Here is a 461,373-nt window from a genome sequence, read left to right on the forward strand (position 1 = left end):
CAGTAGAAAAGTCTACTGTTTTAAATTTAAAGATATTTCGACTATGCTCAGTGTAACAAAACGTATTTTTTTAAACCTTTTAGGAACCTCGTTTTTTAATTAATATACTTATTTATTCACGATAAATTTTGTTGTAAAACTGGTGTTATTTTCTGCTGAAATATTCAGAATATAAAAACCTGAAATTAAATTTATAGGAATAATTTGTCTAGAACTTAAATCGGTTTGTTGTTTTAAGACTGTTTTTCCTGAGACATCAGTAATACTAATATTGGCTTTAGTATTACGATTAGAGTTTAATATCAATTCATTTTTAACTGGGTTTTTTTCCAATTGAAATGTCAATAACTCCGGATTTGAAATATGTAATGGTGGATTTAGTATTTCATTTAAAGCAAATGCAACATTCGCCTGGGTAAGTTGTAGATGTGGTTGGTTGTCGTCTGGCATAAATATGTTGACAAACGGTGTGCTATCGTCCGGTAAATTAATACTGTGATGCCAATTTATTTCATTGTCAGTAGCGTCTTCGGTAATATCAAGAGCTAATGCGCTTACTGAAGGTATAAAGCTAAACTTGTCAATCTGTAATGCCGTAAAGAAATCGGTAGTGAGGTCTTCTTCTCCAGAAGCATCTCCAACTAAAGCTGAAACTTCAAATAACCCACCTGGCGCAGCATCTACACCGTCAAAATTTGTAGTGCCAGAATTTGCAATAGCTTCTATATCTGGTACAATTGGAATAGGTGCATAGAAGCGACTCACTTGCTGTGGTGTTCCTGCTTCAGGTGTCATGTTTACATCAATTTCAACATCAATAGAAATATCGCCAAACGGACTAGGTACAGTTACAGGAAGTGTCGTGCTTAACATAGAAAAACCATTAGTTACAGTTGGGCCACTGTCTCCGATAGCAAAATAAGGGCTCCCAATTCCACTTCCATTTATGATGGCAACATTTCTTGTGTTTTGTGGAAAACCTCCTGCTATTAATCCGTTAATATTACTTTCAAATTGTTGTCTAAAGGGATGCGATTCTGGTTGTGTTTGTGTGTCGTCAAAATCCACGAGGCTACCACTTTCTAAATGCGCTTCAAAATGGTCTATAAGTAATTGTCTTGATGCTGTAGAATTTAAAAAGTTTGTTATCAATGGCTGTAATGCTTCTAAAGGGTATAAGTCATTATAAGCTAAATAATTAAGCTGGTGTTGTAAGCCAATCGGGATATTGGCGCCATGGTGAGGTGCATCAAATGAAATATAAAGTCTGGTGTCAGCTTCTAAGCTATTTGCCTCCATGTAATTTAATGCGTAACGCGCTATTAATCCACCCATGCTAGGACCTATAATAACATTTTGGTCAGGACTGTTTGTAGCTTTTTCAGCATTAATTATATCAAGTAATTCTACTAATATCATAGCATTACGTTCTATAAAATCCGAGCCGCCATCTATGGTGACATTATCAGTGGTTCTCGTGTATGTCGGAAAGTTTAATATCACAATATCAAAACCTTCATCACGTAGTTGGTCAGCTAAATTCTCTGATCCAGAAGCACTAGCGAAATCTAAGAGGCTATAAATACCATCAATATTTCTAACGTCGCCAATATCTAAACCGTCAACAACAATGATGGGTTTGTCTAGAATGTTATCTGGACTTAAAAAGGTTTGATATTCGCCCTCTCCTGGGTGATTAGTTGTTTCACCATAAGCTGATAAGTCTGGTGTAATATTAGAGGTGAAGGTGGTTTGGCCTGTCAATAAAAAAGGCAAACAAAATAAGGCTATTAAGTACTGTTTTTTCATAGTGTTATTGTTTGTTATTCAGCAAGGTACAACGTTTATAAAAGCTTTCGGTAAATTTTAAGAATATTTATATTAAACGCAAAAATAAAATCCTTAAATACAAAAAATGCATCTAAGGATTTTATTTCATGTTGTTAGTTGTCCTAAGCTTTGATTAGATAACCTAGGTTGAACTAAAAGTTAAATCAACTAATACTGTAGTTTATTTTTATTCACCTAAAAAAGGATATCTGTAATCTGTAGGTGTTACAAAAGTTTCTTTAATTAATCTAGGTGATACCCATCGTAATAAATTTTGTGCACTACCAGCTTTATCATTTGTTCCTGATGCTCTTGCGCCTCCAAATGGTTGTTGACCTACAACAGCGCCTGTTGGTTTATCATTAATATAGAAATTACCAGCCGAATTTTGTAGTGCTTTGGTTGCTTCTTCTATAGCATAACGGCAAGATGATAAAATGGCTCCTGTTAAGGCATACTCACTTGTTTCATCAACCAATTTTAAAGTTTCAGAATAAGCATCATCTTCGTAAACGTATATGGTTATTACAGGACCAAATAACTCCGTAGACATGGTTGTGTATTTAGGGTCAGTGGTAACAATAACGGTTGGTTCAATAAAATAACCTTTAGATTTATCATAATTTCCGCCAGCAATAATTTCTGCATCACTGTCAGATTTTGCAGCATCAATGTATTTTGCTAATTTATCAAAAGAACCTTCATGAATTACAGCTGTTATAAAGTTGCTCATATCTTCAGGTGAGCCCATTTTAAAGGACTTTATGTCTTCAATAACATAGGCTTTAACATCATCCCAAATCCCTTTAGGTACGTAAGCTCGAGATGCAGCACTACATTTTTGACCTTGAAACTCAAAAGCACCACGAGAAATAGCAGTTGCTACTTGTTTTGCATTTGCTGTTTTGTGCGCTATAATAAAATCTTTTCCACCTGTTTCACCAACGATTCTTGGGTAAGTTTTGTAGTTGTGGATATTGTTTCCAATTTGCTTCCATAATTCTTTAAATACGTATGTAGAACCTGTGAAATGTAAACCAGAAAAATCTGGACTAGCTAAAATGGTATTTGTAATCATTTCAGGGTCGCCAAAAACAACATTAATTACACCATCTGGTACACCAGCTTCTTTAAAAATATCCATAATGACTTTTGCTGAGTAAACTTGGCTATCACTAGGTTTCCAAACCACAACATTACCCATTAATGCCATACATGAAGGTAAATTTCCTGCTATAGCTGTAAAGTTAAAAGGGGTAACGGCATAGGTGAACCCTTCAAGTGGTCTGTATTCAACACGGTTCCAGGCGTCACTTGTGCTTTCTGGTTGTTCCATGTAGATTTCAGACATGTACTGAACATTAAAACGTAAGAAATCGATTAACTCACATGCAGAATCAATTTCAGCTTGATAAATGTTTTTTGATTGCGCAAGCATTGTTGCGGCGTTAATTTTGTTTCTATAAGGACCAGCAATTAATTCAGCGGCTTTTAAAAATATACCTGCACGTTGTTCCCATGGCATTTGAGACCAAGATTTACGTGCTTCAAGTGCTGTAGCAATCGCTTCTTCAACATGTGTTTTTTCTGCTAAATGATATTCGCCTAAATTATGTTGATGGTCGTGAGGAGGCGACATCTTTCTGGTATTTCCAGTTTTAATGTCTTTACCATTAATATATAAAGGGACTTCAACTTTGCTGTTATACATTTGTTTGTAAGTATCTAAAACTGCTTTGCGCTCAGGTGAGTCAGGCGCATAAGATTTTACAGGTTCGTTGATTGCTATTGGTACGTTAAAGAATCCTTTTCCCATATGTTATTTTGATTTTTTTAGTTTAAAATTTTTCTATACTGTAAAGTTACAATTTTTATAGAAGTAATTTTTTTTAAAATGTTATAGTTCTGTGAAGATTAAGTGTCTGTTAATGCTTGGTTTAACAGAATATTTGGTTTAGCTAGTTTAGGGTTGTCTTGCTGAGAACCTAAAATAAAATGCCAAAAACTGACGTTTTTAGAAAATCAAATAAGAAAAAATTAATTAAGTGCAAAAGGCGCACTCAATTTAAAAGAAGGAATGTAAACTTTAAACTTGTTGGTTTTAGTGAGGTTTATCATGTTATAATGTCCTTGCATAGCTCCGAATGGTGATGTTAGAAGGCAACCTGAATTATAAGTATGAGATTCACCGGGTTTTAAAACTGGTTTTTTACCAATAACACCTTCGCCATCAATAATTTCTTCATTATTTAAAGCGTCGAGGATTTTCCAGTGTCTCGAATTTAACTGAACAGAATCTTTACTTTGGTTCTCAATAGTTACCTTATAACCAAACGCAAAGTGTACTTTATAATTCTTATAAAATGTGCCTTCAAAGTTGGTTTGTACAGAAATTTTTATTCCGCTTGTAACTTGTTGTACCATAGATTTCATTAATTCTAAATGATTTTCTATGCTAAAATAACATAATTTTTGAATCAAGCATTATAATTCGGGTAAGAGGACTTAATTTTTAACAAATAGCTAATAAAACCGTATATGATTTCGTTATTTAAAATATTTGGAATTATTTTTTGTGATTTGAAAAACAGCAGTTTATCAATTAGAAATATTTACAGAAGACGCCTCACCAAAACCAATAAGTCGGTCATACCGAGCACCAAGATTTCTGTAATAAACTAAAACCTTATAATTGTTTTCGGTTTCCCAAAAATTACCACTAATTAGACCTTCGTCCAATTCGCCAGTCTCTTTGTCTACAGCGACATATTTATAGTTGTAAAATCCTTGTTTTAAAAGTAAAATGGATTCGTAACTTTTACTTTCAGGATTGTATTCCATTTTTGTCATGGGTTCATTGGTAAACGCATTAAAATTGCCGTAAACGTGGATGTCTTTATCTATTAATTCATCGTGTAACAATGAAAAATGAACCATTACATAATCGGCTTCAATATCGGGTTCATCTCGGTCTATAATTGTGACTAAAAAATTCCCGTTAATATCTGGATTATATGTGTAGGGTTTGTTTTTTCGAGATGTGTTAGTGAACAAATAGTTGTGGTAAAGCTCTTTTAAGTCAATAAATTGAACGCCAACATTAGCAGCTCTTACATCTTTGTTTTCAAAATAGAAATACTCATTACCTCCCCAAAATGAAGACTGTGAATCGTATCGGTAAATAAGCTCATTGCCTAAAGTGTACTGTGGCTTTAGGTCTGTGATAGCTGTGTTAATATTGTTGTTTTGTATGATAAGTGTTTTAACGGTTTCTGTTGGGTTGTTAAGATTGATACTCGGTGTTGAGATTACCATATCTACCGTTTGTTTTTCGGAAATATGTTTGACATCTCTAGAGCGTTTAATTTCTATTCCAACATTTGCTAAGCTTTCATACACCATAAATTTTCGACTAAACATTAGCTCGCCATAATCGTCATAAATGAAAATCATATAATTTCCACTTTTTAATAAGGCGTGTGTTTGAGTGTTTGGGATTTCTAAATTGTAGTGCGAATAAATCTGGTAAGTGTTAAAAGAATTTTCATAGTCCATGATTCTTTGGTTGTCTAATCCTTTTAGATATTCAGATTTCACTAAACTTGAAGGTGTCCAGTCAAAATTGTAATGTTCTATAACGTAATAAAAGTCTTCTTCATTTCCTGTTAAGGCGTCAAACTCTAATAATAAAGATTCTCCTAGTTTTAATACCGGAAGTTGTCCTTCTGTGGTGTTGCTTTTAAATGTTATTGTTTTTATAAAATCAGGCGGGTTGAGTTCTTCAATGGGCTGAGATATTGATATTATAGGGCATATTACGAGTAGTAAAAAATAATGTATTGTGTGTTTCATTCTAGAAATTGTGAGATGTGTAAATATAATGAAAAACTAAGCTTTAGAGCAAGGGTCTTATTTATAATGATTACAAATAATAAAGTTACATAAAACTTCATTTTTAATTAAGCATAAATTTGTAAATTCGCATCGATTTTTAGATAACTAATCTTTAGTATATGTCAAAAGACATCAAAATTAAAAAGGGCTTAGATATAAAGCTAGTCGGTGAAGCCGAAAAAGCGACAGAAAATGCTGTGATAAGTAATTTCTATTCTATAAGACCTGAGGACTTCCACACGATTATTCCAAAATTAGTTGCAAAAGAAGGGACTCACGTTAAAGCGGGAGAAACTTTGTTTTACAACAAGGATAATGAGGCTATGAAATTTGTTTCACCTGTTTCTGGTGAGATAACAGAAATACAGCGTGGACCAAGACGTCGCATAGACGCCATTAAAATTACAGCAGATAAAGCACAAACCTTCCTAGACCATGGTAAGTTTGATTTAGCTTCTGATGCCGAAAAAACCAAAGCACATTTATTAGCGACAGGTTGTTGGGCTTTTATAAAACAACGTCCTTACGATGTTGTTGCAAAAGCAGACAGCACGCCAAAAGCTATTTTTGTTTCAGGTTATGCAAGTGCACCTTTAGCAGCAGATTTAGATTATACGCTAGCTGGTAAAGAAGCAGAATTGCAAGCCGCTGTTGATGCGCTGTCTAAATTTACGGATGGCGGGTTCCATATTTCAGTGGGAGCATCTTCTAATTCGCCTTTAGCTAGTCTGCAAAACGTAACAATCCATAAGGTTTCTGGACCACATCCTTCAGGTAATGTCGGAACACTAATTAATAAAGTGAGTCCGGTAAACAAAGGAGAAACGGTTTGGACGGTTAACGCACAAGATTTAGTAATTATTGGTGAATTGCTTTTAACAGGACAGTTTAATGCAGAACGTATCGTTGCGCTAGCCGGATCATCAGTTAAAAAACCACGTTATTTTAAAACCAAAATTGGTTCTGAAATTTCTACAATGGTTTATGATAATGGTGTTGAAAGAGACGGTGATGACCGTTTTATTTCAGGAAATGTATTGTCGGGCAAACGCGTACAACCAGATGGTCATTTAGATTATTATAGTAATATAATTTCAGTAATTCCAGAGGGTAATGATTACGAATTATTTGGATGGAATAAACCAGTATTTGATAAAGTCTCTAACACAAGAGCTTTAACGTTTTCATGGTTAACTCCAAATAAGAAATACGAACTCAATGCGAATATGAATGGTGAGCATAGAAACTTTGTGCTGACAGGGAATTATGAGCAAGTGTTTCCATTAGATATTTATCCAATGCAGATTTTAAAATCGTGTTTGTATAAAGATTTAGATGAAATGGAGGCTTTAGGAATGTATGAAGTTGCACCTGAAGATTTTGCCTTAACAGAATTTGTGTGTGTGTCTAAACAACCACATCAGCAAATCATTAGAGCAGGTTTGGATTTAATGTTAGAAGAAATCGGTTAAAAAATAGATAATGGGTTTAAAACAAAACTTACATAACATAAGAGAAAAATATAAAGGAACTAAGATGGCACCTGCCTTCAACGCCTTACATACTTTTCTATATACGCCTAATGATACTACTCATGGTGGTACACATATAAAGGCGGCGGACGATTTAAAGCGTACCATGAATACGGTGATTATGGCATTAATACCGTGTTTAATCTTTGGTATGTTTAATGCAGGTTATCAGCATTACTTAGCTGTAGGCGAAATAGAAGCTGTAACTAGCGGTTTCTTTAGTAGTGAATTTTGGACCTTACAAAACTTTACTTTAGGGTTTTGGAAGATACTTCCTATACTACTTATTTCTTATGGTGTTGGACTAGGAATTGAATTCCTATTTGCTGTAATAAAAGGCCATGAAGTTGAAGAAGGCTATTTAGTAACAGGGATGTTAGTGCCATTAATTGTGCCAATTGATATTCCGTTATGGATGTTGGTGGTAGCTGTTGCTTTCGGTGTTGTTATCGGAAAAGAGGTCTTTGGAGGAACTGGGATGAATATTTTAAATCCTGCTTTAACTATTAGAGCCTTTTTATTCTTTGCTTATCCTACTTGGATGAGTGGTGATAAAGTATGGGTTGAAGGTGCTACAGAACGCGCTAAAGAAATTATAGCAGGATCTAATGCTGATGCCATTTCAGGAGAAACCATATTAGGTGGATTAGCACAATCACATCCTATTGATTATTCCGTAGCGGACATGTTTTTTGGATTTATTCCTGGATCCATAGGTGAAACTTCAACACTATTAATATTATTGGGTGGTTTATTCCTAATCTTTACTAAGATAGGCAGCTGGAGAATAATGTTGAGCTCTGTAATAGGTGCATTAGTTATGGGGTATATTTTTAACCTTGTAGTTGCAGCAGGATGGATTACAGAAACAAGTAATTTTTATGGCTTAATGAATACGGAATTCTGGCATCATTTATTAATTGGTGGTATGGCATTTGGTATTGTTTATATGGCTACAGATCCAGTAACAGCATCACAAACAAATAAAGGAAAATGGATTTACGGTTTCTTAATCGGATTTATTTCTATTATGATTCGTGTATTTAATCCTGCTTATCCTGAAGGCGTGATGTTAGCAATATTATTAATGAATGTGTTTGCACCTACCATTGATCACTATGTGGTTCAAGGTAATGTGAAAAGAAGATTAAAAAGAGGAAAATTAAAAACAGCTTAAGTTATGGCAATCGATACAGATAAAAATAGTTACACCATTATTTTTTCCATTGTGATGGTAGTGGTTGTAGGCTCGATACTTGCAGGACTAGCTTCAGGATTAAAACCTTTAGTGGATGCTAATAAACGTTTTGAAAAACAACAAAATATATTGTACGCCATGGGTATTAACGCCAATGAAGGTACAAGTGATGTTGCTTTTATTTCTACAGATGAAGTAGAAGATAAATTTAAGAGTACTATTACAAAGCAATATGTAATTGAAGGTACAGAAGCTTCAGAAAATCCAGAAGCCTATTTAATAGATATTAAAAAAGAAGAGGCTAAAGCTAAAGATTCTAACTACGAACGAAAATTACCATTGTTTGAAGGTGAAAAAGACGGAGAACCAATCTATGTTATTCCAATTAGAGGAAAAGGATTATGGGATGCCATTTGGGGATTTGTTGCAGTAGATAAATCTATGACTGTTCAAGGCGTATTTTTTGATCATGCAGGTGAAACACCTGGTTTGGGTGCAGAAATTAAACAACGTTATTTTATGGACGATTTTGAAGGGGAAAGTTTATTTGGTGAATCAGGTGCTTTTAAAGGTATCACAGTAGCTAAAGGTAATGCTGATCCTAAAAACCAAAGAAAAACGGATAATGCCGTTGATGCTATTGCTGGTGCAACTATTACTGGTGATGGTATAACTGCGATGATTAAGAAAGATTTAAAAATGTACGTGCCTTATTTCAAGACATTAAAATAAAAATGTATGGGACTTTTATCAAAAAAAGATAGTAAACTTATAATGGACCCCTTAGCGGACAACAACCCTATTACCATTCAGGTATTAGGTATCTGTTCTGCTTTAGCTATTACAGCGCAGTTAAAGCCATCAATAGTAATGGCAATTTCTGTAATGTTTGTTATGGGGGTTGGTAACGTGGTAATTTCGTTAATGCGAAATATCATTCCTTCAAAAATTAGAATTATTGTACAACTTGTTGTTGTTGCAACTTTAGTTATTATAGTGGATCAAGTGTTAAAGGCTTATGCTTATAGCTTAAGTAAAGAACTCTCGGTTTTTATTGGCTTAATTATTACTAATTGTATCATCATGGGACGTTTTGAAGCTTTTGCTTTAGCTAACGGTACATGGCGATCTTTTTTAGATGGTATTGGTAACGCTTTAGGTTATGGTGTTATTCTGATTATTGTCGGGTTCTTTAGAGAGTTACTAGGATCAGGAACCTTGTTCGGTTTCAAAGTCCTTGGAGATTCAGTAGAGAAAACAGGATTATACGCTATAGGCTACGAAAACAATGGATTTATGGTATTGCCTCCAATGGCGTTAATAGTTGTAGGTATTATCATTTGGGTACAACGTAGTAGAAACAAAGAATTAATAGAAGACTAAATCAGTATACAGTTTGTAGTCGCAGTATGCAGGAGTTAGCTGTACACTGAGGCTGAGACCGAAAACTAATAGAATATGGAACATATAGAATTATTTTTTAAATCGATATTTGTAGATAACATGGTGTTTGCATACTTCTTAGGTATGTGTTCATACTTAGCAGTATCTAAAAAAGTATCTACAGCAGTAGGATTAGGAGCCGCTGTTATATTTGTACTGGCGATAACAGTACCTTTAAACTGGCTATTAGATCAGTATTTATTACAAGAAGGTGCATTAACCTGGTTAGGCCCAGAATATGCTGATTATGATTTAAGCTTTTTGTCTTTTATTATGTTTATTGCAACCATTGCTACAATGGTACAATTAGTTGAAATCATCGTTGAGAAATTTTCACCATCATTATACAATTCATTAGGTATATTTTTACCATTAATTGCTGTGAACTGTGCGATTTTAGGGGGCTCATTATTTATGCAGTCAAGAGAGATTGAAACTTTAGGTTTAGCGCTTAATTATGGTATAGGATCAGGAATTGGATGGTTTTTAGCGATTGTTGCTATTGCAGCCATTAGAGAAAAAATTAGATATAGCAATGTGCCACCAGCTTTAAGAGGTTTAGGAATTACCTTTATCATCACAGGTTTAATGGCTATTGGTTTTATGAGTTTTGGAGGTATGCTTACCGGAGGTGAAGAAGAAGCAACCGAAGAAACTGAAGAAAATACAGTTGGTATGGTAACTACTGCTATTGCTGACGAAAAAGACGAGGCAACAAGTCTAGTGATTGAAACAACTAACGTTACGGATAAAATTAATTAGGAATATGGTATTAGCAGCAAGCACAATGGGAACGGTCATCGCTACAGTTGTCGCGTTTTTAATAGTTACTTTATTATTGGTAACGCTTTTACTTGTAGTGAAACAAAAACTGTCACCTTCTGGGCCAGTAAAAATCACTATTAATGGTGAACGTGAAATCGAAGTAGGTTCTGGAGGTACTTTATTAAATACTTTAGGAGCAGAAAAAATATTCTTACCATCTGCATGTGGTGGCGGTGGAACATGTATTCAATGTGAATGTCACGTCCTTTCAGGTGGTGGTGAAGCATTACCAACAGAAACTCCACACTTTAGTAGAAAAGAATTAAAAGAAGGAGCTCGTTTATCTTGTCAGGTTAAAGTAAAACAAGATATGGAGATTACCATTCCTGAGGAAGTTTTCGGAATTAAGAAATGGGAAGCAACCGTTGTACGTAATTACAATGTTGCATCATTTATTAAGGAATTTGTAGTTGAAATTCCTGAAGATATGGGCTATAAAGCAGGTGGATATATTCAAATTGAAATTCCAAATTGTGAAGTGAAGTTTGAAGATATGGATATCACAGCGCATCCAGAAGAACACGAAACACCTGATAAATTTCAAGCGGAATGGGACAAATTTAACCTTTGGCCATTAGTAATGAAAAACACGGAAACAGTAGAAAGAGCTTATTCAATGGCTTCCTACCCTGCTGAAGGACGTGAAATTATGTTAAACGTTCGTATTGCAACGCCGCCTTGGGATCGTGCTAAAAACGGATGGATGGATGTAAATCCAGGTGTCGCATCATCATATATTTTTAATCAAAAACCAGGTGATAAAGTTGTTATTTCTGGACCTTATGGTGAATTCTTTATTAACGAATCAGACAGTGAAATGCTTTACGTTGGTGGTGGAGCAGGTATGGCGCCAATGCGTTCACACTTATATCACTTATTCAAAACCTTAAAAACAGGTCGTAAAGTAACGTATTGGTATGGTGGGCGTTCTAAACGTGAATTGTTCTACTTAGAGCACTTCCGTGAATTAGAAAGAGATTTCCCTAACTTTAAGTTTTACTTAGCATTATCTGAACCTATGGAGGAAGATAACTGGAAAGTAAAAGAAAATATTGATGCACCTGGAGATGGTTTTGTAGGCTTTATTCACAATTGTGTTATAGATAACTACTTAAGTCTTCATGAAGCACCAGAGGATATCGAATTGTATTTCTGTGGACCTCCATTAATGAACCAAGCTGTTCAGAAAATGGGTGAAGATTTCGGTATACCGGATGAGCACATTAGATTTGATGACTTTGGAGGATAATTCTAAAGTTTATATTATAACAAAAGCCGATTCATTTGAATCGGCTTTTTTAGTTTTTATACTGTTCATTTTTTTAATTCCTGTTTTATTATTTATTGTTTTTCAAATGTGTTTCTAATTAATCTATTCATGAAATAATCACTGTGAAACTTTCTGTCTCAACTTTAATGTGTCTATTTAGATTTCATTTTTGTTGATGTTCTTTTATTTTTTTTCTGTTTAGGGTAACAATTTTGAATGCTTGTGTATGTAAGGTTAAATAATATAACTCAAAACACAATTTGCAATGAAGAATTCATTAAAACTTATTACCATGCTATTTGTATTAATCAATATTTGCTCTTCAGCTTTTGCTCAAGATAATGTATTGAGAGATATTGAAACAATTGCCGATACTGTCCAAGAAGAGGCATTAGATAGAAATTATTTTCAATTAAGTCCAAGAGTAGGTTATGATTTTCCTACGTACAAAAATAATACGCCTTATATAGATTATAATGGTGGCTTAGACTTAGGACTATCATTAGATTATTATTGGAATTGGTTTGGCGTAGGTGCCGACTTTGATTACATCATTAATCAACCAGAAAACGTTTATCCAACTGAAAATCTTTTTGAACCGGACTTAACTACGGCTATTAATTCATTTAATTTAAATGAAGATAAAGTCACCCGTATGTTTTATGGTATTGGTCCAAATTTTCAATACCGAACACCTTCTGGTAAGTTTATAGCAGAACTTAATACACGTGTAGGATTAGCATCTATTAAGGGCGGTAGAACACTTTTAGAAGGGACCTCAACGGCTTCTAACACCTTTCCATTAAATTTTCATGCTGGTTATAGGGACTCCAACGTTTTGACTGTAAAAGGGCAATTAAGATTCACATACTTTATAACTAAAAAACTGGGGATTAATGTAGGTGCTTACTACATGCAACATTTTGGTGTAACAGAATTAAATGAGTCCGGTGTTTCTGCATTATATCAGCCACTTACTACGGCTACTGGTATGACTGAAGAACCACTAAACACTTTTGATGGAGAAGCGTTTACAAGAAGTGAGCCTTGTGATTGTGATATATCTTCAGTGGGAGCATTTGCAGGCATCACTTACAAGTTCATAAAAAATAAGACGCCTAAAGAAAAAGAAAATGTGTGTCCAGTTTGTCAAGAAGATCATTTTCCGCATTGTTGTGCGACTTGTGGTTGTGGCATAACAATTACAGCGAAAGATAAGTTTTCAGATGAAATACTCGCTAATACAGCCATTGTTTTAAAAGATTTAGAAGGCAATGTTATTGAAAGTGGTACAACCAATGCTTTTGGTGTTGTAGTTTTTAGTGATGTACTAGAAGGTGATTATGTTATTAACGGAAAACTATACGACATTGATTTAGAAAGTGAAAGCATTACGAAGGATGAATTTATGGCTTGCAAAAAGGAGGGGGAAAGCATCCAAAAGGTTATTTACTATGGCGATGAACACTTTATTCTTAAAGGTAATGTGGTAGAATGTAATGAGGAAATTGGATTGCAAGCTGTAGATATTGGACTTACCGATAAGATAGATGCTTTAGAAAAGCACACTTTATCGGATAACGAAGGTAATTTTATGTTTCGCTTAAAACAAGCTTCAACTTATACCTTAAATGGTAAAAAAGACGGTTATTACTCTAATGAAGTTGAAGTGTCAACAAGCGATTACAATAGAGATAAAGGCCTGTTTATTGACTTTGAAATGTGTATTGACCCTTGTGGAAAAGCAATAAAACTAGATAATATTAATTTCGATTTAGATAAATCAGAAATCTTACCAGCTTCAATTCCAGATTTAGAGCGTATTGTAAAACTTATGCAAGATAACCCAAACATACAAGTGGAAATGTCTTCGCATACCGATAGTCAAGGTTCTGATGAATATAACCGTAAACTCTCTCAGCGTCGTGCTGATGCAACAGTCACTTATATTGCTAGTCAAGGCATTTCTAAAGACCGTTTAATAGCAAGAGGAGCTGGTGAAACAGAACTAAAAAATGAAAAATGTGCTAACAATGTACCATGTACAGATGATGAACATCGTGTAAACCGAAGAACAGAATTTAAAGTCATTTGCTTTTAATACTAAAATAATAATTAGCTATTAATCATTAACCCAATCAAGGCAGTTGTTAGTTGCTGCCTTGATTTAAATTAAATAAAAATGAAAAATTTATATAGATACCCAGAAAACTTAAACTTATTGAATAACACTGTTAAATTGATTTGTGTTTTCATGTTAGTAGTATTCACGTCTTGTAGTGACGATGAAATTTGTGCTTATGATCAAGATATGATTAACGATTGTGCCGATTTAGAACTAAATATTGGTGATGCTTGTGATGCTGATGGCGATGGTAATACCGATGGAATCGTTAATGATTTTTGTGAGTGTATTACTGAAAGTATAGAATTTGACTGCGAAGAGCAGCAGCTTAGCTTTGGTGACGCCTGTGATTCCAATGGTGATGGCAATCTAGACGGTACTGTTACAGATGAATGTGAATGTCTAACAGAGACTGTCGAATTTGAATGTGAAGATTTACAACTTAATTTTGGAGATGCATGTGACACAAATGGTGATGGTTTTAATGATGGAACTATAGATGACAATTGTGAATGTATGCCTAATGCACCAGTTATTACTTCTTGTCCTGGATTTATTCAAAATGGTGATTTTGAAACAATAACAGGAGATCCAAACACCCGAATAGATGAAGATATTGACTTAGCGACGCATTGGAAAGCCTTATGGCAAACGGGAAGTCTTGCCGATCTTTTTGATAATACTACCACTAACTTTGGAGCAGGATGTTTTGCGGCACCTACACCTTCCTCAGGCGTTTTTGCAGGGATGTGGATAGAAAACTCAACGAATCCTAATGGTGGTCCAGGTTTTAGAGAGGGGATGTTTAACGAGTTAACAACCACAATTAATCAAAGTTCTGGGACTTATACCTTATCTTTTGATTATGCTAATATGAGTGAATCTTGTGGAGCCTCAAACGATGTAAAAGTTGGTGTTTATGGTGTATATCATCCTATTGCAAATCCGTTACCTGCTAGTCCTACAGGAATTTCAACTCCTACTAATTTAGATTTATTTGGAGCGGCTAACACGGTGTTTTTGGGTGAGGTTGTGATTACATCTACGACAACCAATGCTTGGCAAACGGCGACATTTACAATAGATACTAGTTTATTAACATTCCCAACAAACGGCATCAATCATATTATGGTTACAAATTCGCACTTGCCTTTTGATGCCTATGGAAAAATGTATTTGGGCTTTGATAATTTTTGTTTAACCAACTAATATCTTAAAAAGGATGATTTTGAATTAGAACCTTACGTAAATATATTATAAGTAAAAAAGAGACTGTCTTGGTAGGCAGTCTCTTTTTTTATAAATATAATTAAGCTTTTATGGCTAAGGTTGTCTTATTCCTGAGTAACCTCTTTTAGTAAGGTGTTTAATGTTTCAAGCGAAATAGGTTTTATAATATAATTAGATACATTTTCATAATGCTTAGCCCGATTCATGTCTACAGGGTCAATAGAAGAACTTACAATGTAAATAGTAATCAATTTATGAGACTCTATTGTAGTAAACTCATCTAAAAACTGCCAACCATCCATTATGGGCATGTTAATATCTAATAATATAATTTCAGGAATAGATTCCCCAGAACTCATTAAAACTTTTAAATTATTAATGGCTTCTTGTCCATTTTTAAATACCATAAATGAATTACAGAAATTAGATAATTCCATCATTCGTTTAGCCCCAAAAATAAAAATAGGGTTATCATCTATAATACAAGCAATATCAATTTTATTCATATGTTTTTAAGTGGATATAAAATGTTGTACCTTCATTAACTTTACTCTCAACCTCAATTTTGCCACCAATGGCTTCTACTTGATTTTTTGTTATAAATAAGCCTATGCCTCGAGAATCTTCGTGTTTATGGAATGTTTTATACATGCCAAATAACTTGTCGCCGTATTTTTTTAAATCAATACCTTGACCATAATCTTTGATTTCTAAAACAACAAATTCTTTATCACGATTCGTATTTATGTCAATTTTAGCAGGCTCATTTGGCTTTTTATATTTAATAGCATTAGTTAAAAAATTCAATAGAATACTATCTAAATAAGCAGGAACCCCTTTGACAACTATTTTAGGGTCTATATCAACTGTGATTTCAGTTTTAGATTCCAATATTAGTGCAGAAATACTAGAAAAAGCAGTGTTAAAATGCTTTAATAAATTTATCGGTTCAGTCTTTAAATCTTTTTGGATATTTATGGCCGCAACTTCATTTAAATTTGCTACAGTTTCACCAAGATGACTCACAGCTTGTTCAACTAAAGGAAAAATTTCATTTTCTGTAGTTTCAGGTAAGTCCATTTTAACGATATCTAATAACATATCGAGATTACCATAATGAGATCTTAGATTGTGAGAAACAATGTGTGCAAAATTTAATAAGCGTTTGTTTTGATTTTCTGTTGTGGCTAATAATTGAGAAACTTTGTGATTACTTTTCTTTATTTCAGTAAGGTCATTGATTTGAGCTACAAAATGTCGCGCTTCTCCACTGCTATTTCTAACAATTGAAACAAATAATTGTGTCCATATTGTTTCTCTTTTTTTATTTAGATAGCGCTTTTCTACCTCAAAATGGTCAACTTTACCATTCAACATTGCCTTCATGGCTTTATAATCTTGCTCTAAATCATCAGGATGCGTAACATCCATAAAAGTTAGTGATTGTATTTCCGCTTTAGTGTAACCAAACGTATTACAGAAGCTTTTGTTAACATCAATCCAATTCCCTTTCAAATCTATTATGGCCATACCAACTAAGGCCGTTTCAAATGTTCTACTCAGTTGTCGCTCTTTAAAAGCTAATGCTTTAGAGTTTTTTGTTTTTTCATCAATATCTTGGAATAAGCCTTGTACTTTAACACATTCATTATTTTCAATTATAGCTGTACCTATGGCTCTTACCCATTTATATTTTCCGGTCGCAGTTATAATTTGAATTTCAACATCGTAATCAGTGTGCTTCTCTATGCAATTTGTAAATGCTTCAGAAATGGTATTTAAACTATCGCCCTTTCTGTAGAATGAAAGACCCAACTCAACTGTTGGTTCATAATCTAATGGAACTTCATGAATTAATTTTGTTTGAGAACTCCATTGGACTGTTTTTAGTTTAATATCGTATTCCCAAGTACCAATAGCCGCTTGTTTCTGGATAAAATCGAATAAGGATACCTTTTTGTTTTTAAGGGTTTTAACTTCAGAATTGTTCAAGATATTGTAGATTATGGTTGAATTTTGCTTAGCAAATATAATTTTTAATTTTCTTAAACAAAGTTTAAAGTACAAGTTTATACGATTAAAAAAATATAAATGTAGGTTTTTTCTTAATTCATATATTCTATAATCAAATAAATAGAGGTGGTCTCACCAATATTTAAAACCTTAAGTGAAGTTATGGAGTCCTTACTAAACGTATAGCAGGTTAGAACATTAGCTTCTCCTTTCCAGTTGCTTCTAACGGGGATGGAAGTGAATTTGGTAATAGATTTTTGTTTTTGCAGCCTGAAAAGCAGTATGGCAAAAATTAGGATAGATTTTATAACCTTTAATTTTTTAATTTTCGTTTAAAGTATTTGTGAGTAAAGTATTATTTTCTATAATTTCATCAATAAATAGTTTTAGATTACAGTTTTTGTTGATGTACAATAATCATTAATTTCTTTTTCTAATTGAATTGTTAAAGCTCTCATCCTACGGTGAAATTTTTTATAGTGAAATTTTAGAATTGTTTGAAATCAATTTTTTGAAAGGATTTAAATAAAAAAGTGTTTAAATTATTTCTTATTAATAATTATAATAACCATCCTTTTTCAACGAGTAATAAAGATCTATTATTCAATTCTCAACATAAGAAGTATCATAATTTATGCGTTATTTACAGTATGAAGAAAATTTTCGTTATCCTTTTAATACTTACGTCACTTGCAGTTTTAGCTTTTCAGTTTAAACCCATAGAAAAAGTGGTTGAAACCGTAAAAGCAAGTATAGAAACACCAATTTTGGTTAATAAAGATAGTTTAACGATTACATCTAGAGTTAATGTTCTTGAAGGGTACAAACGTGTAAATTATACAACAGGAAGTTTTCAAGAGTATCTAAGGCATTACAAATTAAAAGCTTTTGGGAGTAAAATCGTTAATTATGATGATACTAATTATTACTGGCAAGGCGGTCATATTGGTATTTTAGAAGTTCCGGTGCCTAAAAACGGATTACAACAATGTGCAGATGCACTTATTAGAATACGGAGTGAATACCTATGGGATAACAATAGAAAAAGCGAAATAGGTTTTAACTTTACGTCTGGGCATTATTGTTCGTGGACAAACTATGCGGAAGGGTATAGACCTAAAATTAACGGCAACAAAGTGTCCTTTCATAAAACGGCAAGTGCAAACCATTCAAAAGAGAACTTTTATAACTATCTGAATTTGATTTATATGTATTCTGGAACTTTATCACTTTATAATGAATTAGAATCCGTTTCAGCAAAAGATTTAAAAATTGGAGATATGTTGATTAAAGGTGGTTCACCAGGGCACATTGTGATGATTACTGATGAAATTATTAATGATAATGGTGAAAAATTATATCTCTTGTTTCAAGGCAATACCCCTGCGCAATCGGTTCATTTAGTGAAGAATCTTCAAGATTCTACAATCTCTCCTTGGTATAGTCTCAAAGATGATGCTGTAATTTCAGTGTCTAATTATACGTTTAGTAGTGCAAAGTTTGTGCGTTTTAAATAGCAAGTTTGTATTTTTGTCCTATGAGTAAACCACTAACACCGCAAGAAATTCATAATCTCGCCATGAACCATGTTGGTAAAGACCTCGAAGCTCGTGGTTTTGAGTTTATAGCCATCAATTCAAAGTTGAAACGGCATCCACAATTTGTCTGTATTGATAAAAATAGTCAGTATTATTTTGTTGTAGTAAGGGCCGTTATTTTACCAGATAACCCAAATAATTACGATGTGGTTTGGATGGAGACCTTCAAAAAACATGCCTTTGAAAAGGATGCTAAAGTCTTATATGCAGGTGTGGGTTTAGGAAATCCTGATGGTGAAGATTTGCCTATTTATTTAAATGAAGAATACCTTATTGAATATAACGGCATTCAAGTTATTGAAATGAATTTGAATTAAAATAAAACTTTGATTGAACCGTCATTGCGAGGAGCTTTTTTGCGACGTGCCAATCTTTTAATCTAATATAAAAATCATGAGATTGCCACGTCCTTCGTCCTCGCAATGACGTCCTCGTTTATTTATGAAGCATTTTACTCTACTATTATTACTGTTTTTAATTGTTTCCTGTCAGCAAGAACCTAAAAATATCAAATTATCTGGTCCTGTTTTTGGAACATCATATAGTGCTCAATACCATTCTAAGGATGATACAAACTTTAAAAAACAATTTGATAGCCTATTTAATGTGGTCAACGAATCTATGTCAACCTATATTCCTGAATCTAAAATTTCTAGAATTAATAAAGGCGAAGCGGTTTTAGTAGATAAACATTTTACACGTGTTTTTGAAAAAGCAAAACTCATTTATAGAATGACGGAAGGCGCTTTTGACCCCACAATTGGAGCTGTTGTTAATGCTTGGGATTTTGGTCCAGAAGGGAAAATTACTAACGTAGATAGTACTGCTATTGATAGTTTAATGAAATCCGTTGGTTTTAATAGAATGGGACTTAAAAACGGTAAGGTAGTAAAGAGCAGTCCGTCGTTTTTAGATTTTAATGCTATCGCCAAAGGGTATGGTGTAGATGTTCTTGGTGAGTTTTTAGAAGCCAAAGGTGTTACCGATTATTTAGTTGAAATAGGAGGGGAGATTCGTGCAAGAGGGATTAATCTTGAAAAACAATCGCCTTGGAAAGTGGGTATTGATGACCCCAATTTTGAAGGTGAACAATCGTATTCTAAAGTTATACCTCTTCAAGATGAAGCGATGGCAACCTCGGGAACCTACCGAAAATTTAAAGTTGATGAAAACGGTAATCGTTATGCACACATTATAAATACCAAAACAGGGTATCCTAGTAAAACCAATATTTTAAGTGTTTCTGTTCTCGCGGAAGATTGTATGACTGCAGATGCTTATGCCACAGCGTTTCAAACCATGGGGATTGATAAAGTAACGGATTTTTTATATCGTCACTCAGAATTAAAAGTGTTTGTCATTTTTGAGAATGATAAGAATGAGCTTGAAACGGTGTCGTTAAATGACTTTCCGGAGTAATTCTTAGATTATAGAAATACCTAAACGAAACCCCTATCTTTAGAAGGCATTTATTAACACTAACAGCCAGCCAATTACCAACAATAAGCCTCCAATAGGAGTAATTGGGCCTAAAAACCGAAGTTTCTTTCTTTTAGCATTAGATAATATCAATCCGTAAATACTAAAAGAAAATAATATAATTCCAATAGTAAAACACCAGTAAGTTGCAGAGGTGATATTTTCAGTATTAAAACCTAAAGCTAATAATACAATGGCGTGATACATCTGATATTTAACACCAACTTCAAAACTATGTAATTGGTCTTTAGATAGAATTTTCTTTAAAGCATGGGCACCAAAAGCACCAAAGATTACGGCAAGCATTCCAAATAAAGCACCGGTAGCAATTATAATATGTTGTGTCATTTAATCTATTATTTTACTTATAAACCAAAGGAATGATTTCACCTTTAGCCAAACAGTATTTTTCAATGTCTTCTTCTGAAAGTTGAGCCGTATAGTCAACCTCTTCAACCTTAAATCCCATAGAACGCAACTTGTCAAAATAATCACGACCATACACACGAACGTGATCATACTGTCCAAAAATCTTAGCGCGTTCCTCTCTATCGGTTATAGAATCATCTTCAAAAGTCTCCTCACGATTCAAATCTTGTGGAATCTGAAAAATACCATACCCACCCGGTTTCATCACTCTGTATAATTCTTGCATCGCTTTAGTATCATCTGGGATGTGTTCTAAAACATGATTACATAAAATAACATCATAACTATTGTCTTCAAAAGGCAAATCGCAAATATCTGCTTTCACATCTGCAATTGGTGATAGTAAATCTGTGGTAGTATATTCTATATTTTTAAGACCTCTAAACCGTTTTAAGAAACATTGTTCTGGTGCAAAGTGGAGGACGCTTAATGCTGAACTTGATTCAGTATCTCGGGACAAGAAATCTGTTTCATTTTTTAAATACAACCACAATAATCGGTGGCGTTCCAAACTTAAGGTTGATGGCGATAAAACATTGTTTCGTTGATTACCGTAACCATAAGGTAAAAAGGTTTTAAAGCTCTTACCATCAATGGGGTCTGTATAGGTGTTACCTTTTAAAAAGAAGGCTAAAATGGGGCGTGCCACATAACTAAGCCTTATGAGTAAAGGTCTTGGAATGGTGTTTAATATTATTTTGAAGAGTTTTTTCATTGTTACGCAGAGATTCACGGAGAGACACAGAGGTTCACGGAGTGCTTACTCAGATGTGTTTATGAATCGTTTTATACCGTTTTTTAAAAGTTTAGTATTGAAATTGAATAATAGTCCAATAGGATAATCTCCTAATTTCATGTAAGTCAGTATTTGAGCAGTATGTACATCTGTGAATTTTTCAACTGTTTTGAGCTCAATAACTATTTTGTTTTCTACTAATATATCAATTCTGTAACCGTGATCTAAAGTGATATCTTTATAAATAATAGGTCTTGAAACTTCTTTTTGAACTGAATAGCCTAGTGCTTTTAATTCATAAAATAAACAGTCCTGATAAGCGGATTCTAAAAGGCCTGGGCCAAGTTCTTTATGCACTTCTATAGCTGCTCCTATAATATTTTCCGTAATTTTATCGTATACCATAATGTCAAAATTATACTCAAAACGCTCCGTGAATCTCCGTGAAAACTCTAAGTATCTCTGAGAAATAACTATTTGGTGATAGTAAGAAACAATACCGTTACTTATTTCAGAAAATAAAAATAATATTTACGCTTCTATCTGACTAGAAATTAAATCATAAATACCATCCCAAAGCGCAATTCTATGCTGTAAAGCTGCTTTAGCAACTTCTAAAGCTTCATTCCATTTTTGTTCCTCATTACCACATAATTCTTCAATCATTTGTAAAGACAAAGGGCCATGTTCATCACCATCTAATTCAATATGACGTTTTAAATAGTAGGTTAATTTACTATAGGTATTATCGCTAGTTTTAGACTGGTTTATAATTTGAAAAAACATATCCGGAATCACATCTTCACGCCCAAAAGTAAAGGCTGAAGCTATTTTGTGTGGTTCTTTTGTAGCAATCACTTGAAATGTAAAGTTTACGAATTTTAAAGTTTCGGTATGTAATTCAACTTTAGTACTCGTGTTTTCTATTGAAAAACCATTTTGAATATGACAGACAAAATTCTCAATTTGCGTGGTGCTTGCATTAATTTGATGCATGGCATCTAAATACATTTCGTAATGACTTTTAGGCTCTCCTAACTCGTTAATGTCACTTTCTTCACCAAGTACAATTTCATTTATAAAACGTGCCGTAGAAGGATTTCTAACAGGCGTCCAGGGCACTTTTGTATTGGTTAATTGATTTTGAAGCGCTTTTAGTAAAGACATAAAATCCCAAACCGCAAATACATGTTGCTCCATAAATGTTTTTATATCTTCTATTGAAGATAAAGCACTATATAACTTATGGTTGTTGAGTTCAGCTCTTAAACGCGTTAATTCTTTTTCTAAGTGTGCAATGCTCATCATAATATTATTTAAAGAACTAAAGCATTTTGTCTAAAAGCATCTTCATCAGAAGAAGTAATTCCTAAGGCCTCATGCACATAACCGAAAGTCGATAAAATCTCAGGTTTTCCATCTACAATGGCAACATCGTGTTCAAAATGTACACTTGGTTTTCCGTCAAGAGTTACAATGGTCCAGCCATCACTGAGTTGTTTTACTTTATGAGTTCCTAAATTGATCATAGGTTCAATAGCTACAACCATGCCTTCAATAAACTTTTTGCCACGGCCACGTTTTCCGTAATTAGGCATATTAGGATCTTCGTGCATTTTTCGGCCTAATCCATGACCAACTAATTCTCTAACAACACCATAACCTGCTGCTTCGGTGTGTTGCTGAATGGCATAACCAACATCACCTACGCGATTGCCAACTTTTAATTGTTCAATACCTTTATACAGTGATTCCTTTGTTACTTGAATTAATTTTTTGGTATCCTCAGCAACTTCTCCTATTTCAAAAGTGTAAGCATGATCACCATAAAAACCATTTTTTAGTGAGCCACAATCTACAGAAACAATATCGCCATTTTTTAGTGGGACATCTGTAGGTAAGCCATGAACAACCGCTTCATTTACACTACAAAGTAATGTTGAAGGACAGTCGTAAAGTCCTTTGAAACCTGGCAAAGCACCATGGTCTCTAATAAATTCTTCTGCTATTGTATCTAAGTGATTGGTGGTAACGCCTTCTTTTATTTCTTTGGCTAACATACCTAAAGTTTTAGATACGATAAGCGCACTGTGACGCATCAATTCAATTTCCTCTGCTGTTTTTGCTATAATCATGATTCAAAATATTGAGCCACAAAGATAGGTAATCCCATTTCTTGATTGAAATTAAGGCTGAAGAAAATAAGGATTATTTATAAGGCTATAAATAGGCATTAGGGCGTAGGTCTGAAAAGTATTATTTTTGTAATAAATCGACTTAGAAAAGCCGTTTTTAACCTGTTGTTTTCAAATTCTTCAAAACATGATAAAAAACAGTTTCTATTTGGCTTTGCTAGCTTAGATTTGCTAACTGAAATTTGAATCACTATGTATAGAACTGTTACCGCAGAAGAAGCCTTAAAAGTTGTAAAGTCTAATGATCGCGTATATATACAAGCCGCTGCCGCAGCACCGCAAACGCTTGTAAAAGCACTTTCAGCCAGACATGAAGAATTACGTAATGTTGAAATTTGTCAGTTGCATACCGAAGGTGTCGCGCCTTATGCTAATCCTGAATTTAAAGACAGCTTCCATGTTAATTCCTTTTTTCTTGGTAAAAATGTAAGACATACTATAAAAGCGGGTAATGGATCCTATACGCCTGTTTTTTTAAGTGAGTTACCACGACTTTTTCAGCAACGTATTTTAGAACTCGATGTCGTGTTAATTCATGTATCGGTTCCGGACCGTCATGGTTATTGTTCATTAGGCGTTTCTGTTGAAGCCATTTTGGCAGCAATCGATAATGCAAAGACGGTTATTGCTCAGGTAAATCCACAAATGCCAAGAACACATGGAGCTGGGATTATACATATCTCTGAAATTGATTTTTTTGTAGAGGTAAACGATGATCTCCCGCTCTGTCCAATGGCAGAGCCTAATCCTATAGAACGTAAAATAGGAGATTTTGTTGCTGGCCTAATTGAGGATCGAAGTACGTTACAAATGGGAATTGGCTCTATTCCTAATGCCGTTTTATCGCGTTTGCATAACCATAAAGATTTAGGGTTACACACCGAGTTGTTTTCTGATGGCGTTATTGATTTAATAATGAGTAATGTGATTAACGGTAATTATAAAAAGATCAATCGTGGGCGTGCTCTTTCTACATTTCTAATGGGGTCTAAGCGTTTGTATGATTATGTAGATGATAATCCGTTTGTAGAAATGCGTGCTTCTAATTATACGAATAATGCAGCGTATATAAAACAAAATCCTAAAATGGTGGCTATTAATTCTGCTATTGAAGTTGATGTTACGGGGCAAGTTTGTGCAGATTCTATTGGTTCTAATATGTATTCTGGTGTTGGAGGTCAAATGGATTTTATAAGAGGTGCCTCATTAAGTGAAGGTGGTAAAGCGATTATTGCATTGCCTTCGGTTACTAAAAGTGGTATTAGTCGCATTGTGCCTATACTGAAACCTGGCGCGGGTGTTGTAACGACAAGGGCTCATGTACACTATGTTGTTACAGAGTATGGTATTGCTAATTTATATGGAAAAACAATTAGGAAAAGAGTGAAAGCTCTGGTAGATATTGCACACCCAGACCACAGAGAGTCAATAGATAGAACGTATTTTGATTTAATTAAATAACAAAAAACATTAAAATTGCCACCACTTTTTTGGTGTTGGAGGAATTTTAGGAACTTCATCTGTGACAATTTGATAAACTTCTCCCCAACCTAAAATACCACCAATATTACGATCATCTATAAATAGGTCGGCATGAATTTTACGGCTTCTACTATAATCGAATTTTTCTTCTGGGAAACTAGCATTTACAGCATAAAACTCAATGCCGTTTTGTTTACAGAAATCAACAGCTTCTTGAAGTCTAGGTCCACACCGATATGTCCAAAGAATTAAACGATGCCCATCTTCTTGAAATCTTTTAAGTGTTTCAAAAGCAAAAATGCGTGTTTTTCCAATCTTAGGATAAGCATCTTCTACGATGGTACCATCAAAATCTACGGCTATTATTAATCTGTTTTGAAAATTCATGCGATTTGTCAATTGAATGGTAAAATTACAACAATAAGAAATTTACACCAACTTGAAAAAAGGACTAATGTCAAAAAATCGTTTCTTTTTAGGTTAATTAAAGCTAAAAAGAAACGATATGTTTTGGACTTTATTTATTAAGACTTGTGATTATACAAGGCTTTCTTGGGTCATTGCTTTAGGTTGTGGTAGACCTATAAGTTTTAAAATTGTAGGGGCTACATCTCCTAAAATTCCGTCTTTAATTGTTTTTAATTCGTTGTCAATTAAAATAATTGGTACCGGATTTGTAGTGTGAGCCGTATTTGGAGTACCGTCTGGATTGATCATAGTTTCACAGTTTCCGTGATCGGCAATTAGAAGCGTTGTGTAGCCATGGTCTAATGCTGTTGAGACCACATCAGTAACACATTTGTCTACATGCTCACAAGCTTGTATAGCAGCTTCCATAACACCAGTATGACCAACCATATCGCCATTAGCGAAATTTAGACAAACAAAATCGACCTCTTCTTTTTCTAACTCAGGAACTAAAGCGTCACGCAATTCATAAGCACTCATTTCTGGTTTTAAATCGTAAGTAGCTACTTTTGGTGAGTTTCTTAAGATTCTAGTTTCACCTTCAAAAGGTTTTTCTTGGCCACCCGAAAAGAAAAATGTAACATGAGGATATTTCTCAGTTTCAGCAATTCGGATTTGTTTTCTGTTGTGTTTCTCTAAAATTTCACCTAAAGTTTCAGAAAGATTATCTTTATTAAAAACAACTTTCATGCCTTTAAAACTATCATCATAATTTGTTATGGTAACGTAGTAAAGGTTCAATTTATGCATGTTTTGTTCGTGGAAATCACGTTGCGATAAGGCTTCAGTTAACTGTCTTCCTCTGTCGGTTCTAAAATTGAAAAAGATAACAACATCGTCTTCTTTAATTGTTGTTACAGGCTGGTTATTACTGTCTGTAACAATTAAAGGCTTTATAAATTCATCTGTAATATCTTCAGCGTAATTATTTTTAATAGATTTTATGACGTCTTGTGTTTTTTCGCCTTCGCCTTTAACCATTGCGTCATAAGCATACTTTACACGTTCCCAACGTTTGTCTCTATCCATAGCGTAATAACGACCTGTTACGGTAGCTAACTGCCCAGATGTTTTTTCTAAATGTTCTTCTAATTCTGAAATAAAACCATATCCAGATTTTGGGTCCACGTCTCTACCATCGGTAAAGGCATGAACAAAAACATTGTCTAAGCCATAATCATGTGTGGCATCGAGTAAGCCAAAAAGATGATTAATATGTGAGTGTACACCACCATCACTAACTAAGCCTAGTAGGTGAACATTTTTGTTATTAGATTTTGCATACTCAAAAGCTGTTTTTAAAACAGGCTCCTCACGAAGCGTATTATTTTTTACAGCGAGATTAATTTTTACAAGGTCCTGATAAACAATTCTACCAGCACCTAAATTCATGTGTCCAACTTCGCTATTTCCCATCTGACCTTCTGGTAAACCTACATGTAAACCGTCGGTCCTTAAACTTGCACTAGGGTACTTCGTGTATAAAGAGTCAATAAATGGAGTTTGTGCATTGTCTATTGCCGAAACTTTAGGGTCAGGAGATTTTCCCCAACCATCTAAAATCATTAAAATAACCTTCTTATTCATGTGTTTATGTTTTATATATCAAAGATAACACTTACAACTTTATCACAATTCTGATAATTGAAAAATTTTTAAGCGTTAACGTTATTTTAAATTTAGGTAATCCACTGATAAAGCAATATCTGGTTTTTTGGATAGTATTAACAGATTTGTTTTTAGAGCGTTAAAGAAATGTTATAAAAAAAAATAACTGTAACAATTTAAGAATTATGTCGTCTCTTTAGTATAACAAAACAACAATCAATTAAATTTAAAATCTTTCATCATGAAAAAATCAGTAGTCGTTTTAGCCTTAGCATTAGGTTTTTCAATCAGTAATTTAAATGCATCAAATTTCAATTTAACTTCAGAAGTTAATTCTGTTAGTTTCCAAACCGTTGAGGTTAGTCCTTTATGTAAGGCTGTTGCCACAGGTAATATCGAAGAAGTTAAAAAATTACTTAACAATGGCGCGGATGTAAATGCCAAATCTAACGGTCTTATGCCGATACATTATGCCGCAAAATACAATAGGGTAGAATTAATTAAGATATTGATTACAGCAGGTTCTAAAATTCATGACGCTTGTGATTCTGGTCTTACAGCTTTAAGACATGCCGAAAAAGCAAATGCTAAAGATGCAGCACTATTCTTAAAGCGATTTAAAAATAAAACAGTTTAGTTAAATACTAATATTGAGTTTGAGTTAGTTAGTAAGAGAAAGTGTCTTTTTTAAGACACTTTTTTGTGTTTAATAGATTCGCCCTTATTAATTTCTTTTGTTAACTATCATTCAAATTGTAGCTGTTAAATGATATTTCAATTACTTTAAAAAGCCCAAATCGGTTTCTGTACCAATCTCATAAGGTGCTTTATTATATTCAAAAATTCGAGCGTCTAAGGTTCCTTTTAGGGTGATTTGCTGATCTTCAACTTCTATCCAACTTCCTTCACGTAAGCCAATAACAGGTTGGCTATTATAGGCGTGAAATTCTTTAATTCTGGTTGCTCTAGTTTCTCCCATATGCGTACTGCCTGCAATTGGGTCTATATAATGCGGGTTAATATTAAAGGGCACAAAGCTCAAAGTTTTAAAACTTGGCGGATAGACAATAGGCATATCATTTGTTGTATTCATGGTTAAACCACAAATATTACTGCCTGCGCTAGTCCCTAAATAAGGTGTGCCATTTGTTACTGCATTTTGTAAAGCTAATAACACCTTGTTTTTATACAGTTGAGAAACCAAAACAAATGTATTGCCACCACCAACAAAAATTCCGGTGGCGTTTTTTATAGCGGCTTCGGCATTATCAAATTCATGAATCCCTTTAAGGGTCTTACCGATGGTCTTAAAAGCTTTTGCAGCTACTTTTGTGTATTCATCGTGCGAGATCCCTCCTGGTCTTGCATACGGAATAAATAATATAGTGTCTGTAGATTTAAAATGAATTTTAAGCGTCTCTAATAAGTATTCTAAATAACCACTTCCATGAATTGTAGAAGTGCTGGCGATTATAATGGATTTCAAATTGTTTTCTTTTTAGGTTAAAATAGGTGTTTTTGGCTTAAAGAAAAACTAAACTATTAAATTAATATCATTTTCGGATTTTATCATTTAACAAAAGTTTGTCCTAAATTTTTATGTCATCACAAATATAAAACCGAACTTTAATAACTTAATTATACCATATGAATAAAATTATACTTTTACTTTTTAGTGCTTTTAGTTTGTTGTCTTTTGGGCAGAATTTAGATAGAACTTCTGTTAGCGGTAAAATTGTAGTGTCTTCTGAAGATAAAGAGGGTGTAGCTGTTTTTAATTCCTCTTCAAATAAAGGGACTATAACAGACGAAAATGGAGATTTTACAATTAATGTGTCTGTAAATGATATCGTGGAGTTTTCTGCGCTTCAATTTGAAGATTTTAGTGTTACCATTACCGATAAGATTATAAAATCTAAACAATTGACCGTAATTTTAGTTGAAGAAATTAACAAGTTAGATGAGGTTGTTTTACTCCCTTTTGGCCTTACCGGAAATATAAATGCTGATTTAAGTAATGTAAGAACCTACAATGTAGATTTAGACGCTATTTATTTTGGATTAGATAATATTGAAGATTTTGAGTTTTCTGCGGATTATAAAACCGAAGCCGATAATTTAGCCTTTAACGAGTACAACCCTAGGGTGGACAATATGTTAGATTTGGTGAATGTGGCAGGTTTTTTAATAAAACAAGTGGTTAATACAAGCACTATTAAATTTAAATCTGAACGAGAAAAACAATTAGAATTAACCCCTTTTAGAAAAGCATTAGATACTTATAGTGTGAATTTTATTCATACTAATTTTGACATACCATTAAATCAAGTTGAAGCATTTGCAGATTATTTAGAAAAAGAAGATTTAGACGAAGCGTTATTTGAAGACGGCAACGAAATGCAGTTGTTAGAACGTATCAACCAATTAAGTAAGTCGTTTTTAAAAAACTTAAGTGAAAACGATTAGTTTTATAATCCTATTTTTAACTTTCTGTGCAGCTAATGCACAACGGAAAAATATTACAGGTCAACTCATCGCAAATGATGAGGTTGAAGGGCTTCACATACTCAACAGAACTGCTGTAAAATATACCATATCTCTTACCGATGGTAGTTTTGAAATTCCGGCAAAGGTTTCAGATACACTAGTTGTTTCTGGTGTAAAATACCAAACACAAGAAATTATTGTAACAAAGTCTATTATAGATTCTGAACAGTTTAACTTACAACTGATAGAAAAAGTAAATGAGCTTAAGGAAGTTGTAGTTGGTAAGATTTTAACAGGTAGCTTAGAATCAGATATTGAAAACTCAGATGCCGAACCAGAAATTAACTTCTACGATTTAGGAATCCCAGGATCCGTAAAATTACCACCAACACAAAGTGAACAACGTTTAAACGATGCCGATCATGGAAAATTTGTGTATTATTACGGTATTGGAATATCGATTAATGTCCACAAAATCTTAAATAGAATTAATGGCGACACCAAAATGTACAAGGAGCGCGTTATAAGTGAAGCTAAAGAAAAATGCATTACCCAATTAAAAACGGACTATGCAAATACTATTTTTGAGGCTATTGTAATTCCAGAAAACCACAAAGAAGAATTTTTTCAATTTTGTCTAGAAGATGACCAATTTTATGCAATTTGTGAAGATCAAAATCAAATAAATGACGTCAGTTTTCTTTTAAAGAAATTAAAGATTTTTAAAATGCGATTAGATGAAGACGATTAAAACCATAGCTGTTGTTTTGCTTTTCACTTTAGGCTATAATCTTCAGGCGCAGACTAAAGACCTTAAAGGACAACTCATTGCAAATGATGAAGCTGAAGGGCTCCATATTCAGAATAGAACAGCGGCAAAATATACCATTTCTAATGATGACGGTAGTTTTATAATTCCTGCAAAAGTTGCAGATACCTTAGTGATTTCAGGTGTGAAATATCAAGAGAAAGAAATCGTTATAACGCCTTCTATAATGGAATTGGGTCAGTTTAGCGTGCAATTAATTGAAAGCGTTAGTGAACTTAAGGAAGTTGTGGTAGGTAAAATTTTAACTGGTAGCTTAGAATCAGATATTGAAAACTCAGATGCCGAACCCGAAGTTAACTTTTACGACTTGGGTATTCCTGGTTATACCGGAAAGGTACTTACACAAAATGAACGCAAATTATATGATGCCGATGGTGGTGATATGGTTGGACTAGTAGGAGGTATCTACGGCGGAGGTCCAAGCATTAACTTTTTTAAATTGTTGAATACCATTACTGGTAGAACAAAAAAATTAAAAGCGATTGTAGAATTAGATAATAGAGTGGATTGCATAGAGCGTTTAAAAGAAGATTACGAAGCATTTCTTTTTGAAAAAGATACCTTAGCAGAAAATTTACGCGTTGAGTATTTTCTATTTTGTCAAGAAGATGAGGCGTTTTTAACTTTATGCAATCAAAATAATGAAATTAAATTAATAGAATTTTTACAAGCGAAGTTAAAAGTTTATCAAGAAAACAGGAATTCAAGCCTCAAAGATTAAATTTGAAATGTGTTTATATAGCACACAAAAACAATTATAAATTACACATGAAACCACTTAGCTTATTTTTAGCATTGCTACTTTTTACAGTTCTTAATTCAAATCGTAACACGCACGAATATTATGTTAGTGTCACAGAAGTTGGATATGCTGAAAAACAAAACGCGCTTCAGATTATTAGTCAGATTTTTATAGACGATTTTGAAACTTTAATGCGTAAGCGTTATGATGACACAATTACATTAGATGTTGATAGTGAACCCCAAGTTGTAGAAGATTATATGAATCGCTATTTAAGCGATAAATTAAAAATTAAGGTGAATGGTACGGCTGTCAACTTCAATTTTATAGGAAAAGAATATAAAGAAGATATTGTTTATTGTTATTTAGAAATAGAAAATGTTTCAGATATAACATCAATTGAGTTAAGCAATCAGGTTTTATTTGATGTGTTTTCTGATCAACAAAATATTGTAAGAATGAAACTTTTAGACAGAAATAAAAGCTTTCTACTGGTTCCAGAAAATGATACTTGTTTATTAAACTTTAGATAAAAACGGAATAAAATCCCCATTAATTATTACTTTAGGCACTACTTTTTTTAACACTAACTATTATATATGAGAATTTTTAAGTACTTATTATGCGCTATGCTTTTTGCATCGTTCAGTCTTTATGCACAAAATGAAGAAAAAGCTGAACGCCAACAAGGGCACACTAACCAAAACAAATTTAAACAACTTTACGATGAGTTTTCAACACCGAACATGTTTAGAACAGGTTCAGGTGCACCTGGTCCCAACTATTATCAGCAGCAAGCAGATTATAAAATGGATATTGAAATTGATGATGATAATGCAAAACTTCATGGTGACGAAACAATTACCTACACCAATAACTCTCCAGATGATCTAAGATACCTTTGGGTGCAATTAGATCAAAATATGCGTGCCAGAGATTCTAAAACGCCATTAATTAGTGGGTCAGGAATAAGGCCAGCAACATCATCTTCTAGAGCAGTGAAGTCTTATTTACAAGAATCTTTTGACGGCGGATTTCATATTGAAGCGGTTAAAGATACAGATGGAAAAGATTTGCCACATACCATAAACCGTACAATGATGCGTGTAGAGTTACCACAAGTTTTAAAGTCTGGTGAGAAATTCTCGTTTCAAATTAAATGGTGGTATAATATTAATGATCACGTAAAGGATGGCGGACGATCAGGTTATGAATATTTTGAAGAAAACGATAACCGTATTTATGTCATAGCTCAGTTTTACCCACGTATGGCTGTCTATAATGATGTAGAAGGCTGGCAAAACTCTCAGTTTTGGGGACGCGATGAGTTTGCATTACCATTCGGTAATTTTGATGTAAATATTACCGTGCCTGCAGATCATATCTTAGATGGTACAGGAGTACTGACAAATAGAGAAGAAATTTTTACTAAGGACATGATGAAGCGTTATAAGAAAGCACAAAAATCTTATGACGAGCCTGTAATGATTGTAACACAAGAAGAAGCAGAAAAAACTGAAAAATCGAAGAGTAAAGCCAAAAAAACCTGGAAGCTTTCGGCAAAGATGGTAAGAGATTTTGGTTTTGCAACCTCTCGTAAATTTTTATGGGATATGATGGCTGTAAAATTAGAAACTAAGGACGTTATGGCTGTTTCTTTATATTCTAAAGAAGGTAATCCACTTTGGGGACAATGGTCAACTAAAACAGTTGCAAGTACGTTTAAGACCTATTCTCGTATGACTTTTGACTATCCTTACCATAAGTCGATATCGGTACATGCACCAATGGGAATGGAATATCCTATGATTTCATTTAATTTTGGTCGTCCAGATAAAGAAGGTAACTATTCTGATAGAACAAAATACGGCATGATCAGCGTTATTATTCATGAAGTAGGTCACAACTGGTTTCCAATGATAATTAATAGTGATGAGCGTCAATGGACATGGATGGATGAAGGTTTAAACACATTTACCCAATATGTCGCAGAGCAAGATTTTGCAGAATGGTTTCCTGATGCGTTATCTCCTAATGATAAAACGTATCCTTCTCGAAGAGGACCTGCTAAAAATATTGTAAGATACATGGGCGGCAATCAAGATTATATTGCACCAATTATGACCAAAGGTTTAAATACGTATCAATTTGGGAATAATGCCTACGGAAAGCCTGCTACAGCATTAAATATCTTAAGAGAAACCGTAATGGGGCGTGAGCTTTTTGATTATGCATTTAAAGAATATGCTAACCGCTGGAAATTTAAGCACCCAACACCAGAAGATTTTTTCCGAACAATGGAAGATGCCTCAGCTATAGATTTAGATTGGTATTGGAGAGGTTGGTTTTACACCACAGATTATACAGATATCGGTATTAAAGAGGTTAAGAAATTCGCTGTAAGTGGAACGCCGAATGACAATGGTAAACGCTTAGCAGATCAATATAATAGAGACCCAAATAGCTTGGTTTATTTTATTGAAGAAGGTGCAGAAGGTTATGATGACGCTATGAAAGCTGGCGGAACAATAGATAATGTACCTACGGTAAAAGAATACATCATGGATAATTTTACACCTAAGGAGCAAAAGCAAATGAAAAAGGCACCTAAATATTTTTATCAGGTAACTTTTGATAAGCCAGGCGGATTAGTAATGCCAATAATTGTTGAGTATACTTATGCTGATGGAACCAAAGCAAGAGAAACTTATCCTGCACAAATATGGCGATTAAATGACAAGGAAGTCAGTAAAGCTATTGCAAGCGATAAAGAAATTGTGTCAATAACAGTAGATCCAGACTTAGAAACAGCTGATGTTGATACGTCTAATAACACTTGGCCAAAAGAGGTTAAAGAAAGTGATTTTGATAAGTTTAAAAATAAAGTAACAGACTAAGTTTTACAACTTATAATATATTTAAGCCGGCTTTTTAAGTCGGCTTTTTTTATGAAATTAACCTAATGTTGGTTGACGACTTAAATTTAAAAGTCAAATAGAATTGGTTTACTCAATAATAGAATATTTATCCCGTTTAATTCACATAACTTTTAGTCTTTATTGTTTTATAAACTAACTATATTTGCAACGTGATACATCAACTAACATTTTTATTCATCGGAGGTACCGAAATAGTCTTTGTACTATTTATTGTGGTACTCGTCTTTGGGGCAGATAAGCTTCCAGAAATTGCGCGTGGTTTAGGAAAAGGCATGCGTCAAATTAAGGATGCAACCAACGATATTAAGCAAGAGGTTACTAAAAGTGCAAAAGAAAATAATATTATAGATGAGGATACGACTAAAAGTATTCAAGATGAAATTAACAAAGTTAAAGATGATCTCGAAGACTTCACGGGCTCATTAAAACGCAATAAGTAATTGCATATTTCTCGTAAAATCACCTTATTTTTTGAGTTAATAATAAATATACATCTTATATTATGTTTTTTATTTAATATATTTAGGGAATTATTAATGCTCTAAATCTTATTTTATGAAAAAAATGTACACTTTGCTAGTTCTTCTACTGGCAATAACAATTGTGTCTTGTTCTAAAGATACCAACCTAGAAACCGAAACTGAAGCCGAATTAGTTCAAACCCCAGAAAATCCATTAACGGTTGATCAGATTAACCAACGGATTAGTGAAAGTATCCGTAACACCGGAGATTTTGACTGGAATAATGAAGACGCTCATTTTTTATGGAGCGCATTAACTCATGGACAGTATGTACTAACTGTGGGTTACGGAAATGAAGGCCAAAGTTTTGGTGATATAAAAGGCGATAAGGAGCTTCTAAACAAAAAAGAAAGTCTAATAACAACAATTTTAATTGAGGAAGAAGTTGATAAGGATGACTTTAAATTAAAAGAAGATGCTGTATTGACTGTTTTTGATGCCGAAGTAACACAACTAAAAACAATTATTGCGCTGAGAGAAAGTGAGTATGTTAGATATTTAGAACCTAATGGTTACAATCAATATACAGAGGTTCAGGAAAAATCAAGTTCAGGATGTGATACAAGTGGCGATTCAATTAATTCATCACATTATACAACAATAGCGCCAAACAATGCACAGGTATCTTGGCATTTTGATGCAAATAATATTCCACAAGCTTGGAATCAGTCTACAGGTTCTGGTATTACTATTGGTTTAATAGATACGGGTGTTTCAAAAACGCAATCGCTTTTAAATCCAGTAGGAATTAATGATGGGTATTCTTCTGGGCGTTCAGTAGAAAAATATGGCACCTTTATAGATTCTAATTGGTGGTGGTCTAGTAATTATGATGGTGAACATGATAAATGCGGACACGGAACCGCAATGGGGTCAACGATGGCTTCGCCTCGAAATGACAATGGAATGCCAGTTGGTGTAGCATATAATGCAAATTTAGTGGCTTACAGAGCCACGGAAGATGTGTTGTTAAATGATTATCATGAACGTAAAGGCGTATCAGATGCTTTAACACAATTAGGGAATAGATCTGATGTAAAAATCATTTCAATGTCAATAGGGTATCTATGGTCTATAGGTAATATTAAAGATGCGGTAAAGTATGCTTATAGCCAAGGCAAATTAATATTTGCAGCAGGAGGAACGTCCACGAGTTTTACTAACGGCTATGGTGTTATCTTCCCTGCAACAATGAGCGAAACTGTTGCGGTAACAGGTGTTACTGATGGTTCTAGTTATGAAAGATGTGACGTTTGCCATAGTGGTAGTAAAATAGATTTTACAATTATTATGGAAGGCGATAATGATACAAGCAAGGCGCCTCCAGTATTAGGATTTGATGATGGAGAGAGACGTTATACCGGAGGGTCTTCTGTGGCTACGGCAACTACGGCAGGTATTGCAGCTTTAATTTGGTCTAAATATCCTTCTTGGAGTAGAACTCAAATTTTAAATCGACTAAAACAATCGGCTGAGTTTTATCCTAATAAAAATAGTAGTTTTGGTTACGGTAATATTGATGCTCTACAAGCTGTTCAATAACATTAGAATTGAAATCAATTACCCATAAAAAAAGCAAGTCTTGTTAAATATCAAGGCTTGCTTTTTATTTTTTTGATGAATTAATATTTATGCTTCTAATACATAATTTTCAAAAATAGAATTCAACTCTTTTTCCGGATTATCTGTTAAACCAGAATGTGTTTTAGAACTTTGTATAATGGTACTTCGTGAAGCGGCTAACCATCTAAACCGGTCTGAAATTTCAAATTGACCAATCTTTCCTGCGGAAGAATCGCCTTTAGAAATTAATTCCCAAGATTTTAAGTAGTTGTTAATGGCTTCTAGGTCTAATTCACAAGAAAAAGCCTTCAGTTTCGTTTCACTGACGTTGAATTTTACACCGAGATATTTTTTTCGTTTCGAGAATAAAATCACACCAACGTTAAAAAACTCTTCGCGTTCTACTCTTGGTACGAGTCTTATTATAGCATATTCAAAAGTCACTTTATCTGGCATCTTCGGCTTCTTTAACTAATACATCAATTTTTGAAAGTCTAGAATTTAGATATTCTATATAGGCATTTCGCATGTCAACTGGCGATAGCGTATCAGATTCGTTTACCAACCAATCTTCAGGTATTTTAGAAACAATATCATCAATTGTATCTTTACTTAAAGCTGAAATAATAACCTTAGAAGCTTCATCTAATAGCGTAGCACGTTCTAATAATACATGATCTTTAATAAGCGGAAACGTTCTAGTAAGATGATTTTTCCAAGTACTCCAATTATGATGAAAATAGAAACTAGCGCCGTTATCAATTACCCATAATTCTTTATTCCAATTTAATAAATTGGTGTTTTTTACAGTGCGATCTATATTGCTAATAATACTGTCTAAAAGCACAATTTTAGAAGATGTCAAAGCATCTGCAACAGAAACTAAAGGGTCAAAAGTAATAGAACTACTTAGGTAATGTAAGCCTAGGTTAAGACCAATACTAAATTTTAATAAGTCTTGAATTTCTTCATCGGGTTCGGTTTTACTAAAAGAATCGTCTAAATTCATAAAGACCAACTCCGGAACCTTTAAACCAATAGCGCGTGCTAATTCACCTCCAATAAATTCAGAGATTAAGGCTTTTTTTCCTTGTCCTGCACCTCTAAATTTTAAAACATATAGAAAACCATCACTAGCCTCAACAATGGCAGGTAGTGAACCGCCTTCTCGCAAAGGAGTGATGTATTTAACCACATCTACAGTTCTAATTTCAATTTTACTCATAGTTGCAGTTATAATTTTCGACTAATCGTTAGTCCATCTCTAATAGGTAATACAACCGTTTCAATGCGCTTATCATTTTTTAAAAGTGTATTGTAATCTAAAATAGATTGTGTAGAAACGTCTTTTGCTCCAACAGGTTCTACCACTTTTCCATGCCATAATACATTATCAGAAAGTATAATCCCACCCGGATTTAATTTGTCTATAATTAAGTGGAAATAATTACTGTAATTAGGCTTGTCGGCATCAATAAAAATTAAGTCAAATGTTTTGTCTAACGTCGGGATGATATCGATAGCACTTCCTGTATGTTGAAAAATTTGTGCGCCATATTTTGATTGGTCAAAATATTTGCGCTGAAAATCTACCAATTCTTCATTAATATCTATAGTATGTAATTCGCCATCTGCTTGTAAGCCTTCCGCTAAACACAACGTAGCATAACCCGTAAATGTTCCTAATTCTAAAATAGATTGAGGTCGTATTAATTTAGAAATCATACTCAACACCCGACCTTGATAAGGTCCGCTAAGCATAATAGGTTGTAAAATTTTTTGATAGGTTTCTCGGGTTAACTGTTTTAGTAATTCTGGTTCATCTTCAGAATGGTCTACCACATAATCATCCAAGTTTTTAGGCAAGAAATACATAACTAATAATTGATTTAAATGATTTTATGAAGTGATTCTGGCTATTAATTTCTGTTTGGCAGCGTCATCATCTCCACATAACCATTGAATAACGTTGTCTTCCCAAATGGCATCACCTTCAGTTTCGGTTATAATTTTTCTGTCGATAGCTAAGTCAATAATTTTACCAGGATAAGAAGATTGTTGCTCGCTTTCCATTTCACCTAAAGGATATGGGTCATCTAAGCCCATAATTACTTGTTTAGAACCTTGGTTTCTTATTAATAACTCTAATCCACCAGTGTCATGTACAAGCGTATCAAAGAAGATGTTTTTATGCCCAACGGCTTTTCTAGGATGACTTTTGCCTTCAAATAAATCGGGACGTCCATCAAACCCTTGAATACGTCTCCCTAAGTTAATCTGTGCTAACTGTCCGCCATGAGCAAAACAAGTCCGCATATTTGGGTATTTATCTTGGTAACCATTTAAAGTTAAAAAATGATAGGCATCGCCACATTGTGCTAGCATCCAAATTAAATGAAAACGCCAAGATGTGTTTTCAAGTTTTATAAATTTTTCCCCATCGTATGGGTGAATTTCAATCGCCAAATTATACTTATTGGCCATTTCAAAAATAGGTTCATTCTCTTCATCAAAAATACAACGCCAAGTTCCAATGGAGTCCATATAATGGGTTGGTAAACATAAAAGTTGCATACCTAAGACTTCTACACAACGTTCAATTTCCCAACAAGCACTTCTTACAAAACCAGGATGAACCACAAAGCCACAAGTAAATTTACTAGGATGATTATGCTGAATTTTGGCATTAAAATCATTCTGAAAACGTAAGGCTTGCTTCATTTCTTCAACCCTTAACCCATTCCCGTAGAGTTGCGATAAATTTAAAACAACAGCATGGTCTAGCTTATTGCGTTCCATCCATTCTAACTTTTCATCTAAGAAAAAACTAGAATCAGTAATCGGACGGTTCCAATCTTTTTGTAGCATAAACTTACGGTCTTTATCCACCCAAAAGATTTCTTTGTCTTTCATAAATTGGGGGATTTCTTCAGGATAAGGAAGAAGATGGGAGTGACCGTTGATTCTTAATTTACGTTTTGTCATAATTATTTGTCATGCTGAGCGAAATCAAAGCTGCTCAGAAGTATTATTGATTTACTTTTCTTTAGGAGAAAGATTCTTTACGTTGTTCAGAATGATATTATTCCTCTAATTGCACCTTTTTTGGCGGTTCCATTATTTCGCCACAATTAGGACATTTACGCTTGTTGGTATCGCCATAATATTTATCGAAAATTACTGGCATATCGGTTTCAATATTATCTAGGGTAAAATCTTCTTCATATAATTTTGTGGTACAATTTTCACAAAACCAAAGCAAGGCATCTTTGACGTCTTTTTCTCTCGGATATTCAATAACTAAACCAACGGTGTTTGCGCCACGTTGAGGTGAATGCGGTACTTTTGGAGGTAAAAGAAAAATTTCGCCTTCTTTAATATGAATGTCTTTAGGTTTTCCGTCTTCAATGATTTTTAATACAATGTCCCCTTCAATTTGATGAAAAAATTCTGGCGTCTCATTATAGTGATAATCTTTTCTGCTATTTGGGCCACCAACCACCATAACAATAAAATCACCATCTTTCCAAACCACTTTATTACCTACCGGTGGTTTCAATAAATGACGATTTTCATCAATCCATGCTTTAAAATTAATAGGAGGATATATTTTACTCATGAGTTTATTTTTTGGGCGTTACCCTAAAAAGGGTCAGGCTTTCCACTATATCTTTTTTTGCCATATATGGCAGCAAAAAAAGGATGTCGTTTTAATCCTTAACGCAGATTCATCAATGCATTAAAATTAGTAAAAAAAAACAAAAATTTACTAACTAGACCTGTCGGGTTTTTAAAACCTGACAGGTCTTATTATTATAGCGATTTTGTTCGTCCACCATCAACCGGAAGGTTAATTCCGTTAATATAAGCAGCACGTGCACTAGCTAAAAAGGTAATGGCATCTGCTAATTCTTCGGGTTGTGCAAAACGTTTCGCTGGTACTGTACTTTTCATAGCGTTGGCTGATTCTTCCTCTGTTTTTCCAGATTTAGCGGATTTATTTTTAATTATCTCAGCAAGTCTATCAGTTCCGGTAGCACCAGGTAAAACATTGTTTACCGTAATACTAAACTGACCCAGTTCATTGGCGAGCGTTTTACTCCAACTCGCCACGGCGCCTCTAATAGTGTTACTAACACCTAAACCGTCCAACGGTTGTTTTACAGAGGTTGAAATAACATTTACGATTCTACCGTAACTTTCACTTTTCATAAATGGCACAACGGCTTGTGCTAAAATGTGGTTACATTTTAAATGTTGTGTAAATGCAGATTCAAACGCTTCTACTTTAGCAGAAAAAATAGGACCTCCAGCCGGACCGCCAGTATTGTTTACTAAAATATGAAAACCGTGATGTTTTGAAATATAATCGGAAACTTTTGATTTCAATTCCATCGGGTTTGAGAAATCTGCCACGATATAATCGTGATTTCGTTGTTGAGGTAACTCTGAAAGTACAGTTTTTAATTTGTCTTCATTTCTAGCAATTAGTGTTATTTGAACACCTTCTGCAGCTAATGCCATTGCTGTTGCTTTTCCTATTCCTGCTGTGCTACCACAGACCAGTGCGTATTTGTTGTTTAATTCTAAATTCATATTATTCGTTTTGTCTGGTCGAGCGCAGTCGAGACCTTGTTTTTTTAATACTTTATACAAACATTCTTAGCTTCAGTAAAAAAACGTAAAGCTTCAAATCCGCCTTCGCGTCCTACTCCAGATGCTTTTACACCTCCAAAAGGCGTTCGTAAATCGCGCAACATCCACGTATTTACCCAAACAATGCCAGCTTGCAATTGGTTGCTGAGTTTCATCGTGCGTTTTAAATTGTTGGTCCATAGTGTTGCTGATAAACCATATTTTACTTTGTTTGCCATTTCTAAAACGTCGTCTTCGGTATTAAAAGGCATTATGGTAACTACTGGCCCAAATATTTCTTCTTGGTTAACACGGCATTCATCGGATTTTACTTCAATAACAGTAGGTTCTAAATAATAACCGTTTTCATATCCTTTTACTGTAACTTCGTTCCCGCCACATAAAACCGTTCCGTTTTCATCTTTGGCGATATTGATGTAGTTTTTTACTTTTTCAAGATGTGGTTTAGATACTAAAGCGCCAATATGGGTGTCTTCGTGTGATGGATGCCCGACTTTGAGTTGCTTTACTTTTTTAACAAAATCAATCTTGAATTTTTCATAAATAGAAGCTTCTACAAAAATGCGACTCCCACACAAACAAATCTGTCCTTGGTTGGCAAATGATGAGCGCACTGTGGTGTTTAACATATCGTCGTAATCACAGTCTGCAAAAATGATATTTGGATTTTTTCCACCCAATTCTAAAGATAATTTTTTGAATAGTGGTGCAGCCACTCTGGCAATATGTGCGCCTGTTGCTGTTCCGCCGGTGAAACTTATAGCTTTAATATCTGGATGTTCAATGATGGCTTGTCCTGTAGTGGTTCCTAATCCATGAACAATATTCAATACGCCTTTTGGAAGGCCTGCTTTATTACAGATTTCTCCTAATAAATAAGCCGTCATTGGCGTTACTTCACTGGGTTTGGCAACCACACAGTTTCCGGCCGCAAGTGCTGGTGCAATTTTCCAGGTAAATAAATAGAGTGGAAGGTTCCAAGGTGAAATACAACCGACAACGCCTAAGGGTTGACGTAAAGTGTAATTAATAGCATTTTGACCTACGGATTCATGACTTTCACTGGCGAATTGCGTTATCGCATTTCCAAAGAATCGAAAATTACTTGCGGCTCTTGGAATGTCAATTGCTTTTGCTAAACTCACAGGTTTGCCGTTGTCTTTACTTTCGGCTTCTGCAAAACGGTCTAAGTTGGCTTCTAGTAATTCTGAAATTTTAATCAGAATTCTACTGCGTTCTTCTAAAGTGGTTTGTGACCATTGCCTAAAGGCTAATTTGGCACTTTTATACGCTTTTTCGACATCTTCTCTGGAAGAATTTGGAATTTGTCCATAGACTTCTCCGTTTGAGGGATTGTAGTTATCTACCCATTTATTAGCATTGGGAAGTGAAAATTCTCCGTTGATGTAGTTTTTTATAGTCATTTATTTATAGATAAAAACAGGATGTATACGTCTATTATCTTGGCTCTTGGAGCTCTATTTTTTTTTCTTATAAGCCATTACCTTAATCTCAACCACCAAATCTGGATGTGGTAATTGATGTACGGCAACGGTAGTTCGGGTTGGACCAGTTTCCTTTTCAAAGAATTCTGCGTAGGCTTTGTTGTAGTCCGCAAAGTCATTCATATTAACTAAAAACGAAGTTACATCGACCACATCTTTTAAGCTCGCGCCAACTTTTGCTAAGTTTTTCTCGATGTTTTTTAAAACTTCTTGGGTTTGTGTATAGGCGTTTAAGCGCTTGGTTCCCATGTCGTCAATGATGTCTACACCTGCAATGGTATTGTCTGGTCTGCGTGAACTTGTACCTGATACGAAAATGAAATCGCCTACTTGTTTTACGTGTGGATAGGCGCCTCTTGGTGTTACACCTGTTCCTTCGGAAGTAGGTTTTGTGTTGTTACTCATAATTTTGTATTATCGGTCATTGTGAATCACGTTTTTTCGTGATGTGACAATCTGCTTATTTTTATTATGTTCATTTGCCTTGATGCAAACGAACCAAAAATCACAATCAATCTGAGGAAATTCCTTCGGAACATTCGCTTTCGGAATTCCGTGCTTAAAGCTTCGCTTCGCATCTACATTCCTTCGCTCTTTATTTCTGAAGATTGTTGTTTTTGACGCGGTCGAAACTTGGGACATTAATTTTTACTGATTTTTATTTTAATCCCATTTTTTTAAATTTTTGCTTACTGCTAATGTAATCCAGCAATCCTATCATCTTCTAAAATGGCTTCGGTTTCTTTTTTTACTTTTTCTAAAATATCTTTTAAATCATCTTCAGTGGTAATGATTCCATCTGTTAACATATTTAAAATCGCTTTATCTTGAGCTCTTCCTTTTAACATGGCTTCTCTGTAGCCTACCGTTGCGTTGAAAGTTACTAAACTATATTTAGAATCGTATTCCGTTGGAAACTCTTTTTCTAGAGCCATTTCAATTTTTCGTTTTTCTTGAAAAATAGGATTTGATACATGGCCTTTCATTTCGTGGAAATTATCGATAGCTAAATCTGCAATGGCATCAGTATCTTTTTTTCTGTTTTTCTCGTAAGCTGTAAAAGTAGCTTCCCAACTATCTAAATTTTGATCCAGTATCTTATCGAATTCTACCACATCTTCAAAAGATGCATTCATGCCTTGACCGTAAAAAGGTACAATTGCATGTGCTGAATCTCCCATTAACAACGTATTACCTTTGTAATGCCAAGGGGAACATTTTACCGTGCCTAAAGCTGCTGTTGGATTTTCAAAAAAATCATCCACTAAATTGGGCATAATTGCTAATGCATCTGGAAACTCTTTTTGGAAGAATTCCGTAACTATTTCTGGTGTTTTTAAATTATTAAAATTGTATTCGCCTTCATCATAACTTAAAAATAGCGTTACGGTAAAACTACCATCTAAGTTTGGTAACGCAATAAGCATAAAACTACTTCTTGGCCAAATATGCAAAGCGTTTTTGTAGGTTTTATAATCCCCATTTTCTGTTGGTAGAATACTTAATTCTTTATAGCCATGACTTAGATACTCTTGTGAAAAGCTGAATAAGAATTTCTTGCTTAAATAATAACTTTTTCGCAATGCTGAGCCTGCGCCGTCTGTAGCAATAATACAGTCGGCATCTTCTATAAATTCGTCTTTTGAGTTATAATCTTGAAATAAAGCCGTGGTTTTTTCAAAATCTACCGATTTACATTTTTTATTAAAGTAAATGGTAACGTTTTTATGTTTTTCTGCTTCGGTTAAAAGTAGTGCGTTGAGTTCTCCTCTTGAAATAGAGTTAATGAATTGGTGGTCTCTGCCGCTGTAATTAGATAAAAAGGTATTGCCTTCTTTGTCGTGAAGCATTCTACCATTCATTGGTATGCAAAGTTTTTTGACTTTGTCTTCTAAACCTACAAGTTTCATGGCTTTATTACCACGGTCTGAAAACGCTAAATTAATAGAACGACCAGCGGAAATATCTGTTTTTCTTAAATCTGAACGCATTTCGTAAACACTAACGTTATAACCTCGTTGTCCTAATCGTAGAGCAAGTAAACTACCACAGAGTCCTGCGCCTATAATTAGTATGTTTTGTGCTTGAGCCCCATTTAAATCTTCCCCAGAAGGAAAGGCTTTCTCACTGTTGCTTGTATTTTTATTCATACTATTTCTTATTTCTATAAAGTCAGTTTGAGTACTGTTGATTTTTTCTTCAGTTAAATTTTTATTTTATATCTGAAAACCTTGCAGGTGAGCTAGCATTCTTAATGTTTTTTTTAGTTAAGATAATTAATCCTGTGATAATAGTTTTTTTATTTTCTGTATATCTTCATAAGAAGGTCTGAACTTATTCAGGTTAAACATTTGTTTTTTGCCTTCCTTGTTTTTAAAATATAAATTATTGTTGTTAGCGTTGAATTGCATACTAGACAATTCTTTATATTCAACATTTTTAATTAAATCCTCTTTAATAATGCATACAATTCTTTTATTTGTTATAATTAAATAGTCAGAATCTCGATTATAAAAAAAAGAGAAGAGGCCTAAAAAATGATACTCCCAAAAGCTTACCTCTGTTTTCTTTTTAATTTTTAGAAGGATAGATTCATCTTTTAGAGCTGTAAATATGTTCATAAAAGTGCTTTTAACTTTTCTACCATTACATACACATCTTCAAAGGAATTGTATAATGGTGTTGGTGCACAACGGATAACGTCGGGTTCTCTCCAATCACTTATAACTCCAGCTTCGGTTAATTTATCGTGTAATGATTTGTCGGCATTTAAAACCTGAATTGACAATTGGCAACCGCGTTCGTCAGGGTGTTTTGGGGTGATGATTCTAATGGTGTCTTCGCCTAATTCTTTTAATAGAAATTCGAAATAACCCGTGAGTTTTTTAGATTTCTCTATCAGTTTTTCTATGCCTACTTCATTAAACATATCTAAGGAGGCTTTAATAGCAGCCATAGATAAAATTGGTGGATTACTTAACTGCCAACCTTCAGCACCTGGTAATACATCAAATTCATGGCGCATATTAAAACGTGTATCTTTATTGTGACTCCACCAACCTGTAAGTCGGTTGAGGTTTTTATCATAGGCATGACGTTCGTGTACAAAACAGCCAGACAAACTTCCTGGACCAGAATTCATATACTTATACGTACACCAAACGGCGAAATCTGCACCTGAATTATGTAAATCTAAATTGACATTACCTGCACCATGTGCACAATCAAACCCTACTTTACAACCATAATGATGCCCAAGATTGGTAATGCGTTTAAAGTCGAAAAACTGGCCGGTGTAGTAATTAACACCTCCAACCATAATTAGGGCAATTTCGTTACCATGAGCTTCTAGAATGGCTTCTAAATCTTCATAACGTAATAATTCTTCTCCTTCTCTTGGCGACCATAAAATTAAACCCTCGTTATCGTCGTAACCATGATGACGTAATTGGGATTCTACAGCATATTTGTCAGATGGAAAAGCATCACTTTCAATTAGAATTTTATAACGTCCCTTAGTGGGTTTGTAAAACGACGCCATCATAAAATGAAGGTTCGCTGTTAAAGAGTTCATAGTGACTACCTCGATTGGTTTTGCACCGACCAATTTTGCAGTGGCTTCCGTTAAAAACTCATGATAAGGTAACCAAGGATTTTTAGCATCGGTATGACCTTCAACACCTAAGTTAGCCCAATCTTCTAATTCTTGATTTATATAAGCTTTTGTAGATTTTGGTTGTAAACCTAATGAGTTTCCGCATAGGTAAATAAGTTCATTCCCGTTTTTGTCTTTTGGAATATGAAATTGTGCTCTGTAATGAGATAATTGGTCTTCTTTGTCTTGTAGTTTAGCGAAATCAAGACCGAGTTTGTAGTTGGTCAATGTGAAAAAATTTTCGGTTGCTAACAAAAATAGCATAATTAAATGATATTTTAAGAATTGAATAAAAAGGAGTGAAATTCACGCAATTCAAAGGTGATAAATAGTTTTTTTGAATTTTTATGATTAAATTTAGTAATATCAATCATCTATTTATGCTCAAGAAACTTTGGTCTTCGTATCATCAATGGTATATTAAGTATAGTCGTTTTTCTAAAGGAGATGAACAGGATGAGCTGTCTTATTTTAGGGATAAACTATTTGTATCCATCTTAATATTAATTTTTCCGTTAAGTGTGGTTTCTTATTTTCCCAGTATCGTTACGGCAATATTATTAGATAAATGGTTACTTCTATATGTAGATACAATTGCTGTTTCTGTAATTGCGTTCTTATTTTTTAATGTAAAAATAGGATTGAGAATAAAGAAAATAGTGTTTTCTATTAATTTATTTTTATTATCATTCGCACTTATTTTTTATATAGGTTTAAAAAGTAGTAATGGGCTTTTATTATTTATGCTATCGGTCTTAGTAACACTTTATAGCGGAAAAAAAGCGGGGATTTGGACTGTAGTTTGTACTGCAATTGGTTACTTGTTGACCGTTGTTATTACTTACTTTGAACTCATAGATATAGAAGTCTTTGCGGGGGAACGGATTGAAATTTTGATTATTATATTTATTAATAACACACTTATTGTTTTAATGTCTGTTTTTTCAGTGTCATTTTTAATTCGTCATTTACATAACGCCCTTTTAAAAGAACACCATTTACAAAATGAGCTTATTGAAAAGAATAGAAATGTTGTTGCAGCTAAAGAAAAAGCAGAAGAATCAGACCGATTAAAAACAGCATTTATGGCTAATATGAGTCATGAAATTAGAACACCTATGTATGGTATTTTGGGTTGTGCAGAGCTTTTAAAATCGCATGTGTCGTCACCAGATAAAGATTTTGAAGAATATATTGAAGTTATTGAAACCAATGGGCAAGAGTTGTTAGATGTGATGTCAGATATCTTGAATATTTCTAAAATAGAATCTGGACTAATGACTTTGAATAAATCGCAATTTAATGTTAATGCCAATATTAAAACTATTTACAAAGAGTTTTTGCCTCAAGCTCAATTAAAGAATATTCAGTTTACTATTAATAACTTTATTCCTATAGACAATAGTATTGTACATACAGATTTTGAAAAGTTAACAGTTGTTTTAAAACACTTAGTTGAAAATGCTATAAAGTATACTTTAGAAGGGGGTAAAGTTGTATTAAGTTGTAGTATGAATGCTAATAATACGCAAATAACATTTATATTAAAAGATACTGGAATTGGTATCCCTCCAGATAAATTAGAAACTATTTTTAATCCTTTTTATCAGGTGGATGTAGAAAATAAAAATGCATTACATGGTTCTGGTATTGGGCTTTCTATATCTAGAGCTTATGTGAGAATGCTAGGTGGAGATTTAGAGCTTGAAAGTATTGAAGGAAAAGGGACTGCGTTTATGTTTAGTATAGATGTAGGTTTAAAAGGAAATTAATTGTGCTTAATACTAAAAAGAAAAGCACTTCAAACTTAATAGTAGAAGTGCTTTTAAATATATAATAGGCGCCAATTGGCGGAAAATGTAAGTTATACGCTCTTGGTAATAACTACCTGCGTGAAACTTACATTATAGTTTGTAAATGTAAGGTCTTATTCTTTGGTGTCCAAAACAATGTTGACGTCAGTAAAATTTAGATTCCAGTGTCCACTTTCTTGTTTATGGTCTATCGCAATTTTAATGCCGTTGAAATCTTTAATATTTTCAAAAGTTGTTGTTAGCGAGGGTTCAGCGGAGTTTCCTCTTCTAAAAATCCATTCTTTAATGATAAAGTCGTTATCATAAAATATATCATAAGCATCACCTGGCGTGTAACCACCTTCATTAGAATAGGTTAGTGTTATCATCTGTAACACGTCCTTACTTATTGGTGTAGTTGCTGTTTTTGGCTCCGTTATTTTAGCAGAACTATCCCAAACCAATTGAAAAGGGATTAATAACCAGAATTTGTCATTAATAAACGCTTTGTCAGCTACCATGTTTGTACTGTCTACTTCATGTCTATAATAGTCATAGTTTTGATCATTATCTGTTAAAAGCACTCTGTTTTGTTTTGGAAACCACGTCCATTTTCTACCAATTCCTTTAATAGAATCTTTATCAACTTGAAATGTAAATTTTACCTCAGATACATTTTTCCAATGCTCAAAACCATGTGCATTGGCGATTTTTTCTGCTACAGTTAATTCCTGCTTAACCTTTAGGTTTTCAGTTGTTTTTTCTTTGTCAGATTTACAGCTCGACATAAATAGCAAACAGATTAAACCAAGATATAATGATTTCATATTAAAAGTTGTTTTAAATTACACGTAAAATTAATCAACAATGAATAAAGCAGCTAGTTATTTTGAGGTTAATAAAGCCACATGGAATAAAAAAGTAGCTATACATGCACAAAGTGAAATGTATAATCTTGAGGTTTTCAAAAAAGGTAAAACCTCTTTAATGCCATACGAATTAAAGACTTTAAAAAATGTAGAGGGGAAATCTTTGTTGCATTTACAATGCCATTTTGGACAGGATACGTTGAGTTGGAGTCGAAGAGGCGCAAAGTGTGTTGGTATAGATATTAGTGATGAAGGTATAAAACTGGCAAAACAATTAAATAAGGAATTGGCGCTTGATGCTGATTTTGTTTGCTGTAACGTCTTAGATACCTCGCAGTATGTTTCTGAAACCTTTGATATTGTATTTACAAGTTATGGTACTATTGGTTGGCTACCCGATTTGAAGCCTTGGGCTAAAATGATTTCAGAACGTCTTAAAGTAGGTGGCACATTCTATATCGTAGAGTTTCATCCTATTGCTTGGATGTTTGATTACGTTAATGGTAATGCAGAAATGAAATACCATTACAGTCAAGATGAAGTGATTTATGAACAGTACGAAGGCACTTATGCCAATGAAACATCAAAAATGGTAAGCAAAGAATACGGTTGGAATCACGGTTTGAGTGAGGTTGTTAACGCATTAATTGAAGCGGGATTACAAATTGATTATCTCAATGAATATGATGAAAGTCCGTATGATGTGTTTCCAAATTTAAAGAAAACGGAATCGGGAATGTATAAGATGGAAAACCAATTGTTTCCATTGATTTTTGAGTTGAAGGCTACAAAATTATAATATAAGACCTTTGAGGTTTTAAAAACCTCAAAAGGTCTGGTATAGTTATATTAATGCTTTTCATTATCCTTTAACAATTCAGGAAACTTAGCTTTAAATTTATTTAATCTTGGTATAGAAACATTCTTAATGTAGCCATTGTTCGGGTTTCTACGTTCATAGTTCTGGTGGTAGTCTTCTGCGACCCAAAATTTTTGAAAAGGATAAACTTCAGCTGCAATAGTTGCATTTAACTCTTTAGCTAAAGCTGCCTTTTTGTTTTCTATGATTTTCTTTTGTTCCTTATTTTGGTAAAAAATGATTGAGCGGTATTGCGAACCGTGGTCGGGCCCTTGGCCATTAACTTGAGTGGGGTTTTGTGATCCAAAATACACATCAACTAAGGTTGAAAAACTAACAACTTTAGGGTCGTAAATAATTTCAACAGCTTCGGCATGTCCAGTTCTACCTGTATTACTTTTTTCGTAAGTTGGGTTTTCTGTAAATCCACCTGCGTAACCCGATATGGATTCCTCTACACCTTCTACACTTTCAAAAATGGCTTCGACACACCAAAAGCAGCCGCTTGCAAAATAGGCTCTCGCTTTTCCGTCTTGTAAAGGCACAACAACAGGTTCGGCATCGATTACAGCTTGTTGTTTTGGGTTTGTTTGTGCTTGATTATGGCAACTAAATAATAAGGTAATGGTTAAAACGCTAAGTAACTTTTTCATAAGCTTTTATAATTGTCTTTCTTTTTATAGTCGAGATTAGTTACTAATCCTTAGGGTGAATTCCTTAAAGTTTTATTAAAATAAAAAAGCCCTTGCAGGTGCAAAGGCTTAATTTTATAATATACTGAATACTACTTGCTAAGTTTAGCAAATAACTTATTCATTTTTACTTTTTCTTCTTCAGCTAAAGCCGCATCAACTAAGATACGTCCACTATGCTCATCAGTAATTACTTTCTTACGAGAAGCAATTTCAACTTGAACTTGAGGTGGAATCGTAAAGAAAGAACCACCAGAAGCACCACGTTCTATAGCTACAACAGCTAAACCATTTTTAACGTTGTTTCTAATTCTAAGGTAAGCTTTAACTAAGCGTTCATCAATTTTCTTCTGAAAATCTAAAGACTTATTGTTAAGTGCTTCTTCTTCTTTTTCAGTTTCCTTCAAAATTTCGTTAAGCTCTCCTTTTTTATGCTTTAAATGCGCATTACGGTCTTTTAAACGGTCTTTAGTTCCAGAAATCACTTCTTTTTTCTGCTCTATCTGTACTTTAAATTCTTTAATGTGCTTTTCAGCCAATTGAATTTCTAACTCCTGAAATTCAATTTCTTTGGTCAATGAATTATATTCCCTGTTATTTCTAACATTCTTTTGTTGTTCACTGTATTTTTTGATTAAAGATTTAGCTTCTTCAATTAAGTTTTTCTTTCCCTTAATATCGTCATCAATAATAGTTAAACTATCATTTAGCTTTTCTAATCTTAAGTTAAGTCCTTCAACTTCGTCTTCTAAATCTCTAACTTCTAAAGGAAGCTCACCTCTGACATTTCTTATTTCATCTACTCTAGAGTCAATTAATTGTAAATCATATAGTGCTCTTAATCGCTCTTCAACAGAAACTTCAGCCTTTTTTGCCATAATTATAAATACTTTATCGGATTTGTATTTGTCTTTGATAAAATGATGGCAAAATTAGTAATTTTTTTCGAGAGATAGTCTACTAAAAACGTTTTTGTGAATTGTTCGCTCTCATAATGTCCAATATCTGCAAGTACAATGTTATTTTCGGCACTAAAAAAATCATGGTATTTAAGGTCAGCAGTTACTAAAAGGTCAGCATTTGCCGCTTTTGCCGCAGGTATAGCAAAACTTCCCGATCCACCTAAAACAGCAATGCGTTTAATGGGGTGGTTTAAAGATTTTGAATGTCTAATAGATTGGGTTTGCATTTTATTTTTTATAAAACGAAGACAATCTTCGGTTTCCATGGCATTTTCAAGCTCGCCAACCATACCAATTCCAATATGTTGATTGGTGTTTTCTAAGGTTGAAATTTCATAAGCAACTTCTTCGTAAGGATGTGTATTAAATAATGTTTTCAGGATTGTAGTTTCAAGGTGTTTTTTGAAGGTTACAGAAATAGCCATTTCTTTTTCGGTGTGTAATTCGCCTTTTTTGCCAATAACAGGATTTGAATCTTCGTTGCCCAAGTAAGTGCCTTCACCTTCAATATTAAAACTACAAGATTCGTAATTGCCGATATTTCCTGCGCCTGCTTTAAATAGTGCGGTTCTTAAGGCTTCGGCATTTGCTTTAGGAACATAGGTTTGTAGTTTTTTTATGGTGCCAGATTGCGGTATTAAAACAGTTTTGTTTTTTAATCCTAACTGGTCACAAATAATAGAATTAACACCTTGAAATGCATTATCTAATGCCGTATGAATTGAAAAAATAGCAATATTATGTTTGATGGCCTTTATAACCACGCGTTCTACATAAGTTTTCCCTGTTAGTTTTTTTAAACCTTTAAAGATGATAGGGTGAAAGCTTACTATAAGATTACATTTGTTCTCTATAGCTTCATCCACAACTGTTTCAAGGGTGTCTAAGGTGACTAAAACCCCTGAAACTTTTTCGTTTTTATCACCGACTAGAAGTCCAACATTATCAAAATCTTCAGCATAGGCTAAAGGCGCTAAGTTGTGTAAGTGATTAATTACGTCTTGTATGATCATAAATGTATATTTGTTTCAAAAATAATATAATTTAGTCGTCGTGAAATAGCAATCTTCAAATTTACATTTGCAGAATCGTATCATTTTTGATGTTTCATGTTAAATTAAAAGCATTCATAATTATGACGTTTATCCGGATTCTATTATTTCCTATTGTGCCTATTTATTATTTGGTGACTTGGTTACGGAATTGGTTATATGATTCAGGAATTAAATCCTCTAAAGCTTATGATTTTCCTGTGATTTGTGTCGGTAACCTCAGTACCGGTGGTACAGGAAAAACACCAATGATTGAATATTTAATTCGATTGTTAACTTCTGAAAAACAACTGGCGACATTGAGTCGAGGCTATAAACGAAAAACTGAGGGTTTTGTAATTGCTGACAAAAATGCCAATGCAGATACTATTGGAGATGAGCCGTTTCAATTCTATAGAAAATTTGAAACTCTTACTGTTGCTGTTGATGCTAATAGACAAAATGGTATTGCTCAGTTGCGTGATTTAAAACAAGCTCCTGAAGTTATTCTGTTAGATGACGCTTTTCAACATAGAAAAGTAAAAGCAGGTTTTAATATTCTTTTGACAGCTTATAATAACCTCTATTATAAAGATATCGTTTTACCAACTGGAAATTTACGGGAGCCTAGGTTGGGTTCAAAACGTGCTAATATTATTGTAGTTACAAAATGTCCTAAAACCATTTCTGAAGCTGAAAAGCAAAAGATCATTTCCGGATTAAAATTAAAGACAAACCAGCAAGTGTTTTTTAGTTTTGTAGATTATTCTTCTCGTGTGATTTCTGAGACTAAAGATATGGAATTGGAAGCGCTTCCAAAATTTACATTGGTAACAGGTATAGCTAATGCGAAACCATTGGTAGAATATTTAGTTAAAAAAGGCTTGGAATTTGATCACTTAGAATTTAGTGATCATTATGATTTTAAAGCATCTGACCTCAAAAATTTAGCTTCAAAATCGCTAATTATTACTACAGAAAAGGATTATGTACGCTTGTCGACAAGTGAGGGGTTAAAGAAAAAGCTGTTTTATTTGCCTATAGAAATTAAAATAGATAAGCCAGCTCTATTTAATAGAGCGATTAATACATTTGTTAACCAAAGAAGCTAGATACTATCTTTTCACCAGAAAGCGCGGCGTGTAACTTAGATTCGAAGTCTTCTTGTTTAAATGGTTTAGAAATAATATCATCGAAACCAGCATCACCAAACTCGTGCATTTTATCTTCTAATGTTACTGCTGTTAAGGCAAAAATAGTAAGGTCTTTATCAAAAGTTCTGATGATTTTTGTTGCTTCTAATCCACTTATACCTGGCATATGGATGTCCATTAAAACAACATCGTAATTGATTTCTTTTACCTGCTCTACTGCAGCTTCACCATTATCAACAATATCACAATAAAGATTCATTTTATTTAGAATCTTTTTAGTAATCATTTGATTAATCTTGTTGTCCTCTACAATTAGAATTTTAACGTTACTTAAATCCAAGCTTTCCATCTTATTAACTTTTTTAACTTCTTCTACAACAGGTTTTTTAGCATTTTTATCATATTCTAAAGGAATTTCAAAAGAGAATGTCGTGCCTTTTCCAAGCTCACTCTGTAAATAAATCTTACCTTTTAGAATCTGAATCAATCCTTTTACAATAGATAGGCCGAGACCTGTTCCGCCGTATTTTCTGTTAATTTGTACAGAGCCTTGAGAGAAACTTTCAAACATATGGTCTTGCTTTTCTTTTGTAATACCAATACCATTGTCTTCAATTTCGAAACGAAGTTTATACATATTGTCTTCAATACCAATTTTGTACGCTCTTACCCAGATATCTCCGTCTTTAGTGAATTTAATAGCATTTCCAAGCAGGTTAATTAAGATTTGGGAAATCTTTAATTGGTCACCAATAAATGTTTCTGGCAAACCATTTTCATAGTTTAAATGTATGGTTGTATCTTGATCCTTAGCTGAATTACTAAGAGCAGATATAACATTTTCTAATTTATTTTTAAGGTTGAAGTTTTCGGGGTCCAACTCAACTTTATTGGCTTCAATTTTATTGATTTGAAGAATATCATTAATAAAGGTAAGTAGATAATCTCCTGAGAATTTTAAGGATTTTAAATGCGGAATTTGATGTTCCTTTGGGTCTTCATCCAATAACATATTAGTAAGCCCTGTAACAGCATACAAGGGTGTACGTAACTCGTGCGTAACGGTAGATAAGAAATTAGCTTTAGTTTTAGAGGCTAACTCTGCTTTTTCCTTGGCAACAATAAGCTCATCATTCTTTTTGTGAAGCATAGTGTTGGTGTTTAACCTAATATTGTTGTTTTTATACAGTGATAAGGTTAATAGTGATAATATGGTAATTAAAGCAATACTCAATATTGTTGTAATTCTTACAAATGTACTTTCTGCACTAACTTCATCAATCTGTGCTTTTAATTGTGCATTCTGTGCATCTTTATAATTGTTAATGAGTTGACCAGAGATTCCAAGGGGTAAGTTTTGTCGCTTGATGTTTAATATTGAATCCGATAAATGAATATGTTTTTTTATATACTCATGAGAACTTTTGAAATTTCCATTTTTCTCATGAATATCGCTTAGCGTTAAATAGGCTTCATTGACATCTTCTAAATTGTTGTGGGCTTTAGCAATGGCGAGTCCATCTTCAGTTTGAGAAAGTGCCATATTAGAATCACCTAAGGCAAAATATACCTTACCACTATTAATCAACGCCCCACTAAGGCGACGTTTTTGATCGTATTTCCGGGCTATAATAATTGTTTTTTCTAACTCAGCTTTAGCATCTTCATATTGTTTTAAAGCAATATAAACCTTCGCTTCGTTTAGCGTAACTTCAGAGATATACTCCTCTAAATCTTCTTGCTCAAATAGGCTTTCCGCAGATTTAAAATATTCTAAAGCAGCTTTGTATTCTTCTTTAGCAGTATGAATAACACCTTTTATATTATAGGTGATGGCTTGGTTGTCGTAGTAATTGTTTTTACGCTGTATTTGTATGGCCTTATTAAGAGAAATATTAGCTTGTTCTTCTTCTCCTACTAAGAATTGAACTTTTCCTATTTTAGTATAGATATTACCCTGGTTAGAAGAATCTTCAGTTTTTATGGCAACCTCTAGGGCCTTGTCCAAATTATCCTTAGCGTTGTAGTAATTACCACGATCGCTATCTAATTTGGCTTGTTTTAGATATTGAAGAAGTTGCAATTCAAGCATATCTTCATCTTCAACGCGATGTTCTTGCGCATAAATTAGACTACAAAAACATGCTAAAATAACAAATATGTGATATTTGATATGGGACATTCAGCTCAGTTTAGTTAAAAACAAATATAATTATTTATTCGACAAAAGTGGTTATTTGTTCGATAAATTGCAAATTAAATCTAAAATTCTTGAACTATATCCAGTTTCATTGTCGTACCAACCGACTATTTTTACCATATTACCGATTACTGAGGTCATCTGTGCGTCAAAAATACAAGAGTGTGGATTACCAACGATATCAATAGATACGATAGGGTCTTCGGTGTATTGGAGGATGTTTTTTAGGTAATTCTCAGCTGCATTCTTAAAGATATGGTTGACTTCTTTAATAGAAGTCGGTTTTTCAACATTTATAGTTATATCAGTCAATGAACCGTTGGCCACTGGAACTCTTATGCCACAACCGCCAATAACATTAGACAAATCAGGGAAAATTTTAGTTAAAGCTTTTGCAGCTCCTGTTGTAGTAGGTACAATGGATTGTCCTGCGGCTCTAGCTCGTCTTAAATCTTTATGGGGTTGATCGTGTAAACTTTGATCGGTAGTGTATGAGTGTATGGTGGTTATGTAAGCCTGTTTTATACCAAGGTGCTCTTTAATTAAAGCAATCATTGGTGCGGCATTATTAGTTGTACATGAGGCATTAGATAAAATGGTTTCTGTACCATCTATAGTGTTGTCATTCACGCCTAATACAATAGTTTTAATAGCATCTTCTATGGCTGGTACAGACAAAACAACACGTTTTGCTCCATTTTCTATATGATGCTGAAGCTCTGCTTTTGTTTTAAATTTTCCCGTAGACTCAATTACGTAATCGGGTTGAACTTCAGACCAATCTAATGTTTTAGGATGCGAAACATTATATAATGGTATTAAAGTGTCGTTGACAATAATATGATGTTCATCAAAACTCACCGTTGCATTTAGAACTCCATGAATACTATCGTATTTTAATAAATGGCTTAACGTTCTGGAGTCGGCCAAATCATTGATAGCAACAACTTGTATTTCTGGATGTTCTAAGGCTAGCCTAAACACACGACGACCTATTCTTCCAAAGCCGTTAATTGCGATAGTAATCATTAATTAATGTGTTTTTGAGCCTTATAAGACGATCTTACTAAAGCGCTGCTTTCAACATGTCTAAAGCCTAATTCTAAACCAATTTCTTCGTATTCTTTAAATTGATCAGGATTAATAAAACTTTGTACAGGTAAGTGCTTTTTACTAGGTTGTAAATATTGCCCAATAGTAACTACATCAACATCCTGAGCTTTTAAATCATATAGTGTTTGAATAACTTCTTCGCGTTTTTCTCCAAGTCCCAACATAATACCAGATTTGGTTCTTCGTTGTCCTTGGTCTTTTAAATATTTTAAAACTCCTAAGCTGCGATCGTATTGCGCTTGTATTCTTACATCACGTGTTAGGCGTCTTACGGTTTCAATATTATGAGAAACGACTTCTGGTGCGACGTCAATAATGCGGTCGATATGTTTTTCGATGCCTTGAAAGTCAGGAATAAGTGTTTCTAAGGTAGTTTCTGGGTTCATTCGTCTTACGGCATTTACGGTCTCTGCCCACATAATGCTTCCCATGTCTTTAAGGTCATCACGATCGACACTTGTTAAAACCGCATGTTTAATTTGCATGAGTTTTATAGAACGACCTACTTTTTCTGGCTCATCCCAATCCACCGTTTCTGGTCGGCCTGTTTTTACACCACAAAAACCACAAGAACGGGTGCAAACGTTTCCTAAAATCATAAATGTTGCTGTGCCTTCTCCCCAGCATTCTCCCATGTTTGGGCAGCTTCCAGACGTACAAATCGTATTTAATTTATACTTGTCTACTAAACTTCGTAATTCTGTGTATTTTTTGCCTGTAGGTAATTTCACCCTTAGCCATTTTGGCTTGCGTTCTGGTAAAATATTTGAAGCGACTTTGGTTTCCATGCAATTATCAATTTCTTGTCGCAAAGATACAAAGTAAATAATAAAATAGTCTATAGCATGGTGAGGTACCAAACACTAAACCCGATGAGAAAAACAATTCCAAGCCAAGCTAAAATACGTAGCATTATTTTTGGTCGCCATTCTTCTGGTGTATGCTTACTGCAGATTAATCTATAATTGATATAAGCATAAAAAGGTGTCGTTATAAACGAGAGTATAGTTGCGATTTTAATAAGCGTTCCCATCTCTGACGCAAAAGCAAAAAAGATAATTAAAGTGCCAAAAGTAAGTGTGAGAATCCAAAACAAGTACCCGTTTTTAAAAGTTTTGTTAGTTAAGACCTCAATACTCGTGGCCATAGCTCTTGGTGAAGCATCTAGCGTGGTTAATGTTGTACTAAACATGGTTGTTAATACAGCAATTCCGATAATTAGATAAGACCATTGCCCTAAATTAGAGGTGTACATATCTATTAATTGACCTGCAAAAAGTGTTGCTTGAGTGCTAAAAGTTGCCTCAGAGCCATACATTACAAAATAGCCTAAGCATAGAAATCCAATTCCGAGAAGCATAGCTCCAATATAACCAATGTTAAAATCTAATAACGCTACTTTAGGAGTGAAAGAGTCTCTTTCTTTTCTCTTTTCTACGGCCCAAATAGATTGCCAAACAGAGACATCAAGCGGTGCAGGCATCCAGCCCATAAAAGCGACTAAAAATGCAATTTCTATTGGTGTTTCAGGTAATACTTGATTAAAATTAAGCGTCTGTTCAAAGTTATCATATGCAAAATATACCGCAATGAGTGTGCTTAAGGTAAGCATTAAAATAATGATCTTAATTATTTTATCTAGTGCTTTATATTTTCCAGCAAAAAGGATAAAAAGACAAATAGAAAGTATGATTACGGTCCAGATTTCAATGTTTAAAACTTTTGAATTCCCGTAATTAAAAAAGCTAATATCACCAAAAAGTGTATTGGCAATTCCTGCGGTGACTATGGTTACTGCTGTCTGTATGGTGAATATAGTAGCAATATTAAGAATGAAATAAGTAATTAATACGCCCTTGCCTAATTTATGATAACCGTGAATTAAACTTTCTCCTGTTATAGCAGCATATTTTGCTCCAAACTGAAAAAAGGGATATTTAAAAATATGTACGAGTAGTAAGGCCCAAAGCAGACCTAAACCGAATTCGGCTCCAGCTCTTGTGGATTGTACAATATGAGAAACGCCTATGGCTGCTCCAGCGAATAATAGGCCTGGACCTAATTTTTTAAATATTGAAAACACTAACTTTTGGTAATTATAGCAGCTAATAATTTTTTGGCTCGCAGAAGTTTAACTTTTACATTGTTGATGGGTTCATTGAGTTTTTCGGAAATTTCTTTATAACTCAATTCTTGAAAATATCTCAGGTTTATGATTTCTTGATAGTGTGGTTTTAGTTTTTTTATGTCGCGTAAAAGTTTTGCTAGATTTTGCTCGGTAATAATTTTATCTTCAGGTGTGGGTGAATTATCAACAATATTTAAATAATTGTCTTCGTTGTCTTTAGAAGTGTTATTGAAAGATTTTTTTTGCTTTCTAACTAAATCAATATGAATGTTTTTTGAAATGGTAATGAGCCAGGTCTTAAACTTAAAGTTGTCATTATAAGTTTCTATTTTATCAAAAGCTCTAGAGAAGGTCTGAATGGTGATGTCTTCAGCATCATTTTCGTTTAAGGTACGTTTAAGTTGAAATGCATACACATCATTCCAATAAGTGTCAAGGAGGAAATTGAATGCAGCTTGTTCTTTATTTTTTGCTTTGTTTATGGCTTCTTTTACTTCCAATGTTTGGGTTTAGAGATCAAATTAACAATAAAGATACTTAATTGTGTGGTAATTAGGAATAATTCTAAAATTGGTGTCAGTGGTATGAGGTCTGTTTCTTCGAGTTTTTTAGCTGTAATCCCAAAAGACAACCCTTGTATTAAAAATCGTAGACTGGTTAGTGTTACAACCCATGGCCAAGAAAAACCTATAACTAGTAGTGTTATCCCCAAAATCCAAAATAGTAACTGCGACATGTAGAATACACCTAATAGAAATTGATGTTTTAATTTATACAAATGAGCAGTACTTATATGTCTTCTTTTTTGAAGAATCCATGCTTTAAACGTTGTCTTTGGTTCAGAAATTGTAAAGCTTTCTTTAGTAAAGCATAATGCAGTATTTGTAGGGTTTGCTACTTCATTTATAAACAAATCATCATCACCAGATTTAATTGCCATGTGATTATTAAAACCACAATTATTAAAAAACAGGTCTTTTTTATAAGCCATATTACGACCAACCCCCATGTAAGGCACGCCTAATTGTGCATAAGAAAAATACTGTAAGGCCGTCATAACCGTTTCAAATCTAATAAGCTTATTTAGTAATGAGAAGTTCTTTTTGGCATAAGCACCATAGCCTAAAACAATAGATTTTTCTTCTGAGAAATTCCCACTTATATGAGATAACCACTGTGATGAGTTTGGAGTACAATCGGCATCTGTAAATACCAAATAATTATTTTTAGCCGCTTTTATACCTAAGGCAAGCGCAAATTTTTTATTGCCCCAGAAGGCTTCATTAACTCTGACATCGACAATTTTAATAGCGCTGTGTTTGACTTTAAACGCATTCATAACGTCTAACGTATCGTCATAAGAACTGTCATTGACTAAAACAATTTCGAAATCAGAATAGTCTTGACTTATAATTTTGGGGAGATTTTTCTTTAAATTCTCTGCTTCATTTTTAGCACAGATTATAATAGAAACAGGGATGTGTTTTTTTAACCGTGTTTCTGCACACTTGATTCCAAAAGAAAATAAAAAGCTAGCGTAATAAGAGATTTGAATAACAACTACTGCAATAAATGCATAAAACAGTATTGAGGGAAGTGTCATTAAAGATTAAGAATGTTGTGTTTCGTTACAATCTTTATATTCATCTGGTGTTTTTCCACAAAAACCACAAGCTTCTCCATCTTTGTTAAGCATAGGATTTTGACTGGCACATGTGCCTGCAAATTTTCCGTCTTTTTTTGCCCATATTTTTATAGCTATTCCTGCAACAGCTAATAGTAATAACGCAAGTGTAATTAAAAACAATTTCATTTTAAGCTAATTTTATGCAAAGATAAGGCTTTTACTTGTATTTCATAACTTTCTTCAACGACTTGATAGCTGCTTTAAACTTTTAGTTAAAAAATGTTTTTAATGACTTCCTAAATCAAACTGATAATTTTTTGAAAGGTACTGTTGCTTTAGAAAAAATAGCGCTATTTACGAGTTATTAGATTAATTGTGTGACCTAACGTGTTGATTTTGTGTCTTAATCATTGTTAATCAATTATTACTAAACAAAATTTATCGATTATGAAAAAACTATTTGCAGAATTTTTTGGAACATTTTGGCTTGTTTTTGGCGGTTGTGGTAGTGCTATTTTTGCTGCTGGAATTCCAGAATTAGGTATTGGCTTTGTAGGTGTAGCTTTAGCTTTTGGTCTAACCGTATTAACTATGGCTTATGGTGTTGGGCATATTTCTGGTGCGCATTTTAATCCTGCTGTATCTATTGGGCTTTGGGCAGGAGGAAAGTTTGAGGCTAAAAATCTACCTGGCTACATTCTCGCACAAGTTATTGGTGCCATTGTTGCTGCCGGGGTTTTATATCTTATTGTTTCAGGGAAATCAGGATTTGATGGCGTAGGAGGATTTGCAGCAAATGGCTACGGCGAGTTATCACCAGATGGTTATAGTATGGTTTCTGCTTTGATTGCAGAATTTGTATTAACAGCTTTTTTTCTGTTAGTTATTTTAGGAAGTACATATCCTAAGGCTCCAAAAGGATTTGCTGGTATTGCTATAGGTTTAGCTTTGGTACTGATTCATTTAATTAGTATTCCAATTACTAATACATCTGTTAATCCTGCACGTTCATTAAGTCAGGCTATATATGCAGATGGTGCTTATTTATCTCAGGTTTGGTTGTTTTGGGTGGCTCCGATTGCAGGTGCTATTGCAGGAGGTCTTATTCATAAATCCTTTTTTTCTAAAGCTTAGATTAGTATAAAGCATAAAAAATAAAAGCGGCGCAATAATTTTTATTGCGCCGCTTTTTTGGATTAATTAACTAACGTTGTTTAGTTTTCTTTTAGAGAAATCTCTGCAACTTCAGTATCGTTTTCATTTGCGTTATCGCCTTTGTTTCCAATTTTGATACTAAGTGCTAAGGCGTCTTCTACGTAAGGAATTTGTTTAAGCTTACGGTCAGATTCGTCTAAAATACCTAAGTTAACCATTCTATCTTGTAACTCAGCCCAGATTTGGTATTGCTGCTCTTTTGGTAATTGTGGTAATGTAACGACATCTATCATAGATGTTTTTTCAACAGGGTTAATGTAAGCTACTGTTTTTAGATTCTTAGCGCGTTCATTACCATTAAAAACATACTTTTTAGAATTTGGATTGTTGAGTTTTAACAATTCTCTAGAAAGTTCGTCTAACTTAGAGTTATTACTTTCAATATCGCTTCGTAAGTCAAAGATTTCTCCAACAACAATATTGTTTTCACTGTTTAATTCAACATTTTTTTGATAAAGCATGAATGTTGATGTAGCAAATAAAACGGCTGCAGCACTGGCAGCAATACTATACCAAGACGTTTTTCTCTTGTTTTGCTGCAGTGGTATCACTTTAGGTGTGTGTTTTTCTTCAACAGACTCTAAAATGTTATCTAGCATATTAGTTGGTAGATCAACAGCGCCTGCTTTAGCTACAATTTCTAAATTATCCTGAAGTTTGTCGTAAGCTTCTGCGACTTCTGGGTAAGTAGAAATAAAGTGTTCAACTTCTTTTGATTCTTCTAGAGAAGTTTCGCCAACCAAATACTTGTTAAGTAGGTCAGAGTTTAAAAAGGTGTGTACTTGTTTTTCCATGATCAAATAATTTATGGATTATAAACTTTTTTCAGTTCTCGCAATCCTATTTTTAATCTAGATTTAATAGTGCCAAGAGGAATGTCTAATTCATCACTGGCTTCTTGTTGCGTCATACCTTGAAAAAATAAGGCATCTAACACAATTTGATATTTTTCTTCTAGTGTTCCAACATGTTTTTTGATGTCCATAACATCTTGGTTAAAATTTGTTGTTGGTAAGATATATACGTTAGAAGTTTCAATTTGGACTTCTTTATGGTATCTATTATTAAAACTACGCAATTTATCTATGGCTGTATTTCGTGCAATACGAAAGAGCCAAGTAAAGAGTTTTGCTTTTTTTGGATCGTACTTAGAAGCATTTTTCCATACTTTAATAAAAGTTTCTTGTAAGGCATCTTGTGCTACTTCTTCATTGATTGTAATCTTTAAGATGACACCATAAAGACTGTTCGAATAGTTTTCGTAAAGTAAATTTAAGGCACGCTTATCTCCTTTTTGGAGGTAATGAATGATTTTTTGCTCTGTAGGTGTTGTACTCAAAATGTTAAAGTCTTGTTTTTCTTGGTCTTAGGTACGTCTAAAAATTACTTGAGAACGTAAATATAATTAAATACACCGTAATTAGGTGATCTATATAAAACATTAGAATGGTTTGATATCCGCAAGGGTTTGATTAATAGCATATTCAAAAAAAATTATTCTAAATTCAAAAGTCGTAATTATCATTGCGACTTTTGTTTTATATAATGTTTACTTCAGTAGCAATAGAAATATTGAATAGGCGCTTTATTGTTTTTTGGATTAATTGTGCTAACTCAAAAATCTCTTTTCCATTTGCATTACCATAATTTACTAAAACTAAGGCTTGCTTGCTGTGTACACCATAGTTGTTAAAGCGTTTGCCTTTAAAACCTGCTTTTTCAATAAGCCAACCAGCGGGTACTTTAACGGTTTTATCAGATATTTTATACGAGGGGATGTCCGGAAAGTTTTGTTCTAATAGCGCAAAATCTTCAGTAGAAATAATTGGGTTTTTAAAAAAACTACCACTATTGCCCAGCTCTTTTGGATCAGGTAATTTGCTTTGTCTTATAGCTATAATGGCATTAGAAATATCTTGAATTGTTGGCGTTGTAACCCCAATAGTTTCAAGTTCTTTTTTTATGACGCCATAATTGGTGTGCAACTGATGATTTGTTTTTGAAAGCTCTAAGTTAACACTCGTAATAATATATTGTCCTTTTAGATCTTGCTTAAAAACAGATTCTCTATACCCAAAATTACAATCGGCTTTAGTAAACGTTTTTATTGTTTGAGTTTCAATATGCATTGCTTCACAACTCACAAAAACATCTTTAAGCTCAACGCCATAAGCACCAATATTTTGAATTGGAGCTGTACCAATATTCCCTGGAATTAAAGATAAATTTTCTATACCACCATAATTGTTTTGTAAACACCACAAGACAAAATTATGCCAATTTTCTCCTGACATGGCTTTAATAACAACTATGTCATTGGTTTCGCTAACAGTTTCAATCCCTTTAAGATTAATATGAAGCACCAGGGCTTCAATATCTTTGGTTAAAAGCATATTACTTCCGCCACCCAAAATGAATAAAGGATTTTTATGCTGTTCTTTTAAAATAGTCTTAAGCATTTCAACAGAGCTAATAGCACAATACGATTGTGCTTTAGCTTCAATGCCGAAGGTATTAAAGGGTTTTAAAGACGTATTGTTAATGATGGCCATTAGTCTTTATATACTTTTAGTGCTTCTTCTAAGATTTTAACCGAAATTTTTATGCTTTCTTCATTTAGAACATAAGCAATTCTAACTTGGTTTAAACCAACACCAGGTGTCGAGTAGAAACCTGCAGCAGGAGCAACCATGATGGTGTCGTTATTATAGTCAAAGGATTCTAAAAGCCATTTGGCAAAATTATCTGAATTTTTAACCGGTAATTCTGCTATACAATAAAAAGCACCATTTGGTTTGGCAACTTTTACACCTTCAATTTTTTCTAATTCAGTAATTAGCGTGTTTCTGCGTTTTACATATTCGGCTTTAACATCATCAAAATAACTTTGAGGCGTGTCTAGTGCAGCTTCGCTAGCAATTTGAGCTAATGTTGGTGGACTTAATCTAGCTTGTGCAAATTTTAGAGCCGTAGTAATTAAGGCTTTGTTTTTTGACACTAAATAGCCAATTCGTGCGCCACACATACTGTATCGTTTAGAAACAGAATCGATAACAATAGCATGTTCTTCTAGGCCTTCTTCTTGCAGTATAGAGTAATGCTCAATACCATCATAAACAAATTCTCTATAAACTTCGTCGGCAATTAAAAATAAATCATGCTTTTTTACAATAGCAGCTAACTGTTTTATTTCTTCTTTAGAATATAAATAGCCCGTAGGATTTCCTGGGTTACAAATTAAAATCGCTTTAGTTTTAGGAGTAATAAGTTTTTCAAATTCTTCAATTGCAGGTAAAGCAAAATTGTCTTCAATTTTAGAAATTACAGGAATGACATTTATTCCCGATGCTGTTGAAAACCCATTGTAGTTGGCATAAAAAGGTTCAGGAATTATGATTTCATCACCTTGGTCCATTATACTCCCAAAAGCAAATAAAAGGGCTTCACTTCCTCCCGTAGTTACAATGATATCATTGTGAGAAACCTCAATGGAATTACGTTTGTAGTATTCTGCAATCTTAATTCTATAACTCTCAGCACCTTCAGATCTACTATACGCTATCGTTTCAAGTGTGTTATTTTTTATAGCATCTAAAGCTACTTGTGGTGTTTTTATATCGGGTTGACCTATGTTTAGGTAATAAATCTTTTTTCCTTTTTTTTGAGCTTCTTCAGCATACGGCACCAATTTTCTAATTGGCGATTCTGGCATATTATTACCTTTTTTTGAAATTATTGGCATTTGCTATCGGTTTTTAAAATGCTAAGTTCTGAAAATTCTTAAAGTTTAAAGGTAAAAAAAGCATAAAAAAAGAGCTTTCATAATGAAAGCTCTCTTTTTAAATTTATAAATGAATTCTTGATCATTGCTCAAGCATACTTTTACTTTTCTTTTCTAAAACACTAGCTTTATTAGTATCCACTACTGTACCTTTAATTTTTAAGGCTACTGTTGGCGTTTCAGCATTAGAGAAAACGGTAATTGTTTTTCTAATTGGGTTAACTCTTTTAGTGTCGTATTTTACTTCTATTTCTCCAGTTTCTCCTGGCATAATAGGGCCTTTAGGTTTCTTTGGTACTGTACAACCACAGGTTGATTTTACATTAGATATAACTAAAGGTGCATTTCCTGTATTGGTGAACTCAAATGTTCTTACACCATCGGCTCCTTTTTCAATGGTACCGTAATCAATAACATCGGTTTTAAATTCGATTTTTGCTTGCTTTTCTTGAGCAAAAGATCCTAAACTTATAAGACCTACAAATAATACTGCTATTAAATTTTTCATCATTTTAATTTTAAAATTGATTATTCAAAACTAGTTACTTTTTCCTTCCTATCAAAATTTATTAGATGTAATACAATACACATAATAGATTTTATAGTATTTCAAACCATATTCTTAGGCTAATAATTTCACTAAATAGGAATTATAAGTACTTTTGTCTGTTATAAATATGTTATTACAAAAACAATACCAAAACATGGAAATTCCTTCTAAATATAACGCATTGTCAGTAGAAAACAAGTGGTACGACTACTGGATGCAACATAATTATTTTCACTCTACACCAGACGAAAGAGAGCCTTACACCATTGTGATTCCGCCTCCAAACGTAACAGGAGTCTTACATATGGGGCATATGCTTAACAATACCATTCAAGATGTATTGATTAGAAGAGCACGTCTTTTAGGTAAAAATGCCTGTTGGGTTCCAGGAACAGATCATGCTTCTATTGCTACAGAAGCAAAGGTTGTTGCCAAATTAAAAGCTCAAGGGATTGATAAAAATGATTTGTCTCGCGAAGAATTTTTAGCGCATGCTTGGGAGTGGACCGAAGAGTATGGTGGTGTTATTTTAGAACAACTTAAAAAGTTAGGCTGTTCTTGTGATTGGGACCGTACTAAGTTTACCATGGATGATAACATGTCTGAAGCTGTAATTAAAGTGTTTGTAGATTTATATAACAAAGGCTTAATTTATAGAGGTTACCGTATGGTGAATTGGGATCCTGAAGCAAAAACGACCTTGTCTGATGAAGAGGTTATTCATGTTGAAAAACAAGGTTTACTTTACTATTTAGAGTATAAAGTTGAAGGTAGTGACGATAAATTAACCATCGCTACAACACGTCCTGAAACTATTTTTGGGGATACAGCTATTTGTATTAATCCTAATGACGAACGCTTTACGCATTTAAAAGGAAAGAAAGCCATAGTACCAATTTGTGGCCGTGTTATTCCTATTATTGAAGATGAATATGTAGATGTGGAGTTTGGTACAGGGTGTCTTAAGGTGACGCCTGCTCATGATGAAAATGATAAAGTTTTAGGTGATAAACATCAATTAGAAGTGGTTGATATTTTTAATGCAGATGCAAGTTTAAATAGCTTCGGAATGCATTATGAAGGTCAAGATCGTTTTGTAGCACGAAAAGCGGTAGTTAAAGAATTAGAAGCATCTGGGGTTTTAGTAAAAACGGAAACCCACATTAATAAAGTAGGAACATCAGAACGTACCAAAGCTGTTATTGAACCACGATTAAGTGACCAATGGTTCTTAAAAATGCAAGATTTAGCGCAACCTGCTATCGATGCCGTTTTAAAAACCGATGAGGTAAAGTTATTTCCAAAGAAATTTGAAAATACTTATCGCCATTGGATGGAAAACATTCGCGATTGGAATATTTCGCGTCAATTACTTTGGGGACAACAAATTCCGGCCTATTTCTATGGCGATGGTAAAGAAGATTTTGTGGTAGCAGCATCTATTGAAGAAGCTGTTAAACTCGCAAGAGAAAAAACTTCTAACGCAGACCTTCTAGCTTCAGACTTAACCCAAGATACAGATGCGCTAGATACTTGGTTTTCATCTTGGCTTTGGCCAATGAGTGTTTTTGATGGTATTCGCAATCCTGAAAATGAGGAAATAAAGTATTACTATCCAACTAACGATTTGGTAACCGGACCAGATATTTTGTTCTTTTGGGTGGCACGTATGATAATTGCGGGTTACGAATATAGAGACGAAAAACCATTTGAGAATGTTTATCTAACAGGTTTAGTTAGAGATAAGCAACGACGAAAAATGTCTAAGTCGTTAGGAAATTCACCTGATGCCTTAAAATTAATTGAAGATTATGGTGCCGATGGCGTAAGAGTTGGACTATTATTAAGTTCTGCTGCCGGAAACGATTTAATGTTTGATGAAGATTTATGTCAACAAGGAAAACAGTTTGCCAATAAGATTTGGAATGCCTTTAGGTTAGTGCAAGGATGGGAAGTTGATACCACTATCCCACAACCAGAATCGAGTAAAATTGCTCTAGAATGGTTTGAGTCTAAATTTCAGAAAACGATACTAGAAATCGAAGACCACTTCAGCAAATACCGCTTAAGTGATGCGCTCATGGCAACTTATAAGTTAATTTGGGATGATTTTGCGTCATGGTTATTAGAAATTATTAAACCAGCATATCAACAGCCAATTGATGCTAAAACATTAGAAAGCGCTAATCATATATTTGAAAATATTTTAAAAATATTGCATCCTTTTATGCCTTTCTTAACGGAAGAAATATGGCATTATATTAAGGAGCGTTCTCCAGAAGAAGCCTTAATCATTGCTAAATGGCCGGAAGCAAAACCAATCAATGAAACTTTAATTTCTGAATTTGAATTTGCTTCAGAAGTTATTTCTGGATTAAGAAATATTAGAAAACAAAAGAATATCGCGTTTAAAGATGCTATAGGTTTTTCAGTTGTGAATAATGAAAAAGTCACAGCAACCTTTGATGAGGTGATTTCTAAATTAGGAAATTTAAGTAGTTTCGACTACGTGAATGAACCCGTTGAAGGCGCTTTAACTTATCGTGTAAAATCAAACGAATACTTTATTCCTATGGAGGGTAGTATTGATATCGAAGCTGAAATTGAAAAACTAACGGAAGAGTTAAAATACACTGAAGGCTTTTTAAAATCAGTTCAAAAGAAATTATCAAATGAACGCTTTGTGGCTGGTGCTCCAGAACAAGTTGTTGCTGCTGAGAAAAAGAAAGAAACTGATGCTTTAGCTAAAATTGAAACAATACAAGCGAGTTTAGCGAGTTTGAAGTAATATATACAACCTACTAGGTTTTTGAAACCTAGTAGGTTTTTTTATCATAAGTCTTAAGTTAAGGCAGGCTTTATCGCATTTTGTTCAGGGATAAATGCAATAAAATTCTTAAGCATAAGGTTTTCGACTGCGCTCAAACTGACATTTTGTATTAAAATTAAATCAGTTAATCATAAAATAAGTTTTAAGTCTATCATCTAAAATCTAGAAACCTAAGTGGTCTAAGCTCTTTTCTACCATTCATTAATCTTATTACTATCTAGCTTTACAAAAATAAACAGCAAAATAGTAAAACCCCAAAGTCCGGAGCCACCATAACTAAAAAAGGGTAGGGGAATACCAACAGTTGGGATTAAGCCCATAACCATACCAATATTAATGGTGAAATGTACAAATAGTATGGAGGCTACACCGTAACCATACACACGACTAAATTGTGATTTTTGATTTTCAGCCAAGACTAAAACCCGAATAATAAGCATTACAAACAAAATAATAACAGCGCTGGTGCCTAGAAACCCCCATTCTTCACCTACAGTACTAAAAATATAGTCGGTGTGTTGTTCTGGTACAAATTTTCCGGTGGTTCTAGTACCCTGTAAAAAGCCTTTTCCTGTTAAACGACCTGAGCTAATTGCTTGTTCAGATTGTATAAGGTTGTAGGCTTCCGCTTTTTTCATGCGCTCAAGTTTTGTAGGGTCTTTTTCTAAGCGCAACCAGAGACTAATTCTATTTTGTTGGTGTGGTTTTAAACCGTGCTCATAAAATAATTTTACACCATAAGAAAAACTAGTACACAGCAAAAGCACCACAATATATTGCAATATAGAACCTCGTTTTTTCTTTCTGAAAAAATAAGCCGTAGCAACTAAAATGGCGACTATAATCCCAGTAATTAAAACACCAAATTTGAGGCCTAAAACAGCTAGAATAATTAATGATATGCCAATAATTAAATAGGTTTGTTGTATGCCTTCTCGATAAAAAACAAAGAAGAAAGCTAGGTAAACAATAGTACTTCCGGCATCATTTTGAAGTAAAATTAAAATCGCAGGAATCATAATAATTGCTGCAACTCTTAGTTGGTCTTTTATGGTTTTTAAGTTGGTTTGTAAATCGCTGATATATCTTGCTACAGCTAGTGCGGTGGCAAATTTAGCGAACTCACTAGGCTGAATGGTCATACTACCTATGCCATACCAAGAAATAGCACCATTAACTTCTTTACCAAAAATAAATAGACCTACCAAAGCCAGCATGGCGACCAAGTAAATGACACTGGCAAATTGTTCGTAGAACTTGGCTTCAAATGAAAGTATTAAAACAATGAGTACACAGGTCAACCCTATAAACATAAGGTGTTTACCGTATAGCTGATCGGTGTCAAAATAGCTTGTAATTTCTCCAACATGAGAAGCCGATAATATATTGAGGTAGCCAAATCCAACTAACAATATAAAAAGGATAATAATAATCCAGTCGAATTTAAAATTTCTTTGGTTTTCTCTTAACATGAATTATGACTTTGGGATTTCAGCTTTTATATCTAAAAGATTTTGAAATTCCTTTTCTTCAATAGGATATAATTTAGTTTGTCTGTTGATTCCAAAAGGTTCTCCAGAATATGGTTTTTCGTATTCGTGTTCAAGTGAATGACGAAGTACAAAGTTTTCTAAATCAGTTCTTGTAATTTCACCCTTTAAATAATATTCAATCATAAGACTTGCCATTCGTCCTGCAAAACGACTTCCAAAATAGCCATTTTCAACAAAAATAGCGAGTGCAATTTTAGGATTGTCCTTAGGTGCAAAAGCAACAAAAATAGAATGGTCTGTAAGTTGTGTTTTTACACTATCTATAATGGCAAAATTCTCTGCAGTACCTGTTTTTCCGCAGATATCAATACCTGGAACTTTTAAATAGGACGCCGTTCCTTTGTTGTAAACGTCAAACATACCTTCTACAACAGGTTCAAAATGCTGTTTGTCTATTGTAGTGTGTTTAGGTGTTGTATAGGCTTCAGGAATCGTTTCGCCTTCAATATTTTTTATAATATGTGGTGTGTAATAATAACCACGATTAGCAATGGCAGCAGTCATGTTTGCTAATTGAATTGGTGTTGTTTCAACTTCGCCTTGACCAATGGCATTAGAGACAATGTAAGTGGAGCCCCAGCGGTTATCACCGTAAGCTCTGTCGTAATAATTTCCATCTGGAATTCTGCCTTTTCGTCCAACAGATAAATCGTTGTTTAAAAAATTTCCTAGACCAAAACTTTTGGCGTGATTGGCCCAAACATTCATACCTACGCCTGCATCGCTATATTTATCTATAATACGACGATACACATGAACAAAATATCCATTACATGATTGTGATATACCTACGTTCATATTTGTAGGGTTTCTATGGTGGTGGCATCCGGTTAATTTTCTGCTGCCATAATAATAGCCCATTCTACAATTGTAGGTGTCATTGACATCTATAACGCCTTCTTGTAAACCAATTAGTGCATTAACAACTTTAAAGGGGGACCCGGGAGGATATTGTGCTAATAAACCGCGATCATATAAAGGCTTAGCAATAGTATCGTAATGTAGTTTGGTATAGTTTTTAGATCGATTTCTTCCTACTAATTCATTGGGGTTATAGCTAGGCCCTGTAACCATAGCTAATATTTCGCCACTGCTAGGGTCAATAGCTATCATACCACCATGCTTGTGTTTCATTAACAACTCGCCATAGGCCTGAAGCTCCGAATCAATAGTTATAGTAACGTCTTTTCCTGGTTTAGGTAAAGTATCGTAAATACCCCCTTTATAAGGGCCAATATTTTTATTGAATCGGTCTTTTTGGATGAACTTAATTCCTTTTACACCTCGTAAAACCTCTTCGTATGTTTTTTCTACGCCTTGATTGCCAATTAAATCACCTAATTTATAATAAGGTTTTTTTGCAATTGTGGACCGATTTACTTCTCCGATATCTCCTAATACATTAGCACCAATAGATGTTTGGTAAGATCGTAATGATCGTTTTTGAATATAAAAGCCTTCAAACTTCCGCATTTTTTCTTGAAGAACCGCATAGTCTTTTTTTGAAAGCTGAGGGACAAAAGGAGAAGGTAGCCTTGGAGAGTAATTGGTTGCTTTAGCTAATTTTTTATCGTATTCTTCTCTTGTGATTTTTAAAAGGTAACAAAACTCTTCTATCTCTAAAGAGTCTAAAGGCGCCACCTCTCTAGGAATGACCATAACGTCATAAGACGGTTGGTTAGCGACTAAAAGTTTTCCGTTTCTATCATAAACATACCCGCGTTTTGGGTAGTGGTACTCTTTTCTAATTGCCGTGTCATCAAAGATATTATATGCAGAACTATCATAAACTTGAAGATAAAATAAACGTGCAATAAAAACGAGACCAACAAGAATTACAGTTGTTAATAATAGTAATTTTCTCATTTTCGTTTTCGGCTAAATAATGTTATTAGTAGGACACTAAGAATTATAGTGAAAATACTAGAAAATAACGTTCGCTTTAAGATTAAAAGTATATTCGAAATGTTAAAAATTTCTAAGGAAAACATTATTAAATGGTGAATGATTGTTCCTAATGAAATATAGGCTATTAAACTACCAATATCTATGTTATTAAATTTTATACTTTGATGCTCGTATAGCATACCAAAAGAACTTTTAAGTAATATAGGTCTAACATAAGCTAAACTTACGGCGGCGGCGGCATGTACGCCTCCTGAGTCGGAGAATAAATCAACCATCATGCCTAATGTAAAACTGAGTAACAAAAACACTAATCGTTCGTCTCTTACAGGAAAAAGAAAGATAAATATGATATAGATATAAGGGTTAATATACCCAAGGAAATTAATATGGTTACATAAAATTACCTGAGCTAAGAGCAGCACTATAAATCGGACGATATTTCTACCAGCAACATTATTCATTTGTACTATTTTCTAGGTTTAGAATTTCATTACGATCTAAATTCTCTAAAATATATACCGTACCAATATTAGTCATATCGTTAAACAGCTTAACTTGTATTGAATGGGTGTCGCCACCAATATCGGTTTTAAAGCTATCAATAGTGCCAATACCAATCCCTTTTGGGAAGATTGAAGATTCACCACCGGTTTCTATAGTATCGCCAATTTTTATTGGTGCAAATTGCGAGACATCTGCGAGTTGTACATAGGCGGGAGATACACCATCCCATTTTAGAGACCCAATATGATTGGTCGATTTTAACTTCGCATTTATACGACTTAATTTATTAAGAATAGATAATACAGTGGCATACTTATTTGACGTATTATCTATAATACCAATAATACCATTGGAGGTGATAACTCCAAAATCTCGTTTTATACTGTCGTTTTTTCCTTTATTTAAAGTGAGATAATTATTGGTTGCCGTATAGCTGTTTTTGTAAACTTCTGCAATGGTGACTTTATACTTTCTTGTGGAATAGGTTGTGTCTATAAATGTAGAATCTGTAGAAGCATTACTATTAAATAGCTGTTCTCGTAAAAGCTTATTTTCTTCAGCTAGAATATCGTTTTTAGTCTTTAAGTTGAAATACTGGTCTACAGAATTCATGGTGCCATAAACACCACCAGTTAAGGCATTGGCCGAATTTATAAATTTACTCCTGTGATAAGAATGCGATTGAATGGTGAGCGCTAAGGCAATACTAAAAAGCAATAAAAACAACAGAAAGGTTTTGTTTCTAATAACAAAATTAAAAATTTGTTGCATTATTTACTTTTTATTTAATCAATACGCTTTTGTATTTAGATAGGTTTTTAAGTACAATTCCTGTACCTCGTACTACAGCTCTTAATGGATCTTCTGCAATATAAACTGGTAAATCTGTTTTTTGAGATAAGCGTTTGTCAAGACCTCTTAACATTGATCCACCACCAGCTAAATAAATTCCGGTGTTGTAAATGTCTGCAGCTAACTCAGGAGGTGTTTGAGAGAGCGTTTCCATTACAGAATCTTCAATACGTAAAATAGATTTATCTAAAGCCTTTGCAATTTCACGAAACGAAATTTGTACTTGTTTTGGTTTTCCTGTTAATAAATCACGTCCTTGAACACTCATGTCTTCTGGAGGTAATTCTAAATCTTCAGTAGCGGCACCAATTTGAATTTTAATTTTTTCAGCAGTACGATCACCGATGTACAAGTTGTGTTGCGTACGCATGTAATAAATGATATCATTGGTAAATACATCACCAGCGACTTTTACCGATTTGTCACAAACAATACCCCCAAGAGCAATAACAGCGATTTCGGTAGTTCCACCACCGATGTCCACAATCATATTTCCTTTTGGTTGCATAATATCTACACCAATACCAATAGCTGCTGCCATTGGTTCATGTATTAAGTAAACTTCTTTCCCGTTAACACGTTCACAAGATTCTTTTACAGCGCGCATTTCTACTTCAGTAATTCCAGAAGGAATACAAACGACCATGCGTAACGCCGGATTAAAGAATTTCTTCTTCAAAGCAGGAATGTTTTTAATAAACATACTTATCATTTGCTCTGAAGCATCAAAATCTGCAATTACACCATCTTTAAGCGGGCGAATTGTTTTAATGTTTTCGTGCGTTTTTCCTTGCATCATGTTGGCTTCTTTACCAACGGCTATAATTTTTCCGCTAATGCGGTCTCTTGCTACTATCGATGGATTGTCAACGACAACTTTGTCATTGTGGATGATTAGTGTATTTGCGGTTCCTAAATCTATGGCTATTTCTTCCGTTAGGAAATCAAAAAATCCCATGTGCTATTATTAATTATTAGGGTTATTCTTGTCTACTTTTTAAGACTATCTGTAAATGTAACAAATTATACGATATTTAAATGATAATAGACGTTTATTGCAGTACTTTTTTTTACTTTTTATTTTAAACGAAAAAGAACCTAGAATCAAAAGTTGATTCTAGGTTCTAAAACTAAATTGATTTTAAATCTTTTTTTAGTGCTTAAAATGACGTGTTCCTGTAAATACCATGGCAACATCATGCTCATTACAGTAGTTTATACTTAATTCATCTTTTATAGAGCCACCTGGTTGAATTACAGCTGTAATACCTGCGTTATCAGCAATTTCTACACAATCAGGGAAAGGGAAAAATGCATCACTTGCCATAACCGCACCTTTTAAGTCAAAGTTAAAAGATTGTGCTTTATGAATGGCTTGGTTTAAGGCATCAACTCTACTTGTTTGTCCTGTTCCGCTAGCACATAATTGTTTGTTTTTAGCCAAAACAATGGTGTTTGATTTGGTGTGCTTACAGATTTTTGAAGCAAATATTAAATCGTCTAATTCTTCTGAAGTAGCTGTTGTTTTTGTGACGGCTTTTAAACCTTCAAGTGTATCTGTAACGTTATTTCTATCTTGAACTAAAACACCATTTAAACAACTTCTTACATTTGTTTTTGGCATTTCAATATCATTTAAAATTAAAAGGATTCTATTTTTCTTTCCTTTTAAAACTTCTAGTGCTTCATCAGAAAAAGAAGGCGCAATAACAACCTCACAGAATAATTTGTGAATCTCTTCAGCGGTCGCTAAATCAATTTCAGAATTACTAATTAAAACACCACCAAAGGCAGAAACTGGATCACCTGCTAAAGCATCTACATAGGCTTGGTGTAAGGTGTCGCGTTGAGCTAGACCACAAGCGTTGTTATGTTTTAGAACAGCAAAAGTTGGTGCGTCGTTTTTAAATTCTAGCATCAAATTAACAGCAGCATCAACATCTAAAAGATTATTGTAACTTAATTCTTTACCATGGAGTTTGGTGAATATTTCATCAAAATCACCGAAGAAAAAGCCTTTTTGATGTGGGTTTTCGCCATATCGCAATACTTTTCCGTTGTTTTCTGAGATTTTTAAAGTCGGAATTTCTTGATTTTTATTGAAGTAATTAAAAATTGCAGAATCGTAATGTGAAGATACATTAAATGCTTTTGCTGCAAATTGTTTTCTATCATCTTCAGAAGTTTCTCCATTTTTAGTTTCTAATAAGGCTAAAAATTCAGCATAATCATCAACAGAAGATACACAAGTTACATCTGCATAGTTTTTAGCAGCAGCTCTAATTAAAGAAATACCACCAATATCAATTTTTTCAATAATATCTTGGTTGCTAGCACCAGAAGCTACCGTTTTTTCAAAAGGATATAAATCAACAATGACGACATCGATTTGTGGAATTTCAAATTCTTCTAACTCAGCAACATCACCGTCGTGGTTTTGACGATTTAAAATACCTCCAAAAACTTTTGGGTGTAAGGTTTTTACACGACCGCCAAGAATTGATGGGTAAGAAGTGATGTCTTCTACTGGCACGACTTCAATGCCTAAGTCTTTAATAAATTTTTCTGTACCTCCTGTAGAATAAATAGTAACGTTGAGGTCGTTTAATTTTTTTACTATCGGTTCTAATCCATCTTTACTAAATACCGAAATTAGTGCTGATGAAATGGTTTTGTTGCTCATAATGTTGTGTTGTAGTTTAGAATGGCGCAAAAATACGTATATTCAAAATGAATTTTTTGTACTAAAACGAGTTTCTTTAAGTTTTTTGTAACAATAGATTGTTGAAAACGTCCTATCTTTAAAATGTCTAATTCATTAAGACTTTTTGTTTTGTAAGAAATAGAATATTTTTGATGAATTTATTATAAAAACAACCCTTTCATGCTGGTCTATTTACGCTTATTAAAAGAGAGTTTTTCATTTGCATTAAATGCACTTCGGAATAATAAACTCCGTACATTTTTATCACTTTTAGGCGTAACCGTTGGTATTTTTTCTATCATCGCAGTGTTGGCAGCTGTTGATTCTCTTGATAAAACAATTCAAGGGCAATTGAGTTCCTTAGACAGTAATACTATGTATATCTCTAGCATGCCTTTTGGTCCAACAGACGTCCCACGCTGGCAAAGAGAAACTTTTGAAGAGATGTCCTATAATGAATTTAAAAGTATTCAAACGTCCGTAAAAGACGCTGAGCATGTGGCCTTACAGTTATTTGTAAAGCGTGAAAACATTAGATATGAATCGGAATTAGTCAGTAGTGTTAATACGGTTGTTGTTTCTCACGAATTTATTGATGTTCAAAGCATGCAATTTGATAAAGGACGTTTTTATAACGAATCGGAATCAAATTCTGGTCGACCAGTTGTTGTGATTGGTTCTGAAATTGCAAAATCATTATTTGGCGACTTAGAGCCTATAGGTAAAAAAGTAAGACTTTATGGCCAGAAATTCACAGTGATTGGTGTCGTTAAAAAAGAAGGTTCTGGCTTATTTGGAGACAGTAATGATATATCAATATTTATTCCCGCTAATTACGTAAGAAATAGATATGGTGATAATAATCCTTATATTAAGTATGTGGTCATTGTTAAACCTAAGAAAGACGCCGATATTGAAGGGTTAGAAGCTGAAATCGCTCAGGTAATCCGTACTAAGAGAGGGTTAAAACCAGATGAAATCAATACATTTTTTATTCGAGTAATGTCAGGGCTACAAGACTTAATTGATACGATTATTGGAAGTTTAAATTTAATCGGTTGGGTAATTAGTGGCTTTTCACTTTTAGTTGGTGGGTTTGGAATTGCTAATATTATGTTTGTCAGTGTTAAAGAACGGACCAACCTTATTGGAATTCAGAAATCATTAGGAGCTAAGAATAAATTTATTCTATTTCAGTTTTTGTTTGAGGCAGTTATACTTGCTGTTGTCGGCGGAATAGTAGGTTTGTTTTTAGTTTGGATTGGCACTATAATAGGAAGTAGTTTTACAGATGATTTTGAGTTTGTGCTTTCGCTTCAAAATATGTTTCTAGGATTTTTTATCTCTTCAATGATTGGTTTAGTGTCAGGTGTTATTCCTGCATTAGCAGCATCAAAATTAGATCCTGTGGAAGCTATTAGAACAGGAATGTAGAAGTCATCTATTTAGAATAAATTTCAGTAGAACGCTTTGTTTGGGGTTTAGTTTCTGAAGTCCAGTAATTAGGTTGGGCTATCTAAGCGATGATTTTAGCCACCTGCTTGCAAACATATTCTAAAAACCGTTCGTCGTCTTCTGTAAAAGGGTCTGGTGTATTTGAGTCAATATCAATCTGACCTACATTTTCACCATTCACAAAAATAGGAATTACAATTTCTGCTTTCACCGTAATACTACAGGCAATATAATTGTCTTGGGCAGCGACATCGGGCACTACAAAATTCTGGTTACTCATAGCAACTTGCCCACAAATCCCTTTCCCGAATGGAATAATGGTATGATCCGTTGGAGCGCCAACATAAGGCCCTAGTTTTAATTCGTTTTTATCACCATTTTTAAAATAGAAGCCTACCCAATTGTAATAATCAATATGTGTGTCTAATGTCTCACAAATCTTTAGCAAGCGTTCATCAACACTAAGATTGTCATTAGAAATAATTGATTCAATTTCAGGTTTTAGGTCTTGTAAAGTCATATAGTAGAAGTTTGAATGGTTATCTTAGTGAAAAACTTTTGGTAAAAGTATTTAAATTGCACTGTTTTAAAATACTGTTTTTATAAATTTAACAACAAACTAACATAATTAATTTTTGAAGCGCCTTTTAGTAAAATATAAATCTGTTATTCGTTTTATAGTCACATTTTTAACTGTATATGTGATTTTAACCATGGGTTATAATCTGTACTTAAACGTATCTAATGGAACTGAGTATTATCCTGATTATGTAACTAATTTAGTGGCAAAGCAGACCAGTACTTTGCTTAATGGCTTAAATTATGAGGCTAAAGTAATTCCACATACAACCGAGGCTTCTATGAAAATTATTATCAACGGGAAATTTGTAGCGCGTGTCATAGAAGGTTGTAATGCGATAAGTATTATTATTTTGTTTCTCTCGTTTATAGTGGCATTTGCAGGTAAATTTAAAACCACACTTTTCTATTGTTTTGCGGGAAGTATAGTTATTTATGCTTTTAATCTTTTTAGAATTGTTATTCTTTCCATCGGATTGTATCATTACCCTTGGCGACAAGAACTATTACATACCGTTATTTTTCCTATGCTAATTTATGGTGTTGTATTTATACTATGGATGGTTTGGGTGAATCGATTTTCTAAATCTAAAAAGACCAATAAGACAAATGAATAAGATTGTAAGCTATTTATTAGTCGGAATATTGTTTATATTTCTAATCTTAATTAGAACTTATGAAAACGTCCTGTTTTACGACCCGTATCTAACTTTTTTTGAAAATGATTACTTATACATTGATAGTCCTAGACGAGAAGTTGCAAAATTAGTCTTGTTTACTACATTGCGTTTTGTTTTAAATACAGTTATTTCCCTAGGGATTCTCTATCTTATTTTTAAAGATAAAGGCATTATTAAATTTTCGGCTTTAATTTACTTGATTGCTTATGTTTTGTTATTGATACCTTTCTTATATTTTGTAATTAATCCCGACCAAGATGATTATTATCTGTTTTTCAATATACGACGGTTTTTAATTCAGCCTATTGGTTTAATTTTGCTTTTACCTGCGTTTTATTATTATAAACTGAATCGTTAGTCGTTTTTATAATGCTATTTGAGTAGGTTTTCTAAATCTGTTTTTTTAGTTTTATATTTCAATAAACTTAATTTTGTAACTTTGCATCGTGAAATTTTCAAACACACATAAAACCATTTCTTTTGTGTTGTCGTTTTTGGTCTTGTTTTCTACATTATCATTAACGATAGAGAAGCACTTTTGTGGCGATATTTTAATCGATGTGGCGATTTTTTCTGAAACAGAAAAATGTGCAGATGATTTTTTCGAAATAGATGAAGTTGCTACCCTAAAAAAAGGCTGTTGTAAAGATGAAATTGATGTCATTGAAGGTTTATCTGAAATGACACTAAAATCTTTCGAAGACTTAGATGTTTTACAACAACAGGTTTTAATTGCTTATAGTTATTCCTATATTAATCTTTTTGAAGACTTACCAAATTCTTTTAGTCCGCATAAAGATTACTTACCACCAATACTTATTAAAGATATTCATCGCTTAGATGAAGTCTATCTCATTTGATTATTTAGAAATACGAAGGTTTTAAAGCGTCATTATTTTTTGATGCGAATAACTCATATTTACTAAATTAACTTAAAAAAGAAACACAGCTATAGCGTTTCAGGTATGACCTGTAACGGTTGTAAGGCTTCGGTAAAAAAAACTACGTTCAAGCTTAACTCAAGTTAAGAAGGTGACGGTAAATCTCGAAGCAAAATCTGCAACCATAACACTAACATCACCTGATGGCGTTCAAACACTTCAAGCTGCATTATCCAAAAAAATATCATCATGAAATTATTATATATAATAATATTATTAAGTCCTGCTTTTTTGTTCTCACAAGAGCAATTAGAAGGCATTGTTTTAGAAACCAGTAGTACTAAAGAAATGCCATTGCCTGGCGCAAATGTGTACTGGTTAGATTCGTCTATTGGTGCCATTACCGGAGAAGATGGTACGTTTACGCTGCCTTATAAATTCTCTTATAACGAATTAGTAATTAGTTATGTTGGTTTTAAAACTGATACGATAAGAATAGACGACAACAAATACATTAAGCATGTACTGCAAGCTAGTGATGAGTTGGATGCCGTTGAGATTACCTCGCGAAATCAAACCACTAGCAAATCGTATCTAAAAGCAGAAAACACATTTACCGTAAGTAGCGATGAACTCTTAAAAGCGGCTTGTTGTAATTTAGCGGAAAGTTTTGAAACCAATCCGTCAATCGATGTGAATTTTGCTGATGCGGTATCGGGCACACGACAAATAAAAATGCTAGGTTTAACCTCGCCTTATATTTTAATAGCGACAGAAAATATCCCTTCTATTCGTGGGGCGTCTCAAGCTTATGGTCTTAGTTTTATTCCCGGAACTTGGGTTGAAAGTATTCAAATTACCAAAGGTACAGGAAGTGTTGTTAATGGTTTTGAGAGTATAGCCGGACAAATAAATGCAGAACTTGTAAAGCCAAATACAGACGATAATTTATTTGTAAATCTGTATGGTGGATCTAACGAGCGTCTAGAGTTAAACACCCATTTTAACACTAAAGTATCCGAAAAATGGAGTACAGGTTTGTATTTGCATGGTAATACGCACCAAAAAAAACACGATGTTAATGACGATAGCTTTCTAGATATGCCGCTGTATAATCAAATTAATGTGATGAATCGTTGGCAATATAGCGATGCAGAAAAAGGCTTTATTAGTTTCATTAATTTAAGATATATCAATGATGAAAAACAAGGAGGACAAGTTGATTTTGACCCAGAAACGGATAAGGGAACTACTAATTTTTGGGGTAGCGAAATAGATACAGAACGTTTTGAAGTTAACACGAAAATAGGTTACGTTAATCCTGAAATTCCGTATCAAAATTTAGGCTTTCAAACGGCATTTAGCCATCACAAACAAGAGTCTTATTTTGGATTGAATCTTTATGATATTGAACATAATAGCTTTTATTCTAATTTAATATACAGTAGTATAATATCAGATTCGCGTCATAAGGTAAAAACAGGATTAAGTTTTACTTACGATCATTATGATGAGTTGGTTAACACCGCTATTTATGAACGTACAGAGAATTCTGTAGGTGGTTTTTTTGAATACGCGTTTGACAACTTAGATGATTTAACGATGACAGCCGGTGTAAGAGTCGATCAACACAATAGACTCGGCTTTTTTGTAACGCCACGTTTTCATTTGCGTTATACACCATGGGAAAAATCTGCTTTAAGATTTTCAATAGGTAGAGGGAAGCGAAGTGCTAATATTTTTGCTGAAAACCAGAACATGTTCTCAAGTTCACGTCAAATCAATATTGTAAATTCAGGTGGTTCAATTTATGGTTTGGATCCTGAAATTGCTTGGAATTATGGGGTTAGCTATTTGCAAGGCTTTAATTTGTTTGATAGAAAAGCTGATGTGACTTTTGATTTTTATAGAACTGATTTTCAAAATCAAGTGGTAGTTGATTGGGAAAACCCTTATGAAGTTAATTTCTATAATCTAGATGGTGAGAGTTATGCTAATAGCTTTCAATTTGAATTCAATTACAATGCTTTTGAGCGTTTCGATTTAAGAATGGCTTATAAGTATTACGATATTCAAACCGATTATGATTCTGGGAAACAGGAAAAGCCATTAGTGCCAAAGCACCGACTATTTGCTAATGCGGGTTACGAGACACTTTTAAAAACTAATGGAAGCCATTGGAAGTTTGATGCCACTTATAATTGGTTGAGCGGTCAGCGTTTTCCTAATACAGATTTAAGTGCGCCACAATACCAATTGGCAGACGAAACTCCAACTATTGGAACTTTAAATTTACAAGTGACTAAAGTGTTTTCTCCAAAATTTGAAGTATATTTAGGAGGCGAAAACGTTACTAATGTAAGGCAAGATAACCCTGTGATTAGTGCCGACAACCCGTTTGGTTCTAATTTTGATAGTAATTTTGTCTATGGTCCAATTTTTGGAAGTTTATATTATGCCGGATTACGATTTAGAATACCTTAATCTGTGAAACGTCATTATGAGGAGACCAACGTGGTAATCTTATGAAGAAAATAAGTGCTATTAAATAAAAATAAATTTAAAAATAAAACAGATTCCTGTTTTTACAGGAATAAATAACAAAACAAAATAATATGAAAAACGTAATTTTAATACTTAGCTTGTTGATAACAACAATAACTTTTGCTCAAAATAAAAATGCAAAAGCAAGTATAGAAGTCGATGGTGTTTGTGGGATGTGTAAGGAACGTATTGAAAAAGCAGCCATAAGAACTAAAGGTGTAAAATCTGCGGTTTGGAACGTAAGTACACACGAGTTGAAACTTATTTTTGATGAGCGTAAAACAGATTTAAAAACCATTTCTAAAAAGGTAGCTTCTGTTGGCCACGATACTAAAGAAATAAAAGCAACAGAAGAACAATACAATTCTATACATGCGTGTTGTAAGTATCGCGACGAAGAAGTTAGAAAAGATCATGAAAATGAAGTGGAAGAGAAAAATTAATACGAATGTTAAAGCCCAAATTTAAATTTGGGCTTTTTTTTTTATTTTAAAATTTCATCTAGCTTCTTTAAAGCTATAGAGCTAAAACGTTCCTACCAAACCAACAGTTCCCATACCAGCGTTAATACGCCAACTTATAGTTTTAGGTTTTGAGTCATTATAAAATTTGCTTTTGGTCATAAAATTATCAATACCATCTACAACAATAACACTTAGTGCTATGCCAAAACCAACATCACTCAGCCAATGTGCATTATCCCATAATCTAGAAATAGGAGATATAGAACCAGCCGCATAAATACCAACTTTCGTCCATAAGCTGTCAAATTGTTTCGCAATAGCATGCGCCATTGTAAAAGATAAAACACTATGACCCGAAGGAAAAGAGTGAAAACCAGGTTTGTTGCTGAACGGTTCAAATTCATTATAGTCGCCAGCGCCAGGTCTAGCTCTACCGATAACCGTTTTAGATATGGATTGAATTATTCCGGTGGTTATTGCAGATGAAAATATTAGTATTCCAGTATGACGAAATTTTTCGTTGTCTGTTAAAAGTCCAAAACCATAAATGCCTGTAGAGACCATAAAGAAATTTTGAGGCTTTCCAAAATACCAACCAAAGTCTTTTAAAGCTTTTGGAGCTCCCGTGCCTTGCTTTAAAAATATACGTTTCGCTTCTCGGTCACTTATATATAAGAGCCCTGTACCAGCAATTAAACCACCTGCGGTTACAAAATCATCACTTTTCCATTGTAGTGGGCTTGTAAAAGCATGTCCAGTACTTTTTAAGGTTACATTGGCATCATATTTTAGATGGTTCCAGGCTTTACCAATTTTACTTGTTTTAGCAATAGAATCTGTTTGAGAAAAAAGTTGAACTGATACTAAGAGAAGTAAATAGAAAGTAACCAGTTTTTTTATTACTGTAGGCATATAAAACTTATCGATAGTTATAGAAGTGCAAAAATAAAGCCTTTGATTGACATCAAAGGCTTTAAAGTTTAAATTACTTGAGTATATTGATTTACGCAATTGTTAATTGAGCGTTCAAATTACATCATGCCAGGCATTCCACCGCCACCCATTGGAGGCATAGCAGGCGCATCTTCTTTAATATCAACTAAAGCACACTCTGTCGTTAAGATCATACCAGCTACGGAAGCTGCATTTTCTAGAGCAATACGTGTTACTTTTTTAGGGTCAATAATACCTGCTTTTAGCATATCTACATAAGCTTCAGATTTTGCATCATAACCGAAGTCTTTTTTACCTTCTAAAACTTTATTGATGACCACAGAACCTTCACCACCTGCATTTTCTACTATCGTTCTTAATGGCGATTCAATTGCTTTATTTACAATTTGAACACCTGTAGTTTCATCTAAATTATCTGTAGAAAGTTTTTCTAAGATTTTCTTAGCACGAACTAAAGCAACACCACCACCAGCAACAATACCTTCTTCTACGGCAGCACGAGTAGCGTGTAGAGCATCATCAACACGGTCTTTCTTTTCTTTCATTTCAACTTCAGAAGCAGCACCAACATAAAGTACAGCAACACCTCCAGCTAATTTAGCTAAACGTTCTTGAAGTTTTTCTTTATCGTAATCTGAAGTCGTTGTTTCAATTTGAGCTTTAATTTGGTTAACTCTAGCCTTAATATCTTCAGCATTACCTTCACCATTTACAATGGTTGTGTTGTCTTTGTCAATAGTTACCGTTTCAGCAGTACCTAACATAGAAAGATCTGCATTCTCTAATGAGAAGCCTCTTTCTTCAGAAATAACAACACCTCCTGTTAAGATAGCAATATCTTCTAACATCGCTTTACGTCTGTCTCCAAAACCTGGTGCTTTTACAGCAGCGATTTTAAGTCCACCACGTAATTTGTTAACCACTAATGTTGCTAAGGCTTGTCCTTCAACGTCTTCTGCAATGATTAACAATGGGCGTCCAGATTGCGCTACAGGTTCTAAGATTGGAAGAATTTCTTGTAAGTTAGAAATTTTCTTATCGAATAATAAAATGTATGGATTTTCTAAATCAGCAATCATTTTATCAGAATCAGTAACAAAATAAGGTGATAAATAGCCTCTGTCAAACTGCATACCTTCAACCACGTCAACATAAGTTTCCATGCCTTTAGCTTCTTCAACAGTAATCACACCTTCTTTACCAACTTTTCCGAATGCTTTAGCGATTAATTCGCCAATAGTATCATCATTGTTAGCAGAAATAGCTGCAACTTGCTTAATCTTATCAGAATCGCTACCTACTTTTTGAGCTTGCTTTTCTAAATCTTTTACAATGGCTTCAACAGCTTTGTCTATACCGCGTTTTAGATCCATTGGATTAGCGCCAGCAGCAACATTTTTTAAGCCTTCTTTTACAATGGCTTGTGCCAATACGGTAGCTGTAGTTGTACCATCACCAGCTAAGTCGTTAGTTTTAGAAGCCACTTCTTTAACCATTTGCGCTCCCATGTTTTCTAACTCATTTTCTAGCTCAATTTCTTTTGCAACAGAAACACCATCTTTAGTAACTTGAGGTGCACCAAATGATTTTCCTATAATAACGTTACGCCCTTTTGGTCCTAAAGTTACTTTTACTGCATTTGCTAAAGCATCAACACCACGTTTTAGGCCGTCGCGTGCTTCAATATCGAATTTTATATCTTTTGACATAGTGAAAAATTTTGTTTAAATTTTTAAATCTCAAAATTCAAATACTAAATTCCAAAAGGAATTATAGCTATTGTCATTCAAGGATTTTGGAATTTGTTTTTTATAATTTTTGGAATTTGCAATTATTTAGATAATTGCTAAGATGTCACTTTCGCGCATCATTAAGTAATCTTTACCTTCTAATTTAAGTTCAGTTCCACCATACTTTCCATAAAGTACTGTATCACCAACTTTAACGGTTAGAGGTTCGTCTTTTTTACCATTTCCTATGGCAACAACAGTTCCTTTTTGCGGTTTTTCTTTTGCATTATCTGGAATAATAATGCCTGAAGCTGTTTTAGTTTCAGCCTCCTTTGGTTCTACAAGAACGCGGTCTGCTAAAGGTTTAATGTTTAAACTCATTACTATATGTTTTTTAGTTAATTATTGATTTAATGCTAAAGTAATAGTCGAAAATTATGCCAATGAAGAAAGTCTGACAAAGTTTCATACCTAATAATCTATTTTAAATCACAGGTAGATTTTAGGTTTTAAAGTCTTATAATTAATTTCTCGTTTTTGTAGTACAATTAATTTTGGCGCAAAAAAAAAAGCCAACTTTTTAAAGTTGGCTTTATAATTTTTTTTTTGAAATGCTTACGGTTAGCTGTTATTCAGCTGGCGTTTCATCTGTTGTTGATGTTGGTAAAACAGGCATTTCTGTAGACTCATTAGTGTCTAATGCTTTAGATTCTACACCTCCACCAGAATCGATAGTTAAGTTAGAAGCTAAAATTAAAACGATTAATGCGGTTGCTAAAACCCAAGTACTCTTATCTAAAAAGTCTCCGGTTTTCTTCACACCTCCTAATTGTTGTGTGCCACCACCACCAAAAGATGATGATAATCCACCGCCTTTAGGATTCTGTACCATAACTACTACGACAAGTAAAAAGGCAACGATAACGATTAGGACTAAAAATATTGTAAATGCATTCATTTTATAGGGTATTATTATCTTTTAATTCTTTAACCAATTTTATTTGGTGTGCAAAGAAACTACTTTTTTCTGGATATTTCAAACTTAAAATTTTGTAAGATTGAATTGCTTTATCATAGTTTTTTTGTTCTAAATAAATTCGCGCCAAAGTTTCAGTCATTAAACTGTCTGAAATAGTACTATCATTATTGACTAACTTAGGTTTAGGAGCGTCTTTTTTAACCGGTTTAATTTTTGGGTTTTCGCTAATAAATTTATCTATAATAGCAAGTTTATTTTCTAAAGGTGTCTTAGTTTCTTCCTCTAGGTTTTCAGTTTGTGGTGTAATGTTAGGCTCAACTTCTGGCTTAGTTTCGGGTTCTGGTTCAACTTCAGATTCAACTTCAACTTCATCTCTAACAATGGGTTTAAAACTCGTTATCTTTAACCATTCTGTAAAAGAGTGATTTTCTGTTTTGTCGAATTCTAAAGGTTTTCCGATATTAAGTTGTTTTTCGGCTGAGATGTTTTTTACATCAACAGCTATAATTGAATCTTCAATAGTTGACGCTTTAACTTCTAATCGTGGTTTAGGCATTGGTTTTACCTCAAATAAGCCTGGGTCTAAAACACCTTCTGTTGCTTTTATTTGCTCATTTAAAGCATCGTCTATAGCAACACTTTTGTGTACTGATATATCATCTGCAGCATTAACTTCAATCGTTTTAATGTGCTCGGTGTTTTGTTTAATTTGTTCCGATATCTCATTCTGATTGAACACTTCCGAAGTTATATAGTCAAACAATACACTGCGATCTGTAGTATGTGCAGCTGTAATTTTTAAAGCGTTGTTGTATTTATAACTTTCTTTTTGCTTTAAGCCTTTAAGATATAGTGCTCTAAGCGGTTGAAAATAAGGATATGTTTTAATTGTTGAAGCTAATAATTCGGTTTGCGCTGCGGTAACGGCTTCTGGTTTTTGTAATAAATAAGTGAGGTCTTGAAGCTGCATAATTTACCAGTCTGATAATGAGGCGTTAACTATATCTTGGGTGAGGCGCTCAAAAATTTCCTCAAAGGCAGTATCTTTTGTGCTTCCTGTGAGTTGGTCTGCAGCGGGATAATCAAAAAAGAAGGAAAAGCGTTGTTCAAAATCTTTTTCTTCATCTTTAGTGTTAATATAACGCACATTTACACCAATGGTTAATCTGTTTTGAGCAGCTGTATTATCTGCTGTTGCTGTCATAGGCGATATGCGATATTCTACAATTTCACCTTCGTAAATAACTTCACCTCCTGTATTTACTAATTGCGAACTTGTTTGGTTAACAATTAGGTCTTGTAATGCTATAGTGAAATCTCGGTCTAAACCAGGCTCTACTAAATCGGCATTATTTTGAAAAAAATTAACTTGAAACGTATCGGGTGTTTCCGTAAGACCTGAAAATGAATAATTGACTTTACAGCCCATAACTGTAAGACCAATAAAGAGGATTAATATGAATTTTAAATTTTTCAACGACTAAGTATTTTTTATTTGTGATTATAGAACCCGTTATGTTTTACTAACTGTAATAATAAGGTTTTAGTTTTTTTTAGACTAATTTAAACTAAAAACATAAAAAACAGCATTTTAGTGTTATAGAGGTCATAAAAATATCCTAAAGATCAAACTGTTTGATTTTTCGGTAAAGTGTACGTTCGCTAATTCCTAGCTCTGCAGCTGCTAATTTGCGCTTTCCACTGTGACGTTCTAAAGACTTTTTTATTAATTCTAATTCTTTGTCATGTAAAGATAGGGTTTCCTCTTCTTCAATCTCTTCGGCAAAATGGTATTTATCAGCAGCTTCCGATATGATTTCCTCGGCAGTTTCCTTATGCTCAGGAATGGCTAATATTTCTAAGTCTTCTACAGCAGCTTCAAATTCTTCATCTTTTTCATCAGCGTCCCCATAGATTTTCTGAATTAAATGTTCATTGTCTTTTTGAACATCAGCATCACTTCCTTTTTTCATGAGTTCCATAGTGAGTTTTTTAAGATCGTTAAGGTCGCCCTTCATATCAAATAAAACTTTGTATAGAATTTCTCGTTCACTGCTAAAATCACTTTCAGATTTAGAATTGCTAACAACAGCGGGTAAATTGCTACCAATGTTTGGGAGGTAGTTTTGAAGTGTTTTGTTATCAATAGTACGGTTCTGTTCTAAAACAGAAACTTGCTCTGCAACATTGCGAAGTTGTCTTATATTTCCATTCCAGCGGTAATTTTCAAGAGCGTTTACAGCATCATCCGTTAATTTAACCGTTGGCATTTTATATTTTAAAGCAAAGTCGCTCGCAAATTTTCTAAATAATAAATGGATATCATCTTTGCGTGCTCTTAGTGGAGGTAAGTTGATTTCTATGGTGCTTAGTCTGTAATAAAGATCTTCTCTAAATTTTTCCTTCTTTATGGCTTCAAACATATTGACGTTTGTAGCGGCTACAATTCTAACATTGGTTTTTTGAACCTTACTTGACCCTACCTTAATAAATTCGCCATTTTCTAAAACACGAAGTAAACGTACTTGAGTAGTTAGTGGTAGCTCACCAACTTCATCTAAAAAAATAGTTCCACCATCAGCGACTTCAAAATAACCAGATCGGGTTGTTGTTGCACCTGTAAAAGCGCCTTTTTCATGTCCAAATAACTCACTGTCAATAGTTCCTTCTGGAATAGCACCACAGTTTACAGCGATATATTTACCGTGTTTTCTATGTGAAATTTGATGTATTATTTTAGGAATACTCTCTTTTCCAACACCACTTTCTCCTGTTACTAAAACAGAAATATCAGTAGGAGCAACTTGAATCGCTTTTTCTATAGAGCGATTGAGTTTTGGGTCGTTTCCTATAATACCGAAACGTTGTTTTATGGCTTGAATAGATTCCATATTAATTTCCTGCAAAGGCAAGAATCTTTTTTAGGTTAATAAAATATTTTTTTGTTCGTATAGAATAAGATTAATTTTTAATTATAATCTGAATAGTCAACAGCTTTACCAATGAGTGTTGCACTAGTACAATCTGTAATATATACATTGACTAAGTCGCCGACTTTATAATGTTCCTTCGGAAAAACAGCAACAGTATTGTCTGATGTTCTACCTGACCATTGTTCATCTGATTTTTTAGAGGCTTTTTCAATTAAAACTTCAACAGTTGTGTTGAGGTGACTACGCGTGTTCATTTCACTGTACTTACGCTCTAATTTTATAATCTCACTTAAACGTCGCTTCTTTATGTCTTCTGGTACGTCATCTTCCATTTTACGACCAGCTAATGTTCCTGGGCGTTCAGAATAGGTAAACATATAACCAAAATTATATTTAACGTATTCCATTAGAGACAAGGTGTCTTGATGGTCTTCTTCAGTTTCTGTAGGAAAACCAGCAATTAAATCGACACTTATTGAACACTCAGGAATGATACGTTTAATATTGTCTACAAGCTCAAAGTATTCTTTGCGTGTGTGTAAACGGTTCATTTCTTTTAAAATACGATCACTGCCACTTTGAACAGGTAAGTGGATGTGTTTGCAAATGTTATTGTATTTCGCCATGGTTTCAATCACATCTAACGTAAAATCTTGCGGATTAGATGTAGAAAAACGAATACGCATTTTAGGTTGTGCTTTAGCGCATAGTTCTAAAAGCTTAGCGAAATTAACAGCTGTTGCTTTCTGAAAATCAGAAGCGTTATTAAAATCTTTCTTTAAGCCGCCACCATACCATAAGTAGCTATCTACATTTTGACCTAAAAGTGTAATTTCTCTATAGCCTTTGTCCCAAAGTTCATTAATTTCTTCAACTATACTTTGGGGGTCTCTACTGCGTTCTCTACCTCTTGTAAACGGTACAACACAAAACGTACACATATTATCGCAACCACGTGTTATAGAAACAAAAGCGGTAACGCCATTACTGTTTAATCTTACAGGTGAAATATCGCCATAAGTTTCCTCCTTAGAAAGAATGACGTTGATGGCATCTCTACCTTCATCAACTTCGGCTAAAAGATTAGGTAAGTCTTTATAAGCATCCGGACCAACAACTAAGTCAACAATTTTTTCTTCTTCAAGAAATTTTGTTTTCAACCGTTCTGCCATACAGCCTAATACGCCAACTTTCATTTTTGGATTGGTTCGTTTTATAGCATTATATTGTTGTAGTCGTTTTCTAACGGTTTGCTCTGCTTTATCTCTTATGGAGCAGGTGTTTACCAAAACAAGATCAGCTTCCTCAAGCGTTTGAGTGGTATTAAATCCTTGTTCAGAAAGAATAGAAGCTACAATTTCACTGTCGCTAAAATTCATTGCACAACCATAACTCTCTATAAATAGTTTGCGTTGGTTGCCTTCTTTTTGGTCTAAAACTAAGGTTTCGCCTTGTTTTTGTTCGTCTATTGTTTTTTCCATAGCATTTCCCATGAAAGCGGGAATCTCATAAGTTTATAAAAAAGTTTTCCTTTTTATAATCAATTCGTAATTCTTAATATAAGGATGCAAAGATAATACTATTTTATAGATTGTGACAAAGTGGCAGTTATAATTTAGTTAAGATTGGTTTTGAAAAAGTGATATCAACGTATAAGTCTTTGATTGATCTTATTATTTTTTTCTTGATTATATCTAATAAATAGCGTTAGTTTGAGGCACTAACCAAATTTATCATAAATGAACTTCATAGAAATTAAAAGTCGAATAGAGAATGCAAAAGCATTAGATTTTGGGATTGTTTTTAACCAATGTATTGAGTTATTCAAAAAAGTATGGGTACAAGGATTAATCGTTTTGTTATTAAATCTTGTTTTGGCAATACCAGTAATGATGATTGTTTATATCCCTATAATATTGCTAGGTTTAGCGGATGCGTTTAGTGATGCTAATACGTATGGATCTTCTACAATGTCTGATTTTAGCGGAATAATGATTGTTGTAATGGGGGTACTTTATATCTTTTTAATTTTAGCGATGAGTACAATTGCACTTGGTCTAAAAGCTGCATTTTATAGAATTTGTAAGTTTAAGGATTTAGGTCAGGAAGGAAAGGAAGATTATTTTTATTTTTTGAAAAAACAATATTTAGGAAAAACGATAACCTTGAGTATCGCGCTTATAGGGATTGTTTTTTTAGCCACACTATTGTTTTTTGTACCTTTAATATATGCAATCGTTCCATTATCGTTTATTTTGGTGATTTATGCATTTAATCCAGATTTGTCAATATCAGAAATTATAAAACAAGCTTTTAATCTCGGTAATAAAAAGTGGTTGATTTCTTTTGGATTGTTATTAATAACCTGGTTTCTGTCTACGGTAATAGGGTTTTTAATGTGTGGTTTTGGAATTTATGTGACCTCGTCGTTTAACTATTTGCCATCCTATATAATCTATAAGGAAGTGGTGGGGTTTGATGATGAAAGCGAGCAACTGAGACGTATAGAGCAACTGACTACATTTTAAATATAGCGTTTAGCTAAGTTCCATGTTATTTTAGAGTCAAAGTTGTTTTTTTGTGATCAATAGCATGCTAGGCCTAAAACTTAATAACGGTTTGAAGTTGGTATCAGAAACACCTATAATTTTATCATTCTGAAATTCGAAATAAATCCAAGATTACAACCTTTTTCTATTTAAGATTGAAATAAAATGTTTCTAATTACGAATTAAAAAAAAATTAAATTTAAAATTTAAAGTCTTACAATTTGTAAGGCTTTTTTTGTTCATTAAAAGAAAAATGACGATAAAATGTTTGGTATTTAAGACCAAATTAGGTTTGTATCTTAATTTTCTTATACATTTGTAAACGCAAAAATTTAAGAATGTCAAAAAATCTCGTTATCGTTGAGTCACCTGCAAAGGCTAAAACTATTGAAAAGTTTTTAGGAAAAGGTTATAAAGTAGAGTCCAGTTTTGGGCACATAGCTGATTTGCCCTCCAAAGAATTGGGAGTCGATGTAGAAGGTGACTTTAAGCCTAAGTATCAGGTCTCTAAAGATAAAAAAGATGTCGTAAAAAAACTTAAAGATTTAGCAAAGAAAGCAGATATTGTATGGCTAGCGAGTGATGAGGATCGTGAAGGAGAAGCTATTGCGTGGCATTTAGCAGAGACGTTAAAACTAGATAAAGATAAAACGAAACGTATTGTTTTTCATGAGATTACAAAATCAGCGATAAACAAGGCTATTGAAAACCCTAGAAGCATTGATTATAATTTGGTAGATGCGCAACAGGCAAGACGTGTATTAGATCGTATTGTTGGTTATGAGTTATCACCTGTTTTATGGCGAAAAGTAAAAGGCGGCTTGTCTGCAGGAAGGGTTCAGTCTGTTTCTGTACGTTTAATTGTAGAACGCGAACGCGATGTGCAAGCTTTTAAAGCTAAAGCCTCATATAGAGTTGATGCCGAATTTACTAATGAGAAAGGAAATTCATTTAAAGCAAAACTGCCAAAGAATTTTGGTTCTGAAAAAGAAGCTTTAGCATTCTTAAAAGCAAATATTAATGCTTCTTATGAGGTTGCTGACCTACAAAAGAAACCAGCAAAAAAATCACCTGCGGCACCATTTACAACGTCTACACTTCAGCAAGAAGCTTCGCGTAAATTAGGGTATTCAGTAAGTAGAACCATGAGTAATGCACAGCGTTTATATGAAGCGGGTCTTATAACTTACATGAGAACAGATAGTGTTAACTTATCTGACGAAGCCAAAAAAGGGGCGGAGAATGAAATTATTTCGGCTTACGGTTCAGAATACAGTAATCCAAGAAATTATAAAGGAAAATCTAAAGGGGCACAAGAGGCTCACGAAGCTATTCGTCCAACAGATTTTGCAAACCATACCGTTAATGTCGAGCGCGATCAAGCAAGATTATACGATTTAATTTGGAAACGTTCAATTGCATCTCAAATGAGTGATGCAAAATTAGAACGCACCAATCTTAAAATTCAAATTAACGCCAGCACTAAAATAAGTGAACAATTTACAGCTAATGGTGAAATCATCACTTTTGAAGGCTTTTTAAAAGTTTACTTAGAAGGTACTGATGATGAAGATATAGAACATGAAGGTATTTTACCAGATTTAAAAGTAGGTGAAGCACTTCAGAATAAATACATCACAGCTACAGAACGTTTTACTAGGCCGCCTTCAAGATTTACAGAAGCATCTTTAGTAAAGCAATTAGAGGAGTTAGGTATTGGCCGTCCATCTACTTATGCACCAACAATTTCTACGATTCAGAATAGAAACTATGTAGAAAAAGGAACGCATGAAGGTGATGAAAGACAATACAAACAACTGGTTTTTGAAAACCAAAAGATAAACGAAAATACGCTTTCAGAGCAAACAGGTTCTAATAAAGGAAAATTAGTGCCTACTGATATCGGCATGATTGTAACTGATTTTTTGGTCAATCATTTTGAAAGCATTTTAGATTACAACTTTACAGCTAAAGTAGAGGATAAGTTTGATGATATCGCAGAAGGCAAAGAAAACTGGCGAGAAATGATGAAGGATTTCTACAAAGGTTTTCATCCACATGTCAAAGACGTGCAAGAAAATGCAGAACGCGAATCGGGTGAACGCATCTTAGGGACTGATCCAAAAACAGGGCGAACAGTTTTAGTACGACTTGGTAAATTTGGACCATTAGTTCAATTAGGTAAACCTGATGATGATGAAGACCCCCAGTATGCAAGTTTATCACCAGATCAACAATTAGGGTCTATAACTTTTGAAGAAGCTATGGATTTATTTAAGCTTCCAAAAGCCTTAGGGCATTATAAGGACGAAGAAGTCGTAGTTAATAACGGACGATTTGGACCTTATGTTAAATTCGGTAAAAAATTCGTTTCATTGCCTAAAGGTGTTGATCCATTAAGCGTTGAGTATGATGAAGCGTTAATTTATATCAAGGAGAAAGAATTAGCAGATGCTCCTATATATATGTATAAGGATTTGGAGGTCACCAAAGGAAAAGGACGTTTTGGGCCATTTATAAAATGGAACAATATGTTTATCAATGTTAATAAAAAATATGACTGGGATAATTTATCCGAGGAAGACATTGTAACTTTGATTGAAGAGAAAATTCAAAAAGAAATTGATAAGGTTATCCATAATTGGGAAGAAGAAGGTATTCGCGTAGAAAAGGCAAGATGGGGAAGGCATAATATTATTAAGGGTAAACAAAAACTAGAATTAGCTAAAACAGTTGATGTTAGTAAAATGACCTTAGAAAAGGCACAAGCTTTACTCGAAAAAAATGCGCCTAAAAAGAAGGCGACTAAAAAGCGTGCCACAAAGAAGAAGGCTACTACGACTAAGAAAAAAACGACTGCTAAAAAGATAACAACGACAAAAAAGAAGTAATTGTATATGAATTTTAACTTTCTTACGCCTGTATCAGATGCGGTTTTAGCTCACAATGAACTAACAGCGCAGCAAGCGCTAGGAAAAAAAATTAAGGTTCATTCTCGCCAAAACGGAATTCCAGACTTGGAAGATGTTCAAATGGCTATCATTGGCGTACAAGAGAACAGAAACGATATTAATTATATGGGCGCTAAAGTTAATTTCGATTCTATTCGAAAAACACTTTATACGCTATTCCCAGGGAATTGGTATTCAACAATTGCAGATTTAGGTGATATTGAGCCAGGTGAAACGGTAGAAGATACTTATTTTGCGATTCGTACCGCAATATCTGTTTTAGTAGAAAAAAAAATCATACCTATTATATTAGGCGGTAGTCAAGATTTAACTTATGCTAATTATCGTGCTTACGATGCGCTTATGCCCATGGTAAATGTGGTTAGTGTAGATACGAACTTTGATTTAGGAGATGCTAACCTTCCTATTAAGAACAATAGTTATGTAGGAAAAGTGATTGTTGAAGAACCCTATAATTTGTTTAATTACACTACAATTGGCTATCAAACATATTTTAACTCTCAAGAAGAGATAGACCTCATAGAAAAGTTGTACTTTGAGGCCTATCGTTTAGGATCAGTTTCGGGTGATGTTAGTAAAGTAGAACCATTAATGCGCGATGCACATATTGTTTCTGTAGATTTAAAATCGGTTAGAGCAGCAGAAGTAAGTGACAATCAAAAATATTCGCCAAATGGTTTTTCAGGAAAAGAGATTTGTGCCATTAGTAGATACGCTGGCATAAGTAATAAAGTCTCCTCTTTTGGGATATATGAATATAATGGTTCAAAGAACGATAGCGCAACGTCTATGTTGGTGGCTCAAATGATATGGTATTTTATAGAAGGGGTTAATTGTAGAATTAAAGACGATGACTTTAATAATGAAAACCACTACCAGAAGTATAATGTATTGGTTGAAGAGGATGAGCTAATTTTTTATAAAAGCTTAAAAACCGGACGTTGGTGGATTGAAATTCCCTTTTTGCCAAATGTTAATAATAAATTAAAAAAGCACACGTTATTACCATGCATGCATCTCGATTATGTGCAAGCTACTCAAGGTGAAATACCGGAACGTTGGTATAAAGCCTACAGGAAGAATAGCTTCTAAAAAGCGTAGTTAGTCGAATTTTAACACTTTTTTAATCGACGAAACGCTTATTTTAAGGATGAAATGCAAAAAAAATATAAAAAAAGTTGTTTATTCGGAAATATATAAATATGTTTACGACCTCAAAAAATAATAAGGACTAATTTAACCTAGAGTTACTATGAATATTAAGAAGTTTATTTTACTAACCGCAGTACTAGTTATGGTAGCCAGTTGTAATTCTGGAGACCGAGGACAATTGGTAGGTGTTAAAGGTAAGCAATGGCATCCAGAAAAGCCCTATGGGATGACGTTAGTACCTGGCGGAGCTTTTATTATGGGAAAATCAGATGATGATTTAGCTGGCGTGCAAGATGCACCAACAAAAACTGCAACAGTTAGTGCGTTCTATATGGACGAAACAGAAATCACAAATAGCGAGTACCGCCAATTTGTGGAATGGGTAAGAGATTCTACGCTAAGATTAAAATTAGCAGAAATGGCTGACCTAGAAGGAAAAACTGCTGGAAGTGGAGATATTGGTGAATTTGCATATGTAGATTCAGATCCAAACAATCTTAACGCTTATGAAAGCTATATGGTGAATACCTATGGTAATGAGCAAAGAAAAATCAATCGTGATGTAGAGTTGTACTTCGACACTGACGACTATCCAGATGAGCTTTATGCTGAAGTTATGGACGGTATGTATTTGCCTCTAGAAGAGTCTTATAACGGTCAACGTACATGGGATGTAAAGCAATTTAAATTCCAGTATACTTATATGGACATTCAAAAAGCCGCTAAAAACAGAGGATTAAAACGTTCTGAAGTTATAGTGCAACAAGAAGTAGAAGTGTATCCAGATACAACTGCATGGATTAGAGATTTTGCTTATTCTTATAATGAGCCAATGCACAATGATTATTTTTGGCATGATGCATATGGTGATTATCCTGTAGTTGGTATTTCTTGGAAACAAGCACAAGCGTTTTGTCAATGGCGTACATTATATCACAATGCTGATAGAAAGAAAAGAGGACAACATGCAGTAAATAAATACAGATTACCATCTGAAGCAGAATGGGAGTATGCAGCCCGTGGCGGTTTGCAAGGTGCATCATACCCTTGGGGAGGTCCTTATACTAAAAATGATAGAGGTTGTTTTATGGCTAACTTTAAGCCAATGCGAGGAGATTACGCTGCTGATCAAGCCTTATATACTGTAGAAGCAGATGCTTATGACCCTAATGATTTCAACTTGTATAATATGGCAGGTAATGTTTCAGAATGGGTAAATAGTTCATACGATCCCTCATCTTATGAGTATGCTTCATCTATTAATCCTAACGTAAATGATCCTAACAATACACGTAAAGTTGTAAGAGGGGGGTCTTGGAAAGATGTTGCTTATTTCTTACAAGTAAGTTCTAGAGACTATGAATATGCTGATTCTGCAAGAAGCTATATCGGTTTCAGAACAGTTCAAGATTACATGGGCACAGATGTTACAAGTCAAAATGCGGCAACAAACTAATTAACTTAACTTAAACTAAATATTAATCCAAAATGAGTATTATTTAACCAAGCTCATTTGAAAATTCAAAAAAATTAAAATCATGGCACAAAAGAAATTATCAACAATGAATATGGTCTACGGACTTGGAGCTGCAATTGTAATCGTTGGAGCATTATTCAAAATCCAACACTGGCCTTATGGATCTGCTATCCTTACATTAGGAATGGTTGTTGAAGCACTTGTATTTACTATCTCTGCTTTTGAAAAACAAGGTGATGATCTTGATTGGTCATTAGTTTACCCTGAATTAGCAGGAGGTCAATCTATAGGAGGAAAAAAAGCAAAACAAATAGCTGAACCTACAGAGGCAGATGGTCTTTTATCTAAAAAATTAGACAATTTATTAAAAGATGCTAAAATCGATGGTGAGCTTATGGCAAGTCTAGGAAACAGTATCAAAAACTTTGAGGGTGCGGCAAAAGGAATTTCTCCAACAGTAGATTCTATGGCAGCACAAAAGAAATATAGCGAAGAAATGTCTTTAGCAGCAGCTCAAATGGAATCTTTAAATAGCTTATACAAAGTACAGGTAGAAAGTGCCAATCGTCAAGCAGCTATTAACGAAGAGGCTGTAGAAAATGCAACTAAATTAAAAGAGCAGATGCAATCTTTAGCTTCTAATTTATCATCTTTAAATGGTGTTTACGGAGGTATGTTAACTGCAATGAACAAAAACTAATTAGTTTTTATAATCATATTAATTACTAATAATTAAAACTAATTAGAAAATGGCAGGAGGAAAACAGTCCGCAAGACAAAAAATGATTAACCTAATGTATTTGGTATTTATTGCAATGATTGCAATGACAATGTCAAAAGAAGTATTATCTGCATTTGGGTTAATGAATGCTAAGTTTGTACACGCAAATGAATTGGCAACGTCTTCTAACGCTGGGATTTTAAATCAATTACAATCACAAGCAGAAGAGAAACCAGAAAATTTTGGTGAAGCAAACGATAAAGCAAAAGAAATTAATAGAATTTCAGAACAATTCTTTAATTTTTTAGAAACCTTAAAACAACAAGATATTGTTGAAAAAGGTGGATACGAAAGAGATGAAAATGGTGTTTTACCTTATGAAGAAATGGATAAGGGAGATCACTTAAATGAATTATGGTTTACAGGAGATCGTTATACTAAAAGAGGTGATGAAATAGTTGCCGCTATTGAAAAGTATAAATCTGATATTATTAGTGTGCTACCTGACGAGCCTAAATGGCAACCTGTAATTACAAATTTTGAAAAGCGATTTTCTTTAGAACCAATTGTAGATACTGAAGGTGCTAAGAAACAATGGTTAGATTACCATTTTGCAGGTTTCCCATCAATTGCGTCTTATACTAAGATTACAGCTATGCAAAATGATGTAAAATCTACTGAGACTAACATCTACAATGGTTTTCTTGGTAATTTAGTAAGTGATGCTACCTCTCTTAAAAATTATAAGGCTATTGTATTAGCTGATAAGTCTGCATTCTTTGCAGGTGAGAAATTTCAAGGTCGTGTAGTTTTAGGAAAATATTCTAATGTTACACCAGATAAATTAACAGTACAGGGTCAAGAAATTGACTTATCTAAAAATATCGATTCTACAGGAGCTGCGACACTTGATTTTAATGTTGGTAATGTTGGAGAGCACGAAGTAACAGGTAACTTTACGTTTCAAGAAGACGGAAAAACATTAGATATTCCAATTATTGGAAACTATGTTGTTGTACCAAGACCAAATTCTGCTACGATTTCTGCAGATAAGATGAACGTGGTTTATCGTGGTGTTGCTAACCCAATGACGATATCTTTTGCTGGTGTTCCTGATAATAAAGTAAACGCTTCAGGTGCTGGTCTTAAAAAATTAGGAGGAGGAAAGTATGTGATGAATCCTGGTACTGGTAGAGAAGTAACCATTAGTGTTAACGCTACTCTAGATGATGGATCTCCTGCAGGTGATAAAAAGACGTTTAGAATTAAAGATATTCCAAAGCCAACAGGTACAATTGCTGGTCAAGATGGTATCGCAAAATTACCTAAGCGTAACTTAGAGATTGGAACAGTTGGTGCAAAATTAGATGATTTTGTTTTCGATTTACCAATCAATGTAACATCGTTCCAAGTTAAAGTTCCTGGTCAACCTACAGTAAATGTAGCAGGTACAAAAATGAATGCTCAAGCTAAGTCAGCAATAAGTAGAGCACGTGCTGGAGATGTCGTTACAATTTTTAATATTAAGGCTAAAATTCAAGGGAATTCTAGCTATAACTTAAAAGGTGTAGCACCGGTTTCAGTAGAGGTATCTAACTAATCTTTTAAAGATTAATGGTTATCAATAAATGAAAATCCCAAATTATAATAAACGAATAATAAGATGAATTTAAAAAGCTTTTTATGTATAGGAATAGGCGTATTAGCCGCAAATACTATGTTTGCACAAGCTAATATCCTAAATGCTAAAATACCAGAAGAAATTGGTATGAAAACTGAAGCGCAGTTACTTCTAGATAACGATAAGCCTTTAGAATATGGATATGTTGGCGATAGAGATATCTTATTTTCAAAAATGACTTGGGAAAAGATTGTTCTAGATGAACGTGCTAACTTCCCATTATACTTCCCAATAGAAGATAATTTAGGAGACGATAGAAAATCATTATATATGGTGCTTATGCAAAATATTAATGATGGAATAATTCCAAAAGTATATGCAGACGCCTATTTTACGGAAGAACGTACTATGGAAGAATTAGCTCCTTCTTTAAGAAAAGAAGAGATTATGGATGCTGGTATTGAATGGATGAACCAAGAAGGTGTTACAGATACCTCGCTTATTCCTGAAGAATACGTAATCCGTAGAGAAATTGGCCCAGCTGATATTAACTCTTACTTAATTAAAGGTCTTTGGTATTTTGACAAACGTCAAGGTGAATTAAAGTATCGTATCTTAGGTATTGCACCAGCAGCACCAGATGTTAACTTTATTGACTCTGATGATGAAGCAAACAAAGAACCAATTGGTTTATTTTGGGTGTTTTTCCCAGAAATAAGAGATATTCTGCATGAGGCTAAGGCTTTTAATGATAAGAATAGTGCTGTACCATTATCTTTTGATCACTTATTAAACAGCAGACGCTTTAGTGGATATATCTACAAAGAAGAAAATGTATATGGTGATAGAGAAGTAAAAGAGTATGTTGCTGAAAATGCATTAATGCAACTTTTAGAATCAGAACGTATCAAAGACAAAATTAGAAACTTTGAACAAGATATGTGGAGCTACTAATTAGCTTTATTATCTAATCATATAAACGCCCACTTTTTAAGTGGGCGTTTTTTTATATCACCATTTTAATACGGCAAGTTTTTATATGAAAAACTAAAAATTGGATTCCTGTCTTCACTCTAATAACAATCATTTATTTACTTTTGTTAGCATGAAAGACGTAGATTATATAGTTGTAGGTTGTGGTTTAGCTAGTATTGCTTTTTGTGAGCAATTACGGGCTAATGACAAAACGTTTGTGGTATTTGATAATAACTCTCAAAAGTCATCAGTAGTTGCTGCAGGACTCTATAATCCTGTCATCCTAAAACGTTTTTCAGCAGTTTGGAAAGCTAAGGAGCAGCTTGAACTGGCATTGCCTTTATATGCTAAAATTGAAAAAGAGTTAAATATAAAAATTGATCATCAACTTCAATTGTTAAGACGATTTGCCTCTGTAGAAGAACAGAATTTATGGTTTAATGCGATGGATAAGCCCAACATAGAACCTTATCTTTCTACGCAGTTAGTTAAAAATTCTAATAGTCATATTAATGCTGATTTTGGTTTTGGAGAAGTGCTCAAAGCAGGTCGAATAGATACTGAACTTCTTATTACTAGTTATAAGGCCTTTTTAAAACAAAAGGACTATTTGTATGCAGTTGAATTTGAGTATGACCTTCTTCAACTAGAGGATAATTCAATACAATACAAAGACGTAAAGGCGAAGCAGATTGTTTTTGCTGAAGGTTTTGGCGTTAAACAAAATCCGTATTTTAAATCTCTACCTATCAATGGTACCAAAGGCGAAGTATTAACCGTAAAGGCTCCCGATTTAAAAATTGATTACGCAATTAAAGCGGCTGTGTTTATAATTCCACTTCAAGATGATTTATATGTGGTTGGCTCTACTTACAATTGGAAAGATAAAACCAAAGTGCCAACACCAGAAGGACGCGATGAAATACTTTCAAAATTGAAAATCTTCATTAATTGCGATGTCGAAGTTGTAGAACATGTTGCTGCTATTAGGCCAACAGTAAAAGACAGGCGTCCTGTTGTAGGTAAACACCCAAAGCATCAAAATATATATGTTCTAAATGGTTTGGGATCAAGAGGTGTAATGATTGCTCCTTATGTGGCTAAACAACTCTTCATGCTCATTGAAACTGGTGAAGCTCTAAATTCTGAAATTGATCACAATAGATTTGCTTAAAGCTTTAGAGTAAAAATTATTTTTTCACTAAATCCTTCTTTACGGCACCATTTTTTGCGAGTTCTTTGTCGTAACTCATAAAAAAATTAATCCAGATATTACGTGATAACCGCATTATAATGGGCATTAAACCAATCAGTGCAATTATAATAGCAATAAAAGCCGTTATTAAAGAGGAGTTAAATATTGAATAGCTCACTACAAATGTTGTAACAGCAAATGCCACTGCAACAGCATAACTCACGTACATAGAGCCATAGAAAAAAGACGGTTCAATTTCATATTTAGTTTTACAATGTGAGCAACTTTCATTCATCTTTATGACTTCAGAAAGTGCATAAGGATTTTTATTGACGTACATCGATTCTTGGTGACATTTAGGACAAGCACCAAAAAGAATGCTGTAGAGTCTCATTCCTTTTCTAATCATAACAGTAATTTAATTTTTTTTTGATTAAAACGTAACAGTTATCAGATGTTCGCTTTTGAAGGCTTTTGCACCTCACAATAGTGTTAAGAAGCCCTAGAAAGACAAAATAAAGTGATTTGTAAGCATTTTAAAAAAGTATAAAGTACTTCACTTAAAAACCTTTACTTTTGCGTTCTTTAAGGCAATGCAAAGATAAAATTTTATAATTAAGACATTGTAACAATTGTAACTCAAAAAAAGCAATTGTAATATTCTGATAACTTATGCTAAACATTCACAATCTATCTATATCTTTTCAAGGCGAATACCTATTCGAAGAAATTACTTTTAAACTAGGTCTAGGTGACCGTATTGGTTTAATTGGTAAAAACGGCGCAGGTAAATCAACGATGTTAAGAATTTTATCTAAAGAACAAGAAGCCGATACAGGGCAGATTGCAGCGGATAAGGATATGAAAATTGGGTTCTTAAAACAAGATATTGATTTCGATTTAGGTAAAACGGTATTAGAAGAATCCTACCAAGCCTTTAAGGAAATTAAAAAATGTGAAGCACAACTTGAAGAAATCAATACACAATTAGCCGAACGTACAGATTATGAAAGTGATGCTTACCATCAATTGATGGTAGATTTGAACGATGTTCAGCATCAATATGAAATATTAGGGGGCTATAATTACCAAGGTGAAACGGAAAAAATTCTTCAAGGTTTAGGATTTAAGCGTGAAGATTTTGATAAACTTACGGATACTTTTTCTGGTGGCTGGCGTATGCGAATTGAATTGGCAAAATTATTGCTTCAGAATAATGATTTGTTACTGTTAGATGAGCCAACAAACCACTTAGATATCGAATCTATTATCTGGTTAGAGAATTTCTTAAAAGGGTATACAGGAGCTGTTGTAATTGTATCACACGATAAAATGTTTCTAGATAATGTTACCAATCGTACCATCGAAATTTCGTTAGGACGCATCTATGATTATAGTAAACCCTACTCTCAGTTTTTAGTCTTGCGTAAAGAAATGAAGATTCAGCAGTTGGCAGCTCAAAAAAATCAAGAGAAGCAGATTCAGCAAACTGAAAAACTGATTGAGAAATTTAGAGCTAAAGCTTCAAAGGCTACAATGGCACAATCTTTAATTAAAAAGTTAGATAAGATTGATAGAATAGAAGTCGATGAAGATGATAATAGCGTAATGTCTTTAAATTTTCCGGTTTCAGTTACACCAGGAAAAGTGGTCGTAGAATTAGAGAATGTTTCTAAAAGCTATGGTGATTTACAGGTTTTACACAACGTAAATTTAGCCGTTCCTAGAGATGTTAAAACTGCTTTTGTGGGGCAAAATGGTCAAGGGAAATCAACCCTAGCTAAAATTATAGTTGGGGAGATCAAGCACGAAGGTCATCTCAATTTAGGCCATAATGTGCAGATTGGTTACTTCGCTCAAAATCAGGCTGAGTATTTAGACGGTAATAAAACCGTTTTAGATACCATGATTGATGCTGCAAATGAAACCAACAGAAGTAAGGTTAGAGATATATTAGGATCCTTTTTATTTAGAGGTGAAGAAGCCGAAAAATATGTGCGCGTACTTTCTGGAGGCGAACGCAACCGCTTAGCTTTGGCTAAATTATTATTACAGCCATTAAATGTGCTTATCATGGATGAGCCAACCAATCACTTAGATATTAAATCCAAAAATGTACTAAAAGAAGCTTTAAAAAAGTTTGAGGGGACATTAATCCTCGTATCTCACGATAGAGATTTTCTTCAAGGTTTAACCGATACCGTTTACGAATTTAAAGATCAAAATATTAAAGAGTATTTAGGTGATATTGATTTTTATTTAGAGCAAAGAAATCTCGAGAATTTAAGAGAGGCTGAAAAACGAACGGTTGTAACCGACAAGCCTAAAGAAACCAACAAGCAGAGTTATGAAGATCAAAAGAAATTAAAATCTTTAAATAACAAGTTGAGTAATGTTGAATCTAAAATCAATCAACTTGAAAAAGATATTAAATCCGACGATGTAAGGCTCGCAACCGATTATGATAAAACTGCAGCAGACCCTAAGTTTTTTGATGCTTATCAAGACAAAAAGAAAGCGTTAGAGAAATTGATGAAAGATTGGGAGTCCGTGCAATTCGACCTCGATGAGATGACCAATTAATAATTAATAAATTTGTAACGACTTTAATTAATCAAGAGGTTAGTTTTGTATTTTACTTTCGACTAGTATTTATATGTTAAGAAAAATTATTTTATCCGTTCTAGGCCTTGCACTTATATTTGGTGCATTTGTAGCTGCTAATTATCTTATTGATAACAAACACAAACCTAAACCCGTTATACCTAAGGTCGTTAAAACGGTACTTGTAGAAACAGTGAAAAACACTACGGTTCCTTTAGTAATTTCTGCTAATGGGAATTTGGTAGCCAAACAACGTGTAGAATTATATTCTGAAGTACAAGGTATCTTTAAATCTGGACGTAAGCTTTTTAAGCCAGGACAAGAATTTAACAAAGGGGAAACTTTAATTCGTTTGGATGCGTCAGAATATTATGCAAGTGTACAAGCTGCTAAGAGTGATTTATATAATAGTATAGCTGCAATAATGCCAGATTTACGTTTAGATTTTTCAGATATATATCCTAAATGGCAAACTTATTTAAATGATTTTGACCTCAAAAAAACTACACCCCAATTACCAGAAATATCAGGTGATAAAGAAAATTATTTCATTACTGGTCGTGGCATTGTAAGTGCTTATTACAATGTAAAGAACTTAGAACAGCGTCTAACAAAGTATAGTATAGTAGCTCCTTTTTCAGGAATTTTAACCGAAGCTTTAGTTACCGAAGGAACTTTGGTCAGAAATGGTCAGAAATTAGGTGAATTTATTAATCCATCGGTTTACGAAATGGAGGTGGCCATTAGTAAATCGTTTGCAGAGGTATTAAAAGAAGGTGAGAATGTAACGTTAACAAGTTTGGATAATGCTAGACAATACGAAGGCAAAGTTTCTCGTGTGAATGGAAGTATAGATGCTACCACGCAAACCATTACTGTTTATATTGAAGTAAAGCATCAAGACCTTAAAGAAGGCATGTATTTAGAAGCCAATCTAAATGCGGAAAAGGTTGAAAATGCGATTGAAATTGATAGAAACCTATTACTAGATAGTGAAGAGATTTATGTAGTTAAAGATAGTTTGCTAGATGTTATTTCAGTGAAACCACAACATTTTTCGGATACAAAAGTTGTTTTAAAAGAAGTGCCTAATGGGACTATCATTTTAAGAAAACCTGTACCAGGTGCTTATGCTGGTATGCATGTTAAAGCTGCTGCTAATAAGATAACTACTGATTCTATTCAATAATGAGAAAACTAATTGAGTATTTTATCAGGTATCATGTTGCAGTTAACATTTTAATTATTGCATTTTTTATTTTCGGAATCATTGGACTCCTATCATTAAAGTCGTCGTTTTTTCCCTTAACAGAAACTAAAATAATCAACATATCTATAGCTTATCCTGGGGCTTCACCTCAAGAAATAGAAGAGGGTATAGTGCTTCAAATCGAAGATAACTTAAAAGGACTTCGAGGTGTTGATCGTGTCACTTCTAAGTCTCTAGAAAACAGTGGTACTATTACTGTTGAAATTGAAAAAGGAGAGAATATCGATTTTATGCTTCTCGAAGTTAAAAATGCGGTAGATAGGGTTCCTACGTTTCCAACAGGTATGGAGCCTTTGGTGGTTTCTAAACAGGAAATTGTTAGAGAAACCATTTCTTTTGCGATTAGTGGAAAAAACGTTCCTTTAGTAACATTAAAGCAATTAGCACGTCAGGTAGAAACAGATTTACGGGCAATTGATGGTATTTCTCAGATTGAAATGTCGGGTTATCCAGAAGAAGAGATTGAGATTGCAGTTAATGAAATAGATTTACTCGCTTATAACCTTACTTTTAATGAGGTTGCAGATGCTGTAACTAATGCAAATATATTGGTCACTGGAGGTAATGTAAAAACAGATGCCGAAGAATATTTAATTAGAGCCAATAACAAACAGTATTACGGTAGTGAGCTTTCTAATATTGTGGTTAGAGCATCTTCAGATGGAAAAGTGATTCGACTAAAAGATGTAGCGATTATAAGAGATCGTTTTTCAGAAACACCTAATGCGACTTATTTTAATCAGGAATTGTCGGTTAACATTGCTATTACGAGCACAAACAACGAAGATTTAATTAGTTCTGCAGAAAAGATTAAAGTCTATATAGAAGAATACAATCAGAAACATGCTAATATACGTCTAGATGTGGTTAGAGACTTATCTATCACACTTATGCAGCGTACCCAACTTTTAACCGAAAACGCAATAGTGGGTATGTTTTTAGTTTTATTATTCTTATCCATATTTTTAAATATGCGTTTAGCGGCATGGGTCGCTTTTGGGTTACCGATTTCCTTTTTAGGGATGTTTATGTTTGCGGCTCAGTTTGATGTCACCATTAATGTATTATCACTTTTTGGGATGATTATCGTTATCGGTATTTTAGTGGATGATGGTATCGTTATTGCAGAAAACATTTACCAACATTATGAGAAAGGTAAAAGTCCTATTAGAGCAGCTATAGACGGAACCGTAGAAGTTATTCCTCCGGTTGTTTCAGCAATTGTAACGACGCTTTTAGCGTTTTCACTATTTTTCTTTTTAGATAGTAGAATAGGGGAGTTTTTTAGTGAAGTTGCGGTCATTGTTATTTTAACTTTATTAGTGTCTTTAATAGAAGCACTTATTATTTTACCTGCGCATTTAGCACACTCTAAAGCATTAAGAGCGCAGAAGGTTGATGAAAACCCTTCCAAAATAAAACAGTTTTTCTCTTTTATGAGATATATAAATAAAGGTGGCGATATGTTGATGTCTTTTTTAAGAGATCGCGTTTATACACCTGTTTTAGATTTTGTTTTAAAGTTTAAATTGTTTTCACTAGGTATTTTTATAGCTTTATTTGTATTAACGGTAGGTTCTCTTGGCGGCGGTATTATTGGTGTTACTATATTTCCTAGAGTTGCCAGTGATGCAGCAAATATAGAATTGGTAATGCCTGCAGGGACCAATGTAAAAATTACCGATTCTATTATCTCTTTAATTGAAGAAAAGGCGTTTATAGTCAATGATGAACTTACTGAGAAATATTTAAAGGGGACAGGAAAACAACTTTTTGAAAATACGATTGTAGAAATTAGTAGTAGTTCTAGCGCAAGACTTAGAATTAATTTATTACCAGGAGAAGAACGTCCAGATGCTATAAAAGCAGATTTAATTACCAATAGATTAGAAGAATTAGTAGGACCAGTGATTGGTACAGAACGTCTTATTTATGGTTCTGGTGGTAATTTTGGCGGTAGTCCTGTCTCTGTTTCTTTATTAAGTAATAATATAGAAGAATTAAAAGCGTCCAAATTAGATTTAAAAAAGTATATGGAAACCAATCCATTGCTTAAAGATATTGGAGATAATGATCCCGCAGGGATTAAAGAGATTCGTTTAGAATTAAAAGAAAGCGCCTATTTACTAGGCTTAGACTTACAGACTGTTATGACTCAAGTGCGTTCTGGATTTTTTGGAGCCCAAGCACAACGATTTCAGCGTGGACAAGATGAAATTAAAGTTTGGGTGCGTTATGATAGAGCAAATAGAAGTTCTATTAATGATTTAGACGCCATGCGAATTGTAACTCCAACAGGTGAACGTGTTACGCTTAAAGATATAGCCAATTACTCTATTGCTAGAGGTGATGTTGCAATTAATCACTTAGAAGGGAAACGTGAGATTCAAGTGTATGCCGATTTAAAAGATCCAAGTTCAAGTGCAACCGATATTATTGAAGATATTAAAACCGATTTTATTCCTCAGTTACAATCTAAATATCCAACCATAAATACTTCATACGAAGGACAAAATCGTGAAGCCAGTAAATTAACAGACTCATTAAAATTAGCAGGACCAATTATTTTAATTTTAATATATATCACCATCGCCTTTACGTTTAGAAGTTATTCGCAACCATTTTTATTGCTATTATTAATTCCATTTAGTTTAACAGCAGTCGCTTGGGGACACTGGTTATTAGATTTTCAGGTTAATATATTATCCTTATTAGGAATTATTGCTTTAATAGGAATTATGGTGAATGATGGCTTGGTGCTTATCGGAAAATTTAATGGTAATTTAAAAGAGGGTATGACGTTCGACTTAGCTTTATCTGAAGCCGGAAAGTCAAGATTTAGAGCAATTTTCTTAACCTCATTAACCACTATTGCAGGTTTAGCACCTTTGTTATTAGAGAAAAGTAGACAAGCCCAATTTTTAAAACCGATGGCAATTTCTATTTCCTTTGGAATTGCTTATGCAACTATTTTAACCTTGTTAGTCTTACCTTTATTCTTGTCATTTAGTAATAGTATTAAAACGAATGGTAAATGGTTGGCCACAGGAAATAAGGTTACCAAAGAAGAAGTAGAACGTGCAATTAAAGAACGAAACGAAGAAAATGAGCACTAATTATAAATTATTTACGCTGTTTTTAATGTGTTTTGTTAGTATACAAGCACAAGAAGTTTTAACAAGAGAACAAGCTGTTTCTTTAGCTTTAGAAAATAATTACGGTGTAAAAATCGCAAAAAATGCGGTTGCCATTGCGGAGAATAATACCGATATTTTAAACACCGGTTTTTTACCAACAGTAACAGGTGGTGCAGATGCTACTTACAATTTAGATAATGCCGAAGCTGAATTTTCCGATGGGTCAACTACTTCGTTGAATGGTGCAGAAAGTTCAAGATATAGCGCTAATGTTAATTTAAACTATACACTTTTTGACGGTCTAGGTAGGCGCTATAATTACAAACGTTTAAAAGAACAGTATCAATTATCAGAATTACAAGCTAGAGAAACTATTGAAAATACCATACTACAATTATTTACGGTTTATTTTAATGTGGCTCAACTTTCAGATAATTTAAATGCCTTAGAAGAGACATTAAGTAATACCAAAGATCGTTTGGTAAGAGCAGAATATCAATTTGAATACGGTCAGAATACCAAATTAGAAGTTTTAAACGCCGAAGTTGATATTAATTCTGATAGTATTAATATAATAAACACAAAGCAGGATTTAAAAATAGCTAAACGCGATTTAAAATTAGTTTTAGGTGAATCTTTTACCACCGATTTTAATGTTGAAACAGAAGTAGAGTTTACACTTCAATTTCAGAAAGATAGTTTGTTTGAAAAAGCAAAATCTCGAAATGTAGTTTTACTTCAAACGGAAAAAAATATTGCAATTAGTGAGTTGGATATCGACTCAGGTAAATCTGCTTACTTACCAACTATAGGTTTAGTAGGATCTTACGGATGGAACAAAAGCAATAATAATGCCGCATCATTTGTGGCTGTTTCTACAAATACAGGTTTGTCTGGAGGCTTAAATTTAAGTTGGAATTTATTTGATGGCGGTGCTACTATTACTCGCGTTAAGAATGCTAAAATCACACTAGAAACACAGAAGCTCGAAAAAGAAAACATGCTACTCAGTATTGAACGTGATTTTAATAATGCTTGGGAGAATTATCTGAATAAGTTAGAGATTTATAACATTCAAGAAAAGAATATTCAAACCGCTCAAAATAACTTTGATCGTACCCAAGAAAAATTTAATATAGGTCAGGTGAATTCAATTGAGTTTAGACAAGCACAGCTAAATTTACTAAATGCAGAGTTAAGCCGAAATCAGGCTAAATTTTCTGCCAAGTTATCAGAGTTAGAAGTGCTTCAAATTAGTGGTGAATTATTGAATGTTCAATTTTAACTTATGGTTGAGTATTTTTTTCAATGTACGTACTGCTGGGATGAAATTTCAATGTTAATTGATGTGTCACAAACAAAGCAAAGTTATATTGAAGATTGTGAAACTTGCTGCAATCCTATTCAGATTACCGTTCATACTAAAAATAGAGAAGTTATAAATTTTGAAGCTGTAAGTATTGGACAGTAATTAACTGCTTTAGTGCAATTAATTGTGTAATTTTAACAAATTAGTGCATTTCGTCGAATAAATTTGCTTTTAAAAGTGGTTCAGCCTATATTCGTGCTGTTATTGTGTCCCTCCACAAAAAAATCAACCCTTATGAAGACACTAAAAATAACCGCATTATTCTGTTTAATTTCAGTATTCTCTTTTGCTGAAGTCCTACAAAACCAGAAATCAGCACTTACAGATTTATATAATTCAACTAATGGCGCTACTTGGAATAAATCTTGGGATTTGGATCAGCCTATTTCAAGTTGGTATGGTATTACCATGGAAGGTGACCACGTTGTTGGTATAAATTTAAGTTTTAATAATTTAAAAGGAAGTTTACCAGCATCAATTTCAAATTTAACCAGTTTAAGAGTGCTTAATTTGGCTTTTAATGAGTTAGAAGGCGAATTACCTCATACCTTAGTTGACTTGTCTAATTTAGAAGAATTGAAGTTGTTCTCTAACCAATTTAGTGGTAATATCCCTTCGGAGATAGGAAACTTAGCACATTTAAAATCATTAGAATTATATAATAATGACTTTGTTGGTGAGATTCCATCATCGATTGGCGATTTACCTCAATTAGAAAAATTAATGCTAAGTAGTAATCAACTGCAAGGACATTTACCTTCAAGCCTATCAGAATTAAAATCTTTAAAAGTTTTAAGTGTTTTTGATAATAGTTTGTTAGGTCGAATTCCTTCTTCAATTGGCGATTTAGTTCAATTAGAAGAGTTAGTCTTATCGAGTAATGCTTTTTATGGTGAGTTACCAAATGAATTAGCACAGCTTACAAACTTAAAGACACTATTATTAGGTCAAAATCAATTTAAAGGTAATTATGCATCTTTAAAAGATAAACTGCCTAACATCGTAGATTTTGATTTAGATGAGATCAATAGCGAAGGCGTATTAGCAACGTTAGATACAGAAGAAGAAGATTAATTTCTTGCCATATTAATTATGTTTGATAACGCTTAATAAAAAAATTAAGCGTTATTTTTTTGTTTTTGCTTTTGTATTCTAAAAAAAGTATTATCTTTGCAGTCCTAAAATGATTGAGTCGGCATTATGAACCGAAAGTTAAAAGCTAAGAAAATCATTTTTTGAATACACATCGCGGGATAGAGCAGTAGGTAGCTCGTCGGGCTCATAACCCGAAGGTCACTGGTTCGAGTCCAGTTCCCGCTACTAAGTAAAAGAAGCCTTTCAAGAAATTGATAGGCTTTTTTGTTTTATAGTGCTAAAAGATTATAATTTTAGCCAGTAGCGGCTGCTTTTTTAATTCGCCAGTTTTAATAAGTATATGTTGTCTACCATATCTATTAAATCACCTGTGGCATTAGAAGCAAAGGTTTTCGATAGAGAGAGATAAGCGCTGGTTGTCCTATGCCTTGAGCTATAGATTTTTCTGTAAGGGCACGAGCAATACGGCCGTTTCCATCTTCAAAATGGATATTAGGCCTATCTAAGCATCCAGAAATAACTTGCAAATCATCTTTGTATTTTCTTCTAATCATCCAATAGAGCTGATTTCTTACAGAAAACTCAAAAGAATTCTAGGGTCTGTTAAGTTAGAAAAAAGCAAAGCGCATAAGCGCTAATAGATATTTATTTAATGAAGTGCTAAGTGTAATTATATTATAAGATTTTTATAGTTTAAATAAATATGTGTAGATTAAAATCAGAGGACACAGTTTCAAACCCGGTTGAATTAAAATATAGAGGAAATGAGATTTTTTCAAACACTAAAATTCAGGGTCACTAGTTCTTTCTGTACAGTAATAACTGATGGCTTTTTTTTATTTTTTTTTCTCGCAAATCTTATAAATGTTTCATAAACCCTTTTGTGTTTGATGCTAGTATTTCGAGATGACTCTTAATGCAAACACGCTCAAATAAGTTAAACTTAAAGAGCGTGTTACTACTATTAATTAAGGGTATATTTATAATTAATGAACAATAATTTTCTCTACATTTAATTTTGAATTCGCTTCTATTTGAACAATATAAAGGCCATTTGCTTGTGAGTTGAAATCGAGTTTTGTGCTACTAATATTATCTATATGGTCAAGGTTTTTTACCAACTGGCCATTGAGGTTATACACACGGATTGAAGTTATATTATCAGTAGTACTAGTGTTGTAGAATTCAAGTAATCTTAAGTTCTTATTATAAACTAAAGTCAACGGATTTCTATTAAAAATATCATCAGTGCTTAGCTCATAATTACAGCCATTAAATACGTCATACACATTAGTGCCCGAAGTGTTGACTGTTATTAATCGATTAGATTCAGTGACAGTTTCACATTCAGCGTCTAGTATTTCATCAGTTCCCCAAGCGTTGCCGTTAATATATTTATATTCAAAAACAATAGGGTAATCTGCTGGAGTTGGCAATCTAAAATCAATAGTATAAATAGCATCAAAATCATTTTCTAGCATTAAATTGTCAGTTCCCCAATTATTAATCCAACCTGCCATATGTACACCTTCTGTAGCTATGGAAGCTTCACTAGACATGTCTACATTAAATGTTATTTCAAATCCAGTACCTTCACTGTTACAACCGCCAAAAGGTACCTCTGCTAATACAACTGCTTCTCCGGAGTCATTTATAAATAAAAATCTATTTCCATTAGAGGCTGCGCAAGGTAAGCTAGCGGACTCTTCTGTACCCCAAGCATTACCATTTAAATACTTAAACTCATGCCAACCTGGTTCTACTTGAAAGGTTGCAGAATAAATATTGGTTGTTCCTTCTTGTGTGAGAGAATTGCTTGTGGTGTTCCAGCCGTTTATAGATCCTACGACATGCACACCTTCTGGGCTGATTGTTTCATTAGACATGTCCACTTTAAAAGTAACGTCTGCTTGTGAAAATGCCTGAAAAGTCAATATTAAAAACAAAGCAATTAAATTAATTCTGTAAATTTTTTTCATAATAATGAGATTTTAAAAATTAATAAATTATTGATTGAATAGCATGAGCAGGTATTTTATATGGGACTTCTTGGTTACCTACAATAAGTTTGTAGTCAATTGTTTCTTCTGTTTTATTCATAACAATGGTTACGATTTTTCCATCCGGATTTTGGAATGATGTGCTTTCTATCGTACTTCTGCTTGTTGTTGTACTAATACGCTTGGCATTAGGTTCTATAAATTTTGAAAAGTGACCGATATAATAATATGACGGCGTGTAAATAAGTTCATTGGTTCTTGTGTCTGCATGAATAGGTGCAAAACAGAAATTTTGAACATGATTTGGTCCACCTGTATGATCAAGTAGAATGTTCCAATCGGTCCAGCCAACTGTACCGTTATTAAAGTCGTTAATCATGGATTTACCATAACGCTCTGCATTAGACCATCTTTGGTATTCAGCTTCTTCAAACTCTTCTTGGCAACCTTCTGTAAATAATAAGTTTTTATTAGGAAATGATTCATTAATGTTTCCTAAGTTATCATATTTAGGATCGCCACCTGTCCATGTTTCGTACCAGTGAAATCCGATTCCCCAAGCATATTTAGCAGCTTCAGGATCTTCAAAAATAACGTTAGCACGTTGTGAAATTAAATCTCTATTATGATCCCAAACAACAATGTTTTTATCTCCAAAGCCTGCTTTTTCAAAAGTTGGTCCTAAGTGGTTTTTTAGGAAGTCGCGTTCTTCTTCTGCGGTATAGATACAAGACTCCCAGCGTTGTGTGGCCATAGGTTCGTTCTGAATAGTTACGCCCCAAACCGGAATACCTTCAGCTTCATAAGCTTCTATAAACTTAACAAAATAATTGGCCCAGTTTTGATAATATTCTGGTAATAATTTTCCACCTTGAAGCATGTTTTTATTGGTCTTCATAAAAGCAGGAGGGCTCCAAGGGCTTGCGTAAAATACTAAGTCATCTTCGATAAGCGCAGTGGCTCTTTTAATCATAGGAATTCTAAATTTTCTATCGGGTTCAATAGAAAATGTTTCTAGCTCAGCATCACCCTCTTCAATATAGGTATGACTTTTAGAACCAAAATCACTACTGTGAATACTAGTTCTTATAATATTGTAATTTATACCCCCTTCACCATAATATGCATTTAGTAATTCTTCTTGTTTATCGGGCGTTAACTTTGCGAAAACTTCTGCAGAAGCATCTGTAATAGCACCTCCAACACCTAAAAACGATTGAAAACTTTTATTAGGGTTAACAAATACAGCAACTTCTGTTTCTAAAGGTTGTGTTGCATCTGTAAATGTCAGGTCACCTTGGTTAGCTAATCGCAACGCTGTGTTTTCTGCCGTGGTATATAGTGTTGCTTGTGTAGGCGTATATACTGTGGTTTCTTTAGTTGTTGGTTCTGTTTCAGTTTCGGTTTCAGTGTTGTCAACTCCATTAGCGCATGATGCTAATGCGACTCCTGTTAAGGCTAATATGAAATTTTTTATCATCATTAAATTTTAGATTTAAATTACCATACAAAAGTTCCAACAGATCCTGCAGGAATTGTAGTAGTGATTGATTCTTGCGATGTGTTTATATTTAAAGTTTCTTGTGCTTCAGAATTATTTAAAACAATGACAACAATTTTATTGTTTGGTGTTTTAAAGGCGACATTAGGTAGTTCTGTTGAATAATTAGATTCAATTCTAATAGACCCAGCCGGAACAAACTTTGAAGCATGTGCAATAATGTAATAAGCTGGATTTCTTTCTACGTTGTTACCATCGATAGTAATTGCTCCTAAACATTCAGTACAACCACCATCTGTATGCGGTTCACTATTAGGGTCTGCTGCTAAGTTCCATTCTAATACATTTCGACTCCAATTTCTTGGTGCTCCAATAATTAATTCTCTAATGTGCCATCTAATATCTGAGTAGAAATCTCCTGGTGCTTGAACCCATTGTTCTGTGAAATAGACATTTTTATCAGGATGCGCATTATGCACTACAGACATATTATCTATTTGACCAGCATACAAGTGAAATGCCGATCCGTCGATGTAGCTTTTTGCAGTTGCATCATTTAAAATTGAAATAGGATATTCTGGATGATCTAAATTATGATCAAAAAGTATGATTTTAGTTGCGATATTTTCGGTTTGAAATGTTGGTCCTAAATGATCGCGAATAAAAGTTTTTTGTTGTTCAGCAGTCATAACCATACTTGGATTATTGTATGGGTTTTCTGGTTCATTCTGAATAGTAATGGCATCAATTGTAATACCTTGTGCGGCCATACCATTAATATATTTTACAAAATAGTTAGCATATGTACTGTAATATTGTGGTAAGAGTTCACCGCCAATTGTAGAGCCGTTAGACTTCATCCAAGTAGGAGCAGACCAAGGAGAACCTAAAATTTTAATATCAGGATTGATTGCTGTTATTTCATTTAAAATAGGAATAAGGTTTGCCATATCTGGGTTCAATGAAAAATTAGTTAAGTTTTCATCCGTTTGTCCATCAGGTAAATCATTATAGCTAAAAGTTGTGGCATCTAAATCTGATGCACCGATACTAACTCTTAGGTAACTTACACCAATACTGTTCTCTCCAGTGCCAAAGAGTTCTTGTAATAAACTTTCTCTTGCAGAAGTTGACATGGCGTTAATTAAAGATGCACTACCACCTGTTAATGTGTATCCAAAGCCATCCATTTCTTGGTAGGTCGTTCCTTCCGATACATTTATGGTGAAATTGTTATTATCAGTTAAAGCGAATATACCATTAGTCTGTAATGTTAATAAATTACTCTTATCAGGAGTTGTTAGATAATATTTGGCAGCAACTTCAGATTGTTCTGGCGGTGGATAATAGGTGTTGTCTGTGTCTTCGCATCCTTGTGCAACTCCTAAAAAAGTAAGGAGAATGATAATCATCTTCATGTTGTTATTTTTTATACTAAAGTTCATAGTTGTTTTCATGTTTTATTGAGCTACAAATTCATAAGTACCTGTTTCGTAGTTATCGCTTACAGTTACGGTAACAGTGTATGGTCCATCTGCTGTAATATTTCTTAGGTTAGAACCGCCTCCATTTATAATGAGACCTGATAGGTCATTAGGTGATTCTGAACCAAAATCATTATCCCAAGGGGAGAAAAATTTCATATCAAAATTTGCTGAAAGATTTTCTGTTAACGTAAATGTGTTTGGATGTGCATAAGTCATTAAAAATTCATTTCTAGTATCCCATCCTTGGTTGAGTTCATCCCAGTGGAATAAAAAGAGATTGTAATAATTCCATTGAAAATTAGCATTTGCAAAGTTGATATTAAACATATAGGCTTGGTCTCTATCTACTACAATATTACCAGCGGCAGTGCTTAATTCAGAACCTTCGCTAACTAATGCTGCATCTGGTGCTTCTGTTGCTCCAATATTCATAGCACTTGTAAATGATTCACCAGAGCCATCTGAAGCTGAATTTAGTGTTATAACATCTCCAACTTGAAGTGCTAAATATGTACTATTGTTAAAAGTGTCACCATTTTTAGCCAGTTCTTCAATCATAGTTCCATTGACGAATAAATATAGTTGTTCAGGGGTTACTAGTGGTGTGGGTGGTGTTGTTGTATCTTGTTCAATAGAATAGGTGTAGCCACTTGCAGATAAATCTAAGGTGACTAAAAAAGTTCCTAATTGAGAGGATTGAATATCTTCAATACTTACGCCTTGATCAGCAGCTTGAGACTCCATAACTAAGGTACTTGGAGATCCAACAATACTTTTTAATAAATACCCCCAGTCACCATTTGCTCTAAAAAGAAAGCCACCAACATCGACTAACTCAATTGTAGCACTCCAAATACTACCACCTTGGTACGATAAAGGTTCGTCGCCTCCCCAGCCACCATTTATCGGTTGGCCAACCATACTCCAGTAATCAATTTTTAATAAGCTATAAGTGTTGTCATCAAGGTTCACAGTAATTCTAAATACGCCATCTTCTTCTGCTGTTATAGGTGAGCCAGATTTTACTAATTCGCCATCTGAACCTCCGTATTGATGTGCAGGTAGTGAGGTTTCGCTATAAAATTTATAACTGTTTCCTGCCGTTAGCCTTGTATAAACTTCATGAATATTTGAAGCACTACCTTCAGCGTTATTAAGGCGTTTTAATTGGATAGCTTCAGAAAGGTTATTCGCATTTTCTGTCGCTGTTCCTGAAATATATAATCTAGTAGGAAGTACTTCGTCTTCAAAACGCATGACTTCTAAAGTTTCAGATGCATAAGTCGTTTTACTTAAACTCATAGCTTTTACGGCCCAAGTAACTTGGGCGTTTTCATTTGCTGTATAGCCAGAGATAGACAATGCGCTATCTAGTTCAGAGAAAGACACAACTGCTGAGGTGTTAGTACCAGAATTACTAGAAGCGATTTCAAAAATAGGCGTATCAAAATTAGTTGAACCTAAAGTGTCTAACACTACGGCATAAGTAACAGCATAGTTTGCGGTTGAGATAGCAGGCTCCCAACTAAATGTTATAGTTTCATTTGGCGTTTCTTGATCTAGAATAATACTTAGGTCAGATTCAGGAAGTGTTATAGTTGGTGCTATAAGCTCCCATTGCCCTTCGGGTTGCATATTCTCATCAGTTTCACATGCGGTTATAGCGATTGATGCGATAACAAAAAGTAAAAGATGTTTATATATATTTTTCATAACTGTTTTTATAAAGGGTTTTGAGTCAATGCTGAATTTCTATCTAACTCTTGTTGTGGAATTGGTAATAGTATTTTAGCTTCTGTCATATTGTAATTAACAGGACTATTATTTCTTAAGTCTATTTCAACTAAATTATTCATAGTTGATACAGCAACACCATATCTAACTAAATCATCCCAACGATGCCCTTCTTGGAATAACTCTAATCGACGTTCTTTTAAAATGCTTGTTCTTAAAACACTTTGTGAACTTTTCTGTTCTGCAGTTAAGTCTGGTAAAGCGGCTCTGTTTCTAATTCTGTTAACTTCTACTGCTGCGGGTTCTAATTGACCTAATTCGTTTAAAGCTTCTGCTTTTAATAAAACGAGATCACCATACCTTAGCAAATATTGACGATTAGAGCTAGCCCAACCATCTGCCTGTTTCCATTTGTAACTAAAAGGAATGGCACTGCCTTGGCTATTTCCCCAAAATTCATCGACCCATTCCACTTCTTCAAAAAGTATAGAAGCATTTTTTCTAAGGTCATCACCTTGCTCGTCAAATGCATCTATAAGATTATGAGAAGGCGTCATAAATTTTCGCCATGCATCACCAGAAATTGAAGGCGGTAAAAGTAATTGAGGTCCAAAGTTTCCTTCTACGCCACCCAGGTATTGAACTTCTATAATAGATTCTGTATTGTTATAATGGTTACCATCAAAAAGGTGATTAAAATCAATAAGCGTATAGTTTGCAGCACTGTTCTCAAGAGCATTTATTTGGTTTAATACGGCATCATAATTTGGACTTGGCTGTTGAGCATAAGCTTTTGCTGCGAGTGCATGGGCAGCACCAGATGTTGCTCTTGCTTTATTAACGCTTGCGTCATTTCCGTAAGTATCAGGTAGTAAGCTAGCTGCGGTTTCTAAGTCAGTAGTAATTTGTTGGTAAATATCTGTTACGCTAGATTTTGGAATGTTTACACTACTGGGATCTGTAGCTATAATAGTATTAGTGATTAAAGGCACACCTCCCCAAAGTTTAACCAATGTAAAATAATGGTAAGATCTAAGAAATAAGGCTTCACCTTTAATTTGTTGCTTTCGCTCTTCGGTTAATACAGGGTCTGAAATACCATCAATACGTTCGATAACTAAATTTGCTTTAGAAATAGCATTGTATAGGTTAGACCAATGTGTAAATAATCGTGAATGTGTCGGAGTGACTTCTAAATAATCATATTGGAACACTTCTGGATTATCACCACCTGCATAAGCATTGTCCGATCTTACATCTTGAAGTAAGACGTTGTCCCAAACATAATACTCAGCGGATTGGAATGACTCATAAGCTCCTACAAGTGCTGCTTCTATTTGACTTGCGGATTCATAAGCATTGCCACTTGTTTCTTCAGAAATAGGACTTAAATCTAAATAATCTTCACAAGAAAATATTGAGATTGAAAGTAATACTGCAATTAAAAATTTATTGTACTTCATAATAATTAAGACTATATTTTTAAAATGTAACACTCATACCAAATATGAGGTTTCTAGTTTGTGGGTATGTACCAAAATCAATACCTCTAACGGTATTGCTAGAACCATACGAATTCACTTCGGGATCATAACCAGAGTAATTGGTTATGGTAAACATATTTTCTCCAGTAACATAGAGTTTTAAGGCGTTTATATTCGCACTTTGAATGATAGATTCTGGAAAATTATAACTCAGCGTAATCGCTTTAAATCTTAAGTAAGAAGCATCTTCTACAAAGCGTGTAGAAAGTCTTGAGTTGTCTGTGTTTCCAAAGCTAGATCGAGGAATATCTGTAATATCTCCAGGTTGTCTCCATCGGTTTAAAACTTCTATAGATTGGTTTTTAGGGTCAGACATACCTTCTAATTCAATCTTAGTGGCGTTAAGAATGTCGTTGCCTTGGGATCCTTGTAAGAATACAAATAAATCAAAACCCTTATAAGACACTGTATTGGTTACTGTATAAAAGAAATCAGGATTTGCATCACCAATAATCACACGATCATCTGCTTCAGGTGTAAAGGTTGATTCACCATTTTGATTAATGTAATAAGCATTTCCAGTTGTAGGATCGACACCTCCAAAAATATAACCATAAAGTGTGCCTAATGGTAAGCCTTCTTTAACTAAAGTCGCTTCTCCTCGTCCTGCAATTCCTCCTTGAAATAATTCTTGTCCAACTAAATTGGTCACTTCATTTTCATTAAATGAAATATTAAATCCGGAAGACCATTTAAAGTTATCAGATATAATGTTTTTTGTGTTAAGTGTAAACTCTAAACCTTTATTCTGAAGTTCTCCAATATTTTGAATTGCAGATTCAAAGCCAGTTGACGTTGGTAAAGGCGCATTTAAAAGTAAATCAGAAGTGTTTTTAATATAGGCATCGGCTGTAAAACCGATTCTATTGTCTAAGAATTGAATGTCTATACCGATATTGGTTTGTTCAGACTCTTCCCATTTTAAAGATAAGTTTTCAATGGATCCAGGATATGTTCCAGGTTGAGCGACACCTCCAATTGGATAATTTCCTCCACTGCCTACGGTGCCTAAATACGCATAGTTGCCTATTTGGTCATTTCCTACAATTCCCCAACCTGCTCTAATTTTTAAGTCATTAATGACATCTACATTTTTAAGGAAATTTTCGTTTGAAACTCGCCATCCAAGTGAAAAAGAAGGGAAATATCCCCAGCGTTCATCTGGTCCAAATGTACTAGAGCCATCTGCTCTAAAGTTTGCAGTTAATAAGTACTTGTCATCAAACGCATAATTAAGTCGACTTATAAAAGACGAATTTGCTTTTTCTGATTTGGTAGCTGATGCTCCAAATATCTCAGAACCACCATTAGGAGTTGTGACAGATTCACTTGCGAAATTTCGGGTTTCAATAGCGCTGTTTTCCCATAAGAATTTTTGATTAACAGATCCTAGAAGCACTTCAACATTGTGCTTTTTGATGTTTTTCTTGTAGTTAACGGTGTTTTCTACAATGTAATATTTGCTACTATTGGTATTGTTAATAGACTGTCCACCTAATGCTCTACCATAGCCTGTTTTAAACGGGTCTAAGAAATAATCATAGATGCCATTACTGTTGTCTATACCGTAGTTGAATTTGTATGTAAAGCCGTTTAAGAATTTAGCTTGTAAATAAATATTACCTAAAAAGCGTTGGCTGTTGTATTCGCGATCACTACCATCTGTACTTGCTAATGGGTTTTCCCAGTTCTGAAATGGATTGCTAGTAAAGCTGCCATCATCATTGTAAATTCCTATAATAGAAGGTGTTGTTAAAGCGCCTAATAAAACACCTCCAGTATTTACATTGGCATTATCTGTTACATCTACATCGCTATATGTAGTATAGGCAATTCGAGTCCCAATTTTTAACCAATCATTAATTTCTTGGTCTAAATTAATTTTAAAATTAGAACGATCTAACTCAGAACTTCTAATAGCGCCTTCTTGGCTTACATAACCTGCAGAAACGTAATAGTTGGTTTTATTACTTCGTCCTGATAGTGAGAGTTGATAGTTTTGTGAGAAGCCACTTTGGAATACTTCATCTTGCCAATCGGTTCGTTCTGTATAGCTGTCCCAATCTGTAGATAATCCCATTTCGGTCATAAGATCTCTGTACTGTTCACCATTTAAAACCGGTAAGGTTTTCCATACTTCATTAAAACCTGTATAGGTATCTAAGGTTACTTTAGCGGTGTCAGTGGTACCTCGTTTTGTGGTAATTAAAACAACACCATTAGCTCCTTGGGCTCCGTAAATAGCAGTGGACGAGGCATCTTTTAATATTGAGATACTATCAATATCTGAAGGATTGATAGACCTTGTATCTGTTGTAGGCACGCCATCTACGACATAAAGCGGCTCACTACCTGCGTTAATTGAGTTTGTACCTCTAATTCTTATACTAAAACCAGCAGAAGGCTTCCCAGAATTAGACGTTACTTGCACACCAGCAGATTGCCCTTGCAATAATGAGCCAACTTGCGTGTTTGGTCTAGACTCAAAAGATTCGGAATCTACAATTGAAACGGACCCTGTAATATCTTTTTTTACTTGTGTTCCGTAACCCATTACAACGACCTCATTTAGCATTTGTAAATCTTCGTTAAGAACCACATTGATTTCATTTGATGTACCAACAGACTCTTCTACGGTTGTCATTCCTATATAGGAGAAAACTATAACTGTAGTTTCGTTGAAATTCCCTGTTAATTCGTAGAAACCATCAAAATTGGTAGATGTTCCTGTGGTGGTATTTTTAATAATTACAGAAACTCCTGGAATTGGAAACCCGTTAGAATCTGTAACATTACCACTAATTGTTTTTTCTTGAGCATACGCGGTTGACATAACCAACATTGCTAATAAAACGACTATCTTTTGTATGTTTTTAATACTACTCATTGTTTATAAATTATGGCTCATTTGTCTTAATTTCATTTAGAAATATCTTAACACATATTTAATGTTGTTAATGTGTTTTGTACAAAATAATTACTTATTAAAGTAGAAAACAATGAGACGTAGTTAAAAAGTAGATTTTAAAAGCTTGTTTTTTAATGTAAACATTTGACTTTTAATGCTTTGTGATTTTTCTTGGTTAGAAAAAAGGTAGATATATATTTGAAAAAAGTAGCAAATTAAATGTGAATTTGGTAAAATAATTAAGTAAAATTGGTGTTTTTGTAATTTTAACCTAGGTTTTTTACCATCTCTTCAAAGGTGTTTCGGTCTCCAATAGCATTATTTCTGACCTTAACTCTGTAATTATAAATTGTATTTACAGAATATCTTAAGATTTTAGAGATTCTTGAGCTACTTGTTATTCCGAGTCTAATCAAGGCTAGAATGCGGAGCTCTGTATTTAATGCCTCGCTTTTTTTTGGAGTCAGTTGTCCTTCTTTAGCTAGCAATGTATTTACATCCTCAATAAAATTTGGATGAATATGAAGAAATGATTCATCAAAGTTTTTGTAAAAAAGTTTTATTTCGTCAGCGACCACCTGCTTTGTTTTTGTAAGCTCTAAAAGGTCTTTTGTTTTATTGGTAACAATATATTTTCTTACCAGTTTTCTATAAATGTCCAGTTTCCCTATGTATTCGGAATAGAGGCTTAAAAAAGTGCCAACATAATATTCTTTTACTTTATCAGATTCAGAAAGTTCTGAGTATAATTGTTTTAATTCATCGTTAGAATTATTTAATTTTAAATTGAAATCTTTTAGTTTTTCATTGGCAATTTTTAATTTGTTTTTAGCTTCGGAGACTTTCTTAACTTGTTTAAAAACTAAATAAATAGCAAGCGATAAAAATGCAGCAAGAATACTTATAAATATTAGAAAGCTCTTAAGTTTTGCCTTTTGTTTGGCGTTTCGTTCATCATAGGCTTTGGTAATCATTGGTAGATTATTGGCAATGTTTACAAAACGCAATTGTGAGTTGTAAAAGTTAGCGTCATCAAAAGAAAAATTAATGTAACGATGTGCTCGGTCAATATCACCTTCTTGAAACATAATACTTGCCATAACACCCATAGATGCACTGTCTTTTACAGAAGCTTCAATATCTGACATCGCAGATAAGATGAGGTATTCTTTTTGTAGTGTTCTATTGTTTTTTAGTTCATAGAGAAGTGATCTTTCGAAGGTGATTAATGAAAAATTTCGAGATCCCATTTGAATACCTTCTAAGCGTTGTGAATTAATTTTTAGAGCTTCATCAAGTTGTCGTTGATCTCTAAGTTGCTTTTCTTGCAAACGTAAGGCGGCTTCCGAATTTGGCGATAGCCTAGGGTAAAGAGAGTCTTGGTAAGCTGTGTATAATTTTGAATATTGAGCTTTACTTCGTTTAACACTTGTATTGTAAGCTAGTCCGGAGTAACCTTCTGCACAGGCGATATAATAACTGGTTACTAAAGATTCTGGTAGAGAATCTCGTTTAATTTCATTTAGAGCATCTATTGATTCTTTGTAGCGTCCGGAGTCTGCAAGTAAAAGGCTTAAAGCTATTTTTGAATTATTAATAAAGACATCATTATTTAACTGCTCTGCGATTTCTATATTTTTCTCAAGATATTCTAATGCTTTATCAAAATTGTAAAATTCATATTCTTGAATAATTTTATTTAAAATGAGGTGTTTTTCTTTTAGTGAAGAGGTGCTAAAAGCCTGCTCTCTAAGTTTTTCTATGCGCTCTTTTTTTTGTTGGTCATAAGTCGCTCTCTTGTGCATTTTAGATTCAAGCACAGAGGTTAAAGAATCTAAACGTTGCTCTGCAGAGGTGTTTTGAAAACAAAATAAGACGATTATTATATATAAATATTTCAATATTACAGAAAGTTAGGATTAATTTAATGCCACTGAAGTTCGAAAATATTATTATAAAATTACATAACTTATCTTTTTTAGAATCACTCACTCAATTTTAATTCAACAAAAATTTATTTTATAATATTATTTAGCACCTAAACCGTTTTAACTGATTCCAATCAATCTTTACTTCAAATGAGCTAATTGGTTTGTATTTAGAAATTTATTTTAAGTAAAATTTAAAACTAGAAATTAATAAATTCAGTGGTGAAATTCTATTCATTTAAAAATATCTGATTTTAATTTTACACAGAATTGATAATGCCGCTAAGAAACTTATGATTTGGAGTGTTCATCTGAGTTCAGATAAATTTATAAATTACGAGTAATAAATTGATTTTTCAGGTGGTAATTGTTATTCCGTATGATATGTGCTTAGTGTAGTTTCTAGAAATGATTAATAATTTAAAACCGAGAAATTATGACTTTAATATCAAAACAAAAAATAGAAGATTTATATCATATTAACAGTGAATATTGTGTTTCAATATTTGTACCCACGCATAGAGCAGGCGAAAAAGTACTGCAGCAAGAAGATGCATTAGCGTTAAAAAATGAGCTTAAAAAAGTAAAACAAAAATTATCTAATAAAGGCATGCAAGAGAAGGCAATTAATAAGTTGTTACGTCCGGCACAAGAACTCGTTGATAACAGTCCGTTTTGGCGTGAACAATCAGATGGTTTAGCCATTTTTATCACCGAAGATTTTTTTGAAAAACATACACTTCCTGTGTATTTTGAAGCCTTTAATTATGTATCAACATCATTCTACTTAAAACCTTTGATGCCTATGTTTGTTGATGATGGTGATTTTTATCTAATGACCCTAGATTTAGGTAATGTTAATTTGTATGATTGTACTGCACACAGCTATACTGAAATTTTAATACAAGACTTAATACCAGAACAAAAACAAGATCGCGTAGGCTATGATTACGAAGAAAAAAATCTACAATTTAGAACACAACAAGCGGGTAGTGGTCAAGCAGTATTTCACGGCCACGAAGCCGCAACTGGAAAACGAAAAAATGAGATTAAAAAATATTTTAGAGCTATAAATGATGGCTTATTAAATATTTTTAAGGGCGAAAAGAAACCATTACTTATTGCTTCTCAAGACTATCTATATGGTATTTATAATACTGTAAATAGTTACCCTTATTTAGTTGACACTAATATTAAAGTTAATCTAGATGCTGCTAATCTTTACGAGATTCATGAAGTCGCTTGGGATAAAATGGCACCTATATTTGATCAAAAGCGAAAAACAAAAATAGAACGTTTTAACACTGAGCAAGGCACTGGAACAACAGCTGTTGGAATAAATAAGGTTTTAAAAGCGGCCATACACGGAAAAATTGACACCTTATTTTGTGAAAATAAAGCAGATGTTTTAGGTAACTATAAAAATGAAAATGAACGTATAGCCGTCACTGAAAGTGAAAAAAGTGAAGAAGATAAAAACACTATTTCGTTAATGAATTTAGCAGCGATAAAAACACTCTTAAAAGGTGGTGATGTTTTCTTATTAGAAAAAGAAGATATGCCAGATTCAAATGCAAAAGTTAATGCCTTGTGCAGGTATTAAAAATATAAATTTACTGAAGCATATCTGTGGTTGCAACGGTTCTAAATCCGGTATGATCGGAGCCAGAATCCGTGCTCACAGCCATTTTTGCTGATATCCTAAAACTAGCACAATAGGACGCATTACAAAGAAATGACCCACTCTTTATGATGCGTTCTTGTATGTAAGGATTATTGGGGTTGTAAGCTTTGCTTGCCCCTTGAGGGTTAACTTGAGTTTTTTTAGGGTCTAAAGATTTATAATAATTGACATTAAAGAAGTCGCTCGTCATTTCCCATACATTTCCGGCCATGTCGTACAGTCCTATAGAATTCGGTTCATAAGACTTAACAGGTGCGATGTATTTAAAACCATCAATAGGTTTGTTAACAGTAGGAAAAACCCCTTGCCAAGTGTTTGCTTTTTCGTTTAAAACATCCGCATTGTTTCCCCAAGTAAAAATAGTATTATCGTTTTCGCCAAGAGCAGCAGCTTCCCATTCTGCTTCCGTAGGTAACCTTCTATTAGCCCACTCACAATAAGCTAATGCATCTTCATAAGCGACATGAACCACAGGAAAATCATCTTGGCCTTCTATAGAAGAGTCAGGACCTTGTGGTTGTTTCCAATTGGCGCCAGTTTGCCATGTCCACCATTGGCCATAATTTTGCATGTTAGCGATTGCATTGACATTTTTATTAAAGGTTAAACTACCTGGTCTCAAAATAGAGTCGTGCGGTTTGGGTGTGCCGGGTGGTAGCGTAGCTTTCATTTCTTCCCAATCAATTGGTTGTTCTGCAATAGTAATATAACCTGTAGCGTCTGTAAAAGCTTTAAATTGCTTGTTGGTTACTTCGGTAATATCTATAAAAAAACCATCTACAGTGACTTTATGTGCGGGTTTTTCACGTTCCATTGCATAAGGGTCATCAGCTTTAGCACCTTGTAAAAATGTTTTACGAGGTACCCAAACCATACCTTCAGGTGTTTCAATTTGTATGGTTGAGGTTGTTTTTTCGGTAGCAGTTTTATCAACGTCTTTACAGCTTGTTAAGCTAAGAGAAAAACAAGCGATATATAATAAGGATGATTTATAATTGAAGGTCATTAATTTTTTGTGGAAAGATATTAAATAATAATTACAGTTAAATAAGATTTGAATGCTGTAGGTATTTAAGTGTTTTTTTGATACTGAAAATCTGATAGTTAATTAAAAGCATTAAGAATTAATTTAATTGCATCAACTACAAGGAGTTAATAATCATAGATTTACAGTGTGAGAGTTTAAGCATAGTCTTTTAAAACTTTCAGTAAATAATAAATGTATAATCAATAAAATTAGAAATTATGAAAATTAGAAATTTAATAGCAACATTAGCACTGACGTTTGTAACCGTATTTGCTTTTTCTCAAAACGCAGATGATAAGCGTGTAATGAAAGATGCAGAAAAAGCAATTTCAAAATTAAAGAAATCAGACATTGGTTTAGAGAAGTTTTTTAGCAATTCAACGGGATATGTTGTTTTTCCAAATGTAGGAGAAGGTGCATTAGTTGTAGGTGCAGCATCAGGTAATGGTGTTCTTTATGAGAACGGTACTCCTGTAGGTATGGCTGATATGAAAAAGTTAGACGTCGGAATTCAGGCAGGTGGTGAATCTTATATGCAGGTTGTTTTCTTTGAAACAGAAGATGCATTAAATGAGTTTAAAGAAGAAACTTTAGAGTTTTCTGCAGAAGCTAAAGCCGTAATAGTAGACAAAGGAGCTAGTAAAAAAGCGAATTACAACGATGGCGTTGTGGTCTTTGTTAAATCTAAAGCTGGTGCAATGGCAGATGCCTCAATTGGTGGTTTAGTATTTAGCTACTCAGAATTCTAAATAATTAACAAAATCTTATAAGCGTATATAAAAGTCGATTTCAACAATCGGCTTTTATGCGTATTTAAAAAATCATATTATCATTTAATAATTTTTGTCTTAGGTTCTTAAAAATTCAATAAAAAAACATAGTGATTTATGTAAATTTTAATATTAAATTTGATTTACTCAAATTCGTATATTAATCAAGTGCGTTAAAAATATAAAATGAAATTATTTTTAAAATTCGATTTCACTAAAATCTGCAATACTATTTTACAAGAAAAACTAAACGCTTGTAATTTTAAGTTTCAACAAACAGCATTTGGAGAAGTTGAACTCCTTGAAAAAGTAACGCGTGAACAGTTAGATGCATTCAATAGTAGCATTGAAGATTACGGTATTTACGTAATTGAAGATGCTAAAAAAATTATGGTTCAGAAAATTAAAGATGCTATTACAGATATGGTATTTAATGAACAAAATAATATCAATGTAAACACATCGGTGTTTTTGGCAGAAAAATTAGATCAAAATTATAATTATCTTTCTAATTTATTTTCAGAAATAACGTATACTTCAATAGAAAATTATGTCATTCTACAGAAGATAGAATACACCAAAATATTATTGACAAAAGAAGAACTTTCTTTAACCGAGATTGCATATAAACTAAATTACTCTAGTGTAGCGCATTTAAGTAAGCAGTTTAAAAATACCACAGGAATAACCCCTTCAGCTTTTCAGCGCATTATTGCTAAAAGAAAAGGAAACAGTATAGAGTAATTTAAAATATTTGCCACTATGAATAAAGAATACATCAATATAGCTCTAGCTGATGATGATGAAGATGATAGATTCTTTTTTACCGAAGCTTTTGAAGAACTAAAGATAAAAAATAAAGTAACGACCTTTAAGGACGGTATAGATTTGATGTTACATTTAGAACAAGAAAGCAATGTGCTTCCTGATTTATTGTTTTTAGATTTAAACATGCCCAAGAAATCAGGTATAGAATGCCTAAAGGAAATTAAATTAAATACCAAATTTAAAGATTTAATCATAGCCATTTATTCTACGTCCTCCTCAGAAGAAGATGTAGAAAAAACATTTGTGTTAGGGGCTAATATTTATATTACTAAACCAAATGATTTCGAAAAGTTAAAAAAAGTGCTTTCTGAAGTTGTGACTACAAATTGGCAGTATCATACCAGTGGTTTAAACAAAGAAAACTTTTTATTACGTCTATAAATTATGCTATTAACTCCTAGTAAACTTTTAAAAATTGTATTTGGCGTTGGACTCTTCGTTATATTGTGCATAGGAGGCATAACATATAAACATTTAGGTTCACTTTCTCAAACCTCAGAGGTTGTAATGGATACTTACAACTTAAGAAATGAATTAGAAACTATTATATCTAACCTTAAAGATGCTGAGTTAGGTCATAGAGGTTTTTTACTCACCAATGATTCGCTGTTTTTAGAGCCCTACCAAGAAAGTATAGATAAAATAACCAACAATCTTAATAGGTTAGATACTTTAATCATTAAAAATAATGGACAACGTAAAAATCTAAATCAACTAGAAATTGATATTGCTAAACGGTTTATAATATTCAATAAATCCTTAGACATTGTTGAAGATAAAAGTGCTCTTAGTAATGAGTTATTCATTTTGTTGCATGAAGGTAAATATAAAATGGATCGCATTCGTGATGATATTTCTGTAATGTTAGATTTTGAAAACAAAATGTTATTAGAAAATCAGAAAAAGAATGAACAAGCCATTGGTACAACCCCTTTATTCTTGTATGGAATTTTAATTATAACACTAGTATTATTGCTTGTAGCTTATGCTAAAATTAATCGGGATTTAAAAATATTAAAAGATAATAACGAAGATTTAGAAATATTTAAACAGCTAACTGAACAGGCTGAAATTATTAATGATAGTAGTACATGGGTTTGGGATATAGAGAATAATACGTTTAAGTTTTCTGATAATTTGTACCGTTTAATAGGTGAAGAACCTCAGAGTTTTGAGTCTACTTTAGAAAACTATATGAGTTATGTGCATGATGATGATCGCGAAATTTTAGGGCAACAAATTAATTTGATGTTTAAGGAAGAGAAATTTCCTTTTATTAATTATAGAGTTGTACATAAAGATGGAACCGTGAGATGCTTAAGAGGCTACGGGCAGCTAATGGATTCTGAACTTGGTGAAAAATTTTTACTTGGTATAACGATGGATATTACCGATGATTTAAAAAATTATGAAACCATTGAAGAACGCAACAAGGAATTAGAACGCAACAATAAAGAGCTGTCTGCTTTTAATTATGTGGCGAGTCACGATTTACAAGAGCCTTTAAGAAAAATTCAAACCTTTATTTCGCGTTTAGAAACTAAAGAGAAAGAAAATATTTCAGAAAAAGGACAATTCTATTTAGAAAAAATAAAATCTTCTTCGGCAAGAATGCGAATGTTAATAGAAGATTTACTTCAGTATTCGCGAACTAATAATTCTGATAGTGAATTTAAGCGTACCAACATGAACATTCTATTAGAGAATGCTAAACAAGAATTGTCAGATAGTATTGAGGCTAAAAATGCTGTTGTTATCAGTGCTGATTTGCCTACCATGGAAGTCGTTTCTTTCCAAATACAACAATTGTTTATTAATTTACTTAGCAACTCTTTAAAATACTCAAAAGAAGGCGTGGCACCTAAAATAGAAATTACTCATCAGGAAGTTAGCTCAGATGATGTTGTTGAGATATTAAATAAATCCTTGTTTAAATACCATCACAAAATTACATTTACAGATAATGGTATTGGGTTTGATCAAATTTATGGTGAAAAGATTTTTGACCTTTTTAATAGGTTACACGGCAAATCTGAATATTCTGGTACGGGTATTGGTTTAGCCATATGCAAAAAAATTGTTGACAATCATAATGGTGTAATCCTCGCAGAAGGACAACCTAATATAGGTGCAACTTTTACAATTTACTTACCTTTCTTAAAATAGTATAAAATATTATTGAAATTGTATAACACTAACAGATTTCTATTAAGGATATTTGTCTATTATTTGGTGTTCAGCATATTATGATGATTCTTCTTCCCCCTATAGATTAATATGCTTTTAATACTAAAGTCTTAAATCTATGCTATTTGTTTTATGAAAACCTTGCTCTATATCTTTCTTGTGCTATTAATTATCCTATGGGCATTAGGCTATTTCGTATTTTCTCTCAATTCTGAAATTCATTTATTATTGGTGCTGGCTTTTTTTATCTTGATTTCTCTTAGTAAGTAAGTATCGTAAGTCTAAACAAGACTTGTTTCTTTTTAATTATTTTCTTTTCTACTCTGTTAACACATAGTAAATAGTATATGTTGTTAATTACCAATAGAATGCATGCCGTTATCTCCCGCTAATTATTAAAAAATTAACCTCTTCTTTTAAGTTTTGTTTAACATAAATCCTGAATCTTGTAACAAAACATTGGAATTGTATAACAGAAAACAAGGCTTGTGGTTGTTTCTTTGTATCAGCAATGTAGAACTAAAAACTAACGACCATGAAATTTACATCACAACTTATTCAAAATCAATTTTCAAAAGTAGGTAGGATATTCCCTAAACCGAATTTAAATACAAAAACAAACCTTAATGACCAACCTCATAAGGTAGAACAGAAGAAGCAGTTGATTTAAGTTTCAATTACTTAATTACAACCACATTTTAATAATAACAATCAATTAGTCTAACCATAAAACCAATAATCATGAAAATTATAGATATCAAAGCAACCAATTTGCAAGCTATGTTTCAAGCTTTAAAAAATACAATAGGTGGAACATTTACGACACAGTTTAATGAAGGAGAATTATATATCGATAATGGCGTTGGCAAAGGATTCATTAGAGGTATAGAGTTAGAAAGAGATACTACGTTTGTAGAATTTGATATAAAATTCAAAGAAGACGTAAAATTTGTTATCAAAAGTCCACAACGTGCCGTTGCTAATTTCCTTTATTGTAAAGAAGGTCGATTATCGCATTCTTTTTTAAACACCAACCGAGTTAAAACAGTTGAGACATTCCAAACGGGTGTATCGGCCAATATAACAACAAATGAAAATCATATCAATTTTTATAAAGATATATACGTCAATGCCACAATTATTTCAGTTAATACATCTAAACGAAGTTCGAGAGAACACACGATTAACAAAATGGTTTCTGAAATTTTTATAAAAAATAACACAAAAGATTACAGTTACATTGGATCTTATAATTTAAAAATTGCTGATAGCATAAAACAATTAAAAGCTATAAAACAATCTGGAGTTGTAAGAACGCTACTTATACAAGGTTTAGTTAATGTTATACTTGCTATGGAAATAGAACAACATTCAATTGATGTAAAAAGCGATAAAAATCCATCAGGATCACTAACAGCTTACGAGTTAAAACAGGTTAAAGAATTGTCTGATTATATTAACAATTTTCCTGAAACTAATTTAAGTGTCACAGAATTAGCAGCAAAGATTTCAATTAGTCCAGCTAAAGTTCAAGAAGGCTTTAAGTTAATGCACGATAAGACTTTGAATAATTATATAAGATATGTTAGAGTTAAAAAATCGGAAGAGCTTATAAAAAATACCGACTTAAATATTTCTGAAATTGTGTACTCACTTGGATTTTCAAGTAGAAGTTATTTTTCTAAAATCTTTAAAGAACAATATAAGTGCTCACCAATAGAGTACAAACAAAACAATAAGTTAGCTGCTACAGCATAACATATATAAATGCGGTTGAGTAAGTATTATATTTAATAGTTATTCAACCGCTTTTTCATTTTTTGATTCACCTTAAATATAAAATGAAATTTATATTTTTGACCGATGAATGATAATTTAAAAAATGAATTCTTTGGTATTGGCATCCAAAACGGAAAAACACCAGAAAATCTAGGCGTATTATGGCGGTCAGCTCAAAATTTAGGCGCTAGTTTTATTTTTACGATTGGTAACCGTTATGCTAAGCAAGCATGTGATACACACAATGCAGTTAAATCCATGCCATACTTCCACTACGAAACTTTTGAAGACTTCTTTAATAACCTGCCTAAAGGCGCACGACTGGTTGGTGTAGAATTAACCGATGAGGCTGTTGCTTTAGAGACTTTTAATCATCCTAGACGTTGTGTTTATCTGCTAGGTGCAGAAGACCATGGCTTATCTAACGAAGCCATAAATAAAAGTCATTTTCTAATAAAATTTAAATCACAATTAAGCCTCAATGTAGCTGTTGCAGGAAGCATAATTATGTATGATAGAGGCATTGATAAACCTCGAGTTTAGTTCTTATTGCACATAAAAAAACCTTGAACATTATGCTCAAGGTTTGTTGTTATGAATTAAAAAGGGTTTTAACCATTCATAGAAATTAAAAACTCTTCATTATTTTTTGTTTGCTTAAAACGATCATTAATAAATTCCATAGCTTCAACCGGATTCATGTCAGCTAAGTACTTACGCATTACCCACATTCTTTGAATCGTTGTTTCGTCTAATAAGATATCATCACGTCTTGTACTCGATGAGGTTAAATCTATCGCTGGGAAAATACGACGGTTAGAAATCTTACGATCTAACTGTAATTCCATATTACCAGTTCCTTTAAATTCTTCAAAGATTACTTCGTCCATTTTAGAACCAGTTTCGGTCAATGCCGTCGCAATAATAGTTAAAGAACCACCATTTTCGATGTTACGAGCAGCACCAAAGAAACGTTTTGGTTTGTGTAAGGCATTAGCATCAACACCACCCGAAAGTATTTTACCAGATGCTGGTTGTACGGTGTTGTAAGCTCTTGCTAAACGCGTAATAGAATCTAATAATATAACCACATCGTGTCCGCATTCTACTAATCGTTTTGCTTTTTCTAAAACAATATTAGCAATTCTAACGTGTTCGTGAGCTTCTTTATCAAAAGTAGAAGCAATAACTTCACCACGTACATTACGTTGCATATCTGTTACTTCTTCAGGACGTTCATCAATTAATAAAATCATTTGATAAACTTCAGGATGATTTGCTGCAATAGCATTAGCCACATCCTTAAGTAACATGGTTTTTCCTGTTTTAGGCTGTGATACAATCATACCACGTTGCCCTTTACCAATAGGAGAAAACAAATCCATTATTCGTGTAGAAATTGTGGCTTGTCGTTCAGCAATATTGAATTTTTCTTGAGGAAATAATGGTGTTAAGTGCTCAAAAGCAACACGATCTCTAACAACATTAGGGTTTTGACCGTTGATTTTACTCACTTTAATAAGTGGAAAATATTTTTCACCTTCTTTAGGAGGTCTTACACGTCCAAGAACGGTATCACCTGTTTTTAAGCCAAATAATCTAATTTGAGATTGGGATACATAAATATCATCAGGAGAGGAAAGGTAATTGTAATCCGAAGATCTTAAAAATCCATAACCATCTTGCATAATATCTAATACACCTTCACTCTCAATGATAGCATCAAATTCATAATCAGGCTCGCGGTAACGATTTCTGCTATCCTTATTGCCATTATTTTTATTGTTACCATCTTTAGAACGTGTTTGTCTATTATCCTTGTTTTGAGGACGTCTATTGTCGTCTTTACGAGGATTAGGCTTCTTTTGTTCTTGAGGTTTATTCTGAGTTTTGTCTTTTGAAGTTGTATCTGTTTTCGATTTGTCCTCTTGAGCTTTACGTTCTTGAGGTTTACGAGGTGCGGGTTTCTTCTTTTCTTGAGGCTTAACTGCAGCAGCTTCTGCTTTGTTGTCCGAAAATTCTAAAGATTTTTGGTCTTTACCATCTTTAGGTGCTTTCTGTACTCTAGCACGTTTCTGTGTCGGTTTACTTGGCGCTTTTTTCTCTGGTGTTTTTTCTGTCTCAACCTTAGCTTTGACCTCTTCTGGGTTAGCAGCTTGGTAGTCCAAGATTTTGTAAACCAGGTCTAGTTTTTTTTGAGTACGGTATTTTGGTACGTTTAGTTGTTTTGCTATTTCCTGTAATTCAGGAAGTTTTTTAGCTTTTAACTGAGAAATTTCAAACATTCTGTATGTTATATATGTATTATAATTTTGATATTATTAAATCAATATTTTCTAAATGAAATAAAAAGAAAAAAAGTGATATTAATTTGGAAGATTAGAAAGATGCAATTCAGTACGCTGCGTCTTACTATTGCAATAATACGATTTTATTTTAAAACATTTTCTATCTTTTTAAAAAATAAACTCCTAATTTTGCAGAACTTTTTTAATAAAAGATATGATTCAACGCATTCAAACTCTATATTTATTTTTAGCTGCAGTAATTTCAGCCGGCTTAATATTTGTGTTTCATTTGTGGACAGATAACCAAGGCGCTAAGGTTTTTGCCTTAGATAATTATTTATACTTAGGCTTGTTTTTAGGCTCAGCTTTATTATCTTTGATTTCAATATTTAGATTTAAAGACCGGAAATCTCAATTTGTTTTGGGACGACTGAATATCATATTAAACTTTATTTTACTAGGAATCTTTGTATATCAATCTCTTAGCTTATCTGGAGAAACTAACGTTTCGGAGAAAGGTATTGGGATGCTTCTTCCTATTTTTTCTATTGTGTGTTTAGTCTTGGCTAACAAGGCTATAAAAAAGGATGAAGATCTTGTAAAATCTGTAGATCGATTACGATAGACCTAAAATCTTAGTAGTATTAGTGTGAAAAACCCAAACGCTGCCGTTTGGGTTTTTTTATGGATAAAACCCACTCCAACCTTCTAAAAGAGAAGGTGCTTATAATCATTAAAAGTTAATTTCTTTCAATTTTTTGAGCGAAGTAGAGAAAACTACCTCAACGAGAAGGTGAAACTCATTCTTGAGCGACATATTAAGACATATTTTAGAGAATGTTTTCTATCGGTATAAGAAAATCCTTCTCATTGGGAAAGATTTAGGATGGACTATTGAACTCTATAACTTCTAAGTCTTTTATGTTTTTTCCATCTATCTTAAACCTAAGCATCGTTCTTACTTTATGAAAACCATGCTTACCAGCAGCACCAGGATTCATATGGAGTAGATTTAATTTTTTATCTGGCATCACTTTTAAAATATGAGAATGCCCTACAATAAAAATATCAGGTGGATTTTTAGTTAGTTCCTCCCTAACAGTTGCATTATATTTAGGCGGATAGCCACCAATATGAGTCATCCATATATCCATACCTTCACACATAAACCGATTGTGAAGAGGAAATTCAGCACGCGCTTCAGTGCTATCTATATTTCCGTAAACGGCTTTTAAGGGCTTTAATTTTTTAATCTGGTCAGTAACATCTAAGTCACCAATATCACCAGCGTGCCATACTTCGTCGGCTTGCTTTACATGTTTTAGAATTGCATCGTCTATATAACTGTGTGTGTCTGATAAAAGGAGTATTTTTTTCAAGAAAAATAATGGTTTTTGTTCCGCAAATCCCAATAATTATAGGGAGAGAATCTTGTTGTTATAAAAATGTTTTTGGTGAATTAGCTGTCTTGCTTTTTTAACTCTAAATATTCCGTTAACGAGATTCCTACGTTCGCAGGAATAAAGTATCTTTGCCTTTTAACAAAAGTAAGATTTCTATTGCGATTTTTCATTGAACTTTCATATAATGGTGGCGCTTATCATGGTTGGCAAAATCAGCCCAATGCTATTTCAGTACAAGAGGTTTTAGAAAAAGCATTGTCTACGATTTTAAAAACTAAAATTGCTGTTATGGGAGCGGGACGAACAGATGCTGGTGTTCATGCAGCTCAAATGTTTGCCCATTTTGATTTTGAAGGAAATTTTGAGTCTAAAGATTTAGTCTATAAACTCAATTCATTGCTGCCTAAAGATATTGCTATAAGGTCTGTTTTTAAAGTGAAACCAGAAACACACGCCAGGTTTGAAGCTAAGAGTAGAACTTACCATTATAAGATTTCTACCTCTAAAAATGTATTTGATTACGATTTTGCTTACCAAGTGCAATTACCTTTAAATGTAGAGGCCATGAATAAAGCCTGTGAAATACTATTTCAGTATAAAGATTTTCAATGCTTTTCAAAGGTTAATACAGATGTAAAAACGTATAATTGTGATTTAAAAGAAGCATTTTGGACTAAAAATAACGAGCAACTTATTTTTACAATTACAGCCGATCGTTTTTTAAGAAATATGGTAAGAGCTATTGTTGGCACCATGATAAATGTTGGCTTAGGAAAAATTAATCCAGAAGATTTACACGCCATTATTACTTCAAAAAGTAGGAGTGAAGCAGGATTTTCAGTGCCTGCGCATGGCTTATATTTGGTGAAAATTATTTATCCTGAAAGCATAAAAATAGAACATAAAAATTTATAGATTCCTGATTTACTAGGATAGAGATACTGAAACGAGCTCAGCATAAAATGGCAGAAAAAGGAAAAAAAATATTTGATACGTCGTTGTTTACACGTTTGCTAAAGTATATAAAACCATACAAAACGGTTTTTATTATTTCTTTATTCTGTGTGATTGGCTTGGCGTTATTTGGCGCATTTAGACCTTATGTTTTAAAAGAGGCTATCGATGTTAAAATAGCCAATAAAGAATACAATGGCTTTGTAGTCTATATGGCTATTATGTTGGGCTTATTAATTCTTGAGGTATTATCACAACTCCTATTTATCTATTATGCAAGTTGGCTCGGGCAAACGGTGGTTAAGGATATCCGTGTGAAACTTTTTCGCCATATGCTAAAATTTAAAATGACCTATTTTGATAAATCTTCAGTGGGTGTTTTAATTACAAGAGCGGTCACCGATATGGAACGTATAGCCGACATTTTTGGCGAAGGCTTATTTATGATTTTTAGTGACATCTTAAAAATGCTTGTTGTCGCTGGCTTTATGTCTTTTATAAACTTAAAATTGAGTTTAATTGTTTTTGTAACCATGCCTCTTGTATTGTTTGCGACTAAGATTTTTCAGAAGTATATGAAAATTGCTTTTGAAGATGTCCGTACTGAAGTTTCTAACCTTAATTCTTTTGTGCAAGAACGGGTTACGGGTATGAAAATTCTACAATTATTTACTCGTGAAGATACCGAATATAAAAAGTTTAAAGCCATCAACGAACGTCATAAGAAGGGCTGGTTAAAAACGGTTTGGTATAATTCAATTTTCTTTCCTATTGCAGAGTTTTTAGCCTCATTAACCATGGCAATGGTTATTTTAATCGGTGGTTTTGATGTTGTTTCAGAATCCCCAGAAACAACAATGGGCGATTTAATTTCTTTTACCATGTTTATTCCAATGCTATTTAGACCTTTAAATCAAATTGCGAATAAATTCAATACACTACAAATGGGGATGGTAGCCGCAGACCGTGTATTTAAAGTGTTAGATACCACCTCTAATATTGATGATTCTGGTACGGTAGAAACGCATAATTTTAAAGGTGCTATTCTGTTTGAAGAGGTACGGTTTGCTTATATAAAAGATGAAGAAGTTTTAAAAGGAATTTCATTTCAGGTTGAAGCAGGAGAGACCGTTGCTATTGTTGGTGCAACAGGTGCAGGAAAATCGACTATCATTAATTTATTAAATCGCTTTTACGATATTGATTCTGGAACGATAAAAATAGATGGTATCGCGATTAAAAATATGACCTTAAGTTCACTGCGAAATCAAATTGCAGTCGTACTACAAGATGTATTTTTATTTGCCGACACTATTCTAAATAATATTACTTTAAATAACGAAACGATTACTGAAGCCGACGTTGTAAAAGCAGCAAAAGCTATTGGTATCCATGAGTTTATCTCTAGTCTTCCTAATGGTTATCATTATAACGTAAAAGAACGTGGTGTGATGCTATCTTCTGGTCAACGGCAATTAATTTCATTCTTGAGAGCTTATGTTACTAATCCTAGTATTTTAATTTTAGACGAGGCGACTTCTTCGGTAGATTCTTACTCAGAACAACTCATACAAGATGCTACAGATAAAATAACGAAAGACAGAACCTCAATTGTAATTGCACACCGTTTGGCAACCATACAGCAAGCCGACAAAATTATTGTGATGGATGCAGGTGAAATTGTTGAAATAGGAACGCACCAATCTCTTCTTAAAAAAGAAAAAGGACATTACAAAAATCTTTATGAAGTTCAATTTTTGAAGGCTGAGACAGCTTAATGCTATAACTATAGCTATTAGAAATTAATTGTATAAGATATTTTTTATACCCCTTTTATTTTAAGGTAGGTAACTATTGTGATTATAAAAAATATGATTAATATAATCATTGACATAAAATAAATAGTCATAACCAATAAAAACCTAGAAAAGGTTTCCAAGAAACTCGACTTAAAGATACGTTTTAGGATATAGAATAAATAAGCAAATACAGGAAGCGATAGTATAGATGACGTAATAATATAATCAATATTCAAAAACAAAAATATGATACTCGTTATTGCGGTGATAATTATTGTTTGTGCAGTATAGTATAAATTAAGGACTAAATGTTCAGTGAAATTGTAAGTCCGTTCTTTAATAATATAATAGGCCAGCCAACTTCCTAAAGCATAAAAGGGAACCGTTAAAATGTAAATTATACTTTGGTATTTTGTAAACAAATCTGGCGATAAGTCTCCAAAAGGGTTTTCAGTTTTACTACCAGAAGCATTAAAGCCCTCTGCAAATCCTAATCCAAAGTCTGTTGAGCTAGAGAAAAAGTTCTTTATTATAAACACCTGTATTCCAGCTAAGGTTAAAGCAATGGCAAAATACTGAAGAACATCTATATAGCGTTTGCGTGTACCATTAATATAACCTACAATTACAGCTTCAGGACGTCTAAATAAATCAATAAATGTGCTGAGAAATTTATTGTCTATAGAAATAAATTGCTCATTAACTTGTTGCGCAATTACTTTAGGTTTTAATCGGTTCTGAATGACCTTTGCACCACATTCATCACAAAACTTTTGTGCGTTTCTAAGCGTGTTATTACAGTTCTTACATTCCACTAACCAAGATCTTCTTTAATTTTGTTTCTAAGTTCATCAGTGTTTTTAAACATTACAAACTCGCCATTTTTTATATAAGAAACTTGTCCGGTTTCTTCACTTACACAAAGTGCTAAAGCATCTGTTTTTTCTGTAATACCAATTGCTGCTCTGTGTCGTAAACCAAAACGTTCAGGAATGTTTTTTTCATTGTTAACAGGAAGAATAACACGTGTCGCTTTTACTACATTTTTATCAATAACAATAGCGCCATCGTGCAACGGACTATTTTTAAAAAAGATACTTTCTATAATAGGTTGCGACACTAAAATATTCATTTCATCTCCTGTACTAGTTAGAAAATCTAGGTTGTTATTGCGTTCTAAAACGATTAATGCACCTGTATTTGTGCTTCCCATTTTGTTACAAGCATTAATTATAGCATCGATATCAGTTGTGGTTTGGTCATCATTTTTTAGAAATTTAAAATTCTTAAAAAGATTTCGTTTCCCACTAATATTTGTTGAGCCAACCATTAAAAGGAACTTTCGTATTTCGGGTTGAAAAACCACAATTAAAGCAATAATACCAACCTTCATAAAGCCATCAAAAATGCTGTAAAGCATATGCATGTTAAGATAGTCGGTGAGTCGCCAAGCAAAATAAATGATAAGAATACCAATAAATATATTGATGGCTACTGTGCCTTTTACAAGTTTGTAAATGTAGTAGAGCAATATGGCAACAAGAAAGACATCAACAAAGTCTATAAATCTAAAATCCCAAAGTTGTAAGTTGTCCAAATGTTAAGTGTTTCTGCTAATTTAACAATTTCTGTTTATTAGTAAAGAAAATGCTTTACAATAAATGAGATGTGCTTTAGGTTCTAATATCTAATAAATTAATTCTTCGGTGCTTATTTCTGTCATTTCATTTGTGAATTGAAGCACTTTATGTTTCAATGTTATATAATCTTGAAAATTTAAATCTTTACTAAAAGCTAAAGAGACTTTGTTTTTATGCTGTCTGTAAAACTCAAAAGCCGCTTCGTTTAAAAATGCATCTATTTTTAGAACCTCGTCGTTGGTTTGCTTACCCTCATTAAACTCACTGATAGCAACTAATTTGTCTGACATAAAATTAATAAGCACTAATCGATTAGTGCTTTTAAGAGCTTTATCCTTTCCAAAGGCATTAATATCTGTGATGTAATACACATCTGTAAATTCTAAAAAGCCTAAATTTTTAATCGTTGTATCGTTACAAGTGTAATAATTTTTTGCGGCTTCATTTTTATGAATTTCTGCATTCCGTTTTTTGTCTTGCATCATTGTTATCTTCGGAATAGCTTGCCCTAACGTTAAGCGCTTGTCAACATTGACTAACCAGTTTGTTGTACTAATTATATTCTTTCGATTTAATAAGGTGGAATCGGGTTGTGTTTCATCATAGAAAATATAAGCAGGAGATACGTCTAAAACTTCGGTGACTTCAGCATTTTCAATTTCAGGTAAATGTAAAATACGTTCGTTATTACAACTGAATAGGCATAAAATGGAGAGTAAATATATATAGCGCATGGTTTGCTTAAAGCTTTAAATTCAAAATTACGGTTTTCGGTTCATGTTTCAGACCAACTAGGTTTTTAAAACCTGCTAGGTCTTAGATGTTAGTTGATTAAAAAGTGTGACACATTCCATAGCTTCTTTTACATCGTGTGCACGTAAAATTTTTGCTCCTTTTTGTAAAGCCACCATATGTAATGCGGTGGTGCCGTTAAGGGCATTTTGAGCGGTGGAATTTAGGGGTTTGTAAATCATAGATTTACGCGATATGCCAGCTAAAATAGGTTGGTCTATAAGTTGAAGTAATTCCTGTTGATTCAATAGCTCATAATTCTGAGCTAAGGTTTTTGCAAAGCCAAAGCCAGGGTCAATAATGATGTCGTTTATTTTTTCTTCATGAGCAGCAGCTATGCGTTCTCCAAAATAGGCAATCATTTCTTTTGTTAAATCCTTGTATTGGGTGTGTTGTTGCATGGTTTGGGGTGTGCCTTTCATATGCATCATAATATAAGGAACGGCTAGTTTTCCAACTGTAGAAAGCATGGCATCATCTAATTTTCCTGCAGAAATATCATTGATAAGCGCAGCACCAGCTTCAATACTTTGTTTAGCAACTGTACTCCTAAACGTATCAATAGAAATTAATGTTTCAGGAAAATGTTTCAAAATAAGTGCAACAACAGGAATCACACGTTTTAATTCTTCAGTTTCACTAACCACATCGGCATTTGGTCTAGAGCTGTAGCCGCCTAAATCTATAAAAGTAGCACCATAATTTAGCATGGTTTCTACTTGCTGCAAGATTTCAGTTTCATTTTTATAGGTGCCACCATCATAAAACGAATCTGGTGTTACATTAAGAATACCCATCACTTTTGGTGTGGATAAATCGATTAATTGGCCTTTACAGTTTATAGTCATCTAAATGGTTCTATATTCACAATTTAAAATTCAAAGTTGCGCTAAATTCTTAAAAAAAATGAATTTAGAACTCAGAACTTTGAACTCTTAACTATTTGTCCGAAATTTACGGAAATTTACTCGATAATCGAGATTAATCCAAAGCGCAGCGCTTTGTCTATAAATAATTTTAACCCAAAAGTTTTTCTTTCGGAAAGTTAATTAAACCAATGCAAGATACTTCAAAACAATACGATGCTGTTATCGCTAAATGCAGAACACTTTTTGTAAATAAAATGAGTGATTATGGCAGTGCATGGCGCATTTTACGTTTACCATCACTTACCGATCAGATTTTTATAAAAGCCCAACGCATTAGAGGTTTGCAGCAAAATGAGGTTAGAAAAGTAGATGAAGGTGAAGTGAGTGAGTTTATAGGAATTATAAACTATTGTGCCATGGCATTGATTCAGTTAGAAAAAGGTGTTGTAGAACAACCCGATTTAGATACTGAAGCAGCCACTGATTTGTACGATAAAAAAATAGCACTGACCAAACAGTTGATGCTCAATAAAAATCACGATTACGGTGAAGCTTGGCGAGATATGCGTGTAAGTTCCTTAACAGATTTAATTTTACAGAAGTTATTACGCGTTAAGCAAATAGAAAACAATGCCGGAAAAACCATAGTTAGCGAAGGTATTGATGCCAATTATCAAGACATGATTAATTATGCAATTTTTGCTTTAATACATTTAAATGAAGCCGATTAATCTGTTGTCTTGTAAAAAGAAGATGCCATAAAAAATAATTAATATCATGAACTATATAGTACAGCTTAGCCGAATATTCACGGGAATATTATTTATAATCTCAGGATTTATAAAATTGAATGACCCGCTTGGGTTTTCTTATAAACTAGAGGAATATTTTGGAGCAGATGTTTTAAATATGGAGTTTTTAATTCCTTACGCTCTAGGGATTTCGGTAATTGTTGTGGTGTTTGAAGTTATTTTGGGTGTCTTTTTGCTAATTGGTTACAAGCCAAAATTCACGATTTGGAGCTTGTTATTAATGATTGTGTTTTTCTCATTCCTTACCTTTTATTCAGCGTATTTTGATAAGGTAAAAGACTGTGGTTGTTTTGGTGATGCTCTAAAACTAACGCCATGGGAAAGTTTTACTAAAGATATCGTTTTACTTGCGTTGATACTGATTTTATTAGCCGGTTTAAAATATATAAAACCCGTTTTTTCAAAATTACCAACTACAATTCTTGCATTGTTGAGCTTTATAGTCTCACTGTGGTTTGGCTACCATGTGTTAATGCATTTACCTGCTATAGATTTTAGAGCTTATGCGGTTGGAAAGAATCTTCAGAATGAAATGTCAACTCCAGAAGACGCTCAAAAAGCGATTACAGAATATACGTGGACATTTAATGTCGATGGTGAAGAACAAGAATTTGTAACTAACGGAAGTTACCCAAAAGTTGATGGTGAATATGTTGGTGTAGAAACAAAAGTTATTGATGAAGGCTATGTACCAGCGATTCAAGATTTCTCTATAGAAACTGAAGATGAAGACTTAACAGACTATTTCTTAGAACAAGAAAAGCTAGTGATAATAACTATGTATAATGTCAATAAAGGTGAAGCAGAAGGCATGATAAAGATAAAGTCATTTACAGACGAAGCTATTAAAAAAGGGTATACTGTAATTGGGTTATCATCTTCTGGATCTGCGGATAAAGCACAAATTAAAGCGGATTATAATTTTAATTTCGATATTTACCTTTGTGATGAAAAAGTGGTTAAAACCATTGTACGTGCTAATCCAGGTGTTATTTTATTAAATAAAGGTACAGTAACACAGAAAGCGCACTGGAATGATATCGATGCTATTGGACTTTAGTTTTTAGTCGCAGATTTTAGTCTCAGTCTCAGTTTGCAGTCACAGTTGTAGTTTGCAGTTTAAAAAAAGCAGGATTTAGAAATTCGATTTTAAGTTTAGCGCTCTGTGAAACTTTGTGCCTCTTTTGTGTAGTTTTGTGAAATAACTTTTGAATTCGAATCGAAACCTAAAGATGTAAAATTTAAGAATTTTTAAAGACCTCTAGTATTGATAAGCTATCTTTTAAATAAAATCGGTTATGCCTTTATCACCTTATTAGGGGTTATTACGGTCATTTTCTTTTTATTTACCATTTTACCTGGTGATCCGGCTAAAATGATGTTAGGGCAAAATCAAACAGAAGAACAAGTGCTAGCTGTAAAACAGAAATATGGTTTTGATAAACCTATTGGAACACAGTTTTTATATTATTTAAATGATTTATCGCCCATATCATTTCACTCAAAGAATAATAAAGATTACACGTATTTAAGTCCCAATAAATATACAGCAACAACACTTTTTACTTTAGGCAATACCACAACTGTTTTAAAAGCACCTTATTTAAGAGAATCCTTTACTAAACAAGGTAAAAAAGTGACTCAGGTTATTGGTGAAACTATTCCTAATACCTTTATATTAGCACTTTCGGCGATTATAATTGCTATTGTATTGGGTGTTGCTTTTGGCATCATTTCAGCATTATATAAAGACACTTGGATAGATAAAACCATTCAGGTTTTAAGTACATTTGGTATGAGTGTACCTTCGTTTTTTAGTGCTATTTTGTTTGCTTGGTTATTTGGTTTTGTATGGCATAATTATACAAATCTAGAAATGACAGGAAGTTTATACGCTCTCGATGATTTTGGGGAAAAGATGACGATTCAATGGAAAAATTTAATCCTTCCAGCCGTTGTTTTAGGAATTCGGCCTCTGGCTGTCGTTATTCAGCTAATGCGGAATTCATTATTAGAAGTTTTAAATCAAGATTATATAAGAACAGCCCGAGCTAAAGGTTTGAGTGAATTTCAGGTCATTAAAAATCACGCTGTAAAAAACGCATTAAACCCTGTGGTAACAGCTATATCAGGTTGGTTTGCGTCAATGCTTGCAGGCGCTGTTTTTGTAGAATATATTTTTGGTTGGAATGGCTTAGGAAAAGAAATTGTAAATGCGCTAAACACATTAGACTTGCCAGTAATTATGGGAGCGGTTTTAGTTATAGCCATTGTTTTTATCACGATTAACATATTTGTAGATGTTATTTATGCTTGGTTAGACCCTAGAGTAAAATTATCTTAATGAAATACTGATAATTGTCAATTTTCATTCTTTTTTATTATGTTATTTTTGTGATTGATTATCCTTCGAGGTGTTGCTAAATTAATTTTAGTTTATATAATCTTGTAGGTATTAAATAATAAACTGAAGTTCAATTAAATGAGATACCCATTTTAATGGGCAAAATTATGAGAAAAAACATCGTAGCAGGAAACTGGAAAATGAATAACGATTTAGCGCAAACTGAAACGTTGATAACGGAATTACAAAACCAAAGTAAGACTTCAAATGCTGAGGTTATGATAGCACCAGCATTTACAAACTTATGGCATGCTTTTCAGTCGTTAAGACAAGATGATGTAGAGGTTGTTGCTCAAAATATGCATTTTGCAGAACACGGTGCATATACAGGTGAAGTGAGTGTGAGTATGCTTAAAAGTATTGGTGTACAAACCGTTATTTTAGGACATAGTGAAAGACGTGCTTATTTCAATGAAACAGATGAAACTTTAGCTAAAAAAGTAGATACTGCATTATTAAATGAAATGCGAGTTATTTTTTGTTTTGGTGAAGAGCTAGCTGACAGAAAATCTAATAATCACGAAGCCGTAGTTGAAGGTCAGATTAAAAATGCATTGTTTCACTTAGAAGCAGATGCTTTTGAAAACATTGTATTAGCTTATGAGCCTGTTTGGGCTATTGGCACTGGTGAAACTGCAAGTCCTGAGCAAGCACAAGATATGCATGCTTTTATTAGAAAAACTTTAGCAGATAAGTACGGAAATACTGTTGCTGATTCTGTTTCTATTTTATATGGTGGAAGTGTTAAACCTGCCAATGCTAAAGAGATCTTTGGAAAACCAGATGTCGATGGAGGCTTAATAGGTGGTGCAGCTTTAAATGCCGAAGATTTTTATGCGATTGTAAACGCATTTTAAAAACCTTATCTTACTAAGTAATTAAAAAGTCCTTAACACATTGATTCTAACCAATGAGTTAAGGACTTTTTTAGGCTTAAAAATGAAATTATTTATATGCCTATTTCTACTTGAAAACGTAAATACCAATCACTAGTTTGGCTAGAATCAATATAATTAAATTCAGTATTAGTAATTTCAGCTTGTAATTTTAAAGCGTGTTCCCAAATGTATTTAGTAACTCCAACACTGTATTGATTGGTTTGTGGTGTTAAAGCTTCAATATCTTCATGAGGCTCTTGGTACGAATAACGACCAACAATTTCATAATTGTTTTTAAAAATATAACTCAATTGGGTGTCAAAACCACTACCTGCAAAAACATATCTAGTTTCCAAAATATCATCCGGATTTACCGTTAATGGGTTGTCAGAAGTTCTATTCATATAAGCTGTTTGAAAAGCCCAACCGTTATATTTTACAATAGCATCTAGTAATAAAGATTGCATATCGCGTTGTTCAAATAATTCTTCACCAATAGTACCTCGTGTTCTCCTCGCATTGTTATTATAATGATAAACCCCTGAAACCATTAATTTAGGAGTTTGCTCACGTTTTAAATCCCCTTCAAACAGCGTTCCATTACTTTGAAAACTACCAAAAGGAAAGAGTTCTAAACGGCCAGTAAACGCTAAACCATTATCGGGTTCTTTAGTCCAGTTTCGACCTTCACCTGTACTAATAGCCGTTTTTAAGTTATACGAAAATTGGTCTTGTAATTCATTTAAATAATACACTTGTAAACCAAAATCTCTATCAATATTAAAGCGGGCATTATTTATAGAGCGATCGGTGAGTTGTAAAGCACCAGAGGAATTAATACGCTGCCTGTTTCCTGGGAGTTTTGTTTGTCCAAAACCAATATTCCAATGTTCGTTGGGCCTGTAAAATACAATCGCATCTCTAATAATATTGAGATTATCGCCGTCTTCTATGGCGCCAACATCATTTGGTGAAAATGATAATTGAACCACATAAATAATACTAGGGTCACCAACATAACCATCAAAACGCAATCGCATTCGTCTTATCATAGCTTCGTACCCATCGGCTTCATCTTCATTGTATAACGATGTAAATCTATTTTGCATTCTAAACCTAATATTGAGTTTAAAAATACTGTCTGGCGATGTAATTCCTAGCCCTTTTCCATAACTATAGTAGGGAAGTGCAGAAAGTTTAATGTCATTAGTTTCTTGAGCAGGGATTAGCTGAAATAAAACTAAAAATAGAATTGAAAGGGTAATTTTATTCATGTCATTTTAATTTAAAACAAAAATAAGAGTAACTAAATTAGGATTAGTAAATTTGTAAAAAAAAATAATAATAATGTCCGAAATATACATGGGTTACACATTCAAAGTGAACCCGATAAAGCCCGCTGTTGAAATCTTAATTGCCGAACTGGGTTATGCAGGTTTTGAAAGCTTTGTGGAGAATGAAGAAGGCGTCATTGCCTATATTCAAAAAGAGGAATGGCATAAAAATATTCTAGATGATATTTACGTTTTAAGCTCTGATGAATTTGAAATTACGCATACGTATGAAGAAATTGAACAAACCAACTGGAATGAAGAATGGGAGAAAAATTTTAGCCCAATTATTGTTGACGATTTAGTTTCGGTACGTGCTCCATTTCATGAAAAACCTGATACAAAGTTTGACTTAATAATAGAGCCAAAAATGAGCTTTGGGACAGGACATCATGAAACCACACACATGATGATTCAGCATATTTTAAAAAATGATTTTACAAATAAATCGGTTTTAGATATGGGCTGTGGAACAGGCGTTTTAGCCATTTTAGCCGAAAAAGTAGGCGCAACAAAACTCGATGCTATTGATATAGACAACTGGTGTTATTTAAACAGTTTAGAAAACGTAGAACGTAATGATTGTAAACATATTTCAGTTTACGAAGGCGATGTAAAATTATTAGAAGGTAAAACCTACGATAGCATTATTGCGAATATAAACCGTAATATATTGCTTGCTGATATTGCTGCTTATGCTAAAAGTTTAAATGCTGATGGGAGCTTATTTTTAAGTGGATTTTATCAAGAAGACATCCCGATTATTGAAGCAGAATGTGATAAACACATGTTAAAATTGAAGGAAACTATACAAAAAGGGCAGTGGGTTGCGTTAAAATTTATAAATTAGTGTAAACTTAAGTTTAACTATGATTTTCCTTAATTGGAATTTCTAAAAGAACAAAAGGGATGACCAAAGAAAAATATTCAGAAGAATTACTTTTAAAAGAAGAAGCTGTAAAACAAAACGAGATTGTATTATTCAATGATGAAGTTAATACCTTTGATCATGTAATAGAGATGCTTATTTATGCTTGTGATCATGTACCAGAACAAGCAGAACAATGTGCTTTGTTAGTACATTATAAAGGTAAGTGTACAGTTAAAACAGGTGCTTATGAAGATTTAGAGCCACGATGTTCTAAGCTTTTACAGGCCGGACTTAGTGCCGAAATAGTTTAATAAAAAATCCCACCTATAGTGGGATTTTTTACTATTATAAGGTGTTTTATTTTTTTATTTTGTCATTCTTCCTACAGCACAGCTCACAAAAGATTTCGCTTTTTTAGGTAAAGAGTTAGAATCGCCCTCTATTGGATATCCCAAATCTGATAATTTGTTTTTTACGACTTCAATATCGTTTTCAACGGTAATATTAAAGCTCACTTCGTTAGTGTCGTTATCAACGCTAACATCAGAAATACCGTCTAATTTAGAGAGTTGTGTTACAATGGTATTAGCACAACCACCACATTTTAAATTTTGAATGTTAAATGTATTTTTCATATTTAGATATTTTGGAGATCTGTCCGTTTTTTAAAACGCGATAGGTCTGATAAATAATAATTTAAGAGTTAAATAAAGACTTTCTCAATTTTACAAACCAAGAAAACTAGTCCTCTATAATGTTGATGGACAAACAAAATCTGTAATTGGTAAATCAGTATTTTTAATGGCTGCAAATCCACCAGCAATATCAATTAATTTAGTATAACCTCTAGCTTTTAATATAGAGGCCGCAATTACAGAGCGGTAACCACCTGCACAATGTATATAATAGGTCTTGTCTTTATTGAGCGCATTCATCTTCTCATTAATAAAGTCTAAAGATAAATGCTGAACGTCTTCCAAGTGCGACGATTGATACTCACCATCCTTACGAACGTCTAATATATTAAGCGTATCTGCTTTTAATCTGGTGGCTAATTCTTCAGCAGAAATGGACGTTAATGTTTCAATGTCTTTTCCTGCTTTTTTCCAAGCGTCTATGCCACCTTCAAGATAACCTAAGGTGTTGTCATAGCCTACACGTGATAATCTTGTAACTGCTTCAGCAGATTTACCTTCTGGTACAACTAAAATTATGGGTTGATTAATATCCTTAATTAAAGCCCCAACCCAAGGTGCAAAACCACCATTTAAGCCAATAAAAATAGAATTTGGAATATGACTTTTTATAAAATCGGCTTGTGTTCTAACATCTAAAACTAAAGCAGATTCATGATTAGCCATAGCTTCAAATTCGTTTGGCTGTAATGCTACATTTCCTGTTTTTAAAACGCTGTCAAAATTGGCATAGCCCATTTTATTCAGCATAGCATTTTTTGCAAAATACTGTGGTGGTGGCGCAATACCATCTAAGACTTCTTTTACAAATTCAGCTTTCGTCATATCAGCACGTAACGCATAATTTGTTTTTTTCTGTTCTCCTAAAACACCCACCGTTTCTTTGCTTAAGTTTTTACCGCAAGCCGAACCAGCACCATGAGCAGGATAAACAATAACATCGTCTGCTAATGGCATAATTTTATTTCGAAGCGAATCAAACAACATACCTGCTAAATCTTCTTTGGTTAAATCAGATTTAATGGCTAAATCTGGTCGTCCTACATCGCCTAAGAATAAGGTGTCACCGGAAAAAATGGCATGGTCTTTTCCGTTTTCGTCTATTAACACATAAGTGGCCGATTCTAAAGTGTGCCCGGGTGTGTGTAATACTTTAATAGAAACTTTACCAAGTTTAAGGATTTCACCATCTGTAGCGGTGTGAATATCGTATTCTGTGCTCGCACCTGGACCAAAAACGATAGTTGCTCCAGTTTCTTTTGCTAAATCTACATGACCAGACACAAAATCGGCATGAAAATGAGTTTCTAAAATATACTTTATTTTGGCTTTATTAGCGTCTGCTTTTTCAATATATTGTTGTATTTCTCTAAGCGGGTCTATTATAGCAACCTCACCTTCAGATTCAATATAGTAGGCACCTTGTGCTAAACAGCCTGTATATAATTGTTCAATTTTCATACTTAATTAATTTGAATTGCAAATTTAAGAAACTTCATTTTTTGAAATGTGATATTTGTCACAAAGTGTGTTAAAATAACTCTTTAAACATAATGTATATTGCCATAAATATGGTGAAATAACCAAAGCCTTTTTTTAAGCGTTTAGCACTTATTTTCTTAGAAAGTGCTAAACCAATAAAAATTCCTATAATTGAAATGGCAGTAAATGTAATAAGGAATTGCCAATCTATATTGAGGGTTTTTACATCGCCTAAGAATCCTAAAAGTGATTGTATAGCAATGATAAACAACGATGTGCTGATGGCTTTTTTTATAGGGAGTTTGACTAATAGAACTAATGCAGGAACGATTAAGAATCCGCCGCCAGCACCAACTAAACCTGCTAAAGCACCGATGCCAATTGCTTGCGTGCCAATGGCAAAATAATGGGTGTTTTCAAATTCTTTTATGCTATTTTCAGTATTTATCGTTTTAGACCTAATCATTGACCATCCTGCTAATAGCATAATAATTGCAAATAACAGCATTATAAAAAGTGAATTGGTGAGTTGAAAGTCACCTACAGAAAAAAAGACTTCTGGCAGGTTAGGTATTACTAAGCTTCTTACTGTAAACACAGTAATTATAGAAGGTATTGCAAATACAATAGCAGTTTTAAAATCAATTTTATTTTTCTTTAAGTTACGCAGCGTACCAATTAAAGCTGTGTTTCCTACAATAAAAAGCGAATAACCCGTAGCAACTATAGGACTAAAACCTAATAAATAAACCAAAATAGGAACCGTTAAAATAGAACCGCCTCCACCGATTAGACCTAAAACAAGTCCAACAATTAAAGCGCCAAAATAACCTAATGTTTCCGTGAATTCCATTTTAATGTGGTAATTTGTCTTTTAGTAAACCATAGGTGTAAGTCCCTAATAATGCCGCTGCAATCACGATAAGCATAGGCCAAACACCAGTGCCTAATAAAATATACATTGGTCCAGGGCAAGCACCACATAAAGCCCAGCCTAAGCCAAAAATAGTACCTCCAATAATATAGCGAGTGAAACCGCGTTCTTTTAGACTTACTTTTAATAAGCCACCTTCAATATTTTTTATTTTTTTCATTTTAGAAAATGCTAAGAGAAGCACTCCTGTTGCAATTGCAGAACCAATAATACCGTACATATGGAAGGATTGAAATTTAAACATTTCAAAAATACGATACCAAGATACGGCTTCAGATTTAACCAGAACAATTCCGAAGACGCTTCCTACAATAAAAAATTTAATATATTTTCCCATAATTAAAATAGTATTGGATAAATAAGGTGAATCATAATTAAGCCTCCTAAAAAGAAACCGATAACTGCAATTAAAGAGGGTAATTGTAAACTGCTTAACCCTGTAATGGCGTGTCCAGAGGTACAGCCACCGGCGTAACGTGTACCAAATCCGACAAGAAATCCGCCAACAGTAAGGATTAAAATACCTTTGAGACTGAAAACAGCATCCCAACTAAATAATTCTGGTGGCAATAAATTTTGGCCAACATTATTAAACCCATAAGCAGTTAAGTCTTTAACTGTGGCCTCACTAAGGTCAATCGCTGTTGGATTTGATAAAAATGTGTGAGCAATAAAGCCTCCAAAAATGGCACCGAGAACAACTACAAGATTCCAACGTTGGCTTTTCCAATCAAATTTAAAAAATTCTGTACGTTTACCAGCACCACCTATAGCACATAAGGTTCTTAGGTTTGATGACATGCCAAAAGTTCTCCCAAAATAGAGTAGAAGATACATAACGATGGCCAGACAAGGCCCAGAAACATACCAAGGCCAAGGTTGTAATATGAATTCCATAAAATAAATTTGATGCAAAAATAAGATTCTTATAGTAGCTTGGTGATACAAAAGTGGTTAAAAGTCTAAGACTTCAATTTTGTTTCTACCAAGTTTAATTTTGTTTTCGCGTTCGAGTTGTTTTAAAAGTCTTGAAATGACCACTCTAGAAGTGTTTAAGTCTTCAGCAATGTCTAAGTGTGTCATTTCTAAATTTGTTGACGCAGAAAGTTTTACTTGATCGGTAAGGTATTTAAATAAACGTTCATCCATTTTCATAAAGGCAAGCGTGTCTATAGTTTCTAGCATTTCATCAAAACGAATTTGATAACTTTGAAGAATAAAGTTTCGCCAGCTTTCATTGGTGTTAAACCATAGTTTCATGTTTTCAATAGGAATCATGATTACCGTAGCATCTTCATCTGCAATAGCTCTAATTTTACTTACAGACTTTACCATGCAACAAGTGAGTGACATGGCGCAGGTGTCCCCAGACTCTAAGACATAGAGTAAAAGCTCATCGCCATTATCGTCTTCTCTTAAAACTTTAATGTTTCCTTTAATGAGTAAAGGAATGTAATTTAATTCCTGACCAATATCAATAATTATATCAGCTTTTTTAAAAGTTTTAATAAAAGCCACATTAGCAATACTATCGATTATTTCTGAATCGAATAAGTAGTTGAACGGTTCTAGGAGTGCTTTAGAAATCATGCATCAAAAATACTAAATTAAATAATTGAAATTGTTTGGTTGTTTTTTAATAAAAGTATTATATTTGCACCCACTTAAAATGGCCTCGTAGCATAACTGAATAGTGCACCACATTACGGCTGTGGAGGTTGAAGGTTTGAATCCTTCCGAGGTCACAATAAAGAATGTAAATTCTTAATCAAAAGCTTACAAAATCTATGATTTTGTAAGCTTTTTTCATTTTTAGGGAGTCCTAGCTTTGTAATCATCTCATGTCTGTTCACTTCAAGTGTGTTAATATAAGTCTTAAGTATATAGTAGAACACTGTTGTTATATAATATCTAAAACGTATAAACGGAACTTTACATCCAATGTTTTTATTTCATATTAGCTAAATCAAATTAGGCTATTCATTTCTTCTTGTCTGTGGTACAATTGGTTAGGGAGATAAATTGTTCGTGTACGATTTTTTATACAAGGAAAGAATCAAAGATAACTTCGCGCCGATTAAATTTTTCAAAGTTTTTATAAAGATCTATTTCAATTTTTGGCACGTATCTAATAAAGTACGATCTAATTTAACTTAAAATTTTTTTATGAATAAATTTATACTGTCATTCATTGTTGTGAATATGTTTCTTTTTGGAGGGATATCTACAATGTTAGGCCAAGAATTAAGTGTTACTGGAATTGTTAAAGGAGTTAATGGTCTACCGTTGCCTGGAGCAAATATTATTGAAAAAGATACCGATAATGGTGTTCAATCCGATATTGATGGAAAATTTACAATTGAATTAACTAATAGTAAGGCTACAATTGTAATCTCATTTCTTGGTTTTACAACACAAGAAATTGCTATTGATGGTCAAGACACTTTAGAAGTAATATTAGAAAATGCAGATACAGCATTAGAGGATGTTTTAGTTGTAGGATATGGTAGTGTAAAGAAAAGTGATTTAACCGGTGCCGTATCACAAGTGAGCTCTAAAGAGGTTAATGCATTTCCTTCGGGATCCGTTATGCAATCATTACAAGGAAGAGCGGCAGGAGTGCAAGTGTCACAAAATACAGGTGCGCCAGGTGCAGGATTTAGCGTAAGGATTAGGGGCGCTAATTCAATACAAGGAAACAATGACCCTTTATATGTTATAGACGGTTTTCCTTATTCTAGTAGTCCTACAAACTTAAATAATTCCGATATAGAAAGTATTGAGGTGCTTAAAGATGCTTCGGCAACGGCTATTTATGGTTCAAGAGGAGCGAACGGTGTGGTGTTAATTACGACCAAAAAGGGGAGAGATGGCGCAACTAGAGTTGAAGTAGAAAGTAGTTATTCCGTACAGCAGCAAACCTCAAAATTAGATTTGCTTAATGGTACAGAATATGCCTCTTTTATGAATTTACAAGCCCAAAATGATGGTGAGACGCCTTATTTTACATCAGAGGAAGTCGCTGCATTTGGAGAAGGATTTGATTGGCAAGATTTTGTTTACCGAGAAGGTGCTATTGAAACTAATTCAGTTAATTTAAGTGGAGGTAATGATAAAACCCAGTTTGCTATCGGCGGTAGTATTTTCAACAATGAAGGTATTATAAAAGGAAGTGATTATAAAAGATATGCCTTACGTCTAAATTTATCACATCATATCAATGATAAAGTAAAAATTGATTGGTCTAACTCACTATCTTATCTAGATACGAGAAGAAAAGATAGTAGTGGTGGTAGTCGAGGAGGATCACTTATTGGAGGGTCTATTTCAGCAGCACCGATATCAACACCATTTAATGACGATGGGAGTTACAACGTATTATCCACAGAATATCCATTTATTGCCCCAGATATTGTTAATCCAATTAACTTTATTAACGAGCGTAGTAGTAGAGTACAAGCCAATGTTATATTGAGTAACTTATCGTTTATTTATAACCCGATTCCTGAGTTAACACTTAAAATATCAGGAGGTATAGAAAATAGAGATGATAGAACTGATGTGTACACCACACGCGATTTCTTCAATTCTGACGGCGCTGCAAGTGTATCAACAAATCAACAACGCAGTTTATTAAGTGAGAATACAATCACCTATCAAAAAACATTTAGTGCTAAACACACATTTACCGCTTTGGCAGGTGTCACCTATCAAAATTTCAAGAATACCTATTTAGGAGGTAGTGGTGTCGGTTTTATAAGTGATATTTATGAGACCGGTCAATTACAAAGTGCTGAAACGCCTGGAATTCCGTCAACATCGTATTCAGATTCATCTTTATTATCCTATTTAGGACGTATCAACTATAGTTTCAATGATCGGTATTTATTAACCTTAAGTATGAGAAGCGACGGTTCTTCAAGATATAGTGAAGGTGATAAGTGGGGGAACTTTCCTTCGGCAGCATTGGCTTGGAAAGCAAATGAAGAAAACTTTATTAATAATTTAAATGTTTTTTCAGAATTAAAATTCCGTGGAAGTTGGGGCTTAGTGGGTAGTCAGGCTATAAGTCCGTATACAACCTTAAATATATTATCGTCAGGCTATACCGTTTTTGATGATCAACTATATAATACATTGGCTCCAGGTTCTCGACTACCAAGCGATTTAAAATGGGAAACTACAGAGCAAATTAATGTGGGAATGGATGCTGGCTTTTTTAACAACCGACTATCATTAACATTAGATTATTATATAAAAACGACCAAAGATTTATTAAATACGGTTAGGCTACCAAGTTCTACAGGTTACCTTTCATCTATAAGGAATGTGGGCGAGGTTGAAAATAAAGGATTTGAATTAGGCATTAGTGGAGACATATCTAGAGGTGAATTTAAATGGAACCTTTCTGCAAATATTTCTGCAAACCGAAATAAGGTTATTAAACTTAGCGGTGGTGAGGATATATTAACTTCTAATATTTCACTATTAGTTGTTCAAGATAATGTTTCCATATTAAGAGAAGGGCGACCTATGGGTCAGTTTTGGGGCTATTTAGAAGATGGTTATACCGATGAAGGACAGATTAACCTAGTAGATTTAAATGATGATGGTGTAATTTCAGCAGAAGATAAAACCTATATAGGGGATCCTAATCCCGATTTTATTTATGGTATTAATTCTGAAATGAGTTATAAGAATTTTGGTTTATCATTCTTTATTCAAGGATCGCAAGGCAATGATATTTTTAACGTAAGTGCTATTCCTGTAACCATGGATTATGGACTTGGGTTAAATACATTACGCGAAGTCTATGAAGATAATTGGAGCCCTACAAATACAGATGCTAAATATCCTCTAATAAGTAGAAGTACCTCTGCCTATGTTTCGGACCGATGGGTAGAAGATGGGTCGTATATACGGCTAAAAAACATAGAATTTTCATATTCTATTCCGCTAGATTATAATTTTATGGAAAGCGCACAAGTATATATTAGTGGTCAAAATCTTATCACAATAACCAACTATTCTTGGTTAGATCCAGAAGTGAATTCTCAAGGTCCAGGTAGACCTGGAATTGACTATTTATCATACCCTGTAGCTAAAGGATTTACTTTAGGCTTAAGAATGGTTTTCTAAATCCCTAAATAGATAGCAACTTTTTATTACTAAAATTAATCAACATGAAAAATTTAGAAATCACGATATATAATTTTAAAAACAACTTAAAAACCAATATAAATTTCATTGGCATTTTTATAACGCTTCTGGTATGTAGTAGTTGTAGTTTAGATGAAGAACCAAAATACGTTGTAGAAGAGGGTTTTTACAATACTGCGGAAGAGTTAGAAATTGCGATGAATGCTGCCTATTCACCAATAAGAGGCTTGTATGCAGAACAAACAGCTGTTTTAGATGCACATACCGATTGGGGTTATGGTCGTGGAAGTCGAGCAGATTACAACGATTTTCAGGGGTTCAATTCTGGAAACATTAATGTGGCAGGTTTACGTTGGAATGCATTTTATCAAAGTATTAGAAATGCCAATTTAATTATTAGAAATGCGCCTTTAGGGGCAGATGTCACGCAAGATGAAATCGACTTAATCGTTAGTGAAGCCAAATTTTTAAGAGCCTTAAATTATTTTATACTAGTTAGAAATTGGGGCGGTGTACCCATAAGAACTGCTATAAATTTTGATGAAGCAGATTTAAATAAAAGTAATGCAGATGAGGTGTACGACTTTATTCTTCAAGATTTAGAAGAGGCAGAAGAACTGCTTCCTGAAACACCAAGAAACGTTGGTCGCCCAACAACGTATGCTGTAAAAAGCTTAATGGCAGATGTGTACTTAAACTTAGAAATGTATTCTGAAGCAGCTGTAAAATCTAAAGAAGTTATCGATTCAAATCAGTTCGCTTTAGTACCTGCGACTTCAATTGAAGACTTACAATATGATTTGTTTGGACCAGAAATAGTGAGTTCAACAGAAGAAATTTTCTATTTTAAATATACGCGAGAGCTAAATCACGGTAATTTTTTACTCTATATTTTAAATCATCCTAGTACGGAATTATTCAACTTCGGTGGTGCTTATGCGCATTATAGTGAGACTACGAATCCTTTTTATATTAATTGGGATGATAATGATTTAAGAAAAGCTTTATGGGATCAAATAGATTTTGGTTTAGGGCCTAATACTTTGGTGTCTAAAAAATATGTAGACCAATTTGCTGTAAATAATAGTGGTGCCGGAAACGATATTCCTGTTTACCGATTTGCAGAAATGCTTTTAATATATGCAGAAGCATCGGCTAGAGAAGCAGGCGCTCCTACAGCATTAGGTATGGAAGCTTTAAATAAAGTACACCGAAGAGCTTACGGACAAGACATTTATACTCCTAATGTTATAGATTTTAATGCAGCGGATTATAATTTGGATGCTTTTATTGATTTGGTTTTAGACGAGCGTGCCTATGAATTTATTTTTGAAGGTAAACGTTGGTATGATTTAAAACGAACCAATAAAGCAGCTGAAACCATAATGGATGTTAAAGGGATTTCAATTGCTGAAAGACATTACTTATGGCCTATACCAAATTCTGAAATTGATTACAATGAATTTATGAGTAGTGCTGATCAAAATCCCGGGTACTAAATAAAAGTCAGATAAATTAAACTGTAAAAAAGTGTGTGAAGTAACAATTGCTTCATACACTTTTTTGTTTTTGAAGTCAAACTTAAAAGCTTTATAAACAGGAAAGTGTAAAATTCCTTTTGAGGTTTTCTTAAAATGATATCAATTTTATTATCTGTTCGAGTGCAGTCAAGAACTATTCACATATTAGAAATATGTTTCTATTGCGCTCAGCCTCACATTTAGGTTCAATTTGAATACTCATTTAAATAAGCATCTACTGACCTATAAATACTGTTATTAAAAAAACTAAAATAGCTTTGATTAAAGGGCTTAGAATTTAGATTGATTTTACTCTGTTTTTTACTTTTGTCTATTAATATATAAAAAATGCAAGTAAAAGAACTCGTTGGTAAATTTGAAATCATTGGCAGTAATCAAGATGAAGAAGGATTAACTTATAAAGGCTTATTAGAATTAACTCTAGATACGAATAATAGAATTGTTGGCAAATGGACGATTAGCGATAATCAAATACAACGCGGAACAGGTTTTTTTAGTGATAATATTTTGGTTATAAACTTTAATTATAAAGGGGATTGTGGAAATATTTATAAAGGGGTCGCTGTTTATAAGTGTATGACTAAAGACCTTTTAGAGGGGTTTTGGTCCGAAAAACATGGCAATCCACTTTACCTTGGTAAAGAACGTTGTTTCCGCGTGGGCATGCAAAAAGAGACCATTCATTAATTCTTTAAAAGAGTTGCTTTTATGATTGATTTACTTTATTTCAATTAAGTATTCCTGTAAAAATGGCAACATAATATAAGCCTGTTATAATAAAAACGACTCCAGCTGCGACTCGCATCACTTTTTCAATTTTAGTAATTTTATTATAAAAGAAACCTACTTTTCCTGCAGTGTAAGCTAATAAATAAGTAAAAACAATCACTGGTAAACCTGTTCCAAAAGCAAAAACTATAGGTAAATAGAGTCCTTCAGCTGAGGTTATTGTCATGGGGATTAACATGCCAAAAAATAAAGCGCCACTATAAGGACAAAAGGCTAAAGCAAATACAATGCCGATTAAAAAAGCGCCTAAGAGTCCTTTATCTTTAAATTGTTCGGAGAGCTTTTCTTGAAAATTAGACTTGCCTAAAAAGTTGAGCTTAATAATGTTGAGCATTATTAAACCTATTATAATTAATAGTGGGCCTAAAAATTTTTCACCATTTTGGTTGAAAAACCGTGCGATGTGAAATTTGCTTGCTCCAAAATATAATATCAAGCCAATGGTTGTATAGCTAAAGCTTCTTCCTAAAGCATATAATAAACCACTTAAAATAACTTTTCGTTTACTTGATATGTTTTTAGATATAAAAGCCGTTGCTGTTATGTTAGTTGCCAAAGGGCACGGACTAATGGCAGTCATTAGTCCGAGTATTAAGGCCGATAAAATAGGAATGTTATAATTTTCTAAGAGTGATTGTAAAACATCCATTTAAAGTGTTTTTAACTGGGTCTCTATTTTCGCTTTTAATTCTTTAGAAAAAGTAGCTTGATCTGTACCGTTCATAAAGGCAAATTCTGTTAAATCTGTTTTTGTCTCTTTACCATCTTTAATCACATTTAAAATTAAAGCGGTACCTGATGCTTCAAATTTTTCTGCAATTTTTGCATTTTCAGCTTTATCGACTTTAATCACTTGAAATGTGATTTGGTCAGCTTTCATTTCTTTAGAAAAATAAGTATCTAAAGTGTATTTTGTGTTGGCTTCAATAGCATTGCAGGTCATACATCGATGTGTCGAATGAAAGTCTATAACTTCAATTTTTGAAATAGATTGATCTATAGGTGTATCATTGCTTTTGTTTTGGTCATTACAAGCCGTTAATATTAAGCCAATAGTAAGAATCGTAAAAAATTTAATAATTTTCATGGTATTTGATTTATAATAATATGTTGAATAAAAATCCTGAAATAATAATAGCGACGGTAACGACACCAAAAAATATAGCAATGAGTTTTAAGGACATTACCTTTTTAAGTAATGTAGCTTCTGGAATAGACAAACCTACCGTGGCCATCATAAAAGCAATGGCAGTTCCTAATGGAACGCCTTTTGCCACAAAAACTTGAATTACAGGAACTATACCTGCGGCATTAGCGTACATTGGCACCGCAACGATTACGGCAAGTGGAACGGTCCACCATTCACCTCCACCTAAGTAGTCATTAAAAAAGTTTTCGGGCACGTAGCCGTGCATCGCTGCACCAATAGCAATACCAATAATGACGTAGACTAGCACACCTTTTACAATAGCCCAAGCACTCTGTGTAATTTCTGGTATACGTTGATAAAATGTGAGCTGCTCCTCTTTATATACTGCTTGTTCCATTTTACGAGCGAGAATGTTTTTTACCCATTCGGATAGTAAGTGTTCTAGGTTAAATTTTCCTAAAATCCATCCCCCAATCGTCCCTAGTAAAATACCTGAAACGGCATATATTAATGTGGCTTTTATACCAAACATACCTATGAACATGGCTATAGCCACTTCATTTACTAAGGGCGAGGTAATTAAAAATGAAAATGTAACACCCAATGGAATTCCACCTTGAACAAAACCAATAAATAATGGTACTGATGAGCAAGAACAAAATGGCGTAATAGCTCCAAAAATGGATGAAAAGAAGTATTCTAAACCGTAAAGTTTCTTTTTATTCAGGTAATCTTTTAAGCGTTCAATAGGAAAATAGGCATTTACGATCCCCATAACAAAGACGATAAAAAACAATAAGATTAGAATCTTTATCGTATCGTATATAAAGAAGTTTAGAGCAACTCCTAGATGTGTTTCTGCGCTAACATTAAAAACGCTATAGATAAGCCAGTCGGCAAAATTTTGTAACCAATCAAACATTTTCAATAGCTTTAATGGTTCCTGAAATTGTGCAACTACGTTTTATCGTATTGTAAATGGTACCAAATTTTTCAATATTCTTTTTTAATAATGCTGTATTTAGTTTTTTATCATTACTGTTAATGGTTAAATGATATGTAATATGTTCCATTCTGGGCGGATTCTCTAGTCGCGAAGCTTCAACATTAAGCGTGGTTTTTGAATAGTTGAATTTCATTAGTGTTGAAAAACGTTCCACATTCTTAAGCATACAGGCGGCAAATGATCCTAGAAATAATTCTGCTGGATTAGGCAAAGTGTCTCCTGGTGTAGCTTTGGTCCCAAAATCTATATCCGATGCTTTGATATGAATAATAGCATCCTCGTTTGAGACAGACGTTGCTTTAATTTGATAATTCATAATCGTTTTACATTTAGTTCAACAGTGTCAAGACTTCATCTTTTGATGGTACGCGACCTTTAATCGTAATCACATCATCGATTACTAAGGCAGGCGTTGTCATTACATTAAACTTCATAATCTCCATAATGTCTTCAACTTTTTCAATACTTGCATCAATGTTGTGTTGAGAAATAACATCTTGTACAACACTTACCATTGTTTTACATTTTGGACAACCGGTTCCTAATACTTTAATTACTTTACTCATGATATTAAATTTGTTTATCGCCAATAAGCGATAAGATTATTAAAAAAATATCAATCAAAAAATTCTTGAAACATGCCTTTGGCAATACTCCAATTTTCTTGATTGATACAGTATTTTATTTTAGGTGATTTTAATTCGCCTTGAATTAAACCTGCATTTTTTAATTCTTTAAGATGTTGAGAAATTGTAGACTGTGCTAACGGAAAAACATCAACCAAGTCACCCGTAAAACAGCACGATTGCTTACCTAGGTGTTTTAAAATGGCAATACGTGTAGGGTGTGCCAAAGCCTTAGCAAATTTAGCAAGTGCTTCAGTGTCTTCTTTATATTCTATGGATTCTAAACTTCTTTTCATATTTCTTATCGTAAATATACGATAGGTTTTTTTATTAAAGGGTAACAAAAGTCACTTAAATAAGAAAAATTAAAAAAAATATTAAAAAATAGGTCTATCTTTTACTTTGCTAATCGTAAAGCTTTAGCATAAGCCTTGTCAAATTCACTTGCTTCAACCGCTTTTGCTGCTTTTTCTACATCGTAATTTGCTCTTTTAAACGTTACCTTAATGGCGTCTTTATTAGATTTAGAACTGCTTTGATTAAGTTCTAAGATTGCATAACAAAGTCTTGGGTCACCATCTTTGGGTTTTCCTACAGAGCCAATATTAACAACGTGCTTATAATCATTGCCATTTTTGATTACACGATGAAATGGTCGATGTGTATGTCCGCACAGTAAGACATCTGCTTGCTGTGATTTTAGCATCGCTAATACGTCAATTTCGGGGTAATCAGCTACCATATAATCGTTAATCGCTTTTACACTGCCATGAACCATTAATAGATTAAAAGGCTTATCATTAGTTGTAAAATTTAGTGATAATTGTCTTGGTAAATTTATTAAATAATCTCTGTTAGAATCCGTAACCAAAGCTCTTGTTAACCCTTTGTTTGAAGGCTTTACTTCTTTAGACATAGGAAGAAGTAAAGCCTCATCATGATTGCCCATAATGGTAGGAATATGCCTTTTTCTAATTTCATTGACCACTTCATTGGGCCAAATATTATAACCTACCAAATCACCTAAGCAATATATAGCATCGACATGTTCTGCATCTACGGCTTTAAAAAAAGCTTCAAGTGCAGGTAAGTTGGCGTGGATATCTGAAAAGAATGCTATTTTCAATTGACGGATGTTTTAGGCGTGTCGAAATATTTCTTTTTCAACCAAAATGAAACCCTAACCAACAAAATTAACGCTGGTACTTCAACTAATGGGCCAATGACACCTGCAAAAGCTTGCCCGGAGTTTAACCCGAAAACCGCAATAGCAACCGCAATGGCTAATTCAAAATTATTTCCAGCAGCTGTAAAAGCTACGGCAGCTGTTTTATCATAAGTTCCACCCATGGCTTTGGTAAAGAAAAAGCCAATAATAAACATCAAAGTAAAATAGATGAGTAGGGGAATAGCAATAATTACCACATCCATTGGGATTTCAACAATTAATTCGCCCTTTAAAGAAAACATCACCACAATAGTAAATAATAGTGCAATCAATGTCATTGGTGAAATTGCAGGGATAAACTTGGTGGTATACCAGGCCTCACCTTTTAATTTTACTAAAATCTGACGACTTAGAATGCCCATCAAAAACGGGATTCCTAAATAGATGGCTACACTTTCGGCGATGGTTCCTATAGAAATATCAACAATAGCACCTTCAAATCCAAAATAAGGCGGAAGTACGGTTATAAAAAGCCAAGCATAAAAACTATAGGCAAATACTTGAAAAATACTATTTAAGGCTACCAAACCAGCACCGTATTCGCTACTGCCCTCAGCAAGGTCGTTCCACACCAAGACCATAGCGATACAACGTGCCAAGCCTATTAAAATAAGACCGACCATATATTCGGGGTAATCACGTAAAAAAGTAATGGCCAAAATAAACATCAGCACTGGGCCAATAATCCAGTTAAGGATTAGAGATATCGATAATATTTTGGTGTTTTTAAAGACTTTTGGTAATAGGGCATAATTCACCTTAGCTAAAGGCGGATACATCATTAGGATTAAACCAATAGCAATGGGAATGTTGGTGGTGCCACTATTAAATGAATTTATAATGTTGGGAAATGTGGGAATAAAATAACCGAGTCCAACACCAATAGCCATAGCTACAAATATCCAAATGGTTAGATTTTTGTCGAGAAAACTTAATTTTTTTGATGCCATTTTTTAAGAATTGATTTGTGAGAAAATGTATAATAATTCAGTAGCGATTTGCAGACTCCTTTCCTTATATTTTTCGGCTTGTTGTGGCGTATTATCAAATGCCTTTGGATCTTCAAAAGTTATAGGAATTCGCTTTTCTGCACCTGCTATAAACGGACAAGCGCCATCGGCTTGTGAGCAGGTCATAATCGCTGCAAATTCGGATTTAGGATTAAAATCAGCAGCAAATTTTTTAGAAAATCCAATTACTGGATGTGCGTTAGCTGCATATTTAATAGCATAAATAGGGTTGTTGCCTTCTGAAAGTGTTTCTATCTTAAAACCTGAGGCCCTTAACGTGTCTGCAACCATAGGATAAAGTGCTGTTGCTTCTGTGCCACCCGAATAACAAAAGACATTGTTGATATTAAAATAGCGTGCTATAGTTTGCGCCCAAACTTGTGATAAATGACTTCGCCTAGAATTGTGTGTGCAAATAAAATTAAGACGAATCGCTTGTTGGTCGTTAACCTTAGACTTAATAAAATCTGCTAACGGTTGTAAAACAGTTTTGCGTTCATCTGAAATAGTTTCTGGTTTTAAGGTCTGAATTGTGTTTTCTATTTCTGAAAACAGTTGCTGTGTTGAATTCATCATTTTATAAACTGTGTTAGTTAACAACAACCGCTTCCTGGAGTGCAAGTGTTCATACTTGAAGCCTTTTCAACTTGTTCTTTTGGCGCTTCAACAGGAATACCACATTGATCTTTGGCCAAACAATCCGTTTGTTTATTAGTAAGAAGAAAATGCTTTCCATCAAAATCTAACCCAAATTTACCAATCGTATTGGCTTGGTATTCGACTTCAATCTCTAAGTCTTCGATGCCTAGTGTTTTTTCAGAAAGTTCAATTATACTTAAAAGTTTTTCTGGGTGTAATCTATGATCATAATCGTTGGCATTCCAAAGTTGAAAGTTAACCACTTCTTCATGTCTTACTGTACCTCCACAGTCTATAAAGTGTTTGGTTATCTTTCCAACTTCGGTAACATGAAAATGATTAGGTACAAGTTCGCCGTTTGGTAACTGAAATGCAATGGTTTCTAATTGGTTGAGTTTGTTTTTTACTTCTGATAGTTTCATAAGATATGTATAATCTGATTTTTAAAATTTTAATAGCGTATGGTTTCTAGTTGCTTAACAACAATCTGTTTTAGAAATATCTTGATCTAAAAACTGAAACATTACATTTTTCATTTTTGTCCAGTTTTCAGCATCAATGCAATAACAGACACTGGTGCCTTCAACATTACCTTTAATTAAACCTAAATGTTTCAATTCTTTGAGATGTTGAGAAATAGTAGGTTGTGATAGGCCAATTTCGTTTACCAAATCACCACAATAGCAAGTATCTATTTTGAATAGTTGCTGTAAAATAGCGACTCGTGCAGGATGCCCAAATACTTTTGAGAATAGTGCAATTTCGTTTTGTAGGTCAGTGAACATTTCTGTTTTAGATAATCCCATTTAACTCTTTAATTAGTTTATTGCAATATTACGATTAATGGTTCTTCTGTCCAAATTATTTCATTTGAAATTATATAATTAAGTTTTTTTTATGGAGAATAGTCTTGTAATTTTTTTCTTTTACGATATAATGCTTTAAAGATTGTAACTTTGTACCAAATTTTTAGATATGCATAAAGCAGGTTTTGTAAATATTATAGGGAATCCTAATGTTGGGAAATCTACATTAATGAATGCGTTTATAGGTGAAAAATTATCTATAATCACATCGAAGGCGCAAACGACGAGACACCGTATTTTGGGAATTGTTAATGGTGAAGATTTTCAAGTAATTTTGAGTGACACACCAGGAATTATAAAACCAGCCTATCAATTGCAAGAATCTATGATGGATTTTGTAAAATCGGCTTTTGAAGATGCTGATGTTTTAATCTATATGGTTGAAATTGGAGAGAAGGAGCTTAAAGATGAAGCATTTTTTAATAAAATCACCAATTCTAAAATACCTGTTTTACTATTACTTAACAAGATTGATAAATCGAATCAAGAACAATTAGAAGAACAATCTGAGTTATGGCAAAGTAAAGTGCCTAATGCAGAATTTTTCCCTATTTCTGCTACTGAAGGTTTTAACGTGCAGAATGTATTTAATAGAATTATAGAGTTACTACCTGAGTCACCGGCATTTTATCCTAAAGACCAATTAACCGATAAGCCTGAGCGATTTTTTGTAAATGAAGCCATTAGAGAAAAAATTCTAATGCATTACAAAAAAGAAATTCCGTATGCTGTTGAGGTTGATACTGAAGAGTTTTTTGAAGAAGACGAGATTATTAGAATGCGTTCGGTAATTATGGTTGAACGTGACACTCAAAAAGGGATTATTATTGGGCATAAAGGCTCTGCACTTAAGCGTGTAGGTGTTGAAGCCCGTAAAGATTTAGAGAAATTCTTCGGAAAACAAGTGCACTTAGAATTGTATGTTAAGGTGAATAAAAACTGGAGAAGCAATCAAAATCAGTTACGACGCTTTGGGTATAATCAGCGATAAGCGCTGAGTGTTTTATTCATAAAATCATTTAATTTTAATATTTCGGGTTTGCCTTTAGCACGACCCAATCGTCCTGCAAAATAGAGTGTAAACCAAAGTACCACCATAAAAAGTGTTAGAAATACCTGAATGGCATAAGTATTGTCTAAAGTGGCATTAGCATAAGCCCAAATACCAAAGCCCAAAAATAAAGCTGCGACTATAAAATGTAAAAACATAAACAATGTCCAAACGGTTGGGTTGGGACCAAAAAGACCATGGACCATCGCTTTTTCTTTTCCTTCATCATTGATTTCTAAATGCAGTTGTGGCGACCAAAAATGCTGTTCTGCTTTAGGGAATTTTATAAAGACATGATCGTCTATTCTGGTAATAATAAATGCCGTTTGTTCAGATTTCGTCTTTTCAAAAGCTTTTAATATAGTTTCATTATTACTTAGCACTTCAAACTTGAAACGAGGCCTTAAAACAATATCATTAGGAAGTGCCATATGTTATTTTGAAAAAAAGTACTTTATTTGAGAATAATGAATTCACAACGTCTGTTGATTGAAAATTCTGTTTCCGTACAGTTATCGCCACAAGGCACTATTGGTTTTGTTTCTCCAAAACCTTTAGAGGTTAACCTTGCTCTAGAAATATTGTTTTCTACCATATATTCTAAAGTCGCTCGTGCACGTTTTTCTGATAGATCCATATTAAACTCATGACTTGATCTTGAGTCGGTATGTGCACCAAGTTGTATTTCCATTCTAGGATACTTTTTAAGCAAGGCAACTAATACATCAAGGGTTTTTGCGGCTTGTGGTTTTATATCCCATTTAGAAAAATCGAAATAAATATTCTCTAATTCAATATAAGTATTTCCTTCCTCATCATCCATTACAATCTCTTCAGCATCCTTATAAGACTCAATTTCAAGTTCAATATTAAATTCTATATTACCTTTGTCGTTAGTGTCAAAAAATTCTACTTGCGGAATGTATTTTGGTTGAAAACCTTCAAGCGAATATTTTTGATTTGGTTTCGTAGATAACTTATACTTACCATCTTCACCAACAAGTTGTTCAGCAACCGGATTACCATCTTTATCATATAAAGTTACGGTTGTATTTGGTAATATGTCACCTGTTACCTTATCCGTCACAAAGCCTTCTATGTAATAGTTTCTGTTGGTCTCGATGCGTTTAAAGGTGTATATATTATCAACACCAGATTTGTTAGAAGATAAATAACCTGTGTTTAAAGAGTCTACAACCACAAAAGCAAAATCATCTTTTTCACTATTTATGGATTCGCCTAAATTAAGCGCATCTAAATGCGCATTATCAGATACACTACTCGAAAACAAATCTAAACCACCAAAACCAGGCTTTCCATTAGAGGCAAAATAAAGCGTACTGTCTTTAGCTATAAATGGGAACTGCTCTCTACGAATGGTATTAATGTTTTCGCCTAAGTTTACCGGTTCTCCAAATGAATTGTCACCAAGGATGTCAACATAAAAAATATCAAAAGAACCTAAAGTGTTAGGCATGTCACTAGAGAAGTAAAGTTTAGTTTCGTCATCATTAAGTGCTGGATGCATTGTAGAATAGGTGTCGCTAGAAAAAGGAACAGGACTAACATTAGTCCATTCATCTCCTACAAGCTCAGCTTTAAAAATACTTACAACGGCAACTTTAGTAGAATCGAGATCAATACGTTTTTTATGATTTCGACAAAAGTACATGGTTTTACCATCTTTAGTAAAAACAGCATTACTCTCGTGTTGTTTTACCGTGTTTATGGCTTTATTGAAAGGTTCAATACTGTCTAATGCCATAGTTTTACCAGTAGAGACGGTAGCTTCATAAAGATCCAAATACGGTTTTCCGTTCCATTTGTAATTGGGGTTTTTTAAGTTTTTGGTAGAAGCAAAAACAATTTTATCACCATAAATTCCGACACTAAAATTAGAACCACCAACTTCATTTGTAAGACTTTCTAATTCATATTCATAAGGAATAATCTGTTTTAATAAGGATTTGAATTTTTTTGTGTTAATAGAATTATTTAAGTGAAGTGTTGAAACCTCATCGGCTTCTTCATAGTTTTTTGTGCCTTTTAAAACGTCAAAATATTTAAAGTAAAACCCATCACTTGGTTTTGTTTTATCCTTTAAATTATATACTTGTTTATAGGCATTATAAGCATTATCAAATTCTGAATTATAATAATAGCAGTCACCTAACTTTTCTAAATTAGCAGTCGTTTTTGGAAGTTGTGCATAAATCTCAGCAGCTTCTACATAAGCTCTGTTTTCATATAGGATATCTGCTTTCTTTGATTGAGAAAAACATAGATTTCCTGTTATTAAAACAGCACATAAGATATATAGTTTAAACGTTTTCATTTGTATTAAATTAGAAAAATCTTGGCGATTTATCGAAGCCTTTTCCGATTTTACCAATATTAAACAATAGCATTATTTCGTGTGAACCTGAATTAAAATCGCCCAAGTTAGTAAGTGTATAATCATATGCATAGCCAATTCGTATAGCTGGTGAAACTGAAAAATTAACTAAGCCAGAAACGGCATCGTCATGGCGATAACCAACACCAAATTCTAGTTTGTCATACATCAATACATTCGCGGTTAGGTCTACTGATATAGGAGCATTATTAACATACTTTGTCATAAAAGCTGGCTTAAACTTAAAATTATCACTTAAATTGAATACATAGCCACCAGTAAAAAATACGTGTGAATTTTCAGAAGCTTCAGAAACAATACCGTTATCATCTTTAATATGTTTAGACTGTAATAGGTTTGGTGCGGATACACCGATATAATATTTTTCTGTAAAATAATATAGACCTGCCCCAATATTAGGAAAGGTTCTACTTATGTTTTCAGAAAACGCAGGGTCGTCATTAACTTGATCAGAATATACAAAATCATCAAAATTGGTGCTAAAAAATGTGGCTCCAGCTTTAATTCCAAATGACAATTTAGACTTTTGACCAACAGGAATTACGTAAGCGATATCGGCAAAAGCACTTGTTTGTTTTACCACGTCACCAATTTCATCGTGCACAATAGATAGGCCACCTTCCAAACGATTGGTTAACTTTGTGTGCCCAAAAAATGTACCTGTTGTGGGTCCTCCAACAGAGCCAACCCATTGTGATCTATAAAGTATACCCAAATTAACATTGGTGTCATCATCTAATGCGTATGCAGGATTCACCACACTCATATTATACATATATTGTGTGAATTGTGGATCTTGTTGTGCATGAGAAGAATAACCTAAAAATAAGGTTATTAACGCAATGCTGTATATTATTATTTTACTTTTCATTGAACTTATCTATTTAAATAGACTCTTCCTTGCTTTGGTTCACGTTCACCATCATTAAATTCTAAGATGTAAAAATAGACACCAGCGGGTAGTACTTCATCATTGTTTTTACCTGTTCCATCCCATTTAGGTGAATTTATATTGCCTTCATAAAGGATATTACCATATCTATTATAGATGCTTAGTTTAAAATTTGGATAAAGATCTTCTAAAAATAATATATCGAATACATCATTAATACCATCATCATTAGGTGAAAACCCATCTGGTATTAAAAGTTCACCTATACAATCTATAAGGCTAACAGTAACTTGAAGTCTTATAGGACTTTCACATCCAAATTGAGATAAAATACTAGCGTAATAAGTTTCATTATCTAAAAGTAATTCTGAGCCCGAATAGGTGTTACCATCTATTGCTTGGTCGTACCATAGAATTGTTTCTGTGTCAATAATATTACTTGTTAAGTCATTTATAGTAGCATTGTCATTGATACAAAACTCAGTGCCATCGGAAATAATTTGTGGTGTTGGTGTTTCAGTAACATAAATTTTAACAGGTTCTACAAATTGTGTGTCTGTATAACAATTTTGTCCAGAAATAAAAATTTGCATTAATGTTACTATTGTTGTTCCTGTATTTGGTATTAAACTTTGTGGGATAATAAACGAAGCTTCTCCTGAAACAATAGAAATCTCAATTGTATTTGTAGATATATTAGCTTCACTTAACCCATAAACAATGTTGTAATTTCCATCGGCTAATTGATTAGCTCCTAAAATATTAATAATAGCATCGTGGTTTATACAAATGTTATCATCTGTAAGTGTCAACCCTGTAGCATCCGGGTAATCCACAATATTAACGGTTATAGTAGCTGCATCTGTTAAATTACATTCGTCTGAACTCACTGTATAAGTATAATCACCTGCAGCGTCAACCGTTGGGTCAAATATTCCTGTACCACTTACAAGTGCTGGTGACCAAGTTCCATTTGTTTCTGGAGAACCACCTAGTTGGTCAAATAAATCTACGGGATTAATTTCATCAGTACATAAATTAAGGATACCATCTTCTCCGGCATTGGGTAATCCAATAATAGATACAACAACAGAAGCGCTAACATCAGGACAAGTATCTGTGTTACTAGAAACCGTATAAGTATAGGTTCCGGCAGCGTCAATTGTAGGGTCAAAAACGCCAGTTCCACTTGTAAGAGCTGGTGTCCATATTCCATTAGTGTCTGGAGTACCACCTAAACTATCAAATAAATCTAGAGGGCTATCATTACTACAAAATTCAATTGTGCCATCTGTTCCTGCATTAATTGGAGCTGCTATAGAAACAGTAACTGTTGAAGTGTCAGTTCCACATGCATTGGTTAAAGTGTACGTATATATGCCTTCAGGATCAATAGTTGGGTCAAATATTCCAGTTCCAGTAGAAAGTGTAGGCGTCCAAGTACCACCAGTATCTGGAGTACCAGTAAGTCCACTAAATAAATCAACGGTATCAGTAGCATTACATAAGGTTAGTGTACCGTCGGTTCCTGCATCTGGGTTTTCTATAAATGATACGGTAACTGTTGCTGTATCATCAGGACAGGTTGTTGCTGTGTTAGAAACGGTGTACGTATATATGCCTTCAGAATCAATAGTCGGGTCAAATACTCCAGTTCCACTAGAAAGTGCAGGCGACCAAGTTCCACCAGTATCTGGAGCACCACCTAAGTTGGTAAATAAATCTACAACGGCGATATCGTTAGGGCAGAATTCAACAAAACCATTGCTTCCAGCACTGTTAGCGTCAATTACAGTAACTGTTACTGTTGCAGAGCTATTTCCGCATGCCGCAGAATTTATGGTATAGGTGTAAACACCTTGAGGGTCAATACTAGCATCAAAAACGCCAGTGCCACTAGCTAAGGCAGGTGACCAAGTTCCGCCTGCTTGTGGTGTGCCACTAAGACTATTAAATAAATCGCTTGAACTTGTTAAGCTACACAAATCTAGAGTTCCATCATCACCAGCATCAGCAACATTTTCTATGGTTACTTCAACGTTTGCTGAGCTATCAGCACAAGAACCAGTTCCGGGGATTGTATAAGTATAGGTGTCAGCTGTATCTAATAATGGGTCAAAAATTCCTGTACCACTAGCCAGTGTTGGCGTCCAAACCCCACCTGTGTCAGGTGAACCCCCAAGGCTATTAAAAAGGTCAATTGTTCCCTCATCAGTACAAACTGTAACGGAACCATCCGTACCGGCATCTTGTGATGTAGAAATAGAGACTGTAATTGTTGCAGTTGCGTCTACACAAGGACTCGTGCCTGAAACGGTATAAGTATAAGTACCTTCTGTGTCTACTAAGGGATCAAAAACCCCAGTACCACTTGCTAAAGCAGGTGACCACGTTCCACCAATATCTGGAGTTCCAGCTAAGTTATCAAACAAATCAATTGTACCATCAATAGCACAACTATTTACGGCAGCATCTCCACCTGCATTAGGGGCTGTTTCTATACTTACTTCAACGTTTGCTGAATCATCTAAACATGATCCTGAATTAGATACTGTGTAAGTGTAAGTACCAGCAAGGTCAACTGAAGGGTCAAAAATTCCTGTGCCACTTGTAAGTGTTGGTGTCCATGTACCCCCAGTTTCAGGTGTACCTCCTAGACTATCAAAAAGGTTTATCGAGCTGTCATTACTACAAAGTGTTATTGCGCCATCTGTACCAGCACTTTGAAATGGTGTTATAGAAATAGTGACGGTGGCAGTTGCATCTGCACAAGGACTAGTGCCAGGTACGGTATATGTGTAAGTGCCAACGGCATCAACTAAAGGGTCAAAAATATTTGTACCGCTCGCAAGTGTTGGTGTCCATGTACCACCAGTTTCAGGTGTACCTCCGAGTGTGTCAAATAAATTTATATTGCCGTCACTATCACAAATATTTACAACAGCGTCTATACCGGCATCCGGTTCTGGTATAATGATTACTGTAACATCTGAGGAAACATCAGTACAAGGCGGTGTGCCTGTTAAAGTGTAGGTATAGGTGCCAGCGGTATCGACAGAAGGGTCAAAAACGCCAGTTCCACTGCTTAATTCTGGTGACCAAGTCCCTCCAGTTTCTGGCGTGCCCCCAAGACTATTGAATAAGTCTACAGGGGTTAAGTCATTACTACAAATAGTAAGTGTACCATCGGAGCCCGCAATTGGTAATGGCGTGACAGCCACAGTAACAATTGCTGAGACTTCTGGGCAAGTTCCGCTTCCTGAAAATGAATATGTATAATCCCCAGCAGCATCAAGTAGGGGATTAAAAACGCCAGTTCCGCTTGCTAGAGCCGGTGACCAAGTTCCGCCAGGACTAGGAGTGCCGCCAAGGCTGTCAAATAAATTTATAGTTCCTATATTGTCGCATATTTCAACTGTTCCATCTTCACCAGCATCATTAAAGGTTGTTACAGAAACAGTAACTTCTGACGAAACATCAATACAAGGTGCTGTAGCACTTAGTGTATAAGTATAGATGCCTGGGCTATCAATTGCGGGGTCGAAAACCCCGGTTCCACTTGCTAATGCAGGTGACCATGTTCCACCTGGTTCAGGATTACCTCCAAGACTACTAAATAAATCTACAGGAGCATTATTGCTACATAAATCTATAGTTTCGTTTGTACCAGGATTTGGCTCTGGAATTATAGAAACGGTTACTGTTGCCGATTCATCAGGACAAGTATTGTTAGAGTTTACAGTATAAGTATATTCACCTACGGAATCTATTAGAGGGTCAAAAACTCCTGTGCCACTATTTAATGCAGGCGACCAAGTTCCTCCTGTTTCAGGGGAGCCTTCAAGAGATGAAAACAAATCGACTGTAGAATTTAGATTATTGTCACAAATTTCTAGAGTCCCATCTTCACCAGCATTTGGTCCAACATCTAAAACGGCCATAACCATAAGTCGAGCAGAGCTTTCACATGGCGGATCTACAGTGGTTCCATAATACATTTGGCCATCAATTAAAGGGGTGTTTTCGGGTAAAGGAAATGCTGAAAATAATGAGATGTACCAATTGTTGTCCCCTGTTGCTTGTAAGTCGCCAACAGTAGGTGTAGAGGCTTCTGAATTACAAAAATATTGAATGCTGTCTCCAACAGGCATAGGAGTATAACCGACATTAACTAATACTGATAATCGAGATGTTCTACAGCTTCCGTCAGGACTTGCTTGATCAGCATAGTAAAGCGTGTTATCCATTAAAATGTCTGTAGGATTTAGAGGAGTGCCTCCAAAAGGTGATAAATACCACTGCACATCATTTCCTGTAGCACCTAAGTAAGCCACTGTAGCTTGGGAAGCATCGTCTATACAAATTCCTTGAAAATTACTACCAATTGGAGGACCATAAATGATAATATCAACACGGGCTCTTGTGCCACATGTTCCCGAACTATCATCTGCATAATAATCTTCACCATTTATTAAGCCGTCAGAATTGGATAAAGGTGTCGTTGAGGTAGGTGTATCATACCAAACAATACCACCGCCATTATCTATGGCTTCTAAATCGCCAACTAAAACAGATTGAACATCACAGAATGTCTGTGTACTTTCAGTTACTGTAGGACATTGCGCATTAACAGAAGTAAAGGTAGCGGTAATTGATAAAATAAGAAATGCTATACATAAAGGATAACTTCTAAAACAGTGCGGTTTGGCTTTCATTAAAAAAATTTAAAATAATAACTTTTGTTGAAATCGATGCCATGGATAAGAACAGCAAGTTCAAAATAAAACTGTTTTCTTGCTAAATTGTAAGATCAAGGGAATAACAAATATATATAAATAGCACTTAGTTAGCAAAATTAAAATAGGGCAGTTTTATAGTTTTTTTTTATTTCGTTATTTAAGCTTCTTAATCAAGTATAATCATACCTTCATCAGAATTATATTGCATTAAATAAATCCCTGTATTTATGTAATTATTATCCTCTGTTTTTTTGTATTTAAATCTCAGGTGTGGTTGCTCAGAATCTATGGTGTTTATGGTCTCTTCTAAAGACGTATTCTGAGAAAGCCTTAAAATAATATCTAGAGTTACATCGAAGCCCAATGCCGCATTTCGGGTTGGTTCAACTTCAAAAATTGTTTCGTAATTAGTTTCAAAATTGTTGATGCCGCTTTTGTTTTTACGGTCTGTTACTGTAGGGAATATGAGTTTTAATATGCGGTACCTCATGTCTGAAACTTGGCTTTGATTTGGTAACAATGAAGATTCTAGCATCACCAATTGAATTTGATAATTGGCTAGTTTACTCATTAGAGCAGTTGTTGAATTAAGAAACACAATTGTTTTGTCACTATCGAATATGACATAGTTAACTTGGTCTTTAATAAGGGCATTTTCTAAAGCATCTGATTCGGAAAATCCGGAGTTATCAACTTTTAAAAATTTAGCGTCAGGGAATGTGTTTAAAATTAAATCTTTATTTTCTGCTTCTTCATTGTCGCTTAAAACTATTACTTGTCCATTTTGTTTTGCTAAATAAGCTAGTGTTTTAGTCTTCTGAAGTTGACTATCTGGAATAGATTTGTAGATTGTGATACTATCAATTGACGTCATGTTAGACTCAATATCAATTAGTGATATTTTTTCATTTGATATTATGCTAGGATAGGCAGAAGCACCATCAAAGAAAGGAACAAGAATAGCGTTTTTCTTATGTGGACTCTCAATATCTAATTGGGTTTTTGCAATGTTCGTTTTAATTAAGGTGACATCGAAGTCTAAATTTAAAGCTTTAGCTGAATCTATGGCAATCTGAGCACCTTGGAAAAACTCTATATATTTTTGAAATTCACTATTAATTGCCAGCATTTTTTTTCGTTCTTCTGGTGAACTGAGTTCATCGCTAGAGAATGGTGAATAAAAGTATATCCCGCTACTGGTATTTGTAACTAAATTATCTAGTAAATTTCTATTTTTGTTGTTGTCTACTTTTGGTGTTGTGTTTTTAACAGTATTACTAGTAACTTCTGTGTTTTGAGTAGTGTTTTTATTGTTTGTTGCGCTGTCAGAAGTTTCAATGACGCTTTTTGGCATTTTTATAACATTGCCTTTATTGACCGAAGTTAGCAGTTTAGGGTTTAAAGCTGTAAATTCATCAATCGTCATATCTGCTTTTTTCGCTAAACTATAAAGCGTTTCCTTGTCTTTAATGGTATAGTTGATATAGTTACCTGCAAGAGGTGAAGGATTTTCTTCCTTTTCTAAATCTTCTTGATTAGCTTTTTCAACTTTTATCTCTTCTTCTTCTTCTTCTTCTTCTTCTTCTTTTTCTAATTTTTCTTGTTTACTAAGGTCTTCTTGTTGAAGCTCATCTTGTACGGTTGCGTTGTTTTCATTCTCAGAAGATAAAGTAGCGCTATCGTCTTCTGTTACAGCCGTGTTATTAGAATCTGGTCTGGTTTCTATTTTAGGCTCTTTTTTGTCTGTAACTGTATTTACTTGAAGTTTTTGACCAATCCGGAGCATTTTAACAATATGTGGATTTTTATTTTCTAGCGCTGTGATACTCATATTAAAACGTTTGGAGAGTATGAATTTTGTGTCTCCTTGTTTTACGATATACTCACCACTGGTTGAGACTTCAGATTTCTTTTCAGGAATGGTAATAATTTGACCTGTTTCTGAAACACCTGTAGTAAGCTCTGAGTTTGCCGCTACTAATTGTTCTACACTTATTCCATTGTTTTTTGCAATTTCAGAAAGTGTTTCGCCTTTAGCTACAACATGCTCTCCTTCTTTTAGGCTTTTGTCAACGTTGATAATATGACCCACTTGAAGCATTTTTATAATATGTGGATTTTGTTGCTCTAATTGGACAATGCTAACTCCAAAACGTTTAGCGAGACTATATTTAGTTTCACCACGTTTTACTTGATAATTAGAAACTTGGGTATCCTTTAATATGGCAGTTTTATTTGCGTTAGGGATTTTTAAAGTTCGACCAGGGTAAATAACGTTTTGTGATCCTGGGTTAAGCTCATAAATAGCATTTACACTAACGTCATATTTTTTAGAAATCCGATAAACATTTTCACCTTTTTGGATGGTATGGTTAATATAGTTTTCTTGAGCCCACATAAATTTAGAGCTTAATACCAAAACTATGACAAGCGTAAAATATTTCCCCATTCTCTTTCTAATGTTTAATTGTAACAACCTGCATACGAATTAGGTAGTTGTAGTTTATTTATTTTTTTACATTAAAAATAAGCCTTTAAGAAAGGGGTTGGTTCTTAAATGATTATGGTTGATACCGACTTACTAAAAATGCAAAAAAAAGTATTTGCTTATACAAACAATAAAAGTACTAAAAATATAGGCATGATGCTTTAAAATAATACTTGTTATCAACAGGATGTTAACAAAATTTTTGTGGTGATATTCTAGGTTTGTATAGTGTGGGATTGAATTTTTTTAATAAAGAATGAAAAGTTATCGATCGTAAGTCATAACTAGTAACTATGTACTATCTTTGTAGCCTTAAATAAAATTAAATGAGCAATATAGTCGCTGTAGTAGGTCGTCCGAATGTAGGGAAGTCGACATTTTTTAACCGTTTAATCAAAAGGCGTGAAGCTATTGTTGATGCCGTTAGTGGTGTTACTAGGGATCGTCATTATGGGAAAACGGACTGGAATGGTATGGAGTTTTCGTTAATTGATACTGGAGGTTACGTTGTTGGTAGTGATGATGTTTTTGAAGCCGAAATTGATAAACAGGTAGAGTTAGCAATAGAAGAAGCAGATGCTATTATTTTTATGGTTGATGTAGAAACGGGTGTTACAGGAATGGATGAGGACGTGGCCAATTTATTGCGAAAAGTTGATAAGCCTGTTTTTTTAGTCGTCAATAAAGTTGATAATAATAAACGCGCTGAAGATGCTGTGGAGTTCTATTCGCTAGGTTTAGGTGAGTATTTTACAATTGCAAGTATAAATGGTAGTGGAACAGGCGATTTATTAGATGCTGTTGTTGAGGCATTACCAGAAAAAGAAGAGATTGACGAAGAAGAATTACCGCGTTTTGCCGTTGTAGGAAGACCAAATGCTGGTAAATCATCATTTATAAACGCGTTAATTGGCGAAGAACGTTACATCGTTACAGACATTGCTGGTACAACGCGAGATTCTATTGATACTAAATATAACCGTTTTGGTTTCGAATTTAATTTAGTAGATACAGCAGGGATTCGCCGTAAATCTAAAGTAAAAGAAGATTTAGAATTTTATTCCGTAATGCGAAGTGTAAGAGCTATAGAGCATTGTGATGTTTGTTTATTAGTCTTAGATGCAACACGTGGTTTTGATGGCCAAGTGCAAAACATATTTTGGTTAGCAGAACGCAATAGAAAAGGCATTGTGATTCTTGTTAATAAATGGGATTTGGTAGAGAAAGATACCAAAACTGCCAGAGAATTTGAACAACATATCAGAAGAGAGATGGCGCCTTTTACAGATGTGCCTATTGTATTTATTTCAGTATTAAATAAGCAACGAATTTTTAAAGCTATTGAAACAGCTGTTGAGGTTTATAAAAACAGAACCAAACGTATTAAGACTAGTGTGCTTAATGAGACTTTATTACCTATTATTGATCATCAGCCACCTCCAGCCTATAAAGGCAAGTTTGTGAAAATAAAATATATTATGCAGTTGCCAACACCGCAGCCACAATTTGCTTTTTTCTGTAATTTACCGCAATATGTTAAGGAGCCTTATATGCGTTTTTTAGAGAATAAACTACGTGATGAATTTGACTTTAATGGGGTCCCGGTAAGTGTCTATATGAGAAAAAAATAATCTATTTGCTCTGTTTATATGAATGAAATTAAGTATATTTTTTACCTGTTATGCTTATGTCATTCATGTGGTTTTTGTCAAGATCTTCCTCCAGAAATAAACGTTACTGGCCTACAGGTTTATTGTCCAGAAACCTCTATGCCAATAGTGACTTCCGTTTTGATAACCGACCCAAATTCTGAAGACAGCATGTTGTCTGAGGTTTTTGTGCAAATAGCAGAAGGATATCAAAACGGAGCAGATTCGTTATTATTACAAGGTACACATCCTAATGTAACGTCGAGTTGGAATCCTTCTGAAGGACTTTTAACCCTAACAGGACCTGCAACGTTTACTGCCTTTGAAACAGCGATTCAAAATGTAGTCTTTCAAACAACTGCCACGCTCTTTAATCAAGACAGGCAATTTTCTATCAATTTAGGTGATGCTAATTATTTGCCTAGTACAGGACATTATTATTTTTACGTAGCCGATGCCGGAATTACTTGGACAGAAGCACGAGATGCAGCTGAAGCGCAAACTTATTTTGGCTTACAAGGCTATTTAGCAACCTTAACCTCTGAAGAGGAATCGCAATTGGCAGGTGAACAAAGTGCTGGCACAGGATGGATAGGTGCTTCAGATACAGAAATTGAAGGTACTTGGCAATGGATGACAGGCCCAGAAGCAGGAACCGTATTTTGGCAAGGTAACGTTAATGGAAGCGCACCAAATAATGAATTCTCTTTTTGGAATACTGCCGAACCTAACAATTTAGGTAATGAAGATTATGCACATATAACAGCACCAGGAATTGGTGTTTTAGGATCTTGGAATGATTTGTCTGTTACAGGTGCTATTGATCCACTCGATGATTATCACCCCAAAGGCTATATTGTTGAGTTTGGTGGAATGCCTAATGAACCCGAAATTAATCTCTCAGCAAGCAGCACGCTTATAATGCCACGTGTTTTAACTAATGATATTACCGTTTGTGGTACAAACACTTTTACACTAACTGTAGAAGCTTCAACGCCTAATGTTTTGTGGTTTGATACGGCTACATCTTTAATACCTATTCATAACGGATTAAATTACGATGTCACTATTAGTAACACAACGACCTATTGGCTAGAGGCTGTTGTGCCAAACTGCTCTGTAACTATGACGAGGTATCCTTTGGTAGTAACTATAAACCCAAAGCCTAATATCAATAACATTACGATAAATCAATGTGAAGATGACCTCATTGATGGGCAGTCTAATTTTAACCTTGCAGCTTACGCAGAGGTCATTGTAAATGGTAGTTTAAGTAATTTAGAAGTTAATTTTTTTGAAACGGAAGATTTATCAATTCTTATAAATGATGATGATTATACCAATTTGTACAACAATCAACTTATATATGCTGAGGTCTTAAATATTGAAACAAATTGTAGTGCCATTGCCGAGATTCTATTAACAGTAAATACTAATCCATCTAATAATGCTTCTTTAAGCGTATGTGATAATTTAGAAGAAACTGGTTTTGTAAGTTTTGATTTGGCTATGGCTGAAGCTCAAATTTTAGATTCAAACATGTCCAACGTAATTATTTTAGGTTTTTTTGAAACTTATAATGATGCCTTACTTCAAGAAAACCAATTGAATTCCAGTTTTACAAATACAGCAGCTTATAGTCAAACTATTTATGCCAGATTGGAGCAAAATGGGAGTTGCTATAGTATTGCAGAAGTGAATCTAAATGTAGAACCATTACCGTATCTGCTTCCTGATGAAACTATTTATTATTGCTTAAATAGTTTTCCTGATGCCTTAACTTTAGATGGTGGAATTATAGATGACCTACCCAATAACTATTCCTATAATTGGTCTACAGGTGAAACCACAATGACTATTGAAGTCAATGAACTAGGAACATATTCTGTACAAGTCACAATACCCAATGGCTGTACTAATGAGCGAACAATAACTGTTTTACCTTCAGATACCGCATTTATTGAAACTATTACTGTTACTGACTTAACAGATAACAATACCATTTCTGTATTGGTATCTGGAGATGGCGATTATGTATTTGCTTTAAATGATATAAATGGTCTGTATCAAGAATCAAATATGTTTGAAAATGTTCCTGCCGGAACTCATAAGGTCTATGTAAAAGATATTAAAGCAGATTGTGGTACTGTGTTAAGTCCTATTTCTGTTTTAGGTTTTCCAAAGTACTTTACACCTAATGGCGATACGGTAAATGAAACTTGGCAATTAAGTGGCATTTCGGGACTCGAGACTAGCGTTGATGTTAAAATTTATAATCGTTATGGGAAATTAGTTGCTGTATTAAATTCTAATCAACCCTATTGGGATGGAACTCATAATGGAAAACGTTTACCAACGGATGATTATTGGTTTGTTGCAGAGTTAGTAGATGGCAGAGTTTATAAAGGTCATTTTACTTTAAAACGATAGTTTTATAAAAATATTAACAAAATTAATACTAATTCTAGCTTTCTTGCGTTTCAATTGCGGCTATTCATCAATCAAATCAATCATCATGAAAAAACTAACTCTAGTTTTTGTACTTCTATTTGCATTACATTCATTTTCTCAACAAAAATCATTTGAACTTACAGGCACATTAAAAGCTGTAGATACCCAGCTTCCCTTAGAGTCCGCTACCGTTTATTTAGAACGTGTAAAAGATAGTTCGGTAGTGACTTATACAATCACTGACAGGGATGGGAAATTTAAAATTGAAAATACTACGTATGATAAAAGTTTAAATTTCTACGTGTCATATGTAGGTTATAAATCATATTTTAAAGAAATAGCAATAGATAAAGAAAAGATTGATTTAGGCACTATAGAGATGCCTTTAGATAATCAGTTAGGTGAAGTTGTAATAAAGTCTACGGCACCAATAACAATTAAAAAAGATACTTTAGAGTTTAACGTTAAATCATTTAAGACGAAAAAAGATGCTAATGTTGAAGACTTGTTGAAACAATTACCAGGTGTAGAAGTTGATGAAGAAGGCGGTATAACCGTAAATGGAAAACCCGTAAATAAAATTTTGGTAAACGGGAAACCTTTTTTTGGTGATGATCCTACAATAACAACTAAAAACCTGACCAAAGATATTATTGAAAAAATTCAGGTTGTTGATACCAAAACCAAATCGGAAGCTTTTACAGGTGAAGAAGGTGATAAAGAAAACAAAACGATTAACCTTACTATTAAAGAAGAAAATAATAAAGGTGTTTTTGGGCGTGTGTCCGCAGGCGCAGGAACCGATGAGCGCTATGAATTTGCAGGTATGGTAAATCTCTTTGATAATGACAGAAGAATAAGTGTACTTGCAGGAGGAAATAATACCAATTCGCCAGGCTTTAGTTTTGGTGAAATTTCAAAAATGTTTGGTAGGGGAGGAAGCGTCATGTTTAATAGCAACGGCTCTTTTACTATAGATGGTCGTTCGTTTGGAGGTGGTGAAGGTATTACTACTTCACAAAATGCGGGTGTTAACTATGCTGATGTTATAGGAGAAAAAACCGATGTATCAGCAGATTATTTTTTCTCCTCTAGTAATTCTGAAAATGAATCGTCATCTGAACGTGAAACTATTTTATCCGATTCACGATACTTTACCAATTCAAATTCGAGATCACTTAATGATACGGATAATCATTCCTTTAATTTAGAATTCGAAATTGAAACAGATTCTACCTTTCAAATTAATATAGAGCCTTCTTTTGGTTATACTAAATCTAGAACACGTTTTAACAGTAACGAAGAAACCTTAGATGAAGCTATGCTGTTAACCAATCAATCTAATGTTAATTCAAATGTAGAGCGTGAGGTTAGACGTTTTTCAAATGACATCTCTGTAACTAAACGATTGGGTAGTCGAGGTGCCTTTATTAAGGCCGAGTTAGAAACACGTGTCGATCAACAAGAAAGTGATGACTTTTTAGAATCAAATACAGAGGTTTTTGGTAGCAATGCAGAAATTATAGATAGAAATCAGTTTACAGATGGTGAGAATAATGGTTATGGTATTTCTGCAAAATTATCCTACAGATTACCTATCATAACTAAAAAATTCTTTTTAAATTTTGATTATGAGTATGCTAGAGATAAAGATAATAATAGAGCGAGTACTTTTGATTTTAATAATGCAACACAAGATTTTACAGATTTTAATACGGATTTAAGTACGGACTTTCAATATACAGATTACAGAAGTATTCCATCTGCAGGATTGTCATATAGGGGTGAAAAATTATCTGGAAGTTTCGATTTAGGTTATAATATTAGAACTTTAAAAAATCAAGATTTATTACGGCCACAATTTAATGTAGAGCGCAACTTTGACAATATAGAAGCAAATTCTTATATAAGCTATAAGTTTAGCCCAAAGTCTTCTATCTATGTTAATTATTGGTTAGAAAATCAGCCGCCAGGATTGCGACAATTGCAAGCCTACGAAGATGTGTCAAATCCGCTTCAAACCATCATTGGTAATCCTGATTTAGAACCGTCTAACAACCATGGTCTTTATCTTGGGTTTAATGGGTTTGATTGGCAAAAGCGTACAGGCTTTTATCTTGGCGTTAATGCTAGTATTACAGATAATCAAGTGGTGTCTAAAACGACTGTAGATGAAGAAACGCTTAAGCGAACTACGACTTATGTCAATGTTGATGGTAATTATAATATTGGTTCTTGGGTGAATTATAGTAAAGATTTTAAAGTTGATACGTTAAGAACTATTAAATTAAAATTGCGAGCAAATTATAACATATCAGAAAATATAAATTTTAATAATGATGTTAAATACGCAAGTAAATCCGATAGAATTTCACCAAGATTAGGTGTTGATTTTATTTGGGATAACGTTTTAGAATTTAAACCTTACTATCAGCTAAGTTACACTAATACGGCTTATGATATTGAGGCATTTGAAGACCGTCAATTTACAAGTCATAATGCAGGTGTTAAAACAGCTACTTTTTTGCCTAAAAACTTTGAGTGGCGAAATGATATTAACTTCAATTACAATCCTAATGTCGCAGATGGTTTTCAGAAAAGTGCTTGGTTTTGGAATTCAACTTTAGCGTATAGTATGTTTAAGGATAAGGCTATTGTAACATTAAAAGTGTACGATTTGTTAAACCAAAATACCAACGCCAGACGTATTGCAACACAAGATTATATAGAAGATCGACAAAGTACTGTTCTACGACGCTATTTTATGCTCAGTTTAAGCTATAAATTTAACAGCTTAGGAAGTAAAGGGGAAACAGGAGGTAATGAAGTTTTCTTTATGGATTAATCCCAAAGTTGAATTAGAGAATCAATCGCTTTATCGACGCCTTTATAATAATTTTTGATTTTAAATTGCGGAACCATAAGTTGATCAATAATAGCTTTACAGTCACTATCTGAAATAGTTTGTGCTGTTCCCTCGCCTGTAGAAATGACCATTTTTCTGTCAGATTTAGAAATGGTGATGAGTAAACCGTTGTCTTTTTCTCTTGTGCCAACTCCCCAAGAATTAGCAACATCAGTTCCGAAATGTTGAATTGTAGTCTGCTGAGGTAGAGTATCTATAGTGAGAACAGCCATTTGGTTGGTGGACGTTTTCTCATATTGAATAATTTTTTCAGTTAAAGCATCATTTTCAGTATCCGAAAATAAATTTGCCAAATCCACCACGACATGTTGTGATGTGTTTTTAGGAATGTGAGATGTTGTTAGGCTTTCTGATTGTTTACCTTTACAATTTGAAAGTAATACTAAAAATAAAAGCGTAGAAAATAAAAGTTTCAATCGCATAATTAAAAGGATTAAATCATTAAAAAAATACTAAGTAAATGCGACTGAAAACGGTGACTGTAGACTAAAAACTACCAGCCACCAGAAGCGCCTCCACCGCCAAAGCTTCCGCCGCCGAAACCGCCACCAAAGCCTCCGCCACCAAAACTACCTCCGCCAGAGCTGCCGCCAAAACCTCCAAATCCACCAGATGAGCCTTTGGAGTAACTGCCACGTCCCATATTGCTTAATATAATAGCTTCAAGAAGGCCACCAGTTCCAGAACGATTACCTCTGTTACCACCACTTCCGCCACCACGACTTTTAGAAATAGCAATAACGAAGATGATAAATATAATCGCTAAAAAGAGAATTACTCCCGCAGGGAATTCGTCACTTGCAGTTTGTCCTGAGCTTTTGTATTCGCCAGTCATTACTTCAAATATAGCATCAGTAGCACGGTTCAATCCGCCGTAATAATCATTGCGTTTAAAATACGGAATAATATCATTGTTTATGATGCGTTTACTCATAGCATCGGTTAACAGATGTTCAGTACCTTGCCCGGTACTGATATTTATTTTTCGGTCATCTCTAGCCAGAAGAATAAAAATTCCATTGTCTTTATCGGCTTGTCCAATACCCCATGCTTCGCCCCATTGCGCACCTAAATAATTAATGTATTCGCCGTTTGTAGAGCTAATTATAGCGACAACAATTTGTGTAGAGGTCGAGTCTGAATATCGTATAAGTTTTTGCTCTAAATTATTTTTTTCTACAGGCGATAACAATTGAATATCATCGTCGTAAACACTGGTTTGATTTTTTGGTTTTTCAGGAATGTCATACTGTGAAAATCCAAGTAGTGGCGTTGCGAAAAGCAGTAGTAGTATTGCTTTAAGCACTATTTGTTTTTTTTGTTGCATTACCCTTTTGAGATTGTATTATCTAATTCGTTTTTATCATCTTCATCCCACGGAAAATGTTGAGATAAAGCTTTTCCTGCCTCTTTAATACCTTCGATTAAGCCTTGTTTAAAATTGCCAGATTTAAATTGTGCTGCAATTTTATCGCGGGTAGAATTCCAGAAGTCAGCACCGACAATATTATTAATACCTTGATCGCCAAAAATTACAAATGATTTATTATTTACAGCAACATAAATTAAGACACCATTGCGTAGCATAGTATTGTCCATTTTTAAAAAATGAAAAACTTCTAAGGCGTGCTCATATACATCCGTATCGCATTGCTGTTCTATGTGTACGCGAATTTCACCAGAGGTCGTGCCTTCTGCTATCCTAATAGCTTCAACAATTTCGGCTTCTTCTTTTGGCGACAAGAACTGCTCAATGTTTGGCATAGGTTAGTACAGTTTAAAAGTCAAAATTAACATCTGTTGCATTTTCGCTACCTGGATCAGATTTATATCTAGGCATATCTTCAAAACCAAACCATCCGGCTAATATGGTTCCAGGAAATTTAGAAATGTGTATGTCGTATATATTCACTTTCTCATTAAAACGATCTCTAGCGATGTTAATGCGATTTTCTGTGCCTTCTAATTGACTTTGAAGTTCTAAAAAGTTTTGATTGGCTTTTAGTTCAGGGTAACGTTCAACTGAGACTAATAATTTTGATAATGCACCACTTAAGCCTGTTTGTGCTTGTTGAAATTGTGCCATGTTTTCAGCAGTAAGATTAGTCGCATCAATATTGGTAGAAGTTGCTTTTGCTCTTGCTTCAATGACATCTGTTAATGTAGATCTTTCAAAATCTGCAGCACCTTGTACGGTATTTACCAAGTTGCCAATAAGGTCATTTCGTCTCTGATAAGAGCTTTCTACATTAGACCAGGCTGTTTTAGCATCTGCTTCGTAAGTTACAGCGGTATTGTTAAAGCCTACGGCCCATCTATAGATTCCAAATGCAATAATTGCAATTACTATAACAGGAATTAACCATTTTTTCATGATAGTTTCGTTTTAAAGTTGTGTTTTAATTTTAGTTAGTTGTGCTTTTATGCTCTCTAGCTTATTGATAATTTCAAACTTCTCTAGAGCTTGTTTTTTTTCTTCTTTAAGGTGTGTTTTAGCACCGTCAAGAGTAAAACCTCGTTCTTTTACTAAGTGGTAAATAAATTTGAGATTCTTAATGTCTTCGGGTGTAAATTTTCGGTTGCCTTTGGCGTTTTTCTTAGGTTTTAAAACATCAAATTCTTTTTCCCAAAACCGAATTAAGGAAGCATTTACCTTAAAGGCTTTGGCAACTTCGCCAATACCATAATATCGTTTTTCTGGTAAATCTATATGCATCTTAATCGAGAGATTGGTTTTCTAATGATGCTTTTCTAAGCAAGATATCGTATTCTTCAGCAGATAAATTACCGTAATAGAAATTTATTGGATTGATACGTTCACCATCTTTAAAAACTTCGTAATGTAAATGTGGTGCTTCCGAACGTCCTGTACTTCCTACAAAACCAATTAAATCGCCACGTTTTACACGTTGATTCACTTTTACATTGTATTTGTACAAATGGGCATATAATGACACATAGCCATAGCCGTGATCGATTCTAATATGATTTCCATATCCTGTAGATCGGCTATCTGCACGTTTAATAACGCCGTCACCCGAAGCATAAATTGGGGTGCCTCGAGGTGCCGTAAAGTCCATACCAAAATGGAATTTTCTGACCTTAGTAAATGGGTCTGTTCTGTAACCATAACCAGAGGCCATACGTGTCATGTTTTCATTACTAATAGGTTGAATAGCTGGGATGGCTTCTAAAAATTTTTCTTTGTCTTCAGCTAATTTTGCAATTTCATCTAAGGATTTTGACTGTACTACAATGGCTTTCTCTAAAATGTCAATGCGTTGGTTACTTTCTGCAATGAGTTTAGAATTGTCAAACCCTTCATATTTTTTGTAACGATTAATACCTCCAAATCCAGCTCTACGTTGTTCGGTTGGTATGGGGTTCGCTTCAAAATAAAGCCTATAAATGGCATTGTCGCGTTCTTCAACATTCTCTAAAGCGGCAACGGCATCATCCATACGTTTGTTAATCAACTCGAATTGTAACTCCATGTTTTGTAACTCCCTTGCCATTTGTCGTTCTTTTGGCGACTCAATATATTGACTAATTATAAAGAAAGAGAGGAATCCAAAGAGTGCTGCAGCAGTTAAAAATACGGTTGCATACTTTAAGGTTGTTGTTTTCTTACGCTTTATTTTACGATAAGAAAGCGTTTCAGAATCATAATAATATTTTACTTTAGCCATGTTTGAATTTATGCTATTTTTGCAGCTAATAAACGCACGAAGCAAGCGTCTTATTATTAGCGAAACGTCCAAACCTACAAAATAAATATTACATAATATTTTAATGTAGTTAATTTATAAGTTCAGTAACACCAAAATCTAAATTAAAATTTGGTGAGTAAAGATAAAGAATTGTTTTGCATTTTTCGCAATTAATTAAAAACAAGCTATAATTTCAGTATATGAAGTCTCAAGAAATTCGTTCTAAATTTTTAAATTTCTTTGAAGGAAAACAACACCTTATTGTTCCTTCTGCACCAATGGTATTAAAAGATGATCCCACATTAATGTTTGTTAACGCAGGGATGGCACCTTTTAAAGAGTATTTTTTAGGAAATGCTGAACCAAAGAGAAACCGAATTACAGATTCGCAAAAATGTTTGCGTGTTTCTGGTAAGCACAACGATTTAGAAGAAGTTGGTTATGACACGTACCATCATACCTTATTTGAAATGTTGGGTAACTGGAGTTTTGGAGATTATTTTAAAAAAGAAGCTATTGCATGGGCTTGGGAGTTACTAACCGAAGTTTACGGAATTGATAAGGACATTTTATATGTTACCGTTTTTGAAGGGAGTACTGACGCTGATCAACTAGAATTAGATTCCGAAGCTTATGATATTTGGAAACAATATATTTCTGAAGACCGTATTTTAACAGGGAATAAAAAGGATAATTTCTGGGAAATGGGTGATCAGGGGCCATGTGGACCTTGTAGTGAAATCCATGTGGATATTCGTTCAGCTGAAGAAAAAGCGAAGGTTGATGGTAAGTCTTTAGTTAATATGGACCATCCGCAAGTGGTTGAGATTTGGAATTTGGTCTTTATGCAATATAACCGAAAAGCCAACGGGTCTTTAGAGGCATTGCCAAATAAGCATATTGATACCGGAATGGGATTTGAACGTTTGTGTATGGTATTACAAGATGTGAAATCTAGTTATGATACCGATGTATTTACACCAATTATTCGTGAGATTGAAACCATAACCGATAAAAAATATGTAGGGACAAGTGGCGATTTGTCCGAAGCGCAAGAAGAAATAAATGTCGCCATTCGCGTGATTTCCGATCATGTTAGAGCCGTTGCATTTTCAATAGCAGACGGCCAATTACCTAGTAATACAGGTGCTGGCTATGTGATTCGTAGAATTTTACGTCGCGCCATCCGTTACGGATTTACATTTTTAGATAAAAAAGAACCCTTTATTTATAGATTGGTTGATGTTTTGAGCAAAAAAATGGGCGAAGCTTTCCCGGAGTTGCGTTCACAAAATGTATTGATTGAAAACGTAATTAAAGAGGAAGAAGCTTCTTTTTTAAGAACCTTAGATCAAGGTTTAGTTTTGTTAAACCGTATTGTTGAAGAAACAAAAGGTGATACCGTTTCTGGTGAAAAAGCATTTGAACTTTATGATACTTATGGATTCCCTATTGATTTAACAGCCTTAATTCTGTCTGAAAAAGATTTAAAACTCGACGAAAAAGGGTTTAAGGAGCACTTAGAAAAACAAAAAAATAGATCGCGTTCGGCAAGTGAAACATCTACTGAAGACTGGACCGTTTTATTCGTTGATGATGTTCAAGAATTTATTGGTTACGATACCCTAGAAGCTAATGTAAAGATTGCAAAATACCGTAAGGTTACCTCTAAAAAAGAGGGAGAAATGTATCAGTTGGTATTTAACTTAACGCCATTTTATGCCGAAGGAGGTGGACAAATTGGAGATAAAGGATTTTTGCAAGGGCCGCATGGCGATGTGATTTATGTTTTAGATACTAAGAAAGAGAATAATGAAACGATTCATTTAACCAAAAATTTACCAGAGCATCTTAACGAAAGTTTTAAAGCCGTTGTAAGTAGTGAGCATAGAGCATTATCATCGAGTAATCATACAGCTACACATTTACTACACCAAGCTTTAAGAGCTGTTTTGGGGGATCATGTAGAACAAAAAGGCTCTTTAGTAAAACCAAAATCCTTACGTTTCGATTTTTCTCATTTTTCTAAGGTTACACCTGAGCAATTACAAGAAATAGAAGATTTTGTAAATGCCAGAATAGAGGGTAAGCTGCCTTTAGAAGAGCAACGAAATATCCCTATGGATAAAGCACTAGAAGAAGGTGCTATGGCGTTGTTTGGCGAAAAGTATGGTGATACGGTTCGAACGATTCGTTTTGGTAAGTCTATGGAGTTATGTGGAGGAATACACGTAAAAAACACTTCGGATATATGGCATTTTAAAATAGTTTCAGAAAGTGCTGTAGCAGCAGGAATAAGACGTATTGAAGCCATTACAAACCGAGCGGTTAAAGATTATTATTCAGAAAATAATGCCGCTTATTTAGAAATGAGAGGTTTGTTGAATAATGCAAAAGAACCTGTGAAGGCTTTAGTTAATCTACAGGATGAAAATACGGATTTAAAGAAGCAGGTAGAAGCCTTATTAAAAGACAAAGCAAAAAATATTAAAGGCGAATTAAAAAGCGAATTAACCGAAATTAACGGTGTTCAGTTTTTAGCTAAAAAACTCGATTTAGATGCTGCTGGTATAAAAGATGTTTGTTTTGAGTTAGGAAGTCAGTTTGATAATTTATTTTTATTGTTTGGAGCTGAAACTAATGGAAAAGCCATTTTGTCTTGTTACATCTCTAAGGAAATAGTCGCTACTAAAGATTTAAATGCGGGTACTATTGTTAGAGAATTAGGAAAACACATCCAAGGTGGTGGTGGTGGACAACCGTTCTTTGCTACTGCAGGTGGAAAGAATCCTGATGGTATTGAGGCTGCTTTGCAGGCTGCTAAGGGTTATATAAGTTAAGAGTGTTTTTCGCGCAAAGACGCTAAGGCGCAAATAAAAAATGAAGAAAACATTAGTTTCTTTAGTTATAATGGACTTTTATGACTTTGCGAGAATACTCATCTGAGTAATCCTTTACTGGAAAAACATGTGAATCAGAATGAAAAATTAATATCAATAAAGTTATTTCTAAAGTCGTCCAAGTAAATTTTTGCGCTTCTTTGCCTTTGCGAGAAAAAAAACATGAAACTACAAACACAAATACCGCTAAAACCACAACAACACAATCAAATAGATTACAACTCTAAATTGTTGTTACTGGGGTCGTGTTTTTCGGAAAATATAGGAGAGATCTTTCATTATTTTAAGTTTCAATCTACGGTTAATCCTTTCGGAATATTATTTCAACCTCTGGCAATAGAAAGCTTAATTACTAATGCCATAAATGAAAAGGTATATACAGAAAGCGATCTCTTATTTCAAAATGAACAATGGCATTGTTTTGAAGCACATTCTCAGTTAAGTTCCGCTTCTAAAGAAGACATTCTGCAGCGTTTAAACCAACAAATTCAATTTGCAAATCAACAAATTACAACAGCATCCCATATTATAATCACTCTAGGAACATCTTGGGTGTATAGAGAAAAAGCGACAGATACTATTGTTGCCAATTGCCATAAAGTTCCGCAAAAGCAATTTTTAAAAGAATTACTTTCGGTGGACACCATTACAGAATCACTTAAGGCTATCATTGCCTTAATAAAAAGTGTGAACCCTAAAGTAAGTTGCCTGTTTACGGTCTCTCCAGTTAGACATACAAAGGATGGATTTGTAGAAAATATGCAAAGCAAGGCGCATTTAATTTCTGCAATTCACAATGTAGTGGAACCAAGGCAACAAAACTATTATTTTCCGTCGTACGAAATTGTGATGGACGAGCTTCGTGATTATCGATTTTATGCAGAAGATATGATTCATCCAAACCAAACAGCCATCTATTATATTTGGGAAAGATTTCAAAAGGTATGGATGTCAGAAGCAGCTTTTGAGATTATGGATAGGGTTGAAACGATTCAAAAAGGACTTCAGCATAAACCATTTAATTCTGATTCAGAAGCACATCAGAAATTTTTGAAAAATCTAAAATCTAAAATAGAAAAACTTCAAGAAAAGCATCCCAGCATAGCCTTTTAATAGTTGTGAAGAAAAGGTAATTTAAAGTTTATTTATTCACTCTAACACTTTCAGGAACAAGCACTGTATAGTCACCATTATTTCTAAGGACATCTCGCACAATTGAAGACGATATAAAAGACGTTTTAGAGGAGGTCAATAAAAATACCGTTTCAATTTTAGAAAGTTTTCTATTGGTGTGTGCTATGGCTTTTTCAAATTCAAAATCAGCAGGATTTCTTAGTCCTCTTAATATAAATTGAGCATCTATTTCCATACAAAAATCAATTGTTAGCCCTTTATATGTTACCACCTTTACTTTAGGCTCGTTGATAAATGCATTTTCTATAAAAGCTTTACGTTCTTCTAAAGAAAACATATAGTTTTTCTCTGCATTGATTCCGATAGACACTATAACTTCGTCAAAAAGTTTAATGCCTCTTTTTATAATGTCGTAATGACCGTTAGTTAAAGGGTCAAATGATCCTGGAAATATGGCTCGTTTCATGCTAGGGCTCAAAGTAGAGAAAGTCTTAATGATTAAACTTAAACAAATATAGGGAATCTCAATTTAAATAAGACCTTGTTATAATTGAGTTTGTAACTTCATTTTGTGACGGTTAATATCGTTTTAATTTATAAGCGCTTCTTCAATAGCATTATCAAATAAATTTGGCATACTTATCCCTGCTTCGGCGGCTTGTTGAGGTAAAATACTTTCAGTGGTTAAACCAGGCACTGTATTGACTTCTAGTAGATAAGGTTCGTCATTTTTAAAGATAAACTCACTTCGCGAAAAGCCTTGCATTTTAAGAGTTTCATATATTTTTTTAGCTTCAAGACCTACTTTTCTGGCATAATCTTCAGAAATACGAGCAGGTGTAATTTCTTGTGATTTTCCTTCGTATTTAGCTTGATAATCAAAGAAATCATTTTCAGATACAATTTCAGTGATTGGTAAAACAAGAGTTTCCCCTTTGTAAGAAATGACACCAACAGACACTTCTACACCATCTAAAAACTGTTCTATAATAATTTCATTGTCTTCTTTAAATGAGTTGTCTATCGCTGCTTGAAGTTCTTCTTTTTTATAGACTTTAGAAATACCAAAACTACTACCAGCTTTATTTGCTTTGACAAAACAAGGTAAACCAACTTTGGCAATAATTGCATCTTTATCAATAGCATCTCCAAAATTTAGGTAATAGCTCTCCGCAGTTTTAATTCCAAAAGGTTTAAGTGTCGCTAATAAGTCGCGCTTATTAAAAGTTAAAGCGGCTTGGTACATGCTACAACTGGTTTGCGGTATGCCTAACAACTCAAAATAAGCTTGCATATACCCGTCTTCTCCAGGAGAACCGTGAATGGCATTAAAAACACAATCAAAATTGATTTTAGTCTCGTTCACTAAAACTGAAAAATCATTTTTGTCAATCGGAAACTCTTCATCTTTGTCATTAACAAAAACCCATTTATTCTTAAAAATATGAATGCGATAAGGCTTATATTTTTCCTTATCTAGCGTGTTGTATACTACATTACCACTTTTTAGAGAGATTTTATATTCACTAGAATAACCACCCATTATAATTGCGATATTTTTTTTCATGTTTTAAGGTCCACAATAGTGGGCATTTTTAGGTTTAAAAAGTCTTAGTGTAAAAGTATAATATATTTTTTATAAACTAATTGAGTTGTTGATACGTATTTTATTTTTGTGTCGTTATTATTTCTTAGTTTTGTCACCAATTAATTGAATTATGAGTTTTGTAAAGTTTATTACCAGTAAAGTGTTTGTTAAGCAATTGGTATTGGCTATTGTAGCTATTGTAGTGTTGAGTTTTTTAACGCTGAAATGGTTAAAAGTAACCACGAATCATGGGGAATTTGTAATCGTTCCTGATTTAAAAGGAAAATCTTTAAATACGGCTGGCATAGAATTAAAAGACCATGATTTAGCTATGGAAATCCAAGATTCTGCTAATTATAACCCCAATTACCCTAAGTATTCAGTTATTGAGCAAAACCCAGCAGCTGGAGCACAGGTTAAAGAAAATAGAAAAATTTACTTAATCTTAAACCCATCGGGTTACAGAAAAGTAGAAGTGCCAAATATTTTAAAACGAACATTTAGACAAGCTAAGCCACAATTAGAAGCTTTAGAGTTCAAAATTGGCAAAATTATATATAAAGATGCTATTGGCGAAGGCGTAATGTCTATGTCTCATGAAGGCGAATCCATAGCACCTGGTACATTATTACCATTAACCTCTACTATAGATTTGGTTGTGGGTAACGGTAAATTATAAGATACAAAAATGCCAAATATTCCTGATATTTCTGACGACAACGTTAATGACAACGAGCTTTATGAGCATCATGCTTTTAGAGTTGTTGCAGGTCAACAGCCGCTCAGAATCGATAAATACTTAATGAATTTTATAGAAAACGCCACGCGTAATAAAATTCAAGCTGCCGCAAAAGACGGCTGTATTTTTGTAAATGATGTTCCTGTAAAATCCAATTACAAAGTAAAACCTAATGACTATATAACCGTTAAGTTTGAGCATCCACCACATGAGAATCTCCTTATTGCAGAAGATATTCCTATCGATGTAGTTTACGAAGATGACGACTTATTAGTGGTTAACAAACCTGCAGGTATGGTGGTACATCCTGGACACGGAAATTATTCAGGAACCTTAATTAATGCGCTGATTTTTCATTTTGAAAACCTACCTAATAATTCAAGCGAAAGACCAGGCTTAGTACACCGAATCGACAAAGATACTAGCGGTTTATTGGTTGTTGCTAAAACCGAACAAGCCATGGCACATCTCTCTAATCAGTTTGCAAAAAAAACCAGTGAGCGCGAATATGTGGCTTTAGTTTGGGGAAATATAACAGAGGAAGAAGGAACTATTGAAGGTAATATTGGCCGTCACCCAAAAAATAGATTGCAAAACACAGTTTACTTAGATGATGATGCCGAACTTGGAAAACCAGCCGTAACACATTATAAAGTGCTAGAGCGCTTAGGGTATGTTACTTTGGTGAGTTGTAAACTTGAAACCGGAAGAACGCACCAAATCCGTGTGCATATGAAACATATTGGTCACACCTTATTTAATGACGAACGTTATGGTGGTGAGCGCATCTTAAAAGGGACAACTTTTACTAAGTATAAGCAGTTTGTAGATAACTGTTTCAAAATATTACCAAGACAAGCCTTACATGCTAAAACGTTAGGCTTTGTGCACCCAACAACAGGTAAATTTATGCAGTTTCAGTCTGAAATTCCAGAAGATATGACCCAATGTATTGAGAAGTGGCGCCATTATGCAAAGCATGTTGACTAAAAACTAGGTCTCCATGAGCCTTTTTTATCAGATTTTACAGTCAATAATAAACACATTGTATCATCTATTTTTTAGCGTTTCATTTTTCTAAACCTACAAGGATTTTTAAAACCTTGCAGGAAAAAAATGACCAGGCTGTCCATTATATCTTTTTATGTCATCACTTCGTTTACACTCAGTCATTACATAAAAAGGATGCCATTTCCATCCTTAACGCACCTTCCAGAGGTCACTTTATTCAATCTTGCTCGTAGCTTATCAAAGTATCAATTGAGTTGTTTGTATGAATGAATAAGTATTCGTTATAACACTATCAATATTAGTATTAGTTAATACTTTAAACTCCTTCAATTAGATTGTATTTTTGTAATCAAGGAACAATTGTTTAATTTTTAAAAGCGACATCCACTCAAGTGGATTATATATATGAAACTAGTATTATCACCAGCAAAGTCTCTAGATTACGAGACGCAACTACCGACAGAAAAAACAACAGAAGGTCTGTTTTTAAAAGAAGCAGAACAACTTAATGACGTTTTAAAAAAGAAATCTGCAAAGGACTTATCCAAGTTAATGCATATCTCAGATAATTTAGGACAATTAAATTACGAGCGTAATCAAGATTGGGAATTACCATTCACTAAAGCTAATGCCAGACCAGCTATTTACGCATTTAGTGGTGATGTTTATAGAGGTATAGATGCCTACACCATTGCTACTGATAAGCTAGACAAGGTAGAAGATACTGTACGAATTCTTTCGGGTTTATATGGGGTTTTAAAACCTTTAGATTTAATTCAACCTTACCGATTAGAAATGGGAACAAAGATGCCTGTCGGTAAAAACAAAAACTTATATGAGTTCTGGAAAAAGAAAGTCACGCAGGCCTTAAACGATGAGTTAGCAGATGATGAGCTTTTTGTAAACTTAGCAAGTAATGAGTATTTTAAGGCTGTTGACACCAAAGCTTTAAAAGTTCCTGTTGTAAATATTGTTTTTAAAGAATTTAAAAATGATAAATATAAAATTGTTGCGTTTTATGCCAAATTAGCTAGAGGTTTAATGACCCGATTTATTATTGATACGGATGCTAAAACAGTAGACGACCTTAAGGCTTTTAATTACGAAAATTATGGTTTTAGCGAAGCTTTGTCTTCTAAAAATGAGTTGGTGTTTACTAGGTAAAGTTGATAAAAAAAAACTAATTTAGTTGCTATGTTTTACATCTTACTTTTAGTACTCAAAGTCTATTGTATTTATCACGCTTTTAAAAATAACAAGCCCTTTTATTGGTACCTCATTATTTTTATAATTCCTATAATTGGACCATTACTTTATATTATTACTCAAGTTTATAATAGAAATGATACTCAAAAAATACAAGAAGAAATTACAACCGTCTTAAATCCTACAAAACGAATAAAAGATTTAGAAGCGAAACTGAAATTTACAGATACCTATGCTAACAGAATTGACTTAGCAGATGCTTATTATGCTAATAAAGACTTTGAAAAAGCGGTTGTTAATTATAATATTACTTTAGAAGATACAGTTCAAGATGCTTTATATGCGAGACAAAAGCTCATATTAAGTCATTTTCAACTTGGTAATTATGCTGATGTCATTACCCAAGCTGAATTTATAAAGGACAAAAACGAATTTAAAGGATCTAAACAGCAGTTTTGTTATGGATTAGCTCTAAATGAATTGGGTAAGGTTAATGAAGCAGAGGCGCAATTAAAACAGATAGACCGTCCGTATTCTAATTACGTGGAACGTTTAGAATTAGCAAAATTTTACGTTCAAAATGATAAAACTTCTGAAGGCAAAGCTTTGTTAAATGAAATATCTATAGAGTCTAAAAGTCTAACCCAACCTAATAGGAAACTTTACGGTGCCACAATTGTTGAGGTAGAGCGTATGCTGGCTTCAATTAAATAAATTAGAGCGCCTTTTTTTTCTTTTTATAATTTCTGCCATACCATAGCAGAATTCCAGTGACGGGTAGTGTTGCCGTTATTAAACTAATTAAAAAGGCAATAATTTTACCAACAATACCACCAATGGCTCCAATATGAATATCATAATTCATCCGTAATAATTTATCCGCAAATTTGGCATCTTTATATTTGCCATAGATACCAGGGGTTTCAAGCTCTTCAAGGGTGTTTTGGTCAAAGAATCTAAAATCTGCATCGTAAAAAAGCCCTTCACTATTAGAAACTTCTACATAGATACTTTGGTCTTTGTTTTCTGGATAATGCAATTCATAAGCCACAGCGTCTGGTGATTCTTTTTGAAGTTTTTCAATAAGATAATCCATAGGAATTTTACGGTTATCACTTAATGCTTCACTTTTGTTTTCGGGTATAATAAAAGCAGGAACTTTATCGCCACCTGTAGTTTTATAAACGACATACTTTAACCAATTGTAAGATATCAAAGAACCTGTAAAGGCTATAATTAAGGCAAAAGAACAGATGTAAAATCCAACAACCGTATGTAAGTCGAAGTTTTTACGTTTCCAACGTGTTGTTTTTTTCCAATCGAATTTTAAACGTTGTTTTAAGTTTTTACGCTTTTTAGGTAGCCATAAAATAAATCCTGAAATTATAATCAGAATAAAAATTAAAATCGAAGCAGCCACAACTTGTTCTCCAATCGCTTTTGGTAACCAAAGTCGCATATGACCTTTAAGTATAAATGCAAAAAAGCCGGTAAGATGATTATCGACTTGTATAATTTCTCCGCTGTAAGGATTTAAAAATACACTTTGGTAAAATTCTGGTTCAGCATCATAAAAAATAACTTCAATAGCATCTGTTTTCTTTTTGAAAATAGTGCCATGAATAGAATTATCAGGAAAAACTACACTCGCGTAATGCTTTGCTTCAGTAGGTGTAAGTAGAGGTGCATCTTGTGGTGTTACATATTTGTAATCATCGTAAGTTGCTTCTATTTCTTCTCTAAATGCCCAACAACAACCCGTTATAGCAACGACAAAAACAACAATTCCTGTTGCTAAACCTAAGATTTTATGTAGTTGAAAGATTATTTTTTTAGTTGTCATAAAGTAATTGTTATTAAAAAAAGAGCAAACTTACAATTAAGTTTGCTCTTTCAATTAGGGCTATTTAGAATTTATAAGTAAACGTACCAAGTAGCGATCGTGTTTGCTGTGGTGTTATTGTACTCCATCCAGAAAAATAGGTTTCATCACTAAGGTTATTGCCTTTTACACTTACTCTAAATGTATCAGTTTCATAATATAATGACGCATTAAAGATTGTATAAGCAGGAATATAGAAACTACCAGTTACCGATTGGTAATCCGTCATGGTATCATATTTAGATTGTCCATTAAATCCTGCGCCTACACCAAAGTTTTTAAAGAATTTGTAATCTGCCCAGAAGTTGTATGTGAACTCTGCACCAGATTCTCCGTAACGATTGCCTTCTAAAAATCTTGCTGAAGGTGAATCTGTAATTTCAGAATCATTATAACTAAAGCCAGAGTGAATATTTAAGTTAGAAATTGGATTAGCATTAACCTCTAACTCAATTCCTTGGCTATTAATTTCTAGATCTTGAGTTTGTGTAGCCCAATAATACTTGTTGTCTACCGTAATATTGTAATAACTTAATGTCGCTTCTAATTTATTATTAAAAAGGTTGGTTTTTGCTCCAACTTCAAATTGATTGGCTTGTTCTACATCAAAAGATTCTAGCGTTGTTGTTGGCTCACCTAAATCATCATAAGTCGTAACGTATTCTGGGTTTACGTAAGAAAAACCGTTTTGATAATTCGCAAAAATGGATAATTCGTTTAAAATTGGTTGATAAACAATTCCGAATTTTGGAGAAAACGTAGACTCGGTATATTCCGAATAGTCATCAGCATTAGTTTGTCGATCTCCTTGATAATCAAATCTGTCATAACGCACACTTGCCATAACGGATAATGATGGTAAAATATTGATGACATCAGACACATAAGCACCAAAGATATTTTGACGAATGTCGCTATCTAAATAACCTAAACCAGATAAAGCAGCACTTAAATTTTCTTCATTCATTTCAGGTTCGCCGTAAATTAAATCACCATCAATATTTATGGTATGTAAATAACCCCAATTAGAGCTATTGTCAATAATATTGTAGTCTAAGTAATCTGCTCCAACTAACAATTTGTTTTCTAAATCACCAAGTTTAAATGTACCTGTAAAGTTTTGTTGTAAGTTGATGGTTTTTGTTTTAGAATCCGTGTCTTGGGCGTATAATGCAAAATTATCAGTACCTACTATAGCTGTAGGGTCGCTATAATCTGCAGTATTCCATAAATAGGTGTAATAGCCTAAAGATTCTGCTAAACCACCAGATATTAAGGTTTGTGAAGACCACTGATCTGAAATTTTCCAAGCCACTTCACCACGGTAATTTTGTGTAAGGTTATTTATGGTAACATCGTTACTTGTAAATGATAAGTTGGTATCGTAACCTAAGTCGTCTATAGAATCAAAAGCTAATGTTCCGTAGCGATTTAAGAATAAAAACGTTTCGTTAGTTTGTTCATTATCTGAAGCCTCATAAGAAAAGTTTAGCGTCACATTATTGTTAACCTTGTACGATATTGAAGGTGCAATGAAAACTGATTTTTTTAATCCAGCATCTTGAAAACTATGTTCTTGCTGAAAACCTGTATTGATACGAAGTGATAATTTATCATTTGCACTGACATTAACGTCTGCATTAAATTTTGCAAAATCGTAAGACCCACCAGAAAACGTAATTTCGCCACCTGTTCCGCTATATGGTTTTTTTGTAATTATGTTTATGAGTCCACCATAAGATGTTACTGAGCTTCCAAATAAAGTGCCTGAAGGCCCTTTAATGACTTCTACGCGTTCTACATTAGACGGATTAATAAATCCATTAGTAATACCAGCAACACCATTGACTAATTGTGGTTGCACAGCAAAACCACGACTAGAGTAATAACCAGCACCATCACCACTTCTTCCAGTTGATGACCATAGTTTGGTGACACCAGCGGCATTTTTTAAAGCGTCTTCAAACGTATTTACAGATTGAGAGATTAATAATTGATTGGTAATTGTATTGTAAACTTGGGAGTTTTCAATATTTTTTAAAGGCATTTTAGAAACATATGCACTCGTTTTTCTAGAAAATTTATTTTTCCTATTCACATCGAGTACAACTTCTTTTAAAACTTCATTTCCTTCGTATAAAATAATAGTTGCTAAATCGACCTTTTGGTTATCTGATATTGAAACGAGAACCTCTTTAGTTTTAAATCCTATATAAGAGATTACAAGTGTGTAATTTCCATTTTCAATATTCGTTATTTCAAAAACACCATTTTCATTTGACTGTGTCCCTTTTTTAGTATTTTTAATTAAAAGGTTTACACCTATTAGTGGAGATTTGTTATTGTCAGTAACGGTACCAGAAAGGCTTGCATTTTGAGAGAAACTCATTTGAATACATAATAGGAGTATTAGACCTGTTAAGATATTTTTCATCTTTTGTTTATTTAGACTAAGTATAAATAGTTTTTTGTGTCGGCAAAAGTATCTAGGTAAACTTAATTGACCAAATTATTTATAATAAATCTAAATAGTTTTTTAGCTAGTACGTTATGTTGAAGTGTATTCTCTTGTGTACTAGCATGTATATAGGGTATGGGTGTATTTGTTATTGTAGAATATGCAAAATAATAGTGTTTTTACTATGAATTTGGGTAATACTTTATACTAAGATTTTGTAATCAGAATGTATAGCTGGTTAGTCTTCACTTCCCCATGGTGCATCAGGGGTTTCAATAGTTTTAGTTAAATCGAACTTAACAGTAAATAAACGTTCGGTTCCTATACGTCGCAAATTATAAGTTAAACTGGTATCATCTATGGTAAACCACCAAATATTAGTTGATGCAGCAGGTAAAATTTCTGAGGTATGTGCATCTGCGGGAAACATTTGTAGATGAGCTAAGCCCATATTAGCACTTGTGCCTCCATATTGAGTTAAATCGTCTTCTGTGCCATCTTTATGCCGATGATCATGCTTAAGACTCATAATCTTATCAGCATTCATTTGTAAAACCCAGGTACGCGACTTGTCTTCACCTACAAAAAAAGGAATTCTAATAGTGTTTGTTTCACATATTCGAACATGCATTACTAATGTTTCACCTGTAAAACCATCACCTTCTTTTCCTCCCTCAGTAATGACGCCTTCATATGCATTACCACAATGGGTTTTAAGTTGCTCCCAAAATTGTTCCGAACTGGTTTGTTCTTGTGCAAAAATGTGTACTGGCAATAAAAACAGTAAGGTGAGTAATACTTTCATATTTTAAGATGATTTAATGTAAATGACTATAAGAATTTATATATTAAAGCTAATATAAGGAATTCTAAAGGTTAGGTGTATTGTAAAGCTGGTAAAAACATTTGTTTTGGGTGGTTTCATTTAAGTCAAAGAAATGTGAAAATAAGATAAGCTACAATACCATGTTTTTTAAATTAGATAAAAATATAAATCATGAAAAAAACTCTTCAAATAGGAAATGTAATAGCTCTTATCTTAACAATATTTATTAATTACCTCTCTAATACAGGAGTTTTAAATAATACAACGATTGGTGAAGTTTCTAATAGTTATAGGTCTTTGTTTACACCTGCAGGTTATACGTTTGCCATTTGGGGACTCATTTATATAATGCTTATAAGTTTTGTTATTTACCAAGCAAGAAGTCTGTTTGCAAACGTTGAAAATGATAATGTTGTATTGAAAACAGGTTGGTGGTTTATACTCTCGTGTTTATTTAACTCACTTTGGGTGTTTGCTTGGATTTATGAATACACAGGTCTGTCTTGCCTTTTTATTTTTCTATTACTTTTCTCATTATTAAAAATTGTGGTCAATAACCGTATGGAGTTAGACGACGAGCCATTGCCTATTATTATGTTTGTTTGGTGGCCGTTTGTAATTTATTCGGGTTGGGTTACAGTAGCTAGTATTGCTAATGTGTCTACATATTTAGTAAAAATGGGTTGGGATGGTTTTGGTTTGTCTGATGTTACTTGGACTATCATTTTAATTATAATTGCGGTTAGTATTAATTTACTGATGACTTGGAAACGGAACATGAGAGAGTTTGCACTTGTTGGTGCTTGGGCTTTAGTTGGTATAGGAAATGCTAATACACCAAATAATGACACTCTAATGTATATCGCATTTATAAGTGCTGCTATTTTAGTTATAAGTAGTTCTGTTCATGGTTTTAAAAATCGTGATACAAGTCCGTTTAAGAAGTTACAAGAGCGGAAGAATTTATAGTGTTTAGAATATAATAGCTGTTTTTTTAGAGTCAGGCCTAAAATAGCTGTAACTTCGCCCCAAATTAAAGGAGTGACCTAAATAAATAGAGTTTGCTTCATAAACTTTATATATGTCATTTAAATCTTTGGGCCTATCTGAGCCTATACTTAAAGCTATCCAAAAAAAAGGATACGAAACACCTTCACCAATCCAAGCCAAAGCCATTCCTTCTGTATTAGAAGGTAAAGACGTTTTAGCCTCTGCACAAACCGGAACAGGTAAAACAGCAGGTTTTACTTTACCGATGCTTCATAACCTTACAACTAACGGTTCAGAACAAAGACACCGACCAATTAGAGCATTAGTTTTAACGCCAACACGTGAGTTAGCGGCACAAGTTCATGCTAATGTAAAAGAATATAGTGAGTTTCTAAATATTAGAAGTACGGTGATTTTTGGTGGTGTAAATCAGAAACCACAAGTAGCGACCATAAAACAAGGTGTCGATGTTTTAGTGGCAACACCAGGCCGTCTAATCGATTTAGAAAATCAAGGCTTATTATCACTAAAACGTGTTGAAATATTTGTTTTAGATGAAGCCGATCGTATGCTAGACATGGGCTTTTTACGTGATATTGAACGTGTGATGAAGCTGATACCTAGTAAGAGACAAAATCTTATGTTTTCTGCTACATTCTCTAAAGATATCAAAAAGCTAGCGTACTCGATTCTTAATAATCCTGTGCAAGTTGAGGCAACTCCAGAAAATACAGCCGTTGAGGTTATAGAGCAAAAAGTTTATCGTGTTGCTAAAGGAAAAAAAACAGGATTAATAATTAAGTTAATCTCTGATGGTAATTGGAAACAAGTTTTAGTGTTTACCAGAACTAAACACGGTGCAAATAAGCTTTGTAAAAAGATGATTAGTTCTGGGATTACTGCTGCCGCTATTCATGGCAATAAAAGTCAAGGGGCAAGAACAAAAGCATTAGCAGGTTTCAAAAATGGCTCGGTTAGAGTTTTGGTGGCTACAGATATAGCCGCTAGAGGTTTGGATATCCCATTATTACCACATGTTATTAATTTTGAATTGCCTAACATTTCGGAAGACTACGTGCATAGAATTGGTAGAACGGGTAGAGCAGGAGCAGAAGGCCAAGCTATTTCATTAGTTAGTGCAGATGAAACGACTTATTTAAAAGGCATAGAAAAACTGATAGGTGAATCTATTGAAGTAGAGATTGTAGAAGGTTTTGAACCTGACCCAAATGCGTCAACAGAACCTATTAAACCAGGTCAAAATAGAAATCAAGGTCGAAGAAAGAATTCTAATAATCGTAATTCTAATAAACCGAAAAATTCAGATCGTAATCGAAATAAAAGCCAAAGACGTAACGATAACAGACGCTAAATAATGACTAATGCTTTAAAGGATAAAATTATTGAGGTTTGCGATAAGAAAATAGCAACCAAAGGCAACAATGTCGGGATTTCATTTTATGCGTTTTTTAAAAATAAAAATGATAATCCTGAATTGCTAATGGAAGCCGCAACTTGGTGGATAAAAACCCATCAATTAGACCATTTTGAAAAAGCGGTTAAAATTAAAGCCTTAGTTATGAGTTTGTAGCATAAGATGCCTATGTCCTAACACAAAAAAGAAATCATTATGGCAACACAAGCTAATAATCCACTTCACGGTATTAAGCTAGAACAAATTATTACCGATTTACAAGCCCATTATGGTTGGGAATATATGGGCTATCAAATTAATATCCGTTGTTTTACACATGATCCTTCTGTAAAATCTAGTTTAAAATTTTTAAGACGAACCCCTTGGGCAAGAGCTAAGGTTGAGCAGATGTATTTAAGTTATTTAAAGAAGAACCCTAACTAATATTTAGGCTTAATTAGCTGTAAGATTATACTATATTTTCCCTAAGGTTTTGCCTTTTTTCTTATCTAAATAATGACGTAAAACACCACCTTTTACATTATTAACATCAAATTCTATAATAAATGCTTTATCGTCGATTTCCTCTATAATACGATGCATTTTTTTGATGTCAATACGATTAATAATGGTGTGAATAATATCAAAATCTTGTTGGGCTCCAGTGCTTCCAAATCCTTTAGAACCTTTATAAGTTGTTAGGCCAACGCCTAATTCCGTCATAATGGCATGTTTTATTTCGGCATAGTCATTAGAGACAATGGTAACCCCAATAAAATCTTCAAAACCTTCAATGGTTAAGTCGGTTACTTTTGCAGTAACAATATAGGTGAGTATCGAGTAAAGGGCAATTTCTACTGAAATCACCAAAGCTGTGATACTAAACAATACAATATTGAACATAAGAATGACTTTGCCGATGCTTAGTCCAAATTTGTCATTGAGGTAGATACCTAAAATTTCAGACCCATCTAAAACGGATCCATTTCTAATAGCAATACCGATTCCTGCACCCAAACTCAGTCCTCCAAAAATTGAAATTAATAGCTTGTCTTCAGTGATAATACCGTAATTTCCAAACTGAATTAAAAACGCTAAACCAAGAATACTTAGAATAGATTTTACAACAATACGTTTAGAAACGGTGTAGTAGCCAATAATTAAAAAAGGGATACTCAAAAGCACTAATGCAATTGAAATATCAATACCAGTTAATCGGTTGACAAGTAGCGCAATTCCTGTAACGCCTCCGTCTAAAAAGCCGTTGGGCAGTAAAAAGGCTTTTAAGCTAATACTAGCTAGCACAATACCGAATACAATTTGACTAAGTTCTGAAAAAAAATTATACGTTTTAGAGTGTTTCAATTGGAAGGTTTTTGTTGTGGAAAAGTTACAAAAACCATTTAGAAATGATGTTCTTTATAACTATTTTTTCAAATGAAGCTTAAAAAGCTCTCAGATTCCGTAAGCCCTCGTAAACCACTATACTTACAGCATTCGCTAAGTTTAAGCTTCTAATAGATTCGCTGTACAAAGGGATTTTAAATAATTGGTCTTTATGTTTTTCTTGTAAAGGTTTAGGTAGGCCTACAGATTCCTTTCCAAATACCAAAAACAAATCATCTTTAAATTCAATATCCCAATGCGTTTTTGTGCCATGGCTAGATAAAAAGACCATTTTAGCGTATTTATTTTGTGTAAAGAAGGCTTCAACATTATCATAATAAACAACGTCTAAATGTTGCCAGTAATCAAGTCCTGCACGTTTAAGGCGTTTATCATCAATTTCAAATCCAAAAGGCTTTACCAGATGTAATCTTGAGTCTGTAGCTAAAGCTAAGCGTCCAATGTTACCGGTGTTATTGGGGATTTCTGGTTCTATTAATACAATATTTAAAGGCATAATATGTGGTTACTTTTTACTAGTGTTTTTGTATGCTGTCTTTGGAATTAGAGTTTAGGTTTTTTAATTTAAGTAAGGCTAACCGGATTAATAAGATAAATGGAAACCCATGAAATACTAAATCAAAATAATCTTTAAATACCATGCCATTGGCACCGCCTGCCACCCATCTGATTTTACCTATTAAATGCGGTTCTGGGAAAAACGGCGCTAAACCTAAAGTAAGACACAGTAAAATAATTAACTTCCAATCATTAAGTAGTTTCATTAAAAGCAGAATTTAAATTTAAAGCTTATTCTGTACATCAATTAAAAAGCTTTCCATGTTTTTTTACAGAAAAAAAAGTCTATCCAAAGGTATGAATAGACTTTTTTATAATCTTAAATAACCGCAATTACTTTTTAGATTGCTGGTCTTTTATTGTTTTCTTGTCAATATCAAACTCATTAGTTTTTTGGTTGACATTTGCTGTTGGATTAGTTAAATTGGTTTGATTTTCAGTTTTTGTTTTAAACTTCTTTTTGTCTTTTATAATTCCCATAGTTTTATTTTTTTTGATTCACTCATAATATAATAAAACAACAGGGCTTTTTCTCATAAGACTTTATTAAAGTCTAAGCTCATAACGTTAAAAAAGTTTAAGATTAGGGTCTAATAGAAGCAACAAAGTTATCTATGTTAGCCACGCCATTTTTAGTTAAATGTTTAATAAAAGCACTCCCAATTATAGCGCCTTTAGCATGCTGAGTTGCTTGTGTAAATGTTTCGTTGTCTGAAATGCCAAAGCCTACTATTTGTGGACTTTTTAATTTTAGGTCAGCGATACGTTTAAAATAATCGGTTTGCGTGCTGCCAAAACCAGAACTACTTCCTGTTACACTAGCCGAACTCACCATATAAATAAAACCATTAGAAACCGAATCGATATATCTAATGCGTTCTTCTGAGGTTTGTGGCGTAATTAAGAAAACATTAATTAATCCGTACTGTTCAAAAATAGCTTTGTATTCAGAATGATAGACTTCTACAGGTAAGTCAGGGATAATAAGTCCGTCAATACCGACCTCTTGGCATTTTTTGCAAAATGCTTCGACACCAAATTGTAATATAGGATTAAAATACCCCATAATTATTAATGGAATGGAAACCGATTGGCGAATGTCTTTTAACTGATCAAATAACAGTGCGCTTGTCATGCCATTTTTTAACGCTTGTGTAGAACTTGCCTGAATGGTTGGTCCGTCGGCTAAAGGGTCACTAAAAGGAAGTCCAATTTCAATCATGTCAACACCATTGTTTTCAAGAGCTTTGATGATGCTAACGGTATCGTTTTTACTAGGATAACCAGCAGTAAAATATATAGATAATAGGTTGTTGTCTTCGTTTAATTTTTGGCTTATTCTATTCAAAATATATGTTTTTATGCTTCTGAATTAATTTCAGGACGATTAATGCTTAATTAAGTAGCCAATTTACAGAAAAACAGACAGACTCATAGAATTTAATTCGCTAATAATAGTTAAATAAATTATTTTTTAATCTCTATGGTGTACTACTAAAAACGGAGACTAAGACTAAAAACTAAAACTTAATAACTCCATGCATAATTATAAGCAAAATCTCTCGTTATAGATTTGGGATTGAATTATATTTGAACAGAAATAAAATCATTAAAAAAACGTATAACAAATGATGTTACTCAAAAGACAGTTAATCATCGTTTTTCTAGTTTTTTCATCACTAGGAATAGCGCAAAAATCGGCTGTTTATACTAGCGATTTACAAGATTACCAGAAGGCGTTAACGCTCTATAATAATCAGCAGTACAAAGCCGCACAGTCTTTGTTCGACGCTGTTAAAGGTGATACAAGCGATATCACTATAAAATCAGATTGTGCCTATTATATTGCCAATTGTGCGGTGCGTTTAAATCAGAAAAATGCCGATGATTTAATCACCGAATTTGTAGAGGAGTATCCTACAAGTACTAAAAAGAATACTGCTTTTTTAGATGTTGCAGACTATTATTTTAATAACGGTAAATATGCTTATGCACGCAAATGGTACGATAGAGTAGACGAGCGCAGTATTGCCAGAGCAGAAAAAGACCGTTTTAACTTTAATTATGGCTACACTTTGTATTCTACTAAAGATGAAAAACAAGCCACTAAATATTTAAATAGAGTGGTGAATTCTAAAGAATACGGCTCGCAAGCCAAGTATTATATAGGGTTTTTAGCTTATGAAGGTGATGATTATGATACAGCAAACACCTACTTTGATCAAGTAAGCGATAATGAAAAATACAAAGAGAAATTATCCTATTACCAAGCCGATTTAAATTTTAAACTCGGCAAATTTGAAAAAGCTATTGAACTTGCAGAAGCCCAATTACCTAAAAGTAATGCTGCTGAAAAGTCCGAGTTATCAAAAATTATAGGCGAGAGTTATTTTAATCTCGAGCAATATGCAGAAGCTATTCCCTATTTAAAAGAATACAAAGGTAAAAATCGAAAGTGGAATAATACCGATTATTACCAACTCGGTTATGCTTATTACAAGCAAAATGATTTTGAAAGTGCCATTTCAGAATTCAATAAAATTATTGGCGGAAATAATCCAGTAGCGCAAAATGCCTATTATCATTTAGGAGAAAGCTATATCAATTTAGACAAAAAACAAGAGGCTTTAAATGCGTTTAGAAATGCATCGCAAATGGATTTTGATTTAAAAATTCAAGAAGATGCTTGGTTGAATTATGCCAAAATTAGTTACGAAATTGGAAATCCATACCAATCCGTTCCTCAAGTTTTAACGGGCTACTTAGACCAATATCCAGATACAAATTACAAGGATGAAGTTGAAACACTCTTAATAGATTCTTACATCACTTCAAAAAACTATATTGAAGCTTTAGAACTTTTAAAAGGCAAAAATAGTTTTGAAAACAAAGCAGCTTACCAAAAGGTGGCCTTTTTTAGAGCGGTTGAGTTGTATAATGAAAATAAATACAATGAAGCCTTAGTGTTATTCAATGGCTCATTAAAAGAACCTATTGATGCCGTTTTTGAAGCTAAAGCAACCTTCTGGAAAGCAGAAACAGAATACAATTTAGGAGACTATAATGCTGCACTAATTGGTTTTAAACAGTTTGATGGATTTAGCGAATCGGCTGATTTGCCAGAAAACGAAAACTTAAACTACAATTTAGCTTACACCTATTTTAAGCTGAAGGATTACGATAATGCCTCAAACTATTTTGAACGGTTTATAAAAACCAGTACCAACGATAAACTTCGTGAAAACGATGCGTATTTGAGATTAGCTGACGGTTATTTTGTGTCTAGTAATTATAACGAGGCTATAGATGCTTATAAAAAAGCGATTCAAATTAATCAAATTGAAACGGATTATGCGGCATTTCAGACGGCAATGAGTCAAGGTTATTTAGGAAAAGGTGATGCAAAAATTTCAGCACTAAATGCCTTTATTACTAATTATCCAAAATCAGCTTTACGAGACGATGCAATGTATGAGTTGGCAAATTCGTATGTAAAATCTAACGCAACGGATAAAGCGATGCAGACTTATGATCGTCTTAATGCCGAGTATAAAACAAGTGCTTTTACATCAAAAGCTTTACTGCGTCAAGGGTTAGTGTATTACAACGGCAATGATAATAACCGAGCCTTAACTAAGTTTAAAAAAGTAGCAACCGATTTCCCGGGTTCAGGTGAAGCGGTTCAAGCGGTTTCAACGGCGCGATTAATTTACATTGATATGGGTAATGTTGATGAATATGCGTCTTGGGTAAGAACTTTAGATTATGTTGAGGTGACTGATGTCGACTTAGATAACGCTAGCTATTCTGCAGCAGAAAAACCGTATTTAGATAATGAAACGGATAAAGCTATTCGTCAATTTAATAAATATTTAAATGAATTTCCAAACGGACTCCATAAGGTTAAAGCTCATTTTTATTTAGCGCAGTTATATTATAAAAAGAATTTATTTGAAAATGCACAACCACATTATAAAGCGGTTGTTGAAGCTTCAAAATCTGAATATACAGAACAAGCTATTGTTAAACTCAGTGAAATTTATTTAAGTAATTCTAATTGGGAAACAGCCATTTTAGTATTGCAACGATTAGAGGCCGAAGCGGATTACCCACAGAATGTTATTTACGCTCAGTCTAATTTAATGAATGCGTACTATCAAACCGAAGATTTTACGAAAGCTGAAAGCTATGCTCAAAAAGTATTAAGTAATTCAAAACTAGATAACAAAGTAAAGAGTGATGCCAAATTAATTATAGCACGTTCAGCAATTAAAGCGGGTCATGAGGATAAAGCCAAAACAGCTTATGCCGAAATAGAAAAAATAGCTACAGGAAGCGTGGCGGCTGAAGCGCTGTACTATAATGGTTATTTTAAAAATAAAGCCGGCGATTACGAAGCGTCTAACACCATTATTCAAAAATTAGCCAAGGATTACGGGAGTTATAAATTGTATAGCGCCAAAGGTTTGGTGGTTATGGCAAAGAACTTTTATGCGTTAGGTGATGCGTTTCAAGCGACTTATATTTTAGAAAGCGTGATTAGCAACTTCCCTGATTTTACAGAAGTTGTAGAAGAAGCCACTTTAGAACTTAATAAAATCAAAACTGAAGAAGCAAAAACGAATTCATCAATAGAAACTGAGGACTAAATTCCTGCGAAAGCAGGAGTCTCTCAATCGATTTGTAAAAACTCAATTACAAGCAATGAAAAAACTTAAAAGTGTTTTAATAGGTGTTCAAGTACTATTACTAGCCTTTACGTTAATCTCATGTGGTGATGATGAACAAACACCTGAAGAAGTAGTAGATGCTTTCACAGGATGCTGTTCCTCTGATACTGCTTTTGGAGAAAATGTAGATAATTTAGACCAATCTTTAGGAGAAATTATAGTAGATAATATTTTTACTCCAAATAATGATGGCGTTAATGATCGATTTGAAATTAAAAACATTGAATTATATGCTAATCACACGGTAACTATTTATAATAATACTGATGAAATTATTTTTGAAAGTAATAATTATGGTAGTGATTCAACTGAACTTTTTCCAAATGTTCCTTATGATTTTAATGGAGTAGAAGGAATTCCAGATGGCACTTATAAATACAAAATTATAATTGAAAATGAACAAACTTTTATTGAATCAGGTTTCTTTTGTTTATTCACTAATAATCCACCTATTGAACAAAATTTTGCTGAATGTAATCCTATACAGCCAGGGGAATTCGATCAGATATTAACTGGTTTATAGAGTTAGATAGTTTCAATCAAATCAAAATAATACACATGAAAATTAAACATATCATCTTATCCATTTTCACATTGAGTCTGGCATTTAGTTATGCTCAAGATAAAGATACCATAGCAGATCAAACGGTAAATGTAATTAAACCTTATACGCCAACAATTTCGGATGCCTTCAAAATAAAGGATAATCCAAAGTTGAGTGATTCTAATGCGGTTAAGAAAAAAGAAATAAAATATAATATTTTCTCTATTCCTGTGGCATCAACGTTTACACCTGCAAAGGGAAAAGCAGCGACTGTAGATAGAGTAAAACCTGTTAAATTATATGATAATTACGCCTCCTTAGGTTTCGGTAATTACACGACTGTTTTAGGTGAAGTTTATTTAAATCACGAATTAAGTAGAGACGAAAATGTTGGTGGTTATTTTAGTCACCATTCTTCTCAAGGCGGTATCGATGGTTTATTGCTAGATGATAACTTTTCTAAGACCAATTTAAATGCGCATTACACCAAAAATGAAAGGTACTTTAACTGGAAAGTCGATGGAGGTTTTGATATGCAAACCTATAATTGGTATGGTTTACCTCAAGATTTATTTGGGCAAGCAGAATCAAACACCATAGATCCTAAACACACCTATACGAGTTTTAATGTTGGCGGTAAAGTAAATTTTGATAATGCAATTGTAAAGGATGTAAGTCTTCGTTTTAGACATTTTGGTGACGATAGAGATTCTGGAGAAAACCGTTTTAAAGCGAACACTAATTTTGAGGTTATGGTGCAAGATGCAGAAATTGAAACGGAAGTATTTTTAGATGGTTTAGTTGGAAACTTCGATTCAACTTATGAGGGACTTTCAAGTATCAATTACGGAAATTTTATGGTTGGTTTAGCACCGTCTTACCAATTGAATCAAGATGATTTAACAATTAATTTGGGCGTGCGATTAACCTATTTTAATGATACAGAACTAAGTGAAAGTAAATTCTATATTCACCCTAATATTGATGCATCTTACCGTTTAGTTGATGAACTTTTAATTGCTTACGGTGGACTTAAAGGTGGTGTGATTCAGAATTCGTATTACGATTTTGCAAACGTAAATCCATTTGTGTCTCCAACACTTTTTATAGCGCCAACAGACCAACAGTTTAAAACTTTTGTTGGGGTAAAAGGGAAGTTAACCAATAATATCAGCTATAACGTAAGTGGAAATTATACATCAGAAAAAGGTAAAGCCTTGTTTAAAGCTAACGATACATTTACGACGCCAACCGAAGATTATCAATTTGGAAATTCTTTTGGTGTGGTTTACGATGATGTCACTACATTTTCTATCGCTGGTGAAATGAACGTTGATTTCAACAGGAATTTCTCTTTAGGTGTAAAAGGAGAATACTTCGCTTATGATACAGGTAATGAAGCACAAGCTTGGAATTTACCGGATTTGGAAGCTTCCTTATTTTTAGATTATCAAATTTCAGAACAATGGTTTGCTGGGGCGAGTGCTTATTTTGTAGGCGAACGAAAAGATACTGTGGGCGTTGTTGGGTCATTATCATCACCAACACGTGTTAGCTTAGAAAGTTATTTTGATTTTAATGCACATGTGGGTTATAAAATCAACGATCAATTATCGGTATTTGCGAAAGGGAATAATATTTTAAATCAAAATTATGAACGTTGGTCAAACTTCCCTGTGCAAGGCATTCAGGTACTTGCGGGAGCAACCTATCAGTTTGATTTTTAAAATGATGTTATCCTGAATTTATTTCAATTATAGACAAGATTTTTAAAAGCGTTCCAAATCGGAGCGCTTTTCTTATTTTTACAATTAACTTTTAGACTTAACTTTTTTTGAGCGGAAGTCAGGTTTTAATTACAATCAATACAATATTAAAAATGAAACATATACTAGTCGCCCTTTGCCTTTTATCTATTTTATCTTGTCAAAAAGATAAAGCACAAGCTGATTTAATAGTTACCAACGCTAATATTTATACCGTTGATGATAACTTTAATAAAGCCGAAGCATTTGCGGTAAAAGATGGAAAAATAGTAGCAGTAGGAACGACATCTGAAATCAGTTCTACATACAAAGCTATAGACACTATCAACGCTGATGGAAATACCGTTTTACCAGGATTTATAGACGCGCATTGTCACTTTTTAGGTTTAGGCTTCAATCAACAACAAGTTAATTTAGTTGGTACCACAAGCTTTGAGGAGATGATGAAACGTGTTTTAGATTTTCAGAATGAAAATAATAAGGCTTTTATTTTTGGTCGCGGTTGGGATGAGAATGATTGGGAGGATAAGGAATTGCCAACTAAAAACCTTTTAGATAAGTTGTACCCTAATACACCTATTGCTCTAACTCGTATTGATGGCCATGCCATATTAGCGAATCAGGCAGCTTTAGATTTAGGGGGAGTTACAGTAACGAGTAAAGTTGAAGGCGGAGAAGTTGTTATTGAAAATGGAAAGCCCACCGGAATCTTAATAGATAACGCACAAAAGTTAGTGTTAGACCACTGGCCAAAACCAAGCAGAGCAGATTATGTAAACGCATTATTAGAAGCACAAAAAATAGCTTTTTCTTTAGGTTTAACAACTGTAGATGACGCAGGATTAAGCAAAGAAGCTATTGAAATTATAGATAGTCTTCAAACTTCAGGAGATTTAAAAATGCGTATGTATGCAATGGTCTCTTATTCCGAAGAGAATCTAGATTATTTTTTAGATAAAGGCATTACAAAAACAGATTACCTCAATGTACGTTCGTTTAAAGTGTACGCAGATGGTGCTTTAGGTTCAAGAGGCGCCATGTTAAAAGCACCTTATTCCGATAAACCTAATCATTTGGGTTTGATGGTTACCGATTTAGAAACGATAAAAACAGCTGCAGAGCGCATCGCTAATTCCGATTTTCAAATGAATACTCATGCTATTGGCGATTCTGCTAATAGAGCGGTTTTAGAAACTTATAATAAAGTGCTAAAAGGCAAAAATGATAGACGTTGGCGTGTGGAGCATGCTCAAATTATTTCGGATGAAGATTTTGAATTCTATAAAAATGTTATGCCTTCAATTCAGCCAACCCATGCGACTAGCGATATGTATTGGGCCGAAGACCGTATAGGTGCGACCCGTATTAAAGGAGCTTATGCTTACAAGCAATTATTGAATGCTTATGGTAAAGTAGCTTTAGGAACTGATTTTCCTGTGGAGCAGGTCAGTCCATTTTTAACGTTTTATGCAGCCGTAGCAAGGCAAGATTTAGAAGCTTATCCTGAAGGTGGTTTTCAAATGGAAAATGCATTGAGTCGTGAAGAGACATTAAAAGGAATGACCATTTGGGCAGCGTATTCTAATTTTGAAGAAAAAGAAAAAGGAAGTATAGAAGTGGGGAAGTTTGCCGATTTTATCATGTTAGATAAAGATATTATGACCGTTGAAGCTAAGGCAATTCCTGAAATTAAGGTGTTGAAAACTGTAGTAGGAGGTGAGGTTCAATAGTGTCTTTATTTTTCTTGAAAAAATAAACAGTAGCCTAGTTTTATGCATTGATTATTGGACAAATGAGAAAACTGTGGCACAAAGTTTCACAAAGCAGACACGAAGTATCACAAAGCTTTTGTATTTTAATTTTTTAAAGAATTACACGTTTTATTCCGTTTTTTAAAGTTGTAACATGAAAGTTTAAAAGCAGTCCTAATTTAAAATTTCCAAGTTTTAATTATGTTAGCACTTGCGCTAGATGAACATCTGAGAAAGCTTCAACAGTTTTGATTTCAATAACTACTTTGTTTTCAACAAGCAAATCAATCCTGTAACCATGATCTAATTTTATGTCCTTGTAAACTATTGGTAATGCTCTTTCTTTTTGTACTGTTAATCCTGCTTTTCTTAACTCATAATATAAGCACTCTTGATAAGCAGATTCTAAAAGTCCAGGCCCAAGCTGTTTGTGAACCTCTATGGCACAGCCTAAAATAATATTTGATATTTTATTCTCAACCATAGTCTAAATTTAGTAATTATAAATTTAGAATAGTTCAAATAGAGAAGGTTAAGTGTAAATAAAAGCTATTACAAGAAGTTTGCAAAGGTTTATCTCTGTGTCTTTTGAGCCCTCTTTGTGGAACTTTGTGTCCTAGCCTAAAAAATCCGCGCCAAATAATCAAAATGCTCACCATCCATAATTTTTTCACATTTTAAACCTACCGACAAGCAAGCGGTTTCTAAAGTATTAAAATCGAGATAAAGCCATTTCATAGGGACTTCTTTTTCGCCCTTATAAGACAAATAATAATCCAATTCACCAGGATAGCCTTGGTTGAGGTCTAGCCACAATCCGCCATCTTCATCTTCATACATATAAGAAATGTCAGAAGAATCAATCAGAATTTGACCACCAGAATTTAGTAGCGATTTTAGATGCTTCAAATAGGTCGCCACCTGAGTTAATTCTTGAAAAATTCCTGTGCCATTCATCAATAATAAAATGGTGTCAAAGGTTTGGGTTTCTTTAAGAAGTGGTTGTAATTCAGCATTACTAATACCCCGTTTTTTGGTGACTTCAATAGCACCTTCAGAACTGTCAATGGCTTTTACGTTTTTACCGTTATTTTGTAACCATAAGGCATGACTTCCGGCACCACAGCCAACATCTAAAATTTTTCCTTTACTTAATTGAAGCGCTTTTTGTTCAAGTTTTGGCATTTCAGAAAAACTTCTAAATAAATAGGGCAGTGGTAATTTATCCTCATCCGAAATGTTTGTGGATGTTATAAGGTCTTCAGAATAATTTCCATTTTGGTAATCTTGTAATGCTTTTCCGAAAAGGTCTTTCATGTCGTTTTTTGTTATAAAGCAGTTCTTGTAATTTCTATTTTTATGAAAATTGTGTCACGAACTTTACTTAAATTTGTTGCATGCAAGACCAACTTAATAACCTTCCAAAGCTCGCCAAAGATAAGCATAAGGAGAATAAAACCTTTTTTACAAAGCTAAAAAAGAAACCACCAAAGCAATTAGATTATCTGATGCAAGAGTTGCATGAAGCTGAGTTTAAACGTACCGATTGCCTTGAATGTGCTAACTGTTGCAAGACTACGGGACCTTTATTTACAGATAAAGATATTAGTCGAATTGCTAAGTTTTTCAAAATGAAAGAGCAGCAGTTTATAGCCTCATATTTACGTTTAGATGAAGAAAATGATTATGTTTTACAGTCTGTCCCTTGTACGTTTCTCGGAGCAGATAATTATTGTTCCATATATGATGTGCGACCAAAAGCATGCCGCGAGTTTCCGCATACGGACCGTAAAAAATTTCAACAGATTTCTAATTTAACCTTAAAAAATGTAGCCATTTGTCCTGCGGCTTATAATATTGTTGAAGCGATGAAAAAACGAATTCAATAAGTTAAAACAAATAGAAAATGACTGTTTTTAATCTGTGTATTGTAAATTTAGTTTTGTAAGGAGTCTTCGGAATACTTTTTGATGAATAACTCCTATAAAAAATACAACATGAAAAACTTTATTATAAAATCATTATTTGTTCTTTTTGCGGTTAATATGTCTAGCGGACAACCTTGGATGACTGATTTGGAGACCGCTCAAAGTTTAGCTTCAGTTCAAAATAAAATGGTGTTAATGGTTTGGGAAGAATCTACCAATTATCCTTATCATGTTTTTGTAAATGACGATAAAGGAAATACTATTTTAATTCAAAATATGTTTGAAGATGAAAGTATTAGTCCATTAATTTGGCAGCATTTTGTACCTGTCATTGTCAGTGAATTTAAATACGAAGATTTATTTAAAGCGATTAAAGGTAAACGCAGCCAGGAATACATTGATAAATTTAATGACGATTCTATTAAAATATTAGATACCAATGGGAATATTCTAAATGTGTTATACTATACCGAAAATTATCAAAATATATCAACATTGATTCAGAATTATGCCTTGAATACAGCGTTTATTTCTAATGAATTAAACGGTTATGATAAAAAAAAGGATTTTTATTCAGCTTTTTATTTGTCTTCAAAATATCTCGATTTTTCAATGTATATGAAAGAAGAAGTTAGAGAAGAAATCATTGACTTGTCAACTATATATTTAAAGGAAGCCACGGCGTTAATTGTTACGAGCCCAACCGAAGAGCAATTAGCATTAAAACAGCGCGTGGCACTTTTAGAGATTCAAAAATATTTAATTCTAGAACGCCCACGAAAAGTACTTAGACAATTAAAGCGAATGGAGGCAGAAAATATAGCGGCTAATAACCAAGCATTTTTTGCGTTTTTATATTATACCTCTTATAAAATTTTAAATGACAACACTAAAGCAGAAGCGTGGAAATCTAAATTATCTTCTGTAGATTTAAAAAAGGCACAGCAGTTAATTAATATTAATTCATAACCTCAATTGGAAACCATTATTACTTATTTTGAAACTATTCCTTCAGCGCATCGAAGTCTCATTTTGGTTGGTGGTCTCACCTTGTTTTGGTTACTAGAAAGTGGTTTGCCTTTATTTAAGTTCACCTACAAAAAATGGCAACATGCCATTCCTAATTTATTTTTTACGCTAACGACTATCATAATAAATTTTGCTTTAGCTTTTTTGCTTTTAGCTTCGGCAGATTGGGTAAAGGCTAATGATTTTGGGATTATTAATTGGTTACCTCAAATGCCGTTGTGGCTTTATGTTTTACTAGGCGTTGTTTTACTCGATTTTTTTGGAGCGTATTTGGTACACTTTGTAGAGCATAAAGTAAAACCACTTTGGATGGTGCATTTAGTACATCATACAGATCATAAAGTAGACACTACAACAGCAAATCGGCATCACCCAATAGAAAGTATCATCAGGTTTGTATTTACATTACTTGGCGTTTTTATTGTTGGAACCCCTATAGCAATCATCATGATTTATCAAGCTATGTCATTAGTGTTTACTCAGTTTACACATGCCAATATTAAAATGCCAAAACGATTAGATAAGGCTTTAAGTTACGTGATTATTTCGCCAGATATGCATAAAACGCATCATCATTATAGATTGCCATATACAGATTCTAATTATGGAAACATCTTTAGTATCTGGGACCGCTTATTTGGTACTTATAAGTATTTAGATCGTGAGAAGTTGATTTATGGTGTTGATGTTTTTCCAGATGAAGTTAAAAATAGTAGTATTAAGGAACTCTTAAAACAACCTTTTCAAAGTTATGAAAAATCGACCCTCTCCGCAGATATTGACAATTAATACAATTGTTATTTTAACGCTTTTAACTATGAGTTGTACGACTAAAAATACAGAAATTGATATCCAAGGGCATCGTGGTTTTAGAGGTCTATTTCCCGAAAATTCTATACCAGCTTTTGATAAAGCGATAGACATTGGAGTTCATACTTTAGAGTTGGATGTTGTGATTTCAAAAGATAATAAAGTTGTGGTTTCTCACGAACCTTATATGAATCCTGTAATTTGTTATGATGTTAAAGGTGGTATTATTCCAGATGCATTAGCTACAGAATTCAATTTATATCAAATGAATTATGAGGAAATAAAACAGTTTGATTGTGGAAGTAAAATTCACCCTATCTATCCTCTGCAAGAAAAAATTAAAACCTACAAGCCGTTATTATCTGAAGTATTCGATTTGGTAAAAACCAAACAGTCTGATGTAAAGTTTAATATCGAAATTAAATCGGACCCAAGTTATTATGGCATTTTTACGCCACATCCTAAAGCTTATGTAGCGCTAGTTTTAGAGTTGATTACGCAAGAGGAAATGTTAAGTCGTGTAACACTTCAGTCTTTCGATGTTGCGATTCTTGAAGAAGTTAAAAAACAAGCACCAGAAATAGAGTTAGCTTTATTAGTTGAAGGGAATGAAACCATTGAAGGTAAACTAGAAACTTTGTCTTTTAAACCCGAAATTATAAGTCCTTATTTTAAATTATTATCTGCTAATGCTGTAAAAGAATACCAGTCTAAAGCGTATAAAGTTATTCCTTGGACTATAAACGAGGAAAAAGATATTAGAGATATGATTACTTTACAAGTCGATGGTATTATAACGGACTATCCAAATCGATTGATAGATATTTTGAAAGAATAATTCTAAAGGTTTTATAATCTAAAATTACTGTTCTTCTATAATTAATGTTGTTTGTAGAAGTTTTATGGTTTTGTAAGTAATTTACTTATTTTAAGTTTAATCTAAATCATAATTTGTTGAGCTAAAACAGCTAAAGCTTAACTAAAAAGTATAAGTATTATTTGAAAAATTTTGTCCGTATTTTCCTTGTTGTCATCCTTATTTTTTTTATTAAACTATATACTTCAGTTTTAAAATCTTTTAAAAGACTGAAAAATAGAAATAGAATATTGGGCTTTATCTATTAAAACCAAGAGATTCTAGTCTCTTAACTTAATAATGTTTTTAGTTAGGGATACATCATATAACGACTTCGCGTCACCTTAAAAGTTTCTAAACCTTCTTGCCAAGTTGCTTTTATTTGTTTTGTTGTAAGTCCAGATTCAATCTGTTGTTGTAGCTTTTCTGTTCCTGCTAATAGCGTAAAGAAGTCTGTAAAGAAAGATGCTTCAGGATTTACAGCTTTGTTCTGCGTATAGAATTCTATGAGCCATTCTAAATTCAAGATATCTAATTTATTATGCTGCGTTAAATCATAGCCAAAGCAAATCTTGTTTTCGTGTTTAGGGTATTTAGCACCTTCATTTGATTTTGGTATAAATTCAAAAGGAAATGATGTTGAGTTGAAAAAAGGCGCTCCAACCACTTGAAATTGTTTGTCTGTGCCACGGCCAATACTAATATTTGTACCTTCAAAAAAACAGAGGCTTGGGTATAAGTTTATCGCGGTATCATTTGGTAAATTTGGCGAAGGTTTTATGGGTAAGCTATAAGCGGTTTGGTGGGTGTAATTTTTAACAGGAATAACAGTTAAATCACATATTATACCATTTTTCAACCATTTTTCACCATTAATCATGGTCGCATATTCGCCAATAGTCATCCCATGAACTACGGGAATAGGATGCATACCAACAAAACTTTGATGTTCCATTTCTAAAATTGGTCCGTCAATATAATGACCGTTCGGGTTAGGCCTGTCTAAGATTAAAACAGGAATGTTTTGTTCGGCGCAAGCTTCCATTACATAATGTAAGCTAGATATGTAAGTGTAGAAACGTGCACCAACATCTTGAATGTCGAAGACTACCACATCAATTCCATCTAGCTGTTCTTTACTAGGTTTTTTGTTTTTGCCATAAAGCGAAATAATAGGCAAGCCCGTTTTAGTGTCTATACCATCTTTAACAACTTCACCTGCATCTGCAGTTCCTCTAAACCCGTGTTCTGGTGCAAAAACTTTCTTTATATCAATATTCAATTCTAATAACGAATCTACAATATGAATGTTATGGTCATTTTTGAACAGTGTGTTTTCAGATTTAAAAATCACACTTGTTTGATTTGCAACTACACCAACGCGTTTGTTTTTTAGTTTAGGCAGGTATAGCTCAGTTCTGTTAGCGCCAATAATAATTGACATTTTGGGAGTGTCAATACGCTTATTTAAAGCAAGGTCTATAAGCGCTGTGTCTTGGACTTCTAGATTAGCACTTTTGGCTTCTGACTTAATATTATTCCCGCATGAAAACGTAAGAGAGAAAATCCCGATAATAATCGAGAATAAAACTGTATTTTTGACATCCTTTAAAAGCATAAAGTAGATTTGAATTTCGAGTTATTTATAGCTAAACGTATAATTGGCAATAATACGTATAAAAGTAGTGTTTCGGCACCAATTATTAAAATTGGTATCGCCGCAATTGCTATTGGTATTATTGTAATGCTTATTGCTATTGCTACAGGATTGGGATTGCAACAAAAAATTAGAGATAAAGTTGTGGCGTTTAATGGCCATATTGAAATCACTAATTACGATACAAATGCTTCTGATGAATCGCAAGTGCCCATTTCTATAGACCAAGATTTTTATCCCGATTTTACAACTGTTGAAGGGGTAAAACATATTCAAGGTGTCGCTACAAAATTTGCGGTAATTAGAACTGAAACAGATTTTGAAGGTGTTGTTGTAAAAGGTGTCGGAGCCGATTATAATTGGGAATATTTTAAAGCCTTTTTAATAGACGGTCGATTGCCAGATTATTCAAAAGACCGAAACGAAGAAGTTTTAATTTCAAAATATTTAGCCAATCGTTTAGGATTTAACGTCGGCGATAAGTTTCAGACCTTATTTGCTGAGGAAATAGACAAGCTACCACGTTTAATGAGTTTTGAAATTGTAGGGATTTATAATTCGGGTTTTCAAGAACTCGATGAAAAATTCTGTATTGCAGATTTAAGACATATTCAAAGGCTAAATAGATGGGAGGCTAATCAAATAGGAAATTTTGAAGTCTTTATTGATGATTTTTCTAAGATTGAAGAAAAAACCGTTGAAGTATTTAAGGAAGTACCATCTTTAATGAATGCCACTTCAATTACTCGAAAATATTACACCATATTTGAGTGGATTAAGATTTTTGATACCAATACCTACGGCATTATAGCCATTATGATTATTGTAGCTGGTATTAATATGATTACCGCTTTGTTGGTTTTAATTCTAGAACGCACAAGAATGATTGGGATTCTTAAAGCCTTAGGAAGCTCTAATTGGACCATTAGAAAAGTGTTTCTTTACAATGCCTCTTACCTTATTGGCTTAGGATTATTATGGGGAAATATAATTGGGTTAAGTTTGTTATTTGCTCAAAAATATTTGAAGCTTTTTCCTCTGAACCCTGATACTTATTACGTAAATACTGCACCTGTTTACATCAGTTGGGATTATATTGTTATTCTTAACATTGGTACATTCATTGCGTGCTTATTAATGTTGTTGATTCCTTCAATAATTATTTCAAAGATTTCGCCAGTTAAAGCGATTCGATTTGATTAAAAACCTCCCTTGATTTTTTTATTAATGTTTGCTGTGTTTTCTCCGTGAATCTCTATGGATTCTTTGTGAAACCTCGTATAATATTTTTATAGATATAACTTAGCTTCTTTTCATATTAGCGTCTTCACGAGAGAGTTTTTTTTAGTATTTATATCTTCTAGAAGTTTAAAACAAATCTGCTACGTATATCAGTGCAATAACTTTCAAATTTTAATAACAAAACATTAATAAATTCAAAATTAGTAAAACACAACATTTAACGTAACTTTGCCCTTCCAAAAAAAACAATTAGGAAACGAACCTAAGAAAAAGGTTTAACCATCACAAGATTAGAGTAAAGGAGCATACATTTTACCTCTATAAAAATAATAAACAGAAATGAACTACGTAGAAAATATATTAGGTACAATAGGAAACACACCATTAGTAAAAATGAACAAACTAGTGGAAGATTTACCATGTTTAGTTCTCGCTAAATACGAAACTTTTAACCCAGGAAACTCTGTAAAAGACCGTATGGCTTTACAGATGATTGAAGATGCTGAAGCCGATGGTCGTTTAAAACCAGGGGGTACAATTATTGAGGGTACGTCTGGAAATACAGGAATGGGACTAGCATTAGCAGCCATTATCAAAGGGTACAAATGTATTTTTGTAATCAGTGATAAACAGTCCAAAGAAAAGATGGATATTCTTAGAGCTGTAGGGGCAGAGGTTGTGGTTTGCCCAACAGATGTAGAGCCAACAGATCCTAGAAGTTACTATTCAGTATCAAAGCGTTTAGGTGAAGAAACACCAAATTCTTGGTATGTTAATCAGTATGATAACTTGAGTAATACTAAAGCGCATTATGAAAGTACCGGACCAGAAATTTGGAAACAAACCGATGGAAAAGTGACTCATTTTGTGGTTGGTGTTGGCACTGGAGGAACGGTTTCAGGTGTTGGGAAATACCTAAAAGAACAAAACCCTAATGTTAAAGTTTGGGGAATTGATACGTATGGTTCGGTATTTAAAAAATATCACGAAACAGGTGTGTTTGATGAGAATGAAATTTACCCTTATGTAACTGAAGGTATTGGTGAAGATATTTTACCCGCTAATGTTAATTTTGAAGTTATTGATGGTTTTACTAAAGTAACAGATAAAGATGCAGCAGTGTACACGCAGAAATTAGCAAAAGAAGAAGGAATGTTCTTAGGGAATTCTGCCGGAGCAGCTATTAAAGGCGTTTTACAATTAAAAGAACATTTTAAACCAGAGGATGTTGTCGTCGTTTTATTTCACGATCACGGTAGTCGTTATGTAGGAAAAATGTTTAATGACGATTGGATGCGAGAAATGGGCTACATTGAATAAATGAATTGCTTTATGGTCACTGAGCGAAGTCGAAGTGCTCACTATATAAAAATAAAAATCCTGAATTTTACTCAGGATTTTTTTTGTTTACGTCATTGCTATCAACGTGAAATAATCTGTTTTACAGTTTAAATAGAAATCAAATTTCGAAATAGTTTTCACAAAATTACTGTGATTTTGAGTCTAATTCTCTATTTTAGAGGATGCAAGAAGATTTTCTCCACTACATCTGGAAACATAAAGCCTTTGATTCATCAGTATTAAAAACAACCAAAAAAGAGCTTATAACGATTTTTCAATTAGGGCAGCATAACTATAATGCAGGTCCAGATTTCTTCAATGCGCAATTGAGTATTGACACACAACTTTGGGCTGGTAATGTAGAGATTCATATAAAATCTTCGGATTGGTACCTTCATAATCACGAAACAGATAAGGCTTATGATAATGTCATTCTTCATGTGGTATGGGAGCATGATACCGAAATCTTTAGAAAAGATAATTCTGAAATTCCGACTTTAGAATTAAAACACCACGTGAATCAGAACTTAATTACAGGATACAAAAAATTAATGCAGTCCAAAACTTGGATTAATTGTGAAGCTAGTTTTGCTGAAGTTGATAATTTTTTATTAAATAATTGGCTAGAACGGCTTTATATTGAGCGTTTAGAACGTAAATCTGAAACCATACAACAATTATTAAAAGATTCTAATAACGATTGGGAAGCCGTTTTATTTAAGATGCTTTTGAAGAATTTTGGTTTAAAAATCAATGGAGCGTCTTTTTTTAGTTTAGCCAATTCCATGGATTTTTCTGTTCTAAGGAAACTTCAAAATAATACTTTTGATATTGAAGCTCTACTTTTTGGTCAAGCTAATTTGTTGTCAGAAGATATTATAGAAGACGTTTACTACTTAAATTTAAAAGAACGTTATGGTTTTTTAAAACAAAAATTTAAGCTTACTAATCTAGGGGTTTTCCCTTTGCAGTTTTTTAGGTTGCGACCACCAAATTTTCCCACCATTCGTTTGTCACAATTTGCGAATCTATATAGTCTTGAACAGCACTTATTTTCTAAAGTTATGGAGTGTAATACAAAAGAAGCGTTTTATAAGCTCTTTAATATAGACGTTACTAGTTTTTGGAAATCACATTATACATTTGCAAAAACTTCAAAAGCATCATCTAAGTTGTTGACAAAAGCATTTGTCGATTTATTAATTATTAATACTCTTATTCCTTTGAAATTTAGCTACGCTAAGCTACAAGGTAAACCAGTTGAAGAAGCGATGTTTAAATTAATAAGAACGATTAAAATTGAGAAGAACACTATTGTTTCAAAATTTTTAGATTTAAAACCAGTAGAAAAAAATGCATTAAATTCTCAAGCATTATTACAGTTAAAACAGAATTATTGTGATAAAAATAAGTGCTTACATTGTGCTGTTGGCAGTAATTTGATTGTGAAGTGATGTAATTATATAATGAAAATTAGCTAACTTGCAGTATGAATAAATCTTATAATTTACTTTTATATTTTCAAAAACGAGGTTATTACGTTTGTCAACGTATTGCAGACCGTTTAGGAATAAGAGCTAAAATTGTAAGAACGTCCTTTATGTATCTTACATTTGTTACACTTGGCTTTGGTTTTGCCTTATATTTATTTTTGGCGTTTTGGATGCGAATTAAAGATATTGTTTACACTAAGCGGTCATCTGTCTTCGACTTGTAATAAAATTATTTGATTTTTAAGCACTTTTTATTCAGTAGGTTAGTTCAGTGTTTTGACTTACGATTTTCATGTTTTTTTAAGACGAGTGTATTTGTTGACATTAAATTTATGTTGATAGGGTGTGAAAAAAATACAACCATTTTATAGGGTGTTGCTTTATTGACTCATTTTTTTTTCGCATATTGTCACCTCTAAAACTAAAAAACTAACTAATAACTACACAAATGAAGAAGTATCTTCTTACCCTTTTGACATTAATTTTACCTCTATTAATTATTGCTCAAGAGCCTCCTTCTAAAGAAACCACTTCTCAAAAAATAGACCGAAACTTTAAAGATTACACAGGCTGGTTTGTCGATGGTATTTTTTGGGAAATACCTTTTGGTGAAATCGAAGAGAAAGTTGTTTTAAATACGGCTTCAACAGATATTCAAGCATTTAATAAGACGATTGAAAACGATACCGTTTATTTTAGTGATATAAAAATGCCGAGTATAAAAATAGCAACTAAACTAGCTATTAAATCAGGTCAGAATGTTTATATAAAAGATGATGCGGTTATAGCAATTCCTGAGGCATATATTAACAATACGCAAGATATTGTGCTTGCTGCAAAAGCACCATACATAAGTATTCCGTGGGTGTTAATCGTATTAATAGGAGGTGCATTATTTTTTACAATCTATTTTAAGTTTATCAATGTTACTGGCTTTAGAATGGCTATTAGAGTGGTAAAAGGTGAATATGAGGATATTGAAAAGCATGGTGCTGATACATTATATGGTGATAGTACGCCAAATGAAGGTGAAAATATAATAGAAACAATTAAAGATGATGGTGCAGATGGCGAAGTTTCGCATTTTCAAGCTTTAACAGCAGCTTTATCTGCAACCGTTGGTTTAGGAAATATAGCAGGTGTTGCTGTAGCACTATCAATAGGTGGACCAGGAGCCACTTTTTGGATGATTGTTGCTGGGTTTTTAGGAATGGCTTCAAAATTTGCTGAGTGTACACTTGGGGTAAAATATAGAGATGTAGGTGAAGATGGAACGGTATATGGAGGGCCAATGTATTACCTTACTAAAGGTTTAAAAGCCAAAGGTATGGCAGGTTTTGGTAAAGTGTTAGCTGTCATATTCGCTATTTTCGTTATCGGAGGTTCTTTTGGTGGTGGAAATATGTTTCAGGCCAATCAAGCCGCAGCTCAGTTTGTGAAGTTGTTTGAGTTAGATCCAGCTTCTAATGCAGGACTCTATTTCGGACTCGTTATGGCGGCACTTGTTGCTATTGTAATTATTGGAGGTATTAAACGTATTGCTAAAGTTACTGAAAAAGTGGTGCCTTTTATGGCTGGTATATATGTCTTAGCAGCCTTGATTATTTTATTTGCTAATTTTAGTTTAATCGATGATGCTTTCATGTTAATTTATAATGGCGCTTTCTCTGGGTTAGGTATCGCTGGTGGACTTGTAGGTGTAATGATTCAAGGGATTAGAAGAGGTGCTTTCTCTAATGAAGCTGGTGTGGGTTCTGCTGCAATTGCGCACTCTGCAGTTCGTACAAAGTATCCTGCCTCTGAAGGTATTGTAGCACTGTTAGAACCTTTTGTCGATACCGTTGTAATTTGTACAATGACAGCATTGGTCATTGTAATTACAAATTTTGATGGTGGCTTTATGCAGTATGGTGTAGAGATTAAAGAAGGGGTAGAAATTACAGCTACAGCCTTTGATTCTGTTATTCCACACTTTTCAATTGTACTTACTATAGCGGTAATTTTATTTGCATTTTCAACCATGATTTCTTGGTCATATTACGGTATGCAAGGTTGGGTGTTTTTATTCGGAAAAGGTAAAGTTTCTGATTTAGCTTATAAAATCTTATTTTTATTCTTTGTGGTAGTTGGTGCTTCTATTAGTTTAGGTGCAGTTATTAATTTCTCTGATGCTATGATTTTTGCCATGGTTGTCCCTAACATAATTGGTGTAATTATTCTTTCTCCAATTATTAGAATGGAGTTGAAAAAATATAACAAAGCCATTAACGTAAAAGCTGATGCTATTGAAGAAGGTGCAGACGACCTTAATGAAATGTTATAAATTTAGGTCTGAGATTTATCAGCTCAACAAATGCGTGTAACTAACAATATGTGATTACTGTAAAATTTTAAAACGATACATATGAAATCCCATTTCCAGTTTTCTAATCAACAACGGAGTGGGATTTTTTTATTGGTATTACTGTTGTTAATTGCCCAATGTGTCTATTGGTTTGTTCCTGATATTTTTTCATTCTCAAATGAAGATTTTAAAAATAATGAAATTGAAATCGAATCGTTTAGACGCGAATTAGACTCACTTCGCTTAATTGAAATTGAAAATAATAAACCAAAAATTTATCCATTTAACCCTAATTATATTACAGACTACAAAGGGTATTCACTTGGGATGTCTAATGAAGAAATTGATAGGCTGCATCAATTTAGAGAAGGCAACCAATGGGTTAATTCTGCTAAAGAATTTCAGCAAGTCACTAAGGTTTCAGATTCTTTTTTAAACACTATTTCGCCTTATTTTAAATTTCCAGATTGGGTTACTAACCCAAAACCAAAGTCGCAAGGGTATAGTAATTCCTATTCAAACTCTAACAATCCAAAAACCTTTGAGCAAAAAATAGACTTAAATACAGCCACCGCAATTCAATTAAAAAAAGTTTATGGTGTTGGTGAAAAACTATCGGAACGCATTGTTAATTATAGAAACAAATTTAAAGGTGGTTTTATTTCAGAAGTTCAACTAAGTGAGGTTTATGGGTTATCTCCTGAAGTGATTGAACGTATTAAAAACGACTTTGTAGTTAAAACACCAAGAGCAATTACAACTTTTAATATTAACACAGCGACTAGAGATGAGCTGGTTACCATTCAATATATAGACTACGAAATTGCACATCATATCATTGAGGAGCGAACACTTAGAGATGGTTTTAACTCGATTGATGATTTGTTACTCGTAGAAGATTTTCCGGTCAAAAAATTCGATATAATTAAGTTATATTTGCACTTATAACAAATTGAATTTTATGCCTGATTTATATTTTACTGAAGAGCACAATTTATTTAGGGAAAGCCTTAGAGAATTCTTGCAAAAAGAAGTTGTGCCGCATATTGATAAATGGGAAGAAACGGGTCGTATAGAACGTTTTATCTGGAAAAAATTTGGAGATATGGGTTATTTTGGTCTTGCTTATCCTGAAAAATATGGCGGACTAGACTTAGATTTGTTCTATACCGTTATATTTTTAGAAGAGTTGCAACGTATTAATTCTGGTGGGTTTGCTGCAGCAATGTGGGCGCATGCCTATTTAGCAATGACCCATTTAAATAAAGAAGGTGACGAGGCCATAAAAGAAAAGTATCTCGCAGATAGTATATCTGGTGATCAAATAGGCTGCCTTTGTATTACAGAACCCTTTGGAGGTAGTGATGTTGCAGGTATGCGAAGTACCGCGGTTAAAAAAGGAGATACTTACGTTATTAATGGTTCAAAAACGTTTATCACTAATGGGGTGTATAGCGACTATTTAGTTGTGGCAGCGAAAACTAATCCTGAATTAGGAAATAAAGGTATTAGTATCTTTTTAATGGATAGAGATACACCAGGTATTTCGGCGACTAAACTAGATAAGTTAGGATGGCGTGCCTCTGATACCGGTGAAATTGCTTTTGATAATGTGGTTATTCCAGCTTCAAATTTAATGGGAGAAGAAGGACAAGGTTTTCCATATATTATGCAACACTTTGCGTTAGAGCGTTTAATAATGGGAGTTAACTCACATGCAAGAGCCGAATACGCTTTAGAATATGCTAAAAAATATATGTCTGAAAGAACAGCTTTTGGAAGAACTATTGATAAATTTCAAGCTTTAAGACATACGTATGCAGATTGCGAAACACAAATGGAAATTTGTAAGCAATTCAATTATTACGTAGCCAAGCGCTTAGATATGGGCGACTATGTAGTAAAAGAGGCGACAATGTCTAAATTACAATCTACAAAAATGGCCGATGATGTGATTTACCAGTGTCTACAATTTTTAGGCGGTTATGGTTATATGGAAGAATATCCATTAGCACGTATGGCTAGAGATAGTAGACTTGGACCAATAGGAGGAGGAACTTCAGAAATATTAAAAGAAATCATTGCCAAAATGGTCATTGATAATAAAAATTATAAACCAGCGACTTAGGCGTTGAATTAAAAATAAGTTAATAGAAGTCCTGCCTTAGTGCAGGATTTTTTTTGCACCTAAGCTAATATTATTTGTGTATTAATGGTTATATTTAATGTTAATCAAAACTATGTAATGAGCATTAAAGCCTTTTCAGATTATTTATTATTAGAAAAAAAATATTCTAAGCATACGGTGTTAGCCTATACAAGAGATATTCAAAAGTTTGAAGCCTTTTTAAAACAATATCATAATTCTAACGACATCGCAACAGTAGGGTATTCTGAAATTAGACAATGGATTGTAACTTTAGTTGATGCTGATATTTCAAATCGAAGTATAAACAGAAAAGTATCGTCATTAAATACCTATTATAAGTTCTTATTGAAGATTGAAGCTATTGTGGTTAATCCATTAAAACAGCATAAAGCTTTAAAAGTAGGAAAGAAATTACAGTTGCCTTTTTCGGAACAAGAATTAAAAACGGTATTAGAAAACTCAATTGTTGTTAACGATTTTGAAAGTTCTAGAAACCACCTTATTATAGAGTTGTTTTATGCTACAGGAATTAGACGTGTAGAGTTAATTAAATTAAAACTTCGTGACGTAGACCTGAGTAGTAACCAAATAAAAGTATTAGGTAAGCGAAATAAAGAAAGGTATATTCCATTACTAGACGCTTTGTCAAAGTCTTTAAATAGTTATTTAGCCTACCGAAAGAATTTACCTGTAATAGAAGATAAAGAGATGTTATTTTTAACCAAAAAAGGTATTAAAGTTTATGAAAATCTTGTTTACAGAATAATAAATAAGTATTTTAGTGAAGCATCTACGAAAGCAAAATGCAGCCCTCATGTATTAAGACATTCATTTGCAACGCACTTATTAAACCAAGGTGCCGATTTAAATACCATAAAAGAGCTTTTAGGACATACAAGTTTAGCATCAACTCAGGTATATACCCATAGCAGTATAGCCGAATTAAAAAAAGTACATGCAAAATCGCATCCTAGAAACCAACGTTAAGCTTTGCTTAATTTTTATTAATATGTGTTAGTTAAAATTAGCTAGCACTTATGTTTAACTTAAAATAAGATATATGAAAGTAAACACGCAATCCGTTAATTTTACAGCAGACGCTAAGCTGATAGATTTCATTCAGAAACGAATGGACAAATTAGATATGTATTATGATAAAATAATTCAGTCTGATGTATATTTAAAAGTTGAAAATACAAGTGATAAGGAAAATAAAATAGTTGAAGCTAAAGTTAGCGTCCCTGGCGATAGTTTTATAGTGAAAAAGCAATGTAAGTCCTTTGAAGAAGGGACAGATGCAGCTATTGCTTCTTTAGAAAGACAGATAAAAAAACGTAAAGAAAAATTAAGAGCTCATAATTAATTTAATTTTTTTTAAAAAATGTTTTGATTAGATAAATAAAACATTACATTTGCAGTCCGTTAGAAATAGCGGACTTTTTTATGGTCGTTTTTTGATCGTGAAAATGTAACAAAAGCCGATGTAGCTCAGCTGGCTAGAGCAGCTGATTTGTAATCAGCAGGTCGTGGGTTCGAGTCCCTCCATCGGCTCTTTAAAAATTTTAAAATTTATATTTTTTTTTAGTTTTTAGGAAGAAATAAATTCTTAATTTTGAAATCTTGAATTTTAAGTTTTGGGGAGATACTCAAGCGGCCAACGAGGGCAGACTGTAAATCTGCTGACTACGTCTTCGCAGGTTCGAATCCTGCTCTCCCCACAAAGAATTTTAAAAATGGAAGTTGTTAAAAGCTTGCTTTTGTAAAACTACGCTTTAAGATTCTTTGGGTTGAGTCATCAATCCAAGATTGCCGACCGAAAGGAGGTGAGCTAAAAATAATCATGAAGCTTTGAAATATTGAAAACCTTTCAAGTTTTCTAAAATTTAGATTCTTTATCATTTTTGTGGTTTAGAATTTTAGGGTTTTAGAACTTTTGATTAAATGCGAGAGTAGCTCAGTTGGTAGAGCGTCAGCCTTCCAAGCTGAATGTCGCCGGTTCGAACCCGGTCTCTCGCTCTAAAAAATTTACGAGTTAAGACGCGTGATTTTCACTTCGTAAATCTGATAATCGGTATCGTAAATGAATTGCCGGTGTAGCTCAGGGGTAGAGCGTTTCCTTGGTAAGGAAGAGGTCACGAGTTCAATTCTCGTCATTGGCTCTTTTTTCTAAGTCACAAATTAGAACAACAATTGAACACTAATAATAATAAGATTAAAATAAATTAAACATGGCAAAGGCAACTTTTGATCGTTCAAAACCACACTTAAATATTGGTACTATTGGACACGTAGATCACGGTAAAACAACTTTAACTGCTGCTATTACTAAAGTATTAGCTGATGCAGGTTATTCAGAAGCAAGATCATTCGATCAGATTGATAATGCTCCAGAAGAAAAAGAAAGAGGTATTACAATTAATACATCACACGTAGAATATGCAACATTAAACCGTCATTACGCTCACGTTGACTGTCCAGGTCACGCGGATTACGTAAAGAACATGGTTACAGGTGCTGCTCAAATGGATGGTGCTATCTTAGTTGTTGCTGCAACTGATGGTCCTATGCCACAAACTCGTGAGCATATCTTACTTGGTCGTCAGGTAGGTATTCCTCGTATCGTTGTATTCATGAATAAAGTGGATATGGTTGATGATGAAGAGTTACTAGAATTAGTTGAAATGGAAATCAGAGATTTATTATCATTCTACGAATATGATGGTGATAATGGTCCTGTAGTAGCAGGTTCTGCATTAGGTGCACTTAACGGTGAGCAAAAATGGGTTGATACTGTATTAGAGTTAATGAATCAAGTTGATGCTTGGATTGAAGAGCCAACTCGTGATATGGATAAGCCATTCTTAATGCCAATTGAAGATGTATTCTCAATTACTGGTCGTGGTACTGTTGCAACTGGTCGTATTGAAACTGGTGTTGGTAACACAGGTGATCCTGTTGAAATCATCGGTATGGGTGCTGAGAAATTAACATCTACTATTACTGGTATTGAAATGTTCCGTCAAATCTTAGATAGAGGTGAAGCTGGTGATAACGCTGGTATCTTATTAAGAGGTATTGAGAAGTCTCAAATCTCTAGAGGTATGGTGATCTGTAAGCCAGGTTCTGTAACACCACATGCTAAATTTAAAGCAGAGGTTTACATCCTTAAGAAAGAAGAAGGTGGTCGTCATACACCATTCCATAATAACTACCGTCCACAGTTTTACGTTCGTACAACTGACGTAACAGGAAACATTGCACTTCCTGATGGAGTTGAAATGGTAATGCCTGGTGATAACTTAACAATTACAGTTGAGTTGATTAACACAATTGCAATGAACGTAGGTTTACGTTTCGCTATCCGTGAAGGTGGTAGAACAGTTGGTGCTGGTCAGGTTACTGAAATTCTAGACTAATAACATTATAGTTAAATAGTTAATTAAGGTGTCTCGATAGTTCGGGACGCCTTGATTATTATTTACGGGTTTAGCTCAGTTGGTAGAGCACTGGTCTCCAAAACCAGGTGTCGTGAGTTCGAGTCTCTCAACCCGTGCAAATAATAAATCGAAAAAAGAGGCTTATCTAAAGCTTTTAGGAAGTGTCTTAAGTCGATAAAATATAAAGTGGATTGTTTTATAATCCTTAATTAAAGAAAATATCAAATGGCTGGATTAGTAACCTATATAAAAGAATCGTTTGAAGAGTTAAAGAATAATGTGTCATGGACACCATGGCCAGAAGCTCAAAGATTAACGATAATTGTAGCTGTGTTTTCAATTATTTTTTCCTTAGCTATTTGGGGAGTTGATACTGCTTTTAGTAGAGCCGTAAAGACTTATTTTGAAATAATACACTAATAAATATACAAGTTGAAGATGTCTGATAAAAAATGGTATGTTGTTAGAGCGGTTAGCGGTCAAGAAAATAAAATTAAATCTTATATAGAAAGTGAAATTTCAAGATTAGGATTAGAAGATTATGTTGATCAGGTTTTAGTACCAACCGAAAAAGTTATTCAAATCCGTAACGGAAAGAAAATCAATAAAGAAAAAGTTTACTTTCCAGGTTATATTATGGTTCAAGCCAACTTAAGTGGCGAAATTCCTCACATTATTAAATCGATTACAAATGTTATCGGTTTTCTAGGGGAAACAAAAGGAGGTGATCCTGTGCCTTTAAGACAGTCAGAAGTAAATAGAATGTTAGGTAAAGTAGATGAATTATCTGTAGATGCCGATGCTAATGTTGCTATTCCATTTACTAAAGGGGAAACTGTAAAAGTTATCGATGGTCCTTTCAATGGTTTTGATGGAACGATCGAAAAAATTAATGAAGAAAAGCGTAAGCTTGAAGTAATGGTTAAGATTTTTGGAAGAAAAACACCATTAGAGTTAAGTTATATGCAAGTAGAAAAAGTTTAATAATTGTTACATAAAGAGCGTTTTATCTATGCTTCCAATATAGATAATCGTAATAAACATTAAGAAATGGCAAAAGAAATAGACAAAGTAGTTAAGCTACAAGTTCGGGGAGGTGCTGCGAATCCATCGCCACCGGTAGGACCCGCTTTAGGTGCCGCTGGAGTTAACATCATGGAGTTCTGTAAGCAATTTAATGCTAGAACTCAAGATAAAGCAGGTAAAGTTTTACCTGTTGCGATCTCTGTTTACAAAGATAAATCATTTGATTTTGTAATCAAGACGCCACCAGCTGCAGTACAATTATTAGAAGCGGCCAAACTAAAGAAAGGATCAGGAGAACCAAACCGACGTAAAGTAGCAAAAGTAACTTGGGATCAAGTGAAAGCAATTGCAGAAGATAAAATGGCAGATTTAAATGCCTTTGAAATTGGATCAGCTATGAAAATGGTAGCTGGTACTGCAAGATCGATGGGTATCACTGTTAAAGGAGGAGAAGCTCCAAACTAAATTTTTTAGAAATGGCAAGATTAACAAAGAAGAAAAAAGAAGCACAAGCAAAGGTAGATAAGAATAAAATTTACTCTTTAGAAGAAGCTTCAACATTACTAAAAGAAATTACTTATACAAAGTTTGATGCTTCTATCGATTTAGCAATCAGATTGGGTGTAGATCCACGTAAAGCCAATCAAATGGTTCGTGGGGTAGTTTCGTTACCACACGGTACAGGTAAAGACATGAAGGTTCTTGCGCTTGTAACTCCAGACAAAGAAGCAGAGGCTAAAGAAGCTGGTGCTGATTATGTTGGGTTAGATGAATACTTACAAAAAATTAAAGATGGTTGGACAGATGTTGACGTTATCGTTACTATGCCAAGCATTATGGGTAAGTTAGGACCATTAGGTAGAGTATTAGGACCAAGAGGTCTTATGCCAAACCCTAAGACAGGTACAGTAACTATGGATGTAGCTAAAGCAGTTGCAGAAGTAAAAGCTGGTAAAATAGATTTTAAAGTAGATAAAACAGGTATCGTACATGCACCAATAGGTAAAGCATCATTTGATACTGATAAAATTATTGGTAACGCCCAAGAATTATTATCTACAATTATGAAGTTAAAGCCAACTGCTTCAAAAGGAACTTATGTAAAGAGCATTTATATGTCTAGTACAATGAGTCCAAGTATAGCAATTGACACAAAAATAGGATAGTAGTTAAACTTAGAACATTATGACAAGAGAAGAAAAATCCCAAGTAATTGAAGAGTTGACTGCTCAGTTAGCAGATAATACAAATATCTACTTAACAGATATTTCTGGATTAGACGCAGCAACAACTTCAAATTTAAGAAGAGCATGTTTCAAATCTAACATTAAGTTAGCAGTTGTAAAAAATACGCTTTTAGAGAAGGCAATGGAAGCATCGGAAAAAGAATTCGGTGAATTACCTACAACTTTAAAAGGCAATACATCTGTAATGTATTCTGAAACAGGCAACGGGCCAGCAAAAGTAATTAAAGAATTCCGTAAAAAATCTGAAAAGCCTTTATTAAAAGGAGCTTTCATTGAGGAGTCTATTTACATTGGTGACGATTTACTAGATACTTTAGTAGAAATTAAGTCTAGAGAAGAACTTATTGGCGAAATAGTAGGCTTATTACAGTCTCCTGCTAAAAACGTTATCTCAGCACTTAAATCTAGTGGAGGTACCATCGCAGGTATCGTTAAAACATTATCTGAAAGAGAAGGATAATCGTAATTTATTACACAATAGAAAATTATATTATAACACACATTATTAAACAATAGAAAAATGGCAGATTTAAAAGATTTCGCAGAACAATTAGTTAACTTAACAGTAAAAGAAGTTAATGAATTAGCAACAATATTAAAAGATGAGTATGGTATCGAGCCTGCTGCTGCTGCAGTTGCAGTTGCTGCTGGTGGTGCTGGAGGTGGCGAAGCTGCTGAAGAGCAAACTGAATTTGATGTTATCTTAAAAGCAGCAGGTGCTTCTAAGTTAGCTGTAGTAAAATTAGTTAAAGAATTAACTGGTTTAGGTTTAAAAGATGCTAAAGGTTTAGTTGATGACGCGCCAAGCCCAATTAAGGAAGGTGTAACAAAAGACGAAGCAGAAGCTTTAAAAGCTCAGTTAGAAGAAGCAGGAGCTGAAGTTGAGCTTAAGTAAGCTTAATTCATCTACAATACAAGGTTTAGGTTTGTCCCGCAATTTTTTTGCGGGATAAGACCTAAACCCTTTTGTGTATATAAACGTTATATACATATTTTAGTTTTTATTTAATAAAATCTCGTTCATCAATGTTAGTAAAAAAGGCTGAAAGAATTAATTTCTCTTCTATTGTAAATAGAACAGATTACCCAGACTTTTTGGATATCCAAATAAAATCTTTCCAAGATTTTTTCCAATTAGAAACAAAATCAGAAGAAAGAGGTACTGAAGGGTTATACAATACCTTCATGGAAAACTTCCCAATTACAGATACTCGTAATCAATTCGTACTAGAATTTTTAGATTACTTTATTGACCCTCCAAGATATTCTATTGAAGAATGTATCGAAAGAGGTTTAACCTATAGTGTGCCTTTAAAAGCAAGATTGAAATTATACTGTACGGATCCAGAACATGAGGATTTCGAAACAATAGTTCAAGACGTATATTTAGGTACCATCCCTTATATGACACCAAGTGGTACATTTTGTATTAATGGTGCAGAACGTGTAGTAGTTTCTCAATTACACAGATCACCAGGTGTATTCTTTAGCCAGTCTTTCCATGCTAATGGAACCAAATTATATTCAGCAAGAGTTATTCCTTTTAAAGGCTCTTGGATAGAATTTGCTACAGACATTAACAGTGTTATGTATGCTTACATTGATCGAAAGAAAAAATTACCAGTTACAACTTTGTTCAGAGCTATCGGTTTTGAACGTGATAAAGATATTTTAGAGATTTTTGACCTTGCAGAAGAAGTAAAGGTTTCTAAATCTGGATTAAAGAAAGTTATCGGTCGTAAATTAGCGGCTCGTGTATTGAATACATGGCACGAAGATTTCGTTGATGAAGATACCGGTGAAGTGGTATCTATTGAGCGTAACGAAATTGTATTAGATCGTGATACCGAAATAGACAAAGATAATATTGAAGAAATTCTTGAAGCAGAAGTAAAAACGATTCTTTTACACAAAGAAAGCGCGCAACAAGGAGATTACGCAATTATTCATAATACCTTACAGAAAGATCCAACAAACTCTGAAAAAGAAGCTGTTGAGCATATCTACCGTCAATTACGTAATGCTGAGCCGCCAGATGAGGAAACAGCGCGTGGTATTATAGACAAATTATTCTTTTCTGACCAACGTTACTCTTTAGGTGAAGTAGGTCGTTATAGAATGAATAAAAAATTACAGTTAGATATCGGAATGGATAAGCAAGTGCTTACCAAAGAAGATATCATAACGATTATAAAATATTTAATTGAGCTTATCAATTCTAAAGCAGAGATTGATGATATTGATCACTTATCTAACCGTCGTGTACGTACCGTAGGTGAGCAACTATCGTCTCAGTTTGGTGTTGGTTTAGCACGTATGGCACGTACCATTCGTGAGCGTATGAACGTTCGTGATAACGAGGTCTTTACACCTATCGATTTAATTAATGCAAAGACTTTATCGTCTGTAATTAATTCTTTCTTTGGAACCAACCAGTTATCTCAATTTATGGATCAAACGAATCCTTTGGCAGAGATTACGCACAAGCGTCGTCTTTCGGCATTAGGACCAGGTGGTTTATCAAGAGAAAGAGCAGGTTTCGAAGTACGTGATGTTCACTATACACACTACGGACGTTTATGTCCTATTGAAACACCAGAAGGACCAAACATTGGTTTAATTTCTTCTTTATCGTGTTATGCTAAAGTGAATGCTATGGGCTTCATTGAAACGCCTTACCGTAAAGTTGAAGAAGGTGTTGTTGATATTAAAAATACACCAACTTATCTTAGTGCTGAAGAGGAAGAAGATATGTTAATCGCTCAAGCGACTATCAATGTTGATGATGATGGGAAAATATTAGCAGATAAAATTATCTCTCGTCAAGAAGGTGATTTCCCTGTTATTGACCCTGTAAATGTTAATTATACAGATGTTGCTCCTAACCAAATTGCATCGATTTCGGCGTCGTTAATTCCATTCTTAGAACATGATGATGCCAACCGTGCATTAATGGGATCTAACATGATGCGTCAGGCCGTACCATTATTACGCCCTGAAGCTCCTATTGTTGGAACTGGTTTAGAACGTCAAGTAGCTTCAGATTCTAGAGTATTAATAAATGCTGAAGGTGCTGGTACTGTTGAGTATGTAGATGCTCAAAAAATTACAATTAGATATGAACGTACTGAAGAAGCAGCCATGGTTAGCTTTGATAGTGATACTAAAACATATCCTTTAGTAAAATTCAGAAAAACAAACCAAGGAACATCAATCAACTTAAAGCCAATCGTAGAGAAAGGTGATAAAGTAGCAAAAGGACAAGTACTTTGTGAGGGTTATGCAACTGAAAATGGTGAATTAGCACTTGGTAGAAATATGAAAGTAGCCTTTATGCCTTGGAAAGGGTATAACTTTGAGGATGCGATTGTAATTTCTGAAAAAGTAGTTAGAGAAGATGTATTTACATCGATTCATATTGATGAATATTCATTAGAAGTTAGAGATACTAAGTTAGGTAACGAAGAGTTAACTAATGATATTCCTAATGTATCTGAAGAGGCGACTAAAGATTTAGATGAAAATGGTATGATTCGCATTGGTGCTGAAATCAAACCAGGAGATATCTTAATCGGTAAGATTACACCAAAAGGTGAATCTGATCCTACGCCAGAAGAAAAATTACTTAGAGCAATCTTTGGAGATAAAGCAGGTGACGTAAAAGACGCCTCTTTAAAAGCATCTCCATCTTTAAATGGTGTAGTAATTGATAAGAAATTATTTGCAAGAGCCGTAAAAGATAAGCGTAAGAGAGCACAAGATAAAGAAGATATCGAAAAGCTAGAAGATGCTTACGATAACAGATTTGATGATCTTAAAAATGTAGTTGTTGAAAAATTATTCAACATCGTTAATGGTAAAACCGCTCAAGGTATTTATAACGATTTAGGAGAAGAAATTATTCCTAAGGGTAAAAAATATACCTTAAAGATGTTAAACGCTGTAGATGATTATACACATTTAACTTCAGGAAAATGGACTACTGATGATCATACAAATGAAATGGTTGCCGATTTAATCCATAACTATAAGATTAAAGAAAATGACCTTCAAGGGTCTTTAAGACGCGAGAAATTTACCATTTCTGTTGGAGATGAATTACCAGCAGGTATTATCAAATTAGCTAAAGTTTATATCGCTAAAAAGCGTAAACTTAAAGTAGGTGATAAGATGGCAGGTCGTCACGGTAACAAAGGTATTGTTGCACGTATCGTTCGTCAAGAAGATATGCCGTTCTTAGAAGATGGAACGCCTGTTGATATTGTATTAAATCCACTTGGTGTACCATCTCGTATGAACATTGGTCAGATTTATGAAACCGTTTTAGGTTGGGCAGGTAAAGATTTAGGTAAAAAGTATGCAACGCCAATTTTTGATGGTGCGACTTTAGATCAAATTAATGCTTACACTGATGAAGCTGGTATTCCAAGATTTGGTCATACTTATTTATATGATGGTGGAACAGGAGATCGTTTTGATCAACCAGCAACTGTTGGTGTGATTTATATGATTAAGCTTGGTCACATGATTGATGATAAAATGCACGCACGTTCTATAGGACCATACTCATTAATTACGCAACAACCATTAGGTGGTAAAGCACAATTTGGTGGACAACGTTTTGGTGAAATGGAAGTATGGGCACTTGAGGCTTATGGCGCATCAAGTACACTACGTGAGATCTTAACTGTAAAATCAGATGATGTTATTGGTAGAGCAAAAACTTACGAAGCTATCGTTAAGGGTGAGCCAATGCCAGAACCAGGACTTCCAGAATCGTTCAACGTACTTATGCACGAATTGAAAGGTTTAGGATTGGATATTAGATTAGAAGAATAAATTTATAGTTGACAGTCTCAGTTTACAGTAGGCAGATATTGCTAACTGAAAACTGCGACTGCGACTGAATACTATAAAGAAATGGCAAGAAAACAAGATAAGAATACAGTACAGAAATTTAATAAAATTTCTATTGGTTTAGCATCGCCTGAGTCTGTTTTAGCAGCATCTCGTGGAGAGGTATTAAAGCCAGAAACTATTAATTATCGAACTCACAAACCAGAAAGAGATGGTTTGTTCTGTGAGCGTATTTTTGGTCCTGTAAAGGATTTTGAATGTGCTTGTGGTAAATATAAAAGAATACGTTACAAAGGCATCGTATGTGACCGTTGTGGTGTTGAAGTAACAGAAAAGAAAGTACGTAGAGATCGTGTAGGACACATTAACCTTGTTGTCCCAGTTGCACATATCTGGTATTTCCGTTCGTTACCAAATAAAATAGGTTACCTTCTTGGATTACCATCTAAGAAATTAGATATGATTATCTATTATGAGCGTTATGTGGTTATTCAGCCAGGTATCGCTATGAATGCTGAAGGTGAACCAATTCAGAAAATGGATTTCTTAACGGAAGAAGAATATTTAAATATTCTTGAAACAATTCCTCAAGAAAATCAATATTTAGATGATACAGACCCTAACAAATTCATCGCTAAGATGGGTGCTGAGTGTCTTATTGATTTATTAGCTAGAATTGATTTAGATCAATTGTCTTACGATTTAAGACATAAAGCTAATAACGAAACGTCTAAGCAACGTAAAACTGAAGCGTTAAAACGTTTACAAGTTGTAGAAGCGTTTAGAGATTCAAATGAAAATAGAGAGAACAGACCAGAATGGATGATCATGAAGGCTGTTCCTGTAATACCACCAGAATTAAGACCTTTAGTGCCTTTAGATGGTGGCCGTTTTGCAACTTCAGATTTAAATGATCTTTACCGTCGTGTAATTATTCGTAACAACCGTCTTAAGAGACTTGTTGAGATTAAAGCACCAGAAGTGATTTTACGTAATGAAAAACGTATGTTACAAGAATCAGTAGATTCATTATTTGACAACACACGTAAATCATCGGCAGTAAAAACAGATTCTAACCGACCGTTAAAATCATTATCAGATTCACTTAAAGGTAAGCAAGGACGTTTCCGTCAAAACTTACTTGGTAAGCGTGTAGATTATTCAGCACGTTCTGTAATTGTTGTTGGACCAGAATTAAAATTATTCGAATGTGGATTGCCAAAAGGAATGGCAGCTGAGCTTTACAAGCCTTTTATTATTAGAAAATTAATAGAAAGAGGAATTGTTAAGACTGTAAAATCTGCAAAGAAAATTATAGATAGAAAAGAGCCTGTTGTTTGGGATATCTTAGAAAATGTTTTAAAAGGACATCCGGTATTATTAAACCGTGCGCCTACGCTTCACAGACTAGGTATTCAAGCTTTTCAACCTAAACTTATCGAAGGTAAAGCAATTCAGTTACACCCATTAGTGTGTACAGCATTTAACGCCGATTTTGATGGTGACCAGATGGCGGTGCATTTACCGTTAGGACCAGAAGCTATTCTAGAAGCGCAAATGTTAATGTTAGCATCTCATAATATTTTGAACCCTGCCAATGGTTCGCCAGTAACTGTACCTTCTCAGGATATGGTACTTGGTTTATATTATATGACTAAATTGCGTAAAACTGATGAGAATTTTACGGTTAAAGGTCAAGGCTTAACATTCTATTCTCCAGATGAAGTTACTATTGCTTACAACGAAAAACGTGTGGACTTAAACGCGGGAATCAAAGTAAGAACAATTGACTTTAATGATGAGGGAGAGCTTACGCAACAAATTATAGAAACTACTGTTGGTCGTGTACTTTTCAACGAAAAAGTACCTGAAGCAGCAGGTTATATAAACGAAGTTTTAACTAAAAAATCATTAAGAGAAATTATTCACGGTATTCTTAAGAAGACTAGTGTGCCAGAAACGGCAGATTTCCTTGATGAAATTAAAACATTAGGATACAAGTTTGCATTCCAAGGTGGATTATCATTTAGTTTAGGTGATATTATTATTCCACAAGAAAAGCAATCAATGATTGACGGTGCGAACAAGCAGGTTGATGGTATTATGGGTAACTATAATATGGGACTTATTACTAACAACGAACGTTATAATCAGGTTATTGATATTTGGACCTCTACCAATGCTGAATTGACTGAATTGTCAATGAAACGTATTCGAGAAGACCAACAAGGATTTAACTCGGTGTTTATGATGCTTGATTCTGGTGCAAGGGGTTCTAAAGAACAAATTCGTCAGTTAACCGGTATGCGTGGATTAATGGCTAAGCCTAAAAAATCTAATGCTGGTGGCGGTGAAATTATTGAAAATCCAATTCTTTCTAACTTTAAAGAAGGACTTTCAATTTTAGAATACTTTATCTCAACACACGGTGCACGTAAAGGTCTTGCCGATACGGCTCTTAAAACTGCCGATGCAGGTTATTTAACGCGTCGTTTAGTAGATGTATCTCAAGATGTAATCGTTTATGAAGAAGATTGTGGTACATTAAGAGGAATCGAAGTTTCTGCTCTTAAGAAAAACGAAGAAATCGTTGAAACTTTAGAAGGTAGAATCGTTGGTAGAACATCGCTTAATGATGTTTATGATCCATTAACAGAAGAATTATTAGTTGAAGCTGGTGGGCATATCGATGATATTATCGCTAAAAAAATCGGTAACACACCATTAGATTCAATCGAGGTGCGTTCGCCATTATCTTGTGAAGCAAAGAAGGGTATCTGTGTTAAATGTTACGGACGTAATCTTGCTACTGGTAAAATGGTACAACGAGGTGAAGCTGTTGGTGTTGTTGCGGCACAGTCAATTGGTGAACCAGGTACACAGTTAACCTTACGTACATTCCACGTAGGTGGTATTGCAGGTAACATTTCAGAAGATAACAAACTAACAGTTAAGTTTGATGGTATCGCTGAAATTGAAGATTTAAAAACAGTTAAGTCTAAAGATAGTGAAGGTAAAGAAGTTGATGTTGTAATTTCTAGAACATCAGAATTGAAATTAGTTGATGCTAAAACAGGTATTGTTTTAAGTACTAATAATATTCCTTATGGTTCATTTATTTATGCTAAACCTGGAGATAAAGTTAAGAAAGGTGATGTAATTTGCCAATGGGATCCATATAACGGTGTAATTATTTCAGAATTTGCTGGAAAAGTGAAGTATGAAAACATCGAACAAGGTATTACTTATCAAGTAGAAATTGATGAACAAACTGGTTTCCAAGAGAAAGTAATTTCAGAATCTAGAAACAAGAAGTTAATTCCTACGTTATTAATTGAAGATGATAAAGGCGAAACTATTCGTTCTTATAACTTACCAGTTGGTGCCCACATTATGATAGATGATGGTGATGCTATTGATATTGGTAAGATCTTAGTTAAGATACCTCGTAAATCGGCTAAAGCTGGTGATATTACAGGTGGTCTTCCTCGTGTAACTGAATTATTTGAAGCACGTAACCCTTCTAATCCTGCTGTAGTTAGTGCGATTGATGGTGTGGTTTCATTTGGTAAAATTAAGCGTGGTAACCGTGAGATTATTATCGAATCTAAGTTAGGAGAAGTTAAGAAATACTTAGTAAAATTATCGAATCAGATTCTTGTTCAAGAAAATGATTACGTTAAAGCGGGTATGCCTTTATCTGATGGATCTATTACTCCAAATGATATTCTTAACATTAAAGGCCCTTCTGCAGTACAACAATACTTAGTGAACGAAGTACAAGAAGTATATCGTTTACAAGGGGTGAAGATTAATGATAAGCACTTCGAAGTTGTTGTAAGACAGATGATGCGTAAAGTTAGAATTATTGATTCTGGTGATACTATTTTCTTAGAAAATCAATTGGTTCATAAATCAGATTTCATTGAAGAAAACGATAAGATTTTCGGTATGAAAGTGGTTGAAGATGCTGGTGATTCTCAAAACTTAAAATCGGGTCAAATTGTAACAGTTAGAGATTTAAGAGATGAAAACTCTAGTTTACGAAGAGAAGATAAAAATCTTGTAACGGCAAGAGATGCTAGTCCTGCGACAGCAACTCCAATTTTACAAGGTATTACAAGAGCATCGTTACAGACTAAATCATTTATATCTGCAGCATCGTTCCAAGAAACTACAAAAGTTCTTAACGAAGCCGCTGTAAATGGAAAAGTTGATTCTCTTGAAGGACTTAAAGAAAATGTAATTGTTGGACATAGAATACCAGCAGGTACAGGTGTTAGAGAATACGAAAACATCATTGTAGGTTCTAAACAAGAGTTTAACGAAATGATGAAGGCTAAAGAAGAGATGAATTTTAATTAAATGAGACTCAAATTTCATAAGCCGAAGGTATAGTGAAATCTGATATTCAAATTTATTCTGAACTAGATTCAGAATCTCATTCTTAAGTATAAATAAAAGCGAAAAAGCCTTCAAGTGAATAACGAGAAGGCTTTTTTATTATACATTTCTTCCAAGGTTTTAGGTACCTTGTAGGTATTAAATTAATAATAATGTTCCCATTTAATGGGAATGAAAATAGATAAAAATAGACTTCTACTTAGGTGGAAGCTTAAACAAGTTTAAGATGGCAGACGAAAAAAACAACCCTAAAAAAAAAGGGCAAATAAATATTGAATTAGATGAGAAAATAGCAGAAGGTACGTATTCTAACTTAGCAATTATTAACCATTCTGTTTCAGAATTTGTAGTTGATTTTGTGAGTATTATGCCTGGAACACCAAAAAGCAAGGTAAAGTCTCGTATTATCTTAACGCCTCAACATGCTAAAAGACTTTTAAAAGCATTAAGCGATAATGTGACGCGTTTTGAAAAAGCTCATGGTGAAATTAAGGATTACGAGCAACCTCCAATACCTTTAAACTTTGGACCAACAGGTCAAGCCTAAAGTTTAATTATTCTCAAAAACTTAATAAAAGCTGATTGATTGGAGTTTGCTCGAAATAACTTTGTCGAGCAACCTCCAATACCTTTAAACTTTGGACCAACAGGTCAAGCTTAAAGTTATATTAATTTACTTTAGTAAACCTCACTTTATATTCATCAGTTTTAATAATAGTTATGATATAGTTTTTTGTAATTGGTTTGATGATATAAATTGATTTTAAGTATATAAAACAGCTTAATTTAAGCGTCGTTTAAGTTCGATTTATAATTTAGATGACATAATTATATTGGTAGAGTATTTTAATGGCTTTAAAAGTATTTTATAATGTGTAATTAGTGTTTTAATACATTTTTAACTAAAAAAAACCTTTGAATTAAGTTCAAAGGTTTTTTTTAGTTTCTTATGAAATGTATGAAGCTACGCAACTTCTTTTTGTTTTAGATGATATGCTAAGGCTCCAGACGGACATTTTTTAATTTGATTAATTATGAGATCTGTTTTTGCGCCTTCTAAATCAATCCATGGTATTACTGAAGTTCTAAATACATTAGAAAGTTGTTGGGCACAAAGCCCAGAATTTGCACAGCAGCGAGGTTTGTAAGTTACGGTAATTTCAGTATTACTGAAAACGTTTTCGTTAATAGCCATATCGAAAGATTAGTTTTGGGGTTAATCAGATTTTAAGCTTTATAAAAGAACTATACGTAAATTCTTTGTGTCGACAAAATACTAAATTAATCGATAAAAAGCATTTAAAATGACTTAAATTCGATGAAATACATATTCAATTTATTCAAATTCTGATGTCATGTGAAACGTAATACTTGGATATTTTTGTTGTGACATTTGTAATGAGAACATAGAATCAGCTAAAAATATTAATTGATCATGCTTGTCTCTAGCTAAATAGCGTTGTTTCACTCTTAAAAATTCTTTGTATTCTTCACTTTTTTTATCAGCAGTTTCAATCCAACAAGCTTTATGAACATTTAGGTTTTCATAAGTGCATTTAGCACCATACTCATGCTCTAATCGGTATTGAATAACTTCATATTGTAAGGCTCCAACGGTACCAATAACTTTTCGCCCATTAAAATCAAGTGTAAATAATTGTGCAACCCCTTCGTCCATTAATTGATCGATACCTTTATATAATTGCTTGGATTTCATAGGGTCAGCATTATTAATGTACCTAAAATGTTCTGGAGAAAAACTAGGAACACCTTTGTAATTTAGTAATTCGCCTTCTGTTAAGGTATCTCCAATCTTAAAGCTGCCGGTATCTTGTAAGCCAACAATATCTCCTGGGTAAGAGATGTCTACAATTTCTTTCTTTTCAGCAAAGAAAGCATTTGGACTAGAAAACTTCATGTTTTTATTGAGTCTAACATGATGGTAAGGTGTGTTTCGTTTAAATTCTCCTGATACAATTTTTATGAATGCTAATCGGTTTCTATGATTAGGATCCATATTTGCATGAATTTTAAAAACAAAACCAGTAAATTTATCTTCGTCTGGTTTTACTAAGCGTTCCTCACTTTGTTTGGGTCTAGGTTTTGGTGCGATATCTACAAAACAATCTAAGAGTTCTCTAACCCCAAAATTATTTAATGCTGAACCAAAAAATACAGGCTGTTGATTACCGTTTAGGTATTCCTCTTTATTAAAATCAGGATAGATACCTTCTACCAATTCTATTTCTTCTCTTAAAGTATTAGCAGCAGTCTCTCCAATAAGTGTATCTAATTCGGGCGATGATAAATCTGAAATTTCTATGGTTTCTTCAATGTCTTTTCGACTATCTCCAGAAAATAAATTGACATTTTTTTCCCAAATATTGTAAATACCTTTAAAATCATAACCCATTCCTATAGGAAAACTTAAAGGAACAACTTGTAAACCTAATTTTTGTTCTACTTCATCTAATAAATCAAAGGCGTCTTTTCCTTCTCTATCCATTTTATTGATAAACACAATCATTGGTATATTGCGCATTCTACAGACTTCAACCAATTTCTCAGTTTGTTCCTCAACCCCTTTAGCAACATCTATAACAACAATAACACTATCAACAGCTGTTAATGTCCTAAAGGTGTCTTCAGCAAAATCTTTGTGACCTGGTGTGTCTAAAATATTGATTTTTATGCCGTTATATTCAAAAGCTAAAACAGATGTAGCTACAGAAATTCCACGTTGACGTTCAATCTCCATAAAGTCACTCGTGGCTCCTTTCTTAATTTTATTACTTTTAACAGCGCCTGCTTCTTGAATGGCTCCACCAAATAAAAGTAGTTTTTCTGTTAATGTTGTTTTACCTGCATCAGGATGCGAGATAATTCCAAAGGTTCGTCGTCTGTTAATTTCTTTTAAAAAGCTCATAAAAATATTGAATAGAGGTTGCAAATATAAACGTATTAATAGGTTTATGTAAATAGAAAAAACAAAACAATTCTTAAATCTTAAAAATTAATTTTTATGAATCTATCTTCAATTGGTTAGCTCTATATATCCTGATAAGCATTAAAAAAGAATATAAAAGACTTAGTAATGATTTGTTATTTCTAACAGAGGCATAATAAGCTTAAACAATTTTTAACAATAAGCAATATATTAGATAAACTGTTAGGTTAGTAAATGAAAATTATACAGCGACAAAACAGATTAACATTTGTAGTCGTTAAATGATTTTATAAGATTAATTTTTATGAAATCATTTACTTTTATTTAATCATAAGGTATTAATTTAGCAAAATGACAGAAGAACAAGTTATCTTAGTTGATGAAAATGATAATAAGATTGGTTTAATGCCAAAAATGGAAGCGCACGAAAAAGCGCTGTTGCACCGTGCATTTTCCGTATTTGTATTTAATGATAAGAAGGAACTAATGCTTCAGCAACGTGCATTACACAAGTATCACACGCCTGGTCTTTGGACCAACACTTGTTGTAGTCACCAACGCGATGGTGAAAGTAATTTAGAAGCTGGTAAACGACGTTTGCAAGAGGAAATGGGGTTTGTAACAGAGCTAGAAGAGCAAACATCTTTTATTTACAAAGCGCCCTTTGATAATGGATTAACAGAGCATGAGTATGATCACATAATGACCGGTTATTATAATGATATACCTAATGTTAACCCAGACGAGGTCGCTAATTGGAAGTGGATGGCTTTAGATGATGTAAAAGCAGATATGGTTAAGAACCCACAACTCTATACGGCATGGTTTAAAATTATTTTTGATAAGTTTTACGAATTTATAAACGTCAATAAACACTAATGAAAGTTACTGTTCACAGAAAGGCACATTTTAATGCAGCGCATCGGCTATATAGAAAAGATTGGAGTTTTGAGAAAAACGATGCTGTTTTTGGTTTATGTAACAATCCTAACTTTCATGGTCATAATTATGAACTAATCGCAAGTGTTAAAGGTGATATAGATCCAGAAACAGGCTACGTTATAGATATTAAAATATTAAAAGACATCATTAAATCTGAAGTTGAAGATGCCTTTGATCATAAGAATTTAAATATTGAAGTGCCAGAATTTAAAGATTTAAACCCAACTGTAGAAAATATTGCTGTAGTTATCTACAATAAAATTAAACAAAAACTCAATCCAAAGTTTCAGCTTGAAATTACACTTTATGAAACGCCTCGTAACTTTGTAACTTACTCAGGTGATTAGATATATGAAAAGCCCATTATATCCATTAAAATTTCAACCCATTTTAAAAGAAAAAATTTGGGGAGGAGAGAAACTAAATCAGAACTATAACAAAACATCTAATTCTAAAATTTTAGGTGAAAGCTGGGAAGTCAGTACAGTGAAAAATGATGTGTCAATAGTTGTTAATGGTTTTCTAAAGGGAAATTCCCTTCAAGAATTGGTTAATGAGTACACATCGGAGCTTCTAGGAGAAAAAAATTGGAAACGTTTTGGAGCAGCATTTCCTTTGCTGATTAAATTTATCGATGCAAAACAAGATTTAAGTATTCAGTTGCATCCCAATGATGAATTGGCAAAAAAACGTCACGATTCTTTTGGTAAAACTGAAATGTGGTATGTTATGCAAGCCGATAATGATGCTAATTTAATTGTAGGATTTAATCAGAAAGTTGACAAGGCGTTGTATTTAAAACATCTTGAAGAAAAAACATTATCTAACATATTGAATTTTGATAAAGTAAACGAAGGTGATGTTTATTTTATTGAAGCCGGAAGAATACATGCTATTGGAGCAGGTGTTTTATTAGCAGAAATTCAACAGACAAGTGATGTGACCTATCGTGTTTACGATTGGGACCGTGTAGATGCTGATGGTAATGAGCGTGAATTACACAACGATATTGCTATCGATGCTTTTGATTTTGAAATGGAAAATAACTTCAGAGTCGCTTATAATAAGCAAAAGAATACATCTAATGACATGGTGAGTTGTCCTTATTTTACAACAAAATTTTTAGAAATAGATGTTGAGATAGTAAAAAAGAACACCCACGATTCTTTCTTAATTTATATGTGTGTTGATGGAGCGGTTGAAATTTCAACAACAGAGTTCAGTACTCAAATTTCTAAAGGAGAAACCATATTAATTCCAGCTAATATTAAAGATTTTAGGCTAATATCTAATTATGGTAAGCTTTTAGAGGTTTACGTTTAAAACTTCAAATAAAAAGTCAATAAGAAGCTATAAATTAACTAAAAGGATTTAGTACTTTTGCGCTTATTAAAATAAATAATTATAATGTCAAATAAAAGAGATTTAAAAAAGGATATCAACTACGTTTTAGGAGATATTATTGAGGCCGTTTACGTTTGGGAATTAACCAATGCAGAAAAGCAGACAAAAGAAAGTGAAGCAATTATTGATGAAGCTATCGCAACATTTGATGAGTTAATAGCACGTGTTAATGATAGAAGTGTTGAAAATAAAAAAGCACACTTTAAAGCGATTAATAATGATCTTGAAACCAAAGGAAGAGATCTTATTGAAAAAATCAATAAATTAAAATAAAATAGGCTTGCAGATTTAAAAATCTATATTAAATTTGCGCCTGCTTACTTAAAATAAGTGAGTTTATTTTTTTGCCGATGTAGCTCAGCTGGCTAGAGCAGCTGATTTGTAATCAGCAGGTCGTGGGTTCGAGTCCCTCCATCGGCTCTTCATAGAAACTTCAATTACTATTACGTGGTTGGAGTTTTTTGTTTAATAGAATAGTTCAAGGGACGAGAAGTTTATGCTGAGCGCAGTCGAAGTAAGTTCCTCCATCGGCTCTTTATAGAAACTCCAATTACTGTAAGGTGGTTAGAGTTTTATTTAAATTGATTTTAGTAGTGCGATAAATTTTCGCTGGGCATTACAGAGAAATAAAAGTTTTAGGGTTTAAAAGCCGCAAACCTAATTTTATAAACGAGGTTCTTTCTTTTAAAACAAAAAAAATCCAATCATTTTTAATTTGATTGGATTTCAAAGATGTTGTGATGTGTAACTGTATTACTCAACAGCTTTTCTATTCGCAATAACTGTTGCCAATTTTTTGCCATAGAGTGACGCTTTAATTTCAGGGTTTAAACTGTTATATATTGAGTCTATATAAACCGGATTAGCGTTACGTGCTTCATATAATGCCAAGTAAGGTGAGACTTCACTATCCTTATGATTCATAGCAAACTGTATTGTGTACGCATATTTACGTTTTACAAGATGCTCTGTCAATTTATTTAAAGAATCTAAAGCAATACTATCATTGTTTTTTTGTGCAATAAAACGGGCTTCAATAACATCTAAATTCTTGTGGTTGTATTTGGTCATTATATCTAAATAATCATCTAAAACAGCTTGTTGTTTAGAACCTTTAATTTCAGAATCAAAATTAAAATTCTTTAAAGTTGTATTAATTTCTGTAAGCCCTCTATCAGCGAAAAAAGGAATGTAATGTTCTTCGCCATCATTTTTAAATAATTTAAGATAGAGTAGCATAGGTTCTTCTAAATTCGTATTTAAGTTAAATTCGGGTTGACCAGTAATCACCATAGAATCTAAAACTACAATACTAGAATCGCCATCTTTTTGAAGATAAACGACACCTTTTTTTAAGCCTTTTATTGAGCCCTTTAAGGTGAAGTTAGAATCGCTGCTTTTACCACAAGAAACGGTTAGTAATACTAAAAAAAAGAAACTTAGAATTTTATTTAATTTTGTCATTTTATGCTAAATAATTAAGTGCGCAAATATCTTATAATTGTTTTAATATTGAAGGCTTACTGACTTTTTATTTTAATAAATTAGAAACGTGTATTAGGCTTTTTATAAGTTAGCTTACAGCAGCAAGCTCCATTAAAATAGTACAAGCAATAGCGGCAATGGTTCCTACAGCGTAACCAAATACAGCGAGAAGCACACCAACCGTTGCTAAAGAGGGATGAAAGGCAGACGCTACAATTGGCGCTGAAGCTGCACCACCAACATTGGCTTGGCTACCAACTGCTAAAAAGAAATAAGGAGCCTTAATAAGTTTTGCAACAAGTACAAGAAGTAATGCATGAATAGTCATCCAAACCAACCCAATGGCAATAAGACCAACGTTATCAAAAATCATGGTTAAGTCCATTTTCATACCAATACTAGCGACTAGAATATAAATAAATACACTTCCAAATTTACTAGCACCTGCACCTTCATAATTTTTGGCTTTGGTGTTAGATAGTATAATGGCAATTAAGGTTGCGACACTAATCATCCAAAAGAATTTTGAGCCTAAAAAAGTAAAAATATTTCGTGTGGTAGGCGATTCAATACCTGCGACCATACCTTCAAAAAGTGGTGCTAAATAATTAGCGCTTAAATGTGCCATACTTACGGTTCCAAAGGCTATAGCACATATAATCATAATGTCTGTAAGCGACGGATTTCGTTTTACTTTTTCTGAGAACGTAGATACTTTTTCTTTTAATTCTTCAATAGAGGACGTATCTGCTTTTAACCATTTATTAATGCGGTTTCTTTTTCCGATACCAATAAGAATAATAGCCATCCATATATTAGCGACAACAATATCAACAAATACCATTCCGCCGTATTTGGCTTGGTTGTAACCATAAATTTCTAGCATGGCAGTTTGGTTAGCACCACCTCCAATCCAGCTTCCGGCTAGAGTAGATAGCCCTCTCCAAACCGCATCTGGTCCAACACCACCAACAGTTTCAGGTGATACACTTGCAATTAATAAAATAGCTATTGGGCCGCCTATGACTATTCCTAGCGTGCCTGTAAAGAACATTACTAAAGCTTTCCAACCGAGATTAAAAACAGCTTTTAGATCAATACTTAAGGTCATTAACACTAGGGCAGCAGGTAATAAATAACGACTCGCTACATAATATAAATTGGTACTGTGTTCTGTTATGACGCCAGTTTCTGAAACCGTAGTCCATTCTGGAGAAATTAAACCAGTTGTAGTTAAAATGGCAGGAACCATATAAGCCATAAATAATCCTGGGACTATTTTGTAAAATTTAGGCCAAAATCCTGTTTTAATAGATTCCGTAATAAATACAAATCCTAAAGCCAACATTAAGAGTCCAAATACAATAGTATCATCAGTAAAAATAGGCGTGTTATCCATAGTTGAGGTTGTTTAGAGTTTGCAAAATACAAAAAATTAAAACTAAAAAAGTGACCGTTTCCGATCACTTTTTGTCTGTTGAATTATCTTTTTTCTTGGGCTGCCTATTGTGTTCTTTTAAATACTGCATAAGCATCCATTCTATCTGGCCATTGGTACTACGAAATTCATCCGAGGCCCATTTTTCAATGGCTTTCAGCATATCTTCATTCATTCGTAGTGCAAAGGCTTTCTTTTTAGACATTATATATTATTAATTAATTTTTGATTTATAGGTGGCTATTACACGTTTAGCATCATTTTGTTTTTGTGTCCCGATGAGTAATTTTTTTCCATTTTTTAAGATGAGTTGAATCCCTATATCACCCGAGACATTTAAAGCTGTTCCTTTTGATTTATTGCCAAGAAAGCTACTTCGATAACCCCATCCACCATATTCAGTTAAAGGGCTATAGGTTCTTACATATACTTTTTCAATTTCATTCCAATTAATGATTTTGTAATTTCGGTGAAAAGGAAAGAACTTGTAATGAATACCTTTTTCGTCAATTCTTGTACTTAGTTTTAAAAAAAATATAAGACTTGAAGCTAATAGTATAGTGATACTAATTCCTATTAAATCAGTTGTAGAAAAATTATTAGAATTTTCTATATACGCTTTTGTAATTGTGACTACAGCTATTGATAAACTTACTACTATTAGTACTATTAACCACAATTGTGTAAAGCGTTGTTCTTCTTTAAATATTTTCATTATCTGTTCTTCTCACGTTCAAAAACTACAGTTGCCCAATTCACAGCAATTTGTTTGACCACCCAACCTTCACGTGCGTATTGATTCAGCAAATCTTCAAAATTTTTAACACGGTTTTTAAAACCTAATTTTGGGATAACTACTTTGTATTCTTTCATGTTTTAATGATTTAAAGTTCCTGTATTTAAAACAGGTGAGGCATCTTTATCTCCACATAGTACAACCATAAGGTTACTAACCATGGCTGCTTTGCGTTCTTCATCTAAATCTACAACTTGTTTTTTGTTTAATTCATCTATAGCCATTTCAACCATACTTACGGCGCCTTCCACTATTTTATGCCTTGCAGCAACAATGGCAGTAGCTTGTTGACGTTTTAGCATGGCATTTGCAATTTCGTTGGCGTAAGCTAAATAACCAATTCTTGCTTCAAGTACTTCAATACCTGCAGTAGTTAAACGTTCGTCTATTTCTTTTTCTAAAGCATTACTGACTTCGTTAACACTTGAGCGTAAAGTAATATCTTCATCAACGCCTTCGTCAGCAAAATTATCATAAGGATACATACTTGCTAATTTCCGAACAGCGGCATCAGTTTGTACACGGACAAAGTTTTCATAATTATCAACATCAAAAGCCGCTTTGTAGGTGTTTTTAACACGCCAAACTAAAATAGTACTAATCATTATTGGGTTTCCTAATTTGTCATTCACTTTTAAGCGTTCACTATCAAAATTACTTGCCCTTAGTGATATTTTCTTTTTTGTGTAAAAAGGATTCACCCAATAAAAACCATTTTTTTTAACGGTACCAACATATTTTCCAAATAAAAGGAGTACGCGAGAACCATTAGGCTGAACCATTAAAAAACCAAATGCTAATATTAAAGCGATTATAACACCAAATATAGGCCAGCCCGTTTTGGTAATAAATATAAAAACAATACTCCCAAAGAAGAGTGCCATAAATAGAAAGAGCATTAAATAGCCATTGGCTGGAACGATGTTTTTTTCTTCTGTCATAGGTTTGAAATTTAATTGGTTAATTCAATATGATATTAAAATGATATCATAAAGATATATGAAAAATAATTAATATCCAATTTTAAACTTTGGCACAAGGTTTGCTTAATACTAATTGTAATGTTATTTACAATAGTTATCAGATGATAACACAACTACAAAGTAGTAACATTACGTTGGTTGGTTAGTTAGAAAAAGCATCTCGTGGTTGGGATGCTTTTCATTTAGTTGAGTTAAAAAAAGCATCTCATTTCCGATGGAGTATCGGTTGAGATGCTTTTGTTTTATAATACTATTTTTTCTTTGAATTAGGACTTTATAAAGTCTGTTATCTCTTTAATGAGTTGTGGAGAAATAACTCGAAACGATTCGTTATACGATTTTGAATTTTCTAAATCATCACCTTCGATTTCAAAAAGGACGTGATTCATATTTTCTATGAGTAATAAATTGGCTTTTTCATTAGCTGCTTTTAATACTTCAGCTTCAGTCTCAGAAACTTGAAGGTCTTTGGTGCCATTAATAATAAGGATAGGCATTTCTAATTCTTTAATAATATCAGTAGGATTGTAGGACATCCAATTTATCATAAAGGGTTGTAAATCAATATTGAAAACAGAGCCTAGAGCCATAGGGTAATCTGTAGTTGTTTTTCCTTCTTTTAAACTTGCTATAATACGTTTGGTGTCGTCGTTAAACATTGGTGCCGTTTTTTCAATTTGCTCAATAATAACATCGCCTATGTTGTTTCCGGCTCCAGCGAGAGAAATAAATCCGTCTGCTTTATCTTTCGCTGAAAGCATACCAACCAAACTCCCTTGGCTATGACCGATAATATAGATATTGTTGTACGATTCTTTTTCTAAAAAGTAATCTAATACAGCAGAGGCATCCGTTACAAAATCATCGAACATCATATTTTTATCCACATTATTTTGTCGTATTTGCTTAACCACACGTTTATCAAAACGAAAAGTTGCTATGCCATTCTCTGTAAGGCCTTCTGCTAATTTTTTTAATGAATTGTTTTTGAGAAAATTTTGATTGCCATCTCTATTTGTAGGACCAGAACCTGCAATGATGATTGCTAAATCTGGTTTTTCAATATTCTCCGGATTCAGTAATGTACCATCAATCCATTTTGTAATAGACAGCTCATGTTCTTGATATTTTTTTTCTTGGGCAAAAGCACTCGTTAATACAAGTAAACCTAAAGCGAGAATTAAACTATGTTTCATTGTTTTGTTTTTAAGGAATTATAAAATTAGTTTTTATTAGTTAGATTTTAAATGCTTAGGATTCAAATTTATATGATTTTTTCATTTTTGCACCTATTTTAATCATAATAAAAAAGCGTATTTAATCGGTGAAACACACCTTTTTATCTAAATATGTTAAAATTAAATGTATTTCATCGATTAAATATGTTTTTAACCGTTGTAATTCAAAATGAATTATATATTTGACTCGTACTAAAATTTAGTTTTTAGTTCAATGGATTAATTAATTAATATTTGCCTTGTGTTGCGTTGACTTAGAGACCCTGAATCTACCAGCAGAAAAAAAAGCAAATAAACGAAAACCGAGATTGAGGGATCTCGGTTTTTTGTTTTTAAGCAGATCTAAATTTTCATTTTCAAAAATGTTTTCACCTGTATTCTTATAATGTTATGCCTTTTATTTTACAACTATAAAGTTTAGAATAGGGTTTCTTTTTACAAAACAAATCGTAATTTTAGTTTTCAATATAGTAGTATACTAATATGGCTTATAAAACACTTTTATTCCTCGCTTGCATTGCACTCTTAACTCTTGGTTTCCAACCGAAAAAAGAATTGCCAGAAGGTTTTGTATATGTAAAATCTATTATTCCAGATTTAGATGTCGAATTACGTTATTTCACCACCAATAATTTTGTGGGTGATACTATTGACGGCTATAATGCCAACCGTTTAATTTTAACAAAAGCAACTGCTGAAAAATTAAAATTGGTTCAAAATGAACTACAAGAACAAAACTTATGTTTAAAAGTATATGATGGTTACCGACCACAACCTGCGGTAAACCATTTTATCCGTTGGGCTAAAGATTTGAACGACACTATTAATAAACAACAGTTTTATCCAAACGTGCTAAAAAAAGACTTATTTAATTCGGGATATATTGCGTCGCGTTCGGGGCATAGTAGAGGTAGTACTATTGATTTAACCATTATTGATGGGCAGACAGGCGAACCTTTAGACATGGGAAGTCCGTATGATTTTTTTGGAAAATCATCTTGGATTGCACATGAAGACCTTACAGAACAGCAAGTAAAAAACAGACAACTATTACAAACGGTGATGCAAAAACATAACTTTAGAAACTACGCTAAGGAGTGGTGGCATTTTACGTTGCGTTGGGAACCTTTTCCTAAAACGTATTTTGATTTTGAAATTGAATAATTAAGAGCTTTTTTTTAAAAAAACAAGTCCTAATATAGGGCCTATTGCTAAAACTAAAAACGCATAGGGAGCAATAGTTGTATCTGATACCAAATAATTTAATAATTGAATACTAGCTATTGTTAAACTGTAACCAATACAGTTTACAATGGTTAACGCCGTTCCGATAGATTGTACTTCACAGTTTTGAGCCACTAATGTGGAGAATAAAGGAGAGTCTGCAATGACAGCCATACCCCAAATAATAAGAAAGAAAATAAATACTGGTGTTGAGCTAACCAGAAAGATAAGTGGAGACAGTAAACAGCAAAGTCCAGAAATACTTAACGACCAAATAGCTGTCGTTTTAACACCTAATTTTTGTGATAAAAAACCGCCCAATATACAGGATATAGTTCCCGAGGCAATTATGACAAAAGACAATAAAGGGATATTTAAGCTTATGTTATTAAAGTCTTCATGCATCATTAACATGATAGGTATAAAGGTCCAAAAGGCATATAACTCCCACATATGTCCAAAATAACCAAAGGCAGACGATCTAAAACTCGAATTTTTAAACACATTAAAAATCTTAGATATATCAAATTTATTTGCACGTTTTTGATAAGGTCCATTGGGTACAAATAGTACAATAAAAAAGCCGCCAATTATTGCTAATACCGATGTTGTCCAGATTACAGTTTGCCAATTAAGATTCAACTTAAAAGACTGAATTAGATACGGAAAGGCAGTTCCTAAGACTAAAGCTGCGATTAAAAAACTAAGTGATTTGCCTAAGCCTTTTTCAAAATAATCTGCAGCAATCTTCATGCCTACAGGATAAATACCTGCTAAACTGAATCCGGTAAGAAACCTAAAAAAGAGTATTGTAGAAAAGGTATTATTTGAGTAGAGTATTCCTAGGTTAAATCCGGCACCCAAAATAGCACAAATAAAAAACACACGCGAGGGAGAAAATCGGTCACTCAATGATGCTATTGAAAAAACAAGCGTGCCTATAATAAATCCAAATTGTACTGAAGAACTTATATAACCTAAAGATTCAGCGTTAAGGTTAAAGAATATAATTAAGTCATTAATAATAGAATTTCCAGCAAACCATAGCGATGTACAACAAAATTGAGAAAAGATGATGAGCGGTAAAATCCATTTAGTTGTATTTGTTTTCAAAATACAACTAATTTAAATAAATCCAAGCCCAATACATCAACCCAAACTGAAGTGGAATACGTAAAATTAAAATCCACTTCGGAATTCCGGCAGCGGCTTTTTTACCTGAAAGCATATAGAAATGTACGAGTAGAAATACAGCTAGCATCGCAATGATGCCATAAATAGAGATGGCTTTTAATTTAGGAATACACAACCCAATCCCCAATAAAATTTCAGCAACACCACTTAGATAGACCAATGATTTATGACTTGGTAAATACTTAGGCATAATACGCATATACATTTTAGGCTTTATAAAGTGTATAACTCCTGCAACAATGTACATGGCGGCCATTATGTAAAGTCCAATAGGCTCAGTCATCCTTAAAGATTTTATAAGTTAAGCCAATGCCGTAATTAAACAAGTCGCGTTTTAATAAACTAGATTGTAAACCATTTCCTTTATCAAACTTCACCCAATTATTTCCATTGATAAATACGCGCTTTATAAATGTGTTTTTGGTGTCCATTTCATCAGTAAATGGTAATAAAGGTCTAAAATTGGTTGGAATTTTAACGATACCACCATTCTTTGATTCTATCTCTTTGTATTTTTTATTTGGTAACAGTTTACCATCTTTATTAGTATAGCCTAATACTTGTAGTGATACAAACAAGCCATTTTTAGGAAAATAAATACCTAAGTCTTCCACATTTAAATCGTAAACATCACCATCTTTTTCAGTCGCTTTAAATACAATCGTTTCATAAGTTAAAACCTTACCAGGAACACCATTATTGTTTTTGTACAGGTTGACTTTAAATAGGGTTGAAAATTTCTTCTTCTCACTGTTTTTACGGTTTCGTTTTTCCCAATCTTTAGATTCTAAAGCAATAGGAAATAATACATTAGTGAGCTTTTGGTCTTTAGTTGTTGATTTTGGAAAATAAACGGCAATTTCAGATTCTATAGTAGGTAGCCAACAATTGTAATAATCATCATCTAAGTAAGGTTTTAATTCTTCTTCTTTAAATTTTCGGTCTGAATTTCCACTAATTAAAACTTCGTCTAATGCAGAGGCTTCGGGTTGCATTAATAATTGTTCTGGAAGGTTTTCTGTAGCAACATTAAGGTCTTTAAATCCTAGAGCAGAAATATAAATAGAATCGATATCTGCATATAGTTTTTTAGTAAAGTAAAACTGCCCTTCGTCATCAGCAAAAAGACCGTTACCATTACCAAAAGATATGGTGGCGTAACTTACAGGGTAGGAGGTAATACTATCTTTAATCGTTATTTGGGCATAGCTGATTTGTCCAATAAATAAAAAAATAAATAAAATTTTATACATAATTATTTTTATAGATTCTAAAGATACATCATTTATATTGTAAGTTAATTTGGATAATACCAAAATGGTATTGAAGCTTCAGTTTTAGTTAGAGTATCCGATTCTTTTATATCTCTACGTTTAACCTGGATTATATGCTTACCTTCATCTAAATGTTTTATACCAATATACGTTTCAAAACCGTTTTGTTTTTTTACAGTTCTTCCGAGTACAAAATCGGTTTTGTATAAGTTGGAGTCAATTTCAACGGAATAAATTGAATTAAATGTAGCTATATATTCCTTTTTTAATGCATTTGATATTGGGCTTATTGTGCCAATCTCTGATGTAATGCCTCTAATGTCTTCATCTGGTTCTAATTTTTGGTTAAATCGATAAATTTCATCTTCAATATATTTATCAAAAACTATAAATACTTTCATATAGGGATCACTGATTACTTTACTATTAATAGCAATATTCTCAATAAAATCTGATTCACCAACAAGCATATCCTCGTAATTTAAAGAATTGGAAATGTAATTTTCAGAAGGTTCAATAAAATTAAAATAGTTAGATGGATTATAATAGAATGTAGTTATCCATATCAATAAAGTATAAATGGGAACTAAAAAGAGACTTATGCGTTTTCCAAATTTGTTGTCAAGAAAATTATAAACTAATGGTCGGTATAAAAATGAAAGTGTAATAATACTAAAACCCCAATAGAAAGGGAAGTATACTTTACTAATCCATTTTTTCTTCTTTAAAAATCCAAGTGTAATAAAATCTATGAAGGTAAGAATCGCACCAATAATTATATAGGTTAAGAAGATAATACCAATGTAGGTTGAAACTTGGTAAAACGTATGGTCATTTAAAAATATAGTTATAATTATAGCAATGGTTCCAATGATTAGAAAAAGAGCAAGTAAATAAAAGATCAGTAAAAACGTAATAGCAAAAATGATGCTACAGTAATTTTCTAATCGGCCAATATATTTGTCAAAAGAGCCAACTTTGTCTTTTAAATAATTGCTAAATCGTTGAGTGTAATTTAAAGCATCGTATTCAATATCTCCAGAAATATAACGTAAACCTAAAGCACCTATCCATAAACCTCTTAGAAGTACATGTAGAAGTAAATTAAATATTAATATAGAACAGGCAGAAAGAGCCACAATTAAAATCAATGTAAAAAAAAGGTTGTTATGGTTTTGAGCTTGATGAGAGGCCATTTTTAACTCTAAAGCAGGATATGCAGAAAACAATCCATAAATAGCAAAACCAGAAATCAGCAATTCTAATTGCCAGCTTTCTTCTTGTAAACGATCCAATAATTTTTTAAACGTTGGTTTATTGTAGTTTTGACTCATCTTTAAATTATTTGCATTGAAATTCAGGGTTAAAATTAGGTATATTCAATTAAAATCAATCTTTTTTATTCTATTTTGAAACTCTTACTAAATTCTATCGTTTTTAATAATAGAAAACCGCTAAACCAACCAATGCATTCATTAGAGACGAAAATTATTAAACGTTGCAAAAAAGGAAACGAAGTTGCACAAATGCAAGTTTATGATGCATATGCAGAAGCGATGTATACCATTGCTTGTCGTTATCTCAGCGATGAAGATGCAAAAGATGCGATGCAAGAAGGCTTTTTAAAAGCCTTTAGACATATTGAATCTTATAAGCCAGAAGCCACATTTGGAGCTTGGTTAAAACGAATTATTATCAACCAATGTTTAGACGTTTTAAAGAAAAATAAGTTAGAGTTTGAAGCTATAGAAGTATCAGAGTTGCAAATTATAAACGAAGACGATTGGAATTTTGATAGTACAATAACGAAACAAGAGATTTTATTTGCCGTTGAACAGATTAGTGAAAAGCATAGAATTGTAGTGAAGCTTTATTTGCTAGAAGGCTATGACCACGAGGAGATTTCGGACATTTTAGGAATTCCCATAAAAACATCTCGTACACATTTAAGACGTGGAAAATTAAAATTACAAGACCTTTTAAAACCAAAATACAATGAAGCGAGATATTAGAGATTTATTTAAGGAGGAAGACGATTTAAAAACGCTTCCTGAAAACCATAGAACGGCATTTGCTGAAAAACTTAAAAAACAGTCTAAACCAAAACAAAATCTTTATGGATGGTTAAGTGCGGCAGCTATTTTAATTATTGCGTTAACGATTGGTTTTAATGTTATGGAGATGGAAGCAAAGCCAGAAACACATTCACCTTCTCCAATTGTGGCACAAGTAGAAGCTGTTGAAGCTGAATATTTAGCGAACATTGAAACCGAGTGGCAAAATTTTATTGCCATTACTGACGATGATATTTTAGTAGAGCGTTTTAGAAAAAAGTTGAAAAATTTAGATGCCGATTACCAAGGTATTTCCATGCAGTTTAAAAGCGATGCTAATAACGTTTTGGTTATTGAAGCGTTGATTGAAAATCTTCAAACGCGACTTCAAATTTTAAAAGACATACAGAAACACATCAAAATATTAAATCAAACAAACGAACATAATGAAAAATCAATTTAGATTATTACTTGTATTACTCATCACAATGCAAGCAGTATTAGGGCAAAATGTTGATGTTTTTACTAAAAGTTTTAAAACAGATAAAAATACAACCGCATATATCGAGATACCTGATGGTTCAGTGAAATTCGTGTCATCTCCAGACGATAGTATTCATATTGACTACAATATCAATTTTATTAAATTACCTAAAAAAGAGCATCAAAGAATATTAGATAGTGTAAGAATTGAAGCTACTCAAGAAAACAATATTGTAAGTATTAAGAAGCATCCAAATATTAAGCAAAGTCTAAATACATCTAATTATGTTTCTATTTTTTCATTAGACAGACTTATATATGAAACAAAAGATACAACAACAGCATTTAAAAAACTAAAAGCAGATATTTCAAAAGAAATTACAGAGATTAAATCTTACAAATCATATCATGAAGCAAGAGCAAAAATCATGTATGCTAATGATTTAAAGCGAAAAGAGAGACTGCTGAAAAAAGCAGTTAAATGGCAAAATAATAGAAATTTTAAAAGAAACTTTATAATTAAAATTCCAAAGCACATTAGTCTTGAAATTATTGCTAAAGGTAGCTTATTAGATTTTCATGACGAATTTGATAATCAATTGTCCCTTCGGTTAGATTATGGAAGACTTTATATAAATAAAATAGAAAATTCAAAAAATGAATTGAAAGTTCACAATTCTTTATTGATTGCTCGTAAAATTTCTGGTGGTAGGTTAGAAACAGATAGAGTTTTCAAAGCTTTAATAACAGAATTAAATAGTGTAGAAATTGAATCTGAATTCTCAAAAATAGAAATTGGTGAATTAGGGAGCAATAATAAAATTACAGACTTTAATAGTGAATATTTCTTTTATAATTGGGCTAAGGATTTTCAGCGTTTTGATTTATTTTCCGACTACTCAAAAATTCATTTTTTCTATCCAAATTTAAATCATGGTTTTGAAGTCATTGGTTATAATACTAGGAATGTATTGGTAAATGACAATTTTGAAGTAACAATGCAACCAAAAAGTAAGGAGAGGAATCGATTAATTTCTAAGCCATTAAACCCAAAAGAAAAATCTTCAGGGCTTATTTTCTTTGATATTGTCAATGGTATTATTTACTCACATAATGATTCCATTAAAAAATAAAATTTAAATAATACATTTTAAGATAAATAAAAAGCACTTAGATTTATTAAGTGTTTTTTGTTTTTTTACCAACAGCCAACAGCCAACAGCCAACAGCCAACAGCCAACAGCCAACAGCCAACAGCTGATTTAATACCAACGCTTTTTCTTCTTCTTAGAAGCCTCACTTTTACGTCCTTTTTTATACTTACTACCACTTTGTTTTTTGTGGACAATAGGTTTCGCTTTGGGGTCTAAAGGATAAGGGTGTTCGGTTTCTACAGGAATCTGAAGATTAATAGCATTCTGAATGGTTTTTACATAACTTTTTTCATCTGCAGAACACATCGAATAGGCTTTTCCTGTATGTCCGGCTCTACCGGTTCTACCAATACGATGAACGTATGTTTCTGGTACGTTTGGCATATCAAAATTAAGCACGTTATCTAATTCGTTAATGTCAATACCTCGTGCGGCCACATCAGTGGCTATCAATACTTTTACATAGCCATTTTTAAATTTATTCAGAGCAGTTTGTCTATCGCTTTGGTTTTTATCACCATGAATACTATTTACGGCATAACCATTTTTAGATAGCGTTTTTTCAAGTTTATCAACCCCAAATTTAGTACGTCTAAAAATGAGTACATTGCCTTCAATAGTGTTTCGCATTAAATGTAAACACAATTCAATTTTACTTTGTTTGGGTACGTAATACAACACCTGACTCACATCTTTAGCCACGGATTTTGTTGGGGTGACGTCAATACGTTCCGGATCTTTAAGTATGGTATTTGCTAAGTCCTCAATTTTATCTGGAATCGTTGCCGAGAATAATAAGCTTTGCTTGTCTTCAGGACAAAGGCGTTCAATTTTTTTAACATCGTCAATAAAGCCCATATCTAACATTAAATCGGCTTCATCTAAAACTAAGGTTTCAATAAAGTCGAGATTAATGTAATCTTGTTTGTGTAAGTCGAGTAAACGACCTGGTGTAGCGACCAAAATATCAATACCGTTTTTTAAAGCCTCTATTTGAGGCTCTATGGAAGTACCTCCAAAAACCACTAAAGATTTCAATTTGGTAAATTCCGCATAGGTTTTAAAGTTTTTGTGAATTTGTATGGCTAATTCTCTAGTAGGACTTAATATCAGTGCTTTTATTTTCTTACCCTTTTTTGGGGTGTCTTGCCTATCGTATAATTTTTGCAAAATAGGTAAAGCAAAAGCCGCTGTTTTTCCTGTTCCAGTTTGTGCAGAGACAATAACATCTTTGCCTTCTAGAATAAATGGAATAGAACGTTGTTGTACCAAAGTAGGTTCAACATAACCAGAAGCTTCAACAGCTTTCTGCATAGGCTTTATAAGATGTAAGTCTTTAAATGACATATAATTTTGTTTGTTGCAAAGGTAGAATATTTGTTAATTTAAACTTTGATATAACAATTTTAAAATTACAAATCACGTCAGTTCGAGTGATTTGTGAAGTATGAGCAAATAGTATCGAGACCCATATTGTTTCAATTGCTTCTCGATACATTCCGATAAAAATACCGGAACACTCGAAGTGACTAAATGTTTTGCCAACGCTCAGATACCCAGTCCTTTTGTTCTTGTTCGGTTAAAAAAGTCCAAGCAATAAACCGACTTATTTTATGACCCTGACCCATTTCTATAGTTTTTACAGCCGTAGCATTTACTTTTTCTAAAATCTTGTAAGTAGGCTTTAGCGTGACTTCCTTAGAAATTAAACTTGTAAACCATAAGCACTGTTTTCCAAAATGCTTACTTTCATAAATCATGTCTTTTACAAAACGTGCTTCACCACCTTTAGTCCACAATTCGTTATGTTGACCACCAAAATTTAAAAGCGCTTTATTAGGGCGTTTGCCTTTTAAGTTTTTTTGTTTTTTTAAACTGGCTTTCTGCGCTTCTTCTGCTGACGCATGAAACGGTGGATTACAAATCGTGAAATCTACTTTTTCTTCGGGTTTCAGAATACCATAAATAAAGTTGTTTATTTTTTCTTGACGTCTAATTTCTAAAGTGGATCTTAATTTATAATTTTTCTGCTCAATGTCTTTAGCTGAAACAATAGCCGTTTCATCAGTGTCACTGCCTATAAATGACCAACCGTATTCATGCTGACCAATAATTGGATAAATACAATTTGCACCAACACCAATATCTAAACCTTTAATATGATTTCCTTTAGGAATAGAATTGCTATCGCCTTTTAAAAGATCTGCAATATTGTGAATATAGTCAGCTCTTCCTGGAATTGGAGGACATAAGTAATGCTTAGGAATATCCCAATACTCTAATCCGTAATGATGAATTAGTAACGCTTTGTTTAGCGCTTTTACAGCGGCAGGATTAAAAAAATCAATAGAATCATCACCGTATTTGTTTGGAGCCACATAAGTGCCTAAGGCTGGTGAACTTTTTATAAGCGCATCAAAATTATAGCGTGCTCTATGTTGACTTCTAGGATGAAGCTCTGATTTTACTTGGGGATGCTGTTTTTTCTTTTCCAATGCTTAATAATTTAATGGGACAAAGGTAGTGGAAAAGAAATTGGGTTATTACAACCTTAGTCTAAATAACCCAATAATTTGAATCCATGTGATATATAATTAGTCTACTTTTTTAAAACGTAACACTTCGTCACCAGCTTCATTATAAAAGGATAAGCTTAATCCGTCTCTTTTATAAGTGGAAATTGTATTAAAGGCTTTGTCAAAACTATCGGGAATGGTCATGTCCATACACATTTTTCGAGTCGTTGCAATGGCGCCAAATTCAATGGTATTAGACGTTATGTTTTTAATTTGTCCCGTATAATTATTACAACCATTGGTTCCAAAAACTTGCATATTACTAGTGTTCATCTCAAGGGTTGGCCGATTAGTTTTATCTGTAAGGGCTTCTCCATTAATATGTGTTGTTGCCCAAATATCATGTAAAGTTAATTTAGGGTCTTGTATTTTCTCTAGAACCCTAATTAATTTATATTGGATAGATGAAGCATCTGCCGGAATATTGCTTTTATCTATAACCGTTTCAGAGACTTCAATTTTTTGCAAGTAGCCTGGTTCAAAATTAAAACCTTCAATTGGGGAATAGAAATTTGTCCATTCGGCATTTTCGTATGCGTCATTTTTGCTCACTTGAAGACATGTGGCTTTTCCTGCACCAGCATCACAATCTACTTTGGCACTATTCACCCAATAGGTTGAATTAGTACTTTTTGAAGCGCCGCAAGACGATAGCATTACAGTTAATATTAAAGTAGGTAATGTTTTTAATAAGGTCATAAATATAAGTATTGGTTATGGCCTTTTAAATTTCAAAAGGCTTGCCAATTTTAGTTGTGAAATGTTAAAAGAACGTTATAGTTATTTTGCGCTTCACTTATAGAGCAAAGCGCAAAATTTATAAGCTCTTAATTATTCTAATGTTATAACCAAATCATCTTGTTTTACCATATGACCTTCCGATAAACTGATGGATTTAATTTTACCAGCTTTATTGGCAGTCACTGTGGTTTCCATCTTCATGGCTTCAATTATAAATAATGGGTCGTTCTCTTTTACAGCGAGCCCTTTTTTTACTAAAACCTTATATAAAGATCCTTGTAATGGTGCGCCGATTTGGTTGCTATCCTCGGGGTCTATTTTTACATGTTCTACTTTCTTTATCTCTAATGAGGTATCGAATATTTCTACAAATCGGTTTTCGCCATTTACTTTAAAGAATACCGTTCTTACCCCATCACTGTTGGGAATACTCACCGAGAGGAGTTTTACGATAATCGTTTTTCCGGGTTCTAAAGTGATTAATGTTTCTTCTTGAAGTTTCATGCCAAAGAAGAAATCTTTAGTTGGAATTAGAGCTACATTTCCATATTTTTTATAATTTTCATGCGCTTTTTCAAAGACTTTAGGGTACAACATATAAGATAAGAAATCTTCTGTTTCTATCGGTCTGGTAAAGCCTTGTTGAAATTTCTTTTTAAAATCGGCAAACTCTTTAGTGAAATCTACAGGTTTTAAATGTGCGTTTGGTCTATCTGTATACGCTTCTCTATTTTTAAGAATAATTTTTTGAAGTTTTTTAGGAAAACCACCAGTAGGTTGTCCTAAATCTCCTTTAAAGAAATTGATGACCGATTCTGGGAACGAAATACTTTCGCCACGTTCCATAACATCTTCAGGTGTTAAATTGTTGGTCACCATAAAAATAGCCATATCACCAACCACTTTAGAACTTGGCGTGACTTTGATGAGGTTACCAAACATGGTATTTACTTGAGCGTACATTTTTTTAACCTCATCAAAGCGGTCACCTAAACCTAAGGCAATGGCTTGGGGTCGTAAATTTGAATATTGTCCGCCAGGAATCTCATGTTGATAAACCTCTGCAGTTCCAGCTTTTAATCCCGATTCAAACGGATAGTACATTTCACGTGTGTCTTCCCAATAGTTCGAAAATTCATTTAAGGTTGGCATATCGAAATCGTGAGCACGTTTTTGGCCTTTCATCATTTCTACAACCGCATTAAAACTAGGCTGTGAGGTTAATCCCGATAAACCACCAAGCGCAACATCAACAACATCGACACCAGCTTCAATAGCTTTTAAGTAGGTTGCCGTTTGTAAAGATGAGGTATCGTGGGTGTGTAATTGAATTGGAATATTCACGGTATCCTTAAGCGCGCCTACCAATTCTGTAGCAGCATAAGGTTTTAATAAACCCGCCATGTCTTTTATCGCAATCATATGCGCACCAGCATTTTCTAAATCTTTAGCGAGCTGTGTATAATAGTTGAGGTTGTATTTGGTTTCCTTTGGGTCTAAAATATCACCGGTATAACTGATGGCTGCTTGTGCAATCCCCTCTGTTTTAGTACGAACATAATTTATGCTTGGTTCCATGGCTTTTACCCAATTTAAAGAATCGAAAATTCTAAAAATATCAACTCCGTTTTCCCAAGATTTTTCTACAAATTTTTCAATTAAATTATCCGGATAGGCTTTATAACCTACGGCATTAGAACCACGTAATAACATTTGGAATAAAATATTAGGTGCTGCTTTTCGCAATTCTCTAAGGCGTGTCCAAGGACTTTCGTGTAAAAAACGCATACAAACATCAAAAGTAGCACCACCCCAAACTTCCATACTAAAGGTGTTTGGGTGATTTTTAGCAAAACTTTCTGCAACTTTAAGCATATCATAACTTCGCATACGCGTTGCTAAAAGCGATTGGTGTGCATCTCGCATGGTAGTGTCTGTATAATGTATTTTGTTATCATCTTTTAGCCATTGACAAAAGGCTTCTGGTCCTAACTCGGTTAATACATCCTTAGTTCCTTTGGGAAAGGCTTCAGACCGATTAAATTTAGGCACTTTAGCGTTTCTAAATATTTTATTTTCGTCTATATTCTTAACATCCGAATTTCCATTAACAATCACTTCAGCTAGGAAATTTACAGCTTTGGTAGTTCGGTCTTGAGGGAGTTTAATTTCGAATAGCGATGGCGTATTTTGAATAAAATTCACGGTAACCTTTCCTTCTTTAAAGGTGTCGTGTTGAATGACATTTTGAAGGAAATGGATATTGGTTTTTACACCTCTAATTCTAAATTCTTTTAAGGCACGTACCATTTTTCTAACCGCACCATCTAAGGTTCTACCACGTGCAGAAACTTTGACTAACATGGAATCGAAAAACGGACTCACATTATAGCCTTGGTAAATACTACCGGCATCTAAACGAATGCCCATGCCTGAAGCACTTCGGTAAGTGGTGATATTTCCATAGTCAGGCGTAAAGTTATTTTCAGGGTCTTCCGTGGTTAATCGGCATTGTAAAGCAAAACCATTGGTTTTAATAGAATCTTGGTCGTATATTTTTATTTGTTGGTCAGATAATTTGTAGCCACCAGCAATAAATATTTGTGTTTTAACCAAATCGATTCCTGTAACCATTTCTGTAACGGTATGTTCCACTTGAATTCTTGGGTTCACTTCAATGAAGTAGATATTATCTTGTTCATCAACTAAAAATTCAACCGTACCAATATTGTTATAGCTCACCTCAGAGGCAATAGCAACAGCGTACTTGTATAAAGCATCTTTAACGTTTTCAGAAACGTTATAAGAAGGGGCGACTTCTACCACTTTTTGGTGGCGTCTTTGTACAGAGCAATCACGTTCAAATAAATGACGAATAGTGCCATGTCTGTCTGCTACAATCTGGACTTCAATATGTTTTGGATTTTCAACATACTTTTCTAAAAACATGGTGTCGTCACCAAAAGCGTTTAAGGCTTCATTTTTAGCGGAATCAAAATTTTGTTCTAAGTCTTTATCATTTCTTACGACACGCATTCCACGTCCACCACCACCAGAAGCAGCTTTTAACATTAAAGGATAACCGATGGCATTAGCTTCAGAAAGTGCAATTTTTAAAGATGTTAAGCTGTTTTTATTACTTTCAATAATAGGAACATTACATTGTAAAGCAATTTTCTTCGCTGTAATTTTATCACCTAAGGCATCCATGACTTCTGGGTCTGGACCAATAAAAATAATGTCGTTTTCAGCACAACGTCTGGCGAATTCTGAGTTTTCAGATAAAAAACCATAACCTGGATGAATAGCATCAACGTTCTTGTCTTTAGCTAAAGCAATAATGGCTTCAATATCTAAATAGGGTTTTAGTGGGTCGTTATTCTCACCAATTTGGTAGGATTCGTCCGCTTTGTTTCGGTGTTGTGAATAACGGTCCTCATGGGTGTAAATAGCAACAGTGGCAATATTAATCTCAGTACATGCTCTTAAAACACGGATGGCGATTTCACTTCGATTGGCAACTAATATTTTTTTGATTTTCATGTTGTGTTGTGGATATAATTAATTTGTTTAAACCGTTTAGTTTTAATTATTGAATCTCGCTTTTTGTTTTCAAAGATATAAAAGACTTACGAAAACGTTTTCGTAGGCGTTATTTTATTCAAAAAATAAATATGAGCTATAAAGTTAAAGCCTTAATTTGATATCTATTAATGCTATCGAAAGTAATTATAGCACTAAGCCTAAAAATATTAGTTAGTTTTTGAATTTACATAAAACATAAAAAGATATAAGTCGCTTATTGATGTTGTAGCATCATTTGGCAAGTTTTTTTGTTTTGTGAAAATTCTAAATTCCAAAGCTTATTGTTGTGTAGAATTTTAAATCGTTCATCTTGAACTTTCAATAAGAACCTTAATTAAAGCTATTAATTTTTAGTTCAATTGATATTGATACAAATAAAAAGCGCAAGTTTATCCAACTCGCGCTTTTAGCTATTAATTTCAGGAAAATAAGGGAATATTATCCTTGTTAGGCCTGCAAAATTAATATTAATTATGGTTTAAAAAATTGATGTATGTTAATTTATTCACAATATTTAGTATGCTAAGTTTTTTCTAATTCTGTTTAGATTTTCTACCGTAATACCTAAGTAAGATGCAATGTGGTAGTTTTTAACTTTTTACTCTATATTTAGGAAGGTTTCAATAAAATTGCTATAGCGTTTGGTAGTTATTGGCGATAGATTTGATATAATTCTAATTTAAAAAGCAGTAAATGCTTTCTCTAATTTAATTCTAATGAAGCGTTCTGTTTTAAGGATTTTGGGACACAAATTTTCTTTTTATTTATTTGAGATTTGATAGAGTGTCGCATCTTAAAGACTTAACAATTGTCACTTTTGCCTTTTCGGTATTAAAAAATGCTGTGTAATCACCGATCCACAAATCTTTATCTCTAAATTAAATCGTAATATCTTTTCCCGATTTATTAATAGGGTAAAATCTTAAGCAGCCTTCTAAAATGTAATATTGAATTTCTCCAATATCACTTTCGTTGATTAATACTTCGTCTTTTTTATAAGTGATTTGTGTAGTCAACTAACATTTAATATTAAATTACTTTAGCTAAGCAAAACCTTTGTTAATAGTAATGATTTAAAACGCTTAAACATAGTAAAATGACAATACATCTAACTGTATAAAGTCAAGTGGTTTAGCAGAGTAATTAATTAGAAAAGTGTTAAAACATTCACTTAATCTTTTAGTTGGGAAGTGTCTATTAATTCTCTTGTAGCTGTCGCAACTTCTTTGGCCGAGCCAGAGGTATTGGCTACTATTGCTATAACTGTTTTAAGTCTTGGTATGACAAATAATTGTGTTGTTGCTCCGGTTTGAGAGCCACTGTGACCAACAATATCAGCTTTATTTAGAAAGGAGCCATAAAGTCTAAATCCAAGACCATAGCGACTATTAGCATTGTTCAAATGATGATAATCAATCATGCGCTTGAAGGTTTCTTGCTGAATGAAATGATTATTAATTAATGCATTTCCAAATTTTATAAGGTCGTTAACCGTTGAGTATAAGCCACCTCCAGGAATACGATTACTCAAATTGTTTGGTACGGCTTTTTTTAGGGTTCCTTCAGGTGTTCTATTATATAGTGTTGTAGACTGTAAACATATGAGTTCAGGTTTTTCAATGCCAGTATGTTTCATATCAGCTTTATCCCAAATATAGTGTTGCATATAAGATTCATAAGACAACCCTGATACGTGTTCAATTAATAGTCCTAAAACAACATAGCCATAACTCGAGTAAGCATATGTTGTACCCGGTTTAGTGTTGAGTTTACGGTTTTTAAATAGGTTATACGCTTCTAATAATGAGCTGTAATTAATTTGGTTTTCAATCTCGTTTTTATTTTTATAACCAGCCATTCCAGACGTGTGAGATAGGAGATGTTTCGTGGTGATTTTTGTTTCACTCTTTTGAATAAACTCAGGAATATAAGTGTCAATGGGTAAGTTGATGTCAACCAAACCTTGTTCTACCAACTGCATCACTGCAACAGCGGTCATTGTTTTTGCAATTGAAGCTGTGCGTACCTGTGTATCTAATGTGAATTTTTTTCTGGTACTTTTATCGGCATATCCTGTAGCAGCTTCCCAAGTAACAACACCATCAACAGAATAACTTCCTGAAGCACCAATTACATAACCATCCGTAACTAAATCATCTAATAAAGCATTAGATCTTTCTATTCTATTTTGTGAAATGATAAAATAGGTATGAAGTAGTAAGATAATAGTTAAAATTGTTTTGTGCATTTTAAAGCTCTATGAATTGGATCTTTTATAAAAGGATTAAACTATAATTTGTTTTATTTGGTAGTATTTTCCAAGCGTATTATTCTATTGTCGTAGTAGAAAAATATGAGTTTAAAGATACAGCGAATTAAATGTATAAAAAAACCACTCTGTTTGCACAAAGTGGTTTTATGGTTTTAATTATGGTCTACTTTTTATTTCAAAGAAGACTAAAATTGACCTATTTTAATAGCTCATAGCTACGCTTAACAAAGTTTGTAAGTTCTTCACCTTTAAGAAGCCCTTGAGACAAACGTGCTAAATCTAAACTTTGAGAAATTAAACGTTCTTGTTTCTTTTTAGTTTTAGTTTCTAGAATTTCACTGACTAAAGGGGAATTTGTGTTTACAATGAGGTTGTACATTTCTGGCATATTACCCATTCCAAACATTCCGCCACCACCGCCAGTCTGTTGCATCTCTTTCATACGACGCATAAATTCTGGTTGTGTAATAATAAATGGAGAAGCATCACTATCCATAGCTTCTAACTGAACCATAAACTTTTCAGATGGCACTACTTCCTTTAAAAGTGTGTCTAATTCTGTTTGTTGCTCTTCTGTTAATTTAGAAATTGCATTTTCTTCCTTCTTAATTAGGTTATCAATATGGTCACCATCAACACGCGCAAAAGAAATATTTTCTTTTGTTGTTTCTAATTTCTGAATTAAGTGCGGTACAATAGGAGAATCTAATAATAAAACTTCATAGCCTTTAGCTTTAGCAGATTCTATGTATGAATGTTGCTCGTCTTTATTTGAAGCGTAAAGAATAACTAATTTACCATCTTTATCCGTTTGATTGGCTTTTGTTTTGTTGAACAACTCTTCGTAAGTATAAAACTTACCGTCAACCGTTGGGTATAAAGCGAAGGCATCTGCTTTTTCGAAGAATTTTTCTTCAGAAAGCATTCCGTATTCAATTACGATTTTAATATCATCCCATTTCTTTTCAAAATCTTCTCTGTTAGAGTTGAATAATGATTTCAACTTATCAGCAACTTTACGTGTAATGTATGATGAAATTTTCTTCACCGCACCATCAGCTTGTAAATACGAACGCGATACATTTAATGGAATATCTGGCGAATCAATAACACCACGAAGCATAGTTAAAAATTCTGGTACAATCCCTTCAACATTATCCGTAACAAAGACTTGATTTTGGAATAATTGAATTTTATCCTTTTGAATGTTCATATCATTCGTCATCTTAGGGAAATACAAGATACCTGTTAGGTTAAACGGATAATCAACATTTAAATGAATATGGAAAAGCGGCTCTTCAAATTGCATTGGATACAATTCTCTATAGAAGCCTTTATAATCTTGGTCTTCTAACTCAGAAGGTTGTTTTGTCCACGCCGGATTAGGGTTATTGATGATATTATCTACCGTAATTTTTTTATGAGGTTCCGTAGTTTCTTTACCTTCAGCATCTGTAGTTGTTTCAGGTGTAAAATCTGGGTCGTTTACTTCCTTAGTTCCAAATTTAATTGGAATAGGCATAAACTTATTATACTTATTAAGTAATTCTGTAATTCGTCCTTCTTCTAAAAATTCAGTAGAATCTTCTGCGATATGAAGGATGATTTCAGTTCCTCTATCTGATTTGTCAGAAGGCTCTAAAGTAAATTCTGGTGACCCATCACATGTCCAATGAGCAGCATCAGCACCTGTATGAGATTTAGTGATAATTTCAACTTTTTCTGCAACCATAAAAGCAGAGTAGAATCCAAGACCAAAGTGTCCTATAATTCCTGAATCTTTTGCCGTCTCTTTATACTTATCTAAGAATTCTTCAGCACCAGAAAAAGCCACTTGGTTAATGTACTTTTCAACCTCTTCGGCAGTCATCCCTAAACCTTGATCAATGATGTGAAGTTTTTTACCTTCTTTATCAATCTTTACTTCAATTTGTGGATTTCCGTATTCAGATTTAGACTCTCCAATATTAGCTAAGTGCTTAAATTTAAGTGTCGCATCTGTTGCATTACTAATTAGCTCACGTAAAAAGATTTCGTGATCAGAGTATAAGAACTTTTTAATTAACGGAAAGATATTCTCTACCGATACATTAATACTTCCTTTTGTCATGATATATAAGTTTTTGTATTATTAATTTGAATGTTTACCTATAGTCAAATAAAATACCAAGATTTAGAATGTGACAAAGTGACATTACTAAAATAGATTCTTTGAATAAAAAGTTTAAGTTTGTCTAAACAAGCCAAACTACACAACTATGAAAAAAATCTACGTATTATTCTTCACGTTTTTATCTTTCGCCTTATGCCATGCTCAGACTATAGATTTTCCTGATGCTAGTTTTAAGAGTACGTTAGTTCATGATAATGTAGCAACTTTTAGTAATGGTGTCACCACAGATGTTGACGCTAATAATGACGGTGAAATTCAAGTTTCCGAGGCGGAAGCAGTATTAACCTTAAATATCCCCTATAAGCAACTATCTTCATTAGTAGGGATTGAATATTTTTCAAATTTAAGAACTTTAATTTGCTCACAGAATAATCTCATGAACTTAGATTTAAGTAGCAATACCGAATTGATAGATGTAAGATGTGATTTTAATGATTTAACAGCTTTAGATGTTACTCAAAGTTTAAATTTAGAACGATTAATATGCAACCAAAATGAAATCACTTTTTTAGATATTACAAATAATATAAACCTTAATTATATTTACTGTGCTGGAAACTTATTAAATGGCAGTTTAGATACATCTAATAATGTAAATTTAGCTTACCTTCATGGCACATCTGCTGATTTAAGCAATAATATTAATTTAGTGCAACTAAAAACAGAAGATTTAGGTATCACTAGTTTAGATTTGTCACATGCACCAAACCTAGAATTACTGTATGTCTTTAGCAGTCCTAATGCTACTCTATCTGAATTAAATATTAGTGCCAATGCATTATTAGAAACTCTTTCTGTAAGTTCGCTTCAGTTGACTAGCTTGGATGTCTCAAATAATCCTAACTTAACGTATTTAGCTTGTTCTTCCAATCAAATAACGGAGTTAGATTTAACAAATAACATTAATCTCGAAATTTTATATTTTGGATCAAATCAATTAACAAGCATTGACTTAACAAATAATGTTAATCTAGAGCTTTTAAGTGGTCATTCCAATCAGTTGTCTGATTTAGATATTTCTCAAAATGTAAATTTAGAACAGTTGTATGTAAACGATAATTTATTTTCAAGTTTAGATATTAGTAACAACGGACTTATCGAAAGGTTTGAATGCCAAAACAATCAATTAACCAATTTAATTCTTAAAAATGGAACAACTATTTTTTCTGATAGTTATTTGTCTTTTGACGGAAACCCAGATTTAAATTATATATGTGTTGATGATGATGAATTAGAGCAAATTCAAAATATAGCTGATAGTTATGGGCTTACAGACTGTTCTGTAAATACCTATTGTTCTTTTGTGCCAGGCGGAACATTTTATGAAGTTAACGGACACGCATCTATTGATGCCAATAATAATGGTTGCGATTCTGAGGATTTACCATATTCTAATTTAAAATATAATATTAATGGAAACGGTATAACAGGAACTGTAATTGCTAATGATTCTGGTGATTTCAATTTACCTTTGGAAAATGGTTTTTATACGGTTACTCCCATTATTGAAAACCCATCATATTTTAGTATTTTTCCAGCAAGTGTAGATGTTAATTTTCCTTCTGATACAAGTCCTTATATCCAAGATTTTTGTGTAAGTGTTATTGGTGCTAGTAACGATTTAGAAGTTGTTATTGTGCCATTACAACAAGCGCGTCCTGGATTTAATATTGACTATAGAATTTTTTATAAAAATAATGGAACTACTGTTTTGTCAGGCGATGTAATATTGCAATATAATGATGATTTAATGGACATTGTATTTGCGAGTCCATTTGAAAACAATCAAGAATTTGGGGAGTTGACATGGAACTATAGTGATCTTCAGCCACAAGAATATAGAAGTATCAATTTTTTAATGAATATTAATTCGCCCGTACATCCAGATTACCAAGTAAATGGTGGTGATATGTTGAATTTTACTGCCACCATAAATCCAACTGTTGCAGATGAATTGCCTGAAGATAACATGTTTGTATTTAACCAAATTGTGGTTAATTCATACGATCCAAATGATATCACTTGTTTAGAAGGTGATGTTATTGCACCAGAAAAGGTTGGGGATTTTGTTCATTATACCATTAGATTTGAAAACACAGGTTCAGCAAGTGCTGTAAATATTGTAGTTAAGGATGACATTAATCCAAGTTTCTTTGATGTATCATCATTAATTCCTTTAACTGCTAGTCACGATTTTTTTACTAGAATCGATAACGATACGGTAGAATTTATTTTTGAAAATATAAATCTTCCATTCGATGATGCTAGCAACGATGGTTACGTTAGCTTTAAAATAAAAACATTGCCAACATTAGAGTTAGGTGATACATTTACAAATACAGCAGAAATCTATTTCGATTATAATGCACCAATTATTACGAATACAGCTATAACCACAGTTGAGGAAAGTTTATTTGTAGATGACTTTGATATTAAAGCTAACATTAAAATGTATCCAAACCCAGTAAGTGATTACTTATTTATTGAAAGTAATGTTTTTATTAAAGCCATAAACTTGCACGACATCAATGGAAGACTATTGCAAAATTTCGTTTTAACGAATAACCGATTTGAAGAGAAACTAGATATATCTAAATTAAATACAGGTGTTTATTTTGTTACGATAGTTTCAGATAAAGGTGAGTTAATAGAAAAACTAATTAAGAATTAAAACCTAATATTAAAGTTGAACGAAGCACCCTTTATTTTGGGTGCTTTTTTAGTTTCGGTACAGTTAATATGCTATGCATGCATAACGAATCCGATATGGAATAAAAGTAAATTGTATTAGATATCTTAAATTGCTTAACTAAATAATAAGATTTTCGATGTCTCGGAAATGAAAATAAATTTTCAATGTACAATTCAAAAATAATAGGCTTAGGCAAATACGTGCCAGACAACGTTGTTACTAATGATGATTTGTCTAAGTTCATGGATACCAATGACGAGTGGATACAAGAACGTACAGGTATTAAAGAACGTCGTTGGGTAGAAAAGGGTAGTGGAGACACTACGGCAACTATGGGCGTAAAAGCGGCTAAAGTTGCGATTGAGCGTTCGGGCTTAGATAAAGATGATATTGATTTTATCATATTCGCTACCTTGAGTCCAGATATGTATTTTCCCGGTCCAGGTGTACAAGTTCAACATGCCTTAGATATTAAAACTGTTGGTGCTTTAGATGTACGTAACCAATGTTCGGGGTTTGTGTATGCCATGTCTGTTGCCGATAATTTTATTAAAACAGGTATGTATAAAAACATCCTAGTTATTGGTAGTGAATTGCATTCTCAGGGTATGGATAAAACTACTAGAGGACGCGGAGTTACTGTTATTTTTGGTGATGGTGCAGGCGCTGCAGTGCTAACTAGAGAAGAGGATAATTCAAAAGGTGTTTTATCAACCCATTTACACTCACAAGGTGAACATGCTGAAGAATTAGTATTAGTGGCTCCAGGAATGGGGCAACGTTGGGTAAGCGATATTTTAGCCGATAATGATCCTGATGACGTCAGTTATTTTCCACATATGAATGGCCAGTTTGTATTTAAGAACGCCGTGGTTCGCTTTAGTGAAGTGATTATGGAAGGTTTAATGAAAAATGAGTTGCAAGTAGAAGATATCGATATGTTGATTCCGCATCAAGCCAATTTACGTATTTCACAATTTATACAACGTAGGTTTAAGTTGAATGATGACCAAGTCTTTAATAATATTCAAAAATACGGAAACACAACTGCAGCCTCTATTCCAATAGCTTTGACTGAAGCTTGGGAAGAAGGTAAAATAAAAGAAGGTGATACGGTTGTATTAGCTGCTTTTGGTAGTGGATTTACTTGGGGAAGTGTGATTATCAAGTGGTAATTGATATTGAAGATACTTCAGTAATGAAATGACTTATGTGTTTTAATTATAAAAGAAAATCCCTTGTCTTAAGGGATTTTTTAGTTTAGCAAGTCAACTATTAAAAGTAAAAAGTAAATTGGCCTTGAATTCGGGACTTTACTCTTAGAGGTTTTATAGGAAATTATTTACATTTGCTGTGCTTGGTTCTATTAAAAAGAACCCTTCTTTATCCAATTATCATTTTTTTTAGTTACAACAATAAAGGTGAATAAATAATGACTCTATTGTTTAATTATAGAGTGATTTTTTAATTTAATTATAAATCAATAAGTTAACTCATCAAATATGACTGCAGAACATCTTACTTTTTTAGATAAATTCAAAAAAAAAATTAGAGACTTTGGTCCTGCATTTTTTATTATTGGTTATGTTGTAGGAACAGGAAGTGTGACTTCCATGGTGGTTTCTGGAGCTAAATTTGGATTAAGCTTATCTTGGGCATTACTATTATCCTGTTTTTTTACTTATTTTTTATTGATTTCTATTAGTAAATTAACGATTGTCACTGGTGAAACCTTAATGTATAATTTTAAAAAGACATTTGGTAAACCCGTAACGCTCTTTATTTTATTTGCACTTGCCATCTCTATTATTTCGTCTGTAATAGGAATTATGGGTATTGTTGCAGAAGTCAGTATGGAATGGATTGCTATTAAAACATCCATCTCTTTCCTTAATAAACCCATAATTGCTTTAGCTTTTATCACTTTATTAATCAGTCTTTTTTGGTCTGGTAAACACGAAAATTTTATTAAAGCGATGAGTATAATGGTCGGATTTATGGCACTCGCTTTTATTTTTACTAGCGTTATGGTTTTAAAAGAATCAGGTAAATCAGTTATTGATTTTTTTCCAGAAATCCCTATTGGTGGTAACACCGGATTAATCATAGCAGGAATTGTTGGGACGACCATGGCAGGTGTGTGTTTAGCGTCTCGTAGTATATTGGTACAAGAAGAAAATTGGGGTTTAAACGATTTAAAAAGAGAAAATAAAGATTCAATGTCGGCCATGGTTATGACGTTTTTAATCAGTCTCGCCATTATGATTAGTGCCACCGGAACACTTTACTTTAAAGGTTTACCAGTGGATGATGCTACAGATTTAATGGCAGCATTAGGGCCTTGGGCAGGCGATTTCGCACTGACCTTGTTCACTTTAGGTATTGTTGGCGCTGGTTTATCATCAATTTTTCCAAACCTATTATTATTTCCTTGGCTGATTTCAGATTACATGCATACGCCTCGAAATATGAAAAAGCCGCTCTATAAAGTAATTGTAGTTATCGTGGCTCTATCTGGCGTAATCATTCCTATTTTAGGAGGGAAACCCGTTTGGATTTTAATCGCTTCACAAGCATTCAGCCCCTTTGTAATGCCATTAATTACCCTGTTTTTGATAATTTTACTAAATAAATCAGAAGTGATGAAATCTCATAAACCTTCTGTTTGGATGAATCTGGCCTTAGCAGCTACATTCATCTTTAATTGCTATATGCTATATGTAGCACTTTTAGGGTTTATCGATTTTATACAATAACATATTTAAGAGCTAATGCAATAATGATGAGTGAAGACCTACAACAATATGCACACCTACCGTTAAAACAAAAATCTAATCGTGTTTGGAGAACCTACGAGGGAGGCGCTTTAATAGATCGATGGAAAAATATACAGCCAGAAACTGATGGGCAAATGCCAGAGCAATGGATAATGTCTACCGTAACTGCCCGAGGCAATGGAAGACCAGAAGATGAAGGGCTGTCTCTAATTGAAACTGAAGCAGGAACTATTCCTTTAAAAAATTTAATTAATTCTAATCCTGAATTGTACTTAGGTGAAGAACTAGCTAAAAAATACGGCACTACAGGTGTTCTCATAAAAATGTTAGATTCTATGGAGCGCCTAACAGTACAAGTGCATCCAGATAAAGATTATGCGAGAACGGTTTTTAATTCTGAGTTTGGAAAAACAGAATCATGGTACGTCCTCAATACACGAGAAATTAACGGTGAAAAACCAGTGGTTTACATGGGCTTTAAAAAGCATGTCACTAAAGCCATTTGGCAAACGCATTTTGAAAATCAAGATATTGAAGGCATGCTAGATTGCTTGCATAAAATTGAAGTAAAACCCGGTGATGCTTTTATGATTTATGGAGGTGTGCCTCATGCAATAGGTGCAGGTTGCTTTTTAATGGAAGTACAGGAACCAACCGACTATACCATGCGTGTTGAAAAAACGACACCAGCAGGTTTAAAAATTGGTCCAGAGTTAATTCATCAAGGTGTTGGTGAAGAAAAAATGTTAGAGTGTTTTCATTACGATACTTTTACTATGGCGGAAGCCTTAGGAGAGTGGAAAGTTACACCTGAAGTTTTAGAGGATTCTGAAGAATTTACTTTGAAAACTTTATTTAATAAAAAGCATACTAATTGCTTTGGATTGCGCGAATTGCTTTTAGAGGGGACTTATACAATTAAAAATAACGGTTCGTTTTACGTTGCTGTAATTTATTCTGGCGAGGGCACTATATTGTGTAATGGCAAGGCAAGCCAATATGCTCAAGGTGATGAGATTTTTATCTCAGCTGCCATTTTAGAAATCACTTTTGAGTCTAATAGTGCCTCAAAAATTTTACTTTGTTACCCACCAAGTTAGAATTCAATAATAATATAGGAAACTGAAATACTAAAATTAGTAGAAATGAACTTATTTAATTTAGAAGATAAAGTAATTCTTGTAACAGGCGCTTGTGGTGTTCTTGGAGGCGGTATTGCAAAATATTTATTAGAAAATAAAGCGACAGTTATAGCATTGCACTATAAAGAAGATGCCCTTAATGAAACGGTGAATGATTTTAAAAAAATCAGTGATAAGGCAGATGGCTTTGTTTGCAATGTTGTTAAGGAAGAAAGTCTTCAAGAAGCGGCATCAAATATTATAGCGAAATACGGAAAAATAGACGTGCTCATTAACGCGGCAGGAGGAAATAAACCAGGCGCTACAGTTGGGCCAGATCAATCGGTGTTTGATGTTGATGTTGAACAGTTTAAACAAGTAATAGACCTTAATTTATTTGGTAGTATTTTACCGTCGTTAGTTTTTGGTAAAGCCATGGCCGAAAATAAAAAAGGAACGATTATCAACTTGTCTTCTATGGCAGCAGATCGTGTTATTACAAGAGTTATGGGGTATTCGGCTTCCAAAGCGGCAATCGATAATTTTACCAAATGGATGGCTGTTGAGTTGGCGCAAAAATATGGTGAAGGTATGCGTGTTAATGCCATAGCACCTGGTTTTTTTATTGGTAATCAAAATAGAGCCTTATTAACTAATGAAGATGGCAGTTATACTGACAGAGGACATACAATTATTAAAGGGACACCAATGGGACGTTTTGGTGATGCTGACGAATTAAATGGCGCTATTCATTATTTAGTGTCAGAAGCTTCAAAATTTGTCACTGGCATTGTGGTTCCAATTGATGGTGGATTTAGTGCTTATAGTGGCGTATAATTTAAGTGAATAAAAAATAATGGAACAAACATGGCGTTGGTATGGGCCTAAAGACCCCGTAACCTTATCAGATATAAAACAAGCAGGAGCAACAGGAATCGTTTCAGCATTACATCATATTCCAAATGGTCAAGTTTGGACAATTGAAGCAATTAAAGAACGAAAAGCAATTATAGAACAAGCTGGATTGACTTGGTCTGTTGTAGAAAGTGTTCCGGTGCATGAAACAATAAAAACACGTTCAGGAGATTTTCAGCTCTATATTGAAAATTATAAAACAAGCATTTCAAATTTAGCTCAGTGTGGTATTTCTATTGTTTGCTATAATTTTATGCCGGTTTTAGATTGGACGCGTACAGCATTAGATTATGAAATGCAAGATGGTTCTAAAGCATTGCGGTTTGATGTGGTGGCTTTTGCAGCATTCGAACTTTATATTTTAAAACGACCAGGCGCTACCAAAATGTATTCAGTAGAAGAAAAAATGGCTGCTAAAACATATTACGATGGGCTTTCTAGTCAAGACATTGACAAGTTGTCAAACACCATAATTGCCGGTTTACCTGGTGCTGAAGAAGGTTATACGTTAACGCAATTTCAAGAAGTACTAAATACTTACAATGCGATTGATGCAGATACTTTAAGAGGAAATTTAATCGAGTTTTTAAAAGAAATAATCCCTATAGCAAGTCAAAATGAAGTGTTAATGTGTATACATCCCGATGATCCACCAATGCCAATTTTAGGATTGCCACGCGTGGTGAGCACTGAAGAAGACTATGCATATTTATTTGAACAAGTACCGAATAGAGCCAATGGTATTACATTTTGTACCGGCTCGTTAGGCGTAAGAGCCGATAATAATTTACTGCAAATATTTAATCGCTTTGCCGACCGTGTACATTTCTTACACTTAAGAAGTACCCAAAGAGATGCTTCGGGTAATTTTTACGAAGCAAATCATTTAGAAGGTAATGTTGATATGTTTAGCATTGTTAAAGCGGTTCTTGAAGAAGAAAAAAGACGTACGGAAGAAGGAAGGAAAGACGCTGTGATCCCTATGCGACCTGATCATGGCCATCAAATGTTAGATGATTTATTTAAAGTGACTAATCCTGGGTATTCAGGTATTGGTCGATTAAGAGGTTTAGCTGAATTACGAGGTCTTGAGTATGGTTTGTTACGAAGCTTAGAGTTGAAATAGAAATAGTATAAGTTTGTCTTCTAATTAATTTCTTATATTAAGATTTTATTGTTAATTAATTGGAGTCAGATATGTGTAGGTTTTTATTTCTCGTGTTACTTTTTGGTTGTTCGGCAATGCAATTGTTTGGACAAGAAAATGACGTTTATATCAAAGCAGGTGTACTGTATGACAGTGAACAAAATATCCTTTTAAAAAATAAAGTTATTCATATTAAAGGGAATAAAATCTTAGCTGTTAACAAACCTAAATCTATTCCCAAAAATGCAAAAATTATAGATTTATCTGACTATACAGTTCTTCCAGGGCTTATTGATGCTCATACACATGTACTTTTTTCTCAAGATGCAAACGAAGACTTTTCAGAGCATAGTATTCATTCATTGACTATGGAAAGTGATGCTTTAAGAACCTTACGAGGTGCAAAAAGAGCAAAATCTTATTTAGATGTTGGTATTACGAGTGTGAAAGATCTTGGAAACTCCGGATTGTTTTTAGATGTTGCTTTGCGAGATGCCATAAACGAAGGTACAATTGAAGGTCCTCGTATTTTTGCTTCAGGTCCTATTTTGGCATCAACAGGCGGACAAATTTATGGCGTATCTCCAAAACATCAAGACCTTATAGATTTAGAATACCGTATTATCAATGGCGTTGAAGATGCTAAAATTGCGGTTAGGGAACATAAGAATCAGAAGGTAAATCTCATTAAAATTTGTGCAGATAACATCCCGAATAATACACATTTAACCATTGCTGAAATGAAAGCTATTGTAGAAACTGCAGATTCTTATGGTCTTAGTGTGGTAGCACATTCTATTACTAATCAATCGGCGTGGAATGCTATACAAGCAGGAGTAAAAGGGATTGAGCATGGTTTTAATTTAGCCGATTCAACATTAACACTAATGGCTGAAAAAAAGGTCTTTTTGGTACCCACTGAAAATAGTAGAACCTATATGAAAATATACAATAACCTTGCTGGTTATGAGGAGGATGATTTAGGTTGGGTTGATAATTATATGCAAAGAATGAAAAGCAGACTTACTAGAGCAATAGAAAAAGGAGTTGCGATAGTAGCAGGTTCTGATAACTATACAGATATAGGGGGAACGCGAGGTGAGTCGTCTCGAGATATGTTTCGTACCTATTTTGAAGCTGGTATGTCGCCTTTAGATATTTTACAATCCGCAACTTATATTTCGGCTTTTAATTTAAAAATGGAGAACGATATAGGTGTCATTAAGCCTAACGCAAAAGCAGATATTATTGCTGTGAAAGGAGATGTAACAAAGGAATTCGTAAGTTCGATGCAAAATGTAGTTTTTGTAATGAAGAATGGGAGGATCTATTTGAATCAACTTAATTGAGTTCAATTTAATTCTTAAGTTATTTACTAGCGTAATAAAAAAAGCCCAGACATCTACTGTCTGGGCTTTTCAGCTATTAACCAACTTAATTAACACTTATCATAAAAATTAATTTATAATAATCATTACTTAAAACTTATCACTACTATAGACGTGAAAAGTCCTGTTTTATTTCATGAGATTTGATGTTTAACGCACATTTAACACAAAACCTAAGCATTTGTAGTGTGACTAATCATTATTTCTAGTCTCTAAAACATCCCACCACCTTCTTTAACGTCGTTATCACGTTGCTTACGCGATTTTGCTCTGTATTTACCACCACCAAAGCGGTAAGATAAACTTGCTGATATTTGTTGACTTTCCCAGTTAAAACGGCCGTATTGCGCATAAGGTCTTTCACTTTCAAATTCAGCATACATGGTATCAAAAATATCATTATAGCTCAAACTAAAATTCGCTCTATTTTCCATAAAGCTATAACGCATACCAATATTTACCATAAGCATTTCACTCATTTCAAACTGAATGTTTTTACTTTTTCCTCGGTACATTCCAAAAGCAGAAAAACTCAGACTTTTACTTACTTTAAAATTGTTAAAGGCTCTTGCGCTCCAAGTGACATTATCAACTTCAACGGTATTTAAAACAATGTTTTGATTGCTGTCAAATGATTCTGCAATACTTTTTTGAGTTTGCGAAAACAAATCAAAACTGGCATTAACACTCCACCATTTTGTAGGACGGTAATTAGAAGAAACTTCAACGCCATATGCGGTACTATTGTCAAAATTCATATTCGTCATAATCAAACGATTGTAGTCTGCGCGGTCTATTAGAATAGCTTGTTGAATTTCGTCTTCAATAATTCTATAAAAAATACCTGCTGTAATGCTTCCTTTTTTAAGTTGTCTGGTGTAATTGGTTTCTACAGAATTGGTGAATTGAGGACGTAACTCTTGATTTCCAAATTGAGATATTAAAGGCGTGCTCCATTCTGGTAAAGGATTTACTTGTCCAATTCCAGGGCGATCTATTCTTCTGCTATAGCTAAATTGATAGGCGTTTTGTTCTGATGGCGTATAAGTAACAAAAGCAGATGGGTATAATTCAAAATAATCATTTTCAAATGGAATATTTAGGTCTTCATCAGCCACCAAATCTTTTTTAAAGGCATCAGAATCTACGTTTACCGTTTCTGCTCTTACGCCAACTTGGTAACTCCATTTTTCCAGTTTTTTGCCATAAGTGGCATAAGCTGAATAAATATCTCTGGCATAATCAAAACGTGTAGTTGTAGGAATATAATCACCAAATTCATTGGTTTCTCTTCCATCAGACTCATAAAAAATACCTGTGTCAAACAAGCGTGCTTCTAAACCTAATTCTAATTTTGTAGATTCAGTTAGCGGGTTAACATAGTCTAAATTTACAGTTGTACTGTATCGGTCTGTTTCAGTATCTTCTATGAAATTTGGGCGTTGAGAACTGTAAAAAATATTGTTGGTGTCACCTGTAGCTTCATACGTGTTATAGTCAACTTCAAGTTCTATGTTGTGACCTTCCTCATTAAAATCGTGTTTGTAATTAAAGTTGTATTGCTGAGAATCATTGTTTGCTTCTCCATTCATAAATTGAGATTCATTAAGGCTAGGGTTTTCTAAATAGAGAATTTCTGAATTCACATTGGGCTTACCATTAAAAGTGTTGTAATTGGTGAAAATGGAAATCGTATTCTTATCGTCTAAGTAGTAATCCAGTCCAACTTTAAATAGATGTGATTTGTTATTGTTTAAAATGTTGAAATTTTGCTGAATGTTTTGCTCTGTTCTCGTAAACTCGCCATCATTTGCGTTTTTTCGAATATTATTTCCGTAAGAACCATAAAAGTTGAGTTTGCCATTACGGTAGTTGGCATCAATTGAACTATTAAATTTAGGTTCAATATCATGAGCTAATCCAAAATTAACATTCCCATTAAAACCAATTTGTGTGTTTTTGTGAAGTACAATATTTATAATCCCACTCATGCCTTCAGGATTATATTTTGCCGAAGGATTAGTAATTAATTCAATGCTTTTTATAGACGTAGAAGGTATCTGCTTTAGTAATTGATCAGCAGGAATATTAGATATCTTGCCGTCGACCATAACACGTACATTCTGGTTGCCACGTAAGCTAATAGACCCTGTTTGTTGGTCTACACTCACAGAAGGTAGATTGTTCATAATCTCACTAGCAGTGGCGCCAGCAGTTTGTAAATCCTTGCCAATAGTGATGACTTTTCGGTCTACTTTTTGTTGAATAGAAGACACATCGGCAACGATAGTTACTTCGTCTAATCCTGTAGATTCTTCTTCTAATTTAATATCTCCGAGTTCGGGATTGTAATTGCCTTTTCCTATGGTGATGTTCTTGTCTATAGTTTTAAAACCTACAAATTGAATGGAAACGATAATTTTTCCTTCAGGAATATTATCAATATTAAAACTGCCATCGTCATTTGTGATACCTCCAGTAATCACTTTATTGTTTGCATCTTTAATAACAATATTTACGTAAGGTAAAGGTTGGTTGAGTTCGGCGTCTATTACACGCCCAGAGACCGAGCCAGTTTTAATATCAGAATTTGCGTTGGGTTGTGCACTTATAAAAGTTGACGAGACTAGAATAAGCATTAATAAGAAATGCTTCATTTTTAACTAAGTTTTTTGATTGATTTGATAGTTTGCTATGTAGAAGACGACTATATTTATAGTATGTTACGCTATAGATTTTTATTAACGTTAATTTAACATTATGAAGAAAACAACATTAGTCATAGGAGCCTCATTAAAACCTGAGCGTTATTCTAATATTGCAATAAAAAGATTACGAAGTTATAATCACGATGTCAAAGCCTTTGGTTTAAAAGAAGGAGCGGTTAAAGATGTTACTATAGACACCGAGTTGATGCCGTATAAAAATATTGATACTGTGACCTTGTATCTCAATCCACAACGTCAAAAATCTTATTACGATTATATCATAGGCTTACAGCCAAAGCGGATTATTTTTAATCCTGGAACCGAGAATCCAGAATTTTATAATTTATTAAAACAATCTAATATTGATTATGAAGTGGCTTGTACTTTAGTGTTATTAGGCACAGGACAATACTAGGCTTTTTTCTTAATAAGCCATAAGCCTACAAACATCAATAAGCCGTTGTAAATTAAGATTTCAAAACCAATTTCATGCCCATTAAACACTTCTTTAGAGTATAAGTTTAAGAGGTATGACATTAACGGCGCTACTATGGCAATTAACCATACCCATTTGTCTTTGATTTGAAATTTGGTCATTAAACCAAAGGCAAATAAACCTAATAGAGGACCATAAGTATAGCCCGCAGCTTTAAAAAGTTCCCAAATTACAGAGACGTCTTTAAAAATTAAATCGAATAGTAAAATCACTAAAACCAGTGTAATACTAAATCCAATATGTACGCGTTTTCTTAAGCTTTTTCGTTCGTTTTCCTGTTTGTTTTCAATATCTAAAATATCAAAACAAAACGATGTTGTTAGTGAGGTTAAGGCAGAATCTGCACTAGAGTAGGCTGCAGCAATTAAGCCTAGTAAAAAGAAGGCAGAGGTTACGATACCTATTTCAGGAAGCATGGCTATAGAAGGAAATAAATCATCTTTAGTTGCTGTAATACCGTGTGTAGCTGCATATTGTGTGAGCATTAGTCCCAGAACTAAGAAAAGAATGTTTACAAAGATTAGCACAATACTAAAGGTTACCATATTCTTCTGTGCGTCTTTTAGATTGCGACAGGTGAGGTTTTTTTGCATCATATCCTGATCTAAGCCAGTCATGGTAATGGTGATGAAAATTCCAGATAAAAAGCTTTTCCAGAAGTATTGCGAGTCATTACTGTTTTCAAAAAAGAAAACTTTACTAAGGTTACTTTCTTTGGTGTAGTTAATAATGTCCCCAATGCTATTGAGATCTAAAGCTGAAGCTAAAAAAACTATTGTTACCACAACAGAAATTAGCATAAACAATGTTTGAAGTGTATCGGTAAAAATGATGGTTTTTATACCGCCCCTAAAGGTGTAGAGCCAAATTAAAGCAATGGTGATTATTACGGTAACAGCAAAAGGAATATCAAAAAGGTCAAACACTAAAAGTTGTAAAACTTTGGCAACTAAAAATAAGCGAAAAGCCGCACCAACAGTTCTAGAAATAAGAAAAGCAATCGACCCGGTTTTATAACTCACAATTCCAAAACGGTCTCGTAAATAAGTATAGATGGAGGTTAAGTTTAATTTATAATAAAGTGGGAGTAGTACATAGGCTATAATGAGATAGCCAAAAAAATATCCAAAAACCACTTGTAAATACCCAAATTGCTTAGCTTCTACTGCGCCTGGAACCGAAATAAATGTAACTCCAGACAAGGATGCGCCAATCATTCCAAAGGCAACTAAGTACCAAGGCGCTGATTTGTTAGCCTTAAAAAAAGCCGCATTAGAATCTTCTTTTCCTGTGAAATAGGAGATTATAATAAGTAATCCAAAATAACATGCAATTAATAGAAGGATTGAAGTTGGAGACATAATATATAAATTATACTAATAATCTTGAAAAGTAGTGCTTTTGAAAAAAAAGAGGGATAGAAAGTTGAAATAATTATTAAAAAAATAGCAACGAAATATTATGACACCTTTTAATAGACTTATGATTCCTTTATTTTTTATGTCTAAAAATCTGTACCTTCGCACCCATGGAATTTTCATCAAAACTCTTAGAAAACGCCGTAAATGAAATGGCACAATTACCAGGGATTGGCAAGCGAACAGCCTTGCGTTTGGTATTGCATATGTTGCGTCAACCAGAAAGCCAAACCCTTCAACTCGCTAACGCCTTAACCAAGGTGAGGTCAGAAATTAATTTTTGTAAATCGTGTCATAATATTAGCGATACTGTTTTGTGTGAAATCTGTAGTAACCCGAGCAGAAATAGTGAATTAATTTGCGTTGTTGAAGATATAAGAGACGTTATGGCTGTTGAGAATACCAGTTCTTTTAAAGGGTTATATCACGTTTTAGGTGGAAAAATATCACCAATGGATGGCATTGGTCCTCAAGATTTAAATATCAAAACTTTAGTTGAAAAGGTGAAAGCTGGTAAAGTGAAAGAATTGATTTTTGCCATGAGTCCTACGATGGAAGGTGATACCACAAACTTTTATATTTTTAGACAAATTGAAGGTTGTAATATTGCGACATCGACTATTGCAAGAGGCGTGGCAGCAGGTAATGAATTAGAATATACAGACGAAATTACTTTAGGTAGAAGTATCTTAGATCGTGTGCCATTTGAAGCCTCATTAAAATCTTAAATACTTTTGAAGCTATCCGTTATCATATTAAACTATAATGTGCGCTATTTTTTAGAGCTATGTCTAAAAAGTGTTGAAGCAGCGATTGCTACTATTGATGCCGAAATTATAGTAATAGATAATAATTCGCCAGACGATAGCTGTGCTATGGTAAAGCAATTATTTCCAAGCGTAAAATTGATTGAAAACAAAGTGAATTCTGGCTTTTCAAAAGGGAATAACATAGCTGTGGCTGAGGCTAAAGGCGATTATCTTTGTATTTTAAATCCCGATACCGTTGTCGCCGAAGACACGTTTACAAAACTCATTGATTTTGCAGATTCAAAACAAAATCTAGGAATTGTTGGTTGTCAACTCATAGATGGAAAAGGTAAATTTCTTCCTGAAAGTAAGCGAAATGTACCAACTCCTAAAGTCTCTTTAAATAAAATCTTAGGCGATGCAAAGGATTATTACGCGAATCATGTTGCCATTGACAATACCGCTAAAGTTGATATATTAGTCGGTGCATTTATGTGGCTTAAAAAAGAGGTTTACGAAGCCGTAAATGGTTTTGATGAAGCTTATTTTATGTATGGAGAAGATATCGATTTATCTTATAAGGTGATAAAAGCAGGTTACGATAATTTTTATTTTGGAGACACTACAGTTATTCATTTTAAAGGAGAGAGTACGCTAAAAAATGCGCAATATGCTAAGCGCTTTTATGGCGCAATGCAAATATTTTATAAAAAGCATTTTAAACAGAACTTATTATTAAATACCGTGGTTTGGTTAGGTATTAAGATGGCTTATTTTATGAGAAAGACACCAGTTGAGGCTAAAGTTAAACTGAATCAGTCGTATGTTTATACAACAGCTTTAGAGGCGAGTTTAGCTAGTCAATTACCAAAGCCAACCCATATTGAAGCTAAAACACAAGCAAAAATTGAAAATAATAGCCTGTTGGTTTATGATTTTAACTTGCTGAAAGCTAAAGCTATAATCAGTGATATGAAACAGAAATCAAATCAAGAACATATTGTTTTTAGATTTCTTCCAAAAAACAGTAAATTTATCCTCGGAAGCGATAGTGCTATTCATAGAGGAGAAGTGCTAAGCTTCTAATGTACGATTATTGAATAAAAATCAGTAAAACGGCTATTTTTTTAGTAATTTTGCACGCGATTAGCGAATAACGACCTACAAATTATAGATATGGCAAAATTTGAACTTAAGTTACCTAAAATGGGAGAAAGTGTTGCGGAAGCAACTATAACCTCATGGCTTAAAGATGTTGGAGATGCAATTGAAGCAGACGAAGCTGTTTTAGAAATTGCAACAGATAAAGTGGATAGTGAAGTGCCAAGTGAAGTTGATGGTGTCTTAGTAGAAAAACTGTTCGATGTTGATGATGTTGTGCAAGTTGGGCAAGTTATTGCGGTTATAGAAACAGAAGGTGGAGAGGTTGTAGAACAAACAGCACAAGAGCCAGTAGAGGAAACACAACCAGAAGCAGAGCCCGTAGCAGAGCCTGTTGCTCCAAAAGCTGTTGCTGAAGTAGCTCAAACTGTTGTAGCTGCAAAAACAGCTGTTGAACCTGTGGTTTCTACAGAAGATCGCTTTTATTCGCCTTTGGTTAAAAATATAGCTAAACAAGAGGGGATTTCTCAAACTGAATTAGATAGTATTCCAGGGACAGGAAAAGATAATCGTGTGACTAAAAATGACATTAAAGCTTATGTCGAGTCGCGAAGCACTACAACAGATTCCGCCTCGAATTCAGAAGCGAAAGTTGCACCAGTTTCAGCAAGTATAGCTAATGATACTCAGGTTTTAGATGCTAATCGTCGTCAAAGTTCAGTTAAAGCTACTAAAAATGATACTGCACCTACAGCTAAAAACGCCAATGCAACAGCTTCAGAGGCTAATTCGACAGAAAAAGAGGTTAAGGTTTCTAATGGTGATGAAATTATAGAAATGACCAGAATGGGGAAACTCATTTCTAAATATATGGTAGATTCGGTTCAAACTTCTGCTCATGTACAATCATTTATTGAAGCTGATGTGACTAACATTTGGAATTGGAGAAAGAAAGTGAAAAGTGATTTTATGAAGCGCGAAGGTGAGAACTTAACGTTTACACCTATTTTTATGGAAGCGGTAACAAAAGCACTAAAAGATTTCCCTTTGATGAATATTTCTGTTCAAGGTGATAAAATTATTAAAAAGAAGGCTATTAATGTTGGTATGGCAGCAGCTTTACCAGATGGAAACCTAATAGTACCTGTCATTAAAAATGCTGATCAGTTAAATTTATATGGCATGGTAAAACGTGTTAACGATTTAGCCGGAAGAGCACGAGAAAATAAATTAAGTCCAGATGATATACAGGGTGGTACTTATACGGTAACTAATGTTGGTACGTTTGGTAGCATTATGGGGACCCCAATTATTAATCAGCCTCAAGTTGGTATTTTGGCCTTAGGTGCTATCCGAAAAACACCAGCAGTTATTGAAGGGCCACAAGGTGACTATGTTGGTATCCGCTATAAAATGTTTTTATCTCATTCTTATGATCACAGAGTAGTTAATGGTGCTCTTGGAGGGCAGTTTGTAAAAGCTGTTAAGGATTACTTAGAAGGTTGGGATATGAATCGCGAAATCTAAACAAATTCTTTTGAGGTATGCTGAACTTGTTTCAGTGAAAAAAAGAATCTTATTATAAAAAATCAAAAAGCACAGTTTTTACGACTGTGCTTTTTTAATTGAGGTTTTGTGGGGCATGTGTTTTTAGTATTTAAGTTTCTAAGCGTGAACTCATACAATTGCCAAGATGTCTTAATGTTTAGGTTAATATAAGGTGTTGCTTTTATTGGGTGTAATAACACTTAATATATTAATCGTTTTGTAGGTGCTTATGAGTGAATTATTTGATAAATAATTAGAATTAAAGCTTTAGTTATGAACGTAAGTTCATTATCTTTGTGTAAAATATAATAAATGCCACGTCCAAAAAAAAAACGGAAAGTTAATCATCCCCCAAAAATGCTTGGGTTCAAGCCTTTTGGGATTCGTCTTTGTGATACAGAGCAGGTTATTATGCAGTATGAAGAGTATGAGACGATTAAGTTGGTTGTGTACGACAATATTTCGCAGGATGAAGCCGCTGAAAAAATTGAAGTTTCAAGACCTACACTGACCAGAATCTACAACAGTGCTTTAAAAAAAATAGGTCAAGCTTTTGTTGAGGGTAAATCAATTATTATAGCAGGAGGAGATTTTGAATTTGAAAAAAATTGGTACAAATGCAAACGTTGTTTCAAATTAATAGATAGTATAAATCATCTTACTAATTGTGATGAATGTCCGGATGATAAAAAGGAAGATTTAGAGAATTTAAATAGTTGAATAATGTCAAATTTTAATCACAGAGGACCAGATAACCTAGGGCCGAAAACAGGAATGAAATTAGGAACGTGTCGAAAAAATAAATTGGATGGTCCTGATAATCTCGAAAACAAGTACTGTAGAAGAAGGCAACGAAGAAAATTATATTGCTTAGAGCATAATAATTAATTGATAATAAAAACGATGATGCTTCAAAAATGGTATTAAAGTTTTTAAAATAAAGATGTAATGATTACAAAGGAGACTACAATTATAAAAGGAGAACGCGTTCAACTTCCTACCAAATACGGTCATTTTGAATTGGTACCATTTCAAGAAAAAACAAATAAATTAGAACATATTGCGCTGATAAAAGGTGAGATTGCCTCTAAAGATATTGTGTTAACACGTATCCATTCCTCTTGTGCTACAGGAGATTTATTTGGGTCCTTAAAATGCGATTGTGGAGATCAATTAATTCAAGCTATGAAAATGATTGAGCAAAACGGCAGTGGTATCATTGTGTACTTACAACAAGAAGGAAGAGGAATTGGTCTTATGAATAAAATGAAGGCTTATAAATTGCAAGAAGCGGGGATGGATACTATTGAGGCAAATTTGCATTTAGGTTTTGCTGCAGATGAAAGAGGTTATGAGGTTGGTGTGGAGATTCTGAATCAACTCGGTGTAACTAAGTTAAATTTATTAACAAACAACCCAGATAAAATTTTAGGACTAGAAGAAAGTGGTATTAAAGTTGTAAATCGTGTGCCTATAGTAATAAAACCGAATCCGTATAATAAATACTATTTAGATACAAAGGAAAATCTAATGGGACATCAGCTTTCTGATGTGAAGTCTTGTGAAAAAATAGAAATATAATGCTATGATAACCGATATATTTCAATTAAGACCTCTCTATGGTGAAGTTGATCAGATGGGGTATGTTTATCATGCCAATTATGTCATATATTGCCATAAAGCTCGTAATGAATTATTACGAAAATTTGGCATCGATGAGGTTGTATTAGAAAATAATGATATTATATTGCCTGTGATTTCATTTAACATTAATTATAAGAAGCCTGCCCATTTTGATGAACTTATTAGTATTAAAACAAGTATTAGTGAAATGCCTCATACGCGATTTAATTTCGAATTTGACATAAGAAATGAACAAAACACGCTTTTAATTAAAGCAGAATCAACTGTTGTTTTTGCAGATAAACAGTCGCGTAGACCAAAACGCATACCAGAATTTATTAAAAATAAACTCAATTCAGAATTTCGTTCGTTAGAACACTATTAAAGCCATATATACCAAGTATGAAAAATGACATATTAATTGAAGATCAATACAAAAGAACCTTTTTATTCGACAAGGAAAACGTTAATCATCTCGTTCACGTTTTAAAGCGGTTTAATACTGTTCCGAAATTAAATAATATTAATATTATTACGTCTACTAGAGAGCCAAATACGTTTAAAATTGTACCTAATAAAACGATTATTATAGGTGAGCGTTATTTAGCAAACCCTGTTTTGGCTTTGGTGTATTTAAGATATGGTATAGAATGGCAACTTTGGTATAAGGCATTGAGCAATAAAGAAGAAGATGTCGCTTTATGTGATATAGCTGCTTTTAAGGTTGCTCGTATATTTTACTCGTTATTGCCTAAGGAGGATAAAGTGAAACTAAAATCTTTAGATTATTTTTTAATCAATTTAATTACAGAAGACAAGGCTATAGATGCTACAAGCTTATTGAATTATGATGAACTTCAAGCGTTTCATGGTATAGAAAATACCAATCCTAAAGTTGAAGAAGCTTGGGAGCCTATTTTAGAGAATTTAGCCAAACCAACAGAATATTTATTGATGGATGGTGGTGATTTAAGGTTAAATATTGATGAGGTAGCGTTATTAAACAAATATGGTTGTAGACCTTTTCCACGACCAGAAGCATTTACGTTTGCGTCATCTACCGCAACAAGTGTGTCTAATTTTGCATTCGATAAGACCGATAAAGTAAGGAGTATCTTAATTAAAAATAGTTTGAAGCATGGTGCGCAAGCAGCGATTACAGATTTTTCTGAATTACTAAAAAATAACCTCAAAAAAATATTTAAACTCAAAGAGGAGAGCCAAATTATATTCTCTCCGTCTGGTACGGATGCGTCTCTTCAAATTGCTGCATTTACTCAAATTGTCACTGATAAAGCTATAACTCATGTTTTAGTCGCTTCAGATGAAACAGGAAGTGGTGTCCCTGCAGCATTAAAAGGCTGTCATTTTGAAAATACCACAGCGCTTAATCACCCCATAAAAAAAGGTGATAAAATTGAAGGGTTTAGAGATGTAGAATTAATTAAAGTGCTATTTAGAGATGAAGATGGTAAATTAAAATCGACTAATCAGTTAGATAAAGAAGTTTTTGATGCTATCAAAGAAACCAATGCAAAGGGCAGTCATGTGGTTTTACATATCATGGATCAATCTAAATTGGGTTATGGAGCACCTAGTGAAAAAATGATGCAAGATTTAGAGGTGCTTAAAGACTTGTCTATGCAGGTTATTGTAGATGCGGCACAAATGAGATTGGATCCTGCAGACATACAGCATTATTTAGAAAAGGGTTATATTGTTTCAATTACAGGAAGTAAATATTTTACAGGACCACCATATTCTGGTGCTCTAATTTTGCCAAAGAACGTAAATGAATCAATAAACGCGTCTAAAAATAAGTTACCAGCAGGATTACATCAATATTATAATCATTCTGATTGGCCGGTTTCTTGGGCTTGTTCAAAAAACCTAGCAGAAGGATATAATTACGGCGCTTATATGCGCTGGAATGCTGCCATAGCTGAAATGGACCGCTATTTTAAAACCCCTATTTTGTATCGAAATATGGGAATTGAGATGTTCTGTAATTTTGTTGAAGATTCAGTTAGGGAGGCTAGCTTTTTGGAACCATTGTATGGTGATGAAACAAAACCTACAAGTTATAATAATGAAGCGTTTGGCTTAAAGAGTATCCGGACTATTTTTCCGTTTTTCATTAAAAAAGACCATAAAGTACTCTCTGTAGATCAGGTTAAAAAACTCTATCTTTTATTGAATTCAGATTTATCTACTCATTTTGAGGGTTCTCCTTTAGAAATCATTAGGCTTGCAGCTCAAAAATGTCATATAGGGCAAGCGGTTAATGTAAAATACGGAAATGATATTCAAAGTGCTATTCTACGAATTAGCTTGGGCTCAAGAGTTATTTCAGAAAGTTGGGTTAAAAGAGATATTAGCTTGTTTTTTAGCAATATAGAAATGCAAATGAGCCAAATTACCGTTATTATAAAAAAGATAGAGTTAATAATTAGTCGCCCTGATTTGTTGGATTAATATCGTAATTACAAATAATTATCAACTTACAGTCGAGTGTATTTAAAGTTATAAAACTAAAATTTTGCAGCTAAATATATCACGATTAATAGCCTTACAATTCTACTTATTCTAAGTATCTTTGTTTTATAAAACAAAAATAATGCAACTCAATCTCACTAAACCTATCTGTTTTTTCGATTTAGAAACCACAGGAATCAATATTTCAAAAGATAGAATCGTAGAAATTTCCATCCTTAAAGTTTATCCCGATGGAAAGGAAGACGCTAAAACTTGGGTCGTAAATCCTGAAATGCCAATTCCGGCAGAAGTGACAGCAATTCATGGTATTTCAGATGCAGATGTTGCAGACAAACCAACATTCAAAGAACTTTCTAAGGAAATTTATAATCTAATTAAAGATTCCGATTTAGGCGGATTTAACTCTAACCGTTTTGATATTCCATTACTAGCAGAAGAAATGTTGAGAGCTGAAATCGATTTTGATATGAAAGGTAGGCAATCTGTTGATGTGCAGACTATATTTCATAAAATGGAACAGCGAACCTTAGTCGCAGCATATAAATTTTATTGCAATAAAAGTCTCGAAGATGCCCATAGCGCAGAAGCAGATACCAAGGCGACTTATGAAGTTTTAAAAGCACAATTGGACCGTTACGAAGATTTAGAAAACGATACTAAGTTTTTAGCTGAATTTAGTTCACGAAAAAAATTCGCTGATTTTGCAGGTTTTCTTATTTTTAATAAAGAAGGTGAAGAATGTTTTTCTTTCGGAAAGCATAAAGGAAAGCGTGTATTAGATGTTTTAGATAAAGAACCAGGTTATTTTGGCTGGTTGTTAAATGCTGATTTTCCACTTTACACAAAAAAAGTGTTGACAGCGATTAAATTAAGTCAGTTTAATAATAAGCTTAACTAAGAACCAAGAAAGAGACTCAAGTAGCTTGTCTCATCTCGTGTTTTTAACAACGAAGCAGTCTAAAGTCTAAGTTATCTAAAAAGAAATGAAATTAATCTGTATAGGTCGTAATTACACTGACCATATAAAAGAACTCGAAAACGAAAAACCTACAGATCCTGTCGTGTTTTTAAAACCAGATACGTCAATTCTGTTGAAGAAACAGCCTTTTTTTATTCCTGATTTTTCTGATAATGTACATTATGAAGTTGAGGTTCTGGTAAAGATTAACAAAGTAGGGAAGTATATCGATAAGAAATTTGCTCATAAATATTATGATGACATTGGGCTCGGTATAGATTTTACAGCACGAGACCTTCAAGCACAATTAAAAGATAAAGGCTTACCTTGGGAAAAAGCAAAAGCTTTTGATGGCGCTGCTGTTGTAGGTAAATGGTTGTCTAAAGCCAAGTTTCAAAATGTAGATGATATCAATTTTAGCTTAAAGAAGAATGATGAGGTAGTGCAAAGTGGAAATACCAAGTTGATGCTATGGAAAATTGATGAACTCATAGAATATGTGTCTAAATATTTCACTTTAAAAATTGGAGATATTATCTTTACAGGAACTCCAGCCGGAGTTGGTAAAGTGTTTGCAGAAGATAAATTAAAAGGATATATTGAGGACGAGGAAATGTTCTCTATAAAAATCAAATAAATGTCACAACATTATAAATTACATCGTGTAAGAGAAATGGCTGAAGACGACGAAGATTTCGTTGCAGCATTAGCCGCCGCCTTTATTGAAGAAGTTCCAGAAGATGCTGAGCGTTTAAGGTCGGCAGTACCCTCAAAAGACTACAAGGAAGCGTATCAAGCAGCTCATAAAATGAAGCCCACTATAGATTTATTTGAATTAGGTGTTTTAGAGACCTTAATTGAGGTACAAGATTGGGGTAAATTTGAGCAAACCGATAAAAATATAGACCAACAACTTATAACCGTATTAACTGCGGTAGATCAAGCCGTTAATGAAATTAAAGCCGATTTCGGACTATAAAAAGTAAATGCAAGCAGAAATTATTACTATTGGCGATGAGATTCTTATTGGTCAAATTGTAGATACAAATTCAGCATTTTTAGGTAAAGAATTCAATAAAATAGGAGTTTCTGTATATCAGATAACCTCTGTGCAAGATGATAAAGACCATATTCTAAAAGCTTTAAAAGAAGCCGAAGAAAATGCGGATATCATTATTATAACAGGTGGTTTAGGACCAACCAAAGACGATATTACCAAACACACCATTTGCGAATACTTCAATGATACTTTAGTTGAAGATAGAGCGGTTTTGGCTAATGTAGAACGTATTTTTTCAAAATATAAGGCACCACTTTTAGACGTTAATAAGCAACAGGCATTAGTACCGTCTAAAGCTAAAGTGTTAATGAACCATAATGGTACAGCACCAGGAATGTGGTTAGAGAAAAATGGTAAAGTGTTTGTTTCACTTCCAGGCGTACCTTTTGAAATGAAAGCCTTAATTACGGAGCAAGTTATCCCTAACTTAAGAGCTAAATTTAAGTTCCCATGTATAATGCACAAAACCATTTTAACTTATGGTCTTGGAGAAAGTGCCTTAGCAGATCGTATTGCATTATGGGAAGATAATTTACCTCATTTTATAAAATTAGCCTATTTACCAAGCTTAGGACGTGTACGCATACGTTTATCTGCCAAGGATTTTGATGAAGTTTTGGTTAATACAGAAATACACAACCAAATTAATTTACTGTTACCACAAATTAAAGATGTGTTTATTGGCTATGAAGAAGATGAGTCTATTGAGGCAGTTATTGGTAAACAACTCACTGAAAGAGGCGAAACAATAGCTTTAGCCGAAAGCTGTACAGGAGGTCAAATTGCAAAATCACTCACAGCAAATGCTGGTGCTTCAGCATATTTTAAAGGCAGTGTTGTAACTTATGCAACTGAATCTAAAGTAAACTTATTAAAAATATCAGAAGACCTTATCAATACGCATTCTGTAGTTAGTAAAGAAGTGGCGGAGGCTATGGCGCAACAAGTAAAAACATTATTTAATAGTGATTATGCTATTAGTACCACAGGGAATGCAGGCCCATCAAAAGGCGATTCAGATGCAGAGGTCGGAACGGTTTGGATTACGGTGGCTTCAAAAAATAAAATTTATTCCGAGGTTTTTGACTTTGGAAATCATCGCGAAAAGGTGATTGTTAGAGCTACTAACAAGGCTTTTGAATTGCTTGAAAAATATTTTTTGAAAAAGTAGCGGATTATGTTTGCTGAAATCTAAAGTTTTATTAAATTTGCACCCTGTTTAAAATATCCATGTCTGGATTTTAAATTCTTATTACCATTTCATTAGAGGTATTCCTCTTAAAATAGTAATAATTAGCAGAAAAATAATTATAGACCTAAAGAAAGAAAACAATGTCAAGAGTTTGTGAACTTACTGGGAAAAAAGCGATGGTTGGAAACAATGTTTCTCACGCTATGAATAAAACAAAACGCAAGTTTGATGCAAACTTGATTAAAAAACGTTTTTACATTCCTTCAGAAGATAAGTGGGTAACATTAAAAGTTTCTACATCAGCGTTAAAGACTATCAATAAAATTGGTATCGATGCAATGTTAAAAGAAGCTAGAGCAAAAGGATTTTACAAATAATAGCGTTTATTTAGCGCTTAAGTCAATTTACAATGGCAAAAAAAGGAAATAGAATACAAGTTATCTTAGAGTGCACGGAGCACAAAACTTCTGGAAAACCAGGAACATCAAGATATATTACAACGAAAAACAAGAAGAATACGCCAGACCGTATGGAGATTAAGAAATTTAATCCTATCCTTAAGCGTATGACAGTTCATAAAGAAATTAAATAATAATTAGAGATTTGTGCGTTAGTACAAATGTCAAATAACTCGCAGAGGTATGGCAAAGAAATCAGTAGCGTCTTTACAGACAGGATCAAAGCGTTTGACAAAAGCGATAAAAATGGTGAAATCACCTAAAACTGGAGCTTACATGTTCGTAGAATCAGTAATGGCACCAGAATTTGTCAATGACTTTTTATCAAAGAAATAATCTTTATTTATATATAAGATTTACAAAAACTGCTTTCAAACGAAAGCAGTTTTTTTATGTTTATATTTTAGTTAAGGCTGACAACATAGCAGTAGTATAAATAAAGGCAAGATTGTTGTTATTGGAATTGTAATGTAATATATTACACCTTATGATGATGGTAATTAAATAATTGCTTAATTATAAATTAACAACCTAATAAACTTTATAAATGAGTTTTTTTAAAAAAATATTCTCTTCTGAAAAAAAGGAAACCTTAGATAAAGGTTTAGAAAAATCTAAAACTTCTTTTTTTACAAAATTAAATAAAGCCGTTGCAGGTAAATCTAAAGTCGATGATGATGTTTTAGATAATCTTGAAGAAATCCTAGTCACAAGTGATGTTGGTGTTAATACGACGCTAAAAGTTATAGAACGTATTGAAGAACGTGTGGCTAAAGATAAATATTTAGGTACTTCTGAACTTAATAAAATACTAAGAGAGGAAATAGCAGCTTTACTTTCTGAGACAAAATCTGGTGAAGAAACGGAGTATACAATTCCTGAATTACCAAAGCAAGCCGATGGAAAAAAGACACCTTACGTGCTTATGGTCGTTGGTGTTAATGGCGTTGGAAAAACGACAACCATTGGAAAATTGGCTTATCAGTTTAAAAAGAAAGGATTAAAAGTTGTACTTGGTGCTGCTGATACCTTTAGAGCTGCAGCTATCGATCAACTACAAGTTTGGGCAGATCGTGTAGATATTCCTATGATTAAACAAAATATGGGTTCAGACCCTGCTTCAGTGGCTTTTGATGCGGTTAAATCTGGAGTAAACCAAGATGCAGATGTTATTATCATAGATACAGCCGGACGTTTACATAATAAAATTAACCTAATGAATGAGTTGACCAAAGTAAAACGTGTTATGCAAAAAGTGGTTGGTGATGCACCACACGATGTTTTGTTAGTTCTTGATGGCTCAACAGGACAAAATGCATTTGAACAAGCTAAACAATTTACAGCAGCAACAGAGGTCACATCATTAGCCGTTACTAAATTAGATGGTACTGCTAAAGGTGGTGTGGTTATCGGTATTAGTGATCAATTCAAAATTCCTGTTAAATATATAGGTGTAGGTGAAGGCATTGAAGATTTGCAAGTTTTTAATAAATATGAGTTTGTAGATTCGTTCTTCAAGTAGTAAAACATACATAATATTTTAGAACCGATTGCAATATTATAAGAATTGTAATCGGTTTTTTTGTTTTAAACTCTATCGTTTTAAAGTAAAGTGACCTGTGTATGTTTTTCCATTTTCTCTAGTAACTGTAAACCAGTAATCACTTGTTGGTAGGGGATTACCATTGTATGTGCCATCCCAAAATGAAAGGGAGTTTAGATGTGTAAGGATTTTGCCATATCTATTAAAAATTTTTATTGTCATATTAGGCTCTTCACTTGCATGTCTAATAAACCAAACGTCGTTATGACCATCACCGTTAGGAGTGAAAAATTTAGGGTAATTTAAGAGGTAGACTTCTTCTTCAATAACACCACAGCCGTTTTTATCTTTTATAAATACGGTATATTCTCCAGAGTTTAGATGATTAAACCGGTTGCTATCTTGGTAGTTAATGTCATCTAAAGAATATTCATAATCTCCTAAACTTGCATCCGATAAATTTATAATTATGGAGTTGTTGTCAACGGTCCAATCTATAGTATCTATACTTGAAATAACTGCGGAGTTAGATTGTACAACTTCAAAATATTTTGTAGAGGAACAGAAGTGAGTGTCATAATCTTCAGTTACCGACACCCAATAATCGCCATAGGAGTCATTAGTAACAGTTATACTTTGAGAAGTTTCTCCTGTAGACCACAGATAATTACTAAAACCATAGCCTGCATTAATGGTAACGTAATTAGCATTAGTACAGATAGCAACATTGTCATCAATATTAATAATAGGAGTTTCTACAAGACTAAGTGTAATTTCAGCAATTTGATAACAGTTATCAGCTGAATCAATTCTAACATAAATAGTGTCTGTGTCTAAAGTCCACTCAAAATCCGTAGGTGTCGCTATTTTGCCGTTTTCTGAATCATTTTGAGCATCTGAATTAGATGTAAAATAACTAAATAAACAATCAGTACAGTTGGTGATTTGTGTCTCGTACTCGGTTAGATCTATATATTCATAATTATCATTTGCAGTATCACAAATAATAGAAGAGACATTATTTAGAGCTAAACTTGGCGCTACAATTGTTACTAATATAGGGAGTCTATCATCACTTTGGCAGCCACTTAAATTTTCTGATGCGGCATAATAAGTTGTACCATCAATTAAATTTGTACTTGCTTCTACGATATTACCATTTGTTTCAGCATCGTACCAAATAGCAACGTTACTAATTTCAATATCATTAATTGTAGGGTTTTGTGTGGTACAAAAAACTTGTTCAGACACACCTGTTAAAGCTTCCGGAATTTCTATAATTTGAATACTATAAGATTCTGATGTTATTCTACAAGTCAAAGCATTGATGTTAGTTCCGTTAGCAACTGATAAACGGTATAAAAATAGACCAGGAGTGTCAGTGGTATTAAAAATGTATTCAGTGGTTGTGGCTCCAATAATATCACTCCAATTAACACCTGAATCCTCAGAATATTGCCATTGATATTGTGGGTCAGTGTATCCAGAAGATACCGTAGACTGAAGTGTATAACTTATATTTTCATCTTCACAAATACTAAGATTAGTACCTGTTTCATTGTCTATTGCGTTAGTAATAGTAGGTCCACATGGTTTAAACGTAATATCGTCTAAGGCAATGTCATTTCCAGGATGTGCGCTCGGTGCAGAATTTAGAATGGTAATAGTCACTTCGGTTTCTGCGCCTAATGTAAAATAGAACCCATATTGTTGCCAATTGCCTGAAGACGATTGTGCAATATCTCCGGTATTATATGAACCTAAAATATTTCCGGAAGTATCACTTATTCTAAAGGTTACATCAGGATGGTATTCATCAGTTCCAGCAGTAGGATTCATAATATTCATTAGCCATGCAGAAAATTCAAAAGTAGTATTAGCGCAGAGTCCTGTAACAGTATAGGTATAAAATACACCTTCATTTGCAATTACGGCACTATTAATAACCATCATATAGCCATTACTGTTACCTGTATGATCAGTGGTAGCATGCCACGCATTATCTTTTAAACCACTGGTTGTATTTGCAATGGTATATTCACCTTCGTCTAAAGTGCCAGAAGCACTGTAGGTAAAAGCCGTAATGTCTGAGCCTAAAGCATTACCTCTTCCAGAGCCAGATCCAAAATTAATTTCAATAACAGGGTCACCTAAGCTACCTTCACATAATTGAGCATAGGTATGTAATGAAAAACATACCAAAAAAAGCAAGGTTAATTTATGCGTTCTATGTAAAGTTGTAGTTTTAATCAAATCTAAAATATTTAAAGCAGAATACTGCTAAATCTCTATTTTTAGATGTGGTTCATGCTTAAAACTTGCGCTATAATTTTTAAATGTTGGAATGAGTGTTAAAATTAGAGTCTAAGTTGAGCTAGATTATTGGAATTATTTTTGAATTCTAACTCAAATATTTTTTTTAGAAATTGGATTAATCTACTAAAGCATTAATTTTTTCCCAAAGTTCATTGTCAAAAGTAGAAAGAGCAAAATTTTCATCATCTGCAGCTTGTCCCATTCGTATAACGACTAACTTTTTACTAGGAACAATATAGATTTTTTGGTCATTTTTACCTAGAGCTGCATACATATCGCTTGGAGCATTCGGAATAATAGTCCCCGGAAACTCGAGCTGACTTTGTGGTAAATGATAGGATGTTTTGCCATTAATCCACCATAAATAACCATAGGCTAAATTTACATTTTGTGAGGTGTTAGTGGCATCTTCTAAATAAGCTTCACTAACAATCTGTTGATCTTCCCACATACCTTTGGCGTAGGTCAGTAACCCAAATCGAGCCATACTTCTAGTGTCACTGGCATATACTTGTAAGCCACCTAAATTAAACCAATCGCCACTCATACCAATAGGAGTTTTTAGTTTAGTAGTAAAGTAATCATCCCAAGTTTGGCTGGTAGCTTCAGCGACTACCTCTTGCATTTTTACATAAACATTATGATAAGCCCAGCGTGTACCAGCATCTGCAGTATAATATAAGTTTGAAGGGGAAATATCATCTCCAGTAGTATCATCTAAACCCGAAGTCATTGTTAACAAATGTTTGCAGGTAATTAAGTCTTCTTTTTCTAATGGAGCGCTGGTCCACCCCGTACCTACATAATCAGAAACTTTAGTATTTATGTTAATATAGCCTTCGTCTTCAGCAATACCAGATAATGTAGTCGTTAAAGTTTTTCCTGCACTTGCCCAATACCAATTTGAATTAACATCGTGGTCATTCATATATGCTTCTATTACAATTTTACCATGATGAAGCATGATAAAGCCTTTAGTATGCTTTTCCTCTAAAAAGTCTAAGAGTGGTTGACGTTGGTCTACATTCCAGTTGAGGTCAGTCATCGTTTTGGTTTCCCATATAGCTGAGTCTGTAGGTGGAAAATATAGAGCTTCAGATTCTGGTTCTTCAGGGTTTGAATCGTCTTCAGATACACAGGAAAAAATTATCAAAGCACTAAAAACTAATAAAGTAAAGTAGCTGCGTTTCATAGATTTTTTTTTAATTAAGACTTACAAAGTATAAAAAAGTTTAGTTTTAGAAGTTATTCTTTTTTTATTATCACTGCGAATCTCATCGTTAACTTTGTATATCTCTATGTAATTATATCTAAAAAATCACATACATCCTTAGAATTATAAATAATTTATGTCCGTTTTCCAACCTAAAGAAAGCAATTTTGATTCAAAAATCAATTATCGTAAATCATTCCGTATCTTTGCAAACTGATTTACAAAAAGCATGAGAACTAAAACCATTAAAAAAAATAAAATCAACGTCATTACATTAGGCTGTAGTAAAAATGTTTACGATAGTGAAGTGTTAATGGGACAGCTTAAAGCAAGCGGCAAAGAGGTTGTTCATGAGCAAGAAGGTAACGTTGTTGTAATTAATACCTGTGGCTTTATTAATAATGCCAAAGAAGAAAGCGTAAACACCATTTTGGAGTATATGCAAAAGAAAGAAGACGGCGATGTAGATAAGGTTTTTGTTACAGGGTGTTTAAGTGAGCGCTATAAACCCGATTTAGAAAAGGAAATTCCTAATGTAGATCAGTATTTTGGTACCACAGAATTACCAGGCTTATTAAAAGCTTTAGGTGCCGATTATAAGCACGAACTTATTGGTGAGCGTTTAACGACAACCCCAAAAAATTATGCGTATTTAAAAATTGCTGAAGGTTGTGATCGACCATGTAGTTTTTGTGCTATTCCTTTAATGCGTGGAAAACATAAAAGTACACCAATTGAAGACTTAGTTATTGAAGCTGAAAAATTAGCCGCTAACGGTGTTAAAGAATTAATTCTTATTGCTCAAGATTTAACCTATTACGGTTTAGATATTTATAAAAAACGAAACCTTGCCGAATTACTTGAAAACTTAGTTAAGGTTGAAGGTATTGAGTGGATTCGTTTGCACTACGCTTTTCCAACCGGTTTCCCGATGGATGTGTTGGATATTATGAAGCGTGAGCCTAAGATTTGTAATTATTTAGATATTCCATTACAGCATATTTCAGATTCAATTTTAAAAAGTATGCGTCGTGGAACTACGGAAGCTAAAACGACTAAACTACTTCAAGATTTTAGAGCAAAGGTTCCTGAAATGACCATTAGAACCACATTAATTGTAGGCTATCCTGGAGAAACTCAAGAAGATTTTGAACTGCTTAGAGATTGGGTAAAGGCGATGCGTTTTGAACGTTTGGGGTGTTTTACCTATTCACATGAAGAAAATACGCATGCTTTCAATTTAGAAGATGATGTTCCTGAAGAGGTGAAAATGGAACGTGTTAATGAGATTATGGAAATTCAATCTCAGATTTCTTGGGAATTGAATCAAGCTAAAATCGGACAAGAATTTAAAGTGGTTATCGATAGAAAAGAAGGCAATTACTTTGTAGGAAGAACAGAATATGATTCTCCAGATGTGGATAATGAAGTATTGATAGATGCAACATCTACCTATTTAAAAACAGGTGAATTTGCATTGATAAAAGTAATAGAGGCTGAAGACTTTGATCTTTATGGTGAAGTGGTTTCAACGTCTATTTAAGTCATTGACTTAAGAAAATAATAAAGACTAGTAAATATAAAAAGCCATTGATACGATTTAATTGTGTCAATGGCTTTTTAATTGTGTTAAACAATTTTAAATAACTCTTTCAGGCCAAAATAGTGGGTGTTCACCACTAAAGCCAAATTCAGGAAGCTCATTAATTTGTTTCATCTCTTCATCAGAGAGTTCAAAATCAAATAGTTTTATATTTGATTCAATACGTTCTTCCGTTGTTGATTTCGGAATCACTATCACATCATGTTGAATAACCCAACGAAGACAAACCTTAGCCACAGTTGTGTTGTGCGCTTTTGCAATCGCTTTTAATTCTTCATTTTCAAAAACTTTCCCTCTTGCTAATGGCGACCAAGATTCAACAACAATATTTTGCTTTTTACAATAGTTGACTAATTCTTTTTGCCAATAACCAGGATGAAACTCTATTTGGTTTAATGCTGGTTTTACATTCGCTGTTTTAAATAAGGTGTCAAGGTGTTCTTCAAAAAAATTACTCACACCTATAGATTTTATTTTTCCTTCTGCTTGTAATTCTTCCATAGCTTTCCATGATTCTGCATTAGCTTCCTGCCATTTATCATAGTTCTTAGCATTGGCTGGCCAATGAATGAGGTAAAGGTCTATATAATCTAAATCGAGACGCTTTAAGGATTTTTCAAGTTCCTCTTTCGCTGATTCGTAGCCTAAATTTTCGCGCCATAATTTTGTGGTTACATAAATCTCATCTCTTGAGACACCACTTGCTTTAATTCCTTTTCCTACGGCTTCTTCATTGCCATAAACAGCGGCTGTGTCTATTAATCGATAACCATTTAATAAGGCGTGTTTAACAGAGTCAATGCCATCTTGTTCTGTTGCTTTATAGGTGCCAAAACCTACGATTGGAATGTTATTACCATCATTTAAAGTTAGATTTCTCATAATTCAATGTTTATTAATTTTTGACCTTCTCTATATGGAGAAAAAAGGTACTAATCTTTTCTAATTTAAGCTACTATTTTTAAAAAATACTTGGTTTGTTGGTATCCGGAAAGGCTTAAGCCTTTAAAAAATTAACTAAAGGTTTTATAAAACGATCAAAAGTTTCTATGTGAGGCAAATGACCTACATCTTCCAATTCTATTAACTGTGAATTTGGTATTTTCTGTTGGGTGCTTTTTCCTAATTGATTATATAAACCCATTGTTTTTTTTACGTCATAAGAGACAAGTCCTTTTCCTAAAGCCGTTCGGTCTCTTGTACCAATAATTAAAAGTGTTGGTGCTGTGATGTTTTTAAATTCGTAAACCACAGGTTGCGTAAAAATCATATCGTAAGTTAGTGCTGCATTCCACGCAATAGTTTTATAATCTGAATTCAAAGTCCAGCCTGCCAATAAATTTACCCATTGGTCATATTCTGGTTTCCAATTATTGTCATAATAATTCTCTAATTGGTAAGATTTAATGCCTTTAGCTGTTTTTTTAAGTTCATTAGTATACCACCATTCAACAGGTTGGTAAGGAACTTTTAGTTTCCAATCTTCTAAACCAATAGGATTTTCTAAAATTAATTTTTCCGTGACCTTAGGATACATCAAAGCAAAACGTGTGGCAAGCATACCGCCCATAGAATGGGCTAGAATAGCCGTCTTTTCGATATCTAGAGTATCTAAAAGTGTTTTAGTGTTTTTTGCGAGCTGTTGAAAAGTGTAATGGAAATGTTGTGGTTTTGACGATTTTCCAAATCCAATTTGATCAGGTACAATCACACGAAACCCTTCTTGGGTTAAGGCTTCAATTGTAGTTTTCCAGTAAGCACCATTAAAATTTTTACCATGAAATAAAACAATATTTTTTCCACTGTAATTTTCTGGTTTCACATCCATATAAGCCATGTTTAGGCTTTGTTCTTGTATGTCTAATTTTAAAGTTGAAACCTCATAAGGGTATTTGTAATTGGTTAGTTCAAGATCTAACCATTGTAAAGAATCGGTTTGTGCTGTTGAAAATTGAAAGGCAACTATTAGACTTAGCAATAGTAAAATATTCTTTTTCATAGTGTACTGTTTTAGATTAATAATTGTTTCTTTATTTAAATACATTATATTTTAAATTGTGTAGGCTAATTTAAAACCACTAAACCAATTTCTAGGTAATCCTGGATAAAAGTATCGTGGTTCTGAGTTTCCAAAACCTACCGCATTAATAAGTACTGATGAGGCGTAGGCTTCATCGGTAAAGTTGTTAATACCCGCATTAATTTCTATAGAGAAATGTTTGGTCAGTGCATTTCTGTAGGATAATTTAGCATTAAAGACGGTGTAATCATCTGAATATAGTGTGTTGGCATCATTTAGAGGCATATCACCAACATGGAGAAAATTAGTATTTAAGTCAAAATTTTTATAACCTAGCCTAATGCCGCCATTGACTTTGGTATCAGGAACACCTGTTAGTTCGTTTCCAGAATAGTCGCTGTCATTATCTACAAAATCAATAAATTCATTGTCAGTAATTTCTGCATTAACATAGGGGGAAAGTAAGAACCCATTATCAAATGTTTGCACATAAGATGCCGATAATTCAATACCCTTATGTTCTGTTTTCCCTGCATTACGACCAATATACTGATCTTCACCAACGCGGTCAGCCACTAATAAATTGTCGATGTCTAATACGTAAGCTGAAAGCTGAAAGCGTAGTTTCTTTTCTAAGAAAAATAGTTCACTTCCCACTTCGTAATTGATGCCTGTTTCAGGCCCTAAATCGGGATTGATAATACCCTCCGGTGTAAGCGTTTCTTCAATAGAAGGATAATTAAATCCTCGGCTAACGCTAACATAGGCGTTTATGTTTGTAGAAAATTGATATAGAAGATTAAGATTAGGAGCGATTATGGGGTCAAAATCACGATCTGCATTTCTATTGGCTTGGCCACTATTAAAGTCGTCAGTAAATTTATAGTTAGTGGAGTTTAAATTTAGACCTAATTGTGCTTTTAGTTTTTCGGTAAAGGGAAGCGTAACCGTAGCAAAAGCATTAAAATTGTTACGGTCTTCAATATTGTCACTAAGCAATTGTCCTTCTAAACTCCCATTGTTATTATTAGATTCGTAAAGATTTTCTATCGTTTTCCAGTTGTATTCATCTTTATAAAGTTCTCCACCAAAGCTAAGGTTAGCGTTGTGATTTAAAAATGTAAAATCTTTGGCAAAAAGTGTCCGTGCCCCATAACCATTAGTGTATTCATCTAGAATATTAAAAGGGCGCGGTTCATAATGGTCTAAATAGCTGTAGAAAACAGAGGTGGTATTACTAAATTTATCTGAAAAACGATGCGTATAGTTTAATCCGACTAAAACTTGTTTGTTATCTTCAAATCCCTGTGCACTGCCCCAAGTAAAAGCGGCTTGGGAAGGATCTTCCTCAAAGGCAGTTTGACTTATAGAACTTGGTATTTGTGCGTAATAATCAATGTAATTGATTAAAACACCAAGGTTATTTTTGTCGTCAAATTTATAATTGGAAGTTAATAAAACAGCTTTTCGGTTATAGTTGCTATTATCACGATAGCCATCCGTTTTTAAATGGTCATAATTGAGATTAACGGATAAGTTATCATCTGCAGTAGCCATAGAAATATTATTCTTTAACAAGCCAAAACTTCCCACAGTAAGACTACTTTTAAAATAAGATTCGCCACTAATCGCCTGTTTTGAATTGAGTAAAAGTGTACCTCCTAAATTAGTGCCATATGGTGTTGCTTTTGGCCCTTTTACAATTTCAATATTTCCGATATCTTCGGGGTCATAAGCATCAATAATTGTTGATCCTGTTCCATTTGTAATAGGAATACCATTAAAGTAAGCTCGTATTTTATTGGTGCCATAAAGGGTACGCGAGCCGACTCCTCTGATTACGATTCTATTAGTGTTAAGCGCGCCATTGTGAATATAAACACCAGGGGTTTCGTTGATTACAGAAGTTAATTCTCTAGGACTATATTGCTCAAGTTTCTGTGATGTGATTTTTGCTGTTGGAAGAATAACCTGACTTTCTTTTTGATAGGTTGAAGAGACAATAACAGGTTCTAGGCCAAGGATTTTTTCCAAAGCTTCCAGTTCAAAAACTTCATTGTTTCCAGATAAAGTGACCGTTTTTAAATAATAATCAGGATGTTTTAATGTGATTTCTATTGGAAGCTCATAGTTGGCATTTAAAGTAAAGATTCCTTCAGTATTGGTTTTAGCAATAATTTTGCGATTCAATAGTATTGAAACATCAGCGACAGCATCGTTATTCTTGTTACTGACTTTAGCACTCGAATTTTGTGAATATATAGGGTTGATAATGGCGATTAATATTATAACCGCCATCATTTTAAGAGATGTTAGAGAATTCATTAAATATAAAAAGGGATTTCGTTTTTAATTGTTGTAGCTCACTTTCCAGATGGTATTACCAGAATCATCGTTTACGAGTAAGTCTCCCGATGGCGTTACGGCAACACAAACAGGTCTTCCATACACATCAGTTTCACTGTCTTCAGCAATGAAGCCGGTAAGAAAATCTTCAGGCTCTCCTGTGGGTTCACCATTTTCAAAAGGGATATAAACCACTCGATAGCCCGAAAGCACAGAGCGATTCCACGATCCGTGTTGACCAACAAAAATGCCATTTTTATATTTAGCAGGAAAATTCCCTTCATCATAAAATGTCAGTCCTAAGGATGCGGTATGAGGTCCTACAGAAACATCTGGAACAATTGTTTTTTCTACAAGTTCTGGAGCTTCGCCTGCTAAACGTGGGTCTTCAATTGAACCAAAATAGGCATATGGCCAGCCATAAAATCCGCCTTTTTTTACACTAGTAACATAATCTGGTACTAAGTTATCTCCAATTTTATCACGTTCGTTAACCGCTGTCCAAAGTTCACCGTTTACCGGGTTCCAGTCCATACCAACAGGATTTCTAAGGCCACTAGCATAAATAATTTCATTCTCTCCATTTATATCTACTTCTAAAATATTAGCGCGGCGTTCTTCTTCTTCCAAGCCATATTCACCAACATTACTAGCAGAACCTACAGAAATATAAATTTTATCCTGGGCCTCGTTGGTGATGATATTTCGAGTCCAATGATTATTATAACCACCCGCAGGTAAATCAACTATTTTTTCACCTTTGGAGGCATCTAAAGCAGTTTGCCCAACTTCATAAGGGTATTTGTAAAGCCCATCGGTATTGGCGACAAAAAATGAATCGTCAATAATTAGCATTCCAAGCGGTTGTTTTAAATCATCGAGGAATGTTTCACGAAGTTCTATATCACCATTGTCATCTTTATCTCGTAATATGGTAATAAGGCCTGCGCTATCTTTTGTGTTTGCTTCACATACAAAATAGTCACCATTAGGGCCAATGTACGTCCAACGTGGATTTTGGAAACCGTCTGCGAATTTGGTAACGGTAAAACCTTCGGGCGCTTTAGGCATTTTGCCTTCTGGCCAATCTACAAGAGTATTTTCTTTACGTACAGATTCTGTCGCGTAGGGTTTGGGTAGAATTAATTCGCCTATAGCAGTTTGTACGGTGTCTGCAGGTTGTTGTGATATTTGCTCTTTTTTGTCATCAGAAACCTTCATTTTTTTTTCTTTTTCCGATTTACATGAAAGCATAGAAATCATTAAAGCAATGATTAATAGTGTGTGTTGTGTCTTCATAATAGTAATTTTTTTGCTTTTTCAAAATTAATATAATCCTTAAAAAACCTTAACTCATATAAAAAACGAATGGACTCAAATAAATACTTAATATGCAGTTAATATTGGTGTTAGGAGCGATAATTACAAAAATGATAGCTCGTGTTTTTTGAATATGCGATGTGAAGTTTAAATAAGTCTTGAGAGCCTTTTTTTGATTTAATTATTAGTTGTTTTTAGTCATTCAAGATCTTTTTTTAGGTTTTAAGTTGATGTATTTTAATCTAAATGATTATGTATGGCTCTTATTTTAGGCTTTTTATAACAGTTTATGGTATAATATATGTGTATAATATTAACTATGAAACCACACTTAAGTCTACTCTTCTTTTTTTTGATTTTAGCTTCATGTAAACAAGTACAAAACGTAACTGATGCGATTACTAACCCTTCCGCAAGGACAATTTTTGAACGTGATTTAAAAGTTGATGATAGCTTATTTCAAAATTATAACGACATCTATTTTAATGCTAAAAACAATAAGCTTCAACTAGAATTACCGTCCGTAGTTCAATCCAATTCCGATACGGTAGATTTTAATGTTCTAGCTTATACATTAGATTTACAACGAGGAGAACGTTTTAAAGTTGAATCTAACATAGCTGCGGATAGTCTACAATTAATGATGGATGTATTCGCTGTTGAAAATGATTCTATAGTGTCAGAAAAACCGTTGGTTTCTAATGACCCAGACTCCAATCATTTAGAATTTAACGTGACTAAAACAGGGCAGTACAAAGTTGTTGTTTTTCCAAACAATAGTCATGTGTCCGACTTTGGATTAACCTTTTTTACGGAGCCAACGTTAGCGTTTCCTGTCAGTGGTAAAGACAATAGAGCGATTCAAAGTTTTTGGGGAGCTTCTAGAGGCGGTGGCAGTCGTTCGCATGAAGGGATTGATATTTTTGCACCGCGAGGAACACCTGTTGTTGCTGCTACCGATGGTTTTATTTCAAGCACAGGAAATCGAGGATTAGGAGGGAAGCAAGTTTGGCTTCGCGATGGCGTTTTTGGCCAGTCCTTATACTATGCGCATTTAGATAGTATTGCGGTTTCTGGAGGTAGGCGTGTTAAGCTCGGTGATACTTTGGGCTTTGTTGGTAATACAGGGAATGCCAAAACAACGAGCCCGCACTTACATTTTGGAATATACACCAGTACTGGTGCTGTAGATCCTTTACCTTATGTAAAAATGTTGACGCCTATTATTTATGAAGAAATAGCTTTAGCTTCAAAAGGTAAAACACAGTTGAGAACAAATGAACTTAGAGTAGGCGCTAATGTTAAAACTCAAAAACTTCAAGACTTAGAGCCTAAAACTTCACTTAAAATTTTAGGAAAAACGAAACGCTGGTTCCATGTGCAGGTCAATGATACTTTACAAGGTTTTATGCATGAATCTTTGGTAAGTGAAATTCAATAGGTCTTATTTTTAAAATCTGTTGACTTTTTTATTCCGTAATTTGATAATTGTGTTTCAGAAGAGAACTTCCTTAAAATTCTTTAACAGTCATTTCATTGTTGACCATGGCACCAGCAACAGTTCCTGCAGCAACGGCGTGAGAAACGGCACGGAAAGGGCTTGCATTGTCGCCACAAGCAAATACATTTTCTGCCGTAGTTTTTTGAAACATATCTACTTTTATATGCCCTTGTTCTGTGAATTCACAGCCCAATTGTTCTGGGATGTCAGTATGTTGTTTAAATGCTGGTCTCGCATAAATGGCTTTAAGTTGAAAGGTGGATTGGTCGGTGAAAACGATGTCTTTTAGATGACCATCTTTGTGATTTAAAGCACTAATTTCTTTTTCAATAATTTGAATATTATGCGTCTTAATTTTCTCGGTTTGTTGTGGGGTTAAAGTTGATTTTCCATTGGTAAATATGGTAAGCTTTTTGGTCCAATTGATAATGAGTTGCGCATAATGAAATGCAATATCACCATTAGCTAGAATGCCTGTTTGCTCATGCTTAACTTCATAGCCATGACAGTATGGGCAATGTATAACTGAAATGCCCCAACATTCAGAAAATCCTTTTATGTTTAGCATTATATCCTTTACACCAGTAGCAAAAATGAGTTTTTTTGCTCTAAATTTAGTATTGTTCTGCGTTGTTATTTCAAATCCTTCAGGTGTTTTCTGAGCACTTGTAGCAAATCCATTATGGAATTTAACTGTAGCGTATTGCTCTACTTGTAATTTGGCACTTGTGGCAATTTCGTTTGGTGTTTTACCATCTTGTGTTATAAAATTATGGGAATGCGGTGTCTGACTATTGCAGGGTTTGCCGCTATCTATTATTAATACTTCTCTTAAAGCTCTACCTAGAGTCATTCCTGCTGAAAGCCCTGAATAGCTTCCTCCAATTATAATTATTTCAAATGTGTTTTTAGCTGTCATAGGGTCTAATTTTGAAAATTTAAGTAAAGGAAAAGGCAATGCTAATGCCGTCAATGTAAAACTGCTTTGTTTAATAAATGTTCGCCGTGTTAATTTGCTTTTCATTTTTATTTATTGAGCGATTATGCTTAAAAATTCATTTCGAATTTCGGGTTCTGAAAAGCGGCCACCATACTCATAAGTTGTCGTGAAACTACTTTGGTCTTTTATGCCTCTTGAAGAAACGCAAAGGTGTTTGGCTGTTACAGAAACAATAACATCTTTAGTGTCTAATGCTTCTTGTAAATCATTTAAAACTTGAAGCACTAAACGTTCCTGTACCTGTGGTCGTCGTGCATAATAATCTACTAAACGATTAATTTTAGATAACCCAATAACTTTATCTTTAGGGATATATGCTACATTGGCATGTCCTACAATGGGAAGAAAATGATGTTCGCAAGCAGAATCGATGGTGATATTCTGCTCCACCAACATTTTTTTGTAGCCATATTTATTTTCAAAGGTGGAAAGTTTAGGTTTATTCTCAGGATTCAACCCGTAAAAGAGTTCCTTTACATACATTTTTGCTACGCGATATGGTGTGCCCGATAAGCTATCATCTGTTAAATCTAATCCCATTTCATGCATTATCATTTTGAAATGATGTTGAATGTTCATTATTTTTTCCTCATCAGATTTTTCAAAGGCATCTGCGCGTAATGGTGTTTTTATACTTGAAGAAAAATGATGGTCGCCTTCTATTTCAATTTGATTTTTAGTTAAATGCTTTTCCATAATTTCTTTATTATTTGTTGCAATACCGCATATTATATAAATGCCCAAGAATAATTAAACCTGAAAAAAGAAACATCGTGTATGCAAAAACTTCGGCTTGGTTTTCTAATAGCATGGACATAAAAAAGCCTATAAAAGCAAGCCATAAAAAGATGCTAATAGGTTTTAAAAAACGACCGTTGGTGGCTTTATATATGGAAACAAAAGCAATGGCAATAAATAAGTAAGCTATAATAGGATTGCTTATAAATCCCATACCTAAGCTGAGTAATGCAGGCACAGCCAAACAATGTATAATGCATAAAATAGCACTAATTGCTCCTAATTTATCTGCCCAATATATTTTTTTTGTTTGAATCATTTTGTTTGTAATTTTTTATTCTAAGTGTTTTAATTTTAACTATCCTTAAACTCCTAAAGGATAGGCTCTTTCTATAGGCCAATTATCTTGAAATCCTTTTTCCCAATCTATAGACTCAAGTTCTGCTGCAGTTAGTAGGCAACTTTCTAATTGTTTTCTAATTAATGATTCGTCTAAATCTTGACCAATAAAGACAATTTCATTTTTTCTATCTCCAAATACGCTGTGCCAATCAGCTTCAATAATTTGTTGGTTTTCAAGAAATGGAATTTGCTCTATCCGCTCTTGAAATGTCATGCTGCTCCACCAAACGCCTGCACTGTCTGCTCTAAGCGATCCACCAGCTTGTCCCCAAACCAATGCTTGGTCTGGTCTAGAGGCTATCCAAAACAATCCTTTACTTCGTAATATGTTTTGAGGAAATTGGTGCTGCGCATACTTCCAAAAACGCTCTGGATGAAAGGGTCTTTTGGTTTTAAAAACAAATGAGCCAATACCGTATTCTTCCGTTTCTGGTGTGTGTGCGTCTTTAGTGAGTTCTTCAATCCAACCAGCACTTTCTTCGGCGTCTTCAAAATTGAAGAGTTTGGTATTTAAAATTTCACTTGGATTCACTTTACTGAAAGAAGATTCTATAATTTTAGCAGTAGGATTTAACTTCTGAATCGTAGCTTTTAAAATGCCTAAATGTTCTTTTGAAACTAAATCGGTCTTGTTAAGTATAATGACGTTACAAAACTCAATTTGATCGGTCAATAAATTTACAATGGTTCTAAAATCATTATCTATATCTGTAAGTTCGCGATCTACTAAACGTTCTGGACTTCCGAAATCCTTAAAGAAATTAAAGGCGTCTACTACAGTAACCATCGTGTCTACATAGCTAAATCTAGATAAATCTATATTGTTTTCTTCATCAATAAACGAGAAGGTTTGTGCCACAGGAACGGGTTCGCTGATACCTGTACTTTCAATGAGTAAATAATCGAAACGGTTTTCTTTGGCTAGTCGTTCTACCTCAATCATTAAATCTTCTCTAAGTGTGCAACAGATACAACCATTACTCATTTCTACGAGCGTTTCTTCGGTTCTAGATAAGGTGTTCTCGCTTTTTACCAAATTGGCGTCAACATTAACTTCGCTCATGTCATTGACAATAACGGCAACTTTTAGGCCTTCTTTATTGTGTAAAATATGATTTAATAATGTGGTTTTGCCAGCGCCTAAAAAGCCGCTCAATACCGTTACAGGTAGCTTCTCTATATTATTCATTATTTGAAAGTGTTGCGTTGTATTCCAAGTATTTTTCTTTATCGACTTCTATAGTATTCCAGACATCAAAAACCAAGATTTTATTACGCTTATCTACGCTTTTTTGAATGGTATTACGATAGGTTTCGTAATCATTATAATGTGTGTTGGTGAGTTGATTTAGTTTATTTTGAAAATAGGTTATAGGGTTGAACCAGTAGGTTTTTGAAATCAATTTATTTTTTAATTTGTTTTCTTCCTCAATATTTTGGGTTGCATTTTTCATTTCAACATTAATCAAAGCATCTGAAGAAAGACCTCTTATTCCGCTAACCCTAATATTTTCTTTAGCAACTTTGGTGTCTTTCAAATTGGGATATAATTCAAAAAGTTGTGCGTCAATTTGGTCAATCGACTGTGCATTTATCTCACTCTTAGTATCTCTACTCACATCAATAAGATCCACCATTAAATTGGTTGGTTTTTCAATTGTAATCCATTGTTGTACCGTCGCAGGAATTATAAATGCAAAGAGTAACCATATGCCAATCATTTGCAAGGTGTTGGAAACGGTATTTTTACCGTATTTAAGAATTAGAAAGTAAATAACAATCCAAAAGAAAAGGTATAGCGTAATCCAAAGAAAGATATTTCCGAATATGTTGGCTGAGTCAAAAACATTGGTAAGCATAGCACCATAAAGCATTAACCCAAATAAAACCAATAAAAGAAGTATAGCGTAAAACGCAGTTCTCGATACAATCCACCAATTCTTTGCACCTGTTTGTACAAATACCAGTGGTAAAAAACCGTGTTCTGCTTCTTGACCTTTAATATTGTAAAGCAAGACGAGTAATAAAAGTGGTAATAGAAATAAAATAACGAATGAAAAATCTAAAGTACCAGATTGGATACGTTCAGGGTTAGCAATTTCCTTCGTCATATCGGCATCATAAGGGCTGCTTGAGGTGCCGATAACTTTATAAAACCCGTATTGTTCGGTTTGTCCAATATTATAAACAATAGCTGGCGATGGTTTTTTTAAATGATACGTTGGTGTATGCCAAAGCGCCCAAAACGTTGATGTAACATCAATCCAAGGTCTATTTTCTGGCCCTTTTTGATTATTCTCAAAATAAGAAATCGTAGTTTCTATTTTGGTTTTCGCTTCATTATTTATCCTTTCAATTTCTGCATTTTGTTTTTCATACAAATCAGCACCATTGTGTAAGCCATAGAGGCTTGCAATTATAAAAAGTAATACGGCTACAATTTTAAAAGGGCTACCTGTAAAATGTTTCCATTCGTATAAAAATATTGTTAAACTTCTCATACCATTTTTAGTTTTTTAGTTCCAAGAACAATAAGTGCTACGACTAAAATTGTCCATAAAAACAATAAGACAACATCTAGTATATAATTGGAAATGACTGCTGAAATTTCAGTTGGTTTATAATCAAAATCAGGAACCGATTTAAAAAAAGCATTGTCTATTTTCCAGCCCCAATCACCAGTTTTTGAACCACCATAGATTTGCTTGTCATTTAGCATTTTAATGAAGACTCTTCGGTAATTTTCTACTTGTAATAAAAATTCTTGATGGTGTAAATTGTCGCTAGCCATAAATCCCATACTTGTGTTTTGTAGTGAAATAAAAGGATTAACAATACCACCTAATTGAAAACTTTGTTTCTGTTTTTTTAGTACTGAGCGGTTGTTGCCAAAATGCTTGTCCCATACGCTATTACCATAATCTTCATCAGCTTGCATTCGCATACCATCAAAGTTTATAGGAAGTTGCGATACGCTATCTACACCGTATTCTTTAAGTACTTTTTCTTTTAACGCTAAACTTCTTTTATCTGTAGGATTGTGACCATCTAGACCTTTTGAGCGGTCTTCTTTCATGGCGGTTTGAAATTCATTTCGACTAGGAAGTTTATGCCATTTCTCAACAGAACTCATTAAAATATTTGGTAGAAATATGGTCCAGATAATCCAAATACCTAACATAGAAGTCAGCGCAAGTGTTGCATTTTGCCATCGTGAAGAGAAAAACACCGTAAGACCACTAATAATAAAATAGTATAGGCAATAGGATATAAAGAATAATCCTGTTCTCGCTAAAATATCGGTAGTTAAACTTTGAACATTTAGTATCCCATAAACGAAAAGTATAAAAATTAATAATAGCACACCATACAACCATACGGCAAGTGTTTTGGATAAAATAATTTGTAAAGGTTTGGCACCTTGAAGCACCAATAATTTAAGGCGTCCACTTTGTTTTTCATTACTAACGGTATTGAATGCTAAAAAAACTAATAATAAAGGAACAATATATTGTAATAAGAGGGATGGTTTTAATTTTCCAAATCGAGATACGGCTTGCATTTGGGAAGCTTCTGAATGCACGATTTCATTTTGTACATGGCCTTCAACGCGAAGTACATTTCCTGTAACACTGTTAACCCCTTCATCGAGATTGCTTAATAAATTGGTAGGTTTAAAAATGAAAGTGCCATAATGTGCTGCACTATGTGGATTCATTTCATCAATGCTTACCCATTGTTGACGTACATGGTTTTTGGCATTTTGATGCGTTTGCTCTTGTTTTTGGGTTTGGTAATTCCCCAGAAAAATAGAGAGTAACATAATGGCAATAAAGGCAATGCTTATCCCTAAAAAGATGCGACTACGAACTAAGAATTGCCATTCGTTTTTTATAATTTGAAACATACGATTGGAATTAGTTTTGCATAAATTGTAAGTACAATGTCTCTAGTTCGTTAGCGCTTACATCTTTGCTGTTAAGTTCTTTTACTAGAATGCCTTTTTTTAAGATACCGATACGATTACAGACTTCGCGTACACGAAAAATATCGTGTGATGCCATCAAAATAGTTGCACCTTCTGAAGCGAGTTTTTGAAGTAGTAGTGATAGTTCATTACTTGCTAATGGGTCTAAACCACTTGCAGGTTCATCTAGCAAATAGACTTTTGCTTTTTTAGCATAAGCAATAGCAATACCTACTTTTTGTCGCATGCCTTTAGAATAACCACTCACTTTTTTATGGTGCGCATCATTTGCTAAGCCACAGGTGCTTAAGTAATCTTCTAGCTCTTTTTTAGAATATTTTAACCCTGCAAGTTTGCAGAAATAATCTAAATTTTCTAAGCCAGATAAATAGGGGTAGAGATTGACATTCTCGGGAATATAGCCAATAAGCTTTCTTGTTTCTTGGGCATTTTGACTCGTGTCTATAGCGTTTATAGATACTTTTCCTGAATCGGGTTTTAAAAAGCCCAATAACATATTAATTGTTGTTGACTTACCTGCTCCATTAGCACCTAAAAGACCTAGAATATCCCCTTTTTTAATCTCTAAATTTAAGTTTTGAACAGCTAAATCACCTTTAAATGACTTACTAACATCTTGTATTTGTATCATAAAATTGTTATTAATGCAACTGAGTCGCAAAACTAGAAGATTAATTTTGTAATTGCAACTTAATTGCATTAAATTTGTTTTATGGGAATTATTAGAAAAACAAAAGCTGTAACAACAGTGTTACAAATTTTTGAAGAAAAAAATGAAGCGCAATCCGTTGTACACCTTATTGAGCTTGTGAAAGATAAGATGAATAAAACAACAGTGTATCGTATTTTAGACCGGCTTGAAGCAGATGGCATTATTCATTCCTTTAATGGGAAAGATGGTTTAAAATGGTATGCGAAGTGTAAGGGTTGTTCTGCTGAACATCATACAGATAAACATCCACATTTTCAGTGTACGGAATGTGATAAGGTGGAGTGTTTATCTATTGACATTAAAATTCCGACAATAAAAAATCATAAAGTAGAGTCTACAGATATTTTATTAACAGGACGTTGTGAGGTTTGTAGTATATAAGTATTGGTTTAAATCTTATACCATCGACTCATTATTTATGATGACTCTATGATTGAGTTATAAGACAAAACCTTAAAGTTCTTTTTAATTATTAATTTAGTGTAAGCACAGCCTAACTAAGCTTTTTAAGCGCATCAATAATTTCATCTGGTTCAGACCGTGTTCTGTAATCTACATTAACGTAATTCCATTTTACTAAACCATCAGTTCCGACAATAAATGTGGCAGGAATTGGTAAAACGTTGGCATTACCATTATTAATTTTCTTTAAATCGAGTCCACGATCTACGCGCATATGCTCCATTAAAAATTCAGGAACTTCCCAAGCCACACCATACTGTGAAGCTATCTTTGCGTCTTGGTCAGATAGCACTGTAAATGCCATGGTGTTGATTTCATTTTCAGTTAGGGAATCATCAGGCACTTCTGGACTAATAGCAACTAAAGTCGCACCTAAATCTTCAATATCACTTAGTTTCGCTTGCAATGCTCTTAATTGTAAGTTGCAATATGGACACCAGCTACCACGATAAAAAGCGACTACAACAGGGCCTTTTTTTAGTAAACCAGACAATGAAATGAGTTGTCCTTTTGGGTTTGGTAATTCAAAATCGATTGCCTTATCTCCAATTTTTAAGGCATCTTTTCCTTCTTCAAAAGCTTTAGCTTTCTCTATAACAGCATCAACACCTTGCATAAATTCAGGTTTTGCGTTTCGCCCTGCTGCAATTTTAGCGTCGGTTTGTTCTTTTAGTGTTTTCATAGTATGTGTTAATGGAGTGTAGTTTTATACAAAATTAGATGTTATACAGGTTTCAAAATGAGACCTACAAAAATCAATTTAGATATGATTTAATAAACTAACACTTGTTTTTAAATTCGTTTTAATGGCTTTATAATTCGTAAGCGTTGTTATTCACAAAGAAAACAGCATTTACTAAAAATAGCTTCCCATTTTCCCAGAAATTTCTAAAAAGTGGATTGTCTACCATATAAATAAAACTACCACTTCCCATACGTTCCTCTCCAAAAACTAAAGTTTGTTTTAGTGTTTTTAAAGCATCTTGTCCTGCAAATCCAGAATAGACCTTATTATCATTTAGATAAGTAATATTATAACCATTATCTAACAAACTGTAGGCTTTGTTTCCAAGTTTTAAAGTGAAATAATTAGTGTCATAGCCAAAAGCCATAGGGTGGGTGTTATCTACTTTTGTGTTGAAAATAGCGCCTGTAATTAGGTTGTTGCTGTATTCTCGTTCCCGACTAGCATAAGCTGTAAGATTGACTTTAGTTTCAGGGGCTTCAACTTCTTTTTCTTTAAGACTGAATCCATCTTTATCAGCAAAATTCCGCAAAGCACCATCAATAGCAATCACTTTGCCGCCAGAACGCACCCAGGTTTTAAGTTTTGTCATATTACTTTCGTCAAACACATTCCTGTAATTGCCATTTGGAAGAATAAGAACACTATAATTGTCTAAATTGGTTCTGCTTAAATTAGCTGTATTAATAGAGGTCAAAGGATAGCCCAATTGCTGTTCAAAGAAATGCCAAATTTCACCATAGCTCAAAGACGAAGTACCTTCACCAGACAGTACGGCAACCTTATGTTTGTTTACTAATTTAATGTCTGGCGAACCGATATCTGGTACGGTTTGTGAAAAACCAGAGTCGATTTCCGTTAAGTGTTGTGCGTGTTTTTGTGCAATGGTATTTAATTTTGAAACCATTTCCTCAATATGTTTATTATCACCTTTAGTAATGATTAAAGAACCGCGGTCAAATGTTTTGTCGTTAGAAGAAAAAGGTTTTTCATTAAAACGAACTTTAAAGTCTTGCTTTAATAATTCAGCTAAAAACTTAGCATCCTTCATAGCGTTCCATTTACTAACATAACCATAAGTGTCGCTTAATGTTTTAAGTGCTGCACGACCTATAAGTGGTGAACTTTCTACTTTTTTTGTGCTGGCAATGGCATCTAAACCATACGCATAAGGCAAGGACCAAGCTGTAATATCGTATGTTAAAGAGTCTGAAAGTTTAGCATTAGGTTCAAAAAGTACTTTTACCATTTTGCCTTTGGATTGGTTGGTGTGTATCACCATCGCTTTACCATCTACATTCATACTTCCTTCTTTTCCTGTGCCGTAATTATAACCAGAAACTTTAGAGCCTGTTGGGTTTTCAAAAGTAATTTGATGTTTGTTTAGCAAGGTTTTTAAACTATTCAATTTATCCTCATGTCCCGAAACCACATAACTTTTATACTTTAAGTCAGAATTATTAAAGAATTTACCAAACTCAGCGTTTAATTGTTTTGCGTTTTTAGACGCCATTTCAACTGTTGAGATTCCTGCTGTGGTATGATGTGTTAAACGTTCGACTAAGGTCAATACATGAGCTTCATCATTTAAAATACCTAAGCCAGCTCTACCGTGACCTGCTTGTTCGTATGTCATACCCATGGCGCCCATAAAAGTAGGGTAGGTGTCTCCGTAACTCGGATAAAACAAATCGAAACGTTCTCTAGTGAAAAACAACCAGCCTTCAGCATCAAAATATTTAGCATGATTTTGTCCAATTTCAGTTTGAAAATCACGTTGCCAATCCGTAATGATATCATGAAACGGTTCTGCAGCAGGCGCAAAATAGTACGGCTCATTAATGCCTTGTTCATGAAAATCAACATGCACATGCGGCATCCATTGATTATAAACTTTTAGGCGTTGTTGGGTTTCTACTTGTGTGGCCCAAACCCAATCCCTGTTAAGGTCAAATAAGTAGTGGTTTGGTCGTCCGCCTGGCCAAGGTTCATGGTGCTCACTAGCTTGTGTATCTGTATCGTAAGGTGTGCTTTTAGTTTCATTATACCAATTTACATATCGATCACGACCATCTGGATTCACAGAAGGATCCATAATGACAACGGTGTTTTTGAGTAAGTCTTGGTGTTCAGTAAGTAATTTATATAAGGTTAACATCGCAGCTTCAGAACTCGATGCCTCATTGCCATGTACGTTATAACTCAACCAAACAATAGCAATTTCATTCGCTGTAGATACACCTTCTAATAACCCCGTGTTTTTTAAATTATTTTCACGGATAGCGTTGAGGTTTTTTATATTGTCTTCACTAGACACATAAGCCAAATGTAAACCTCTACGTTCATTGGTTGTTCCGTATTGTTCTAGTTTTATTTGATTTGGAACTTGCTGCTGAACGGCTTTAAAGTAAGCTATAATTTGATGATTACGGCTAAACTGCGTGCCAATATCGTAGCCTAGAAACTCACTTGGCGATTGAATATTTTGGGCTAATACCAAGGTTGTGCTACAGAAAAGTGTAAACAGCGCTAAAAATAATTTTTGCATTAAATAAATTGTTTTGGTTGAAAGCTAGTAAAGATAGTTAGGCAAACTGAATTAACTAAAAATTAGCAGATAAAAAATAGAAGTGCAGTATATTTATGCCCTAATAAAAGATTTGTATGCCAACTGACTGTATTCCGTTTAGGGAAACCAACTATTTTTCCGACTTTATTTGCGATTATCTTGATGAAAAAGAAGCGTTAAAAGGCTTCTACCATCACTTTCCAAAGTTAGAAAATTTTAAAGCTCAAATTGAAGAGAAAAAATCGAATATCAAATGCCACCATGAGCACAGTCGGAAGGTTTTGGTTGATACATTAGAATCACAGTACAACAACCTTAAAACCTCAGAATTAACAGCTGTAAATATTGAGAGTTTAAATTCTGAAAACACATTTACAATTACCACAGGTCACCAGTTGAATTTATTTACAGGACCACTTTATTTTCTGTATAAAATTATTTCAACCATCAATCTTACCAAACAATTAAAAGCAACTTATCCCGACTATAATTTTGTGCCTATCTATTGGATGGCTTCCGAAGATCACGATTTTGAAGAAATCAATTATTTCAATTTTAAAGGTAAAAAAATACAGTGGAATTCTGAGCAAACAGGTGCTGTTGGTCATTTTAATACCCAAGGATTAGATGATGTTTTTGAAGTTATATCAGCTGAGTTTGGACCAGGAAAAAATGCAGAACAATTAAAAATTTGGTTTAAAGAGGCTTACCTCAATCACGATAACCTAGCAGATGCTACGCGTTATTTAGCCAATGAATTATTTGGAAAACAAGGTTTGGTTGTTTTAGATGCCGATGATAAAGCATTGAAACGTTTGTTTATTCCTCAGATGAAAAAAGAACTCTTGGAGCAAACGGCTTTTAAAAAGGTTACAGAAACCAACTCAAAGCTTGAAGAATTAGGGTTGAAAATTCAAGTAAATCCAAGAGAAATAAATCTGTTCTATATTAAAGATGGATTGAGAGAACGTATTATAGAAGAAGACGGTGTGTTTTCAGTTTTAGAAACAGATTTACGCTGGGATAAAAGTGAATTACTAAGTCATCTTGAAGAATTTCCTGAACGGTTTTCACCAAACGTCATTATGCGCCCCTTGTATCAAGAAGTCATTCTACCTAACCTTTGTTATATAGGAGGAGGTGGAGAGATGATTTATTGGTTACAATTAAAATCTAACTTTGAAGCGCAAAAAGTTACTTTTCCAATATTATTGCTTCGTAATTCAGCCTTGATAAAATCTGAAAAACAAGCGGCTAAATTAACTCGTCTAGATATTTCTAACAACGACTTATTTTTAGACCGTCATACTTATATTAATAAAAGAGTTCGAAAAATTTCGAATATAGATGTTGATTTTTCAGCACAAATTCAACATTTAGAATCGCAATTTAAAGCCCTTTATGATTTAGCAGAACAAACCGATAAATCATTTTTAGGTGCTGTAAAAGCACAAGAAGTAAAGCAAACAAAAGGTTTAAAACATCTTGAAAAACGTTTGTTAAAAGCGCAAAAAGTAAAGCTAGCCGATGAGATAGAACGTTGCACAGCATTACAAGAAGACTTATTCCCTAGTCAAAGTTTACAAGAACGAAACACTAATTTTTCGGAGTTGTATTTAGAATATGGCGACCAACTTATACCCGAAATAACACAAGCCTTAGAACCACTTAAAGGCGAATTTTTAATATTAAATTTAAAATAATTAATGCATCACATTGATATTGATTTGATTGAGATGACTTTAGATGTCATGAAATATGTCATCGGAAGAGTCTCTGAAACTGAACATCAAATAGGAAAACCAAGAAAGTCTGAAGATTTAAAAGCCTTAGTCGGTGATACCGTAACACCAAAAGGTGTTGGTGGCGAGTACGCCTTTAATTTATGGAAACAGCATTTAGCTAAGGCTAATGTTCCTGTAGATCACCCAAGAAATTTAGCTTTTGTGCCAGCATCACCAACAAAAGCGGCAATAATGTTCGATTTAATAACATCGGCATCAAGTATTCATGGTGCGTATTGGATGGAAGGTGCCGGCGGAATCTTTTGTGAAAATGAGGCGATGAGCTGGATTGTCTCGCTAACAGGTTTGCCAGAAGGCGCTTTTGGGGTGTTTACAAGTGGAGGAACCGCTGCAAATTTATCTGCTATTGTTACTGCAAGAGAACATTGGCGAGAAAACCCAGAATTTAATCGCGAAAAGGGCTTGATTATTACCTCAATGGGGGCACATTCATCTGTAAAAGCAATGGCGAAAGTTGCGGATGTAGATATCATTTTAGTCGACTCTGAAGAGCATTTAACAGGAGAGGCACTTTTAGAAACTATTGCTACGCTAACAGAACATCAACGTAAATGTTTGTTTGCTGTCGTTGCTACAGGCGGAACTACAAATGCAGGTATTATTGACGATTTAGAAAGTGTTGCTAAAGTTTGTGAGGAGGAAAACTTATGGTTTCATATCGATGCTGCTTATGGAGGAGGTGCTTTGGTAGCTGATTCCGTTCGTCATTTGTTTAAGGGTATAGAAAAAGCAGATAGTATTACGATTGATCCTCATAAATGGATGTTTTCACCTTATGACTGTGGTGCTGTAATTTATAAAAACATGGAATTGGCTAAAAATGCCCATTCACAACAAGGTTCTTATCTAGAAATTTTTAAAGATGAAGGCGCTCACGGGTTTAATCCAACAGATTATCAAATTCAATTAACAAGACGTGTTAGAGGTTTGCCATTGTGGTTTTCATTGGCGACACATGGTACGGATCGTTATAAAGAAGCTGTAGAACGCGGTTTAGAATTAGCTCAAATTGCAGGTCGTTTAATTGAAGCGCACCCTAACTTAGAATTGGTAAGAGAGCCAAGTTTATCTTGTGTTTTATATAGAAGAATAGGATGGGAGCCTGAAGATTACACCCACTGGACCTATGAAAATCACAATAAAGGATTTGCTCTAGTCACACCAACTAAATGGAAAAATGGAGATACTTATGAAACCTGTTCACGCTTTTGTTTTATAAATCCAGATACTACAGAACGCGATATAGAACTAATTTTAGCGTCTATGGAATAATTAGCTAAAAATTTTCAAAAATCATTTAAATACAAGCATTCATAATATGTGATTATTTTTTATGTTAAAATTTAATTCAAAAAAATGTCAATCATAAATCTTAATTCGTAAATCCTTACTATTTTTGCGCATGCAACACAACAAAGTCCTAATATTAGATTTCGGTTCGCAATACACTCAGCTTATTGCGCGTCGCGTTAGAGAATTAAACATCTACTGCGAAATTCATCCATACAATAAAATACCTTCAGATTCAGAGAGCTTTAAAGCAGTAATTCTATCTGGTAGCCCAAATTCCGTTAGAGGAGAAGCTGTGCTTCACCCTAATTTAGAGGAGATTCGAGGTAAAAAACCAATGCTAGCCGTTTGTTATGGTGCGCAATATTTAGCCCATTTTTCAGGTGGTAAAGTAGCGGAATCTAGTACAAGAGAGTACGGTAGAGCTAATCTGAGTTTTATTAAGTCTGATGAAGATTTTTTTGAAAACATACATACTGGTAGCCAAGTTTGGATGAGTCATAGTGATACCATTAAGAGTTTACCAACAGGAGGTGTGTTATTAGCAAGTACTGCAGATGTAGAAAATGCCGCTTATAAAATTGAAGGCGAACAGACTTACGCTATTCAATTTCATCCTGAAGTGTACCACAGTACGGATGGTTATCAGCTCTTACATAATTTTTTAATTAAAATAGCTGAGGTAGAACAAGACTGGACACCACAATCTTTTGTTGAAGAAACCGTTGACGAATTAAAAGAAAAACTTGGAAATGACAAAGTTGTTCTTGGCTTATCTGGCGGTGTAGATTCTTCTGTTGCAGCCATGTTATTACACAAAGCTATAGGTAAAAACCTCTATTGTATTTTTGTAAATAATGGCTTGTTACGAAAAAATGAGTTCGAAGATGTATTGACGCAATACGAAGGCATGGGATTAAACGTTAAAGGTGTAGATGCTTCGGCACGCTTTTTGGATGCTTTAAAAGGGTTGACGGATCCCGAGTTGAAAAGAAAGGCCATTGGAGCGGCGTTTATTGACGTTTTTGATGATGAAGCCAATTTAATAAAAGATGTAAAATGGTTGGCGCAAGGCACCATTTATCCTGATGTTATAGAAAGTGTTTCAGCAACAGGCGGACCAAGTGCCACTATAAAAAGTCACCATAATGTTGGTGGATTACCAGATTTTATGAAGCTAAAAGTGGTAGAGCCGCTTAAAGCTTTATTTAAAGATGAAGTGAGACGTGTTGGTGCTTCCATGAATATGGATAAACTGTTATTAGGGCGTCACCCTTTTCCAGGACCAGGATTGGCAATTCGAATTCTTGGAGATATAACAGCTGAAAAAGTACGTATATTACAGGAAGTTGATTTTATATTTATCAATAACCTGCGTTCTTGGAATCTATATGACAAAGTATGGCAAGCAGGTGCGATGTTATTACCAGTTAATAGTGTTGGCGTAATGGGAGATGAACGTACTTACGAAAAATGCGTGGCTTTAAGAGCTGTAGAAAGTACAGATGGAATGACTGCAGATTGGGTAAATTTACCTTATGAGTTTTTACAAAAAACGTCAAACGAAATTATAAACAAAGTAAAAGGGGTAAATAGAGTTGTTTACGATATCAGCTCAAAACCACCAGCTACTATTGAGTGGGAATAATTTGAATTTGTAATTATAGTTCCCGTTTATCGTTATTAAATAAAAACTGATTGCTTAGTTCGTCAAAGTACAGTTTATAGTAAAATAGAATACATGAAAAATATCTTAACCGTTATATTAATTGCTTTTACGATTGGTTTAAGTGCTCAAAATTATATTGAACATACGGTAGAACCCGGAGAAACAATACAGACGATTGCTAAAAAATACTTAGTAACACCTTCTGATATTTATGCGCTCAACCCTGATGCAAAACGTAAATTTCAACCCAATACGGTACTGATTATACCAAACTCAAAAGTTAAAAATGATGCTATTGAAGCAGATAAACGTGAACTAATTAACTATAAAACTCATAAAGTAAAACGTAAAGAAACACTCTTTGGTTTAAGTAAAAAGTATAATGTATCAGAGGAAGAAATAAAAAAAGCAAATCGTTTTTTGTATTCTGAAAATTTAAAGCGTGGTGATAAAATTAGAATCCCTCAATATAAAACGATAGTTTCTAAACAGACCTTAACTAATACGGTAAAAACTTATACCGTTCAACCAAAAGATGGTAAGTGGGGCATTGCTTATAAATTTGGAATTACAGTAGCTGAATTAGATGCATTAAATCCATTTATGAATGAAGTGATTCAACCTGGAGACGAACTTAATGTGCCTAATATAGAAAACAATGAAGAGAAGGCTATTGATCCTAAGTTTGGTTATTACGAGGTATTACCTAAAGAAGGGTTTTATAGATTAAAAATCAAACTCAACCTTACTCAAGAGCAATTAGAACAATTAAATCCGGAGTTAAAAGAGACAGGTTTAAAAGCAGGAATGATTTTAAGAGTGCCTGAAGGTGTTGAGGTAGAAGGTAGTTATAATGCTTACGCAATTACCAATTTAGAAAACAACTTAACCAATTTTAAAACTAAAAAATTGGCTTTAATGTTGCCTTATCAACTGCATAGAATAGATGTTAGCTCTGTAGAAGAAGCAAAAGATCAGATTAAGAATAGTAGACGTTTGGCTGCAGTTTTAGAATTTCATATTGGCGTGCAGATGGCATTAGATTCGGCAAAACAATTAGGAATTTCAACAGACTTAAAGGTTTTTGATACACGTTACCATGTTTCTCAGACCAGTGACATTTTAGCGGAAAATGACTTCTCGGATTATGATGCCGTTATTGGGCCAATGGAAGGTGACAGTTTTAATCGTGTCGCTTTAGCGCTAAAAGCAGATAATGTACCTGTTATTGCAGCGATGAACAAGCCAAAAGAAGTTTATAGTAATGTTTTTCAAACCGTTCCAGAAAATGAATTGTTACGAAAAGCAATGATTGATTATGTTAAAGCTGATAGCTTAAAAACTAAAGTGGTTATTGTTTCAGATCATGCCCATAGAGCAACAAGTAAAGCAATACAAGATGCATTTCCTAATTCTAAACTCATGCTTACGAATAAGGATAAAAAAGATAAAACTAAGGATGCTTATTTTGTTTATCATTCTGAGTTACAACGCATGTTTTCATCTGGTAAAACCTATGTGTTTTTAGAAACTAATAACAATGCTTTTGTATCTAGTGTAGTTAGCATGTTAAATGGTTTTAGGTCTAAGGAAAAAGAAATTATACTAGCAACAACCGATAAAAATAAGGCATTTGAAGGTAAGGATATTGAAAACAGTAATCTTTCAAATCTTAAATTTCATTACCCTTCAGTAAACAAAGATTTTGATGAAACAAAAGCCAATGGTTTTGTAGAAGCTTACCGAGAAAATTATGGCGTTTCACCAAGCCGATATGCATCTCGTGGTTTTGATATTACTTTAGATATTTTAATGCGTCTAGCTTCAGCTGAAAATTTGTTTGAAGCTTCAACCGATGCTATAGAAACACAATACATAGAAAATAAATTTAGGTACAAAAAATCACTTTTTGGCGGTTATGTAAATCAAGCCATTTATGTAGTAAAATACGAGGACCTAAGAATTGTTGAAGCAAAGTAAATTACTTCTTAAAGCTATTTTAAGTTGATTTTCAGTATAATATCATATTTTGCATTTTAATTTAGAAAATAAAATACTGTTTAATCAGAATTTATAACATTGAAAAACGTAATCATCTCTTTAATCTTTCTTTTTGTTGGAAGTATTTCTAACGAAGAAACGCTAATGTGGAATGAAACTACCAAGCTAACCTGGGCAGATTTTAAAGGACAACCCGATTCAGAATCTGATGCTGTTGCTTTAACGGCATCAGGAATTACATTTGGGTATGCCGTAAAAACATCTGGTGAAAGAATTGTAGATTTTTCCACGACGGTTGAAGCCCATTTTTACCCAAATAAATCGTGGTATCTTAAAGAAAAATCAAACGCCCATATTTTAGAGCACGAGCAATTACATTTTGATATTACCGAACTCTACGCACGTAAGTTTAGACAGCAATTAACTAAACTTAAAGTTAACCAAAATGTAAAAGCGCAAATGGATCGACTTCACACGGCTATAAACGAGGCTGTAAACGAAACTCAACGCCGTTACGATAAGCAGACCAAGCATTCTATGAATATTGAAAAGCAAAATGAATGGGAAGCTTTCATTGAAAATGAACTCAAAGAATTAAATGAGTTTAAGTCTTAAATTGTTTTTATAAAGCCGATGGCTAGCGGGGAGAAATCTCACTATTTTATTTCAAATTAAATTTATTATATAATGGAATTAGACGGTACAGTTTTAATAGAATTGGCACACTATAAAATGCCTTTTGGAAAATATAAAGACCGTTACTTAGTTGATGTTCCTGAGCATTATTACATCTGGTACCAACAAAAAGGATTTCCACAAGGAAAACTTGGTCGTATGATGGCTCAAATGTGCGAAATTAAAATTAATGGTCTAGAGGAATTGATTTATAATATACGTCGAGACTTTAAGAAATAAGGGTTTAAAATACGCTGTTTAATCGAGGTGTTTGTAATTGGGTTAAGGGGTTATTTTCTTTTTTAATCGTTTAGCTTAAAAAATAAGTATGTTCTAACAGTACAAATTATTTTAAAAGCCTTGATTTTAGTATGGTAATCCACTAAACAAATAACATATCAACAAACCATAAACAAATAGAGAATAACTCATTAAATTTTGTAATTTTGCCTGCGTTAAATACGCATTATGACCACAAACCCTAAATATGTTTTTGTTACAGGAGGCGTGTCTTCTTCTCTTGGAAAAGGCATTATCGCTGCCTCTTTGGCAAAGCTCTTACAAGCCCAAGGTTACAGAGTTACCATTCAGAAATTAGACCCTTATATTAATATTGATCCCGGGACTTTAAATCCTTACGAACACGGTGAGTGTTATGTAACGGATGATGGTGCCGAAACGGATCTAGATTTAGGGCATTACGAACGTTTTTTAAATGTCGCAACATCTCAAGCTAACAATGTCACTACAGGTAGAATTTACCAAAGTGTTATTGATAAAGAAAGACGAGGTGAATTTTTAGGTAAAACAGTACAAGTCATTCCCCATATCACAGATGAGATTAAGCGTCGTATCCAAATTTTGGGTAATTCTGGTGATTATGATATTGTAATTACTGAAATTGGAGGTACGGTTGGTGATATTGAGTCTTTACCATATATTGAAGCTGTAAGACAGTTAGAATGGGATTTAGGAGAACATAACACCTGTGTTATTCATTTAACATTAGTACCTTATTTATCTGCTGCAGGTGAATTAAAAACCAAACCTACCCAACATAGTGTTAAAACATTGATGGAAAGTGGCGTGCAAGCTGATATTTTGGTTTGTAGAACAGAGCACAAACTAAGTGAAGGTCTTAAAACTAAACTAGCCCGTTTTTGTAACGTTAAAAAGGAAGCGGTTATAGAATCTATTGACGCATCAACTATATATGATGTGCCAAATTTAATGTTAGAAGAAGGTTTAGATAAAGTGGTTTTAAATCAGCTGATGTTAAAGAATGACGTTCCAGATTTAAAACGTTGGAATGAGTTTTTAAAGCGTCATAAAAGTCCTAAAAGTGAAGTTACTATAGGTTTAATTGGTAAGTATGTAGAGCTTCAAGATTCTTATAAGTCTATTTTAGAATCGTTTATCCATGCAGGTGCCGAGAATGAAGTCAAGGTTAATGTAGAACCTATTCATTCCGAATATTTATCCGAAAGTAATATTGAATTCAAATTAGGTCATTTAGATGCTGTTTTAGTTGCTCCAGGTTTTGGTGAGCGCGGAATTGAGGGTAAAATTGAAGCGGTTCGTTTTGTACGCGAACAAAATATTCCATTTTTAGGTATCTGTTTAGGAATGCAAATGGCAGTTATAGAATATGCCAGAAATATCCTGAATATTAAGGATGCAAATTCTGTAGAAATGGATGGGCAAACGCCAAATCCTGTAATTAATTTAATGGCATCTCAAAAAGATGTGGTTAATAAAGGCGGAACAATGCGTCTAGGAACATGGGATTGTCAGGTTGAAAAAGATAGTATTGCTTATGAGGTTTATAAATCTGAAATGATAACAGAACGTCATAGACACCGTTTTGAATTCAATAATAGCTATAAATCTCAATTCGAAAAAGCAGGGATGAAAGCTACAGGTATGAATCCAGAAACTGGATTAGTAGAAATTGTAGAGATACCAAGTAATAACTGGTTTGTTGGTGTGCAATACCATCCTGAATATAAGAGTACAGTAAAATGTCCACACCCTTTATTTGTTGCTTTTGTTGCAGCGGCATTAAAATATAAAAATAAAAACAAGCAGAAATAATATGTCACTTTGGCGTAAATAAATGTTTTGGATAACTATTTGAGTTACGTTATTGTTACCTTATAAAGACCTGTCAGGATTTTAAAAACCTTACAGGTCTAAAACTGAAAAGATTAATTAGATTACCGCTTTTGCGGCACATAGTATGGAAGAAAAGAAATTCGACGTTAAATCTATAATAGGCTTTGTCCTCATATTTGGGATTCTATTATATATAATGTACCAAAATCAGCCAACACCAGAAGAGCTTGAAGCACAGAAAATAGCTGAGCAGGAAAAAGTTGAAGCAGAGCAAAAAGCGAATCAGCAGAATGATGCCTTAGTCACTACACCAAACGATTACGTAAATACACAAGATTTAGATTCTACACAGCGTGCTGCGCTACAAAATAAAGTGGGGTCGTTTGCCTATGCTTTAACTCTGCCATTAGCAACTGACAAACAAACGACGGTTGAAACAGATGTTTTAGCACTTAAGTTTAATAATAAAGGTGGACAATTAGCCGAAGTAAAATTGCGGAATTTTGTTGATTATGATTCCGTGCCAATTTATATGGTAAAGGATGATAATAGTGCTTTTAATATCACTTTTGGAACTTCAGATAATCGCACACTCAATACACGAGATTTACCATTTCAGCCTAGTGTAACTAAAAGTGGTGACAATACGGTTGTTTCTATGCGACTTAAAGTTTCAGAAACAGCATTTTTAGAATACCGTTATGAGCTAAAGCCTAATGACTATATGATTGATTTTTCAATTAAGTCACAAGGTTTAAGTGGAGTGTTTAATACATCACAGCCTATTGCATTAGATTGGAGCCAAAAAAGTATTCGTCATTCTAAAAGTATAACTTATGAAAACCGTTATACAAGATTAACCTATATGCACGATGATGGTAAGGTTGATAAATTATCCCAAAATGGAGATGATGACGAAACAATTGAAGAGGTTGATTGGTTGTCTTTTAGACAGCATTTCTTTAGCTCTATATTAGTAGCAAAAGATAATCAATTAGATAATGTTACTGTGACATCTTCAGATTTGGTTGAAGACGAAGATATAGATACGTTGTATACAAAACAATTTGTTTCTAAAGTTCCTTTAGCTTTTAAAGGAGGAGAAATAAATAAAAACTTAGGCCTTTATTATGGTCCGACTGATAGTAAAACATTAAAAAATTACGAAAAAGGTTTAGAAGAAAGTATTCCATTTGGTTGGGGAATTTTTGGATGGATAAACAAAGCTTTATTTATTCCGTTATTCGGGTTTTTAAGTAGTTTTCTTCCTTATGGTATTGCTATTATTGTAATGACTATTTTAGTTAAAATTTTAATGTCTTTTGTACAGTACAAACAGTTTTTGTCTCAGGCAAAAATGAAAATCTTAAAGCCAGAATTAGATGCTGTAAGAGAAAAGTATAAAGACAACAAGTTAAAAGCACAACAAGAAACTATGGCTTTGCAAAATAGAGCAGGAGCAAGCCCATTGAGTGGTTGTTTACCTGGATTGATGCAAATTCCTGTGTTTTATGCCTTGTTTATGTTTTTTCCAACTGCTTTTGCATTACGTCAAAAAAGCTTCCTTTGGGCAGACGATTTAAGTTCTTTTGACTCCATTTACAATTTTCCTGATGGTTTTAGTATTCCATTTTATGGTGATCACGTTAGTTTATTTCCGATTTTAGCAGCAATCGCTATTTTCTTTTACATGAAAATGACTACTGGGCAGCAAATGGCAACACAACCTACACAAGAAGGGATGCCAGATATGGCTAAAATGATGAAGTATATGATTTACTTCTCTCCACTACTAATGTTAGTGTTCTTTAACAATTATGCTTCAGGATTAAGTTTGTATTACTTTATTTCTAACTTAATTAGTATCGGTATTATGTTAGTTATTAAAAACTATATTATCGATGAAGATAAAGTGTTAGCTAAAATTGAAGTGAACAAAACAAAGCCTAAGAAACAAAACAAGTTTCAGAAAAAAATGGCTGAAATGATGGAACAAGCTGAGCAACAAAAACAAGCTCAGCAAAAGGGTAAGAAGAAGAAATAATTATCTATCATATTAAAAAAAGCCTTAGCAAATTTGCTAAGGCTTTTTTTTATTCTCTTAATTAATAGGTGTGATTTCTTTTGGTTTAATCATAAACCACCTTTTCAGGTTTCATTGAACTTAAACTGCATCTAACGTTACAAATTTATTTAAGCTTTAAAAGCTTGCATAATTTCTCTTTATATTGAGATAAAAAAACCTTTCAAAACTAAATGTTCTGAAAGGCTTTCAACTAATTAATTAACCTAAAAATATATAAAAACAGTTCGTCTGAACATTAATTTTTATTGCATTGGTAAAAGTACAGTGTCAATTACATGTACCACACCATTCATAGTTTGAATATCAACTAATGAGGTTAAAATATTACTTACACGCTCATTTGGATCGGTTAGCGTAAAGGCACTATTATCAGCAGTGATGTCACCTCCTAATGTAGCAACAGTTCCGTTTGGTAAACTACTAGATTGTATATTTCCACTCACAATATGATAAGTTAATACAGCATCTACAGTAGCTGAATCTAAATCGCCTAGAGCAGTGTTTCCAGAAGGGTCTAACTCAACTAATAAATTAGCAAAAGCATCATTTGTAGGTGCGAAAACTGTAAATGGTCCTGCGTTAACATCAGATACAGTTGCAATATATGGTACTGTTGGTGTTCCGGTATCTGCTAATTGTAAAGCAGCTACTAAATTAGATAAAGCTGGGTTAGTTGTTGCAAATGTAGCAATAGTCGGCAACCCAATTACTTCATCAACAATATGCACTATTCCATTTGAAGCCGTATTATCTGCACTTGTAACGGTTGATGATCCATTCAACATAACACCATTTGATGTGGTAAAGTATAAACTTAAGTTAGTGTCATTCGGACCTGTGGCAGCAGTATTTGTATAACCTGAACCTAAATTTACTAAATCGGATGAGCTTACAGATGAACCAATAATAACATGGTTTAATAAGATGTTTCGTACTAAAGCTTCTTCTTCAGACGATAAGTTGTCTAAATCTAATCCTGTTGCATCTAACAAATCAGCAAAAGCGTCATTGGTTGGAGCAAATACGGTAAACGGACCAGCACCTTGTAAAGTACTTACTAAATCTGTAGCCTCTAAAGCAGCAGCTAGAGACGTTAAATCGTTTTCTAATGCTACATCAACAACTGTTGTTGGCGCTTCAATTGAGGTGTTATCATCATCGTCACTACAAGAAGTTAAACCTATAACCATTAGAAATACTGTCAGTAATTTGAAGTTTTTTGAAATAATTTTCATTTTTTTGAGTTTTAAATTGTTCAACATTCAAACCTTGCTGGTTTGTTTAACAAAACTATAAAATGATTAAACAAAATATTGTTTTGCTTTCTTTTTTAACACTGTTTTTAACAGTTGGCTATGCACAAAAATCAAAAAATCAGTATGATAATGCTGGAAAACGCCATGGTTTATGGACGAAAAACTACCATAAAACCGACCAAAAACGTTATGAAGGCGTATTTAAACATGGTAAGGAAATCGATTCGTTTAAGTTCTATACCTTATCAGCGGGAAAAAGCGTTTTAAGTGCTGTTAAAGTGTTTAATGAAAAGGACAGTATTGCTGATGTTACCTTTTTTTCTTCAACTAAAAAAGTGATTAGTGAAGGTAAAATGGATGGTAAACGTTTTATTGGTGAATGGACGTTTTATCATAAAAACTCTTCTGATAAAATGATTGTGGAGCATTATAATAATGATGGATTACTCGAAGGTGAACGCTTTGTGTATTTTAAAAATGGTTCACTTGCCGAAAGTTCTAATTATAAAAACGGAAAACTTTATGGGGAATCTAAATGGTTTTCAGAACAAAATGTATTGCTTAGACATACCCATTATATAGAGGATGATTTAGAAGGTAAAGCCATTAATTATGATGCTGATGGTAAAAAAACTTCAGAAGGTGATTACTCTAAAAACGTCAAAGTAGGAAAATGGAACTATTATGAAAATGGTGAACTAACCAAAGAAATTAATCACACTACAAAAGAGGTGATATCTAAAAAGGAATAACTTAAATCAATACATATCATAGTATTTCAGAATGGCAATCTTTATAGGATTGCCTTTTTTATTTTGTAATTTTGGCGCAGGTTTTCGAACTAATAGTATTTAATCAAATAGAGGTTCCTGTTTTTTTTGCAGGAGATGTGTATGAAAAGAGTTATTGTAGGGCTTTCCGGCGGTGTAGATTCTAGTGTTGCAGCTTATCTTTTAAAAGAACAAGGCTACGAGGTTATTGGACTTTTTATGAAAAATTGGCACGATGATTCTGTGACTATTTCAGATGAATGTCCATGGTTAGAAGATAGTAATGACGCTATGTTAGTTGCCGATAAATTGGGAATCCCTTTTCAAACGGTAGACTTAAGTGTGCAATACAAAGAACGTATTGTTGACTATATGTTTAATGAATATGAAAAAGGTCGCACACCAAATCCTGATGTACTTTGTAATCGGGAAATTAAATTCGATGTCTTTATGGATATCGCTTTAGAATTGGGTGCAGATTATGTTGCTACGGGCCATTATTGTAGAAAATCCACTATTGAAAAAGAGGGTAAGGAAATTCACCAATTATTAGCAGGGACAGATCCTAATAAAGATCAGTCCTATTTTTTATGCCAATTGTCACAATCGCAATTAGCAAAAGCTTTATTTCCTATAGGTGAATTATTAAAACCTGAAGTACGAGAAATTGCTAAAGCTCAGGATTTAATTACTGCCGAAAAGAAAGATTCTCAAGGCTTATGTTTTATAGGGAAAGTACGGTTACCCGATTTCTTACAACAGCAGTTAAAACCTAAAAAAGGCGCTATTGTTGAAGTTGATGCCACTTTTGAAACTTATAATAAAGTGCTTCCAGAATTTAATTCTAAAGAGACGGAATTAGAATTTCTATCTAAAAAACCAGTTTATCATATCACAGATGGAAAAGTTGTTGGTCAACATCAAGGTGCTCATTATTTCACCAAAGGACAACGAAAAGGCCTTGGCGTTGGTGGCACAGTAGAACCGTTATTTGTTATAGATACCGATGTTAAAGACAATATTATTTACACAGGGCAAGGTAAACAACATCCCGGTTTATATAGAAATGTGTTGTTTGTTTCTAATGAAGAATTGCATTGGGTTAGAGAAGATTTAGCTTTAGGCGAAGGTGAAACAATGGCTGTAATGGCGAGAATTCGATACCGACAAACTTTAGAAAAAGCGACATTACATAAAGTCGCTTCAGGATTATACGTAGAATTTGAAAACAAACAATCAGCTATTACTGAAGGTCAATTTGTGGCTTGGTATTTAGAAGATGAATTAGTGGGGTCGGGAGTTATTTCTTAACTTAAAAATTAAGATTTCAGCATTTAGACTTTTTTTGAGACCAGACAGGTCTTACTAGATTTTTTAGCAACAAAAAGTAAACACATGAGAAGAATTTTTATATTAATTTTTTTAGTTTTTGTTGCTGTTTATAGCAATGCTCAACAAGATGCTTGGGTTTATCTCACAGACAAGCCAAACGTTTCAAATTCAATAGCCAATCCAATCAGTGTACTGTCTCAGAAAGCAATTGATAGAAAACAACAGCAAAATATTGTTATCGATGCACGCGATGTACCTGTAAATGAAACTTATATTTCAGAGTTAAAAAACCAAGCAGGAATTACTGTTTTGGCGAAATCAAAATGGTTTAATGCAATACATGTTAGAGGAACTGAGATCGCTATTAATGCTCTAGTCGACTTAACTTTTGTAAATCATATCGACTTTGCGAATCCTAATTTAAATACCTTATCCCGAGGAACTTCAGATTATAACCAAACTGACGTTGAAGACGAAACCATTGCTTTTACTTATGGAGATACACAAAATCAAGTTGAAATGATTAGTGTCCACGAGTTGCATTTAGCAGACTTTACAGGTGAAGGCATAACTATTGCGGTAATCGATGCAGGTTTTCCTAGTGTTAATACAATGGATGCTTTCCTACGTTTACGAGATAATAATGATTTGTTAGGAGGCTATGACTTTGTAGATAGAACTTCGGATGTGTATGCTTCAACGGCAAGTGATCATGGCACTAAAGTTTTGAGTACAATGGCGGCCTATGTTGAAGGTGAATTTGTTGGTACCGCACCAGATGCTTCATATTATGTATTTAGAACTGAAGATGCAGGAAGTGAAAATCCAGTTGAAGAAAGTTATTGGGTTGAAGCTGCTGAGCGTGCTGATAGTTTAGGCGTTGACATCATTAATACTTCTTTGGGTTACACTACTTATGACAATGCTGATTATAGCTACTCCCCATCAGATATGAATGGTCAAGTAGCTTATATTTCAAGAGGTGCTTCTATTGCTGCAGAAAAAGGAATTTTAGTGATTGTAAGCGCCGGAAATTCTGGTGCTACAGATTGGCAAACTGTTGGTGCACCTGCAGACTCGCCAGATGTGCTTAGTATAGGCGCTGTTGATGCTAATGGCGATTATGCGTACTTTAGTTCACAGGGTAGTGCTGCTCAAGTTGGGTATCAGAAACCCGATGTCGTTGCTAGAGGTGGTGCCGCATATGTTATTGATGAAAATAATACCATTGTACAAAATAATGGCACGTCTTTTAGTAGCCCAATCCTCTGTGGTGGTATTGCATCTTTGTGGCAGGCGATTCCAGAGGCATTGCCGACTGAAATTATGGATTATGTAAGGCAATCAGCCTCTCAATATAATGCGCCAGATGACTTTTTGGGGTATGGTATTCCAGATTTGTTTCAAGCTAAAAATTTAGCATTATCTTTTGATGAAACAATTCGTACTGCATTTCATTTTTATCCGAACCCAGTAAGGTCTAACTTAAATATTGAAATTCCTTCATCTATTGCTCAATTAGAGGTTGTTATTTATAGCCAATTAGGTCAAGAAATGGTACGTCAGGTGGTAACTGAAAACGCAAATAGCATTAATGTTTCCAATTTGGTTTCAGGGCTGTATTTAATTCAGGTTTCCTCCGATGAAGCTTCTAAAACATTTAAATTTATCCGAAGTTCTAATTAAAGTAGTTTTTCTGTTTGATGGCATTGCTGTTTCAAAAATGGCATAAGAACGGTTTCGATTAAATATGAATATACAGTCGAAATTTATACGTTTTTAATCGTGAGTTTCACTTGAATTTACGATTTTTATAAAAATGCAATACATTCAATACTATGGACAATAGAATTACATCACTTTTCAATATAAAACACCCTATAATTCAAGCAGGAATGATTTGGAATAGTGGTTGGAAATTAGCTTCTGCAGCTAGTAACTCAGGCATATTAGGTTTAATAGGCGCAGGGTCTATGTACCCAGATGTTTTGCGAGAACATATTCAAAAATGTAAAGCAGCTACTGACCAACCGTTTGGTGTTAATGTACCGATGTTATATCCAAATATTCAAGAAATTATGGATATCATTGTTGAAGAAGGGGTAAAGATTGTTTTTACTTCAGCTGGAAACCCAAAAACGTGGACCAAATGGTTACAAGAGAAAGGGATAACGGTTGTACATGTAGTGAGTAGCGTAAAATTCGCTTTAAAAGCTCAAGCTGCAGGTGTTGATGCTATAGTGGCCGAAGGTTTTGAAGCTGGCGGACATAATGGAAGAGATGAAACGACTACGTTGACCTTAATACCTATGGTAAAAGAACAACTCGACATTCCATTAATTGCGGCAGGCGGTATTGCTACAGGACAAGCCATGTTAGCCTGTATGGTTTTAGGTGCCGATGGCGTGCAAGTAGGTAGCCGATTTGTAGCGAGTGAAGAGTCTTCAGCTCACCAAAGCTTTAAGCAGGTGGTTGTTGATGCTAAAGAAGGTGATACTCAATTAACCTTAAAAGAATTAGCACCAGTTAGATTAGTGAAAAATAAATTCTTCAATGATATACAAGACCTCTATAAAACGAGTCCAACGGCAGAAGAATTAAAAGCATTATTAGGTAGAGCAAGGTCAAAACGTGGTATGTTTGAAGGCGATTTAGAAGAAGGCGAACTTGAAATAGGACAAATTTCAGGCTTAATACAAGATGTAAAACCGGTTGCTGAAATTGTAGAAGATATGCTTGTCGAATTTAAAGCCGCAAAGGAGGCTGTAAATTTATTGAAATAAAAGGCGGTTATCTCAGTGTAAGGTTTTGTTAATCTAATAATTAAATCGAGCTATTTATACTGAAATAGAGTTTATTAAGTCTTTAATTTATGAGTTAATAATTTGTTACTCCATAAGATTTTAATCTAACATATTTGTCGTTAATTTTTGATAAAAAAACTAAATTTGCCCAAGCTAAGAGCGTATGAATTTAACTATCGAAAATATATTATTGGTTGGGTCGCTATTACTTTTTATAAGTATAATAGTGGGAAAGACGTCTTATAAATTTGGGGTTCCAACCTTAATACTTTTCTTAGCTATAGGGATGCTGGCTGGTTCAGATGGTATTGCAGGTATCCGTTTTGATGACCCTAAATTAGCACAGTTTATAGGTATTGTTTCGCTTAATTTTATATTATTTTCTGGAGGTTTGGATACTAATTTTAAGGCAATAAAGCCCATTCTAAAAGAAGGTTTAGTATTGTCAACTCTTGGCGTTCTGCTTACCGCGGTTACTCTCGGGACTTTTGTCTGGTTTGTTACTGATTTTACTATTTACGAAAGTATGCTTTTGGGTTCCATTGTATCATCTACAGATGCTGCTGCTGTATTTTCAATTTTACGTTCAAAAAACTTAGCTTTAAAAACAAATTTACGACCAACATTAGAGTTAGAAAGTGGGAGTAATGACCCTATGGCTTATGTGTTAACATTGGCTTTTTTGACTTTAGTAATTAATCAAGATTTAAGCCTTTGGTCTATTATTCCCCTGTTTTTGCAACAAATGATTTTAGGTGGTATAGCCGGATTTGTTTTTGGTAAATTAAGTAAAATTATCATCAATAAAATTAAATTAGATTTTGAAGGACTTTACCCTGTCTTAGTCATCGCGTTAATGTTTATTACATTTTCGGCGACTGATTTTGTCGGTGGTAATGGATTTTTAGCCATTTATATCTGTGCTGTTTATTTAGGAAATCAGGATTTAATACACAAATCAACCATTTTAAAAATGTTTGACGGTGTGGCTTGGTTAATGCAGATTGTATTGTTCTTAACTTTAGGCTTACTCGTTTTTCCTTCAGAAATTATCCCTTACATGGGCATTGGTTTGCTTATTTCTGTTTTCTTAATTGTTGTAGCAAGACCTGTAAGTGTTTTTATAAGTTTAATGTTTTTTAAAATGAAACTTAAAAGACGCTTTTATATTTCGTGGGTGGGCTTACGAGGTGCTGTACCTATTGTATTTGCAACTTATCCACTTTTAGCGGGTATTGATAAAGCCAATATGATATTTAATATTGTATTTTTTATTTCGGTGACTTCGGTTTTAATTCAAGGTACAACTTTATCTGTTTTTGCAAAATGGTTAAAAGTGGTTTTACCAGAAAAAGTTAAACCGATTGCCGAGAACGACAGGTATATTCTTAATCTACCCAAATCAGTAATGGAAGAAGTCTCAATTCCACCAGATAGTTTTGCTGTAGATAAACGAATTATAGATTTACACTTTCCTACATCAGCTTTTATTGTCATGATTAAACGGAATGATAAGTTTGTACGTCCTGGAGGCTCTACAATTATTGAAGCTAAGGACACACTTGTGCTTCTTTTGGATAAGGAAGACAGTTTAGATGAAGTCAATCAGATTTTAGAATTAACTTCTGCACCTTAAAACCTTTTTACTTCTTTATGTTGTTATTTGAACTCAAATCTTAGCGATGTTGCTGTTTAGATTATTGAAAATTATGAGTTTACAGTTTAATAAATGATAAAAAATATAATCAATTTATTATCTTTAAAACAATCAATACTTAAACCTAATTGCTATGAAAAAAACAATCCTTTTAATTCTAGTTTTAGCACTATTTAGTTTTAATTCTTGCAATGAAATTTTAGGTAAAGAAGAATTCGAAAAAGTAAATTGGTCGGAACGTGAAGCTAATATCACAGCTGTAGATTCTTTAATGTCAGGAGAATCCTATTTATCCGTTTATTCTCAAATTTATAGTTATTCCCAGCATAAAATTTATAATTTAACGGCTATGGTGAGCATTAGAAATGCGAGTATAAGTGATAGTATTTATCTCTCAAAAATAGACTATTACGATAGCGATGGTGACTTATTTAAGTCTTATATTGAAAACCCTGTGTTTGTGAAACCGATGGAAACTTTAGACATTGTAATTAATGAAGTTGAAATAGCAGGTGGCACAGGTCCCAATTTTATTTTCGATTGGTTGATACCTAAAAATTGTCCAGAACCTATCTTTGAAGGTGTTATGACGTCGACTTCGGGTCAGCAAGGGTTATCTTTTATAACCCATGCCAAAAGAATAGATTAAAGGTTTGGTGTAAGGCGTAAAAAGATTAAAATAAGTACTCAAATAATCTTTATTATTTACAAAAATTTTCATTCTTAAAACTAAAAGGAAGTAGTACTTTTACGCCATGGTTTTAAGTCAATACACTAAAGAATTTAGATACAATCTAAAACTCGCATCTCCTGTGATGTTGGGTATGCTTGGTCATACCTTTGTTAGTTTTGTAGATAATATAATGGTGGGCCAATTAGGTGCCGCTGAACTAGCTGCTGTGTCGTTGGGTAATAGCTTTATATTTATTGCCATGTCTTTAGGGATTGGTTTTTCTACAGCTATTACACCTTTAGTTGCAGAAGCTGATTCTGAAAATAACTTCCAAAATGGAAAATCGGTCTTTAAACATGGCCTTTTTCTTTGCACGGTTTTAGGTTTTATTTTATTTGGCATTTTACTATTTGCTAAGCCCTTAATGTATATTATGGACCAACCAAAGGAAGTGGTAGATTTGGCCATTCCGTATTTAGATTTAGTGGCCTTCTCTTTAGTTCCACTTATTGTTTTTCAGGCTTTTAAGCAGTTTAGTGATGGATTGTCGTTAACAAAATACCCAATGTATGCAACCATAGTTGCTAACGTGCTCAATGTGGCTATCAATTATGTACTGATTTTTGGTAAATTCGGATTTCCTGAAATGGGAATTGTAGGGGCAGCCGTTGGTACTTTAGTATCCCGTTTTGTTATGGTTGCTTATCTATGGTGGTTACTCGCTAAACGTAACAAATCTAAAGCTTATGTCACTAATATTAAGTTTTTTAGTCTTAGTAAAGCACCTATTAAAAAGTTGATAAATCTAGGATTACCAAGTGCTATGCAGATGTTCTTTGAAGTCGGTATTTTTACGGCTGCCGTTTGGTTAAGTGGAACTTTGGGAGCTAATGCACAAGCAGCCAATCAAATTGCATTAAATTTATCTTCAATGACCTTTATGGTGGCCACAGGTTTAAGTGTCGCTGCTATGATTAGAGTCGGTAATCAAAAAGGGTTAAAGGATTTTAAGGCTTTAAAACGTATTGCAGAATCTATATTTTTAGTCGGTTTTATATTTGCAGTCATTTTTGCTCTGTTTTTTGTGGTTTTTCATAAGTTTCTACCCAACATGTATGTGGATTTAGATGACCCAAAAAATGCCATAGATAATGCTGAAGTTGTACAAATTGCCGCTACATTATTATTAGCAGCTGCTGTTTTTCAAATTACGGACAGCCTTCAAGTGATTGCTCTTGGTGCTTTACGAGGCCTGCAAGATGTTAAGATTCCTACTTTGATTACATTTATTTCCTATTGGGTTATTGGTTTCCCAATTTGTTACTATTTAGGCAAAGCAGATGCTTATGGAAGTTTGGGCATTTGGATAGGGCTTATTGCCGGGTTGAGTGTTGCTGCAGTTTTACTGTTTATTAGGTTTCATTTTTTGACTAAAAATCTTATTGAAAAATCTTCTACATAAGAAAGAAAATATTCCTGTTTTGAACTTAATATATTAATTACATAGCTCAATCAAAATCAATATATTTGCATCCTAATTAATTACAAATTTTCGAGCTTTAAGCTGTCGATTTCAAACATTACCATGGAACTACCAAAATTCATATTAGGCGATAACACAGATTATCCTGAAGCAATTTTTATTATTCACACTGAATTCCCGCGTTTTATCATAAATCTTGAAAATGATGAAGTCGAATGGTTTGAAGAGTTCGACCAACACGATGAAAAGGAATTGGAAACTGAAACTGAAAATTACATTCAGCAAGCTACCGATTTTTACGATAGAGAAATTGCACGATACGACGACTAATGTTAGACCAGTTACTAGAATTAGATAAAAACCTATTTTTATATCTCAACAATTTAGGAACGGATACTTGGGACAATTTATGGTTAATTATTACCAATAAATTGACATCGATTCCTTTATATGCAACGTTACTATTTTTAATTTATAAAAAATACGGTTGGAAAGCTTTATTGCTATTAGTGTTCGTAGTTGCAGGTTTAATTACATTTACCGATCAAATCACTAATGTTTTTAAGGATGAATTTCAACGCGCAAGGCCTTGTAGAGCGGAAGGCGTAATGGATGTAATGCGTTATGTAGCACCGCGCTGTGGTAAATATGGTTTTTTCTCAGGGCATGCTTCTAATTCTATGGCAGTAGCTATTTTTACTGGCTTACTATTAAAACCTTACTTTAAAAATTTAATTTACTTATTACTCATATGGAGTTTTATAGTGGCTTACAGTCGTATCTATGTGGGTGTGCATTATCCTTTAGATATTATCTGCGGGTTAACTTTTGGTGCCATAGGAGGATTTGGTTTCTATAAGTTGTACATGTACATTCTTTATAGGTATATCAAATAAATCACTAGATTTTAAATCCGTTTTAGAATTGCTTTCTTGTAAGCTTATAAAGCTGATTGACCAATCGGGAACGGTAGTCTTTTTTCGAAAAATTTAAATCATAAGTCGCAACAAATTCAATCTTATAAAATTTTGAAAGTGCTTCAATGTCTTCAGGATTAGAAGTGGATGTCAATAAATTAAATTGAGTTTCTGTTGGAATAACTATACCATCATCAGTTTTAATACTCGGAATTTTATCACCATAGCTATAAATAGCTTCTGGCGAAACACCATCTAAGGTATAGAGTGAAATTTCATCTGCACTTATTTCAGATAAAGGTCTATAGTTTTCTTGTGATTGATTTTGAACTATCGGAAGCGCTAAAAACCCAATGATAAGCATAAATCCAATAACTAAATAAAATGTAGTTTTTATATTTTTCGCCTTTAAATGTTTGAAGATAAAAAAGCCAATTACCACCAATGCTATACTCGATAGAATATATCTTACTAAAATTATTCCTGATAAACTGGGTGCAATCACAAAACCGATGCCCCAAAACAACACTGCGATAAGCCCTATTAAACCAAACTGAAAATACACCGGAATCGTTTCTTTTTTCGACTTTAAATTCTTGAATTCTCGAATTAAATAGTCAATATAAAACCCAATATTAAAGGCTAAAGGAATTAAAACAGGCATTAAATAGCGAGATTTTTTTTCAGGAATTAGCGATAGTAAAATAACGGCTAAGATGGTCCAAAAAAAACTAAAACGATAGGCTTTTAAATTTATCACTCTAGTTTTTAGATACGGATATAATAAACTGATAAATGCAGGAATGGTCCATATACCACTTTGAACAAAAAAGCTCCAATAATAATAAAAAGGCCTAACATTATAACTATGCCAATTAGACGTTTCTCGCTCGGCAATTTTAATAAATGTTTCAGGATCTGCAACTCTAACATGCAGATACCACCAAGCTCCTAAAACCAATCCAAAAATCAAAAGACTTATTAGTTTTAGAAAATGAAGTATACCACCTTTATATTTAAAAACGATACCATATGTTATTATAAATGGTAAGAAAAGAACATATAGTGATACTGGACCTTTAGATAAAATAGATCCAGCTAAAAACACTACAAAAAGTAAACTTCTTAAAATAGATGTTTTTTCATTCTGAAACATTAAAAACAACTGATACAATGCCATAAGCATAAAACCGTGAGTGTAAATATCCCAAGGGGCTTCAACTGTAATCCCTATCACGTAAAAAGATGTTAAAGCAATAAAACCATTAATTAAGCTATGTGTTTTTGAAAGCTCTAATTTTTTTGATAAAATATAAATTGAAATCCCAATACTAGCCACAAATAAAAGTGCAGACCATCGTAAGGCTAAAACAGATGTAATACCAAAGACATAACCAAATGCTGCTGTAATCCATGTTGGTAAAGGCGGTTTTTGGTAACGGGCTTCGCCATTCATGGTGGTTAAAATCCAATTGTTGTCAGTAAGCATTTCTCTAGCCGAAATAAAATTTCGTGCTTCCATAATTGTCACCGGAATCGCATCAATTGTAAAACCAAGCATAACAATTACAAATAATAACAGACTAAGAATCGGATATTTTTCTATGTATTTAATCATTGCTCTGTCTTATTAAATAAGCGTTTCTTGCGTAAATTACTAAGCCAAATAAGTGGCCTACAAATAATACAGGGTCTTTTCTAATGATGGCATAAGTTAGAATCATTGATGCACCAATTAGGCTTAATACCCAAAAACCCATGGGTAAGGTTGATATTTTTTGACGTTCAGAATGAATCCATTGGTATACAAAACGCAATGTAAAAATAACTTGTGCTACAATACCTAACACTAATAGCCACATCGGAATATCTTCATTCTTAAATAATAATTCTAAGTCAATTTTATTGTTGTTGTAATAAAACAAGACAATTAAAATAGGGGCACCAATCAGTATGTATTGAATGAATTTAGGAAATTTTTGCCATTGGCCTTGCAGTTGTAAATTTCGGATATAAATAAAATAGGTTAAACTCTGACCTAACATTATGGAGAAATCTAAACGTAAATAGCCATAAATAAAAAGCAAAAATGAAGCAATTAAGCTGAGTAACCAGAACGTTTTTGGGGTAATAACTTTGCGTTGTTTTTCAGACGTAATCCATTGAATAATGAGTCGTGATGAAAATAAAATTTGAGCTAAAAACCCAATGCTGTAAATAATCCAGTCTTTCAAATTGAATGTTCGTTTTTTTTATTTACTAGATTTAGACACCTCGTAATTTATATATTTTTTCTTCATCCATAAATAGGCAAAACAATCTATAAGCGGTCCGAGAAGTCTATTCCAAAGTCCAAATTTAGCCGTGCCAGCCATTCTTGGAAAATGTTGAACTGTAATTTGTGTTACGCGTCCGTTTTGTAACATAATCATTGCTGGTAAAAAACGGTGTAAGCCTCTAAACATTGGGATGCGTTTGGCGTAGTCTGTTTTAATTACTTTTAGCGGACAACCCGTATCATCCATACCATCATGTGTAAATGCTCGTCTTATGCCATTGGCAATTTTAGAAGACATATTTTTTACAAACGAATCCTTTCGGTTAGAGCGCACTCCGGTTACCAATTCGTAAGAACCGATATGTTCTAAAAGGGTATTAAAATCTTCGGGTGAGGTCTGTAAATCAGAATCGATATAACCAACCAATTCAGAATCTACATAATCAAAACCAGCTTTAATTGCAGCACTAAGCCCTCTGTTTTCTTTAAATAAGATATAATCAAAAGCATCATTTCGTTCACAAATACGTTCAATTAATGCCTGGCTGTTATCGCTTGAACCATCATTCACAAAGAGTATTGAAGTAGTAACAGTAGCAATTTTAATATAACTAGAAAGTTCCGTTTCTACACGTTCTAGATTTTCCTCTTCATTATATACAGGAACTATAATGGTAAATTGATACGTCATGCAGTTAATTACTTAGTCGACACAAAAATATTCTTTTTTTATGATACAGAAAGTTTAATGGATTTATTTAGACATTTCCATTTTTAATCTTGCTGCATTAGCGGCTTCCTGTAGTGCTCGATTATCAGGGGTTTTTAAAGCTTTTTTTTCGGCTTCAACATATTCTGGGAAATCTCTAAACTTCATTTCTAATAAGGTTTCTGCTGTAGTGAAGTAAAGTAAAACTCCTATAAAAGCGATGATGCTTAGTCGAATTAAAAGTGTCGTATAAAACTTGCTTCTGCTATAAAAGAATTTAAAAATTATAAAGGCGTAGATTGGTATTAGGCTAACAAGTCCGATTAGGAGAATTATATTCCCGTAAGGCCAGCTTTGGTATTTAAATAAACTACTAATGGTTATTAAAGACAATACAAAACCAGTGCCTATAGCGCCAAGGATTCGTAACATGTTTGTGTCTTTAAAAGCTTCTTTTTTGAAGATATTTCTAAATCTAATTTGGTTTAAAAGTCCAAAACTAAAAATACCATATAATAATGATAAAAATAGGCAGAGTAAGCTAATTGATAAAGCTGCATATGGATAAGTAAACCATAGTCTTAGCAACATTAAAAGGGTAATGGCAGCGGAAAGAATGATTTCAGTTTGTTTCATTAAATTTTAATCTACTGAACACTATCAAGTGGTACTTCTATCAATGTGTTATCCCAAGCCATAGTTAGTTTTAAATTTCCCGTTTTATGATCAAAGGCAATCGTGAATTTTTCAACGGTTTCATCTATTTTTTGTGCTGGTACAACAAGTTCTAGTGCATCGTAGTTTGGATCCCACATGGGTTCCATTTTTTCGTTTACACCCCAATCGTATTGCTTGGAGTTAAACATCACGGTCCAAGTATCTTCTTTTGGTATGGTCCAGATGGTATATTTTCCTTTTTTTAATACAATCTCATCTATTATTAAGTCCTTATTGGTCTCAAAGGTCGTTGCTTCATTGGCACCGGTACGCCATACATTATCAAAAGGTACAAGCGCACCAAATACTTCACGGTCACGTTTTGAAGGACGGTTATATTCAACTTTTATTTTTAAATCGTTGAGTGCAATTTCGGCAGTATCTTTTGGACTTAAAGGCGGCGCAAATATATTTTCAACAAATATACAATAGCCTAATAGGCCAATAGCTGAAATGATCAAGAGAATTATGAGGCGTTTTAACATGGTTTAATCTAGATAGATTTTAATTTTTACATACAAGTGCAAACTTATGCATTCAATATTTAAAGATAATTGAAATCCATAACTTTATATATGTCAAACGTTGAATTTTATGGAAATCTTATAAAATTGAAAATATTTTGAAGATTCTTGCAACACTTCAATTTTTATGTCGTCTTTAAGATGTAACCAATCAAAAACCACAACTAAAATCACCACGTTTCAAATTCATATTGTTGAAAAATGCAGGCAGAATGATAGGCAAGCACAGATGCAATTGTACAATCAATACTGTAATGGTATGTTAGTCATAGCGCTTCGATTTGTAAAAGATACCATGGAAGCTGAAGATGTTGTGCAGGAAGCGTTTATTAAAGCATTTTCAAAATTAGAACAGTATAAAGCGGAAGTGAGTTTTGGTGCATGGCTGAAACGTATTGTTATTAATACATGTATTGATGTTTTAAAGTCCAAACATCAGCATTTGGTGACATTAGAAGATTGTCATTTAAACGTAGTAGAAGATAATGATGATACTGGGTGGACTGTTGATGAGAGTGTTACGGTTGAAGGCGTAAAATTAGCGATAGACTCTTTGCCCGAAAAATACAAGTATGTTGTACTACTGTATCTAATGGAAGGTTATGATCATAAGGAAATATCTGAAATTTTAAATATTACAGAGGTGGCATCTCGTACACAACTATCGCGTGGAAAACAGAAATTAAAGGACGTATTAAAATTAGAAAAGAATGGGACAAGATCTTAGAGAACTATTTGAAGTAGACCCAAAAAATCAGCATACAAAAATGTCTGAAGGGCATGAGGTTCGTTTTCTTGAAAAATTAGAAAATGAGTTTCCTACAAAGAAAAAACAAACTAACAGGTTCGGGTTTTTAAATATAGCAGCGAGTGTCATAGTATTGTTAGGGTTGAGTTATGGAGCGTATCAATATTATCAGGTTCCAACAAAAACAGTTGAACCTACTAAAGTTGTTGATACCCAAATAAAAACCTTAGGCGATGTGTCACCAGATTTAAAAAAGGTGGAAGATTACTATTTAGCAAGTATTAATCTGGAGTTATCTAAAGTGCAACTCACCCCAGAAAATAAAGAATTATTTGATGGTTACGTTGGAAGACTGAAAGAATTAAACGATGAATATAAAACCTTAACGCTAGAGTTAAACAACAACGGACCCAATACAGCTACTTTAGATGCACTTATTAATAATCTGAAGTTTAGACTCAATTTAGTGATGCGCCTTAAAGAAAAACTATTAGAATTTAAAGACGATTCCGTGACACAAGAAACTTTGTAAATCAGAATCAATCAATCAATCAAAAAACGAACAGATTTTACACGGCTTTGCTGGGTAAGTCTAAAAAAATCAAAAATCATGAACACTATTAGAATTTTAGTTATGTGTCTAATAACCACGTTTTGTTATGCACAAAAAAAGATGAGTAAAACATCACAATCCATTAAAGTGAATAAAGATGTGATTGTAGAATTAAACACCAGCTATGTAGAAATAGAAATAGATACATGGAACAAAGATGTCGTTGAAGTCGAAGCTTATATTGAAGGTGATAAATTGACCGAAGAGGAATTAAAAAACGCATTAAAAGCTTGGCAACTTAAAGTTGAAGGTTCTAATGATAAGGTTGTTATTTCATCTACAGGGGGGCTAAATTCGGCGTCATATCCTCATGAAGATTATGCAGCCGTATTACAAGAATTGGAGTACCAGTTAATTGAATTACCAGCAGTACCCGTGATGCCAGAACTACCAATGATGCCAGCACTAGTTGAAATGCCAGCCATGCCAGAAATGCCAGCCATGCCTGTAATGCCAAAACTACCAAAGTTGCCCAAAGACATTACAACTATAGATTTTGATTACGAAGCATACCAAAAGGATGGTGAGGACTATTTAGCCGAATGGAGTAAAAAGTATGAAAAGCAAGGAGGTAAAGAATTTCAGAAAAAAATGGAAAACTGGGCACGAGAATTTGGAGACTCAGGATATCAGGAGAAAATGGAAAAATGGGGAGAAGAATACGGGAAGCGTTTTGACGGTAAATGGGCAAAAGATATGGAAAGATGGGGTGAGAAGTTTGGTGAGAAATACGGAAAGGATATGGAAAAATGGGGTGAGGAATTTGGTGAAAAATTTGGAAAAGAATGGGGTGAGAAAATGGAAGCTTGGGGCGAGCGTTTGGAAAAACAAATGGAACAACGGGCCGAAGCTATGGAGAAAAGAGGTGAGTCTTTAGAGAAAAGACAGGAAGCGCTTGCTAAAAGAGAACAACATATGGCGGAGAGTAAAACTTCTGTTTATGTAAAGCGCTTAGAATCGGGAAACAATAGTAAAATAAAAAAGGTGATTAAAATTAAAATCCCTAAAAAAGCCCAATTAAAAACTAATATTAGACATGGTGAACTAAAAATAACCTCTATAATACACAATATGAAAGGCGATATTTCGCATTCATTTTTAGTAGCAGAACACATTGATGGAAGCGAGACTTCCATCAATGTCTCTTATTCGCCAGTCATGGTGAATACCTGGAACTTGGGAACTTTAAATCTCAATTTTGTAGATAAAGCTCAGATTAAAACCGCTCAAAATTTAGTACTCAATTCTAAATCGTCTAATGTAACGGTTGGCAATTTAAACGATACCGCTATTATTGACGGCAGTTTTGGGGATTTAACGATTTCTAATTTAAGTACCACCTTTAAGAATCTTAATTTGGTATTAGAAAATAGCGATGCACTAATTAACTTGCCCAAAGCTATAGATTATACACTCTACTTTAAAGGCAACCGTTCAAAGTATAATAACAAAACAACTGAACAAAAAACAATTCGTCATTATCCTGATGGCCAGAATTCTAATCGAAATATTGTCGTCAATGCCAAATTTAGTAACGTGATTATTAATTAATCTTAAATCCGTATTTTTATAGAGAACTAACGACTTTAAACATATATTATGAGATCCATCATTCAATTTGCTATAGTGTGCTTTTTTACAGCATGCTTTTTTTGTTGTAAAACAGATTCTAACACTAAAGTTAACTCAGAAGTCAATAACTATGATGCGTTTATTTCAAAATTAAAAGCGAAGGGCATTGCTACAGGTAATATTCTAGTATATAATGATGGTGCTATAGTGTATCAAAGTTCTAACGGATTACGGTCTATAGACCCAATAGACTCCTTGAGTTTAAACTCACAGTTTAGATTAGCATCCGTAAGCAAACAATTTACAGGCATGGCTATTATGAAATTAAAAGAAGCTGGTAAATTGGAGTATGATCAAAAGGTAAATACCATATTAACCGACTTTCCTTATGATCATATTACTATTCGTCAATTATTGCATCATACTTCAGGACTTACAGATTATGAGCGTTTAATTGCTGAGAATTTTGTAAAGGAAGATTCGACTAAAAAGTACATTTTAGGTAATAATGAGATATTAACTGAGTTTTACCGTGTAAATCCTGAGTTAGATTTTCAACCTGGAGAGAAATGGGAGTATAGTAATACAGGCTATTTGGTTTTAGCATCGGTTGTAGAAAAAATATCTGGGCAACACTTTAAAGTGTTTCTAAAAGAACAGATTACAGATCCTGTGGGCATGACAAATACAACCTTGTACAGCTATCAAATAGAAGCCGATTCCGCAATGCCAAATCGGGTATTTGGCTACCAATTGGCATTAAACCAGAACGATTTAGTGTCAAATGATTACAATATTGTAAATGATGTTAGAGGAGATGGAGGAATTTACTCAACCATAGAAGATTTGTACAAATGGAATATGGCCTTAGCTAACCATACTATAATTTCAAAAGCCTATTTAGATGATGCTTGGACGCCTGGTGTTTTAAATAATGGAGATCTTACCAACTATGGTTTTGGTTGGTTTTTAGAGCAGGATCCATCCAAACCAAAAACAGTCTTTCACTCTGGTGGTTGGGTTGGTTTTGTAACGTTTTTATATAATGAACTCGATACAAAGAGTGGTTTTATAATATTAACTAACAATACAACCAATGACTTTGGAACTATTATAAATGGGATTTCAAATATTAGAGCCGGACAACCTTACCAGATGCCAAAAACAGCACTAGCTACAGAAATGGCAAAGCGTATTTTAACAGAGGATTCAAACACCGCAATGCGCTACTACCATACTCATAAATTGGATACCCTTAATTATTCGGTGTCTGAAGGAGATTTAAATGTGTTAGGCTATCAATTATTAAACGAAGATGAGCTAGATGCAGCGTTGGCTATTTTTAAATTAAATATTGAAGAACATCCAACATCTGCAAATCCATACGATAGTTATGGTGATGCCTTATTGTTAAAAGGCGACTCTATACATGCGTTGAAGCATTTCAAAAAATGTTTCGAAATGGATAGTACCTTAACTTATGCAAAGGATAAATCTGAAAAATTAGAAGCCGCATTACAACCATGACCATATTAGATATGCTAACCCAACTTGAAACTCATCCTTTAGTAAATCCTTCAATACCCAAAACATCCTATATGGCTTTAGATTTATCCGTTGATAATTCAGAATTAAAGGCTGTTAATGTTTCAGATGCAGAAGATTTAGAACGTTATATCTGGAAGTCTATGGTAGCTAACAAGGCTAAAATAGCTTATGGTGGTTATCTTGAAAAACGAGGAATTTACCAACGGAGTACATATTTTAATCAAACACATCCTGAAACCGAACGCAATATTCACTTAGGATTAGATTTATGGATTGAGGCTGGTACACCCATTTTTGCACCTTTATCTGGCACAATTCATAGTTTTAAAAACAATACCAATTATGGTGATTATGGCCCGACCATCATTTTAAAGCATCATAGTGAAGGGATTGAGTTTTATACCTTGTATGGTCATTTAAGTTTGGCATCCATAGAAGATTTAGAGGTTGGAGTAGAAGTGACCCAAGGTGCGCAAATCGCAACACTTGGCACTGCTGAGGTTAATGGAGATTATCCTCCGCATTTACACTTTCAGATCATACATGATATTCAAGATTTTAGTGGAGATTATCCAGGCGTGAGTAATCAACTCGATTTACCCTTTTATAAAGACAACTGTCCTGATCCTAATTTGCTATTGAAGCTATATTAAGCTTTCTTTTCAGAAGTTTTATAGATCCATTCTACAATAAAGCACAACCCAATAATACCAAGAGACACCAACACTCCTGTAAGATTCGATTGGTATTGTTGATTAATTAAAACCACTAAGGCAATCAGGCACAGTATACAGCCACTTATGGGGATGATTTTATTACTACCTGTGTCTTTGGAGCACTTAAAACCTACCCAATTGACAATTCCAAAAATGAGAATAAAACCAACGCTTCCTGCCGTTGAAATACTTTCTAAGTCAAGGGTGTTGACAATCACTAATGTTGCGATTGCGGTTATTAATAAGCCTATCGGCTGATTCCAGAGTTTAGAGGTGAAATGATGCGGCAATTCATCATCTTCGGCAATTTCAAAATTCACACGACTGCCTCCATATAAGGAGGCATTTATCGCAGAGAATGTAGAGATTAAGGCCGCAATAGTTATAATGGTGAAACCGACTTTACCAAGCATAGGTTTAGCGGCTTCGGCCAAAACATAATCTTCCGCGGTGGCAATGGTATCAAAAGGCAATGAGCTTACCGTCACAATAGCGATGATAATATAGAGTATAATGACAAAGATTACAGAGTAGTAATAGGCTTTTGGGATGTTCTTTTCAGGATTTACAATATCTGGAGCTGCATTCGCAATGAGTTCAAAACCTTCATAAGCGACAAAAATCACCATGCCTGCTGCAAATAATTGTACGGGAGATTCCCAATTAGAAATGGCCAGTTGTGATAGGTTAGGGTTTCCAATAAGGCCGTAAGCACCAATGCCAATAAACCCAATTAAAATAATTAGTTTTATGATGACGGCATAAGATTCTATTTTCCCTACAACCGCAATGCTATAATAATTTATCGCTGTGGCGAGTATGATAATGGCACTAGCATAGATATGAAAATTAATTGTAGTGTTTGAGGTAATGGCAAATAAATTAGGCGCATACGACCCAAAAGCAGAAGCGTAAAGCGAAAGCATAATAATGTAACTCACCCAAAGCAAGTTATTAATAGCTCCACTAAAAATAGACACTCCAAAGCCTTGGTTAATGAACTTTACGGTGCCTCCACGATCCGGATATTTTTGAGATAGTTTCACATAACTATACGACGTAATTAATGCTAAAAGTCCAGCACATAAAAAGGCTACAGGTGTTCCGCCATGTGCGATAGAAACGGCTAATCCAAGGACGGCAAAAATACCACCACCAACCATACCACCTATGCCTATTGAAATCGCGTCTTTTAAACTTATTTTGTCTGCCATGTAAAAAAAATGCTATGATGTTTAATATAACATCAAAATTAAGGATAAAACCATAGTTCTAGTATTCTCGTAAGTATTTGTATGAATATACTACGAATTATCATCCTTCTTTTACTTCCATTAGGTCTGTTTGCTCAAAAAATAGACCATGCAGTTTCATACAGGACTATAGAAAAAGAAAGTTATTTCAGGTTTCATTACGACAATGATTATTTTGCTGCTACCGACGAGAATTATACACAAGGTTATAGTTTTGAAGTGGTGATGCCTGGTTTAGAGAAGAATCCTGTAAATCATTTATTTTTTAAGCCTAAAGATGTCACAACTAAATATGGCTTGGCTATTGAACATATTGGGTTTACACCAAACGATTATGTTAGTGAAGCGATTCAAGTTGGAGACCGACCGTTTTCATCTGCCATTATGTTGAAGAGTTTTACCATGGCCACAGATCAAAGTCGTAAGACTAAACTATCTCAAGCTTTGAGTCTAGGTTTAATCGGTCCAGGTGCTTTTGGTAAGGAGATGCAAGTTGGCATACATGAAGCCACAGGAAATAAAGTCCCAGGTGGTTGGGATAACCAAATTAAAAATGATGTGGTATTGAATTACAGAATCGACTATGAGAAACAGCTGTATAATTATAATGATGTATTCACGTTTCAAGCGCAGTCGTCTTTACAATTAGGCACCTTATTTACAAACGCGTCTGTCGGGTTTCATAGTACTGTTGGGATTTTAAACTCAGCGTTTTCTACCACTCTAAACACAAAGGGTTTTCAACTCTATGCCTACGTGCATCCTATGATTAGTGTTATTGGTTATGATGCCACCTTGCAAGGCGGTTTGATAACTACAGATAGTCCATATACTATTGCTTCTAGTGACGTGGAGCGATTTACAGCACAATTCAATTATGGGCTCGTATTAAAAACGAAAAGCCTATATTTTGAATATACCAAATCTGCCATCACTAAAGAATTTGAAACGGGATCCTCAACAAAATGGGGAGGGATTAGGATTGGATTTACGTTTTAAATAAGCGTTTAATTCTAAGAGTACAAGTACATTAAAAATTCTTGTTTATCTGTTTTTTAGTCAGAATATGTCCCAAAATGAAACCAACAATTGCAAATACACCATCTGAAAGCGTAAACCATAGTTCTTTTGGTAACATCACGATATTAAAAAATGTAGCTGCAAGCATTAATGCTCCAACTATATAACTTGGCACTATACTCGTTTTAGATATTTTGGCAGATACAAACATTCCAATAAGCACTCCTGTAAAATGGGCAATAACGACACAGATTTTTATACCAACAGGAATTATATGCATGTTATTGCTAAGCCAATCCATATTCAATGGGTCTGCACCATCAGGTAAAGGGAATAGGTTATGACCTATTAAATTTTCGATGAGGTAAACACTTACTGATGCTGCGATAAAGCCAATAATGGTCGCTAATACATGTCTCATTATTCCAATTGATTAGTGGGTTATTATAAACGCCATGTGTACTTAAAGGTATGAATTATTATAAGGTTTCCTTCAGCCACTTAAAAAATTCGTGTTGCCATACGAGTGCATTTTGAGGATTTAACACCCAGTGGTTCTCTTCAGGAAAATATAATAATTTGCTTTTTAGTCCTAATAGTTGTGCCGCTTGGTAAGCGCTTAAACCTTGCTCAATTGGCACTCTGTAATCTTTTCCACCTTGAATAATTAACATAGGCGTATTCCATTCGGCAACTTTATTCACAGGATTAAATTCATTATAAGCTTTTTGTGCATTTTTATTGTCTTTATCCCAATAAGCGCCTCCAAAATCGTGGTTGACAAAGAATAATTCTTCCGTGGTGCCATACATAGATCTGGTATCAAAAACACCATCGTGAGAAATAAAGGTTTTAAAGCGGTTGTTGTGAATACCTGCTAAATAGAATACAGAATAACCACCAAAACTTGCGCCAATAGCACCTAAACGGTCGTTATCTACATAGGATTCTTTTGCGATATCGTCAATAGCAGACAGGTAATCGTCCATCACTTGGCCTCCCCAATCTTTGCTAATGGCTTCATTCCATTTAACACCATGTCCTGGCATACCACGACGGTTAGGAGCTACAACAATATAGCCTTGTGATGCCATGAGTTGGAAATTCCATCGGTACGAATAAAATTGAGATAATGGAGATTGTGGACCACCTTGCGCATATAATAACGTGGGATATTTTTTTGAAGCATCAAAATTAGGTGGTAAAATGACCCAAACTAACATTTGTTGGCCATCTGTAGTGGTGACGTAACGTTTTTCGACTTTTGGCAAATCTACACTAGCATATAGATCCTTATTAATGTCAGTTAACTGTTTGAAGTTTTTCTCTTTTAAATCAAAACTAAAAATATCTGCCGCATGGTTCATATCAGTTCTTGTCACTAATAAGGTATTGTCTTTTTGAGCGATAATGCTAGTGACATCAAATTGACCTTCTGAAAGTTTTACTACTACTGGAGCAATTCGTTTTTTGCCTGGGTAATTCACTTTAAAAATTTGAATGGTGCCATCCACAGGTGCTGTGAAATACACTTCTTTGCCATCGTTACTCCATGTAAAGCTTCTTACAGAACCATCCCATTGTTGGGTTAGGTTTTGTTTAATGCCGTTGTTTAAAACGATAATATCATTTTTATCACTTTCGTAGCCATCGGTTTTCATTTGTAACCACGCCAACGCACCATTTGAAGAAAACGCCGGATTGGTATCGTAGCCTTTGTTATCTTCAGTGATATTTTTAGTAGATTTTGAGGCTAGATTGTACTTGTAAATGTCTGTGTTTGTACTTGTAGCGTAGGCTTTACCTTTTAGTTTTTTACTAACATAGTAAATAGCTTTACTATCAGGAGACCAAATATAATCTTCATCGCCCCCAAACGGTTTTTGAGGGGTGTGGTAAGGTTCGTTAGGCATAATATCAATTCCTGTTGTGTCTTCAGAATCGACTTCCTTATAGAATAAATGATTGTAACTACCATCTTGCCAAGTGTCCCAATGGCGAATGTCTAAATCTGAAAACACATACACATTCGATTTGTCTAAATTTTCATAGAGATCAGTTCCTTTTATGTTCTCAATATGAACTTCGTCATTAAATAGTTGGTACTTACCATCTGATGAAATGTTTTTGTCTATAGTTTCAGTGTCTTCTTCCTTTATTTCAACTAACTCACCACCAATTGCAGGCATTTTATAATATTTGGTGTCGTAATTGTTTTCTTCAATATTAGGTGTTTTTACAGTAAAAAAGAGTGTTGATTCGTCTTCATTTAGCCCCAAAACACTTATACGTTGTACTTGCCATAACAATTCTGGTGTCATAGTTTGTTGTGCATTTAAAAAACTGTTGCTTAACATAAGACTAATAATAAAGATTATATTTTTCATAATTACAAAAAAATGAATAGTTGATTTTTTATATGTCATAACATCTAAAAATTGACTTTTAAATTGAAATGAAATGTAAAGTTAAGAATTTTCTTCAGGATTGGGTAGAGTAATAAAATTAGAATTGTAATAAAACCTACTCTGTTATTAGCGCAGTGAAGAGGTGTAAATTATTAATCTGTAATTTTTTTAATTTTAATTCTAAAAATATTTTTTTTTCAGATGCCTTTAGGCTTAATCATAAATTCTTTTTCCATTTCTTCCAACGTTTTGTCGGCGTAGTTTATTTGATTAAACATTTTTGCTCTTATCAAATAAATATAAGGAATAGCTATTGCTATTAATGGTAGTAAGTATAGTTTTTGTTCTTCTGTATCTAATAATCTTATATCGTCATTTAAGATAATAAAGATTTGATATATGTATAATTATCGGTACCAATAAGGTGTGATACCAATGATGTCTATTGGGGAGAACCCAAATCGTTAAAATAATAGAGGTATAAGTTTTGATGTTAATGTCTACGCCATCGTTCTAGCAATTTTATAGATACTCAGCTATTATTGTAGCAACTACGGGCCTTAAAAAAATAAATTTTTCATTCCTAATTATAGTATTTAGATTTTTCTCTAATCAATTTAATCAGAAATTAATCTTTTAAGGCAATAATGAATAATGTTAGTAACTTGTTCTTTTAATATACACAATATTGCTATAATAGGTTTTTCAAGCCGGTTTGGTAAAATAAATCTAGAACTATTTTAAAATTAATTATGTTAGTAGGGGGCAAAAAGGTGTTATTTAATTCGGAAATTAATTATTGATTGTGAAGCAATAGAGATAGATATTAGAGTTGGTCTATAACCTTACACTTTTAAGTTTCTGGTAGCGATAAAACCATTTTTCTATGTTAATTTAATAAAAACATATCAATGATATACTTAACAGTAGGTGAATCTTCAGCTCTAAAAGTACTGTTTTATTCTACTCCAAACGCCTTTAGGCTTAATCATAAATTCTTCTTCCATTTCTTTGAGTGTTTTGTCTGCATTATTTATTTGGTTGAACATTTTTGCTCTAATCAAATAGATTGATGGAACAATGAATGCCATCAAAGGAACAAGGTATAGTAGTTGAAATTCATCAAAGAAAACCATATCATCATTTATAGCACCAACAATCTGATAAGAAAACATTGCAATCGGAACTAAAATGGCATGATACCACCAATGACGACAAGTAAAGAACCATATAAAGAGTAACATTAACGGAACAAACTTTTGTAAAATAGACCATAAACCTATTTTAGCGTCCCCATAAAAACCACTTCTATATGTAAAAAGCCACGTTTCCCATACTTCAGTCTCTGGAGCGTGTTCATAAAGATAAAAGATAAAGGGAGTTGATGCTATTAAAATAGCTAACAAACTCCCTGTAAAAATGCTTCTACTATAAATGTTTTTATCCGTGTGTACGGATTTTGAGTTTTCTTTTGTCAATTTGATTAGTAGTTTGTCCATCTAAGTCAATAATGTTAGTTGCTTGTACAGTGAATAACACTCCTCCGAAGATAGCAATTGCTAAAATAAGATTTTTTTTAGTTTTCATAATTTAAAGGGATTTTAATTAATTAATTACTTCAAAGATATAAGTATTGTTAAGTGCTTACAAATGTAAAGTAGTTAAAGTCCACTAAATCATGATGTTCCAATTACGGTTTTTCCGTAAAAGTTGTTATTTTTTGTAGGAATATTACTAATATGTATTCTAATTTATTACTGTTTTTATAGCTTTGTTTTTAGTCGTTTTTTCTGTTTTTATGGTTAGCTGTAATAATCTTGTATTTTCTTCTATGTTACTAATGGTAACCGTTTGGCTGTCTTCGGGTATTAATTCTTCAATACGCTCAGACCATTCCATAAACAACCAATGATTACTATTGAGGTAATCTTCAATCCCAAAATTGTAAGCCTCATCTATAGATTCTATTCTGTAGAAATCAAAATGATAGACTTTTTCATCTGGTAAACGATACTCATTTACAATTGAGAAGGTTGGACTGGTGGCTACATCTTTACTTTGCATTGCTTTTAACAAGGCATTTATAAATGTTGTTTTTCCAGCGCCCATACTTCCATTAAATAGCAAGGTTTTAGAATCCAAATGCTCTAAAACGCTCACAGCAATATTGTCTATGTCTTTTAAATGGTATGTAAACTCAATAGTTTTCAAACTGTTGTTTTGCATTTTATGTTACAATGGTAAGTATAATTTTTTATATAACCTAAGAAAAAGTGCATTTCGTCGGATTTTTTAGCTTTTTATAGTGTTTTTTGCTCTTAGAGGTTGGTAATCAACTTCTAGGTAGCGATTAAAGAGCTATATCATATTCTGAAATTTGTAAAAAATCATAAGTAATAGCGTACTAGTATTTATGCGAAGTGCTAATTTTAGTTCCGAACTAAGAATCCCCCTTAAATATGTTTACAGCTTGTTTATTTTTAGTTACTTATATATAAGGGGGATATTGTTTAATAGCTTATTTAAGCTACTTTTATTTTGGATCCATCACAACAAATGGAATAACCATTTCTTCTAAAGAAACACCACCATGCTGATACGTGTTTCTGTAATAACTTACATAATGGTTAAAGTTGTTAGGGTAGGCTAAAAAGAGATCCCCTTTTGCAAAAATAAATGAACTACTCATAGTTAAGGCTGGTAAATGAATAGACTTAGGATCTTTAACAGCTAGTACATCTTTATTTTGATACGTTAAACTTCGCCCAGTTTTATAGCGTAGGTTTAAGCTTGTGTCTCTATCGCCAATAACTTTAGTTGGAGCCTTTACATTTATAGTGCCGTGATCTGTGGTTAAGATTAATTTAAAACCGAGTTGTTGTGATAATTGAATCATTTCTAACAAAGGCGAATTTTTAAACCAACTAACTGTTAACGAACGGTAGGCTTTGTCATTAGAAGCTAATTCTTTAACGACTTCCATTTCCGTTTTAGAGTGGGAGAGCATATCAACAAAATTGTAAACAATAACATTAAGGTCATTGTCTTTAAGAGATTTAAAGTTCTCTACCAATTTTTTTCCTGAACGTAGGTTAGTAATTTTGTGATATTCATATTTGAGATGGTTCAACCCTAAACGCTTAAGTTGCTCTCTTAAAAAATCATCTTCATGCAAGTTTTTTCCACCTTCATCAGTGTCATTTTTCCAATATTTTGGATACAGTTTTTCCATGTCTGCTGGCATCAGTCCGGAGAAAATAGCATTTCTGGCATATTGCGTTGCTGTAGGTAAAATACTGTAAAACGCTAATTCGGATGCTTTTTTATAGTAGTTATTCACAATAGGCTCAAAAGCTTTCCATTGGTCGTAGCGTAAATTATCTATTACCACTAAAAGCGTTGGCTGTTTATCGCTTAATTCCGGAACGACTTTATCTTTAAATAACGTATGAGACATTACGGGAGCATCGGTGTTTGGCTGAAACCAATTTTCGTAATTTTTTTCAATAAACTTACCAAACTGCATATTGGCTTCCGTTTTTTGAGATTCTAAAATATCGGTCATTCCTACATCCTCAATGCCTTCAAGCTGTAACTCCCAGTAAATGAGTTTTTGATATAAATCTACCCATTCTTCAAAAGAGTTTACCATAGATAAATCCATGGCGATTTTTCTAAACTCTTGCTGATAATTTGAAGTTGTTTTTTCAGAAACTAAACGCGAATGGTCTAAATTCTTCTTCAAGCTCAATAAAATCTGATTCGGATTAACCGGTTTTATTAAATAATCGGCAATTTTATTACCAATAGCTTCTTCCATAATATATTCCTCTTCACTTTTAGTAATCATTACTACAGGTAAATTGGCACGTCGTTCTTTAATTTCATTTAAAGTTTCCAGTCCTGTTAAACCAGGCATATTTTCATCTAAGAAGACCATATCAAAATTTATATCATTAATAACTTCTAGAGCTTCAGTACCGCTTTGACAAGTGGTAACATCATAACCTTTTTGCTCTAAAAAAATAATATGAGGCTTTAATAAATCGATTTCATCGTCAACCCAGAGAATATTTATCATGTTGTGGTATATTTGTTTTCTAATTAATATAATGAATTTTGCCTACAAACAATAAGCTTAAAATCTTTAACGATCCAATTTACGGATTTATTACCATTCCAAATTCGTTAATCTTCGATATTATTCAGCATAAATACTTCCAGAGGTTACGTCGAATTAGTCAAATGGGATTATCCTATTTAGTTTATCCAGGTGCTCATCACACACGTTTTCATCATGCCTTAGGTTGTATGCATTTAATGCAGCGCGCTGTCAATGTGCTTCGTTTTAAGGGGGTTACAATCTCTGAAGACGAAGAAAATGGTTTGCTAATTGCTATTCTTTTACACGATATTGGTCATGGTCCTTTTTCTCATGCCATGGAACATAGTATTGTAAATGATGTTTCTCATGAGGAAATTTCATTGCGATTTATGGAAGAGCTCAATTTAGAGTTTAACGGAAGTTTAACGTTAGCCATTTCTATTTTTAAAGGGGAATATCCAAGACCGTTTATGTGTCAGCTCATTTCTAGCCAACTAGATATGGATAGAGCCGATTATTTAAAGCGTGATAGCTTTTATACGGGAGTTGCGGAAGGAAATATTAATAGCGAACGCTTAATTACAATGCTCAATGTGGTTGATGACCAATTGATGGTAGAAGAAAAGGGGATTTTGAGTGTAGAGAAATTTTTAATCGCTAGACGTTTTATGTATTGGCAAGTTTACATGCATAAAACAGGCGTTGTGGCCGAGCAATTATTAATGGGAACGTTGAGACGGGCAAAGGAATTAGTGGAGCAAGGTGTAGAGCTAAAATGTAGTGATGCTTTGTATTATTTTTTATCTTCTGAAATAAATTCCGAAAGTTTTAATGCCGAAACCTTAACGGTTTTTTCAAAATTAGATGATTACGATATTGTTGCAGCTTTAAAAGAATGGCAAAATTGTGATGATTTTGTGCTGCGTAACCTTTGTCAGATGATTTTGGATCGGAATTTATTGAAAGTTAAGTTAAAAAATAAACCCATACCAACTTCAGATTTAAAAAATCATATAGATGCCATGATTAAAAAGCATAAAGTCACAAAGCATGAAGCTGAATATTTTGTGTTTCAAGGCGTGCTAATTAATCAAGCTTACGTTAATAAGAATCAGAAAATCAATATTTTATTTAAGACCGGAAAGATTAAGGATATCGTTAAAGCATCCGACCAATTAAACTTAAAAGCACTCAGTAAACCAATCACAAAATATTATATGTGCTTTCCTAAAAAGAAAATGTGATCCTTTTTTTCTATTTTTGCGGAAACCAACCGTGACTTTAAAATTTATTCATTGAAATTTACAGCAGAACAAATCGCAGGTATTTTGGAAGGAACAGTTGTTGGCGACCCTAACATTGAAGTTTCTAAACTTTCTAAAATAGAAGAAGGAACACTGGGTTCACTAACTTTTTTATCCAATTTAAAATATACACCTCATATATACACAACTGAAGCATCCATTACTATTGTGAATGCCGATTTTAAACCTGAAAAACCCATTTCAACAACACTAATAAAAGTTGATGATGCTTACGAAGGGTTTTCTAAATTGTTGGAGTATTACGATCGTATAAAATCAAATAAAACAGGCATTGAGCAACCGTGTTACATAGCAGAATCTGTTAAAGTGCCCGACGATATCTATATCGGAGCATTTGCCTATATAGGTAATAATGTTGAAATTGGAGATAATGTAAAGATTTACCCTAATGTATTTATTGGCGATAATGTAAAAATTGGAGACAACACAACAATTTATCCAGGTGGTAAGGTATATTCTGATTGTATAATCGGAAAAAGTTGTGTTATAAATTCAGGAGTAATTATTGGGGCAGATGGTTTTGGTTTTGCGCCAAATAAAATGGGTGGTTATTCTAAAATACCTCAAACAGGTAATGTTATTTTAGAAGACGAAGTAGATATCGGAGCCGGAACAACCATTGATCGCGCAACTATGGGATCTACAATTTTGAGATTTGGTGTAAAATTAGACAACCAAATACAAATAGCTCATAATGTAGAAATTGGTAGAAATACAGTTATTGCAGCACAAACAGGTGTTGCAGGTTCAACTAAAATAGGCGAACATTGCCAAGTAGGTGGTCAAGTAGGTATCGCTGGCCATTTAACTATAGGTGATAATGTTAAAGTACAGGCGCAATCTGGTATAGGTAGAAATGTAAAAGATAATGAGGTTTTACAAGGCTCACCTGCATTTGGTTATGGTGACTTTAATAAGTCTTATGTACATTTTAAAAATTTACCTAAAATTGTAAAAAATATAAACGAAATCGATAAAAAAGTAGATGGCACTAATTAGAACGGAAACGAAGCAAAAAACCATTGAAAAGGAAGTTACACTGACAGGTGTAGGACTTCATACTGGTGCAAATGTTACATTGGTTTTTAAACCCGGAGAAGCGAATTCAGGGTTTGTATTTCAACGTACAGATTTAGAAGGAACTCCAAAAATTGAGGCAGATGCTAACTACGTTACCAATACGCAACGTGGAACGAGTATGGAAAAAAATGGTGTTGCCATCCAAACTTGCGAACATGTTTTAGCAGCTTTAGTTGGTTTAGATATTGATAACGCACTTATAGAACTAGATGCATCAGAACCGCCAATTATGGACGGTTCTTCAAAGTTCTTTGTTGAAGCTATTGAAAAAGCAGGTATTGTAGAGCAAGAAGCATTTAGAGAAGTCTATGAAGTGACGCAAGTCGTTTCATATACTGATGAGGAATCAGGAAGTGAAATTATATTAATGCCTGCAAACTCATACCAAATTACAACGATGGTAGATTTTGGGACTAAAGTTTTAGGCACTCAAAACGCCACACTTAATACTATTTCAGATTTTAAAACTGAGATTGCAGATGCTAGAACTTTTAGTTTTTTACATGAAATTGAAATGCTTTTAGAGCATGGTTTAATTAAAGGTGGAGATTTAAATAATGCTATCGTGTATGTCGATAAAGAACTCTCTCCAGAAACCATGAAAAAACTGAGAGTCGCTTTTAATAAAGATAATATTGCAGTAAAACCAAATGGTATTTTAGACAACCTAACATTACACCATCCTAATGAAGCAGCACGTCATAAATTATTAGATGTTATTGGCGATTTGGCATTGATAGGTACGCGTATTAGAGGGAAAGTTATCGCTAATAAACCAGGACATTTTGTAAACACACAGTTTGCGAAAAAAATGTCTAAAATAATAAAAAACGAAAGACGAAATAATGTGCCTAGAGTCGATTTGAATTCAGAGCCTTTAATGGATGTGAATCAAATTATGGACATGCTGCCTCATAGACAACCGTTTTTATTAATCGATAAGGTTTATGAGTTGACCGATAACCACGTTATTGGTATGAAAAATGTAACCATGAACGAAGAGTTCTTTAAAGGACACTTCCCTGGTGCACCCGTTATGCCTGGAGTTTTAATTGTTGAAGCTATGGCGCAAACAGGAGGGATATTAGTATTGAGTACCGTACCAGATCCAGAAAATTACTTAACTTTCTTCATGAAAATGGATAAGGTGAAATTTAAACAAAAAGTGGTGCCTGGCGATACTTTAATATTTAAGTGTTCTTTAATTACACCAATAAGAAGAGGTATTTGTCACATGCAAGGTTATGCTTATACCAATGGTAAATTATGTGCTGAAGCCGAATTAATGGCACAAATTTCAAAAGTGAAATAAACCGAGTAGGCTTGTACATTAGTTTAAGTCAACAACGTTCAATAAGCGAACACATTTTTACCGCTTTATCAAAATAAAAATTAGAAAAATGAACCGAGCTGACCTCAAAAGTATTTTAAGTCAACAACGTTCAATAAGCGAACACATTTTTACCGCTTTATCAAAATAAAAATTAGAAAAATGAACCGAGCTGACCTCAAAAGTATTTTAAGTCAACAACGTTCAATAAGCGAACACATTTTTACCGCTTTATCAAAATAAAAATTAGAAAAATGAACCGAGCTGACCTCAAAAGTATTTTAAGTCAACAACGTTCAATAAGCGAACACATTTTTACCGCTTTATCAAAATAAAAATTAGAAAAATGAACCAACCGTTAGCATACGTACATCCTGGTGCAAAGATTGCAAAGAATGTGGTTATAGAGCCTTTTACAACCATACATAATAATGTAAAAATTGGTGAAGGGACTTGGATTGGAAGTAATGTAACGATTATGGAAGGTGCTCGTATAGGTAAAAACTGTAATATTTTTCCAGGAGCAGTGATATCAGCTGTACCTCAAGATTTAAAGTATAACGACGAAGATACCACTGTAGAAATTGGTGATAACGTTACCATTCGCGAGTGTGTTACGATTAACCGTGGTACCTCAGATAAAATGAAAACCGTTATCGGTGACAACTGTCTTATTATGGCGTATTGTCATATTGCGCACGATTGTATTGTGGGTAATAACTGTATTTTCTCTAACAATAGTACACTTGCAGGTCATATTTCTGTTGGTGATTTTGTGGTTTTAGCAGGTATGACAGCTGTACATCAGTTTTGTTCTATTGGAAATCACGCCTTTGTAACTGGTGGATCTTTAGTGCGTAAAGATGTGCCTCCATTTGTAAAAGCTGGTAGAGAACCTTTATCTTATGTTGGAATCAACTCTGTAGGCCTAAGACGAAGAGGTTATAGCACAGATAAAATTAGAGAGATTCAAAATATTTATAGAATTCTCTATCAAAAAAATTACAATAATACCCAAGCTTCAGATTTAATTGAAGCCGAAATGGAAGCCACTCCAGAGCGTGATGAGATTCTTCAATTTATTAAGAATTCACATCGTGGTATTATGAAAGGTTACTTCAAATCGAATTAAATTTTTCAAGAAAACTAATAATTAAACAAGTCAGAAAAATTAACCGCTTTTTGACTTGTAAACGAATAAAATAATAAGCAACATTATGGCAAGTACATCAGATATTAGAAACGGATTATGTATAAGGTACAACAACGATATTTATAAAATTATAGAATTTCTTCATGTAAAACCAGGTAAAGGACCTGCTTTTGTTAGAACTAAAATGAAAAGTGTAACTACAGGTAAAGTTTTAGATAACACCTTTTCTGCAGGCCATAAAATTGAAGATGTGCGTGTAGAAACTCATAAATTTCAATATTTATATAATGATGGTGAATTTTATCATTTTATGAATGAAGCCGATTATACACAAATACGATTATTAGAATCTGCCTTAGACAGACCCGATTTAATGAAAGAAGGCGAAGTGGTAACAATTCAAATCAATACTGAAGATAATATGCCACTTTCTGTAGATTTACCAGCTTCTGTTATATTAGAAGTGACCGCTACAGAGCCAGGTGTAAAAGGAAATACAGCAACTAATGCTACTAAACCAGCAACGGTTGAGTCTGGTGCAGAAGTTAATGTACCATTATTCATCAATGAAGGTGATAAAATTAAAGTTGAAACCGATAAAGGTACTTACAAAGAGCGTATTAAAGAATAAATTCAGTTGCAGTCGCAGTCTCAGTGAATAGGCTGAAAACTGCGACTGAAAACTTAAAACTGAGAAATGAAATTCCCCAAGCCACATACTTTAAAACAAATCGCAACACTAATTGATTGCGAATTTAAAGGCCCTGAAAATTTTGAAATTTTAGGCATTAATGAAATTCATGTGGTAGAACCAGGTGATATTGTTTTTGTAGATCATCCTAAATACTATGATAAAGCGTTAGAGTCTGCAGCCACTATTGTTTTGATTAATAAAGATGTGGACTGTCCTGAGGGGAAAGCCCTTTTGATTTCTGACGATCCTTTTAGGGATTTTAATAAAATTACAGAACATTTTAAGCCGTTTAAAGCTTCAAATAGTGCTATTGCAAAAGACGCTATCATTGGAGAAGGTACCGTGATTCAACCCAACTGTTTTATAGGTCACAATGTAACGATTGGTAAAAATTGTGTGATTCACTCTAATGTAAGTATTTATGATGATGCTGTAATTGGAGACCATGTAACGATTCATGCAGGGACTGTTCTAGGTGCTAGTGCATTCTATTATAAAAACAGACCAGAAGCTTATGATCAATTAAAATCTGGTGGTCGTGTGGTTATTAAAGATCATGTAGATATTGGTGCACTTTGCACAATAGATAAAGGTGTTACAGGAGATACGACCATTGGTGAAGGTTCAAAATTAGATAATCAGATTCAAATAGGTCACGATACCGTAATTGGTGAAAAATGTTTAATTGCATCACAAACAGGAATTGCAGGTTGTGTTGTGGTTGAAGATCAGGTGACTATTTGGGGTCAGGTTGGAATTAAAAGTGGAATAAAAATAGCTAAAGGTACAGTGATTTATGCACAAGCGGGCTTAAACAATCCAACTGAAGAAGGTAAAACTTATTTTGGTACGCCAGCGCAAGAAGCAAGGATTTCGTTTAAAGACCTAGCTTATGTGAAAAAAATCCCTGAGATTCTTCAAAAATTGAAAAATCTGTAATGTAATTAATAGTACGTGTTAATTTAATTATTAGACATCGTTTTAAGTTTTTCTACATTTAAAGTAAAATATATAAGCGAAAACAGCGTGGACAATATATGGTTAAGTGATTGCTGCAATTGTTAAAGAAATAACTTAAATGTTTTTATAGCACGAACTTGAACTAACGAAATAAAATTATAAAAGAGGTCGCTTTTGCGTATTAAATCTCTTATTTTTGCACAACAAATTATAAAACTTAAAATCAACAATATCAAATGAGCGTTTTAGTTAATAAGAATTCTAATATTATAGTTCAAGGTTTTACAGGTAGTGAAGGTACATTTCACGCAGAGCAAATGATTGCATATGGTACAAACGTTGTTGGAGGTGTTACTCCAGGAAAAGGCGGCCAAATACATTTAGACAAACCTGTTTTCAATACAGTTTCAGAAGCTGTTGAGAAAGTTGGTGCAGATACTACAATTATTTTTGTACCACCAGCTTTTGCTGCAGATGCTATTATGGAAGCTGCAGATGCAGGCATCAAAGTAATTATTACTATTACTGAAGGTATTCCTGTTGCAGATATGATTAAAGCGTCTAGTTATATAAAAAATAAAGACTGTCGTTTAGTTGGTCCTAACTGTCCTGGTGTTATTACTCCTGGAGAAGCTAAAGTTGGTATTATGCCAGGTTTTGTCTTTAAAAAAGGTAATGTTGGTATCGTTTCTAAATCAGGTACTTTAACATATGAAGCAGCTGACCAAGTTGTAAAACAAGGTTTAGGAATTACAACAGCAATTGGTATTGGTGGTGATCCAATTATCGGAACAACAACTAAAGAAGCGGTTGAATTATTAATTAATGACCCAGAAACAGAAGCAGTCGTTATGATTGGTGAAATAGGTGGTCAATTAGAAGCTGATGCTGCAAAATGGTACAAGGAAAGTGGAAGTAAAAAACCTGTGATTGGTTTTATTGCTGGAGAAACTGCACCTGCTGGTCGTACTATGGGACATGCTGGTGCTATTGTTGGTGGTAGTGATGATACTGCTCAAGCTAAAAAGAAAATTATGGCAGAATGTGGCATCCACGTTGTAGATTCTCCTGCTGAAATAGGAAAGAAAGTAGCTGAAGTTTTAGGCTAATCTATTTCCTAAATAAATACTGAAATTATTTCAGAAAAAACTGTTAAAAACCTTACAAATTCTTGTGAGGTTTTTTTATTTCTTGCAATTTGTAATTGTATCTTTGAGTTGATGTCTTACCCGATTCTTTCTGAATTAAAGACAGTCACTTTAAAAACATCAGATAAACAGACGAGAATAAAATTTTAAATCAAATAGAAATCAAAATTAACATCCAAAATCCTTTTCATTTGTTGCTTAGCGAAGCTGAAATGGGAAAGGTTGCGTTGGACTAATATTATAAATATGAAACTTTTAAAAGGAAAAACAGCTATTATAACAGGCGCTAGCCGTGGTATCGGAAAAGGTATTGCTGAAGTTTTTGCAGAACATGGTGCAAACGTGGCATTTACGTATAGTTCATCTGTAGAAGCCGCAAATGAATTAGAAAAAGAGTTAAATGCTAAAGGTATTAAAGCCAAAGGCTATCAAAGTAATGCGGCTGATTTTCTTGAATCTCAAAAGTTAGTAGAAGCTGTTTTAGCAGAATTTGGTGCTATTGATATTTTAGTGAATAATGCAGGAATCACAAAAGATAACCTCTTAATGCGAATGGGAGAAGAGGACTTTGATAAAGTTATTGAAGTCAACTTAAAATCGGTTTTTAATATGACAAAAGCCGTACAACGTACCATGCTGAAACAACGCAAAGGCTCTATAATAAATATGAGTTCTGTAGTCGGTGTAAAAGGTAATGCAGGACAAACCAATTATGCCGCTTCAAAAGCCGGAATCATAGGGTTCTCTAAATCAGTAGCATTAGAATTAGGGTCACGTAATATTAGAAGTAACGTTGTTGCTCCAGGTTTCATTGAAACCGAAATGACCGCAAAATTAGACGAAGAAACCGTAAAAGGTTGGCGAAATGCAATTCCATTAAAAAGAGGAGGAACTCCTGAAGATATCGCTAATACTTGTGTGTTTTTAGCCAGTGATTTAAGTGCTTATGTAACAGGGCAAACACTTAATGTAGATGGCGGAATGCTAACATAAAAAATCTTGATTAATCAGGAATTTTATGATATTACTAGAGATTTAATAAGTAAATCATAATTTGTACATCCTAAATTGTTTAATGCAAACAGACACAATTATATACATTACAATTGCTGCAATCACAGCGCTTTTATTAGCGCTGTTTCAGTATTTGTATAAATCGAAATTAAAGTCGAATCTTAAATATTTACTGACGGCATTAAGAACAATTTCAATCTTCTGTATCTTACTATTACTCATCAATCCAAAGTTTGAATCTTATACTTATTTTGATGAAAAGCCTACCCTTGTTATTGCTGTAGATGATTCAGAATCTATTTCATATTTAAAACAAGATCAAAAAGCCAATGATATCGTTACAGCTCTAAATACTAATGATGAATTAAATGAGCGTTTTAATATTAAAGCTTATCGTTTTGGGAAATCGGTGACTACATTAGATAGCTTAAACTTCAACGAACGCCAGTCTAACCTTTCGCAGGCTTTAAGTCAATTTGGTGAGGTTTATGCCAACCAAACTGCACCAATTGTAGTGCTGAGTGATGGAAATCAAACCTATGGCTCTGATTATAGTTATATAGCAAAAGGTATAAAACAACCCATTTATCCTGTGATTCTTGGTGATTCTACTGTACATTCAGATTTAAGTATTAAACAGCTGAATGTAAATCGCTACGTCTATTTAAAAAACAAGTTTCCTGTTGAGATTATAGCGAATTACAGTGGCAACGATGCAATACATACTGAATTAAAAATATGGTCAGGTAATTCTGTTGTATTCAGAAAGATGCTTCAGTTTGATGCCTCAAAAACTTCAGAAATTGTTTCTACTGCATTAATGGCAAATAGTGTTGGTGTTAAAACGTATCGTGCGGAATTAGTAGCTTTAGATAATGAAAAAAATACAGTAAATAACACTAAAAATTTTGGCGTTGAAGTAATCGATCAAAAAACAAACATAGCTTTAGTTTATGGCCGTCTACATCCAGACTTAGGCGCTTTAAAAAAGGCGATAGAAAGTAATGAGCAGCGTAGCGTTTCAATATTGAAACCTGATGCATACCTAAATAAAATTAGTGATTTTCAGTTGGTTATTTTATACCAGCCCAACACTAGTTTTAATTCAGTTTTAAAAGAAATTGAAAATCAAAAAATTAATTCTTTTGTTATTTCAGGTACTACTACCAATTGGAATCTCTTAAATGAAAGTCAATCGTATTTTAAACAAACGATAACCAATCAGACTGAAAATTACCAGCCAAGTTTAAATAGAAATCATGGAACTTTTATCGTAGAAAATTTAGATTTCAATAGTTTTCCGCCTTTAAAATCTGAATTTGGGCCACTAAAAATTTCAGTACCGCATGACGTGATGTTGTACAAAACTATAAATGGTATTACTACTGATGATATATTGCTAGCGACTTTTGAAGCTAATTCTACTAAACATGCGATTTTAATGGGTGAAGATATTTGGCGATGGCGCGCACAGTCATTTCTAAACACAAACCGTTTTAATGGCTTTGATGAATTTATTAATAAATTGGTGCAATACTTAAGTTCTAATAAGCAAAGACAGCGTATTAATATTGATTATAAGTCATTTTATAATGGTAATGATGATGTGCTTATTTCAGCACAATATTTTAATAAAAATTATGAGTTTGATGCTTCAGCATCATTGAGTATTGTATTAAAAAACACAGACAATAACACTACTAGGGAAATACCACTTTTGCTGAATAATGGTACTTATTCAGTTGATTTAAGTGGAATTGATGCTGGTCTATATGATTTTACTATAAAGCATAACTCAGAGGCGGTTACTGCTTCTGGAAGCTTTCAGGTTTTAGAATATAATGTAGAGCTGCAATTTTTAAATGCCGATATTACAAAACTTCAAGCCTTAGCAAATCTTAGTGAAGGACAGGCTTATTTTACATCAGAATATAAGACGTTAATTGGTGATTTACTTAGTGATAATCGTTATAAAACCATTCAAAAAAGCATTAAAAATATCGTACCTTTGATAGATTGGAAATATCTACTCGGTTTAATTGCTTTAAGCCTTTTTATGGAGTGGTTTATCAGAAAATATAACGGATTAATTTAAATAAATAAAGATGGAAAAATTACCAAAGATTGGATTACCGATTTTAATAGGTGTTGTACTTTTAATCATAGTTTTAGCAAAATCTGCTGTCACTTTAGATTCTGGTCATGCAGGTGTGTTGTACGAAACGCTTAATGGTGGTGTAGTTTCTGGTAAAACACCATTAGGACCAGGTTTTCATATTATTGCGCCATGGAATCGTGTAATTGATTATGAAACCCGTCAACAAGAAGTACCAGAAAAAATGTCTGTGCTATCTTCAAATGGATTGGATATTAAATTAGACGCCTCTGTTTTGTACCAACCAGATTTTAATAATCTTGGAAAATTACACAATGAAAAAGGAGAAGACTATTTAAGACGTGTGTTACAACCAGCTATTAGAAGTGCCGCAAGAAGTGTGGTTGGAAGATATACACCAGAGCAATTGTATTCTAGTAAGCGTGATGCGATACAAGAAGAGATTTATGAAGAGACTAAAAAATTGGTTGAGCCACAATATATTCAATTAAATGATATTTTAATTAGAGATGTAACGTTACCACCGACTATAAAAGAAGCTATTGAGCGTAAGTTAAAACAAGAGCAAGAATCTCTAGAGTATGAATTTAGATTGGTAACAGCTCAAAAAGAAGCTGAAAAAGTAATCATTGATGCACAAGGTAAGGCAGATGCTAACCGTATCTTGAGTGCATCTTTAACCGATAAAATCCTTCAGGATAAAGGTATCGAAGCGACAGTAAAATTATCTGAATCACCTAATAGTAAAACGATTATTATTGGTTCAGGAGAAAGTGGATTACCTATTATTTTAGGAAATCAATAAAAGAATTGCGATTTCAATAAAATTTATATTCAAAAGCCCTTTTGAGAAATCTTAAGGGTTTTTTATTTGTAAGATTTAAGAATACTGATTGTCAGGAATCAAATAGGTTGGAACCTTTGTATTTTTTGACTCTAATAATTTAGCACCATTATGTTTAATAAACGCTACTATTACCTCATTAAAATTCAATATTTAGGCTATCGTTTTCATGGTTGGCAAAAACAACCCGATGTTAAAACGGTACATTTAATGATTGACAGAACGCTAAAATTTATTCTCCAAGACACCAAATTTAAAACCTTAGGTGCCGGCAGAACTGACGCTATGGTTTCGGCTAACGAAGCTGCTTTAGAGCTGTTTATTTACAACGAACCTATCAATGATTTTGATGCGTTTTTAGAATTGTTTAATCATAATTTACCACAAGATATCAGGGCATTATCTATTAAGGAAGTAGATAAAACATTTAATATTATTCAAGATTCTAAAATAAAAGAATATCATTATGTGTTTTCTCAGGGGCAAAAAAATCATCCATTTTGTGCGCCAATTTTAACAACAATATTGGAGCCTCTCGATGTAGAATTAATGAAGCAAGGTGCTAAATTATTTGAAGGCACGCATAATTTTAAAACCTATTGTTATAGAGCTACTGATAAAGGCGAATATATTAGAACGATTGAAGTTTCAGAAATAGTAGATAACACAATTTATAAGGCTAATTTTTTTCCAGAGAAATCTTATGTGCTAAAAGTGGTTGGAAAAGGATTTATGAGAAATCAGATTCGGTTAATGTTTGGCTGTTTAATAAAATTAGGTCGTGGTGATGTAAGTTTAGAATATATAGAAGCGACTTTAAAAATGGAAAGTACAGAGGTGATGGATTATATTGCTCCAGCATCTGGCTTAATTCTTCATAGGGTAGATTTTGAATAAAAAAAAAGCATCAAATCTAAATTTAATGCTTTCGGTTGAATTGGTTAGTTATGTAACTTTCTGATTATTCTATTTTAATCTAAAATGTTATAAAAAGTAAATTATTTAATTGTAAGAGTTGTTCCAAATTAATTTTTAAAATCAGTCAATAAGAATGAATCTTATATCGTTTAAAGAAAACAATCACAATACCTTAGTTTAAATAAGAATTTAGATTAAAAGTAGAATTCAAGTTTATTCAGCTACATGTAATTTTGGCTCTTTATCTACAAATTTACCATTTACAGATTCGCCTAAAATGATAACTTCTTTAGAACGTTCATACATTTTAATTGCGCGATGCATCTGTAATTTGGTGCCACTGTATAGTTTTACACCTGATCTTGAGCCTTTATTTCTAATCTCAATATAGAAACCGTCTTTTAGTGCTGTTGGTCTTGTTGCTGGTCTACCCATAAATATTTAAATAAATTGTGTGTTTTTAAAAGTAGTGCATGATAGTAAAAAATCTTACAACTCACAAATTTATTTGATAATAATTAACAATAGTGTAAAACTTATGCTTGAATTCCCTTAAAATTCAACATTTTACTTAAATTTATGTTAATGAATTGCATATTTATCAAAATTAATCTGTTCAATTTCTTTTCACAACTCAACTTTAATAATTAGCATTTCGTTACGCTAAACAATAATTAAGACGCGTCTAAAGTGATGATTACTAAATATAAATGCCTTTATACCGCATTATAAAAGTGCTGTTTTTTTGTGAAACTTTTAGATTTAGTTATTCGTATTATAAATTATATTTTGCATAAAAATTTCTAAAGTGAACTTTGGTTTGGGTTAAAACTCATGAGGTATGAGCAAACATTGACATAAATTCATAGCGATATTTGGAGAAAAAATGTTTTAGAGATGATTTTAAAACATACTCAGAGACCTTAGTTAAACCAAATAATAGTTATGAAAGAACAATTTAATACAGCTTTAGGAAACCTCGTCGACAAATTAATTAATTGGTTTAATGCTGTTATAGAGAATATACCGAATCTAATTTTAGCCATATTAGTAATGATTTTGGCCTATTTTATGGCTAAATATGTAAGTAGATTAGTTGGTAAATTAGCCGATAAACGTATAGAGCAAGATTCTATTAAAGGAGCAATTGCTAGGGTCAGTGCAGTAATTATTGTTGCTTTAGGATTTTTTATAGCATTAGGTGTTTTAAATTTAGGTAAAGCCTTAACATCTTTATTAGCTGGTGCAGGTGTTGTTGGTTTAGCTATCGGTTTAGCATTGCAAGGAACGTTAGCCAATACATTTGCAGGACTTATACTATCTTTTAGGAAGAAAATTAAAATTGGAGATTGGGTAGAAACAACGGGTTTTTCAGGTAAGGTTATGGATATTAACCTTAAAGACTTTACTTTAAAAGAAGCGGATAACAATATTGTTATTATTCCTAACAAAACCATTTTAGACAATCCTTTAAAAAACTATTCCTTAACAACAAAAATGCGGATATTTTTAGAGTGTGGTGTTGCTTATGATTCAGATTTAGAAAAAGTAGAACAATTAACAAAGGACGTAATAGCTAACACTTTTAACCAAGTGGACTCTGCTGATGACGTTGAATTTTATTATACCGAATTTGGAGGAAGTTCTATTAATTATTTATGCCGTTTCTGGATTGATGCGGAAAGCCTGCTAGAAAAATTAAGAGCAAAAACACAAGCTATAATAGAAATTAAAAAAGCTTATGATAAAGCAGGAATCAATATTCCATTCCCAATTAGAACGATTCAATTTGATAATAAACTTGAAATGAATACGCCTAATTTTAATAATTCATCTAAAAATAGTTAACGGTTATAAAATAAATTGCACTTTTCTTAATGAGTCAAAACTACTAGGGAAAGAGCAAATTACTTAGGCAAATGTTAGTGATATTTGCTTAAGTCACCACAACAAAAGTGGCACATATTATTAACCATAAAACCACAAGCAATGAAAAAATTTAGTTATTTATTTATAGCCTTATTTAGTTTAAGTCTAATGACAACGAGCTGTAGAGAACAAAAAGATACAGGAGACAAAATTGAAGATGCTGTTGACGATACAGGAGACGCGATTGAAGATGCTGCTGACGACGTAGAAGATGCAGTTGACTAAAAGTATCTTAAATATTATAATATTAAAGCCATCCTTCGATGGCTTTTTTTATTTTTATACAAATATTCTAATTTTTCTATTTTCAAAAAGTTTTATTTAAATAATAAGCAAATCAAATGAACCATTTCATCCCAAAAGACCTATTAACTTTTTTTACAAAACTTGAAAAAAATAATAATCGCGATTGGTTTAATGAACATAAACCAGAATTTAAAGCTATTGAAACAAAGGCAAAGTCAGCTTATAACTATTTGGGTGAATTAATGAGTGCTCACGATCAAATTGAAAAAATTAAGATATTCAGGGTTTACAGAGATGTAAGGTTTTCTAAAAATAAACGCCCTTATAAAACGCATTTTGCGGGTTCTTTTGCGAGAAAAAAACCAGAACTTAGAGGCGGTTATTATCTACATATTCAACCAAATAATGAATCCTTTATTGCTGTAGGATTTTGGGATCCTAACAAGGAAGATTTACTACGAATACGTAAAGAGTTTGAAATGGACGATAGTGAAATACGTGCTATTTTAAATGAGAAAACCTTTAAGGCGACTTGGGGGAATTTTACAGGAAACGAATTAAAAACGGCACCAAAAGGCTTTGATAAATCACATCCTGCAATTGATTTAATTAGAAAAAAACAATTCATTTTTGTTAAAAAATACACGGATAAAGCGGTACTTTCAGAGAGTTTTCTTCAGGAAGTTAACCAGTCTTTTAAAGACGTTAGACCTTTTTTAGATTATATGACTGATGTATTAACCACAAATCTCAATGGAGAATCTATGCTGTAGGGGAGAAAAAAGCTCCAATAGCAATTATTAATTAACCCAATAAACTAAATATTCTGTAAATATTCGGGCGATGAAAAAAGTTGAACACTTTGAATTAAGCGTTCCTTAACAATAGCCATCATACGTTTATTTAATGCTGATGAATTCTTAATATAAAGTTCGTATTCATCAACCGTAAATTGGCCGATAATCATTCCTTTTAAAGAATTTCGAAATTTAATATCTTTCTGAATGGCATTAGAGATATAGTCGAGTTTGGCCTCTAAAGTCAAATCATAGAACACACCTTTGTGTTTCACAACATAATTTTTAAAAACAGCAACAAACAAATCGTGTTGTAGTTTTATAATTGGTCGTAAAGTTTTATTCTGAAATGATTCGTCTGCACTTATACCATCATACACTTTAGCAGATAAAATTTGAGGTCTAATGGAGAGTAGGTTATTAAATCTTGTAGCCATGATTACATGATTAAGGATTAATTCGGAATTAAAATTAAGGAATAAGCCAACACTTCAGTAAAGCGTGCAAACTTCTTGTTAACCCTTTTATTAACATTATAGATTTTAACATTCAAAAAACGAATACAATTCTATATCTCGTGTAGGAAGTTAGTATTATCTTTAGCATCTCTTATTACTTAAACAAAAAATAAAAAAAAGACGCATGAGATTTCACACAAGAAAATGGGTTAAACCCGAAGATTTAAATCCTAATGGCACATTATTTGGAGGTCAGCTTTTGGCTTGGATAGATGAAGAAGTAGCGCTTTATACGGTTATTCAACTCGAAAACTCAAGGGTTGTTACTAAATACATGTCTGAAATTAACTTTATGGCATCGGCAAAGCAAGGCGATATTATAGAGATTGGTATTTTAGTGAAAAAATTTGGAAAATCGTCTATAGCTTTAAAATGCGAGGTTAGAAATAAAATGACTAGAGAAACCATAATCAGTATCGATAATATTGTTATGGTAAATTTAGGTCCTGACGGAAAACCTAAACCTCATGGTAAAATAGAAGTAGAGTTTGTGAAAAACAGATTAAAAGATTAATCTTTATTGCTCAAGGCTAATTCATAGATTTCTAAATCAAAATACGTTACCGAAGCGAGTACATGATCGAATATATCACCTAAAATATATTCGTAATTTACCCAACGCTGATCTTTACAAAACGCATAGATTTCCATAGGAATTCCTTGAGGTGTTGGTTCTAATTGACGAACCATTAAAGTCATCTCTTTATTAATGGCAGAGTGATTGTCTATATAAGTTTGAAGGTATTTTCTAAATATCCCAAAATTAGTCAGATTTCTGCCATTAATTAAAACAGTTTTGTCAATATTGTTATTCGAGTTATAGTCTGTAATTTCTTTAGAACGGCCTTCTAAATAGTCTGAAACCAATTGAATTTTTTTAAAGCGTTCAATATCTTCGTCATTAAGGAATTTTATAGTAGATGTTTTTATAATCACTGAACGTTTTATACGTCGTCCGCCTGAAGACAGCATACCTCTCCAGTTTTTAAATGAATCTGAAATTAAGGCGTAAGTCGGAATTGTAGTAATCGTTTTATCCCAGTTCTGCACTTTAACAGTGGCTAAATTAATTTCTGTAACTGTTCCGTCTGCACCATATTTCTGAAACGTAATCCAATCACCAATACGAACCATATCGTTTATAGAGACTTGAATACTGGCAACGAACCCTAAAATAGTATCCTTAAAAATCAAAATGATTACGGCAGAAGCGGCACCCAAAGTGGTAGCAAATTTTATAAACGAAACCCCTGTAATAATCGCTAAAATTGAAAAAGCACCTAGCATCCATGCAAAAATCATAAAGACCTGTACGTAACTATCAATAGGCTTGTCTTTATAGCGCACTAAGGTTTTAAGGTAGTCTTTTATTGAACTTAAAAAACTTCTAATTATTTGAAGTGTCAGTACTATCGCAATGACCTTTAAGGTTTTTTCGATAATGTTCTGAATAAATTCAAAATCAGTAAAGACTTGAGGTATAAATTCGATTAGAATTAATAGCGGAATAATATGCGCAATATTTTTAGGTAATTTATTGGTGATGAGAATATCATCAAAATTTGTTTTGGTACGTTTAGCAAGACCAGTAGAAAACCTTCTAAGGAAGCGTTTCGTTAAATAATCAACAATGAGTGAAATGGCAATTAAGGCGATAAGAAGCCCAAGCATGTTAAGATACTTAGCTGTAGTTTCTGAAAAGCCTTCTTCAATAAGGAAATTGTATAAAATATGTCTAATATTAAGCACGACGCGACTTGATTAAGTATTTTTTATCAATGTAAAACGTGCCAAAAGGAATGATGGAAGCAAATAAAACAATCCAAAGCGTTCGGCTTGGCCATTTCATGTCAGAACTAATTAAAACAGCAATAACCACATAAGCCATAAATAAAATACCGTGTGGCATGCCTAGCATTTTAACGTATTGATCGTCTTCGTAAAAGTACTTAATAGGAGTGGCAATAAATAGTAATAAAATATACGAAACACCTTCTAATAAAGCTACAATTCTAAAAACAGGCAATAATTTTGACATGATTATACGTTTTGTGCAAAAATACTGTAGAATTAAGGAATACGAGAACAATTTAACAGGTTTTAAGAAATTATTAGAAAGCTCGATTCTATTAATTATATTTAGCAGAATTATTTAACCACCAGCCATTAATTTATGAGAAATATTCTATGCTTAGTATTGTATTCATCCCTTTTATTATCTTGTGCAACCACGCAATCTGCAAGTCAAAAAAAAGACAATTCTAAAACAGCACAATCAGCAACGTTTAAAAAAAGTAATGGTACTATTAAGCCTTATGATAAAGTGATTACTTCAGAGGCGGTAACTGATACAGGATTATTTGATGTGCATGCTGTTGGCGAAAAATATTATTTTGAAATTCCGATGACATATCTAAATTCCGATATGCTATTGGTAAGTCGCTTTTCAAAATTACCGTCAAACCTTGGTGGTGGTTATGTTAATGCAGGTACCAAAACCAATACCAGAATGATTAATTGGGAACGCTTCAAAAACAAAATTCTTATTAAAGAAAAATCCTCAAGCGCTGTGGCAGCAGATAGTTTGCCAATTCATGTGTCGGTAAAATCTAATAATTATGAACCGACTTTGTATGCTTTTGATATTGCTGCATTTTCAAAAGATTCGTCTTCTGTAGTTATAGATGTGACTAAATTTTACAGTTCAGATGTCAAAGCGATTAGTGGCTTATCATCACGATTACGTTCGGCTTACAAAGTAAAGAATTTAGATAAATCTAGAAGTTTTATTAATTCTGTAAAAAGTTTTCCTGAGAATATTGAGGTGATTCAAGATTTTACCTATAATGCTTCAAATCCACCTACAAATACAGGTGATGAAACGATAAGTGTACAAATGAATCAGTCCATGATTTTATTACCAGAAACGCCTATGCAACCCCGTTTTGCTGATCAACGTGTCGGCTGGTTTACGCTAAGTCAATATGATTATAGTAGTAACGAATTAAAATCAGATGAAAAGAACTATTTAAGACGTTGGAAATTAATTCCAAAAGATATTGAGGCCTACAAAAGAGGGGAGTTGGTAGAACCTGTAGAACCTATCGTCTATTATTTAGACCCTGCTACACCAATGAAATTCCGATTATATATGAAAGAAGGTATTGAGCTGTGGCAAAAAGCTTTTGAAACTGCCGGATTTAAAAATGCGATTATAGCTAAAGATCCACCATCTAAAGATGAAGATCCAGAGTTTAGCCCTGAAGATATAAGATATTCTGTAGTGAGATACGTGGCAAGTACTACAAGAAATGCTACAGGGCCAAGTGTGTCAGACCCTAGAAGTGGCGAAATTATTGAAAGTGATATTATTTGGTATCACAATCATTTGCGATCTTATAGAAATCGTTATTTGTTAGAAACCGGTGCTGCAAATCCTTCTGCAAGAACGTTAAATACACCAGATGCTGATATTGGTGAAATGATGAAAATGGTTATTGCGCACGAAGTTGGCCATACCTTAGGTTTGCCACATAATATGAGTGCAAGTTATGCCTACGATGTAGAAAGTTATAGAGACGGCGCGTTTACTCAAAAAAATGGCATAGCTGCTACCATAATGGATTATGCACGCTATAATTATATTGCTCAACCTGGTGATGAAAACATCAGGTTTATTAGACAATTAGGGCCTTATGACAACTATGCGATTAACTATGGTTACCGTTATATTGATGACGCTAAATCGGCTGAAGATGAAAAGGAAACTTTAAAGTCTTGGGTTAATGAAAAATCAGGTAATCCTATTTATAAATTTGGAGGGCGTGGTAGTTACGATCCAACTGCTCAAACCGAAGATATTGGTAACAATAGTATTAAAGCGAGTACTTATGGACTAAAAAACTTAAAAATTGTAGCACAAAACCTTCCTAGCTGGACAAGCGATAAAACCGATAACTATGATGATTTAGAAGAACTTTATGGCGAATTATTAAGCGTTTGGAGTCGTTATGTTGGTCATGTCGTTACACATGTTGGTGGTGTTATAGAAGAAACTAAAAACCCTTCTCAAGAAGGTGCTGTTTTCAATGCGGTTCCTAAATCAGAGCAGCAATCTGCTTTAAATTGGTTACAGAAAAATGCTTTTGAAACACCAAATTGGCTTATAGATAAATCGATTCTGCAAAATATAAATTATGCAGGTTATACGGACCGTATCAGAAGTTTACAATCCAGACATTTAAATAACTTGTTAAATTTTGAACGTTTAGGACGTTTGATAGATCATAGTGCTTTAGACTCGAAAAATTACACTGCTTTAGAATTTTTAAGTGATTTACGTACAGGAATTTGGTCTGAAGCAAAATCCGGTACAAATGTTTCAATTTTTAGACGTAATTTGCAACGTGTCTATTTGGAGGCAATGTTTAGCTTAATGACTGAAGATTTAGATCCAAGACGTAGCCGACAATATTATAATGTAAACCAATCTGATGTAAGAGCTTTGGTACGAGGCGAATTAAATGTCGTAAAACGTATACTAACTTCAGCATTAAGAGGGAATCTAGACACGGAAACCCAATATCATTATCAAGATGGTATTGAGCGAATTAATACGATTCTAGATCCTAAATAACACCAAATATCTAGGCTTTAAATTGAATTTCACCAATGAAGATGAGACAATTTAAGATTTTAGTAATACTCAGGATAAATTAATAAATATAAAACATGAAAAAAATAATTTTAATAGCCTTACTTTTTAGTCTTTCGTCAACAGTATATGTAAGTGCTCAAGAAAAACAATCTCAAAAGGCGGTTTTTGAAACAGCATATCAGAATTTAAAAACAACTTTAAAATCACAGCAATATACCTATGTTGGGCATGTGGTTTATAATTCAGAAGCAAGACAAACTATAGATAAAGCTAAAAATCGTCTAGCAATAATTAAAGATAATGTAAGCGGAACATTGCATTCAATGGACGATTATACATTCACTGTTAATCGGTCTAATTCTAAAGTAAGTAATTATAATGTAGTCTTTAATGACGATAAGCAAACAGTAACAATTAGTTTTAATTTAGGTAAAGATGAGTTTCATATAGAGGTGAAACCAAACGGCAATGCATTCCTTAGTTTAAAGTCTGGGATTAATAATATTAGCCAAACAGGTATGATTGAAAGGATTTAAGTTGTATATTTGTGTCCGGTTTATTGAAGATATACTACACAAATAGCTTTATTCTGAGTTATTTTTCTAGATTTTAATACGATTCATTGTTAAGTTAATTAACTTGTCTGCATTATACATATTTTCAAAAGCACACACACATATTAATTTTTAAAACTACGAATGGCTAAATCACAACAGACTTTTAGTAAAAGTGAAAAAGAAAAAAAACGATTAAAGAAGCGAGAAGATAAGCGTAAGAAAATGGAAGCGCGTAAACTCGAAAAAGAAGAGAATGGATCAGATGGTATTCCAATTGCTTATGTAGATCATAATGGAAACCTAACAGATACACCACCAGATCCAAATATGAAGGTGAAGGTAAAAGCTGAGAATATTGTTCTTGGTGTACCTACAAAAGAAGAATCAGACGAAGAAGAGTTTGATCCAATTAGAAAAGGTAAAGTATCTTTTTATGATAATTCTAAAGGTTTTGGTTTTATTATAGATACTGAAACTAATGAAAAGCATTTTACACACGTTAGTGGTATTATTGATGATATTGCTGAAAACGACAAAGTAACGTTTGAACTTGAAAAAGGGCAACGTGGTATGAATGCCGTTAGAGTTAAACAAGCATAAATAGAAATTAAATTTTAATAATTGAAGCCATTATAGTTTTTACTATAGTGGCTTTTTTTATGCGTTGTAGTTAAGGTTTTCTATTAAGAAATACCGTTGCAAATAATTTTTTTTAAGTTTTTTAAAACCGACCTACTCAAAACTTCGTAAGTAGAGCAACAAACAAAATAAAACTTAAATTATGAAAACGAAATCAATTATTTCAACATTAGCATTAGCAGTAACTTTAATTTTTGGGTCAACAGTGATGGCACAATCAAAAATGGAAAAAGGCACCAAAATGGTTGGTGGAGCCGAAATGTATCCTTCTAAAGATATTGTGTCTAATGCGGTAAACTCAAAAGACCACACAACTTTAGTCGCTGCTGTAAAAGCTGCAGAATTGGTAGAAACATTACAGAGTGATGGTCCGTTTACCGTTTTTGCTCCAACCAATGCTGCTTTTAATAAATTACCAAAAGGCACCGTAGAAACCTTATTAAAGCCAGAAAATAAAGAAAAGCTTCAAGCAGTATTAACGTACCATGTTATTGCAGGGAAGTATAGTGGAAAAGCAATTATGAAAGCGATTAAAAAAGGCGATGGTAAAGCGACTTTTAAAACCGTAAATGGCGCAAGCTTAACAGCTATGATGGATGGAAAAATGTTAGTGCTCATGGATGGCTCAGGGAATAAATCTATGGTAACTATTGCAGATGTTAATCAATCCAATGGAGTAATACATGTTGTTGATACAGTAGTGTTACCAGGAATGTAAATGATTAAATTGTGTTGTGGTAAGAATTAGTATATTATGATTGGTTGGTATGACTACTAATTCTTAAAGGTACAAGTTTTTAACTTGTGCCTTTTTTTTATACCTTTAATTTAAATCGCACTAAAGGTTTGAAAAAAGAACATATAATGTCTCCGAAAATTATAAATTTTACAACACGAAATGTTGTTGGGATTTCAACAAAAATGAAACCGGATGAGTACTTTAAGATTCCACAATTATGGCAAGAATTTATGCCTAGAAAAAAAGAAATTGAGAATATAAATTCAGAGGAATTCATTGCGATTCAACAGTTTTCAGAGGGAACAACTATTAATAATATAGAAGCCTATACAATTTGGGCTAGTGTAGAGGTTTCAAATTTTAAAGAAATTCCTAAAGGCATGGCGTCTTTTGAGATTCCAGCTGGCAAATATGCCGTATTTCTTCAAAAAGGAATGGAAGCTTCTAAAACTTACCAAAGTATTATGAATGATTGGTTGCCAACATCGGGGTATGCAATTGATGATAGACCGCATTTTCAAATCATGGGGAAAACGTATAACAACGGAAGTCTAGATTCTGAAGAAGATTTCTATATCCCAATAAAATCTATAACTTAAACTTTGGTATGTTTTATTTTAGAACTAAAAGTTCACTCTAAAATCACAACCTGTTTTATAATTGCTACAGCCAAAGGCCGTTTTTCCTTTTAGTATTTTTCCAGTTTTGCATTTAGGACAGATATCACCAGCTTTAAGAGTTTCCTTTTTAGCGGTTTTTTTAGGTTCTAATTTTAATTTAAAAGCATCATCAAATCGCAATAAACCTTCCTGAGTTTCACCTTCTAATTTAAAGCCTTTTAAATTTACAGTAGATCCTTTACTTAATAACCGTAAATATTGATTTTCAGAAATTTTCTTATCACCAAAGCTAAAAGGTAAGGTGAAGTCGCAAGACTTACCATAAAGATTACAACCGTAAGCCGACTTTCCTTTTAAAAGTGAACCCGCTTTACATTTAGGACAAGAACTTCCGACTAAAGCTGTCTTTTTTGTTTTTGCTTTCGATTTTGTTTTGGCTTTAGAATTACTGGTGGTTTTGTTATTTACTGCAGAAATTCGCGTCTGTACTTTTTCGCTTCGTACCTCGTAAACTAAAGCATCAACCATACGTTTCATGCCTTTAATAAAAGCACTCGCGCTAAATTCACCTTTTTCAATGTCTTTTAATTGTTTTTCCCAAGAACCAGTTAGTTCGGCAGATTTTAAAAGTTCATTTTGAATGGTATCGATGAGTTGAATTCCGGTTACTGTTGGTAAAATCTGTTTTTTATTACGCTTAATATATTTACGCCTAAACAAAGTTTCAATGATATTGGCACGTGTTGATGGACGACCAATACCATTCTCTTTCATTAAATCTCTTAGCTCATCGTCTTCAACTTGCTTACCTGCTGTTTCCATGGCACGTAGGAGAGAAGCTTCTGTATATTGTTTTGGTGGTTTGGTTTGTTTTTCTAAAAAAGATGGCTCGTGTGGTCCTTTTTCACCTTTAACAAATGTTGGTAATAAAGCGTCTTCTTTTTTATTTGATTTTTCAGATTCAAACACAACACGCCAACCTTTTGATAAAATCTCTTTTCCTGTGGTTTTAAAATTGACATCAGCCGCTTTTCCTATTACTGTGGTATTCGATACTTTACAATCGTCATAAAAAACAGCAATAAAACGTTTTACTATTATATCATAAACTTGCTGTTCATTATATTGTAAGTGCGTTTGCATTCCGGTTGGAATAATGGCATGGTGGTCGGTTACCTTTTTGTCATTAAAAACACGTGACGATTTTTTGATTTTTTCACCTAAAATAGGTGCGGTTAGACTTGTATAGTCGGTTAACTTAGATAAAATACCTTTTACTTTAGGATAGACGTCATTGGGTAAAAACGTCGTATCTACTCTTGGATAAGTAACGGCTTTTTTCTCATATAATTTTTGAGCTATCTTAAGCGTGTCATCTGCCGAAAAGCCAAACTTTGTATTACAATAAACTTGTAAGCCTGTTAAATCGAATAATTTTGGAGCGTATTCTGTACCTTTCTTTTTGGTGATGGATACAATTTCAAACACGTGTTCTTTAACTTTATTAGCTAAAACTTCACCATCTTCCATTTTTAAAAAACGTCCTTCTTCATAACTAAAAAGGGTGTCTCTATAAAGAGTTTGTAATTCCCAATAGGGCTGAGGAACAAAATTTTCAATCTCTTTAAAGCGGTTCACAAGCATGGCTAGGGTCGGGGTTTGTACACGTCCTACAGAAAGTACTTGTTTATAGCCACCATGTTTTACAGTATAAAGTCTTGTGGCATTAATACCTAAAAGCCAATCGCCTATAGAACGCGAAAAGCCGGCATAATATAAATTGTCATAATTCTCAGCAGGCTTTAAATTTTTAAACCCTTCTTTAATGGCCTCTGTGGTTAAAGATGAAATCCATAAACGTTGCACCTTACCTTTATAGTTCGCCTTATTAATAACCCAACGCTGAATGAGTTCTCCTTCTTGGCCGGCATCACCACAATTAATGATAACTTCTGCTTTATCAAATAAACGTTTTACAATATTAAATTGTTTTTTTATGCCGTCATTGTTAGCGACCTTAACTTCAAATTTTTCTGGTAGCATGGGTAAGTTGTTGAGGTCCCAACTTTTCCAATAAGGCTTATAGTCTGCCGGTTCGTATAAGGTGCAAAGATGACCAAAGGTATAAGTAACTGCATAGCCATTACCTTCAAAGTAGCCATCACGCTTGGTGGTAGCTCCTAATACGGCAGCAATTTCTCTAGCAACACTTGGTTTTTCGGCTATACAGACTTTCAAATTCGCTTGATTTTTTTAGAGGGTGCAAAGTACTGAAATTTATAAATTCTAACTTCGTTTTAATGTTCTAAAACTAATTTTTGACCAATTTTTAACGGAGAGTTTTGTTTAATGGCATTAGTGTTACAAAGTCTAGCAATGGACATATTATTTCGTCTCGAAATATCGTACAATGTATCGCCTTTTTTTACGACATAAAATCTTGGCTGTTTAACTATACTTGCTAGAGCAGCTTCATCGGCAGATTTTATAATATTGACTTTACTAGGTCGTCTAGAATTATGAAATCTGGCATGTGTCCATTTTTGAGTTACCCAGACTTGTGGTGATCTTATGGCGTTTTTAGATGAAAAATCAAATAAATATTCAGGGTGAATGGATTCACCTTTATAACTTAATTCTAAATGTAAATGACTTCCCCTAGAATTACCTGTATTACCACCTTTTCCAATATACTGCGCTTTGGCTATGGTGTCATTTGCTTTTACATCGATTTTTGATAAATGGGCATATGTAGATTCTAAGCCGTTGTAATGGCGAATAACAATGGTGTTTCCAAATCCATTGACATATTTAGCTAAGCGCACAATACCATCGAGTATAGCAACAACACTATCTCCAGTGACTAAATCGATATCAATGCCATTGTGTGGGCGTCCTCTGCGCCAGCCATAATGAGAAGTTATAACTTTAGTGTGAGATACAGGTGAGGCAAAAGTACTATCTGTGAAATTTAATGCTATTGGAAATTTCTGCGTTGTATTTAGGTAAGGATTATAAGTTGTATTGTCCCAATTTTCGGCTTTAATATCAATTTTTTGACTGACTTTAACTAATGGGATTTCAATAGTTTTATTTGCTAGTCCTCTTTGGTATTTAATGTTTGGTAACTCTATTAAAATAGAATTTGCGAGCGTGTCTTTTTGAGAAAATAATAATAAGGTATTGCAAACGAAAGCGATACATAAAAAAATGTATTTCATGTGTTAATGTCTGTTGTTTCTAGGGGTTACACAGTGTTTGTAATTAAATGCTTTTTTTCCTGATGGAATTTAAACTACTTAATTCTATGCAAAGAAAAAGATTCTAATCCATGTTTGAAACGTAAATATCAAATAAATATTGCTTATTTATTTGATGAGACATTAAGACAGCTTTTAGTTCTTTTTTAAATTAATTATTCTGAAGTAAATAGTTGCCGTCATAACTTCCAGTAATTATTTGACCATCAGTCCTTGTAAATGTAAAACTGAAAACAATATTGTAGGCTGTGAAATTAGTCACCGTTACTGAGCCTGATTGTGCAAAGACATCCGATTCAGGGTCGCTATCTGATAGAAATATAGTTCCTGAGATGAATTCACTATCTACAATTGCTCCATCTACAGAAATATCATAACGGTTAATACTATTGTAAGTGGTGTTTTCTATAGTATCAGCAGTAAATTCGAAATACACGTAATCAATTTCGTTTGTATCGTTATTGCTGGTAATTTCTGCACTTGTTTTGTTAAATAAGTTAATACCAATTTTACTTGAGCTGTTTGTTGTTGCTTCCTCTTCGGTTATAATAGCCGTAATTAACGGATAGTTTACCCCGTTAAAATTAAATTCACCAGTGTTTTCTGGTGTTGTACTGGTATTGCTCTCTGGCGAACACGATATTAGGGTGATGGTTAATAGTAATGCGGTTAGGTAAAGTGATTTGAGATTCATAATACTTTAATAGTTTTATTACTAAATAAGTCTTTTTTTATAAAAAATAGGAGTTTTTATTTTCAATTTCGATTAAAAACAAAAAACCACCAATTATAAAAGGTGGTTTTTTAGTTTATAAAAGCCAATTTTTGTTATGGCATATTTTGCATTAAACGTTTATTTTTTAATAACGTTTTTAATGACACTTATTTGTTTACAAGTAAATTTAATGTAGTACATCCCCTCTTTTAAAGGACCAAGGTCTATAGCACCTTCATCGTACATATTAACTTTGTAATGGTTACCGTAAATATCATAAACACTAATTTTGAATTTTTGACATGCATCGGCAACTTTAAAGTAAACTACACCTTGGGTGTAAGTTGGGTAAACTTTTACTGGATCATTATTGTTAACAGCATTAGATGTGTTTACAAATGATGAACTGTCTGTCGACAAAGAAACAGTTGGTGAGTCAAAACTGTTAGTAACAGTTGATTTTGTTTGTGCGGTTGATACCATTGCGCAAATGGTAAATACAAGTAGTAATTTAAATTTCATAAGTTAAGGTTTTAAATAAATTTGGGTTAAAATATTATTATGCTGTAAACATATGAAAATAAATGATTAAACCAAAAAATAAGGTAAAATTACTTACATTTTTGTGCTTTTTGCCGGATTTTAACGCATTCTAAAGGGGTTTTTGAGTGGCTAGAGGTTGTTTTATGGTATTATATTGAGTTTCAATGAACTGAATAAAGTCAAATAATTGATTGCTTATTCATAGTATAACCTGCTAAAATGATTGGGAGCTATAAAAAGAAGTTTTATTTTTTAGCCTAATTGTAATTCATAATATAATCAAATTTGAAACAAAAAAAATCCTGATGAGTTGTCATCAGGATTTTTAGATTATAGATTTATAGACACTTCGACTGCGCTCAGTGTGACAATGGTTTTACTCAACAAGGACCCATTCGCCTTTTTCAATTAAAGGAATGGCTTGTTTGTACTTTACAGTTTTATTCTCTCCACTCATAACATGTTTAATCGTCACTTTGTCATTACGACCAATTTTTGGCTGCTCTCTAACAATAGTTTCAACAACTTGTTGCTGTTGTCGCGAAGCATTTTCACCAGCTTGTCTACTTTGAGAAGCACGTTCATCTAAATTTTGAATCTCATCTTTTTGAGTTTCTAATTTTTCTTGTTTACGTTGTTTTGCTTCTTGAATAGTATTTGCAGTTTCTTGAGGGATTTCTCCTTTAAATAAGAATGAGATTACATCTTTATTTACTTGGTCAATCATTAGTTTAAATAACTCAAAAGACTCGAACTTATAAATTAACAATGGATCTTTTTGTTCGTGAACCGCTAATTGCACTGACTGCTTTAACTCATCCATTTTACGTAAGTGAGTTTTCCAAGCATCATCAACAATGGCTAATGTAATGTTCTTTTCAAAATCATTAATTAACTGCGTTCCTTTAGTTTCGTATGCTTTTTCTAAATCGGTTACAACCTGAAGGTTTTTAACACCATCTGTAAACGGCACAACTATTCTTTTAAATTTATCGCGTTGCGTGTTGTACACGTTTTCAATAACAGGAAATGCTAAATCTGCAGCACGTTGCATTTTTTCTCTATAGTGCTTAAAAGCGGCTTTATAGATGATACCAGAAATCTCAGTCGCATTCTTTTTACCAAATTCAGCTTCAGTAATAGGCGATTCCATTGAGAAATAACGAATCAATTCAAATTCAAAATTCTTATAATCGTTAGCATTTTTATTGGTTTCAGCAATACCTTCCGACGTATCAAAAATCATGTTGGCTAAATCCACTCTAAGACGTTCACCGTGTAAGGCATTACGACGACGCTTGTAAATTACTTCACGTTGCGCATTCATAACATCATCATATTCTAATAGACGCTTACGAACACCAAAGTTATTTTCTTCAACTTTTTTCTGTGCACGCTCAATCGATTTTGAAATCATACCATGTTGAATAACTTCACCTTCTTTTAAGCCCATTCTATCCATCATCTTAGCAATACGCTCAGAACCAAATAAACGCATCAAGTTATCTTCTAGAGACACGTAAAATTGTGAACTTCCTGGATCTCCCTGACGACCAGCTCTACCACGTAACTGTCTATCTACACGACGCGAATCGTGACGTTCAGTACCAACAATGGCTAAACCTCCTGCTTTTTTAACTTCATCACTTAATTTAATATCGGTACCACGACCAGCCATATTTGTGGCAATAGTCACTTGGCCAGCATTACCAGCTTGTGCAACAATATCAGCTTCTTTTTTATGTTGTTTCGCATTTAAGACGTTATGACTAATTTTACGAATGCTAAGCATTTTTCCTAAAAGCTCTGAAATTTCTACATTGGTTGTACCAATTAAAACAGGTCTTCCGGCTTCTGCTAACGCAGTAACTTCGTCAATAACGGCATTGTATTTTTCTCGCTTCGTTTTATAAACTAAATCGTCTCTATCATCTCTAGCGATTGGTCTGTTGGTTGGAATTTCTACCACATCTAATTTATAGATTTCCCAAAGTTCACCAGCTTCTGTAACCGCTGTACCTGTCATACCAGAGAGTTTACGGTACATTCTAAAGTAATTTTGAAGTGTTACAGTTGCAAAGGTTTGTGTTGCCGCTTCAATTTTTACATTTTCTTTAGCTTCAATAGCTTGGTGTAGTCCGTCTGAATAACGACGCCCATCCATAATACGACCCGTTTGCTCATCGACAATCATAACTTTGTTGTCCATAACAACATATTGATTGTCTTTTTCGAATAGGGCGTAGGCTTTTAAAAGTTGATTTAACGTATGAATACGTTCAGATTTTACACCGAAATCTCTGAATAAATCTTCTTTTAAATTCGCTTCTTCTTCAGAGGATAAGCCTTTGTTTTCAATCTTAGCGATTTCTGTTCCCATTTCTGGCATCACAAAGAAGTTGGGGTCATCTTCACCGGATAAGAACTCAACTCCTTTATCAGATAATTCCACTTGATTGTTTTTTTCATCAATCACATAATAAAGTTCTGCATCTACTAAAGGCATCTCTCTATTGTTATCTTGCATGTAGTGATTCTCGGTTTTTTGAAGCAATTGCTTAATACCTTCTTCACTTAAGTATTTAATTAAAGCTTTATTTTTAGGAATACCTCTGTAAGCTCTTAATAGTTGGAAGCCCCCTTCTTTAGTGTCACCTGCAGCAATTAATTTCTTTGCTTCGGCTAAAACACCAACTAAATATTTACGTTGTACTTCTTCAATCTGTTGCACTTTTGGTTTAAGCGCATCAAACTCGTGTTCATCTCCTCTTGGAACTGGACCAGAAATAATTAAAGGGGTACGTGCATCATCAACTAATACAGAATCCACCTCATCGACAATAGCGAAATGATGTGGACGTTGAACTAAATCATCTGGCGAATGTGCCATGTTATCACGTAAATAATCAAAACCGAATTCGTTATTAGTTCCGTAAGTAATATCTGCGTTATAAGCTTTACGACGTGCATCTGAATTAGGTTGGTGATAATCAATACAGTCGATACTCATACCATGAAACTGAAAGATTGGAGCCATCCATGCGCTATCACGTTTGGCCAAGTAATCGTTGACTGTTACCAAGTGAACGCCTTTACCAGCCAAAGCATTTAAATATACTGGAAGCGTTGCGACTAATGTTTTACCTTCACCAGTTTGCATCTCTGCAATTTTTCCTTGGTGCATAGCAATACCACCAATAAGTTGAACATCGTAGTGTACCATGTCCCAAGTAATTGGTTTTCCTGCAGCATCCCAAGAATTGGCCCAAATGGCTTGTTCGCCGTCTAAAGTCACGTAATCGTGTTCACCAGAAATTTCTCGGTCAAAAGCATTTGCAGTGACAGGAATTTCTGTGTTATGAACAAAACGTTTAGCGGTTTCTTTAACCACAGCGAAAGCTTCAGGAAGAATGTCGTTTAAAACATCTTCAGTAACTTTATAGATGTCATCATCAATTTTATCGACTTCGAGATAGATATCTTCACGTTCATCAATATCTTCAGTGATTTTAGCCTTTTCTAAAAGTTCTTCTTTTTTAGTGTTTAGTGGTTGCCTGGCTTCTGCAATCTTGGCTTTAAACTCAGCTGTTTTTGCTCTCAATTCATCATGCGACAAGGCTTCTAAAGCTTTCTCGAAAGTTTTTATTTTCTCAACAATAGGCTTAATAGCACCAACGTCTTGTTTGGATTTGTCTCCAACAAAAACTTTTAGTACTTTATCTAAAAATGTCATATTCGGTATTTTGTAATGGATTGAATGGTTTCAATCTTTTTTTTGTTAATTTCAGTTAGATTTAAAAATAATTATCAACATTAAGCTATTATTGTTGAGTTATATTTAAATTTTTAAAATAAGATTTAGAGGTCGTTTATATTTAAAACACCCCTAAAGTCCTTTAAAAGGGACAATCTTTGAGTTGTAAATTATTTAATTCTGATACTTTTTTAATTTCAAATTAAAAAAGCATCCGAAAATAAAAAAAGTCTCTCAGTTATAGTAACGCAAGAGACTTTTTTTATAATTATTTTATATGTTAGTATTCATCCTCATTCCAGAGGTAATCTTCGTCAGTTGGATAATCTGGCCAAATTTCTTCAATAGAGTCGTATGAATCTCCTTCATCTTCTATTGCTTGTAAATTTTCAACAACTTCTAAAGGGGCTCCTGTTCTAATGGCGTAGTCAATAAGCTCATCTTTGGTTGCTGGCCAAGGCGCATCACTTAAATAAGATGCTAATTCTAATGTCCAATACATAATTGCGTTGTAATTTTGTTTTTTGCAAAAATAATTTTTTAGTTGAACAATCCAAGAAAAAATTAAAGTAATTAATTCTTAAGTTATAGTATTTAATTTATCGGTCTTGCTGAACATTTATATTTATGTACTTTGATTTATTCAAACTTCACTTATAAATGTTTAATCATTAATAGAAAGAACGTATAATTTTCAACTTTTGTTTCGGATAAAATTTTTGCGATTTCTAATCCTATTCTGATTTTGAGATTTAAGATTCTTTTTTGGGAATCCACTTTACCTCTTCAGCGTTTAAATCATATGACAACTTCCGTGCCAACACAAAAAGGTAGTCAGATAGTCTATTGATGTACATCAAAGTTTCAGGTTGAAAAGGTTCTAATTCATTAAGATGTGATGCCAAACGCTCTGCTCTTCTGCAAACTGTGCGTGCTATGTGACAGAATGACACCGTTTGGTGACCACCTGGTAAAACAAAATGTGTCATTTGTGGAAGGCTGTCTTCCATGAGGTCCATTTCTTTTTCTAATTTCTCAATGTTTTCTTTAGAAATCTTAGGAATGTTTAGGCGGTCTTTTCCGCTTTTTAAAGTGGCTTTTTTAGGATCGGTTGCTAAAATAGCACCAACAGTAAATAATTGATCCTGAATCTCCATTAATGTATTTTTATATAATTGGTTGATATTTTGATCTCTAATTAAACCTATATAAGCGTTTAGCTCATCAATAGTGCCATAACTTTCAATTCTTATATGATGTTTAGGAACGCGTGTGCCCCCGAAGAGAGCAGTTGTGCCTTTATCGCCTGTTTTAGTATATACTTTCAAGATGTAGAAGTTTATTGTTTGAAGTGTAAAGTTAAGGATTTAGGTTTGAAGTGTGAAGCGTGATGTTTCAAGATTTTCCTCGAGAAGGCGCTAAGTAAAAGTGTAAAGTGAAAATCGGTTGAAATATGGTAATCTGTAGAAATGAAGAACTTATTAATAAGTAGATTGTCACTGCTAACTGGAATAATTAGCTTCGCAATGACCAAAAAAGTTTTAAAACATATTAAAATGAATATTTGTCTTTAATACCTAAAATTTGAATATTTAGAATATATGACTAAAACTGAGGCTTCGATTGTAAATTTTTTTAAGAATTAAATGTGTCACTTTCAATAATACCATCACGTAAACGAATGACACGTTTGGCATGAGCGGCAATGTCTTCTTCGTGAGTTACCATAATTACTGTGTTTCCTGCGGCGTGAATTTCGTCAAACAATTTCATGATTTCTACACCTGTTTTTGAGTCTAGGTTTCCTGTAGGCTCATCAGCAAGGATAATAGAAGGCTTGTTGACCAAAGCCCTACCTACGGCCACACGTTGTCTTTGTCCACCAGAAAGTTGGTTGGGTTTGTGGTCCATACGGTCAGCCAACCCTACATCAGTTAAAACTTCGGTGGCGCGTTCTTCTCTTGCTTTTTTTGAAATTCCGGCATAAACCATTGGTAAAGCCACATTGTCTAGAGCTGTTGTTCTAGGTAATAAATTGAAGGTTTGGAAAACGAAACCAATTTCGGTATTTCTTATATCTGCTAGTTCGTCGTCAGACATTTGACTAACGTCATTACCGTTTAGATTATAAGAACCTCCTGTAGGTGTGTCTAAACAACCTAATAAATTCATGAGTGTTGATTTACCAGATCCGGAAGGTCCCATAATAGCGACATACTCACCACGTTTTATGTCTAAATCAATGCCTTTTAAAACATGAACAACTTCTTGTCCTAATTTAAAATCTCTAATGATATTTCTAATTTCAATGACGTTGTTACTCATAAATAATAGCTGTTTTAATCGATATCTTTTGCAAGATAAAAATCGTTTCTTCAAATAAGACGTTAAAGTTACAAACTTGTTACATTCTAATTTTAAAATGTTCTTTGACTTGCTCTCTCCTGAAAAATACGAAGCCTAAATGGAAGGTGTCAACGGTTACTGTTACGGACTTGTGATTTTTAATATATTCCCAGGCTTCGGTCATGCCTTTAGACCAATAAATGTCATCAAAAACAAAAACAGTGTCATTATGAACTTTAGGTAGTAAAGCTTTAAAATATTGAATGGTAGCTGTTTTATTATGGTGTCCATCGAAGAAGACAAAATCAAAATTATTATTTTTTAAGTTGGGAATTTCATTGGTGAAACTTCCTGTTATGAATTCAACATTTTTAATCCTATGATGATGTAGCTGTGATTGTGCAAAAGCAGAGGTGTTTAAACAGCCTTCAATGGTAATAATTTTAGCTTTTGAGTCTGCTAATGATAGCGCATAAGTGCCCATACCCAATGAAGTTCCTAATTCTAGTATGTTTTTAAAATTTAAATATTTTGACAATCTATATAGTAGTTTGGCATCTTTTTTTGAACTACTAGAGGTTTTTACCATTTTAGAGACTTTCCGTTGATTCGCATCTAAGGTTCTGGAGCCTTCACCTAAGTCTTTAATCTGAAGCGTTACATTTGAATTTAATAACTCCGTTTTATATTGAGCGAGTTTTTTATAGTCTTCAAATTTCGTTTTGTTATAAAGACATTTAGTCACAAAATTATAGACAAAAGGAGAGTGGACTCCATGTTGATTGGAGGCTTTTGATAGGAATTTTATGTAGGCTTTTATTTGGTACACTTTATCAGTTTCAAAGTTTCTTTCTCTCGTAAAGGCACTAAATAGCAAAGAAAAAGAAATTACTCACCTTAAGCTTTACGTCTTAGCGCCTTTGAGAGGCTTCTAATCTTCTAACTTTTCAGCTAACTCAAACCATCGCATTTCTTTTTCTGCAATGGTATCGATAATAACTTGAAGTTTATCGGAGAGTTTATTAATCTCCACTTGTGATAAATCAGGGTTAAGAAATTTTGCTTCCATTGCAGTTTTATCCAATTCTAGTGAGCGAATTTTAGATTCTAAATTTTTGTATTCTTTTTGCTCGTTGTAATCTAATTTTTTTGCTTCATTTTGCTTAACTGCTTTAGTGTTTTCTACTTTTTCAGTAGTTTCTATTTGTTTGGGTTGGCTACTGTCATAAGCTCTAAAATCGGAATAGTTGCCAGGGAAATCATCTACAACACCTTCGCCTCTAAACACAAACATGTGATCCACAATTTTGTCCATAAAATAACGGTCGTGAGAAACGACTAGAAGTACGCCTGGAAAATCCATTAAGAAATCTTCGAGGACATTTAGAGTTACAATATCTAAATCGTTTGTAGGCTCATCGAGAATTAAAACATTTGGATTTTGAATTAAAACCGTACAAAGGTAAAGGCGTTTTTGTTCGCCGCCACTTAACTTTTCAACAAAATCCCATTGTTTTTTTCGGTTGAATAAAAAGCGCTCCAATAATTGCTGCGCACTAATTTGGCGGCCTTTGGCTAAAGGGATATAATCACCAAATTCCTTAATCACATCAATGACCTTTTGATTGGGTTTGGCGTTGATGCCACCTTGCGTATAATAACCGATTTTAACGGTCTCTCCAATGACAATTTTACCAGCATCGGGTTGAAGGGTTTGCGTTAGTAAATTGAGAAAAGTAGATTTTCCGGTTCCGTTTTTTCCAATAATACCTATGCGTTCGCCTTTTTTGAAGGTGTATTCAAAACCGTCTAAAATCGTTTTATCTTTAAAAGACTTAGAGACGTTATGAAACTCTATAATTTTACTCCCAAGGCGCTCCATGTTAATTTCTAGTTGCACTTGGTGGTCGTTTCGTCTTTTATGTGCTTTAGATTTTATTTCAGAAAAATCATCAATTCTACTTTTAGATTTTGTGGTACGTGCTTTAGGTTGGCGACGCATCCAATCGAGTTCTTTTTTGTAGAGTTGTTTGGCTTTGCCAACTTCGGTGGCTTGGTTTTCAATGCGTGCTTCTTTCTTTTCTAAGTAGTAGGAGTAATTTCCTTTATAAGTAAATAATTCACCCTCGTCTAATTCTATAATTTCATTACAAACCCGTTCTAAAAAATAACGGTCGTGTGTGACCATAAAAAGGGTTTGTTGAGTTTTAGCAAAATAATCCTCTAACCATTCAATCATTTCTAAATCGAGGTGGTTGGTAGGTTCATCTAAGATTAAAATGTCGGGTTTGCTTAAGAGAGCTTGCGCTAAGGCTAAACGTTTTTTTTGCCCACCAGAAAGTGTTTTTACTTTAATGGTAAGGTCATCGAGTTTTAACTGTGATAAAGTTTGTTGGTATTGGGTTTCAAATTCCCATGCATTATGGCGATCCATACCTTCAAAAGCTTTTTGGTAAGCTTCGGTGTCTTCAGGGGTTTTTAGAGCATGTTCATAAGCTTCAATAATTTTAAGCACAGGAATGTCTGAAGCAAAAATAGTTTCTTCAAGTGTAAGGTTAGGGTCTAAATCGGGTTCTTGATCTAAGAAAGCTAATCGCAGTCCTTTTCTAATAACGATTTGTCCATCGTCGGGAGTGTCTTTTCCTGCTAAAATATTAAGTATGGAGGTTTTTCCACTTCCATTTTTGGCTACAAAAGCAATTTTTTGATCTTTATGGATGCTAAAAGATAAGTCCTTAAAGAGAACTAATTCGCCATAAGATTTAGATATGTTTTCAACGTTGAGGTAATTCAAACTGATTTTTTTTTATAAGATTGGAAATAAACCAAAAACAAAAGTAATTGTTTTGTTATTACTATTGATACATTATATTTGTCTTTTAAGATCTATTATATATATGAAGCGTATTAAGCTTTTATTTATTTTTTTGAGTTGTGTTATTGTTTCTTCTTGTATTCCTCACAAGGATACCATTTATCTTCAGAATAAGGAAAATTCTATTAATGATACAATCCCTAATAATTTACTTGAAATACAAAAACCTTATCGGGTTCAGGTTAATGATATTTTAAATGTTAGAGTCAAGGCTTTAGATCAGGAAACGGTCTCAATTTTGAATCCTACAGGTGAAGGTAGCTTAAATGCGAGTAGTGCTGAGCGTGCTTTTTTTGATGGGTTTACAGTTGATGTTCATGGAAATATTAGAATACCAACCTTAGGCTATATGAATGTTTTAGGGTTTACCACGGAAGAGATAGAAAAAAATATAGAGAAAAAATTACTTGAAGAGCAATTTAAGGAAACTGCGAATATTTTTGTAACCGTAAAATTAGCAGGTCTAAGATACACCGCTAGCGGTGAGGTGGGTTCTCCTGGGAGTCAGGTATTGTTTACCGAACGCGTAAATATATTTGAGGCCATTGCTAATGTTGGTGAAATTCCGGTTACAGGTAATAAAAAAAATGTAAAAATCATTAGACAATATCCGCAAGGTCAGAAGATACATAGTTTAGATTTAACAGATGTTAACGTCATGAAATCGCCGTATTATTATATTCAGCCAAATGATATTATTTATGTAGAGCCCTTAAAACAGAAGTCATTAGGGACTGGTGAAACAGCGGTATCTAGTATTACTACAATAGCGTCTATTATTTCATTGCTTAGTACAAGTATCTTACTTTATTCAAGATTATAATTTACTATGAGAGATTACGAGGAGTTAGAAGATATAGAGTCTCAAAGCGTGAGTTTTGACTTTAGAGGATTTCTTTTTAAAGTACTAAATCTTTGGAAGTTTGTATTGATTTGTATTGGAGTCGCTTTACTAATCGCCTATTTCATTAATGTACGTAAGCAAAATGTTTATCGTTTAGATTCTTTGATTTCTGTAGATAATGATCAGAATCCATTTTTTACAGCTAACACGAGTATTTCCTTTAACTGGGGAGGGACTTCCGGGAAAGTTGGTAAAATAATGACCGCTGTTAAGACACGAACTCATAATGAAATTGTTGTAGATACACTTCAGTATTATATGGAGTATCTCGAACAAGGTAAATACCGAAAAACAGATATTTACAAAAATGCCCCATTTGAATTTATAATAGACAAATCTAAAAACCAGGTCCTCAATTATCCTGTAGGTATACGGTTTTTAAGTACTGATGAATTTGAAGTCTTTACGGCTTTTGAAGGCGTAAATGCTACTGCTCAAAGCTATGGTGATAAATCAAAATCTAGAATTAAAGTGCCTAACGAAGCTTATACTAAAACGTATAAGAAAGGAGAAACGATTGATTTGCCTTTTTTAAATGGTCAGATTGTCGTAAAACCCTTTCATACTATTGATGTTGGGGCTGAATATTTTTTAAAGTTTAGTGATTTTGATAGAGTAGTTAATAGTTACAAGACGGATGTAATGATAAATCCTGTAGGCACATCATCTGGTTCTATATTAAAATTAGAATTGACAGGGCATAATAAAGCTAAAATTGTAGACTATTTAAATGCGACTTCAGCAATTCTTAGCGAAACAGAGCTAAAGCGAAAAAATTTGTATGCCACTAATACGATTAAATTTATTGATAGTAGCTTAGCAGCTGTTAATGTTAACCTTGAAGGATTTACGGAAGAGATGAATCAATTTCGTAGAGACAATAAAGTATTCAATGTCAGTGAAGAAATTTCTCAAATTTCAGAAGAGCTCCGACAATTTGAACTTGAAAAACGAGTAGAAGCGTCTAAATTAGATTATTTAGATAATCTTGAAGTTTATTTAAATACTAAAACAGATTATACCAATATTGCAGCGCCAACCAGTGTGGGTATTGATGAAAATAATATCTTGAGTAGTGTTTCTAAAATTGTCGCTTTAGCAGCTGAACGTCAAAATTTGGAATATACAACAAAAGAGGGCTCCGGACTTTTTAAAGAATTAGATCGTCGTATTGATTCCGAAAAAAATGTACTATTAGAAACAATAGATGCTACAAATAAGACGATTAAAGCGAGAATATCAACATTAAATAAGCGTATTGCTAATTTAGAATCAGAGTTAGGAGGATTACCCGAGGATGAACAACAGTTTTTAAGAATACAACGGCAACTTGATATGAGTCAAGAAGCTTATGATATTTATTTGGCTAAACGCAGTGAAGCAGCTATTGTAAAAGCAGCAAATATTTCAGATATCACTATTATTGATGAAGCTAAAGATATAGGTGGCGGCCTCATAGGACCTAATAAGTCACTTAACTATATGATGGCTTTAATGATGGGGTTTTTTACACCAATGCTTTTGATTTTTATTCTATACTTATTAGATAATACTATTCATGGTTCTGATGAGGTAGCAAGAATGTCTAAGATTCCTGTATTAGGACTTGTGGGGAAATACCGTTATAAAAATAATCTGGTTTCTCACGAAAAACCCAAGTCTGCAGTAGCTGAATCTTTTAGAGCTATACGGTCAAGTTTACAATTTATATTTAAAAATAATTCTTCGGACAGTAAGGCAAATACGTTAATGATAACCTCGTCTGTGAGCGGCGAAGGTAAAACCTTTACCTCTATAAATATTGCTACGGTATATGCGCTTTCAGGAAAAAAGACTATTCTATTAGGCTTAGATTTACGGAAACCAAAAATCTTTGATGATTTCAATATCACCAATGAAAAAGGTGTGGTGAATTACCTCATTGGCGATGATAGTCTCGAGGACATAACTACACATACACATATTGAAAATTTAGACATTATTCCTTCAGGACCAATTCCTCCTAACCCTTCGGAATTATTAATGAGTGATAATTTAAAAGGAATGATGGCTACGCTTAAACAAGAGTATGACATGATTATTTTAGATACACCTCCTTTAGGTTTGGTAACAGATGCATTAGAGTTGGTACAGTATGCCGATACCACAATTTTTATGGTGCGTTTAGACTATACCAAAAAAGGGATGCTTCAGTTAGTCAATGCTAAATACCGTTCTGGTGAGCTTAAAAACGTTAATTTTGTGCTCAACTTCTACAAGCATAAAAACAATCATAACTATGGCTATGGTTACGGTTATGGCTACGGTTATGGCTACGGTTATGGCGTTTATGGAAATGCTTATCACGAAAAAGATAAAAGCCCTATATTTAAACGAATTAAGAATTTTATCAAAAAGATATAAGTTGATTTTGAAGCTTGAAACAGAAAGAGTTGAACTTGAAACTGAACTTTAATTATCAAATCGTTATCTTGATATGATTCAGCATATTTTAATTAAAAAGTAATGATTAGTACAACTCAACTTCGTATCAAGCGTATTTTTGATGTTATTTTGGTGTTGTTGTTATTGCCATTGCTTATTACCCCTATTATACTATTAATTCTTATTGCTACTATTGATACACAACAATGGGGTGTGTTTTCGCAATGCCGAGTGGGACAATATGGGAAGCTATTTAAAATTTATAAAATAAGAACACTTAAAGATAGTATACATCCCACAAGAGCTATTGTTACCAAAATGTCAAGTATTGGAAAGTATCTTAGCAAATCTAAGCTTAACGAATGGCCTCAATTATTTAATGTGTTATTAGGTGATATGAGTTTTGTTGGACCTCGTCCTGATTTAAAGGGGTTTGCAGATGAATTAAAAGGTGAAGACCGCATTATTCTAAAAGTGAAACCAGGAATTACTGGTCCTGCAACTTTAAAATACAAGAACGAAGAAAGTATATTAGCAAAGCAAAAGGATCCAGTATTTTACAATAGAACGATTATTTGGGTAGATAAGGTTAAAATCAATAAAAATTATGTTCAAAATTATAGTTTTTATTTAGATTTGATACTTATTTTAAAATCTACGATACTTAAATGACACATTCTGAAGATAAAATTGCGATTATAGGATTAGGTTACGTTGGTTTGCCTCTGGCTGTAGAATTTGCCAAGCAGTTTTTTGTTGTTGGTTTTGATATTAACAACCAGCGAATTACTGAATTAAATGCTGGGTTAGACAAAACCTTAGAGGTTGAAAATGACCATTTAAAATCGGTATTAACAACAGATTTAGGTGCAGAAACAGGATTATATATTACAGATGATACTGAGGCATTGAAGGCTACTAATATTTATATTATTACTGTTCCAACACCAACAGATGCTTTAAATAAACCTGTGTTTACTCCGCTAATAAAAGCTAGTGAGTCAGTAGGAAAGGCGATGTCTAAAGACGCTATTGTTATTTACGAATCAACAGTTTATCCTGGTGCTACGGAAGATATTTGTGTACCCATTTTAGCAGAGGTTTCTGGCATGACATATAACAAGGACTTTTTTGCAGGATATTCTCCAGAACGTATTAACCCAGGTGATAAACTTCATACGGTAACAAAGATTTTAAAAGTCACTTCAGGATCTACACCAGAGATTGCTAAAAAAGTGAATGACCTTTATTTAAAAGTTATTAACGCCGGAACGCATTTGGCGCCTTCTATAAAAGTAGCTGAAGCAGCTAAAGTTATAGAGAATTCACAACGTGATATTAATATTGCTTTTGTGAATGAACTTTCTAAGATTTTCAGATTATTAGATATTGATACTAAAGCGGTATTAGAAGCTGCTGGTACGAAATGGAATTTTTTGAATTTTTCTCCAGGTTTAGTTGGGGGGCATTGTATAGGTGTTGACCCTTATTATTTAGCACAAAAAGCGATTGAATCGGGTTATAATCCAGAAATTATACTTGCAGGCCGTAAGATGAATGATAGTATGGGGAGTTATGTCGCTACGGAAACTGTGAAAATGATGATTAAAAAAGGGGCGACTATTAAAGGATCAAAAGCCCTTGTTTTAGGGATTACCTTTAAAGAAAATTGCCCAGATATTAGAAACTCTAGAGTTATTGATATTATTAAAGAACTCGAAACTTACCATGTTAATGTTGATGTTTATGATCCATGGGCTTCTAAAGAAGAGGTAAACCATGAATATCAAATAGATTTAATCAGTGATTTTAACGAATTAGATTCCGATTATGAAGCGGTTATTTTAGCGGTTTCGCATAATGAATTTTTAGAATTAGATATTACCAAATTGAAATCAGAAACAGGGGTTGTTTTTGATGTAAAATCACTACTTCCTTTAACCTCAATTGATGCTAGATTATAATGTACGAAAATCCACATCATACCACAGATTTATCAGAATTAAGTTTTTTAATTACAGGAGGCGGTGGCTTTATTGGCTCTAATCTTACCGAGTATTTATTAAAATATAATGCCAAAAAAGTCAGGGTCTTAGATAATTTTTCTAACGGTCATCGCGAAAACTTAGCCGAATTTAAAGATAATCCTGCCTTCGAACTTATAGAAGGCGATATTAGAGATTTAGAGACTTGTAAAAAAGCTATGGAAGGTATTGACTATGTATCTCACCAAGCGGCTTTGGGCTCTGTACCCCGTTCTATAAATGATCCAGCAACAACCAATGAAGTTAATATTTCTGGATTCCTAAATATGATGATTGCTCTAAAAGATAGTTCTACCGTTAAACGTATGGTATATGCGGCTTCAAGTTCTACCTATGGCGATAGCAAAGCGCTTCCAAAAGTGGAAGATACGATTGGGAAACCTTTATCACCTTATGCTGTTACTAAATATGTCAATGAATTATATGCAGATGTCTTTGGAACTACGTATGATACCGATGTAATTGGTTTACGTTATTTTAATGTTTTTGGGCCAAATCAAAGTCCAGATGGTGCATATGCAGCAGTAATTCCATTATTTATGCAAGCGCTTAACGATGATAAGGCTCCTAAGATTAATGGTGATGGTGAACAAACCAGAGATTTTACATTTATAGATAATGTCGTTCAGGCGAATGTAAAGGGGTTCTTCGCTTCTAAAGAGGCCAAAAATGAAGTTTTTAATGTAGCCTGTGGAGAGCGTATTACAATCAATTATTTGTGGGAATCTTTACGAATTGCAGCTGATTCGGAATTGAAAGCCATTTATGGGCCAAATAGACAAGGTGATGTTAGGGATTCATTAGCCGATATTTCTAAAGCTGAAAATTTATTAGGTTATCAACCTCAATTTACGGTTAGAGAAGGGTTGAAGATTACCTGGGATAACTTTTAAGTACTTTTTTAAATCGCTTTTATTAGCAGGATGCTTCTATAGTTAATTGCGTTCATATAGCCATACCTTACAATAATGAGTGATTTTAATTAATTTTAACTAAGGTGCGCTGGTTATTTTTTGCTCACATAAAAAGCTTATAGTATTATTCTTTTGAGCGTCTTTCAGTTTGTTATTGTTATTAGTATATTAGCCCATAGAAAAAAGGCATAAATCCTTATGATTAGTTACCAATAATGGCTTTAGAAACTCGTGTTTACCAGAAAGAACGTACTATAAAATTTGGCAAGCTTTTAAAAGCGAGTTTATCTGATATGTATCATTCACGTTTTTTAGCACGACAATTGGCAGAACGTGACATAAAAGCAATGTACCGCCAATCTTATTTAGGGATTCTTTGGGCGTTTATTATGCCATTGACTACAGCTGCTGTTTGGATTTTCTTAAATAGTAGTGGAACTATTGAATTGTCTGATACTGGAATTCCATACCCTGTTTATGCTTTTTCTGGAACTTTAATTTGGTCTATAATCGTGGCTTCAATTAATTCTCCGATGACGAGTACACAAGCGGCTAAAGGTATTTTAACTAAAATCAATTTTCCAAAAGAGGCTTTGTTGCTCTCTGGTATTTATAAATTGTTATTTGATACGTCTATTAAAATACTTATTCTAGTTGTATTTGTGATTATTTATGGTGTGGGTTTGCAATGGGGTTTACTATTGTTTCCGGTAGCTATTTTGGGTGCTATTATTTTTGGAACCACTGTGGGCTTGTTTTTAACTCCTTTGGGGCTTTTGTATAAGGATATTGGAAAAATAATCACCTTTGCGATGCAGTTTTTAATGTATGTGACTCCTGTTGTTTATGCGATTCCTAAAACAGGGATTATGAAAACGATAATGACTTGGAACCCTATAACTCCAATTCTATTAACGGCTAGAGATTTGGTTGTAGGGTTTACACCAGAGTATCTTAATTACTTTTTGGTGGTATTGGCTGTTTGTATTCCGTTTTTATTTTTAGGGTTGATTATTTATCGTATTTCAATTCCTATTATTGTGGAGCGGTTGAGTGCGTAGTTGGTTGATAGTTGTTAGTAAAGAGTAGAAAGTAGGACATAGGAAGAAAACCCTTCAGTCTTTGTTTTCTTTGAAGGAAAATAAACCCATATTCCCTTAAAAATAAGGGAAGAGCTTGTTGAAGAAAAAAAAAGTTTAGCGTTTAATATAAAGTATATAGAAAGATCAATACATTACATGTCTGATAAAAATGAAATAGTAGCTGATGATGACGTCTTAGTAAAGGTAGAGGGGTTGAGCAAAAAGTTTTGCAAGGACCTTAAAACTAGCCTTTGGTATGGACTAAAAGATTTGGTGAGTGGTGTCTCTGGCTCTAGTGAAGACCGATTATTGCGGCCAAAAGAGTTTTGGGCGGTTAAAGATATTAGTTTTGAGTTGAGACGAGGTGAATGTTTAGGCTTAATTGGGCATAATGGGGCTGGTAAAAGTACCTTATTAAAAATACTTAATGGGCTTATTAACCCAGATGCCGGAAAAATAACCATTAAAGGCCGTGTTGGTGCACTTATAGAATTGGGTGCTGGTTTTAACCCTATTTTAAGCGGACGAGAAAATATTTATAATAATGGTGCCATTTTAGGGTTTAGCCGAAAAGAGATAGATAGTAAACTAGCCGAAATTATTGCTTTTGCAGAGCTTGAAGAGTTTATAGACATGCCTGTACAACATTACAGTTCTGGTATGAAAGTGCGCTTAGGTTTTGCTGTTGCTGCACAGATGGAACCCGATGTGTTGATTATAGATGAGGTCTTGGCAGTAGGAGATTTAGGCTTTGTTCTAAAATGTTTTAAAACCATAGATACTATTTTACCCAATACAGCAATTATTTTTGTGAGTCACAGTATGCCAATGATATCGCGTATTTGTTCTCAAATAATTTTGATGGAACAAGGCTGTGCTCAGTTTCAAGGGGAAGATGTAAGTAAGGCTATTGATTTATATTATAATCGATTCACCAGTAATGATACTAATATTGTTTTTGATGATGGTCGTTTGGCTTTAAAGAAAATTGAGTTTGCGAATGCTACATTGCTTAATGAAATCCCTCAAATACTTTGGGGAGAAAACATGAAGCTAAATTTAAATTTTATTTTAACAGATATAAATGAAGTCCCTGTTTTTAATATTATTCTCTTTGATAAAGAACAGCGTCCAGTTGCATTATTGGAACAAAATACAATAAGAGATAATATAGAAATAAAGAACAATGAATTAAATTTTTCAATAACTGTTAATAATTTACAATTATCGAAAGGTATTTATTCTATTAATTTGTCTGTTGCTCAAAGGCTAGGTTCTCCGATGTTACGAATCAATAATGTTTTAACTTTTCAAGTACTACATGAAAAAGAAGTTTGGCAACCATTTTTATTAAAAGTACGTTATGAATAAAAAGATTCTAAAACAAACGATAAAAAGAATTATACCAAAAAAAAAAGAGGCGAAAGTTTCCTTGTTTTTAGTGGGCGCACAAAAGGCTGGTACTTCAGCATTACACAATTATTTGATTAAGCATAAAGAGATTCAAGGAGGAGTTCAAAAAGAACTGAACTTCTTTAATTATCAAGAGAATTTTGAGCAAGGAACAACGTTTTATCACTCTAAATTTAAGCCTGTTTTATGTTATAAACATGATCCCATAAGAATTGATTCAACGCCTCAATATTTAATGGATAATGAGATTGCTAAAAAAATTCACAACTATAACCCTAATTCAAAAATTGTTATTTTATTACGAGAACCTACTTCTAGAGCTTTTTCTGCTTGGAATATGTATAAGCAGTTTTCAGAATTAAATATTGAAAATAAAAAGAAATTAATAGCAAATAATATATCTATTAGTAATGAAAAAAAATTTAAGAAATTAATTGATTCAAAACCCTTTATTTCATTTGATGAATTTGTAGATAGGGAGTTAAATAATAGTGAGACCAATGGGATTTATCCTAATATTTTAAGAAGAGGTGTGTATGTCGATCAAGTTAAAGCTTATTTAGACTGTTTTGGGGTAAATAATGTTATGGTGTTTGAATCTAATTATTTTAGAAATAATAAGGTTGAAGTGACCAATAAAATATTGAATGCATTAGGATTATCTGGCTTACAAATAAAAGATGACCAATTAAAAGATGTTCACACTCGCACATATGAAAACTCAATTAAAGATGATAATCAAAAGAGGTTGATTGATTTTTATAAACCTTATAATGAAAAATTATTTAAATTAATTAATCAAAGATTCGATTGGTAAAATCAAAACTTTATATCTTAATGATAGAATTGATTTTGAAATGCCATAAAGTATCGTCTTAATAGTTTGAGTGCAGTATTGAGTCTAAATTAAATCAATAAATATAATAAGCAAATTTTATTCGAAACAAAATTTATGATAAATGTTACCAAAACCTTTTTGCCTCCTCAAGCTGAATATCAGACTTTTTTAAAAAAAGCTTGGGATAAGCATTGGTTAACCAATAGAGGGGAATTAGTTTTAGAGCTTGAACATCAATTAAAAAATTATTTAGGACTTAATAATCTAACATTAACAGCTAATGGAACTTTGCCATTACAAATTGCCATAAAATCACTTGGACTTACAGGAGAAATTATTACGACCCCTTTTAGTTATGTTGCTACTACTAGTAGTATTGTATGGGAAGGCTGTAAACCTGTATTTGTTGATATTCATCCAGAGTATTTAACTATTGATGAAACAAAAATAGAAGCAGCGATTTCAGCTAATACGTCAGCAATTCTTGCGACTCATGTTTTTGGCAATCCTTGTCATGTTGAAGTAATTGAAGCAATTGCTAAAAAGCATAAACTAAAGGTAATTTATGATGCTGCGCATTGCTTTGGAGTAAATTATAAGGGAGAATCGATTTTTAACTATGGAGATGTGAGTACTTGCAGTTTTCATGCTACCAAATTGTTTCATACAGGTGAAGGAGGTTGCTGGATTACGAAGAGTGCAGAATTAAATAAAAAAATGTTTTACTACCATAATTTTGGTCATTGTGGTGAGGCAGAATTCTTTGATGTAGGTATTAATGCTAAAATGAGCGAGTTACATGCAGCAATGGGATTAGCAGTTCTACCTTATGTGAAGAAATTAATAGAAGAAAGAGAAAACATTGTTAATACTTACAATGCTGAACTTAGAAATTTAAATCTAAGAACTTTAACGATTCGTGAAGATACTGTTTGGAACAGTAGTTATTATCCTATTATTTTAAAAGATGAAACTATATTGTTAAAACTAATAGGCTTATTAAAAGAACACAATATAAATACCAGGCGTTATTTCTATCCATCATTAAATACATTAAATTATATAGATCAAACAGAAATGCCAATTTCGGATGATATTTCCAAACGTGTATTATGTTTGCCAATATATAATGGTTTGTCTATTCCTCAAGTTAATATAATCACTGGTTTAATAAAAAAAATAGTTAAATAACAATGTCCAATAATTTTAACGATCAACCTATCTTCATTCTTGGAAACCCTAGATCAGGTACATCCTTGTTACGATTGATGTTAGATACACATACAGATATATGTATTCCTCCAGAATCTCATTTTTTCCTTTGGTTAGAAGATAAATATGGAGATTGGGAAATAAATATGTTAGATGATTATTTAAACGATTTATTTGCTTCCACAAAATTTGAAACTTGGTCTTTTAATATAGAAAAGCTGAAATTTTATCTAGAGCAAAAACAAATTAAATCATATGCACATCTTACCAGTTTAATTTATGGATATTATGCCTTTCTCAAAGATAAAGACATAAAATTTTGGGGTGATAAAAATAGTTTATGGATTGAAAAGCTTTCAGCAATTAATAAATATTATTCGCACGCCTTTTATATTCATATTATTAGAGATGGTCGGGATATTGCATGCTCTTATAAAGAGCTAAGTAAAAAACATTCAGTTTCTAAATATGCTCCAAAACTTCCTAGCGAAATAGAGGTAATTGCACAAGATTGGTCTAAAAATATTGAAGCCATTGAGTTGTTTCTGAATAATATTAAAACAGAAAATAAGATTGTAATACATTATGAAGATTTAATCAATAATACTAAAAATACGTTAACTAAGATATTACGTAAAATTGATTTAAAGCCAACAATTGCTCAAATGGAGTATTACAAAAAGCCAAAAAAGGAGATTGAACCTGAAGCTTTTTTTGATTGGAAAGAAAAGTTAACGAAACCTCCTGATGCCAAAAATGTCGGCAAGTACAAACAGGAGCTTTCTAACAAGGAAATAGAAATTTTTAATAATTTAGCAAAATCAACCTTGTCTAAATATCACTATTTATGAAAGATTCAAAAGCATACTATGATCACTTAGCGAATTCTTATCAGTCTGAGTCAAATAGCAGAAAAAAATATTTAACAGCAATAGATGATTATATAGTAAAAAGTGTAAACGGAGATGTTATTTATAACTATCTAGATATTGGAGCCGGAGACGGAAGACGATCATTAAAAATAGCTCAAAACATTGCTGTAAAAAAAGAAGTTTTTTTAATTGATAATAGTTCAAAAATGCTTGAAAATGTGAGCAGTTTAGAGGGGGTTAGAGTGTTTAATGAATCAATTTTTGATTTTAATAGTACGACTAAATTTAATCTTATTACTTGCTTATGGAATGTAATCGGACATTTTGAAACCAAAGAAGCAAGAATAGAATTATTTAAAAAAGTGAGTTTATTACTTGAGCCTGGTGGTGTTTTTATTTTTGATGTTAATAATAGGTATAATATCAGCCATTATGGTTACAATAATGTAGAACAGAATATAAAAAATGATAATTTAAATATTAAAGATGCTGGGTGGTATACTTTAGGAGAGCAGCCAAATCAAACAAAAGTATACATTCATTCTCCTTTTGATATTTATGACTATATTAAGGAAACAGATTTAATTTTAGAAGAAAATAAATATATTGATTATAGTACTGGAGAAACAAAATCTACTTTTTTTGAAGGACAACTAGTATATAAAATAAGAAAACCACTCTAAGCATGTCGGAACCCTTAGTTAGTGTTCGCTTTATGGTTTATAATAATGAGCCTTACATAAGAGAGGCTATTGAAAGTATTTTAATGCAACAAACCAATTTTAAAGTGGAAATTGTTGTAGGTGATGACTTTTCAACCGATAATACTTTAGATATTATAAAATCTTACTGTGATACAGAAAACATACATATTAACATTTTAGACAGACCAATAGGTGGTGACTATTGGAAAGTAAGACAAAAGTTAGGAAGACTTTACAATTTTAAAAATATTGTAGATAATTGTCAAGGAAAATACATAGCATTGTGTGATGGCGATGATTATTGGACAGATCCCTTAAAATTGCAAAAACAAGTTGATTTTTTGGAAGGGAATTTGGAATATAATATTTGTTTTCACTCTGTTAAATTATTTGATGAAGATTCAAGGACTTTTGTTAAAGATAGTATTACAAGAAAAGTTGACTTAACGACAACTGTAGTTAATCTAGCTAAGGGTAATTATATGCATACACCTTCTGTGGTATTGCGTAATAATTTTAGAATACCACAATGGTTTAATAAAGTCACAATTGGTGATTGGGCGTTATATATGATTGCAATAAAAGAAGGGAAAATAAAAAAAATAGAGGAAGAAATGGCAGTTTATAGACTTCATAATGCAAGTATATGGTCTAACAAGTCAATTGAAATTAGAAAAAAACATACTCAAGAAACTGTAAGGTTAATATACAGAAATCTTAAAAAGAATTTGTCAAGTTCAGCGATACAAATTTTACAATCTCGTTTAGGTATCTCAAAATTTAATTCGAAAATTTTTTTAAAAAAAGTTTATAGAAAATTATTTAAATGAAGCCTAAAGTTTCCATTATTATCCCTAACTACAATCATGCTGCATTTTTACAGCAGCGTTTAGATTCTGTATTCAATCAGACGTTTCAAGATTTTGAAGTGATTTTATTAGATGATGCGTCTACAGATGAAAGTGCTAATCTTTTAAAAGCGAATAAAAATCATCCAAAAGTAAGTTGTGTTGTAATTAATACAGAGAATTCAAGAAGTCCTTTTAAGCAATGGAAAAAAGGTATTGATTTAGCTAAAGGTGACTATATCTGGATTGCTGAGAGTGATGATTATTGTGCGTTAGATTTTTTAGAAATTTGTTTAATTTCTTTAAACAAAGCATCGGGAATAGCTTATGTTCAAAGTGTAGATGTAGATACAGAAGGGAAAAAGCTCTCTAATCGTATAGACTACACAGCAACTTTTAAGCCTAATATTTGGACAGGTGATTTTACTTTAAATGGTATTGATTTTATATCTAAATATCTCAGTGTTAAAAATGTCATTCCTAATGCAAGTGCTGTTGTTTTTAAAAAGGAATTACTAAGTTCTAATTGTTTTAGTACGCAATTGTTAACTATGAAAATGTGTGGAGATTGGTTGTTTTGGATACAGTTAGCTAGTGAAACCAACATCACGTTTGTAAATAAAAATTTAAACTTTTTTAGGCACCATGCTCAAGTCAGTCGAAATCATCAAAATATAGACAAAAAAAAGCGCAGGATTTTTGAGGAGTCTGTAATCCGAAATTATTTAAAAGGAAACGAATCTATTGTAAATCAGACAGCAAATAAAAAAATGTATAAAAAATGGTTTAAGCTTCATGCAAAAGGAGATTTATTTAAACGTGAGTTTTATATGCTACATCATGGTTTTGCAAATAAGTTGCTGTTAGCATTTCAATTTATACGTTTTAAGCTTAAAAAGAATTAAATAATGAACATCGCCATATTTTCACCCAGTCAAAATCCCTATTCGGAAACCTTTATACAAGCACATAAAAATTATTTAAAAGATAATGTGTTTTATTTTTATGGACCTAAAAAGTATATCAGATTAGAAGGTTATAATTTTTTGGTATCAAAGATAGACCTATGGCGTTTTCGTTTTATACGCAAGATAAAGAAGTATCCATTCTCTTATATTAAGGAGCAATCATTATTGTCAGCATTAAAGAAGAATGCAATTAATGTGGTTTTAGTAGAATTTGGTACATATGCCTATGATTTAATAGATTTACTAAAGGCTAGCAACTTGCCAATTGTGGTGCATTTTCATGGTTATGACGCAAGTGTTCATCACGTTATAAAAAAATCGAATAATTATAAAGATGTTTTCAATTGTGCGACAAAGGTAATCGCTGTGTCCAAGAAAATGGAGCAAATGTTATTAGATATTGGGTGCCCTAAAGAAAAATTAATATATAATGTTTATGGGCCACAAGTGGAATTTGAAAATGTAAAACCAATGTTTTCAAAAAAACAGTTTATAGGTATAGGGCGTTTTGCTGATAAAAAAGCGCCTTATTACACTATAATGGCTTTTAAAACTGTAGTTGATAAACATTCTGATGCTAAATTATTGTTGGCTGGAAATGGTGTTTTAATAAATATGTGTAAAAATTTAGTAAAACAATATCAGTTAGAAAATAATGTACAATTCTTAGGTGTTATTACTGCTATTGAGTTTAGGGAGATATTAAAAGAATCATTAGCTTTCGTTCAACACTCTATAACTGCCGAAAATGGGGATATGGAAGGAACTCCATTGGCTGTTTTAGAAGCTAGTGTAGCAGGATTACCGGTAATTGCGACTAGGCATGCAGGAATTCCGGATGTTATTGAGCATGGGAAAACGGGCTTATTATGTGATGAGCATGATGTTGATTCTATGGCTAAAAATATGCTGAAAATATTGGAAGATAAAGACTATGCTCAACAAATGGGTGAAGCAGGAAAACAACATATTTTAGAGCATTTTAGTATAGATAAACATATTCAGAATCTCCAAAATATTTTAGAAGATGTTATTGAAGTTAATTGATTAGTAAAAAAGGCCTTGTATATTGCCTCTTTAATTTTTGTCCATGTCTAAACTTCCATTAATATCCATTATTATTCCTACTTACAACCGGGCTTTTTTAATAGGTGAAACTTTAGATTCTATATTGGCACAAACCTATGAGAATTGGGAGTGTATTGTTGTAGATGATGGTAGTACAGATCATACCAAAGAAGTTCTTGAAGATTACTGTGCAAAGGATTTGAGATTTCGATATCATCAACGGCCAAAAGATCGCTTGCCAGGCGGTAATGCGGCTCGAAATTATGGATTTGAAATTAGTAAGGGTGAGTATATAAATTGGTTTGATAGTGATGATTTAATGGCGCTTGACAAATTGGAAGTTCAAGTTGCGGCATTGAAAGCAAGTGATTTTAATTTTTGTGTTTGTCAAACTTTAGTTTTTAAAACTACAATTGAAAATACTCTCGGTTTAAGGCACCCTAAAATAGTTTCAGAAAACTGTTTTGAAGATTATGTAAAAACTGAAATACGTTGGTTAACACAAGCACCTTTATGGAAGAAGGATTTTTTAAATCGTTTAAGTCATCTGTTTGATGAGGAATTAAGGGCAGGACAAGAATGGGAGTTTCATAGTAGGGTGTTGAGTCATTGTGAAACGTATTTTGTTATTAGTACCCCTCTAGTTTATTTAAGAAAGCATTCCGAAAGTATATCCAATGATGAGAATAGATCGTTTCGTTATTGGAATTATATACAGGCAAGATTGAAGGTGTCTCAGCTTAAAAAAGTAAAGGAGTCGGAAGATTTAATTTATTATTTAAATTCCTTTAATTTAAAACTTTTTAAAAAACTAATAGTTGATGGTTATTTATTAAAAGATATGCAGCCGTTATTTAAATACTTTTTTAAAAAAAATGGACTAAGTATATATATGAAAACTAAATGTTTTATTGTAATAATTACGGTCTCAGTATTTGGAAGAGGGAGTTCTCTTTTGAAAAAAGTATCTATTGAGTAATTACTTGTGAAATTCGTTTTATTAAAAAATATTTTATCTTATATCTTTTTAGACTTATAGTCTTATAAATCAATAAAATAATAGGTGTTCATTCTTTAAAACTGAATAATTAATTGTTTAAAGGACATATAACGCAAACTTCAGGTTTTGATTATGCATGACTCTTGGGACTTTAGTATTGGTCATTCTTCTTTTAATTTTAGGTTCTTTTTCTCGGTTGTTTTAAATTTGGACTTCTCTTTTTTTTGTTTTTTGCGCTTGATTTTCATCTGACTTTGTATCTTGGTGCTGTAATTTATAATTATGCCAAAACAACCACTTGCTTCTATAATAATACCAGTATATAACCGTGCCCATTTAATTGTCGAGACCTTAGATTCTATTATGCAACAAAGTTATCTGAATTGGGAATGCTTGGTTGTAGATGATGTAAGTACAGACACCACGGTTGAAGTTATTACATCATACGCCGAAAAAGATAGCCGAATAAAACTATATAAACGTCCAGATACTAAGCCAAAAGGAGCTAATGCCTGTAGAAACATAGGTCTAGATAAAGCACAAGGAAACTATATTGTGTTTTTTGATAGCGATGATTTAATGACGGAAAACCATTTAGAGGTTAAGGTCAATGCCATTCAGAAATTTGACTGTGATTATGTCTTAACTAAAACACAATATTTTAATTACAGTAACGAGGGTATCAATGCCTATTATCAATTCGATACAATTCCTATTACAGCCTATAATTATGTTACACGGAAGATCAATTGGTTAACTTTAGATGTTTGTATAAAGGCTACACTCGCTAAATCTATTTCTTTTAACGAAAACTTACAGTCTGGACAAGAATATAATTACTTTAGTAAATTGGTTCATTTTTCTACTAATACAGAGTTCATAGATGAGGTTATTTCATTAAGACGATATCATAATGCGTCCATACGCGCAAGATTAAACAATGGTTACAAAAAACAGGTTGGACGATTTAGAGCAAGTTGGTTTACATATTTGGACTTAAAGCCTATAGCCAATAACGATAGTTTAGAATTTTTGATGAATAATTGTGTAAGGGTTTGCCATGAAACTAAATCTGTGTTTGTAGCTACAAAAAAGCTATTTGTAAAGGAAGTCTTAAGTTTTTATGGTTTACGCGGAGTCTATTTTTTATTATTATTTTTTAGTTTAAAATATCTTAAGTTAGGTTATAATTATAGGCATCTATTTTTAAAGGATTGAAAGGCCTGTTTTTTATCTAAACTATTATATTCGTATTTTGTAATTGAAAAAAAATAAATTATTCACTTGCCTTTAGTTTCTATCATTATACCAACATATAACCGCTCCCATTTAATTGGTGAAACGCTAAATTCTGTGTTAGCACAAACCTATGAAAATTGGGAGTGTATTGTTGTAGATGATGGTAGTACGGATGGAACTGACCTATTATTAGCTACTTATTGTCAACAAGATTCCAGAATTCAATATCACCACAGACCTAAAGATCGACCTAAGGGTGGAAATACTTGTCGGAATTATGGATTTGAATTGAGTAAAGGTGACTATGTGAACTGGTTTGATAGTGATGATTTGTATCTGCCTGAAGCGCTACAAACCATTAGTTCTGCATTTGAAATTATGACTGATGTTGTTGTAAGTCCATTGCAACGTTTTAACTCGGAAACAGGTACGTTATCAGCGCAAAATACAATTGATAAATTACCGTTAATTCCTGCTTATTTGGTAGGCGAGGTGGCCTTCTACACTATTGGTCCTACATGGAGACGTTCTTTTTTATTGCAGCAAAATCAATTGTTTGATGAAAAATTAACTATTATTCAGGATTGGGATTTTAATCTTCGTATGCTATATCAAAACCCTACTATTGTGTTTTTAGAGACTGCTCAAATACAGTATCGGATTCATGAGCAATCGTTACAAAAGCAATTGTCAGAGTTGAACTTGGATTTAATAGAAGCTGATTTTAAAATTAGAACTAAGCATTTAAAACTTTTAGCTGAATATTACCCATCAGGTGTTCCTGTTTTAAGACAATTTATTTTAGACCGGCGAAAACATTTTGTAAAATTAGCATTTACTAGAAAAGATAGATATAAAATGAGTTTAGCAAAAGATTTAATACAAACTCAGAAAGCACATCAAGATTATATAGGCGTTATTAAAACTTATTTAGGGCTATGTTCTTATAAATGTTTTGGAAGAGGGTATTGGTTTTTTAGGTGAGGGAGTAAAAAGAATACAGAGCATAGAACATAGAGAATAGAAGTTGGATTTAAATTTTCAGCTAAGAGTTAGCTTATCAATACAACTTTTTTTAGTGACAAGGCATTTTTCCAATGGAAATAGTAATTTTCAGAAAACTAAAAACCAACAGCTTTCAATTTCCAACTCTAAACAAAATTACTATCTTAGCCCACAGCTATTAAAACATTGAAACATGACCAAAGAACCTTTGGTGTCTATTATTATTCCTACATTTAATCGTGCCCATTTAATTGGAGAGACTTTAGATTCTGTGTTGGCTCAGACTTACCAAAATTGGGAGTGTATTGTGGTTGATGATGGTAGTATGGATGGTACCGACCAATTAATGGCCAGCTATTGTGTTAAAGATTCAAGGTTTCAATATCATCATAGACCAGCAGATCGTTTGCCTGGAGGTAATGCGGCTCGTAATTATGGGTTTGAGGTTTGTAAAGGGGAATATGTGAATTTTTTAGACTCTGATGATTATTTTGATACTAAAGCCATAGAAGTGAAAATTTACTATGCTTTAAGAGAATCTGCAGATGTAATAATTTCAATGCACGCAAGATCATATGAAGAATTAACTCCAACAGTAAATTTTATAAGAAGTTTTGAGACTAATAATTTTGATATAGATTTTGTGTTATCAAGAAATTCAATTGTTACAGCAGATCCATTAATTAAAACAACTAAACTTACAACTGTGCGGTTTGATGAAGAACTAGTTAGATTTCAAGATTATGATTTTTTTATTCGCTTGTTTAGAACTCATTTGAAGTATTGTATGCTAGATGCTAAATTGTATTGTTACAGAGAAAATAACGTAGATAGTATATCTTCTAAAGCATTAAATGGTGTTGCTAATAAATCAAATTTACAGTTATATATTGTTAAGCAAAATCTAGAATATTATAAAGGCAATAAGGTTGTTGAATTAGAGTGCTATAGAACTATTAGGAAAATGTATAAGAGTTTTATGAAAGAAAGAAAGATTATGTGTATTCTTAAAAATTATAATTTTTATAGAAAAGGATATATACTTAATTTTATAGAGTTTTCATTTTATTTCTTTTATAATTTGTTTTTTCAAAAGGGGTTTGATAAAATGAAGCGAAAAATAAGATGATTGTATGTATTTAGATTTTATAAACGTGAAACAGATCATGTCGTTTTATGATGTTAATTTCTGTGATACCGAACTTCTTTTTTATGTTTTAAATATAGGTGCATTATCCCTACCGCATAAAATAATAGAGCATTTATTAAATTGCTTTAAAAATGTTTTTAATATTTATTATGCACAAGAATATAGAAGAATAAAAATACTTAATTTTAAAAATTTAAAAGAAGCGTATTAAAAGGAAATTAATTAAACATTGAGGACAATCACAATATTACATCCTTTTTCTGCTAAATCTGTTGGATTAGAATCTACAGATTTATACTATTTTCATAGTAAACCACATGAAAACGCCTTACGTATTTTACAAAGTAAAGGCTTTGGTGTCACAATAGATTATTTTACAGGTTCTTTTTTTCCTTATACCAAAACGATAAAAGGTGTTAAAAAACGTTTTTGGCCAGTTAGTTGTCCTATTTTAAAAAAGCGACATGCTTGGAAAAAACAACATTCATTATTTAATTATTTATACACTAGTGTAAAGCCTTCAACACTTACAATTATAAATATGTCTGGACATGGCAGTGCCTATTGTTTTAAATTGGCAGCTTTATTAAAAAAACAAAATAAACCTTATATCGCTATGATTGGCGGTATGCATATGGGAACCTCAAAAGACGTTTTAAGTTATTATAACAATGCCAATCATATTATTGTACATACACAGGTTCAAAAAGATATTTTAAAACAAACAAATGGATTTAAGGATTTAGAAATAAAAGTGATGCCATTAGGTGTAGATACGAGCTTGTTTAAACCCTATTTTGAAGTAAAAGAAAAATCTAGTTTGTTGTATGTGGGACGTATTTCGCGATTAAAGCAAATAGAGTGTGCTATAGATTCACTCTCGTATCTAAATAAAAAAGGAGTAAGGGGAGTAAACTTGACTATTATAGGTCCTATAAGTGATACTGAATATCATAAAGAATTACAAGAAAAAGTACGAAGTCTAGGATTAGAATCTCAAATACATTTTAAAGGTGCGCTAAATCAGGAGGATTTAATACCTTACTACCAAAAAGCAACATTACTTTTAATGCCTAGTAAACATGAGTCTTTTGGTATGGTTATGGTCGAAGCTATGGGTTGTGGTACACCTGTAGTTGCATTTCGAGGTTCAGGTGGCCCTGATGAAATTGTGACCAATAACGTTACAGGGTTATTGTGTGAGGACGTTAATTATAGTGAGGAGGTTTATAATTTATTAATTAATAAGAAAGTATTAGATGACATGTGTCTTAGCGCTGTGTTAGACGTTAAGCATCATTGGAGTTTAGATTATACCGCAAAGTGCTTAGAGAGTTCAGTTAAATTTGCATTAGAAAAATTTTAAATGAAATTTAATAGTATAAGAATTAATGATATTAAGTGTATTGTGTGGTATGTTCCTTTAGAATTAAATCATTCTAGTTACATATTGTCATCAACTTTACTATTTGCTAAACAGAATAATATTGAATTTAAAATATCTAATAAAAACCTTAATAAAAGAGGGCAAATAAATGTTTTAAATGATAAAGTTAGATATACAGATCATTGGTTTTCTAAAGTAACCTATGTCGATTTTATTTTACATTCTAATAAAAAAATTCGATTAGCATTTGATCTTAATGATTTGGGCTATTATTTTTCGAGACATGCATTTAAAATTGCAGATGTGGTTTATAAGCGTTCATATAATCCTAAGTTTATTAACAGGTTAGCAACCAGCAAGAAAAGTAAAATTAAAAAAATGGGTTTACCTTTTATGGTAAGACCAAATGAGAGTCCAGAGCCTTTAAAGCTTTGTTTTAATTATTTGATATTTAGATTTAAACAATATGTCAAACCAAATCGATCAGTTTTTAGTAGAGGTATTAAAATTTTTCCTTTAGTTTATAAAGAATTGAAAAGGTTCTTTTACACAAGAAAGGTTAGTGATTTTGAAGTAGTTTCATTGAATTTAAATAATAATATTTTTTATCAAAAAAGGTTATTCTATTCAAAAGATGTAGATGTCAAGAATTTGACAGAACAAAGGGTTAATATGATACAAATTTTAAAAAACAGTTTTGGAGATGTATTTAAAGGCGGGTTAATGGAGGATAGTTTATCTGTTAAGTTATATCCCGAGATTATTTCAAATATATCTGGTGATCAGCATGCCTTCTTGGAAGAAATGAAGAATTGTGGCATTTGTATTTATACAAGAGGTCTAAAAAAATCTACAGGCTGGACGTTATCCGAGTTTATGTCTCAAGGTAAATGTATCATAGCAGAACAAATTTATAATGATTTACCATTTAAAATAAGACATGATGTTGAGGTTATGTTTTATAATTCAGATGAAGAGATGATTGAATTTTGTAAACAATTAGTACTTGACGAAAATAAAAGAAAAGAACTTGGTGAAAATGCACGTAAATATTATGATAGATATGTAAATCCTAAGACTTTTTTGGAATCACTACTGAAAAATTAAAATAATATTGAATACGCTATTTATACATCACAGATCAAAACACCATGCTAAAAACTCGGGGTATAGTAGGTTGGTAGATTACTATAAAGGTTCTGCCTCGGTAAATGGAGATCAAAATATACCATTTATAGCGGCCAAACAATGGGCTAAAATGGCTAAAAAGCAAGCCGGTATATATGATGCAGGAAGTGTTTTTAAAGAATATGCGCTCTATAAATCATTAAAAAACAGAGATAAACAAGAGCCTACAACTGTTCATTATTTAAATGGTGAACGTGATATTCGATACGTTGTACGGTATGGAAGCGTATTTAAAAATACTAGATTTTGTGCGTCGTTTCATAAACCACCAAAAACTTTAGATACTCTAATTCATTACACTGATTATATAAGTCGTTTAGATGGTGCTGTTTGTGTTGGAGAAAATCAGGTTAATTATATTAAAGAGCGTTTTAAAATTCCGAAAGTAAAGTATATACCTCATGGAGTAGATAGTCAGTTTTTTGTACCTGCATTACATGAAGCGTATAATCAACCTATATTGTTATTTGTAGGACAGCACATGCGCGATTTTGAGGCTTTAAATTATTGTGTACCTAAGTTAGCAGAAGCAATTCCAGATTTAAAAGTACATGTGATTATTCATAAGGCTTATGTGAATAAAGTATTACCACATCGCTGCGTGGAAGTTTTTAGCGGAATTAATGATGCAATGTTGTTAAAAAAGTACCAAGAGGCTACCGCTTTGTTTTTACCTTTACTAGATAGTACTGCTTGTAATTCTATTTTAGAAGGTTTGGCTTGCGGATTACCAATTATAACCACGGATGTTGGTGGGAATTCTGGATACTTAAAAAGCACAGATGCTGTGTTAACAAAATTGGGCGCTTATGATGATTTAATAGAACACACTATAAAAATTGTTTTAAATGAAAGTCTTTTAGAAACAATGCGTAAAAAAAGTAGAATGAAGGGAGAAGCCTTAGATTGGAAATTTGTGGCTAGTGACGTAAATGATTTTCATGCGTCTTTATTTTAAATACATGAAAGTACATGCGTCTTAATTTTTTTATAATTTATAAAATTAGTTTTTGAAACCACCACTTAAAATTGCCATATACACAGGACTTATTCCGAATACGACCTTTATTGAAACGCTCATTGCTGGAGTGGCAAAAGAGCATGACGTCTTACTTTTTGGTACGGTTAAAAAAAAGACACGTTATGCTTCTAAGCGTATTAAAATTATAGATACGCCCACGTCGTTATACAAAAACATACCGTTGACACTTTGGCGCGCCATAAAGTTAGGTATTCAACATCCTAAACGCTTATCATTAGCCATAAAAGAAGCGAAAACTTATGCTACCTTGTATACTAAATGGCTTCGATTCTCACGTTTTGTGCCCGTGTTATTATATGCGCCAGATATCTTTCATTTGCAATGGACGAGCCGCATAGATCGTTGGTTGTTTTTAAAATCGACATATCCCTGTCATATTATAGTGAGTCTGTTAGGCTCACAAGCAGCTATTTTACCTTATATTAATCCGGAAGTGTTTAAGAGGTATCAACGTTGCCTTCCTAAAGTAGATGCTATACATTCCATATCTGAACATTTAGGGAATCAGGCTACAAATTTTAATGTCCGTCCAGAGCGTGTTTATGTGATTTCGACTCCTATTCCAACAGCTGCTTTCTCGTATTATAAACCTTTTGAAAAACGTGATGTTAAACCATTTCAGCTGGTATCTGTAGGACGCTATCATTGGGTTAAAGGGTATCGATATGGTATACAAGCGGTACAGCAACTTATTCAGTCTGGTGTAGATGTTCATTACACCATTATAGCAGCAGGTAAGATTCCTGAAGATCTTATATTTCAAGTCAACCAATTGGGGTTACAAGATCATATTACCTTCAAGCCCAGTTTACCTCAAACCACATTATTTGAGCACTTGCAAACGTATGATGCTTTGCTATTGCCAAGTTTAAGTGAAGGTATCGCCAATGTGGTATTGGAAGCTATGGCTATAGGACTGCCTGTAATTTCTACAAATTGTGGAGGTATGGCAGAAGTGGTGATTCCTGACAAAACGGGTTGGTTGATCCCTGTTAGAGATGCTAAAGCCTTAGCTGATGCTGTGATTAATTGCATGGAAGTTACCGAGGAAGATAAGCGTCTTATGATACAGCAAGCTTTCGATTTTGTAAACAATCGTTATCATGAAAAGCATAGTATAGCCCAGATGTTGCGGCTTTATGAGGAATTAGGTCGTAGGTATTAGGTTGTAGGGATTAGGAAATACGTTTCTGAGTTCTAATGTTTATAACTTACCTTTGTCCGCGTTAGTGTTATTTGAACCAATTACTAAACTATGGGTAACCGACTTAAAATAGCTGTTTTTTCAGGAACCATACCGAGTACCACCTTTATAGAGCATTTAATTAAAGGCGTGTCTCAAACTCATGAGGTGTACTTATTTGGGGTTCAAACTACTCCTGTGGCGTATGAATCTGATCGTATTGCAGTCTATAACACTCCAAAAACTCATATAAAGAATGCCGTTGTCAGTAGTTATAGACTAATGCAATTGGTTATTAAATCGCCAAAAGATGCGGTGAAATTATATCGACATACCTCTCAATTTAATAAACGCTATGATCGCTGGATTCGGTTTACAAAACTATTACCGATGGTCTTATATAAGCCTGATGTATTGCATATTCAATGGGCTAAAGATATCGCGTTCTACAAGGTGTTACAAGATTTATTTGGAGTTCCGATTGTCGTGAGTTTGCGTGGTGCTCATATTAATTATACGCCTATAGTCGATTTGCAAATTGCAACAATTTATAAACAGGAATTTCCAAAAATAATAGCCTTCCACGCCGTTTCTAAGGCTATTGGAGAAGAGGCTAAGCGATATGGTGCTTCAGCTAATGCAATTCAAATTATTCATTCTCCTATTCCGTCTTTCTTTTTTGAGCATTATAAGCCCTGCATAACGGTACAAGACAAAACTATACGATTGGTTTCTGTTGGGCGTTTTCATTGGGTTAAAGGTTACGAAACAGCATTAGATACTATAGCTCTATTAAAGCATAAAGGTTATCACATTCAGTATACCATTGTAGGACCTGACGAATTTACTGAAGCCTTATTATTTCAATGCCATCAGCTCAATTTAGTCGATGACGTTGCTTTGGTTGGGGCTATGGCTCAAACAGAATTGATTTCGTTTTTACAGCAATTTCACGGCATGTTACTGCCTAGTTTAAAAGAGGGAATTGCTAACGTGGTGTTAGAAGCTATGGCGATTGGCTTACCTGTTGTGTCTACAGATTGCGGTGGGATGGCAGAAGTGGTAATTCCTAAAGAGACGGGTTGGTTGGTGCCCGTTAGAGATGCAGAAGCAATGGCTGACGCTGTGATAGATTTAAGTATAACTTCCAAATTAGAATTGCATACGATAACAAAACGTGCCCACCAGTTTGTAAAGCTGGAGTTTAATGCTGAGGATAGCATTTCTAAATTTGTGAGAATGTATGAAGGGGTAGTTGGTGGTTGAAACTGAACTCGAAGTTGAAGTTGAACTCGACATTGGATAAAAACCTTTCTGCTTTTATTTTTTTGATGAAATCAAATTACCCTTCCTTTGAAATTATTATATTCGTCGTGCTATTAGACTATGAAAACAATCACCACACCAATAATTCCTATTGTACCCACATATGCTAAGGTAAACGCACCACATGAATTGAATTTAGAGGCTATTTGTGTTTTTGCAGCGATTGGTTTTTTTTTAGATACAGATACCTATTGGAAAGATGAGGTTGTGTTGCGACCTGGATGTCAACATACCATTTCAGATGATGGTTATCTCTTGGAAAGTATTCCTTGGTTCGAATGGCATTATACACCCGATAAAACCCGTGATTTCGACGCGACTTTACAAGAATTTACAACACTGTTCGAATCTATTATAGAAGAACAAACGGTTGGAAAAAAAGTGATTTTACCTTTATCTGGTGGTTTAGATAGTAGAACACAAGCTGTAGCGTTACAGCACCTAAACGCGTCTGTAAATAGTTATAGTTATGATTTTCAGGGAGGTTATAAAGAAACTCAAATAGCAAAAGCGATTGCTGAAGTTTGTGATTTCGACTTTACAGCCTATACCATTCCTAAAGGCTATTTATGGGATGTGTTGGAAGATTTAGCGACATTAAATCGTTGTGAATCTGATTTTACGGCACCACGACAAATGGCCATAGTTGACGAGTTTGAGACTATGGGTGAGGTGTTTTCATTAGGGCATTGGGGAGATGTGTTGTTTGATGATATGGGAGTTAGAGACGATTTGCCATTGAAAGATCAGGTTAAGGTGCTTCAAAAAAAACTGATTAAAAAAGGAGGTAGAGCATTAGCGAACCAACTTTGGAGTTATTGGAATTTAGCAGGAGATTTTGACGCTTATTTTGAAACGCGCATTACTTCACTACTTTCTGCTATAGAAATTCTTAATAATGCTAATGCACGTATTCGTGCTTTTAAAAGTATGTATTGGGCACCACGCTGGACATCCATAAATTTAGCCGTGTTTGCTAGTAAGCATCCCATAACTTTACCATATTACGATAAACGTATGTGCGAATTTATATGTACGGTTCCTGAAGACTTTTTGGCCAAACGACAGTTGCAAATTGGGTATATAAAACAGCGCGCTCCTAAGCTTGCAAAAATTACTTGGCAAGACCAAAGGCCATTTAATCTTTATACGTATCCAAAAAATAAGACACCTTATAATTTGCCTTATCGTACGATTAATAAATTGGAAAGAGTTTTTCAGGAAGTTTTAGGAAAGAAGTATATAGAACGCAATTGGGAATTGCAATTTTTAGGAGATGATAATCAAAAGAAATTAGAAGCGTATGTATATAACACTGAATTTAATTCTTGGATTTCTAAGTCTATAGTAGATCAGTGTTACAACGCTTTTAAAAGTGGTAATACTGTCGAGAAATCTCATGCCATGAATATGTTTTTAGTTTTTGCCGTACATCAACACTTAAACAATAGGCATGCATAAATTGAGCTTTATTTTTTCAAAACGATTCTTTTTTATCCTCTATAAAAAAATACAGTTGCGTCATATGTATAACAAGTATGTAGAGCATAATAGATTAATACATGAAGATATTGAGACCAGTTTTTTAAAACGAGGATGCACCGCTATGGACACTTCAATAAAAACAAAGTTTAATCACTTAATGTTATATTACCCTGAGTTTGCTGTTATTTTCTTTTGGAGAATAGGTGTTTCAAAAACGAAGTGGTTAAAAATGTTTTCTAAAGATTATAACTTTAAAATATTTAAAAGCACAAATATTAAGGGAGGTTTATTTTGCTTTCACCCGTACGCTTCGGTAATTAATGCCAAATCTATTGGTCGAAATTTTGAATTTAGAAATGGCCTAACAATAGGCAATAAGTCTAATGATAATTCATACTTACCTGTTATAGGTAATAACGTTACGGTAGGTGCACAAGTTGTTATCATAGGAGATATAGAAATAGGCGATAATGTTGTAATTGGAGCAGGATTGGTTGTTGTAAAATCTTTTCCTTCAAATTGTGTCATAGCAGGTAATCCTGCAAAAATAATAAAGACTTTATAGGATTTAGGTGATTGTATGAGTAAGAAAATAAAAATTTTATATACTATACCTAATTTTGATAGAGCTGGAAGTGGTAAGGTTGTTTATGATTTGGTAAAGGGGTTGGATAAGACAAAGTTTGCTCCTGAAATTTGTGTGTTTCATACCAGAGGTGCTTTCTATTCAGAAGTCGAAGCCTTAGGTGTTCCTATTCATGTTTTCAAATTTGAAGCAACGTATAAACCTATAACTACCTTTGTTTTTAGAGTTTTTAAGATCGTACGCTTTTTTAAAACACAGCAGTTTGATTTGATACATTCTTGGCATTATACCTCTGATTTTTCTGAGCCTTTAGCCGCAAGACTAGCTGGTATACCTTACGTATACACAAAAAAAGCGATGGGATGGGGAAATAAAGCGTGGAAAATACGGACGTATTTCAGTACAAAGGTCATAGCGATTAATACAGATATGATGACTGAGTTTTTCTATAATATGAAAACAAAGGTTGTTCAATTACCATTAGGGGTTGATACTGAGATTTATAAGCCTTTAAAAGCAGGTATTAGTTTAAAAAAGCAATTGGGAATTCAAGAGCAGGATTTTGTTATTGTCAGTGTGGTGAACATGGTGCCAGTTAAAGGCATAGAATTATTACTTGAGGCCGTAAATCAAATAAGCTCAAGTTCTTCTATCAAAGTATTGATAGTAGGACATAATGAGAGTGATTATGCCAAAGGATTAATGCAAAAATATGGAAGTCATCGTTTTGTTTTTGTCGGTAAACAGTTAGATGTTAAACCCTATATTGCTTTAGCAGATGTTTTTGTTATCCCAACTAAAGATGAAGGAAGACGAGAAGGTATGCCTGTGGCTCCGTTGGAAGCTATGGCCATGGGAATACCGGTAATCGGCGCCAATATTTCAGGGATAAAAGATATTCTTCAAGATTTCCCCGAGCTTTTATTTAAGCCTTCTCATACTAAAGACCTAAAACAAAAGATCGAATACTTTATGGCGAATCGCCCTATATATAAGAACAAATTAGTAGCGTTAATTCATGAAAAATATAATTTGTCTAAATTTATTAATGATAGAGAGCAATTTTATAAATCGATATTAAAATGATTTCTAAAATAATCAATAGTTATACCTATAAAAAGTATCATCGGAAAATTAAATATTTTTTATCTAGCAGGTATTATAATAATTCAAAGTATTTACCTGAAGGCATTGATCGTGTTTATCACATTCATATTCGTAAATCTGCAGGTACCTCTGTGAATAGCGCCTTTTGGAATTTAGGTGATTTAACTTTAAAAAAAATAGGAAGAGAGCCATTAGTATTATCAAAAAAATTTTCATTTGTATGCTTTAATAAAGAGCTTATTGAAGCCGGACATTACTTATATGCTAGTGCACATTTTGCACAATGGGAATTAAATTTAAAACCAAACACCTTTACATTTACAGTTCTAAGAGAACCATACAGTAGATTAGTCTCATTGTATAAATATTATACTTGGGTTGATCAAGTTGATGAAAAAACAGGGTACTATTTAGATACGTCTTATTATGTATTAAAAGCTCAAAAACACTTGTTAGGCAAGACTTTTAAGGATTTTGTAGATGTGTTGAGTGATAAATATCTCACGAATCAATTATATACCTTTAGCCAGACATTAAATGTTGCTGATGCTTTAAATAATATATCAAAAGTGAATCGTGTTTATTTTCAAGAGGATTTTCAGTATGCCATTAGTGATTTAGAAACGTGTTTAAAGTTGCCATTACATGTGAAAAATGAACGTAATTTTGGGAATATCGATATACATATCTCAGAAGAAGAAAAGCAATATGCGTTAAGTAAACTAAAAGATGAAATTGAATTTTATAAATTGGCTGTAGAAAAATATAAAAATGTAGTATGCATATAGCTCTCATATTATCGCAACCACCAGGCTATTCTGAGACCTTTTTTAAATCAAAAATTAAAGGCTTGCAAGACGCAGGATATCTGGTGAGTTTATTTGTTCAAAAAGATGACCCTACATTTAACGCTTGTAGGGTATTTAAGTTGCCCAAAGTTTATAAGCATCCTATAGTTCAAGCCCTTGCTTATTTATGGATAATTCTGAGCTTAGTACCCTATGTGAAGCGCGTGAAACGTTTTATAAAATTAGAACACGGGAGCAAACGCAAAAAAACACAAATATTTAAGAATATATATACCAATGCAAGTTTGTTAAAATCTAATGTTGATTGGCTGCATTTTGGTTTTGCGACCTTGGCATTACAACGCGAGCATGTGGCTAAAGCCATAGGTGCAAAAATGGCAGTGAGTTTAAGAGGGTTTGATATTGATGTTTACCCCATGAAACATCCTAATTGTTATGTGACATTGTGGCAAGACGTAGATAAAGTGCATGCGATTTCTAAATATACACTAAACCAAGGATATTATCATGGTCTACCCAAGACTGTTGCCTCAACGATTATTACTCCTGCTGTCAAGTTAGTTAGTACAGAACGAAGGAGTGCCTCTAAGACCACTAAAATTATAACAGTAGGTCGTTTGCATTGGATGAAAGGGTACTTGGATATTTTAGAAGCGTTATCCATTTTGAAAACTATAAGTGATAATTTTCATTATCAAATTATAGGCATAGGAGCTGAGGAGGAAGCAATAAAGTTTACGATACACCAATTAGGGCTGCAAAATCATGTAACGTTACTTGGACAGCAATCACATGATTCAGTATTTACATATATAGAGCAAGCCGAGGTGTATTTACAATATAGTCATTCAGAAGGCTTTTGTAATGCGGTATTAGAAGCTCAAGCTTTAGGGAAATTATGTGTTGTGTCAGATGGAGGAGGCTTATCAGAAAATATCATTGATGGTAAAACGGGTTGGGTGGTGCCAAAGCGACAGCCCAAACTATTAGCAAAAACTCTAGAATCTGTAATAGCGCAAGATGATGTTATTAAAAGTCAATTTTCCGAACGGGCCAAAGCACGTGTTCAACACCAATTTACATTGCAACAACAGCAAGCTAAGTTTGTGGAGTTCTATAAAGACTAAATATTAATACTAAAACGTGAATTAATGATTTTACAATATAATAGTTTAGCATGATTTTTAACTCATTAGATTTTGCAATCTTTTTACCTGTCGTCTTTTTTTTATATTGGTTTGTTTTTAATAAAACCGTTGATAGACAAAATGTTTTGGTTGTCGTTGCTAGTTATGTGTTTTATGGCTGGTGGGATTATCGGTTTTTAGCATTGATATTATTTAGTACGATAATAGATTTTGGTATCGGGCAACTGCTATTGAAGACAGAAATCCCTAAAAAAAGAGAATTACTGTTATGGACAAGTATTTCTGTTAATTTGGGACTTCTCGGCTTTTTTAAATATTATAATTTTTTTGCTGATAGCTTTGTTGACGCCTTTTCTTTTTTCGGTCATAGTATTCAACCTAATACTTTAGATATTATTCTACCCGTAGGTATTAGTTTTTATACCTTTCAAACGCTAAGTTATACCATCGATGTTTATCGAAAAAAATTAGAACCCACATCAAGTTTTATTGAGTTTTCTGCATTTGTAAGCTTCTTTCCTCAATTGGTAGCAGGTCCTATAGAGCGTGCCACTAATTTATTACCGCAATTTAAACATAAGCGACATTTTAAGTACTCTGAAGCCATGGATGGTGTGTATCTTATTATATGGGGATTGTTTAAAAAAGTAGTCATTGCAGATAATTGTGCTCAGTTTGCAAACGATATTTTTCAGCATTCAGGTAGTTATTCTTCCTCAACGTTACTTTTAGGATCCTTTTATTTTGCTTTTCAAATTTATGGTGATTTTTCAGGCTATTCCGATATCGCTATAGGAACTTCTAAACTGTTTGGTTTTAATTTGATGCAGAATTTTGCTGTACCTTACTTTTCAAGAGATATGGCCGAATTTTGGAGACGTTGGCATATTTCATTATCCACGTGGTTTCGAGATTATTTATATATACCATTAGGTGGTTCTAGAGGTTCTAAATGGCAACAAATACGAAATGTTTTTATAATTTTTATCGTAAGTGGATTTTGGCACGGCGCAAATTGGACTTTTGTAATATGGGGCTTCTTAAATGCACTGTATTTTATACCTTTATTATTATTGAATAGGAACAGGACACATACAAATGTCATCGCAGAACATAGCATTTTACCATCCGTAAAAGAAATCGGACAAGTTGTAGTGACTTTTATGTTAACACTATTGGCTTGGATATTTTTTAGGGCTAATACTATATCTGATGCCTTTTTATATATTGAAAGACTATTTCAGTTTTCATTTAAAATGGACCGTCTAACTTTAGAGCGTTTTTCTTATGAAATGATTCCATTAGTTGTCCTTTTAGTTGGTATAGAATGGTTTTCTAGAAGAAAGCAACATCCCTTAGAGACAATTAAAAAACCTATGGTTTGGAGTCTAATTTTAATATTTTTAATTTTTGTTTTTGGTAGTTTTTCAAGTGTACAAGAATTTATTTATTTTCAGTTTTAGGTATGATACAGTTTTTTAAGAGAATAGCAATCCTTTTAAGTATAGTAGTATTAACTTTATTTCTGTTAGATAGTTTATATACCTATATTTATGTGCATCCCCACTATGCAAGATCTAAAGTATCATGGTTAAAAACATTAGATACAGATAGTAAATATGATTACGCAGTGTTCGGGTCATCTCGAGTGCATTTTAATTTTAATCCGATGTTAGTGGAAGAAAAAACGGGGTATAAAGGAATTAATTTAGGTTTTCCTAATAGTAAAAGTTTTGAAATTAAATTAATGGTTAAACTTTTTTTAGAAAAACATCAAGTAAATACAATTTTTATTCAGGTTGATGACCACTATAGTATAGATGGTTTTGATCCTATTGCGATAGTTCCTTTTCTACCATATATTCGAGACCCTCAATTGTTTGAGGATATTCGTTCTGTAAATACTGAAGCATCATTTCTATATTATTTACCGTTTTATAGATATATGAAATATGATGCTAAATTAGGGTTTAGAGAGATAATGATGAGTTTTTATAAAAATAATAAATATGATAATCGTTTAGGGTATCCTTTAGGTAAAGAAAAGCAGATGAGGGAAAGGGAAACTAAATATAAATTTCTACTTGAAGACAAATCTAACCCTCATATTGAAGAAGTGATAACAATTTGTAAAGAAAAAAATATTCAAATTTATTTTTACACCTCGCCTATATATAAAGCGGAAGGGAATTTTGATGTTTTTCATAAAAACTTGCCCAACTATCATGATTTTTCTAATATTTTTGTTAATGCTAAGTTGTTTAGAGATCCATATCATTTGAATATAGAAGGAACTTCCGTTTTTACAGAAGAATTTATAGAAACTTATTTTAAGCCGTGACTTCAGATAAAATGAAACTATTCTATTCTAAACAGCATTACAATAAATCATTTCGAGGCCAAACCTTTCCTTTATTAAAACCTTTTATAAAAAAGGATGGTTTTACTGATCAAGAACGTATGGATATGTATGGTGTTTCCGGGCAAGATGTAATATTTGTAGACGTTATAGAAGAATCAGATGTTGCCATATTAACGATGTCCTGGAATTATTATGTAAAGACCAACCAGCAATCCAAAGCCTTTCAATTTTTTAAGAAAACCCAAGGTCTACAAATACCAACTTGGGTCGTGTTATTAGATGATGTCGGTTTAGATTTTCCTGATTTTCCGCATGTGAAATTATTTAGGCAAAGTGGATATAGGACTAAAGCACCGCAATGGCATGTTGGTCTACCTGTTTTTATATCAGATCCTTTAAAAGAACATTACAATGCCAATACTATATTTGAGCGCCGTTATTCTAAGCACCCAACGATAGGGTTTTGCGGGTATGCCACGTTAAATATTGCTTTAGCACTGAAGACTAAACTTAAAATTGGCTTAAAAAATTTGGGTTATTATCTAAAATTACATTCGCAAGAGCCTGAAATGTTATTAGCGGCTGCTCAATGGCGGTATAAGATTTTAAAACGCTTAGAAGCTTATTCAAATATTAGGACAAATTTTATATATCGAAAAAAATATCGAGCTGGAACACAGAATGCCGAGCAACGCGCTGCATCGACGCAAGAATTTTTTGATAATATAAAAGATTCTGATTATGTGGTATGTGTACGTGGAGCTGGCAATTTTTCTGTACGTTTGTACGAAACTTTAGCAATGGGACGTATTCCTGTTTTTGTGAATACAGATTGTATATTGCCAATGGATGAAATAATAGATTGGAAACAACATGTGGTTTGGGTAGAAGCGGATGAGATCGATGATATAGGTAATATTATATTGCAATTTCATAAAAAATTAGATCAGGAGCGTTTAATTGCTTTGTTTAATAAAAATCGTATGTTGTGGGAGGATAAATTAATGCTTTCCGGTTTTCTTAAGTTTAAAAGTCTTAGCTAGAAATTATACTAAATTTTTTAATTTGAATGCGTTTCTATTTAATTCCTAGCTAATTTTTTTAAGGGTAAAGCTATTGTTTAAGTTATCACCTTATAGAATATAGATTAATGTTATATTTGAAGAGGCATATAAATCTTGTTTTATTTAAAGCGCTCAGACGAGATTAATGTAATAATTGATTTAAAAACGCGCTAAGTCCTTAAATTGATGAAAAGAATTGAATGAAGACCTGTTTTCTTTCTTATAATATTATGCCTACTTCTACAGGCGATTATTTTATTGCATTGAGTAATAAGCTAGCAGAGACTCATAAAGTGTATGTTGTTGCTGGAAAAATTAGAGATGTCAAGGTGAAATTAAATCCAGAAATAATAGTGTTGCAATGGCCATCTCCAAGACCAACAGCTCTAAAAGATTTTTTGTTTTTAATTCGGTTAGTAAGACAATATCAGCCAAATTTAATGATATCGATGTTTAGCTTTGTTAATTTGTTTTTAATTGTTGGTTGGTTATTTCGTGTAAAATTAAGAGTTGCTTGGATTAGAACTATAAGCTCTCACTATACATATAAAAAGTATAAGGTTTTAAGAAAATCGTTTATTTATAGATTAGCAACTAATATTATCACTAATTCAAATGCGACAAAACAAGATGTCAATAGTTTTTTTAAAATTCCTTTATCTAAAATAACAGTGCTTCCCAATTCAGTTATAGATTATAGTACTAAATTGCAAGGTATTGATACTAATCGTAAAAATTTATTGTATGTTGGCAGACTTCACCCAGGAAAAGGAGTTGACGTTTTGATTAAAGCGTTTTCGGAATTAACCATTAGATTTCCTGGTTTTCATTTGGATATTATAGGTAACGGAGATATTTTAAAAGCATTACAAAATCTTGCTAATTCATTAGATGTTTCGGACAAGGTTTCATTTTTGGGTCAAAAGGATAAAGCCTCCGTTTTACGCGCTTATAAAAAATCGTATTGTACTATTATTCCTAGTTATTCTGAAGCATTCGGTTTTACGGTTATTGAGGCTATGAGTACTGGTACTTGTGTTATAGGAGCTAATAATACAGGAATCAAAGAAATTATAGTTCCTGATGAAACAGGACTTTTATTTAAAACAGGAAATTCAGAAGATTTAGCATATAAACTTGAAAAATTAATGGAAAATTTGAGTTATCGCAATAAGTTAGCACAAGCTGGTCACAGCCGCTTTTTAGAACTTTACGAAAACAATTATGCTATAGGTAGGGATGCTAATTTTTTTAATAGTTTAAGTTAATAAGTTAAGAGGGAATGATATTAAAATATAAAATTACTAAATCTATTTGTAGCTTTTTACCACCGATCCTAGCTCAAAAAGTGCGTGATACTTTCTTTTCGATTAAGGAAGGTGAGCAGTTGAATTTGGATTTTAATAAAAAAAGTTTTACGGGGAGTGTTTTTAGTGGTAATACGTCTGATTTTCATGCCTTTAAATTTAGTGTTCATGGTTATTTTGATTGGCGTAATGTTGTGATTTCGGATGAGGTTTTGAAACACAAAAAAGGAGGGAATGTTATTGAAGTAGGTGCAAATATAGGTACAGAAACACTTTCTTTTTGTGATGTTGCAAAAAAATATAAGACTAAAGTTTTCGCATTTGAGCCTTTACCTTCAAATTTAGATTCTATTATTCGGAATAAAACAGAAAATAACCTCGACAATTTGGAACTTTTTAATTGTTTAGTTTCTAATGAGCCAGGAAGGGCATCTTTCAATGTACCTATAGGTAATAATTCTGGTTCTGGATTTATTACAGATTCTAAGAACAACAATAATATTCAAGAATTTGATGTTGTTACTTTGGACGGAAAACTAAAAAAGGAGCTGGTCTCATTGATTTGCGTAGATGTTGAAGGTTTTGAATATCAAGTACTACAAGGAGGTGAAGGTATTATAAAGAGAGATAGTCCCGTTTTGATTTTAGAAGTAAATAAGCGGTTTTTAGAAAAGCGAGGGCATATAAAATTTAAAGCGTTTTGTAATTACCTCAGTGAGTTAAGCTATGATTGTTATTCTATAGATAAGTTAGGGATATCTAAAGTGAATTTTAATAACCATAAATCACGTGCAAATAAAAACTGGATCTGTATTCCAAACGATGATCTATTACTTTTTGATAAAATAAATAGACGCTTACTGATTAGTGCTTTGAACCCTTTAATTTGACTATTTTGAAAGTATAAAACAACTATTTTTTATGAACATTATTTATGCTATTCACCTTCCTTAAATATTTGCAACCTACACATTATTTCCAATTAAGGAAACATAATGGTAATTCAACTTTTCCTAAAGTCGATTTGTTACCAGATGCTGTCTATTCTAAGTTAACTAAGGATTTAGATTATTCAAGCGCTTGGGCGAAGTCGTATGATTTGTCTTGGCAAGCTGTGCAATGTGGTTATATTGGTCAATGTGAAACATACACTGAATTTAAGATAGTTCCCGTTATAGATAATTACAGGTTCGCACGAAAATATTTTAGTTCATTTTGGGTCTTCTATATTTTAATTGTTCGTCTTTTAAGTTTTTATAATCCTATAACAGAGGTTTTTGGCTGGTGGAAGACTCGTAAAGTTTCGCGTAGCAGCTATTTAGAAATCCCATTAGTATATTCAGAATATGATGCTTTTGAGTCCGAGTTGATAAAACAGAGCCCTTTAGTTAGTGTGATTATCCCAACTTTAAATCGCTATCCATATTTAAAGGATGTTTTACAAGATTTGGAGCAACAAGACTACACGCATTTTGAGGTTATTATTATTGATCAATCCACGCCATTTCAATCTGAGTTTTATGCTGATTTTCAATTGGATCTACAAGTGGTGAATCAAAATGAAAAAGCCTTGTGGTTGGCACGTAATCGTGCTGTGAAAATGGCAAAAGGCGACTACATTTTATTGTTTGATGACGATAGTCGTGTTTCTAAAGATTGGATTTGTGAACATCTAAAAGCTTTAGATTATTTTAAAGCAGATTTATCTTCAGGAGTTTCTATTTCTGAGCTAGGTGCGCCCACACCTGCGCATTATTCCTATTTTAAAATTAGTGATCAATTAGATACAGGGAATGTGTTATTAAAAAAGACTATTTTTAAAGCTATCGGTCTATTCGATCGACAATTTGAAAAACAACGAATGGGTGATGGTGAGTTTGGTTTACGCTCGTATTTAGCAGGCTACATAAATATTTCGCATCCTTATGCCAAGCGTTTGCATTTAAAAGTGGGTAGTGGGGGGTTACGGGATATGGGAAGTTGGGATGCGTTTAGAACGAATTCGTTGTTTGAACCGCGTCCAATACCAAGTGTATTGTATTATTTTAGACGCTATTGGGGAAATTCAGCAGTGCGTTGGTCGTTGTTACGTACGGTGCCGTTATCTATTATGCCATATCGTTTTAAAGGATCAAAGTTGATGATGATAGTAGGAGCAGTGGTTTCTATATTTATTTTTCCTTTAGTGGTATTTCAGGTGTTTAAGTCTTGGAGATTGGCTGGTAAGAAATTGGATGAAGGGGCACTTATTGAAAAGTTAGAAGTGGGAAGTGAGAAGTTAGAAGTGGGAAGTGGGAAGTGGGAAGTGAGAAGTTAGAAGTTAGAAGTTAGAAGTTAGAAGTTAGAAGTGGGAAGTGAAAAGTAAAAAGTAAAAAGTAAAAAGTGAAAAGTGAAAAGTGGGGTGAATCCTTCTGGCTTTGATTTCTTTAGGTGAAATCAAATCCGCCATCCTTTAATTTCGACGGTTATTGGTTGGGAGGAGGAGCTTATTAAAAAAAAACATAAGGTCATTGAGAGGACGTAGGACGACGTAATCTGTATATTTTTTGCGGACGCTTTACGGAACTGCCTCGTCCTGCTTCCTCGCAGTGACAAAATAGAAAATACATTGAATAAAAAGATTCTTATAGTTACCTCTGAATTCCCACCGCAACCTGGTGGTATTGGTGATCATGCTTATAATTTGGCTTTATATTTTAGTTTATCCGGATATAAGGTCACTGTGATAGCGGATCAGCGTTCTGAAAACGGAATGGAAGAGTCTGATTTTGATAGCGCTTTACCATTTAAGGTTTTGCGAGTCGGCCTAAGTTCACCTCGATTATCTATGTACTTAAAGCGTCTTCAACTTCTAAGACGTTGCTTAAAGTCTACGGATTTGGTATTGGCCTCAGGGAAATTTTCCTTATGGAGTGTTGGGTTTTTAGGGCACAACGGTCTTTTGCGCTTGGCGGTGGTACATGGATCTGAGGTTAATTTTAGTAAAGTCTTACTAAAAGCTAGTATTAACAAAGCCTTAGATCGTTTTGATAAAATAATTGCCGTATCCCAATTTACAAAATCATTATTGCCCAATACTATTCAACAGAAAACGGTAGTAATACCCAATGGTTTTAATCCTGATAAGTGGGGTATTGAAGATGATAAAAAGGTGCAGCTTAAAGGTTCACCTAGATTAATTACAGTAGGTCAAGTTAGTGAGCGGAAAGGACAACATGAGGTCATCAAACTTTTGCCAAATTTAATACAACATTTTCCAAGCATTAGCTACCACTGTATAGGTATTCCTACAGATCAGGCCTCTTGTGAATTATTAGCAGAATCTTTAGGGGTGGCATCTCATTTACATTTTTACGGTCGTCTAGGCCAGAGCGACTTACAAAACATGTTAAACGCTAGTGATGTTTTTGTAATGTTAAGCACTACTACCGCTAGTGGTGATGTTGAAGGCTTTGGTATCGCTTTGTTAGAAGCTAACGCCTTAGGGGTCCCTACTATAGGAGCCAGTGGATGTGGGATTGAAGATGCCATTTTACCAGGAAAGTCAGGAGAATTGGTAAATTTAGAGGACGCTGAGGGCTTTGTAGAAACACTTAGTACTATTTTAAACCATCGAGAACACTATAAATTGGGCTCAAAACAATGGGCTGCTGCACATCAATGGGATGTTGTTATAAAAAAATATCTGACTGAAATAGCAAATGTTATAAAGTTGTAATTCGTTTAAATATGGTTAGTTTTGCAGCTAATTTATATTATAAGATTTATGATAGGTGCATTATCGAAAAGGCAAGTAATACTATGTGTTTTTGAGGGCCTTGTTATAAAATATATATAAAAGCACATTTTGTGCATTTGGAATGAAGTTAGTCATAATATCACATACAGAGCATTATAAGCACAAGAATGGAAGCATTGTAGGTTGGGGACCTACCATTACTGAAATAAATCATCTCACTGCAATTTTTGAGACTATTGTGCATATTGGTATGTTGTACCCGGGAGATGCTCCCAAGAGTGCGTTGCCTTACACAAGTTCTTCTATACAATTTGTCCCTATTCCAACTGTAGGTGGTTCTGGATTAAGCAATAAATTGAACATTCTAATAGCGGCACCTAAAACCATTAGTTTGGTAAGTAAATACCTGAAAATTTCTGATTATTTTCAGTTACGAACCCCTACAGGAATTGGTGTGTATTTAATTCCTTATCTCAGTTGGTTTCACAGGAGCCAAGGTTGGTATAAATATGCCGGGAACTGGAATCAAAACTCCGCACCTATAGGCTATGCTTTTCAACGTTGGTTTTTAAAAAATCAATCTCGGAAGGTGACTATTAATGGCGAATGGGCAAAGCAGCCTAAGCATTGTATTACTTTTGAAAATCCTTGTTTAACCGATGATGATCTAATTATTGGTGAGCAGGTTACAGCCCATAAGCGCAAGTCAGATTTAATTGATTTTTGTTATGTAGGTCGTTTGGAAACCCCAAAAGGTGTTGGTAGAATTATAGCATCAATAGATCAGTTAGAGGCAAAGGAGCGTGACAAAATAGGGGTTATTCATTTGGTTGGAGATGGTGCTGAACGCTTATATTTTGAACAGCAGGCTAAATTACGTTCGGTGAACTTTAAATTTCATGGGTTTTTGAATCGCGAAAAAGTTTTTGAAATTTACAAGCAGTGTCATGGTTTTTTGATGCCTACTACAGCCTCAGAAGGGTTTCCAAAAGTATTGGCTGAAGCTATGAATTTTGGTTGTGTTCCTATAGTCTCTAGTATATCTTCTATTAATCAATACATTATTACAGGAGAAACTGGATTTGTGTTACCTCAGGTAAATGAACAAGCGCTTGCAGAATGTATAACCAACTTTATAAATATGACTCAAACAGACTATGAGGCTTTGATAGAGAAAGGTCAAGATGTTGTAAAATATTTTACTTTTTCTTACTATAATGAACACATAAAAAAAGCTATTTTAAATTGAAATCATGAGAATAGCAATAAATATTAAACCTTATAAAGATAATTTTGTGCCTCTTCTTTTAGGCCATATTATTTTGGGTATTGTTATATATTTATTTGAATCTTTTGCACGCGTTTATTTTGTAGGGGTTTTCCTTTATTTTATTTGGAACATTATGAACTCTCCCGAACGAGAAAAAACGATGTATGTATTATTAGGCTGTGCTTATATTACTGGTGGCGAGGTGTTTTTAAGGATGGTTAAAGGGTACTTTTTCTACGAAACTGGTAAGTATTTTGTATTATTCATGATGCTCATGGGAATTTTTTATAAGGGTGCTTCTGGTAAATCATATCCTTATTTTATATATCTTATTTTATTAGTTCCAGCAATTATTGTTGCTTCAATTACGTTAACTTATGATGCTAATTTTAGAACAAATGTAACATTTGTACTTGCAGGCCCTGTTACTTTAGGTATTGCTGCTTTATTTTGCTACGATAGAAAGGTCTCGCAGCAACAAATTTTAAAGATATTACAGTATCTTGTTTTACCAATCATATCAATGACTGTTTACCTATTTCTTTATAACCCTTCTATACGAGAGACGATATCAAATACAGCATCTAATCCAGCAACCTCCGGTGGTTTTGGGCCAAATCAAGTTTCTACAGCTTTAGGAATGGGGATGTTTGTAATGGTTGTTCGAATTTATTTGCAATCACCTAGCTTATTTATGCGTATTTTGAATATCTTGATTTTTGCAGCGATTACATTTAGAGCTATTGTAACCTTTAGTCGTGGTGGTGTATTTGCAGCGATTATTGTTGTTTTAGGATTTCTTGGGGTCTTGTTTATAAAGTCTAATTACAAGATGAAAAATCAAATAATAGGCTCTACTATTGTGTTTTTATTTGCAATTAGTGTAACATGGCTTGTAGGCTCCTCTCAGACTGGAGGTATGTTAGATAAGCGTTATGCGAATGAAGATTCATTAGGACGAGAAAAGGGAGATGCGACTACAGGTCGAGGTAAATTATTTATGGAAGAAATGGATGGGTTTTTACAAGATCCTATATTTGGAATTGGTGCTAGTAGGACTAAAAATATCAGAGTAAATACAACAGGTGAACAATTACCCACACATAATGAAGTAGGAAGATTGTTAGGTGAACATGGTATGTTTGGAGTTATTATTTTACTGATTTTAGTTATAAAACCTTTGGCTTACCGTTCATCAAATCCTAGGAGTTACTTTTTTTATGCCTTTTACTTTTTTTGGTTTGCTACGATTAATCATTCCGCGATGCGGATTGCTGCCCCTTCATTATTTTATGCATTGGCGTTATTAAATATTACAGATGTTAAGAAAAAAAATATTATACGTAGGAAACAACTTGTATAACAGTAAAACGAACCCGTCATCAATCCAAGTTATTGGAAAACAACTGGAAAGTATAGGTTTTGAAATGTATTATAGTTCAAGTAGAAATAACAAAGTATTACGCTTGTTAGATATGCTCTATGCTTGCTTTAAGTATAGAAATTCTGTTAGTAACGTTATAATTGATACTTATAGTACAAGTAATTTTTATTTTGCAGTCTTAGTGAGTCAATTGTGTCGGTTATTGAAATTGCCCTATGTTTTAAGTCTAAATGGTGGTAATTTACCTGCGAGATTGCAGAATAATCCTTGGTTGTGTGCAATTACATTTAAACCCGCAAAAGTATTAGTTTCACCATCACTATATCTATTAGATGCTTTTTCAAAACATGGTTATTTAGATGTTGTATATATTCCGAATGCATTAAATTTAAATCATTACAAGTTTAATCTAAGGTCTGTAAATGAGCATATTAATCTGCTTTGGGTACGTTCGTTTTGTAAAATTTATAATCCATGCTTAGCTGTAGACCTATTAAAAGCGATTCAAGACCTTGGATATAATGTTAGTTTATGTATGGTAGGTCCAGATACTGATGGCTCATTAGCAAAGGTTAAGGCTCATGCTAATGCATTAGCTGTTAATGTTAAAACACCAGGCAAATTAACTAAAACTGAGTGGATAGCTCTAGCTGATGATTATAATGTATTTATAAATACTACTAATTTCGATAATATGCCAGTGAGTGTTATAGAAGCAATGGCGTTGGGCTTACCTATAGTTTCTACTAATGTTGGAGGCTTACCTTTTCTAATTGAAGATGGTGTTGATGGTATTTTAGTTCCACCGAATAATCTAAAAGCTTTTGTAGAGGCAATATTAAAATTAGAGTCTCAACCTAAGTCAATAAAAACGATGGTAATTAAAGCCCGTGAAAAAGTAGAACTGTTCGATTGGATGCTCTTAAAAGAGCGTTGGAATAGAGTATTAAGTTGATTATTTATGGCGAAAATTTCTATTAAGTAAAATTATGATTAGGTTAATATCCTAAGTTAATGTTAAAAATCATTCAGACTTCTTATATTTACGCCCTAGTTTTTCCCTAAAATGACTAAAAAGAAAAGTATCCATTTCGAAGTTTCTGAACGTAAAATTCTACTTAGAATTGTAGATTTGGTAATTGCATTTGTAGGTGTCTATGCCTTAAGTTTATACTTTGACTTTGAATATGTTGTTGTTAGTGCAGATAATAATGTGTCTTTAATTTTATTAGGTGTGTATGTTAGCGTTTTTGGGACTATCTTTGAACTCTATGATCTTCAAAAAGCCAGTCGCTTAGATACTACTTTTAAAAATATAGTGATAACAGTTTCTACAGTGGTTCTGTTTTACTTGTTAACACCTATTTTATCACCTGTTCTTCCTGATGAACGTTTACAAATTGTTTACCTCTATTTTACCTTAATTATCTCGATTCTTATTTGGAGGCTTATTTATATATATCTAATTGAATCGCCTCGTTTTTATAAACGCGTATTGTTAGTCGGAGAGATTTCTAATATTGATGTTGTTGTTAAGGCATTAGATACTACAGATCCTAATTATAAAATCATTGGATTTATTAATAGTGAGATTACCATGCCAGATGCTGTAAGATATACAGGATTAAAAGAATTTGAAGCCATTGACTTCCTGCAAACCATTGAAGACGAAAATATATCTGAAGTTTTAGTGGCAAGTTTTAATACCGAAGCTATAACTCCTGAAGTCTATCATAATTTAATGTTGCTTTTAGAGCGTGGATTTAAAATACGAGATTATACGCAGGTATATGAAGAGTTACTACAAAAAGTACCGATTCAGTTTGTAGGTAAAGATTTTTATAAATATTTCCCATTCAGTAGGAGTAATGAAAACAAGTTGTATATCTTTTTTCATCGGACTTTTGATATTGTATTTTCTTTAATTGGCTTATTGGCTGGTGCTCTGCTGTTGCCTTTTATTTTAATCGGTAATTTACTAGGTAATAAAGGGCCTTTATTTTATGTTCAAGAACGTGTAGGTAAAAACAGTAAGAATTTCAGTATTATTAAACTAAGAACCATGATTGTTAATGCGGAAGCTAGTGGTGTTAAATGGGCTCAAAAAAACGATGTTAGAGTTACGGCATTTGGTAAATTTTTACGACGTTCACGATTGGATGAGATTCCACAATTTTATAATGTTTTAAAAGGCGATATGAGTATTATAGGGCCACGACCAGAGCGTCCTTTCTTTGTTAATGAGTTATCGCGTATAATTCCGTTTTATCAAACCCGTCATATTATTAAACCCGGTCTAACAGGTTGGGCACAAGTAAGTACCCGCTATGGCTCTTCAATAGACGACAGTCTTACAAAACTTCAATATGATTTGTATTATATTAAGCACCGAAGTGTTTTTTTAGACTTCAGTATTTCTATAAAAACGTTGAGTACAATTTTGTATTATCGTGGGCAATAGGAATTGCCTTTGAACTGTGAGGTTACTCACTAACTATGAATTTAGAATTTGAAGCTAGATGTTAAGAGCTATATTTGTGCATAAGTAGCAAGCTAAATAAAGTAAGGCTTACTTTTTAAATGGGGAGATTCAAACATCCATTGCCATTCATCGAAATGAAATTTCTAAATTTAATTCAAAGTTGTTTTACTAAACCATTTCACCAAATAAATATACCTTACTAACAGCGCGATAAGCAGTGGAATTAATCCAATAGCGAATACTTGAACACCACCAATCCAATGAAACGTCATTAGCGTAAACATAATGATTAAAAATTTGAGGTAGCGTATAACCCAGCTTTTTACTTGGGGCTTTAATAATTGCACCATTACCAAAAGATTAAGCGGAAAAGCCCACAATAAGTTGTAGTTATTAGCCGTTGCCGAGTGGTCTGTGGCAAACCATAAGAACAGAATAAGCAAACCAATTAGTCCTGTAGTACCAAAAAGTATAAGGTCTAACCACTTGTTTCTAGTGTTATTTTTATAGTCTTTATAAGTTAGAAACAGAATAAATAATCCAATTAATCCTACAATAACTAACGGACTAAAAACAAAATCCATAGATGAATTATTCTCGTTTTTCTCATAAAGGATTGAAGAATTTTCCACTAAAGCTTTTGAGTCATTTAGTGTTGCTGTTTCAAAAAAGTTGTGAATGTAGTACGGTAAAAACATATGCTCTTTCACTGAAGCTTTTCGGTCTATAACAGAACCTAAAGCGATATCAATCCCAAAACTGCCCCAAGTATTTAAGCCAACATGGTCGTGAATAAGACTTCTAAAAGTCTGTTCTTCGAAGTTTTTGGGTGTTTTAAATTCAATTTCTGATGTCGTAGCGATTTGTGCAACATCTCTAATTCGTGTAGCACAATTATCATAGAAAAAATCGTATAAATAACGTCTGTTTTCAGGCTTGTAATTGTTTTCTAAATAGTTGAATAATTTTTGTTTTTCTTCAAGGGTAAGATTTAAAACCTGTTCCTTAATTGTTCGATTAGCATTAGAATAGCCATAATAAATATTCTTAAAGTTATGCCTGCTAATCAGATAGTTTAATTTGCCTTGTGCGAATTTTAAATAAAAATTTGGTGCTTCAAAATCGTATTCGCCATAGCCATATACCACATCGATACCTAAGGTGTTATCTTTTATTCTGAAACCATTATGTCCAAAAGCATCATTTAAGGACTCACCAGGACCAAAGGTTAAAACTGATATGCTTGCATTAGGAGAGAGTTGCGGTTGTTGTGCGAATGTGATTCCTAATATAAAAAGCGTTAAAAAGAGGGTTAGTTTTAATTTCATAGTAACCTAAGAGGTATTGAAGTTAAGTTGTTATCTAAAAACACTAAAATCTATTTTTAATGAAAAGACATTAGAATACAAGGCTGCGCTTTGGTCGCCAATATCAGTGAAGGCATAATCAATGTGAATACCTTTGTATTTAAAACCGACACCAAAATTTGGTTGAAAAGTCACTTGCTCAGAATTATCAATTTGTAATTCATTTTGAAAATTACCAACGCCAGCTCTTAGAAACACTAGTTCAGTATAACCAAATTCAAAACCCAACGCCGGATTAATACTAGCAAAAGAGGATGATATAATATCATTGTTTTCAACGAAACGCATATTCAGGTTTGCTGCTGCCAATAACGAATAATCGTAATTAAATATCCATTTTTTAGACATACCTAGTTGTAATTTTGGGATGGTGATTTCAGTTGTTTCTGGTAATTCTTGGTTTTCGCCTTCAACAGCACCACTAATTTGTTCAAATTTTTCCTCGTTTATTGACCAAGCGTTGTAGGTAGTGGTAATATCTCTAGCCATAATACCAAATTTCCAATTGTTTTTGCTTTCAAATTGAATTCCGGCATCCAATCCAAACCCCCAAGCGGATGCAAAATCACCTATAATTCGTCGTATTATCTTTGCATTAACTCCATAATTTAAGCCATCTAATGGTAATTTTCTAGCATATGAAAATGTTAATCCATAATCTGCTGTAGAAAAAGTGCTTATTCTGTCGTAATTAATGTTGCCTTGGTCGTCTATTAATTGGGTGGTGTCTAATATATCATCTACACCAAATCTAATTAATGAAATGCCTAAGGCACTCTCATCATCTAAAGGCATAGCGTAAGCTAAATAATTGTAATTAGAAATATTAGCAAAATAACTGGAGTGCATTAAGGCGAGTTGGTTTTCTTCAAGATGAACCAGTCCTGCTGGGTTCCAATAACCAGAATTTACATCTGCCGTTTGAGACACCACAGCATTACTCATGCCTAAAGCAGCAGCATCCACACCTATATTCATGAATTCATTTGAATATTTTCTTGTGGTTTGTGCCGAAGCGATAAGTGTTGTAAGCGTTAAGAGAATTAGAAAGCAATTTTTCAACAGCAAAAATTTTTTACAAAGATGCACATTATTTTTCTATCTATTTAACTATAAAAAGGATGTTATTATTGTTTTATGAGTTTAAATAAAATAATCAATTTGAAAAAATTATAAGTTTAGAGAGAAATACTTTTCTATTTTTACAAAAATTATAACTATGAGTTTAAAACGGCATATCCCCAACTTAGTTACCCTTCTGAATTTGTTTTCGGGTTGTATCGCAGTAATTTTTGCAGTTAATGGCAATTTTATCGCGGCAGCTATTTTTGTATTCTTAGGTATATTTTTCGATTTTTTTGATGGCCTTCTAGCACGAAAATTAAATGTACAAAGTCCATTAGGTATTCAGTTAGATTCTTTAGCCGATTTAGTAACTAGTGGTGTAGTGCCCGGTATCATTATGTTTAAGCTTATATCATTAACAGTTGATGCGCCTGATTATGGAGCGTATACCGACAGCTGGAATTCTGTTTTTCATTGGCAAGGATTTAAAATGTCTCTATTACCTCTCATAGGTTTGTTTATTGCATTAGCATCGGCTTATCGTTTAGCAAAATTTAATTTAGATGAAGACCAACAAAGTTACTTTAAGGGATTGCCGGTACCAGCAAATACCTTGGTGATTTTATCATTGCCTTTGATTTTAGAATATCAGAATAGTGATATCATAAATACAATAATTATTAATAAATGGTTTTTAATAGGTCTTACACTTTTAAGCTGTTATTTGTTGAATTCTAGTATTAAATTATTTGCTTTAAAGTTTGATAACTGGGGCTTTAAGGATAATGCAGTGCGTTATATATTTTTAATATTAAGTGTAATTTTATTAATCGTACTTCATTTTGCTGCTATACCACTTGTTATTGGGTTGTATATTCTACTTTCTTTATTAACTCAATCAAAAATTTAATTATATAATGGCTTCAGGATTTTTTGCATTATTCGATGATATCGCGGCTTTGATGGACGACGTTGCAGCAATGACCAAAATAACGACTAAAAAAACCGCAGGCATACTAGGGGATGATTTAGCTGTAAATGCAGAAAAAGCTTCAGGGTTTATGTCCTCTCGTGAAATTCCTGTGTTATGGGCCATTACAAAAGGTTCATTTTTAAACAAGTTGATTATTTTGCCTTTGGCTTTTTTGTTAAGTGCATTTATTCCTTGGGCAGTTATTGTGATTTTGGTACTTGGGGGTTTGTATTTATCTTATGAAGGTGCCGAAAAAATATATGAGTTTTTTGTGCCACATCCTAAAGAAGTTATAACAGACTTAAAAGAAGACCTTACAGAAGAAGAATTACTCGCTGCAGAAAAAACCAAAATTAAATCAGCTATTGTTACCGATTTTATTCTCTCTGTAGAAATTGTGATTATAGCTTTAGGAGCTGTAGTTGGAGAACCTTTGCTGACTCAAATTATAGTGGTGACTATCGTAGCTTTGATTGCTACAGTTGGTGTTTATGGCATTGTTGCTTTGATTGTGAGAATGGATGACTTTGGTTTAAAGCTCATCAGGAAAAGTAATGGTAATAAAGGAATTTTATTTTCTATTGGAACATTTTTAGTTTGGGCACTACCTATGGTTATTAAAAGTTTATCGGTTATAGGAACCATTGCTTTAATATTAGTTGCTGGTGGTATTTTTGTTCATAATATAGATTTTATTCACCATTTACTAGAATCACTTCCATCTCTATTGGGGCATGTTATTGCTGGTTTAGTGATAGGTGCTTTATGTTTAATTGTGGTAAAAGTATTTAAAATGTTGATTTTTGGAAAAAAAATAAAGCATTAACAAAATTTAATTGTTAATTTGTGCGTACTTGTTGATTTTTAATTGGTTAATAGCAAACCCTAATTTCTAAAACGAATATTAAAAATGAAAAAGTTCAAATTAACAGGATTATTAAAAGTGTTTACTTTTTTAATTCTAATTCAGTTTGCTATTGGTTTAGCTGATGTTTTCTTGGCACAGTCTAATAGTGATTTAGCATCTATAACATCTATATTAATTACAATTTGTAGTTATCCAATTGGATTAATTAATAGTAATTTGCCTTTTTATGTTTCTGAAGACCTGTTTATGGTTGGATTGTATTGGGTAATTAACGTGATTATTCAAGCGATTTTTCTGTACTTAATTTTAATTGTACTTAGAAAAATGAATGAAAGTAGTTAATTAATGTTTTAACTGATTTATCTTAAACTATCTGATTATTTTAGTCTTAAAATTCCAATTTCTTTTTGCGTAACTCAAAATTCTGACCTAAGTAGACTTTACGAACCATTTCGTCACTTGCTAATTCTTCTGGTTTACCTGCTTTTAAGATATTACCTTCAAACATTAGGTAGGTTCTGTCAGTGATAGCTAAGGTTTCCTGTACGTTATGATCGGTAATTAAAATGCCAATATTTTTCTTGGTTAATTTGGCTACAATACGTTGAATATCCTCAACAGCAACCGGGTCAACACCAGCAAAGGGTTCATCTAAGAGAATAAAACTTGGATCTGTTGCTAAAGCACGTGCAATTTCGGTTCTTCGTCGTTCGCCACCAGAAAGTAAATCACCTCTACTTTTTCTTATATGCCCTAAACCAAACTCCTCAATTAACGACTCCATTTTTTCGTGTTGTGCTTTCTTGCTCAACTTTGTCAGTTGGAGTACACTTAAAATATTATCTTCAATGCTTAATTTTCTAAAAACAGAAGCTTCTTGAGCTAAATAACCAATACCGTTCTGTGCACGTTTGTACATGGGATACTTGGTAATGTTCGTGTCATCTAAAAAGATATTTCCACCATTAGGCTTAATGATTCCAACAATCATATAAAAAGAGGTGGTTTTTCCGGCGCCATTAGGACCTAATAAACCAACAATCTCACCTTGATTAACTTCAAGAGAGACATTTTTTACCACTTTTCGTCCACTGTAGGACTTCATCAAATTTTCTGCTCGTAACTTCATATACTTGGTATGAACGCTAAAATTAATAAAATCATATAGAAACTATTCGTTTTAATATTCATTTATTAAAAGTTTAACCTTGTAATATATCTTAAAATGAGTTTGTAATAGTTTTAAAGAATTTCTAAATAATCAAAAAAGAAATATAGCTTTAATTAGAGGTCTTGCTTAGCACTATGCTCTTCAATTGCTTCCCAATATTCATGGGCGCGTCTTAAATGTGGAATAACAATAGTACCTCCAATTAAGGTAGCAATGCCAAGGGCTTCACTTATTTCTGCTTTTGTTAAACCTTCTTTATGAGAGGATTCTAAATGGTATTTTACACAGTCGTCACAACGTAAAACGGTTGAGGCTACTAGTCCAAGTAATTCTTTGGTTTTTTTATCTAATGCACCTTCTTGAAAAGCATTAGTATCGAGATTAAATATTCGTTTTACAACTTTATTATTGTCGGCTAATATTTTATCATTCATTTTAGCACGATAGGTATTAAATTCCTCTACAATATCAGACATAATTTAAGGCTTAACTTTAGGTTTTTTGTTTTCTTTTGCTGTTTTTCTAGCTTGATTTCTTACCACAACGGCAGAGATATAGATGCTTACTTGGTACAATATTAAAATGGGGATGGCCACAATAACTTGACTGGCAATATCTGGTGGTGTTATTACCGCAGATACTATTAATACGATGACTAATGCAAATTTCCGGTATTTTCTTAAAATTTGTGGTGTTACTAAACCTACTTTGGTTAAAAAGTAGATGATGATAGGGAGTTCAAACACAAAACCTGAAGCAATTGCAGATGACCTTACAATGGCGATAACAGAACTCACATCAAATTCATTTGAAATTTGATCACTAATTTGATAGTTGGCTAAAAAATTAATAGATAGTGGCGTAATAATATAATAACCAAAAAGTACCCCTAAAAAGAACAATAATGAAGCAATAACGATAAAACCTCTTGAGCTTTTACGTTCGTTAGATTTTAATCCTGGACTAATAAAACTCCAAAGTTGGTATAACACATAGGGAAATGAAATAATAAAACCAGCATAAATAGATGTCCATATGTGCGCAGAGAACTGACCTGCAACGGTTCTGTTTTGAATGATAAAAGGAAATTTTTCAGCACAAAATGTCGTGTCATTCATACCTATAAGCTGAGACATTTTGCATAGTCCTTCATAGGTAGGGAAACTCATGTGTGTTGGTCCAAAAATAATGACATCAAAAATAAACTTCTTAAATATAAATGCTAAAATTCCTGCAATTACAATACCTAAGGTTGCTCTAATTAAATGCCATCTTAAATCTTCGAGATGGTCCAGAAAAGACATCTCATTCATTTGTTTTTTTGCCATTATATAATGCCTTCTTTTATTAAATCGTGAAGATGAACTACTCCAGAATACTTACCATCATGCTCTACTAATAACTGAGAAATGCCAAACTCTTCCATAACTTCTTTAGCATCAACGGCCATAGCATCTTCTTCAATACGTCTTGGATTATTACTCATAATATCCTTAGCTTTTATTGCGGAGAGGTCATCACTTTTACTCAACATACGTCTTAAATCACCATCTGTAATAATCCCAATAATTTCGTTGTTTTCTACAACCGCAGTTACACCGAGCATTTTTTCCGTAATTTCTACAATCACTTCTTTTAATGAGGCTTCTAGACTGACTTGTGGTTTTTCATTTTGAGATGATAAATCATTCACTCTTAAATATAAACGCTTACCAAGTGCGCCTCCTGGATGGTATTTTGCAAAATCGTTACTAGAAAAACCACGTAAATCTAAGAGACATATTGCTAAAGCATCTCCCATTACGAGTTGTGCTGTGGTGCTAGTTGTTGGTGCTAAATTATTCGGACAAGCTTCTTGAGAGACATAAGCATTCAAAACATAATCAGCTTGCTGACCTAAAAAGGAGTCTTTATTGCCTGTAATAGCAATCATTTTGTTTTTTGCATTCTTAATTAAAGGGACTAAAACTTTAATTTCTGGTGTATTTCCACTTTTCGAAATACAAATTACGACATCGTTTTCAAGAATTAATCCTAGGTCACCATGAATCGCATCTGCTGCATGCATAAAAACGGCTGGAGTGCCCGTAGAATTTAGCGTTGCGACGATTTTGTTTGCTATAATTGCACTCTTACCAATTCCAGTAATAATGACACGGCCAGTGGACTTATAAATGAGTTCTACAGCATCAGCAAAATCTTCCGTTAGTATTTCTGATAAATTATATATAGCTTTACTTTCTAATTTTATCGTTGCTTTTGCAATTTTTAAAATGGCTTCTTTACTTTTACTGTTCAAAACTTATGATTTATTGAGTTTTTTAAATTTAAAGAAATTGTTATCTTTAAAGATGTTGCAAATGTATATAAAATACCAATAGGGATTAATGAGTATTGCAGAAATTGACTTACACGCCGCTTTAAAAAAGCACTTTGGATTTTCAGGATTTAAAGGTCTTCAAGAAGAAGTAATTAAGAACGTCGTAGCCGGTAATAACACGTTTGTTATTATGCCAACTGGTGGCGGAAAATCGTTATGTTATCAACTACCAGCGTTGATTAAAGAGGGAACTGCCATTGTAGTGTCGCCTTTAATTGCACTGATGAAAAACCAAGTTGACGCCATAAGGGCGGTGTCTGAACATGAAGGCGTCGCACATGTTTTAAATTCTTCACTGAATAAAACAGAAGTAAAACGTGTAAAAGACGATATTACTAATGGTATAACAAAACTACTTTATGTTGCACCAGAATCGCTGACTAAAGAAGAGTATGTTGACTTTTTAAGAACGGTCAAAATATCTTTTATGGCGGTAGATGAAGCTCACTGTATTAGTGAGTGGGGTCACGATTTTAGACCCGAATACAGAAATCTTAAGACTATTATAAAACGTATAGGAGATGATATTCCTATTGTTGGGCTAACCGCTACCGCTACACCTAAAGTACAAGAGGATATTTTAAAGAGTTTGGGAATGCCCAAAGCCATAACCTTTAAAGCGTCATTTAATAGACCTAATCTTTACTATGAGGTACGTCCTAAAACTAAAAATGTAGATTCTGATATTATTCGTTTTGTAAAACAGAATGAAGGGAAATCAGGGATTATCTACTGTTTAAGTCGAAAGCGGGTTGAAGAATTGGCACAAGTCCTTCAGGTTAATGGGGTTAAAGCCGTACCTTATCACGCTGGTCTCGATGCTAAAACTAGAGTGAAGCATCAGGATATGTTTTTAATGGAAGATACCGATGTTGTAGTCGCAACTATTGCCTTTGGGATGGGAATTGATAAACCTGATGTGCGTTTTGTAATTCATCACGATATTCCTAAAAGTATAGAAAGTTACTACCAAGAAACTGGTAGAGCAGGTCGTGATGGTGGCGAAGGCCATTGTTTGGCTTATTATGCTTATAAAGATATTGAGAAGCTTGAAAAGTTTATGGCAGGAAAACCTGTTGCAGAACAAGAAATTGGACATGCACTTTTACAGGAAGTTGTGGCTTTTGCAGAAACGTCAGTATCTCGACGTAAATTTATTTTGCATTATTTTGGAGAAGAATTTGATACCGAAACCGGTGAAGGCGGTGATATGGATGATAATGTACGTCATCCTAAAAAGCAAGTTGAAGCTAAAGATGATGTTAAGATTCTTTTAGATACCGTAAAAAGAACTAATGAAAAGTATAAGTCTAAAGATTTAGTACAGGTACTTGTCGGTAATTCAAATGCGCTGATAACATCGCATAAAACAGATACTCAAGACTTTTTTGGAATAGGTAAAGCTAAAGATAAACGCTATTGGATGGCGCTTATTCGTCAAGTTTTAGTAGCAGGTTATTTAAAGAAAGATATTGAAACCTACGGTGTTTTAAGGTTGAGTCCTAAAGGTGCTGATTTCATCAATACGCCGGAATCTTTTTTAATGGCTGAAGATCACGTTTTTGACGAAAATTCTAATGATGGTATTATCACTAAAGCCAAAGGTGGCGGCGGTGTTGCAGACGAAAAATTGATGAGCATGCTTAAGGATTTACGTAAGCGAAATGCTAAAAAATTAGGAGTGCCTCCTTTTGTTATTTTTCAGGACCCGTCATTAGAAGATATGGCTTTAAAATATCCTGTTTCTATAGTAGAATTATCAAATGTTCATGGTGTTGGAGAAAGTAAAGCTAAAAAATATGGTAAAGATTTTGTAGGCTTAATTGCAGACTATGTTGAAGATAACGATATAATGAGACCAGATGATATGGTGGTAAAATCTACAGGGACCAACTCGGCTTTAAAATTATACATCATTCAAAATGTTGACCGAAAATTACCTTTAAGCGATATTGCCTCTTCTAAAGGGATGGAAATGAATACCTTTATTAAAGAAATGGAATCTATTGTGTTTTCAGGAACGAAGCTAAATATTAGCTACTGGCTCGATGATATCTTAGATGAAGATCAACAGGAAGAGATTCACGATTATTTTATGGAGACTGAAAGTGATAAAATTTCCGATGCAATTGAAGAGTTTGATGGCGAATACGACGATGAAGAATTACGCTTATACCGTATAAAATTTATGAGTGAGGTGGCTAACTAGATCTTATTCCTCAGTCTTTGTTTTTAATTAAATAATCTACGTCAGTTTGAGTGAGTTACATACCATTTAAACTGACGAACTCATTTTTATTATTCTTCTTCATCAGTAGCATCAATAACAACGTATTTACTAAACAAAATATCGTGTTTTTTTACTTTAAGCTGAATGCTTCTAAGTGTTGCATTCTCTAGATGTTTCACATCACTTTCTTCAATCTGAAAATCAATTTTAGTCACATTTCGACCTTTAATATCAGAGTTTTCAGATTCAAATTCGGGCATATCTGAATTTAAGTTTAATTTAAAATCATCTCCAATAAAAGCTAGTGTGGCACCAGTTTTAGACTTAACAGATAATTGGCCTACAATAACCGTTTGGAAGAAGAAATAACCGCCCAATTCATTCAATCCAGCATAAAGGACATTACTTTCAGAAACACCAAAAGGTTTGTTTTCTACATCATTTATAATCGCTTCAATAGTGTCACCAGTTGAGGTTTTTTCAGAAGTCTTAGAACCGAAGAGTTTTGATAAAAATGCCATGTCATATTTTTTTCAAAACTAAACTTATTAATTCAAACAGCAAATTATTGAATTCCTGTATGCCATTTTCTATCATTTTGTTTAATAAGTATCAAATCTTAAATCTAAATTCGTAATTCGTAAATCATTGACTATCTTTGCAGCCTTAAACAAAATAAAACACAATGCAAGACGGTTTATACGCAAAATTCAACACTTCAAAAGGTGAAATATTAGTGAATTTAGAGTTTGAAAAAACTCCAGGAACAGTTGGAAATTTTGTGGCTTTAGCAGAAGGGAATTTAGAAAACTCGGCTAAACCTCAAGGTAATCCATATTATGATGGTTTAAAGTTTCATAGAGTGATTCCAGATTTTATGATTCAAGGAGGCTGTCCACAAGGAACAGGAAGCGGAAATCCTGGTTATAAATTTGATGATGAATTTCATCCTGATTTAAAACATGATGGTCCTGGTGTTTTAGCTATGGCTAACGCAGGTCCTGGGACTAACGGAAGTCAATTTTACATTACACACATTGCAACCGATTGGTTAGATAATAAACATACTGTATTTGGAAATGTTGTTGAAGGACAAGATATTGTAGATGCTATTGCTCAAGGTGATATTATTGAAAGTCTTGAGATTATAAGACAAGGTGATGCTGCAGAAAAGTTTAATGCTATTGAGGCGTTTAGAACTTTTGAAGGATCTCGCGAAAAGCGTATCGCTGCAGAACGTGAAGCTGCACGAGCAGAATTAGATAAATTAGCTGCAGGTTTTGAAGAAACGGCATCTGGTTTACGTTACAAAATCATTCAAAAAGGTGAAGGTAAAAAAGCAGAAAAAGGACAAATGGTTTCTGTGCATTACAAAGGGCAATTAGCTGACGGCACTGTTTTTGATTCTTCGTACAAAAGAAATTCACCTCTAGATTTCCAAGTTGGTGTTGGTCAGGTAATCTCTGGTTGGGATGAAGGTATCTGTTTATTGAGTGTTGGTGACAAAGCACGTTTCGTTATTCCTAGTGATTTAGCTTACGGTGCAGCAGGAGCAGGTGGCGTAATTCCTCCAAATGCAACTTTGATTTTTGATGTAGAATTAATGGGAACTAAATAAGTTTAATTGATAGACTTACATATTTAATACAAAAACCTCTTGAAATATTTTAAGAGGTTTTTTTATAGTCATTATTTATGGTTTTGGTATATATAAAAAAAGTGAACCTTTTAAAGTTCACTTTAATGTAATTTAATCTAAAGTTTTCAATTATGCGGTTTGCATCTGGTGCTTACCTTCATAAATCTCTTCAATTAATTTAGAATTAAATGCTGGTAAATCATCTGGTGTTCGGCTTGTTACTAAGCCTTCATCAACAACTACTTCGCTGTCTTCCCATTTTGCCCCGGCATTAACCATATCGCGTTTTATAGAACTAAACGATGTTATTTTTCTACCACTCAATACATCAGCTTCTGCTAATAATTGTGGTGCGTGGCATATGGCACCTACAGGCTTCTTGTTTGCAAAAAAGGACTTTATAAATCTAATACCGTCTTCATTTCGTCTTAAGGTATCCGGATTTATCACGCCACCTGGTAGCACAAGCGCATCGTAGTTTTCTTGAGATGCTTCACTGATAGTTTTATCTACATCATAACTATTACTCCAGTCACCATTGGCCCAAGATTTAATTGTTCCAGATTTTTCTGAAATGATATGCACATCTGCATTGGCATTTTTTAACGCATCTAAAGGCGATTTTAATTCACTTTCTTCAAATCCATTGGTTGCTAATATGGCAACTTTCTTTCTATTTAAATTTTCCATTATATGATTTATGTTTTTTCATTAATAATTCGATTCAACTTCAAGATAAAGAATACTTAGGGGTTCAGCGAATTTGAAAGGACTCTTAACTTGGATTTAGTAGTTCTTGTTAAATGAATAGGTGTTAGTGTTAAAAGCTAGAAATTGTGTTAAAATGACTAGAGAGGAACAGTGAAATCTTAGATTTATAAACTTTTATTAAGCTTATTTTTCAAACTGAACTGAGACATTCATTTTTTTAGATTTGTAAAATCTTGTTTTGTAGATATTTAATTCGATATGAAGTATAAAAACTAATTTTTAATAGTCTATGCATTCACTATTGATTAATTTTATTGAAATTAAAAAAAACAAACTTATATGAAACAACTATTACTCAGTTTATTACTTGTATTTGGCTTCGCTAATATACTTTTGGCACAAGAATACATTACACCAGATTTAGGAGAAACTTATACTTTGGATGATTTAGTTATTGAAACTCCGGCAACCATGTCTGTATCAGGAACTACTTATACCTTAATAGACGATCTTACAATTTCAGCAACGGATACATTTCTTATAGACTCTGATGCGACTTTAAAAATTGGTGCAGATATACGCATTACCGTTTTGGGAACCTTTAGTGTAGATTCAGACGCTGTAACTTTTACAGCAATTGATCCAGCTACACCTTATGATGGTTTTCGCTTTGAAGAGTTTTCGGAAATTAATATTCAAAATTCAACCATAGAATATGGCGGTGGATTGCGAGTACTTACCGAAACTTTTACGATTAATAATTGTTTGATAACCAATAATGTTGCAGGTGTGGCTACAGGCAGCGTTATTGCATTGTCTAGAGGTATGGCTCAAATTACTAATAATACAATTAGTTTTAATGATACGCCAGCTATTAGTTCTGGCGCTACTAACGAAGTGTCGCCGTATATTTTTAATAATTATATTGAAGGTAACAACCAAGCAAATGCTAACCGTCCTCAAATAAATATGGGAATCACTTTAGTTGATGACCCTATTCAAATTATTCAAAATACAATAATAGGTGATCGCAGTTTAGATCAAGCTGGAGGTATTGGGTTATCTAATTTTTTTGGTGGTGTTATCAATGCCGTAATCGAA

The 461,373-nt window shown here is 33.4% G+C and carries 415 protein-coding genes and 8 tRNA genes (1 of these 423 only partly in view); 238 read left to right on the forward strand and 185 right to left on the reverse strand.

The window, feature by feature from the left end; genetic code table 11:
- Positions 1-108: 108 nt before the first annotated feature.
- The 4 genes from HM982_RS02465 to HM982_RS02480 form a co-directional block, all read right to left on the reverse strand.
- Positions 109-1,809: a T9SS type A sorting domain-containing protein gene (locus tag HM982_RS02465; RefSeq protein ID WP_179351533.1), complete on the reverse strand. Its 1,701-nt coding sequence runs from the start codon at positions 1,807-1,809 to the stop codon at positions 109-111.
- 208 nt (positions 1,810-2,017) lie between these two features.
- A complete protein-coding gene (pruA, locus tag HM982_RS02470; protein WP_179351534.1) occupies positions 2,018-3,646 on the reverse strand; it encodes an L-glutamate gamma-semialdehyde dehydrogenase in 1,629 nt (542 codons plus the stop codon).
- Between the two features lie 221 nt (positions 3,647-3,867).
- Positions 3,868-4,254, reverse strand: coding sequence for a Co2+/Mg2+ efflux protein ApaG (gene apaG, locus HM982_RS02475; RefSeq protein WP_179352362.1), 387 nt, complete (start codon positions 4,252-4,254; stop codon positions 3,868-3,870).
- Between the two features lie 174 nt (positions 4,255-4,428).
- Positions 4,429-5,682 (reverse strand): type IX secretion system plug protein, encoded by a 1,254-nt coding sequence (locus HM982_RS02480; protein ID WP_179351535.1) that lies wholly within the window; start codon positions 5,680-5,682, stop codon positions 4,429-4,431.
- Between the two features lie 161 nt (positions 5,683-5,843).
- On the opposite strand from HM982_RS02480, the gene HM982_RS02485 reads away from it, so the two are divergent.
- The 8 genes from HM982_RS02485 (at position 5,844) to HM982_RS02520 (ending at position 15,326) form a co-directional block, all read left to right on the forward strand.
- Positions 5,844-7,196, forward strand: coding sequence for a Na(+)-translocating NADH-quinone reductase subunit A (locus tag HM982_RS02485; RefSeq protein ID WP_179351536.1), 1,353 nt, complete (start codon positions 5,844-5,846; stop codon positions 7,194-7,196).
- A 10-nt stretch (positions 7,197-7,206) separates the two neighbouring features.
- Positions 7,207-8,433 carry an NADH:ubiquinone reductase (Na(+)-transporting) subunit B gene (locus HM982_RS02490; protein ID WP_179351537.1) on the forward strand — a complete coding sequence of 409 codons (1,227 nt, stop codon included), beginning with the start codon at positions 7,207-7,209 and terminating at the stop codon, positions 8,431-8,433.
- Between the two features lie 3 nt (positions 8,434-8,436).
- Positions 8,437-9,186, forward strand: a complete 750-nt coding sequence (locus HM982_RS02495) for a Na(+)-translocating NADH-quinone reductase subunit C (RefSeq protein ID WP_179351538.1) — start codon at positions 8,437-8,439, stop codon at positions 9,184-9,186.
- Between the two features lie 6 nt (positions 9,187-9,192).
- The gene (locus tag HM982_RS02500) at positions 9,193-9,837 is read left to right on the forward strand and encodes an NADH:ubiquinone reductase (Na(+)-transporting) subunit D (protein ID WP_179351539.1); all 645 of its coding nucleotides are present in this window, start codon (positions 9,193-9,195) and stop codon (positions 9,835-9,837) included.
- 75 nt (positions 9,838-9,912) lie between these two features.
- Positions 9,913-10,659, forward strand: a complete 747-nt coding sequence (nqrE, locus tag HM982_RS02505; RefSeq protein WP_179351540.1) for an NADH:ubiquinone reductase (Na(+)-transporting) subunit E — start codon at positions 9,913-9,915, stop codon at positions 10,657-10,659.
- Positions 10,660-10,663: 4 nt separating this feature from the next.
- Positions 10,664-11,971 (forward strand): NADH:ubiquinone reductase (Na(+)-transporting) subunit F, encoded by a 1,308-nt coding sequence (gene nqrF / locus HM982_RS02510; protein ID WP_179351541.1) that lies wholly within the window; start codon positions 10,664-10,666, stop codon positions 11,969-11,971.
- A 286-nt stretch (positions 11,972-12,257) separates the two neighbouring features.
- Entirely contained in the window at positions 12,258-14,093 is a 1,836-nt protein-coding gene (locus HM982_RS02515) for an OmpA family protein (RefSeq protein WP_179351542.1), read from the forward strand.
- Positions 14,094-14,246: 153 nt separating this feature from the next.
- Positions 14,247-15,326 carry a hypothetical protein gene (locus HM982_RS02520; protein WP_179351543.1) on the forward strand — a complete coding sequence of 360 codons (1,080 nt, stop codon included), beginning with the start codon at positions 14,247-14,249 and terminating at the stop codon, positions 15,324-15,326.
- Between the two features lie 125 nt (positions 15,327-15,451).
- On the opposite strand, the gene HM982_RS02525 is transcribed toward HM982_RS02520, so the two are convergent.
- Together HM982_RS02525 and HM982_RS02530 are read right to left on the reverse strand one after the other, a co-directional pair.
- Positions 15,452-15,853 (reverse strand): response regulator, encoded by a 402-nt coding sequence (locus HM982_RS02525; RefSeq protein WP_179351544.1) that lies wholly within the window; start codon positions 15,851-15,853, stop codon positions 15,452-15,454.
- Positions 15,846-17,339, reverse strand: a complete 1,494-nt coding sequence (locus tag HM982_RS02530; protein WP_179351545.1) for a PAS domain-containing sensor histidine kinase — start codon at positions 17,337-17,339, stop codon at positions 15,846-15,848. Before HM982_RS02530 ends, HM982_RS02525 begins: the two co-directional genes overlap by 8 nt.
- 671 nt (positions 17,340-18,010) lie before the next feature.
- On the opposite strand from HM982_RS02530, the gene HM982_RS02535 reads away from it, so the two are divergent.
- From HM982_RS02535 to HM982_RS02545, 3 genes are all read left to right on the forward strand, one after another.
- Entirely contained in the window at positions 18,011-18,877 is an 867-nt protein-coding gene (locus tag HM982_RS02535; protein WP_179351546.1) for a DUF4846 domain-containing protein, read from the forward strand.
- Positions 18,878-18,897: 20 nt separating this feature from the next.
- A complete protein-coding gene (locus HM982_RS02540; RefSeq protein WP_179351547.1) occupies positions 18,898-19,275 on the forward strand; it encodes a Na(+)-translocating NADH-quinone reductase subunit F in 378 nt (125 codons plus the stop codon).
- A 124-nt stretch (positions 19,276-19,399) separates the two neighbouring features.
- On the forward strand, positions 19,400-20,377 hold the full coding sequence (locus HM982_RS02545) for an FAD:protein FMN transferase (protein ID WP_179351548.1): 978 nt from the start codon (positions 19,400-19,402) through the stop codon (positions 20,375-20,377).
- Between the two features lie 39 nt (positions 20,378-20,416).
- Here the strand turns inward: HM982_RS02545 and HM982_RS02550 are convergent, their stop codons facing one another.
- The 5 genes from HM982_RS02550 to map all read right to left on the reverse strand — a co-directional run bounded on the left by HM982_RS02550 (position 20,417) and on the right by map (position 23,737).
- A complete protein-coding gene (locus tag HM982_RS02550; protein WP_179351549.1) occupies positions 20,417-20,785 on the reverse strand; it encodes a DUF423 domain-containing protein in 369 nt (122 codons plus the stop codon).
- Positions 20,786-20,798: 13 nt separating this feature from the next.
- Positions 20,799-21,581: a class I SAM-dependent methyltransferase gene (locus HM982_RS02555; RefSeq protein WP_179351550.1), complete on the reverse strand. Its 783-nt coding sequence runs from the start codon at positions 21,579-21,581 to the stop codon at positions 20,799-20,801.
- A gap of 45 nt (positions 21,582-21,626) precedes the next feature.
- Positions 21,627-22,007, reverse strand: a complete 381-nt coding sequence (locus tag HM982_RS02560) for a GxxExxY protein (protein WP_179351551.1) — start codon at positions 22,005-22,007, stop codon at positions 21,627-21,629.
- Between the two features lie 126 nt (positions 22,008-22,133).
- Positions 22,134-22,907 (reverse strand): DUF3050 domain-containing protein, encoded by a 774-nt coding sequence (locus HM982_RS02565; protein ID WP_317167415.1) that lies wholly within the window; start codon positions 22,905-22,907, stop codon positions 22,134-22,136.
- Between the two features lie 11 nt (positions 22,908-22,918).
- Positions 22,919-23,737 carry a type I methionyl aminopeptidase gene (gene map, locus HM982_RS02570; RefSeq protein WP_179351553.1) on the reverse strand — a complete coding sequence of 273 codons (819 nt, stop codon included), beginning with the start codon at positions 23,735-23,737 and terminating at the stop codon, positions 22,919-22,921.
- A gap of 252 nt (positions 23,738-23,989) precedes the next feature.
- Here map and HM982_RS02575 point away from each other — a divergent pair, with 252 nt between their 5' ends.
- Entirely contained in the window at positions 23,990-25,258 is a 1,269-nt protein-coding gene (locus HM982_RS02575; protein WP_179351554.1) for an acetyl-CoA hydrolase/transferase family protein, read from the forward strand.
- 9 nt (positions 25,259-25,267) lie between these two features.
- Here the strand turns inward: HM982_RS02575 and HM982_RS02580 are convergent, their stop codons facing one another.
- Together HM982_RS02580 and gpmI are read right to left on the reverse strand one after the other, a co-directional pair.
- Complete coding sequence (locus tag HM982_RS02580) at positions 25,268-25,666, reverse strand: BT0820 family HAD-type phosphatase (protein ID WP_179351555.1); 399 nt, start codon at positions 25,664-25,666, stop codon at positions 25,268-25,270.
- A 150-nt stretch (positions 25,667-25,816) separates the two neighbouring features.
- Entirely contained in the window at positions 25,817-27,334 is a 1,518-nt protein-coding gene (gene gpmI, locus HM982_RS02585) for a 2,3-bisphosphoglycerate-independent phosphoglycerate mutase (RefSeq protein WP_179351556.1), read from the reverse strand.
- A gap of 262 nt (positions 27,335-27,596) precedes the next feature.
- On the opposite strand from gpmI, the gene HM982_RS02590 reads away from it, so the two are divergent.
- On the forward strand, positions 27,597-27,992 hold the full coding sequence (locus tag HM982_RS02590) for an ankyrin repeat domain-containing protein (RefSeq protein ID WP_179351557.1): 396 nt from the start codon (positions 27,597-27,599) through the stop codon (positions 27,990-27,992).
- A gap of 141 nt (positions 27,993-28,133) precedes the next feature.
- On the opposite strand, the gene pepE is transcribed toward HM982_RS02590, so the two are convergent.
- The gene (gene pepE / locus HM982_RS02595; protein ID WP_179351558.1) at positions 28,134-28,841 is read right to left on the reverse strand and encodes a dipeptidase PepE; all 708 of its coding nucleotides are present in this window, start codon (positions 28,839-28,841) and stop codon (positions 28,134-28,136) included.
- 161 nt (positions 28,842-29,002) lie between these two features.
- Between pepE and HM982_RS02600 the strand changes: the two genes are divergently transcribed.
- The 7 genes from HM982_RS02600 to HM982_RS02630 all read left to right on the forward strand — a co-directional run bounded on the left by HM982_RS02600 (position 29,003) and on the right by HM982_RS02630 (position 36,416).
- Positions 29,003-29,821: a carboxypeptidase-like regulatory domain-containing protein gene (locus tag HM982_RS02600; protein ID WP_179351559.1), complete on the forward strand. Its 819-nt coding sequence runs from the start codon at positions 29,003-29,005 to the stop codon at positions 29,819-29,821.
- Entirely contained in the window at positions 29,808-30,593 is a 786-nt protein-coding gene (locus tag HM982_RS02605) for a peptidase associated/transthyretin-like domain-containing protein (RefSeq protein ID WP_179351560.1), read from the forward strand. The genes HM982_RS02600 and HM982_RS02605 overlap by 14 nt, the downstream gene beginning before the upstream one ends.
- Positions 30,580-31,392: a peptidase associated/transthyretin-like domain-containing protein gene (locus tag HM982_RS02610; RefSeq protein ID WP_179351561.1), complete on the forward strand. Its 813-nt coding sequence runs from the start codon at positions 30,580-30,582 to the stop codon at positions 31,390-31,392. The genes HM982_RS02605 and HM982_RS02610 overlap by 14 nt, the downstream gene beginning before the upstream one ends.
- A gap of 47 nt (positions 31,393-31,439) precedes the next feature.
- Positions 31,440-31,946, forward strand: coding sequence for a DUF6702 family protein (locus HM982_RS02615; protein WP_179351562.1), 507 nt, complete (start codon positions 31,440-31,442; stop codon positions 31,944-31,946).
- A gap of 66 nt (positions 31,947-32,012) precedes the next feature.
- The gene (locus HM982_RS02620; RefSeq protein WP_179351563.1) at positions 32,013-34,310 is read left to right on the forward strand and encodes a M1 family metallopeptidase; all 2,298 of its coding nucleotides are present in this window, start codon (positions 32,013-32,015) and stop codon (positions 34,308-34,310) included.
- 191 nt (positions 34,311-34,501) lie between these two features.
- Positions 34,502-34,792, forward strand: coding sequence for a Sec-independent protein translocase subunit TatA/TatB (locus HM982_RS02625; protein WP_179351564.1), 291 nt, complete (start codon positions 34,502-34,504; stop codon positions 34,790-34,792).
- 115 nt (positions 34,793-34,907) lie between these two features.
- On the forward strand, positions 34,908-36,416 hold the full coding sequence (locus HM982_RS02630; protein ID WP_179351565.1) for a S8 family peptidase: 1,509 nt from the start codon (positions 34,908-34,910) through the stop codon (positions 36,414-36,416).
- An 87-nt stretch (positions 36,417-36,503) separates the two neighbouring features.
- Here the strand turns inward: HM982_RS02630 and HM982_RS02635 are convergent, their stop codons facing one another.
- The 11 genes from HM982_RS02635 to kynU form a co-directional block, all read right to left on the reverse strand.
- Positions 36,504-36,893, reverse strand: coding sequence for a DUF3037 domain-containing protein (locus HM982_RS02635; protein WP_179351566.1), 390 nt, complete (start codon positions 36,891-36,893; stop codon positions 36,504-36,506).
- Positions 36,883-37,662: a HipA family kinase gene (locus tag HM982_RS02640; RefSeq protein ID WP_179351567.1), complete on the reverse strand. Its 780-nt coding sequence runs from the start codon at positions 37,660-37,662 to the stop codon at positions 36,883-36,885. Before HM982_RS02640 ends, HM982_RS02635 begins: the two co-directional genes overlap by 11 nt.
- An 8-nt stretch (positions 37,663-37,670) precedes the next feature.
- The gene (locus HM982_RS02645) at positions 37,671-38,312 is read right to left on the reverse strand and encodes an O-methyltransferase (protein ID WP_179351568.1); all 642 of its coding nucleotides are present in this window, start codon (positions 38,310-38,312) and stop codon (positions 37,671-37,673) included.
- Between the two features lie 24 nt (positions 38,313-38,336).
- Positions 38,337-39,422: an amidohydrolase family protein gene (locus tag HM982_RS02650; RefSeq protein WP_179351569.1), complete on the reverse strand. Its 1,086-nt coding sequence runs from the start codon at positions 39,420-39,422 to the stop codon at positions 38,337-38,339.
- 97 nt (positions 39,423-39,519) lie between these two features.
- On the reverse strand, positions 39,520-40,056 hold the full coding sequence (locus HM982_RS02655) for a 3-hydroxyanthranilate 3,4-dioxygenase (RefSeq protein WP_179351570.1): 537 nt from the start codon (positions 40,054-40,056) through the stop codon (positions 39,520-39,522).
- A 194-nt stretch (positions 40,057-40,250) separates the two neighbouring features.
- Positions 40,251-41,033: an SDR family oxidoreductase gene (locus HM982_RS02660; RefSeq protein WP_179351571.1), complete on the reverse strand. Its 783-nt coding sequence runs from the start codon at positions 41,031-41,033 to the stop codon at positions 40,251-40,253.
- Positions 41,034-41,077: 44 nt separating this feature from the next.
- Positions 41,078-42,517, reverse strand: coding sequence for an aldehyde dehydrogenase (locus HM982_RS02665; protein WP_179351572.1), 1,440 nt, complete (start codon positions 42,515-42,517; stop codon positions 41,078-41,080).
- A gap of 54 nt (positions 42,518-42,571) precedes the next feature.
- Entirely contained in the window at positions 42,572-43,003 is a 432-nt protein-coding gene (locus HM982_RS02670; RefSeq protein WP_179351573.1) for a RidA family protein, read from the reverse strand.
- A gap of 290 nt (positions 43,004-43,293) precedes the next feature.
- Positions 43,294-44,748 carry an FAD-dependent oxidoreductase gene (locus HM982_RS02675; protein ID WP_179351574.1) on the reverse strand — a complete coding sequence of 485 codons (1,455 nt, stop codon included), beginning with the start codon at positions 44,746-44,748 and terminating at the stop codon, positions 43,294-43,296.
- Positions 44,749-44,874: 126 nt separating this feature from the next.
- Complete coding sequence (locus HM982_RS02680; protein WP_179351575.1) at positions 44,875-45,219, reverse strand: PH domain-containing protein; 345 nt, start codon at positions 45,217-45,219, stop codon at positions 44,875-44,877.
- Positions 45,216-46,517, reverse strand: coding sequence for a kynureninase (kynU, locus tag HM982_RS02685; protein WP_179351576.1), 1,302 nt, complete (start codon positions 46,515-46,517; stop codon positions 45,216-45,218). The genes HM982_RS02680 and kynU overlap by 4 nt, the downstream gene beginning before the upstream one ends.
- Positions 46,518-46,633: 116 nt before the next feature.
- Between kynU and HM982_RS02690 the strand changes: the two genes are divergently transcribed.
- The gene (locus HM982_RS02690; RefSeq protein ID WP_179351577.1) at positions 46,634-48,025 is read left to right on the forward strand and encodes a sensor histidine kinase; all 1,392 of its coding nucleotides are present in this window, start codon (positions 46,634-46,636) and stop codon (positions 48,023-48,025) included.
- A 155-nt stretch (positions 48,026-48,180) separates the two neighbouring features.
- On the opposite strand, the gene HM982_RS02695 is transcribed toward HM982_RS02690, so the two are convergent.
- Complete coding sequence (locus HM982_RS02695; protein WP_179351578.1) at positions 48,181-48,873, reverse strand: hypothetical protein; 693 nt, start codon at positions 48,871-48,873, stop codon at positions 48,181-48,183.
- 40 nt (positions 48,874-48,913) lie between these two features.
- On the opposite strand from HM982_RS02695, the gene HM982_RS02700 reads away from it, so the two are divergent.
- Complete coding sequence (locus HM982_RS02700) at positions 48,914-49,714, forward strand: class I SAM-dependent methyltransferase (protein WP_179351579.1); 801 nt, start codon at positions 48,914-48,916, stop codon at positions 49,712-49,714.
- A gap of 50 nt (positions 49,715-49,764) precedes the next feature.
- Here the strand turns inward: HM982_RS02700 and msrA are convergent, their stop codons facing one another.
- The 3 genes from msrA to HM982_RS02715 all read right to left on the reverse strand — a co-directional run bounded on the left by msrA (position 49,765) and on the right by HM982_RS02715 (position 52,441).
- Positions 49,765-50,427 (reverse strand): peptide-methionine (S)-S-oxide reductase MsrA, encoded by a 663-nt coding sequence (msrA, locus tag HM982_RS02705; RefSeq protein ID WP_179351580.1) that lies wholly within the window; start codon positions 50,425-50,427, stop codon positions 49,765-49,767.
- 131 nt (positions 50,428-50,558) lie between these two features.
- Positions 50,559-51,344, reverse strand: coding sequence for a zinc ribbon domain-containing protein (locus HM982_RS02710; RefSeq protein ID WP_179351581.1), 786 nt, complete (start codon positions 51,342-51,344; stop codon positions 50,559-50,561).
- Positions 51,345-51,346: 2 nt separating this feature from the next.
- Positions 51,347-52,441 (reverse strand): Nif3-like dinuclear metal center hexameric protein, encoded by a 1,095-nt coding sequence (locus HM982_RS02715; protein WP_179351582.1) that lies wholly within the window; start codon positions 52,439-52,441, stop codon positions 51,347-51,349.
- A gap of 122 nt (positions 52,442-52,563) precedes the next feature.
- Here HM982_RS02715 and lpxK point away from each other — a divergent pair, with 122 nt between their 5' ends.
- On the forward strand, positions 52,564-53,571 hold the full coding sequence (lpxK, locus tag HM982_RS02720) for a tetraacyldisaccharide 4'-kinase (protein ID WP_179351583.1): 1,008 nt from the start codon (positions 52,564-52,566) through the stop codon (positions 53,569-53,571).
- Here the strand turns inward: lpxK and HM982_RS02725 are convergent.
- From HM982_RS02725 to HM982_RS02755, 7 genes are read right to left on the reverse strand one after another with little or no spacing between them, the layout of a single operon-like run.
- Positions 53,555-55,795 (reverse strand): tetratricopeptide repeat-containing hybrid sensor histidine kinase/response regulator, encoded by a 2,241-nt coding sequence (locus HM982_RS02725; RefSeq protein ID WP_179351584.1) that lies wholly within the window; start codon positions 55,793-55,795, stop codon positions 53,555-53,557. The two genes, lpxK and HM982_RS02725, sit on opposite strands and share 17 nt — an antisense overlap.
- A gap of 51 nt (positions 55,796-55,846) precedes the next feature.
- Positions 55,847-56,842 carry a type I glyceraldehyde-3-phosphate dehydrogenase gene (gap, locus tag HM982_RS02730; protein WP_179351585.1) on the reverse strand — a complete coding sequence of 332 codons (996 nt, stop codon included), beginning with the start codon at positions 56,840-56,842 and terminating at the stop codon, positions 55,847-55,849.
- Positions 56,842-57,714, reverse strand: a complete 873-nt coding sequence (lipA, locus tag HM982_RS02735) for a lipoyl synthase (protein WP_179351586.1) — start codon at positions 57,712-57,714, stop codon at positions 56,842-56,844. Before lipA ends, gap begins: the two co-directional genes overlap by 1 nt.
- A 50-nt stretch (positions 57,715-57,764) precedes the next feature.
- Complete coding sequence (locus HM982_RS02740) at positions 57,765-59,009, reverse strand: NRAMP family divalent metal transporter (protein WP_179351587.1); 1,245 nt, start codon at positions 59,007-59,009, stop codon at positions 57,765-57,767.
- A complete protein-coding gene (locus tag HM982_RS02745; RefSeq protein WP_179351588.1) occupies positions 59,009-59,554 on the reverse strand; it encodes an RNA polymerase sigma factor in 546 nt (181 codons plus the stop codon). Before HM982_RS02745 ends, HM982_RS02740 begins: the two co-directional genes overlap by 1 nt.
- The gene (locus HM982_RS02750) at positions 59,545-60,657 is read right to left on the reverse strand and encodes a glycosyltransferase (RefSeq protein ID WP_179351589.1); all 1,113 of its coding nucleotides are present in this window, start codon (positions 60,655-60,657) and stop codon (positions 59,545-59,547) included. The genes HM982_RS02745 and HM982_RS02750 overlap by 10 nt, the downstream gene beginning before the upstream one ends.
- 6 nt (positions 60,658-60,663) lie before the next feature.
- Complete coding sequence (locus HM982_RS02755; RefSeq protein WP_179351590.1) at positions 60,664-60,867, reverse strand: membrane or secreted protein; 204 nt, start codon at positions 60,865-60,867, stop codon at positions 60,664-60,666.
- Between the two features lie 261 nt (positions 60,868-61,128).
- On the opposite strand from HM982_RS02755, the gene aqpZ reads away from it, so the two are divergent.
- On the forward strand, positions 61,129-61,815 hold the full coding sequence (aqpZ, locus tag HM982_RS02760) for an aquaporin Z (protein ID WP_179351591.1): 687 nt from the start codon (positions 61,129-61,131) through the stop codon (positions 61,813-61,815).
- A gap of 80 nt (positions 61,816-61,895) precedes the next feature.
- Here the strand turns inward: aqpZ and HM982_RS02765 are convergent, their stop codons facing one another.
- The 5 genes from HM982_RS02765 to HM982_RS02785 all read right to left on the reverse strand — a co-directional run bounded on the left by HM982_RS02765 (position 61,896) and on the right by HM982_RS02785 (position 66,185).
- Positions 61,896-62,690 carry an anti-sigma factor gene (locus HM982_RS02765; protein ID WP_179351592.1) on the reverse strand — a complete coding sequence of 265 codons (795 nt, stop codon included), beginning with the start codon at positions 62,688-62,690 and terminating at the stop codon, positions 61,896-61,898.
- 11 nt (positions 62,691-62,701) lie between these two features.
- A complete protein-coding gene (locus tag HM982_RS02770; protein ID WP_179351593.1) occupies positions 62,702-63,235 on the reverse strand; it encodes an RNA polymerase sigma factor in 534 nt (177 codons plus the stop codon).
- Positions 63,236-63,434: 199 nt separating this feature from the next.
- Positions 63,435-64,448 carry a UDP-N-acetylmuramate dehydrogenase gene (murB, locus tag HM982_RS02775; protein WP_179351594.1) on the reverse strand — a complete coding sequence of 338 codons (1,014 nt, stop codon included), beginning with the start codon at positions 64,446-64,448 and terminating at the stop codon, positions 63,435-63,437.
- Positions 64,448-65,638, reverse strand: a complete 1,191-nt coding sequence (locus tag HM982_RS02780) for a pyridoxal phosphate-dependent aminotransferase (RefSeq protein ID WP_179351595.1) — start codon at positions 65,636-65,638, stop codon at positions 64,448-64,450. Before HM982_RS02780 ends, murB begins: the two co-directional genes overlap by 1 nt.
- 121 nt (positions 65,639-65,759) lie before the next feature.
- On the reverse strand, positions 65,760-66,185 hold the full coding sequence (locus HM982_RS02785; RefSeq protein ID WP_179351596.1) for a DUF1573 domain-containing protein: 426 nt from the start codon (positions 66,183-66,185) through the stop codon (positions 65,760-65,762).
- Between the two features lie 196 nt (positions 66,186-66,381).
- On the opposite strand from HM982_RS02785, the gene HM982_RS02790 reads away from it, so the two are divergent.
- The gene (locus HM982_RS02790) at positions 66,382-69,015 is read left to right on the forward strand and encodes a valine--tRNA ligase (RefSeq protein ID WP_179352363.1); all 2,634 of its coding nucleotides are present in this window, start codon (positions 66,382-66,384) and stop codon (positions 69,013-69,015) included.
- 233 nt (positions 69,016-69,248) lie between these two features.
- Here HM982_RS02790 and rodA read toward each other — a convergent pair whose 3' ends face one another.
- From rodA to purH, 6 genes are all read right to left on the reverse strand, one after another.
- A complete protein-coding gene (rodA, locus tag HM982_RS02795) occupies positions 69,249-70,529 on the reverse strand; it encodes a rod shape-determining protein RodA (protein ID WP_179351597.1) in 1,281 nt (426 codons plus the stop codon).
- 3 nt (positions 70,530-70,532) lie between these two features.
- Entirely contained in the window at positions 70,533-72,476 is a 1,944-nt protein-coding gene (locus HM982_RS02800) for a peptidoglycan D,D-transpeptidase FtsI family protein (RefSeq protein ID WP_179351598.1), read from the reverse strand.
- Positions 72,473-72,979 (reverse strand): rod shape-determining protein MreD, encoded by a 507-nt coding sequence (locus HM982_RS02805; RefSeq protein WP_179351599.1) that lies wholly within the window; start codon positions 72,977-72,979, stop codon positions 72,473-72,475. Before HM982_RS02805 ends, HM982_RS02800 begins: the two co-directional genes overlap by 4 nt.
- The gene (gene mreC / locus HM982_RS02810) at positions 72,972-73,793 is read right to left on the reverse strand and encodes a rod shape-determining protein MreC (protein WP_179351600.1); all 822 of its coding nucleotides are present in this window, start codon (positions 73,791-73,793) and stop codon (positions 72,972-72,974) included. Before mreC ends, HM982_RS02805 begins: the two co-directional genes overlap by 8 nt.
- Before the next feature lie 10 nt (positions 73,794-73,803).
- Entirely contained in the window at positions 73,804-74,832 is a 1,029-nt protein-coding gene (locus tag HM982_RS02815) for a rod shape-determining protein (protein ID WP_179351601.1), read from the reverse strand.
- A 195-nt stretch (positions 74,833-75,027) separates the two neighbouring features.
- Entirely contained in the window at positions 75,028-76,557 is a 1,530-nt protein-coding gene (gene purH / locus HM982_RS02820) for a bifunctional phosphoribosylaminoimidazolecarboxamide formyltransferase/IMP cyclohydrolase (protein ID WP_179351602.1), read from the reverse strand.
- A gap of 201 nt (positions 76,558-76,758) precedes the next feature.
- Between purH and HM982_RS02825 the strand changes: the two genes are divergently transcribed.
- A complete protein-coding gene (locus HM982_RS02825) occupies positions 76,759-78,012 on the forward strand; it encodes an ABC transporter permease (RefSeq protein WP_179351603.1) in 1,254 nt (417 codons plus the stop codon).
- Between the two features lie 82 nt (positions 78,013-78,094).
- Here HM982_RS02825 and HM982_RS02830 read toward each other — a convergent pair whose 3' ends face one another.
- Positions 78,095-78,553, reverse strand: a complete 459-nt coding sequence (locus HM982_RS02830; protein WP_179351604.1) for a GAF domain-containing protein — start codon at positions 78,551-78,553, stop codon at positions 78,095-78,097.
- 115 nt (positions 78,554-78,668) lie between these two features.
- Between HM982_RS02830 and xrtF the strand changes: the two genes are divergently transcribed.
- The 6 genes from xrtF (at position 78,669) to HM982_RS02855 (ending at position 83,160) form a co-directional block, all read left to right on the forward strand.
- Positions 78,669-79,229 (forward strand): exosortase family protein XrtF, encoded by a 561-nt coding sequence (gene xrtF, locus HM982_RS02835; protein ID WP_179351605.1) that lies wholly within the window; start codon positions 78,669-78,671, stop codon positions 79,227-79,229.
- Complete coding sequence (locus HM982_RS02840) at positions 79,222-79,650, forward strand: exosortase F system-associated membrane protein (protein WP_179351606.1); 429 nt, start codon at positions 79,222-79,224, stop codon at positions 79,648-79,650. Before xrtF ends, HM982_RS02840 begins: the two co-directional genes overlap by 8 nt.
- 88 nt (positions 79,651-79,738) lie before the next feature.
- Positions 79,739-80,152, forward strand: coding sequence for an HYC_CC_PP family protein (locus tag HM982_RS02845; RefSeq protein WP_179351607.1), 414 nt, complete (start codon positions 79,739-79,741; stop codon positions 80,150-80,152).
- A 172-nt stretch (positions 80,153-80,324) separates the two neighbouring features.
- Positions 80,325-80,426 carry a hypothetical protein gene (locus HM982_RS18670; RefSeq protein ID WP_394354338.1) on the forward strand — a complete coding sequence of 34 codons (102 nt, stop codon included), beginning with the start codon at positions 80,325-80,327 and terminating at the stop codon, positions 80,424-80,426.
- On the forward strand, positions 80,423-82,657 hold the full coding sequence (locus HM982_RS02850; protein ID WP_179351608.1) for a TonB-dependent receptor: 2,235 nt from the start codon (positions 80,423-80,425) through the stop codon (positions 82,655-82,657). The genes HM982_RS18670 and HM982_RS02850 overlap by 4 nt, the downstream gene beginning before the upstream one ends.
- A gap of 131 nt (positions 82,658-82,788) precedes the next feature.
- A complete protein-coding gene (locus tag HM982_RS02855) occupies positions 82,789-83,160 on the forward strand; it encodes a heavy-metal-associated domain-containing protein (protein WP_179351609.1) in 372 nt (123 codons plus the stop codon).
- 81 nt (positions 83,161-83,241) lie between these two features.
- Here HM982_RS02855 and HM982_RS02860 read toward each other — a convergent pair whose 3' ends face one another.
- The 8 genes from HM982_RS02860 to miaB form a co-directional block, all read right to left on the reverse strand.
- A complete protein-coding gene (locus tag HM982_RS02860) occupies positions 83,242-84,093 on the reverse strand; it encodes a phosphatase PAP2 family protein (RefSeq protein WP_179351610.1) in 852 nt (283 codons plus the stop codon).
- 119 nt (positions 84,094-84,212) lie between these two features.
- Entirely contained in the window at positions 84,213-85,844 is a 1,632-nt protein-coding gene (groL, locus tag HM982_RS02865) for a chaperonin GroEL (protein ID WP_179351611.1), read from the reverse strand.
- Positions 85,845-85,970: 126 nt separating this feature from the next.
- Complete coding sequence (locus HM982_RS02870; protein WP_179351612.1) at positions 85,971-86,246, reverse strand: co-chaperone GroES; 276 nt, start codon at positions 86,244-86,246, stop codon at positions 85,971-85,973.
- Positions 86,247-86,493: 247 nt separating this feature from the next.
- Positions 86,494-86,823: a preprotein translocase subunit SecG gene (secG, locus tag HM982_RS02875; RefSeq protein ID WP_179351613.1), complete on the reverse strand. Its 330-nt coding sequence runs from the start codon at positions 86,821-86,823 to the stop codon at positions 86,494-86,496.
- A gap of 1 nt (position 86,824) precedes the next feature.
- The gene (locus HM982_RS02880; RefSeq protein WP_179351614.1) at positions 86,825-87,814 is read right to left on the reverse strand and encodes a hypothetical protein; all 990 of its coding nucleotides are present in this window, start codon (positions 87,812-87,814) and stop codon (positions 86,825-86,827) included.
- Between the two features lie 3 nt (positions 87,815-87,817).
- Positions 87,818-88,321, reverse strand: coding sequence for an LptE family protein (locus tag HM982_RS02885; protein ID WP_246296557.1), 504 nt, complete (start codon positions 88,319-88,321; stop codon positions 87,818-87,820).
- 142 nt (positions 88,322-88,463) lie between these two features.
- The gene (locus HM982_RS02890) at positions 88,464-89,735 is read right to left on the reverse strand and encodes a sigma-54 interaction domain-containing protein (RefSeq protein WP_179351615.1); all 1,272 of its coding nucleotides are present in this window, start codon (positions 89,733-89,735) and stop codon (positions 88,464-88,466) included.
- A 77-nt stretch (positions 89,736-89,812) separates the two neighbouring features.
- A complete protein-coding gene (miaB, locus tag HM982_RS02895; RefSeq protein ID WP_179351616.1) occupies positions 89,813-91,258 on the reverse strand; it encodes a tRNA (N6-isopentenyl adenosine(37)-C2)-methylthiotransferase MiaB in 1,446 nt (481 codons plus the stop codon).
- A 258-nt stretch (positions 91,259-91,516) separates the two neighbouring features.
- On the opposite strand from miaB, the gene HM982_RS02900 reads away from it, so the two are divergent.
- From HM982_RS02900 to HM982_RS02935, 8 genes are all read left to right on the forward strand, one after another.
- Positions 91,517-92,305 (forward strand): hypothetical protein, encoded by a 789-nt coding sequence (locus HM982_RS02900; RefSeq protein ID WP_179351617.1) that lies wholly within the window; start codon positions 91,517-91,519, stop codon positions 92,303-92,305.
- 359 nt (positions 92,306-92,664) lie between these two features.
- Positions 92,665-95,217, forward strand: coding sequence for a type I DNA topoisomerase (topA, locus tag HM982_RS02905; protein ID WP_179351618.1), 2,553 nt, complete (start codon positions 92,665-92,667; stop codon positions 95,215-95,217).
- A 6-nt stretch (positions 95,218-95,223) separates the two neighbouring features.
- On the forward strand, positions 95,224-96,390 hold the full coding sequence (locus tag HM982_RS02910; RefSeq protein WP_179351619.1) for a formimidoylglutamase: 1,167 nt from the start codon (positions 95,224-95,226) through the stop codon (positions 96,388-96,390).
- 166 nt (positions 96,391-96,556) lie between these two features.
- Complete coding sequence (porK, locus tag HM982_RS02915) at positions 96,557-97,906, forward strand: type IX secretion system lipoprotein PorK/GldK (RefSeq protein WP_449489499.1); 1,350 nt, start codon at positions 96,557-96,559, stop codon at positions 97,904-97,906.
- 82 nt (positions 97,907-97,988) lie between these two features.
- Positions 97,989-98,627, forward strand: a complete 639-nt coding sequence (gene porL / locus HM982_RS02920; protein ID WP_179351621.1) for a type IX secretion system motor protein PorL/GldL — start codon at positions 97,989-97,991, stop codon at positions 98,625-98,627.
- Between the two features lie 49 nt (positions 98,628-98,676).
- Positions 98,677-100,248, forward strand: a complete 1,572-nt coding sequence (gene porM, locus HM982_RS02925; protein WP_179351622.1) for a type IX secretion system motor protein PorM/GldM — start codon at positions 98,677-98,679, stop codon at positions 100,246-100,248.
- A gap of 63 nt (positions 100,249-100,311) precedes the next feature.
- Positions 100,312-101,223, forward strand: coding sequence for a type IX secretion system ring subunit PorN/GldN (gene porN, locus HM982_RS02930; protein WP_179351623.1), 912 nt, complete (start codon positions 100,312-100,314; stop codon positions 101,221-101,223).
- A gap of 151 nt (positions 101,224-101,374) precedes the next feature.
- On the forward strand, positions 101,375-102,418 hold the full coding sequence (locus tag HM982_RS02935; protein ID WP_179351624.1) for an NAD(P)/FAD-dependent oxidoreductase: 1,044 nt from the start codon (positions 101,375-101,377) through the stop codon (positions 102,416-102,418).
- A 16-nt stretch (positions 102,419-102,434) separates the two neighbouring features.
- Here the strand turns inward: HM982_RS02935 and HM982_RS02940 are convergent, their stop codons facing one another.
- Positions 102,435-102,848: a DUF983 domain-containing protein gene (locus HM982_RS02940; protein ID WP_179351625.1), complete on the reverse strand. Its 414-nt coding sequence runs from the start codon at positions 102,846-102,848 to the stop codon at positions 102,435-102,437.
- Between the two features lie 263 nt (positions 102,849-103,111).
- On the opposite strand from HM982_RS02940, the gene HM982_RS02945 reads away from it, so the two are divergent.
- The 7 genes from HM982_RS02945 to HM982_RS02975 all read left to right on the forward strand — a co-directional run bounded on the left by HM982_RS02945 (position 103,112) and on the right by HM982_RS02975 (position 112,139).
- Positions 103,112-105,022, forward strand: a complete 1,911-nt coding sequence (locus tag HM982_RS02945; RefSeq protein WP_179351626.1) for an ABC-F family ATP-binding cassette domain-containing protein — start codon at positions 103,112-103,114, stop codon at positions 105,020-105,022.
- A gap of 73 nt (positions 105,023-105,095) precedes the next feature.
- Entirely contained in the window at positions 105,096-106,232 is a 1,137-nt protein-coding gene (locus tag HM982_RS02950) for an efflux RND transporter periplasmic adaptor subunit (protein ID WP_179351627.1), read from the forward strand.
- Positions 106,232-109,429 carry an efflux RND transporter permease subunit gene (locus tag HM982_RS02955; RefSeq protein WP_179351628.1) on the forward strand — a complete coding sequence of 1,066 codons (3,198 nt, stop codon included), beginning with the start codon at positions 106,232-106,234 and terminating at the stop codon, positions 109,427-109,429. The genes HM982_RS02950 and HM982_RS02955 overlap by 1 nt, the downstream gene beginning before the upstream one ends.
- A complete protein-coding gene (locus HM982_RS02960) occupies positions 109,419-110,735 on the forward strand; it encodes a TolC family protein (RefSeq protein WP_179351629.1) in 1,317 nt (438 codons plus the stop codon). Before HM982_RS02955 ends, HM982_RS02960 begins: the two co-directional genes overlap by 11 nt.
- A 3-nt stretch (positions 110,736-110,738) precedes the next feature.
- Positions 110,739-110,921 carry a CPXCG motif-containing cysteine-rich protein gene (locus HM982_RS02965; RefSeq protein WP_179351630.1) on the forward strand — a complete coding sequence of 61 codons (183 nt, stop codon included), beginning with the start codon at positions 110,739-110,741 and terminating at the stop codon, positions 110,919-110,921.
- A gap of 132 nt (positions 110,922-111,053) precedes the next feature.
- Positions 111,054-111,893 (forward strand): leucine-rich repeat domain-containing protein, encoded by an 840-nt coding sequence (locus HM982_RS02970; protein WP_179351631.1) that lies wholly within the window; start codon positions 111,054-111,056, stop codon positions 111,891-111,893.
- 173 nt (positions 111,894-112,066) lie between these two features.
- A tRNA-Met gene (locus tag HM982_RS02975) sits at positions 112,067-112,139 on the forward strand.
- 134 nt (positions 112,140-112,273) lie between these two features.
- On the opposite strand, the gene HM982_RS02980 is transcribed toward HM982_RS02975, so the two are convergent.
- From HM982_RS02980 to HM982_RS03015, 8 genes are all read right to left on the reverse strand, one after another.
- Positions 112,274-112,468, reverse strand: coding sequence for a hypothetical protein (locus HM982_RS02980; protein ID WP_179351632.1), 195 nt, complete (start codon positions 112,466-112,468; stop codon positions 112,274-112,276).
- A 432-nt stretch (positions 112,469-112,900) separates the two neighbouring features.
- Entirely contained in the window at positions 112,901-113,893 is a 993-nt protein-coding gene (locus HM982_RS02985) for a T9SS type A sorting domain-containing protein (RefSeq protein WP_179351633.1), read from the reverse strand.
- A 19-nt stretch (positions 113,894-113,912) separates the two neighbouring features.
- A complete protein-coding gene (locus tag HM982_RS02990) occupies positions 113,913-115,394 on the reverse strand; it encodes a glycoside hydrolase family 30 protein (protein ID WP_179352365.1) in 1,482 nt (493 codons plus the stop codon).
- Positions 115,395-115,414: 20 nt separating this feature from the next.
- Complete coding sequence (locus HM982_RS02995; protein WP_246296558.1) at positions 115,415-116,872, reverse strand: glycoside hydrolase family 30 protein; 1,458 nt, start codon at positions 116,870-116,872, stop codon at positions 115,415-115,417.
- A gap of 3 nt (positions 116,873-116,875) precedes the next feature.
- Positions 116,876-118,615 carry a SusE domain-containing protein gene (locus HM982_RS03000; RefSeq protein WP_179351634.1) on the reverse strand — a complete coding sequence of 580 codons (1,740 nt, stop codon included), beginning with the start codon at positions 118,613-118,615 and terminating at the stop codon, positions 116,876-116,878.
- Positions 118,616-118,623: 8 nt separating this feature from the next.
- The gene (locus HM982_RS03005; protein WP_179351635.1) at positions 118,624-120,099 is read right to left on the reverse strand and encodes a RagB/SusD family nutrient uptake outer membrane protein; all 1,476 of its coding nucleotides are present in this window, start codon (positions 120,097-120,099) and stop codon (positions 118,624-118,626) included.
- Between the two features lie 19 nt (positions 120,100-120,118).
- Positions 120,119-123,067: a SusC/RagA family TonB-linked outer membrane protein gene (locus HM982_RS03010; protein ID WP_179351636.1), complete on the reverse strand. Its 2,949-nt coding sequence runs from the start codon at positions 123,065-123,067 to the stop codon at positions 120,119-120,121.
- A gap of 287 nt (positions 123,068-123,354) precedes the next feature.
- Positions 123,355-124,989, reverse strand: coding sequence for a DUF6377 domain-containing protein (locus HM982_RS03015; protein ID WP_179351637.1), 1,635 nt, complete (start codon positions 124,987-124,989; stop codon positions 123,355-123,357).
- 463 nt (positions 124,990-125,452) lie between these two features.
- Between HM982_RS03015 and HM982_RS03020 the strand changes: the two genes are divergently transcribed.
- Positions 125,453-126,619, forward strand: a complete 1,167-nt coding sequence (locus tag HM982_RS03020) for a baeRF7 domain-containing protein (RefSeq protein ID WP_179351638.1) — start codon at positions 125,453-125,455, stop codon at positions 126,617-126,619.
- Positions 126,620-126,629: 10 nt separating this feature from the next.
- On the opposite strand, the gene HM982_RS03025 is transcribed toward HM982_RS03020, so the two are convergent.
- Complete coding sequence (locus HM982_RS03025; protein ID WP_179351639.1) at positions 126,630-127,706, reverse strand: formylglycine-generating enzyme family protein; 1,077 nt, start codon at positions 127,704-127,706, stop codon at positions 126,630-126,632.
- A 239-nt stretch (positions 127,707-127,945) separates the two neighbouring features.
- Between HM982_RS03025 and HM982_RS03030 the strand changes: the two genes are divergently transcribed.
- From HM982_RS03030 to HM982_RS03060, 8 genes are all read left to right on the forward strand, one after another.
- The gene (locus HM982_RS03030; protein WP_179351640.1) at positions 127,946-128,476 is read left to right on the forward strand and encodes a lipid-binding SYLF domain-containing protein; all 531 of its coding nucleotides are present in this window, start codon (positions 127,946-127,948) and stop codon (positions 128,474-128,476) included.
- Positions 128,477-128,683: 207 nt separating this feature from the next.
- The gene (locus HM982_RS03035) at positions 128,684-129,241 is read left to right on the forward strand and encodes a helix-turn-helix domain-containing protein (protein WP_179351641.1); all 558 of its coding nucleotides are present in this window, start codon (positions 128,684-128,686) and stop codon (positions 129,239-129,241) included.
- A gap of 18 nt (positions 129,242-129,259) precedes the next feature.
- Positions 129,260-129,706, forward strand: a complete 447-nt coding sequence (locus HM982_RS03040; RefSeq protein ID WP_179351642.1) for a response regulator — start codon at positions 129,260-129,262, stop codon at positions 129,704-129,706.
- 3 nt (positions 129,707-129,709) lie between these two features.
- On the forward strand, positions 129,710-131,491 hold the full coding sequence (locus tag HM982_RS03045; RefSeq protein WP_179351643.1) for a CHASE3 domain-containing protein: 1,782 nt from the start codon (positions 129,710-129,712) through the stop codon (positions 131,489-131,491).
- Positions 131,492-131,644: 153 nt separating this feature from the next.
- A complete protein-coding gene (locus tag HM982_RS03050) occupies positions 131,645-131,782 on the forward strand; it encodes a lmo0937 family membrane protein (RefSeq protein ID WP_179351644.1) in 138 nt (45 codons plus the stop codon).
- A gap of 265 nt (positions 131,783-132,047) precedes the next feature.
- A complete protein-coding gene (locus HM982_RS18610) occupies positions 132,048-132,182 on the forward strand; it encodes a hypothetical protein (RefSeq protein ID WP_262886533.1) in 135 nt (44 codons plus the stop codon).
- Positions 132,183-132,253: 71 nt separating this feature from the next.
- A complete protein-coding gene (locus tag HM982_RS03055; RefSeq protein WP_179351645.1) occupies positions 132,254-133,270 on the forward strand; it encodes a helix-turn-helix domain-containing protein in 1,017 nt (338 codons plus the stop codon).
- A 105-nt stretch (positions 133,271-133,375) separates the two neighbouring features.
- Entirely contained in the window at positions 133,376-133,834 is a 459-nt protein-coding gene (locus HM982_RS03060) for an RNA methyltransferase (protein WP_179351646.1), read from the forward strand.
- A 68-nt stretch (positions 133,835-133,902) separates the two neighbouring features.
- Here HM982_RS03060 and rho read toward each other — a convergent pair whose 3' ends face one another.
- Complete coding sequence (gene rho, locus HM982_RS03065; protein ID WP_179351647.1) at positions 133,903-135,576, reverse strand: transcription termination factor Rho; 1,674 nt, start codon at positions 135,574-135,576, stop codon at positions 133,903-133,905.
- 217 nt (positions 135,577-135,793) lie between these two features.
- On the opposite strand from rho, the gene HM982_RS03070 reads away from it, so the two are divergent.
- Positions 135,794-136,204: a DUF4293 domain-containing protein gene (locus HM982_RS03070; protein ID WP_179351648.1), complete on the forward strand. Its 411-nt coding sequence runs from the start codon at positions 135,794-135,796 to the stop codon at positions 136,202-136,204.
- A gap of 256 nt (positions 136,205-136,460) precedes the next feature.
- Here HM982_RS03070 and HM982_RS03075 read toward each other — a convergent pair whose 3' ends face one another.
- A complete protein-coding gene (locus tag HM982_RS03075) occupies positions 136,461-136,958 on the reverse strand; it encodes a metallophosphoesterase family protein (RefSeq protein ID WP_179351649.1) in 498 nt (165 codons plus the stop codon).
- Positions 136,959-137,138: 180 nt separating this feature from the next.
- On the opposite strand from HM982_RS03075, the gene truA (HM982_RS03080) reads away from it, so the two are divergent.
- Complete coding sequence (gene truA, locus HM982_RS03080; protein WP_179351650.1) at positions 137,139-137,897, forward strand: tRNA pseudouridine(38-40) synthase TruA; 759 nt, start codon at positions 137,139-137,141, stop codon at positions 137,895-137,897.
- Between the two features lie 47 nt (positions 137,898-137,944).
- Entirely contained in the window at positions 137,945-139,714 is a 1,770-nt protein-coding gene (locus HM982_RS03085; protein ID WP_179351651.1) for an ABC transporter ATP-binding protein, read from the forward strand.
- Between the two features lie 44 nt (positions 139,715-139,758).
- On the opposite strand, the gene HM982_RS03090 is transcribed toward HM982_RS03085, so the two are convergent.
- The 4 genes from HM982_RS03090 to folP form a co-directional block, all read right to left on the reverse strand.
- Entirely contained in the window at positions 139,759-140,550 is a 792-nt protein-coding gene (locus HM982_RS03090; protein ID WP_179351652.1) for a DUF3667 domain-containing protein, read from the reverse strand.
- Positions 140,550-141,332: a diadenylate cyclase CdaA gene (gene cdaA, locus HM982_RS03095; RefSeq protein ID WP_179351653.1), complete on the reverse strand. Its 783-nt coding sequence runs from the start codon at positions 141,330-141,332 to the stop codon at positions 140,550-140,552. The genes HM982_RS03090 and cdaA overlap by 1 nt, the downstream gene beginning before the upstream one ends.
- 90 nt (positions 141,333-141,422) lie before the next feature.
- On the reverse strand, positions 141,423-142,109 hold the full coding sequence (locus HM982_RS03100; protein WP_179351654.1) for a hypothetical protein: 687 nt from the start codon (positions 142,107-142,109) through the stop codon (positions 141,423-141,425).
- A gap of 75 nt (positions 142,110-142,184) precedes the next feature.
- Positions 142,185-143,015, reverse strand: coding sequence for a dihydropteroate synthase (gene folP / locus HM982_RS03105; RefSeq protein WP_179351655.1), 831 nt, complete (start codon positions 143,013-143,015; stop codon positions 142,185-142,187).
- A 209-nt stretch (positions 143,016-143,224) separates the two neighbouring features.
- On the opposite strand from folP, the gene HM982_RS03110 reads away from it, so the two are divergent.
- From HM982_RS03110 to tpiA, 4 genes are all read left to right on the forward strand, one after another.
- Entirely contained in the window at positions 143,225-143,767 is a 543-nt protein-coding gene (locus HM982_RS03110; protein ID WP_179351656.1) for a DUF1599 domain-containing protein, read from the forward strand.
- A 46-nt stretch (positions 143,768-143,813) separates the two neighbouring features.
- Complete coding sequence (locus HM982_RS03115; RefSeq protein ID WP_179351657.1) at positions 143,814-144,908, forward strand: BT_3928 family protein; 1,095 nt, start codon at positions 143,814-143,816, stop codon at positions 144,906-144,908.
- Positions 144,909-145,115: 207 nt separating this feature from the next.
- Positions 145,116-146,192 (forward strand): ABC transporter permease, encoded by a 1,077-nt coding sequence (locus HM982_RS03120; protein ID WP_179351658.1) that lies wholly within the window; start codon positions 145,116-145,118, stop codon positions 146,190-146,192.
- A gap of 167 nt (positions 146,193-146,359) precedes the next feature.
- The gene (gene tpiA / locus HM982_RS03125) at positions 146,360-147,109 is read left to right on the forward strand and encodes a triose-phosphate isomerase (RefSeq protein ID WP_179351659.1); all 750 of its coding nucleotides are present in this window, start codon (positions 146,360-146,362) and stop codon (positions 147,107-147,109) included.
- Between the two features lie 92 nt (positions 147,110-147,201).
- Here tpiA and HM982_RS03130 read toward each other — a convergent pair whose 3' ends face one another.
- Positions 147,202-148,404 carry a porin gene (locus tag HM982_RS03130; protein ID WP_179351660.1) on the reverse strand — a complete coding sequence of 401 codons (1,203 nt, stop codon included), beginning with the start codon at positions 148,402-148,404 and terminating at the stop codon, positions 147,202-147,204.
- Positions 148,405-148,477: 73 nt separating this feature from the next.
- On the opposite strand from HM982_RS03130, the gene prmA reads away from it, so the two are divergent.
- Together prmA and HM982_RS03140 are read left to right on the forward strand one after the other, a co-directional pair.
- Complete coding sequence (gene prmA / locus HM982_RS03135) at positions 148,478-149,311, forward strand: 50S ribosomal protein L11 methyltransferase (RefSeq protein ID WP_179351661.1); 834 nt, start codon at positions 148,478-148,480, stop codon at positions 149,309-149,311.
- Between the two features lie 59 nt (positions 149,312-149,370).
- Positions 149,371-149,643, forward strand: a complete 273-nt coding sequence (locus HM982_RS03140; protein WP_179351662.1) for an ATP-dependent Clp protease adaptor ClpS — start codon at positions 149,371-149,373, stop codon at positions 149,641-149,643.
- A gap of 54 nt (positions 149,644-149,697) precedes the next feature.
- Here the strand turns inward: HM982_RS03140 and HM982_RS03145 are convergent, their stop codons facing one another.
- The 6 genes from HM982_RS03145 to HM982_RS03170 all read right to left on the reverse strand — a co-directional run bounded on the left by HM982_RS03145 (position 149,698) and on the right by HM982_RS03170 (position 154,033).
- Positions 149,698-149,967, reverse strand: a complete 270-nt coding sequence (locus HM982_RS03145; RefSeq protein ID WP_179351663.1) for a heavy-metal-associated domain-containing protein — start codon at positions 149,965-149,967, stop codon at positions 149,698-149,700.
- A gap of 114 nt (positions 149,968-150,081) precedes the next feature.
- Positions 150,082-151,488, reverse strand: coding sequence for an MBL fold metallo-hydrolase (locus HM982_RS03150; RefSeq protein ID WP_179351664.1), 1,407 nt, complete (start codon positions 151,486-151,488; stop codon positions 150,082-150,084).
- A gap of 70 nt (positions 151,489-151,558) precedes the next feature.
- A complete protein-coding gene (locus HM982_RS03155; RefSeq protein WP_179351665.1) occupies positions 151,559-152,362 on the reverse strand; it encodes a sulfite exporter TauE/SafE family protein in 804 nt (267 codons plus the stop codon).
- A gap of 1 nt (position 152,363) precedes the next feature.
- Positions 152,364-152,780, reverse strand: coding sequence for a DUF6691 family protein (locus HM982_RS03160; RefSeq protein ID WP_179351666.1), 417 nt, complete (start codon positions 152,778-152,780; stop codon positions 152,364-152,366).
- Between the two features lie 2 nt (positions 152,781-152,782).
- Complete coding sequence (locus HM982_RS03165; RefSeq protein WP_179351667.1) at positions 152,783-153,340, reverse strand: YeeE/YedE family protein; 558 nt, start codon at positions 153,338-153,340, stop codon at positions 152,783-152,785.
- A 57-nt stretch (positions 153,341-153,397) separates the two neighbouring features.
- Positions 153,398-154,033, reverse strand: coding sequence for a Crp/Fnr family transcriptional regulator (locus HM982_RS03170; RefSeq protein ID WP_179351668.1), 636 nt, complete (start codon positions 154,031-154,033; stop codon positions 153,398-153,400).
- 81 nt (positions 154,034-154,114) lie between these two features.
- Here HM982_RS03170 and HM982_RS03175 point away from each other — a divergent pair.
- From HM982_RS03175 to HM982_RS03190, 4 genes are all read left to right on the forward strand, one after another.
- Positions 154,115-154,188, forward strand: a tRNA-Arg gene (locus HM982_RS03175).
- Positions 154,189-154,609: 421 nt separating this feature from the next.
- Entirely contained in the window at positions 154,610-157,582 is a 2,973-nt protein-coding gene (locus HM982_RS03180; RefSeq protein WP_179351669.1) for a SusC/RagA family TonB-linked outer membrane protein, read from the forward strand.
- 44 nt (positions 157,583-157,626) lie between these two features.
- Positions 157,627-159,102 (forward strand): RagB/SusD family nutrient uptake outer membrane protein, encoded by a 1,476-nt coding sequence (locus HM982_RS03185; RefSeq protein WP_179351670.1) that lies wholly within the window; start codon positions 157,627-157,629, stop codon positions 159,100-159,102.
- A 369-nt stretch (positions 159,103-159,471) separates the two neighbouring features.
- Positions 159,472-159,831, forward strand: a complete 360-nt coding sequence (locus HM982_RS03190) for a hypothetical protein (RefSeq protein ID WP_179351671.1) — start codon at positions 159,472-159,474, stop codon at positions 159,829-159,831.
- 40 nt (positions 159,832-159,871) lie between these two features.
- Here HM982_RS03190 and HM982_RS03195 read toward each other — a convergent pair whose 3' ends face one another.
- The 11 genes from HM982_RS03195 to HM982_RS03245 all read right to left on the reverse strand — a co-directional run bounded on the left by HM982_RS03195 (position 159,872) and on the right by HM982_RS03245 (position 166,398).
- Positions 159,872-160,582 (reverse strand): aromatic aminobenezylarsenical efflux permease ArsG family transporter, encoded by a 711-nt coding sequence (locus HM982_RS03195; RefSeq protein ID WP_179351672.1) that lies wholly within the window; start codon positions 160,580-160,582, stop codon positions 159,872-159,874.
- Positions 160,583-161,020, reverse strand: coding sequence for a nitrophenyl compound nitroreductase subunit ArsF family protein (locus HM982_RS03200; protein ID WP_179351673.1), 438 nt, complete (start codon positions 161,018-161,020; stop codon positions 160,583-160,585).
- Positions 161,021-161,030: 10 nt separating this feature from the next.
- Positions 161,031-162,005: a permease gene (locus HM982_RS03205; RefSeq protein ID WP_179351674.1), complete on the reverse strand. Its 975-nt coding sequence runs from the start codon at positions 162,003-162,005 to the stop codon at positions 161,031-161,033.
- Positions 161,998-162,405: an OsmC family protein gene (locus HM982_RS03210; RefSeq protein ID WP_179351675.1), complete on the reverse strand. Its 408-nt coding sequence runs from the start codon at positions 162,403-162,405 to the stop codon at positions 161,998-162,000. Before HM982_RS03210 ends, HM982_RS03205 begins: the two co-directional genes overlap by 8 nt.
- 13 nt (positions 162,406-162,418) lie before the next feature.
- Entirely contained in the window at positions 162,419-162,679 is a 261-nt protein-coding gene (locus HM982_RS03215; RefSeq protein ID WP_246296559.1) for a thioredoxin family protein, read from the reverse strand.
- A 26-nt stretch (positions 162,680-162,705) separates the two neighbouring features.
- Positions 162,706-163,011, reverse strand: coding sequence for an ArsR/SmtB family transcription factor (locus HM982_RS03220; RefSeq protein ID WP_179351676.1), 306 nt, complete (start codon positions 163,009-163,011; stop codon positions 162,706-162,708).
- A gap of 101 nt (positions 163,012-163,112) precedes the next feature.
- Entirely contained in the window at positions 163,113-163,841 is a 729-nt protein-coding gene (locus HM982_RS03225) for a metallophosphoesterase family protein (RefSeq protein ID WP_179351677.1), read from the reverse strand.
- Complete coding sequence (gene arsB, locus HM982_RS03230) at positions 163,838-164,893, reverse strand: ACR3 family arsenite efflux transporter (protein ID WP_179351678.1); 1,056 nt, start codon at positions 164,891-164,893, stop codon at positions 163,838-163,840. Before arsB ends, HM982_RS03225 begins: the two co-directional genes overlap by 4 nt.
- Positions 164,894-164,896: 3 nt before the next feature.
- Positions 164,897-165,529, reverse strand: a complete 633-nt coding sequence (locus HM982_RS03235; protein ID WP_179351679.1) for an arsenate-mycothiol transferase ArsC — start codon at positions 165,527-165,529, stop codon at positions 164,897-164,899.
- A gap of 17 nt (positions 165,530-165,546) precedes the next feature.
- The gene (locus HM982_RS03240; RefSeq protein WP_179351680.1) at positions 165,547-166,014 is read right to left on the reverse strand and encodes a DUF6428 family protein; all 468 of its coding nucleotides are present in this window, start codon (positions 166,012-166,014) and stop codon (positions 165,547-165,549) included.
- Between the two features lie 54 nt (positions 166,015-166,068).
- A complete protein-coding gene (locus HM982_RS03245; RefSeq protein ID WP_179351681.1) occupies positions 166,069-166,398 on the reverse strand; it encodes an ArsR/SmtB family transcription factor in 330 nt (109 codons plus the stop codon).
- Positions 166,399-166,567: 169 nt separating this feature from the next.
- Between HM982_RS03245 and era the strand changes: the two genes are divergently transcribed.
- On the forward strand, positions 166,568-167,449 hold the full coding sequence (gene era, locus HM982_RS03250) for a GTPase Era (protein ID WP_179351682.1): 882 nt from the start codon (positions 166,568-166,570) through the stop codon (positions 167,447-167,449).
- On the opposite strand, the gene HM982_RS03255 is transcribed toward era, so the two are convergent.
- The 5 genes from HM982_RS03255 to HM982_RS03275 all read right to left on the reverse strand — a co-directional run bounded on the left by HM982_RS03255 (position 167,440) and on the right by HM982_RS03275 (position 178,005).
- On the reverse strand, positions 167,440-167,940 hold the full coding sequence (locus HM982_RS03255) for a GTP-binding protein (RefSeq protein ID WP_179351683.1): 501 nt from the start codon (positions 167,938-167,940) through the stop codon (positions 167,440-167,442). The genes era and HM982_RS03255 overlap by 10 nt on opposite strands.
- Positions 167,941-167,963: 23 nt before the next feature.
- Positions 167,964-169,844 carry an OmpA family protein gene (locus tag HM982_RS03260; RefSeq protein ID WP_179351684.1) on the reverse strand — a complete coding sequence of 627 codons (1,881 nt, stop codon included), beginning with the start codon at positions 169,842-169,844 and terminating at the stop codon, positions 167,964-167,966.
- A 10-nt stretch (positions 169,845-169,854) separates the two neighbouring features.
- A complete protein-coding gene (locus HM982_RS03265; protein WP_179351685.1) occupies positions 169,855-170,796 on the reverse strand; it encodes a PorP/SprF family type IX secretion system membrane protein in 942 nt (313 codons plus the stop codon).
- A gap of 5 nt (positions 170,797-170,801) precedes the next feature.
- Entirely contained in the window at positions 170,802-175,532 is a 4,731-nt protein-coding gene (locus tag HM982_RS03270; protein ID WP_179351686.1) for a gliding motility-associated C-terminal domain-containing protein, read from the reverse strand.
- Positions 175,533-175,722: 190 nt separating this feature from the next.
- Positions 175,723-178,005, reverse strand: coding sequence for a muramidase family protein (locus HM982_RS03275; protein ID WP_179351687.1), 2,283 nt, complete (start codon positions 178,003-178,005; stop codon positions 175,723-175,725).
- 365 nt (positions 178,006-178,370) lie between these two features.
- Here HM982_RS03275 and der point away from each other — a divergent pair, with 365 nt between their 5' ends.
- The 3 genes from der to HM982_RS03290 all read left to right on the forward strand — a co-directional run bounded on the left by der (position 178,371) and on the right by HM982_RS03290 (position 184,989).
- Positions 178,371-179,675: a ribosome biogenesis GTPase Der gene (der, locus tag HM982_RS03280; RefSeq protein WP_179351688.1), complete on the forward strand. Its 1,305-nt coding sequence runs from the start codon at positions 178,371-178,373 to the stop codon at positions 179,673-179,675.
- Between the two features lie 138 nt (positions 179,676-179,813).
- Positions 179,814-182,123, forward strand: coding sequence for a T9SS type B sorting domain-containing protein (locus HM982_RS03285; protein WP_179351689.1), 2,310 nt, complete (start codon positions 179,814-179,816; stop codon positions 182,121-182,123).
- An 85-nt stretch (positions 182,124-182,208) separates the two neighbouring features.
- The gene (locus tag HM982_RS03290; RefSeq protein WP_179351690.1) at positions 182,209-184,989 is read left to right on the forward strand and encodes an outer membrane beta-barrel protein; all 2,781 of its coding nucleotides are present in this window, start codon (positions 182,209-182,211) and stop codon (positions 184,987-184,989) included.
- Here HM982_RS03290 and HM982_RS03295 read toward each other — a convergent pair.
- The 6 genes from HM982_RS03295 to HM982_RS03320 form a co-directional block, all read right to left on the reverse strand.
- Entirely contained in the window at positions 184,986-185,492 is a 507-nt protein-coding gene (locus HM982_RS03295; protein ID WP_179351691.1) for a TPM domain-containing protein, read from the reverse strand. The genes HM982_RS03290 and HM982_RS03295 overlap by 4 nt on opposite strands.
- A gap of 71 nt (positions 185,493-185,563) precedes the next feature.
- The gene (locus tag HM982_RS03300; protein WP_179351692.1) at positions 185,564-186,397 is read right to left on the reverse strand and encodes a TPM domain-containing protein; all 834 of its coding nucleotides are present in this window, start codon (positions 186,395-186,397) and stop codon (positions 185,564-185,566) included.
- Positions 186,397-186,834, reverse strand: a complete 438-nt coding sequence (locus HM982_RS03305; RefSeq protein ID WP_179351693.1) for a TPM domain-containing protein — start codon at positions 186,832-186,834, stop codon at positions 186,397-186,399. The genes HM982_RS03300 and HM982_RS03305 overlap by 1 nt, the downstream gene beginning before the upstream one ends.
- Positions 186,835-186,847: 13 nt before the next feature.
- Entirely contained in the window at positions 186,848-187,444 is a 597-nt protein-coding gene (locus HM982_RS03310; protein ID WP_179351694.1) for a LemA family protein, read from the reverse strand.
- Positions 187,445-187,456: 12 nt separating this feature from the next.
- The gene (locus tag HM982_RS03315) at positions 187,457-187,786 is read right to left on the reverse strand and encodes a MerR family transcriptional regulator (RefSeq protein ID WP_179351695.1); all 330 of its coding nucleotides are present in this window, start codon (positions 187,784-187,786) and stop codon (positions 187,457-187,459) included.
- A 1-nt stretch (position 187,787) separates the two neighbouring features.
- On the reverse strand, positions 187,788-188,759 hold the full coding sequence (locus HM982_RS03320) for a M23 family metallopeptidase (RefSeq protein ID WP_179351696.1): 972 nt from the start codon (positions 188,757-188,759) through the stop codon (positions 187,788-187,790).
- A 221-nt stretch (positions 188,760-188,980) separates the two neighbouring features.
- Here HM982_RS03320 and alaS point away from each other — a divergent pair, with 221 nt between their 5' ends.
- Both alaS and HM982_RS03330 read left to right on the forward strand, forming a co-directional pair.
- The gene (alaS, locus tag HM982_RS03325) at positions 188,981-191,620 is read left to right on the forward strand and encodes an alanine--tRNA ligase (RefSeq protein ID WP_179351697.1); all 2,640 of its coding nucleotides are present in this window, start codon (positions 188,981-188,983) and stop codon (positions 191,618-191,620) included.
- Between the two features lie 222 nt (positions 191,621-191,842).
- A complete protein-coding gene (locus tag HM982_RS03330; RefSeq protein WP_179351698.1) occupies positions 191,843-192,793 on the forward strand; it encodes a GSCFA domain-containing protein in 951 nt (316 codons plus the stop codon).
- 28 nt (positions 192,794-192,821) lie between these two features.
- Here the strand turns inward: HM982_RS03330 and coaD are convergent, their stop codons facing one another.
- Both coaD and HM982_RS03340 read right to left on the reverse strand, forming a co-directional pair.
- Positions 192,822-193,280: a pantetheine-phosphate adenylyltransferase gene (gene coaD / locus HM982_RS03335; RefSeq protein ID WP_179351699.1), complete on the reverse strand. Its 459-nt coding sequence runs from the start codon at positions 193,278-193,280 to the stop codon at positions 192,822-192,824.
- A 123-nt stretch (positions 193,281-193,403) separates the two neighbouring features.
- Complete coding sequence (locus tag HM982_RS03340) at positions 193,404-194,381, reverse strand: D-alanine--D-alanine ligase (RefSeq protein ID WP_179351700.1); 978 nt, start codon at positions 194,379-194,381, stop codon at positions 193,404-193,406.
- Positions 194,382-194,532: 151 nt separating this feature from the next.
- On the opposite strand from HM982_RS03340, the gene HM982_RS03345 reads away from it, so the two are divergent.
- From HM982_RS03345 to HM982_RS03360, 4 genes are all read left to right on the forward strand, one after another.
- Positions 194,533-195,081, forward strand: a complete 549-nt coding sequence (locus HM982_RS03345) for a PASTA domain-containing protein (RefSeq protein ID WP_179351701.1) — start codon at positions 194,533-194,535, stop codon at positions 195,079-195,081.
- 9 nt (positions 195,082-195,090) lie between these two features.
- The gene (locus HM982_RS03350; RefSeq protein ID WP_179351702.1) at positions 195,091-196,131 is read left to right on the forward strand and encodes an RluA family pseudouridine synthase; all 1,041 of its coding nucleotides are present in this window, start codon (positions 195,091-195,093) and stop codon (positions 196,129-196,131) included.
- Between the two features lie 426 nt (positions 196,132-196,557).
- Positions 196,558-197,316: a peroxide stress protein YaaA gene (gene yaaA, locus HM982_RS03355; protein ID WP_179351703.1), complete on the forward strand. Its 759-nt coding sequence runs from the start codon at positions 196,558-196,560 to the stop codon at positions 197,314-197,316.
- Between the two features lie 30 nt (positions 197,317-197,346).
- Positions 197,347-198,072: a hypothetical protein gene (locus tag HM982_RS03360; RefSeq protein ID WP_179351704.1), complete on the forward strand. Its 726-nt coding sequence runs from the start codon at positions 197,347-197,349 to the stop codon at positions 198,070-198,072.
- A gap of 1 nt (position 198,073) precedes the next feature.
- On the opposite strand, the gene HM982_RS03365 is transcribed toward HM982_RS03360, so the two are convergent.
- From HM982_RS03365 to HM982_RS03375, 3 genes are all read right to left on the reverse strand, one after another.
- Entirely contained in the window at positions 198,074-199,201 is a 1,128-nt protein-coding gene (locus tag HM982_RS03365) for a PepSY-associated TM helix domain-containing protein (RefSeq protein ID WP_179351705.1), read from the reverse strand.
- 64 nt (positions 199,202-199,265) lie between these two features.
- Complete coding sequence (locus tag HM982_RS03370) at positions 199,266-201,674, reverse strand: TonB-dependent receptor (protein ID WP_179351706.1); 2,409 nt, start codon at positions 201,672-201,674, stop codon at positions 199,266-199,268.
- A 262-nt stretch (positions 201,675-201,936) separates the two neighbouring features.
- Complete coding sequence (locus HM982_RS03375; protein WP_179351707.1) at positions 201,937-202,503, reverse strand: hypothetical protein; 567 nt, start codon at positions 202,501-202,503, stop codon at positions 201,937-201,939.
- A 192-nt stretch (positions 202,504-202,695) separates the two neighbouring features.
- Between HM982_RS03375 and HM982_RS03380 the strand changes: the two genes are divergently transcribed.
- The 4 genes from HM982_RS03380 (at position 202,696) to HM982_RS03395 (ending at position 205,372) form a co-directional block, all read left to right on the forward strand.
- The gene (locus HM982_RS03380; RefSeq protein ID WP_179351708.1) at positions 202,696-203,493 is read left to right on the forward strand and encodes a tryptophan-rich sensory protein; all 798 of its coding nucleotides are present in this window, start codon (positions 202,696-202,698) and stop codon (positions 203,491-203,493) included.
- 112 nt (positions 203,494-203,605) lie between these two features.
- Entirely contained in the window at positions 203,606-204,886 is a 1,281-nt protein-coding gene (locus tag HM982_RS03385) for a DEAD/DEAH box helicase (RefSeq protein ID WP_179351709.1), read from the forward strand.
- Between the two features lie 3 nt (positions 204,887-204,889).
- Positions 204,890-205,105: a DUF6500 family protein gene (locus HM982_RS03390; RefSeq protein ID WP_179351710.1), complete on the forward strand. Its 216-nt coding sequence runs from the start codon at positions 204,890-204,892 to the stop codon at positions 205,103-205,105.
- 39 nt (positions 205,106-205,144) lie between these two features.
- Entirely contained in the window at positions 205,145-205,372 is a 228-nt protein-coding gene (locus tag HM982_RS03395; RefSeq protein WP_179351711.1) for a VF530 family protein, read from the forward strand.
- 30 nt (positions 205,373-205,402) lie between these two features.
- Here HM982_RS03395 and HM982_RS03400 read toward each other — a convergent pair whose 3' ends face one another.
- The 5 genes from HM982_RS03400 to trpA all read right to left on the reverse strand — a co-directional run bounded on the left by HM982_RS03400 (position 205,403) and on the right by trpA (position 208,241).
- Entirely contained in the window at positions 205,403-206,293 is an 891-nt protein-coding gene (locus tag HM982_RS03400; protein WP_179351712.1) for a YitT family protein, read from the reverse strand.
- Between the two features lie 79 nt (positions 206,294-206,372).
- Positions 206,373-206,831 (reverse strand): tRNA (cytidine(34)-2'-O)-methyltransferase, encoded by a 459-nt coding sequence (locus HM982_RS03405; protein ID WP_179351713.1) that lies wholly within the window; start codon positions 206,829-206,831, stop codon positions 206,373-206,375.
- A gap of 19 nt (positions 206,832-206,850) precedes the next feature.
- Positions 206,851-207,099 carry a hypothetical protein gene (locus HM982_RS03410; RefSeq protein ID WP_179351714.1) on the reverse strand — a complete coding sequence of 83 codons (249 nt, stop codon included), beginning with the start codon at positions 207,097-207,099 and terminating at the stop codon, positions 206,851-206,853.
- Positions 207,100-207,226: 127 nt separating this feature from the next.
- Complete coding sequence (locus HM982_RS03415; RefSeq protein ID WP_179351715.1) at positions 207,227-207,373, reverse strand: hypothetical protein; 147 nt, start codon at positions 207,371-207,373, stop codon at positions 207,227-207,229.
- Positions 207,374-207,476: 103 nt separating this feature from the next.
- On the reverse strand, positions 207,477-208,241 hold the full coding sequence (gene trpA / locus HM982_RS03420) for a tryptophan synthase subunit alpha (RefSeq protein WP_179351716.1): 765 nt from the start codon (positions 208,239-208,241) through the stop codon (positions 207,477-207,479).
- 280 nt (positions 208,242-208,521) lie between these two features.
- Between trpA and HM982_RS03425 the strand changes: the two genes are divergently transcribed.
- The 4 genes from HM982_RS03425 to HM982_RS03440 all read left to right on the forward strand — a co-directional run bounded on the left by HM982_RS03425 (position 208,522) and on the right by HM982_RS03440 (position 215,663).
- Positions 208,522-211,542 (forward strand): tetratricopeptide repeat protein, encoded by a 3,021-nt coding sequence (locus tag HM982_RS03425; protein ID WP_179351717.1) that lies wholly within the window; start codon positions 208,522-208,524, stop codon positions 211,540-211,542.
- 55 nt (positions 211,543-211,597) lie between these two features.
- Positions 211,598-212,146 carry a T9SS type B sorting domain-containing protein gene (locus HM982_RS03430; RefSeq protein ID WP_179351718.1) on the forward strand — a complete coding sequence of 183 codons (549 nt, stop codon included), beginning with the start codon at positions 211,598-211,600 and terminating at the stop codon, positions 212,144-212,146.
- Between the two features lie 35 nt (positions 212,147-212,181).
- On the forward strand, positions 212,182-213,894 hold the full coding sequence (locus HM982_RS03435) for a TonB-dependent receptor (protein ID WP_179351719.1): 1,713 nt from the start codon (positions 212,182-212,184) through the stop codon (positions 213,892-213,894).
- A gap of 152 nt (positions 213,895-214,046) precedes the next feature.
- On the forward strand, positions 214,047-215,663 hold the full coding sequence (locus tag HM982_RS03440; RefSeq protein ID WP_179351720.1) for an amidohydrolase: 1,617 nt from the start codon (positions 214,047-214,049) through the stop codon (positions 215,661-215,663).
- 220 nt (positions 215,664-215,883) lie between these two features.
- Here HM982_RS03440 and HM982_RS03445 read toward each other — a convergent pair whose 3' ends face one another.
- On the reverse strand, positions 215,884-216,168 hold the full coding sequence (locus HM982_RS03445; protein WP_317167416.1) for a GxxExxY protein: 285 nt from the start codon (positions 216,166-216,168) through the stop codon (positions 215,884-215,886).
- A 137-nt stretch (positions 216,169-216,305) separates the two neighbouring features.
- On the reverse strand, positions 216,306-217,001 hold the full coding sequence (locus HM982_RS03450) for a class I SAM-dependent methyltransferase (RefSeq protein WP_179351721.1): 696 nt from the start codon (positions 216,999-217,001) through the stop codon (positions 216,306-216,308).
- Between the two features lie 80 nt (positions 217,002-217,081).
- Here HM982_RS03450 and HM982_RS03455 point away from each other — a divergent pair, with 80 nt between their 5' ends.
- The 4 genes from HM982_RS03455 (at position 217,082) to HM982_RS03470 (ending at position 220,289) form a co-directional block, all read left to right on the forward strand.
- Positions 217,082-217,573 carry a YkgJ family cysteine cluster protein gene (locus tag HM982_RS03455; RefSeq protein WP_179351722.1) on the forward strand — a complete coding sequence of 164 codons (492 nt, stop codon included), beginning with the start codon at positions 217,082-217,084 and terminating at the stop codon, positions 217,571-217,573.
- Positions 217,574-217,681: 108 nt separating this feature from the next.
- A complete protein-coding gene (locus HM982_RS03460) occupies positions 217,682-218,581 on the forward strand; it encodes a hypothetical protein (RefSeq protein WP_179351723.1) in 900 nt (299 codons plus the stop codon).
- A gap of 6 nt (positions 218,582-218,587) precedes the next feature.
- Complete coding sequence (locus tag HM982_RS03465; RefSeq protein WP_179351724.1) at positions 218,588-219,430, forward strand: sterol desaturase family protein; 843 nt, start codon at positions 218,588-218,590, stop codon at positions 219,428-219,430.
- Positions 219,431-219,458: 28 nt separating this feature from the next.
- The gene (locus tag HM982_RS03470; protein ID WP_179351725.1) at positions 219,459-220,289 is read left to right on the forward strand and encodes a glycerophosphodiester phosphodiesterase family protein; all 831 of its coding nucleotides are present in this window, start codon (positions 219,459-219,461) and stop codon (positions 220,287-220,289) included.
- A gap of 328 nt (positions 220,290-220,617) precedes the next feature.
- Here HM982_RS03470 and HM982_RS03475 read toward each other — a convergent pair whose 3' ends face one another.
- Positions 220,618-221,925 (reverse strand): exo-beta-N-acetylmuramidase NamZ family protein, encoded by a 1,308-nt coding sequence (locus HM982_RS03475; RefSeq protein ID WP_179351726.1) that lies wholly within the window; start codon positions 221,923-221,925, stop codon positions 220,618-220,620.
- A 9-nt stretch (positions 221,926-221,934) separates the two neighbouring features.
- Here HM982_RS03475 and HM982_RS03480 point away from each other — a divergent pair, with 9 nt between their 5' ends.
- The 24 genes from HM982_RS03480 to HM982_RS03595 all read left to right on the forward strand — a co-directional run bounded on the left by HM982_RS03480 (position 221,935) and on the right by HM982_RS03595 (position 246,051).
- Positions 221,935-223,167, forward strand: a complete 1,233-nt coding sequence (locus HM982_RS03480) for an ABC transporter permease (protein WP_179351727.1) — start codon at positions 221,935-221,937, stop codon at positions 223,165-223,167.
- A gap of 378 nt (positions 223,168-223,545) precedes the next feature.
- Complete coding sequence (locus tag HM982_RS03485) at positions 223,546-224,526, forward strand: PLP-dependent cysteine synthase family protein (RefSeq protein ID WP_179351728.1); 981 nt, start codon at positions 223,546-223,548, stop codon at positions 224,524-224,526.
- 203 nt (positions 224,527-224,729) lie between these two features.
- Positions 224,730-226,001, forward strand: a complete 1,272-nt coding sequence (locus HM982_RS03490; RefSeq protein WP_179351729.1) for a DUF2851 family protein — start codon at positions 224,730-224,732, stop codon at positions 225,999-226,001.
- A 35-nt stretch (positions 226,002-226,036) separates the two neighbouring features.
- Complete coding sequence (locus HM982_RS03495; RefSeq protein ID WP_179351730.1) at positions 226,037-226,264, forward strand: PspC domain-containing protein; 228 nt, start codon at positions 226,037-226,039, stop codon at positions 226,262-226,264.
- A gap of 224 nt (positions 226,265-226,488) precedes the next feature.
- Complete coding sequence (locus HM982_RS03500) at positions 226,489-228,363, forward strand: alanine/glycine:cation symporter family protein (protein WP_246296560.1); 1,875 nt, start codon at positions 226,489-226,491, stop codon at positions 228,361-228,363.
- 81 nt (positions 228,364-228,444) lie between these two features.
- On the forward strand, positions 228,445-229,332 hold the full coding sequence (locus tag HM982_RS03505) for a ComEA family DNA-binding protein (RefSeq protein ID WP_179351731.1): 888 nt from the start codon (positions 228,445-228,447) through the stop codon (positions 229,330-229,332).
- A 13-nt stretch (positions 229,333-229,345) separates the two neighbouring features.
- Complete coding sequence (locus tag HM982_RS03510) at positions 229,346-230,512, forward strand: acyl-CoA dehydrogenase family protein (RefSeq protein ID WP_179351732.1); 1,167 nt, start codon at positions 229,346-229,348, stop codon at positions 230,510-230,512.
- Between the two features lie 117 nt (positions 230,513-230,629).
- Entirely contained in the window at positions 230,630-231,520 is an 891-nt protein-coding gene (locus HM982_RS03515) for a tyrosine-type recombinase/integrase (RefSeq protein WP_179351733.1), read from the forward strand.
- Between the two features lie 73 nt (positions 231,521-231,593).
- Complete coding sequence (gene hpf, locus HM982_RS03520; RefSeq protein WP_179351734.1) at positions 231,594-231,896, forward strand: ribosome hibernation-promoting factor, HPF/YfiA family; 303 nt, start codon at positions 231,594-231,596, stop codon at positions 231,894-231,896.
- 114 nt (positions 231,897-232,010) lie between these two features.
- Positions 232,011-232,084 (forward strand) — tRNA-Thr (locus HM982_RS03525).
- Positions 232,085-232,169: 85 nt separating this feature from the next.
- Positions 232,170-232,251 (forward strand) — tRNA-Tyr (locus HM982_RS03530).
- A gap of 225 nt (positions 232,252-232,476) precedes the next feature.
- Positions 232,477-232,549, forward strand: a tRNA-Gly gene (locus HM982_RS03535).
- Between the two features lie 71 nt (positions 232,550-232,620).
- Positions 232,621-232,692, forward strand: a tRNA-Thr gene (locus tag HM982_RS03540).
- A gap of 69 nt (positions 232,693-232,761) precedes the next feature.
- The gene (gene tuf / locus HM982_RS03545) at positions 232,762-233,949 is read left to right on the forward strand and encodes an elongation factor Tu (RefSeq protein ID WP_179351735.1); all 1,188 of its coding nucleotides are present in this window, start codon (positions 232,762-232,764) and stop codon (positions 233,947-233,949) included.
- A gap of 64 nt (positions 233,950-234,013) precedes the next feature.
- Positions 234,014-234,086, forward strand: a tRNA-Trp gene (locus HM982_RS03550).
- A gap of 109 nt (positions 234,087-234,195) precedes the next feature.
- The gene (gene secE, locus HM982_RS03555) at positions 234,196-234,390 is read left to right on the forward strand and encodes a preprotein translocase subunit SecE (protein ID WP_179351736.1); all 195 of its coding nucleotides are present in this window, start codon (positions 234,196-234,198) and stop codon (positions 234,388-234,390) included.
- A gap of 18 nt (positions 234,391-234,408) precedes the next feature.
- On the forward strand, positions 234,409-234,954 hold the full coding sequence (gene nusG / locus HM982_RS03560; protein ID WP_179351737.1) for a transcription termination/antitermination protein NusG: 546 nt from the start codon (positions 234,409-234,411) through the stop codon (positions 234,952-234,954).
- A 66-nt stretch (positions 234,955-235,020) separates the two neighbouring features.
- On the forward strand, positions 235,021-235,461 hold the full coding sequence (gene rplK, locus HM982_RS03565; protein WP_092446936.1) for a 50S ribosomal protein L11: 441 nt from the start codon (positions 235,021-235,023) through the stop codon (positions 235,459-235,461).
- A gap of 11 nt (positions 235,462-235,472) precedes the next feature.
- Positions 235,473-236,162, forward strand: a complete 690-nt coding sequence (rplA, locus tag HM982_RS03570) for a 50S ribosomal protein L1 (protein WP_179351738.1) — start codon at positions 235,473-235,475, stop codon at positions 236,160-236,162.
- A 19-nt stretch (positions 236,163-236,181) separates the two neighbouring features.
- Positions 236,182-236,703 (forward strand): 50S ribosomal protein L10, encoded by a 522-nt coding sequence (gene rplJ, locus HM982_RS03575; protein WP_179351739.1) that lies wholly within the window; start codon positions 236,182-236,184, stop codon positions 236,701-236,703.
- A 60-nt stretch (positions 236,704-236,763) separates the two neighbouring features.
- Entirely contained in the window at positions 236,764-237,138 is a 375-nt protein-coding gene (gene rplL, locus HM982_RS03580; protein ID WP_179351740.1) for a 50S ribosomal protein L7/L12, read from the forward strand.
- Positions 237,139-237,269: 131 nt separating this feature from the next.
- Positions 237,270-241,082 carry a DNA-directed RNA polymerase subunit beta gene (rpoB, locus tag HM982_RS03585; protein ID WP_179351741.1) on the forward strand — a complete coding sequence of 1,271 codons (3,813 nt, stop codon included), beginning with the start codon at positions 237,270-237,272 and terminating at the stop codon, positions 241,080-241,082.
- Between the two features lie 81 nt (positions 241,083-241,163).
- Positions 241,164-245,465, forward strand: a complete 4,302-nt coding sequence (rpoC, locus tag HM982_RS03590; RefSeq protein ID WP_179351742.1) for a DNA-directed RNA polymerase subunit beta' — start codon at positions 241,164-241,166, stop codon at positions 245,463-245,465.
- Positions 245,466-245,730: 265 nt separating this feature from the next.
- Positions 245,731-246,051: a DUF3467 domain-containing protein gene (locus tag HM982_RS03595; protein WP_179351743.1), complete on the forward strand. Its 321-nt coding sequence runs from the start codon at positions 245,731-245,733 to the stop codon at positions 246,049-246,051.
- A 417-nt stretch (positions 246,052-246,468) separates the two neighbouring features.
- On the opposite strand, the gene HM982_RS03600 is transcribed toward HM982_RS03595, so the two are convergent.
- The gene (locus tag HM982_RS03600; protein WP_179351744.1) at positions 246,469-246,699 is read right to left on the reverse strand and encodes a (4Fe-4S)-binding protein; all 231 of its coding nucleotides are present in this window, start codon (positions 246,697-246,699) and stop codon (positions 246,469-246,471) included.
- Positions 246,700-246,840: 141 nt separating this feature from the next.
- Complete coding sequence (locus HM982_RS03605) at positions 246,841-248,430, reverse strand: peptide chain release factor 3 (RefSeq protein WP_179351745.1); 1,590 nt, start codon at positions 248,428-248,430, stop codon at positions 246,841-246,843.
- Between the two features lie 372 nt (positions 248,431-248,802).
- Between HM982_RS03605 and idi the strand changes: the two genes are divergently transcribed.
- The 5 genes from idi to HM982_RS03630 all read left to right on the forward strand — a co-directional run bounded on the left by idi (position 248,803) and on the right by HM982_RS03630 (position 251,217).
- Entirely contained in the window at positions 248,803-249,330 is a 528-nt protein-coding gene (idi, locus tag HM982_RS03610; protein ID WP_179351746.1) for an isopentenyl-diphosphate Delta-isomerase, read from the forward strand.
- The gene (locus HM982_RS03615; protein ID WP_179351747.1) at positions 249,330-249,740 is read left to right on the forward strand and encodes a 6-pyruvoyl trahydropterin synthase family protein; all 411 of its coding nucleotides are present in this window, start codon (positions 249,330-249,332) and stop codon (positions 249,738-249,740) included. The genes idi and HM982_RS03615 overlap by 1 nt, the downstream gene beginning before the upstream one ends.
- Before the next feature lie 4 nt (positions 249,741-249,744).
- Positions 249,745-250,716: a type I phosphomannose isomerase catalytic subunit gene (locus HM982_RS03620; protein ID WP_179351748.1), complete on the forward strand. Its 972-nt coding sequence runs from the start codon at positions 249,745-249,747 to the stop codon at positions 250,714-250,716.
- Between the two features lie 84 nt (positions 250,717-250,800).
- Positions 250,801-251,070, forward strand: coding sequence for a hypothetical protein (locus tag HM982_RS03625; protein WP_179351749.1), 270 nt, complete (start codon positions 250,801-250,803; stop codon positions 251,068-251,070).
- Positions 251,071-251,143: 73 nt separating this feature from the next.
- A tRNA-Thr gene (locus HM982_RS03630) sits at positions 251,144-251,217 on the forward strand.
- Positions 251,218-251,550: 333 nt separating this feature from the next.
- Here the strand turns inward: HM982_RS03630 and HM982_RS03635 are convergent.
- The 7 genes from HM982_RS03635 to HM982_RS03665 form a co-directional block, all read right to left on the reverse strand.
- On the reverse strand, positions 251,551-252,261 hold the full coding sequence (locus HM982_RS03635) for a DUF4369 domain-containing protein (RefSeq protein ID WP_179351750.1): 711 nt from the start codon (positions 252,259-252,261) through the stop codon (positions 251,551-251,553).
- 109 nt (positions 252,262-252,370) lie between these two features.
- On the reverse strand, positions 252,371-253,681 hold the full coding sequence (locus HM982_RS03640) for a DUF819 family protein (protein ID WP_179351751.1): 1,311 nt from the start codon (positions 253,679-253,681) through the stop codon (positions 252,371-252,373).
- Positions 253,682-253,745: 64 nt separating this feature from the next.
- Positions 253,746-253,925 (reverse strand): Arc family DNA-binding protein, encoded by a 180-nt coding sequence (locus tag HM982_RS03645; protein WP_179351752.1) that lies wholly within the window; start codon positions 253,923-253,925, stop codon positions 253,746-253,748.
- A 9-nt stretch (positions 253,926-253,934) separates the two neighbouring features.
- Positions 253,935-254,435, reverse strand: coding sequence for a hypothetical protein (locus HM982_RS03650; protein WP_179351753.1), 501 nt, complete (start codon positions 254,433-254,435; stop codon positions 253,935-253,937).
- Positions 254,435-254,593, reverse strand: coding sequence for a DUF4177 domain-containing protein (locus HM982_RS03655; RefSeq protein WP_179351754.1), 159 nt, complete (start codon positions 254,591-254,593; stop codon positions 254,435-254,437). The genes HM982_RS03650 and HM982_RS03655 overlap by 1 nt, the downstream gene beginning before the upstream one ends.
- A 3-nt stretch (positions 254,594-254,596) precedes the next feature.
- Complete coding sequence (locus HM982_RS03660; protein ID WP_179351755.1) at positions 254,597-255,457, reverse strand: SPFH domain-containing protein; 861 nt, start codon at positions 255,455-255,457, stop codon at positions 254,597-254,599.
- A gap of 308 nt (positions 255,458-255,765) precedes the next feature.
- Positions 255,766-256,695, reverse strand: a complete 930-nt coding sequence (locus HM982_RS03665; RefSeq protein WP_179351756.1) for an alpha/beta hydrolase family protein — start codon at positions 256,693-256,695, stop codon at positions 255,766-255,768.
- A 525-nt stretch (positions 256,696-257,220) separates the two neighbouring features.
- On the opposite strand from HM982_RS03665, the gene HM982_RS03670 reads away from it, so the two are divergent.
- The gene (locus HM982_RS03670) at positions 257,221-257,901 is read left to right on the forward strand and encodes a M15 family metallopeptidase (protein ID WP_179351757.1); all 681 of its coding nucleotides are present in this window, start codon (positions 257,221-257,223) and stop codon (positions 257,899-257,901) included.
- Here the strand turns inward: HM982_RS03670 and HM982_RS03675 are convergent, their stop codons facing one another.
- From HM982_RS03675 to HM982_RS03690, 4 genes are read right to left on the reverse strand one after another with little or no spacing between them, the layout of a single operon-like run.
- On the reverse strand, positions 257,902-259,074 hold the full coding sequence (locus HM982_RS03675; RefSeq protein WP_179351758.1) for an MFS transporter: 1,173 nt from the start codon (positions 259,072-259,074) through the stop codon (positions 257,902-257,904).
- Between the two features lie 7 nt (positions 259,075-259,081).
- Complete coding sequence (locus tag HM982_RS03680; RefSeq protein ID WP_179351759.1) at positions 259,082-259,438, reverse strand: DoxX family protein; 357 nt, start codon at positions 259,436-259,438, stop codon at positions 259,082-259,084.
- Positions 259,431-260,408 carry a hypothetical protein gene (locus tag HM982_RS03685; RefSeq protein ID WP_179351760.1) on the reverse strand — a complete coding sequence of 326 codons (978 nt, stop codon included), beginning with the start codon at positions 260,406-260,408 and terminating at the stop codon, positions 259,431-259,433. Before HM982_RS03685 ends, HM982_RS03680 begins: the two co-directional genes overlap by 8 nt.
- Positions 260,409-260,452: 44 nt before the next feature.
- Positions 260,453-261,763 carry a hypothetical protein gene (locus HM982_RS03690; RefSeq protein WP_179351761.1) on the reverse strand — a complete coding sequence of 437 codons (1,311 nt, stop codon included), beginning with the start codon at positions 261,761-261,763 and terminating at the stop codon, positions 260,453-260,455.
- A 132-nt stretch (positions 261,764-261,895) separates the two neighbouring features.
- Between HM982_RS03690 and HM982_RS03695 the strand changes: the two genes are divergently transcribed.
- The 3 genes from HM982_RS03695 to HM982_RS03705 are packed head-to-tail and all read left to right on the forward strand — an operon-like array spanning position 261,896 to position 264,099.
- Complete coding sequence (locus tag HM982_RS03695) at positions 261,896-262,441, forward strand: RNA polymerase sigma factor (RefSeq protein ID WP_179351762.1); 546 nt, start codon at positions 261,896-261,898, stop codon at positions 262,439-262,441.
- The gene (locus HM982_RS03700; RefSeq protein WP_179351763.1) at positions 262,425-262,946 is read left to right on the forward strand and encodes a hypothetical protein; all 522 of its coding nucleotides are present in this window, start codon (positions 262,425-262,427) and stop codon (positions 262,944-262,946) included. Before HM982_RS03695 ends, HM982_RS03700 begins: the two co-directional genes overlap by 17 nt.
- Positions 262,930-264,099 carry a hypothetical protein gene (locus HM982_RS03705; protein ID WP_179351764.1) on the forward strand — a complete coding sequence of 390 codons (1,170 nt, stop codon included), beginning with the start codon at positions 262,930-262,932 and terminating at the stop codon, positions 264,097-264,099. The genes HM982_RS03700 and HM982_RS03705 overlap by 17 nt, the downstream gene beginning before the upstream one ends.
- A gap of 129 nt (positions 264,100-264,228) precedes the next feature.
- Here HM982_RS03705 and HM982_RS03710 read toward each other — a convergent pair whose 3' ends face one another.
- The 7 genes from HM982_RS03710 to htpG all read right to left on the reverse strand — a co-directional run bounded on the left by HM982_RS03710 (position 264,229) and on the right by htpG (position 275,404).
- Entirely contained in the window at positions 264,229-265,467 is a 1,239-nt protein-coding gene (locus tag HM982_RS03710; RefSeq protein WP_179351765.1) for a DEAD/DEAH box helicase, read from the reverse strand.
- A 182-nt stretch (positions 265,468-265,649) separates the two neighbouring features.
- Positions 265,650-266,615: a 23S rRNA (adenine(1618)-N(6))-methyltransferase RlmF gene (rlmF, locus tag HM982_RS03715; protein ID WP_179351766.1), complete on the reverse strand. Its 966-nt coding sequence runs from the start codon at positions 266,613-266,615 to the stop codon at positions 265,650-265,652.
- A 99-nt stretch (positions 266,616-266,714) separates the two neighbouring features.
- Positions 266,715-267,395 (reverse strand): DUF4377 domain-containing protein, encoded by a 681-nt coding sequence (locus HM982_RS03720; RefSeq protein ID WP_179351767.1) that lies wholly within the window; start codon positions 267,393-267,395, stop codon positions 266,715-266,717.
- A 132-nt stretch (positions 267,396-267,527) separates the two neighbouring features.
- Entirely contained in the window at positions 267,528-270,980 is a 3,453-nt protein-coding gene (locus tag HM982_RS03725; protein ID WP_179351768.1) for a pyruvate carboxylase, read from the reverse strand.
- 920 nt (positions 270,981-271,900) lie between these two features.
- Positions 271,901-272,038: a cyclic nucleotide-binding domain-containing protein gene (locus tag HM982_RS18485; protein ID WP_246296561.1), complete on the reverse strand. Its 138-nt coding sequence runs from the start codon at positions 272,036-272,038 to the stop codon at positions 271,901-271,903.
- Positions 272,039-272,193: 155 nt separating this feature from the next.
- Entirely contained in the window at positions 272,194-273,270 is a 1,077-nt protein-coding gene (locus tag HM982_RS03735) for a serine hydrolase domain-containing protein (protein ID WP_179351769.1), read from the reverse strand.
- Positions 273,271-273,490: 220 nt separating this feature from the next.
- Positions 273,491-275,404, reverse strand: a complete 1,914-nt coding sequence (htpG, locus tag HM982_RS03740) for a molecular chaperone HtpG (RefSeq protein ID WP_179351770.1) — start codon at positions 275,402-275,404, stop codon at positions 273,491-273,493.
- Between the two features lie 148 nt (positions 275,405-275,552).
- Between htpG and HM982_RS03745 the strand changes: the two genes are divergently transcribed.
- From HM982_RS03745 to HM982_RS03775, 7 genes are all read left to right on the forward strand, one after another.
- Positions 275,553-278,138: a T9SS type A sorting domain-containing protein gene (locus HM982_RS03745; RefSeq protein ID WP_179351771.1), complete on the forward strand. Its 2,586-nt coding sequence runs from the start codon at positions 275,553-275,555 to the stop codon at positions 278,136-278,138.
- A gap of 185 nt (positions 278,139-278,323) precedes the next feature.
- Positions 278,324-279,334, forward strand: coding sequence for a 3-oxoacyl-ACP synthase III family protein (locus HM982_RS03750; protein WP_179351772.1), 1,011 nt, complete (start codon positions 278,324-278,326; stop codon positions 279,332-279,334).
- A 327-nt stretch (positions 279,335-279,661) separates the two neighbouring features.
- Positions 279,662-280,915, forward strand: a complete 1,254-nt coding sequence (locus tag HM982_RS03755) for an NRAMP family divalent metal transporter (RefSeq protein ID WP_179351773.1) — start codon at positions 279,662-279,664, stop codon at positions 280,913-280,915.
- 26 nt (positions 280,916-280,941) lie between these two features.
- Complete coding sequence (locus tag HM982_RS03760; RefSeq protein WP_179351774.1) at positions 280,942-282,036, forward strand: type I phosphomannose isomerase catalytic subunit; 1,095 nt, start codon at positions 280,942-280,944, stop codon at positions 282,034-282,036.
- Between the two features lie 45 nt (positions 282,037-282,081).
- A complete protein-coding gene (locus HM982_RS03765; RefSeq protein WP_179351775.1) occupies positions 282,082-282,894 on the forward strand; it encodes an SDR family oxidoreductase in 813 nt (270 codons plus the stop codon).
- Positions 282,895-282,913: 19 nt separating this feature from the next.
- Positions 282,914-284,098, forward strand: a complete 1,185-nt coding sequence (gene uxuA, locus HM982_RS03770) for a mannonate dehydratase (RefSeq protein WP_179351776.1) — start codon at positions 282,914-282,916, stop codon at positions 284,096-284,098.
- A gap of 116 nt (positions 284,099-284,214) precedes the next feature.
- A complete protein-coding gene (locus HM982_RS03775; protein ID WP_246296562.1) occupies positions 284,215-285,468 on the forward strand; it encodes a metal-dependent hydrolase family protein in 1,254 nt (417 codons plus the stop codon).
- Positions 285,469-285,719: 251 nt separating this feature from the next.
- Here the strand turns inward: HM982_RS03775 and HM982_RS03780 are convergent, their stop codons facing one another.
- Entirely contained in the window at positions 285,720-288,164 is a 2,445-nt protein-coding gene (locus HM982_RS03780) for an outer membrane beta-barrel family protein (RefSeq protein ID WP_179351778.1), read from the reverse strand.
- A 103-nt stretch (positions 288,165-288,267) separates the two neighbouring features.
- On the opposite strand from HM982_RS03780, the gene HM982_RS03785 reads away from it, so the two are divergent.
- Positions 288,268-288,630, forward strand: coding sequence for a CoA-binding protein (locus HM982_RS03785; RefSeq protein ID WP_179351779.1), 363 nt, complete (start codon positions 288,268-288,270; stop codon positions 288,628-288,630).
- Here the strand turns inward: HM982_RS03785 and HM982_RS03790 are convergent.
- On the reverse strand, positions 288,627-290,072 hold the full coding sequence (locus tag HM982_RS03790) for a sodium:solute symporter (protein ID WP_179351780.1): 1,446 nt from the start codon (positions 290,070-290,072) through the stop codon (positions 288,627-288,629). The two genes, HM982_RS03785 and HM982_RS03790, sit on opposite strands and share 4 nt — an antisense overlap.
- Before the next feature lie 167 nt (positions 290,073-290,239).
- Here HM982_RS03790 and recR point away from each other — a divergent pair, with 167 nt between their 5' ends.
- From recR to ftsY, 15 genes are all read left to right on the forward strand, one after another.
- Positions 290,240-290,857, forward strand: a complete 618-nt coding sequence (gene recR, locus HM982_RS03795) for a recombination mediator RecR (protein ID WP_179351781.1) — start codon at positions 290,240-290,242, stop codon at positions 290,855-290,857.
- A gap of 6 nt (positions 290,858-290,863) precedes the next feature.
- Positions 290,864-291,964, forward strand: coding sequence for a glycosyltransferase family 2 protein (locus HM982_RS03800; RefSeq protein ID WP_179351782.1), 1,101 nt, complete (start codon positions 290,864-290,866; stop codon positions 291,962-291,964).
- Positions 291,965-292,054: 90 nt separating this feature from the next.
- Positions 292,055-293,506: a dihydrolipoamide acetyltransferase family protein gene (locus tag HM982_RS03805; RefSeq protein WP_179351783.1), complete on the forward strand. Its 1,452-nt coding sequence runs from the start codon at positions 292,055-292,057 to the stop codon at positions 293,504-293,506.
- 333 nt (positions 293,507-293,839) lie between these two features.
- Positions 293,840-294,247 carry a DUF134 domain-containing protein gene (locus tag HM982_RS03810; protein WP_179351784.1) on the forward strand — a complete coding sequence of 136 codons (408 nt, stop codon included), beginning with the start codon at positions 293,840-293,842 and terminating at the stop codon, positions 294,245-294,247.
- A 228-nt stretch (positions 294,248-294,475) separates the two neighbouring features.
- Positions 294,476-295,108, forward strand: coding sequence for a GTP cyclohydrolase II (ribA, locus tag HM982_RS03815; protein WP_179351785.1), 633 nt, complete (start codon positions 294,476-294,478; stop codon positions 295,106-295,108).
- Positions 295,109-295,112: 4 nt separating this feature from the next.
- On the forward strand, positions 295,113-295,535 hold the full coding sequence (locus HM982_RS03820) for an acyl-CoA thioesterase (RefSeq protein ID WP_179351786.1): 423 nt from the start codon (positions 295,113-295,115) through the stop codon (positions 295,533-295,535).
- A gap of 17 nt (positions 295,536-295,552) precedes the next feature.
- Positions 295,553-297,625: a hypothetical protein gene (locus HM982_RS03825; RefSeq protein ID WP_179351787.1), complete on the forward strand. Its 2,073-nt coding sequence runs from the start codon at positions 295,553-295,555 to the stop codon at positions 297,623-297,625.
- Between the two features lie 142 nt (positions 297,626-297,767).
- The gene (locus HM982_RS03830) at positions 297,768-298,544 is read left to right on the forward strand and encodes a 3'-5' exonuclease (RefSeq protein ID WP_179351788.1); all 777 of its coding nucleotides are present in this window, start codon (positions 297,768-297,770) and stop codon (positions 298,542-298,544) included.
- Between the two features lie 85 nt (positions 298,545-298,629).
- Positions 298,630-299,241: a fumarylacetoacetate hydrolase family protein gene (locus HM982_RS03835; RefSeq protein WP_179351789.1), complete on the forward strand. Its 612-nt coding sequence runs from the start codon at positions 298,630-298,632 to the stop codon at positions 299,239-299,241.
- Positions 299,242-299,583 (forward strand): Hpt domain-containing protein, encoded by a 342-nt coding sequence (locus HM982_RS03840; protein WP_179351790.1) that lies wholly within the window; start codon positions 299,242-299,244, stop codon positions 299,581-299,583.
- 7 nt (positions 299,584-299,590) lie between these two features.
- Positions 299,591-300,835, forward strand: a complete 1,245-nt coding sequence (locus HM982_RS03845) for a competence/damage-inducible protein A (protein WP_179351791.1) — start codon at positions 299,591-299,593, stop codon at positions 300,833-300,835.
- 161 nt (positions 300,836-300,996) lie between these two features.
- A complete protein-coding gene (rpmB, locus tag HM982_RS03850) occupies positions 300,997-301,233 on the forward strand; it encodes a 50S ribosomal protein L28 (RefSeq protein ID WP_179351792.1) in 237 nt (78 codons plus the stop codon).
- A gap of 32 nt (positions 301,234-301,265) precedes the next feature.
- Positions 301,266-301,448, forward strand: a complete 183-nt coding sequence (rpmG, locus tag HM982_RS03855; RefSeq protein ID WP_173281391.1) for a 50S ribosomal protein L33 — start codon at positions 301,266-301,268, stop codon at positions 301,446-301,448.
- A 49-nt stretch (positions 301,449-301,497) separates the two neighbouring features.
- Positions 301,498-301,650, forward strand: a complete 153-nt coding sequence (locus HM982_RS03860; protein WP_179351793.1) for a DUF4295 domain-containing protein — start codon at positions 301,498-301,500, stop codon at positions 301,648-301,650.
- A 211-nt stretch (positions 301,651-301,861) separates the two neighbouring features.
- Positions 301,862-302,836: a signal recognition particle-docking protein FtsY gene (ftsY, locus tag HM982_RS03865; protein ID WP_179351794.1), complete on the forward strand. Its 975-nt coding sequence runs from the start codon at positions 301,862-301,864 to the stop codon at positions 302,834-302,836.
- Between the two features lie 72 nt (positions 302,837-302,908).
- Here ftsY and HM982_RS03870 read toward each other — a convergent pair whose 3' ends face one another.
- Positions 302,909-305,110 carry a T9SS type B sorting domain-containing protein gene (locus HM982_RS03870; protein ID WP_179351795.1) on the reverse strand — a complete coding sequence of 734 codons (2,202 nt, stop codon included), beginning with the start codon at positions 305,108-305,110 and terminating at the stop codon, positions 302,909-302,911.
- Positions 305,111-305,288: 178 nt separating this feature from the next.
- The gene (locus tag HM982_RS03875) at positions 305,289-306,365 is read right to left on the reverse strand and encodes a serine hydrolase domain-containing protein (protein WP_179351796.1); all 1,077 of its coding nucleotides are present in this window, start codon (positions 306,363-306,365) and stop codon (positions 305,289-305,291) included.
- A gap of 250 nt (positions 306,366-306,615) precedes the next feature.
- Between HM982_RS03875 and rimO the strand changes: the two genes are divergently transcribed.
- A complete protein-coding gene (gene rimO / locus HM982_RS03880) occupies positions 306,616-307,929 on the forward strand; it encodes a 30S ribosomal protein S12 methylthiotransferase RimO (protein ID WP_179351797.1) in 1,314 nt (437 codons plus the stop codon).
- A gap of 96 nt (positions 307,930-308,025) precedes the next feature.
- Here rimO and HM982_RS03885 read toward each other — a convergent pair whose 3' ends face one another.
- The 4 genes from HM982_RS03885 to HM982_RS03900 form a co-directional block, all read right to left on the reverse strand.
- The gene (locus HM982_RS03885) at positions 308,026-308,871 is read right to left on the reverse strand and encodes an aldo/keto reductase (protein WP_179351798.1); all 846 of its coding nucleotides are present in this window, start codon (positions 308,869-308,871) and stop codon (positions 308,026-308,028) included.
- A gap of 115 nt (positions 308,872-308,986) precedes the next feature.
- Entirely contained in the window at positions 308,987-309,988 is a 1,002-nt protein-coding gene (locus tag HM982_RS03890; protein ID WP_179351799.1) for an alpha/beta fold hydrolase, read from the reverse strand.
- 51 nt (positions 309,989-310,039) lie between these two features.
- Positions 310,040-312,334, reverse strand: a complete 2,295-nt coding sequence (locus tag HM982_RS03895) for a TonB-dependent receptor family protein (protein ID WP_179351800.1) — start codon at positions 312,332-312,334, stop codon at positions 310,040-310,042.
- A gap of 24 nt (positions 312,335-312,358) precedes the next feature.
- Positions 312,359-313,654, reverse strand: a complete 1,296-nt coding sequence (locus HM982_RS03900) for a PQQ-dependent sugar dehydrogenase (protein WP_179351801.1) — start codon at positions 313,652-313,654, stop codon at positions 312,359-312,361.
- A gap of 340 nt (positions 313,655-313,994) precedes the next feature.
- Between HM982_RS03900 and HM982_RS03905 the strand changes: the two genes are divergently transcribed.
- A complete protein-coding gene (locus tag HM982_RS03905; RefSeq protein ID WP_179351802.1) occupies positions 313,995-315,116 on the forward strand; it encodes a M23 family metallopeptidase in 1,122 nt (373 codons plus the stop codon).
- A gap of 70 nt (positions 315,117-315,186) precedes the next feature.
- On the opposite strand, the gene HM982_RS03910 is transcribed toward HM982_RS03905, so the two are convergent.
- Genes HM982_RS03910 through HM982_RS03940 form a run of 7 tightly spaced genes read right to left on the reverse strand, consistent with a single transcriptional unit; the run spans position 315,187 to position 321,935 of the window.
- Complete coding sequence (locus tag HM982_RS03910) at positions 315,187-316,200, reverse strand: NAD(P)/FAD-dependent oxidoreductase (RefSeq protein WP_179351803.1); 1,014 nt, start codon at positions 316,198-316,200, stop codon at positions 315,187-315,189.
- Positions 316,201-316,206: 6 nt separating this feature from the next.
- Positions 316,207-316,872 (reverse strand): GTP cyclohydrolase I FolE, encoded by a 666-nt coding sequence (gene folE, locus HM982_RS03915; protein WP_179351804.1) that lies wholly within the window; start codon positions 316,870-316,872, stop codon positions 316,207-316,209.
- 10 nt (positions 316,873-316,882) lie between these two features.
- The gene (locus HM982_RS03920) at positions 316,883-317,233 is read right to left on the reverse strand and encodes a MerC domain-containing protein (RefSeq protein ID WP_179351805.1); all 351 of its coding nucleotides are present in this window, start codon (positions 317,231-317,233) and stop codon (positions 316,883-316,885) included.
- Positions 317,234-317,278: 45 nt separating this feature from the next.
- Positions 317,279-318,505 carry a GTP-binding protein gene (locus tag HM982_RS03925; RefSeq protein WP_218849758.1) on the reverse strand — a complete coding sequence of 409 codons (1,227 nt, stop codon included), beginning with the start codon at positions 318,503-318,505 and terminating at the stop codon, positions 317,279-317,281.
- The gene (locus HM982_RS03930; RefSeq protein ID WP_179351806.1) at positions 318,498-319,817 is read right to left on the reverse strand and encodes a hypothetical protein; all 1,320 of its coding nucleotides are present in this window, start codon (positions 319,815-319,817) and stop codon (positions 318,498-318,500) included. The genes HM982_RS03925 and HM982_RS03930 overlap by 8 nt, the downstream gene beginning before the upstream one ends.
- A complete protein-coding gene (locus tag HM982_RS03935; RefSeq protein ID WP_179351807.1) occupies positions 319,814-321,223 on the reverse strand; it encodes an ABC transporter permease in 1,410 nt (469 codons plus the stop codon). Before HM982_RS03935 ends, HM982_RS03930 begins: the two co-directional genes overlap by 4 nt.
- A 10-nt stretch (positions 321,224-321,233) precedes the next feature.
- Positions 321,234-321,935 carry an ABC transporter ATP-binding protein gene (locus HM982_RS03940; protein ID WP_179351808.1) on the reverse strand — a complete coding sequence of 234 codons (702 nt, stop codon included), beginning with the start codon at positions 321,933-321,935 and terminating at the stop codon, positions 321,234-321,236.
- Between the two features lie 81 nt (positions 321,936-322,016).
- Between HM982_RS03940 and HM982_RS03945 the strand changes: the two genes are divergently transcribed.
- Positions 322,017-322,397, forward strand: a complete 381-nt coding sequence (locus HM982_RS03945) for a Fur family transcriptional regulator (RefSeq protein ID WP_179351809.1) — start codon at positions 322,017-322,019, stop codon at positions 322,395-322,397.
- A 112-nt stretch (positions 322,398-322,509) separates the two neighbouring features.
- Here the strand turns inward: HM982_RS03945 and HM982_RS03950 are convergent, their stop codons facing one another.
- Together HM982_RS03950 and HM982_RS03955 are read right to left on the reverse strand one after the other, a co-directional pair.
- On the reverse strand, positions 322,510-323,160 hold the full coding sequence (locus HM982_RS03950; protein WP_179351810.1) for a peroxiredoxin-like family protein: 651 nt from the start codon (positions 323,158-323,160) through the stop codon (positions 322,510-322,512).
- Positions 323,161-323,290: 130 nt separating this feature from the next.
- On the reverse strand, positions 323,291-325,771 hold the full coding sequence (locus HM982_RS03955; RefSeq protein WP_179351811.1) for a M14 metallopeptidase family protein: 2,481 nt from the start codon (positions 325,769-325,771) through the stop codon (positions 323,291-323,293).
- A gap of 116 nt (positions 325,772-325,887) precedes the next feature.
- On the opposite strand from HM982_RS03955, the gene bshC reads away from it, so the two are divergent.
- The 8 genes from bshC (at position 325,888) to yidC (ending at position 337,391) form a co-directional block, all read left to right on the forward strand.
- Positions 325,888-327,495, forward strand: a complete 1,608-nt coding sequence (gene bshC / locus HM982_RS03960; protein ID WP_179351812.1) for a bacillithiol biosynthesis cysteine-adding enzyme BshC — start codon at positions 325,888-325,890, stop codon at positions 327,493-327,495.
- Positions 327,496-327,498: 3 nt separating this feature from the next.
- A complete protein-coding gene (locus tag HM982_RS03965; protein WP_179351813.1) occupies positions 327,499-328,869 on the forward strand; it encodes a pyridoxal phosphate-dependent decarboxylase family protein in 1,371 nt (456 codons plus the stop codon).
- Between the two features lie 130 nt (positions 328,870-328,999).
- Positions 329,000-330,535 (forward strand): glutamine-hydrolyzing GMP synthase, encoded by a 1,536-nt coding sequence (guaA, locus tag HM982_RS03970; protein ID WP_179351814.1) that lies wholly within the window; start codon positions 329,000-329,002, stop codon positions 330,533-330,535.
- 93 nt (positions 330,536-330,628) lie between these two features.
- Entirely contained in the window at positions 330,629-332,536 is a 1,908-nt protein-coding gene (locus HM982_RS03975) for a LysM peptidoglycan-binding domain-containing protein (protein ID WP_179351815.1), read from the forward strand.
- A gap of 99 nt (positions 332,537-332,635) precedes the next feature.
- Positions 332,636-333,172, forward strand: a complete 537-nt coding sequence (locus HM982_RS03980; protein ID WP_246296563.1) for a DUF922 domain-containing protein — start codon at positions 332,636-332,638, stop codon at positions 333,170-333,172.
- Between the two features lie 72 nt (positions 333,173-333,244).
- Complete coding sequence (locus HM982_RS03985) at positions 333,245-333,472, forward strand: DUF3820 family protein (RefSeq protein ID WP_179351816.1); 228 nt, start codon at positions 333,245-333,247, stop codon at positions 333,470-333,472.
- Positions 333,473-333,700: 228 nt separating this feature from the next.
- A complete protein-coding gene (locus HM982_RS03990) occupies positions 333,701-335,326 on the forward strand; it encodes a CTP synthase (protein ID WP_179351817.1) in 1,626 nt (541 codons plus the stop codon).
- 145 nt (positions 335,327-335,471) lie between these two features.
- The gene (gene yidC / locus HM982_RS03995; protein WP_179351818.1) at positions 335,472-337,391 is read left to right on the forward strand and encodes a membrane protein insertase YidC; all 1,920 of its coding nucleotides are present in this window, start codon (positions 335,472-335,474) and stop codon (positions 337,389-337,391) included.
- 284 nt (positions 337,392-337,675) lie between these two features.
- Here yidC and HM982_RS04000 read toward each other — a convergent pair whose 3' ends face one another.
- A complete protein-coding gene (locus HM982_RS04000; protein ID WP_246296564.1) occupies positions 337,676-338,668 on the reverse strand; it encodes a fasciclin domain-containing protein in 993 nt (330 codons plus the stop codon).
- Positions 338,669-338,730: 62 nt separating this feature from the next.
- On the opposite strand from HM982_RS04000, the gene HM982_RS04005 reads away from it, so the two are divergent.
- From HM982_RS04005 to HM982_RS04045, 9 genes are all read left to right on the forward strand, one after another.
- Positions 338,731-339,441, forward strand: a complete 711-nt coding sequence (locus HM982_RS04005) for a toxin-antitoxin system YwqK family antitoxin (protein ID WP_179351820.1) — start codon at positions 338,731-338,733, stop codon at positions 339,439-339,441.
- A gap of 135 nt (positions 339,442-339,576) precedes the next feature.
- On the forward strand, positions 339,577-340,770 hold the full coding sequence (gene mnmA / locus HM982_RS04010; protein WP_262886534.1) for a tRNA 2-thiouridine(34) synthase MnmA: 1,194 nt from the start codon (positions 339,577-339,579) through the stop codon (positions 340,768-340,770).
- Between the two features lie 84 nt (positions 340,771-340,854).
- Complete coding sequence (locus HM982_RS04015) at positions 340,855-342,477, forward strand: S8 family serine peptidase (protein WP_179351822.1); 1,623 nt, start codon at positions 340,855-340,857, stop codon at positions 342,475-342,477.
- Between the two features lie 152 nt (positions 342,478-342,629).
- Positions 342,630-343,574: an NAD(P)H-dependent flavin oxidoreductase gene (locus HM982_RS04020; protein ID WP_179351823.1), complete on the forward strand. Its 945-nt coding sequence runs from the start codon at positions 342,630-342,632 to the stop codon at positions 343,572-343,574.
- 184 nt (positions 343,575-343,758) lie between these two features.
- A complete protein-coding gene (locus HM982_RS04025) occupies positions 343,759-345,231 on the forward strand; it encodes a potassium/proton antiporter (protein ID WP_179351824.1) in 1,473 nt (490 codons plus the stop codon).
- Between the two features lie 154 nt (positions 345,232-345,385).
- Positions 345,386-345,901: a DUF3124 domain-containing protein gene (locus HM982_RS04030; RefSeq protein ID WP_179351825.1), complete on the forward strand. Its 516-nt coding sequence runs from the start codon at positions 345,386-345,388 to the stop codon at positions 345,899-345,901.
- A 106-nt stretch (positions 345,902-346,007) separates the two neighbouring features.
- Positions 346,008-347,387, forward strand: coding sequence for an MATE family efflux transporter (locus HM982_RS04035; RefSeq protein WP_179351826.1), 1,380 nt, complete (start codon positions 346,008-346,010; stop codon positions 347,385-347,387).
- A gap of 123 nt (positions 347,388-347,510) precedes the next feature.
- Entirely contained in the window at positions 347,511-347,738 is a 228-nt protein-coding gene (locus tag HM982_RS04040; protein WP_114310042.1) for a hypothetical protein, read from the forward strand.
- A complete protein-coding gene (locus HM982_RS04045; protein WP_179351827.1) occupies positions 347,738-348,304 on the forward strand; it encodes a phosphatase PAP2 family protein in 567 nt (188 codons plus the stop codon). The genes HM982_RS04040 and HM982_RS04045 overlap by 1 nt, the downstream gene beginning before the upstream one ends.
- A gap of 22 nt (positions 348,305-348,326) precedes the next feature.
- On the opposite strand, the gene HM982_RS04050 is transcribed toward HM982_RS04045, so the two are convergent.
- From HM982_RS04050 to HM982_RS04070, 5 genes are all read right to left on the reverse strand, one after another.
- Positions 348,327-349,943, reverse strand: coding sequence for an ArnT family glycosyltransferase (locus tag HM982_RS04050; RefSeq protein WP_179351828.1), 1,617 nt, complete (start codon positions 349,941-349,943; stop codon positions 348,327-348,329).
- A complete protein-coding gene (locus HM982_RS04055) occupies positions 349,936-350,559 on the reverse strand; it encodes a lipid-A-disaccharide synthase N-terminal domain-containing protein (protein WP_179351829.1) in 624 nt (207 codons plus the stop codon). Before HM982_RS04055 ends, HM982_RS04050 begins: the two co-directional genes overlap by 8 nt.
- A gap of 18 nt (positions 350,560-350,577) precedes the next feature.
- On the reverse strand, positions 350,578-351,294 hold the full coding sequence (locus HM982_RS04060) for a glycosyltransferase (RefSeq protein WP_179351830.1): 717 nt from the start codon (positions 351,292-351,294) through the stop codon (positions 350,578-350,580).
- Positions 351,295-351,357: 63 nt separating this feature from the next.
- Entirely contained in the window at positions 351,358-351,948 is a 591-nt protein-coding gene (locus HM982_RS04065; RefSeq protein WP_179351831.1) for a hypothetical protein, read from the reverse strand.
- A gap of 11 nt (positions 351,949-351,959) precedes the next feature.
- Complete coding sequence (locus tag HM982_RS04070) at positions 351,960-352,514, reverse strand: DUF2911 domain-containing protein (RefSeq protein ID WP_179351832.1); 555 nt, start codon at positions 352,512-352,514, stop codon at positions 351,960-351,962.
- A gap of 166 nt (positions 352,515-352,680) precedes the next feature.
- Here HM982_RS04070 and HM982_RS04075 point away from each other — a divergent pair, with 166 nt between their 5' ends.
- The 5 genes from HM982_RS04075 (at position 352,681) to HM982_RS04095 (ending at position 357,687) form a co-directional block, all read left to right on the forward strand.
- Positions 352,681-353,280 (forward strand): RNA polymerase sigma factor, encoded by a 600-nt coding sequence (locus tag HM982_RS04075; protein WP_179351833.1) that lies wholly within the window; start codon positions 352,681-352,683, stop codon positions 353,278-353,280.
- Positions 353,264-353,833: a hypothetical protein gene (locus tag HM982_RS04080; protein ID WP_179351834.1), complete on the forward strand. Its 570-nt coding sequence runs from the start codon at positions 353,264-353,266 to the stop codon at positions 353,831-353,833. The genes HM982_RS04075 and HM982_RS04080 overlap by 17 nt, the downstream gene beginning before the upstream one ends.
- A gap of 141 nt (positions 353,834-353,974) precedes the next feature.
- The gene (locus HM982_RS04085) at positions 353,975-355,465 is read left to right on the forward strand and encodes a YggN family protein (protein WP_179351835.1); all 1,491 of its coding nucleotides are present in this window, start codon (positions 353,975-353,977) and stop codon (positions 355,463-355,465) included.
- A gap of 48 nt (positions 355,466-355,513) precedes the next feature.
- Positions 355,514-357,013 (forward strand): serine hydrolase, encoded by a 1,500-nt coding sequence (locus HM982_RS04090; RefSeq protein WP_179351836.1) that lies wholly within the window; start codon positions 355,514-355,516, stop codon positions 357,011-357,013.
- Positions 357,010-357,687, forward strand: a complete 678-nt coding sequence (locus tag HM982_RS04095; protein ID WP_179351837.1) for a peptidoglycan DD-metalloendopeptidase family protein — start codon at positions 357,010-357,012, stop codon at positions 357,685-357,687. The genes HM982_RS04090 and HM982_RS04095 overlap by 4 nt, the downstream gene beginning before the upstream one ends.
- Here the strand turns inward: HM982_RS04095 and HM982_RS04100 are convergent.
- The gene (locus tag HM982_RS04100; RefSeq protein WP_179351838.1) at positions 357,684-358,964 is read right to left on the reverse strand and encodes an APC family permease; all 1,281 of its coding nucleotides are present in this window, start codon (positions 358,962-358,964) and stop codon (positions 357,684-357,686) included. The two genes, HM982_RS04095 and HM982_RS04100, sit on opposite strands and share 4 nt — an antisense overlap.
- Before the next feature lie 81 nt (positions 358,965-359,045).
- Between HM982_RS04100 and HM982_RS04105 the strand changes: the two genes are divergently transcribed.
- Positions 359,046-360,002, forward strand: a complete 957-nt coding sequence (locus HM982_RS04105; RefSeq protein ID WP_179351839.1) for a lipid A deacylase LpxR family protein — start codon at positions 359,046-359,048, stop codon at positions 360,000-360,002.
- A 31-nt stretch (positions 360,003-360,033) separates the two neighbouring features.
- Here HM982_RS04105 and HM982_RS04110 read toward each other — a convergent pair whose 3' ends face one another.
- The 5 genes from HM982_RS04110 to porX form a co-directional block, all read right to left on the reverse strand.
- Positions 360,034-360,444, reverse strand: coding sequence for a hypothetical protein (locus tag HM982_RS04110; protein ID WP_179351840.1), 411 nt, complete (start codon positions 360,442-360,444; stop codon positions 360,034-360,036).
- A 58-nt stretch (positions 360,445-360,502) separates the two neighbouring features.
- A complete protein-coding gene (locus tag HM982_RS04115) occupies positions 360,503-362,410 on the reverse strand; it encodes a S9 family peptidase (protein ID WP_179351841.1) in 1,908 nt (635 codons plus the stop codon).
- Positions 362,411-363,375: 965 nt separating this feature from the next.
- Complete coding sequence (locus HM982_RS04120) at positions 363,376-363,930, reverse strand: hypothetical protein (protein WP_246296565.1); 555 nt, start codon at positions 363,928-363,930, stop codon at positions 363,376-363,378.
- 247 nt (positions 363,931-364,177) lie between these two features.
- A complete protein-coding gene (tsaE, locus tag HM982_RS04125) occupies positions 364,178-364,642 on the reverse strand; it encodes a tRNA (adenosine(37)-N6)-threonylcarbamoyltransferase complex ATPase subunit type 1 TsaE (RefSeq protein WP_246296566.1) in 465 nt (154 codons plus the stop codon).
- A 322-nt stretch (positions 364,643-364,964) separates the two neighbouring features.
- Positions 364,965-366,512, reverse strand: a complete 1,548-nt coding sequence (porX, locus tag HM982_RS04130) for a T9SS response regulator signal transducer PorX (protein ID WP_179351843.1) — start codon at positions 366,510-366,512, stop codon at positions 364,965-364,967.
- Between the two features lie 38 nt (positions 366,513-366,550).
- Here porX and HM982_RS04135 point away from each other — a divergent pair, with 38 nt between their 5' ends.
- From HM982_RS04135 to truA (HM982_RS04185), 11 genes are all read left to right on the forward strand, one after another.
- Positions 366,551-367,780 (forward strand): HD domain-containing protein, encoded by a 1,230-nt coding sequence (locus HM982_RS04135; protein ID WP_179351844.1) that lies wholly within the window; start codon positions 366,551-366,553, stop codon positions 367,778-367,780.
- Between the two features lie 51 nt (positions 367,781-367,831).
- Positions 367,832-368,860, forward strand: a complete 1,029-nt coding sequence (gene lpxD, locus HM982_RS04140) for a UDP-3-O-(3-hydroxymyristoyl)glucosamine N-acyltransferase (RefSeq protein WP_179351845.1) — start codon at positions 367,832-367,834, stop codon at positions 368,858-368,860.
- Positions 368,847-370,253 (forward strand): bifunctional UDP-3-O-[3-hydroxymyristoyl] N-acetylglucosamine deacetylase/3-hydroxyacyl-ACP dehydratase, encoded by a 1,407-nt coding sequence (locus HM982_RS04145; RefSeq protein WP_179351846.1) that lies wholly within the window; start codon positions 368,847-368,849, stop codon positions 370,251-370,253. Before lpxD ends, HM982_RS04145 begins: the two co-directional genes overlap by 14 nt.
- A gap of 364 nt (positions 370,254-370,617) precedes the next feature.
- Complete coding sequence (lpxA, locus tag HM982_RS04150; protein ID WP_179351847.1) at positions 370,618-371,403, forward strand: acyl-ACP--UDP-N-acetylglucosamine O-acyltransferase; 786 nt, start codon at positions 370,618-370,620, stop codon at positions 371,401-371,403.
- 85 nt (positions 371,404-371,488) lie between these two features.
- On the forward strand, positions 371,489-372,055 hold the full coding sequence (gene efp / locus HM982_RS04155) for an elongation factor P (RefSeq protein ID WP_179351848.1): 567 nt from the start codon (positions 371,489-371,491) through the stop codon (positions 372,053-372,055).
- A 66-nt stretch (positions 372,056-372,121) separates the two neighbouring features.
- The gene (locus HM982_RS04160) at positions 372,122-373,057 is read left to right on the forward strand and encodes a UDP-3-O-(3-hydroxymyristoyl)glucosamine N-acyltransferase (RefSeq protein ID WP_179351849.1); all 936 of its coding nucleotides are present in this window, start codon (positions 372,122-372,124) and stop codon (positions 373,055-373,057) included.
- Positions 373,058-373,314: 257 nt separating this feature from the next.
- Entirely contained in the window at positions 373,315-374,187 is an 873-nt protein-coding gene (sucD, locus tag HM982_RS04165; RefSeq protein WP_179351850.1) for a succinate--CoA ligase subunit alpha, read from the forward strand.
- A 285-nt stretch (positions 374,188-374,472) separates the two neighbouring features.
- Complete coding sequence (gene fabG / locus HM982_RS04170) at positions 374,473-375,219, forward strand: 3-oxoacyl-[acyl-carrier-protein] reductase (protein ID WP_179351851.1); 747 nt, start codon at positions 374,473-374,475, stop codon at positions 375,217-375,219.
- An 82-nt stretch (positions 375,220-375,301) separates the two neighbouring features.
- Entirely contained in the window at positions 375,302-377,335 is a 2,034-nt protein-coding gene (locus HM982_RS04175) for a VWA domain-containing protein (RefSeq protein ID WP_179351852.1), read from the forward strand.
- A 10-nt stretch (positions 377,336-377,345) separates the two neighbouring features.
- Entirely contained in the window at positions 377,346-378,161 is an 816-nt protein-coding gene (locus tag HM982_RS04180) for a prohibitin family protein (RefSeq protein ID WP_179351853.1), read from the forward strand.
- Positions 378,162-378,311: 150 nt separating this feature from the next.
- Positions 378,312-379,097, forward strand: coding sequence for a tRNA pseudouridine(38-40) synthase TruA (gene truA, locus HM982_RS04185; RefSeq protein ID WP_179351854.1), 786 nt, complete (start codon positions 378,312-378,314; stop codon positions 379,095-379,097).
- Positions 379,098-379,331: 234 nt separating this feature from the next.
- On the opposite strand, the gene HM982_RS04190 is transcribed toward truA (HM982_RS04185), so the two are convergent.
- A complete protein-coding gene (locus HM982_RS04190; RefSeq protein WP_179351855.1) occupies positions 379,332-379,553 on the reverse strand; it encodes a hypothetical protein in 222 nt (73 codons plus the stop codon).
- 510 nt (positions 379,554-380,063) lie between these two features.
- Between HM982_RS04190 and HM982_RS04195 the strand changes: the two genes are divergently transcribed.
- The 3 genes from HM982_RS04195 to HM982_RS04205 all read left to right on the forward strand — a co-directional run bounded on the left by HM982_RS04195 (position 380,064) and on the right by HM982_RS04205 (position 382,066).
- Positions 380,064-380,966, forward strand: a complete 903-nt coding sequence (locus HM982_RS04195; protein WP_179351856.1) for a mechanosensitive ion channel family protein — start codon at positions 380,064-380,066, stop codon at positions 380,964-380,966.
- Between the two features lie 141 nt (positions 380,967-381,107).
- Positions 381,108-381,272, forward strand: a complete 165-nt coding sequence (locus HM982_RS04200) for a hypothetical protein (RefSeq protein ID WP_179351857.1) — start codon at positions 381,108-381,110, stop codon at positions 381,270-381,272.
- Between the two features lie 116 nt (positions 381,273-381,388).
- Positions 381,389-382,066 (forward strand): DUF2461 domain-containing protein, encoded by a 678-nt coding sequence (locus HM982_RS04205; protein WP_179351858.1) that lies wholly within the window; start codon positions 381,389-381,391, stop codon positions 382,064-382,066.
- A gap of 44 nt (positions 382,067-382,110) precedes the next feature.
- Here HM982_RS04205 and HM982_RS04210 read toward each other — a convergent pair whose 3' ends face one another.
- Positions 382,111-382,527, reverse strand: coding sequence for a glyoxalase (locus tag HM982_RS04210; protein WP_179351859.1), 417 nt, complete (start codon positions 382,525-382,527; stop codon positions 382,111-382,113).
- Between the two features lie 205 nt (positions 382,528-382,732).
- On the opposite strand from HM982_RS04210, the gene HM982_RS04215 reads away from it, so the two are divergent.
- Positions 382,733-383,122, forward strand: a complete 390-nt coding sequence (locus HM982_RS04215; RefSeq protein ID WP_179351860.1) for an acyl-CoA thioesterase — start codon at positions 382,733-382,735, stop codon at positions 383,120-383,122.
- On the opposite strand, the gene HM982_RS04220 is transcribed toward HM982_RS04215, so the two are convergent.
- A complete protein-coding gene (locus HM982_RS04220; protein WP_317167417.1) occupies positions 383,119-384,357 on the reverse strand; it encodes a mechanosensitive ion channel family protein in 1,239 nt (412 codons plus the stop codon). The two genes, HM982_RS04215 and HM982_RS04220, sit on opposite strands and share 4 nt — an antisense overlap.
- A complete protein-coding gene (locus HM982_RS04225) occupies positions 384,350-384,646 on the reverse strand; it encodes a DUF3817 domain-containing protein (protein ID WP_179351861.1) in 297 nt (98 codons plus the stop codon). The genes HM982_RS04220 and HM982_RS04225 overlap by 8 nt, the downstream gene beginning before the upstream one ends.
- Before the next feature lie 135 nt (positions 384,647-384,781).
- On the opposite strand from HM982_RS04225, the gene HM982_RS04230 reads away from it, so the two are divergent.
- The 5 genes from HM982_RS04230 to HM982_RS04250 all read left to right on the forward strand — a co-directional run bounded on the left by HM982_RS04230 (position 384,782) and on the right by HM982_RS04250 (position 389,799).
- Positions 384,782-387,244 carry a zinc-dependent metalloprotease gene (locus HM982_RS04230; protein WP_179351862.1) on the forward strand — a complete coding sequence of 821 codons (2,463 nt, stop codon included), beginning with the start codon at positions 384,782-384,784 and terminating at the stop codon, positions 387,242-387,244.
- Between the two features lie 95 nt (positions 387,245-387,339).
- A complete protein-coding gene (locus HM982_RS04235; RefSeq protein ID WP_179351863.1) occupies positions 387,340-387,801 on the forward strand; it encodes a hypothetical protein in 462 nt (153 codons plus the stop codon).
- A 162-nt stretch (positions 387,802-387,963) separates the two neighbouring features.
- Complete coding sequence (locus tag HM982_RS04240) at positions 387,964-388,422, forward strand: cold-shock protein (protein ID WP_179351864.1); 459 nt, start codon at positions 387,964-387,966, stop codon at positions 388,420-388,422.
- A gap of 181 nt (positions 388,423-388,603) precedes the next feature.
- The gene (locus HM982_RS04245) at positions 388,604-389,179 is read left to right on the forward strand and encodes a fasciclin domain-containing protein (protein WP_179351865.1); all 576 of its coding nucleotides are present in this window, start codon (positions 388,604-388,606) and stop codon (positions 389,177-389,179) included.
- A gap of 146 nt (positions 389,180-389,325) precedes the next feature.
- Positions 389,326-389,799 carry a GyrI-like domain-containing protein gene (locus tag HM982_RS04250; protein WP_179351866.1) on the forward strand — a complete coding sequence of 158 codons (474 nt, stop codon included), beginning with the start codon at positions 389,326-389,328 and terminating at the stop codon, positions 389,797-389,799.
- A 24-nt stretch (positions 389,800-389,823) separates the two neighbouring features.
- Here HM982_RS04250 and HM982_RS04255 read toward each other — a convergent pair whose 3' ends face one another.
- The 10 genes from HM982_RS04255 to HM982_RS04300 all read right to left on the reverse strand — a co-directional run bounded on the left by HM982_RS04255 (position 389,824) and on the right by HM982_RS04300 (position 403,232).
- A complete protein-coding gene (locus tag HM982_RS04255; protein ID WP_179351867.1) occupies positions 389,824-392,058 on the reverse strand; it encodes a DNA topoisomerase 3 in 2,235 nt (744 codons plus the stop codon).
- Positions 392,059-392,117: 59 nt separating this feature from the next.
- Complete coding sequence (locus HM982_RS04260; protein WP_179351868.1) at positions 392,118-393,041, reverse strand: peptidoglycan DD-metalloendopeptidase family protein; 924 nt, start codon at positions 393,039-393,041, stop codon at positions 392,118-392,120.
- 190 nt (positions 393,042-393,231) lie between these two features.
- Positions 393,232-393,774, reverse strand: a complete 543-nt coding sequence (locus tag HM982_RS04265) for a hypothetical protein (RefSeq protein WP_179351869.1) — start codon at positions 393,772-393,774, stop codon at positions 393,232-393,234.
- A 159-nt stretch (positions 393,775-393,933) separates the two neighbouring features.
- Positions 393,934-394,317, reverse strand: a complete 384-nt coding sequence (locus tag HM982_RS04270; protein WP_179351870.1) for a T9SS type A sorting domain-containing protein — start codon at positions 394,315-394,317, stop codon at positions 393,934-393,936.
- A 397-nt stretch (positions 394,318-394,714) separates the two neighbouring features.
- Complete coding sequence (secA, locus tag HM982_RS04275) at positions 394,715-398,071, reverse strand: preprotein translocase subunit SecA (RefSeq protein ID WP_179351871.1); 3,357 nt, start codon at positions 398,069-398,071, stop codon at positions 394,715-394,717.
- A 301-nt stretch (positions 398,072-398,372) separates the two neighbouring features.
- Positions 398,373-398,594 (reverse strand): DUF2795 domain-containing protein, encoded by a 222-nt coding sequence (locus HM982_RS04280; protein ID WP_008272287.1) that lies wholly within the window; start codon positions 398,592-398,594, stop codon positions 398,373-398,375.
- A gap of 250 nt (positions 398,595-398,844) precedes the next feature.
- Positions 398,845-399,420 (reverse strand): cob(I)yrinic acid a,c-diamide adenosyltransferase, encoded by a 576-nt coding sequence (locus HM982_RS04285; protein WP_179351872.1) that lies wholly within the window; start codon positions 399,418-399,420, stop codon positions 398,845-398,847.
- Between the two features lie 307 nt (positions 399,421-399,727).
- Entirely contained in the window at positions 399,728-400,417 is a 690-nt protein-coding gene (locus tag HM982_RS04290) for an ABC transporter ATP-binding protein (RefSeq protein WP_179351873.1), read from the reverse strand.
- Between the two features lie 79 nt (positions 400,418-400,496).
- On the reverse strand, positions 400,497-401,267 hold the full coding sequence (locus tag HM982_RS04295; RefSeq protein ID WP_179351874.1) for an O-methyltransferase: 771 nt from the start codon (positions 401,265-401,267) through the stop codon (positions 400,497-400,499).
- Between the two features lie 102 nt (positions 401,268-401,369).
- A complete protein-coding gene (locus tag HM982_RS04300; protein WP_179351875.1) occupies positions 401,370-403,232 on the reverse strand; it encodes an ABC-F family ATP-binding cassette domain-containing protein in 1,863 nt (620 codons plus the stop codon).
- 103 nt (positions 403,233-403,335) lie between these two features.
- On the opposite strand from HM982_RS04300, the gene HM982_RS04305 reads away from it, so the two are divergent.
- From HM982_RS04305 to HM982_RS04495, 39 genes are all read left to right on the forward strand, one after another.
- Positions 403,336-404,136 (forward strand): polysaccharide biosynthesis/export family protein, encoded by an 801-nt coding sequence (locus HM982_RS04305; protein WP_179351876.1) that lies wholly within the window; start codon positions 403,336-403,338, stop codon positions 404,134-404,136.
- 6 nt (positions 404,137-404,142) lie between these two features.
- Entirely contained in the window at positions 404,143-406,620 is a 2,478-nt protein-coding gene (locus HM982_RS04310) for a polysaccharide biosynthesis tyrosine autokinase (protein WP_179351877.1), read from the forward strand.
- A gap of 102 nt (positions 406,621-406,722) precedes the next feature.
- On the forward strand, positions 406,723-407,313 hold the full coding sequence (locus HM982_RS04315; protein WP_179351878.1) for a sugar transferase: 591 nt from the start codon (positions 406,723-406,725) through the stop codon (positions 407,311-407,313).
- Complete coding sequence (locus tag HM982_RS04320; RefSeq protein ID WP_179351879.1) at positions 407,310-408,605, forward strand: nucleotide sugar dehydrogenase; 1,296 nt, start codon at positions 407,310-407,312, stop codon at positions 408,603-408,605. Before HM982_RS04315 ends, HM982_RS04320 begins: the two co-directional genes overlap by 4 nt.
- The gene (locus HM982_RS04325) at positions 408,605-409,579 is read left to right on the forward strand and encodes an SDR family oxidoreductase (RefSeq protein ID WP_179351880.1); all 975 of its coding nucleotides are present in this window, start codon (positions 408,605-408,607) and stop codon (positions 409,577-409,579) included. Before HM982_RS04320 ends, HM982_RS04325 begins: the two co-directional genes overlap by 1 nt.
- A gap of 236 nt (positions 409,580-409,815) precedes the next feature.
- Positions 409,816-410,661, forward strand: coding sequence for an ABC transporter permease (locus HM982_RS04330; protein ID WP_179351881.1), 846 nt, complete (start codon positions 409,816-409,818; stop codon positions 410,659-410,661).
- Between the two features lie 177 nt (positions 410,662-410,838).
- Entirely contained in the window at positions 410,839-412,053 is a 1,215-nt protein-coding gene (locus tag HM982_RS04335; protein WP_179351882.1) for an ABC transporter ATP-binding protein, read from the forward strand.
- Entirely contained in the window at positions 412,046-412,912 is an 867-nt protein-coding gene (locus HM982_RS04340; protein WP_179351883.1) for a sulfotransferase domain-containing protein, read from the forward strand. Before HM982_RS04335 ends, HM982_RS04340 begins: the two co-directional genes overlap by 8 nt.
- A gap of 135 nt (positions 412,913-413,047) precedes the next feature.
- Positions 413,048-414,124 (forward strand): DegT/DnrJ/EryC1/StrS family aminotransferase, encoded by a 1,077-nt coding sequence (locus HM982_RS04345; protein ID WP_179351884.1) that lies wholly within the window; start codon positions 413,048-413,050, stop codon positions 414,122-414,124.
- Between the two features lie 2 nt (positions 414,125-414,126).
- Complete coding sequence (locus HM982_RS04350; RefSeq protein WP_179351885.1) at positions 414,127-414,996, forward strand: sulfotransferase family protein; 870 nt, start codon at positions 414,127-414,129, stop codon at positions 414,994-414,996.
- Positions 414,993-415,700, forward strand: a complete 708-nt coding sequence (locus tag HM982_RS04355) for a methyltransferase domain-containing protein (RefSeq protein ID WP_179351886.1) — start codon at positions 414,993-414,995, stop codon at positions 415,698-415,700. Before HM982_RS04350 ends, HM982_RS04355 begins: the two co-directional genes overlap by 4 nt.
- Before the next feature lie 2 nt (positions 415,701-415,702).
- The gene (locus tag HM982_RS04360) at positions 415,703-416,551 is read left to right on the forward strand and encodes a glycosyltransferase (RefSeq protein ID WP_179351887.1); all 849 of its coding nucleotides are present in this window, start codon (positions 415,703-415,705) and stop codon (positions 416,549-416,551) included.
- Positions 416,548-417,474 carry a glycosyltransferase family 2 protein gene (locus HM982_RS04365; RefSeq protein WP_179351888.1) on the forward strand — a complete coding sequence of 309 codons (927 nt, stop codon included), beginning with the start codon at positions 416,548-416,550 and terminating at the stop codon, positions 417,472-417,474. The genes HM982_RS04360 and HM982_RS04365 overlap by 4 nt, the downstream gene beginning before the upstream one ends.
- Positions 417,475-417,477: 3 nt before the next feature.
- Entirely contained in the window at positions 417,478-418,584 is a 1,107-nt protein-coding gene (locus tag HM982_RS04370; protein WP_179351889.1) for a glycosyltransferase family 4 protein, read from the forward strand.
- Positions 418,585-418,627: 43 nt separating this feature from the next.
- On the forward strand, positions 418,628-419,584 hold the full coding sequence (locus HM982_RS04375) for a glycosyltransferase family 2 protein (protein ID WP_179351890.1): 957 nt from the start codon (positions 418,628-418,630) through the stop codon (positions 419,582-419,584).
- A 303-nt stretch (positions 419,585-419,887) separates the two neighbouring features.
- Entirely contained in the window at positions 419,888-420,823 is a 936-nt protein-coding gene (locus HM982_RS04380; RefSeq protein ID WP_179351891.1) for a glycosyltransferase family 2 protein, read from the forward strand.
- A gap of 66 nt (positions 420,824-420,889) precedes the next feature.
- Positions 420,890-421,828 carry a glycosyltransferase family 2 protein gene (locus HM982_RS04385; RefSeq protein ID WP_179351892.1) on the forward strand — a complete coding sequence of 313 codons (939 nt, stop codon included), beginning with the start codon at positions 420,890-420,892 and terminating at the stop codon, positions 421,826-421,828.
- Positions 421,829-422,042: 214 nt separating this feature from the next.
- A complete protein-coding gene (locus HM982_RS04390; protein WP_179351893.1) occupies positions 422,043-422,978 on the forward strand; it encodes a glycosyltransferase family 2 protein in 936 nt (311 codons plus the stop codon).
- Between the two features lie 250 nt (positions 422,979-423,228).
- On the forward strand, positions 423,229-424,365 hold the full coding sequence (locus tag HM982_RS04395; RefSeq protein ID WP_179351894.1) for a glycosyltransferase family 4 protein: 1,137 nt from the start codon (positions 423,229-423,231) through the stop codon (positions 424,363-424,365).
- Positions 424,366-425,493, forward strand: coding sequence for a glycosyltransferase (locus HM982_RS04400; protein WP_179351895.1), 1,128 nt, complete (start codon positions 424,366-424,368; stop codon positions 425,491-425,493).
- 7 nt (positions 425,494-425,500) lie between these two features.
- Positions 425,501-426,532 (forward strand): glycosyltransferase family 4 protein, encoded by a 1,032-nt coding sequence (locus HM982_RS04405; RefSeq protein ID WP_179351896.1) that lies wholly within the window; start codon positions 425,501-425,503, stop codon positions 426,530-426,532.
- Positions 426,533-426,584: 52 nt separating this feature from the next.
- A complete protein-coding gene (locus HM982_RS04410; protein WP_179351897.1) occupies positions 426,585-427,781 on the forward strand; it encodes a glycosyltransferase family 4 protein in 1,197 nt (398 codons plus the stop codon).
- 90 nt (positions 427,782-427,871) lie between these two features.
- A complete protein-coding gene (locus tag HM982_RS04415; protein ID WP_179351898.1) occupies positions 427,872-429,065 on the forward strand; it encodes a glycosyltransferase family 4 protein in 1,194 nt (397 codons plus the stop codon).
- 120 nt (positions 429,066-429,185) lie between these two features.
- On the forward strand, positions 429,186-430,586 hold the full coding sequence (locus HM982_RS04420; protein WP_179351899.1) for an asparagine synthase-related protein: 1,401 nt from the start codon (positions 429,186-429,188) through the stop codon (positions 430,584-430,586).
- Positions 430,587-430,731: 145 nt separating this feature from the next.
- Positions 430,732-431,175 carry an LbetaH domain-containing protein gene (locus tag HM982_RS04425; protein WP_179351900.1) on the forward strand — a complete coding sequence of 148 codons (444 nt, stop codon included), beginning with the start codon at positions 430,732-430,734 and terminating at the stop codon, positions 431,173-431,175.
- Between the two features lie 15 nt (positions 431,176-431,190).
- Positions 431,191-432,282, forward strand: coding sequence for a glycosyltransferase (locus HM982_RS04430; RefSeq protein WP_179351901.1), 1,092 nt, complete (start codon positions 431,191-431,193; stop codon positions 432,280-432,282).
- A complete protein-coding gene (locus HM982_RS04435; RefSeq protein WP_179351902.1) occupies positions 432,279-433,091 on the forward strand; it encodes a sulfotransferase family 2 domain-containing protein in 813 nt (270 codons plus the stop codon). Before HM982_RS04430 ends, HM982_RS04435 begins: the two co-directional genes overlap by 4 nt.
- Positions 433,082-434,239 (forward strand): glycosyltransferase, encoded by a 1,158-nt coding sequence (locus HM982_RS04440; RefSeq protein ID WP_179351903.1) that lies wholly within the window; start codon positions 433,082-433,084, stop codon positions 434,237-434,239. Before HM982_RS04435 ends, HM982_RS04440 begins: the two co-directional genes overlap by 10 nt.
- Before the next feature lie 50 nt (positions 434,240-434,289).
- Entirely contained in the window at positions 434,290-435,723 is a 1,434-nt protein-coding gene (locus HM982_RS04445; RefSeq protein ID WP_179351904.1) for an MBOAT family O-acyltransferase, read from the forward strand.
- Between the two features lie 2 nt (positions 435,724-435,725).
- The gene (locus HM982_RS04450) at positions 435,726-436,601 is read left to right on the forward strand and encodes a hypothetical protein (RefSeq protein WP_179351905.1); all 876 of its coding nucleotides are present in this window, start codon (positions 435,726-435,728) and stop codon (positions 436,599-436,601) included.
- An 11-nt stretch (positions 436,602-436,612) separates the two neighbouring features.
- Positions 436,613-437,665, forward strand: a complete 1,053-nt coding sequence (locus HM982_RS04455) for an exostosin domain-containing protein (protein WP_179351906.1) — start codon at positions 436,613-436,615, stop codon at positions 437,663-437,665.
- Between the two features lie 221 nt (positions 437,666-437,886).
- Entirely contained in the window at positions 437,887-438,954 is a 1,068-nt protein-coding gene (locus HM982_RS04460) for a glycosyltransferase family 4 protein (protein WP_179351907.1), read from the forward strand.
- 14 nt (positions 438,955-438,968) lie between these two features.
- Positions 438,969-439,883: an FkbM family methyltransferase gene (locus HM982_RS04465; protein WP_179351908.1), complete on the forward strand. Its 915-nt coding sequence runs from the start codon at positions 438,969-438,971 to the stop codon at positions 439,881-439,883.
- 44 nt (positions 439,884-439,927) lie between these two features.
- On the forward strand, positions 439,928-441,310 hold the full coding sequence (locus HM982_RS04470) for a glycosyltransferase family 2 protein (RefSeq protein WP_179351909.1): 1,383 nt from the start codon (positions 439,928-439,930) through the stop codon (positions 441,308-441,310).
- A gap of 291 nt (positions 441,311-441,601) precedes the next feature.
- The gene (locus HM982_RS04475) at positions 441,602-442,711 is read left to right on the forward strand and encodes a glycosyltransferase family 4 protein (RefSeq protein ID WP_179351910.1); all 1,110 of its coding nucleotides are present in this window, start codon (positions 441,602-441,604) and stop codon (positions 442,709-442,711) included.
- A 142-nt stretch (positions 442,712-442,853) separates the two neighbouring features.
- Complete coding sequence (locus HM982_RS04480) at positions 442,854-443,981, forward strand: glycosyltransferase (RefSeq protein WP_179351911.1); 1,128 nt, start codon at positions 442,854-442,856, stop codon at positions 443,979-443,981.
- Between the two features lie 4 nt (positions 443,982-443,985).
- Complete coding sequence (locus tag HM982_RS04485) at positions 443,986-445,365, forward strand: O-antigen ligase family protein (protein WP_179351912.1); 1,380 nt, start codon at positions 443,986-443,988, stop codon at positions 445,363-445,365.
- Positions 445,322-446,341: a glycosyltransferase family 4 protein gene (locus HM982_RS04490; RefSeq protein WP_179351913.1), complete on the forward strand. Its 1,020-nt coding sequence runs from the start codon at positions 445,322-445,324 to the stop codon at positions 446,339-446,341. Before HM982_RS04485 ends, HM982_RS04490 begins: the two co-directional genes overlap by 44 nt.
- 111 nt (positions 446,342-446,452) lie before the next feature.
- On the forward strand, positions 446,453-447,847 hold the full coding sequence (locus HM982_RS04495) for an exopolysaccharide biosynthesis polyprenyl glycosylphosphotransferase (RefSeq protein ID WP_179351914.1): 1,395 nt from the start codon (positions 446,453-446,455) through the stop codon (positions 447,845-447,847).
- A gap of 170 nt (positions 447,848-448,017) precedes the next feature.
- Here the strand turns inward: HM982_RS04495 and HM982_RS04500 are convergent, their stop codons facing one another.
- Entirely contained in the window at positions 448,018-449,196 is a 1,179-nt protein-coding gene (locus HM982_RS04500) for a lipoprotein N-acyltransferase Lnb domain-containing protein (RefSeq protein WP_179351915.1), read from the reverse strand.
- 30 nt (positions 449,197-449,226) lie between these two features.
- Positions 449,227-450,297, reverse strand: coding sequence for a putative type IX sorting system protein PorV2 (locus tag HM982_RS04505; RefSeq protein ID WP_179351916.1), 1,071 nt, complete (start codon positions 450,295-450,297; stop codon positions 449,227-449,229).
- A gap of 157 nt (positions 450,298-450,454) precedes the next feature.
- Here HM982_RS04505 and HM982_RS04510 point away from each other — a divergent pair, with 157 nt between their 5' ends.
- The 3 genes from HM982_RS04510 to HM982_RS04520 all read left to right on the forward strand — a co-directional run bounded on the left by HM982_RS04510 (position 450,455) and on the right by HM982_RS04520 (position 452,483).
- Positions 450,455-451,210: a CDP-alcohol phosphatidyltransferase family protein gene (locus HM982_RS04510; protein WP_179351917.1), complete on the forward strand. Its 756-nt coding sequence runs from the start codon at positions 450,455-450,457 to the stop codon at positions 451,208-451,210.
- A 7-nt stretch (positions 451,211-451,217) separates the two neighbouring features.
- Positions 451,218-452,099 (forward strand): DUF808 domain-containing protein, encoded by an 882-nt coding sequence (locus tag HM982_RS04515; protein ID WP_179351918.1) that lies wholly within the window; start codon positions 451,218-451,220, stop codon positions 452,097-452,099.
- 84 nt (positions 452,100-452,183) lie between these two features.
- Positions 452,184-452,483 carry a hypothetical protein gene (locus tag HM982_RS04520; RefSeq protein ID WP_179351919.1) on the forward strand — a complete coding sequence of 100 codons (300 nt, stop codon included), beginning with the start codon at positions 452,184-452,186 and terminating at the stop codon, positions 452,481-452,483.
- Positions 452,484-452,529: 46 nt separating this feature from the next.
- Here HM982_RS04520 and lptB read toward each other — a convergent pair whose 3' ends face one another.
- From lptB to HM982_RS04540, 4 genes are all read right to left on the reverse strand, one after another.
- Positions 452,530-453,270, reverse strand: a complete 741-nt coding sequence (gene lptB / locus HM982_RS04525) for an LPS export ABC transporter ATP-binding protein (RefSeq protein WP_179351920.1) — start codon at positions 453,268-453,270, stop codon at positions 452,530-452,532.
- A gap of 155 nt (positions 453,271-453,425) precedes the next feature.
- Complete coding sequence (locus tag HM982_RS04530) at positions 453,426-453,788, reverse strand: carboxymuconolactone decarboxylase family protein (RefSeq protein WP_179351921.1); 363 nt, start codon at positions 453,786-453,788, stop codon at positions 453,426-453,428.
- A gap of 3 nt (positions 453,789-453,791) precedes the next feature.
- A complete protein-coding gene (tatC, locus tag HM982_RS04535) occupies positions 453,792-454,640 on the reverse strand; it encodes a twin-arginine translocase subunit TatC (RefSeq protein ID WP_179351922.1) in 849 nt (282 codons plus the stop codon).
- On the reverse strand, positions 454,640-455,611 hold the full coding sequence (locus tag HM982_RS04540) for a KpsF/GutQ family sugar-phosphate isomerase (protein WP_179351923.1): 972 nt from the start codon (positions 455,609-455,611) through the stop codon (positions 454,640-454,642). Before HM982_RS04540 ends, tatC begins: the two co-directional genes overlap by 1 nt.
- Positions 455,612-455,699: 88 nt before the next feature.
- On the opposite strand from HM982_RS04540, the gene HM982_RS04545 reads away from it, so the two are divergent.
- Positions 455,700-457,901 (forward strand): ATP-dependent DNA helicase RecQ, encoded by a 2,202-nt coding sequence (locus tag HM982_RS04545; protein ID WP_179351924.1) that lies wholly within the window; start codon positions 455,700-455,702, stop codon positions 457,899-457,901.
- An 89-nt stretch (positions 457,902-457,990) separates the two neighbouring features.
- On the opposite strand, the gene HM982_RS04550 is transcribed toward HM982_RS04545, so the two are convergent.
- Entirely contained in the window at positions 457,991-458,443 is a 453-nt protein-coding gene (locus HM982_RS04550) for a hypothetical protein (protein ID WP_179351925.1), read from the reverse strand.
- Positions 458,444-458,607: 164 nt separating this feature from the next.
- On the opposite strand from HM982_RS04550, the gene HM982_RS04555 reads away from it, so the two are divergent.
- Complete coding sequence (locus tag HM982_RS04555; protein WP_179351926.1) at positions 458,608-459,540, forward strand: peptidylprolyl isomerase; 933 nt, start codon at positions 458,608-458,610, stop codon at positions 459,538-459,540.
- 150 nt (positions 459,541-459,690) lie between these two features.
- On the opposite strand, the gene HM982_RS04560 is transcribed toward HM982_RS04555, so the two are convergent.
- Complete coding sequence (locus HM982_RS04560) at positions 459,691-460,251, reverse strand: type 1 glutamine amidotransferase domain-containing protein (protein ID WP_179351927.1); 561 nt, start codon at positions 460,249-460,251, stop codon at positions 459,691-459,693.
- 360 nt (positions 460,252-460,611) lie between these two features.
- Between HM982_RS04560 and HM982_RS04565 the strand changes: the two genes are divergently transcribed.
- A protein-coding gene (locus HM982_RS04565) for a T9SS type A sorting domain-containing protein (protein ID WP_179351928.1) crosses the window boundary here: on the forward strand, positions 460,612-461,373 show its 5' portion. It continues 711 nt past the right edge of the window; only the first 762 of its 1,473 coding nucleotides appear in the window; its start codon is at positions 460,612-460,614; the stop codon falls past the right edge of the window.

It is taken from the genome of Winogradskyella vidalii, from assembly GCF_013403955.1.
Lineage (GTDB): Bacteria > Bacteroidota > Bacteroidia > Flavobacteriales > Flavobacteriaceae > Winogradskyella > Winogradskyella vidalii.

Coding starts and splice junctions, on each gene's coding strand:
- HM982_RS02465 (WP_179351533.1), bottom strand. CDS start 1,809: ATGAAAAAACAGTACTTAATAGCCTTATTTTGTTTGCCTTTTTTATTG.
- pruA (WP_179351534.1), bottom strand. CDS start 3,646: ATGGGAAAAGGATTCTTTAACGTACCAATAGCAATCAACGAACCTGTA.
- apaG (WP_179352362.1), bottom strand. CDS start 4,254: ATGGTACAACAAGTTACAAGCGGAATAAAAATTTCTGTACAAACCAAC.
- HM982_RS02480 (WP_179351535.1), bottom strand. CDS start 5,682: ATGAAACACACAATACATTATTTTTTACTACTCGTAATATGCCCTATA.
- HM982_RS02485 (WP_179351536.1), top strand. CDS start 5,844: ATGTCAAAAGACATCAAAATTAAAAAGGGCTTAGATATAAAGCTAGTC.
- HM982_RS02490 (WP_179351537.1), top strand. CDS start 7,207: ATGGGTTTAAAACAAAACTTACATAACATAAGAGAAAAATATAAAGGA.
- HM982_RS02495 (WP_179351538.1), top strand. CDS start 8,437: ATGGCAATCGATACAGATAAAAATAGTTACACCATTATTTTTTCCATT.
- HM982_RS02500 (WP_179351539.1), top strand. CDS start 9,193: ATGGGACTTTTATCAAAAAAAGATAGTAAACTTATAATGGACCCCTTA.
- nqrE (WP_179351540.1), top strand. CDS start 9,913: ATGGAACATATAGAATTATTTTTTAAATCGATATTTGTAGATAACATG.
- nqrF (WP_179351541.1), top strand. CDS start 10,664: ATGGTATTAGCAGCAAGCACAATGGGAACGGTCATCGCTACAGTTGTC.
- HM982_RS02515 (WP_179351542.1), top strand. CDS start 12,258: ATGAAGAATTCATTAAAACTTATTACCATGCTATTTGTATTAATCAAT.
- HM982_RS02520 (WP_179351543.1), top strand. CDS start 14,247: ATGTTAGTAGTATTCACGTCTTGTAGTGACGATGAAATTTGTGCTTAT.
- HM982_RS02525 (WP_179351544.1), bottom strand. CDS start 15,853: ATGAATAAAATTGATATTGCTTGTATTATAGATGATAACCCTATTTTT.
- HM982_RS02535 (WP_179351546.1), top strand. CDS start 18,011: ATGAAGAAAATTTTCGTTATCCTTTTAATACTTACGTCACTTGCAGTT.
- HM982_RS02540 (WP_179351547.1), top strand. CDS start 18,898: ATGAGTAAACCACTAACACCGCAAGAAATTCATAATCTCGCCATGAAC.
- HM982_RS02545 (WP_179351548.1), top strand. CDS start 19,400: ATGAAGCATTTTACTCTACTATTATTACTGTTTTTAATTGTTTCCTGT.
- HM982_RS02550 (WP_179351549.1), bottom strand. CDS start 20,785: ATGACACAACATATTATAATTGCTACCGGTGCTTTATTTGGAATGCTT.
- HM982_RS02555 (WP_179351550.1), bottom strand. CDS start 21,581: ATGAAAAAACTCTTCAAAATAATATTAAACACCATTCCAAGACCTTTA.
- HM982_RS02560 (WP_179351551.1), bottom strand. CDS start 22,007: ATGGTATACGATAAAATTACGGAAAATATTATAGGAGCAGCTATAGAA.
- HM982_RS02565 (WP_317167415.1), bottom strand. CDS start 22,907: ATGAGCATTGCACACTTAGAAAAAGAATTAACGCGTTTAAGAGCTGAA.
- map (WP_179351553.1), bottom strand. CDS start 23,737: ATGATTATAGCAAAAACAGCAGAGGAAATTGAATTGATGCGTCACAGT.
- HM982_RS02575 (WP_179351554.1), top strand. CDS start 23,990: ATGTATAGAACTGTTACCGCAGAAGAAGCCTTAAAAGTTGTAAAGTCT.
- HM982_RS02580 (WP_179351555.1), bottom strand. CDS start 25,666: ATGAATTTTCAAAACAGATTAATAATAGCCGTAGATTTTGATGGTACC.
- gpmI (WP_179351556.1), bottom strand. CDS start 27,334: ATGAATAAGAAGGTTATTTTAATGATTTTAGATGGTTGGGGAAAATCT.
- HM982_RS02590 (WP_179351557.1), top strand. CDS start 27,597: ATGAAAAAATCAGTAGTCGTTTTAGCCTTAGCATTAGGTTTTTCAATC.
- HM982_RS02600 (WP_179351559.1), top strand. CDS start 29,003: ATGAATAAAATTATACTTTTACTTTTTAGTGCTTTTAGTTTGTTGTCT.
- HM982_RS02610 (WP_179351561.1), top strand. CDS start 30,580: ATGAAGACGATTAAAACCATAGCTGTTGTTTTGCTTTTCACTTTAGGC.
- HM982_RS02615 (WP_179351562.1), top strand. CDS start 31,440: ATGAAACCACTTAGCTTATTTTTAGCATTGCTACTTTTTACAGTTCTT.
- HM982_RS02620 (WP_179351563.1), top strand. CDS start 32,013: ATGAGAATTTTTAAGTACTTATTATGCGCTATGCTTTTTGCATCGTTC.
- HM982_RS02630 (WP_179351565.1), top strand. CDS start 34,908: ATGAAAAAAATGTACACTTTGCTAGTTCTTCTACTGGCAATAACAATT.
- HM982_RS02635 (WP_179351566.1), bottom strand. CDS start 36,893: ATGCCAGATAAAGTGACTTTTGAATATGCTATAATAAGACTCGTACCA.
- HM982_RS02640 (WP_179351567.1), bottom strand. CDS start 37,662: ATGAGTAAAATTGAAATTAGAACTGTAGATGTGGTTAAATACATCACT.
- HM982_RS02645 (WP_179351568.1), bottom strand. CDS start 38,312: ATGTATTTCTTGCCTAAAAACTTGGATGATTATGTGGTAGACCATTCT.
- HM982_RS02650 (WP_179351569.1), bottom strand. CDS start 39,422: ATGACAAAACGTAAATTAAGAATCAACGGTCACTCCCATCTTCTTCCT.
- HM982_RS02655 (WP_179351570.1), bottom strand. CDS start 40,056: ATGAGTAAAATATATCCTCCTATTAATTTTAAAGCATGGATTGATGAA.
- HM982_RS02660 (WP_179351571.1), bottom strand. CDS start 41,033: ATGAATTTAGAATTAAACAACAAATACGCACTGGTCTGTGGTAGCACA.
- HM982_RS02665 (WP_179351572.1), bottom strand. CDS start 42,517: ATGACTATAAAAAACTACATCAACGGAGAATTTTCACTTCCCAATGCT.
- HM982_RS02670 (WP_179351573.1), bottom strand. CDS start 43,003: ATGAGTAACAACACAAAACCTACTTCCGAAGGAACAGGTGTAACACCA.
- HM982_RS02675 (WP_179351574.1), bottom strand. CDS start 44,748: ATGAATAAAAATACAAGCAACAGTGAGAAAGCCTTTCCTTCTGGGGAA.
- HM982_RS02680 (WP_179351575.1), bottom strand. CDS start 45,219: ATGAACATATTTACAGCTCTAAAAGATGAATCTATCCTTCTAAAAATT.
- kynU (WP_179351576.1), bottom strand. CDS start 46,517: ATGCTATTTTTGTTAGCAACCGAAAATTTTTTCACATTGACCAACTAC.
- HM982_RS02690 (WP_179351577.1), top strand. CDS start 46,634: ATGCTCAAGAAACTTTGGTCTTCGTATCATCAATGGTATATTAAGTAT.
- HM982_RS02695 (WP_179351578.1), bottom strand. CDS start 48,873: ATGAAATCATTATATCTTGGTTTAATCTGTTTGCTATTTATGTCGAGC.
- HM982_RS02700 (WP_179351579.1), top strand. CDS start 48,914: ATGAATAAAGCAGCTAGTTATTTTGAGGTTAATAAAGCCACATGGAAT.
- msrA (WP_179351580.1), bottom strand. CDS start 50,427: ATGAAAAAGTTACTTAGCGTTTTAACCATTACCTTATTATTTAGTTGC.
- HM982_RS02710 (WP_179351581.1), bottom strand. CDS start 51,344: ATGGCAAAAAAGGCTGAAGTTTCTGTTGAAGAGCGATTAAGAGCACTA.
- HM982_RS02715 (WP_179351582.1), bottom strand. CDS start 52,441: ATGATCATACAAGACGTAATTAATCACTTACACAACTTAGCGCCTTTA.
- lpxK (WP_179351583.1), top strand. CDS start 52,564: ATGACGTTTATCCGGATTCTATTATTTCCTATTGTGCCTATTTATTAT.
- HM982_RS02725 (WP_179351584.1), bottom strand. CDS start 55,795: ATGTCCCATATCAAATATCACATATTTGTTATTTTAGCATGTTTTTGT.
- gap (WP_179351585.1), bottom strand. CDS start 56,842: ATGATTACTATCGCAATTAACGGCTTTGGAAGAATAGGTCGTCGTGTG.
- lipA (WP_179351586.1), bottom strand. CDS start 57,714: ATGGAAACCAAAGTCGCTTCAAATATTTTACCAGAACGCAAGCCAAAA.
- HM982_RS02750 (WP_179351589.1), bottom strand. CDS start 60,657: ATGACACTTCCCTCAATACTGTTTTATGCATTTATTGCAGTAGTTGTT.
- HM982_RS02755 (WP_179351590.1), bottom strand. CDS start 60,867: ATGAAATTGTTTTTAATTACACTTGCGTTATTACTATTAGCTGTTGCA.
- aqpZ (WP_179351591.1), top strand. CDS start 61,129: ATGAAAAAACTATTTGCAGAATTTTTTGGAACATTTTGGCTTGTTTTT.
- HM982_RS02765 (WP_179351592.1), bottom strand. CDS start 62,690: ATGGAAAAACAAGTACACACCTTTTTAAACTCTGACCTACTTAACAAG.
- murB (WP_179351594.1), bottom strand. CDS start 64,448: ATGGCCATCATTAACAATACGTCTTTAAAACCCTTTAATACCTTCGGC.
- HM982_RS02780 (WP_179351595.1), bottom strand. CDS start 65,638: ATGCCAATAATTTCAAAAAAAGGTAATAATATGCCAGAATCGCCAATT.
- HM982_RS02785 (WP_179351596.1), bottom strand. CDS start 66,185: ATGAAAAATTTAATAGCAGTATTATTTGTAGGTCTTATAAGTTTAGGA.
- HM982_RS02790 (WP_179352363.1), top strand. CDS start 66,382: ATGGAAATTCCTTCTAAATATAACGCATTGTCAGTAGAAAACAAGTGG.
- rodA (WP_179351597.1), bottom strand. CDS start 70,529: ATGTTAAGAGAAAACCAAAGAAATTTTAAATTCGACTGGATTATTATT.
- HM982_RS02800 (WP_179351598.1), bottom strand. CDS start 72,476: ATGAGAAAATTACTATTATTAACAACTGTAATTCTTGTTGGTCTCGTT.
- HM982_RS02805 (WP_179351599.1), bottom strand. CDS start 72,979: ATGAATAATGTTGCTGGTAGAAATATCGTCCGATTTATAGTGCTGCTC.
- mreC (WP_179351600.1), bottom strand. CDS start 73,793: ATGCAACAAATTTTTAATTTTGTTATTAGAAACAAAACCTTTCTGTTG.
- HM982_RS02815 (WP_179351601.1), bottom strand. CDS start 74,832: ATGGGATTTTTTGATTTCCTAACGGAAGAAATAGCCATAGATTTAGGA.
- purH (WP_179351602.1), bottom strand. CDS start 76,557: ATGAGCAACAAAACCATTTCATCAGCACTAATTTCGGTATTTAGTAAA.
- HM982_RS02825 (WP_179351603.1), top strand. CDS start 76,759: ATGCTGGTCTATTTACGCTTATTAAAAGAGAGTTTTTCATTTGCATTA.
- HM982_RS02830 (WP_179351604.1), bottom strand. CDS start 78,553: ATGACTTTACAAGACCTAAAACCTGAAATTGAATCAATTATTTCTAAT.
- HM982_RS02840 (WP_179351606.1), top strand. CDS start 79,222: ATGAATAAGATTGTAAGCTATTTATTAGTCGGAATATTGTTTATATTT.
- HM982_RS02850 (WP_179351608.1), top strand. CDS start 80,423: ATGAAATTATTATATATAATAATATTATTAAGTCCTGCTTTTTTGTTC.
- HM982_RS02855 (WP_179351609.1), top strand. CDS start 82,789: ATGAAAAACGTAATTTTAATACTTAGCTTGTTGATAACAACAATAACT.
- HM982_RS02860 (WP_179351610.1), bottom strand. CDS start 84,093: ATGCCTACAGTAATAAAAAAACTGGTTACTTTCTATTTACTTCTCTTA.
- groL (WP_179351611.1), bottom strand. CDS start 85,844: ATGTCAAAAGATATAAAATTCGATATTGAAGCACGCGACGGCCTAAAA.
- HM982_RS02870 (WP_179351612.1), bottom strand. CDS start 86,246: ATGAGTTTAAACATTAAACCTTTAGCAGACCGCGTTCTTGTAGAACCA.
- secG (WP_179351613.1), bottom strand. CDS start 86,823: ATGAATGCATTTACAATATTTTTAGTCCTAATCGTTATCGTTGCCTTT.
- HM982_RS02880 (WP_179351614.1), bottom strand. CDS start 87,814: ATGCAGCTTCAAGACCTCACTTATTTATTACAAAAACCAGAAGCCGTT.
- HM982_RS02890 (WP_179351615.1), bottom strand. CDS start 89,735: ATGGAATCTATTCAAGCCATAAAACAACGTTTCGGTATTATAGGAAAC.
- miaB (WP_179351616.1), bottom strand. CDS start 91,258: ATGGAAAAAACAATAGACGAACAAAAACAAGGCGAAACCTTAGTTTTA.
- HM982_RS02900 (WP_179351617.1), top strand. CDS start 91,517: ATGAACTTCATAGAAATTAAAAGTCGAATAGAGAATGCAAAAGCATTA.
- topA (WP_179351618.1), top strand. CDS start 92,665: ATGTCAAAAAATCTCGTTATCGTTGAGTCACCTGCAAAGGCTAAAACT.
- HM982_RS02910 (WP_179351619.1), top strand. CDS start 95,224: ATGAATTTTAACTTTCTTACGCCTGTATCAGATGCGGTTTTAGCTCAC.
- porL (WP_179351621.1), top strand. CDS start 97,989: ATGGCACAAAAGAAATTATCAACAATGAATATGGTCTACGGACTTGGA.
- porM (WP_179351622.1), top strand. CDS start 98,677: ATGGCAGGAGGAAAACAGTCCGCAAGACAAAAAATGATTAACCTAATG.
- porN (WP_179351623.1), top strand. CDS start 100,312: ATGAATTTAAAAAGCTTTTTATGTATAGGAATAGGCGTATTAGCCGCA.
- HM982_RS02935 (WP_179351624.1), top strand. CDS start 101,375: ATGAAAGACGTAGATTATATAGTTGTAGGTTGTGGTTTAGCTAGTATT.
- HM982_RS02940 (WP_179351625.1), bottom strand. CDS start 102,848: ATGATTAGAAAAGGAATGAGACTCTACAGCATTCTTTTTGGTGCTTGT.
- HM982_RS02945 (WP_179351626.1), top strand. CDS start 103,112: ATGCTAAACATTCACAATCTATCTATATCTTTTCAAGGCGAATACCTA.
- HM982_RS02950 (WP_179351627.1), top strand. CDS start 105,096: ATGTTAAGAAAAATTATTTTATCCGTTCTAGGCCTTGCACTTATATTT.
- HM982_RS02955 (WP_179351628.1), top strand. CDS start 106,232: ATGAGAAAACTAATTGAGTATTTTATCAGGTATCATGTTGCAGTTAAC.
- HM982_RS02960 (WP_179351629.1), top strand. CDS start 109,419: ATGAGCACTAATTATAAATTATTTACGCTGTTTTTAATGTGTTTTGTT.
- HM982_RS02965 (WP_179351630.1), top strand. CDS start 110,739: ATGGTTGAGTATTTTTTTCAATGTACGTACTGCTGGGATGAAATTTCA.
- HM982_RS02970 (WP_179351631.1), top strand. CDS start 111,054: ATGAAGACACTAAAAATAACCGCATTATTCTGTTTAATTTCAGTATTC.
- HM982_RS02980 (WP_179351632.1), bottom strand. CDS start 112,468: ATGATTAGAAGAAAATACAAAGATGATTTGCAAGTTATTTCTGGATGC.
- HM982_RS02985 (WP_179351633.1), bottom strand. CDS start 113,893: ATGAAAAAAATTTACAGAATTAATTTAATTGCTTTGTTTTTAATATTG.
- HM982_RS02990 (WP_179352365.1), bottom strand. CDS start 115,394: ATGATAAAAAATTTCATATTAGCCTTAACAGGAGTCGCATTAGCATCA.
- HM982_RS02995 (WP_246296558.1), bottom strand. CDS start 116,872: ATGAAAACAACTATGAACTTTAGTATAAAAAATAACAACATGAAGATG.
- HM982_RS03000 (WP_179351634.1), bottom strand. CDS start 118,615: ATGAAAAATATATATAAACATCTTTTACTTTTTGTTATCGCATCAATC.
- HM982_RS03005 (WP_179351635.1), bottom strand. CDS start 120,099: ATGAAGTACAATAAATTTTTAATTGCAGTATTACTTTCAATCTCAATA.
- HM982_RS03010 (WP_179351636.1), bottom strand. CDS start 123,067: ATGAGTAGTATTAAAAACATACAAAAGATAGTCGTTTTATTAGCAATG.
- HM982_RS03020 (WP_179351638.1), top strand. CDS start 125,453: ATGACTTTAATATCAAAACAAAAAATAGAAGATTTATATCATATTAAC.
- HM982_RS03025 (WP_179351639.1), bottom strand. CDS start 127,706: ATGACCTTCAATTATAAATCATCCTTATTATATATCGCTTGTTTTTCT.
- HM982_RS03030 (WP_179351640.1), top strand. CDS start 127,946: ATGAAAATTAGAAATTTAATAGCAACATTAGCACTGACGTTTGTAACC.
- HM982_RS03035 (WP_179351641.1), top strand. CDS start 128,684: ATGAAATTATTTTTAAAATTCGATTTCACTAAAATCTGCAATACTATT.
- HM982_RS03040 (WP_179351642.1), top strand. CDS start 129,260: ATGAATAAAGAATACATCAATATAGCTCTAGCTGATGATGATGAAGAT.
- HM982_RS03045 (WP_179351643.1), top strand. CDS start 129,710: ATGCTATTAACTCCTAGTAAACTTTTAAAAATTGTATTTGGCGTTGGA.
- HM982_RS03050 (WP_179351644.1), top strand. CDS start 131,645: ATGAAAACCTTGCTCTATATCTTTCTTGTGCTATTAATTATCCTATGG.
- HM982_RS18610 (WP_262886533.1), top strand. CDS start 132,048: ATGAAATTTACATCACAACTTATTCAAAATCAATTTTCAAAAGTAGGT.
- HM982_RS03055 (WP_179351645.1), top strand. CDS start 132,254: ATGAAAATTATAGATATCAAAGCAACCAATTTGCAAGCTATGTTTCAA.
- HM982_RS03060 (WP_179351646.1), top strand. CDS start 133,376: ATGAATGATAATTTAAAAAATGAATTCTTTGGTATTGGCATCCAAAAC.
- rho (WP_179351647.1), bottom strand. CDS start 135,576: ATGTTTGAAATTTCTCAGTTAAAAGCTAAAAAACTTCCTGAATTACAG.
- HM982_RS03070 (WP_179351648.1), top strand. CDS start 135,794: ATGATTCAACGCATTCAAACTCTATATTTATTTTTAGCTGCAGTAATT.
- HM982_RS03085 (WP_179351651.1), top strand. CDS start 137,945: ATGGCAGAAAAAGGAAAAAAAATATTTGATACGTCGTTGTTTACACGT.
- HM982_RS03100 (WP_179351654.1), bottom strand. CDS start 142,109: ATGCGCTATATATATTTACTCTCCATTTTATGCCTATTCAGTTGTAAT.
- folP (WP_179351655.1), bottom strand. CDS start 143,015: ATGACTATAAACTGTAAAGGCCAATTAATCGATTTATCCACACCAAAA.
- HM982_RS03110 (WP_179351656.1), top strand. CDS start 143,225: ATGCAAGATACTTCAAAACAATACGATGCTGTTATCGCTAAATGCAGA.
- HM982_RS03115 (WP_179351657.1), top strand. CDS start 143,814: ATGAACTATATAGTACAGCTTAGCCGAATATTCACGGGAATATTATTT.
- tpiA (WP_179351659.1), top strand. CDS start 146,360: ATGAGAAAAAACATCGTAGCAGGAAACTGGAAAATGAATAACGATTTA.
- HM982_RS03130 (WP_179351660.1), bottom strand. CDS start 148,404: ATGAATAAAATTACCCTTTCAATTCTATTTTTAGTTTTATTTCAGCTA.
- prmA (WP_179351661.1), top strand. CDS start 148,478: ATGTCCGAAATATACATGGGTTACACATTCAAAGTGAACCCGATAAAG.
- HM982_RS03140 (WP_179351662.1), top strand. CDS start 149,371: ATGACCAAAGAAAAATATTCAGAAGAATTACTTTTAAAAGAAGAAGCT.
- HM982_RS03145 (WP_179351663.1), bottom strand. CDS start 149,967: ATGAAAAATACATTTAACATTCAAAATTTAAAATGTGGTGGTTGTGCT.
- HM982_RS03150 (WP_179351664.1), bottom strand. CDS start 151,488: ATGAAAATTGAACAATTATATACAGGCTGTTTAGCACAAGGTGCCTAC.
- HM982_RS03155 (WP_179351665.1), bottom strand. CDS start 152,362: ATGGAATTCACGGAAACATTAGGTTATTTTGGCGCTTTAATTGTTGGA.
- HM982_RS03160 (WP_179351666.1), bottom strand. CDS start 152,780: ATGGGAAAATATATTAAATTTTTTATTGTAGGAAGCGTCTTCGGAATT.
- HM982_RS03165 (WP_179351667.1), bottom strand. CDS start 153,340: ATGGAATTCATATTACAACCTTGGCCTTGGTATGTTTCTGGGCCTTGT.
- HM982_RS03170 (WP_179351668.1), bottom strand. CDS start 154,033: ATGATTTCTAAAGCACTCCTAGAACCGTTCAACTACTTATTCGATTCA.
- HM982_RS03180 (WP_179351669.1), top strand. CDS start 154,610: ATGAATAAATTTATACTGTCATTCATTGTTGTGAATATGTTTCTTTTT.
- HM982_RS03185 (WP_179351670.1), top strand. CDS start 157,627: ATGAAAAATTTAGAAATCACGATATATAATTTTAAAAACAACTTAAAA.
- HM982_RS03190 (WP_179351671.1), top strand. CDS start 159,472: ATGCAAGTAAAAGAACTCGTTGGTAAATTTGAAATCATTGGCAGTAAT.
- HM982_RS03195 (WP_179351672.1), bottom strand. CDS start 160,582: ATGGATGTTTTACAATCACTCTTAGAAAATTATAACATTCCTATTTTA.
- HM982_RS03200 (WP_179351673.1), bottom strand. CDS start 161,020: ATGAAAATTATTAAATTTTTTACGATTCTTACTATTGGCTTAATATTA.
- HM982_RS03205 (WP_179351674.1), bottom strand. CDS start 162,005: ATGTTTGATTGGTTACAAAATTTTGCCGACTGGCTTATCTATAGCGTT.
- HM982_RS03210 (WP_179351675.1), bottom strand. CDS start 162,405: ATGAATTATCAAATTAAAGCAACGTCTGTCTCAAACGAGGATGCTATT.
- HM982_RS03220 (WP_179351676.1), bottom strand. CDS start 163,011: ATGAAAAGAAGTTTAGAATCCATAGAATATAAAGAAGACACTGAAGCA.
- arsB (WP_179351678.1), bottom strand. CDS start 164,893: ATGGCATCAAAAAAATTAAGTTTTCTCGACAAAAATCTAACCATTTGG.
- HM982_RS03235 (WP_179351679.1), bottom strand. CDS start 165,529: ATGATGAATTCAACACAGCAACTGTTTTCAGAAATAGAAAACACAATT.
- HM982_RS03240 (WP_179351680.1), bottom strand. CDS start 166,014: ATGAAACTATCAGAAGTAAAAAACAAACTCAACCAATTAGAAACCATT.
- HM982_RS03245 (WP_179351681.1), bottom strand. CDS start 166,398: ATGGGATTATCTAAAACAGAAATGTTCACTGACCTACAAAACGAAATT.
- era (WP_179351682.1), top strand. CDS start 166,568: ATGCATAAAGCAGGTTTTGTAAATATTATAGGGAATCCTAATGTTGGG.
- HM982_RS03255 (WP_179351683.1), bottom strand. CDS start 167,940: ATGGCACTTCCTAATGATATTGTTTTAAGGCCTCGTTTCAAGTTTGAA.
- HM982_RS03260 (WP_179351684.1), bottom strand. CDS start 169,844: ATGAAAACGTTTAAACTATATATCTTATGTGCTGTTTTAATAACAGGA.
- HM982_RS03265 (WP_179351685.1), bottom strand. CDS start 170,796: ATGAAAAGTAAAATAATAATATACAGCATTGCGTTAATAACCTTATTT.
- HM982_RS03270 (WP_179351686.1), bottom strand. CDS start 175,532: ATGAAAGCCAAACCGCACTGTTTTAGAAGTTATCCTTTATGTATAGCA.
- HM982_RS03275 (WP_179351687.1), bottom strand. CDS start 178,005: ATGGGGAAATATTTTACGCTTGTCATAGTTTTGGTATTAAGCTCTAAA.
- der (WP_179351688.1), top strand. CDS start 178,371: ATGAGCAATATAGTCGCTGTAGTAGGTCGTCCGAATGTAGGGAAGTCG.
- HM982_RS03285 (WP_179351689.1), top strand. CDS start 179,814: ATGCCAATAGTGACTTCCGTTTTGATAACCGACCCAAATTCTGAAGAC.
- HM982_RS03290 (WP_179351690.1), top strand. CDS start 182,209: ATGAAAAAACTAACTCTAGTTTTTGTACTTCTATTTGCATTACATTCA.
- HM982_RS03295 (WP_179351691.1), bottom strand. CDS start 185,492: ATGCGATTGAAACTTTTATTTTCTACGCTTTTATTTTTAGTATTACTT.
- HM982_RS03300 (WP_179351692.1), bottom strand. CDS start 186,397: ATGCAACAAAAAAAACAAATAGTGCTTAAAGCAATACTACTACTGCTT.
- HM982_RS03305 (WP_179351693.1), bottom strand. CDS start 186,834: ATGCCAAACATTGAGCAGTTCTTGTCGCCAAAAGAAGAAGCCGAAATT.
- HM982_RS03310 (WP_179351694.1), bottom strand. CDS start 187,444: ATGAAAAAATGGTTAATTCCTGTTATAGTAATTGCAATTATTGCATTT.
- HM982_RS03315 (WP_179351695.1), bottom strand. CDS start 187,786: ATGCATATAGATTTACCAGAAAAACGATATTATGGTATTGGCGAAGTT.
- HM982_RS03320 (WP_179351696.1), bottom strand. CDS start 188,759: ATGGCTAAAGTAAAATATTATTATGATTCTGAAACGCTTTCTTATCGT.
- alaS (WP_179351697.1), top strand. CDS start 188,981: ATGAAGTCTCAAGAAATTCGTTCTAAATTTTTAAATTTCTTTGAAGGA.
- HM982_RS03330 (WP_179351698.1), top strand. CDS start 191,843: ATGAAACTACAAACACAAATACCGCTAAAACCACAACAACACAATCAA.
- coaD (WP_179351699.1), bottom strand. CDS start 193,280: ATGAAACGAGCCATATTTCCAGGATCATTTGACCCTTTAACTAACGGT.
- HM982_RS03340 (WP_179351700.1), bottom strand. CDS start 194,381: ATGAAAAAAAATATCGCAATTATAATGGGTGGTTATTCTAGTGAATAT.
- HM982_RS03345 (WP_179351701.1), top strand. CDS start 194,533: ATGAGTTTTGTAAAGTTTATTACCAGTAAAGTGTTTGTTAAGCAATTG.
- HM982_RS03350 (WP_179351702.1), top strand. CDS start 195,091: ATGCCAAATATTCCTGATATTTCTGACGACAACGTTAATGACAACGAG.
- yaaA (WP_179351703.1), top strand. CDS start 196,558: ATGAAACTAGTATTATCACCAGCAAAGTCTCTAGATTACGAGACGCAA.
- HM982_RS03360 (WP_179351704.1), top strand. CDS start 197,347: ATGTTTTACATCTTACTTTTAGTACTCAAAGTCTATTGTATTTATCAC.
- HM982_RS03365 (WP_179351705.1), bottom strand. CDS start 199,201: ATGACAACTAAAAAAATAATCTTTCAACTACATAAAATCTTAGGTTTA.
- HM982_RS03370 (WP_179351706.1), bottom strand. CDS start 201,674: ATGAAAAATATCTTAACAGGTCTAATACTCCTATTATGTATTCAAATG.
- HM982_RS03375 (WP_179351707.1), bottom strand. CDS start 202,503: ATGAAAGTATTACTCACCTTACTGTTTTTATTGCCAGTACACATTTTT.
- HM982_RS03380 (WP_179351708.1), top strand. CDS start 202,696: ATGAAAAAAACTCTTCAAATAGGAAATGTAATAGCTCTTATCTTAACA.
- HM982_RS03385 (WP_179351709.1), top strand. CDS start 203,606: ATGTCATTTAAATCTTTGGGCCTATCTGAGCCTATACTTAAAGCTATC.
- HM982_RS03390 (WP_179351710.1), top strand. CDS start 204,890: ATGACTAATGCTTTAAAGGATAAAATTATTGAGGTTTGCGATAAGAAA.
- HM982_RS03395 (WP_179351711.1), top strand. CDS start 205,145: ATGGCAACACAAGCTAATAATCCACTTCACGGTATTAAGCTAGAACAA.
- HM982_RS03405 (WP_179351713.1), bottom strand. CDS start 206,831: ATGCCTTTAAATATTGTATTAATAGAACCAGAAATCCCCAATAACACC.
- HM982_RS03410 (WP_179351714.1), bottom strand. CDS start 207,099: ATGAAACTACTTAATGATTGGAAGTTAATTATTTTACTGTGTCTTACT.
- HM982_RS03415 (WP_179351715.1), bottom strand. CDS start 207,373: ATGGGAATTATAAAAGACAAAAAGAAGTTTAAAACAAAAACTGAAAAT.
- HM982_RS03425 (WP_179351717.1), top strand. CDS start 208,522: ATGATGTTACTCAAAAGACAGTTAATCATCGTTTTTCTAGTTTTTTCA.
- HM982_RS03430 (WP_179351718.1), top strand. CDS start 211,598: ATGAAAAAACTTAAAAGTGTTTTAATAGGTGTTCAAGTACTATTACTA.
- HM982_RS03435 (WP_179351719.1), top strand. CDS start 212,182: ATGAAAATTAAACATATCATCTTATCCATTTTCACATTGAGTCTGGCA.
- HM982_RS03440 (WP_179351720.1), top strand. CDS start 214,047: ATGAAACATATACTAGTCGCCCTTTGCCTTTTATCTATTTTATCTTGT.
- HM982_RS03445 (WP_317167416.1), bottom strand. CDS start 216,168: ATGGTTGAGAATAAAATATCAAATATTATTTTAGGCTGTGCCATAGAG.
- HM982_RS03450 (WP_179351721.1), bottom strand. CDS start 217,001: ATGAAAGACCTTTTCGGAAAAGCATTACAAGATTACCAAAATGGAAAT.
- HM982_RS03455 (WP_179351722.1), top strand. CDS start 217,082: ATGCAAGACCAACTTAATAACCTTCCAAAGCTCGCCAAAGATAAGCAT.
- HM982_RS03460 (WP_179351723.1), top strand. CDS start 217,682: ATGAAAAACTTTATTATAAAATCATTATTTGTTCTTTTTGCGGTTAAT.
- HM982_RS03470 (WP_179351725.1), top strand. CDS start 219,459: ATGAGTTGTACGACTAAAAATACAGAAATTGATATCCAAGGGCATCGT.
- HM982_RS03475 (WP_179351726.1), bottom strand. CDS start 221,925: ATGCTTTTAAAGGATGTCAAAAATACAGTTTTATTCTCGATTATTATC.
- HM982_RS03485 (WP_179351728.1), top strand. CDS start 223,546: ATGAACTACGTAGAAAATATATTAGGTACAATAGGAAACACACCATTA.
- HM982_RS03490 (WP_179351729.1), top strand. CDS start 224,730: ATGCAAGAAGATTTTCTCCACTACATCTGGAAACATAAAGCCTTTGAT.
- HM982_RS03495 (WP_179351730.1), top strand. CDS start 226,037: ATGAATAAATCTTATAATTTACTTTTATATTTTCAAAAACGAGGTTAT.
- HM982_RS03500 (WP_246296560.1), top strand. CDS start 226,489: ATGAAGAAGTATCTTCTTACCCTTTTGACATTAATTTTACCTCTATTA.
- HM982_RS03505 (WP_179351731.1), top strand. CDS start 228,445: ATGAAATCCCATTTCCAGTTTTCTAATCAACAACGGAGTGGGATTTTT.
- HM982_RS03510 (WP_179351732.1), top strand. CDS start 229,346: ATGCCTGATTTATATTTTACTGAAGAGCACAATTTATTTAGGGAAAGC.
- HM982_RS03515 (WP_179351733.1), top strand. CDS start 230,630: ATGAGCATTAAAGCCTTTTCAGATTATTTATTATTAGAAAAAAAATAT.
- hpf (WP_179351734.1), top strand. CDS start 231,594: ATGAAAGTAAACACGCAATCCGTTAATTTTACAGCAGACGCTAAGCTG.
- tuf (WP_179351735.1), top strand. CDS start 232,762: ATGGCAAAGGCAACTTTTGATCGTTCAAAACCACACTTAAATATTGGT.
- secE (WP_179351736.1), top strand. CDS start 234,196: ATGGCTGGATTAGTAACCTATATAAAAGAATCGTTTGAAGAGTTAAAG.
- nusG (WP_179351737.1), top strand. CDS start 234,409: ATGTCTGATAAAAAATGGTATGTTGTTAGAGCGGTTAGCGGTCAAGAA.
- rplK (WP_092446936.1), top strand. CDS start 235,021: ATGGCAAAAGAAATAGACAAAGTAGTTAAGCTACAAGTTCGGGGAGGT.
- rplA (WP_179351738.1), top strand. CDS start 235,473: ATGGCAAGATTAACAAAGAAGAAAAAAGAAGCACAAGCAAAGGTAGAT.
- rplJ (WP_179351739.1), top strand. CDS start 236,182: ATGACAAGAGAAGAAAAATCCCAAGTAATTGAAGAGTTGACTGCTCAG.
- rplL (WP_179351740.1), top strand. CDS start 236,764: ATGGCAGATTTAAAAGATTTCGCAGAACAATTAGTTAACTTAACAGTA.
- rpoB (WP_179351741.1), top strand. CDS start 237,270: ATGTTAGTAAAAAAGGCTGAAAGAATTAATTTCTCTTCTATTGTAAAT.
- rpoC (WP_179351742.1), top strand. CDS start 241,164: ATGGCAAGAAAACAAGATAAGAATACAGTACAGAAATTTAATAAAATT.
- HM982_RS03595 (WP_179351743.1), top strand. CDS start 245,731: ATGGCAGACGAAAAAAACAACCCTAAAAAAAAAGGGCAAATAAATATT.
- HM982_RS03600 (WP_179351744.1), bottom strand. CDS start 246,699: ATGGCTATTAACGAAAACGTTTTCAGTAATACTGAAATTACCGTAACT.
- HM982_RS03605 (WP_179351745.1), bottom strand. CDS start 248,430: ATGAGCTTTTTAAAAGAAATTAACAGACGACGAACCTTTGGAATTATC.
- idi (WP_179351746.1), top strand. CDS start 248,803: ATGACAGAAGAACAAGTTATCTTAGTTGATGAAAATGATAATAAGATT.
- HM982_RS03615 (WP_179351747.1), top strand. CDS start 249,330: ATGAAAGTTACTGTTCACAGAAAGGCACATTTTAATGCAGCGCATCGG.
- HM982_RS03620 (WP_179351748.1), top strand. CDS start 249,745: ATGAAAAGCCCATTATATCCATTAAAATTTCAACCCATTTTAAAAGAA.
- HM982_RS03625 (WP_179351749.1), top strand. CDS start 250,801: ATGTCAAATAAAAGAGATTTAAAAAAGGATATCAACTACGTTTTAGGA.
- HM982_RS03635 (WP_179351750.1), bottom strand. CDS start 252,261: ATGACAAAATTAAATAAAATTCTAAGTTTCTTTTTTTTAGTATTACTA.
- HM982_RS03640 (WP_179351751.1), bottom strand. CDS start 253,681: ATGGATAACACGCCTATTTTTACTGATGATACTATTGTATTTGGACTC.
- HM982_RS03645 (WP_179351752.1), bottom strand. CDS start 253,925: ATGTCTAAAAAGAAAGCCTTTGCACTACGAATGAATGAAGATATGCTG.
- HM982_RS03650 (WP_179351753.1), bottom strand. CDS start 254,435: ATGAAAATATTTAAAGAAGAACAACGCTTTACACAATTGTGGTTAATA.
- HM982_RS03655 (WP_179351754.1), bottom strand. CDS start 254,593: ATGAAAGAATACAAAGTAGTTATCCCAAAATTAGGTTTTAAAAACCGT.
- HM982_RS03660 (WP_179351755.1), bottom strand. CDS start 255,457: ATGACAGAAGAAAAAAACATCGTTCCAGCCAATGGCTATTTAATGCTC.
- HM982_RS03665 (WP_179351756.1), bottom strand. CDS start 256,695: ATGAAACATAGTTTAATTCTCGCTTTAGGTTTACTTGTATTAACGAGT.
- HM982_RS03670 (WP_179351757.1), top strand. CDS start 257,221: ATGGCTTATAAAACACTTTTATTCCTCGCTTGCATTGCACTCTTAACT.
- HM982_RS03680 (WP_179351759.1), bottom strand. CDS start 259,438: ATGACTGAGCCTATTGGACTTTACATAATGGCCGCCATGTACATTGTT.
- HM982_RS03685 (WP_179351760.1), bottom strand. CDS start 260,408: ATGTATAAAATTTTATTTATTTTTTTATTTATTGGACAAATCAGCTAT.
- HM982_RS03690 (WP_179351761.1), bottom strand. CDS start 261,763: ATGAGTCAAAACTACAATAAACCAACGTTTAAAAAATTATTGGATCGT.
- HM982_RS03695 (WP_179351762.1), top strand. CDS start 261,896: ATGCATTCATTAGAGACGAAAATTATTAAACGTTGCAAAAAAGGAAAC.
- HM982_RS03700 (WP_179351763.1), top strand. CDS start 262,425: ATGAAGCGAGATATTAGAGATTTATTTAAGGAGGAAGACGATTTAAAA.
- HM982_RS03705 (WP_179351764.1), top strand. CDS start 262,930: ATGAAAAATCAATTTAGATTATTACTTGTATTACTCATCACAATGCAA.
- HM982_RS03710 (WP_179351765.1), bottom strand. CDS start 265,467: ATGTCATTTAAAGACTTACATCTTATAAAGCCTATGCAGAAAGCTGTT.
- HM982_RS03720 (WP_179351767.1), bottom strand. CDS start 267,395: ATGACCTTATTAAAAACATTACCTACTTTAATATTAACTGTAATGCTA.
- HM982_RS03725 (WP_179351768.1), bottom strand. CDS start 270,980: ATGAAAATCAAAAAAATATTAGTTGCCAATCGAAGTGAAATCGCCATC.
- HM982_RS03735 (WP_179351769.1), bottom strand. CDS start 273,270: ATGCACAAAACAATTTTAACTATTATCTTACTACTTCATACCTATTTT.
- htpG (WP_179351770.1), bottom strand. CDS start 275,404: ATGACAAAAGGAAGTATTAATGTATCGGTAGAGAATATCTTTCCGTTA.
- HM982_RS03745 (WP_179351771.1), top strand. CDS start 275,553: ATGAAAAAAATCTACGTATTATTCTTCACGTTTTTATCTTTCGCCTTA.
- HM982_RS03750 (WP_179351772.1), top strand. CDS start 278,324: ATGTACAATTCAAAAATAATAGGCTTAGGCAAATACGTGCCAGACAAC.
- HM982_RS03755 (WP_179351773.1), top strand. CDS start 279,662: ATGACTGCAGAACATCTTACTTTTTTAGATAAATTCAAAAAAAAAATT.
- HM982_RS03760 (WP_179351774.1), top strand. CDS start 280,942: ATGAGTGAAGACCTACAACAATATGCACACCTACCGTTAAAACAAAAA.
- HM982_RS03765 (WP_179351775.1), top strand. CDS start 282,082: ATGAACTTATTTAATTTAGAAGATAAAGTAATTCTTGTAACAGGCGCT.
- uxuA (WP_179351776.1), top strand. CDS start 282,914: ATGGAACAAACATGGCGTTGGTATGGGCCTAAAGACCCCGTAACCTTA.
- HM982_RS03775 (WP_246296562.1), top strand. CDS start 284,215: ATGCAATTGTTTGGACAAGAAAATGACGTTTATATCAAAGCAGGTGTA.
- HM982_RS03780 (WP_179351778.1), bottom strand. CDS start 288,164: ATGAAGCATTTCTTATTAATGCTTATTCTAGTCTCGTCAACTTTTATA.
- HM982_RS03785 (WP_179351779.1), top strand. CDS start 288,268: ATGAAGAAAACAACATTAGTCATAGGAGCCTCATTAAAACCTGAGCGT.
- HM982_RS03790 (WP_179351780.1), bottom strand. CDS start 290,072: ATGTCTCCAACTTCAATCCTTCTATTAATTGCATGTTATTTTGGATTA.
- recR (WP_179351781.1), top strand. CDS start 290,240: ATGGAATTTTCATCAAAACTCTTAGAAAACGCCGTAAATGAAATGGCA.
- HM982_RS03805 (WP_179351783.1), top strand. CDS start 292,055: ATGGCAAAATTTGAACTTAAGTTACCTAAAATGGGAGAAAGTGTTGCG.
- HM982_RS03810 (WP_179351784.1), top strand. CDS start 293,840: ATGCCACGTCCAAAAAAAAAACGGAAAGTTAATCATCCCCCAAAAATG.
- ribA (WP_179351785.1), top strand. CDS start 294,476: ATGATTACAAAGGAGACTACAATTATAAAAGGAGAACGCGTTCAACTT.
- HM982_RS03820 (WP_179351786.1), top strand. CDS start 295,113: ATGATAACCGATATATTTCAATTAAGACCTCTCTATGGTGAAGTTGAT.
- HM982_RS03825 (WP_179351787.1), top strand. CDS start 295,553: ATGAAAAATGACATATTAATTGAAGATCAATACAAAAGAACCTTTTTA.
- HM982_RS03830 (WP_179351788.1), top strand. CDS start 297,768: ATGCAACTCAATCTCACTAAACCTATCTGTTTTTTCGATTTAGAAACC.
- HM982_RS03835 (WP_179351789.1), top strand. CDS start 298,630: ATGAAATTAATCTGTATAGGTCGTAATTACACTGACCATATAAAAGAA.
- HM982_RS03840 (WP_179351790.1), top strand. CDS start 299,242: ATGTCACAACATTATAAATTACATCGTGTAAGAGAAATGGCTGAAGAC.
- HM982_RS03845 (WP_179351791.1), top strand. CDS start 299,591: ATGCAAGCAGAAATTATTACTATTGGCGATGAGATTCTTATTGGTCAA.
- rpmB (WP_179351792.1), top strand. CDS start 300,997: ATGTCAAGAGTTTGTGAACTTACTGGGAAAAAAGCGATGGTTGGAAAC.
- rpmG (WP_173281391.1), top strand. CDS start 301,266: ATGGCAAAAAAAGGAAATAGAATACAAGTTATCTTAGAGTGCACGGAG.
- HM982_RS03860 (WP_179351793.1), top strand. CDS start 301,498: ATGGCAAAGAAATCAGTAGCGTCTTTACAGACAGGATCAAAGCGTTTG.
- ftsY (WP_179351794.1), top strand. CDS start 301,862: ATGAGTTTTTTTAAAAAAATATTCTCTTCTGAAAAAAAGGAAACCTTA.
- HM982_RS03875 (WP_179351796.1), bottom strand. CDS start 306,365: ATGAAACGCAGCTACTTTACTTTATTAGTTTTTAGTGCTTTGATAATT.
- rimO (WP_179351797.1), top strand. CDS start 306,616: ATGAGAACTAAAACCATTAAAAAAAATAAAATCAACGTCATTACATTA.
- HM982_RS03885 (WP_179351798.1), bottom strand. CDS start 308,871: ATGAGAAATCTAACTTTAAATGATGGTAATAACATTCCAATCGTAGGT.
- HM982_RS03890 (WP_179351799.1), bottom strand. CDS start 309,988: ATGAAAAAGAATATTTTACTATTGCTAAGTCTAATAGTTGCCTTTCAA.
- HM982_RS03895 (WP_179351800.1), bottom strand. CDS start 312,334: ATGAATTCTCTAACATCTCTTAAAATGATGGCGGTTATAATATTAATC.
- HM982_RS03900 (WP_179351801.1), bottom strand. CDS start 313,654: ATGAAGACACAACACACACTATTAATCATTGCTTTAATGATTTCTATG.
- HM982_RS03905 (WP_179351802.1), top strand. CDS start 313,995: ATGAAACCACACTTAAGTCTACTCTTCTTTTTTTTGATTTTAGCTTCA.
- HM982_RS03910 (WP_179351803.1), bottom strand. CDS start 316,200: ATGAAAAGCAAATTAACACGGCGAACATTTATTAAACAAAGCAGTTTT.
- folE (WP_179351804.1), bottom strand. CDS start 316,872: ATGGAAAAGCATTTAACTAAAAATCAAATTGAAATAGAAGGCGACCAT.
- HM982_RS03920 (WP_179351805.1), bottom strand. CDS start 317,233: ATGATTCAAACAAAAAAAATATATTGGGCAGATAAATTAGGAGCAATT.
- HM982_RS03925 (WP_218849758.1), bottom strand. CDS start 318,505: ATGAATAATATAGAGAAGCTACCTGTAACGGTATTGAGCGGCTTTTTA.
- HM982_RS03930 (WP_179351806.1), bottom strand. CDS start 319,817: ATGAGAAGTTTAACAATATTTTTATACGAATGGAAACATTTTACAGGT.
- HM982_RS03935 (WP_179351807.1), bottom strand. CDS start 321,223: ATGTTTCAAATTATAAAAAACGAATGGCAATTCTTAGTTCGTAGTCGC.
- HM982_RS03940 (WP_179351808.1), bottom strand. CDS start 321,935: ATGATACAAATACAAGATGTTAGTAAGTCATTTAAAGGTGATTTAGCT.
- HM982_RS03945 (WP_179351809.1), top strand. CDS start 322,017: ATGGGAATTATTAGAAAAACAAAAGCTGTAACAACAGTGTTACAAATT.
- HM982_RS03950 (WP_179351810.1), bottom strand. CDS start 323,160: ATGAAAACACTAAAAGAACAAACCGACGCTAAAATTGCAGCAGGGCGA.
- HM982_RS03955 (WP_179351811.1), bottom strand. CDS start 325,771: ATGCAAAAATTATTTTTAGCGCTGTTTACACTTTTCTGTAGCACAACC.
- bshC (WP_179351812.1), top strand. CDS start 325,888: ATGCCAACTGACTGTATTCCGTTTAGGGAAACCAACTATTTTTCCGAC.
- HM982_RS03965 (WP_179351813.1), top strand. CDS start 327,499: ATGCATCACATTGATATTGATTTGATTGAGATGACTTTAGATGTCATG.
- guaA (WP_179351814.1), top strand. CDS start 329,000: ATGCAACACAACAAAGTCCTAATATTAGATTTCGGTTCGCAATACACT.
- HM982_RS03975 (WP_179351815.1), top strand. CDS start 330,629: ATGAAAAATATCTTAACCGTTATATTAATTGCTTTTACGATTGGTTTA.
- HM982_RS03985 (WP_179351816.1), top strand. CDS start 333,245: ATGGAATTAGACGGTACAGTTTTAATAGAATTGGCACACTATAAAATG.
- HM982_RS03990 (WP_179351817.1), top strand. CDS start 333,701: ATGACCACAAACCCTAAATATGTTTTTGTTACAGGAGGCGTGTCTTCT.
- yidC (WP_179351818.1), top strand. CDS start 335,472: ATGGAAGAAAAGAAATTCGACGTTAAATCTATAATAGGCTTTGTCCTC.
- HM982_RS04000 (WP_246296564.1), bottom strand. CDS start 338,668: ATGAAAATTATTTCAAAAAACTTCAAATTACTGACAGTATTTCTAATG.
- HM982_RS04005 (WP_179351820.1), top strand. CDS start 338,731: ATGATTAAACAAAATATTGTTTTGCTTTCTTTTTTAACACTGTTTTTA.
- mnmA (WP_262886534.1), top strand. CDS start 339,577: ATGTGTATGAAAAGAGTTATTGTAGGGCTTTCCGGCGGTGTAGATTCT.
- HM982_RS04015 (WP_179351822.1), top strand. CDS start 340,855: ATGAGAAGAATTTTTATATTAATTTTTTTAGTTTTTGTTGCTGTTTAT.
- HM982_RS04020 (WP_179351823.1), top strand. CDS start 342,630: ATGGACAATAGAATTACATCACTTTTCAATATAAAACACCCTATAATT.
- HM982_RS04025 (WP_179351824.1), top strand. CDS start 343,759: ATGAATTTAACTATCGAAAATATATTATTGGTTGGGTCGCTATTACTT.
- HM982_RS04030 (WP_179351825.1), top strand. CDS start 345,386: ATGAAAAAAACAATCCTTTTAATTCTAGTTTTAGCACTATTTAGTTTT.
- HM982_RS04035 (WP_179351826.1), top strand. CDS start 346,008: ATGGTTTTAAGTCAATACACTAAAGAATTTAGATACAATCTAAAACTC.
- HM982_RS04040 (WP_114310042.1), top strand. CDS start 347,511: ATGGAACTACCAAAATTCATATTAGGCGATAACACAGATTATCCTGAA.
- HM982_RS04045 (WP_179351827.1), top strand. CDS start 347,738: ATGTTAGACCAGTTACTAGAATTAGATAAAAACCTATTTTTATATCTC.
- HM982_RS04050 (WP_179351828.1), bottom strand. CDS start 349,943: ATGATTAAATACATAGAAAAATATCCGATTCTTAGTCTGTTATTATTT.
- HM982_RS04060 (WP_179351830.1), bottom strand. CDS start 351,294: ATGACGTATCAATTTACCATTATAGTTCCTGTATATAATGAAGAGGAA.
- HM982_RS04065 (WP_179351831.1), bottom strand. CDS start 351,948: ATGAAACAAACTGAAATCATTCTTTCCGCTGCCATTACCCTTTTAATG.
- HM982_RS04070 (WP_179351832.1), bottom strand. CDS start 352,514: ATGTTAAAACGCCTCATAATTCTCTTGATCATTTCAGCTATTGGCCTA.
- HM982_RS04075 (WP_179351833.1), top strand. CDS start 352,681: ATGTCGTCTTTAAGATGTAACCAATCAAAAACCACAACTAAAATCACC.
- HM982_RS04080 (WP_179351834.1), top strand. CDS start 353,264: ATGGGACAAGATCTTAGAGAACTATTTGAAGTAGACCCAAAAAATCAG.
- HM982_RS04085 (WP_179351835.1), top strand. CDS start 353,975: ATGAGTAAAACATCACAATCCATTAAAGTGAATAAAGATGTGATTGTA.
- HM982_RS04090 (WP_179351836.1), top strand. CDS start 355,514: ATGAGATCCATCATTCAATTTGCTATAGTGTGCTTTTTTACAGCATGC.
- HM982_RS04095 (WP_179351837.1), top strand. CDS start 357,010: ATGACCATATTAGATATGCTAACCCAACTTGAAACTCATCCTTTAGTA.
- HM982_RS04100 (WP_179351838.1), bottom strand. CDS start 358,964: ATGGCAGACAAAATAAGTTTAAAAGACGCGATTTCAATAGGCATAGGT.
- HM982_RS04105 (WP_179351839.1), top strand. CDS start 359,046: ATGAATATACTACGAATTATCATCCTTCTTTTACTTCCATTAGGTCTG.
- HM982_RS04110 (WP_179351840.1), bottom strand. CDS start 360,444: ATGAGACATGTATTAGCGACCATTATTGGCTTTATCGCAGCATCAGTA.
- HM982_RS04115 (WP_179351841.1), bottom strand. CDS start 362,410: ATGAAAAATATAATCTTTATTATTAGTCTTATGTTAAGCAACAGTTTT.
- HM982_RS04120 (WP_246296565.1), bottom strand. CDS start 363,930: ATGGACAAACTACTAATCAAATTGACAAAAGAAAACTCAAAATCCGTA.
- porX (WP_179351843.1), bottom strand. CDS start 366,512: ATGATAAATATTCTCTGGGTTGACGATGAAATCGATTTATTAAAGCCT.
- HM982_RS04145 (WP_179351846.1), top strand. CDS start 368,847: ATGGCACTAATTAGAACGGAAACGAAGCAAAAAACCATTGAAAAGGAA.
- lpxA (WP_179351847.1), top strand. CDS start 370,618: ATGAACCAACCGTTAGCATACGTACATCCTGGTGCAAAGATTGCAAAG.
- efp (WP_179351848.1), top strand. CDS start 371,489: ATGGCAAGTACATCAGATATTAGAAACGGATTATGTATAAGGTACAAC.
- HM982_RS04160 (WP_179351849.1), top strand. CDS start 372,122: ATGAAATTCCCCAAGCCACATACTTTAAAACAAATCGCAACACTAATT.
- sucD (WP_179351850.1), top strand. CDS start 373,315: ATGAGCGTTTTAGTTAATAAGAATTCTAATATTATAGTTCAAGGTTTT.
- fabG (WP_179351851.1), top strand. CDS start 374,473: ATGAAACTTTTAAAAGGAAAAACAGCTATTATAACAGGCGCTAGCCGT.
- HM982_RS04175 (WP_179351852.1), top strand. CDS start 375,302: ATGCAAACAGACACAATTATATACATTACAATTGCTGCAATCACAGCG.
- HM982_RS04180 (WP_179351853.1), top strand. CDS start 377,346: ATGGAAAAATTACCAAAGATTGGATTACCGATTTTAATAGGTGTTGTA.
- truA (WP_179351854.1), top strand. CDS start 378,312: ATGTTTAATAAACGCTACTATTACCTCATTAAAATTCAATATTTAGGC.
- HM982_RS04190 (WP_179351855.1), bottom strand. CDS start 379,553: ATGGGTAGACCAGCAACAAGACCAACAGCACTAAAAGACGGTTTCTAT.
- HM982_RS04195 (WP_179351856.1), top strand. CDS start 380,064: ATGAAAGAACAATTTAATACAGCTTTAGGAAACCTCGTCGACAAATTA.
- HM982_RS04200 (WP_179351857.1), top strand. CDS start 381,108: ATGAAAAAATTTAGTTATTTATTTATAGCCTTATTTAGTTTAAGTCTA.
- HM982_RS04205 (WP_179351858.1), top strand. CDS start 381,389: ATGAACCATTTCATCCCAAAAGACCTATTAACTTTTTTTACAAAACTT.
- HM982_RS04210 (WP_179351859.1), bottom strand. CDS start 382,527: ATGGCTACAAGATTTAATAACCTACTCTCCATTAGACCTCAAATTTTA.
- HM982_RS04215 (WP_179351860.1), top strand. CDS start 382,733: ATGAGATTTCACACAAGAAAATGGGTTAAACCCGAAGATTTAAATCCT.
- HM982_RS04225 (WP_179351861.1), bottom strand. CDS start 384,646: ATGTCAAAATTATTGCCTGTTTTTAGAATTGTAGCTTTATTAGAAGGT.
- HM982_RS04230 (WP_179351862.1), top strand. CDS start 384,782: ATGAGAAATATTCTATGCTTAGTATTGTATTCATCCCTTTTATTATCT.
- HM982_RS04235 (WP_179351863.1), top strand. CDS start 387,340: ATGAAAAAAATAATTTTAATAGCCTTACTTTTTAGTCTTTCGTCAACA.
- HM982_RS04240 (WP_179351864.1), top strand. CDS start 387,964: ATGGCTAAATCACAACAGACTTTTAGTAAAAGTGAAAAAGAAAAAAAA.
- HM982_RS04245 (WP_179351865.1), top strand. CDS start 388,604: ATGAAAACGAAATCAATTATTTCAACATTAGCATTAGCAGTAACTTTA.
- HM982_RS04250 (WP_179351866.1), top strand. CDS start 389,326: ATGTCTCCGAAAATTATAAATTTTACAACACGAAATGTTGTTGGGATT.
- HM982_RS04260 (WP_179351868.1), bottom strand. CDS start 393,041: ATGAAATACATTTTTTTATGTATCGCTTTCGTTTGCAATACCTTATTA.
- HM982_RS04265 (WP_179351869.1), bottom strand. CDS start 393,774: ATGAATCTCAAATCACTTTACCTAACCGCATTACTATTAACCATCACC.
- HM982_RS04270 (WP_179351870.1), bottom strand. CDS start 394,317: ATGAAATTTAAATTACTACTTGTATTTACCATTTGCGCAATGGTATCA.
- secA (WP_179351871.1), bottom strand. CDS start 398,071: ATGACATTTTTAGATAAAGTACTAAAAGTTTTTGTTGGAGACAAATCC.
- HM982_RS04280 (WP_008272287.1), bottom strand. CDS start 398,594: ATGTATTGGACATTAGAATTAGCATCTTATTTAAGTGATGCGCCTTGG.
- HM982_RS04290 (WP_179351873.1), bottom strand. CDS start 400,417: ATGAGTAACAACGTCATTGAAATTAGAAATATCATTAGAGATTTTAAA.
- HM982_RS04305 (WP_179351876.1), top strand. CDS start 403,336: ATGAAGCGTATTAAGCTTTTATTTATTTTTTTGAGTTGTGTTATTGTT.
- HM982_RS04310 (WP_179351877.1), top strand. CDS start 404,143: ATGAGAGATTACGAGGAGTTAGAAGATATAGAGTCTCAAAGCGTGAGT.
- HM982_RS04315 (WP_179351878.1), top strand. CDS start 406,723: ATGATTAGTACAACTCAACTTCGTATCAAGCGTATTTTTGATGTTATT.
- HM982_RS04320 (WP_179351879.1), top strand. CDS start 407,310: ATGACACATTCTGAAGATAAAATTGCGATTATAGGATTAGGTTACGTT.
- HM982_RS04325 (WP_179351880.1), top strand. CDS start 408,605: ATGTACGAAAATCCACATCATACCACAGATTTATCAGAATTAAGTTTT.
- HM982_RS04330 (WP_179351881.1), top strand. CDS start 409,816: ATGGCTTTAGAAACTCGTGTTTACCAGAAAGAACGTACTATAAAATTT.
- HM982_RS04335 (WP_179351882.1), top strand. CDS start 410,839: ATGTCTGATAAAAATGAAATAGTAGCTGATGATGACGTCTTAGTAAAG.
- HM982_RS04340 (WP_179351883.1), top strand. CDS start 412,046: ATGAATAAAAAGATTCTAAAACAAACGATAAAAAGAATTATACCAAAA.
- HM982_RS04345 (WP_179351884.1), top strand. CDS start 413,048: ATGATAAATGTTACCAAAACCTTTTTGCCTCCTCAAGCTGAATATCAG.
- HM982_RS04350 (WP_179351885.1), top strand. CDS start 414,127: ATGTCCAATAATTTTAACGATCAACCTATCTTCATTCTTGGAAACCCT.
- HM982_RS04355 (WP_179351886.1), top strand. CDS start 414,993: ATGAAAGATTCAAAAGCATACTATGATCACTTAGCGAATTCTTATCAG.
- HM982_RS04360 (WP_179351887.1), top strand. CDS start 415,703: ATGTCGGAACCCTTAGTTAGTGTTCGCTTTATGGTTTATAATAATGAG.
- HM982_RS04365 (WP_179351888.1), top strand. CDS start 416,548: ATGAAGCCTAAAGTTTCCATTATTATCCCTAACTACAATCATGCTGCA.
- HM982_RS04370 (WP_179351889.1), top strand. CDS start 417,478: ATGAACATCGCCATATTTTCACCCAGTCAAAATCCCTATTCGGAAACC.
- HM982_RS04375 (WP_179351890.1), top strand. CDS start 418,628: ATGTCTAAACTTCCATTAATATCCATTATTATTCCTACTTACAACCGG.
- HM982_RS04380 (WP_179351891.1), top strand. CDS start 419,888: ATGCCAAAACAACCACTTGCTTCTATAATAATACCAGTATATAACCGT.
- HM982_RS04390 (WP_179351893.1), top strand. CDS start 422,043: ATGACCAAAGAACCTTTGGTGTCTATTATTATTCCTACATTTAATCGT.
- HM982_RS04400 (WP_179351895.1), top strand. CDS start 424,366: ATGAAATTTAATAGTATAAGAATTAATGATATTAAGTGTATTGTGTGG.
- HM982_RS04415 (WP_179351898.1), top strand. CDS start 427,872: ATGGGTAACCGACTTAAAATAGCTGTTTTTTCAGGAACCATACCGAGT.
- HM982_RS04420 (WP_179351899.1), top strand. CDS start 429,186: ATGAAAACAATCACCACACCAATAATTCCTATTGTACCCACATATGCT.
- HM982_RS04425 (WP_179351900.1), top strand. CDS start 430,732: ATGGACACTTCAATAAAAACAAAGTTTAATCACTTAATGTTATATTAC.
- HM982_RS04430 (WP_179351901.1), top strand. CDS start 431,191: ATGAGTAAGAAAATAAAAATTTTATATACTATACCTAATTTTGATAGA.
- HM982_RS04435 (WP_179351902.1), top strand. CDS start 432,279: ATGATTTCTAAAATAATCAATAGTTATACCTATAAAAAGTATCATCGG.
- HM982_RS04440 (WP_179351903.1), top strand. CDS start 433,082: ATGCATATAGCTCTCATATTATCGCAACCACCAGGCTATTCTGAGACC.
- HM982_RS04445 (WP_179351904.1), top strand. CDS start 434,290: ATGATTTTTAACTCATTAGATTTTGCAATCTTTTTACCTGTCGTCTTT.
- HM982_RS04450 (WP_179351905.1), top strand. CDS start 435,726: ATGATACAGTTTTTTAAGAGAATAGCAATCCTTTTAAGTATAGTAGTA.
- HM982_RS04455 (WP_179351906.1), top strand. CDS start 436,613: ATGAAACTATTCTATTCTAAACAGCATTACAATAAATCATTTCGAGGC.
- HM982_RS04460 (WP_179351907.1), top strand. CDS start 437,887: ATGAAGACCTGTTTTCTTTCTTATAATATTATGCCTACTTCTACAGGC.
- HM982_RS04465 (WP_179351908.1), top strand. CDS start 438,969: ATGATATTAAAATATAAAATTACTAAATCTATTTGTAGCTTTTTACCA.
- HM982_RS04470 (WP_179351909.1), top strand. CDS start 439,928: ATGCTATTCACCTTCCTTAAATATTTGCAACCTACACATTATTTCCAA.
- HM982_RS04480 (WP_179351911.1), top strand. CDS start 442,854: ATGAAGTTAGTCATAATATCACATACAGAGCATTATAAGCACAAGAAT.
- HM982_RS04485 (WP_179351912.1), top strand. CDS start 443,986: ATGAGAATAGCAATAAATATTAAACCTTATAAAGATAATTTTGTGCCT.
- HM982_RS04490 (WP_179351913.1), top strand. CDS start 445,322: ATGTTAAGAAAAAAAATATTATACGTAGGAAACAACTTGTATAACAGT.
- HM982_RS04495 (WP_179351914.1), top strand. CDS start 446,453: ATGACTAAAAAGAAAAGTATCCATTTCGAAGTTTCTGAACGTAAAATT.
- HM982_RS04500 (WP_179351915.1), bottom strand. CDS start 449,196: ATGAAATTAAAACTAACCCTCTTTTTAACGCTTTTTATATTAGGAATC.
- HM982_RS04510 (WP_179351917.1), top strand. CDS start 450,455: ATGAGTTTAAAACGGCATATCCCCAACTTAGTTACCCTTCTGAATTTG.
- HM982_RS04515 (WP_179351918.1), top strand. CDS start 451,218: ATGGCTTCAGGATTTTTTGCATTATTCGATGATATCGCGGCTTTGATG.
- HM982_RS04520 (WP_179351919.1), top strand. CDS start 452,184: ATGAAAAAGTTCAAATTAACAGGATTATTAAAAGTGTTTACTTTTTTA.
- lptB (WP_179351920.1), bottom strand. CDS start 453,270: ATGAAGTTACGAGCAGAAAATTTGATGAAGTCCTACAGTGGACGAAAA.
- HM982_RS04530 (WP_179351921.1), bottom strand. CDS start 453,788: ATGTCTGATATTGTAGAGGAATTTAATACCTATCGTGCTAAAATGAAT.
- tatC (WP_179351922.1), bottom strand. CDS start 454,640: ATGGCAAAAAAACAAATGAATGAGATGTCTTTTCTGGACCATCTCGAA.
- HM982_RS04545 (WP_179351924.1), top strand. CDS start 455,700: ATGAGTATTGCAGAAATTGACTTACACGCCGCTTTAAAAAAGCACTTT.
- HM982_RS04550 (WP_179351925.1), bottom strand. CDS start 458,443: ATGGCATTTTTATCAAAACTCTTCGGTTCTAAGACTTCTGAAAAAACC.
- HM982_RS04555 (WP_179351926.1), top strand. CDS start 458,608: ATGCAAGACGGTTTATACGCAAAATTCAACACTTCAAAAGGTGAAATA.
- HM982_RS04560 (WP_179351927.1), bottom strand. CDS start 460,251: ATGGAAAATTTAAATAGAAAGAAAGTTGCCATATTAGCAACCAATGGA.